This window comes from Pseudomonas veronii (assembly GCF_002028325.1).
GTDB classification, from domain to species: Bacteria; Pseudomonadota; Gammaproteobacteria; order Pseudomonadales; family Pseudomonadaceae; genus Aquipseudomonas; species Aquipseudomonas veronii.
Genome location: NZ_CP018420.1, coordinates 4342181 through 4787500 on the forward strand (window position 1 = coordinate 4342181; position 445320 = coordinate 4787500).

Here is a 445320-nt window from a genome sequence, read left to right on the forward strand (position 1 = left end):
AGCAACAAGGCACTGCTCAGCGAGATCCTGCACAACCGCAACTCGAGCTTCTTGACCACTGACTACATTTTCTAGAGGACGCCTCGCCGTTGATTAACCTGCACTTGCCTGTATTTGCCCGGCGCCTGCTGCGCCCGCTGCTCGACCCTTACCGCCGCTATCGCCATGCCAAGCTGATCCACGCCGTGCGCGTGTCCATCGGCTTGCTGGCGACGATCCTGCTGACCACCGGCATCAACCTGCCCCACGGCGAGTGGGCGTCGGTGACCATGCTGGTGGTGATCGGCGGCCTGCAGCACCACGGCAACATCGGCAAGAAAGCCATGGAACGCGCCTACGGCACACTGATCGGCGCCAGCGTCGGTTTGCTGCTGGTGGTGCAGGAGACGTATGTGGGGCAGCCGCTGCTGACCTACTTGTTGATGTCGGTGGTGTGCGGGTTCTTCTCCTATCACGCCATCGGCAAAGGCGGATACACCGCCTTGTTGTCGGCGATCACCGTGTTTATCGTCGCCGGGCATGGCGACAATCCGCTGTCGGACGGGTTGTGGCGCACGGTCGATATCCTGATCGGTATTGCGTTGGCCCTGGCGTTTTCCTTCGCCTTGCCGCTGTATGCCGTGTACTCCTGGCGCTACAACCTGGCCAGTGCCTTGCGCGACTGTGCCGCGATCTATAACCGCATCATCAGCGGTCAATCGGTCACCGACGACGAACACCTCAAACTGCTCAGCCGCGTGAATACGGCGATGCTGCAACTGCGTTCGTTGATGCCCTCGGTGTCCAAGGAGGTACGGATCTCCATGACCCAGTTGGACACGATCCAGCGGCATTTGCGCATGTGCATCAGCACCCTGGAGATTCTGGGCAACACCCGGCCAGACCCTCGCGACGAACAGGCAATGGCGCGGATGCAGGTGATGTTGAAGGCCGAGCATCGGCAGATTCGGGTGCAGTGGGTGGGGATGGCGCGAGCGTTGCAATCGGGGGCTACCGAGCGACTGGAGCGGCCGGGCAACACAGCGTTCATTGAACCGCAGTTGGGGGGCTCGGTGCATAACGCACTGGACGGGTATCGGTTATTGACGATGCAACTGGTGGCGAATGTCGAGGCGATGCGTTCACGGTTGGCGCTGAGCGCGAATCGATGGAAGATTTGACCGTCCAACGGAAAAGCCGCGATTAGTCGCACACTCGAGCAGATAAAAACAGAAGCTCACGATTTACCGCGAGCCTCTGCAACTCCGCTTTTTTTGGTGTTTGGCGCTACCTGAGCCCAACACCATTGAAGTGGTCCCCGATTATATGATCTTTCCCAGCCTGGACAGCGCCGGTATTGATGTTCAGGCCATAGTAGTAATTACTAAATAAAAAGCTGTGCGAGTACGTTGACGTCCAATAGAGCGCAACGCCCATCGGCCAGCGATTTCCATAAGCCTGGTGCAGTTCACGGGCTTCATCAAGGGTAGGCAAACGAGCGCCAGCAGCACTCGCATTGTTCCGGATGACGCCAAGCGTGTTTCGGCCCAAGCCGACACACCGCACGATGTTACTGACAACCACGGTGTAACTGCGAGCTTGTGCGGGTACCGAAGAGTCACGGACCGTAATTGATGCACTGCCGTTCCCGCGCACCGTGACCAAACCCGAAGTACTGTGGACATTGGCGACATTTCCATTCGATGTCAGGTACGTGTAAGGCGGTGTTCCGCCTGTTGCCTGGTGCTGCACCTGATTACCCGGACCGAATACCGGCAGTACATCTGGAGAACCGTCGATCAGGTATGTCTTCTTGTTCAGATAAACCGTGGCCTGATTGAAAACAAGTGCTGTTGCATGGACGATCTGATATTGAGTCGACGGGAAAGGTACCGCTCGTGACTTGTCAGCCTGCTTGTTGAAGTTGATGGAGACAAGGACCGTGACCGTGCCATTGTTCGGTACAGACAGCAGCCAACTGCGCAACACATTGATATTCGCGAAGCCGTTGATGGCTTCATTTTCCGAAACGCTGTGAGCCACCAGCAAATCTTGTGTGACCGCGCCGGGGGCCGACAGGCTTATCCAGGCAACTTGATCTTTTTGGCTGTAGGCCCATTTGGCCATCGTCAGTATCGCATCGCCAGTCAAGTTCGCCGGATTTATGGTTCCGCCGTGGGCAATACGGTTAATCAAGGCCCTTGGCAAGCTGCTCTCTGGAATGGCCTGGACATGCACGGTCTGCACTTGCGACGATCCGTCCCCGCCTCGGCCCAATATCACCTCGTACTGCAGGTGGACAGTGCTGTTGATGCTCACACCCACCAACTTATTATCGACATTGAAGGTTACCGTGCCACCGTCCAGACCAGACGTTGTGCCGACCTCGGTCACGGTGCCGTCCGCGTGGAGCCAGTACAAGGTAATCAGATCTGTCCCACCCTGGTTCATATTGGGATAGGTCACCAACACCTGGCATTTGTTCTCGACGGTCAGGGGGTGGATGATCACTTCGGGCCCACTCGGCGGGGTCGAATACTTGATTTCCGGATGGGGGAATATGTTGGACTCTGTCTGGACCATATGGTGGCGGGTGTCGAACCACACGGCGTTGGCAATGTGGTTGCTTTGATCGAACGTGACACCAAACTCGATGGTCAGGCTCGTCCACTCTTTCAAGTTGCGTAGTCTTCCCACAGGGGTATAGGGCGCGGGGCCGTTGCTGACATCCTCGACAGAGACTTCACGGCCTTCATAGGTTTCTTCCTTGTACGGAACATCGGTATTCAGCGTTCCGGAGTACTTCAACCACATACGCTGTCCCCTCTCGATATAGATCCAAGGTGCCACGCGAGTTTTGTCGAGGTCGTCCAGCTTGGGGATTTCAAGAATAGCGCTATTGCCGATGCTATCTATTTTCGCACCAGGTAAGTGATTCAGGGTCAGCAGGTTCAGCGTAAGAACGGGTGAAGCCGTGGGGAAACCGTTGCGAATCACCTTAAACGACACGTCAATATCACGCCCCAGAGGATGGATATTGAAGCCAATGACGGGGACCGGAATGGTTACCTCGACAAAAGCGTCACCACTGTTGGCAGGCTTGACTTCAAAATACGTCCCGGCACCCGCCAGCCCAAGCCAGCATACTTCAACTTGATCGCCGTTCTTGGGCTGGTCATAGCGGCAGCGTACCGTGGCGCCGCTAATCGCCACCAACCACGGATCCAGTTCATCCAGCCCCGTTGTCGCCTCCAGCACTTCAGGAGAGAACAACTCGCCCAATGCCCGCCCGATGGTGTAAGTCGTCTCCTCGGAAAGCTCATCGACGCCAAACCGTCTGCGCGTATAACTGACAATCAACGTGCCATCCAGATTATCCACAATCAGTTGCCTAGGGACATCCACCAAGAGTGGATTGGAATTCACCGCCAGCCGATAGTCGACAAGGGTGATCCCGGTGACCGAGCCCACATACTTGATGACGACTTCGTCACCTGCCCTGAACTCCGCACGCGCTTCAAAGGTAGCGACACTGCCCACTGCCCCGGGATCAATATTGTGGGTGGCGTCTGCCTCTTGGATAATGGGCGCAACCAGGCTGCGTGGCGGCCGGCCGACCTGGATGTATCGACGTTCCGATTCACGAACGCTTGCCGGCCCCGTGACCTGGTAATAGACCCGAGTGCGGTTCAGCCCTTCAAATCGTGCGTATTCCGCGTTGACAAAATCCCGGAACCGGGGATGGGTCCCCGCAACTCGGTGACTGAACACGCGCTCCACGCTGCCATCCAGGCGCTCAGCCTGAATACTGACTTGCAGATCATCTCCCGCATTGCCTGGCGGGACATAGTCGGGCATCGCCACCGTGATAAACCCCAAATCCGGCTCGACAAATGGCCCGTGGGCCTGAGTGACGTCGGGTGCGGGGAGCGTGTAGCGGATGCCCGCGACCGTATAGACAGTCGAGCGGGCGCGCAACATGTCTCTTTCCCTGACGTAGGAAATTCTCAGGGTGCTCTGTATCAATGAGCGGACAAATGCATTGGGGATTGAAATATCGTTGTAGCTGCTCAAAACAACTTCCACGCGAAAATCAAACGTAACAGGCTCCCCCTCCACCGTAGTGCCTTCCACCGTCCATATGAGGTAATCGCCACGGACGAAGTTCGGATCATTTCTGCGGATAAACACAGACCCGGTAGCCGGAAGGCCATGCAATTCATCGGCTTCCAGAATCAATGTCAGGTGATCGGCTTCAACGATCTCCGGCTCATCCAGCAGCGTGGTATCAAGGTCAACATTGACGGGGATCGGTTTGCCCCACCGATGGCACGGGCCGGACTCATCCAGCACCTCATCATACAAATAAAATTGCACGACAAAATGGCCGCTACCGACAGCCATCAAGAACTCACTCTCTATCGTAAACGTCAGGTCATGCCCGACTTGGTCGGCGCGGATAGGCAGGAGTTCATAGCGGTAACCGCCCCAGTAGAACATCACCAGGTCATTGACCCGCATGTTTACCCACGCGTGGATGGTGACCCCAACGCCCCGAGCGGCAACGACGGCATCAACAAATGTGTCGGTAAGTGTAAAGGTCAGACCATGGTGATAGGTTCCATCACAGTTGCCCTCTCCACCAGGCAGTGTGTCCAGGATCAGAATTCTTTCAGGTACAGAAGAACTCTCCACACCAGAACCAACTCGGATGACCTCGCCGTAGACATTTTCGACAAAAAACAGCAGCAGTCTGCTTCTGGGAATGACCAAAAAAAATCGTGGGTCGCCTTCGTTGGCAGCCGTCACCTTCTCTTGCATCATCAATATTCCATTCATCCAGATTCGATATTCGTCACCTGCACTGCACTGAACCCAGCGCTCGAAAATGTAGGTCAATCCATCACGGATATGACGCCGGCCAATACCATAGGCGGCCCCTAAGACGGGTATGACCCGCGCGGGCGATGTGTAGGGAGAGTCAAGGTCCTGCAAAACCGGTGGCGGTACGGGTGTTCGTGGGGAATGTTTATTTTTGGCGGCTGTCTTTGTCGCACTTGCGACAGGCGGTGCTGAAGCAGACGGTTTGTTGGTCGCCGCCTGCTTGGAATTCGTCGTACTGGTTTTTTCTTCCGTCGACTTTGTTACGACGGCTTTTTTCGAACCGGCAGATTTGGTTGGCATGATCATTCTCCTAAGCGGGTACGCATCAGGTGAAATCAAACGCCGCTTTTAGCAACGCGGGTACCTGTTAGAAATTACAGTTCAGACGGATGGCAGTGAGTCTGCCTATTCGGAAGCCCGGCAGTCAGTAGAACACCTGCCGATATCGGCAAGGGCACCTGCACGACTGCGCCGCGCAACGGCCAATCGGTCACCGACGACGAAAACATCAAAACCGCGTGAAGCGGCACTTGCGTTCGTTGATGCCATGCGCGGCCTGTTAGTTTTGACAGTAGCGACAAACGGTACGGCAACGGAACACGCGCGGATCACAAATTTTTTATTCGCAAACCTTTTCCTACATATTTTTCACGACTTATTCACATCGCGGGACGTAGGGTAAAGCCTCATCCGTTACAAACGTTGCACATCAAGCCCGCCGCCCCAGCGGGCTTTTTTTTGCCCCGGATTCGAGCTAGCGCGCTACCTTGCCGGCGGGCGCGGACGCTTGCTCGCGAATGGCGCGCTGGGTATCGAGCACCTTGGCCAACGCCACTTGCGCCTCGGGGCTTTGCTGCGGCACGCGAATCGCCGCCGAGACCAGCGTGATCAACTTGGCCATTACTTCGGCATCCGTGGCCGGGCGGCCCAGGCTCATGGAGTTCATCAGCAGGCGCAGTTCGGTGCCGGCCATCACACCGGAAATCGCCTTGAGGGCAAATTGCAGGCGTACCCCCAGTTCGTTGCGCGGCAAGTCCGGCAAGGCCAGGGCGAAGGCTTCGAAGAAGCGCTGGAACACCGGCTGGTAATGGACCTTGAGGTATTCCTGGATAAACGGCGAGGTGTCGCTGTAGACCCGCCCCAGGAAACGAATGAACGAACGCCCTTCCCCACTCGCCGGGTCGCTGCGCTCCAGGCCCATGGCCGGGGCGAACAGCACGCCGAGCAGCGTGTCGCAATCGAGGGGGCCGTCAGATTCGGCTTCGCAGCGTGCCAGCAGTTCCAGGCGCTGCTCGTTGAGCGGCTCCAGGCGCTGCATCAGCAGGGTTTTCATCAGGGCATCCTTGTCCCCGAAGTGATAGTTCACCGCAGCCAGGTTCACCTGGGCACGCTCGGTAATCTGCCGCAACAAAACAGCGTCATACCCGTATTTGATGAAGAGAGCCTCTGTCGCATCCAGCAATCGAGTCTTGGTAACGTTTGGAGAACTGACTTTCTTCACGACCATAAAAGTTCCACGCGGGAAATATTGTTTTAAAAATAAATTTGATTTTTTATACCGGGGCCACCGCTCGAAAGCAAGTAGTGACACTGCGCCATATCAGCGCAAGCCTTGGCAGACGGGCCCGTCGAGGCTGACCAAAGGATTTTTGCGCGGTGGGTTTTGCCCCCGGTGCATTTATTTCAAAGGGTAAAAACCCTCTACAACGATGGCTGGCGGAGCCGGTTGAACGCGGTTAGTATTCAAAGAATATTTTAAAAACAAGAAATCAAACCAGTCCGTGACGTGTCCCAGGCAGCTCCCGAACTTGTTACAAATTTTTACCGGGGCAGCACGGCAGCGTCGAGACTGCAGGCGTAGTCATGATGACAGATACCCCCGCGCACCCAGGCTTGATCTCCCTGCAAGGCATCGGCAAACGCTATCAGCTCGCCGGACAGCACCTGTCCATCCTCAATGATGTGTGCCTGTCCATCGCCCGCGGTGACAGCTGCGGCATCCTCGGCGCCTCCGGCTCCGGCAAAAGTACCCTGCTCAACATCCTCGGCCTGCTGGACCTGCCCAACTGCGGCCAGTACCGCTTTGCCGGCCACGACATTTTCAGCGCCAGCCCGGATGAACTGGCGGCGATCCGCAACCAGCAGATCGGCTTCGTGTTCCAGAGTTTCAACCTGCTGCCGCGCCTCAGTGCATTGGACAATGTCGCCCTGCCCCTGAGTTATCGCGGCGTGTCGCGCCACGAGTCGGTGGAGCAGGCCCTGCGCATGCTCGAACAAGTCGGCCTGGCCGAGCGCGCGCACCATCGCCCCGCCGCCCTCTCCGGCGGCCAGCGCCAACGTGTGGCGATTGCGCGGGCGCTGGTGGGCAAGCCCTCGGTCATCCTGGCCGACGAACCCACCGGCAACCTCGACAGCAGCACCGCCCAGGACATCATGGACCTGCTCCTGGCGCTGAACCGCGAGCAGCAGGTCACGCTGATCATCGTCACCCACGACGCGCACATCGCCGAACGCCTGGAGCGCAAGATCCTGGTGCGCAACGGCGTGGTGCATGAGGCCGGGCGCCCATGAGCCTGCGGGTCGAGCAGAGCCTGAGCCAATTGCTGCATGAAGCGTTCGTCAGCCTGCGCACCCTGGGCAAGCGCTCGATCCTCGCGCTGCTGGGCATCGTGATCGGCAGTTCGTCGGTGGTGGCGCTGATCAATATCGGGCATAACGCGGCGGTGGATGCCGCGCTGATTTTCAAGGACATGGGCACCGACACCCTGGTCGCGCAGTTTCCGCCCAAAGCCGACAGCAGCGTACCGATGCGTGCCCGCCTCGACCTCGACGCCGTGCGCCAGGCCGTGCCCGGGATCGCGCACATCGGCGCGCTGAGCCTGTTCAGCGGCCCCATCGTGTTCCAGGGCCGCAGCGTCAACGCCAACTTCGTCGGCAGCACAGCGGATATCCCCGCGGCTCTGCGCCTGGCGCTGCGCGAGGGGCGCTTCCTGTCGGCGTTCGATGCCAACGAAACCTACGGCGTGATCGGCGACCAGATCGCCCAGGCCCTTGGCGCCCCCGGCGCGCCGTTAAAGCTGGGCGACCGCGTGCGTATCAACGACTACCTGTTCCAGGTGGTCGGCATCCTGCACCACCAGCCCCGGGCGATGCTGATGCCGGTGCAGGCCAACGAATCGCTGTTCATTCCCGCCGACGGCATGCGCCGCATCTACGCCAGCCCGCAAATCGGCAACGTGATCATCCGCGCCGCGCCGGGCCAGGACATGGAACGCATCGCCCGGGACGCCGCCGCCGCGCTGCAACGCCAATTGACCGAGCACAGCGTCGACATCACGGTGCCCCAGCAAATGATCGACGGCATGACCCGGCAGAGCCGCACCTTCGCCTACCTGCTGCTGGCCTTGGGCGCGATCTCGCTGGTGGGCGGCGGTGTCGGGGTGATGAACGTGATGCTGATGAACGTCTCCGAACGCCGCCGCGAGATCGGCATTCGCATGGCCCTCGGCGCACGCCAGCGGGATATCCGCAACCTGTTCCTGCTCGAAGCCATCACCCTCACCGCCGTCGGCGCGCTGTGCGGCGCGGTGCTCGGCATGACCGCCGCGTGGCTCTACGCCTGGCTGTCGGGCTGGGCCTTCGCCCTGGCGGTCGCCGCCCTGCCCCTGGGGGTGGGCAGCACCTTGCTGGTGGGGTTGTTCTTCGGCATTTACCCGGCGGTCTCGGCCTCACGGTTGCAGCCGGTGGAGGCGTTGCGCGATGAATAAACGCCTGCTGCTGCTCCTGGCGCTGATCAGCCTGCCGAGTGTCGCCGCCGATATGCTGATCCGGCCCACGGCGCCCAGCACCACGCGCAGTGGCTACGATCGCGGCGTCTCGCTGAATGCCCAGGTCACCGCCATCACCCTGGGCGACGCGGTGTACCTGGGCCTGCGCAACAATCCGGCGATTCGCAGCGCCTACCTGCAGCGGGTCGCGCAGAAATTCGACCTGCGCGTGGCCGAAGACGTGTTCAACCCCAAGCTCACCCTCAACAGCTATTACCGCAGCTCCCGCGGCTCCGCCGACAATGCACGCAATACCAACGTGGCCCCTGCCACCAGCCTGCTGGGCGAGTACGGCACGCGCCTGAGCATGGCCTGGACCCAGCAACTGAATAACGCCAACCGGGCCGGTCGCTACCGCAGCGACGGCCTCGACCTGGCGCTCATCCAACCGCTGATGCGCGGCGCCGGCTGGGACGCAACCACCGCGCCGTTGCGCCTGTCGCGCCTGTCGGAGCAGGCCAACCGCCTGAACCTCAAGGCCACCGTGGCACAAACCATCAGCCAGATCATCGCCACCTACCGCGAGTTGCTGCGCGCCCAGGAGCAACTGAGCATCGTCCAGGACGCGCTGAAACGCGCCAACACCTTGCTGGAAGTCAACAAGGCGCTGATCAGCGCCGGGCGCATGGCCGAGTTCGAGATCGTGCAGACCGAAGCCGATATCGCCACCCAGCAACTGGGCGTGGAAGAAGCGCAGAACCAACTCGACACCAGCCGCCTGGCCTTGCTGCGCCTGCTGGCCCTCGACCTGTCGACGCCGATCCGCGCTACCGAAGCCCTGGAGGCCAAGCCCATGCAGATCGACAAACGCGAGGCCTTCAACCTGGCGCAGAACCAGCAACCGGAGTACCTCGCCACCCTGCTCGGCAGCCAGCAGGCCGACCTCAACCTGGTGATCGCCAAAGACTCCGGGCGCTGGCAAGTGGACCTGGTGGCCGGGGCGAACCAGATACGCAACAACTACGACAACGACACCGGCAGCGGCAACAACCGCAGTTGGGACAGCTACGCCGGGGTGCAGGTGCAAATCCCCATCGGCGACATCAGCACGCGCCAGGCCGAAGTGCGCGCGCGGGTGAATGTGGAGGATCAGGCCATCCGCATCACCGACGCCCGCCAGGAGCTGGAACGCAGCGTGAACAACGTGGTGCGCGACCTCGGCACGCGCTGGCGCCAGTACGAAATCTCCCAACGCGCCGTGGAATTGTCGCGGCGCAAGATCGAGATCGAACGCGAAAAACTCAGCGCCGGGCGCTCCACCAACTTCCAGGTGCTGAGTTTCGAGACCGACCTGCGCAACGCCGAAAACACGCAGCTCAATGCGCTGATCGCTTACTTGAACGCCCAGACCCAGCTCGATCTGACCCTGGGCATGACGCTGGAAAGCTGGGAAATCGCCCTCAATGACTACTAACCAAAAACGCCTGCTGGCGGCTGGATTGATCGTGCTGCTGGCGGCCGCCGGCGTTGCGGTGCAAAGCCATCGCAGCGCCGCCGACCCGATCCTCCCGACCGAACAGTGGCTGGCGGTGACGCCTGGCGCGCTGGTGCATCAGATCGGCCTGGTGGGCAAGATCGAGCCCGACACCACCCTCACCCTCACCGCGCCGTTCGACGGCAATGTGCAGGCCAACCTGGTGGAACAAGGCCAACGCGTCGACGCCGGGCAAGTGTTGCTGCGCATGGACCCGGCCCTGCTCGAAGTGCAACTGCGCGATGCACTCTCCGCGCAACTCAAGGCCCGGCGCACCGTGCAGGAAATGCAAGACTGGGACAGCAGCCCCACCGTCAGCCGTGCACGCCGCAGCCTGCGCACCGCGCAAATGAGCGCCGACAACACCCAGCGCAAACTCACCGAAAGTGAAAACCTGTTTCAGCGCGGCATCATCCCGCGCAACGAACTGGACGACCTCAAGCAACAGACCCAGCAGCAGCAACTGGACCTGATCGCCGCACGCGATGAACTGCAACAGGCACTGGAGCAAGGCAAGGGCGAATACCGACAGATCGCCGAGATGGAGCTGACCAATGCCACGGTGAAGTACGACGCGCTCTACCGACAGCTCGAAGACAAGGAGGTCAAGGCGCCCTTCTCCGGCATCGTGGTGCCCGCCCCCGGAAGCAGCAACGCGGCAGCAGGCGCGGGCAACACCAACGCCCCGGTGCAGGCCGGCAGCAAGGTCAGCCAGGGCCAGGTGTTGTTCGGTCTGGCCAATATCGAACGGCTGAAAATCGTCGCCAGGGTCTCCGAGCTGGACATCAACCAACTGCACCAGGGCCAGGCGGTGGAAGTGATGGGCGATGGCTTCGACGGCGAACGGTTGAGCGGCTCGGTGAGTGTGGTCAGCGGCTTGGCGATTGCCGGCGATACCCAGGGCAGCGCGCAGTTCCCGGTAACCCTGTCGATCCCCAGGCTGACCCCGCAGCAATTGCAGCGGGTACGGCTGGGGATGAGTGCGCGACTGACCATCGTCACTTACAACAACGCGCAGGCGATCGTGATTCCGAGCCAGGCGATCCAGCCGGACATGACCGTCGAATATCGGCCGACGATGGACCAGCCGGTGGAACGCGTGACCGTGACCACCGGGCAATCGACGCCGCAGGGCGTCGAGGTATTTGGCCTAAAACCCGGTTTTGTGAAGACCCCTAGGTAGAGGAAGTTGCCCCCTCCCACCTTTAGATCATAGTCAGCTTCAACGCCAGCGCCTTGGCCTGAAGCGCCACATCGGTCACTGCCGTGCTCTCCCACCACATCCCGCGCAGCGGCGGGCCCATGGCGAACAAGCGCCGGCTGGCCTGGCCCTGGGCATCCAGCACCGCCCCCGAGGCATCCGCTGCGATCCCCAGCGCCAGCGGCCCAGGCTGGATCAACCCGCGCTTGAGCAACTGCTGGGGCAACGGCCGGGCTACGCGGCGCCAGTCGTATTCGATGCCGCTGGAATTGATCAGTGCCGCGCCCGCAACCTGGGTGATCGCTTGCTCGCCACGGTAACGCAAGCGGATGCTCACGCCGTTGACCGCAGGCACCAAGCCCTTGAACGACGCCGCGCGAATGCGCAGGCGCCCTTCCTCATGCAGACGCGCCACCAACTGCGCACTCAGCGGCGGCGAACGGTGGTGATGACTTTCCCACCACGGCCGCACATGCCTCACGAACTGGCGCTTCTCGCGCTCGCTGGCCTGGCTCCACAAACGGCCGATATGCGCGCGCACGGTGTCCAGCGGCGCCTGCCAATCGATGCCCTGCGCCGTCGCGATGCGACACTGCCGACGCACCTCGCGCAGCAACTGCCGAGGGCTGCGCAGGCGGTGGTCGGCGGCGAGAAAATCGTCCCAGCCCGGTGGCTGTCGACGCACATGGGGCAGCAGGCCGTGGCGCGAGAACACCTCGATCGGGCCCCGGTGCCCAGCCTGTTCCAGGGACACCACGGCATCGACCATGGTCAGCCCGGAACCGATGATCAACACCGTCGCGCGCGGGTCGAGTTGGCTCATGGCCTGCACGTCCCACGGGTCGACTGCGGCGGCGTTCAAACCGCTGGATTCGGTCTGCGGCGTGCGCGCCGCAGGGAACATGCCGGTCGCCAACACCGCCTGGGCGCCGCGCAGTTGCTGGCCGTTATCCAGGGTCAGCAGCGTCGAGGCGGGGTCCACTTGCAAGTCGACCACTTCGGCGCGGACATGCTCGACGGTAGACGTCGACAGCGCCTTGGCCTCGGCCAAGCGTTGCTGCGCGTACAACCCGAACATCCCGCGCGGCGGGAACAGCTCGCTGATCGGCACATGCTGCTGGTCCGACTCCGGCCAGCCGCCGGCGCCGATGTAGTCGGTGAGCCATTGGGTCAGGTCGTCGGCGTTGTCCGGGTCGACACTCATGCGCGCCGCATTGCCGTTCAAGGTATGGCCCAGCTCGACCGCACTGTAGGCTTCGCCGCGACCAAGTTCGGCGCGCGGTTCGATCACCAGGATCTGCCGCGAGCCGGGCAGGCGCAGCAGTTGCACGGCCAGCATCGTACCGCTCAGGCCGCCGCCGATGATCAGGACATCGGCGTTGCGGATGGATTCAGTCATGCCTGTTCGCCTTTACTGTTTACCCAGATAGATGTCATGCAAATCGCCCCGCGCCAACAGTTCAGCGGCGCTGCCGCTCAAGACCACGCGGCCAGTATCCAGCACGTAGCCCTGGGACGCATAGTTGAGCGCGACGTTGATGTTCTGCTCGGCGATCAGGAAGCTCACCTGCTGCTCGCGGTTGAGCTGCGCGACGATCTCGAATATCTCCTGCACGATCATAGGCGCCAAACCCATGGACGGCTCGTCGAGCAGTACCAAAGTAGGACGGGTCATCAACGCCCGGCCGATGGCGACCATCTGCTGCTCGCCGCCGGAGGTGAGGCCGGCGCGGGTGTGACGCTTGGTCTTGAGCCTGGGGAACCAGGCGTAGATGCGTTCCAGATCGGCCTCCATGGCCCGGCGGCTCAGGCGACGCACGAAGCCGCCGCTGCGCAGGTTGTCTTCCACCGTGAGCTGGCCGAACACATGGCGACCTTCGAGTACATGCACCATGCCCTGGCGCACCCGTTGGCTGGGGTCGACGCCGGCCAGGTCGTGGCCGGCGTATTCGATCACGCCACGGCTGACTTCGGCACGCTCGGCGCGCACCAGCCCGGAGATCGCCTTGAGCGTGGTGCTCTTGCCGGCGCCATTGGCGCCGAGCAGGGCGACGATCGCGCCCTTGGGCACGCTCAGCGACACCCCGGCCACGGCGAGGATCGCGCCATCGTAGATCACTTCGATGTCGTTGACCGTCAGGAGCGCGGCGTGTGCGGATTCACTGGCAGGTAGGCTCATGGTTTATTCATCTCCGGTGCAGGTGCGTGGCGTCAGGCCTTTTTCCTTGGCGAACGCGGCGGACTTTTCGTCGATCAGCGGGCGCAACAGCGCGCGGTCGGCGGCAATCCAGTCGCTGACCAGCGTCCAGTTGGCGCCGTCCCACTGCTGCACCCGCGCCGAGCCGCCGCCTTCGTGGTCACGGCACGACAACTTGAGGTTCTGCATCAGGCCCAGGTAGCCCATGGCCTTGAGGCGCGCGTCGTCGATATTCAGGTGCTCCAGGCCCCAGCGGCCTTCTTCGCCATTGAGCGGGCGCTGGCCGAATTTGGCCTGGGCGGTGCGGATCGCTTCCACCGCCACGGCGGCGTTCACCAGGCCTGAGTTGTAGTAGACGCTGCCGAAGTTTTTCAGGTCCTTGAGGTCGCTGTGGCCCTTGTCGAGGACGTATTGCTTGAGGCGCTTGTGGATCTCGAAATCGGCGCCGGCCGGGTATGGGGTGAGCGCCAGGTAGCCTTTGGCAGCAGTGCCGGCAGGCAATACGTCTTCGCTGGAACTGGCCCAGATATCGCCGATGATATGGTCGACCGGGAAGCCAAAGCGTGCCGCGGTTTTCACCGCGACCGGCGTGGACACGCCCCACGTGCGCAGGAACACCCAGTCCGGGTTGGCCTGGCGCACCTGGCGCCATTGCGCGGACTGTTCGTTGCCCGGGTCGGCCACCGGAATCTGGATATTCTCGAAGCCGTACTGCTCGGCGAGCAGCTTCAGCGGGCCGAGGGTTTCGCGACCGTAGGCCGAGTCGTGGTAGACCGTGGCGATCTTTTTGCCCTTGAGTTTGTCGAAACCGCCTTCGCGCTGGGCGATATAGTTCACCAGGCTCGACGCCTCGCTGTAGAAGGTCAGCATCACCGGGAAGTTGTACGGGAACACGGTGCCGTCGGTGGCTTCGGTGCGGCCGTAACCGAGGGTGATCAACGGGATCTTGTCCACCTCGGCGCGCTCGCTCAGGGCGTAGGCCGCCGGTGCGCCATTAGGCTGGTAGACCGCGACCGGCGCGCCATCCAGGCCGTTCTTGAAGCGCTCGTAGCACTCGATGCCCTTCTCTGCCGTCCATTCGGTCTCGCATTCCTGCCACACCAGTTTTACGCCATTGATGCCACCTTCGACCTCGTTGATATAACGCAGGTAGTCGATCATCCCGGCCCACACTTGCACACCGCTGGAGGCATAGGCGCCGACGCGGTAGGTGGCCAACGGAAAGAACTGCTGGTCGGCCGAAGCCACGGCCTGGGGCACTGCAGCGGCCAGGGTGGCCAGCGCGAAGGCGGCGCCGGCCAGGGAACGTTTCAAGGATGCACGCATGGGAGTTCTCATAGAGGTCAAAACCGTAGGGGCCACTGACGCAGCCGATCGCGAAGGTTGTGCAACAGGCGAATCAAGCCCTCGGGTTCCTTGATCAGGAACACGATGATCAGCACGCCAAAGATGATTTTCTGCAGGTTCTGCAATTGCCCCGCATCCACCGAACCGCCGAACAGCGCCTGCCCGGCATGGCTGAGGAAGATCGGCAGCAAGCTGATAAACGCCGCGCCGACGAAGTTGCCGGCGATGCTGCCCATGCCACCGATAATGATGATGAACAGAACCTGGAACGAGCGATTGATATCGAAGCTGCTCGCGCTGGCCGTGCCCAGGTAGGCGAAGGCCCACAGCGCGCCGGCGATGCCCAGGTAGAACGAGCTGACCGCAAACGCCAGGCGCTTGTAGCGCACCACCGGGATGCCGACCACGGCGGCGGCGGTGTCCATGTCGCGGATCGCCATCCAGTTGCGCCCCACCTGGCTGCGCACCAGGTTGACGGCGGTCCAGGTCAACAGCAGCACGGTCAGCAACGTCAGCCAGTAGCGGCCCAGCGGCGTGTTGAGGTCATAACCGAACAACGCCAGCTTCGGCGCGGAGATGGTGCCGGACGAGCCGTAGTTGTAGAACCAGGGGAATTTGACGAACAGCCACTCGAGGAAAAACTGCGCGGCCAGGGTGGTGACCATCAGGTAGAAGCCCTTGATCCGCGAGCTGGGCAGGCCGAACAGCAAACCGACCAGCGCGCTGATAATGCCGCCGCCGAGCAACGCCACCGGCAAGCCCAGCGCCGGCAGGCGCAGCAGAAAGCCGTAGGTGGCAAACGCACCGACCGCCATGAAGCCGGCCGCGCCCACCGAGGTCTGCCCGGTGTAGCCGGTCAACAGGTTCAGGCCCAGCCCGGCCAGGGACAGCACCAGGAACGGGATCAGGATCGCATTGAGCCAATAATCATTGCCCCACAGCGGCACCACGACAAACGCCAGCGCCAACAGGCCGAGCAGGCCCCAAGGCACACGCCGCTGAATCAGCCGCAATGGCGCGGTTTCTTGCACAACAGGGATCGACATGGTTTCAGACTCGCTCGATGGCACGCTCGCCGAACAGGCCGGCGGGGCGGATATACAGGAAGGCCAGGGCCAGGGCGTAGGCGAACCACGGCGTGATGCCGCCGCCGAGCAGTGGGCCGATATACACCTCGGCAAGGTTCTCCGCCGCGCCGACAATCAGCCCGCCGACAATCGCCCCGCCAATCGAGGTAAAGCCGCCGATGATCAACACCGGCAAGGCCTTGAGCACCACCAGCGACAATGAAAACTGCACGCCCTGACGCGCGCCCCACAGCAGCCCGGCCACCAGCCCGACGGTCCCGGCCACCGCCCAGACGATCTGCCAGATACGGTTGAGGTTGATGCCGATGGACAGCGCCGCCGTGGTGTCATCCGCCACGGCGCGCAACGACACGCCGATGCGGGTCTTGTTGAACAGCAGCGCCAGCACCGTCACCAGCACCACGGCGGCTGCGGCGGCGATCAGGTCGAACTGGCTGAGCATCAGCGGCCCGACGAACAGCGGCACGTCGTCGATGCCCAAGTCCAGCGCACGCACCTGCGAGCCCATCAAGCCCTGGGCCAGGCCCTCGACAATGAACGACAAGCCCAGGGTGGCCATGAACAGGGTGATCTGCGAACGGTTCACCAGCGGGCGCAGAACCAGGCGTTCGATGAGCAAGGCGCCGACGATCATCACCACCACCGTCAGCAACAGCGCCAGGGCAAACGGCACGCCCTGCTCGTGCAGGCTGACGAAGGTCAGGGCGGCAAACAGCAGCATCGAGCCCTGGGCGAAATTGAACACGCCGCTGGCCTTGTAGATCAGCACGAAGCCGATGGCGACCAGCGAGTACAGGGTGCCGGCGAGCAGGCCGCCGAGCAGGGTTTCAAAAAAGAACGTCATCAGTGGACCACTCCCAGGTACGCCGCGATCACGTCGGGGTTGGCCTGCACTTGCGCGGGAGTGCCGTCGCCGACCTTGCGCCCGTAGTCGAGCACCACCACATGGTCGGACAGGCCCATGACCACGCCCATGTCGTGTTCGATCAACACCACGGTGGTGCCGAGGTCGCGGTTCACATCGGCGACAAAGCGCGCCATTTCCTGTTTCTCCTCGGCGTTCATCCCGGCCATGGGCTCATCCAGCAGGAGCAGGCTGGGCCCGGCGATCAGCGCCCGGCCCAGTTCCACGCGTTTCTGCAGGCCGTAGGACAAGTTGCCGACCGCCACATCACGGTGGGCCTGCAACTCAAGAAACTCGAGAATGCCCTGGGCACGCCGGCGGAACGCCTCGGCCTCGCGCCGTGCGCGGGGCAAACCGAGGGCCTGTTCGATAAAGCGGGTGCCCATATGCCGCGACAGGCCGGTGAGGATGTTGTCGAGCACGCTCATCTTTTTGAACAGCGCGTTGTTCTGGAAGGTCCGCCCAATGCCGCGACGCGCGGCGCCCAAGGGGTCGATACGGTGGAAGTGCTGCTGCTCGAACACGATCTCGCCGGCATCGAAGCGATACACGCCGTTGAGCACATTGAGCAGCGAACTCTTGCCGGCGCCGTTGGGGCCGATCAGCGCGCAGATTTCGCCGCGCTGGACATCGAAGGACAGCGCGTTGATCGCCTTGACCCCTTTGAACGACAGCGAGATATCCCGCACCTGGAGAATGGCTTGGCTCATGCGATGTCCCGTTTGAATTCAGCCAGCCACACCGGCTCGACAACGGACTTGCCCGTGCTGGGTGGCTGCCAGATAGAGGCCAGGCGTTGAAAGCCCAGCAGTTTACGCACGCGGTTTTTCAGCAGACGGCGCAGGCCGCTGTGCGGCTGGGCGATGGCCCACTCACACAGGCGTCGGCGCCAGGTGCCGTGGGGCGCCAGGCGGCTTTCGATGTCGTCGGCCAAGTGCTGCAGGCGCGCGGGTGACAACAGCAAGCCGGTGGGTGCGGCTTCGCCGCGATCACGCCGGGCCGATGCCAGGCTTTCCGGGAAGGCCAGACCGTGACCGCTGTTCAGCCATTGCGCCAGCAGTACCGCCAGGCCGCCTTGCCAGTGAGTGCCCTCCTCGCTCCACAGCACGCTCTCGCCGGCCGGCTGCCACCAGCGGCTGAGGTGCCGGGCCGGGTCGGTCGCACCAAGCACTTGGGCGAAATCCACCAGGTTGGCCGACTGCCAGTGCCGCTGCTGCTGACGCCCCTGCACGTAGGAATGGCTCGGGCGAATGCGCCAGAGTTGTTGGCGCAGCGCCTCGGGCTCCAAGTCATCGGCCAGGGTCAGTACCTGGCCACCGACCGATTGGGCGGCCAGCGCCAGCAATAACAGGTTGGGCTCGAAAGCCCCGCTGAGCGCCAGTTGCGATTGTTCGCTGAACCCGTGCTGACGCAAGCCATCGGCCAGGCGCTCGACATCGCGCAACACATCGATCCAGCGCCAGACGTACCACTGGCCCTGGCGCTTGTGGCGCAGGGCGGTGTGCAGCGGCGTGATCTGTGCCCAATGGCGCAGTTGTTCCAGGGCCGTGGGCAACTGACCGAGCAACTCGGCCGGCCATTCCAGAGCCGGCGGAGGTTTGAGTACATGCACGCTCATAGGGGTGATGCTCCTATTGGGTGGGTAAGCGTGCGGTGGTCCGCTGGCTGAATGAGGATTGAACGGAAAGTCGATAGCGTTGATATAAAGACTAAGCAGGAACCATGCCGATATAAAACGCCGCATAACCCAGGCGTTCATCAACAGTTATGAAGCTGACACAGCACAAAGTGCTTCTTCGCTGTTGCTGGAGCAACAGCGAACACCCTGCCGAGCGGGGTCGGAATTGATAAGTCACCGGCATTCAAACATGTGTTCCGAATAACCACTTTCGCTATTAGAAACGATCACGTTATACCTGTCATTTTTGACAGTAGATATTGTGTTGCCCGCTTAATAGACTCAAGCCGAACCCACGTCACAACAAAGGAGAGCCGCTTATGAGCAGCTCGAATAAAACCAAGCCAAAAGCCACTTCAGGCACAGCCAGTGCAATAGTGAATGACGACGAGGACTTTAACAGTTTCGAGGGCACACGCTTCTATTTCTATCTGGATGAACAAACAAACAGATGGTATATCTCAGGCGCAAGCGATGAAGACCATCTTGGTCAATATCAATATATTTCGCTGTGGTTGCCTAACGAGGGTGACGTTGTAAAAAAAACCTACGCAATCGTTGACGACCATGGTGCGCAGGGGAAAGCCAATGCGTCATGGACAAAAGCAACTTCCTCGTCATTTCGCCCTTACACCGCCATCAGCGGAAGTGTGACGGTCACGCTGAACAGCACCCTGCAGACAGTGGAGTCAACCTTCGAATTTGCAGCACAAAGCGGTTCAAAAACAGTCTCTCTTACCCAGGGCGAGATGAAACTCCAGGGATTTACCGAGGACAAGAAAGCCAGAGCCAGCGGTTTGGTGGCGTGTAACCTCAGCGAGTCGATTAATGAGCGCTATGAGTCTAATGAGACAGGGTTTAATAAAAGAGGAGAGACGGGTAGTTTCCCTGCCTATCTACAGGCCTGGTCACGACAGTTCACGTCGAAACCCGACTTTAAGGACTATGTATTATCCATCAACATAGCCGAAGGCCTTTCACGCGGCACCTACAGCTTTAGTCCTGAAAGCAAACAGGTCCGTCTGTTTTTCTTCCATATCCTTGAAGGTTTCGTTTGGAGCGCTGAAAGCGGTACGGTCACATTCAATTCAATTCCAGATTTCGAGGCAATTAAAGGCAAACTTTCTGGAACATTCAACTTTGTCGGCACCGCCGAACTTGGCGATGGCAGCCAACTCGTTTTAAGAGCTGACAATGGAAGCTTCAACCTGGAACAATAAACGTATTTGTCATCTTCCCTCGGGTGTTGCGTGTCATGCGCAACACCCGAGGGCCCTTTCGCTCGGTTGAATCAGGCACGCGCAGCAGCTCTATCTTTCTGCACATTTGCCAATACGCGATAACCGCTGCCTGGGTGGGACTCGGGCAACCTTGCACCTTCACCAAACAACTTCTCGCGCAACGTGCCCTGGGCGTATTCCTTCTTGTACACGCCACGCTTCTGCAACTCCGGCACCAGCAGTTCCACCGCGTCGATAAAGGTTTCGTGGGTCAGCGCATAGGCCAGGTTGAAGCCGTCCACATCGGTGTCTTCCACCCACTCCTGCAACAAGTCCGCGACCGTCTCCGGGCTGCCGACAAACAGCGGGCCAAAGCCGCCGATACCGACCCAGTCGGCCAGTTCCTTGGGCGTCCAGACCTTGCTCGGGTCCGCCGTGGAGAAGGCTTCCACCGCCGACTGAATCGCATTGGTATGCACATGCTTGAGCGGTTCGTCGGGCTTGAACTGGCTGAAATCGATGCCGGTCCAGCCGGAGATCAGCGCCATGGCGCCTTCGTAGCTGACGTAGGATTTGTACTCGTCGAACTTGGCCTTGGCCTTCGCGTCGGTCTCGCCGACGATCACCGTCTGCAGGTTGAAGATCAGGATCTTGCGCGGATCACGCCCGGCCTCAGCCGCGCGGCGACGAATGTCGGCGACGGTGTTTTTCAGCAGCGTCTTGGACGGTGCGGCGACAAACACGCACTCGGCCTGCTCGGCAGCGAACTGCTTGCCACGGCTGGACGCCCCCGCCTGGTACAGCAACGGCGTGCGTTGCGGCGACGGCTCGCACAGGTGGATGCCGGGCACCTGGAAGTGTTTGCCGACGTGGCGGATCTCGTGGATCTTGCTCGGGTCACTGAAAATCCGCCGCTCGCGGTCACGCAGCACGGCGCCCTCTTCCCAGCTGCCTTCCCAGAGTTTGTAGCAAACCTCCAGGTATTCCTCGGCGTAGTCGTAGCGCGCATCGTGTTCGGTCTGGGCGTTCTGGCCGAGGTTCTTGGCGCCGCTTTCCAGGTAAGAGGTGACGATGTTCCAGCCGACACGGCCTTTGGTCAGGTGGTCGAGCGTGGAAAGGCGTCGAGCGAACGGATACGGGTGTTCGAAGGACAACGACGCGGTCAGGCCAAAACCCAGGTGTTCAGTGACCAGCGCCATCGGCGCGATCAGCGACAGCGGGTCGTTGACCGGCACTTGAGTGGCCTGGCGGATCGCCGCGTCGCCATTGCCGTTGTACACGTCGTAGATGCCCAGCACATCGGCGATAAACAGGCCGTCGAACTTGCCGCGCTCGAGGATTTTCGCCAGGTCGGTCCAGTACTCCAGGTCCTTGTACTGCCACGAGCGATCACGCGGGTGTGCCCACAGGCCGGGGGATTGGTGGCCGACGCAATTCATGTCGAAGGCATTCAAGCGGATTTCACGGGACATCAAGCAGTCCTCCCGGGGGCGACACCGTTGAGGTGGTAGTTGCCGACAAGCTGGTACTTCCAGCGCAACGGCTCTTCGAGGGGCGACGGCAACGCGCTGCGCTGGCCGGTCAGTTCGAATTCGGCGGCGCTGGCGAACAGCAAGGCTTCGGCGGCGGCGATCTGCGCTTCGGTGGCGGCGACAGGCGTTGGGTGGGTTTCGGCGTATTCCAGCAAGGCGGCGGCCACCTCCACGCGGATCTGCCAGTCGCCGAAGCGGCTGATTACGTAAGGGTCATCACTTTTTTGCAGCACACGTCGGGTGCTCTCCAGCAATTGGCGAGCCTGGTCGAGCGCGGTGGGTTGGGTCAGTGCATTCATGGGGCAGGCTCCTCAATTCCAGGCATGGCGTGCGGGTTTGACGCCGTTGAGCACGAAGTTACCGATCAGGTGGTATTTCCAGCGGACCGGGTCGTGCAGGGTGTGGGTGCGCGCGTTGCGCCAGAAGCGGTCGAGGTTGTGCTTGCCGGTCACCGAGCGGGTGCCGCCCAGCTCGAAGAGCTTGCTGCTGGCGAGCAACGCGGTTTCGGCCGACAGCACTTTGGCCTGGGCGACGATCAGCGAGGCGTTGGCGACGGTGTCTTCGTTCGGTTCGGCGAGGGCCTGGTCGACCGCCTTGCCGGCCTTGGCGAGAATCGCTTCGGTGCCGTGTACGCGCCATTCCAGATCACCGATGGCGGCGATGGTGAATGGGTCCTGCCAGCCGTGATCCTGTTGGCTGTCGATCCATGGGCGGGCCTGGCGCGCGAAGACTTTCGCTTGCTCGAGGGCACCCACGGCGATGCCGGTGTCGATCGCGGCCTGGATGATCTGCGAGATCGGGCCGTCAGCGGTCGGTTGGTCGAACGCCAGGTGCGCGGGAATCACCGCGCTCAGCGGCACCGTCACGCCATCGAGGGTCACGCCGCCACTGGCGGTGGTGCGCTGGCCGAAGCCGTCCCAGCTGTCGATGACCGTGAGGCCCGGCGCATCGCGCTCGACGAAGGCAATCAAGGCCTTGCCCTGTGCGTTGGTGCCCACCGCCGGCACGATATGGGCGAACAGCGCGCCGGTGCAGTAGAACTTCTCGCCATTGATCTGCGCATGATCGGCGTGAACGCGAATCTGCGTGTCGAAGGTGCCGGCGTTCTTGCTCTTGGCTTCGGAGAAAGCGTTACCGAAACGGTAGCCGGCCAGGACCTTGCCGAAGTAGTGGAGTTTTTGCTCCTCGCTGCCGGTTTGCAGCAGGATATCCACCACCCCCAGGTGGTTCTGCGGGATCTGCGCCAGGGACGGATCGGCGGCGGCGATCAACTTGATCACCTCTGCCACCGTCACATAGGACACCTCGGCGCCGCCATAGGCCTTGGGGATGGTGATGCCCCACAGGCCGCTGGCGGAAAATTCGTCGAGTTCAGCGACCGGCAGGCGCCGCTCGCGGTCACGCACGCTGGCCTCGACGGCGAAGCGTTCGGCCAGGCGCGTGGCGACCGCGATGGCTTCGGCGTCTGATCGGATGATATGAGCAGGGTGTTGAGGGTGGGCTGACATGGGCCGACTCCAGAGTCCAAGGGGATACTGGAGTGATTGCAGGAGTCGTGCCCGAAACCAATCTTCAATAAGATCAGTAGGTTGCCGTCATTTTAATGCAGGGGAACCCGCCTGCGATCGAGCAAAGTGTCCATCCGCTGTTGGCGGATCAACAGTCAGATCACCACATTGCGCACAAAGCGCACCGCCACGTCGCCGTCATTGCGATAGGCGTGGGCCTGGCGGCTGGCGAACATGAAGAACTCACCGGCGCCGACCGGTTTTTCCTGACCATCCAGCACCAATGTCAGGCGGCCTTCGAACACGAACAACTGCACGCTCCAGCCATCCGGGTCCGGCTCGGGGCTGTAGCAATCGCCCGGCTCCAGGCGCATCTCCCACAGCTCGACTTCACGCCGCGCCGTGGCCTTGGCAAGCAATACAGCTTTGCTGCCGGGGATGTCACCGGCCCAGGCCAGTTCGTTGATACGGCTATGGTCAGGTGCATCCGGGGCCTGGATCAGGTCGCTGAAAGCCACGTCCAGCGCTTCGGCGACGCGGTCGAGGGTGGACAGGCTGACGTTTTTCTCGCCAGCCTCGATGGCCACCAGCATGCGTCGGCTGACCCCGGACTTTTCCGAGAGCGCGGTCTGGCTCAAGTCGGCGGCATGACGCAGGCGACGAACATTCTGGCTGACATGCTGCAGGACCGAGGCCCGTTGCGGATTTTCTTTGTGCACTATATTGCTCAATGGGTGGGTGTGCGCAGTATACTGCCCAGCGTGCGGCGCATTGTGCGGTCCGCGCCCTTCCCTTGCAAGACTGAGCCGCCATGACCACCCCGAATGCTCCCTCGCGTTTCAACCGCTTCAGCAAAGCCGAATGCATCCTGGTGTTCATCACCATGATCTGGGGCGGCACCTTTTTGCTGGTGCAGCACGCCATGACTGTCAGCGGGCCGATGTTTTTCGTGGGCCTGCGGTTTGCTGCGGCGACGATCGCGGTCGGTTTTTTCTCTTTGCGCACCCTGCGCGACCTGACCCTGTTCGAGTTGAAAGCCGGCGTGTTTATCGGCGTGGCGATCATGTTTGGTTACGGGCTGCAGACCATCGGCCTGCAGACGATTCTGAGTAGCCAGTCGGCATTCATTACCGCGCTCTATGTCCCGTTCGTGCCGTTGTTGCAATGGCTGGTGCTGGGTCGTCGGCCAGGGTTGATGCCGAGCATTGGCATCATGCTGGCGTTCGCCGGGTTGATGCTGTTGACCGGCCCGGCCGGTGCTTCGCTGAATTTCAGCCCCGGCGAGATCGCCACGCTGATCGGCGCGGTGGCGATTGCCGCCGAGATCATCCTGATCAGCGCATTTGCCGGGCAAGTGGACGTGCGTCGGGTGACCGTGGTGCAACTGGCCACGGCGTCGTTGTTGTCGTTCCTGATGGTGGTGCCGATGGGCGAGGCGTTGCCGGGGTTCTCCTGGTTGCTGTTGTTCAGCGCGGTGGGCCTGGGCCTGACCAGCGCGGTGATCCAGGTGGCGATGAACTGGGCGCAGCAAAGCGTTTCGCCGACGCGGGCCACATTGATTTATGCCGGGGAACCGGTGTGGGCCGGCGTGGTTGGGCGGATTGCCGGGGAGCGGTTCCCGCCGATTGCCATGGTCGGGGCGGCGTTGATCGTGGCGGCGGTGGTGGTGAGTGAGTTGAAGACGCGCGGGCAGAAGGCCATCGAACTGCAAAATGCGCGGGAACAGGAACAGCAGGGGTAAGGTCCGAGCCCGGGCGGTGGCTGTCAAATCGCCATCCCGGGCACGCCCAGCGTCCACATCAGGCGCTGGCGCGCGTGGGTGAGGGTTAGCTGAAACAATGCCAAATGGGCGTTTTCAGCCTACCTTGTAGGATCCTGCCACACGTTGCCGTTTGGTGATCAAGAAAGCGGCACGTATGATGCATCCCAAACTCCCGCAGATTAGAAGCCTATGTCCCTGATAGTTCTACTGCTTCTGCCTTTTATCGGCAGCTGTCTGGCGGCCTTGCTGCCGCACAACGCACGTAACACCGAATCCTTGCTGGCCGGCCTCATCGCCCTGATCGGTACTGTTCAAGTCGCCCTGCTCTACCCTCAAATCGCCCACGGCGGGGTGATCCGCGAAGAATTCATGTGGTTGCCCAGCCTGGGCGTGAATTTCGTCTTGCGCATGGACGGCTTCGCTTGGCTGTTCTCGATGCTGGTGCTCGGCATCGGCACGCTGGTGTCGCTGTATGCGCGTTACTACATGTCGCCGGACGATCCGGTGCCGCGCTTCTTTGCGTTTTTCCTGGCATTCATGGGGGCCATGCTCGGCCTGGTGATCTCCGGCAACCTGATCCAGATCGTGTTCTTCTGGGAACTGACCAGCCTGTTCTCGTTCCTGCTGATCGGTTACTGGCACCACCGCGCCGATGCGCGACGCGGTGCCTACATGGCGTTGATGGTCACCGGCGCGGGCGGTTTGTGCCTGCTGGCCGGCGTGATGCTGCTGGGGCATATCGTCGGCAGCTATGACCTGGACCTGGTCCTCGCGGCGGGCGATCAGATTCGCGCGCACTCGCTGTACCCGGTCATGCTGGCCCTGGTGCTGATCGGCGCGTTGAGCAAAAGCGCGCAGTTCCCGTTCCACTTCTGGCTGCCCCACGCCATGGCGGCACCGACACCGGTGTCGGCCTACCTGCATTCGGCGACGATGGTGAAGGCCGGCGTGTTCCTGCTGGCCCGCCTGTGGCCGTCGCTGTCCGGCAGCGAAGAATGGTTCTGGCTCGTCGGCGGCGCCGGCGCCCTGACCCTCCTGCTCGGCGCTTACTGCGCCATGTTCCAGAACGATCTCAAGGGCCTGCTGGCCTACTCCACCATCAGCCACCTCGGCCTGATCACCCTGCTGCTCGGCCTCAACAGCCCATTGGCCGCTGTCGCCGCAGTGTTCCACATCCTCAACCACGCCACCTTCAAGGCCTCGCTGTTCATGGCGGCCGGCATCATCGACCACGAAAGCGGCACCCGCGATATCCGCAAGCTCAGCGGCCTGGTGCGCCTGATCCCGTTTACCGCGACCCTGGCGATGGTGGCCAGTGCGTCCATGGCCGGCGTGCCGTTGCTCAATGGCTTCCTGTCCAAAGAGATGTTCTTCGCTGAAACCGTATTCATCTCGTCGACCGCCTGGGTGGAAATCGCCCTGCCGGTGATCGCGACCATCGCCGGCACCTTCAGCGTGGCCTACGCGCTGCGTTTCACCGTGGATGTGTTCTTCGGCCCGCCTGCGACGGACCTGCCCCACACCCCGCACGAGCCTCCCCGCTGGATGCGCGCGCCAGTGGAGCTGCTGGTGTTCACCTGCCTGCTGGTGGGGATCTTCCCGGCCCAGGTGGTCGGCTCGATCCTCGCCGCCGCCGCGCTGCCGGTCGTCGGCGGCGTGTTGCCGCAATACAGCCTGGCCATCTGGCACGGCTGGAACGCGCCGATGATCATGAGCCTGGTGGCGATGTGCGGCGGGGTGCTGCTCTACCTGCTGCTGCGCAAGCAACTCAAGCGCGGGCGCTTCAAGTACCCGCCGGTGATCAGTTACTTCAACGGCAAACGCGGCTTCGAGCGCTGCCTGGTACTGATGATGCGCGGTGCGCGCAAAATCGAGAAACGCATCAGCACCAAGCGCCTGCAGACGCAGTTGTTCCTGCTGGTGCTGGTCGCCGTGATCGGCGGGCTGATCCCGATGCTCAACAGCGGCCTCAGTTGGGGCGACCGGCCGAAGATCCCGGGCTCCATCGTGTTCGTCACCCTGTGGCTGCTGGCGATTGCCTGCGCCCTCGGCGCCGCCTGGCAAGCCAAGTACCACCGGCTGGCGGCCCTGACCATGGTCAGCGTGTGCGGCATGATGACCTGCATCACCTTCGTGTGGTTCTCGGCGCCGGACCTGGCGCTGACGCAACTGGTCGTGGAAGTGGTGACCACCGTGCTGATCCTGCTGGGCCTGCGCTGGCTGCCACGGCGGATCGAAGAAGTGTCGCCACTGCCCAGTACGCTGCGCAAGGCACGCATTCGTCGCTTGCGCGACTTCCTGCTGTCCACCGTGGTCGGTGGCGGCATGGCGCTGCTGTCCTACGCGATGCTGACCCGCCAGACGCCCAACGACATTTCCTCATTCTACTTGAGCCGCGCCCTCCCCGAAGGCGGCGGCAGCAATGTGGTGAACGTGATGCTGGTGGACTTCCGTGGCTTCGACACCCTCGGCGAAATCACCGTGCTCGGCGCCGTGGCGCTGACCGTGTACGCCCTGCTGCGACGCTTCCGCCCCTCCAAGGAAAGCATGCAACTGCCCGCGCAACAGCGCCAACTCGCGCCGGACGTGGCCACCGACCTGATCAACCCGCGCCAGGCCAGCGACACCGCCCTGGGCTACATGATGGTGCCGGCGGTGCTGGTGCGCCTGCTGCTGCCGATTGCGCTGGTGGTGTCGTTCTACCTGTTCATGCGCGGCCACAACCAGCCGGGCGGTGGTTTTGTCGCCGGCCTGGTGATGTCGGTGGCGTTTATCCTGCAATACATGGTCGCCGGCACCCAGTGGGTCGAGGCGCAGATGAGTCTGCGGCCGATGCGCTGGATGGGCTTCGGTCTGTTCTCGGCGACCCTGACCGGGCTCGGCGCATTGTTCGCCGGCTACCCGTTCCTCACCACCCACACCTGGCATCTCAGCTTGCCGGTGCTGGGCGACATCCATATCGCCAGCGCCCTGTTCTTCGACGTCGGCGTGTACGCCATGGTCGTCGGCTCGACGCTGCTGATGCTCACCGCCCTCGGTCACCAATCGGTGCGGGCCCATAAACCGAGCAACCAGCCGAAAACCGTTGCCACACCGGAAGGAGCCGCCTGATGGAAGAAGTCATCGCAATTGCCATTGGGGTCCTGGCGGCCTCCGGCGTCTGGTTGATCCTGCGGCCACGGACGTTCCAGGTGGTGATGGGCCTGTGCCTGTTGTCGTATGGGGTCAATCTGTTCATTTTCAGCATGGGCAGTCTGTTTATCGGTAAAGAGCCGATCATCAAGGACGGCGTGCCGCAAGACCTGTTGCACTACACCGACCCGCTGCCCCAGGCGCTGGTGCTGACGGCGATCGTGATCAGCTTCGCCATGACCGCGCTGTTCCTCGTGGTACTGCTGGCGTCGCGGGGCCTGACTGGCACCGACCATGTGGACGGCCGGGAGCCCAAGGAATGACGTGGGTCAATCAACTGATCGTCGCGCCGATCCTGCTGCCGTTGCTGACCGCCGCGCTGATGCTGATGCTCGGCGAGAAGCACCGCCCGCTCAAGGCGCGTATCAACCTGTTCTCGAGCATGCTCGGCCTCGCTATCGCCATCTTGCTGTTGTACTGGACGCAACAAGGCGGCCCCGGTTCGATCGGCGTGTACTTGCCCGGCAACTGGCAAGTGCCGTTCGGCATCGTGCTGGTGGTGGACCAACTGTCGGCGCTGATGCTGGTACTCACCGGGATCATCGGCGTGAGTGCGCTGCTGTTCGCGATGGCGCGCTGGGACCGTGCGGGCACCAGTTTCCATGCGTTGTTCCAGATCCAGCTGATGGGCCTCTACGGCGCCTTTCTCACCGCCGACCTGTTCAACCTGTTCGTGTTCTTCGAGGTGTTGCTGGCGGCCTCCTATGGCTTGATGCTGCACGGTTCCGGCCGGGCGCGGGTGTCGTCGGGGTTGCATTACATCGCGATCAACCTGCTGGCGTCGTCGCTGTTCCTGATCGGCGCGGCGATGATCTATGGCGTCACCGGCACACTGAACTTCGCGGACCTGGCGCTGAAAATCCCGCTGGTGCCAGAAGCCGATCGCGGCCTGTTGCACGCGGGTGCGGCGATCCTCGCCACCGCATTCCTGGCCAAGGCCGGCATGTGGCCGCTGAACTTCTGGCTGGCGCCGGCGTACTCATCGGCCAGCGCGCCGGTGGCGGCGATGTTCGCGATCATGACCAAGGTCGGCGTGTACACCGTGCTGCGCCTGTGGACCCTGCTGTTCTCCGGCCAGGCCGGGGCGTCGGCGCTGTTCGGCGGCGACTGGCTGGTGTACGGCGGCATGGCGACCATCATCTGCGCGGCGCTGGCGATGCTGGCGGCGCAGCGCCTGGAGCGCATGGCCAGCTTGAGCATCCTGGTCTCGGCCGGCATCCTGCTCTCGTCGGTGGGGTTCGCCCAGCCGAGCCTGACAGCCGGAGCACTGTTCTATCTGGTCAGTTCCACACTGGCCTTGAGCGCGCTGTTCTTGTTGGCCGAATTGATCGAACGCTCGCGCTCGGCCAACGACCTGCCGCTGGATGAAGAGATTGATGCGCTGCCCAAAGCCATGGAATCCCTGCATCCGCGCCCCGGCGTCAACCTTGATGACGAACAGAAAGCCGTGGTCGGCCAGGTGATTCCCTGGACCATGGCCTTCCTCGGCTTGAGCTTTGTCGCCTGCGCCCTGCTGATCATCGGCATGCCGCCGCTGTCGGGGTTTATCGGCAAGCTCAGCCTGTTGAGCGCGCTGGTCAATCCGCCGGGCTTGGGCCATGCGCTGGATGAGCCTGTCCGCCCTGCCGCGTGGGGCCTGGTGACGTTGCTGATCCTGTCCGGCCTGGCCTCGCTGATCGCCTTCGCCCGCCTGGGCATCCAGCGCTTCTGGACCCCGGAAGAACGCCCGTCACCGCTGCTGCGCCGTTATGAGTGCGTGCCGATCTTCTTCCTGCTCGGCCTGAGCATCCTGCTGACCTTCAAGGCCGAGCCGCTGATGCGCTACACCCTGGACACCGCCAAGAGCCTGAACAACCCGGAACAGTATGTGATGGCGGTCATGGCCACACGCCCGGTGCCCAGCCCTGAAGCCAAGACCGCGGCGCTGGAGGTGCAGCCATGAAGCGCCTGTTCCCGGCCCCGTGGTTATCGCTGGCGTTGTGGGTGTTGTGGCTGCTGCTGAACCTGTCGATCAGCCCCGGCAACCTGTTACTGGGCGCGCTACTGGGTTTGCTCGCGCCGCTGCTGATGGCGCCGCTGCGCCCGCTGCCGATCCGCATCCGCCGCCCCGGGGTGATCATCCGCCTGTTCTTCCGGGTGGGGCGTGACGTGATCATCTCCAACCTGCAAGTCGCCTGGGGCGTGCTGGTGTGCGGCTCGCGGTCACCGCATTCGCGCTTTATCAAAATCCCCCTGGACCTGCGCGACGCCAACGGCCTGGCCGTGTTGTCGATGATCACCAGCGTGACCCCCGGCACCGTCTGGTCGGAACTCGCCCTGGACCGCAGCATCCTGCTGCTGCATGTCTTCGACCTGGACGATGAAGCGCAGTTTATCCAGCACTTCAAACACGACTACGAACGGCCCTTGATGGAGATCTTCGAATGAGCGCCCTGCTCTCCAATGCGATCCTGTTCAGCCTGTTCCTGTTCTCGCTGGCCATGGCGCTGACACTGGTGCGCCTGTTCAAAGGCCCATCGGCCCAGGACCGGGTTCTGGCGCTGGACTACCTGTACATCCTGGCGATGCTGATGATGCTGGTGCTGGGCATTCGGTATGCCAGTGATACCTACTTCGAAGCGGCGCTGTTGATTGCGCTGTTTGGCTTTGTCGGGTCATTTGCCCTGGCCAAATTCCTGCTGCGTGGCGAGGTGATCGAATGATGCCGTTATGGGTTGAAGTGTGCGTGGCCGTGTTGCTGGTGCTGAGCAGCGTGTTTGCCCTGATTGGCGCAATCGGGTTGCTGCGCATGAAGGATTTCTTCCAGCGCATGCACCCGCCGGCACTGGCCTCGACGTTGGGCGCGTGGAGCGTGGCATTGGCGTCGATTATCTACTTTTCGGTGCTCAAGTCCGGGCCGGTGTTGCACGGGTGGTTGATCCCGATTTTGCTGTCGATCACCGTGCCGGTGACGACGCTGCTGCTGGCGCGCACCGCGCTGTTCCGCAAGCGCATGGCCGGTGACGATGTGCCCGCCGAGGTCAGCAGCCGTCGCTGAGTTCTGATGCGACACGGTCAAAAAAATGTGGGAGGGGGCTTGCCCCCGATAGCAGGGTGTCAGTGAATGCAGCTGTCGCTGACACACCGCTATCGGGGGCAAGCCCCCTCCCACATTTGGATCGAGGCTAGGCGAAGGATCGGATGTGTGCCGCCAACTCCGCCAATTCGGCATCATCCGCCCGCACAAAATCGTGGGACGAGATGTACCCCTCGTAGCGATCAAAGAACTTGTCGACCCTGGAACTGATGGGCTTGAAGTCACTGTCCTGCCCCGTCCCATGCATGGGAAACAGCTTCGCATGCAGGTGATCCACCCCGTAGCCTTCCAGAATCATCCCCGTGCGCGCCACATCGGGAAACGCGCGGTCGATCTGCTGCGCGGTTTTCTTCGCCGCCACCACCAGACCTGCCAGCACTTCATCCGACTGGGCGAAGGCATAGCTTCCGTAGTGCTGCTTGGGGATCACCACGCTGAAACCGGGAGTGTTGGGGAAAATAGACAGGAAGGCCATATGCTGTTCGTCTTCCCACAGAATATGGGCCGGGGAGGTTTTTCGGACAATGCTGCAGAAAATACAATCCATTTGAATCACCGTCAGTTTCATCATGGGCTTGGTCTGGTCGACCATCTAAAGCCAGGATTGGGCGGGCGTCAAAGCAAATGGACTTTTTCCAGAACGTCGCAGGTTGGCTACCGCTCGAAGCCGTGTTCCGACAGCGTTACGAAGACCGGCCCTTCGCGCATGTTTCGCTGAACCCAAAATGAAAAACGCCCCGAACCAGTCGGGGCGTTTTTCATTCAGCGTTTACTGATCAAGCCTGATCAGCCAAGCGCCACGTCGTCCCACCCTTGCCGTCTTCCAACACCACACCCATCGCGGTCAGTTGGTCACGGATCCGGTCGGACTCCGCCCAGTCCTTGTTGGCCCGCGCCGTCAAGCGCGCCTGGATCAGCGCGTCCACTTCAGCCGCATCCACACGCCCTTCGGCGCCGGCTTGCAGGAAGTCGTCGGCTTCCATCTGCAACACGCCCAGCACGCTGGCCAGTTCTTTCAGGCGTGCAGCCAGACCGGCCGCTGCGTCGAGATCGCTCTCACGCAGGCGGTTGATCTCGCGCACCATCTCGAACAGCACCGCGCAGGCTTCCGGTGTGCCGAAGTCGTCGTTCATCACTTCGGTGAAGCGGGCCACGAACGCTTCGCCGCCGGCCGGGGCCACGGAGGGCAGGCCTTTCAACGCGTGGTAGAAACGCTCCAGGGCACCTTTGGCGTCCTTGAGGTTGTCTTCCGAGTAGTTGATCGCGCTGCGGTAGTGGCTGGACACCAGCAGGTAGCGGACCACCTCCGGGTGGTACTTTTCCAGCACGTCGCGGATGGTGAAGAAGTTGTTCAAGGACTTGGACATCTTCTCGCCATTGATGCGGATCATGCCGCAGTGCATCCAGGCGTTGGCGTAGGTCTTGCCGGTGGCGGCTTCGCTTTGGGCGATTTCGTTTTCGTGGTGCGGGAACTCGAGGTCGCTGCCGCCGCCATGAATGTCGAAGGTCTCGCCCAGGCAGCAGGTGGACATCACCGAGCATTCGATGTGCCAGCCCGGACGCCCGGCGCCCCAAGGCGATTCCCAGCTTGGCTCGCCGGGTTTGGTGCCTTTCCACAGCACGAAGTCGAGCGGGTCTTGCTTGGCTTCGTCGACTTCGATGCGCGCGCCGATGCGCAGGTCTTCGATTTTCTTGCGCGACAGCTTGCCGTAGCCCATGAACTTGGCGACGCGGTAGTACACGTCGCCATTGCCTGGAGCGTAGGCGTAGCCCTTGTCGATCAAGGTCTGGATCATCGCGTGCATGCCCGGAATATGGTCCGTGGCACGCGGTTCCATGTCCGGCTTGAGGATGTTGAGGCGCGCCTCGTCCTCGTGCATGGCGGCGATCATGCGCGCGGTCAGGACGTCGAACGGCTCGCCGTTTTCCTTGGCGCGGTTGATGATCTTGTCGTCGATGTCGGTGATGTTGCGCACATAGGTCAAGTCGTAGCCGCTGAAACGCAACCAGCGGGTCACCAGGTCAAAGGCGACCATGCTGCGGCCGTGGCCGATGTGGCAGTAGTCGTACACGGTCATGCCGCACACGTACATGCGTACCTTGTTGCCATCCAGCGGCTTGAAGACTTCTTTGCTCTTGCTGAGCGTGTTGTAGATCGTTAGCACGACGGTTCCTTAAATCACTGGCCCCACGAATCACGCAAGGTCACGGTACGGTTGAATACCGGATGGCCAGGTTTCGAGTCCTTGATATCCGCGCAGAAGTAGCCTTCGCGCTCGAACTGGAAACGGTCTTCCGGCTGTGCATTGCCAAGGGATGGCTCGGCACGACAACCCGTGAGTACTTGCAGGGAGTTCGGATTGATGTTGTCGAGGAAGCTCGCGCTGTCTTCGGCTTTCTCAGGGTTCGGCGAACGGAACAGACGGTCGTACAGACGCACTTCACACTCGACGCTGGCGGCGGCCGGCACCCAGTGGATCACGCCCTTGACCTTGCGGCCTTCAGGGTTCTTGCCCAGGGTTTCTGGATCATACGAGCAGCGCAGTTCGACGATGTTGCCCGCGGCGTCCTTGATCGCTTCGTCGGCGCGGATCACGTAGCTGCCGCGCAGGCGCACTTCGCCGGTAGGTTCCAGGCGCTTGTAGCCTTTTGGCGGCTCTTCCATGAAATCGTCACGGTCGATGTAGATTTCACGGGCGAACGGCAGTGCGCGCACGCCCATGTCTTCTTTCGGGTGGCGTGGCAGTTCGAGGTTCTCGACCTGGCCTTCCGGGTAGTTGGTGATCACGACTTTCAGCGGGCGCAGCACGCACATGGCGCGCGGGGCGCTGTGGTCGAGGTCGTCACGGATGCTGAATTCGAGCATGCCGAAGTCGACCACGCCGTCGGAACGGTTGGTGCCGACCATTTCGCAGAAGTTGCGGATGGACTTGGGCGTGTAGCCGCGACGGCGGAAGCCCGACAGCGTCGACATGCGCGGGTCGTCCCAGCCGTTGACGTGCTGTTCATCCACAAGTTGCTTGAGCTTGCGCTTGCTGGTGATGGTGTAGTTCAGGTTCAGGCGGCTGAATTCGTACTGGCGCGGGTGTGCCGGAACCGGCAGGTGCTCCAGGAACCATTCGTACAGCGGACGGTGGCTTTCGAACTCCAGGGTGCAGATGGAGTGGGTGATGCCTTCGATGGCGTCCGACTGGCCGTGGGTGAAGTCGTAGTTCGGGTAGATGCACCACTTGTCACCGGTCTGGTGGTGATGGGCATGGCGGATGCGGTACATGATCGGGTCGCGCAGGTTCATGTTCGGCGAGGCCATGTCGATCTTGGCGCGCAGTACACGGGCACCGTCTGCGAACTCACCGGCGCGCATGCGGGCGAACCAGTCCAGGTTCTCTTCCACCGAACGGTCGCGGAACGGGCTGTTCTTGCCCGGTTCGGTCAGCGTGCCACGGTATTCCTTGGCCTGTTCAGGGGTGAGGTCGTCGACGTAGGCCTTGCCGGCCTTGATCAGCACGATGGCCCAGTCGAACAACTGGTCGAAATACTTGGACGCATAGCGCACTTCACCGGACCATTCGAAGCCCAGCCACTTGATGTCGCTTTCGATGGCGTCGATGTATTCCTGGTCTTCCTTGGCCGGGTTGGTATCGTCGAAACGCAGGTGCGTGACGCCACCGAACTCCTGGGCCAGACCGAAGTTCACACAGATCGACTTGGCGTGACCGATGTGCAGGTAGCCGTTGGGCTCCGGCGGAAAGCGCGTGACGATCTGCGTGTGCTTGCCCGAATCCAGGTCCGCCTGGATGATCGGGCGCAGGAAATTGACCGTGGCGGCAGGACCGGCCTTGGCGTTCGAGGTAGGGTCGACAGTGGGCTTGCTCATATTATCCTTGAACAGACGAGTACGTGGCCTTGGGCAGGCCAGATAAAACAAAGGGCTTATCATAGCCGAAGCGGTCAACCGCCTGACAGGGTACGGCCAAAAACTGCTGCTTTAATTGCCCGGGCGGTAAAAAACCACCTCGAAATTCCCGCAGGGCACGCTAAACTGCGCGTCTTGGCCAACGTTTAGCCAAACAGGTCAGGCGCACAGCGCCCGAACCCACGAATTCCCTGAAAAGAGTAGTACACATGACTCAAGTCAAACTGACCACCAACCACGGTGACATCGTCATCGAGCTGAACGCCGAGAAAGCGCCGATCACCGTCGCCAACTTCATTGAATACGTGAAAGCCGGCCACTACGAAAACACCGTTTTCCACCGTGTCATCGGCAACTTCATGGTCCAGGGCGGCGGTTTCGAGCCTGGCATGAAAGAAAAGAAAGACAAGCGCCCAAGCATCCAGAACGAAGCGGACAACGGCCTTTCCAACGACAAATACACCGTCGCCATGGCCCGTACCATGGAGCCGCATTCGGCCTCCGCGCAGTTCTTCATCAACGTCGCCGACAACGCCTTCCTCAACCACAGCGGCAAGAACGTGCAGGGCTGGGGCTACGCGGTGTTCGGTAAAGTCACCGAAGGCACTGACGTCGTCGACAAGATCAAAGGCGTTGCCACCACCAGCAAAGCCGGCCACCAAGACGTGCCAGCAGACGACGTGATCATCGAGAAAGCCGAGATCATTGAGTGATATTGCTGATTTCAGACTTGCATCTGGAAGAGGAGCGCCCGGACATTACCCGGGCGTTTCTGGATTTACTCCACGGCCGCGCCCGTGGCGCCCAGGCGTTGTACATCCTCGGGGACTTCTTTGAAGCCTGGGTTGGCGACGATGGGATCACCCCTTTCCAGCGCTCGATTTGCGCGGCCCTGCGCGAACTGAGCGACAGCGGCACCGCGATTTTCATCATGCACGGCAACCGCGACTTCCTGATCGGCAAGACGTTCTGCAAAGCCGCAGGCGCCAAGCTGCTCAAGGACCCGAGCATCGTGCAACTCGCCGGCGAGCCCGTGCTGTTGATGCACGGCGACAGCCTCTGCACCCGCGACGTCGGCTATATGAAGCTGCGGCGCATCCTGCGCAACCCGATTGTGCTGTTTATCCTGCGTCACCTGCCCTTGCGCACCCGCCACAAACTGGCGCGCAAGCTGCGCAACGAAAGCCGGGCGCAGACGCGGATGAAGGCCAACGACATTGTCGACGTCACCCCCGAAGAAGTGCCGCGGGTGATGCAGCAGTTCGGTGTGCGTACCCTGGTCCACGGCCATACGCACCGCCCCGCCATTCATAAGTTGCAGATCGGCGAGCAGGCGGCCAAGCGTATTGTGCTGGGGGATTGGGACAAGCAAGGCTGGGCATTGCAGGTGGATGAGCAAGGGTTTCAGCTGGCGGCGTTTGACTTCGTCAATCCGCAACTGGCACTGCCGGGCGCCTGATCAACTGTGGGAGGGGGCTTGCCCCCGATGGCAGTGGGTCAGCTTCAAATAGGCTGACTGATACACCGCTATCGGGGGCAAGCCCCCTCCCACAGTTGATTGCATTTCAACCCTGGCTGATTGCATTTCAGCCTGGGAAGCTCAGTGCCCTGATGCCGCCGGCCCCGCCTTCGCGGTAAACGGCGGTTTGGCCAGCCACACCAGCAGCATCAAGCCCATGAACATCCACCCCAGCAACGTAAAGTAATCCACGGTGGACATCATGTATGCCTGGCTGGTGAGGATCTGCTCGAGTTGGGCGTAGGCCTTTTGCCCCGCGCCGCCCAACGCACTCAACGCATCGCGGGTCGCCGCGTCGTAGGTGGTCATGTTCTCGCTCATGTACGCATGGTGCTGGTCCGCGCGGCGAATCCAGATCCAGGTGGTCAGCGAGGCCGCGAAGCTGCCGCCCAGGGTCCGCAGGAACGTCGCCAGGCCGGCGCCGTCGGCGATCTGGTGCGGCGGCAGGTCGGACATCAGGATGCTCAAGGTCGGCATGAAGAACAGCGCCACGCCGATGCCCATGAACAACTGCACCAGGGCGATGTGCTGGAAGTCCACCTCATTGGTGAAACTGGCGCGCATGAAGCAGCTCAAGCCAATCGCCAGGAACGCCAGGCCCGCCAGTACGCGCAGGTCGAATCGGTGCGCGTACTTGCCGACAAACGGCGACATCAGCACCGGCAGAATACCGATCGGCGCCACGGCCAGCCCGGCCCAGGTCGCGGTGTAGCCCATCTGGGTTTGCAGCCACTGCGGCAGGATCAGGTTGATGCCGAAGAAGCCCGCGTAGCCGAGGACCAGCACGATGGTGCCGATGCGGAAGTTGCGGTAGGCAAACAGCCGCAGGTTGACCACCGGGTGTTTGTCGGTCATCTCCCAGATGATGAACACCGCCAGGGCAATCACCGAAATCGCCGCCCCCACGATGATGAAGTTGGATTCGAACCAGTCCAGGTCGTTGCCCTTGTCGAGGATGATCTGCAACGCGCCGACCCCGACGATCAAGCTCAACAACCCCACATAGTCCATCGGCTGGTAGCTGGTGACCACCGGGCGTTTCTTCAACTGCGAACGCACCACCATCACCGCAAAGATGCCGATGGGCACGTTGATGAAGAAGATCCACGGCCAGCTGTAGCTGTCGGTGATCCAGCCGCCGAGGATGGGACCGGCAATCGGCGCCACCACCGTGACCATCGCCAGCAGTGCCAGGGCCATGCCGCGCCTCGCCGGCGGGTAGACCGCGATCAGCAACGTCTGGGTCATCGGGTACAACGGCCCCGCCACCAGGCCTTGCAACACCCGAAAGCCGATCAGCTCGGGCATCGACGTGGAAATACCGCAGAGAAACGAGGCCAGCACAAACAGCACGGTGGCCCAGAGAAACAGCTTCACCTCGCCGAAGCGCCGGCTCAACCAGCCGGTCAGCGGCAGGGCAATGGCGTTGCTCACCGCAAACGAGGTGATCACCCAGGTGCCCTGCTCCGAACTCACGCCAAGGTTGCCGGAAATGGTCGGCAACGCCACGTTGGCGATCGTGGTATCGAGCACCTGCATGAAGGTCGCCAGCGACAGGCCAATCGTGGCCATCACCAAGCTGGGTGGCGAGAAGGACGCGTTATGGCTCATCAGCGTTGCACAGCCTTGGGTGCGGCGAGACTGTTGTCATGAATCAACTGGGTGATCATGGCATCGGCTTCGGCCAACTGACGGTCATACACATTGGTGGTGAACGAGGCCTTTTGCGGCGCCTGTTGCGCCAGTACCGGGCCGCTCTGGTCGTGCAGGTCGACGTTGACCACCGTGCTCAAGCCCACCCGCAGCGGGTGCTTGGTCAGTTCTTCGGCATTGACGTGGATGCGTACCGGCACCCGTTGCACGATCTTGATCCAGTTGCCGGTGGCGTTCTGCGCAGGCAGCAAGGCAAACGCGCTGCCGGTGCCGGCGCCGAGGCTGTCGATGGTGCCGCTGAACTTCACATCGCTGCCGTAAATGTCCGCTTCGATGTCCACCGGTTGGCCGATACGCATATTGCGCAGTTGGGTTTCCTTGAAGTTGGCGTCGATCCACAACTGGTTCAGCGGGATCACCGCCATCAACGCCGTCCCCGGCTGCACGCGCTGACCCAGTTGCACGGTGCGCTTGGCCACATAGCCGGTGACGGGGGCGATCAGGGTGCTGCGCGCATTGGCCAGGTAGGCCTGGCGCAGTTGCGCGGCGGCGGCTTGCACGTCCGGATGGGACGAGATCACCGTGTCGTCGACCAGGGCGTTGCTGCTTTTGAGCTGCTGCTCAAGGTTGGTCAGGGCATTCTTGGCCGCGGTCAGGCTGTCACGGGCGTGGGACAGTTCTTCCTGGGAAATCGCCCCGCCCTGGGCCAGGGTCTTACGCCGGTTGTAGTTGTCCTGGGCAGTTTGCACGTCGGCTTTCTGCGCATTGACCTGGGCTTTCATGCCGTCGACGTTGCTGTACAAGCCCCGCACCTGGCGCACGGTGCGGGCCAGGTTGGCCTGCGCACTTTGCAGGCCGACCGCCGCGTCGTTGGGGTCGAAGTTGATCAGCACCTGGCCTTCGTGGACCAGGTCGCCATCGTCGGCGCCGATGCTGACCACGGTGCCGGTGACCAGCGGGGTGATTTCCACCACGTTGCCGTTCACGTAGGCGTCGTCGGTGCTTTCATTGAAGCGACCGTAGAGTTCATACCAGCCCCACACGCCGACCACACCAAGGATGACGATCAGCATCAGGCCGACCAGCATGACTTTGCGTTTGCGCGGGTTGTTATCGGGCGTTCCCGTTGCGTTGTTGCTTTCGGCAGTGGCCATGTCAGTTACCTCAAATTATTCCGTGCGTGTAGCTGGGGTGGTCGATGCCACATTTGCGGCGTCGTAGCCGCCACCCAGGGCTTGCATCAATTGGATCGACAGATCGATTTGCGCGGCGTTCAAGGTCGCCAGCTGACGCTGGGCCTGCAGCAATTGCTGCTCGATGCTGAGCACGTCCAGGTAGTTGCCGATCCCGGAGCTGTAACGCTGCATCGCGGTGTCGTAGGACTGCTGGGCAATGTCCGCGGCGTGTTGCTGAGCCTGGATCTGCCGACCGGTTTCGCGCAGTTGTGAAAGGCTGTTGCCGATATCGCCGAGGGCTTGCACCAGGGTTTTGTTGTACTGGGCCACGGCCAGGTCATAGTCGGCATCGCGCGCATCGAGGTTGGCGCGCAGGCGGCCGCCATCGAAAATCGGCAGCGAAATCGTCGGCGCAATGTTGAAGAAGCGGCTGGCCGAACCGAACATCGCATCCCCCAGCAACGACTCGGCCCCGGCGCTCGCGCTCAGGTTGAGGTTGGGGTAGAAGCTGGCCTTGCCGGCGGCGATGTTCTTGCTCGCCGCTTCCACCCGCCAACGTGCGGCGATCAGGTCCGGGCGCCGGCCCAGCAGTTCGGCGGGCAGCACCGAGGGCACGGCGACGACGCTGGGCTTGAGCACCGCCGGGCGCGCCAGTTCGTTGCCGCGGTCCGGGCCTTTGCCGAGCAATACCGCCAGGGCGATTTTCGCGCTCTGCAGTTGTTTTTCCGCATCGATCAGTTGCGACTGGGAGCTGGCTTCCAGGCTTTCGGTCTGCTGGTACTGGTACCGGCTGTCGATGCCCGAGTTCAGGCGGCGCTGGCTCAGGCTGAGCATTTGCCGGGTGCGCTTGAGGTCGTCATTGGCCAGGTCCCGCACGATATGCGCCTGGCCCAGGTCGCTGTAGGCCTTGGCCACATCGGCCGCCAGGGTCAGGCGCGCGGCCTGCTGGTCGACTTCGGCGGCGCGGGCCTGGCCCAACGCGGCTTCCCAGGCAGCACGCTGGCCGCCCCAGAGGTCGAAGTTGTAGTTGAAGCTGGCGCCGATGTTTCGCACCGTCGAGTAGGCATCGCCCTGCCCCAGCGGGTCCTTGTCCCTGGCCAGGCGCGAACGGCTCACACCGGCGCTGGCGTCCAGGGTCGGCAGGCGTGCGGCGTTGGCGGCATAGGCGGCGGCTTCGGCCTGGTGGGCACGGGCGCTGGCCACTTGCATGTCGGGACTGTTTTGCAGGGCTTCCTGGATCAAACCGTCGAGCTGCGGATCGCCGAGGCTTTTCCACCAGTCGGCGCTGGGCCAGGCGGCGCTCGACAGGGTCACGCCGGTCAACGACTTACCGGTCTGCAGGGTGTTCGCGTCGAGGCGTTGGCCCTGGGTGTCGAGGCCGCTGAAATTGGCGCAACCGGCCATGCTCATGGCCGCCAGCACCAGGCAAAGGGCACGTGTGTTCATGCTTTACCTACCCGCTGCAGGGTGATCGGATCACCGGCAGCTATCAGCATTTTCATGAGGATCTTTTCCAGGGTTTGCAATTCACCCGGCTCCAGTGCGCGGGCCAACTGGTTCAACGCCTCGGCGCCGATGTACGGCAGCCTGTCCGCCAGGCGCTGGCCGTCGTCGGTCAACACCAGTTGCACTTGGCGACGGTCCAGCGCCGAACGCTTGCGATCAAGCAGGCCTTTTTGCTCTAGGCGATCGAGCATGCGGGTCATCGAACCGCTGTCCAGGGACAGGTGGCGGCACAGCTCCGCCGGGGTGTCGACACCGAACTGCGCCATGATGATCAACACCTTGAACTGCGCGGCGGTGATGCCGTGCGGTTCCATATGGATGTCGATGATTTTGTCTTTAAGGATCGCCGCACGGCCCAGCAACAGCCCGAGGCGGCAGTTGTGGAAGTTGTCCGGGGTGAAGTGTTTCATCGGAAGTCACCTTATTACTGCCTAGGCAGCGAATGTGTGACGAGATATTACTGCTTAGGCAGCTAATGTCAAATGAAATGATTAGCTTGCTTGGTATATGCGAGTGCAGGCACCCGCTCCCACTTTTTTACCGAGTCCGGCGCTAGAAATCGCGCTTGTAGAAAATATCCAACGAACTGGCCACCCCACTGGCCACTTCCAGGTACACCTTCTTGCTCAACAGGTAACGCAAGGCAATGGTGCTGGCCGGTTCGAACACCCCGACCCCATAACGCAGGCTGAGCTTCTCCGAGATCTTGCCGCTGGCGACCACGGCGGTGTTGGTGCCGCTGCCTTGGGTGTCGAGCTCGAAATCCTGGATGCCGAGGTCCTTGGCAATGTCCGAGGTCACGCCGGCACTGCCCATCAAGCCCAGGCCCAGGGCGGCTTGAGCGAGCATATTGTTGTCTTCACCGGTGGTGCTCAGCGGACGGCCGAGCACCAGGTAGGACAGCGCCTGCTCCTGGCTCATGGCCGGCTCGGAGAAGATCTGCGTAGTGGGCTGTTCGGCGCTGCCGCTCAGGCGGATACCAGCGACGACATCGCCGGTCTTGCGGATCGCTTCGATATCCAGATAAGGCTGGTCGAGCGGCCCGGCGAACAGCAAACGCGCACGGCGCACATCCAGCTTCTGGCCGTAGGCACGGTAGCGGCCGTCGTTGAGCCACAGCTCGCCGCGGGTGTCCAGGTTGTCGCCGATATGCACATGCCCCTGCACCTTGGCGGTGAGGCCGAAGCCCGAGAAGTTGAGCTGGTCTTCACCCACCGCCACGTCGATATCCATTGCCATTGCCATCGGCGGCTTGCCCTCTTCGGTCTGGCTGCCGACGATCACCGTGTCATCGGAGACCTTGACCGTCGACGGCGGCAGTTCGCGCACGGTGATGTCACCCCGCGGGATCTGCACCTTGCCGGCGATCGCGAGCTTGTCGTTCTTCAGGCTGATCTTCAGGTCGGGCGCAACTTCCAGCACCGCGTAAGGCTCGACGGTGACCGGCAAGTGCGCGCCTTGCAGGCTGAGGTCGACCGCCAGGGCGCGGCCCCAGTCGATGTGGCCCTTAAGGCTGCCCTGCCCGGCCTTGCCGCTGTGCCAGCTGCCATCGAGTTGCACGCTTTCGCCGGCAATCAGCGCCTGTACGTTCAAGCCTTCGAGGCTGATGGGCAGTTCCGCCCCGGAAATCTCGCCGCCCACCAGGTTCATGCTGCCGTTGACCAGCGGCGCCAGCAGGCCACCGGAGATGCGGCCATTGCCGTTGAGCTTGCCGTTGAGTTTTTCCACCATCGGCACAAACGGCCGCGCCACGGTGAGGTCCAGACCGGTGAGGCTGAAAGTACCGGTGATCGGCTTGTTTTTCGCCAGCGGGTTGATCTGTGCCTGCAACCGCAACTCACCGAGCTTGCCGCCCTGGAAGTTGAGCTGGGTGTCGATGCGCTTGGGGTTGAGGGTGGCGTCCAATTGCAGCGTGTCGTAGGGGAAATCCAGCCACTGGTGCTTGTCCTTGACGCGCAACGTGCCGCCACTGGCATCCACTGCGATCACGCCTTTGGGGCCGCTGGCCGGCAGGTCGAGCTGTACGTCGGCGTTGAGCGTGCCCTGCCAGGCGAAGTCCTTGGGCAACCAGGCCGCCAGGCTATCGATGGGGAATTGCTTGAGGTGGTAACGCAGCTTCGGTTCAGGCATCAAGCGCTGATCTTCAGCACACAGGCTGGCCGGGCCCGCGACCCAGCAGTGGGCGGCGAAGGTCAGCCTGCCATCGGCCAGACGCTCGATTTTCGCCGGGGCCTGCAGCTTCCAGTCCTGGCCGCCGGCCTGCACGTCACCGCTGGCCAGGCGTCCGCGCCAGTTGCCTTGGTCGAGGTTGCCATCCAGGGCCAGGGCCAGCTTGACCAGTGGGCCGGCCAGATCCAACTGGACCTTCTGTTGCCTGACATCGCCCTGGGCGCTGGCTGTCAGGGTGCCGACTTGGGTGTCGCCGCTTTGGATGCCGCTGCCCTTGAGGTCAATCTTTGCGCGCTGGGCGTTATCGAGCGTGGCGTCGAGGCTCAGGCTTTGCAGGCGATTGTCGGCAAACGCCAGTTGCTGGCCCTTGAGGTCGAGTTTGCCTTGAGGCGCTTTGAGGCTACCGGCCACATCGAGTCGGCCATTGACCTGCCCGCGTAACTGCGGCCACAGCTGGGCCAGCCGCGTCAGTTTGATATCGATCTGCCCGGCCAGGCGTTGTTGCAGGCTGCCGCTGCCGTTGATGCGGTTGTCGCCCAGGCGGATATCCAGGTTGGCCAGGGTCCATTGCTCACCCGCGCCTTCGGCCTTGGCGGCCAATACGGCGGGCTGCCCGCGCAGACGGCCCTTGAGGCCGAGGTCGGCGCTCAGTTTGAGCTGCTGGTTCTTGAACTCGCCTTTGCTGCGCAGCGGTCCGGCCAGCGTGCCCGGCAACTCCGCGACCCAGTACGCCGGGTTCAGCGCCGACAGGTCGAGCGCCGTGTCCCAGGCGAGGCCGTCGGCGAACTGCAGGTTCAGGTGGCCTTCGGCCTTGCCTTGGCCGGCGGTCAGTTTCAGCTCGGGCAGGAACACTTGTTTGAGGTCGCCACTGAACGGCGTGACCACGTTGAATTTGCCCGCGGGGCCATCGAGGTCGGCCTTGAGGTTGCCGAGGTAGTTGCCGTCTTTATAGAAAATTTCACCATTGAAGGTGCGCAAGGTGACTTGCGGCTCGTCGATCAAGGGGTAGAGGCGATGCCAGGGGAAGTCCAGCCAATCGATTTTCGCATCGGCGCTGAAGCCCTGCTGCCAGTCCAGCTGTGCCGTGAGTTTCAAGCTTTGTTTGTCACCGGCACTCAGATCCAGGCCGGCGATCTGCGCGCCCTTGGCATCGACCTTACCTTGCAGCAGTAAGTCCACCGGGCCCTTTTCTGCGGGCAGTACGGCTTTGCCGAGCAATTGGTAGCCGCTGTCCAGGTCGCCTTTGGCGGTGAGGTCAAGTTGATTGAGTTGCAGGGTGTCAGGCAAATCGGCGCTGGGTTTGAAGGCGTCGGCGGTGATGTGCAGCTGTGCCGGCAGGTTTTCCACCAGCGGCTGCAACTCGCCGCTGAGCTTGGCCGGCAGGTAGCCGCTGCTGTCGGCGTCGAGCTTGAGGGTCTTGAGCAGGTCGCCATCGGCCCTGAACGCCACCGTCCACGGCGCGCCGCCGGGGGCGTAAGGCAGGCTCAGGTTGCCGCTGGCGGTCAACGGCCAATCACCGCTGGGTTGGAGTAGCCCGGACAGGTCCAGCACCAGATCGTCGCGTTGCAGATGCACGGAATCGATCTGCAGGCCCGCGGCGGTCCAATGCGCCGCCAGTTGCATACCCTTGAGTTCCTCGCTGCCGTTAAACAGCAGGCTGCCGACGCGAACGTCGCCCAACTGGAGCGCAACCGGCAACTTCAGCGCCGGCAGCTGGATCGGCCCGCTGCTCGGCTCCGTGCTCGGCGCAAATTGCAGGCTGACTTGATCCACCGCCAACCGGTCAATGCACAGCGTCAGGCGCAGCAGGCAGGCCGGCGACCAGTCGAACGTCGGCGCGTTGAGCTCGACACGGTCACTGCCCTGCTGCCACAGCAGATGCTCGGCACTCCATTGGCCGCCCAAACGGCCCTGGAAATTGTCCACGCTCAAGCCCGGCACCTGGCCCAACGCCCAACGGCTGCCCGCCTGGGTTCCGAGTACCGTCCACAGCGCCAGCAACACCACGGCCAGGAGGGCGACGGCAGCCAGCCCGGCTATTTTCAAACCACGCATCACAGCTCAGGCCCCATGGAAAAGTGCAAACGGATACCGCCCGGGTCTTCCAGGGCATGGGCCAGGTCGAGGCGAATCGGCCCGACGGGCGACACCCAGCGCAGGCCGACGCCCACGCCGGTTTTCAGGCTTGGCATTTCCAGGGTGTTGAAGGAGTTGCCCTGGTCGATAAAGGTCGCGATCCGCCATTTTTCGGCGATGGAATATTGATACTCGGCGCTCAAGGCCACCATGTAGCGGCCACCGATGCGGTCGCCACGGTCGTTCTCCGGCGACAGGGTCTGGTACTCGTAACCACGCACGCTCTGGTCGCCACCGGCAAAGAAACGCAGCGACGGCGGCACCGACTTGTAGCCGTTGGTGGCGCTGCCGCCGATCTGCGCCCGCGCGAGGAAACGGTGCTTGTACCACACGGTGGTCAGGCCTTTGACCATGGCCGTGCCGTAAAGCAGGTTGGTGTCGGAGCCGAAGCCTTCCTTGGCCAGCTTGGTGTCGAATTGCAGGCGATAGCCGTGGTGGGGATCGATGCGGTTGTCGCTGCGCAAATAGGAATAGCTGAGCCCCGGCATCAACAGGTTGCTCAGGCCCGAGTCATCGCCCAGGCGATATTCTTCACGCTGCCACTTGAGGGAGACCACCCGGGTCCAGCCGCTGGGCAACTTGCTGTGCCATTCCGGGCCGAGGGTGAGCAATTTACTCAGGGTGTCGGTGTTGGCCAGTTCTTCATTCTGGTAGCCGCCGGCAAAACGCAGTTTGTCGGTAAGCGGTGGGTCGAGCGGGATGTCGTACCACAGGCCGACGTTCTGCCGTGGCGCCGACAATTCGGCTTCCCAGCCGTAACTGTGGCCCTGCGGATTGACCCAGTGGCGCGTCCAGTTGGCTTTGCCGCGCGGGCCGACGTCGGTGGAAAAGCCGAGGCCCAGGCCCATGGTGCGTGGCTTGCGGGTTTCCAGTTGCACCGCGACCGGGATCACATCGTTGGCCGACGCAGCCGGCGCGGCGTCCACCCGCACGCCCTCGAAAAAGCCGCTGGCTTGCAGGTTCTGGTTCAACTCGGCGATCAGTTCGGAATCGTAGGGCGCGCCGTTTTTGAACGGCACCATGCGTTGCAACAGTTCTTCATCGAACGGCGTATCGCCGGCAAAATTGACCTTGCCCAAGGTGTAGCGCGGGCCGCTGTCATACACCAGTTCGATATCGGCGACGCCCGCCTTGGGGTCGACCGACAGGGTCTGGCGGGTAAAGCGCCCATTGAAAAAGCCGTAGCGCGAGGCCTGGTTCTGGATCAGACGCTTGGCGTCTTCGTAATGGCCGTGGTTGAGCACGGCACCGGACTCAAGGTCGCGGCTGGCAGGCACACGAAAGGCTTTGAGGGCGGCGGCCGGGCCGTCGACCCGAATGGTCACGTCGCGCAAATGCACCGGTTCGCCGGGCTCGATGGTCAGGGTCAGGCGCGGGTTCTTGCCGCCCTGCACATCACTGCTGATCTGCGGCTGATAGAAGCCCAAGGCCTGGGCCGCTTTGCGCGCCTGTTCTTCGGCGCCACGGCTGAAGCGCAGCAACGCTTCTTCATCGCGATCGCCTACCCCGCCGATGTAGCCTTCGATGTTGGCTTTCAACGCGTCGTTTGAGGGTTTGACTCGCACGTCCAGTTCGCTTTGCGCCAAAGCGCCGCAGCTTGTGAACAGCAGAATCAAGCCGCTGGTGAATCTTCCTGGAAACTTCATAGGCGCGGATGCTACACGAGCTGAGGAGACTCTTTGAACTCGGATTTATCTGAAAATCCTGACTCAAGTCGTTACAGCCTGTAACGGCTGTGGATTGGCATGAAAAAACACATGCTCCAGGATCGGTCCTACAGCGACTTCGCCGATTTCCTCATAACCCTGACGCTTGTAGAACTCCAGGTAACGCGAGTTGCCGGTATCGAGCACCACACCGGACGAATGCGGGTCCTCGGCGCACCAGTTGTGTACCGCGCCGAGCAGTTGCTCACCGAAGTGCTTGCCCTGGAATTGCGGGTGAATACCCAGCAACGGCAACACATGCACCGAATCGCTGGGCAGGCACGCCAGCACCGCCTGGTGATAATCCAGGTAACGCCGTGTCCCCCGCACACCGGTGCTCAACCACATGCGCAATTGCCACGCCCAGCTCTCGGTGATGCCCAGACGCCGCTGGGGTGGCGCGATCAACGCAACGCCGATCAGTCGGTCGTCGACGAACAGGCCGATGGCGGGAAGCTTCTGGAAGAAATGCTGTTTGACCAACTCGCGCACGGTGGCACGGACCCGCTGCTCATACCCCGGCCGCTCAGCTTCGAAGATGTAGGCGAACGTCGGCTCATGGCGATAAGCCTGGTACAGCAGGGAGCGCGCTTCGCTGGAATAGTCGCTATTGAGCAGGCGGATTTCGGCAATCGCAGTTGAAGTGTCAGACATACAGTGAATCTCCCTGGGCGCCATTCAAAAGACGGCGTTCTTATGGGTACGAACCTACGCAGCGCGAGTCGTTCCCAGACATTAGCAGCGCATCCGTCCTACCGCCACGCTGGCCCCCGTCCGACTTGTCGGCTAGCATCGCCCTTTTGCCAGACTGGACAGCCGACCATGAAAATCGTCTCTTTCAATATCAACGGGCTACGGGCTCGCCCGCATCAGTTGGCGGCGCTGATTGAAAAGCATCAACCCGATGTGATCGGCCTGCAGGAAACCAAGGTCCACGACGACCAGTTCCCGCTGGCCGAAGTGCAGGCCCTGGGGTATCACGTGTACTACCACGGCCAGAAAGGCCATTACGGCGTGGCCCTGCTCTCGCGCCAGGAAGCGCTGAGCGTACACAAAGGCTTTGCCAGCGATGAAGAAGACGCCCAGCGTCGCTTTATCTGGGGCACCTTCGCCGATGCGCAAGGCAACCCGATCACCATCATGAACGGCTATTTCCCCCAAGGCGAAAGCCGCGACCACCCCACCAAGTTCCCGGCCAAGCAGCGCTTCTACGCAGACCTGCAACAGTTGCTGGAAAGCCAGTTCAGCAACGACCAGGCGCTGGTGGTAATGGGCGATGTGAATATTTCCCCGGAAGACTGCGACATCGGCATTGGCCCCGACAATGCCAAGCGCTGGCTGAAAACCGGCAAGTGCAGCTTCCTGCCGGAAGAGCGCGAGTGGATGGCCCGCCTGAAGAACTGGGGCCTGGTGGACAGCTTCCGCCACCTCAACCCCGACGTGACCGACCGCTTCAGCTGGTTCGACTACCGCAGTCGCGGGTTTGAAGATGAACCCAAGCGTGGCCTGCGTATCGATGTGATCCTGGCGTCCAACGGCTTGCTGCCCAGGGTCAAGGATGCTGGGGTGGACTACGAACTGCGCGGCCTGGAAAAACCCTCGGACCATGCACCGATCTGGCTGGAATTGAGCTGACTTCACGGACGGCACGCTTAAACAATGTGGGAGCAAGCCCGCTCTCACATTTTTACGGTTGAGTGACAGTCATATTACTGAAACCCAACTGACTTAATCTCGCGGCACTCCCTTTGCCTTGAGACGGTGCCGGCATGATCCTGCGCGTTCTGTTACTGCTGACCCTTTTTCCCCTGAGTGCCGTTAGCGCGCCGCTGCCCATCCCCGATCAGGGCCCCGCCTTGCGCATCCAGGGCTCCAACACGATCGGCGCGGCGCTTGGCCCGGCGCTGGTCAAGGGGTTGATGGAGCAGCAGGGGCTGCAAGGGGTCCACGCTGAACCCGCCGAAGGCGCCAATGAACAGCGCGTGATCGGCAAGACCCGCCAGGGCAAGACGCTGACCATCGAGGTCGACGCCCATGGTTCCAGCACCGGTTTTGCCGCGCTGCACAAAGCCAGCGCCGACCTCGCCGCCGCCTCCCGCCCGATCAAAGACAGCGAACTGGTGGACCTCGAACCCCTGGGCGACCTGAAAAGCCCCGAGGCCGAACAGGTGATCGCCATCGACGGCCTGGCCATCATCCTCAACCCGCGCAACCCGCTGAATACGCTGAACACCGAGCAACTGGCGCAAATCTTCAACGGTGAGATCAGCACCTGGGAAGCACTCGGCGGCATCGGCGGGGCGATTCATTTATATGCGCGGGATGATCGGTCGGGCACCTATGACACCTTCAAGGACCTGGTCCTGAGCCGTCGCGGCAAGCCCCTCGCCGCGTCGGCCAAGCGGTTCGAGGCCAGCGAGCAACTGTCGGACGCGGTGAGCCAGGACCCGCAAGGCATCGGTTTCATCGGCCTGCCCTATGTGCGCCAGGCCAAGGCGGTGGCGATCGTCGACGGTGACTCGCAACCGATGCTGCCGCTGAACAGCCTGATAGCCACCGAGGACTACCCGCTGTCGCGCCGCCTGTTCTTTTACCTACCGCCGACCACGCACAATCCGTGGGCCAAGGCGCTGGTGGACTTCACCCAGAGCAGCAAGGGCCAGGCGATCGTGGCGGCCAACGGGTTTATCGCGCAGCGGGTCCAGGCGATAAGCGTGGAACCACGCCCGTCCATGCCCGAGGACTATCAGGCAATTGCCCGCGAGGCCCAGCGCCTGACGGTGAATTTCCGCTTCGAAGAAGGCAGCGCGAGCTTGGACAACAAGGCGCGCCAGGATGTGCAGCGCGTGGTGGCGTATATAAAAGGCCACGGCAAGCTCGACAAGCAGGTGACGCTGGTAGGGTTCGGCGATATCAAGAATGACCCGCAACGCGCGGCGCTGTTGTCCAAGCTGCGGGCGATGGCGGTGCGTCGGGAATTGGTCAAGAGCGGCGTGGTGCTCCGCGATATCCGCGGGTTCGGCGCGCAGATGCCGGTGGCGGCGAATACCGCGGATGAGGGCCGGATCAAGAATCGGCGGGTGGAGGTTTGGGTGTACTGAGGTTTGTGTTTTGTGTTGTTCGCACGGGCCTCGTCGCGGGCAAGCCCCCTCCCACACTAGACCGCGTTCTCATGCACAACTCGGTCAACTGTGGGAGGGGGCTTGCCCGCGATGGCAGGCGACGCGGTGTTACTGCCCGCCGCGCATCAACTCTTTAGGCACATACTTGCCGATCTCGAACTTGCCGATCGCCGCACGGTGGACTTCGTCCGGGCCGTCGGCCAGGCGCAGGGTGCGTTGCATGGCGTACATGTAGGCCAACGGGAAGTCGTTGGAGACGCCAGCGCCGCCATGGATCTGGATCGCGCGGTCGATCACCTTCAACGCCACGTTCGGCGCCACCACCTTGATCTGGGCGATTTCGCTTTTCGCCACTTTGTTACCCACGGTGTCCATCATGTAGGCGGCTTTCAGGGTCAGCAGGCGTGCCATGTCGATTTCCATGCGCGAGTCGGCGATCTTGTCGATATTGCCGCCCAGGCGCGCCAACGGTTTGCCGAACGCGGTGCGGCTGATGGCGCGTTTGCACATCAGTTCCAGCGCGCGCTCGGCCATGCCGATGGAGCGCATGCAGTGGTGAATGCGGCCCGGGCCAAGACGCCCCTGAGCAATTTCAAAGCCGCGACCTTCACCCAGCAGGACGTTTTCATACGGCACGCGCACGTTGTCGAACAGCACTTCGGCGTGGCCGTGGGGCGCATCGTCGTAACCGAACACCGGCAGCGGGCGCACGATTTTCACGCCGGGGGCGTCCACCGGCACCAGGATCATCGAGTGCTGCTGGTGGCGCGGCGCATCGGGATTGCTCAGGCCCATGAAGATCAGGATCTTGCAGCGCGGGTCGCAGGCGCCGGAAGTCCACCATTTCTTGCCGTTGATCACCCACTCGTCGCCCTGGCGCTCGGCGCGGGCGGCCATGTTGGTCGCGTCCGAGGAGGCCACGTCGGGCTCGGTCATGGCGAAAGCCGAACGGATCTCGCCGCGCAACAGCGGTTCGAGCCAGCGCTGTTTCTGTTCGGCGTTGGCGTAGCGCACCAGCACCTCCATGTTGCCGGTGTCCGGGGCGGAGCAATTGAACGGCTCCGGGCCCAGCAGCGAACGGCCCATGATTTCCGCCAGCGGCGCGTATTCAAGGTTGGTCAGGCCAGCGCCCAGTTCGGATTCGGGCAGGAACAGGTTCCACAGGCCTTCGGCTTTCGCCTTGGCTTTGAGCTCCTCCATGATCGCGGTGGGCTGCCAGCGGTCGCCTTCGCTGACCTGGCGTTCGAACACCGGTTCGGCCGGGTAAACGTAAGCGTCCATGAACGCAGTGACGCGTTCACGCAGTTCCTGAACCTTGGGCGAATAGGCGAAATCCATGAGCAGCTCCCTTCTTTGAGAGGTTGTTTAGGTCATGCAATCGATGCTAGAACAGCGTTGATAATTTACCTAGCCTATTCTCGGCGTGTATTAACATTCATCACCGATATATGATCGGGGCATGGCCACCTAACAATAAGAGCGCAACGAAATGAATCTGAGCAAGGTCGACCTCAACCTGTTTATCGTCTTTGACGCGATCTACACCGAAGCCAACCTGACCCGTGCCGGGCAGATTGTCGGCATCACCCAACCGGCGGTGTCCAACGCTCTGGCACGCCTGCGCGAGACCTTCAACGACCCGCTGTTCGTGCGGACCGCCCAAGGCATGGTGCCCACGCCGATGGCGCAGAACATCATCGGCCCGGTGCGCAACGCACTGTCATTGCTGCGCGTGTCGGTGCAGGAAAGTCGGATTTTCAACCCGCAACAGGCGGCCAAGACCTACCGCATCAGCATGACCGACTTGACCGAAGCGGTGATCCTGCCACTGCTGTTCCAGCGCTTGCGTCGCCTGGCGCCGACGGTGGTGATCGAGAGTTTCCTGTCCAAACGCCGTGAGACCACCAAGGAACTGGCCGCCGGGCGCCTGGATTTTGCCGTCGACGCACCGCTCAACACCGACCCGCAGGTGCGCCACGTCAAGCTGATGGAAGACCGCTACGTGTGCGCCATGCGCAAGGGCCATCCGATGGCGGGCAAGGACAAGTTCACCCTGGACGATTACCTGTCGCTGACCCATATCCATATCTCCAGCCGCCGCAACGGCCTGGGCCATGTCGACCTGGCCCTGGGCAAGATGGGCATCCAGCGCAAGATCGCCCTGCGCTCCCAGCATTACCTGATGGCCTCGCAAGTGTTGCAACAGACCGACATGGTGATGACCGTGCCCGAGCGCTTCGCCCGCCGCCATGAACTGCACTGGTTCAACCTGCCGGTCAACGACGTGCCGCCGGTGGAAACCCACCTGTACTGGCACGAGAGCACCGACCAGGACCCGGCCAACCGCTGGATGCGCGAGCAAATGATCGAGTTGTGCCAGCAGGTCACGGCGCACGAGAAGAAACTCGACAAGCTGCAAGCCTGAACCTGTCGCCGTGTAGGAGCGAGCTTGCTCGCGAAAAACCCGAGGGCGCCTTTGGGTATCAGGGCTACCGCGTTAGCGTTGACGTTTTTCGCGAGCAAGCTCGCTCCTACAGGGATTGATGATCGACCTTGACGTTTACGTCAACCTGACATTAGCTTAGCGCCAAGACTTTCTTGAGCGCCTTCATGAGCACGACCTACAGCATTTCCGACCTCGCCCGCGAGCTCGACATCACCACCCGCGCCATTCGCTTCTATGAGGAACAAGGCCTGCTGGCCCCGGAACGCCGGGGCCAGGAACGCATCTACTCGGCGCGGGACAAGGTCAGCCTCAAGCTGATCCTGCGCGGCAAGCGCATCGGTTTTTCCCTGGCCGAATGCCGTGAACTGATCGAACTCTACGACCCCACCAGCGGCAACCATGTCCAACTCAACAGCATGCTGGTGAAAATCGCCGAGCGTCGCGAACAGTTGGAGCAGCAGTTACTGGACATCGAACAAATGAAGCTGGAACTGGACACCGCCGAAGAGCGCTGCACCCAGGCCCTGGCCGAAACCATCCAAGGCCAGGCTGGCCATTGATCATAAGGTAGTTGCCATGTCCCTCCCCTCCCACGTGCGCCTGGTCGAAGTCGGCCCGCGCGACGGTTTGCAGAATGAAGCCCAACCCATCAGCGTCGCCGACAAGGTGCAGTTGGTGGATGCCCTCAGCGCCGCGGGCCTGAGCTACATCGAAGTCGGCAGTTTTGTTTCGCCCAAATGGGTGCCGCAGATGGCCGGTTCCGCCGAAGTCTTTGCGCAGATCCAGCGCAAGCCCGGCGTGACCTACGGCGCGCTGGCGCCGAACCTGCGCGGCTTTGAAGATGCGCTGGCCGCCGGGGTCAAGGAGGTCGCGGTGTTTGCTGCGGCGTCCGAGGCGTTTTCGCAGCGCAACATCAACTGCTCGATCAGCGAAAGCCTGGAGCGATTCGTGCCGATCATGGCGGCCGCCAAACAGCAGGGTGTCAGTGTGCGCGGCTATGTGTCCTGCGTGCTGGGTTGCCCTTACGAAGGCGCGGTCGCCCCGGAACAAGTGGCGGCGGTGGCCCGCGAGCTGTTTGCCATGGGCTGCTATGAAGTGTCCCTGGGCGACACCATCGGTACCGGCACGGCGGGGGCTACGCGCCGGCTGTTCGAGGTGGTGGGCGCGCACGTGCCACGGGACAAGTTGGCGGGGCACTTCCATGACACCTATGGGCAGGCCGTCGCCAACGTCTACGCCAGCCTGCTGGAAGGGATCAACGTGTTCGACAGCTCTATCGCCGGCCTCGGCGGTTGCCCATACGCCAAGGGCGCCAGCGGTAACGTCGCCACCGAAGATGTGGTGTACCTGCTCAACGGCCTCGGGATCGAGACCGGCATCGACCTGGAGCGCTTGATTCTCGCGGGCCGGCAGATCAGCGACGTACTCGGCCGGCCCAGCGGCTCGCGCGTTGCCAGGGCGCGTAACGCCAGTTGAGTAACTTAGCCGTGACAATGTGTTACCGCAGGCCGGCCGGACGAGTAACACGGGAACATATTTTCCCGTGTTTACCGTAGGGCATTTCCCACAAAAAACTCAACTCATTGATTTTAAACGATTTTTAAAAGTTGGCACGGCTTCTGCTATCTCTATGGCATAACAAGAATAAAAAGCGCCAAACCTAATAAAAATAAGACGAAACGACTCTGACATAACAAAAACAACACGGCAGAGACGCAGCTAACAGATTTTTTTGGAGAAGATGTGCTTCGCAGGGTACGGCATGCCGAAACCCGCAACCGGATAGAGAAAAATAAAACTACCTCAGGTAGCTACCCACTGGTTGGATCGTGTACGAAGAAGCAGATCAGCGCTCAAAAAAATACGTTTGCTCTTGACCCTGGATGGGGTCGCCAAAAACAGCGGTAAAGGGTAACGGTTGCCAAAAACAACAATAGACCGCCCCTCAATAATAAAAAAAGAGCACGTAACAACAAATTAAAGGGGACCTTCGGGTCCCCTTTGTGCTGTCTGGGATTACGCAATTTAAACTGTGGGAGGGGCTTGCTCCCTCCCTTTCAGCGAAACGACTAAGACTGCGTTCGCAGCTCTTCGATCGAGATCTCGCGCATGCGGAATTTCTGGATCTTGCCGGTGACCGTCATCGGGAATTCATCCACGAACTTGAAATGCTTGGGCGTCTTGAAGTGCGCGATACGCCCCTTGCACCACGTGTGCAACTCCAGCGCGTTGGCCACATGCCCGGGGTGACACTTGACCCAGGCAACAATCTCTTCGCCATAACGCTCATCCGGAATACCAATGACCTGCACATCGGCCACCGCCGGGTGCGTGAAGAAAAACTCTTCCAGCTCGCGCGGGTACACGTTCTCGCCACCGCGAATGATCATGTCCTTGTTGCGCCCGACGATGCACACGTAGCCGTGCTCGTCCATGGTCGCCAGGTCACCGGTATGCATCCAGCCGGCGTCGTCGATTGCGTCGCGGGTGCCGTCGGGGTTGTTCCAGTAACCGAGCATCACGCTGTAGCCACGGGTACACAGCTCACCGATCTCGCCACGCGCGACGGTGTGACCGGCGAGGTCGACGATCTTGCTTTCCAATTGCGGCTGGGTGCGGCCGACCGTGGTGACGCGGCGCTCCAGGTCGTCATCGGGGCCGGTCTGCAGGGACACCGGACTGGTTTCGGTCATGCCGTAGGCAATCTGCACTTCGCTCATGTGCATTTCGCCGATGACCCGGCGCATCACTTCGATCGGGCAGGTGGCACCGGCCATGATCCCGGTGCGCAGGCTGGACAGGTCGAACTCGCCGCGTTGCGGATGGTCGAGCATGGCGATAAACATGGTCGGCACGCCGTACAGGGCGGTGGCGCGTTCTTCGGCGACGGCGGCCAGGGTCAGCAGCGGGTCGAAGCCGTCGTTCGGGTAAATCATGGTGGTGCCGTGGGTGATGCAGCCCAGGTTGCCCATCACCATGCCGAAACAGTGATACAGCGGCACGGGGATCACCAGGCGGTCCTGCGCGGTCAAGCCCAGGCTTTCGCCGACCATGTAGCCATTGTTAAGGATATTGAGATGACTGAGGGTGGCGCCCTTGGGGAAGCCGGTGGTGCCGGAGGTGTACTGGATATTGACGGCCTGGTCGAAGTGCAGGCTGGCTTGGCGCGCGTTCAATCGCTCAGGCGGGATGCCCGCACCAAGGGCCGCCAGTTGCGACCAGGGCAAAAAGCCCGTGGGCGGGCGCGGCGCAAGGCTGATCACGCCGCGCAGGTCCGCCAGTTTTTCGCAGTTCAAGCGGCCGACGGGTTGCTCCGCCAGCCCGGGCAGCAGTTCCTGCAACATCGCGTGGTAATCGGAGGTCTTGAACGAACCGGCACACACCAGCCATTGGCAGCCGGATTGCTTGAGCACGTATTCCAGCTCAGTGCTGCGATAGGCCGGATTGATATTGACCAGGATCACCCCGAGCTTGGCGCTGGCCAGCTGGCTGATGCACCACTCGGCGCAGTTCGGCGCCCAGATGCCCAGGCGATCGCCGCGCTGCAGGCCCAACGCCAGCAGCGCGCGGGCGTGCAGGTCGACGGTCTCGGCCAGTTGCCGCCAGGTGTAGCGGCGTTGCTGGTGACGCACCACCAAGGCTTCCCCATCGGGATACTGCGCAACCGTGTGATCGAAGGCCTGACCGATCGTCATGGCCAACAAGGTCTTGTCCTGAGAGCCACGGCTGTAGCTCTGATTCGGTTGATCCATAACGACCCCTGTTGTCTTTTTTGTAGGTTGACGTAAACGTAAACTACGATTGACAGCGCCGCAACGCAAGCTTACGTTAACGTAAAGGTGAGCATCCCCTCCCCCGGTGCCGTCACCCCACAACAACAAAGCTCAATAAAGGTGCCTGTCCATGAGTTACCCCTCCCTGAACTTCGCCCTCGGCGAAACCATCGACATGCTGCGCGACCAAGTGCAGTCCTTCGTGGCCAAGGAGATTTCTCCGCGCGCGGCACAAATCGACATCGACAACCTGTTCCCCGCCGACCTGTGGCGCAAGTTCGGTGACATGGGCCTGCTGGGCATTACCGTGGCCGAAGAATACGGCGGTGCCGGCCTGGGCTACCTGGCCCATGTGGTGGCCATGGAAGAGATCAGCCGTGGTTCGGCGTCGGTGGCGTTGTCCTACGGCGCCCACTCCAACCTCTGCGTGAACCAGATCAACCGCAATGGCAGCCATGAACAGAAACTCAAGTACCTGCCGAAGCTGATCAGCGGCGAACACGTCGGCGCCCTGGCCATGAGCGAGCCGAATGCCGGCTCCGACGTGGTCTCGATGAAACTGCGCGCCGACAAGCGCGGCGACCACTACGTGCTCAACGGCAGCAAGACCTGGATCACCAACGGCCCCGACGCCAGCACCTACGTGATCTACGCCAAGACCGACCTGGACAAAGGCGCCCACGGCATCACGGCGTTCATCGTCGAGCGCGACTGGAAAGGCTTCAGCCGCAGTAACAAGTTCGACAAGCTCGGCATGCGCGGCTCCAACACCTGCGAGCTGTTCTTCGATGACGTGGAAGTGCCGGAGGACAACATCCTCGGCGTGCTCAACGGCGGCGTCAAAGTGCTGATGAGCGGCCTGGACTACGAACGCGTCGTACTGTCCGGCGGCCCGACCGGGATCATGCAAGCCTGCATGGACCTGATCGTGCCGTACATCCACGACCGCAAGCAGTTCGGCCAGAGCATCGGCGAATTCCAGCTGATCCAGGGCAAGGTCGCCGACATGTACACCCAACTCAACGCCAGCCGCGCCTACCTGTACGCGGTGGCCCAGGCCTGCGAGCGCGGCGAAACCACGCGCAAGGACGCGGCCGGGGTGATCCTCTACAGCGCCGAACGCGCCACGCAAATGGCCCTCGACGCGATCCAGATCCTGGGCGGCAATGGCTACATCAATGAATTCCCCGCTGGACGCCTGCTGCGCGACGCCAAGCTGTACGAAATCGGCGCCGGCACCAGTGAGATCCGGCGCATGTTGATCGGTCGCGAACTCTTCAACGAAACCCGCTGAAGGAGCGCGCCATGGCCACCTTGCACACCCAGCTCAACCCGCGCTCGGCGGAGTTCGCCGCCAACAGCGCGGCGATGCGCCAACAGGTCGACGCCCTGCACACCCTGCTCGCCCAGGTGCAGCAAGGCGGCGGCGCCAAGGCCCAGGAGCGCCACACCTCGCGCGGCAAACTGCTGCCACGCGAGCGGATCAACCGCTTGCTCGACCCGGGCTCGCCGTTCCTGGAACTCAGCCAACTGGCCGCCCATCAGGTGTATGGCGAAGACGTGCCGGCCGCCGGGGTGATTGTCGGGATCGGCCGCGTGGAAGGCGTCGAATGCATGATCGTCGCCAACGACGCCACGGTGAAAGGCGGCTCCTACTACCCGCTGACGGTCAAGAAACACCTGCGCGCGCAGACCATCGCCGAACAGAACCGCCTGCCATGCATCTACCTGGTGGATTCCGGCGGCGCCAACCTGCCGCGCCAGGATGAGGTCTTCCCCGACCGCGAGCACTTCGGGCGGATCTTCTTCAACCAGGCCAACATGAGCGCCCAGGGCATCCCGCAGATTGCGGTGGTGATGGGCTCGTGTACCGCCGGCGGCGCCTATGTGCCGGCGATGGCGGACGAAGCAATCATGGTGCGCCAGCAAGCCACCATCTTCCTCGCCGGCCCGCCGCTGGTGAAGGCCGCCACCGGCGAAGTGGTCAGCGCCGAAGACCTCGGCGGTGCCGACGTACACTGCAAGATCTCCGGCGTGGCCGACCACTATGCCGACAGCGATGAACACGCCCTGGCCCTGGCCCGGCGCAGCGTGGCCAACCTCAACTGGCGCAAACAAGGCCAGTTGCTGCAACGCACGCCAGTGACGCCGCTGTACAGCGGCGAAGAGTTGTACGGCGTGATCCCGGCCGATGCCAAGCAGCCGTTCGACGTGCGCGAAGTGATTGCGCGACTGGTGGACGGTTCGGTGTTCGATGAGTTCAAGGCGCTGTTCGGCACCACCCTGGTCTGCGGCTTTGCACACTTGCACGGCTACCCGATAGCGATCCTGGCCAACAACGGCATTCTGTTCGCCGAAGCCGCGCAAAAAGGCGCGCACTTCATCGAGCTTGCGTGTCAGCGCGGGATTCCGTTGCTGTTCCTGCAAAACATCACCGGTTTTATGGTCGGCCAGAAGTACGAGGCCGGCGGTATCGCCAAGCACGGGGCCAAGCTGGTCACGGCGGTGGCCTGCGCCAAGGTGCCGAAATTCACCGTGATCATCGGCGGCAGTTTTGGCGCGGGTAATTACGGCATGTGCGGCCGCGCCTACGACCCGCGTTTTTTGTGGATGTGGCCCAACGCGCGCATCGGCGTGATGGGCGCCGAACAGGCGGCCGGCGTGTTGGTGCAGGTCAAGCGCGAGCAGGCCGAACGCGCCGGCAACGGCTTCAGCGCGCAAGAAGAAGCGGCGATCAAACAGCCGATCCTCGACCAGTACGAAACCCAGGGCCACCCGTATTACTCCAGCGCCCGCCTGTGGGATGACGGCGTCATCGACCCGTTGCAGACCCGCGACGTGCTGGCCCTGGCCCTGTCTGCCGCACTGAACGCCCCCATCGAGCCGAGCCGCTTCGGCGTGTTCCGCATGTAAATGGAGCTGTACCCCATGAACGATTTCAACACCCTCGAACTGATCATCGACAGCCGTGGTTTCGCCACGCTGTGGCTCAGTCGCGAAGCCAAGCACAACGCCTTCAACGCCGAGATGATCCGCGAACTGATCATCGCCCTCGACCAGGTGCAGGGCAATGCGTCGCTACGCTTTCTGGTCCTGCGCGGGCGCGGCAAACACTTCAGCGCCGGCGCCGACCTGGCCTGGATGCAACAGTCGGCCGAACTGGATTACGCCACCAACCTCGACGATGCACGCGAACTGGCGGAGCTGATGTACAACCTGGCCAAGCTGAAAATCCCGACGCTGGCAGTGGTGCAAGGCGCGGCCTACGGTGGCGCGCTGGGCCTGATCAGTTGCTGCGACATGGCGATCGGGGCCGATGACGCGCAGTTCTGCCTGTCGGAAGTACGCATCGGTTTGGCGCCTGCGGTGATCAGCCCGTTTGTGGTGCAAGCCATCGGGGAACGCGCGGCGCGTCGTTATGCGCTCACGGCCGAACGCTTTGGCGGCGAACGCGCGCGCGACATCGGCCTGCTGGCGGAAAGCTATCCGGCCGAAACCCTGGATCAACAGGTCGACCACTGGATTGCCAACCTCCTGCAAAACAGCCCGGCAGCGATGCGTGCAAGCAAGGATCTGCTGCGCGAAGTCGGTAACGGCGCCCTCACCCCGGCGCTGCGGCGCTATTGCGAAAATGCCATCGCCCGGATCCGCGTCAGCGCCGAAGGCCAGGAAGGTTTACGCGCATTCCTGCAAAAACGCCCACCCAGCTGGCAGTCGCAGGAGCCACGCTCATGAGCACACTGACCACGATACTGGTGGCCAACCGTGGCGAAATTGCCTCCCGCGTGATGCGTACCGCCAAGGCGATGGGGTTGACCACCGTGGCGGTCCACAGCGCCACCGATCGCGATGCGCGCCATAGCCGCGAAGCCGATATCCGCGTCGACCTGGGCGGCAGCAAAGCGACCGACAGTTACCTGCAAATCGACAAACTGATCGCCGCCGCCCAGGCCAGCGGCGCCCAGGCGATTCATCCGGGCTACGGCTTCCTTTCCGAAAACGCCGGTTTTGCCCGCGCCGTCGAGGCGGCCGGGTTGATCTTCCTCGGCCCGCCCGCCTCGGCAATCGACGCCATGGGCAGCAAATCCGCCGCCAAGTCACTGATGGAAACCGCCGGCGTGCCGCTGGTGCCGGGCTACCACGGCGAAGCTCAGGACCTGGACACCTTCCGCGCCGCCTGCGCGCGCATCGGCTACCCGGTGCTGCTCAAGGCCACGGCCGGTGGCGGCGGCAAGGGCATGAAAGTGGTCGAGGACGTCAGTCAACTGGCCGAAGCCCTGGCTTCCGCCCAGCGTGAGGCGCTGTCGTCCTTCGGCAACGCGCAGATGCTGGTGGAGAAGTACTTGCTCAAGCCACGCCATGTGGAGATCCAGGTATTTGCCGATCAGCAGGGGCACTGCCTGTACCTCAACGAGCGCGATTGTTCGATCCAGCGGCGCCACCAAAAAGTCGTCGAGGAAGCCCCGGCGCCCGGCTTGAGCGCCGACCAGCGCCGGGCGATGGGTGAAGCCGCGGTGCGTGCGGCCCAGGCCATCGGTTATGTGGGCGCGGGCACGGTGGAGTTTTTGCTGGATGCCCGTGGCGAGTTTTTCTTTATGGAGATGAACACGCGGCTGCAAGTGGAACACCCGGTGACCGAGGCGATTACCGGCCTCGACCTGGTGGCCTGGCAGATTCGCGTGGCCCAGGGCGAAGCGCTGCCGATCACCCAGGCGCAGGTGCCGTTGATCGGCCATGCGATCGAGGTGCGCTTGTATGCCGAAGACCCGGCCAATGATTTCCTCCCCGCGACCGGCCACCTGACGCTGTACCGCGAATCCGCACCCGGCCCGGGCCGCCGCGTGGACAGCGGCGTCGAGCAAGGCGACAGCGTTTCGCCCTTCTACGACCCGATGCTCGGCAAGCTGATTGCCTGGGGCGAGGACCGCGAACAAGCGCGGCTGCGGCTGTTGAGCATGCTCGACGAGTTCGCCGTCGGCGGGCTCAAGACCAACCTGGGCTTTGTGCGACGTATCATCGCCCATCCGGCGTTTGCCGCCGCCGAGCTGGATACCGGCTTTATTCCGCGCTATCAGGACGAACTGCTGCCGCTGCCCGGAGCGTTGAGCGATGAGTTCTGGCAGGCCGCGGGTTCGGCCTTCATGCAGAGTCTGCCGGCCGGCGACGGGCCCTGGGCAGACACCCGCGGCTTTCGCGCAGGGCTGCCCGCCGAAGTCTCGCTGCACTTGAGCTGCAACGGCCAGGATCGCCTGGTGACGTTGGCGCAACACACGCCGCGACTGCAAGGCGAACAGCTGCTGATCGACCATCAGGGCGTGCGCCGTGCCCATCTGGCCGTGCGTAGCGCAGGCACGCTGTTCCTGCGCTGGGAGGGCGACATGCATGCCGTCAGCCTGTTCGATCCGATTGCGGCAGTCGAAGCCAACCAATCCCACCAAGGCGGCCTCACCGCGCCGATGAACGGCAGCATCGTGCGGGTGCTGGTGGATGTCGGCCAGACCGTCGAAGCCGGCACGCAGTTGGTGGTGCTGGAGGCGATGAAGATGGAACACAGCATCCGCGCGCCCCAGGCCGGCGTGGTCAAGGCACTGTTCTGCCAGGAAGGCGAAATGGTTGCCGAAGGTTGCGCGCTGGTCGAGCTTGAACCCGCGGACTAGAACTTCGCCGTGGCCTGCACGACGACGCCGAGGATGCGGCAATCGTCGCTGAACAGGCGCTTGGGGTAAGTCGGATTGAGCGGTACCAGGTACAGCTGGCCGCTCTCTTCGCGCAACTGGCGGAAGGTCGCCTGCGGGCTGTGCGCCCACTGCGCGACCACCAGCTTGCCGGGTTCGGCGTCGATGGCCGGGTCCACTAGGATCATCATCCCGGCACCGATGCTCAGGCCACTGGGCGCGGTCATCGCGTCGCCGACCACGGGCAGCCAGTAAGCCTCGCCCTGGGCATGGTAGTCCGTCAGTTCGAAGCGCGCCGCGCCGTAGGCCGGGCGCTCTTCGCGAAGTTCGCACACGCCTTTCCAATCGCTGACCGGGTAGCGGAAGTACGGGTTGTAGTGTGGTGGCCCAACCGGCAGCGCATCGGCCTTGCGACGAATATCCAGCGCGACTTCCAGGGAGCCCAGCCCCAGCGCTTCCAGCACCCGGTTCATGTCCGCCAGGCTTGGCACCCGGCGCTTGTTCAGCCAATGCCCGACACCGCCCTGGGACATGCCAAGGCGTTCGGCCAGTTCATCCTGCGTGACCTTGCGGTCTTTCATGTTGGCCCTGACCAACGCGATCCATTTATCCATGGGGCCTGACAATACGTCGCGTATTTTTCAGGGCAATAAACAGTTTGTAGTAATCCATAAAACGACATAAATACGATACGTACTATCATCGGGTATCAGCGTTTCGACACCCAACCCGAGTACCGCCCTATGACGACAAGCCCGTATCGCCTGCCCTGCGAACCCGAATCCCATGAGCTGCTCGACATGCGCAGCAGCGGCGCCGCCCAACGTGCGCTGGATTACTATTTGAAAGAAGAGATGTGCGCCTCGGCCCCGAACGACGCCTTCTTCAGCATCAAGCCCGGTGTCAGCCCGGAGGAAGCCCTGGTGCATGCCTCGGACCTGTTACGCAGCGCGGCTGCCACAGCCTACGAATCGGCGAGCAGCCATCAAGGCAACCAGCGTGACCTGGCATTTTCAGTGGTGTATTTGATTGATATGGCGAAGGCGATGGTGGAGCGATCGTTGCAGGCGCCGCAGGCTCAGGACGGTGCATGAGCCACGCGAAAGAAAAATATTTCTATCCCACGGATAAAAACATTTGACTTGCAAATGATAATGATTATTATTGGACCAAGCTGATCGCGAGATCAGTCGATAGACCAAGGGACCTTAGGTCGGACTCTTGGAATATCTCCTCATCAGGCTAATCACGGTTTTTGACCCGGCTCTTTGGCCGGGTCTTTTTTTTGCCAGTGTTTCTGGCTTGGCTTCAGGCTAATGAAGACTGTGTGTTGCTTGATGGCACGCATGATAGCAAAAGACCATCGTCAAAAGAAAGTCGGGCGACCGCTCTGGCTCAGACCTTTGCGAAATAGCACTTGAGAATCAATCTCATAGATTCTAAGCTGCTGCGGCGTCAAGGATGACGCCCCCCTCCTCCCGCAACAATTTTGCATCCGGATTTTGCCCGGCCTCTGTGTAAGATAACCGCCACAACACTCATACTCAGGCAGCCAGACTATGACCGTGGCCTTGACCTCCATCAAAATCAGCACCAACTTCGACAGCGGCAACATCCAGGTTCTGGATGCCAGCGATGCCTATCACTTGTTGCTGGCAATCAAACCCGATACCCGCAGTCACCATTTCCAATGGTTCCACTTCAAGGCCGAAGGCATGCACGTGGGCCACACCCACACCTTCCGCCTGAGCAATGCCGGGCAATCGTCCTATAAACACGCCTGGAGCGGCTACAACGCCGTGGCGTCGTATGACCATGTCAATTGGTTCCGGGTGCCTACGCGTTTCGACGGCGAAACCCTGCACATCAGTCTCGAAACCCGTGAGAAACACGCCTGGTTTGCCTACTTCGAACCCTACAGCCGCGAGCGCCACGACTGGCTCATCGACCAGGCGCTGAACCATGCCGGCACCCGCTTGCTGGCCACCGGTAAAAGTGTCGAAGGCCGCGATATCCAACTGTTGCGCCGTGGCAAAGGTGGCGAAGGTCGGCGCAAGGTGTGGATCATCGCCCAGCAGCACCCCGGCGAGCACATGGCCGAATGGTTTATGGAAGGCATCATCGAACGCCTGCAGCAGGACGGCGACGCCGAGCTGAAAAAGCTGTTGGCCGTCGCCGACCTGTACCTGGTGCCGAACATGAACCCCGACGGCGCGTTTCACGGCCACCTGCGCACCAACGCCATGGGCCAGGACCTCAATCGCGCCTGGCAGAGCGCCAGCCAGGAGATCAGCCCGGAAGTGCTGTTCGTCCAGACGCAAATGGAAAAGTATGGCGTCGACCTATTCCTCGATATCCACGGTGACGAAGAAATCCCCTACGTATTCGCCGCCGCCTGCGAAGGCAACCCCGGTTACACCCCGCGTATCGAAGCCCTGGAAAAGCACTTTCGCAGCCACCTGAGCGCCTTGACCCGTGACTTCCAGACCACCCACGGCTACACCCGCGACCTGCCGGGCGAAGCCAATATGACCCTGGCCTGCAATGCCGTCGGTGAGAAGTACGACTGCCTGTCGCTGACCCTGGAGATGCCCTTCAAGGACAACGACGACGCGCCCAACCCGAACACCGGCTGGTCGGGCAAACGCTCGATGCAGTTGGGCAAGGATGTGTTGAGCAGCGTGGCCGATATCGTCGGCCTGTTGCGCTGAATGTGGCGAGCGTGCTCGCCACACGGATCAAGCGCGGGCCTCAGTCCTGGGTGCCCGTCATGCTCTGCAGCACGCCGTCACGGCGAATCAACCCATGGAACAGCGCCGCCGCCAGGTGCAACAACACCGTGAAAAACAGCACGTAGGCGAGATAGCCATGGGCCTTGCGCAGCACCGCGAACAGCGGTGCGTTGGCCGACACCAGCGCCGGCAGTTGCACCGAATGGCTGAGCATCACCGGGTCGCCCGCCGCCGAAATCATCGCCCAGCCGAGCAGCGGCAACACCAGCATCAAGGCATACAGCAGCCAATGGGAAGCCTTGGCCGCCAACACTTGCCATCGCGGCAAATCGCCAGGCAACGGCGGTTGGCGCGTGGAAAAACGCACCGCCAAACGCACGATCACCAACGCCAGGATCGCGATACCCAGCGGTTTGTGCAGGTGGATCAACCATTCATGCCGTTCGGAAACCGACGCTGCCAGGCCCGCGCCGATAAACAGCATGGCGATGATCATCAGCGCCATCAGCCAGTGCAGCAGGCGTGCCAGGGGGGCGAAAAACCGTGGTTGGGCATTCATGGCTTCGACTCCTGAGGGGTGCGGTGCAACGGGCTGACTTCTGCGGCGCGGCGCAGGTAGGAACTGGCGTAGGCGGCCGAACGCGCGGCCAATAGCGGGTCATTCGAAGCCTCGATGACGCTTGGCAGAATCAGCGGATCGAAGTTGATGTCGCGGCAATCGCCGTCTGCTTGCGCTTGGCTGCTTTGCAGCACCAGGGTGCCGGCGTTGAGTATTTTGTGCTCACCGATCCAGGGTTTGCTTGCATCGTCGAGCGGATCGCCGGGGTTGGCCAGGGTCAGATTCAACTGCCAACGCAGCGGTCCGGAAGCCAGGCGTTGCACCAGGTCTTTTTCCAGGAAGTCACTGCCGGCTGGCGCGGTATCGCCCACAGCATCCTGGCTTTGCGCGACAACCGCCCAACGCACGGCCTGGCGCTTGCCATCGGCGCCCACCAGGAAAAACGCGTTGATGCCGTTGTAGGTTTCCGTCGCATAGCTCGCGGATGGCTTGGCCGTCTTGACCCACGCCAGGAACGGCGCGGCCTCGGGATGGGCCGCAAAGAACGCCGGCATATTCGCCGGGTTGGGCTTGCCGGTGGCCGGATCGGGCGCGCCGGCCTTGAGCAGTTGATAGAACGCCTCGGGGGTGCCCACCGGAAACACCGGCATGCTGTTCATCCCGGTGCGCCACTGCTGGCCGTTGGCCTGGCTGAATTGCACGGCAAAACTGCGGATCGGCACACTGCTGTCCGGCGCGTAGGGGTTACCGCTGGGCAAGGCAAACCGGCCGGTCAATGGGGTCCTGGCCGCATTGAATACCTGGGCACTGGAGTAGGCACGCGCCTCGGCGCTGCTCTCGAAGTACCCCGCGACACACACGCCCTTGGCATGGTTGCGCCGAAACCCCGGGTGGATGCCGTTATTGGTTTCCAGGGCATTGACCAGGGTTTTGGGCTGCAGGCGTTGTGGGTCGAAGGTGCCGTTGACGTAGGCAAACGCCCCGGCGACAGCCGCTACCACGCCACCGATACACGCCAGCCTGATCGCCAGGCTGGCCGTGCTGAGTGGCGGACGGGGCGGTGATGAGTGATCTACCATGAAAAGCTCCAGGGCACATGGCCAAGGGGAAATTGAGCTATGAGACGAATCCCATGTAGGTTTATTCCTCCTTCACTGTAGTTTTTTTTCAGAGCAGCCCAGCGCCGAGTCCTTGGCCCTCCTACACCCGATTAAACGCGGCCGGTCGCTTGTCGAGAAACGCCTGCATGCCCTCCTGCTGATCGGGCGTGGCGAACAGACTGTGGAACAGTCGGCGTTCCAGCCGCACGCCCTCGTGCAGCCCGAGCTGCAGGGATTGCTCGACCGCCTCGCGCGCCGCCCGGGTGGCCAGGCGAGAAAAACCGGCGATTTGCGCGGCCACCGCCAGCGTCTGCTCCAGCAAGCTCGCCGCCGGATAGACACGCGACACCAACCCGGCCTGTTCAGCCTCATGAGCCGTCATCGGCCGCCCGGTCAGCACCAGATCCATGGTCTTGGCCTTGCCGATCAAGCCTGTCAGACGTTGGGTCGCCCCCATGCCAGGGATCACGCCGAGCTTGATCTCCGGCTGGGCAAAGGTGGCGCTATCGGCGGCAAAGATCATGTCGCACATCAGCGCCAGTTCGCACCCTCCGCCGAAGGCGTAACCGTTGACGGCGGCGATGGTCGGCGTGCGCAAGCGGGTAAATGCCTCCCAGCCGACGAAGTAATCCTCGTTGAGCATGTCCTGATAGGTCTTGCCGCTCATCTCCTTGATATCGGCTCCGGCGGCAAAATACTGCGCACCGCCGGTGATGACAAAACACCCGACCTGAGGGTCCTGGTCCAGGGCCTCCAGACAAGAAACCAGCTCGGTCATCAGCGCCGAGTTCAGCGCATTCTTGACCTGGGGACGATTGAGCCTGACCAGGACCACCCGACCCTGACGCTCGATCACTACATTCATAGGCACCTCCATTGATTGATATCGTTTAATGAACACACACGCTTCACGAATCCCAGATCGCGCCATAGGCGGGTATCCCCCGGGCTTCCAGCTCTTGCACGACCTGCTGCGTCAGTCGTTGGTTGGCGATACAGATCACAGCCTCCGCGCCACAGGCTTGCACCGCGCCGTAGGCCAACTGCACCAGGTCAGGTTTGCCGCGCTCATCGGTGTCCCAGATCAAGGCGCCGGGCTGGGCACGCAGGATCTCGTCGACCCATTCGTCGCCGTAGGTCTTGCGCGGGCTGCGGGTCGACCAGATCAGCTGGATCGGCAGCCGCGCCGCAAGTAAATGCGGCATGACCGGGCCGATCCCGCTGCCGGTGGCGACGTACACCACCGACTTGAACAGGGTTTCCACATGGGCCACGCCAGCGGTGGTGATGCCCTTGACCCACACATGGCGCGGCAGGTCCTCGATAAACCGCCCCGTCCAATCCCCGGCGCGGGAAATGGTCAGCCGAAACCCGGTTTGGCCCGGTGTGGGGATGTTGGCAAACGAGTGCCACTCCAACAGCGGATGTCGGCTGATCGCGGTCGACGAACCGGCGAATGGCGTGGTGTGGGTAAAGCGCGTAATCACCGCATGCCCGGAAGGCCGCGTGTGCTCAACGGCGACCTTGCGCAGCCGCAGCCAGGGCAGCGCGATGCTCAGCGTCAACAGCACCAGCATCCAGAACGCGCCACTGTGCAGCAGGCTCGCACCGCGTTCGACGGACGCCAGCAAGGTCTGCGCCCAGAACAACAGCAACGCGGCCCACCCCGCAAACCGATGAACCCGCTCGAAGCCATTGTGAAATCGCCCCCGGATGCGCGGTTGCGCCATGCCCACCATCAACAGCAACACGCCGAGCAGCGTCGCGCCAAGCCACAACCCGGTGGACGAAACGCCGCCTGGCCGCTGCAGATAGTCCGCGGCCTGCACACCGACCCACCCCGCGAACCAGCCCGTGGCCGCCAGGGCCGCGCCACTGTGCAGCCCGCCGACGTGGTACACCTTGGCCGCGCTGCGCCGCACACGCAGCGGCCAGGTGACGGGGATGCGCGTCGCCAGCCAGAACAACGCATTGATCAGGTATTGCTGGCGAATCAGGATGGCCAGCGACAGGTTGATCAGCACCAGCGCCGACAACGTCTGGGCGCTGACGCCCTGCAGGCCGACGCCCAGCACCGCAAACGCCAGGTTGCTGAGCAACACCAACGCTGCCAGGCGGTTGTAGTAGGAAAACACCGGCAACGCCGTCCAGCGCCGCCAGAGCGCCGGCTTGGGCGGCACCACGGTTTGGCTCAGGGCATCAAGCATGGCCGGGCTCCTGCACCGCGAACGCCTGCACGGCCACCCATCTTTCACGCGCCCGTTGCAGCAACAGCGCCTTGTCGATCTTGCCGCGGGCGGTCAGTGGAAAATGCTCCACTGCGTCGATCAGCGCCGGCACGCAGTAGTAGGCCAGGCGCTGCTCGCATTGGCGTCGGCAGGACGCCACGTCGGCGCTGGCCGGCGAAACAAAGGCGACCAAGGTGCGGCTGTCGAGTTTTAGCGTGACGGCCCGCGTGCAGCCATCGCCGGCTTCCAGGGCGCTGGACACCGCGTCCAGCTCCACCCGGAACCCGCGGACTTTCACTTGGTCATCGACGCGCCCCAGGTGCTCGAGTTGCCCGTCGGCCGTCCAGCGTCCCAGGTCGCGTGTGCGGAACATCATGGCGTCGCCGCCCACAAAGGGGTCCGGGCGGTACCGTTCGTGGGTCAATGCGCGGTTGTTCAGGTAGCCCGCCGTTACCCCGGCGCCGCCCGCCCACATTTCCCCGGCTTGCCCCGCCTCACAGGGGCGGCCCTGTTCGTCGAGCACATACACGCTGTTGTTGGGGGTCGGCTGGCCGATGGTCAATGGGGTGCCAGGCACATGCCGATGCAGCGTATTGACGATGGTGGTTTCGGTGGGGCCGCAGCCGTTGTAGAACGTGCAATGCGCCGCCCAACGCTCGGCCAGGGCCTGGGAACAGGGTTCTCCGGCGACCGCGACCACCTGGAGATCGGGGCACTGCCGAGGATCGAGGCCGGCCAGGATCGAAGGGGTTGCGATCAACACATGGCACTGTGCAGCGGTCTGCGCAATGGCTTTACCGCGAATCAGCAAGGTCGCGCCATGGGCCAGGCAGCCGAGTATTTCCCAGGCCGCCATGTCGAAGCCGATATTGAGGATCTGCCCGACGTTGCGGCCCGGCGCCATGCCCATCCGCCCAGGCTGCGTCAACAGGATGTTGCATACGTTACGGTGACTGACACACACGCCGTTGGGGCGCCCCGTGGTGCCGGACGTGAACAGCACGAAACACAGGTCGTGGGTGTCGACGACGGCGCCCACCGGCTTATTGTCCTGGGCGATCCAGGGCACTTCGGCCAGGAACGTGTCCAGGCACAAGCTGCGATGGGCGGCGTCTGACGGGATGCGATCCGCCAGGTGCGACAGGGTCAGGATCAGCGGGCTGGTCAATGACTCGAGGACCATGGCCAGTTGCAGGGGCGGGACGATTCTGGCGTCCTGCGGCACATACGCGGCGCCGACCTTCAACACGGCCAACAGGCCCACCAGCATGGGGATCGAACGCTCGACGAACAGCGCCACAGTGTCGCCGCGTTTGACGCCCTGCTCGATCAAGCCCGCGGCCAAACGATTGGCTTGGCGGTCGAGTTGTTCGTAACTGATGCGCTGCCCCGCACACACTGCCGCCGTCGCATGCGGTGCCAGCGCCGCTTGCGCTTCGATGGCGTGGTGGATACAGGCGGCGCTCGGCGGGGTCGATGGGCCAAAGCCCCATTGCTCAACCAAGGCGCGCTGCAGGACAGGCAGAGGCGCCAGCATGGGCGGGGAAAAAAGCGGTTTTTCGGTCGGTGAAAACATCATGGATACACCCTCATCGGTTGACTGCCGAAAAATGGCTGGCAGGTACGAGGGTGGATTGAGGTACGAGCCTGCGATTACAGGCGCTCAGGCTTTACAGAAACTTCTCACCGACACGCGTAAAGTTTCTTTTCATCGCGAGTGGAATAACCTACAGGGAGCAGCGTCTACCTGCACACAACCGGTTAGACTCGACTCCCCATGCATGAACTCGACGAACAGTTACGTGAACTCATCCCCAGGCTGCGGCGCTTTGCCCTGTCCCTGAGCCGTAACGCCAGCAGCGCCGACGACCTGGTGCAATCGACCCTGGAACGGGCGATCACCCGCTGGGCCGACAAAACCGTCGACGGCGACCTGCGCGCCTGGCTGTTCTCGATCCTCTACCGGCAGTTCCTCGATGCCCATCGGCGCACCCGGCGCTATGCGCGCATGCTCGAGTTCTTCACCGGCCGCGACGATGTGCAGCCGTCGGTCGAACGCACGGTAATCGCCCAGTCGACCCTGCAAGCCTTCGACCGGCTCAACAGCGAACAGCGCGCCCTGCTGTTGTGGGTGTCGGTCGAAGGCTTGAGCTACAAGGAAGTCGCGCAGATTCTTGACGTGCCCATCGGCACTGTGATGTCGCGTCTGTCCAGGGCGCGCCAAGCCCTGCGTCAACTCAGCGATGGCGAAATGACCAGCCCTTCCCTGCGGATACTCAAATGATCAGCCTGCCCCCCAGCGAACGCGATTTGCATGCCTACGTCGACCAGCAACTGCCGGAGAGCGATCGACGCGTGCTGGAAACCTACTTGGCCGCCCACCCCGAGGTCGCCGCCCAGGTGCATGCCTGGCAGCAGGACGCGCACGTATTGCGCGCCGCCTTGAGTGGCGCGTTGCAGCAGCCGGCCAACCCGGCCCTGGACCCGGCGCTGATCCGCCAGCGCATCAAGCAGCAGTCGCGCCGCCATTTCGCCACGGCGGCGGTGTTGCTGATGGCGGTCAGCCTCGGCGGCCTGGGTGGCTGGCAGGCGCGCGAAGCCACGCAACCGCCCATGCTGCCCATGGCCGATGCCATGCAGGCTTACCGCCTGTTTGCCCAGGACGGTGTGCTGCCCGCCGACTATCACGCCCAGGGCAACGCCACGATGCAAACCTGGCTCGACCGCTATTTCAACCAGGCCCAGCGTCTACCCGACTTGAGCCAGGCGGGTTTCACCGCCGTCAGCGGGCGCTTGCTCAGCACCGAACAAGGCGCAGCGGCGATGGTGCTGTACGAGGATCGGCAAGGCCGGCACATCAGTTTCTACATCCGCCCGCCGGGCCCGGAAAATAACTTCCTGCCCCGCGGCAGCCGCAGCGCCGATGGTTTGCTCGCCGAGTACTGGTCCGGCGGCGGGTACAACTACGCAATGGTCAGCCCGCAGGGGCTGCCGACCACGCCGCTGCTGCAGTTCTGAAGCCCACGCCCCGTAAAGGCCATGCGTTTTCGAGATGGCTGGCGGCGCGCTTCGCTATTGGTCAAATCCCGATTGTCGCCCTAAAGTGAGCGACCACCGCACACAGAGTGACTCCCCTTGGCGCCGCGTTCCCTGATCCGTCGTTTGCTCGGTAAAAAACACCCCACCCACGACGACTCCCCCATCCCCACCTTCTTTCAGACCAAGGCCGAGCAGCACGGCTATACCCTCAGCGCCGCACAGGCCCGGGCGATTGCGGCGATGGCGCGCGAGACCCACCACCTGCTCGCCGGCCAGCCCACCCGCAGCCTGTATTTGCACGGGCCGGTGGGGCGCGGCAAAAGTTGGCTGCTGGACGGGTTTTTCCAGGCATTGCCGATCGCCGAAAAACAACGCGTGCATTTCCATGATTTTTTCGCCCGCCTGCACCGGGGCATGTTCGCCCACCGTCAGCACCACGACGCACTGGCGGTGACCCTGGATGCGCTGCTGGACGGCTGCCGCGTGCTGTGTTTCGACGAATTCCATGTCCACGATATCGGCGATGCGATGCTGATCAACCGCCTGTTCAAGGCGTTGTTCCAACGTCGCGTCCTGGTGCTGGTGACGTCCAATTATCCGCCGCAAGGGCTGTTGCCCAACCCGCTGTACCACGAGCGATTCAAGCCGGTGATCGACCTGATCGCAGCGCGCATGGACGTGCTGGAAGTCAGCTCGCCCAAGGACTTTCGCAGCCTGCCCCAGGCCCATGCCGAACAGCGCTTCAGCAGCGGTCGGTACGTGTGGCCGGGGACACCGGCGCAGCGAACCGCGCTCGGGCTGCCGGCCACGGATTGCCCGGCGCAGGCGCTGACGGTCGGCAACCGCCAGTTGCGCTGCCGCAGCCAGCAGGCACGGCGCATCGCCTTCACCTTCCATGACCTCTGCGAACAACTCACGGCGGTGATGGATTACCTGCTGCTGTGCCAGGACTTCGACGAGTGGATCATCGACGGGCTGCCGCACCTGGCAGACTGCCCGATCGCCGTGCAACAGCGCTTTATCAACCTGGTGGACGTGCTCTACGACCAGGATAAACAGCTGATCCTGATCGGCGCGCACCCGCTGGAGCAGGCCTTGAGCGGCCAGGCCATCGATCTGGCGCGCACCGCCAGTCGCCTGAACCAATTGCAGGCGGTCCACCCGCAACACACACCCGACCCGGTATCATGAGCGCCTTTTTACGCCCCCTTGCCGAGTGACCGCGCCGTTCATGAATACCCTCGCCCAACTCAAGGCCGGCCAATTGGCCGGCATCCAGCGCCTGGACCTGTCCTGTGGGCTGACCGAATTCCCCCGGGAAATCTTCGAACTGGCCGACTCCCTGGAAATCCTCAACCTCAGCGGCAACGCCCTGAGCAGCCTGCCCGACGACCTGCATCGCCTGCCGCACCTGCGCGTGCTGTTCTGCTCGGACAACGCCTTTACCGAACTGCCGGCCTGCCTGGGCCAATGCGCAAAGCTGAGCATGATCGGCTTCAAGGCCAACCGCATCCGCCACGTGCCGGCCGCCGCGTTGCCGCCGCTGTTGCGCTGGTTGATCCTCACCGATAACTGCATCAGCCAACTGCCCGACGAATTGGGCGAGCGGCCGCTGCTGCAAAAACTGATGCTGGCCGGCAACCACCTGGCGCACCTGCCGCCAAGCCTGGCCAGTTGTCACAACCTGGAGCTGATCCGCATCGCCTCCAACCGCCTCACCGGCCTGCCCGATTGGCTCCTGGCGCTGCCCAGCCTGACCTGGCTGGCCTACGCCGGCAACCCGGTGGAAATGGCGGCGGACGTGGCCGCCGACGATGCGACGCCCGACATTCCATGGTCGGCGCTGGAACTGGCCGAGGTGCTCGGGGAAGGCGCCTCCGGGGTGATCCGCAAGGCGCTCTGGCAGCCCTCGGCCAAGCCGGTGGCGGTCAAGCTGTACAAAGGCAGCATCACCAGCGACGGCTCACCGCTGCACGAAATGCAGGCATGCATTGCCGCCGGGTTGCACCCCAACCTGATCAAGGTGGAAGGCCGCGTGGTTGGCCACCCCGACGACCAGGCCGCGCTGGTGATGGACCTGATCGAGCCGAGCTACCGCAACCTCGCCGCCCTGCCGAGCCTGGCGTCCTGCACCCGCGACATCTACGAACCGGCTACCCGCTTCAGCCTCGCGGTGGCATTGCGCATGGCTCGCGGCATCGCCTCGGTGGGCGCGCACCTGCACCGCCATGGCATCACCCATGGCGACCTGTACGGCCACAATATTCTGTGGAACGCGGCGGGCGACTGCTTGCTCGGGGATTTCGGCGCGGCGTCGTTCCATGCCACCGCCGACACCGTAGAAACCCGGGCACTGCAACGCATTGAAGTGCGTGCGTTCGGAGTGTTGCTCGGGGAGTTGTTGCAGCGGATCGACGTAGGCTTGAGCGACACCACACGCCAGATCCTGGAAGGCTTGCAGGCCCGCTGCTGTCAGCCCGAAGTGCTGGCGCGGCCGGGCTTCGAGGAAGTCGAAGCGCTACTGCAATCTATTCCACAGCACTGAACCCAATGTGGGAAGGGGCTTGCTCCCGATGGCTGTGGCCCATTCAACATCATCGTTGACTGACACACCGCTATCGGAAGCAAGCCCCCTCCCACAGTTTTGAGCGCGTTTATTCAGGCATGGATCAGCCGGCCAGGCCGACGAACATATCCTGCACGTCGTCATGGTTGTCCAGGCCTTCGAGGAAGGCTTCGACTTCAGCCATCTGCTCGTCGGTCAACCCCGTCACCGGGTTCTTCGCGATATAGCCCAGTTTGGCCGACAGCACGGTAAAACCCTGCTCCGGCAGCGCTTTCTGCACGGCGTCGAGGTCGGTGGTTTCGGTGATGAACAGGGTGGTGCCCTCTTCTTCGCCCTCTTCGAAATCCTGGGCGCCGGCTTCAATGGCCGCCATTTCAGGATCGGCGTCCGGGCTGTCCGGCGCGGCTTCGATCAGGCCGACGTGGTTGAAGTCCCAGGCCACGGAGCCGGAAGCGCCCAGTTGGCCCTTGCGGAACGCCACGCGGATTTCCGCCACGGTGCGGTTGATGTTGTCGGTCACGCACTCAACGATCAGCGGCACCTGATGCGGGGCGAAGCCTTCGTAGGTCACGCGGTGGTACTGCACGGTTTCCCCGAGCAGACCGGCGCCTTTCTTGATGGCGCGGTCCAGGGTTTCCTTGGGCATCGAGGCTTTTTTGGCCTGCTCCACCACCAGACGCAAGTGGGCGTTGGTCGCGGTGTCGGCACCGTTACGGGCAGCGATGGTGATCTCTTTCACCAGTTTGCCGAAGATCTTGCCCTTGGCATTGGCTGCCGCTTCTTTATGTTTGACTTTCCACTGTGCGCCCATGACTTGCTCTCTTCCTCATGCATCGCGCCGAGACGTCTACTGGCCGGCGCTTTGGGGGCAGAGTTTATAGGGCAAAAACGCAACGTTCCACCAAAAAACCTTCACGGCGCCAGCTCGAAAAACGCCTGAATCAAACGCAGCGACCGACGGCGCTCCATGCACCCCAACATGTGTCGGTTGAGCAGCCCCTGCCCGTGGATCGGCAGCGCACACACGCGTGGGTCCGGGCTGACCTCCATCGAGGACACCACGCCAACCCCCAACTCGGCGGCAACGGCTTCGGTCACCGCTTCACGGCTGTCCAGCTCCAGCAGCACTTTCGGCTGCACCCCGGCGCCGAGGCAGGCGTGATCGAAGGTGCGCCGGGTAATGGAGCCCGGCTCGCGCAGCACCATGATCACCTCGTGCAATTGCTCCAACTGAATGCCCTGGGCCAGCGTCGCCCACGGGTGGCTGGCCGGCACCAACGCGCAGATCCGCGATTCGCCCAGCGCCTGCAAGTGCAGGCCGTTGCGTGGTTCGACTTCGGTGAGCACCGCCACATCCGCATGCTCGGACAGCAGCGCTGCCAGGGTTTCCTGGGCATTGCCCAGGCGCAGGTTCACGGTGATCCCTGGGTAGCGCGCGCGCAGGCTGGCGATCATCGGCATCACCAGGTGCGGTCCGTCCGCCGCCACTTCGAGGCGCCCGCTGAGCAACTGCCGATTGGCCTCCAGCAGGGCCTGGGCTTCGTCCACCAGGCCAAAGATCGCCCGGGTGATCGCTGCCAGGCGTGTCCCCTCTTCGGTCAACTCGACGCGCCGCGCGGTGCGGCGCAACAAGGGGATCTGGTAGTGCTCTTCGAGGGCCTTGATGTGCCCGGTCACCGCCGGCTGGCTGATGAACAACCGCGCCGCGGCGCGGGTAAAGCTGCCCTCGCGGGCCACTGCGTCGAATGCGCGCAGTTGGAACAAATTCATGTTGAGTGACCTTTCTATCGGCCTGACTGATAGCTCGCATAACAACAAACAATTTGATTGATGACAAGCCAAACTGCAATTTAGGCGCCGTAACGTCCACCCCGAACACTTTGCGAGGACTTGAAATGAGCAGCGCCGCGCCGATCCTGCTGACCCCAGGCCCCCTGACCACCTCTGCCCGCACCCGCCAGGCAATGCTGGTGGACTGGGGTTCATGGGATGAGCGCTTCAATCAACTGACCGCCAGCGTCTGCTCGCAACTGCTGGCGATCCTCAACGGCGCCGCCACTCACCATTGCGTGCCATTGCAAGGCAGCGGCACCTTCGCCGTCGAAGCAGCCATCGGCACCCTGGTGCCACGCAACGGCAAGGTGTTGGTGCTGATCAACGGCGCCTATGGCAAGCGCCTGGCGAAGATCTGCGAAGTGCTCGGCCGCGATTTCAGCACCTTTGAAACCGCCGAGGACGAACCCACTACCGCCGCCGACGTCGACCGCCTGCTGCACGCCGACCCGGCCATCACTCACGTCGCGTTGGTCCATTGCGAAACCAGTACCGGCCTGCTCAACCCGCTGCCGCAGATCGCCCAGGTGGTCAAAGAGCATGGCAAGCGCCTGATCGTCGACGCGATGAGTTCCTTCGGCGCGCTGCCGATCGATGCCCGCGAAGTACCGTTCGACGCCCTCATCGCCGCCTCGGGCAAGTGCCTGGAAGGCGTGCCGGGCATGGGCTTTGTCTTCGCTGAAAAACACGCGCTGGGCGCCGCCCAAGGCAACTGCCACTCCCTGGCGCTGGACCTGTTCGAGCAGCACGAGTACATGGCCAGGACCGGCCAGTGGCGCTTCACCCCACCGACCCACGTGGTCGCCGCGCTGCACGAAGCGCTGCTGCAATACCACGAAGACGGCGGCCTGCCCGCGCGCCAGCGACGCTATGCCAACAATTGCCAGGTGCTGCTGGACGGCATGGCCGAACTGGGCCTGCGCAGCTTCCTGTCGGCGGCGATCCAGGCACCGATCATCGTCACCTTCCACGCGCCGACAGACCCGCGCTACCAGTTCAAGGCGTTCTACGAACGGGTCAAGGCCAAGGGTTTCATTCTGTACCCCGGCAAATTGACCGAGGTGGACACCTTTCGCGTGGGCTGCATCGGCCACGTCGATGTGGCCGAGATGCGCGCGGCGGTCGCGGCCATTGCGCAGGCGCTGCACGCGATGCAAGTGCTGGACATCTGATTGCCCTTTTTACCCCCAGGATCTGAACCATGAACTATCAACACCCCGATACCCTGCAGGCTGTCATCCTCGACTGGGCCGGCACCGTGGTCGACTTCGGCTCGTTCGCGCCGACGCAGATTTTTGTCGAAGCCTTCGCCGAGTTCGGCGTCCAGGTCTCCATCGAAGAAGCCCGTGGCCCGATGGGAATGGGCAAATGGGACCATATCCGCACCCTGTGCAACCAGCCGCAGGTCGCCGAGCGTTACCGCCAGGCGTTCGGCCGCATGCCCAGCGACGAGGACGTGACCGCGATCTACCAGCGCTTCATGCCGCTGCAGATCGAAAAGATCGCCGAGCACTCGGCGCTGATCCCCGGCGCCCTCGACTGCATCGCTGTGCTGCGTGCGCAAGGGCTCAAGATCGGCTCCTGCTCCGGCTATCCCAAGCAAGTGATGGACAAGGTCGTCGCGCTGGCCGCCACCAACGGCTACGTCGCCGACCATGTGGTCGCCACCGACGAAGTGCCCAACGGCCGCCCATGGCCGGCGCAGGCCCTGGCCAACGTGATCGCCCTGGGCGTTGACGATGTGGCGGCATGCGTCAAGGTCGACGACACCGTACCGGGCATTCTCGAAGGCCGTCGCGCCGGGATGTGGACCGTGGCGCTGACCTGCTCCGGCAACGCCCTGGGCCTGACCTACGCGCAGTTCCGCGCCCTGGACAGCGCCGGCCTGGCCCATGAGCGCACGCGTATCGAAGCGATGTTCGAAGGTTCGCGCCCGCACTACATGATCGACACCATCAGCGACCTGCCAGCGGTGATCGCCGACATCAACCAGCGCCTGGCCCGCGGTGAAATGCCGCAAAGCCACTGATCGAGGTCAACTCAACGGCATTCGCGCCGAGCAAACCCTGCAAAACAGGCTTACAGTAAAAGGACTTCGTCGCCAAAGAACGGAGGTTTGCCCTGATGAGTGAGGAATCAAGCGATGCCGTGGAAAAATTCCGATTCACGTTACAGCACCATGTCGATTGCGTTGCACTGGTTGATGGTGGTGTTGCTGGCGGTGGTCTACGCCTGTATTGAGTTTCGCGGGATCTTCCCCAAAGGCAGTGGTGGGCGAGCGCTGATCGTGGAAATGCACTTCATGTTCGGCCTGACCGTGTTTGTGCTGGTCTGGCTGCGCCTGTTTGCCCGCTCGCTGGGGGTCGCGCCGAAAATCGTACCGGCACCGCCGCAATGGCAGAGCCTGCTGGCGACCCTGATGCACTTTGCACTGTATGCCTTCATGATCGGCATGCCGATCGCTGGCTGGCTGATCGTCAGCGCCCAAGGGCATTCCGTGATGTTCTATGGGATCGAGTTACCGCCCCTGATCGGCGAAAACAAGGACTTGTCCAAGCAGATCAAAGAGTGGCACGAACTGGGCGGCTCCATCGGTTATTGGTTGATCGGCCTGCATGCCGTGGCAGGTCTGTACCACCACTACTTCATCCGCGATAACACCGTGTTGCGCATGCTGCCCAAGCGTTAGGCAGCCAACCCTCGGCGGCCTTGCAAGCCGCCGGTGTGGACGAAGATCAGACGCGTGCCGGGAGGGAAGCGTCCGGCTTCGACCTGTTGCTTCAACGCCAGCAGTGCCTTGCCGGTATAGAGCGGCTCCAGCGGCAGGCCGCAGGCCCGTTGCGTGGTCTCGATAAAGTCGAGCAACCACGGGTCGACCTTGGCGAAGCCGCCCCGGCTGGCGTCCAACAACGCAAAGCCGTCCTGCACGATGGCGCGCACGTTCTGCGCCACGCCGTGATCGTCCGGCACCGCCATTGCACCGTATACCGGATGTCTCCCCGCCTCGGCCAGCGCCAGCCCGGCCACAGTCGTACCGGTGCCTGCCGCCAGCCACCATGCGTCGTAATCGTCCCACCCCACGTTGCTCAATTGCGCACGCGCCTGCTCGACCAATACGCCGCAACCCAACGCCCCGGCGGTGCCCCCACCGCCTTCGGGCACCGGGTAGAGATGGGGATAGTGTTCGTGCCACGGCTGCCAGAAACCGGGTTCATGCCGCGCGCGGTAGCCGCCATAGCCCAGCCAATGCAACTGCATGCCGAAGGCTTTCAAATCGAGAACGGTGGGCGTGTCTTGGGGATGGCCGCGCAACAGGCCGACGGTGGGAAAATCAAAACGCTTGCCGGCCGCCGCCAGCGCATGCAGGTGGTTGGAGTACGCCCCGCCGAGGCTGATGATCCCGTCGGCACCGGCCTGTTGCGCCAGGGCCAGGTGTTCGCTGAGCTTGAACCACTTGTTGCCGCTGATCAGCGGGTCGATGCGGTCCAGGCGCAGCACGGCCAATTCGACCCCGTTCAGCCAATCCAGCGGCAGCGGTTCCAGGGGCGCATGGGGGAGCCAGTCGAAAGGGCCCATCGGCGCAAGTCCGTATGAAAAAGGGGCAGTAGTCTAACACTGCCCCTTCTCGGCGTTTTACAACTCAGCTGCCAGGCGCGAGCCCTGGTTGATGGCGCGCTTGGCGTCGAGTTCGGCGGCGACGTCGGCACCGCCGATCAGGTGCACGTTCTGGCCCGCTGCGACCAGGCCGTCCTGCAATTCGCGCAACGGGTCCTGGCCGGCGCAGATCACAATGTTGTCCACCGCCAACAACTGCGGCTCGCCCTCGGCGCCGATGCGGATATGCAGGCCCGCGTCGTCGATCTTCAGGTACTCGACGCTGTTGAGCATCTGCACCTGCTTGTTCTTCAACCCGGTGCGGTGAATCCAGCCGGTGGTCTTGCCCAACCCGTCACCGACCTTGGAAGCCTTGCGCTGCAGCAGGAACACCTCGCGCGCCGGCGGGTGCGGTTGCGGCTTGATCCCGGCGACGCCGCCACGCGCTTGCAACTGCGTGTCGATGCCCCACTCTTTCCAGAACGCGTCGCGGTCCAGGCTGGTGGACACGCCCTGATGCACGAGGAATTCCGACACGTCGAAGCCGATACCGCCGGCACCGATCACCGCGACGCGCTTGCCCACGGGTTTGCGCTCGAGGATCACGTCGAGGTAGCTCAGCACCTTCGGGTTATCGATGCCCGCAATTGCCGGCGTGCGTGGGGCGATACCGGTGGCGAGGATGATCTCGTCGTACCCGCCTGCCGTCAGTTGCGCGACGTCGACGCGGGTGTTGAGGCACACCTCCACATGGGTGGTCTGCAATTTGCGGTTGAAATAACGCAGGGTCTCGAAAAACTCTTCCTTGCCCGGCACGCGCTTGGCGATGTTGAACTGGCCACCGATCTCGCTGGCCGAATCGAACAACGTCACCTGATGGCCGCGTTCGGCCGCCACCGTGGCAGCGGCCAGGCCCGCGGGACCGGCGCCGACCACGGCGATTTTCTTGATCTGTTTGACCGGCAGGTAGTTGAGCTCGGTCTCGTAGCACGCGCGCGGGTTGACCAGGCAGGTGGTCAACTTGCCGCCGAAGGTGTGGTCGAGGCAGGCCTGGTTGCAGCCGATGCAGGTGTTGATTTCATCGGCACGACCGGCCGCGGCCTTGTTGACGAACTCCGGGTCGGCGAGGAACGGCCGCGCCATCGAGACCATGTCGGCATCGCCAGCGGCGAGGATCTGCTCGGCAATCTCCGGGGTGTTGATGCGGTTGGTGGTGATCAGCGGGATCTGCACCGCGCCGCGCAATTTGGCGGTGACTTTACTGAACGCGCCCCGCGGCACCTTGGTGGCGATGGTCGGAATGCGCGCTTCGTGCCAACCGATCCCGGTATTGATGATGCTCGCACCGGCCTGCTCGATGGCCTTGGCCAGTTGCACGATTTCTTCCCAACTGCTGCCGCCTTCCACCAGATCGAGCATCGACAGGCGGAAGATAATGATGAAGTTCGGGCCGACGGCTTCGCGCACCCGGCGCACGATCTCTACCGCCAAACGCATGCGGTTTTCGTAGCTGCCGCCCCAACGGTCGGTACGGTGGTTGGTGTGGGCGGCGAGGAACTGGTTGATGAAGTAGCCTTCGGAACCCATGATTTCCACGCCGTCGTATTCGGCGGACTGCGCCAGCAGCGAGCAGGTGACGAAATCCTGGATCTGTTTCTCGATGCCCGCTTCGTCCAGTTCCTTGGGCTTGAACGGGTTGATCGGCGCCTGGATCGCGCTCGGTGCCACCTGCTTGGGGCTGTAGGCATAACGGCCGGCGTGGAGGATCTGCATGCAGATCTTGCCGCCGGCTTCGTGTACGGCGCGGGTCACAATCTTGTGCTTCTGCGCCTCTTCGTCGGTGGTCAGCTTGGCCGCGCCGGAATACACCCCACCTTCATCGTTCGGGCCAATGCCGCCGGTGACCATCAGGCCCACGCCGCCACGGGCGCGCTCGGCGAAGTAGGCCGCCATGCGTTCGAAACCGCCCGGTTTTTCTTCCAGCCCCGTGTGCATCGAGCCCATCAGGGTACGGTTGCGCAAGGTGGTAAAACCCAGGTCCAACGGGGCCAGCAGGTGCGGGTACGCAGCAGCGGTCATGGTCAAGCTCCACAACGGATCATCACGGGACGTGGCAGGCTCTTACGGCTTGCCATCGGTTTATGTCCCACAGACTAAGAGGCGTTCGGCTAGCACTCAATGACCGAAACTGACAAGTTATTGATCCAAATGCACAGCGCCCCTTGGCAAGCCGAGCCGCGGGCCCTACCCTAGTCGCGAACCCTGCACTCGGTCTGTTGTCTGTTTCCCCATGCGTAAACTTCTCGCTTTTACCGTCACCCTGGCGCTGGTTGCCGCCGTCGCCGCCTATCTGGTCTGGACCCAGGAACGCCCCGTGGCGCATTACCTGTCCGACCTGCGCATCACCCTGGCCGTCAACGAAGGCCAGCCTGCCGATCGCGGCAACCTGCTGGGCATTCAGCCGGAACTGTTCCCTGGCGACTACCAGAGCCTGGAACGCCTGCACCTGAAGCTCGCGGCCTACCTGCAAACGGCGCGAAACCAGGGGCTGATCAATGAAAAAACCATCGTGGTGCTGCCGGAACATATCGGCACCTGGCTGATGCTCCGCGGCGAAAAAAACGAGCTGTATCAGGCGACCCACCTGAAAGATGCGATGAACTGGCTGTCGATCAGCAACCCGCTGCAGTTCATGCGCGCCTGGATCAGCGCCACCGGCGACAACCGCATGGACGACGCATACTTGCGCATGAAAGCCCCGGCAATGGCGCGGGACTACCAAGCGCTGTTCGGCGGCCTGGCCAAGGAGTTTGGCGTGACCCTGGTGGCCGGTTCCATCGCGTTGCCCAACCCCAGCGTGAGCGAGGGACAACTGCAGGTCGGGCATGGCGCGCTGTACAACGCCAGCCTGGTATTTGCGGCCGATGGCCTGCCCCTGGGCCAGCCGCAGCGTCAGCTCTACCCGATCTACGACGAGCGCGGCTTCATTGCGCCCGGGGATGAAAACACCGTCAGCGTGGTCGACACCCCGGCCGGACGCCTGGGCATCCTGATCGGCAGCGACAGCTGGTACCCGGACAACTACCGCAAGCTCAATGAGCAAGGTGCAAGGTTGATCGCCGTCCCCGCGTTTGTTATCGGCCGCGACACCTGGGGCCGCCCTTGGCGCGGCTTCAAAAGCGTGTCGACGCCCGCGGAAATCAGCCTCAAACCCGAAGAACTCAGCGAAGGCGAAGCCTGGCGGCGGCTGACCTTGATCAGCCAGCCGCCCATCAGCCAGGCCATCGCGGGCATGAGCGTATTTCTGCGCGGGCAGTTCTGGGACCTGGGCAGCGCCGGCCAGAGCTTTCTCAGCAGCAACGGCCAGGTGTTCGCCGACGGCGACGCCCGTGGCGCGCGCTTGCTGAATATCTGGCTGTAACGCCGTGAAGCCGGTACGCCTGGGGGATCTGTCGGTGGGCTTCGTGCACACCCTGGCCGACGCCATCAGCAGCCACGGCCTGGACCCGCAACCGCTGTTGCTGCAATACGGTCTGGACCCGGTACGGCTCGCCGAAGCCGGCGCGCGCTTGTCGATCCCGCGTTACATGCGCCTGGGCCATGCCGCCATTCAACTGACCGGCGACCCGGGCCTCGGCCTGCGCATGGGCCAGTCGAGCCGCTTGAGCCAGGCCGGCCTGGCCGGTGTCACGGCCGCCCAGGCGCCCAATGTGCGCGAAGCGGCCCGCACCCTCACGCGCTTTGAAGCGCTGTACGGCTCCAACTATCGCGGGCAGTCGAGCTTTCATGAAGACGCCGAAGGCGCGTGGCTGCGTTTCTACTCCATCAGCCCGTACAACGCCTATAACCGCTTTGTGGTCGACTCGATCATCGCCGGCTGGCTGCACCAACTGTCGAGCCTGGCCCAGCAGCCGGTACAGGCGCAGCGCATCGAGATCGAATTCGAAGCACCGGACTACAGCGAACAATACAGCGTGCTGGGTGACAGCCCGGTCCACTTCGGCGCCGAGGCCAATCAACTGCGCCTGAGCCAGACAACCCTGGCGCTGCGCAACCCGGAGCATTGCCCGAGTACCTGGCAACTGCTGTTACAACTGTGTGAAAGGGAGTTGGAGCAGTTGACCCGCACCCGCAGCCTGCGCGAGCGCATTACCCGCTTGCTCGGGCCGATGCTCAATGGCGGCCGGGAACCCGACCTGGAAGAAGTGGCGGCGCGCTTGAAGCTGCCGACCTGGACCCTGCGCCGCAAACTGGCCGATGAAGGCACTCAGTTCCGGGCGATCCTCAACGATACCCGCCGCGACCTGGCCATGACCTATATCCGCGATACGGAACTGGCATTCGGCGAGATCGCCTACTTGCTCGGTTTTGCCTCGGCCCAGGCCTTTCAACGGGCGTTCAGGCGATGGAACAACCAGACCCCAGGGGAATTTCGCCGCAGTCAGCGGCAATCCGCCTGAAGCCGGTCTTACAGCTCAGTAGCGTCGTCGGCAGGGTCCAAAGGGTCCCATTCAAAGGCCTGGTACTCCAGCAGTTCTTCTTGGTAATCGTCCATGGTGAACTCCTTCTTGAGTTGAAAGCAGCCGCAGGTAAATGACCTGCACAGCCAGCCTAATGTGCCGTGATGACGGAAAAGTGTCGGTGTCATGACGTTCCTGCACGTTCAGATTAAACGTAGCAGCGTTGTGCGGATTTAGCACTGGGCCATCGAAAAACAATTGCAACCATTGCAATTGCAATCATAAGTCGACTTCCCTTAAGGTAAGCCTCCCTTGCCGAGGAGTCAGACCGATGATTGCCACCACCGCGCACGCCGCACAGCTTTGCTGTGATGCGTTGAACCAGGCCGGACATACACGAAGTTCGCCATTGCACACCGTCATGAGCATGGCCAACACCCTGGAAGCCAGCCGGCAGGCCTGGGTGATTCGCGGCCAGTCCCGTTCCCGGCGTGTGGGCAGTTGGCCCGTCTGGTTTGCGCGCAAAACTGCGGAAAAACCGTTGCTGTACCTGCACAGCGCGGTGTCGTCGGCACAACTGTGTGCCTTGTCGGCCGAGACGGCGCAGCGCGGCATCCTGTGCAACGACATCGAAACCCAACCCTCGGCCTGGCCCAAGGGCGCACAGCCTTCTCTCCCGCTGTGGCTGGCGAGCAATCCGCATTGCACACCCTACGATCCTGCCACGGGTGAGGAAGTCCGGGCGATCGTGCTGGCGGGACTGCGCACCCTGTATATCGACGGCAAGCCCGGGTTTTACTACCTGGCGCTGCATGACGACGACAACGCAGTACCGTTGACCGAGCAGGACCGTGAAGATGCGCTCAAGGGTATGTATCCGCTCCAGCGCGATGCCCCAGGGGACGTGCGCTTGCTCGGCGCAGGTCGGGCGCTTGAAGAGGTCGTGCAGGCCAAACGCTTGTTGGCAGAGGACTGGAATATCACCGCGCAGCTGTGGAGTTGCCCCAGCTACACGCGGCTGGCCCGAGAGGCCGCAGCCGCCGAACGCTGGAATCGCCTGCACCCCACCGCCCCCAGACGCAGCAGCCACTTGCGCGAGTGCCTGGCCGGGAATGCCGCGCCGGTGATTGCAGTGACCGGCTATGCACAGCCGATTGTCGACCCGTTGGCGGCTTACGTGGATGCGCGGTTCGTGGGGCTGGGCGCGGGCTCGGTACAGGCATCGGCGCCCAGTCGTTATTGGATTGCGGTGTCTGCATTGAGCGCCCTGGCGAAGGACGGGCTTATCGCTGCACAGCAGGTCGAACGGGCGATGAAGCGCTACTCACTGCAATGAGCCGGAATGCGAACAACGGCGCAAGGGGCTTGCTCCCGATAGCGGCGGGTCAGTCGACAGCTGCCTGTTATCGGGACCACGCCATCTTCCACGTTGAATCGTCGTGTCTCAGGATTTGCGCCGGTTACGGACCTGCACACCGGCCTCCATCGCCAACCCGGCAGTACGTTCCAGGGCTTCGGCAAACCCCTGGCGCTGCTCCGGTGCGATCTGCGACAGGAACAGCTCATCTACCGTGCTTTCGTAGATGCCCCACATCTTTTTGCGCAACACCCGGCCGGCCTCGGTGATCGTGGCAAACGCGGCACGGCCGTCGCCGTCGGAGCGGGAGCGCACCACCAGGCCGTCTTTTTCCAGGCGGTCCACCAGGCGCGTCAGGTTGTAGCGCTCGATGGCCAGCACATCGGCCAATTCATGCATGCGCCGAGTACCTTCGGGGCCGCTTTCCAGGCCCCACAATGCGTCGTACCAGGCGTAGGGCGGCAGGTCGGCCGCAGCCAGGCGCCGCTCGATTTCACGGATGACCGTCCTGTGGGCCCTGACAAAACGGAACCAGACATCAGGCTCTTTCGACGACATGCAACACCATCCGGGGAATTTCAAGAAGGTTGCAATAGTAGCTCATCCCGCGCTAGATTCAGACATGTAATTGCAATTGCAACTATATGCGCGCCGCTCCCACAAGGAGCTCGCTGCTTGATATTCGCCGACCCTGGAGCCTCACATGACCCCGAATACCGCAGTAAGACTGGACGACGACCCACAGGAAACCCGCGAATGGCTGGAAGCCATCGAATCGGTGCTGTCCACCGAAGGCCGCCCGCGTGCCCACTACCTGATCGACCAGTTGCTGGATTTCGACGTGGCGCAACATGGTGACGTCTACGGGCGGGTAACCACGCCCTACATCAACACGATCCCGCTGGACCGCCAGTTGCCCTACCCTGGCAACCTGGCCCTCGAACGCCGCACCAGTGCGTTTATCCGCTGGAACGCCATGGCCATGGTGCTGCGCGCCGGTAAACACTCCGGCGTCGGTGGGCATATCGCCACCTACGCGTCGGCCGCCGTGCTGTATGACGTCGGCTTCGACCACTTTTTCCGTGGGCGCACCGACACCTTCGATGGCGATCTGGTCTACATCCAGGGCCACTCCTCCCCCGGCATCTACGGCCGCGCGTATCTCGAAGGCCGCATCAGCGAGGCTCAGCTCGACAACTTCCGCCGCGAAACGGGCGGTGCTGGCTTGTCGTCCTACCCGCACCCACGGCTGATGCCGGATTTTTGGCAATTCCCCACCGTGTCCATGGGGCTCGGACCGATCACCGCCGCCTACCAGGCGCGCTTTATGCGCTACCTGGAGTTGCGTGCGCTCAAGCAGCACCAGGGCCGCAAGGTCTGGGCGTTCCTCGGTGATGGCGAAATGGACCAGCCGGAATCCCTGGCCGCCATTTCCCTGGCCGGGCGTGAAAAACTCGACAACCTGATCTTCGTGGTCAACTGCAACCTGCAGCGCCTGGACGGCCCAGTACGCGGCAATGCCAAGGTGATCCAGGAGTTCGAAAGCCTCTACCGCGCGGCCGGCTGGAATGTGATCAAGGTTATCTGGGGCGGCGGCTGGGATGCGCTGCTGGAAAAAGACCAGAGCGGGCTGCTGCGCCAACGCATGATGGAGTGCGTGGACGGTGATTATCAGAACTACAAATCCCAGGACGGCGCCTACGTGCGCGAACATTTCTTCGGCAAATACCCGGCGTTGCTGGCATTGGTTGCGGACCTGTCAGACGAGGACATCTGGAAACTCTCACGCGGCGGTCATGACCCGGACAAGGTCTATAACGCCTATGCTGCCGCCATGAGTCATTCAGGCCAACCCACGGTGATCCTGGCGAAAACCGTCAAGGGCTTCGGCATGGGCGAAGCCGGCGAAGGCCAGAACATCAACCATCAGCTGAAAAAAATGGGCGCCGACGCCGTCAGAGCGTTCCGTGATCGCTTCGGCCTGGAAGTCCCCGACGAGCAGTTGGCTGAAATTCCTTACCTCAAGCCGGCTGCCGACAGCGAAGAGGCGCGCTACTTCGCCGCCCGGCGCCAGGCGTTGGGCGGCTACGTGCCGGCGCGCCACAGCGCCGTCGAGTCGCAGCAGATTCCTGAACTGAGCGCTTTCGCGACCCAGCTCAAAGACACCGGCGAGCGCGCCATCTCTACCACCATGGCCTTTGTGCGGATCCTCGGCACACTGCTCAAGGACCCGCACCTGGGCAAGCTGATCGTGCCCATCGTGCCGGACGAATCACGCACCTTCGGCATGGAAAGCCTGTTCCGTCAGATCGGCATTCACTCCGCCGTCGGCCAGCTCTACACCCCACAGGACGCCGGGCAACTGAGCTACTACAAAGAGAGCAAGGACGGACAGATCATGCAGGAAGGTCTGAATGAGTCCGGTGCGATTGCCTCCTGGATCGCGGCGAGTACGTCCTACAGCAACCATGCTCTGATGACCGTGCCCTTCTACATCTTCTACTCGATGTTCGGCTTCCAGCGCGTCGGCGACCTGGCCTGGGCGGCAGGCGATGCCCGGGCACGCGGCTTCCTGCTGGGTGCCACGGCCGGGCGCACCACCCTGATGGGCGAAGGCTTGCAGCACGACGATGGGCATAGCCATATCCTGGCGTCGGTGATTCCGTGCTGTGTATCGTATGACCCGACTTTTGCCTACGAACTGGCGGTGATCATTCGCGAAGGCATGCGGCGCATGTATGTCGAGCAGGAGGACATTTACTACTACATCACCCTGCTCAACGAGAACTACCCGCACCCGGCAATGCCCGAAGGCGTGGAAGAAGGCATTCTCAAGGGCTTGTATCCGCTGAGCACACACCAGCAGGCACAGGTGCAATTGATGGGCAGCGGTTCGATCCTGCGGGAAGTGATTGCCGCGGCAGCGTTGCTCGACAAGGATTTCGCCGTACACAGCAGCGTATGGAGTGCGCCCAGCCTGACCGAGCTGCGCCGTGACGGGCATGAAGCCGAACGCTGGAACCTGTTGCACCCGGAACACGAGCCGCGCTTGAGTTACGTCGAGCAATGCTTGGCCGGGCATACGGGTCCGGTGCTGGTGGCCACTGACTACATGAAGCTGTTCGCCGACCAGATCCGCCCCTTTGTGCCGAACCGACGCTTTGTAGCGCTGGGCACGGACGGCTTCGGGCAGTCGGATACTCGGGAGGCCTTGCGCGAGTTCTTCGAGGTGGACCGGCATTTCATTGTGCTGGCGGCACTGAAGGCGCTGGCCGATGACGGGCTGATAGGTCGCGAGAAAATCAGTGAGGCGATCAGTCGCTACGGGATCAATGTCGACAAGACCAATCCCGTAGCGGTCTGACTTACTGCGCGGGCGTCGGCAGGGGCGGAATCGCCTCTGTCGGCGGCGGCAGGTCCGGCGTGGTTGGCGCAGGTGCCGGTGCCGGCGCAGGGCTCGGTTCTGCCTGCGGGACGATCGGCGCAGGCTCCGGTGCCGGTGTAACCGGCGTCGAGACGGCCGGCGCTACAGGTTCTTCCTTCGGCGCTGGCACCTTCTCCGCTGCCGGGGCAACTTTGGGTTCCGGCACCCCCAGTTCAGCCTTGGGCTGTTCGGGAATATGTTCGGTCTTCTTCACCTCTTGGGGCAGGAACACATCCACCAGTGCGAAGTAGCGCTCGTAGAACTTCGGTGCCGAGACAGTCTCACTCGCCACCTTCACCATCGAGTCGTCGGTGGAGCCGATCGGCATCGACACCGAGCCCAGCACACCCACACCCAGGCTGGCGGAGTTGTTGACCTTCTTCAGCGCATAACGATCCTGCAGGGCGTTGGCAAACATCGTCGAGTGGCTTTTACCTTTGCCATCATTGGCACACACCACATTGAAGCTGATCTGCATGTGAGTTTCGCCGGTCTGCTGGAAACTCTTGTTACCCACCACCAGCTTCGGATCGCTACTGGTGATGATGTAGCCCTGGCTCAGCAAGGCACGGCGTGCGGCCTCGCACGCGGCGATGTCACTGACCGGGTAATTACGGGAGAACGTACCGGAGTCGTCGAAATTCTCGTGCTCGTAAACAGCGGTCTTGGGTGACGAGCAGCCCGTGGCGCCCGCCAACACCAGCGCCAACCCGAGGCTACGCAAGTGAAATGATGTCGACATTGAAAATCCTGAGGAAAACGGTCTGGGCGGTATTGTGCAACAGAACGAGGCCTTGGCGCGCGCATTCCTGTCGATAAAACGTCACAAGCCTACACAGCGGTGCCTGCAGGGAAAAGCCCGGCGCACATATGGTCAATAAACACGCGCAACTTGGCAGATGCATGACGACTTGACGGCCACAATATCCAGAAACTGCCACGGTGTTCGAGATAATCATCCAACACCCGTAGCAAGCGCCCCTGCCCCACGGCCTCGTTGACCATGTAGTCGGGCAGACAGGCGATGCCCAATCCCTCGTGTACCACATGGTTGAGGGACTCAATGGTGGTACTGACCAGCGGTGTACGCAAGGTCGGTTCGGCGGCGCCCGGCAGGTGACGCAACGGCCAGTTTTCCAGCTTGCCGGTGGCGCAGAATTTGTGCCGCAGGCACGCGTGATCGTTGAGATCCTGTGGTTGCTGCGGGGTGCCGTGTTGAGCGAAGTAGCCCGGCGTGCCCACAAGCACCAACTGGTAATAGCCCAGATGCCGCGCCATCAAGCGCGAATCTTCGGGCTTGCCTGTGCGAATCACCGCATCGAAACCTTCCTCGATCACGTCCACCATGCGGTCGGAAAAATCCACATCCAACTCGATATCCGGGTAGACGCGCATAAAGTCGCTGAGCACCGGCATCAACAAGCCGCGTACCTGCGGCAGGCTGACGCGCAACTTGCCGCGCGGCGTGGCGCTGGCGTCCGTCAATTCCTGCTCGGCCGCCTCGACCTCGGCCAGAATGCGCCGCGAACGCTCAAGAAACAGCGAGCCTTCGCTGGTCAGGGTGATACTGCGCGTGCTGCGGTGAAACAGCCTGACGCCCAGGCGCTCTTCCATGCGCGCGATACTTTTGCCCACGGCCGACGACGACACCCCCAGCACGCGACCGGCGACGGTGAAGCTGCGCGTCTCCGCCACCTGCACAAATACCGACAGGCTGCTCAAGCTGTCCATGATCACGTCTCGACTGATTACGGACACCTACGTCCGCTAAGTTCGGAACCTTAGCCTGTTTTTCCGCACAGCACAGCCCCTTACTCTGCCGCCTTGCCCCTTTTATATGGATAAAGCGTCATGAGCGACAACCCTTCACTTACCCATTGCCCGGCGAACACCGAGCCTGACGTGCTGCCGCTGGGAGGTTTGTTGGCCCTGGCTTGCGCGGGTTTTATCACCATCCTCACCGAAGCCATGCCTGCGGGGCTCTTGCCGCAGATGGGCGCAGGCCTGGGCGTGTCGCCCGCCCTGGTTGGCCAACTGGTCACGCTCTACGCACTCGGATCATTGCTCGCGGCCATCCCCTTGACGCTGCTGACGCGGGGTTGGCGCCGACGCCCCCTACTGCTGGTGGCCATTGCTGGCTTCGCCCTGGTCAACAGCGTGACGGCCGTATCCAGCCACTACGGGCTGACCCTGGTAGCGCGCTTTTTCGCCGGGGTATTCGCCGGGCTGCTTTGGGCCCTGTTGGCGGGTTACGCCAGTCGTATGGTCGCCCCCCACCTGCAAGGCCGGGCGATTGCCATCGCAATGCTTGGCGCACCGCTGGCCCTGACCCTGGGCGTGCCGGCCGGCACCCTGCTGGGCACCCTCGTTGGCTGGCGCTTGAGTTTTGCGATCATGACCGGGCTGACGTTGGCATTGCTGCTCTGGGCGCGCTGGCAACTCCCGGACTTTGCCGGCCAAGCAGCGCAACAACGCCTGGGGCTGCGCCAGGTGATGAGGTTGCGCGGTATTCGCCCGGTGCTTTGGGTGACCTTTACCTACGTGCTGGCGCACAACATTCTCTACACCTACATCGCCCCCCTGCTGGAGCCCGCCGGCATCCAGGCCGATATCGACCGGGTACTGCTGGTGTTTGGCCTGACGGCGTTGTTGAGCATCTGGCTGGTGGGCCTGCTGATCGATCGATGGCTGCGCCCGTTGGTGCTGTTCAGTTGCATGCTGTTTGGCCTGTCGGCGCTGGTGTTGGCGTTCTGGATCGACTCGCCGGCGATCATCTACACCGCCGTCGCGGCCTGGGGGCTGGCATTCGGTGGCCTACCGGCCTTGCTGCAAACCGCCCTGGCCAAGTCGGCGGGCGAGTCGGCGGACGCCGCGCAGTCGATGCTGGTGACGGTATGGAACCTGGGCATTGCCGGCGGCGGTCTGGCGGGCGGGTTGTTGTTGCAGAGCTGGGGCGTGCTCGCGTTTCCCTGGGCGGTAGTGGCGTTGATGTTGCTGGCCCTTTGCAAACGCCCATGAAAAAGCCCCCGGTCTTTTCAGGCCGGGGGCTTTTTATTCAAACCGAGATCAGTACTTCTTGATCTCAGCCTTGGTTTCCAGCTGCTTGCGGTACGCCGCGAAATCCTGCTGCCCAACACGGGAAGCGAGGAAACGACGGTATTGCGCCTTCTCATCGTCCGATGGAGCCGCCGCTTCGGTGACGCCGTTCAAGCGCACGATCACCAGGCTGCCATCAGCGAGGGTCACGGTGGTGAAGGTCGGCTTGTCCTTGGACGCAGGCTTGGGCATGCGGAACAAGGCTTGCAGCACCACCGGGTCGATCGTTTCCTGGCTACGGGTAGCCGCTTCGGTGACTTTCCAGGCCTGGCCATCAACGGGCTGGTTCAGCGGGGTCTTGCCATCACGCAGGCTGGCGATCAACTCGTCAGCGTGAGTCTTGGCGGCCGCGCTGGCGCGTTCCTTGGTCATCTGGGTGCGGATCGCCGCTGCCACGCTTTCCAGCGGCAGTTGCGTAGGCTTCAGATGCTCTTTGGCCCGCAGCACGATGATGGTTTCCGGGTCGAGCTCGATGGCGGTGCTGTTCGCACCCTCATCCAACACTTCCGGGCTGAACGCGGCAGTGACCACGGCACGGTTGGCCGCGACACCCTCACCGCCTTCGCGACCAAACGGCGCAGAGGTGTGAACGGTCAGCTTCAGATCGGAGGCCGGCTGAGCCAGGTCGGAGGCTTCGAACGCCGCATCTTCCAATTGCTTGGTCGCTTCGACAAAACGCTGTTCAACCTGTTGGTTCTTGAGCTCGTGGGTCAGCTTGTCTTTCAGGCTGGCGAACGATGGCACTTCTGGCGCTTCAACGCCCAACAGCTTGATCAGGTGCCAACCGAAGGTGCTGCGCACCGGTGCCGAGACCTGGTCCTTATTCAAGGCGTACAGGGCAGCTTCGAAGTCCGGATCGTAGACGCCAGGACCGGCAAAACCAAGGTCACCGCCATTGCTGGCCGAACCCGGGTCCTGGGAGAACTCCTTGGCCAGGGCTTCGAACTGCTCACCCTTGGCCAGGCGCGCCTGGATTTCCTCGATCTTGGCCTTGGCTTGGGCGTCGGTGACCTTGTCGTTGACTTCAATCAGGATGTGCGCCGCACGACGCTGCTCAGCGAGGTTGGCGGTTTCTTTCTCATACGCTGCCTGCAGTTCATCGTCCTTGACGGTGACCTGGTCGAAGAAAGACGACTTCTTCAACTCCAGATAGTCGATGACCACCTGGTCCGGGGTCATGAACTCTTTGGCGTGCTGGTCGTAGTAAGCCTTGACCTCGTTGTCGGTGAGTTTCACCGCCGCAGGGTTGGCCTTGATATTGACGGTGGCGAAATCGCGGGTCTGTTTTTCCAGGCGGGCGAATGCCAGCACCTGCGCGTCAGTCACGAAGGCGCTGCCGAGGATGCCCAAGCGAGTCTGCTCGATCAGCATTTGCTGGGTCATCATCTGACGGAACTGCAGACGGCTGTAGCCCAGTTGACGGATCACCTGGTCAAAACGCTCGGCGTTGAACTTGCCGTCCACCTGGAACTCCGGCGTCTGCAGGATCACTTGGTCCAGCGCGGCGTCAGAGAAGGCAAACTTGGAATCAGCGGCACCTTGCAGTACCAGCTTGCGATCGATCAGGCTCTTGAGCGCCGCGTCGCGCAGCAGTTTTTCGTCCAGCAGGGAAGCATCGAAATCCTTGCCCATCTGTTGCATCAGTTGGCGACGTTGCATGTCGACGGCCTGGCTCAGTTCGGTCTGGGTGATTGCTTCACCGTTGACCTTGGCCACGTCCTGCTTGGTGTTGGTCGAAGCCTGAAAAATAGCCTCGATACCGGTGAACGCCATCAATGCGACGATGATCCCGATAATGGTCTTGGCAATCCAGCCTTGTGAATTGTCCCTGATATTTTGCAGCATGCGTCCCCCAGAAACGGTTGAACTTCAAAAATTGGCAACCGTGGAGCGTGGGTAGAGTCCGGATAGAAGAAAGGCGCATCCGAGGATGCGCCTTCTCTCGTAACTGGCGGAGCGGACGGGGGTTAGAACCCACACCCCCGGCGTGGTGACCCGATGGATACGTGGGTCAGCTGCCGCTCCGCTGCCAGGCCAGACCTGCGTCGGACCCGGGTAGGTAAAGGCTTGATCGAGGCTTAGTTAACGGCTTCTTTCAGGGCTTTACCGGCTTTGAAACCTGGTTTCTTGGCAGCAGCGATTTGCAGTGCTTTGCCAGTCTGTGGGTTACGGCCAGTGCGAGCTGGGCGGTCAGTCACAGAAAAAGTACCGAAGCCTACCAGTACCACCGAATCGCCGGCCTTCAGAGCGCCAGTGACGGATTCGATTACTGCGTCCAGCGCACGGCCAGCAGCAGCTTTCGGGATATCAGCGGATGCGGCGATAGCATCAATCAGTTCCGACTTGTTCACTCTAAGTCCCCTTATATATCTATTGAGTATGATTCTAAGTTTTTTGGTGAAAGCAAAAACGAGTGCTGAATGGCCTACAGACACTTAAGAGCCGCTTTATAACAAGGGCTCTAAAAAGCTGTCAAGGAAGCCCCCAGGCTTTAACGCATTAATGCGTGCTAATTCTTTCCTTGGAATCAGACTCGCGCTTTTCGTCCTTCGCGACTATCTCCGGAGCCACATCCGGCAAGGGCTCCGGCGCGTATTGCAGCGCAATTTGCAGGACCTCGTCAATCCATTTAACCGGTTTAATCTGAAGATCTTGCTTGATATTGTCAGGAATTTCCTTCAAGTCGCGGACATTCTCTTCAGGAATGATCACGGTCTTGATTCCACCCCGGTGTGCGGCGAGCAATTTTTCTTTCAGACCACCGATGGCCAATACCTGGCCACGCAGGGTGATTTCCCCGGTCATGGCCACATCGGCGCGTACCGGAATGCCGGTCAGGGCCGATACCAAGGCCGTACACATGCCTACGCCAGCGCTAGGGCCGTCTTTCGGGGTCGCCCCCTCCGGCATGTGGATATGGACGTCGTGCTTCTCATGGAAGTCCAGGGGAATCCCCAGGCTCCGGGCGCGGCTGCGCACCACGGTCTGCGCGGCGGTGATGGATTCGACCATCACGTCACCCAGGGAACCGGTCTTGATCAATTGGCCCTTGCCCGGGATCACCGCGGCTTCGATGGTCAGCAATTCGCCACCCACCTGGGTCCACGCCAGGCCAGTCACCTGCCCTACCTGATCCTGCTGTTCCGCCAGCCCGTAGCTGAATTTACGCACGCCCAGATAGTGCTCCAGCACATCGGCGGTAATCTTCACCGAGAAGCGTTTTTCCAGCGCATGCTCCTTGACCGCCTTGCGGCAAATCTTCGCAATCTGGCGCTCAAGCCCCCGTACACCGGCCTCGCGGGTGTAGTAACGCACCATATCGCGGATCGACTCGACCTCGAATTCAATCTCGCCTTTTTTCAGGCCATTGGCCGAAATCTGCTTGGGCGCGAGGTATTTGACGGCGATGTTGATCTTCTCGTCTTCGGTGTAACCCGGCAGACGAATCACCTCCATCCGGTCCAGCAACGCTGGCGGAATGTTCATGGAGTTGGAGGTACACAGGAACATTACGTCGGACAGGTCGTAGTCGACTTCCAGGTAATGGTCGTTGAAATTGTGGTTCTGCTCCGGATCGAGCACTTCGAGCAAGGCCGATGCCGGATCGCCACGCATGTCGCTGCCCATTTTGTCGATTTCATCGAGCAGGAACAGCGGGTTGCGCACGCCGACCTTTGTCATCTTTTGAATCAATCTTCCTGGCATCGAACCGATATATGTGCGGCGATGACCACGGATTTCCGCTTCATCACGCACGCCGCCAAGGGCCATTCGCACGAATTTACGGTTGGTGGCATTGGCAATCGACTCGGCCAGGGAGGTTTTACCCACACCCGGCGGACCGACCAGGCACAACACCGGGCCACGAATTTTCTTCACGCGCTTTTGCACGGCAAGGTATTCGAGAATGCGTTCTTTGACTTCTTCGAGGCCGTAATGGTCGGCATCGAGGATATCTTCGGCGCGAGCCAGGTCCAGGCGCACCTTGGTCTGAGCCTTCCACGGCACCTGCACCAACCAATCGATGTAGGAACGAACCACGGTGGCTTCGGCCGACATCGGCGACATTTGCTTGAGCTTGTTCAGCTCGGCGTTGGCCTTGGTCAGGGCGTCTTTCGGCAGGCCGGCGGAATCGATGCGCTTTTTCAGCTCTTCGATTTCGTTGTGGCCTTCCTCGCTGTCGCCGAGTTCCTTCTGAATGGCCTTCATCTGCTCATTCAGGTAGTACTCGCGCTGGCTGCGCTCCATTTGTTTCTTCACGCGACCACGGATGCGCTTTTCAACCTGCAGCAGGTCGATTTCGGCATCGAGCAGCGCCAGGACGTGTTCGACACGGGCCGGCAGGTCGATGATTTCGAGGATGTCTTGCTTCTGCTCGATTTTCAGCGCCATGTGCGCGGCCATGGTGTCGACCAGGCGGCTAGGCTCATCAATGCTGTTGAGGGAAGACAGGACTTCAGCCGGGACTTTCTTGCCCAACTGCACATACTGCTCGAATTGCGAGAGCAGGCTGCGTACAAATACTTCGGACTCGCGCTCCGGGGCCTCGACTTCGTCGATCAGTGCCACTTCGGCGCGCAGGTGGCCGTCCACTTCCATGAAGCGCTCGACCGCACCGCGCTGCTCACCTTCCACCAACACCTTGACAGTGCCGTCGGGCAGCTTGAGCAATTGCAGGACAGTCGCAACGGTACCGACGCGATACAGGGCATCTTCGCCTGGATCATCATCAGCAGGATTTCTCTGGGCCAACAGCAGGATCTGCTTGTCGCCCGTCATCGCGGCCTCGAGGGCTTCGATAGACTTCTCGCGCCCCACGAACAGCGGGATAACCATGTGCGGATAGACGACGACATCACGCAACGGCAGGAGAGGCAATTCGATGGTTGTCTTCATGATTTCGCCTCTATGACAGTTGAAAAGTAAGCATGAAACCAAGATGGGGGCTGCCGGCAAAAAAAACAAGCTCAATGCCAGCAGTTAAATGCAGGAAAAACACGCCCTTAAAACAAAAGGGGCCCCTAAAGGCCCCTTGTTGTTATGCAGCAGCCGGACGCTTACGCGTCTGGCGCAGCCTTGGCAGCCGGCTCACTGTTTTCATAGATATACAGTGGCTTGGACTTGCCTTCGATAACGCTTTCGTCGATCACCACTTTGCTCACCTCGGACTGCGAGGGGATTTCGTACATGGTGTCGAGCAATACGCCTTCGAGGATCGAACGCAGGCCACGCGCACCGGTTTTGCGCTCCAGTGCCCGCTTGGCCACTGATTTGAGTGCGTCGGTACGGAACTCGAGGTCTACGCCTTCCATTTCGAACAGCTTGGCATATTGTTTGGTCAGGGCGTTTTTCGGCTCGGTGAGGATCTGAATCAGAGCAGCCTCATCCAGCTCGTCCAACGTCGCCAGGACCGGCAGACGACCAACGAATTCCGGGATCAGACCAAACTTGACCAGATCGTCAGGTTCGACTTCACGCAGGGACTCGCCCACCTTCTTGCCTTCTTCCTTGCTGCGCACTTCCGCACTGAAGCCGATGCCGCCACGGGTGGAACGGTTTTGAATAACCTTTTCCAGACCGGAGAACGCACCGCCGCAGATGAACAGGATATTGCGCGTATCAACCTGAAGGAATTCCTGCTGCGGGTGCTTGCGGCCGCCTTGTGGCGGTACGGAAGCAACCGTGCCTTCGATCAGTTTCAACAAGGCTTGCTGCACGCCTTCACCGGAAACATCCCGAGTGATCGACGGGTTGTCGGACTTGCGCGAAATCTTATCGATTTCGTCGATGTAGACGATACCCATCTGGGCCTTCTCTACGTCGTAGTCGCACTTTTGCAGCAACTTCTGAATGATGTTCTCGACGTCCTCACCCACGTAGCCAGCCTCGGTGAGGGTGGTGGCGTCGGCGATGGTGAACGGAACGTTCAGCAGGCGAGCGAGGGTTTCCGCAAGCAGGGTTTTACCCGAGCCTGTAGGACCGATCAGCAAGATGTTGCTCTTGCCGAGCTCGACTTCGTCGTTTTTCTTGTCACGCTGGTTCAAACGCTTGTAGTGGTTGTACACCGCTACGGCCAGAACCTTTTTTGCACGCTCTTGACCAATCACGTACTGATCAAGGATGCCGCTGATTTCTTTAGGCGAAGGCAATTTATGCGCGCTGCTTTCGGCCTGGGCTTCCTGCACCTCCTCACGGATGATGTCATTGCACAGGTCGACGCACTCGTCGCAGATAAAGACCGAGGGGCCGGCAATCAATTTGCGTACTTCATGCTGGCTTTTGCCACAGAAGGAGCAATAGAGCAGCTTGCCGTTGTCCTCGCCGTTGCGGGTGTCAGTCATTCGTTCGATCCAAATCCGATAGGCTTGCAACACAAGATGAAGGCTTATGCGGGCTTTTTCAAGCCCGCAGGTGATCGGACTTGCCGACCTGGCCTATTTTGAGCTGCTTATATTAAGCGGGGCGCTTGTCAATCACTGCGTCGATCAACCCGTAATCACGCGCGGCTTCGGCGCTCATGAAATTGTCACGGTTGGTATCACGCTCGATTTCTTCCAAGGTGTGCCCGCTGTGCTTGGCCATCAGCGTGTTAAGACGCTCACGAATAAAGAGGATTTCCTTGGCATGGATTTCGATGTCCGATGCCTGGCCCTGGAAACCGCCCAGTGGCTGGTGAATCATCACGCGCGAGTTCGGCAGGCAGTAACGCTTGCCTTCGGCACCTGCGGTCAGCAGGAAAGCGCCCATGCTGCAGGCTTGGCCAATGCAGGTGGTCGACACGTTTGGCTTGATGAACTGCATGGTGTCGTAGATCGACATGCCCGCGGTCACCGAACCGCCCGGCGAGTTAATGTAAAGATGGATGTCCTTGTCCGGGTTTTCCGCTTCAAGGAACAGCAGTTGCGCACAAATCAGGTTGGCCATGTAGTCCTCTACCGGCCCCACCAAAAAGATCACTCGCTCCTTGAGCAGGCGCGAGTAGATGTCGTAGGCGCGTTCGCCACGAGCGGACTGCTCGACAACCATCGGGACCAGGCCGCCTGCGGCCTGGATATCAGAGTTCTGCTGAATATAGGAATTACGGAACATGCTCTGCAGTTACTCCCAAATAGTCATGTCTTGAAAACGCATAAGCCAGCGCGAGGCTGGCTTATGGTTGTATTTCAAACGAGTTGGACAATCAGTCGGCTTGTGCTGCTTCCGCCGGCTTGACTGCTTCTTCGTAAGAGACCGCTTTATCGGTCACCTTAGCCTTCTGCAGAACAGTATCCACAACTTGTTCTTCCAGCACAACCGAACGTACTTCGTTCAGTTGCTGGTCGTTCTTGTAGTACCAAGCCACAACCTGCTCAGGCTCCTGGTAGGCCGAAGCCATTTCCTGGATCATTTCACGAACGCGGTCTTCGTCAGGCTTGAGGTCGAACTGCTTGACCACTTCAGCCACGATCAGGCCCAGCACGACGCGGCGCTTGGCTTGCTCTTCGAACAGCTCGGCCGGCAGTTGGTCAGGTTTGATGTTGCCACCAAACTGCTGAACGGCTTGTACGCGCAGGCGATCCACTTCGTTGGACAGCAAAGCCTTAGGCACTTCGATCGGGTTGGCGGTCAGCAGACCGTCCATGACCTGGTTCTTGACCTTGGACTTGATGGCCTGACGCAGCTCGCGCTGCATGTTCTTGCGAACTTCGGTGCGGAAGCCGTCGATGCCGGTTTCCTTGATGCCGAATTGAGCGAAGAACTCTTCGTTCAGCTCTGGCAGCTTAGGCTCGGACACGCTGTTGACCGTCACGGTGAACTCGGCGGCTTTGCCGGCCAGGTCCAGGTTCTGGTAGTCAGCCGGGAAAGTCAGGTTCAGAACGCGCTCTTCGCCGGCTTTTGCGCCAACCAGGCCGTCTTCGAAACCCGGGATCATGCGGTTGGAACCCAGCACCAGCTGAGTACCCATGGCGGAGCCGCCAGCGAATGCTTCGCCGTCAACCTTGCCCACGAAATCGATGTTCAGCTGGTCTTCGTTCTGGGCAGCACGTTCGGCCACTTCGAAACGGGTGTTCTGCTTGCGCAGGATTTCCAGCATGTTGTCCAGGTCGGCATCAGCCACTTCGGCGCTCAGGCGCTCGATCGCGATACCGTCGAAGCCGGCAACTTCGAACTCTGGGAACACTTCGAATACAGCAACGTATTCCAGGTCCTTGCCCGCTTCCAGGGACTTAGGCTCGATCGAAGGCGAACCAGCCGGGTTCAGCTTTTGCTCGACAACCGCTTCGTAGAACGACGCCTGGATCACGTCGCCTACCGCTTCCTGACGCGCATCAGCACCAAAACGGCGCTTGATTTCGCTCATTGGCACTTTGCCTGGACGGAAGCCAGCGATCTTGGCCTTTTGGGCAGTCTGCTGCAGACGCTTGTTGACCGCAGTCTCGATGCGCTCTGCCGGCACGGTGATGCTCAGGCGGCGCTCGAGAGCAGTAGTATTTTCAACAGAAACTTGCATGGATATTCCTCGTTGCACAGACGTTAGCCGGCCGTTTCCGACCCCAGAATCAAGGGCATGCATTCTAGTGGGTCAAACTCAAGAAGTCACCCTACTGGAAACGGGTAAAAAAACAGCAGGCAATTTATCGGTACGAAGACACTGTTGCGCTTCGCCCCGGTGACAAATACAGCCAATCGCGCCAGGGCTCTGCGCCGACCCTTCTATATATAGAAGAAGTCGCCAATCATCTCCCTGACGGCCGCCCCTGCGAACAGGACCGGCAGGCAGCGCGGCATCATCGAGACACATAAATACGACGAAACGCCCTGCCTTGCGACCCAGAACCTGCAGCCGCGGAATACTCGAACCACTAAAACAAAAAAGGCGCCAGACTGTTAAATCTGGCGCCTTTCGAATATGGGGTGGACGAAGGGGATCGAACCCTCGACAACGGGAGTCACAATCCCGTGCTCTACCAACTGAGCTACGCCCACCATATTGCGTTAACAAAGAAACCAAACCACTTCTTTGTCGAGCCTGACCCCGCCTTCCGGCCGGGCAAAGCTTTAATTGGTGCGGATGAAGAGACTCGAACTCTTACGCCTCGCGGCGCTGGAACCTAAATCCAGTGTGTCTACCAATTCCACCACATCCGCGCTTGAAGCTCTTAAAGCAAAGGCGCCAGATGATTAATCTGGCGCCTTTTCAAAATATGGGGTGGACGAAGGGGATCGAACCCTCGACAACGGGAGTCACAATCCCGTGCTCTACCAACTGAGCTACGCCCACCATCTAACGCTACTTGTGCCAAAGCTGCCTAATGGCGCACCCGGCAGGACTCGAACCTGCGACCATCCGCTTAGAAGGCGGATGCTCTATCCAGCTGAGCTACGGGCGCCTGATTAATCTGTACTCTTGGAGGATTACAAACTAAGTGCTTCCAGCCTTGCAGAACAACAATCCTGCTAGACCTTCTTAACCAGTGCTAGGCTGTGCCCGACAAGTGCGACGAATAGTATAGACGCGCCGGAAAGCCGTCAAATCTTTTTTGAAAAAAATTCATTTTATTTAAGGGGTTAGGCCAATTTGCAGACCAAGCGCCTTTGCCCCCACGTCTTGGCATGCGAGAATGCGCGCACTTTTCTTCCCCCTCTCGATGGTTAATCACGCGTAATGACTGCACAACTTATCGACGGCAAATCAATCGCCGCCAGCCTGCGCCAGCAGATCGCCAAACGCGTCACCGAGCGTAGCCAGCAAGGCTTGCGCACGCCTGGCCTCGCGGTGATCCTGGTCGGCAGCGATCCTGCGTCTCAGGTTTATGTCTCGCACAAGCGTAAAGACTGTGAAGAGGTCGGCTTTATTTCCAAGGCCTACGACCTGCCTTCCGAGACCACCCAGCAGGCCCTTACCGACCTGATCGACGGCCTCAACGATGACCCGAACATCGACGGCATTCTGGTGCAACTGCCATTGCCCGCGCACCTGGACGCCTCCCAGTTGCTCGAACGCATCCGCCCGGACAAAGACGTCGACGGTTTCCACCCGTATAACGTCGGCCGCCTGGCCCAGCGCATCCCGCTGCTGCGCCCATGCACGCCCAAAGGCATCATGACCCTGCTCGAAAGCACCGGCGTCAACCTTTACGGCCTCGACGCCGTGATCGTCGGCGCCTCCAATATCGTCGGGCGCCCGATGGCCATGGAACTGCTGCTCGCCGGCTGCACCGTGACCGTGACCCACCGCTTCACCAAGGACCTCGCCGGTCACGTCGGCCGCGCCGACCTGGTGGTAGTGGCTGCCGGCAAGCCGGGCCTGGTCAAAGGTGAGTGGATCAAGGAAGGCGCGATCGTCATCGACGTCGGCATCAACCGTCAGGCAGACGGCAAGCTGGTCGGCGACGTGGTGTACGAAACCGCCCTGCCCCGTGCCGGCTGGATCACCCCGGTACCGGGTGGCGTTGGCCCGATGACCCGTGCGTGCCTGCTGGAAAACACGCTGTATGCAGCAGAAACCCTGCACGGCTGATCGACAGCCGCGCTGAAAAGAGCCCTGCCTTGTCGCAGGGCTTTTGGTTTCTGATGAACCTCACGCTCTGCTATTGTGCATCCGCGGCTGACATCTTCGGCACCCGCCAGATGCCGCAGGAACCCCAGGAGTGCTTTAGCCATGCGCAACCTACATGCCGCCCCTCTGCTGATCCTCATCGCGGTATTGATCCCCGCTTGCACCACCCAACTGACTGAAGCGGGCAAACAGGTCAACCTCGTCACGGCCTCATCCGCCCACGCTTGCCACGTCGTCAAAGCCTTCACGGTGCAGGGCTCATCCAACGGCGACGCGCTGAACACCGCATTCAATAAAGCCGCCGAGGCTGGCGCTGACAGCCTGAGCATCGTCAATGTGGGGGACGCTGGCAAAATGCAGGTAGCCGCCTTGAACTGCCGACGCTGACGGGCTTGCCCAATAGAACATGCACCCGAACATCCGGCTCGTTCACCCAGGCGCAGCACCCGGTTTCGCGTTTCTTCGACATCCTTTTCACCCGCCATCGACAGGATCGGGCGCAACCTACCTCTACTCCTTTGAAAATCCCCATTAGACCCGCCCTCATAGCGGGCCTTTTTTTGCCCGCGATGGGCTACAAGCCTAACCAATCATCGCCTTACAGCCTTTATTTAAAGGCTCTCTATCGTTTTCTGATCCATACTCCTAAAATGTAACGTCATTTTTCATAAAGCCCGTTGCAGAACGGTATTTCTTACTTTTTTTAGCGAGTTCATCCGCGTGAAAATTCGTCTCTCTCTCGTCAGCCTTTTATTTGCTTTCACCGGCACCTTTGCGCACGCCGCCGAAACCACCCTGGCCCCGCGTGACACCTCAAAACTGCAAATCGCTTCCGGCAGCGCCATGCTGGTCGATCTGCAAACCAACAAAGTCATCTATTCCAGCAACCCGGACGTGGTGGTGCCGATCGCTTCCGTAAGCAAGCTCATGACCGGCCTGATCGTGCTCGAAGCCAAGCAGAACATGGACGAATACATCGACATCAACATCACCGACACGCCGGAAATGAAAGGCGTGTTCTCCCGCGTGAAAATCGGCAGCCAGATGCCGCGCAAAGAGATGTTGCTGATCGCCCTGATGTCCTCGGAAAACCGCGCCGCCGCGAGCCTGGCTCACCACTACCCGGGCGGTTACGCAGCCTTCATTGCGGCGATGAACGCCAAGGCCAAGGCGCTGGGCATGACCAGCACCCATTACGTCGAGCCTACCGGCCTGTCCATCCATAACGTGTCGACCGCCAGGGACCTGAGCAAGCTGCTGGCCTACGCGCGCAAATTCCCGATGCTGAGCCAATTGAGCACCACCAAGGAAAAAACCGTGGCGTTCCGCAAGCCCAACTACACCTTGGGTTTCTCCAACACCGACCACCTGATCAACCGCGCCAACTGGGACATCAAGCTGACCAAGACCGGCTTCACCAACCAGGCCGGCCACTGCCTGGTGCTGGTGACCAGCATGGGTAACCGCCCGGTGTCGCTGGTGATCCTCGACGCCTTCGGCAAGTTCACCCACTTCGCCGACGCCAGCCGTATCCGCAACTGGGTCGAGACCGGCAAGAGCGGTTCGGTGCCGGACGTTGCGTTGCGCTACAAGGCCGACAAGAACCTGAAAAACCGCCCGAACGCGACAGAGGTTCGTCGCTGAACGACGCCCCCCAAAACGCCCGCCTGACCAATGCCCCGACATGCTCGGGGCATTTTTTTCGGCATAAGCCTCGCAAAAACAGGCCGTTGCATCGCTAACCGGGGTTGCGGTTCACGCCCACGATCTGCGGCAAAATAGCGCACAGACAGGCTTTTACTTTGCGCCTGAACTGCCGCTAAATGTTCACCCCTTTCAGTCGACTTCGTTCATGGCTCGTTTCAAACGCATCAGTCCCTGGCTAGCCTGCCTGGCCATCGTGCTGAACATGCTGGCCATGCCGCTCAGCCGCGCCATGCAGACGCCGGACATGGGACTGTTGATGTGGGGCGGATTCTGCTCGGGGGGCGCCTCGCAAGCGCTGCCTCCCAACTTGAGCACGCTGATCGACCCGCTCCAGTCGGCGCCGTCGAAATCCGCCATGAAACACAGCGATTGCTGCTGCGGTCATGCCGGACTGGCGGCGCTGCCGTCCGACTACTACAGGCATTTCCTACCGCGATACGCCCCCGACACCACCCTCGACAACCCCGAGTTGCCGACGCTGCACCCCAGAATCCGCTGGCCGAGCCTGAGCCCGCGCGCCTCCCCTACCGTTTGATCGACACCCGCGCCGCCCCATAGGCGGCGCAATCTGCTTGTCAGCCGCCCGCCTGGGCGTCCTCGAAGTGTCTTGATCATCAGGAATGGTGCGTTATGCCTGCTCGAATGACTTTGCCTCGCGCAAAGCGTGTCTCTGTGTCCCGCCCGCTATGGCCCTTGCTGTCCATCGGCCTGTTCGCCCTCAACCCGCTGTCCTCGGCACTGGCCGAAACCGGTAAAACCGAAGACTCCACCCTCACCCTCGGCACCGTCACGGTCCAGGGCGCCAGCGCCAGCAGCGGCCCGCTGAGCACCAGCAGCGTGCTCAGCTCGGTGGACATTCTCGGCGCCGACATCCTCGAAAAAATGCCGGTCAACTACAGCTGGGAACTGTTCAGTCGCGCGCCAGGTGTGATCCTCACCGAGTTCAACCAAGGCACCACCTCCGGCAAGATTTCCTTTCGCGGCTTCAACGGCGAAGGCGAAGTCAACGCAGTGAAGTTGCTGATCGACGGCATCCCGAGCAACAGCAACGACGGCAACATGCCGTTCATGGACATGATTTTCCCCATGGAGCTGGACAGCATCGAAGTGGTGCGCGGCACCAGCGATGCGCGCTACGGCCTGAACAACATCGCCGGCAACGTCAATATGCTGACCCGCACCGGCGGCGACTACACCAAGGCGCGGGTGCGCTACGGCAGTTACAACACCCAGGAAACCCAGCTGGCCAAAGGCATCGAAGGCAGCAACTGGACGCAGAACTACTTCTTCGCCTACCAGAAATCCGACGGTTACCGCGATCACGCCGAGGCGGACAGGTTTTCCATGTCCGGCAAATGGTTCTACACCCCGGACGACAACAGCTACCGCATCGGCCTGATCGCCCGTCACTACGAAACCGAGGCGCAGGAACCCGGCTACTTGAGTGAAGAGGACGCCCACCAGCACCCGACCATGACCAACAGCTACAACGCCACCGACAAAGGCACGCGGCGGATGAACCAGGTCAGCCTGCACTTCGACACCGACCTGGCCGAAACGCTGGCCTGGTCGGCAAAAACCTACGTCAACACCTTCGACGACCGGCGCTGGACGCAATACTGGCGCACCAGCGCCCAGCAGGAGCGCGACGCCTACGAAACCCAGTATGGCGCCCTCACCTCCCTGACCTGGCGCCCGCAAGTCAGCTGGCTGTACGACTTCGCCCTGGAAGGCGGCGCGGACATGCAGCAGCAGCAGAACAAGAGCGAGCGCTACCGCACCAAGGACCGCCTGCGCCTGGCCCAAACCCGCGACCAGCGATTCGACTTCGACACCTACGGCGCCTATGTCCAGGCCGAGATCAAGCCGTTCGAGTCGCTGAAAATCGTCCCGGCGTATCGCGTCGATAAGATCCAGGGCGACTTCACCAACGAAATGACCGGCATGGACTACGACATCAACGACTATGGGCTGATCAAACAACCCAAGCTCAGCGTGGTGTATTCACCGTGGGACGTGGCCAGCGTCTATGCCAACTGGGGGCGGACCTTCCAGGTCGGCACCGGCGCGGCGGCCTATAAGATTCCACCGCGGGATACCAACCTGGCGCCATCGATCAACGACGGCTGGGAAACCGGGGTCAAGTTCACCCCGGCGGACTGGATCGACGGCCGCATCGCCTATTGGCAGCAAGAAGCCAGCGGCGAAGTCAGTCGCCGGCTCAACGACCCGAGCGGCGAGTCGGACAACGTCGGCGAAACCCGGCGCTGGGGTTACGACGCGCAAGTCAATCTGCACCCGGACGAACGCACCGAAATCTGGATGGCCTACTCCTGGCAGTACTCGAAAATCCTCCAGCCCAGCGCGACTTTGCCCAACAGCAAAGGCCAGGAAATCGACCACATCCCGCATCACCTGTACAACGCCGGCGTCAGCTACAAGGCCACGCGGGCCCTGCAGTTGACGGCGTGGATGAACGGCCAGACGAATTACTACCTGGAACGCGAGAACACCAAGGGCACTTACGGCGGCTACGTCTTGATGAACCTCGGCGCGACTTACCAGGTGACCGAATCGGTCAGTGTCGACCTGCAGTTGAAAAACCTCACCAACCGCTACTACGAATACGTCTGGTATGACCCGGACGGCGCCCAGGCCTCGCTGCACTCACCCGGCGACGGGCGCGCGCTGTACACAGGCGTCACCGTCGACTTCTGATCGGCAGCGCCGCCGGGGCGCGATGAACGTTCAGGCCGGCAAGCGCAAAAACTGAACGTTCACTTCAAACCCGTCGTCCCGGCCTGTGGCCGGCGACGCCAGGGTCATGTGCGCCTTGACCCCATGGACGATGGTCTTGGCAATCGCCAGGCCCAATCCGCTGCCGCTGGCTTCGCTGCTGCCGCGCACGAAGCGTTCGGTCAGGCGCTGCAACACCGGCGCCGGCACGGCCGGTCCGCCGTTGACCACCCGCAGCAACGCATCGTCCGTGAGGCTGACGTCGACCGGTTGATCCGCCGCGCCGTACTTCAACGCATTCTCGATCAAGTTGCGCAGCAGGATGCCGAACGCGTCCGGGTCAATCGCGCAATACACGCTGCCCTCGCTCGGCAGTTGCAAGCGGATGCGCTGCCCGCTGCTGCGGTTCCACTCATCGACCCCATGGGCCAGTAAGGGAATCAGGTCCTGGGGCGCCTCGGACAACAACCCGCCGCCCTCGGCCTTGGCCAACTGCATGAGTTTTTCCGAAAGCCGCGCCAGTTCGCGCAAGGCGTGTTCGATCTTCGCCGCACGCACGCGCAACGGGCCTTCCGGCGCTTCCTGGCGCAAACGCTGGATCTGCGCCAGCGTCGCCGCCAATGGCGTGCGCAACTCGTGGGCGCTGTTGGCGGTGAAGCTGCGCTCGGCCTCCAAGGCCTTGCGCAAGCGCTCCAGCAGGTGGTTGACCGCGTCGGCCAACGGGTCGATTTCAGCCGGCAGCCGCGCCACGCTGATCGGCGACAAATCCCCCACACCACGCGCTTCCACCGCACGGCGATAAGCCAATACGCTGCGCAGGCTGAAGCGCACAAACAACCATGTGCCCAACAGGCTGATGGGGATCAGCGCCAATAACGGCATCAACAGGGCCAACAAGGCTTCCCGCGCCGCCTCACGGCGATGCCCCAGCGGCTCGGCGATCTCAATGAACAGCGTATCGCGCAGCGCACTCGCGCCGTACAGCCGGTATTTTCGGGTGGTGGAAAACCCTTCGCTCGGGTGTTCGCTGAAGATCTTCGGGTTGGCGTCATGGGACTGCATCAGAATCTGGCCCTGGGCATCGCGCACCAGGTACGTCAGGTATTCCTTGTGCATCTTCAGGGTGGCGACGTGCTGGGCGGTGCGCGGTTCTTCGCGGTTGCTGATTTCCAGCACGGCCAGGGGCAGGATGCGTTGCGCGGTCTCTTCCAGGGCGCTGTCGAACGCCTCGTTCAATTCGTGTTGCACCACCAGCCAGGCGCCGACGGTCGCCCCCAGCCAGAGCAAGGTCATGCCCAGGGTCAACCCGAGGCCGAGGCGTTTTTGCAGGCTGATCGGCGACTTCATCCGGCCATCAACCGATAACCCATGCCACGCACGGTTTCCAGCAGGTCGCGCCCGAGTTTTTTGCGCAGGCGGCTGATATAGACCTCGATGGTGTTGCTCTCGATTTCCGCACCGAAGGCGTACAAGCGCTCTTCGAGCTGCGACTTCGACAGCAACGCCGTGGGGCGCTGCACAAACGCCTCGAACAGCGCCCATTCACGCGCCGTCAGGTCGACGGTGACGCCGGCACGCTGCACGGTGCGCGCGTTCATATCGATCTGCAACTCGCCGAGTTTGATCTGCGGGTTGGGGTTGCCGCTGTAACGGCGGGCCACGGCGGCTACCCGGGCCGACAGCTCGAACAGGTCGAACGGTTTGACCAGGTAATCGTCGGCCCCGGCGTTGAGGCCGGCGATACGATCGGATATCTGGTCCTGGGCGGTGAGGATGATCACCGGGGTCACATTGCCGGCCGAACGCTGCTGGCGCAGAAAGTCCAGCCCGCGACCGTCGGGCAGCATCAGGTCCAGCAGGATCAGGTCATACGGCGTGCTGCGCACGCTGTTGTTCGCATGCTCCAGGCGCTGCACCCAATCGACCGCATGGCCGTCGTCGGCAATCTGTTCGCGCACCGCCTCGCCCAGCCCGGGTGCATCCTCGACCAATAAAACCCGCATCTGGCACCTCCTGTGGTGGTTGTCGTGCCGCACCTTACCGAGCTTACCTGACGTGAATCTGAAGATTCAGCTGGTTGTCAGGAATGCCCTTTAGGGTAAGCCGCAAATGCCAATCCGGCCGGAGACAGATCATGAAATCAGCTTTTATTGTCAGCACCGCATTGCTGGGCGTCCTGCTCGGCGCAAACGCCTTGGCCGACGACGACTGCAGCGAGCCGGTCAGCGACTGGCAACCACGCGAAACCCTGCGCCAGCAAGTGGAACAGCAATACGGCTGGAGCGTGCAACGCATCAAGGTCGACGACGGCTGCTATGAACTCAGGGGCACCGACCGCAAAGGTAATGCGATCGAAGCCAGCTACGCACCCGCCTCGCTTCGTCTGCGCAAACTGGAAATCCATTTTGGCGCCAACGGCGACGCCCGGGATTACCTCAACCGCCCTGGATCGGAATGATCAGCGGTTTTTCCACGGCTTTCAGGTTGCTGTCAGCCAGCAGGTCCAGGCTCTCGCCACAACGTTCAACCAGGACATCATCATGAAAAAGATCATTGCTGCAACCTGCCTCGCCGGCGCCATTGCCCTGCCAGGTCTGGCCCAGGCCCGCGAAGTGACCCTGACCACCCAACTCAAGGACTACAGCGGCAACGGCGCGTACCTGGCGATCTATGTCACCGACGCCAACGGCCAGTACCAGAAAACCCTCTGGGTCGCCGGCAAAAAGACCAAGTACTACCGGCACCTGAGCGACTGGGCGCGTGGCAGCGCCATGAAGCCGAGCGAGTTTGACGGCCTCAGCGGCGCCAGTGTCGGCAGCGGCCGCAGCCTCACCGTCAGCGTGGAACTGGCCGACACCTTGATCGACGCCGGGTATCAGATCCGTATCGACAGCGCCGTGGAAGACAAGCGCGACAGCCGCGCCGACGTCAGTGTCCCGCTGACATCGGCCGGGTCGGGCAAGCCGGTCAGCGGCAGCACTTATGTCGAGTCCTTTACCTACGACCTGTAACACCTGCGACTTCTGGAGGCTGAACATGCTTCGCCAGTTCCATTCACTGCCCGGTCTGATCGCCGCCCTGTTGGTCATGATATTGGCCATCAGCGGCGCAGTGCTGTCCGTCAATCCGGCTTTGGAACGCCTGCACGGCACGTCAACCGCGGCCGGGCAGCTCAATGTCGGCCAGTTGGCGGGACGCATCGCCAACCACTTTCCGGGGGTGGAGCAGATCCAGCGCAGCGCCTCCGGAACAGTGATCATCTACTACAACCAGGACGGCCAGGCGGGTGCGCAAACCGTCGATCCATTGACCGGCCAGGGCCTCGGGCCCTATGAGCCGTCCGCCGTTTCGCGCTGGGTAAAAGACCTGCACCGCTCGCTGTTCATGGGTACCACCGGGCATGGGATCGCGGGCGTCGGCGCACTCTTCATGTTGATGCTTTGCGTGTCCGGCGCGCTGTTGCTGGCGCGCCGCCTGGGTGGCCTGCGCAACCTGTTGCGGCCGCTGCGCGGCTCGTTCAGCCAGCGCTGGCACGCCGAAGTCGGGCGCCTGGCCGTGCTCGGGCTGCTGCTGTCGGCCTTGACTGGGCTGTACATGTGCACCACGACCTTCGGTTTGATCGCCGACGGCAGTCAGGCTGAGCCGGCCTTCCCCGCGCATATCAGCGTCGGCGCGGCGCAGCCGGTGGCCAACCTGCAAGCCTTGCAGGCCATCGATCTGAACGACCTGCGCGAACTGGTTTACCCGAGCCCCGGTAACCCCGAGGACGTGTTTTCCCTGCGCACCGCCCAGGGTGACGGCTACGTGGACCCGGTCAGCGGCACGCTGTTGTCGTATCAGGCCCACGATTCAATGCACAACCTGTATCAACTGATCTATCAATTGCACACCGGCGAAGGCCTCTGGTGGCTGGGCTTGATCCTCGGGGTTAGCGCCCTCAGCGTGCCGTTGATGAGCGTGACCGGCATCCTGCTGTGGTGGCGCCGCCGCAAGGCCGCGCCGAAGATTCGCCATAACAGCCCGGCCCACGCCGCCGACAGCGTGATTCTGGTGGGCAGTGAAACCAACAGCACCTGGGGTTTTGCCAATACCTTGCACGCGGCGTTGCACCAGGCCGGGCACCGGGTTCACAGCGCCGCGATGAACGATTGGAAGGGCGAGTACCGCGCTGCCCAGCGCCTGTTCATCCTCACCGCCACCCACGGCGACGGCGATGCACCGGCGTCGGCCGCGCAGTTCCTGGCACGGCTGCAGCAAGTGGGCCTCAAACCCGGCCTGCCCTTTGCGGTACTCGGGTTTGGCGACCGGCAGTTTCCGCGATTCTGTCAGTACGCCCATCAGGTGCAGGACGCGATGGTACAAGCCGGCGGCACGCCATTGCTGGGGCTGGAAACCGTGAACCGTCAATCCTCGCAGGAATTTGCGCGCTGGGGCGATGCGTTGGCGGCGCCACTGGGCCACGAGCTGCCGCTGATCCACACGGCGCAGCGCCCGCGCAGCCGTCGTCTGGAATTGACCGAACGCATCGTCTATGGCGAAGCCGTGAACGCACCGACCCACGTCCTGCGTTTCAAGGCCGCGGGCGCGCTACCGAGCTTCCAGGCCGGCGATCTGGTCGGCATTTTGCCGCCGGACAACCCGGTGCCGCGCTTTTACTCGCTGGCCAGTTCCTCTGAAGACGGCACGCTGGAAATCTGCGTGCGCAAACACGAAGGTGGCCTATGCTCGGGGTTCCTGCATGAGCTGAAGATCGGCGGGTCGGTCGAAGCGTTCATCCAGCCCAATCCGCAATTTCGTCCGGCGTCGGGCGCGCACCCGGTGATTCTGATCGGTGCCGGCACCGGTATCGGGCCCCTGGCCGGTTTTATTCGTCATAACACCGCCAAACACCCGATGCACCTGTATTGGGGCGGACGCAACCCGGCTTCGGATTTTCTCTATGAACCGGAGCTCAAGCGTTACCTGGCCGACCGCCGCCTGACCGCATTGCGCGCGGCGTTCTCCCAGGTTCAGGAGCGCAGCTATGTGCAAGACCGGTTGCTCGGCGATGCCCTGGCGTTGCGCGCCCTGATCGAAAACGGCGCCCAAGTGCTGGTGTGCGGCAGCCGCGAAATGGCCAAAGGCGTGATGCAAGCGCTGGATAACGTGTTAGCCCCGCTCCACCTGAGTGTGCTGGCCCTGAAAGCACAAGGACGCTACCGTGAAGATGTCTACTGAGCCCCAACGCTACAGCCTGAACGGCGAGACCATGGGCACGCGCTATACCGCCGTGTTCTATGCCGAGGCCGGCGTCGACACCGACGCGATCAACCGCGGCCTGGCCCAGGCCGTGGGCCGGGTGGACCAGCAGATGTCCACCTGGAAGGCCGATTCCGACCTCAACCGCCTCAACGCCGGCCCCGAGCAAACATGGTTGCCGGTGCCCCAGGAACTGGCCACGGTGTTGGCCGCCGCGTTGCGGGTCAGCCAGCAATCCGGCGGGGCTTTCGACATCGCCGTCGGTGATCTGGTGGACGCCTGGGGCTTCGGTCCCGGCGCACCCTCAGTCACCGAACAGACCATCGACGCCCTGCCGTCACGCAGCGGTCTGTCGGCCACTGCGGCGTTGACGGTGGACACGCAACGTCACCAAGTGCGCAAACGCGCGCCGCTGCACCTCAACCTCAACGGGATCGCCAAAGGCTTTGGCGTCGACGAACTGGCGCGCTGCCTGGACGGCTTCGGGCTGACCCGCTACCTGGTCGGCATCGATGGCGAAATGCGTGCCCGCGGCGTCAAGCCGGATGCTCAACCGTGGGTCGTGGCCATTGAAAAACCAAGCCGTGGCCAGCGTGAAGTGATGGGGGTCATGGAACTCAGCGACGCCGCCATCGCCACCTCCGGCGACTACCGACACTGGATTGACGTGAAAGACCGACACTATGCTCACACCATGAACCCGGCCACCGGCGCCCCGCTGTGCAATACCGTCGCCGCCGTTACGGTGGTGGCCGCCTCGTGCATGCTCGCCGATGCCTGGGCCACGGCGTTGATGGTGCTGGGCAAAATCGAAGGCCCACGCTTGGCGCAGGCACGCGGGATGGACGCACTGTTCGTGCTGCGCGAGGGTGAACAACTCAAAGAAATATCGATTGTCGGCGGTATTCTGCAGGCGCAGATTGAAAGCCGTCCGCCCCAACCCCGTCCACGAACGTGAGTCCCGCACACCGATGAAATTCATGCACCGGCACACCGAATCCCACCGCAGCGACCGTATCGGCTGGCTGCGCGCCGCGGTCCTGGGCGCCAATGACGGCATCGTCTCCACCGCCAGCCTGTTGATCGGTGTCGCCGCCGCCAACGCCAGCCACGCCTCGCTGATCGTCACCGGCATGGCCGGGCTGGTGGCGGGGGCGATGTCGATGGCGGCCGGCGAATACGTTTCGGTGCATTCCCAGGCCGATACCGAGCACGCCGATCTGGCCCGAGAGCGAGCGGAACTGGCGAGTAACCCGAAAGCCGAACACCGCGAACTTGCCAACATCTACATGCAGCGTGGCGTATCACCCGAATTGGCTCATCAGGTCGCCGACCAATTGATGGCGCACGACGCCTTGGGGGCTCACGCCCGGGACGAGCTGGGCATCAGCGAAGCCCTCACCGCCAAACCGCTGCAAGCGGCGCTGGCCTCGGCGGCGAGTTTCGTGGTCGGTGCCGCGTTGCCGCTGGCGGTGACGCTCATCGCGCCAGAGCACAGCGTGGTGCCGTGGATCTGCGGCATGTCCCTGCTGTTTCTTGCCAGCCTTGGCGCCGTGGCGGCCAGGGCCGGCGGGGCGAAAGTCTTCGTCGGCGCCTGGCGCGTAACCCTGTGGGGCGTGCTGGCCATGGGCATTACGGCCAGCGTCGGGGCGTTGTTCGGCGCTGTGGTGTAGCGCGAAAACACACCGCGCCCCAACGTGGCGGGCGCGGTGTGTCTTACTTTCTTTCGGCCAATACCTTGAGTGCCTGCGCCGCAGCCTGCTCTTGCCCGGCCTGGGCGGTAGCATTGGCCGCTTCGCGCCAGCGCTGCGTATCCACATTGGCCGGCAACTGGCTCGGGCGCTGGGTGAGGATTGCCCAGTGACCGGCGCTGCTCCACTTCGACTCAAAGTCACTGAAGCTCATCAACAGCCGCCGATCCATGCCTGAGCGCAGCAGCACCGTGCTTTTCTGCTGGTTGAAACCCACCACGACCACGTAGTGCGTGCTGGACAACAGGCCGCCGCCGATCCGCGCCATCACCGGGTAACCCGCGCTCACCTGCGCCAGCACCGAGGTGAGCTTGGCGTCGAGCGGATACACCATCAACCCGTATTCACGGGCCAGCACCTGCATGTTGCGCTCCAGGTTCGCTTCGCCGCCCGGCAAGTGCAGCGGCTTATCCAGCAAGCCCGGTGTCATGACAATGCCTTGTTGCGACAGCATGCTGGCTAACGCCGTGGGACCGCTTTGATAAGCGTCGCTGCGAAACGTCGGCACGCCATTGAGCTCGACACGCTCCGGCAGGCCCGGCAGTTTCGACGGCTGCCCGGAACAGGCCGCGAGCCCCAGGGTGCAGGCCAGCAGCAAGGACGTTGTAACGTTGGACCGTAACCGCAATTTTCTACCCTCTTGATCAACTGCCGGTAAGGGCCCTGATCATAGGACGCTCTTCCGCTCGGGTATAGCCTTGAACCGCAGTAAAACGCCCGGGATAGAGCAAAGAAGTTGGATCGACACGACCATTGGTCAATAGCAGGCAACCGTCGTCTGACTAGACTGTCCATTGAGAAGACTGTGTGTGCGCCCTGCTGGGCGAAAGGAGGCCAGAATGAGCCTTGCAACGACGATTGTCCTGTTGATCTGCGGTTGGCTCGCGGTGGCCGCCGCCATGTTGTGGGGGGTGTTGCGCATTACCCGTCGGCACCATCACCCCCACGTCAAACCGGCTGCATCCGCCAAGCCGCACAAGACGGCGGTGCATCACGCCTAGCCAGGCATGCAATTGAAGTCCTGCGTTGCCGCGACTTCCTTACCGTGACCATCCAAGAGCGATGCGCGCACGGTGGTGCCCAGGCTGGATTCGATCAGGGTGTAGTGCTCACCCGCCTTGAAGTCTTTGTACTCCACGCGGCCCTGGCAGTCCTGCTGGTTTTCGTCGCCCGGCTCTTCCTCGAACAACGTCACATCCAAACGATGGGCTCCCGGCGGCACTTCGAAAAAGCGCCCGTCATCCACGCGTTTGCCGTCGACGCGCTCGGCCATCAGGTCATTCGGCGCTTCTTCTTTCAATCCGATCCAGGCTTCGCTGGGGTCGGCTTTGGGCATCGGGCCGGCGCAGGCCGACAGTAACAACACAGCGCTCAAGGCGGGAATCAGCAATAAAGGTTTGAGTGACATGGCAGAACTCCAAAGAATTTCAGTTAAAAGACGCATCGCATCCGATGGGTCACAAGCTTGGAGAGCCGCCCTTTGTAGAACAAATGAATACACATGAAACGATCTTCAGCCCATACCTAAATCTTCCTTCACCTGGCTGAAAGGTGCGTGTTAGGTGGGTCGGGCAAGACTGCCGGGGTTTGCAATCCTGCTCCCTCGGAGGTTCACGCATGCTCGGGCTGGTAAAGACCGCACTGCAAAAGCCGTACACGTTTATCGTGTTGGCCATATTCATCTGCATCATCGGGCCGATGGCGGCCCTGCGAACCCCCACTGATGTATTCCCCGATATCGGCATCCCCGTCGTTGCAGTGGTCTGGCAGTACAACGGCCTGTCGCCGGACGCCATGGCCGGGCGGGTGATCTACACCTACGAACGCTCCCTGAGCACCACCGTCAACGACATCGAACACATCGAATCGCAATCCCTGCCGGGCATGGGCATCGTCAAGATCTTCTTCCAGCCCGGCGTCGACATCCGCACCGCCAACGCCCAGGTGACAGCGGTGTCACAAACCGTGCTCAAGCAAATGCCCCCCGGCATCACGCCGCCGCTGATCCTCAATTACAGCGCATCGACGGTGCCGATCCTGCAAATGGCGTTCTCCAGCCCGACACTGTCGGAAGCCAAGATCCGCGACCTGGTGCAGAACAATATCCGCCTGCCCCTCAGCGCCCTGCCCGGCCTGGCCATGCCCACGCCCATGGGTGGCAAGCAGCGGCAGATCACCCTCGACCTCGACCCGCAGGCGCTGGCCGCCAAAGGCTTGTCGGCGCAGGACGTGGGCAATGCCCTGGCGTTGCAAAACCAGATCATCCCGGTGGGCACCGCCAAGCTCGGCCCCAACGAATACACGATCCTGCTCAACAACAGCCCCAAGGCCATCGATGAACTCAACGACCTGCCGATCAAGACCGTCGACGGTGCGCTGATCACCATCGGCCAGGTGGCCCACGTGCGTGACGGTTCGCCACCGCAGACCAACATCGTGCGCGTCGACGGCCATCGCGCGGTGCTGATGCCAGCGTTGAAAAACGGCAGCATCTCCACCCTGTCGATCATCGACGGCATCCGCCAGATGCTGCCGCGCATCAACGAAACCCTGCCGCCGTCGCTGAAGACCTCATTGCTCGGCGATGCGTCGGTGTTCGTCAAACAATCGGTGGGCAGCGTGGCCCAGGAAGGCATCATCGCCGCGCTGCTGACCAGCGCGATGATCCTGCTGTTCCTCGGCAGCTGGCGCTCGACGCTGATCATCGCCGCCTCGATCCCCCTGGCGGTGCTGTCGGCCATCGCGCTGCTGGCGGTCAGCGGGCAAACCCTCAACGTGATGACCCTCGGCGGGCTGGCGTTGGCGGTGGGGATTCTGGTGGACGACGCCACGGTGACCATCGAAAACATCAACTGGCACCTGGAACAGGGCAAGACGGTGAAGGCTGCGATCCTCGACGGCGCGGCGCAGATCGTCGGCCCGGCGTTCGTCTCGCTGCTGTGCATCTGCATCGTGTTCGTGCCGATGTTCTTGCTGCAAGGCATCGCCGGGTACCTGTTCCGGCCGATGGCCCTGGCGGTGATCTTCGCCATGGCCAGCTCGTTCATCCTCTCGCGCACCCTGGTGCCGACATTGGCGATGTACCTGCTCAAGCCGCACACGCCGGAACCGGGCACCGGCCACCACCCGGAAGATGCGTTCATCAACCACCACGAAGGCGAGCAGCACACCAAACCACGCAACGCGGCGCTGCAGTCGGTGCTGAATTTCCAACAGGGTTTCGAGCGGCACTTCTCGAACATCCGCGACACCTACCATGGCCTGCTGACGTTGGCCCTGGGCAATCGCAAGCGCTTCATCGTCGGCTTTTTGGCCTGTGTGCTCGCCTCGTTTTTGCTGCTGCCCAGCCTGGGCCAGGATTTCTTCCCGGCCACCGACGCCGGGGCACTGGCGCTGCATGTGCGTTTGCCGCTGGGTACGCGGATCGAGGAAAGCGCTGCGGCGTTCGACCGGATCGAGGCGCGGATACGCGAAGTGATCCCAGCCGACGAACTCGACACCATCGTCGACAATATCGGCATTCCGCTGAGCGGCATCGACATGGCCTACAGCAGCAGCGGCACCATCGGCCCGCAGGACGGCGATATCCAGGTCAGCCTGAAACAACACCACGCGCCCACCGCCGACTACGTGAAAAAACTGCGTGAGGCGTTGCCGCAAAGTTTCCCTGGCAGCCACTTTGCGTTCCTGCCGGCGGACATCAGCAGCCAGATCCTCAACTTCGGCGCGCCGGCGCCGCTGGACGTGAAAATCTCCGGGCGCAGCGATGCCGAAAACCGCGCCTACGCCGTGGAACTGGAACGCCGTCTGCAACACGTACCGGGCATCGCCGACCTGCGCATCCAGCAGTCCACCGGCTACCCGTCGCTGCAAGTGAATGTCGACCGCCTGCGCGCCAACGGCCTGGGCATCACCGAGCGCGATGTGACCAACAGCATGGTCGCGTCGCTGGCCGGCAGCTCGCAAACCGCACCTACCTTCTGGCTCAACCCGGCCAACGGCGTGTCCTATTCCATCGTCGCCGCCACCCCGCAATACCGCCTCGACAGCCTGCCGGCGCTGGAAGCGCTGCCGGTGACCGGTGCCGATGGTCAATCGCAAATCCTCGGCGGTGTGGCCAGCATCTCCCGCGTGCAAAGCCCGGCGGTGGTGACCCACTACAACATCGAGCCGACCCTGGACCTCTACGCCAACGTGCAAGGCCGCGACCTCGGTGGCGTGGCCCGCGACGTGCAAAAAGTGCTGGACGACACCGCGTCCATGCGTCCCAAAGGCGCGACGATCAGCCTGCACGGGCAGATCGATGCGCTGCATGAAGCCTTCAGCGGTTTGAGCGTCGGCCTGCTCGGCGCGGTGGTGCTGATCTACCTGCTGATCGTGGTCAACTTCCAGTCGTGGGTCGACCCGTTCGTGATCATCACCGCGCTGCCGGCGGCATTGGCGGGGATCGTGTGGATGCTGTTCCTCAGCGGCACGTCGTTGTCGGTGCCGGCGTTGACCGGGGCCATCCTGTGCATGGGCGTGGCCACCGCCAACTCGATCCTGGTGGTGAGCTTCTGCCGGGAACGCCTGGCCGAACATGGCGATGCGCTCAAGGCCGCACTGGAAGCCGGCTACACGCGCTTTCGTCCGGTGTGCATGACCGCCCTGGCGATGATCATCGGCATGCTGCCGCTGGCCTTGTCCGAGGAGCAGAACGCGCCGCTCGGCCGCGCCGTGATCGGTGGTCTGATCCTCGCCACCACCGCCACCCTGTTATTTGTTCCCGTGGTCTTCAGCCTGGTCCACGGTCGTCAGCCTACTCGCGCAACTGTTGGAGAAACGCCCCATGTCGTCTGATCACAAACCCTCGCGCAAGCGTCTGATGCTCATGGGTGTCGGCGGCCTGACCCTGGCCGCCCTGCTGGTCGCCAACGGCCTGTACGCCCGCACAATGCACGAGCGCTCCGTCACCGCCTGGACCGAAACCGCCGCCGTGCCGCAGGTGATGGTGTTCCAGCCGCAGCAGAACGTAGCCGGTGACACCCTGCGCCTGCCCGCTCACCTTGAAGCCTGGAGCAAGGCGCCGATCCATGCGCGGGTCAGCGGCTACTTGAAGGACTGGAAAGTCGACATCGGCAGCCAGGTCAAAGCCGGGCAAATCCTCGCCGAAATCGACAGCCCCGATCTCGATCAACAACTGGCGCAGACCCATGCGCGCCTGGTGCAGCAACAGGCCAATGCGCGGCTGGCCGCCACCACCGCGACGCGTTGGCAGAACCTGCTGACCAGCCATTCGGTGTCGCGCCAGGAGGCCGATGAAAAAACCTCCAACGCCGCAGCGGCCAAAGCCAACGCCGAAGCCGCCGCTGCCGATTACGCACGCTTGTCGGCGCTGGAAAGCTACAAGACTATCCGCGCGCCGTTCGCTGGCACCATCACTGCGCGCAACACCGACATCGGCCAGTTGATCAAGGCCGACACCGACAGCGACCCGGAGCTGTTCAACATCGCCGACACCCACCAGTTGCGCCTCTACGTGCCGGTGCCGCAGAACTACGCGGCCGTCATCCACCCCGGGCTTGAAGCCGAGCTGAGTGTTCCCGAGCACCCCGGCGAACACTTCAAGGCGCACCTGATCGGCGACTCCACCGCCATCGACCGCCGCTCCGGCACCCTGCTCGCGCAGTTTGTCGCCGACAACCCCAACGGCGAGTTGCTGCCGGGCGATTACGCCGAAGCCACCCTGCCGATTCCGGCAGACACCCATGGCGTGAGCATCCCGGCCAGCGCGCTGATCTTCCGTGCCCAAGGCACCCAGGTCGCGGTGCTGGATGCGCAAAACCACATACACCTGCAGGCCATCCATATCGGCCTGGACCTGGGCGAACGTCTGGTGATCGACCAGGGCCTGAAACCCGCCGACCGCGTGGTCGACAACCCGCCCGACGCCCTGCGCGAAGGCGACCCCGTGCAACTGGCCGACGCCTCCGGAGGTGCCCATGCGCCCAAGGCTTAAACCGCTTGCCGCGGTGATGCTGCTGGCGTTGCAAGGTTGCTCGCTGGCACCGACCTACAACGTGCCGGCGATCGACCTGCCGGCCAACTATCGCGAACAGACCAGCGATGGCCCCTGGCACAGCGCGCAGCCGTCCGACCAACTGGCGCCGCAGTGGTGGACGCTCTACCGCGAACCGCGCCTGGATCAGTTGCAACAGCAATTGCTCAAGGCCAACCCGGACCTGGCGGCAGCGCTGGCGCACTTCGATGCATCCCAGGCGTATGCCAGCCAATTGCATGCCGGGCTGTTCCCGCAGATCACCGCCAGCGCACAACCGCTGCGTCAGCGCCAATCCGACTCGCGTCCGCTGCGCAGTACCACGCAGCCGTCGGTTTACAACAGCAACACGGCGGGGTTTTCGTTGAGCTACGACTTGGACCTGTGGGGCAAAATCCGCAACCAGGTGGCGGCGGGTGATGCGCAGGCGCAAGCGTCGGGCGACGATCTGGCAGTGGCGCGCCTGAGCTTGCAGCATCAGTTGGCGACCTTGTACGTGCAGCTCAATGGGTTGGATGCGCAAAGTCGGATTCTCAACAGCTCGCTGGAGGATTTCAGCCAGGCCCTGCAACTGACCCGCAGCCGCTATGAGGGCCAGATTGCTTCGGAACTGGACCTGACCCGCGCGCAAAACCAGCTCGCCCAAGCCAAGGCGCAACTGGATGAAGTACGCGGGCAACGCAACCTCACCGAGCATGCCATCGGTGAACTGGTTGGCGTGGCGGCCAGCGACTTCACACTGCCGGCGAGCCAACAACTGATCGCCCTGCCGGGGATTCCGTCGCAACTGCCGAGCCACCTGCTGCAACGTCGCCCGGACATTGCGGCGGCAGAGCGCCGAGTGTTTGCGGCCAACGCAAATATCGGCGTGGCCAAGGCCGCGTGGTACCCGGATTTCAGTCTGACCGGGCTGATTGGCGGGCAGACCCAAGGCGTGGGGAATTTACTGTCGGCGGGCAATCGGTATTGGGCGCTGGGGCCGCTGATGAACTTGCCGATCTTCGATGGCGGTCGCTTGAGCGCCAACGAACGCCAGGCCAAGGCCGAGTTCGAACAAGCCTCGGCACAGTACCGCAGCCAGGTACTGAAAGCCGTGCGCGAGGTCGAAGACAACCTGGCACAGCTAAGGGATTTGCAGCAGGAGGCGCAGGATGAACAAGCCGCGGCAGATGCGGCGCAGCATACGCAAACGTTGGCGATGAACAGCTACCAGGCCGGCGCGGTGAGCTATCTGGATGTAGTGACCGCGCAGACAGCGGCGTTACAGGCACAGCGGACCTTGCAGGCGGTGCAGACACGGCAGTTGCAGGCGAGTGTGGGGCTGGTCACCGCGCTGGGCGGCGGCTGGCAACCTGGCGCCTGACGCTTTTTTTGTGCAAACCAGCTCAAAGGTGGGAGCTGGTTTGCCTTTGATGAGGCTGGATCAGCCAGACATCATCGACTGATCCAGCACACATTCAGTCTTCCGGCCGACTGTTGAGAAACACGGTCACTGCTGTGTAATCACTGTCATTGGCGTGTCGGTACGCGGTATTGCTGTGATAGCGGCGGCGTCAGTTCCGGCCTCATCGGGGGCAAGCCCCCTCCCACACTGGTCCGGCACCAGACACACAATGTATGAACACCGCAGAACCCATGTGGGAGGATTCAAGCCCATCCCACACTGGTCCGGCGCCAGACACACAATGCATGAACACCGCAGATCCCATGTGGGAGGATTCAAGCCAACCCCACACTGGTCCGGCGCCAGACACACAATGTATGAACACCGCAGATCCCATGTGGGAGGATTCAAGCCCATCCCACACTGGTCCGGCGCCAGACACACAATGTATGAACACCGCAGAGCCCATGTGGGAGGATTCAAGCCCATCCCACACTGGTCCGGCGCCAGACACACAATGTATGAACACCGCAGAGCCCATGTGGGAGGATTCAAGCCAACCCCACACTGGTCCGGCGCCAGACACACAATGTATGAACACCGCAGAGCCCATGTGGGAGGATTCAAGCCAACCCCACACTGGTCCGGCGCCAGACACACAATGTATGAACACCGCAGAGCCCATGTGGGAGGATTCAAGCCAACCCCACACTGGTCCGGCGCCAGACACACAATGTATGAACACCGCAGATCCCATGTGGGAGGATTCAAGCCCATCCCACACTGGTCCGGCGCCAGACACACAATGTATGAACACCGCAGAGCCCATGTGGGAGGGGGCTTGCCCCCGATAGCGTTCGCACAGACACATCCTGCCAAAAGCCTGCCCTTCAACCTGCAGTTCACCCATCTAGCCTCTCAAAACACACCCAGAGAGAGGCCAGGGAATGCCCGACTTACCCGCTTCACACCGCCTGCGTATCGGCCGATTCAGCGAACCCAACCGTATCTACCTCATCACCACCAACACCCACGAACGCATCCCGATATTCAAGAGTTTCCATCTCGGTCGCTTGGTGGTCTGGCAGTTTCGGTCAGCCCAGTATCAGGGGCTGGCGAACTCCCTGGCATGGGTGATCATGCCGGACCATTTCCATTGGCTGCTCGAACTGAAAAAAGGCTCGCTGGCTGACCTGATGCGCCAGGTGAAGTCCAAAAGCACACGGAGCGTCAACGGTGCGAGCGGACGCAAGGGGCGGCTTTGGCAGGAAAGTTTCCATGACCGGGCACTGCGCAAGGAAGACGACCTGGTGAAAATGGCCAGGTATGTGGTGGCCAATCCATTGCGGGCGGGATTGGTTAGCCGGATTGGCGACTACCCGTTGTGGGATGCCATTTGGGTATAGACACAGTTCAACTGTGGGAGGGGGGGGCTTGCTCGCGATGGCGGTGGGTCAATCACATGTGTATCGGCTGAACCACTGCTATCGGGAGCAAGCTCCCTCCCACACTGATCCCGCGCCAGACACACAATGTATGAACACCGCAAAACCCATGTGGGAGGGGGCTTGCTCGCGATGGCGGTGGGTCAATCACATGTGTATCGGCTGAACCACTGCTATCGGGAGCAAGCTCCCTCCCACACTGATCCTGTGCCAGACACACAATATATGAACACCGCAAAACCCATGTGGGAGGGGGCTTGCTCCCGATAGCAGTGGTTCAGCCAGCTTATCTGTAACTGACCCACCGCCATCGCGAGCAAGCCCCCTCCCACAGGTTTTACCGCGTTTCAGGCCGCGCGTTTGCCGCTGGCAATGGCGGCCGAGGCGGCCACCATCGCCCGCAACAACACCGCACACCCCGCCGCCAGGTCATCCGGCGCGGCGTTTTCGATTTCGTTGTGGCTGATGCCGCCTTCGCATGGCACGAAGATCATCCCCGCCGGGCCGAGTTCGGCGACGAAGATCGCGTCGTGCCCTGCCCCGCTGACGATGTCCATGTTCGACAACCCCAACCCATTCGCCGCATCGCGCACTGCATCGACGCAACCCTTGTCGAAATACAGCGGCGGGAAGTCGGCGGTGGGTGTCATTTCAAAACTCAACCCATGCTTGGCGCAGGTCTCGTCGATCACCTGGCGTACCTGGGCGATCATCGAATCCAAACGCGCCGGTTCCAGGTGGCGGAAGTCCAGGGTCATACGCACTTCACCCGGGATGACGTTGCGTGAGCCCGGATAAGCCTGCAAACAACCGACAGTGCCACACGCATGCGGCTGATGCCCCAATGCCGCCGCATTCACCGCCGCGACCACGGCGGCCGCGCCGACCAGGGCGTCCTTGCGCAGGTGCATCGGCGTCGGCCCCGCGTGGGCTTCAACGCCGCGCAGGGTCAAGTCGAACCACTTTTGCCCGAGGGCACCGAGCACTACGCCGATGGTTTTCTTTTCATCCTCAAGAATCGGCCCCTGTTCGATATGTGCCTCGAAATAGGCGCCGACTTTGTGCCCACTCTCCGGCCGCGTCCCCGCATAGCCGATCGCATTCAGTGCCGCGCCGACGCTGATACCCTGCGCATCGACCTTGGCGAGGGTGTCGGCCAGGCTGAATTTCTCGGCAAACACCCCCGAGCCCATCATGCACGGCGGGAAGCGCGAGCCCTCTTCGTTGGTCCACACCACCACTTCCAGCGGCGCCTCGGTTTGCACCTTGAGGTCGTTGAGGGTGCGCAACACTTCCACACCGGCCAGCACGCCGAAGCAGCCATCGAACTTGCCACCGGTGGGCTGGGTGTCGATATGGCTGCCCGTCATCACTGGCGGCAGGTCGGGGTTACGCCCGGGGCGACGGGCGAAGATGTTGCCGATACCGTCGACGGTCACGCTGCACCCGGCCTCTTCGCACCATTGCACGAACAGGTCGCGGGCCTGGCGGTCGAGGTCAGTGAGGGCCAGGCGGCACACGCCGCCCTTGGCGGTGGCGCCGAGCTTGGCCAGCTCCATCAACGACTGCCACAAACGGTCGCGGTTGATGTGCTGATGGGTCGATTGCAGAACGTCCAGCGCAGCGTTCATGGGGATCTCCTCAGGCTACATGTTATGAATGGAATGCAGTTCAAAGGTGGGAGGGGGCTTGCTCCCGATTGCAGTGGGTCAGTCACCCATGCAGTGGTGGAATGACCACCTGTTTGACTGCATGCCATCGCGTTACAGCAGGGATTTGGCCGGCATCGGCGTCAGTCCACGCCTGGCATTCAGCCCGTAATACAACACGCCGCCCAACGCCGAACCGGTAAACCAGCCATAGCTGTAGAACCAGCTGAACACGTCGCTGCCCAATGACAGCAAGGTCAGCACCACCGGCACGCCAAACGCGACAAACCCGCTCCAGTTCCACGCCGGGTACACGTCGTCACGGTACAAACCGGCGAGGTCCAGGCGCTGTTTGCGCGTGATGAAGTAGTCCACCACCATGATCCCGGCGATCGGCCCCAGCAGGCTGGAATAGCCGAGCAACCAGTTGGAATACACCGTCTCCAGGCTCACATCGGAAACGATCAGCCCGAGCTTCTTCAGCAGCTCGTGGCCCATCAACACCAACCCCACCAGGCCGGTGAGAATCACTGCCGAAGTGCGGTTGATCAGCTTGGGCGCGATGTTCTGGAAGTCGTTGGTGGGCGACACGATGTTCGCCGCCGTGTTGGTGGACAAGGTGGCGACGATGATCAATGCCATGGCCACGGCGACCCACACCGGGCTCTGGATATGCCCGATCAGCGTCACCGGGTCGGACACGCTGACGCCCACCAGTTTCACCGACGCGGCGGTCATGATCACACCGAGGGCGGCGAACAGGAACATGGTCAGCGGCAGGCCGAAAATCTGCCCGAGGATCTGGTCCTTCTGGCTCTTGGCGTAGCGGCTGAAGTCGGGAATATTCAGCGACAAGGTGGCCCAGAACCCCACCATCGCGGTCAGGCCGGCCATGAAGTAACCGGTCAGGCTTGCACCTTCGGGGCGTTTGGGCGGGATCGCCATCAACTCGCTGAGGGACACGTTCGGCATCGCCCACACCAGCAGGCCAATGCCCACCGCCACCAGCAGCGGCGCCGACAGGGTTTCCAGGCGCTTGATCGACTCGGCGCCGCGCAGCACCACCCACAGGTTGAGGGTCCAGAAGATCATGAAGCCGATCACCTCACCGGTGCCGCCCAAGGCCTTCCACCCCTCGAAAATCGAGCCCAGGAACAGGTGAATCGCCAGCCCGCCGAACATGGTCTGGATGCCGAACCAGCCGCACGCCACCAGCGCTCGGATCAGGCACGGCACGTTGGAACCGAGGATGCCGAACGACGAACGCAGCAACACCGGGAACGGAATGCCGTACTTGGTACCGGGGAAGGCGTTGAGGGTCAGCGGGATCAGCACCACGATATTGGCCAGGAGGATCGCCATCAGCGCCTCGCCCACCGACAAACCGAAGTACGCGGTAAGCACCCCGCCCAGCGTGTAGGTGGGCACGCAGATCGACATGCCGACCCACAGCGCGGTGATGTGCCACTTGTTCCACGTGCGTTCATGCACCTTGGTCGGTGCCATGTCGTGGTTGTAGCGAGGGCTGTCGAGGACGTCGGGGCCGGCGTCGAGTTCGTACAGGCCGTTGCGTTCAATAACTTGCGATCTGTTCTGTTGCATGGCCGCTCCACGGTTTTTTCGAATTATTGTTGCTCACCTGCAAGGTCGGTGCAGGTGGCCGGAGTACCTCGTAAACAACATGACATCAAGGGTCCGGCCAGCCGCCACTGCACTCAATAAACGTGCCGACAACCCGCCCTGACCCTGCACCGCATATATAACTCGCTGATGTTTATCAGCTTTATTTCAAACGCCGATGAGTCCTTCGGTACTTGCCGCGTGACGCAGGCTGGATAACGCGCAAGTTGTCCGAACGTTCAGGACTCAATCTGGTGCAACACAATTATTTTTATTTACCGCCGCCGTCAAGCGGCATGTCTCAAGCGCCTGATTTGCAATAAGAAATGTTGTTCATATTTGGAACCTGTCAAGTGCGTCAAAATGGTGATCAGTCGCCACATTTTGGTGATTTTGATTTTTTATCCTTATATTTCAATCAGTTAAAACACAACTAAGCGTAGTAAAAATCTTCTTGCTCATTCTAAAAACACCGGCTAGTTTCTATTCCTGTCACCGATGACAGGTTTTTACCAAGCCTGTGCTGAAAACAACTACAACACTTAGAACTGGCACCAGCCGGTCAAGCCTGTGAGGAACTCGACATGTCGCTGTTGATCCGTGGCGCCACCATCATTACCCACGACGAAAGTTACCGCGCCGATGTTTTATGCGCAGACGGTCTGATTCGCGCAATTGGCACGGGCCTGGATATTCCCGCTGACACCGAAGTACTCGATGGCAGCGGCCAATACTTGATGCCCGGCGGCATCGACCCGCACACCCATATGCAACTGCCCTTCATGGGCACCGTGGCCAGTGAGGATTTTTTCAGCGGCACGGCGGCGGGTCTGGCGGGGGGCACCACCTCGATCATCGACTTTGTGATTCCCAACCCACAGCAATCCTTGCTCGAAGCCTTTCACCAATGGCGCGGCTGGGCGCAGAAGTCGGCGGCCGACTATGGCTTTCACGTGGCGATCACCTGGTGGAGCGAGCAAGTGCGCGAGGAAATGGCCGAGCTGGTCAGCCATCACGGCGTCAACAGCTTCAAGCATTTCATGGCCTACAAGAACGCGATCATGGCGGCCGACGACACCTTGGTGGCCAGCTTCGAACGCTGCCTGGAGCTGGGCGCGGTACCCACCGTGCATGCGGAAAACGGCGAGTTGGTGTATCACCTGCAACGCAAACTGATGGCCCAGGGCATCACCGGGCCGGAAGCGCACCCGCTGTCGCGTCCGTCCCAGGTCGAGGGCGAAGCGGCCAGCCGCGCAATCCGTATCGCCGAGACCATCGGCACGCCGTTGTACCTGGTACACGTCTCGACCAAAGAGGCGCTGGATGAAATCACCTATGCGCGCGGCAAGGGCCAGGCGGTGTACGGCGAAGTGCTCGCCGGGCATTTGCTGCTGGACGACAGCGTCTACCGCCACCCCGACTGGCAGACCGCCGCCGGCTACGTGATGAGCCCGCCGTTCCGCCCGCGCGGGCATCAAGAGGCGCTGTGGCATGGCCTGCAATCCGGCAACCTGCACACCACCGCCACCGACCACTGCTGCTTCTGCGCCGAGCAGAAAGCCGCCGGGCGTGACGATTTCAGCAAGATCCCCAACGGCACCGCCGGTATCGAAGACCGCATGGCGCTGTTGTGGGATGAAGGGGTCAACACCGGGCGCCTGTCGATGCAGGCGTTCGTCGCGCTGACCTCCACCAACACCGCGAAGATCTTCAACCTCTACCCGCGCAAAGGCGCAATCCGCGTCGGTGCCGATGCCGACCTGGTGCTGTGGGACCCCGAGGGCACGCGCACGATTTCCGCCAAGACCCACCACCAGAACGTCGACTTCAACATCTTCGAAGGCAAGACCGTGCGCGGCGTGCCGAGCCACACCATCAGCCAGGGCAAGCTGGTCTGGGCCGACGGCGACCTGCGCGCCGAACGCGGTGCCGGGCGGTATGTGGAACGGCCGGCGTATCCGTCGGTGTTCGAGCAGTTGAGCAAGCGGGCTGAGCGTTCCAAGCCGGTTGCTGTGAACCGCTGAGACCGCTATCGGGGGCAAGCCCCCTCCCACAATTGACCGCATGCTTTCAGACACAATGCGATCACTGTGGGAGGGGGCTTGCCCCCGATGAGGCCAACCCAGGCAACAAAAATGCCCGCCAGAGGCAATCCGAAAAAAAACCGTGAGGCCCACACCGTGATCCAGACCCTGACCCACCTCCCCCATCCCCATGAAGACGGGGCCACCCTCGCCAGTCATTTCACCGACCTGGCGCCGCCCCTCAACGCCCGCCAGGCGCAACTGGAAGCCTCGCGCTGCCTGTATTGCTACGACGCGCCGTGCGTGAATGCGTGCCCCAGCGAAATCGACATCCCGTCGTTCATCCGCAACCTCCACACCGACAACGTGCAAGGCGCCGCGCAGAAGATTCTCTCGGCCAATATCCTCGGCGGCAGCTGTGCCCGGGTCTGCCCCACCGAGATCCTGTGCCAGCAAGCCTGCGTGCGTAACCACGGCGAAGAATGCGCGCCGGTGCTGATCGGCCTGTTGCAACGCTACGCCATCGACAACGCGCACTTCAGCGAACACCCGTTCCAGCGCGCCGCCACCACCGGCAAGCGCATCGCCGTGGTCGGCGCCGGACCGGCCGGCCTGGCCTGCGCCCATCGCGCCGCGTTGCACGGCCACGATGTGGTGATCTTCGAAGCCCGGGAAAAAGCCGGCGGCCTGAATGAATACGGGATCGCCAAGTACAAACTGGTGGATGACTTCGCGCAGAAGGAGCTGGAGTTCCTGCTGCAGATCGGCGGCATCGAGATCCGTCACGGCCAGCGCCTGGGCGACAACCTGTCGTTGAGCGAACTGCACCAGCACTTCGATGCGGTGTTCCTCGGCCTCGGCCTGGCCGCCAGCAAGCAACTCGGCCTGCCCCATGAGGACGCCCCCGGCCTGCTCGCCGCCACCGACTACATCCGCGAACTGCGCCAGGCCGACGACCTGAGCCAACTGCCCCTGGCCGACCGCTGCATCGTGCTCGGTGCCGGCAACACCGCCATCGACATGGCCGTGCAAATGGCCCGCCTCGGCGCCCGCGACGTCAACCTGGTGTACCGCCGGGGCCTGGCGGACATGGGCGCCACCAGCCATGAGCAGGACATCGCCAAGGCCAATCAGGTTCGCCTGCTGACCTGGGCCCAGCCGGAGGAAGTGCTGCTGGACGAGCAAGGCCATGTGCGCGGCATGCGTTTCGCCCGCACGCACCTGGACAACGGGCGCCTGCAACCCACCGGCGAAACCTTCGAACTGGCCGCCGATGCGATCTTCAAGGCCATCGGCCAAGGTTTCGACAACGCCGCACTGCACGACCCGCTGGCCCAGCAACTGCAGCGAGTCGGCGAACGCATCTTCGTCGACGAGCAACTGCGCACCAGCATCCCCGGCGTGTATGCCGGCGGCGACTGCATCAGCCTCGGCCAGGACCTCACCGTACAGGCGGTGCAACACGGCAAGCTGGCGGCAGAAGCCATGCACGCCCAACTCATGCTCAACGTGGAGGCTGCGTAATGGCCGATCTCTCGATTGTCTTCGCCGGTATCAAAGCCCCCAACCCGTTCTGGCTGGCCTCCGCGCCACCCACCGACAAAGCCTACAACGTGGTCCGCGCCTTTGAAGCAGGCTGGGGCGGCGTGGTCTGGAAAACCCTCGGGGAAGACCCGGCGGCGGTCAACGTGTCGTCGCGTTACTCGGCGCATTACGGCGCCAACCGCGAAGTGCTGGGCCTCAACAACATCGAGCTGATCACCGACCGCTCTTTGGAGATCAACCTGCGCGAAATCACCCAGGTCAAAAAGGACTGGCCGGACCGCGCGCTGATCGTGTCGCTGATGGTGCCGTGCGTCGAAGAGTCCTGGAAAAACATCCTGCCGCTGGTGCAAGCCACCGGCTGCGACGGCATCGAGCTGAACTTCGGCTGCCCCCATGGCATGCCCGAGCGCGGCATGGGCGCGGCGGTCGGCCAGGTACCGGAGTATGTGGAGCAAGTGACGCGCTGGTGCAAGACGTACTGTTCGCTGCCGGTGATCGTCAAGCTCACGCCGAATATCACCGACATCCGGGTGGCGGCGCGTGCGGCGTATCGCGGCGGTGCGGACGCGGTGTCGCTGATCAACACCATCAACTCCATCACCAGCGTGGACCTGGAGCGCATGGTCGCCCTGCCGACGGTCGGCACCCAGAGCACCCACGGCGGTTACTGCGGTTCGGCGGTCAAGCCGATCGCGCTGAACATGGTCGCCGAAATCGCCCGCGACCCGCAGACCCACGGCTTGCCGATCTGCGGCATTGGCGGCATCGGCAACTGGCGCGATGCGGCGGAATTCGTCGCCCTCGGCTGCGGTGCCGTGCAGGTGTGTACGGCGGCGATGCTGCATGGCTTTCGCATCGTCGAAGAAATGAAGGACGGCCTGTCGCGCTGGATGGACAGTCAGGGCTACACCAGTCTGCAGGATTTTTCCGGGCGCGCCGTGGGCAATACTACGGACTGGAAGTACCTGGATATCAACTACCAGGTGATCGCCAAGATCGATCAGGCCGCCTGCATCGGCTGCGGGCGTTGCCACATTGCCTGCGAAGATACGTCGCACCAGGCCATCGCCAGTTTGAAACAGGCGGACGGCACGCATAAGTACGAAGTGATCGATGACGAATGCGTGGGCTGCAACCTGTGCCAGATCACCTGCCCGGTGGCCGATTGCATCGAGATGGTGCCGGTGGACACCGGCAAGCCGTTCTTGAACTGGACCCAGGATCCGCGTAATCCGTACCGGGAAGCGGTGTAATCCTGTAGAGCGCTATCGGGGGCAAGCCCCCTCCCACAGTTGACCGCATTCTTTCAGACAAAATGCAGTTCATTGTGGGAGGGGGCTCGCCCCCGATGAGGCCCTCAGCCTCACCACAAAACTCAAGGCTCAAACAGTTGACCGCATTCTTTCAGACAAATGCAGTCAATGTGGGAGGAGGCTTGCCCCCGATGAGGCCCTCAGCCTCACCACAAGCCTCAAGGCTCAAACAGTTGACCGCATTCTTTCAGACAAATGCAGTCAATGTGGGAGGGGGCTTGCCCCCGATGAGGCCCTCAGCCTCACCACAAAACTCAAGGCTCAAACAGTTGACCGCATTCTTTCAGACAAATGCAGTCAATGTGGGAGGGGGCTTGCCCCCGATGAGGCCCTAAGCCTCACCACAAAACTCAAGACTCCAACAGTTGACCGCATTCTTTCAGACAAAATGCAGTCAATGTGGGAGGGGGCTTGCCCCCGATGAGGCCCTCAGCCTCACCACAAAACTCAAGGCTCAAACAGTTGACCGCATTCTTTCAGACAAATGCAGTCAATGTGGGAGGGGGCTTGCCCCCGATGAGGCCCTCAGCCTCACCACAAGCCTCAAGCCTCAAGGCTCCAACCCAATCCCGCGCAAAATCACACTGGTCACCGTCTGAATCGCCCTCTCGAACTGCATATCCGACAACGGCTGGTGATCGTTCAGAATCTTCACCTGATGATCAAAGTCGGCGTAGTGCTGGGTCGAGGCCCAGATCATATACAGCAAGCTCGCCGGCTCGACCGGCAGGATGCGTTTGTCTTCCACCCATTGGCGAATCTTCGCTTCCTTCATCTTGGCCCAGTCGTACAGGCTTTCATCCAGCGCCTCACCGAGCGTCGGCGCGCCGTGGATGATTTCGTTGGCCCAGACTTTCGACCCATACGGCCGCGTGCGCGAGCGTTGCATCTTGGCGCGGATGTAGCTGCTGAGCACCACTCGCGGGTCATCGAAGGTTTCGAAGCTCAGGGCATCCTGCTTCCACACTTCCAACAGATCGAACAGCACCGCGCTGTACAGCTCGCTCTTGGTGGTGAAGTAGTAATGCAGGTTGGAACGCGGCAGTTGCACTTCGGCGGCAATATCGGCCATGGCGGTGCTGCCATAGCCCTTCTCGGCGAAGATTTTTTCCGCCGCCAGCAGGATTTTTTCGACGTTGACCCGACGAATTCCGATCTTGTGCTTGCCCATAAGGGCTCCCCGACAAAGACATAACGGAAAGACTACCACCCGCTCTAGATCGGGGCGACAGGAGGAGCCGAAACTTCGTACACTGCCCGTCCTATCCTTTGATTGGTATTGCTCAATGTTGATCAAGAAAACCCTGACCACCGTCGCTCTGCTGGCCTCGCTGCTGGGCGCTTCGGCGGCGTTTGCCCATGCTCACCTCAAGAGCGCGACGCCTGCGGCAGACAGCAGCGTCGCGGCACCGAACGATGTGCGCCTGACCTTCAGCGAAGGCGTGGAGGCGACCTTTTCCAAGGTTTCCCTGAGCAAGGACGGCACCGAAATCGCAATCAAGGGCCTGGCAACGCCGGATGCCGACAAGAAAACCCTGGTGGTGACGCCCGCTGCGCCCCTCGCAGCCGGTACCTACAAAGTGGTGTGGAACGCGGTCTCGGTCGACACCCACAAGAGCAACGGCGAATACAGCTTCAAGGTCGGCCAATAACCTATGGCGACGCTGCTGGTGCTGTGCCGTTTCCTGCATTTCATCGTCGTCTTGTTGATGTTCGGGGCCTGTGTATTCAGGCCCTGGCTGATGGGCAATGCACCGCAGCCGGCGCTGGACCGGCAAGTGCTGCGTATCAGCCGAGCACTGGCCTGGCTCGGGCTCGGCTCCGGCGTGGCCTGGTTGCTGCTGATCACGGTCAGCATGGCCGGCAGTTGGGACGCCGCACTGCAACCGGCCACTGTGCAATTGGTGCTGGGCAAGACCTTTTTCGGCCAAGTGTGGCTCTGGCATCTGCTGCTCAACGTGCTGCTGTTGATCGCCTTGATCAAACCCTGGTCGGCGTTGCGCCTGCCCTTGATCGGCCTGCTGCTGGCGACCCTGGCCCCGGTCGGTCACGGCGCCATGCTCAACGGGCTCAGCGGCCAGTTGCTGATCCTCAATCAGGTCGTCCACCTGGCGTGCGTGGGCGCCTGGCTTGGCGGTCTGCTGTTGCTGGTATTGATCCTGCGCCAACCGCAGCGTCATGGGCTGGAGCCGATTCTGCGGCGTTTCAGCGGCGCGGGTTATGGCCTGGTCGCCGGCTTGCTGGTCACCGGCTTGATCAACGTGCGTGTATTGACCGGGCAACTGTGGCCCACCCCGCTGTTCAACGGTTTCGCCCTGATTCTGCTGATCAAGGCGATGCTGGTGCTGGGCATGTTGGCCCTGGCGCTGCTGAACCGCTTGCGTATCGAGCGCTGCGAACAACGACTGGAGACCTTGAAGGCCAGTGTGACGGCTGAATGGTTACTAGGTATTTCAGCGGTAGCCGCCGTCTCCCTCCTCGGCACGCTGCCCCCGATGGCGATGGCCGGCTGAATCCATAGTCAGCTTCCCCACTGGACCACGACCACTTCTGCTCAGTGAAGCGTAGTCATCGTATAACTTCTGATTGACAAGCCACAAAAACCCCGCAAATATCGCCCCAATGTTGTACGACGACGTATGACAAATAATAAAAACAACAAACCCAAGGGAGCGTCACTGTGCGTCCATCCGCCCGCAATTCCTCCTCGCGTCTCGGCCTTATCGGCCTCGGCAGCCTGGCTTTCACCCTGCCCCTCATCGCCCAGGCCGAAGGGTTTGTCGACGACGCCAAGGCTACGCTCAACTTACGCAACGCCTACTTCAACCGCAATTTCACCAACCCGTCCAACCCCCAGGCCAAGGCCCAAGAGTGGACGCAGAACTTCATCCTCGACGCCAAATCCGGCTACACCCAGGGCACCGTGGGCTTCGGGATTGATGTGCTGGGCCTGTACTCGCAAAAGCTCGACGGCGGCAAAGGTACCGCTGGCACCCAGTTGCTGCCGGTTCACGACGACGGTCGCCCCGCCGACAACTTCGGGCGCCTGGGCGTGGCGCTGAAAACCAAGCTGTCGAAGACCGAACTGAAAGTCGGCGAATGGATGCCCGTGCTGCCGATTTTGCGTTCCGACGATGGCCGTTCCCTGCCGCAAACCTTCCAGGGCGGCCAGGTCACCTCCAATGAAATCGCCGGCCTGACCCTCTACGGCGGGCAGTTTCGCGGCAACAGCCCGCGCAACGATGCGAGCATGGAAGACATGTTCATGAACGGCAAAGCCGCCTTCACCTCAGACCGCTTCAACTTCGGCGGCGCCGAATACACCTTCAACGACAAGCGCACCCAGGTCGGCCTGTGGTACGCCGAACTGACCGACATCTACCAACAGCAGTACCTCAACCTGACCCACAGCCAGCCGCTGGGCGACTGGACCCTGGGCGCCAACCTCGGCTTCTTCAACGGCAAGGAAGACGGCAGCGCCCTGGCCGGCGACCTCGACAACAAAACCGCGTTCGCCCTGCTCTCGGCCAAATACGGCGCTAACACCTTCTACGTCGGCCTGCAGAAACTCAGCGGCGACAGCGCATGGATGCGGGTCAACGGCACCAGCGGCGGCACCCTGGCCAACGACAGCTACAACGCCAGCTACGACAACGCCAAGGAGAAATCCTGGCAACTGCGCCACGACTTCAACTTCGCGGCGCTCGGCGTTCCGGGCCTGACCCTGATGAACCGCTACATCAGCGGCAGTAACGTCCACACCGGCACGATCACCGATGGCAAGGAATGGGGCCGCGAATCGGAACTGGCCTACACGGTGCAGAGCGGTGTTCTGAAGAACCTCAACGTGCGCTGGCGCAATTCGACCATGCGCCGGGACTTCAGCAATAACGAGTTCGATGAGAACCGGGTCTTCGTCAGCTACCCGATTTCGTTGCTTTAAAGATCTAAAACCCGGGCACATCCATTGTGGGAGGGGGCTTGCTCCCGATGACGGTGTATCAGGCAATGTCTCTGTGACTGACCCACAGCCATCGGGGGCAAGCCCCCTCCCACATTGACAAGCGGGGACTCTCTAACAATACTTCGGCATAGTCATACGACAACCTACAACAAAAACTGGAATCCAGATGACCACCACTACCCCAGCGCCCTTCAACCGCCTCCTCCTCACCGGTGCCGCCGGCGGCCTCGGCAAAGTGCTGCGCGAACGCCTGCGGCCGTATGCCCAGGTGCTGCGCCTGTCGGATATCGCCGACATGGCCCCCGCCAGCGCCAATGAAGAAGTGCAGCCCTGCGACCTGTCCGACAAACACGCGGTACACCACCTGGTCGAAGGCGTCGACGCCATCCTGCATTTCGGTGGCGTATCCGTGGAGCGCTCGTTCGAAGAAGTCCTCGGCGCCAATATCTGCGGGATTTTTCACATCTACGAAGCCGCCCGCCGCCATGGCGTCAAGCGCGTGATTTTCGCCAGCTCCAACCATGTGATCGGCTTCTATCAACAGGGCGAGCACCTCGACGCCCACTCGCCGCGTCGCCCGGACAGTTACTACGGGCTGTCCAAGTCCTACGGCGAAGACATGGCCAGCTTCTACTTCGACCGCTACGGCATCGAGACCGTGAGCATCCGCATCGGCTCGTCGTTCCCCGAACCGCAGAACCGCCGGATGATGCACACCTGGCTGAGCTTCGATGACCTGACCCAACTGCTCGAACGCGCGCTGTACACGCCGAACGTCGGCCACACCGTGGTCTACGGCATGTCGGCCAACCTCGACACCTGGTGGGACAACCGCTACGCCGCACACCTGGGCTTCACCCCCAAAGACAGCTCCGAAGTTTTCCGCGCCCAGGTCGAGCGCCAGCCGCCGCTGGCCGCCGACGACCCGGCCAAGGTCTACCAGGGCGGTGCGTTCTGCGCCGCCGGGCCGTTCGGTGACTGACGTCACACTAACCCAAGGGAGTGAGTTGCCATGACCGCTGAATTGATTGTCGACGCCCGCAACGCCGTAGGCGAATGCCCGGTGTGGGTGCCCGAAGAAAACGCCCTGTACTGGGTGGATATTCCCAACGGCGGCCTGCAACGCTGGAGCGCCGCCACCGGCCATATCGACGCGTGGAAAGCCCCGCAGATGCTCGCCTGCATTGCCCGCACCGATGCGGGCAACTGGGTCGCCGGGATGGAAAGCGGCTTTTTCCAGCTCACCGCGCACAACGACGGCAGCCTCGACACCACGCCCCTGGCCGAGGTCGCGCACCCGCGCGCGGACATGCGCCTGAACGATGGGCGCTGCGATCGCCAGGGCCGGTTCTGGGCCGGCAGCATGGTGCGGGACATGAGCGCAAATGCGCCCGCAGGCATCCTCTACCGTTACGCGTCGGGCGCCGCGCCGCATGCGCAGTTGGACGGCTTTATCACCCTCAATGGCCTGGCCTTCAGCCCCGATGGCCGCACGATGTATGTCTCGGACTCGCACCCGCTGGTGCAACAGATCTGGGCTTTCGACTACGACACCGACACCGGCACACCGTCCAACCGCCGCGTGTTTGTCGACATGCAGCTACACCAAGGCCGCCCTGACGGCGCGGCCGTGGATGTCGACGGCGGCTACTGGATCTGCGCCAACGACGCCGGCCTGATCCACCGCTTCACCCCCGACGGTCGCCTGGACCGCTCCCTGCGCGTGCCGGTGAAAAAACCCAGCATGTGCGCCTTTGGCGGCAGTCGCCTGGACACCCTGTTCGTCACCTCGATCCGTGACGACCAGAGCGAGCAGTCGCTGTCCGGCGGCGTATTCGCCCTCAACCCCGGCACGACAGGACTGCCCGAACCCCGCTTCGCCCTCTAGCTGCATCGCTGTGCCTTGAATACAACAATAACAAGACAGGAGTGACCGCCCATGGACTTCAAACGCACCTTGCTCGCCGCCGCAATCTTCACCCTCAGCAGCGCCGCCCACGCGCTGGAAATCAAATTCGCCGACATCCACCCCGCCGGCTACCCCACCGTCGTGGCCGAAGAGAACATGGGCAAGGCCCTCACCCAAGAAAGCAACGGCGAACTGACCTTCAAGTACTTCCCCGGGGGCGTCCTGGGTTCGGAAAAAGAAGTCGTCGAACAAGCCCAGGTCGGCGCGATCCAGATGACCCGGGTCAGCCTCGGCATCGTCGGCCCGGTGGTGCCGGACGTGAACGTGTTCAACCTGCCATTCGTGTTCCGCGACCAGGCGCATATGCGCAAAGTCATCGACGGCGAGATCGGCGATGAAATCCTCGCCAAGATCACCGACTCCGAATTCGGCCTAGTCGCCCTGGCCTGGATGGACGGCGGCACGCGCAACCTCTACAGCAAAAAACCGGTGCGCAAGATCGAAGACCTCAAGGGCATGAAGATTCGCGTGCAGGGCAACCCGCTGTTCATCGATGCCTTCAACGCCATGGGTGCCAACGGTATCGCCATGGACACCGGCGAGATCTTCAGTGCCTTGCAGACCGGGGTGATCGACGGTGCCGAGAACAACCCACCCACCATGCTAGAACACAACCACTTTCAGAACGCCAAGTACTACACCCTCACCGAGCACCTGATCCTGCCCGAGCCGATCGTGATGTCGAAAATCACCTGGAACAAGCTCACTCCCGCGCAACAGCTCATGGTGAAAAACGCCGCCAAGGCCGCCCAGGCCGATGAGCGTGCGCTGTGGGATAAAAAATCCGCCAGCAGCGAGGAAAAGCTCAAGGCGGCCGGCGTGGAGTTCATCCGCGTCGACAAACAGCCCTTCTACGACGCCACCGCCGCGGTTCGCGCCAAGTACGGCGCGCCTTACGCCGACATCATCGCGCGCATCGACGCCGTTCAATAACCCGCCCTGCCTCTCGCATAAGGCCCGGCGCGGTCGGCATCGACGCGCCCGGTCACGGTGAACGCCATGAAGAATCTAGTGCTGCGCATCAACGACCGCCTCTACATGACCTGCATCTGGGTCGCCGGCCTCTCGGTCCTCGGGGTCGCGCTGATCATCCCCTGGGGCATCTTCGCCCGCTACATCCTCGGCACCGGCTCCAGCTGGCCGGAGCCCACCGCCATCCTGCTGATGCTGGTGTTCACCTTTATCGGCGCCGCCGCCAGCTACCGCGCCGGGGCGCATATGTCGGTGGCGATGATCACCGACCGCCTGCCTGCGCGCCAACGCCAGGTCGTCGGCATCCTCTCGCAACTGCTGATGGGCACCATCTGCCTGTTCATGACCATTTGGGGCAGCAAGCTGTGCCTGTCCACCTGGAACCAGTTCATGAGCGCCATCCCCACTCTGCGCGTGGGCATCACCTACATGCCGATCCCGATCGGCGGGTTGCTGACCCTGGTCTTCGTGGTGGAAAAACTCGTGCTCGGTGACCAGAGCAACCGACGGGTCGTGCGCTTCGATCTGGTTGAAGAAAGCGAAGGGGCTGCCTGATATGGACGCATTGATTCTGTTGGGCAGCTTTGTCGGCTTGATCCTGATCGGCATGCCAGTGGCCTATGCCCTGGGTCTGTCGGCGTTGATCGGCGCGTGGTGGATCGACATTCCGTACCAGGCCCTGATGATTCAGATCGCTGGCGGGGTGAACAAATTTTCGCTGATGGCGATTCCGTTCTTCGTGCTGGCCGGCGCGATCATGGCCGAGGGCGGCATGTCGCGGCGGCTGGTGGCGTTCGCCGGGGTGCTGGTGGGTTTTGTGCGCGGCGGCTTGTCCCTGGTGAACATCATGGCCTCGACGTTTTTCGGTGCGATCTCCGGCTCCTCGGTGGCCGACACCGCCTCGGTCGGCTCGGTGCTGATCCCGGAAATGGAGCGCCGTGGCTACCCCCGGGAGTTCGCCACGGCGGTGACCATCAGCGGTTCGGTGCAAGCACTGTTGACCCCGCCCAGCCACAACTCGGTGCTCTACTCCCTGGCGGCGGGCGGCACGGTGTCGATCGCCTCGCTGTTCATGGCCGGCGTGGTCCCGGGCCTGCTGATGAGCGCGTGCCTGATGGTGCTGTGCCTGATCTTCGCGAAGAAGCGCGACTACCCCAAGGGCGAAGTCATCCCGCTCAAGCAAGCGCTGAAAATCTGCGCCGACGCACTGTGGGGCCTGATGGCCATGGTGATCATCCTCGGCGGCATCCTGTCGGGCATCTTCACCGCCACCGAGTCCGCCGCGATCGCGGTGCTGTGGGCATTCTTCGTGACCATGTTCATCTACCGCGACTACAAATGGAACGAGCTGCCCAAGCTGATGCACCGCACGGTACGCACCATTTCCATCGTGATGATCCTGATCGCCTTCGCGGCCAGCTTCGGCTACATCATGACCCTGATGCAGATCCCGGCGAAGATCACCACGCTGTTCCTGACCCTGTCGGACAACCGCTACGTGATCCTGATGTGCATCAACGTCATGCTGCTGTTGCTCGGCACGGTGATGGACATGGCGCCGCTGATTTTGATCCTCACGCCAATCCTGCTGCCGGTGGTGCTCGGCATCGGCGTCGACCCGGTTCACTTCGGCATGATCATGCTGGTCAACCTCGGCATCGGCCTGATCACGCCACCGGTCGGCGCGGTGCTGTTCGTGGGGGCGGCGGTGGGCAAGGTGAGTATCGAGAACACCGTGAAGGCGCTGCTGCCGTTCTATGGCGTGCTGTTTTTGGTGCTGATCGCGGTGACTTACATTCCGGCGTTATCGCTGTGGCTGCCAGGGCTGGTGCTGTGATGCTGATTGAACTGGAAGATCACCTGACCCACCTCACCCTCGCCCCGGCCGTCGGCGGCAGCATCGTCAACTGGCGCGTGCGCGCCAGCGGCCAGCCCCTGCTGCGGCCTAGCGATCAAGCGGCGCTGGACACCGGCCTGCCCGGCAAACTGGCCTGCTATCCCCTCGCGCCGTGGTCCAATCGCATTGCCAACGGCGGTTTCGACACGCCCGCCGGCTGGCTGGCACTCACGCCCAACAGCGCGACCGATCCGCTGCCGATTCACGGTTCGGCCTGGCAACAGGCGTGGCGCGTGGTCAGCCAGTCGGCGGATGAAGTGCTGCTTGCGCTGGAATGCGCCACGCCGTTCGCCTATCGCGCCGAGCAGCGGTTTGGGTTGAGCAACGGCGTGTTGAGTATCGGGCTGAGCGTGACGCATCTGGCCGAAGCCGCCGCGTGGCACGGTTTGGGCTTGCATCCTTACTTCCCGCGCCGGGCGGGTACGCGGTTGCAGGCCAAGGCTGGGCAGGTATGGATGAGTGATGCGTCCAAGCTGCCGACGGCGCTGGCACCCGTACACGCCGATTGGGATTTCCAACAGCTCAAGGGATTGCCTCAAGCGTTGGTCGACAACGGGTTTTGCCAGTGGGACGGGCATTGCCGGATCGAACAGCCGGAGCTGGGTCACACCCTGGAATGCCAGGCCACCGGCGCCGATTACTTCCTGCTGTACTGCCCGCCGGGGCTGGGGTTCTTCTGCATCGAGCCGGTGAGCCATCCGGTGAATGCCCATCACTTGCCGGGCAGGCCGGGCCTGAAACTGCTGGAGCAAAACCAGCAGACCCAACTCAATTTCACCCTGAAATACATTCCAACTGTGGGAGGGGGCTTGCCCCCGATAGCGGTGCGTCAGCCACTACATGCATGACTGACCCACCGCTATCGGGGGCAAGCCCCCTCCCACATTTTTGACTCGGTTCGGTTTCCAGGATCAGGTCGGCTATAAGGCCGCCTCGCTTTGGCGTTGGTTACTTTGGGGCTTTTTTCCAAAGTGACCCGCCGTAAGGGCGGAACCCATAGCAGCCGTGACCGCAACAATGGATATGTACTCAACCCAACCCAAAAAGCTGGTCAGCCCAGAGACCGCCATCGGGGGCAAGCCCCCTCCCACATTGGATCTCCTTTGCATTGGCGACCCCATGACACGCCCTATCAGATCCAGCCAAGCCAGCTCCAGTAGGTCGCCGCAAACACCAACATCAACAAGTAACCCATCAGCGTCACCAACACCCCCACCTTGGCAAACTGCCGCGCCGTGAATGTCCCGGTCCCCAGGCACACCATGTTCTGCGGCGCATTGATCGGCAGGATAAACCCGTAGCTCACCACAAACCCCAACAGCATGGTCATCCCCAACCGGTTGAACTCCCCCGGCAAGGTCTGCAACACCGCAATCAGGATCGGCAACAACGCCGAGGTCAACGCCGTCGCACTGGCAAACCCCAAGTGGATCAAGATCAAAAACGCCCCGAGGATGGCAAACACACCCAACGGCCCGACCTGGTCCAGCCCGGTGTGCGCCACCACTTGCGAACCCAGCCACTGCCCGGCCTGGGTGGTCAGCAACGCCGTGCCGAGGCTGATGCCGACGCCAAACACAATCACCGTGCCCCACGGAATCCGCGACTGCACATCCTTCCAGGTCATCACGCCGATCCCCGGCAACAGCAGGAACACCAGCCCGGCATAGGTGGTCGAGGTGGTGTCGAAATTGTGCAGGCGCCCTTCGGTAGCCCACGCCAACAGCAACAGCACCGACACGGCAAGCAGGCGTTTTTGCGGGCCGGTCATCGGGCCGATGTCCACCAGCGACTGGGCCACGGCTTCTTTGCCGCCAGGGATGCTGTCGCTTTCCGGCGGCAGCAGTTTGATCACCAGGAACAGCAACACCGCCGACATGATCAGCGCCCATGGCGCGCCGGCGATCAGCCAGTCGATCCACGACACGCGCTGGCCGAGCATCTTGTCCATGAACCCGACGGTCAGCAGGTTCTGCGCGGCGGCGGTCTGGATGCCGACGTTCCAGATGCTGGTGCCCTGGGCCACCACGATCATCAGGCCGGCGGCGATGTTGGAGCGTTTATCGACGCCAAACGCCGCCACCACGCCCATCATGATCGGCACCACGCAGGCACTGCGCGCGGTGGCGCTGGGTACGACGAGGCTCAGGAGGATAGTCACCGCGATCGCCCCCAGCAGAATGCCGCGGGTGCTGGTGCCGACTCGGGTCAGCGTGACCAAGGCGATGCGCCGGTCCAGGCCGGTGTGGGTCATGGCGGCGGCGATGAACAACGCACCCGCCACCAGGGCCAGCGCCGGGTTGGAGAAGCCGGTCAGCGCCATGCCGATGGCCGGGCTGGAGCCGATCAGGTGCGCGGGGTCTTGCAGCGACGGCGCGGTGCCGAGCAAGAACGCCATGAGCGAGGTGATCATGATCGCGCTGGCCTCATAGGACACCGCCTCGCTGATCCACACCACCACCGCAAACGCGAGGATCGCCAGCATGCGATGCCCGGCCACCGGCAAATCCGCGGGCAGCGGTAACAGCAGCACCCCGACCATCACCAGTACAGCGACGACCAGGCCCAAGGGCAACTTGAATGATGCAGCGGTTGTTGCGGGGGCGCTCATGGGGGAATCTCCGTCGGCGTCAAATCAGGCTGGGAGCATGGCGCAAAATGCCGCACGCGGTGTTGACAGGTATCAAACCTCTAGGCCAATAACTGACTCAACACCGCCCGCAACTTCCCGGGCTTGACCGGTTTGTTCAACAACGGTGCGTCCAGCCGCCGCAGGATGCGCCGGCACTGGTCGGTGCGGTCGGCGCTGATGATCACCGCGGGAATCGTCTGGGCAAAATGCTCGCGCAGGTACTTGACCACCTCACAGCCCACCACGCCGTGGTCCAGGTGATAGTCCGCCAGGATCAGTTCCGGCGCCCTGCCCTGCAATGCCAGCAACGCGCCGGCCTGGTCGGTGGCCGTGACCACCTCGCAGCCCCACTGCCCGAGCAGCGCGCTCATGCTTTCGAGGATGCTGACTTCGTTGTCCAGCACCAGCAAACGCCGCCCCGGCAGCGGGTTGCCGGTGGTCGGTTGCGTGGGCAGTTGGCTGATGGCCAACGGCATTTCTTCGCTGATCGGCACTTCGAGGCTGAACATCGACCCGCGTCCCGGCCACGAGCGCACCGCCACCGGGTAACCGAGGATCTCAGCGATCCGCTCGACAATCGCCAGCCCCAGGCCCACGCCCTTGCGGTCCGAGGCGCGGCCGACGTCCAGTTGGTTGAATTCGAGGAAGATCGCGTCGAGCCGGTCGGCCGGGATGCCGCGCCCGGTGTCCCACACTTCCAGGCGCAGGTGATCGCCGCGGCGACGGGCGCCGAGCAGGATGCAGCCGTCGTCGGTGTAGCGGCAGGCGTTGCTGAGGAAATTACGCAAAATCCGCGTCACCAGGCGCAGGTCGGTCCGGATCGCGTAATGGCCGGTGTGTGCGCGCAGATTCAGTCCGGCGGCCAGGGCGACGGACTGGAATTCGGAGACCAGCGGCGCAAACAACTCATCCAGGCGATACAGCGCCACGTCCGGCTTGACCGCTGCCTGGTCGAGCCGCGAGATATCGAGCAAGTCGGTGAGTAAATCCTCGGCACCTTCCAGGGCCTGGTGCGTGCGCTCCACCAGCACCTGTTCGACACTCGGCAACGACCGTTCGCGCAGGGTGGCGATCAGCAGCCGTGCGGCGTTGAGCGGCTGCAACAGGTCATGGCTGGCGGCGGCGAGGTACTTGTCCTTGCTGCGGTTGGCGGCCTCGGCGGCGTCGCGGGCGTCGCGCAGCTCCTGTTCGACCTGTTCGCGCTGGGCGACCTGCTGTTGCAGGTTGCGGTTGGCTTCGAGCAGTTCGTCGGTGCGCGCCGCCACCCGCTGCTCCAGCTCATCGTTGAGGCGGATGTAGCGGTTGCGCTCGGCCTCCAGCTCATCGAGGCGCGCCGTGAGTTCCGGGTAGTGGCTCTTGCGCGCCGACTGGTCGCCCAGCCCCAGCAGCCCGGCCAGGGCGCGCTGCTGGTCGTCAGAGAGCTTCGCCATAGACGACCTCGACGTCACGTTGGCTCGATTCGCGGGGATTGGTGAGGATGCACGGGTCGTGCATGGCGTGCTGGGACAGGAACGGAATGTCCGCCACCCGCACGCCGTGCAGGCCGAGGGTTTCGTGGAAGCCGATGGCACGCTTCAGCGCGATCAGATGCTCGACCAGCCGCCCGCGGATCTGCGGATGAGTCAGGCCGCGGCAGTCGATGCCGAACGTCTCGGCAATCACCTTGAAGCGCTCCGGCGCCGAGTTGTAGTTGAACGCCACCACATGCTCCACCAGCACCGCGTTGCACAGGCCGTGAGGCAGGTCGAGGAAGCCGCCGAGGCTGTGGGACATGGCATGCACCGCGCCGAGGATCGCATTGGAGAACGCCAGCCCCGCCTGCATGCTGCCGAGCATGATCTTCTCGCGCAGGGCGATGTCCGCCGGGTTGGCGATCATCTGCACCAGGTTGCCGTTGATCAGGCGCATGGCTTCCAGCGCGTGGGGGTCGGTCAGCGGGCCGTGGCCGGTGGAGACGAACGCCTCGATCGCATGCACCAGCGCATCGATGCCGGTGCAGGCGGACAGGAACGGGTCCATGCTCGCCGTGGTTTCCGGGTCGATCAGCGACACGTCCGGCACCACCGCCTTGCTGACAATGGAGAACTTCATGCGCTCCTGCTGGTTGGAAATGATCACGAACTGCGAGACATCCGCCGAAGTGCCGGCGGTGGTGGGGATCAGGATCAGCGGGGGGCTGGGCACGCGAATGGTGTCCACGCCTTCGAATTCGAGGATGTTGCGCCCATGGGCGACCACGATGCCGATGGCCTTGCCGCAGTCCATCGGGCTGCCGCCGCCGATGGCCACGATCACGTCGCAATGGTTGTCGCGGTACACCTCGGCACCGAGCATGACTTCTTCGACGCGGGGGTTGGGTGAGACGCCGCTGTACAGGCAGTAATCGATGCCGATGGCCTGCAGGCTGGCTTCCACGTCGGCGACCCAGCCGGCGGCGATCACACCGGGGTCGCTGACCACCAGCACTTTGCGCGCACCGAAGGTCTTGGCGTAATTACCGACGTTGTGCCGGCAGCCGGCACCAAAGATGATTTCAGGCGAAACGAACTTACGCAGAAGGCTGAGATTTGGGCTCATTGGAAAGCCTGTTTTTATTATTTTTGAGAGATGCGCTCCACACTAACCCATCCGCGCGCGAATGCAATCAGACCAAAGAGTCATTCCCCAAACGACCCCGGCCAGCGCGAGGCTGGCCGGGGGTGAATCAGCGGCTGGCGAAGTACATGGTCACTTCAAAGCCGATACGCAGGTCGGTAAACGCGGGTTTAGTCCACATGGGGCGATCCTCTTGTTGTGCCGGAAGATTCCGGTAATGGCATTAATGCATGGGGGGATGGGGGTGCGAATGCTACTTTCGAACGAGCCTGAAGCATGCCTTGGTAGCAGATGTACACCGATCAAAAATGTGGGAGGGGGATTGCTCCCGATGGCAGTGGGTCAGCCAATACATGCATAACTGAGCCACCGCTATCGGGGGCAAGCCCCCTCCCACAGTTGGTTGCATTTCAAGTCGGGGTTAGGAGAGGCCCAGGGGCTTGGTCTGCAGGTAGTGATCCAACAGGCAAAGCCCTCTTGCTGTGCCGGAACGGGTGTACGCCGATCAAAATGTGGGAGGGGGCAAGCCCCCGATGGCAGTGTGTCAGCCAATACATACCTGACTGAGCCATCGCTATCGGGGGCAAGCCCCCTCCCACAGTTGGTTGCATTTCAAGTCGGGGTTAGAAGAGGCCCAGGGGGTTGGTCGGCAGGTAGTGATCCAACAGGCAAAGCCCTCTTGCTGTGCCGGAACGGGTGTACGCCGATCAAAATGTGGGAGGGGGCTTGCCCCCGATGGCGGCTTGTCAGCCAAGACATGCATGACTGATCCACCGCTATCGGGGGCAAGCCCCCTCCCACATTGGGTTGCATTTCAAGTCGAGGCTAGAAGAAGCCCAGGGGGTTGGTCGGCAGGTAGTGATCCAACAGGCAAAGCCCTCTTGCTGTGCCGGAACGGGTGTACGCCGATCAAAATGTGGGAGGGGGCTTGCCCCCGATGGCGGCTTGTCAGCCAAGACATGCATGACTGATCCATCGCTATCGGGGGCAAGCCCCCTCCCACATTAGGTTGCATTTCAAGTCGGGGTTAGAAGAAGCCCAGTGGGTTGATGTCGTAGCTCACCAGCAGGTTCTTGGTCTGTTGGTAGTGATCGAGCATCATCTTGTGGTTCTCACGCCCCACGCCGGACTTTTTGTAGCCGCCAAACGCAGCGTGCGCCGGGTACAGGTGGTAGCAGTTGGTCCACACGCGGCCGGCCTTGATCGCCCGGCCCATGCGGTAGGCGCGGTTGATGTCGCGGGTCCACAGGCCGGCACCCAGGCCGAACTCGCTGTCGTTGGCAATGGCCAGGGCTTCGGCTTCGTCCTTGAAGGTGGTGATACCCACCACCGGGCCGAAGATTTCTTCCTGGAACACGCGCATTTTGTTATGGCCCTTGAGCAGGGTCGGCTGGATGTAGTAACCGCTGGACAGGTCACCCTCCAAACGCTCGGCCGCGCCGCCGGTGAGCAGTTCGGCGCCCTCTTCCTGGGCGATTTTGAGGTAGGACAGGATCTTGTCGTATTGCTGCTCGGACGCCTGGGCGCCGACCATGGTTTCGGTGTCCAGCGGGTTGCCGCGCTTGATCTTGACGATCTTTTTCATCACCACTTTCATGAAGTCGTCGTAGATCGACTCCTGCACCAGCGCCCGCGACGGGCAGGTGCACACTTCGCCCTGGTTGAAGAACGCCAGCACCAGGCCTTCGGCGGCCTTTTCGATGAACTGCGGCTCCGCGTTCATGATGTCTTCGAAGAAGATGTTCGGCGACTTGCCGCCCAGCTCCACGGTCGACGGAATGATGTTCTCGGCCGCGCAATGCATGATGTGCGCGCCGATTGGGGTAGAGCCGGTAAAGGCGATCTTGGCGATGCGCTTGCTGGTGGCCAGCGCTTCGCCGGCTTCACGGCCAAAGCCCTGGACGATGTTCAGCACGCCCGCTGGCAGCAGGTCGTTGATCAGCTCGGCAAACACCATGATCGACAGCGGCGTCTGCTCGGCCGGCTTGAGCACGATGCAGTTACCGGCGGCCAGGGCCGGGGCGAGTTTCCAGGCGGCCATCAGCAGTGGGAAGTTCCACGGAATGATCTGCCCGACCACACCCAGCGGCTCGTGGAAGTGGTAGGCGGCGGTGTGTTCGTTGATCTCGGCGGCGCCGCCTTCCTGGGCGCGGATGCAGCCGGCGAAGTAACGGAAGTGGTCGGCGGCCAGCGGCACGTCGGCGTTGAGGGTTTCACGCACGGCTTTGCCGTTGTCCCAGCTTTCGGTGACGGCCAGCACTTCGAGGTTCTGTTCGATGCGGTCGGCGATTTTCAGCAGCACCAGGGCGCGATCCTGGGCCGAGGTCTTGCCCCAGGCGTCGGCGGCGGCGTGGGCCGCGTCGAGGGCCTTGTCGATGTCGGCGGCGTTGGAACGCGGGAATTCGGCGATCACTTCACCGGTCACCGGCGAGGTGTTGGTAAAGTATTCACCGCTGATCGGCGCGACGAATTCGCCGCCGATGAAGTTGCCGTAGCGTGACTTGAAGCTGACGATGGCGCCAGGGGTGCCAGGTTGTGCGTAGATCATGTTAAAGCCTCTGTCTGGGTCCGGGCCTGTCGGTCAACAGGCGATGACCCGATAGTAAAGAGCCCCCGCTGCCGGGCGAATGCGCCGTTGGCAGGAGGGCTCTTGTCATTTGGTCGTAGATTCAGTGTTTGGCGACCAGTTCTTTAGGCAATTTGAAGGTCCAGAGCATGCCGCCCTGGTTGAAGTCCTTGATGCGTTTGGCCACTTCACCGCCCCACAACGGCACCGCGCCGCCCCAGCCGGAGAGCACCGAGACGTACTGTTCGCCGTCCATTTCCCAGGTCACAGGCGAGCCGAGCACGCCGGAGCCGGTCTGGAATTCCCAGACCTTCTCGCCGGTCTTGGCGTTGAACGCCTGCAGGAAGCCTTCCGGCGTACCGGTGAACACCAGGTTGCCCTTGGTGGTCAGGACCCCGCCCCACAGCGGCGCGAAGTTCTTGTGGCGCCAGACTTCCTTGCCGGTTTTCGGGTCGATGGCGCGCAGCACGCCGATGTAGTCTTCGTTCAACGGCTTAATGGTGAAGCCCGCACCGAGGAACGCCGCACCTTTTTTGTAGGTGATGCCTTCGTTCCACATGTCCATGCCCCATTCGTTGGACGGCACGTAGAACAACCCGGTGTCGCGGTTATAGGCCATCGGCATCCAGTTTTTCGCGCCGAGGAACGCCGGGGCGACGAACACCGAAGTGCCCTTGGCTTCGCTGCCTGGCGCGCCGGGGCGGCTGGCTTCGTTGTAGATCGGCCGACCGTCTTTATCCAGGCCGGTGGCCCAGGTGATCTTGTCGACGAACGGGAAGCCGCGGATGAACTTGCCGTTGGTGCGGTCGAGCACGTAGAAGAAGCCGTTACGGTCGGCGGTGGCCGCCGCTTTGATCTCTTTGCCGCCTTCGGTGTAGTTGAAGGAGACCAGTTCGTTCACGCCGTCGTAGTCCCAGCCGTCATGGGGCGTGGTCTGGAAGTGCCACTTGATGGTGCCGTCATCCGGGTTCAGCGCCAGACGCGAGGACGAGTAGAGGTTGTCGCCAGGGCGCAGGTGCGAGTTCCACGGTGCCGGGTTGCCGGTGCCGAACAGCAGCAGGTTGGTTTCCGGGTCGTAGTAGCCGCCCAGCCACGGTGCCGCGCCGCCGGTTTTCCACAAGTCGCCAGGCCAGGTCTTGCCCGCCTCGCCGCCGGAAATGCCGTTTTCCACGGCTTTACCGTCCTTGTAGACGTAGCCCATGTGACCTTCGACAGTCGGACGGGTCCACAGCAGGTCACCGTTTTTCGGGTCGTAGGCTTCGATCTTGCCCACCACGCCGAATTCGCCGCCGGCCACGCCGGTAATCAGCTTGCCGTTGATCACTAGGGGCGCGGCGCTGATCGAGTAGCCTTCCTTGTGGTCGGCGACTTTCTTGCTCCACACCACTTTGCCGGTGTCTTTGTTCAGGGCCACCAGCTTGGCGTCGAGGGTGCCGAAGAACACCAGGTCGCCGTACAGCGCCACGCCGCGGTTGATCACGTCACAGCACGGGCGGATGTCATCGGGCAGACGCGCATCGTACTGCCAGAGCTTCTTGCCGGTGCGTGCGTCCACCGCGAACACCCGCGAGTAGGACCCGGTGAGGTACATCACCCCGTCCTTGATCATCGGCTGCGCCTGCTGGCCGCGCTGTTTCTCGCCGCCAAAGGAGAACGCCCAGACCGGGCGCAGGTCCTTGACGTTGTCCACATTCAGGGTATCGAGCGGGCTATAGCGCTGGCCTTGGACGCCCAGACCGTTGGTGACGATCTGCCCGGGGTTTTTCGGGTCCTGGAGAATCTCCTGATCGGTCACGGCCGCCATGGCCTGGCCGGATAACAGAATGGCACCGAGCAACACACTCAAGGCGAAGGGTTGGCGGCGTGCGGGTTGGGTCATGACGGCTACCTCTGCGGTTTTTTGTTATACCCGGGAAATTTTCCCGGTCTGGTACAGATTCTTGGGCGCAGGGGCGGTTGTCACAATTGACCGCAGTATCGAGATTGCTAGTTCCTTAGTAGCGGGTCCGGTCCGTCAGCGCGCCGAATCCACGCGCTGCATCTGCTCGCGCTCGTAACGCGGGTACAGGTGGCTGACACTACGGATCAGTTCATAGCGGCTCAGGTTGATCGCGGCGAAGCGCTCGGGGATGGGGCTGCGGATCATCTCGGCCATGTCGCTGCCGTGGGCGGCGCCGTCGCGCAGCAGTTGGTCGAGCCAGGTCAGGTAGTCGCGCATCTGCGCGAACGGCTGTGCATCGTTGGCCACCGGGCCATGGCCGGGCACGACCAGGGTCCAGGGCAAGGCCTGCAGGGTGTCGATGTCCGCCAGCCACGCCGCCAGCCCGGGGCTGTTGGGGGTGGTGAGGGCGCGTTGGTAGAACACCAGGTCGCCGGCAAACAGCACGCCGGTAGTCTGGTCGAGGATGGCCAGGTCGACGTCGGTGTGGCCGGTCAGCGCAAGCAGGCGCAGGTCGTGGCGGCCAAAGCTGAGCCCACCGGGTTCGAGCACTTGCGTGGGCAATTGCACTTCGGTGCCGCGCATCCAGTCGCCGACCATGCGGTAGAGGTTTTCCGCCATGCCGTCGCCCTGCTCATGCAGCAGGCGCGTGGTGCCGGCCAGGGCGCCGATGGGCACGTCCTTGAAGGCCTGGTTGCCCAGCGCATGGTCGGGGTGGTGGTGGGTCAGCAGCACCTGGATCACCGGTTTGTCGGTGACGCTGGCGATCGCCCGGCGCAGGGCTTCGCCGTAGCGCCGCGACGGCCCGGTGTCGATCACCACCACGCCGGTCTCGGTGACGATGAACGCGGTATTGACGATATTGCCGCCGTTGTCCTTGGCGAAATTGTCGGTGCTGCCTTCCAGCAGCCAGGTGTCGTCGGCGATCAGTCGTGGCTTGAGGGCGTAGTCGAGGTCGGCCACGGCGGGCAGGCTCAAGCTCAGGCACAACAATAGAATCCAGCGCATGCCGCGCTCCTTCTGGTCAGGGAATGGCTGCGTCGAATTCATTGCCGCTGTTGTCGCGCAGCACCAGGCGCGTCGGCCCGGGTGCGTCGATGTCAAAGGCCAGGTTGGGGTTTTCGCTGACCGCCGGGAACAGCACCAGCTCGGCCAGCACCTGGCCGTCCTGGCCACGCAGTTGCGCGTGGTTGAGATAGAACTCGGGGATGCCGCTGACCATGCCGTTATCCATCGGGTGCGCCACCTGCACGCGTACCCGGCTGAATTCGCCGCGTGGGTAACGCCCGCCGAGGACTTCGCCGATATGCTCTTCCCAACCCGGCTGGGTGCGGACCACGCTGGGCGCGGTGCAGCCGCCGCCGGCCGCGTCGATCAGGGTCGAGCCGACGTGCCACAGCCCGTCATCGGTGAGCACCGCCGCACGCAGGGGCGTGGCCTGTTCGATGCGGATACGGATCGACAGCCAGGGCAACACCCCGGCCTTGGGCTGAAAATCGACAATCCTGGGCAACGGGTTGAGTTCGGCCCAGGCGAGGATCTTTACCACGTGCCCCTTGAACGCCCGCGCGTCGATTTCCAGGGGCACCTGGCGCGCATCTTCGGCGAACGGCGGCGCCAGCAGCTTGACCCGCTCATCGAACACGAACGGCGCATCGGCCAGCAACTGCTTGTGGTAGAACGCCCACATCACCGACGGCACCGGGTCCGTGCCCGGTTCGACGGCCACGGCGTGGGCCGCCAACGGTAACCAGCAGGCCAACATGCAGTTCAGTCGCCAGTTCATCGCCTGCTCCTATTGGTACATTTCGGGCACTTCGTACTGCAGGCCGTAATGGCTGTAGATGGTTTGCAGCGAACCGTCGCGGATCAGGCCTTCCAGCGCCTCTTCCACCGCATAGGCCAACTGGCGATTGCTTTCGTGTACCGCCATGCCGATCTCCCAGCGCTGCCGGCCCATGTTCGGGTAAGCGTTTTGCGCCAGGGCCAGTTGCGGATCGCGTGCTTGATGCACCTGCCAGTCGATCTCGCCGCGCATCGCCATCACCGCGTCGACTTCACCGGCCTTCATCGCCGCGAACGCCTGGGGTACACCGGGGTAGTGATGGGTCTGGCGGGCGAGCATGCCGTTGAACACCGAGGTCAGGTAGAACGACGGCACGCTGTCGACTTCGACGCCGATCGGGTGCTCCTCGAACACCGCCACGCTGGCGACCTTGTCCAGGCGGCGGCGGTCGTAGGCCACCTGCCATTGTTCGTTCTGGTACGGCCCGAACATCACCACATGGCCGTTTTCCAGTTCGCCCTGATCGTTACGCCTTTGCGCGTAGTCGTGGTCGTAGGGTGCGCGCATCATCAGGTCGGCCAGTTGCTGGTTATGCAACTGGCTGCCGCGCCAGATGTAGTCGCGCAGGTCGTCGTCGAGTTTTTCTCCGGCCGGCGCCCAGATCAATTTGAGCTGCACCCCCAGCGCCTTGGCCAGGGCCTCGGCCAGCTCCACGTCGACCCCGCGCGGGGTGGCACCGTCTTCGAAACTGTAGGGGGCAAAGTCCTTGTACACCGCCACTTTCAACTCACCGGCGGCGATCATCTGGTCATAGCTGCGCACCTGCGCCTGTGCCGTCTGGCAACACAGCAGGGCCAGGCCGAGCACATAAGCGAACAGGCGCATGGCTTACTCCTCGACGTGAACGCTGTCCAGGTAGGTGCGTACCGCCCACAAGGCTTCCTGGCTCAGGTAATCGGCCATTTTCGGCATATATACCCGGCCGTCGCGCACCGCGCCGTGACGCACGCGCTGCACAAACCACTCATCACCGGCCTCGCCCACATCCAGCATGCGCAAGTCGGGGGCGATGCCGCCGGACTTGGCTTCCAGGCCGTGGCAGGCGGCGCAGTTCTGATTGTAGGCGGACGAACCGATTTCCAGGGCTCGGTCGTGTTCAGGCGACGTGCGGTAAGGGTTCACTGCCGCCCAGCCGTCCTCGTCGACCGGCACGCCGGCGTCCTTGATCGAGGTCAGGCCCTTGGTTTCCACTGCTTGCGGGACCACGTTGCCGTGGGCCCAGGCCGAGCCTGCACCGATCACACCGGCCAACAGCCCGGCGACGAGCAAGGCATTGCGTTTTGTTGTCATTATTTTTGCCCTCAGGATTGCACGCAAAACCTCATTGCAGAGGTTATGGCAACCATCTTAGAAACCCTGGGGCATAGGCCGTATGCTGCTTTGGTGGCCGGCTTGTCCTCCCTTGGTAGTAGGGCTTGTGGGGCACGCCTAAAACAGCGGCGCCTCGGGAAGTCTTCCCGGCAACAGCGGGACTTTTTCCGTATCCGCGCAGCGCCCTGGCGCTCCACCCTGTGCAGGCCAAAACCTCCACTGGGAACTGCAACCATGATAATAAGATCGCTACCCGCCCGTTCGCCGCTGAGCCTTGCCGTGCAGGCTTTCCTGCTGGTCGGCAGCCTGTCCTTGAGTGCGGCCAGCTTCGCCGCCGCCGACCCTGCCGCGCCGTCCACCGCAAAGGCGACGCGCAACGTCACCTGGGAAGACATCGCCAACGACCACCTGAGCACCAAGGACGTGCTGCAATACGGCATGGGCACCAACGCCCAGCGCTGGAGCCCGCTGGCCCAGGTCAACGACAAGAACGTGTTCAAGCTCACCCCGGCCTGGTCGTACTCGTTCGGCGATGAGAAGCAGCGCGGCCAGGAATCCCAGGCCATCGTCAGCGACGGCGTGGTCTACGTCACCGGCTCCTACTCCCGCGTGTTCGCCCTCGACGCGAAGACCGGCAAACGCCTGTGGACCTACAACCACCGCCTGCCCGAAAACATCCGCCCGTGCTGTGACGTGGTCAACCGCGGCGCGGCGATCTTCGGCGACAAGATCTACTTCGGCACCCTCGACGCGCGCCTGATCGCCCTCGACAAGAACACCGGCAAAGTGGTGTGGAACAAGAAGTTCGGCGACCACGCCGCCGGTTACACCATGACCGGCGCCCCGGTGCTGATCAAAGACAAGGTCAGCGGCAAGGTGCTGCTGATCCATGGCAGCTCCGGCGATGAGTTCGGCGTGGTCGGCCAGCTGTATGCGCGCGACCCGGACACCGGCGAAGAAGTGTGGATGCGCCCGTTCGTCGAAGGCCACATGGGCCGCCTGAACGGCAAGGACAGCACCCCGACCGGCGACGTCAAAGCGCCGTCGTGGCCGGATGACCCAACCACCGAAACCGGCAAGGTCGAGGCCTGGAGCCACGGCGGCGGCGCACCTTGGCAGAGCGCGAGTTTCGATGCCGAGACCAACACCATCATCGTCGGCGCCGGCAACCCCGGCCCGTGGAACACCTGGGCGCGCACGTCCAAGGACGGCAACCCGCACGACTTCGACAGCCTCTACACCTCGGGCCAGGTCGGTGTCGACCCGAGCACCGGCGAAGTGAAATGGTTCTACCAGCACACCCCGAACGATGCCTGGGACTTCTCCGGCAACAACGAGCTGGTGCTGTTCGACTACAAGGACAAGGACGGCAAAGTGGTCAAGGCCACCGGTCACGCCGACCGCAACGGGTTCTTCTACGTGGTCGACCGCAATAACGGCAAGCTGCAGAACGCCTTCCCGTTCGTCGACAACATCACCTGGGCCAGCCATATCGACCTGAAGACCGGTCGTCCGGTGGAAAACCCGGGCCAGCGTCCGGCCAAACCGTTGCCCGGTGAAACCAAGGGCAAGCCGGTGGAAGTCTCGCCACCGTTCCTCGGCGGCAAGAACTGGAACCCCATGGCCTACAGCCAGGACACCGGCCTGTTCTACATCCCGGGCAACCAATGGAAAGAGGAATACTGGACCGAAGAGGTCAACTACAAGAAGGGCTCGGCGTACCTGGGCATGGGTTTCCGCATCAAGCGCATGTATGACGACCACGTCGGTACGCTGCGGGCGATGAACCCGACCACCGGCAAGGTGGTGTGGGAGCACAAGGAAGCCCTGCCACTGTGGGCCGGCGTACTGGCGACCAAGGGCAACCTGGTGTTCACCGGCACCGGCGACGGTTTCTTCAAGGCCTTCGACGCGAAAACCGGCAAGGAGCTGTGGAAGTTCCAGACCGGCAGCGGCATCGTCTCGCCGCCGATCACCTGGGAACAGGATGGCGAGCAGTACATCGGCGTCACCGTCGGCTATGGCGGCGCGGTGCCGTTGTGGGGCGGCGACATGGCCGAGCTGACCAAGCCGGTGGCACAGGGTGGGTCGTTCTGGGTGTTCAAGATCCCGAGCTGGGATAACAAGACCGCCCAAAAATAACCCGTCCCCAGCCCCGTCGTAGCAGCTGGCGCTCGACAGCTGCTACGTCACGGGGTTGCTTCGTCTGGAGGTTCCAAGATGAACTATCTGCCCTTGTTACTCCTGCTCGCCCTGCCCCTGGCCCACGCCGATGACGGCGACGACACCCCGCTGGTCATCAACGGCTGCACCCTCGCCGAACACAGCCAATGCCCCGGCGCCAACCTCAGGGGCGCCAACCTGAGCAACCAGGACCTCAGCAAAATGAACCTGGCCGGCGCCGACCTGCGCGATGCGGACTTGCGCCACGCCAACCTCGACCTGGCCAACCTGGAAAAAGCCCAGTTGCAGGGCGCCAACCTGACCCGCGCCAGCCTGCAACAAAGCAACCTGCGCCTGGCCGATTTCACCGGTGCCACGCTGATGGCGATCCAGGGTTGGGGCCTGTTCGCCCAGGGAGCGCAGTTTGAAAACGCCAACCTGAGCGCGGCCTACCTGCAATTCGCGCGGCTGTCCGGGGCAAAAATGCGCAAGGCCAACCTGCGCGCCGCCGACCTGGAAATGACCTGGCTGAGCAAGGCCGACCTGCGAGGGGCGGATCTGAGCGATGCGAATCTGCAAGAGGCCAAGTTCGGTGAGAGCAACCTGGAAAGCGCGGTCCTCACGGGCGCGCGGCAGCATTATGCGAATTTCCAGGATGCGAACATGGAAGGCTGCAAGGACTGCCCCACCACCTGGAATCGTTAGCACACCGCCATTTGAATGTAGGAGCGAGCTTGCTCGCGAAAAACCCGAGACCGCCGCGGGGGGTCAGGTTTTTCGCGTTATCGTTGACGGTCTTCGCGAGCAAGCTCGCTCCTACAGTGGGGTCTAGGTGCCCGCGCTAGGCATGGGCACTGATCGGTAACTCTTGTAGGAGCGAGCTTGCTCGCGAAAAACCCGAGACCGCTGCGGGGGGTCTGGTTTTTCGCGTTATCGTTGACGGTCTTCGCGAGCGAGCTCGCTCCTACAGTCGGGTCTAGGTGCCCCGCTAGGCATGGGCACGGACCGGTAACTTTTGTAGGAGCGAGCTTGCTCGCGAAAAACCCGAGAGCGCTGCGGGGGGTCTGGTTTTTCGCGTTATCGTTGACGGTTTTCGCGAGCAAGCTCGCTCCTACAGTGGGGTCTAGGTGCCCCGCTAGGCATGGGCACTGACCGGTAACTTTTGTAGGAGCGAGCTTGCTCGCGAAAAACCCGGGAGCGCCGCGGGGGGGCTGGTTTTTCGCGTTATCGTTGACGGTTTTCGCGAGCAAGCTCGCTCCTACAGTGGGGTCTAGGTGCCCCCGCTAGGCATGGGCACGGACCGGTAACTTTTGTAGGAGCGAGCTTGCTCGCGAAAAACCCGGGACCGCCGCGGGGGGTCTGGTTTTTCGCGTTATCGTTGACGGTCTTCGCGAGCAAGCTCGCTCCTACAGTGGGGTCTAGGTGCCCGCGCTAGGCATGGGCACTGACCGGTAACTTTTGTAGGAGCGAGCTTGCTCGCGAAAAACCCGGGAGCGCCGCGGGGGGGCTGGTTTTTCGCGTTATCGTTGACGGTCTTCGCGAGCAAGCTCGCTCCTACAGTGGGGTCTAGGTGCCCGCGCTAGGCATGGGCACGGACCGGTAGCTTTTGTAGGAGCGAGCTTGCTCGCGAAAAACCCGAGACCGCCGCGGGGGGTCTGGTTTTTTGCGTTATCGTTGACGGTTTTCGCGAGCAAGCTCGCTCCTACAGTGGGGTCTAGGTGCCCGCGCTAGGCATGGGCACTGAGCGGTAACTTTTGTAGGAGCGAGCTTGCTCGCGAAAAACCCGGGAGCGCCGCGGGGGGGGCTGGTTTTTCGCGTTATCGTTGACGGTTTTCGCGAGCAAGCTCGCTCCTACAATGGGGTCTAGGTGCCGCGCTAGGCGTGGGCACTGACCGGTAACTTTTGTAGGAGCGAGCTTGCTCGCGAAAAACCCGGGAGCGCCGCGGGGGGGCTGGTTTTTCGCGTTATCGTTGACGGTTTTCGCGAGCAAGCTCGCTCCTACAGTGGGGTCTAGGTGCCCGCGCTAGGCATGGGCACTGACCGGTAACTTTTGTAGGAGCGAGCTTGCTCGCGAAAAACCCGGGAGCGCTGCGGGGGGTCTGGTTTTTCGCGTTATCGTTGACGGTCTTCGCGAGCAAGCTCGCTCCTACAGTGGGGTCTAGGTGCCCCGCTAGGCATGGGCACTGACCGGTAACTTTTGTAGGAGCGAGCTTGCTCGCGAAAAACCCGAGAGCGCTGCGGGGGGTCAGGTTTTTCGCGTTATCGTTGACGGTTTTCGCGAGCAAGCTCGCTCCTACAGTGGGGTCTAGGTGCCGCGCTAGGTATGGGCACTGACCGGTAACTTTTGTAGGAGCGAGCTTGCTCGCGAAAAACCCGAGAGCGCTGCGGGGGGTCAGGTTTTTTGCGTTATCGTTGACGGTTTTCGCGAGCAAGCTCGCTCCTACAGTGGTAACAGGGGTACATGGGGGGATCAGCCCGCTACGCGCACCACGCCGAGGTCGATTCCCAGGTGGACCAGTTCGGCATGGGAACTGACCTGCAATTTGCTCTTGAGCAGGGTCAGGTGGTTGGACACGGTCTTGCTGCTGATATTCAACTGGTCGGCAATCACTCGGGTCGGCGTGCCTCTGGCCAGCATCAGGAAAATCTCCAGCTCACGCGGTGTCATGCCTTGCAAGCGTTGGTCGCTTGGCGTGTAGGCCAGTTGGGTGGCGAGGGACTGTTCGATATAGGCGTGGCCGTCGAGGACGCGCCGCACTGCTTCGATCAGCACCTCGGGCGCCGAGCTTTTGGTCAGGTAGCCCGAGGCGCCGGCTTCCAGGGCCTGGCGCACCAACGGCAGTTCGTCGTGCATGCTGAAGAACAGCACGCGCAGTTGCGGCAGGCGCTGGCGCAGGCGGCGCGTGGTTTCCAGGCCGCTGATGCCGGGCAGGCCGAAGTCCATGATCACCAAATGCGGCAGTGCTTCCTGGACCCGGCTCAAGGCCTCTTCGCCGCTGGCCGCTTCGCGCACTTCGATGGCCGGCAACAGTGCACGCAACAGGCTGGCATAGCCTTGGCGCACCACCGCATGGTCGTCCACCAACAGAATATTCATGAGGCCTCCAATGGCATGTTCAACGCCAGCGCCCAACCGGCGCCGGGGTGGCTGAGGATTGTCAGTTCGCCGCCCAGGCAGCGCGCGCGTTCGTACATCGAATACAGGCCGACGCCGGGACGCTGCGGCGTTTGCGCGCCGCAACCGTTATCGCGCACCCACAGGCGCAGGCGCGAACCGTGACGATGCAGGCGCACGCGCACCTGGCTGGCATCGGCATGCCGCACGATATTGGTCAGGGCTTCCTGCAGCAGGCGATAGAGGTGCGTCTTGCTCGCCCCGGACAACGCCGGCAGGTCCGCGCTGACCCGCAGCCGGCAATCGATGCCATGGCTGGCCTGCCACTGCGTCACCAGCATCGCGAACGCCTCGGCCAGCGGCAGGTGCTGCAGGGCCACCGGGTACAGGTCGTGGACCAGTGCGCGAAAGCCTTGCTGCAAGTGATCGCAGTGATCCTCCAGTTGCGCCACCGTGCGCGCGAGCAATTGCGGTTGGTCGGTGACCAGACGCAACAGGCAGGCCTGGGCGCGAATGCCGGCCAGGTATTGGCCGAGGTCATCGTGCAGGGTCTGGGCCAGGTGGTTGCGCTCCTGCTCTTGCACCGCCATCAGGGTCTGGGTCAGTTGGGTATTGTCGGTGTGCGCCTGCTCCAGGGCGTCGGTCATGCGGTTGAAATGCAGCGCCAGTTGCCGCGCTTCGGGTGATCCTGCGCTGCGCAGGCGCACATTGAGCTGGCCGGCGCACACCTGTTGCAAGGCGCGCAGCAGTTCGTCGAGTACGCCCATGCCACGGCGCACCGCCCAGCGGATGGTCAGCAGGCTCAGGGCCAGGGCCAGGGCGCACAGGCTCAACAGTTGTTGCAGGGAGTCCCAGACTTCATCGATCTCATCCCGCGGGTCGACGGCGATGGACACGCGTCGGCCGTCCGGCAGGTCCAGCACCTGGGCACTGCGCCGCGCCTCGGCAAACAGCAGGCGCCCGAGCCAGGCGTCCAGGCCGGACGGCAGCGGCGCCGGCAAGGTCTCGTCGGGGGCCAGCCAATGCACGCGCACATGGCGCAGGCTGGCGGTGAGATGCGGTTGCAGGCTGGCCGGGTCGCGCTCGGCGGTTGCGCTGAGGTAATGCACCACCGCTTCGGCCGATTGCAGCTCACGCTCCACATCCGTCAGGGCCTGATGCAGCAACAGCGCGGTGCAGGCGCAGGTGACCAAAGCGAAGAAACCGCACACCCACAGGTTGATGCGCCACAGTGCCGACATACCTAGTGCGCCACGCCGGCGGGCACGCTCAGCGCCGGGCGTGGTGCGTGCAGCTTGTCGACGCCGATCAGGCTCACGATCAGCAGGAACGGCAAAAGCAGCGCCTTGAGGATTTGCATGATCGTTCATCTCCCGGATGGACACGGTGGGGGTAACCCATGCTAAGACCGCGTCACCTGCGCGGGGCTACTACCTTGGTACTGGCTCAGCGGTACTTTCTGCATATTTGCAGCAGACATAAGGCTTCCTATGCTGGCGCTACCTGACATGGAGTGCCTTATGCGCCAGCTCGCCCCCTACGCCGTGCTCTACCTGCTGGCGATTGCCTGCGCCGCCGGGGTGGCCACTGCCAGCCAGGCCGCCGAGGCGCCGTTGGCGGTGCAGATCGGCTACCTGGGCTATCGGCCCGACCCTGGGCCGCTGCTGTCGAATGTGATCCCCGAGCCCACCGACGCCGGGCAACGCGGTGCGGAACTGGCGATCATCGACAGCAACAGCACCGGCGCCTTTCTCAACCAACGCTACAGCCTGACCAGCGCCACGGTGGACAGCCCCGACGCCCTGCTCGCCGCCGCCCAGGCCCAGCACGACCAGGGCCTGCGCCTGTTCGTGGTCAACGCCCCCGCCGCCAGCCTGCGCCAGCTCAGCGCGGCCCTGCCCGACAGCCTGCTGTTCAACGCCGGCAGCCCCGATGACAGCCTGCGCAGCACCGACTGCCTGGGCAACGTGCTGCACACGCTGCCCAGCCGCGCCATGCTCGCCGATGCCCTGGCGCAATTTCTGGTGGTGCGCAAATGGCAGAAGGCGCTGCTGATCGTCGGCCCCACCGAGGATGACCAGGCCTACGCCGCCGCCCTGCGCCGCGCCGCCAAGCGCTTCGGCGTGCATCTGGTGGCGGAGAAAGCCTGGCGCTTCGATAACGACCAACGCCGCAGCGCCCAGGCAGACATGCCGCTGTTCACCCAGACCGCCGAATACGACGTGGTGCTGGTGGCGGACGAGCGCGGCGACTTCGGCGAGTACGTGCCCTACCAGACCTGGTACCCGCGCCCCGTCGCCGGCACCCAGGGCCTGACGCCCACCGGCTGGCACAAGACCGTCGAAACCTACGGCGCCGCGCAATTGCAAAAACGCTTCGAGGCCCTGGCCGGGCGCTGGATGAACGACCGCGACTTCGCCGCCTGGATGGCCGTGCGCAGCGTTGCCAGTGCGGTGAACAAGCTGCGCCAGGTCGACCCGATGACCATCCGCCAACTGGAGATCAGCGAGCAACTGCCGCTGGACGGCTTCAAGGGCCGCAAGCTCAGCTATCGCCCGTGGAACGGCCAACTGCGCCAACCGATCCCCATCGTGCAACCCCGCGCCCTGGTCAGCACCTCGCCTCAGGACGGTTTCCTGCATCCTTTCAACGAAATGGACAGCCTGGGCTACGACAAACCCGAGGTGACCTGCCGCTTCCCTTGATCGCTCCCCTACTCACAATAATAAGGAATCCGCCATGCGCCGCACCCTGCTCTCATGCGCCCTGCTGCTTGCCGCCGGGCACGCCGTGGCCAGCACCGCCTGGGTCTCCAACGAGAAAGACAACACCCTCAGCCTGATCGACATGCAGACCCTGCAAGTCACCGACACGCTCAAGGTCGGCCAGCGCCCGCGGGGCCTGCTGCTGTCCCATGACAAAAAGCTGCTGTACATCTGCGCCAGCGACTCGGACCGCGTGCAGGTGATGGACGTGGCCACGCGCAAGATCATCAAGGAGCTGCCCTCCGGCAAAGACCCCGAGCAGTTCGCCCTGCACCCCAATGACCGCTGGCTGTATGTGTCCAACGAAGACGATGCACTGGTCACCGTGATCGACACCGAGACCTCCAAGGTGCTAGGCCAGATCAACGTCGGCGTAGAGCCCGAAGGCATGGCCGTGAGCCCGGACGGCAAGTGGGCGGTGAACACCAGCGAAACCACGAACATGCTGCACTGGATCGACACCAGCACCCAGACCCTGGTCGACAGCACCCTGGTGGACCAGCGCCCGCGCTTCGTCGAGTTCAACCACGATGGCTCGCAGCTGTGGGCCTCGGCGGAGATCGGCGGCACCGTGACCATTCTCGATGTGGCCAGCCGCGCGATCCTCAAAACCCTGACGTTCAAGATCAAGGGCGTCCACCCGGACAAGGTGCAGCCGGTGGGGATCAAGCTCAGTTCCGACGGCAAGTACGCCTTTGTCGCCCTGGGCCCGGCCAACCATGTGGCAGTGATCGACGCCAAGACCTTCGAGATCCTCGACTACCTGCTGGTAGGCCGCCGCGTGTGGCAGATGGCATTTACCCCGGACGAAAAACAGTTGCTGGCCACCAATGGCGTCAGCGGCGACGTGTCGGTGATCGATGTGGACAGCCTCAAGGTGCTCAAGTCGGTGAAGGTCGGGCGTTATCCATGGGGCGTGGTGGTCACGCCATGAACGCCCTGGAGGTGCGCGACCTGAGCTTCGCCTATGGCGCGCGCCAGGCTTTGCACGAGGTGAGCTTCAGCCTGGCACCGGGGCGGTTCGCCGCGTTGCTGGGGCCCAACGGCGCCGGCAAGTCGACCTTGATCGCCCTGCTCACGCGCTTGTACGACCTGCAAAGCGGCGACATCCGCGTCGGCGGCCACTCCCTGCGCGATGCACCGCGCGCAGCCCTCACGCAACTGGGGGTGGTGTTCCAGCAAAGCACCCTGGACCTGGACTTGAGCGTCGAACAGAACCTGCGTTATCACGCCGCGCTGCACGGTTTGTCGCGGCGCCAGACCGACGTGCGCGTCGCCGCCGAGCTGGCGCGCCAGGCCCTCACCGAGCGGCGCCGCGAAAAAGTCCGCGAGCTCAACGGCGGGCACCGGCGCCGCGTGGAAATCGCCCGGGCGTTGTTGCATGAACCGCGCTTGCTGCTGCTGGATGAAGCCAGCGTCGGCCTCGACCCCGCCAGCCGCCTGGCGCTGAACCAGCACGTGCGCAACCTGTGCCTTGAGCAAGGCATCAGCGTGCTGTGGACCACCCACCTGCTCGATGAAGTGCAACCCGACGATGCGTTGATGATCCTGCACCAGGGCCGCTTGGTGGCCAGCGGGCAGGTCGATGCGCTGATCCTCGAACAGGGTGGCGACCTCGGCAGCGTCTTTGCGCGCCTGACCCGCCCCACAACGACGGGAGCCCCGGCATGAACGCTTACTGGCAATGCTTGCGCGGCATCGTGCTGCGCGAGTGGCTGCGCTTTGTATTGCAGCGCACGCGGTTTCTCAGCGCCCTGGTGCGCCCGCTGTTGTGGCTGCTGGTGTTCGCCGCCGGGTTCCGCGCCGCGCTGGGTATCTCGGTGATCGAACCCTACGACACCTACATTCCCTATGAGGTCTACATCATCCCGGGGCTGGCTTGCATGATCCTGCTGTTCAACGGCATGCAGGGTTCGCTGTCGATGGTCTACGACCGCGAGATGGGCAGCATGCGCGTGCTGCTGACCAGCCCGCTGCCGCGCACGTTTTTGCTGTGCAGCAAGTTGCTCGCCACCGCGCTGATTTCACTGTTGCAGGTGTACGGGTTCCTGGCGATCGCCTGGGTCTACGGCGTGCAACCGCCTGTCATGGGGCTGTTGATCGCCCTGCCGGCCTTGCTGCTGGTGGCCTTGATGCTGAGCGCGCTGGGTTTGCTGCTGTCGAACGCGATCCGTCAACTGGAGAACTTTGCCGGGGTGATGAATTTCGTGATCTTCCCGCTGTTTTTCATATCGTCGGCGCTGTACCCGTTGTGGAAGATGCGCGACTCCAGCGAGTGGTTGTATTGGCTGTGCGCAATCAACCCCTTCACCCACGCCGTCGAGCTGGTGCGCTTTGCCCTGTATGAACGCTTCGCCGGCCTGGCCCTCGCGGTGTGCCTGGGCTTGACCGTACTGTTCGCGGTGTTGGCGGTGCTGACCTTCAACCCCCAGCATGCGGCGTTGCGCAAAAAAGGCTGAGGGCGGCAAAAACTACTACTTTAGTACTGGTTTTCCTGTCTATCGTCGCATTCCCAAGGGCTCGGGACTCACGTGTAATGGGCGCATAACGATAAGGATCGCCCTGCCATGCTGCCTGCCCGACTGCCCTTGTTGGCGCTGCTGTGCCTGTTTGCCGCCAACGTACAGGCCGATACCGCATTATTTTCCGCCGACGGCTATCGCATCAGCCTGTATCGCAGCCCCACGCCCGATCATGTGCAGGGCGCGACGATCATCGACACCCCTGCCCTGCAAGCCCTGCTGACCCAAACCCCAGCCCCGGTGCTGATCGATACGTATCGCCGCCAGTGGCTGCAAGGCCGCTTCATCGAAGACCAGCCCCACGCCAACCTGCCCGGCAGCCGTTGGCTGGCCAACACCGGCGACGGCGACCTCACGCCGGAGTGGCAAAGCTATTTCGTGCGCCACCTGTACACCTACAGCGGCGGCAACCTGGCACGACCATTGGTCTTCTATTGCCGCTCCGATTGCTGGCTGAGTTGGAACGCGGTAAAACGTGCCGCCAACCTGGGCTATACCTCTGTGTATTGGTATCGCGATGGCCTGGATGCCTGGGAAGCGGCGAAGCTGCCGGTGTCGGTGGCGCAACCCGAGCCATTTGAATAACCACAATAAGAAAGGTGAACGGCCATGTACAAAATCCTGATTGCCGATGATCACCCACTGTTTCGCGAAGCGATTCATAACGTCATCAGCGATGGTTTCCCCGGCAGCGAAGTGATGGAGACCGCCGATCTGGACAGCGCCCTGGCGCTGACCCAGGAACACGACGACCTCGATCTGATCCTGCTCGACCTGAACATGCCCGGCATGCACGGTCTCAATGGCCTGATCAACCTGCGCAACGAATCGCCGACCATCCCGGTGGTGATCGTGTCCGCCGAGCAAGACAAGCAAATCGTGCTGCAGGCCATCACCTATGGCGCCGTCGGTTTTATCACCAAGTCGTCGCCGCGCCAGCAAATGACCGAGGCGATCCAGCAGATTCTCAACGGCAATGTGTACCTGCCGCCGGATATCATCCGCACCCAGAAACCCGGCACCCACCGGCGCCTGAACGAAAACCCGGGCTTCGCTCCGGAATTGCTGCAGGCGTTGACCCGCAAGCAGTTGCTGGTGCTGGAGCGGATGACCAAGGGCGAGTCGAACAAGCAGATTGCCTACACCCTGGAGATCGCCGAGACCACGGTGAAGGCCCATGTGTCGGCGATTTTGCGCAAGTTGAATGTGCATAATCGGGTGCAGGCGATTTTGAGCGCGGGGGATATTGATTTTGGTTCTTATCTGCGGCGCTGATCTTTCGGAAAGCGCATAGAACCCTTGTGGGATGGGGTTTGTGTGGGGCTTGTGTGGGAGGGGGCTTGCCCCCGATAGCGGTGGATCAGTTATAGGTGCAGTGACTGACAGTCAGCTATCGGGGGCAAGCCCCCTCCCACATTTGATCTCCATTTGATCTCTGGACCTCTGGATTTCTATTGGATTTCTATTGGATCTCTATTGGATCTCTATTGGATCTCTATTGGATCTCTATTGGATCTCTGGATCTCTGGATCTCTGTTTGATCGCTGTTTGAGGAGCGTTCGGTGGTCATTTGCCTAAGAGGTGGCTCATCGCGGTCTTGAGCTTCATCGGCCGCACCGGCTTGTGCATCAAGGTGTGCCCCAGTTCGCGGATCTGCAGCTTCAGTTCGTTGCTGTAATTGGCGGTGATCATCATGGCCGGGATCGGGCTGGCGCGCCGGGCGTTGATGCGTGCCACGGCGTCGACGCCGTTCTGCTCATCGTCCAGGTGGTAATCGGCGATCAGCAGGTCGGCCTCGGCGTGATAGTTGTCCACCTGCCGCGCCAGGTCTTGTTCCGATAACGCGGTGACCACCCGGCAGCCCCACCCTTCCAGCAAGGTCCGCATTCCCGCGCAGATCGCCGCGTCGTTATCCAGCACCCACACCCGCGCGCCTTGCAGGCGCTCCAGCATCGGTTCGCTCATGGACGGCTGCGGCAGCGATTTGGGCGCGGTGGCGCTCAAGGGCACGTCCACCGCGAACATCGAGCCCTTGCCCGGCCACGACTTGACGGTGATGCGATGGCCGAGAATGCCGGCGATTTTTTCCACGATGGCCAGGCCCAGGCCCAACCCGCGATCCTGGTCGCGCCGCTGCACATCGCCGCGCTTGAACTCCTGGAAAATTTCCTCCAGGCGATCTTCGGCAATGCCCATGCCGCTGTCCCAGACCTGGATCGACAAGCGCTGGTGCTGGCGGCGGCAGCCCAGCACCACGCGCCCCGAGTAGGTGTAGCGAATCGCATTGCTCAGCAGGTTGCGCAGAATCCGCGCCAGCAGCTGGATATCGCTGCGCACCAGCGCCGAGCAGCCGACGAAGTGCAACTCCAGGCCTTCGCTGCGCGCCAGTTGGGTGAATTCGACGGCGAGGTTGTCGAGCAGCTCGCTGAGGGCGAACGGGGCGATATCGGCTTTGATCACCCCGGCATCCAGCTTGGAAATATCGACCAGGGTGCCCAACAGGTTTTCCACGTCTTCCAGCGAGTTGCTCACGTTGCGCACCAGGGTTTCATTGGCCTGGGGTTCGCGGCGTTCAAGCAAGGCGCCGGTGAACAGGCGCGCGGCGTTCAGCGGCTGCAACAGGTCGTGGCTGACGGCGGCGAGGAATTTGGTTTTCGACAGGTTGGCCTGCTCGGCTTCGAGCTTGGCTTCGCGCAGGCGCGATTCCACGCGGCGGCGTTCGTCGATTTCGCGCAGCAACTGGTCGTTCAGCGAGGTCAGTTCCGAGGTGCGCTGGGCGACGCGCAGCTCCAGGTTCTGATAGGCCTGGTGCAAGGCTTCGGCGGTGCGCCGGCGCTCGGTGATGTCGCGGATCAGCACAAAGATCCCCACCACTTCGCCACTGGCCAGGCGGTTGGGCACGTAGGAGCGCAGCATGTAGCGCTCCTGGTTGTTGATGTTGGTTTCGGCGAATTCGAAGGTCACGCTCTCCCCCGCCAGCGCCCGCGAGACGTAGGCATCCAGGCGCTGACAGTGTTGTTCGCTGTGGACTTCGCGCAGGCTCTGGCCGAGCATCATGCCCCGCGGCCAGCAGTACCATTCTTCATAGACCTTGTTGGTGAACTCATACACCAGGTCGGCATTCAGGTAGCCGATCAGCGCTGGCACATGGTCGGTGATCAGGCGAATCCAGCGCTCGCTCTCCTGCGCCTTTTGCGCCGCGGCCTGTTCGCGGCGCAGGGTTTCGGCGCGCAGGCGGGCGTTGATCAGCAAGTGGTTGCTGGCGCGCAGTTCGGCCATCGCCTGGTTCAGTGCGTCGGTGCGCTCGCGCACTTGTTCGGCGAGCACCACCGAGTGCTGGAACGTGGTGTAGGGGTCGTTGCCCTGGGTCACCCCGGACTCGATGCGCTCGATCAGCGCCGCGTTGATCCGCGTCAGCTTGTAGTTGTCCAGGCGTAGCCGCGCCAGCTCGGCCAACAGTTCATTGCGATCCTGGGGCTCGCCCTCGGGCAATGGCGACGCCGGTGAAGGTCTGGTTGATATGCATGCCATTGAACTGTTCTCCGTAGGTGTTGAACCCCATCACCCGCTGGTCGCGCAGGAAGCCGCCGATCTGCTCCAGGGTGCCGCTGTCTTCCAGCTCCAGGCGGCGCAGGAAGCAGTCGCAGCCAATGGTCAGCAGCAGCTCGCCGAGGCGCGATTGCAGGCCGTCGAACAGGGTTACCAGGTTCGGCAGGATCGGCCCGGGTGTCATCACCGTGAGGACGATGCCGTTTTCCACGGCGCAGTAGAAACTCAGGCTCAGGTCGTCATGCACCTGCTGGATCGCCCTGACGTAGTACTGGTCGTGGATACGTACCGCCAGCGGGTGCGCGGCGAAGACGCGGTGGTCGAGGTCGGCCACGGCCACGCCGATGTGCCGCGCGTACTCCTCCGCGGCGGGCTCGGCGTTGAGCTCGAACACCCGCCGCGACGGGCTGTCGGCGCCGGTCACCACGAGTTTTTCCGCACGCGGCAGAATGTGGTGGGTGGTGAACACCTCGAAGTCCAGCCAGGTATTGACCAGCACCACCACGGCCGCGCCGCTGTGGAACACACCGTTGAAATACACGTGGGTGTGCGTGAGGTAGTTGTCGTCGCCGGCCGAGCCGCCGAAATGCGGGATATCGCCGAGCGCCGCGCTGAGGGCCGCGAGCACCATTTCTTCACGGCTGGACAGGCCGTCGAGCAAGGTCAGGGCGAAGGTGTTGCCCTTGATCGGCGCCAGGGTGTTGCTGCGACAGCCGCCCACCAGGCGTTCGACCATGTGCTGGGCGTCGATCAGGCTGAAGTGTTCCACCTGGTCGATCAGTTCGGTGGCAATCGAAAAATGCGCGTGGTTAAAGCCCATCGCCGTCACGCAATTGCGCCCGTAGCCTTGGGGTGTGATCTCGCCGGCGCTGGTGCAACCGACGAGGCGCACATTGCCGAAACAACGTTGCAGGGCTTGGCCGAGCGCCTGCAGGTCGTAGGAAGCCGAGCAGAAAAACAGCACGAAGCCCAGGTACGGATGCAGCAGTTGCTCGGCCAATTCTTCGGCGGCCTGCCCGGCATCGGTGGCCAGAGACATGGCACTGACTACGCCTTCATGGTTGTGCATCGTCGACTCTCCGCTCTGAGGCATGAGTGTACGAAGGCTGGGGGGGCGGAACCTATGCTACTTGGGTACTGGGTGGGGGGATGCGATGGGATGAGACGTTCAGGATGCAGGTGATCAAAGGTGGGAGGGAGCTTGCTCCCGATGGCGGTGGATCAGCTACAAATGAGCCAACTGAACCACCGCTATCGGGGGCAAGCCCCCTCCCACATTTTGACCGTGTACCACTTAAAGACCAGGGCAGTCAGGTTTTACCAGGTGAGCACGGCACCGACGGCGAAGGTGTCGGTGTCTTCATTTTGGGCGCTGGTGTCATGCCCCTTGATCTGGAACTGGTTGTATTCAGCGACCAGCTTCAGGTTGTCGTTCACGTCGTGAAACAGCGCAATGCCGCGGGTGTCATAGTCGGCGCCGCTGCCCACCACGCCGTTGCCGTCGTCCTTGGTCTTGCCATACGACAGCGCCAGGCGGTTCTTGCCCAATTTGTAGGAACCCTGCAGCAGGTAGCCGTTGCTGTCGACATTGCGCAGGGTCGCTTCGCCGGCATTGTTGGTGAAGAACGGGTTGATGCCCTTGGCCTGGAAGCCCGAGCCGGTCAGGGACAGGCCGCCCATTTTCGCCTGCACGCCGTAGCCCACGCCTTTGGAGGTGACGCTGTCGACGTTGGAATCGGTGTTGTCCGAAGTCTGGTAGCTGCCGTTGAGCCAGCTGTAGATCTTCGCCCCGCCCAGGTCGAACTGGTAGGTGATCTCGCTCTCGGTACGCGGGTTTTTCTGGTAGGCCTTGCCTTGGGGGCTGCTGTCGTTGGTATCGACCGGGTCGAGGATGCCGACGGCAACACGCAGGCCGTCCATCACCGGGGTGCGGTAGGTGATCTGCGAGGTCGGGAACGGGTATGGATAGCCGCTGCCGATATTGCCGAACGAAACCCCGCCGCCGTCGACCAGGCCGAGGCTGTCGCTGACCTGGCCGTAGCCCGCGAGCAATTCGTCGAGCAGGATGTTGGAGCGGGCGAACAGGCCGAAGTCCTTGCCGATCAGCACTTCGCCCCACTCCGGGTTGGCCACTGTGCCGTAGAACTGGCGCACATCGATGGCAGTGTCGGTGCCGTTGGTCTGGCTGTCGTTGATGGTCACCCAGAACGAGGCACGGGCGCCGAGCTTGAGGTCGTCGGCCTGCTTGGTCATGTTGAAGCCCAGGTAGTTGGGCAAAAAGCCCATTTTCACCCGGGCCTGGCGGCGGTCGTATTGGTCACCGGCGCGGTCTACGTTGCTGTTGACGTAGAAGGCGTTGATGTAGCCATCGGTGGAGAAGGTGGTTTCGTCTTTGTCGTACAGCATGATTTCGGCGCTGGCGAACGGGCTCAGGCCCAGGCCGACGAGAAACACAGGCAACAGACGCAGGGGGAGTTTCTTATTGTTATGCATGGTGCGCTCCGCAACGGGGACATGATGTCGGAGGCGATTATCGAAAGCTGCCAGGCCACGGCCTACGCTGCCTTGGCGCCAATTTCAGGGTGCTTTGGACGGGCAGCGGGGGCTCGGCAAATTCGGTGTAAGACCGGCCCGTTCACAGACGCGGCACTTAGGGTGTAAGACCGACCCTGAACAACATGCCGAAAGACCGCGTCATGTCCTGTTACAGGTCGACACTTTGCCTCGCAGCGTTTTTTTCCCTTAATCTGCCAAGTCCATGTGGGACACATCGCGAATGTAACCCGCAGCCCGCCACCAAGGACCGCCGCCCATGCCCGCGTTGATTCAGGCTTTTCTGGACGAGGCATCGTCGACCTACACCTATGTGGTGCATGAGGCCGACGATGGCCCCTGCGCCATCGTCGACTCGGTGCTCAATTACGACCCGGCCTCCGGGCGCACCGACACACGCCAGGCCGACAAGGTGATTGCCTACGTGCGCGAACATCGCTTGCAGGTGCAATGGCTGCTGGAAACCCACGCCCATGCCGACCATCTGTCCGCCGCGCCTTACCTGCGCCGGACGTTGGGCGGCAAGATCGCCATTGGCCAGGCCATCAGCAAGGTGCAGCACGTGTTCAAGCACCTGTTCAACCTGGAGCCGGAATTTCACGTCGACGGTTCGCAGTTCGACCACCTGTTCGCCCCGGATGAAATCTTCCCTATCGGCAACTTGAAGGCCCAGGCCTTGCACGTGCCCGGCCACACCCCGGCGGACATGGCCTACCTGATCGACGATCAACTGATCCTGGTCGGCGACACCCTGTTCATGCCCGACGTCGGCACCGCCCGCTGCGACTTCCCCGGTGGCGATGCACACCAGCTGTATGCGTCGATGCGCAAGCTCCTGGCCTTCCCGCCGCAGACGCGACTGTACGTATGCCACGACTACCCGCCACAAGGCCGTGAGGCCCGATGCCAGACCACCGTGGCCGAGCAGCGCGCGGGCAATATCCATGTGCATGACGGGGTGGATGAAGCGGCGTTTGTGCAGATGCGGACCCAGCGCGATGCCGGGCTGGGGATGCCGACACTGCTGCTGCCGGCGATCCAGGTGAATGTGCGGGCGGGGAATCTGCCGCCGCCCGAAGAGAATGGGGTGGTGTACCTGAAGATCCCGCTCAATCAGCTCTGAACGCGCTCAACCGGCCACCTGCGTCGCGGGTTCACGCGATGGAGAACTGAGCCACAATCTGCTTGAGATCCATCGCCAGCTTCGACAGTTCGTGGCTGGCAATCGACGTTTGCCCGGCGGCCGACGAACTCTGGATCGACAGGTCGCGAATGCTGATCAGGTTCTGGTCGACGGAGCGCGCCACATGCGCCTGTTCTTCGGAGGCCGTCGCGATCAACTGGTTCCGGTCGTTGATGTCGGCAATCGCTTCGGTGATCTGGGTGATGGCCTGGCCTGCTTCGTGGGCGATTTTCAGCGAGTCCACCGCTTCGCTGCGGTTCATGGTCATCGACGACACCGCCTCGTTGGAACAGACCTGGATCTTCGCGATCATCTGCTCGATTTCCTGGGTCGAGGTCTGGGTCCGGTGAGCCAGCGCCCGCACTTCATCGGCCACCACCGCAAACCCTCGGCCTTGCTCGCCGGCCCGCGCCGCTTCGATGGCGGCGTTCAGCGCCAGCAGGTTGGTCTGTTCGGCAATCGAGCGGATCACTTCCACCACCCGTGCGATGTCCTGGGCCTGCTTGGCCAGGCCTTCGACTTCCATACCGGTCTGCTGCACGGTGGCGCTGAGTTTTTCAATCGACGCGATGGTCTGGGTCACACGCTCCTGGCCGATTTGGGCCGAGCGTTGGGAGTCCTGGGTCGACTGGGAGGCCGAGACGGCATTGCGCGCGACTTCCTCCACCGCCGCGGTCATCTCATTGACCGCCGTGGCGGCCTGGTCGGTTTCCATGCTCTGGCGCTCGATACCGGCGCTGGACTCACGGGTAATCGAACTCATCTCTTCGGCAGCCGAGGCCAACTGCCCGGAGGCTTCGGAGATATGCTGCAAAGTGGTTTTGAGGTTCATCTGCATCGCGGCAGTCGATTGTTGCAGCTCCGTCAGCTCATCCTTGCCGTTGACGGCGATGGCCACGCGCAGATCACCGTCGGCGATCTTGGAGGTCGACACCAGCAACTCACGCACTGGGGTAATGATACTGCGGGTAAACAGGCTCGCGACGACCACGGTCAACAGCACTGAAGCGCCCATCAGCACCCAGGTAAACAGACGAGTCGCGTTGTATTCGCTGGAGGCGATCCGCACCGCCTCATTGGAGCCGCGCTCGTTCAGGGTGATCAGGTCGTTGATCGAGTCCTGCGCCTTGAGGGCGACGGGGGCTTGCACGTCGCTCAGATAAGCGGCGATCTGCGCGGAGGAGCCTGTGGTAGAGAGTGTCAGAAACTCGTCGATCTTCTGGTTGTAAGTGCCAATACTGCTCATGACTTCGTCATATTTGGCCTGCTCCTCGGGGCTCGACACCATGGGAGCGTAGCTCTGGGCGATCTTCATCAACTCCGATCGGATACTTTGAAGGCTATCCCGTGAACTTTGATCCTGCCGGGCACTGTCCATGGCAAAACGGCGCAACTCCAGACGCAACTTAAACAGGGCTGAATCGATTCTTCCGGCCAGGCGAATACTGGGCAGCCAGTTGCTTTCAATCTCGATGGTTGAAGAATAGACGGAATCGACTTTTACCAGCGTCATGCCCCCTTGTATTAACAGCAGAATGCAAACCACTCCGAAACAAAGGGTGGTACGTAGATTCAATTTCAGGGATCTCATAGACATCTCGATTCACCTTTTACATGGACTTGTTAGTTAGGTGGCTTATAGCTGCTAATTTGTTTAATAACGCGTGAAAAATTCGTGAGCGATCAAGGAAATTTTTATGATGCAAGAAAAAAACCCCTTTCTTTTTAATTACTTAGCTAAACAACAAAACTCATCCAACCAGAAGCCCAAAGCGCGTTGAAAGTCAATCGGGCCAGGCGGCAATATTTAGAATGCGAAGTTAGATTAAAGTCGTAGGGTACACGGCACCTTGGCGGCTGATTCTCCATGACTTGTCCGGCCACTTGAATGGGGAACGTAGCCGATACAATAGAGCGCTCAGGTAAAACATACATTGACAGGTGTCAATACTAAAAAGCGCGCGCGCCAATAAAGAGCAATGCATGAGTTGCGTTGCGCCGCGAACCTTGTCTCAGACCATCAATCCATCCGGCGGCAGTGGCAACGCGGTCTTATAGCGCACTTGTTTAAGAGCGAAGCTGGAGCGGATATTGGCAACACCTGGCACTTTGGTCAGAAAGTCCATCATGAAACGCTCCAGCGACTGGATCGTCGGCACCAACACACGGATCAAATAGTCCGGGTCGCCGGCCATCAAGTAGCACTCCATCACCTCGGGCCGGTCGGAAATCGCCCCTTCGAATTGCTGCAAGGCCAGTTCGTTCTGCTTTTCCAGGCTGACATGGATAAACACGTTGACGTGCAGCCCCAGCAGGTCGGCATCGAGCAAGGTTACCTGGTCGCGAATCAGGCCCAGTTCTTCCATCGCCTTGACCCGATTGAAACACGGCGTGGGCGACAGGTTGACCGAGCGGGCGAGGTCGGCGTTGGTGATGCGCGCATTCTCCTGCAGGGCGTTGAGAATGCCGATATCGGTACGGTCCAGTTTGCGCATGAGACAAAATCACCTGTTTATTATGTTTATGCAGTTTTTTTATCCGCAAATGAGCCAGAGCGCAACGAAACACAGATAAATATTCTTCTACGCCGCGCCTATGATTGTTGTAGGACAAGATTTCTCCTACCCGGAGGATGACGGTCAGCTAGCGCGCCCACTACAAGAAATTCACAAGATCGAGCGTAGAAAGCCATGAACCAGCCGTATGCACCACTGCGCCTGCACGTTCCCGAACCCTCGGGCCGTCCAGGCTGCAAGACTGACTTTACCTACCTGCGTCTGACCGACGCCGGCCTGGTGCGCAAACCCAGCATCGACGTAGAACCCGCCGACACCGCCGATTTGGCCAAGGGCCTGATCCGCGTGCTCGACGACCAGGGCCAGGCCCTCGGTCCGTGGGCTGAAGACGTGCCTGTCGAGATCCTGCGCCGGGGCATGCGCGCCATGCTCAAGACGCGCATCTTCGACAACCGCATGGTGGTCGCCCAGCGTCAGAAGAAAATGTCGTTCTACATGCAGAGCCTCGGCGAAGAAGCCATCGGCAGCGCCCAGGCCCTGGCCCTGAACATCGACGACATGTGCTTCCCCACCTATCGCCAGCAAAGCATCCTGATGGCCCGCGACGTGCCGCTGGTGGACCTGATCTGCCAACTGCTGTCCAACGAGCACGACCCGCTCAAGGGCCGGCAACTGCCGATCATGTATTCGGTGAAAGACGCTGGCTTCTTCACCATTTCCGGCAACCTTGCCACCCAATTCGTACAAGCCGTGGGCTGGGGCATGGCCTCGGCGATCAAGGGCGATACCAAGATCGCCTCGGCCTGGATCGGCGACGGCGCCACTGCCGAATCGGACTTCCACACCGCCCTCACCTTCGCCCACGTCTACCGCGCGCCGGTGATTCTCAACGTGGTCAACAACCAGTGGGCCATCTCCACCTTCCAGGCCATCGCCGGCGGTGAAGCCACCACCTTCGCCGGACGCGGCGTCGGGTGCGGCATCGCCTCGCTGCGCGTGGACGGCAACGACTTCATCGCGGTGTACGCCGCTTCCGCCTGGGCCGCCGAACGCGCGCGCCGCAACCTCGGCCCGACCCTGATCGAATGGGTCACCTACCGCGCCGGCCCGCACTCCACTTCGGATGATCCCTCCAAATACCGCCCCGCCGATGACTGGAGCCACTTCCCGTTGGGCGACCCGATTGCGCGCCTCAAACAGCACCTGATCAAGACTGGCCAGTGGTCCGAAGAGGAACACGCGGCGGTCAGTGCCGAACTTGAAGCCGAAGTGGTCAAGGCGCAAAAAGAAGCCGAACAGTACGGCACCCTCGCCGGCGGCCAGATTCCAAGCGCCGCGACCATGTTCGAAGACGTTTACAAAGAGATGCCGGAGCACTTGAAGCGCCAGCGTCAAGAGTTGGGGGTCTGACATGAACGATCACAACAACAGCATCGAATTGGAAACCGCCATGACCACCACCACCATGACCATGATCCAGGCCCTGCGCTCGGCCATGGACGTGATGCTTGAGCGTGACGACAACGTGGTGGTGTTCGGCCAGGACGTTGGCTATTTCGGCGGCGTATTCCGTTGCACCGAAGGCTTGCAGAACAAGTACGGCAGTTCGCGGGTGTTTGACGCGCCGATCTCCGAAAGCGGCATCGTCGGCGTGGCGGTGGGCATGGGCGCCTACGGCCTGCGCCCGGTGGCGGAAATCCAGTTCGCCGACTACGTCTACCCAGCCAGCGACCAGATCATCTCCGAAGCGGCACGCCTGCGTTATCGCTCGGCCGGCCAGTTCACCGCGCCGTTGACCCTGCGCATGCCCTGCGGCGGCGGCATCTACGGCGGCCAGACCCACAGCCAGAGTATCGAAGCGGTGTTCACCCAGGTCTGCGGCCTGCGCACGGTGATGCCGTCCAACCCCTATGACGCCAAGGGCCTGTTGATCGCCTCGATCGAAAACGACGACCCGGTGATCTTCCTCGAACCCAAGCGCCTGTACAACGGCCCGTTCGACGGCCACCACGACCGCCCGGTAACGCCGTGGTCGAAACACCCGCAGGCGCAAGTGCCGGACGGTTACTACAGCGTGCCGCTGGACGTGGCCGCGATCGTGCGTCCGGGTTCGGCCGTCACCGTGCTGACCTACGGCACCACCGTGTACGTGTCGCAAGTCGCCGCCGAAGAAACCGGTATCGACGCCGAGGTCATCGACCTGCGCAGCCTGTGGCCGCTGGACCTGGAAACCATCGTCAACTCGGTGAAAAAGACCGGCCGTTGCGTGGTGGTGCATGAAGCCACCCGCACCTGCGGCTTTGGCGCCGAGCTGGTGGCGCTGGTGCAGGAACATTGCTTCCACCACCTGGAAGCGCCGATCGAACGCGTCACCGGTTGGGACACCCCCTACCCGCACGCGCAGGAATGGGCGTATTTCCCAGGGCCGTCCCGTGTGGGCGCGGCGTTGAAACGGGTCATGGAGGTCTGAATGGGCACGCACGTTATCAAGATGCCGGACATTGGCGAAGGCATCGCAGAAGTTGAACTTTCGGCCTGGCATGTGAAGGTCGGCGACCTGGTCGTCGAAGACCAGGTGCTGGCGGATGTGATGACCGACAAGGCGATGGTGGACATTCCCTCGCCGGTCCACGGCAAGGTACTTGCCCTCGGCGGCGAGCCGGGTGAAGTCATGGCCGTGGGCAGTGTGCTGATCAGCATCGAAGTGGAAGGCGCGGGCAATACCAAAGACGTGCCGATGACGGCTGAACCGGCCAAGGCGGCGCCTGCGCCGGTAGCGCAAAGCAAGCCGGCCCCAGCGGTAGAAAGCACACTGGCACTCAAACCGTCCGTCGCGCCCCAGGCCCCCGTGGCCCGCGATGCCAACGAGCGTCCGCTGGCCTCCCCCGCCGTGCGCAAGCATGCGCTGGATGCAGGCATTTCCCTGCGCCTGGTGCAGGGGTCCGGTCCGGCGGGCCGGATTCTGCACGAAGATTTGGACGCTTACTTGCTCCAGAGTCCGGCGAAAAAAACTACGGCCGCCAACCCCTACGCCGAACGCAACGACGAAGAACAGATCCCGGTGATCGGCATGCGCCGCAAAATCGCCCAGCGCATGCAGGACGCCACCCGGCGCGCCGCGCATTTCAGCTATGTGGAAGAGATCGACGTCACCGCCCTCGACGAACTGCGCGTACACCTCAATGAAAAACACGGTGCGACACGCGGCAAGCTGACGCTGCTGCCGTTCATCGTGCGCGCCATGGTCGTGGCGTTGCGCGATTTCCCACAGATCAATGCGCGTTACGACGACGAAGCCCAGGTCATCACCCGCCTCGGTGCGGTGCATGTGGGCGTCGCCACCCAGAGCGATGTGGGCCTGATGGTGCCGGTGGTGCGCCACGCCGAAGCACGCAGCCTGTGGGGCAATGCCGAGGAAATCGCGCGTTTGGCCAACGCCGCGCGCACTGGCAAGGCCAACCGCGACGAACTGTCGGGGTCGACCATCACCCTGACCAGCCTCGGCGCCTTGGGCGGCATCGTCAGCACGCCGGTGCTGAACCTGCCGGAAGTGGCCATCGTCGGCGTCAACCGCATCGTCGAGCGGCCGATGGTGATCAAGGGCCAGATCGTGATCCGCAAGATGATGAACCTCTCCAGCTCGTTCGATCACCGCGTGGTCGACGGCATGGACGCGGCGCAATTCATCCAGGCCATTCGCGGCCTGCTCGAACAACCCGCCAGCCTGTTCCTGGAGTAAGGGCATGACTCAGACATTGCACACCACCCTGCTGATCATCGGCGGCGGCCCTGGCGGTTATGTGGCGGCGATCCGCGCCGGCCAGTTGGGCATCCCGACCATCCTCGTGGAAGGCCAGGCGCTGGGCGGCACCTGCCTGAATATCGGCTGCATCCCGTCCAAGGCCTTGATCCACGTGGCCGAACAGTTCCAGCAGACCGTACACCACAGCCAGGGCTCCCAACTGGGCATCGAAGTGGATGTGCCGACCCTGGACATCCGCAAAAGCGTGGCTTGGAAAGACGCCATCGTCGACCGCCTGACCAGCGGGGTTGCCGCGCTGCTGAAGAAACACAAGGTGCAGGTCATCCACGGGTGGGCCCAGGTGGTGGACGGCAAGACCGTCGACGTCGACGGCCAGCGTATCCAGTGCGAACACCTGCTGCTGGCCACCGGCTCGAAAAGCGTCAACCTGCCGATGCTGCCGATCGGCGGGCCGATCATCTCGTCCACCGAAGCCCTGGCGCCGACCCGCGTGCCCAAGCGCCTGATTGTGGTGGGTGGCGGTTATATCGGCCTGGAACTGGGGATTGCCTACCGCAAGCTGGGCGCCGAAGTCAGCGTGGTCGAAGCGCAGGAGCGTATCCTGCCAGCCTACGACGCCGAGCTGACCCAGCCGGTGGCCGAGTCGCTCAAGCAATTGGGTGTGAAGCTGTACCTCAAGCACAGCGTCACCGGCTTTGAGCACAACCGCCTGCAAGTGCGCGACCCGAAGGGCGACACCGTGTCGCTGGAGACCGATCAGGTGCTGGTCGCCGTCGGTCGCACCCCCAACACCCGGGGCTGGAACCTCGAAGCGCTGGACCTGGAGATGCACGGCGCGGCGGTCAGGATCGACCACCGCTGCCAGACCAGCATGCGCAATGTGTGGGCCATCGGCGACCTCAGCGGCGAGCCGATGCTCGCGCACCGGGCCATGGCCCAGGGCGAAATGGTCGCCGAACTGATCAGCGGTCAACACCGCGAATTCAACCCGGCGGCGATCCCGGCCGTGTGCTTTACCGACCCGGAGTTGGTGGTGGTCGGCAAGTCGCCCGACGAGGCCAAGGCGGCGGGGCTGGACTGCATCGTGTCGAGCTTCCCGTTCGCGGCCAATGGCCGGGCCATGACCCTGGAGTCGAAAAGCGGCTTCGTGCGGGTGGTGGCGCGGCGTGACAATCATCTGATTGTCGGCTGGCAGGCGGTTGGCGTCGGCGTGTCCGAGCTGTCCACCGCCTTTGGGCTGAGCCTGGAAATGGGCGCACGCCTGGAAGACGTGGCCGGCACCATCCACGCCCACCCGACCCTCGGCGAAGCCGTCCAGGAAGCCGCCCTAAGGGCGTTGGGTCACCCCCTCCACCTGTAAAAAACGCAACCCCCCGTGGAAGCGGGCTTTTGTGGGAGGGGGCTTGCCCCCGATAGCGGTGGGCCAGTCAACGCATGTGCCGACTGGCGCGCCCTCATCGGGGGCAAGCCCCCTCCCACAAAAGCCCGCTCCCACATGAAGCAAGAATGCAGTATTGTTGCGCCCATTCAGAAAAAAACCGACTTGACCAGAGATAGAGGGTGTCATGGGTAACGAAAGCATCAATTGGGACAAGCTGGGTTTTGACTACATCAAGACCGACAAGCGGTTTATCCAGACCTGGAAAAACGGCGAGTGGCAAGCGGGCACCCTGACCGAAGACAACGTGCTGCACATCAGCGAGGGCTCCACCGCCCTGCACTACGGCCAACAGTGCTTTGAAGGCCTCAAGGCCTATCGCTGCAAGGACGGCTCGATCAACCTGTTCCGCCCGGACCAGAACGCCGCGCGCATGCAGCGCAGTTGCGGTCGCCTGTTGATGCCGCAAGTGCCGACCGAAGCCTTCATCGACGCCTGCAAGCAAGTGGTTCGTGCCAACGAGCGGTTCATCCCGCCGTATGGCAGCGGCGGCGCGCTGTACCTGCGCCCGTTCGTGATCGGCACCGGTGACAACATCGGCGTGCGTACCGCGCCGGAGTTCATCTTCTCGGTGTTCGCGATCCCGGTCGGCGCCTACTTCAAGGGCGGCCTGGTGCCGCACAACTTCCAGATCTCCGGCTACGACCGCGCCGCGCCACACGGCACCGGCGCCGCCAAGGTCGGTGGCAACTACGCCGCCAGCCTGCTGCCAGGTTCCGAAGCGAAAAAAGCCGGCTTCGCCGACAGCATCTACCTGGACCCGGCCACGCACTCGAAGATCGAGGAAGTCGGTTCGGCCAACTTCTTCGGGATCACCCGAGACAACAAGTTCATCACGCCGAAGTCGCCTTCGGTACTGCCAGGCATCACCCGCATGTCGCTGATCGAACTGGCCAAGACCCGCCTGGGCCTGGAAGTGGTCGAAGGCGAAGTGTTCATCGACCAACTGGATATCTTCCAGGAAGCCGGTGCCTGCGGGACGGCTGCCGTGATCTCGCCGATCGGCGGCATCGAGTACCAGGGCAAACTGCACGTGTTCTACAGCGAGACCGAAGTCGGCCCGATCACCCAGAAGCTCTATAAAGAGCTGACCGGCGTGCAATCTGGCGACGTCGAAGCGCCAGAAGGCTGGATCGTCAAGGTCTAACCCCGCCACACCGCAAAACCCTGTAGGAGGGGGCTTGCCCCCGATAGCGGAGTGTCAGTCACTGGAGGTATCGACTGACCCACCGTCATCGGGGGCAAGCCCCCTCCCACATTTGATCTGCGATCATTCTCAGGATTGAGTCGGGATATTTTCCACCATCTTCTTGCCCATGCTGATCCTTGGCTCCACCCCGTACCCCAACGCCTCGTAGAACCCCACCACCGTGTCATTGCCGCCGGTGATCTGCAGGTTGATCTTCATACACCCCAAGGCGCTCAAGGCCTGCTCCGCATGCCGCACCAGCGACGCACCCAGCCCTTGCCGGCGATAGTCGGCGCGCACCGCCACCGAATACAACCAACCACGATGCCCGTCGTACCCCGCCAGAACAGTACCGATCACGACGTTCTTATCCGTCGCCACGAAGAACAGCCCGTCATTGACCGCCAGCTTCTTATCGATCGCCAGGGTCGGCAGGTTGTGCGCGGTGTCATAACCAAAAGCGTCCTGCCACAACGTAACCACCTGCGCCCGGTGCAGACGGTCGCGGTAGACGCCGATAGGGTGGCGCGACGACAGCGCTTTCTCCATCACCAACGTGCGCTCGTTGCCATGGTAGACGTCGCGCACGGTGTGAAAGCCCAGTTTGGTATAGAACGACTCGGCGCTCAGCGAAGACGGCACGTTCAACACCGTCACCCCAGCCTCGCGGGCGCGCAATTCGATTTCGATCATCAGCAGCCGACCGATGCCCTGCCCTTGCAGCGCCGGGTTGACGAACACCGAGCGCACCACATTACCGTCAAGAGAAGCGGTGGCGACGATCACTTCGTCCTGAACCGCCACCAGCACCGACCGGCGCCGGAGCAGTTCAAGCACCGCATCGGGTGTGAAGTTGCCCGCCACCCGGGCGATCACATCCGCCGGGTAATCCCGCGCATTGCTGCTGTGCAAGGCGGCGAGGATGACCCGGCTGATCCCATCTGCATCGGCGGCCTGGGCAATACGAACGGCGATAGACATGCACTCTCCTTCCTGACTCGGATACCACAACCACCCCCATACTAATGTGGGAGCTGGCTTGCCTGCGATAGCGCTCCGTCAGCCAACCTATCCGCCACCGCTTGATCGCATTCCAGCCCGCACAGCCGATTCGGCTGCCACACCCCACTTTTCAGCTTTCCCGGCTGAGCGCCGCCTCGGTTTCAGCCGGGATTCCTCCGTCAGCCCGCACAAAATAGCTCCACTGCTCAACCCATGGATTCGTGCCCCCATGCAAACCACCAACACCGTCCTGATGATTCGCCCGGCGCGCTTTGCCTTCAACCCGGACACCGCGATCAACAACCGTTTCCAACGCCAGCCCCTCGACCCGCTCGACGCACAGCACAAAGCGCTGGAAGAGTTCGACGGCTATGTCGACACCCTGCGCCGGCATGGCGTCGAAGTCCTGGTCGTGCAGGACACCCCGGCACCGCACACCCCCGACTCGATCTTCCCCAACAACTGGTGGAGCAGCCACGCCGACGGCAGCCTGGTGCTCTACCCGATGGAAGGCCAGAACCGCCGATTGGAGCGCAACAAGGGCGTGCTGCACGTCCTCGAACAGCGTTTTGCAATCAAGGACACCATTGACCTCAGCCATCTCGAACAACAGAACATCTTCCTCGAAGGCACCGGCAGCATGGTGCTCGACCGCCAACACCGGATCAGCTACGCCTGCCACTCCGGGCGCACCCACCACGACGCCCTGCGCCAGTTCGCCGAACGCCTCGACTACCAGCTCTGCGTGTTCCACGCCGTCGACCGCCACCACGCGCCGATCTACCACAGCAACGTGATGATGAGCGTCGGCCGCAACCTCTCGGTGGTGTGCCTGCAAGCCCTGCCGGACGCCGACGAACGCCAGGCCCTGGAGCATTCCCTGCGCGACACCGGCAAGGACATCCTCGCCCTCGATTTCGACCAGTTGGAAGCCTTCGCCGGCAACATGCTCGAAGTCCACGACCGCGACGGCCAGCCGCTGCTGGTGATGTCCGCCAGCGCCTGGAACGCCCTGCAACCCGCGCAGCGCCGGCATGTGGAACGCCACACGCGGCCGGTGGTGGTGAACATCGACAACATCGAACGCATCGGCGGCGGCAGTGCCCGCTGCATGCTCGCGGAAGTGCATCTGCCCGCCCGCGCCACCTTCCAATAACTACAGGAGCCACTCCATGACCCGCTATATCGACGTCAACGACCTCAGCTACCTGGTCTCGCAAAAAGGCCTGCAAACCTGCATCACCGAGATGGCCGAGTACATCCGCGCCGACTACCTGCGCTGGCAGGATTTCGAGAAATGTGCGCGCCTGGCCAACCACTCGCCGGAGGGCGTGATCGAACTGATGCCGGTGTCCGACGCGTCGCTGTATGCCTTCAAATACGTCAACGGCCACCCGAAAAACACCCTGGCCGGCATGCTCACCGTGATGGCCTTCGGCGCCTTGGGCGATGTGGACACCGGCCGGCCGCTGCTGCTGGCGGAAATGACCCTGACCACCGCGATTCGCACCGCCGCCACCTCGGCCCTGGTCGCACGCTACCTGGCCCGGGACAACAGCCGCAGCATGGCGCTGATCGGCAACGGTTCGCAAAGCGAATTCCAGGCCCTGGCCTTCCACACCCTGCTGGGCATCAATGAAATCCGCCTGTTCGACATCGACGCCAGGGCCACCGCCAAGCTGGCGGCCAACCTCAAGGCGTTCCCGGCAATCAAGGTGATCCTGGCCGCCAGCGTGGCCGAAGCGGTGAAAGGCGCGGACATCGTCACCACCGTCACCGCCGACAAGGCCTACGCGACCATCCTCACCGACGAGATGATCGAACCCGGCATGCACCTCAACGCCGTGGGCGGCGATTGCCCGGGCAAGACCGAACTGGACCGACGCATCGTCGAGCGTGCGCGGGTGATCGTCGAATACGAACCGCAGAGCCGCATCGAAGGTGAAATCCAGCACATGCCGGCCGATTCGCCGGTCACCGAACTGTGGCAAGTGATCAACGGCCAGGCGCCCGGCCGCGAGAATGCGCGCCAGGTCACCCTGTTCGACTCGGTGGGTTTTGCCATCGAAGACTATTCGGCGCTGCGCTACGTGCTGGACGTGGCCAAGGCGCTGGACGTCGGCAGCGAACTGGAACTGGTGCCCGACCTGGCCGACCCGAAAGACCTGTTCGCACGCCTGGCCCAACCTCCGCGCGTACAGCACAAAAAGCGCGCCTGAAACCGCTCTGGCCTGCCGCTTTGCGCCGAGGGCAGGCCAGAACCACGACGATCAAAAGCCGATTCAGCGGGTGCCGCAGCCGATTCCGCTGCATTGCCTGTTTTAACAGCGCAATTCGCGCTTTGAGCACGGGGTAAACGACACAAAAAACGCACCACCTTGAAGCATTCTGAGCGCGACCGAAGAGTCAGCAAATGAATGCGCGCTGCTCCTTTGACTGCCCTGACATCAATTACAAAATATAGGGACTCCACATGACGCCACTCCGCTCATTGTTCGCTGCGTTGCTATTGCCGCTGTGCGCCAGCGCCGCCCACGCCCAAGACTGGAAAGAAATCCGCTTCGGCGTATTCCCCGAATACCCACCCTTCGAGTCCGTCGCCGCCGATGGCAGCCTGCAAGGCTTCGATATCGAGCTGGGCAACGCGATCTGCGCCAAGCTCGAAGTCAAATGCACCTGGGTGCATAACGAATTCGACGGCATGATCCCCGCCCTGCGCGCGCGCAAGTTCGACGCGATCATGTCCTCCATGGCCGTGACCCCGGCGCGGGAAAAACAGATCGACTTCACCGACCGCCTGTTCCTCAGCCCCACCTCGGTGATCACCCGCAAGAACGCCGACTTCGGCGACACGCCGGAATCCCTCAAGGGTAAACAGGTCGGCGTGCTGCAGGGCTCGTTGCAGGAAGCCTACGCCCGCGCGCACCTGGCCAAGCTCGGCGCCCAGATCAAGGCGTACCAGTCCCAGGACCAGAACTACGCCGACCTGCAAAACGGCCGCCTCGACGCCACCCTGACCGACAAACTCGAAGCCCAGCTCAACTTCCTGTCCAAGCCCGAAGGCGCCGACTTCAAGACCGGCCCGGCCTTCAAGGACCCGACGCTGCCCCTGGACATCGCCATGGGCCTGCGCAAGAACGACCAGGAACTGCGCGCGCTGATCAACAAGGGCATCGCCGCCGTACAGGCCGATGGCACCTACGCCCAGATCCAGAAGAAATACTTCGGCGATCAAGACATCTACAACGAGTAAGCCAACACCGCCCCTGTGAGAGAAGACTTGTGTGGGAGGGGGCAATCCCCCTCCCCCAAAAGCCCGCTCCCCCAGGGGTCTGTCTGCGCCCTTTAGAGATCTCCCCATGAACGAATTCCTCAACCTGCAGGGCTACGGCCCGATGCTCGCCCAGGGCGCCTGGATGACGGTCAAGCTGGCGTTCCTCGCACTGGCCCTGAGCCTTGGCCTGGGCCTGATCGCCGCTGGCGCCAAACTCTCCAGCGTCAAACTGCTGCGGGTGCCGGCCACGCTCTACACCACGCTGATTCGCAGCGTGCCGGACCTGGTGCTGATCCTGCTGATTTTCTACAGCCTGCAACTGTGGCTGAACGACCTGACCGAAGCCTTCGGCTGGAACTACTTTGAAATCGACCCGTTTACCGCCGGGGTGGTCACCCTGGGGTTTATCTACGGCGCCTATTTCACCGAGAACTTTCGCGGCGCGATCCTCAGCGTGCCGGCCGGTCAACTGGAAGCCGCGACCGCCTATGGCCTGAGCCGCTGGCAGCGCTTTCGCCTGGTGCTGTTCCCGCAGTTGATGCGCTTCGCCCTGCCGGGGCTGGGCAATAACTGGCTGGTGTTGCTCAAGTCCACGGCGCTGGTGTCGATCATCGGCCTGTCCGACCTGGTCAAAGCCGCACAGAACGCCGGCAAGACCACCAACGAGCCGCTGTACTTCCTGATCCTCGCGGGCCTGGTGTACCTGGTGATCACCACCCTCTCCAACCGCATCTTCAAGCGCCTCGAACGGCGCTACAACCTCGGCATCAAGGGGATGGCGCGATGATCGAACTGTTCCAGCAATACGGCCTGGCCTACCTGTACAGCGACGGCGCGGGTGTGTCCGGGGTGGCGATGACCCTGTGGTTGTTCATCATCTCGGTGCTGTTCGGGTTTTTCCTGTCGATCCCCCTGGCGATCGCCCGCGTCTCGGAACACGCCTGGCTGCGCTGGCCGGTGGAGGTGTACACCTACCTGTTTCGCGGCACGCCGCTGTATATCCAACTGTTGATTTGCTACACCGGGCTGTACAGCCTGGAGGTGGTGCAGGACAACGCCCTGCTCAACCAGTTCTTCCGCAACGCGTTGAACTGCACGCTGCTGGCGTTCGTCCTCAACACCTGTGCCTACACCGTGGAAATCTTCGCCGGGGCGATCCGCAACATTCCCCATGGCGAAATCGAAGCGGCACGCGCCTATGGCCTGCACGGCTGGCGACTGAACCTGTTTGTGGTGGTGCCCGCCGCGCTGCGCCGTGCGTTGCCGGCCTACAGCAATGAAATGATCCTGATGCTGCACGCCACGTCGCTGGCGTTTACCGCCACCGTCGCCGACATCCTCAAGGTGGCCCGCGATGCGAATGCCGAGACGTTCCTGACGTTCCAGGCCTTCGGTATCGCCGCGCTGCTCTACATGCTGCTGTCCTTTGCACTGGTGGGCCTGTTTCGACTGGCCGAACGTCGCTGGATGCGTTTTCTTGTTCCTACCCGAGGCTAACCCATGAATCAGTCCGCGCAGGCCCTGGCCACTTATCCCGTCGATACACCCGCAGCCCCTATCGCCAAGGCGGCGACGGCGGCGGTCAAACTGCAAGTCGAAGGCATCCACAAACGCTACGGCGAACATGAAGTGCTCAAGGGCGTTTCCCTCAACGCACGCAACGGCGATGTGATCAGCCTGATCGGCGCCAGCGGCTCGGGCAAAAGCACGATGCTGCGCTGCATCAACTTTCTCGAACAGCCGGACGCCGGGGTCATCACCCTGGACGGCATCAGCATCGAAATGCGCCAGGGCCGCGCCGGCACCCGCGCACCGCACCAGGCGCAACTGCAGAACCTGCGCACACGCCTGGCCATGGTGTTCCAGCATTTCAACCTGTGGAGCCACATGACCGTACTGGAAAACATCACCATGGCCCCGCGCCGGGTGTTGGGCGTGAGTGCGGCCGAGGCGGAACGACGTGCGCGGCTGTACCTGGACAAGGTCGGCTTGCCGGGCCGGGTGGCGGATCAATACCCGGCGTTTCTGTCCGGCGGCCAGCAGCAGCGCGTCGCCATCGCCCGCGCCTTGGCGATGGAACCGGAAATCATTCTGTTCGACGAACCGACCTCCGCCTTGGACCCTGAGCTTGTAGGAGAAGTCCTCAAAGTCATACAGACGTTGGCTGAGGAAGGTCGTACCATGTTGATGGTCACCCACGAAATGGGCTTTGCCCGCCAGGTGTCCAGCCAAGTGCTGTTTTTGCACCAGGGCCGCGTCGAAGAACAAGGCGGTGCCGAAATTCTCGACCATCCCAACAGCGAACGCTTGCAGCAATTTCTTTCCAACCGCTTGAAGTGAAACCCATGGATACCAAGGCCAACGGACCCCATTCCTCCCCTGCGCTGGATCGCATCGATGAGGCGATCATCGACGTGCTGCGGCATCAGGGACGTATCACCTACGAGAAGCTCTCGTCGCTGGTGCATCTGACCCCCAGGCCCTGCCTGGAACGGGTGCGCAAGCTCGAACGGCGCGGGGTGATCCGCGGGTACGGGGCGATCATCGACGTGCAGATGGTCTCACCGGGGCTGTCGCTGCTGGTGCTGGTGGCCTTGTCCAACCAGAGCGGGCGCTCGGCGCAAAAGGCCTTCGAAGCCTGCGTCAAAGCCTGCCCGCAGGTGTTCGAATGCCAGTTGATCAGCGGGCCGTTCGACTACAGCCTGCGCATGCGTTGCCGGGATATGGAACATTACCGAGTGCTGACGGAGACCTGGTTGAACAACGATGAGTTGCACATCGACAAATTGGTGGCCCACCCCGAACTCGCGGTAGTCAAAAACACCGCCACCGAACTGGCCTGACCCCCAGACACCGAAGATCAAATGTGGGAGGGGGCTTGCCCCCGATGGCAATTTGTCAGCTACCAATTAGTTGACTGATACACCGCCATCGGGGGCAAGCACCCTCCCACATTTGGATCTCCGTGGATCAGATAGGGCTCATTCTGCTCTTGGGCGCGGCCTTATTAGCCGACCACATCCTGGAAGCCGAACGCGGTCAAAAGTGTGGGAGGGGGCTTGCCCCCGATTGCAATCTGTCAGCTACAAATTAGTTGACTGATACACCGCCATCGGGGGCAAGCCCCCTCCCACATTTGGATCTCCGTGGATCAGATAGGGCTCATTCTGCTCTTGGCCGCGGCCTTATAGCCGACCACATCCTGGAAGCCGAACGCGGTCGAGAGTGTGGGAGGGGGCTTGCCCCCGATTGCAATCTGTCAGCTACAAATTAGTTGACTGATACACCGCCATCGGGGTGTACAGACGGAGACATCCTTTACAAACGAGACCGGGGACATCCTTTACGTTTCTGGGTGCTGGACAGCCGGCTTGCACCGCTGTCTAGCCTACCCAGTGGATAGTTACATAGGTACATGTCCCACACGTTGTCGTCCACTTCTCGCAGTCCAACGGACTCTCCTACCAGTGACTCACTCAAAAAGATCATCCTGCCCCTCCACTTCATTGATCCGTCGGTTCTGACTTTGCGTACCTCCATATCCGCTCCATATTCGGCAGGAGGTACCCAGCCTGTATAGATCCTTGGCGATTTATCGTACAGATCGTTCGGCACTTTCATACCCAACGCCTCGTGCGGCCGATCATGATTGAATTCCTGTCGAAATCGTTCAAACGCCAACTGCTGCTGGACCATATTGGCTTCTGGCGTCTTCAGTAACGCGGCCTTGAGTGAGCGATGCATACGCTCATGCCGCCCGTTCTGATCGGGTCGCCCCGGCTGAATACGCTCTGGGTAGATACCCAGTCGTATCCACCATACGGCCAGACTCGAGAGCCTGTTGAGGCCGGTTGAAGCGAAGGGTGAACCGTTGTCAGTCCTGATGACGTCAGGCAGACCATACTCGCGAAAAGCCCAGTCAAAACCCTCGCGGGCCCCGGCCACACTGGGCTGAGCACGACACAACAATATGAATCTGCTGGCCTGATCCGTGAGTGTCAGCGGGTAACAGCGTCGGCCATCCTCCATTAAAAAGTCGCCTTTGAAGTCAGCGGCCCACGTTTGATTGGGGAGGTCTGCCGGGCGAAGTTTGACGGGGCCGGTAGGCGGACGATTGCGCTTGCGCCGCTCTTGGACCAGTCCCGCTCGTTTGAGCCATTCCCCCGCCGTGCTGGGTGCCGGCCAATGACATTCCGGATAGCGATTGGACAGGACCTTGACCAGCTTTTTGGGGCCCCAGTCATGGTGTTGATGCTTGAGCTCAATTAGAGCAGCAATATGTGCATCGCACGTTTGAAAAGGGCTTGAGAGTGGACGGCGTGAAGCCTCCTTGAGCCCGTCCAAGCCCGCAGTGGCGTACCGTTGCAGCCACTTGTCCAAGGTCGGTCGACTAATGCCGTAGCTCAATGCCAGTTGACGTTTTGAATAGGCGCCGGACAGCCAGTCGCCTATCAATCTGACTTTTTGGTCCATAGGGGACTCTCGATTCCATGACATGGCCAGTTACCTCCTGGCCATGATTAATACATGTAAACGATGTCTCCGGTTTCAAACGTAAAGGATGTCTCCGGTCTGTACCGGGGCAAGCCCCCTCCCACATTTGGATCTCCGTGGATCAGATAGGGCTCATTCTGCTCTTGGCCGCGGCCTTATAGCCGACCACATCCTGGAAGCCGAACGCGGTCAAAAGTGTGGGAGGGGGCTTGCCCCCGATTGCAATCTGTCAGCTACCAATTAGTTGACTGATACACCGCCATCGGGGGCAAGCCCCCTCCCCCATTTGGATCTCCGTGGATCAGATAGGGCTCATTCTGCTCTTGGCCGCGGCCTTATTAGCCGACCACATCCTGGAAGCCGAACGCGGTCAAGAGTGTGGGAGGGGGCTTGCCCCCGATTGCAATCTGTCAGCTACAAATTAGTTGACTGATACACCGCCATCGGGGGCAAGCCCCCTCCCACATTTTCTACCCCGCCTCCAAAAGTCGCTACAAGCGTTCATCAGCTCGCCGTAGCAAGCAGCAAATCCTGCACCGAACGCCCCTGCCCACGGTGGCGATCATGCGCGTACAACGATGCGGCAATCTCATCCGCCCGGATCGGCAGCACCGACAGCAAGGTATCGCTCAACCCATGGCTGGCCTGGCTGAAACCCTGGATGTAGATGCCGGCCTTGCACCGCTCATCCGTCACGATGCGATAGTCGCGGCTGACTTCGAAGTCGCTCATGTAGGCCTGCAGCGGCGCCAGCAACTCGCGGTGCATCTGGCGCTCGTAGCCAGTGGCCAGGATCACCGCGTCGTAATGGCTGACGCTGGTTTCGCCGTTGGCGTTATTGCGCAGGGTCAACTCGATGCCCAACGGACCGGCGCTGACGTTCTCGACCACGGTCATGGTGCGGAAGGCCTGGCGCGCGGTGCCGGAGACTTTCTGGCGATAGAAGATGCCATAGATGCGCTCGATCAACTCCAGGTCAACCACCGAATAGTTGGTGTTCTGGTACTCGGCGATCAGCCGCTCACGCTCGGCGCCGACCTGCTGGAACACCAGGTCGGTAAAGGCCGGCGAAAACACTTCGTTGACGAACGGGCTGTCATCCGCCGGTTTCAGCGCCGAGCCGCGGAGGATCATATCGACTTGTACCGCCGGGAAGCCGTCGTTCAAATCGATGAACGCTTCGGCCGCGCTCTGGCCGCCGCCGATCACCGCGATACGCATCGCCTTGCCCTGCACGCAAGGTTGCTGGGCCATGCGCGCCAGGTACTGGGAATGGTGGAACACGCGGGGGTCATCCTTGAACGCCTTGAACACGTCGGGCACGCGCGGCGTGCCGCCGGCGCTGACCACCACCGAACGGGTGGTGCGGACATGCTGTTCACCCAACGCATCGCGGGAAATCACGCGCAGTGCTTCAACCTGCTGCTGATGCAGGATCGGTTCGATGGCCAGCACTTCCTCGCCGTAGCGGCTCTGGGCCTGGAACTGCCCGGCGACCCAGCGCAGGTAGTCGTTGAACTCCATGCGGCACGGATAGAACGTGCCAAGGTTGATGAAATCGACCAGACGGTTGTGGGCTTTCAGGTAGTTGACGAAGGAATATGGGCTGGTGGGGTTGCGCAGGGTCACCAAGTCCTTGAGGAACGAAATCTGCAGTTCGCTCTGGGTCACCAGGGTATTGCCGTGCCAACGGTAGTCGGCCTGCTTGTCGAGAAACAGCACGTCCAGTTTGCCCTGGGCCTTTTCGCGCTCCTGCAGGGCGATGGCCAGCGCCAGGTTCGAAGGGCCGAAACCGATACCGATCAAGTCGTGAACCGCGGGCGAAGCAATTGCCTGTGTCATTCCAGTGTCCTCTGGATAAGCCCCTTGGCGGTGGGGCGGGAATACCTTCACGACCTGCACAACAGGTCATGTGTTGATAGGAAACGAGGACAATGAATTAAAATTTAACCACTCGACGCTCAGGGTGCGTCCCACTCGCGCATCCGCACCCGACAGTGCTTCATCGCATTGACGATGTGTTTTTCCACCAGGCTGCGGGAAATCCCCAGGCGCTCGGCAATCTGCGCGTGGGACAGGCCGTCGAGCTTGCGCAGCAGGAAGCTGTCGCGGCAGACCGCCGGCAACTCGGCCAAGGCGCGTTCGAGCATCTGCAGGCGCTGAGTGTGATCGTGGGTGGCGTGGGGCGAAGCGTTGGTGAAGCGCTCTTCGGCGTCCAGCACCTCCAGCGGCTCGACCTGACGCAAGGCGTTGCGTCGATGGCCGTCGATCACCAGGTTCAGCGCGGTACGGTACAAAAAGGCGCGGGGCTGGTCGATGGGGGTGTCACTGGCGCGTTCCAGCACCCGCACATAAGCGTCATGCACCACATCTTCGGCCACCTGGCGGTTGCCCAGCTTGGCGTTGAGGAAACACACCAGCTCGCGATAGTAGTTTTCCAACATGACTCCCGACCACCTGACGGCGGTATTAGGTCCTTGAATGCTTAAAAAGACAGCCCATGAGTGATGGCAGTTTGGGTAAGTGCAATTTATAGTAATTCTCATCTACTTTTAAAGAAGACTTGCTCCAGCGGGCAATTTTTTTACTCGCCAGCACTGTAACTACTTGTGAAACAGCCTAAATCTTCGGGCCATGCTCTCGTTTAACTGTCAGCCCCCCGCAACTGCGGTCCGAACTTTCCTGGCTGGAACCAACCCATGAAACGCCCTCGACCTGCCCGACACGCCCTGCTGGTTGTGGCGTGCCTGATCCCTGTTATCGGCATCGCCGCCTGGCAATTGCAGCCGCCGGGGCGCGATAGCCTGGCCACCGTTACCGTGACCCGCGGCAACATTGAAAACAGCGTCACCGCCCTGGGCACTCTGCAACCGCGACGCTATGTGGATGTGGGCGCCCAGGCGTCCGGGCAGATCCGCAAGATCCATGTCGAAGCCGGCGATCAGGTGCAGGAAGGCCAGTTGCTGGTAGAGATCGACCCCTCGACGCAAAAAGCCAAGCTCGACGCCAGCCGCTACGCCATCGAAAACCTCAAGGCCCAATTGCAGGAGCAGAAAGCCCAGCACGCACTGGCGCGCCAGAAGTACCAGCGCCAGCAGCGCCTGGCCGCCGGCAACGCGACCCGCGAAGAGGACGTGCAAACCGCCAAGTCCGAACTGAGCGCCACCCAGGCGCGGGTCGACATGTTCCAGGCGCAGATTCTCCAGGCCCAGGCCAGCCTGCGCAGGGACGAGGCGGAATTGGGCTATACGCGCATCTATGCGCCGATGACCGGCACCGTGGTGGCGGTGGACGCACGGGTCGGCCAGACCCTCAATGCCCAGCAGCAAACGCCGCTGATCCTGCGCATCGCCAAGTTGTCACCGATGACCGTGTGGGCCGAGGTCTCGGAAGCCGATATCGGCCACGTCAAACCCGGTATGACCGCCTATTTCACCACCCTCAGCGGCGGCAACCGCCGCTGGACCAGCAGCGTGCGGCAGATCCTGCCGATCCCGCCCAAGCCGCTGAACGAAACCCAGGGCAGCGGCAGCCCCAGCAGTTCGAACAAGAGCGGCAGCGGCCGCGTGGTGCTGTACACCGTGCTGCTGGACGTGGACAACAGCGACAACGCCTTGATGGCCGAAATGACCACCCAGGTGTTTTTCGTCGCCGGCCAGGTCAAGGATGCGCTCACCGCGCCGGTCGCCGCCCTGCAAGACAGCACCAGCGCCGACCGGCAGACCGCCCGCGTGGTCGCGGAAAACGGCCGCATCGAAGAGCGCGTCGTGCGCCTGGGCATCAGCGACCGCCTGCGCGTCGAAGTGTTGGAAGGCCTCAGCGAAGGCGATCACCTGCTGATCGGGCCGGGCGACGGCAGCGGGGGGTTGAATTGAGCACGCCCCTGATCGAACTCAAGCACATCCGCAAATCCTACGGCGGCGGCGACAGCCCGCAGGTCGACGTATTGCGCGGCGTCGACCTGTCGATCCATGCCGGGGAATTCGTCGCCATCGTCGGCGCCTCGGGTTCCGGCAAATCCACGCTGATGAACATCCTCGGCTGCCTCGACCGCCCCACCGCCGGCGACTACCTGTTCGCCGGCGAAAACGTCGCGCACCTGGACAGCGACGCACTGGCCTGGCTGCGCCGCGAAGCCTTCGGCTTTGTGTTCCAGGGCTACCACTTGATCCCGTCGGCGTCGGCCCAGGAAAACGTCGAAATGCCGGCGATCTACGCCGGCATCAGCGCCGCCGAACGCCACGCCCGCGCCAGGGCCCTGCTCACGCGCCTGGGCCTGGCCGACCGCACCGGCAACCGTCCGCATCAACTGTCCGGCGGCCAGCAGCAACGGGTCTCCATCGCCCGCGCGCTGATGAACGGCGGGCATATCATCCTCGCCGACGAGCCCACCGGCGCCCTCGACAGCCACAGCGGCGCCGAGGTAATGCGCCTGCTCGACGAACTGGCCAGCCAGGGCCACGTGGTGATCCTGATCACCCACGACCGCGACGTGGCGGCGCGGGCCAACCGCATCATCGAAATTCGCGACGGCCTGATCATCAGCGACTCGGCCGACAACGCCCGCCACCGCCCGGCCAGCGCCGACAGCGCGGCGCTGCAAGCCGTCGACCTGCGCCAGCGCCTGGCCGAAGGCGCCGAGCACAACGGCGCGTGGAAGGCCGAACTGCTCGACGCCGTGCAGGCCGCCTGGCGCGTGATGTGGATCAACCGCTTCCGCACCGCCCTGACCCTGCTCGGGATCATCATCGGCGTGGCCTCGGTGGTGGTGATGCTGGCGGTGGGTGAAGGCAGCAAGCGCCAGGTCATGGCACAGATGGGCGCATTCGGCTCCAACATCCTCTACCTCAGCGGCTCTTCGCCCAACCCGCGCACGCCGCTGGGCATCGTGACCCTCAACGATGTCGCGGCATTGGCGACGCTGCCGCAGATCAAGCGGATCATGCCGGTCAACGGCAGCGACGCCGGCATCCGCTACGGCAACCTGGATTACCTGGCCTATGTGGGCGGCAACGACGTCAACTTTCCGCAGATCTTCAACTGGCCGGTGGTCGAGGGCAGTTACTTCACCGAAGCCGACGAGCGCGCCGGTGCCACGGTCGCCGTGATCGGCCACCGCATCCGCGAGAAACTGTTCAAGCAGGTCAGCCCGATCGGCCAATACATCCTCATCGAAAACGTGCCTTTCCAGGTGATCGGCGTGCTCGCGGAAAAGGGCTCCAGCTCCGGCAACAAAGACAGCGACGACCGCGTGGCCATTCCCTACTCCGCCGCCAGCGTGCGCCTGTTCGGCACGTACAACCCCGAATACGTGGTGATTGCCGCCGCCGATGCGCGCAAGGTGCGGGAAGCCGAACACGCCATCGACCAACTGATGCTGCGCCTGCATAACGGCAAGCGTGACTACCAACTGACCAACAACGCGGCAATGATCCAGGCCGAGGCGCGCACGCAAAACACGCTGTCGCTGATGCTCGGTTCGATCGCCGCGATTTCGCTGCTGGTGGGCGGCATCGGGGTGATGAACATCATGTTGATGACCGTGCGCGAACGCACCCGCGAAATCGGTATCCGCATGGCCACCGGCGCGCGCCAGCGCGACATCCTGCGCCAGTTCCTGACCGAGGCGCTGATGCTCTCGGTGGTTGGCGGCCTGTGCGGTATCGGCCTGGCGCTGTTGGTCGGCGGCGTACTGATGCTGGCCAAGGTCGCGGTGCAGTTTTCCCTGGTGGCGGTGCTCGGCGCGTTTGGCTGCGCACTGGTCACTGGCGTCGTATTCGGCTTTATGCCGGCCCGTAAAGCTGCCCGGCTCGATCCGGTTAAGGCGTTGACCAGTGAATAAACGATCTCCCGCCTCCCCCGTGTGCGTACTCGGCCTGTGCCTGCTGCTCAATGCCTGCGCCGCCAGCCTGCCCGCCGTCGACAGCGGCGTGGCAGCACCGACCGCCTGGCAGTACGCCGAGCGTGACGCCGCCCAACTCAACAACCAGCGCTGGTGGACGCAATTCGGCAGCCCGCAACTGAACCGCCTGATCGAACAGGCGCGCCGTGACAGTTTTGACGTGGCGGCCGCCGTCGCACGGGTGCGCCAGGCCCAAGCCACGGCAGTGATCGCCGGCGCACCGCTGTTGCCGGAAGTGAAGTTCAACCTGTCCACCAGCCATCAGAAGTTACTGCGCGGCCAGGGCGGGCCGGACCTGGACGCGACGCAAAGCAATGACACGGTCAACAGCTTCGGCGCCAACCTCAGCGCCAGTTATGAAGTGGATTTCTGGGGCGGCCGCGCGGCCGCGCGAGACAGCGCCCTGCACAGCCTGCGGGCCAGCGCGTCGGACCAGGCCACCGTGGAACTGACCCTGCTCAGCAACGTCGCCGACCGCTACGCGCAAACCCTCGCCGCACGCCAGCGCGAGCAGATCGCCGAGTTGAACCTGGCGAATGCACGCAATGTGCTGGAACTGGTGCAGACCCGCTACGACGCCGGTTCCGCCACGGCCCTGGAACTGGCCCAGCAGCAAAGCCTGGTCGCCAGCCAGCAACGGCAATTGCCGCTGATTCAACAACTGGCGCAAGAGTCGCGGATCACCCTCGCCGCCCTCCTCGGCCAGCCGGTCCAGGCGTTGGACCTGGGCACCGAGCCCTTCCAGGCCCTCACCTGGCCGCGCATCGGCTCGGGCGTGCCCAGCCAACTGCTGAGCCGGCGTCCCGACCTGGCCAAGGCCGAGGCCGAACTGGCGGCGGCGCAAGCGGATGTTCGCGTCGCCCGCGCGGCCATGCTGCCTGCGGTGACACTCGGCGCGACCTTCGGCTCCGACGCCGGCAAAGCCGTGGAGATCCTGCGCAGCCCGTATTACACGCTGACGGGCGGCCTGGTCGCACCGATCTTCAACAACGGCCGTTTAACCGCCGAACGGGACAAGGCCCGCGCGCGCCAGGACGAGCTGCTGCAGACCTATCGCGGGGCGATCATCAACGGTTTCGCCGATGTGGAAAAAGCCCTCAGCAACATCACACGCCTGGACCAGCAGCGCCAATGGCAAACGCAAGAGCTGCAGGCGGCGCAGAACGCCTTGCGCATCGCCGAAAGCCGCTACCAGGCGGGCGCCGAAGACTGGCTGAGCGTGCTGGACAGCCAGCGCACCCTGTACACGGCCCAGGACCTGAATGTGCAACTGCGCTTGTCGCGCCTGCAAGCCAGTATCGCCTTGTACAAAGCCTTGGGCGGCGGCTGGGAATCCGACATCCGATAAACGAAAGTCGCATTTCGTACACTCGCCGTTTTGTCCTCCTACATTTTTCCCCCCACGGTCCTTGGTAAAAAAGTCGTCCCGAATGAGCAGCCACAACAGTGGCTTCTTTTTCTCACACGACAGGCCAGGATCGCTGATGAACCCCCTTCCAGCTGCAAGCGCAATCACCTACCGTTGCCTGGTGCTGGTCGCAGCCCTGGCGCCCACCGGCGCTTACGCTGAAACGCCGCGCTCGCCGTTCGGCATCGAATGGTTCCTGGACTGCCCGCAGCCGGCGCTCGAACGCCTGGACCCGGAAGTCATCGAACGCACCCAATGCGGCATCGTCACCGCGCCCCTGGACCATGGGGCGCCAGAGCGTGGTCGCATCAGCTTCGACATCACCCGCGTCGGCGCCAAACTGCCGCTGTCACGCCAGGGCGCGATATTCGCCAACCCGGGGGGGCCCGGGCTCGACGCCGGCGGCGCCTTCGCCGTACACCTGGCCACCGTCTGGAAGCACTACGCGCGGCAACCCGACTGGGGCGACACTTACCGCCAGTTGGCCGATACCTATGATGTGATCGAAGTCACCCCGCGGGGCCTGGGCCGGCTGCCGGGCTCACGCCTGGAATGCCGCTCCGACGCGCGGATCGTGCCGCAAGCGGACGTCAGCGAAGACCGCAGCGCGGCCAACCTCGCCGCCGCGCGCCAGAATGCGCGGTTGATCGCCCAAGCCTGCGCCAGCCACCCGCTGACGCCTTATATCACCACCGAGCAAACCGCCCGCGACCTGGAATTTGTGCGCAAGCAATTGGGCGAGTTGCAGTTCAACTACCTGGGCAACGCCTACGGCACCTGGCTCGGCGCCTGGTACGGCGGCCTGTTTCCGGCGAACGTGGGGCGCATGGTGCTCGACTCGAACATCAACTGGACCTCCACGTTCGAGCACGCCAGCGTGATCGTCGCCAGCGAAAAGGAGAAGATTTTCGAGCGCTTCGTGGCCCAGGCCGCCGCCCTCGACCCTGGCGTGTATCAGCTGGGCGACACGCCGGCCGCCGTGCGCCGTGTGTTCATGGAACTGCTGCCCAGCGTGCGTACTGCACTGCGTTCCAGCAACCGTTTCTACAGCGACCCCGCCGGCCTGATGGGCGCCCATGTGCTCAGCCGCTGGCTGCGGGACACTCCCGACGGCGACGACCTGGCGCTGGAAACGCGTGCCCGCGCACACCGCTTCAGCCCCGACCCGGTGATTGAAGAGCGCGCCAAGTCGATGTTCAGCCTGCTGCTGCAACGCGTGCGCGAACCCTTGCAGGCCAACGTGCCCAAGCCCGGGCCGTTGCGCATGTCGGCCGCCGACTCGGTCAAAACCGCGATCCTGTGCAATGACTCGACCTACTCCAACGAAGACCTCTGGCAGCAGAAAGAAACCGAATCGCTCGCCAAGTACCCGGTCGCCGGCAGCGCCCTCGAGGCGCGCCAATGCACCACCTGGCCGCAACAACACAGCCGGGGCTTGCCGTACAAGGAACTCGCCCGGCTCGACAGTCTGCTGATGGTCCAGGCCGAATTCGACGACCAAACCCCGTCCACCGGCGCCGCCTGGGCCTTCGAGCGCACCTTCCCGGCGAGCCGCGTACAACTGAAGAACGCCTATGCCCACGGGGTTTCGTTCAGCGGCGTGAGTGCCTGTGTGAACCAGTGGGTGGGCGATTATCTGATGCATGGGAACAAACCGCCGCGCTCGACGGTGTGTACGGATGCCACTGTGCAATGAATCTCCGTTTGCGACCTTTCCACACCAGAAACGACACCCTGCGTTGACGCTACGGCCCAATCGTTATTAAGTGCTATTTATCCGCATTAATACGATAAATAGACCTCATGCTCACTCGCCCGCTACGACGCAAACGCCAGAAGCTGTCCGACGTGATTGTCGAGTCGGTCAAGCGCTCCATCGTCACCGACGCCTTGAAGCCCGGCGACCGCCTGCCCACCGAGCGCGAGTTGATGGAAAGCTTCCAGTGCTCCAAGGGCTCGGCCCGCGAAGCGCTCAAGGCCCTGGAAGTCGAAGGCCTGGTCAGCACGCGCACCGGCCCGAGTGGCGGAGCCTACCTGAACCAGGCCGGCACCGAACCGGCCAGCCGCGCGCTGCGCAACTACCTGCACTTCCAGCACCTGGATGGCGAGCAGGTATACCAGTTGCGCAAGGTCATCGAAGTGGAACTGGCGGTGTCGGTGCTCGGGCGCCTGAGCGAAGACGACTACCAGGCCCTGCAGGCCAACGTGGATTTTTGCAGCGCGCCGGAAGACAGCGAGGCCGGCCAGCGCGAACAACGCCTGGCGGAACTGGAGTTCCACAACCTGCTCGCCAAGGCCTGCCCCAACCCGCTGCTGAGCTTTACGGCGCAATTTCTCAACGACCTGCTGCGCGACCTGGTGGTGCTGAAAAAAGCCTACAAGCCCAAGCGCAAGCAGTTCGACGCGGCCAACCTCGACTATCACAAGCAACTGTTGAGCGCCTTTCGCGCCGGCGATGAAAGCGCGGTGCGCAGCCTGATGCATGAACACATGTGCGACGCCGAACACCATATGACCGCGCTCGAAGGCCAGGTCAGCCCGCATTTTCTACTGGAGTTCGATCACTCTTAAGAACACCCCAGCTCCAATGTGGGAGGGAGCTTGCTCCCGATGAGGCCGGCACAGTCACCGCTATATCGACTGACACACCGCTATCGGGAGCAAGTCAAATCGTCGCACCGCCCCTCCCACAGTTGACTGCATTCCAACCCGCACACTGCGTTACCCCAATAAAAAAATGCCTGCCCACAGGCCCTGCTCCACCGTATCGCCCTTGCCGCTCCTGCCAATAACTAAACCAGGGAGTCACCCCATGCAGCGTCGTACGTTATTGAAAGCCAGCCTCACCCTCGCCTCCGCCCTCAGCCTGCCGCTGAGCGTGCGCTCGGCATTCGCCGCCGAGCCTTTTACCTTTTACGGCCTCAAGTCCATGTCTGGCGCCTTTGCCAGTTATGGCAAGTTCGCCGACATGGGTTCGCGCCTGGCGGTGGCGCAGCACCCCGAGATTCTTGGGCGCCCGCTGAACTACAAGGTCATCGACACCGAAGGCAACGCGGGCAAGGCGGTGCGCAAGGTACAGGAAGCGATTGCGCAGGACGGCGCGCGGTTCTTCCAGGGCTGCACCTTGTCGTCGTCGGCGTTGGCAGTGGCCAAGGAAGTCGACAAGGCCGGCGGCGTGTTCATGACCCCGGTGGGCGCCGATGAAGTCACCGGCAAAGACTGCAACCACGCGACCTTCCGCTGGTCGGTGCCGACCTACGGCGCGATCCGCGAAACCCTGGTGCCGCTGATCAAGCTGCTGCCGGACGCCAAGCGCTGGTACACCATCACCCCGCAATACGTGTTCGGCGAAGCCTTGCTCGAGGGCGCCAAAAACGTGCTCAAGGAACATGGCCTGGAACACGTCGGCAACAGCTACCACTCGCTGCAGGAGCAGGAATTCTCCGGCTACCTGACCAACGCCATCGCCACCAAGCCCGACGTGCTGGTGCTGCTCAACTTCGGCAGCCAGTCGTCCAACACCCTGCGCCAGGCGGTCAACTTCGGCATCAAGGAGCGCATGAAAGTGCTGCTGGTGTGGTCTGCCGGCCTTGACCAGTTCCAGGAACTGGGCAGCGATGTGCTCGAAGGCGTGTACCTCGGCGCGCAGTACTGGCACCAGGTCGACAGCCCGCTCAACCGCGAACTGGTCAAGCTGACCCAGGCCAAGTACGGCATCAACCCCACTTACCCGCTGGCCGCCGACTACATCAGCACCAAGGTCATGCTGGACACCATCATCGCCACCGGCAGCTTCGACGGGCCGACCGTGGCCAAGGCCATGCAGGGCCTGAGTTTCGAGGGCCCCACCGGCAAAGAGTCGATCCGTGCCGGCGACCACCAGGTGATCAAGGATTACTACCTGCTGATCGGCAAGGCCGCCGCCGACATGGCCGACAAGGACGACCTGGCCAAGGTGCTCAGCGCCGGCCAGTCATTCCCGCCGGTCGAGGCCACGGGCTGCACGCTCGGCTGACCCCCTGACTATTTGCACCGCAGGGCCGCGCGAGCGGCTTCCTGCCGAGGGTTCCTGCATGCTCAATCTTTACCTGTTCCAGATACTCAATGGCCTTGGCCTGGGGATGATCTACTTCCTGATCGCGGTCGGGCTGACGATCATTTTCGGCCTGCTCAACTTCGTCAACTTCGCCCACGGCGCGTTCTTCCTGCTGGGCGCCTACATCTGCTACACCGCCGTGAGCCTCACCGGCAGCTTCTGGCTGGCGCTGCTGCTGGCACCGCTGGTGGTGGCCGCGCTGGCGTGGGTGATCGAGCGCTTGCTGATCCAGCGGATTTATCACTTGCCGCACATGTTCCAGATCCTGGTGACGCTGGGGATCGCGCTGATCATCCAGGAAGCCAGCGTGATGATCTGGGGCCCGGTGGGCAAAAGCGTCGCCGTGCCGGAACTGCTGCGCGGGGTGCTGGTGCTGGGCGATTTCGTCTATCCCTATTACCGCCTGTTCCTCATCGTATTTTCCGGGCTGGTGGGCCTGGGCCTGTGGCTGCTGCTGGAACGCACGCGCTTCGGCGCACTGGTGCGCGCCGGCAGCGAGAGCACCGAAACCGTGTCGCTGCTGGGCACGAATATCTTCCGCCTGTTCTCCATGACCTTTGCCCTCGGCGTCGGCCTGGCCGGCATGGCCGGCGTACTGTTCGCGCCGTTGCGCGGTGCCCAGCCCTTTGTCGGACCGGAAATTCTCGGGATCGCCTTTGTGGTTGTCGTCATCGGCGGCATGGGCTCGTTCAGCGGCGCGCTGGTCGGCGGTTTGCTGGTGGGCGTGGTGCAAAGCCTGATGACCACACTCTGGCCCCAGGGTGCGAGCCTGATGATCTACGGCGCGATGGCCGTGGTGATTCTGGTCCGCCCCTACGGCCTGTTCGGGAGAGCCTGACATGAGCGAGAAAAATCCCCTGCCGTTCGCCAAGACCCAATCCAAAGCGATGTTGCTGTGGGTGCTGGCAGTGCTGATCGGCCTGCCGCTGGTCCTGCCCTCGGCGACCCTGGCCAGCGAGATCCTGATCTTTGCCATGGCCGCCCTGGCCTGCAACCTGTTGCTCGGCTACACCGGGCTGTTGTCGTTCGGCCAAGGCATCTTCTTCGGGGCCGGTGCGTACTGCGCGGCGCTGCTGATGATCCACCTGCAACTGGGTCTGTTCAGCGCACTGCTCGGCGCTGCCGTGGCCGGCGGCTTTCTGGCGCTGCTGGTGGGTGCCCTGGCGATCCGCCGCACCGGCATCTACTTCGTCATGCTGACGCTCGCGTTCAGCCAGATGGCGTATTTCGTCGCCTACACCCTGAGCGACTGGACCGGCGGCGACAACGGCCTGCTCAGCGTGCCGCGCCCGGAGATCCGCATCGGCGACAGCGTGTTGCTGTCGTTGGCCGACACCCGTGCGTTCTACGGTTTTGTCGCGGTGCTGTTCCTGCTGATCTTTATCGGCGCACGCCGCGTCATCGCCTCGCCGTTCGGCAGCACGCTGATGGCGATCCGCGAAAACGAAACCCGTGCCTCGGCCATCGGCTATGACACGCGCCACTTCAAGATCCTGGTGTTCGTGCTGTCCGGCGCGGTCACCGGGATTGCCGGGGCGCTGTACGCCATGTTGCTGCACTTTGTGCCGCTGTCGAATATCGACCTGGCGATGTCCGAGAACATCCTGATCATGACCATCGTCGGCGGCACCGGCTCGCTGTTCGGTTCGTTGCTGGGCGCCGGTTCCATCGTGCTGCTGGGGGATTTCCTCTCCGACCTGTGGCCGCGCTGGCTGATGCTGCTGGGGGTGATCCTGATCCTGGTGGTGATCTTCATGCGCGGTGGTTTGTGGGGCGGCCTGGCGTCGCTGTTCGAGAAAGTGCGCGGCCGCCGCAAGGCCGTCGTCGTCGCCAAGGAGCAAGGGCTATGAGCATCCTGTTGGAAACCAACAACCTGGAGCTGGCCTATGGCGCGTTCCATGCGGTCAACGGCGTCAACCTGAAGGTCGCGGCCGGCACCATCCACACCATCATCGGCCCCAACGGCGCGGGCAAGACCAGCCTGTTCCACTGCCTGACCGGCGAACGCCAGGCCACCGCCGGGGCGATCCATTTCGACGGCCAGCCACTGATGCGCAAACCGGCCCACGCCCGCGTCGGCCTCGGTATGGCGCGTTCGTTCCAGCTCACCAGCCTGTTCCAGAACCTCAGCGTGCGCGAAAACCTGCGCCTGGCCGCCCAAGGTCGCGACGGTGCGCGTGCCTTGAATTTCTGGCGTCGGGTCGAGAGCAAGCGCGAACACCTGGAGATGGCCGACCAGGTGCTCGAACGCCTGCAACTCACGGCCCGCGCCGCGACCCTGGCCGGCGAGTTGTCCCATGGCCAGCAACGGGTGCTGGAGGTGGGCATGTCGATCTGTTCCAAGCCAAAACTGTTGATGCTCGACGAGCCCACCTCGGGCATGGGCATCGATGACATCCCGATCATGACTCAACTGATCAGCGACCTGGGCCGCGACCACACGGTGCTGCTGATCGAACACAACATGAGCATCGTCATGTCCATCAGCCAGCGCATCACGGTGATGAGCCACGGCCAGATCCTGGTGGAAGGCACGCCGGAGTTCGTGCGCGCCGATGAACGTGTGCGAACGGCTTATCTTGGGGAGGCTGCCTGATGCTGATCGTCGAGAATATCCATTCCTACTACGACAAGAGCCACGTGCTCGAAGGCGTGTCGCTGACCGTCAACCCCGGCGAACTGGTGACCCTGCTCGGCCGCAACGGCGCTGGCAAGACCACCACGCTGCGCAGCATCCTCGGCATCATCTGCCCGCGCCAGGGCCAGATCCACTTCAACGGCCAGGCGCTGGTGGGCCAGAAGATCTTTGAAATCGCACGCCAGGGGTTGGCGTTGGTGCCGGAGAACCGCGGGATCTTCCGCCTGCTCACCGTCGAGGAAAACCTGCGCATCGCCGCGCGCAAGAGCAGCCGCTGGCAACTCGAAGACGTCTACGGCATGTTCCCGCGCCTCAAGGAGCGACGCAAAAACGCCGGCCACGCGCTCTCCGGCGGCGAGCAACAGATGCTCGCCATCGCCCGCGCCCTGCTCAACGATCCCAAGCTGCTGATCCTCGACGAACCCACCGAAGGCCTGGCCCCGGTGATCGTCGACGAGTTGGTGAAGATCCTGCGCAAGGTCAAGGACGACGGCCTGCCGGTGCTGCTGGTGGAACAGAACCTGACGGTCTGCGACAAGCTCGCCGATCGCCATTACGTGCTCGAACAGGGCCGCGTGGTGTACGAGGGCAGCGCGCAAGCCTTCCGCGCCGACCCGACGATCAAGAACCGCTACCTGGCCCTGAGTGCCTGACCGGAGTTCGAAGATGAATAGCTTTGCACAACCGCTCCAGAGCAACGCCCCGCTGATCAACCGCGACCGCCTGTGGCAATCGCTGATGGACCTGGCCCGACTCGGCGCCACCGTCAAAGGCGGCGTGTGCCGCCTGGCCCTCACCGACCTCGACCGCCAGGCCCGCGACCTGTTCGTGCAGTGGTGCGAGGCGGCCGGGTGCAGCGTCAGCGTCGACGCCATCGGCAATATTTTTGCCCGGCGCCCAGGGCGCAATCCCGCCCTGCCGCCGGTGATGACCGGCAGCCACATCGACACCCAGCCCACCGGCGGCAAGTTCGACGGTTGCTTCGGGGTGATGGCCGGCCTGGAAGTGATCCGCACCCTCAATGATTTGAAGATCGAGACCGAAGCGCCGATCGAGGTGGTGGTATGGACCAATGAAGAAGGCTCGCGCTTCCCGCCGTGCATGATGGGTTCTGGAGTGTTCGCCGGGAAGTTCGACTTGCAGGACACCTTGGACAAGCAGGACGACCAGGGCCTGTCGGTGGGCGCCGAATTGCGGCGCATCGGTTATGCCGGTTCGCGTGCGGTGCTCGGCCATCCGGTCGGTGCGTATTTCGAGGCGCATATCGAACAAGGCCCGGTGCTGGAAGACCGCGCCACCACCATCGGCGTGGTGATGGGCTGCCTGGGCCAGAAGTGGTTCGACCTGACCCTCACCGGCGTCGAGGCCCACGCCGGCCCGACGCCGATGCACCTGCGCAAGGACGCCCTGGTCGGCGCCGCCGAGGTGGTCAGCGCGGTCAACCGCATAGCACATCAACAGCAACCCCACGCCTGCGGCACGGTTGGCTGCCTGAGCCTGCGCCCCGGTTCGCGCAATGTGATTCCGGGCCAGGTCCAGATGACCATCGACCTGCGCCATCTGCATGCCGACAAGCTGCAGGCCATGGTCGATGAAGTGCGCGGCGTGATCGAAGCCAGCGCTGCACGCCACGGCCTGACGTTCGAGTTGACCGCTACCGCCGACTTCCCGCCGCTGGACTTCCACCCGGCCTGCGTCAACGCCGTGCGCGACGCCGCCGACGCCTTGGGCCTGAGCCATATGGACATCGTCAGCGGCGCTGGGCACGACGCGATTTTCGTCGCCGAACTGGGCCCGGCCGGGATGATTTTTGTGCCGTGCGAAGGCGGCATCAGCCACAACGAAATCGAGAACGCCGCACCGGATGATCTGGCGGCAGGTTGCGCGGTGTTGCTGCGCGCCATGGTCAATGCGGCACAGGGGGATCAGGCATGAGTGAGATCGGCCAACTGACGGCGGTGCAACTGCTGCAGCATTTTCGTGACAAGAGCTTGTCGCCGGTGGAAGTCACCGAAGACGCGCTGTTGCGCATCGAGCGCTATAACCCGCTGGTCAATGCCTATTGCCATGTCGATGCCGAGGGCGCACTCAACGCCGCACGCGCCTCGCAAGCGCGCTGGTTGAAAGGCGCACCCTGCGGCGCACTGGATGGCGTACCGGCGTCGATCAAGGACCTCACGCTGACCCTCGGCATGCCCACGCGCAAGGGCTCGCGCACCTCTTCGGCCGAAGGCCCGTGGGACGTGGACGCGCCCTTCCCGGCGTTTATGCGCAAGGCCGGTGCGGTGCTGCTGGGCAAGACCACCACCCCGGAATTCGGCTGGAAAGGCGTCACCGACAACCCGCTGTACGGCATCACCCGCAACCCGTGGGACACGCGCATGACCACCGGCGGTTCCTCCGGCGGCGCGGGCGCGGCGGCTGCGCTGAACCTGGGGGTGTTGCACCAAGGCAGCGATGCCGGCGGCTCGATCCGCATTCCCTGTGCGTTTACCGGCACCTTCGGGATCAAGCCGACCTTCGGCTATGTGCCGCAGTGGCCGGCCAGTTCGATGACGATCCTGTCGCACCTGGGGCCGATGACCCGCACCGTGGAAGACAGCGTCTTGATGCTGCAAACCGTCGCACAACCGGATGCGCGAGACGGCTTGATCGGCGCGCCACGGACCACGCCCTGGTTGTCGGAGACCGTGGACTTGAAGGGCCTGCGCATTGCCTACAGCCCCACCTTCGGCTACGTCGATGTCGACCCGCAGGTGGCCAAAGTGGTCGCCCGGGCTGTGGCGGGCCTGGTGCAGTTGGGCGCCCATGTCGAACAGATCGACCCGGGTTTCAGCGACCCGCAGGAGGTGTTCAACACCTTATGGGCGGCCGGCGCGGCCCGTCTGACCGGCCCGATGAGCGAGGCGCAAAAACAGCTGCTCGACCCCGGCCTGCTGCGTATCGCGCAACGCGGTGAGGGCCTGAGCCTGGACGATTTCAGCGCGGCCCTGGAAGCACGGGCAGCCCTGGTGGCGCGGATGGCGGCATTCCATGAACACTACGATGTGCTGGTGTCGCCGATGATGCCGATCACCGCGTTCGAGGCCGGACACAACGTGCCGCCAGGCTCCGGGATGCAGGAATGGATGGAATGGACACCGTTCACCTACCCCTTCAACCTGACCCAGCAACCGGCAGCGTCGGTGCCGTGCGGGTTGGCGGCGAATGGCTTGCCGGTGGGGTTGCACGTGGTGGCGGCGCGGTTTGCCGATGAGACGGTGTTGCGGGTTTGCCAGGCATATGCAAAGGCATTCCCTACCGCCCCCCTGCCAGCCCCGATCACCGGAACAGCGTAGATCCAACCCAACGGTGCGAGGGGCTTGCTCCCGATTGCAGTGTGTCAGTTGACTGATCGGGTTCTGGCACACCCCCATCGGGAGCAAGCCCCCTCCCACAGTTCTTGAGCGCATTCCACTACAATAGGCCCCCAATCATCCCCGGGGGCTTCATGGACATCGAACTGGCACGCACTTTCCTCGAAATCACCCGCTGCGGCAGCCTGGCCGCGGCGGCCGAGAAACTGCACGTCACCCAGACCGCCATCACCGCCCGCGTGAAGAACCTCGAAAGCCAACTGGACAGCACGCTGTTTGTGCGCAACCGCGCCGGTGCGCGGCTGACCGCCGACGGCGAGGCCTTTGTGGTGTACGCCAACCAGCTGCTGCAAACCTGGGAAGCCGCGCGCCGCGACCTGCCATTGCCCGAGGGCTATCGCAATGTGCTGCATATCGGCGGTGAGGTCAGCCTGTGCAACCCGTTGATGCTCGGCTGGGCCCAGGCCTTGCGCGAACATATCCCAGGCTATGCGCTGCGCACGGAAATCCGTGAGGGAGAATACCTGCTGCGCCAATTGGAACTGGGTGTGCTCGACGCCGCGCTGGTGTTCCAGCCGCAGTACTGGCCAGGTTTGCAGGTGGAGCAGGTGCTGGAAGAAAAGCTGATCCTGGTGCAACTGGTGAGCAAGCCGGGCCCGTATGTGTATATCGACTGGGGCCCGGGGTTTCGCCAGCAGCATGACGCCGCGCTGCCCGACAAGGCCCGCGCTGCGCTGAGTTTCAACCTCGGGCCTTTGGCGCTGCAGTACATTCTGGAGAACGGCGGTGCCGGGTATTTCCGTACCCGAGTGGTGCAAAGCTACCTCGACAGCGGCGTGATGCAACGCGCGCCCAAGGCGCCGGAGTTCAGCTTCCCGACGTTCCTGGTGTACTCACGGGCGCGGGATTCGGCCGTGTTGCAGCAGGCGCTGGAGTTGCTGCGCGGTGTGGTCAAGGCGGAAAGCGACTGGTCGCAACGCTGGGACCCGCTGATTTGAATGTTCACGCCTGAGCCCGTCCTAGCGCGGGTTCGCCTATTGGAGCAAAAACTCGCACATTCGCCACCGCCCGAGAGCATGGCACGCGTGCCGTTGAAACTGGCGCTGACGCCATAATGCAAAAAGGGCATACAGGCGCTCGGCCTGTATGCCCTGGGTACTACCGGTTTACTGCATCAGCTCTTGGTGCTGCTGAGCAGCGTCTGTTTGCACAAGTGGCCGAAGCTGACGTACTCGACATTGTCACCACCGACACCGATGCCCGGATACTCCAGTACTTCCATGCGCCACGCGCCGTAGTTAAAGTCGCTGCGCCAGGTGTTTTTGTAGCCCTGGGCATAATCGACAAAAGTGGTCTGGAAATCACCGGAGCACGTGCCCACGTTGATCGTGCCGCTGGCTTGACCCGAGCTGTCGGTGGCTGCCGAGTAGGCCTTGTAGACGATATTGCCGGTGTCCGGGTTGATATGCTGATCGAGATACACAATCGGATGCAGCCCTACCAGCGGCGCACCGGTGCTGTCCGACAGGCCCATGGTCCAAGTCAGGTCGCGATAGGCTTGGGTGGTCATGTAGCCATAGCCCACATTGGAAGCGGAGAACGGGATGCGCAACACGTTCGCCTCGCCTTTTACATCAGGGCTGTTCACCCGCGGGCTGGAACCCAGCGACAGGTTGTATTTGCCCGTCGCGCTCCACGGTTCGTTCGGGTGCTGGTTCGGACGCACGCGCACCTTGACCACCCCTCCGACGCCAGGGCTCGGGATCGAGGTCGATAGCACATTCGCGCCCACGGTGACCCACTGCGCGCCATCGAAACGCTCCAGTATCCATTTGCCCCGCGCGCTGCCGCTGGCGGCGTCGGCAGTCAATGCGATCCCCACGCTCTGGCCACGTACTGCGGTGAAGTCGAAGTAATCAACGTCATCGAGACTGTCGGCATTGCCACTGATGTAGTTCAGCGTGTCAGGCAGTTTGAAGGCGGTGTCCGGCGAGTCATTGGGTTCGAAGGCGTCAAGGTTGGTATCGACCGCCACACCGAACTGAAAGCCCGACCCCTGGACCGCCGCGTTGGCTTCCATGAACCAGTAGTAATCACCGGCCGGCACCACGCCGCCAAGGCTCTCATCAGCGGTGCCCGGGTTATTGGAGGTGCCCAAGGGCAGCGGATTGCCCTGGCCGTCGTCCTGGAACAAGGTCAACGACATGTCGGTGCCCGCCGTCTGGCTGACCAGCAGAGCGTTGATCCGGGCCTTCTTCGGCAGGTTGAAGTGGTAGCACAGCAGGTCGCCGGTTTGCACGCCGGTGATCGTATAGAGCGCGTTGACATCCAGCGTGGTTTCACAGCCCTGAACCAGCGCCGCCTGCACTGCAGCAGCCTGTTTGGCAGTGGCTTTCTGTACTTGGGTGACGGGGGCCGGCGCGGTGTTGTCTTCCACCACCGAATCGGCCTCGGCCTTCGCGACGAATACCGCTTTCTTCGACTGAGCGCCTGCCCGCAGTTGCTGTTTCAGCGCAGTGGGAGCCTTGTTGGCGGCGATTTTTGCACCGGATTTCAACGCCTGTTTGACGTTGGGTTGAAGCGCTTGCGCAGCCAGGTGAGGGTATTGCTCGGCCAGGGCGAAGGCCGAAACGAAGCAGGAGGCCGCCATGGCTGCACCCAGCATAAGGTTTTTTTTCGATTTCATTTTTTATCCATCCATAGTTAAAAACTGAAGGTCAGGTGACATCCGGTCACCTGGGATGGACTGTAGGATATTACTGTATGTATGTACAGTATTTTTTGAAAGGAATGCAGTGCCTTTCAGATGATGACGTTGCACCACCTGCGCCAAACCGACCAAACCACCGTTGCGATGGCCCAAATGAACGCAAGGTAATAGGGCCACAACACCCAACGTTTGAGCGCTAAAGGAATAGACGCCAGTTCGGCTTCGGTCACAAGACCGGCTTTCACATGGCGTTTAGAGTCTGCAAGGTATTCAAAAATCAGCATCATGCGATATTGTCTGTCGATCCACTGGTTTCGTCGCCAAAAGCGCTTGTTGTTGCGGACTTCTTCATTTTCACTGAAGTAACCTTCCAACTCGTCGAGTTTTGTATATTCGGCAAATAGCATAAGTCCCAAGATGACAAACATTCCAAAAAACCAAACAATGGTATAGGCGAGAAAAAAATCCATGGTTAAGCCCCCTCTGGCTGGAATATCAAATCACCAATGAAGTTGGCGTCGAAATATAGGCAATCGAATACTGTCCGGACACAAGCCCCAGGGGGCTCAATCACATTTAGGAAGTTGCCTACACAGAAGAAGATCGGCGCCTACAGAAAGTGCTAATATCTGGTCATCTCCAGAGCCCCTTAAACCTCACCGGCCTTTCCAGTACGGAATACTCAGGTTCATCCGGGTACCGGTGAGGATAAGTGAGCTACCATCGGTACCAAATTCCCCAAACGACTGATGCGATCAGCCAAATAAAAGAAAGACGATACGGCCAAAGTGCCCAACGCTTGAGTGCTATAGGAACAGACGCCAACTCGGCCTCGGTCACAAGACCTGCTTTCAAAAAGGGTTTTGGGTTTGATAGAAAATCAATCATCAGGCCCATCCGATGAAATCTGTCGACCCGCTGATTTCTTTTCCAAAATCGCTTATGGTAACGAACCTTTTCGTTCTCACTGAAGTAACTTTCCAACTCATCGAGTTTTTTATATTCGGCAAATAGCATCAGTCCCAAGAGGATAGACATCCCAACAAACAGCACAATGGTATAGACGAGAAAAAAATCCATAGTCAGGCCCCCTCTGGTTGAAAGATCAAATCACTATCGATCTCTATGATCTTGCCGCCTAGAAACCCCACCTTCAAACTGCACCGGCCCTTGCCAGTACGGAATATCCAGGCCTTCGGGTTGACAGCTTCAGTTATGGACAGCGGCGTTGTGCAGGGTTTGGGTTGACCTTCGCGGTCGTTCCAGGTGCCGGTGAAGTAACCCGTACTGTCCTTTTTCCTTACGCGAAACAGCATCAACTGCTCAGGTGTAGGAAAACGAGCGACCACTAGAGCCAAGTGCACCAATAGCCCCAGCTAATAGCCAAAATCATCGCAAGGCGATATGGCCACACGGCCCAACGCTTAAGTGATAACGGAACGCAGGCCAACTCTTCCTCAGTCACAAGACCTTCTTTCACGTAGCGTTTTGACATTAGCAGGATATCAATCATCAGGCCCATGCGATGAAATCCGCCGAACCGCGGGTTTGGCCCCCAGAGTTGCTTACGTTTACGAACCTCTGCGTTTTCGCTGAAGTAACTTTCCAGCTCGTCGAGTTTTGTACGTTTGGCAAAAAGCATCAGTCCCAGGACGACGAACGTCCCAATAGACATTACAAGGGTGTAAGCAGGAAAAAACGACATCGTTAAACTCCCTCCCTCGTTCAAATTGGAATATTGCACCACCTGCGCCAAACCGACCAAACGACCGTTGCGATAGCCCAAATGAACGCAAGGTAATAGGGCCACAACACCCAACGTTTGAGCGCTAAAGGAATAGATGCCAGTTCGGCTTCGGTCACAAGACCGGCTTTCACATGGCGTTTAGAGTCTGCAAGGTATTCAAAAATCAGCATCATGCGATATTGTCTGTCGATCCACTGGTTTCGTCGCCAAAAACGCTTATTGTTGCGAACTTCTTCGTTTTCACTGAAGTAACTTTCCAACTCGTCGAGTTTTGTATATTCGGCAAATAGCATCAGTCCCAAGACGACAAACATTCCAAAAAACCAAACCATGGTATATACGAGAAAAAAATCCATGGTTAAGCCCCCTCTGGCTGGAATATCAAATCGCCATCGATCTCTAGAATCTTTCCACCCAAAAACGCACCACCATCGCCAAATTCACTACTTCCGACATACCCTCCAGCAGCGCCTCCAATAATTTCGCACGCCAATGCACCGCGTCCTTTCAAAGCAATACCCAGAAACATGTTGCATGCACGACGAGCTACTTTCCCCCCGAACTTTCCAAGAATAGCTCCCCCCGCCACCCCACCCGCCAACCTCCCCATCTCCACATACTTCGCCCGCCGACACTGCGCCTCCCGCCCCACCATACACGCCTCCTTGATCTCCAAACCCGCTGCGCCCACATCCAGCGCCAGCCCAACATAAGTGCCCTTGCCCAACCACTTCGACGTCTGCGAAATCGCCTTCAAGCGCTGTGCATACCCGGCGATCTCGCCCTTATTCAGATAGCTTTTGGTTGAAATCCCCAGCACCTTCTTCAGCGATTGATTGCCGCGCAACCCCGTGCCAAATCGTGCGGCACCGCGCAGTTGCGTGCCCAGCAGCGCCAGCAGCACTTGGCGCTGGCGGATAAACGCCTGGCGATCCAACCCGCCGGCTTTCAGGCGTTGATGCAGACGTTCGATTTCCTCCAACGTATTCACGACTTCATCCAGGTGTCGCGACCACGCCGATGTCGCACTGCCGACACCTATCGAGCCATACGTCAGAAGGCTCTGCAGCAGGTCGTAGTTATCGATCATCGTCTGTGCAGCCGCAGCGTCCAGCTCCAGGTTGCGATCAATTTCCTCGGCATAACGTACCCACCAGGATTCGTTCCAGGAGCAACTGACGCTCTCGGTGTCTGGAACAATCACCATCCGCCCCGGCGTCACCCACCCGCGGCGCAGGTGATGATTCAACACATCAAAATGGTCAGAGTGCTGGCGGCTCATGCCGTGGCCCATCAGCCAGGTTTTCAAACTGCTGTAGCTGATTGGCTTGTCGTTGATGTATCCCCGCGCCATGCCTTACATCCTTGATGCGATGAAGTTGGCGTCGAAATATAAGCAAGCAAACACCGCCCCGGCACAAGTCCGAGGGGGCTAAATCACATTTGGGAAGTTGCCTACGCAGAAGAGGATCAGCACCTACAGAAAAGTGCTAATACCCGGTCATCTCCAGATACCCAACCCCACCCTCAAACTGCACCGGTCCTTCCCAGTAGGGAATATTCAGGTTCATCCAGGCCTTCGGGTTGACGGCATCGGTGGTGATATCCAACTGCTTGCCGGGAATTTTCAGCGACCAGCGTGTGGGGATACGTCGCCCGTCGATGTCAGTGCTGGCCAGTGGCGTAAGCTGGATATCGGCATCGTGCAGGGTTTGGGTATGGCCCTCGCGGTCGATCCAGGTGCCGGTGAGATAACCCGTGCCGTCCTTTTGCCTTACGCGAAACAGCATCAACTGCTCGCCACGGTCCAGGTGCAGGGAAAACCAGTCCCAGCCGGTCTGGCCGGCGGCCAGAGGTTGGCTGCTCCACTCGCGGTCGAGCCAGGCCGGGCCCGTGACCTGGTACACCTTGCCGTCGAGGCTGACGCTGCCGTTGGCGGTGAAAAACGGCTGGCTGTAGTAGTACGAGGCCTGGCCTTGGTCGGACTTGCGGCTGTAGCCGTTGTCACCTTGCAGCACCAACGGGCGACTGGACGTCAGTTGCAAGTCGTAGGCGAATTGCGGACCGCTGGCCTTGAGCTGCATGTCCGCCAAAGGGCCGGCGGCGCCTGGGCGGGTGGCGAAGCTCCAGTCGTCGATCCACGCACTGAACGGCGCGGCCCGGGCCCCGGCCTGGCCGACGCCGCCACGGGCGTAGCGCTCGGCGGCGTAGTGCCGGGTGGCCGAGGTGACGGCGGCGTGGCCGAGCCAGATCGTTGAGTCGTGCCAGCCCGGTTGCGTCGGCCCGGCCTTGAGGGCATTGCGAAACAAGGTCCATTGCACGCCGAACACATGGCCCTGGGCGTCTTGCAGGTTGGCGGTGACGTACCACCACTCGATGCGAAAACCGGCGTGAGGGCCGTGGTCCTCGGGAAAAGCGAAGACCTTGCCGGGCACCACCTGGGCAAAATCCGCCGCATCACTGCCCAGGCCGGCGAAACTTTCCTCGGGCGCGGGGGCTTTGTCACAGCCGCTCACCAGCAACAGAGCGAGGCACAGCAGCGCCTTAATCTTCATGGGCAAACGTCCTCAGCAAATCCGCCGGGCGACTGCGGTACAACTGCCACAGCGGCCATGCCGACGCCAGCAACGTGGCCAGCAGCGCCAGACCCAGCAGTCGCGCCAGTTGCCAGGGAAAAACATGCAACGGCAGGCGCCAGCCAAATGCCTGCACATTGATCACCGCATCCAGGCACCACGCCAACAGCAACCCCAAGGGCAACGCCAGCAGCAGCGTCAGCACCGCGAGCAGCCAGGTCTGCCCCAGGTTGAGCAGCATCAATTGCCGGCGCGTCACGCCCAATGCCCACAGCGGGGCGAGTTGGCCGAGGCGGCTTTGGCTCTGGGTCAGCAGGCTGATGAACAGCGCCACGCCCGCCACGCCCAGCGTCAGGCTGTTCAAGGCGGCGGTGGCGGCAAAGGTGCGCTCGAACACTTGGCTTGACCAGCCCTTGAGGGTCTGTTGGTCAACGATACGGCTGTCGTCCAGGGTGAACTCGCGCTGCACCTCATGCACCAGCGGCGCCACGTTTTGCGGCAGTACGCGCAGGTTGAAACGCGCCGGCGACAGCGTCGGCCAATGCGCCAACAGGTGCTGTGCATTGACCAGCACGTGGCCCTTGGGGTTGCCATAGTCGGCGTAGATCCCCACCACCTGGGGCGACCACACACCCTCGGGCGTGGGGATGTTGACGGCGTCGCCCACTTGCACATTCAAGCGCCGCGCCAGTTGCTCGCTGAGCATCAGCGTGTCACTGCGCAGCAACTGGTCCCACGGCGCGCTCACGGCTTCGAGCAACGGCCAATGCTGGCGATAGGTCGGCGCGTCGACCACGCCAAACACATCCGCCGGCCAGCCCTGTAATTGCACGGCGACCTGCCAGGTGGGCAGCACCGCCTGCACCAGCGGTTGTTGCGTGAGCCAGGTATTCAAGCGGTCGGCCTGGGCCGGGGTGCTTGGGTTGAGGTACAGCTCGGCGGTGAGGCGTTGTTCCAGCCAATTGCTGAAGGTCAGGCGAAAACCCGAGGTCATGGAGCCCGCGCCGATATTGGCCGCCAGCGCCAACAGCAACGCCATCAGCGCCAGGCTCAAGGCCGGCAACTGTTGGCGGCAGTCGGCGAGAAACCACTGCCCGAGTACCGAGCGGCTGCGTCCCAGCAGCGCTTTCAACAGCGCATTGAGCAGCACCGGCAGCCCCAACGCGGCACCGAGCAGCAAGGCCGCCATCAGCACAAATCCGGCAGCCAGACTGTTGCCCCACCATAGCGCCAACAGCGCGATCAGCAACGCCGCACTCGCCACCCGGCCCTGACGCCGCAACCAGCGCCCATGGGCCTCATGCCAGGCCTGAGGGTTGGCCAACGCCAGCAACGGCAAGCGCGCCGCGCGCCACACACTACCGGCCCCGGCGAGCAACGCCCCGAGCAGGCTCAGGCCCAACCCGGCGAGCCACCACCACGGGCTGAGGCTCAACTGCCCTGGCACTTCAGCGCCGTACAGGCCGCGCAGGCTGGCGGCCACATCCGGCAGCAAGACACTGGCGAGCACATAGCCGCTGGCGACACCGAGCACACCGCCAAGCAGGGCCAGGGCGCCCAGTTCCATGCCCAGGCCGAGGAGCAACATCCGCCCGCTGACCCCGCAAGCACGCAAGGTGCGCAGCAGCCCGCGCCGCTGTTCCAGGGCCAGGCCGATGGCGGCATGGACGATAAACAGCCCGACCACAAAGGATAAAAAACCCAGCGCATCCAGGTTCAGGTGAAAGCTTTCGGTGAGGCGCGCGAGGTTATTGTCCTGCGCCTGTTTGAGTTGCAGTCCGGCCGGCGGCGTGGGATGGGTGGCGGCGAACGATGTGTCGAGCAACAACCGCGACAGGCGCCCCGGCATGTCCAGCAACGGTTGGGCAAAACCGATGTCGGTCAGCAACAGGCCGGGGGCCATGTCCGCTTGAACCTGCAACGGCGGCAAGGCTTGCCCGCTGGCCGTCAGCGGCCGTTCACCGGCCTGCAACCCCAGTGCCTGCAAGGTGTGCGGGGCGATCCAGGTGCGCCCCGGCGGGTCGAAGAACGCGACCATTTGCGCCTGGCTCAAGCGCTGCCCCGCCACCGCGCCGCTGCCGGGCAGCGACACCGGATCGATGCCCATCAATTGCAGGCGCCGGTCCTCATGCCCCTTGAGCTGCACCCGCCCTTGCACCACCGGCGACACCGGCCAGCCGGCGCGGCGCAACTGGGCAAACAGCGCCTGGGGGAAGCTGGCACCGTCGGGCATGCTGAGGCTGGCCTGGGGTTCGCCGCCGATCAACTGACTGGCTCGGGCGTAGCTGTCCCGCGCCTGGCTGTTGAGCGCTTGCACCCCGGTCAGCAGCGCGGTGGCCAGCCACAGCCCGGTCAGCACACTGAAAAACTGCACGGGGTGGCGCCGCCAGTGGCTGAGCAACGCGCGTAAAGTCCAATAGAGCACCGCCATCTCAGCCGACGTCCGCAGGCAGGACGTGGCCGCGGTGCAACACCACCTGCCGGTCGAGCCGTGCGGCAATGCGCGGGCTGTGAGTGACCATCAACAAGCTGGTGGGGGTGTCGCGCAACAGGTCCAGCAGCAGTTGCAGCACCTCATCGCTGGTAGCCTCATCCAGATTGCCCGTCGGTTCATCCGCCAGCAGCAAGCCGGGTCGAGACGCCAGCGCCCGCCCCACTGCCACCCGTTGCTGCTGGCCGCCGGAGAGTTGTTCCGGGTAGCGCTTGAGCAGATCCCCCAGGCCCAGACGCTCGACCAACTGCGCTTGCCAGCGCGGATCAAAGCGCCCCGCCAGGCGCGCCTGGAACGCCAGGTTGTCGTCGACGCGCAAGCTGCCGATCAGGTTGAACTGCTGGAACACCAGGCCGATCTCAGTGCGCCGCCAATCGGCCAACTGCCGCTCGCTCATCTGATCCAGACGCTGCTCACCCACGCGGATACTGCCGCCGTCGACACGATCCAAGCCGGCCACCAGGTGCAACAGCGTGCTTTTCCCGCTGCCGGACTCGCCCATCAGCGCCAGGCTGCCACCCTGCGCCAAGTGCAGATCAACCCCGGCCAATACCGTCAGCGGGCCCTGCGCAGTGACGTAGCATTTATGGACACCTTGCACTTGCAACATGGGAACGCTCGCTCGCCAATGGACTGCAATCGAGGATAACGGCTGACCGCCCTCGCCACGCAAATTTTTCACATACATTTCACCGGTTACCTACCGACCACCGAATAAAGTGCCGAACAAGCGCCAATAACGCTCAACTTATTAGTTGTCGGCATACATAACTTTTAACGCTCCAGTTTTCAGCAAAAAGACAGCAACTGTATGACAGGCTCTTGCTCCACTACGGGCCCAGTCAAACGGTTGTGCCTGACTAATAAAAAGCTGCCTGACATCCCCACGGTGAATAGTGTGGTTAACCTGACCCTGACCAAACCGCGTTCGTATCAAGCTCGGGCAAAACGCCTGAAAAAACTCTGGCTGGGCACGACAGCACTCGCCCTGTTCGGCACATTGCTGACAGGTTTGCTGGCCTGGCCTGTATCGCCACCGGACCTGAGCACGGCCAATCGCCTGCTGACCTCAGGTCTGCTGGCCAATTGGCGCGATGGCAATCTGGTGGTGCTGGTCCGCCATGAAGAACGCTGTGACCGTTCCTCCAATCCTTGCTTCGGCCCCGCCGATGGCCTGACGATCAACGGCACCCAACAGGCCGTCGAAATCGGCAAAGCCTTTAAAATACTAGGCATGGAGGGTACAGACGTGTTCAGCAGCCCGACCACCCGCACCGCCCAGACCTCGCTGTTCATGTTTGGCAAGACCGAACTGTCGCCAAGCCCGCTATCGATCTGCGGCGATGCCATGGGTGAGGAAATTCTCAGCCACAAGCAACCCGGGCACAACTTTATGCTGATTACTCACAGCGCCTGCATCAGCGACATCGAACGGGACCTCGGCTACCCCCACGCCAAATCCACCGAATACGGCAGCGCGTTATTCGTCAAGGTGCTGGGCAACGGCAAGCTCAAGGCCGTGGGCATTATAAACAGCGGAGACTGGCCAGAGGCGCTCAAGCAACTTTAGACACTTTTACCTACACAAGAGGCAGATGTTCAGCCAAACGACAGCCAACTTCTGGCATGTTTAACTGCGCCTGTTAGTTAAGGACGTCATGAATACTTTCAGCCCATTAGTGAACACTGTGACATTTTATCGCACTTTTTCCTTATATCCTTTTCCTACACTTAAACGTCAAGGAGCGACGTTCGCATGACCCGATTCAAACCCCTTCCCTTACTGCTACTGGCCTTCGTCGCGTTTTATCTCCTGCCCCTGGGCCTGCACGGTCTATGGATACCCGATGAAACCCGCTACGCCCAGATCAGCCAGGAAATGCTCATGAGCGGCAATTGGACCGCGCCGCATTTCATGGGCGTGCGTTATTTTGAAAAACCCGCCGCCGGCTACTGGCTGATCGCCCTCGGTCAGGCGGTGTTTGGCCAGAACCTGTTCGGTGTGCGGATCGCCTCCGCGTTGACCGGCGGCCTGAGCGTGCTGCTGGCCTACCTGATCGCCCGCCGCCTGTGGAACGACCCGCGCAAAAGCTTCGCCTGCGCCCTGCTCTACTTGAGCTTCGGCCTGGTGGCGGGGCAAGCCGGCTACTCCAATCTTGATCCGCAGTTCACCTTCTGGGTCAACCTCAGCCTGGTAGCGCTGTGGTTTGCCCTCGACAGCCGCACCCCGCGAGCCCGACTCGGCGCTTGGGCCGTGCTGGGGCTGGCCTGCGCGATGGGCTTCATGACCAAGGGCTTCCTCGCGTGGCTGCTGCCGGTGCTGATTGCCGTACCTTATATGCTCTGGCAGCGGCGCCTGGGTGAGTTGCTGCGGTACGGCCCGCTGGCGATCGTCGTGGCAGTCCTGGTGTGCCTGCCGTGGGTGTGGGCGGTCCATGTGCAGGAACCTGACTACTGGAATTTCTTCTTCTGGCACGAGCACATCCGCCGTTTTGCTTCGGGCACTGCACAACATGCGCGGCCGTGGTGGTTCTTCCTGCCGATCATGGTCGTCTCGTGCCTGCCCTGGGCGGGGTTGCTACCGACCACGCTGCACCAGACCTGGAAAGAAAAGCGCCAACCGGCGACGGCCTTTCTCGCCCTGTGGATGCTGCTGCCGCTGGGCTTCTTCAGCCTGAGCAGCGGCAAGCTGCCGACCTACATCATGCCGTGCCTGTTACCGCTGGCGTTGTTGATGGGGCATGCCTTGATCGATGTGATACAGCAGGGCAAAACCCGCGCGATTTGCATCAACGGCCTGCTCAACTTCGTGCTTGGCATGGCGGCGATGGTGACGTTGATCTGTCTGCAGATCGGCGACCCGCTGTACGGCAACAGCCACGCCGAGATGTTCAGCCTGTCGTTGACCTTCATTGTGCTGCTGGGCTGGGTGCTGACCAACCTGCTGCAAGCCTTTCGCCCGCTGACACTCTGGGCGACGCCGGCCCTGGGCATCGGTTTGCTGGTGCTACTCCTGCCAGCGGGCATGCCGGCGCGGATATCGAATAACGAAATGCCCGATCAGTTCGTGCTTGAACACCTGGATGAACTGCAGCAAACCCAAGCACTGCTGAGCAACGAGTTAGGCTCGGCATCCGCACTGGCGTGGCGCCTGAACCGGTCGGATGTCGCGTTTTATGACACCGAAGGCGAGCTGCAATATGGCCTGCAATACCCAGATACCATACAGCGCAAGGTCGGGCTGGATGACGTCCAGTCGTGGCTGGCCGAAGCCCGCCGCCAAGGCGCGGTCGGGGTGCTGATGCGCGTCAGGAGCACCAGCGAACACCTTGAGGAAGGGCAACTGCCACCCGGCGGCAAGCGCTATCGCAAGGGCGACCTGGTGCTCACCCTTTATCCAAAACTCCCTTAGGAACCGTCCATGAGTGTCTGGAAAACCGAACGTGGCGCCCTGCTGCTATTGCTGGGCGTGTCGGCCCTGCTCCTGCTGCTGGGCCTGGGCAGTCGCGACCTATGGGGGCCCGAAACCCGTTGGGCGAACATCGTCGTGCAGATGCTGCAAAGCGGTGACTACTTCGATCCGTACCTCAAAGGCACGCCGTATTACGACAAGCCTTTGCCCTCCTACTGGCTGATCAGCGGGTTCGCCAACCTGATGGGCGGCCTGGGGCCGTGGTCGCTGCGCCTGTCGTCGGTGATTGCCGGATGGTTGAGCATCTGGCTGGTGTACCTGATCGGCGAGCGCCTGTTTCGCAAAGGCACCGGGCTGATTGCCGGGTGGATGCTCGCCACCACCTTCTACTTCCTGTTCTGGGCGCGCGTGGCCACGGCGGATGTGCTCACGGTGTGCGGTGTGCTGGCGGCGGTGTGGTGGTACTGGCGCGGGCCGGATGACACACGGTTGTGGCGCTACACGGTGTTTTTCCTGCTGTTGGCCGCGACCTCGCTGTTCAAGGGCTTGATCGGTTTTGTGCTGCCGGGCCTGGTGCTGCTGCCGCATCTGCTCAGCGAGCACCGCTACAAACGTCACCTCAACCTGCGCCTGGTGCTGGCCCTGCTGATTGCCGCCGGGTGCTATGCCATCCCCTTCGTGCTGTCGCACTTCTACGGAGCGCCGACCTACGGCGAAAGCGGGCTGGCCCTGGTATTCCGCGAAAACGTCGTGCGTTTCTTCGACCCCTTCGACCACATGGGGCCGATCTACACCTATCTGATCTACCTGCCCGCCTACACCCTGCCCTGGGCACCGTGCTGGTTGCTCGGCCTGTGGCTGGCCGTGCGGCATTGGCGCCAGACCCCGCCCAACGTGCGCTGGCTGGTATGGGGCCTGGGCCTGCTGTTCGTGTTCTTCACCGCCAGCGGCAGCCGCCGCAGTTACTACGTGCTGCCGCTGGTGCCGTTCGCCCAGTTGCTGGGAGCCTGGTGGCTGAGCGAACGGCTGGCGAAAAAAACCGCCAGCTGGCCGCGCTGGCAGAAAGGCTTTGGCATTGCCGCCGCACTGATGCTGCTGGTGCTCGGCGTGGTGTACCCGTGGACCAACGGCAACGGCGGCGTGACGCGTTTCGTCGAGGACGTGCAAGCTCAAGCCGAGAAGACCGCGCCATGGAACCAATGGCAAATGGTGCTGGTGGAAGTCGACAACAAACTGCCGATGTACCTGCAAAACGGCGGTCAGCCGTTCTACTACGTCGCCGAAACCCAGGACTTCCCCCGCCAGGGCGACAGCGCTGCGTTCATGACCTGGCTGGAACACACCAGCGGCCGCCGCTTCGATCCGCAACACACGATTATCATCGCGCAGTACTCCAAGGACGATCCCACGCCCCTGGCCTACCTGGGCGCGGATCATCAGGTGATCACCACCCAGCCGGACAATGGCGAGCGGCTGTTTCACCAGCGTGCGGGGGGGAGTGTGGCGTTTATCCCGATGTCGCGCTGACCTGCCCGCCCCTGGCGCTCGACGACAGCCAAAGCCACACGCTGTTGGCGCCGCAGGGGTTGCCGCTGCGGCGCCGAACATCCCTCACCGGCTCACTGATAGGGAATCAAGCGATCGCGGTCCAGGTCTCGCATCAGGTCGCCGAGCATTTCACTCTCGCTGCGCGGTTCGGTCATGGGGATGTACCAAGTCGTGGCCGTCCAGCCGCCACGCTTGTAGGCATAGGTTTTCAGCAGTTGACCGTCCTTGAACACCGAGCCATGCAATTGCCGCTCGTAGGTGTAGGGCACTGGCACGGTCAGCAGCGTCAGAGCGCCGAGTACTGCGGGGAGCACTCCGGCCCCTTTACCGCCACTCTGGTCGACCAACAGGCTGTAGCCGGTCTTGCTGAAACCACCGTCGAGAAAACTGAAGGCGCCTGTATCACGCAGCAACTGGATGACTTCGCGCTGCTTTTGCTGATCGAACCGGGATTCGGGCGGCGGCATGGTGACGCTCATCGGCACATAGGCGCGCTGGGCTTTGTAGTCCAGGGGTTTGAGGGCGGTGCCGCAGCCGCCGAGCAACAGCACGGCAGCCATTAAGGTGATCCTGATCATTGCGCGTGCTCCACAGGCAGTAGGCCATCACGTTGTACATCCTGGACAAAGGCGCGGGTGATACGGTTTACGTTCTCTTGCTGCATCCCGCCGCTGCCATCGAGCAGCCAAGTGTATTTGTGGGTCACGTTGCGATAGCTGTATTGCTTCAACAGCTTTCCATTCTGTTGCAGGGAAAACTCGGTGGTGGTGTCGATACTCTGGGACAAGGGCAGCAGAAACAGCGTCGCCGTACTCAGCAGAATTACCGGGAAAGGTGGCAACCCGCGCTGGCTATTGAAGCGGATCAACACCGAATAATCCCCTTCCTTGCCTTGGCCGGTTTCGACACTGCGAAACACTCCGGTTTCGCGTAACTGGTTACGGATTTGCGCGGCATTCAGCGGGTCGTCGACCATGACATGGATCGACTTGAGGTAGTCCTGACCGTCGGGCAACGCGCGCTCGGGCAGGGTATTGGTGGCCGCACAGCCAGTCAGCAGCGCCAGGACGCCCAGGGTAATAACGCGGTTCATGGACGCATCTCTTGAGGGGTGTTCTGGCCCGCAGCGGTAGACGGCGGCGCGATGATATGCGGGGCGGCGCTGCGATAATCCAGCGGTATCAACTCCAGCGCCGGCAAGCGCGGAACCGATTGTCGCGCGATCGGTTCATCGCGACCTTGCTGGTCGCGCCAACGGAAGGCGCACAGGGACGCCCCCAGGCACAGCGAGCGAAATTCACCGAGGTAATAGGCCTTGCCGGCTTGCAGGCGCATCGGCAGGTTGAACTTCTCCCGAGCCTGGACCGAGGTGTAAGTGGTGCCCAGGGTGGGTGAATAGGTGCTGGAGAAGAACTGGAAATCATAAAACTCATAATCTCCCGGTTTGAGCGGCAGCACGAACACACTGGCGACGCCGGTCTGGTCCTTCACATCCTGAGGCGTTTCCCGCCCGACACCGACCCATATACCCGCGGCCCCGAAGGCGGAGCCACGCTTGCGAAACAACAGGCGCTGGTTGGGTGCGGGAGACGCCTTGAGGTTCTGCGGGCCGATGGAGCCCACAAGATAAGCCACCGGTTCTTCGGGGCCGGGTTGCAGCGGCTGACTGACCAGCGACGCGGGCTGGGTACCGCAGCCCGCCAAGGCTGCAGCCATTAAGAGCAAGGCCAAAGGCCTGGAAAAGCAAAACATGTCGAATCCTGAACGCGGGCAAAAAGGGAGCTGCAGACGCCACAGGAAAGACATGCAATGAGCCATCCTGGCGCTGCGCCTCGCGTCACTGCGAGGGGGGCGAATGGTACGGGACGGATGAGGGTTTGACCACCCGCTCACCCCCCAGGCTTTCCAGCGCAGCCCTACCAGCGCCCCATCGCCAGGCTGTACGGCGAAAACTCCGCAAACCGCCACCTCAACGCCAACGCCGCCGGGCGGCGCACCACCTGCTCCACCGTGACCGTCCACAACCGCTGCGCGCCCTCGAACCGCGCCACCTCGGGGCCGTTGAGGATCAACGAAGTGTGCCCGGCCAGGTGCATCACGTCGCCCGATGCAAAGTCGATGAACAACAACCCCGCCACCGGGTTGGCGTGCAGGTTGCCCAGGGTGTTGAAGAACAGGTTGCCGGCAAAGTCGGGGATGGTCAGCACGTCGCCCTCCACGCGCACGAAGCCGCGGTTGCCGCCGCGATGGGAGACGTCCACCGAGCGTTCGCCGTCGATGTCCACATAGCTGGCGACGAAGAACGTGTCGGCGTTGCGGATCATTGCGCGCGCGGCGTCATCCAGGCGGCTGCTGCGCTCGGCCACGCCCCCGGGTTGACGGGCGATCCCATCGACAGGGCGCAGTTGGATGTATTTGGGGCAATTGCCGAAGGTCTGGACCACATCGACCGCAAACCCCTCGGCATCCAGCGCGCCAACCCGACCATTCAGGCGATTGCGGCGGCGCGTGTCGAGGTCGATGCCGAGCAAGCCGACGGCGGCCCCTGGCTGCAGGGCCGAGCGCGCCGGGTCGCCGCTGCCAGGCAGGCTGTCGATCTGCAAGGTGTACGGGTCGGGTGAATGGGCAAACCCCGGCGCGCCTTCGATCATCGTCGCCCAGGGCATGCCGTGCACGTCCACCACGCCGAGCATCAGGTACGGCAACAGCGGATAGAACCCTCGGTGTTGCTCGGGCAGATGATCGCGGATCACCTTGGCGCCAATCATGTCCATACGCTCGGCGGCGCCGGCGCTGGCTTGCATCTGCCGTTCGCCGGCGTGCCAGGGGGAGTGTTCGATCAGGTTCATGGCGATCACCTCGTGTCAGATAGCCAGATGCTGCGCCCCGCCACGCGGCGAGAGAATACCCACGTTCGGCAATCGAGCATTACGCCAACTGAAATGCCGGATGCTCGCGCAACGCCGCCACGCAGTGATCGACAAAACTGCGCACGCGCATCGGCGCCTGGCGGCCTTCGCGGTAGACCACGTTGACCGGCAACGGCGCCAGCTCGTAGGCGGGCAGGACGCGGCGCAATTGCGCGCTGACCAGGTGCTCGTGAACCGGGTAGCTCAGGCACCGGATGATCCCCGCGCCATGCACGGCCGCATTGATCGCACCTTGCACCGTGGTGCAGCGCAGGCGTGTACGCGCCTTGAGGTGGGTATGGGGGAAATCCCAGTGGACCTGATCGGCGCTGGCGATCAGGCGATGCTGCTTGAGCTCGTGCGGGTACGCGGGTTCGCCGTGGGCCGCAAGGTAATCGGGGCTGGCGCAGAGGACCTGCCGCACCTGGCCGACTGGCCGCGCGATCAGCGACGAGTTGGGCAGCGCACCGACCAGGATCGCCACGTCCAGCCCCTCTTCGTGCAGGTTCGGGTAATAGTCGTGGTAGCGGGCTGTCAGGTAAACATCGGGATGGCGATCCATATAACCGGCCAGGATCGGCGCCATCACATACCGGCTGAACAGAAACGGCAGGAACACCCGCAGATTGCCCTGGGCCTGCACATGCGAGCCGTTGGCCGAGGCTTCGGCGGCGTCCACGGCCGCCAGCAGGCGGACACAGTCGGCGAGGTAGGCACGGCCGGCTTCGGTGAGGCGGACACCCCGCGTACTGCGTTGCAGCAACGCCACCTGCAGACGCGCTTCCAAGCGCGCCAACGCGCGCACCAGCGTCGCGCCGGACACCCGGGCGCTGCGCGCCGCCGCCGCCAGGCTCGGTTGCCCGGCCAGCGCCGCAAACAGCTGCATATCGCGATAGCGCTCCATCAGTTCGGCCGCTGCGACGCTGGGTTCAGGCCACGGTCCTGCGCGAAACGCTGGGTGAGGAAGTCGACGAAGGTCTGCACCTTCGCCGGTACGCGGGCGCCCTTCTGGAACACCACCTGGATCGGCAGCGGCGCGGGCTCGAACGCGTCGAGGACAATCTCCAGTTCACCGGCCGCCACCGCCGCCGCCACTTGATAGGACAGCACCCGGGTCATGCCCCAGCCGATGCGCGCCAGGTTGATCGCGGCGTTGTTCGCCGTGACCACCAGGCGCGGCTCGATGGGCACCGTCAGTTCCTGCTCGCCGTCGACGAATTGCCATGCGCTGATCAATTGGCTGGCCGACGACGTAGCGATTTTGGCCTCACGCAATTGCGTGGGATGTTGCGGCCGCCCGTGCCGGTCGAGATAGCCGGGCGACGCACACACCACCCGCCGCACTTCACCGACCTGGATCGCCTGTTGCCCCGGCTCCTGCAGATGGCCGATACGCACGGCCACGTCGACACCTTCGTCGGTCATGTTCACCACGCGATCGACCAGCAAAGCGTTGATGTTCACCAGAGGAAAACGATCGAGGTACGCCCCCAGCAACGGCGCCACATACAGCTCGCCAAACAGCACCGGGGCGGTCACGGTCAGTTGGCCGCAGGGGATGGAATAACTGCCCGCCGCCGCTTCCTCGGCTTCATTCAGCTCGGCGAGGATGCGTCGACAATCTTCCAGGTAGCGCTGGCCGGCTTCGGTCAGGTGCAGGCTGCGAGTGGTGCGCGCCAGCAGTTGGGTGCCGATGCGCTGTTCCATCGCGGCAATCGCCCGGGTCACGCTGGGCGGCGAGGTTTTCAGGCGGCGTGCGGCGGCGGCGAAGCTCTCCTCCTCGGCCACCGCGAGGAACACCTGCATTTCATGAAAGCGGTCCATCGGTGTCCCTCTTGAAGGTTACTGTGATTGCAGGCCCACCGCCGTGCGTGGCATGCCGACAAACCCCGGCAAGGCTTCGATACTGGCCAGCCAGGCGCGTACTTGAGGGTAGTCGGCCAGCGACACATTGCCTTCCGGCGCGTGAGCCACGTAGGTGTAGAAAGCGATGTCGGCAATGCTCGGCTGCTCACCGACCAGGAAGCGGCTTTGGCCCAACTGCTGCTCTACCAATTGCAGCAAGGCGTGGGAGCGACTGATGGCGGCGACGGTATCGACATCCGCGCCAAACACCACCGCCAGCCGCGCGGTCGCCGGCCCGGCGTGGAGCTGACCGGCGGCGGCCGACAGCCAGCGCTGCACACGCGCCTGCCCCAGCGGGTCGCTCGGCAGCCATTGGCCGTTGCCGTACTTGCTCGCCAGGTACAGCAGAATCGCGTTGGAATCGGCGAGTACGGTGCCGTTGTCATCGATCGCCGGCACCTGGCCGAACGGGTTGATCGTTTCGACGAATTCAGCGGTTTTGTGCGCGCCTTGCTTGAGGTCGACCAGGATGAATTCGCTGGGCAGGCTCAACAGCGACAGCATCAGCTCGACCCGGTGGGAATGGCCGGACAGGGGGAAACCATAGAGTTTGATCGCAGGCTGGGACATGAAAGGCTCCAAAGAAGTGGGGGTCTTGACGCCAGGCATGTTCCGCCGTGGCGCCTATCGATGGAATCACCAGGATTTACAATCGAGCATTTCACGCGGTGAAACAATCACCGACAGTCCATCGCCTGGCCGTCAGCGCTCTTGCAGCCGATCGCGCAAAAACCGATGGCTCCTGGAAAACAGGCGCCGGTAGGTGAGCAGCACCGCGCCGACCGTGCCCAACGCCGACGAAGCGGCGATCAGAAACATGATCACGATCTGGTAGCGCACCGCATCCACCGGGCTCTCGCCCGCCAGCACCTGGCCGGTCATCATGCCCGGCAGGCTGACGATGCCGACCACGGCCATCTGGTTCAGCGTCGGGATCATCCCGGCGCGCACCGCCTGGCGGATCGCTTCCTGCGCCGCTTCCCAGCGTGAGCCGCCGAGGGCGAGGATCATCTCGATGGTGTTGCGGCCCGAGGTCAGTTCCTGGGTCATGCGCTCGATGCCCAGGGACACGCCGGTCAGGGTATTGCCGAGGATCATGCCGAGGATCGGGATCGCGTACTGCGGCTCGTACCATGGGTGGATGCGAATCACCGCAAACAAGCCCACCGCCGTGACCAGCCATGAACTGCCCCACACCGACACGATGCTGTCGATCCGTTGCCCACGGTAAGTGCGCCGCCCGCGCCCCGCCGCCGACAGGCCGGCAATCAGGGTCATCGCGCACATCAGCGGCAGCACCACGTACCAATAGGCGAACGCGAACACCCAGCCCAGCAGGTAACCGATCGCCAGCAGTTGCACCACGGTACGCACGGCGGCCCACAACAACTGGCGCTCCAGGCCCAGGCGCAACGCCAGCGACAGCGCGCCGTTGATCAGGATCAGCGCGGCGGCGATGGCCATGTCCAGCGCGGTCAGGTTCTGGTAGTTCATGCTTGGGTGGCTCCGCTCAGCACACCGGCGCTCATGTGCAGGTGGATGTCACTCATGCGTTGGGCCTGTTCCAGGTCGTGGGACACCCAGACATACGCGCGGGTCGGGTCATCGGCGAACCAGGCATCGATCAGCGCTTCGACATCACGCGAGGACGCGGGGTCGAGGGCGGCGGTGGGTTCATCCAGCAACAGCACCTCGGGGTTGAGCTGCAGGGTGCGGATCAACGCCACCACCTGGGACTCGCCGCCCGACAGGTCACTGGCATTTTTTGCCAGGAAGTCCGGCGACTTGCCGGCATGCTGCAGCAGCGCGGTGACGGTCGCCAGCTCGAAATGACGTTTACGCAGGCTCTTGAGGCTGAACGGGAAACGCAGGTTGTCCAGTACGGTGCCGTCGATCAGCGCCGGGCGTTGGGACAGGTAGCAGATGCGGCTGCGGTACTCGGGAATGTCTGCGTTAGCGATCGGCCGATGATTCCACAGGACCTGCCCCGATGTGGGCGCGTCCAGCAACGCCAGTGCGCGCAGGAACACACTCTTGCCGGAACCGGACGCGCCGGTGATCGACACGCGGTCGGCGCGGTGCAGGGCGAAGTCAGTGGGCTGGAGCAAGACCGCCTGGCGACGCTCATCCCGGCGCGCCAGGGCGCGGGTTTCGATCAGTGCGCTCATGGACGCGAGGCTCCTCATGTTTCGGTCAGGCGCAATGGTGAAGCAGGCGGGCAGGCTTTTCATAGCAAAAGTTCAAGCGATGGCGACCGGTCCCGTGGCGGGCGCCTTGCAATCACCCCCTGCCCTGCCTATATTTGCCGCCTGGCGCTCTCTACGCCACCCTCCGCGGAAAGGGCTGCGCCCAAGACAGTGAAGCACTCAATCATTTCTACGACTCCCAACCTTAAAGCGGAAAAGGTGTGTGCAAGGAGCTCGTATGTCGCAACGCCGCGTATCCTCGACCACTGATGGCCGTCTCAACCTTGAGCAGCAGCGCAAGCGCGCCAAGGAACTGTTGCCGCGCCTGAAAAGCGAAAACCCCGACGCCACCTTGTCCCAGGCGCAATGGCAGATCGCCAAGCAGCTGGGTTTCAGCAGTTGGCCGCAGCTCAAGGCCCATGTCGACGCCATCGACTTCGCCGCCCGCCATCCCGATTTCGCCGCCAGCGATGAAGCCCGCACCAGCCATTGGCGCTGTGGCAACGACATTGCCCACAGCCTGCAACTGGCGGGGTTCAAGGGGCACTTCCAGATGCTCACCGACCCGCTGTGCATGGGCCCGGTTCGCGACCTGCCCCGCGAGGCATTCCGCGCCATGCGCAGCGCATTCATCAGTCACGCCTTTGCCCTGGGCGAAGCGGACGTGGCGCGCCGTGTCGCCGACGAATACAACCAACTGGAAACCTTGGCCAGCGCCGAACACAGCGTGCTGTGGTGCGAGGCGGATGCGTATGACCAACTGTTCCTGATCCGCGCCCTGGCGGCTCTTGACCAGGCACCGCGCAAGCTGGAACTGATCGAAGTGGACCGCATCCCGGGGGTAGAACGGTTTATCGGCATTGGCCAACTGGCCCCCGATGTACTGGCGTGGTTATGGCCGCAGCGGCGCCTGATCGACGACGAGGCGGTGCAGTTGGCCAAACAGGCGTGGTCGGCGTATTGCGCCAGTTCCCCGGTACAGTGGGCGGAACTGGCCCACGGGACGCACACGGCGCTGCCCTTTCTTGCACGCGCTTTACTGCGCCAGTTGCAGGAGTTGCCCGGCAGTCAGGATGGTTTGTCACTGACCGAACGCCTGTCCCTGGCCTACATCGCCGAAGCGGGGCCGGTAGCGTTCGGGCGCGTGTATGCCGAGTTGATGGCCAAGCGCGAACCGCTGCCGTTCCTCGGCGACATGATGTTCCATGCACTGCTGCGGCCGTTGATCGACGGCGAGCATCCTTTGTTGACGGAAACCGAGGCCCATCTTGAATGGCCTCGGCGGATGCTGGCGCTGACAGCGCTGGGGCACACCGTGCTGGGCGGCGATGCTTATTGGCTGGACCACGCCAGCCATGAACGCTGGGTCGGCGGTGTTTGCCTGAGGCCCGGCCAATCGCATTGGGCCCTTGATGAACAGCTGTCGCCGGTATGGCGGCCTTGATTCGCGGAGGGGGATTTCGTCCGGGCCGGACATAATATCTGTGAGGCCCAGTGCAAGGTGCTTTCAAGGTAATCACCACCGTCGATGACGACGAAGACTGGCGTCAAAAAGCGTTAAGGAAACTCTAAAAAACTCCCAGATTTGGTGAAATACCCGCCTCGCACAAATCGAACGGTTGAGCCCCGATGAAACAGATGTCCTTCGCCGATGCCGGGTATGCCGACAAACGTAGGCAGACCCGCCATGAGCGCTTCCTGATCGAGATGGATCAGGTCGTGCCCTGGAAGGGCTTGATTGCCCTGATCGAGCCGCATTATCCGAAAGGCGAAGGCGGTCGTCCGGCGTATCCGTTGCTGGCCATGTTACGGGTTCGCTTGATGCAGAACTAATGCGGACTGATCGCCCTGAAATACGCCGATCAGAGGAAAAAACCATGAATTAAAGACAGGAAAGGTCTGTTTTCGACCGACTCAGCATTTTTTGAACCTCAAGCAGCGAGGGCATCAAAAATCGATGAGTACTTCAGACCTTCCCTAAAGGCTGCAGGGCTTACGTTGATGACATTGCGCCTGATCATGGCCCTGCATTCGTAAAATGCCAGAGCATCGACCAATAGAGAAACTAATACCGAAGATAGCATTACTCCATTGCAGCCGATGCTGTCTTCCAATAAAAATTTGCGCTTGTTAAATCATCCTAAGGAGCAGGAAAACAAGTCTCTTGTTAGTACTGAGCGCATATGACAGACACACCCATTTACCCGCTGCTTATTGAACAAAACCACTCTGAAAATTACAGGGGAACACCAAAACTAGAGGCGACCCTCAAAAAGCATCTTATGAAGAAAACGCCTATCCGCACAGCACTCATATACTCTAACGCGGTACTTTTCATTTCGTTAGGAATCGCAGCGCTGCTCCTTGACGAAAACGGAACTATCAACCTCCCCTGGTATGGAAAAGTCCTGGATGTGATTTTTCTTGGATTAATTTACGCTCATTTCACAGAACTCCAACATGAACTACTACATGGGCATGCGTTTAAATCACAGAAACTGAACAGACTATTAGGGTTCTTCTGTGGTTTGTTTATGCTCAATTCATTTTCCCACTACAAATACCACCATCTTCGCCATCACAGGCATCTTGGCACTGAGCTGAATAGTGAGTTTTTCAACTACCCCAAAAAAGGAATGGACAGCCCTCTAAAGCTATTTAGCGCTGCAATGAACCCCAGCAGGTTTGGTCGCGTGATCAAACTTATGTTCAAAAGCCTGATTGGGATAAAACTACAAGACATAGAAGATAGCAAAGCGGAAAACAACGCCAGACAGGAATATCGTCTCTACCTCATAATCGTATTAACCACCATAGTTTTTACTTTACTTTCCGGCTCAACGTTTTTTGTTTTCGCCTGGCTCATCCCAATGATTTTGATTGCGGAGCCTGCCCACTATTTAATTGAACTTCCTGAACACTTCGGTCTAGATGCTTATAACGAACCAAACTTCAACAGAAATACAAGAAGCATCGAAGCATCATGGATTGCACGTTGGTATACGAACGGAAACAACTTGCACACCGCGCACCATAGCTTGGCCAGCGTCCCTATGGGTAATTGCCAAACCTTACATAATCTCGCTCGCTCAAACATGGAAGTCATCGAGCCGAATTACTTGACCTTCTATCGAAAGGTTATATCCGGCGAAATCAAGCCATTCAAATAGGGAAGTGAATGATGAGAACAACAGTAATGAAATTTGGCGGTACATCTATGAAGGATCTGAAGGCGATACGCAGCGCAGCCTCTCATGTCCATGAAGCTGTAAAACTCGGAAAAAAAGTTGTAGTGGTAGTATCTGCGCAAGCCGGTGAGACGGACCGTTTGATGGGTCTGATGAATAATTACTCACAACACATAAGCCATATTGCGATGGATATGGTTGTAAGTGCCGGCGAGCAAATAGCTGCCGGGCTCATGGTACAAGTGCTGCATGACATAGGGCTCAAGGCGGTCCCGTTGACTGGGTGTCAGGCGGGCATCGTGACGAACAACATCCATGCCAATGCGACTATCTCGAAGATCAAGACTGAAAATATACTTCGAGTCAGTGCAAGCGGTGTGATCCCGATAATTACGGGATTTCAAGGAATAACAAGTGAAGGCCTAATATCGACGCTAGGCAGAGGAGGCTCTGACACATCAGCGGTTGAGTTAGCTAAAGCCTTGGGGGCCGAAGCATGCGAGATATATACCGACGTGCAAGGAGTCTTCTCTTTGGACCCCCGCCTTAGCAAAAACGCAAAAATATTTACAAGAATATCGCACTTGGAAATGTTTGAAATGTCCACGCTAGGCGCAAAGGTATTACACAAGCGTGCGGCTTATGCTGGGATGGTTTCGGGGGTGAAACTTTTTATCAAACAGACCGGCAGTTCACAAAACGGAACAGTGATTGCTGGCGAACAAACATTTGAAAATCCTATAGAAGCCATTATAACCAGCTCGCGAAAGTCGACCCTAAGTATAAATCAATCTTATAAAACTCACGGTGCTTTACAGGAGCTCTCTGATCATGGCATAGCTTTTTACATGTTACACAGCGACTCAGAAAGTCATTCCATTTGCTGCATTGATCAATGCGATAAATCTCTAGCAGAAAATATCTTAGAAAGATCGCAGCTACTTAGGCGCGAAAGATCCGCACTATCAGACAACGACCTCATGAGGGTAAGCACTATAGGAAACCCAGCTCCTGCCCACCTCGACTCGATTGTAGAGATGATTATGTGTCATAGCGAGCGGCACAAATCCAAAGTATCCCACAGCGAGATCCGCAGAAGCGGCGTGTCTGTTACTGTTGAGGCAGAATATGCAAGCATTTTGGCGCAGATGTTGCACGACAACCTCCAGAAGCGACCTGTGCATTCTATGCAAACCCGCACGGAGACTGTGGGGTGCGCGTTTTCTTGATGTCATCGCGAGCAGACTGCCGCGATTTAGCCAGTAGAGGGTAGAGTTTGGGTCGTCGCTTGATGGCCCGTGGCTCTATGCGGTTTGGGTGATTTCGACTTTCTGATCTTGGCGTTGTGGCCAAAGTAACCGTCCGGCCACACCCCAAGGCTTAGGGTTACGCACGTAGGGATCTGGCGGGGGGGGCAAGTAACTGCCATCCGTACCGGGACCTGTCCAAAGATTCAAACCCAAACTCTATTTTCGAAACCCGAAGATATAGATCATACCGCCGCTGGCCAGCACCATCCCGGCGACTTCGATCAGACTGGGTACTTCCGATAGGACGAAGATAGCCAGCACGGACGCTATGCAAGGGACCAGACCGCCAAAGATGGAGCCACGGGTTGCACCAAGCACTGTCACAGCCTTCGTATAGAACAGCAGGGCCAGAATCGCCGCAAATACGCCCTGGAATAGGGATTGGAAAACTATTTCAGAAACGGGTGCGGAGAGGATACCTGGGGTTCCCCAAATGAAATATAGAGGTAGGTAGAGCAACATGGAAATGACGGATACCAAAGCTGTGGCCTGGAACGCATCCACGTCCCATGCACGCGAGGCAATGGTATAGATCCCCCATAATGCTCCGGCAGCAATGAATAGCAGGTCTCCCAGCCAGGCCTGCCCACCGCTTTCCGACATGCTTTGCCACCCCGAAAGGGTCGCCCCTACCATGATGATAAAAATCCCGATCAGTACCGCTTTTTCCGGCCTGTCACGAAGGAAGAACCAGCCCCCAATTGTGGAAACCGCAATCATCGCACTGGGGATGAGAACGCCAGCATGTCCGGCGGGGGCATATGCCAATCCGAGGATTCCCAGAAGTACGTGCGGAATACCCTGCCCCACTGTAAGGAGCAGGGTTTTCGGCAGACCAAGCATGCCTGTCCCTTTCTTTAGAACAAAAGGCAGCAAAATCAATCCGGCCACCATAAAGCGTAAGGCCGCGATGTCATAGGGAGACAGCGTTTTTTGAACCCCAAAACGGGAAAGAACAGGCCAGGCTCCCCAGATAAGAGCAGATAAAAACCCAAAGAACACTGCTACAGATAGTGCTTTTCTGTCTATCAGAGTTGCGCTTGTCATGGCCTGTCTTTCTCTACTCATGCTAATTTTAAGGTACGGTCGTGCACTGTATTCTTGACGGTATCAAGAGCGTTCGCGGAATTTGAGAAAAGATATGGGTTCATGGGGTCATCACATCCCGCTTCAATCAGGATCCGCTGACCAAGCCCTAGTCTCTCCGCCTGATCGATCAAGACCTCGGTCATTATCTGATCTTCCAATGAAATACCGGTGCTATCAAAGATGGTCTGTTTCATCTGATATTGGATATAGGCTTGCGGCTCTTTCACTATTTTGTGCAGCTCAGGGCCGATATAGCCGTATTCGTCTTTACTCAATTGCTGGCATTCACCTTCGTTAATGGCCTGTTCCAGATAATCCGTGACAAGGAACGAGCTTTTGAGCAGCTCTGTTGATAATTCATATTTGCGCGGCGTGTCGGCACCAATAGCATTGATGTGTACATGTGGTTTCATCCCGCCAGCGTGGAGAACCGGGCCTGCATCAAGGCCAATGGAGGTGGCAACACAGATGATGTCGGACTCTGCCAGTACCCTTTCTTTGGAAGCGATGATCGGTGTAATTCCCAGGGCGGATACCCGCTTGGCGAAAGTTTTTTCCACTGCGGGGTCAATATCGTGGATCAAGACTGCGTCGAAGTCATAAATTCGACTGAGGGCATGGGCCTGGGTCACTGCCATGGCGCCAGCTCCGATCAGCCCAAGGGTTTTGCTTTCAGGATGAGCCAGCAACTTCGAAGCCACAGCGGATGCTGCGCCCGTTCGTACTGCTGTTGCAAATACTCCATCGATCACCGCAATAAGGTGGCCGTCCCTTACGTCATATAGGGAGTTAGTGGCCATGACCGTCGGCATGCCCCGGTTAAACGGATTTCCCGGATGGTAGCCAACAACTTTTAACGCGACATTTTTATCCCGGCGGTAAGCCGGCATAAACTCTATCAGCCCCATTTCCGGAGTTTCATAGACAAAACCGGTGCGCGGTTGTATTTCAACCTGGCCATCACCAAACACGTTGAGGGCATCACGTAGTTTTGCAATCGTTTCATCCATTAAAGTGTCGAGCCCGACGGTTGCGACAATTTCACCAATGTTTTCCTCAGAGAGGATAATAGTTGCTCGCTGTGCCACTTTGTCGCTCCTATATGTTCACATGATAATTGGTTTCAGTCTTATTCTGATGCTTGGTGCTGCGTACTTCGATTCGGCGGTATGCTGCGTTGAACGATCGAACCTCACCGGAAATTATCTTGGAATAGAAAGATCAATAGGATGATTCTATTACTTACATCTGATGTCTTCAGGCACGATGAACACTCATGGGGTGCCGACCATCGCGCGGAGGTATGGAGATTGTTGCAGCTTATGAACCATGCTGCCCGCGAGCCAGGTGGCTTCGATTGACGAGTATTACGCTCACATTGCGGCTTAGAAAATACGAGACTCTCAGGTTAGAGTCGATGGAGTAATTCTTCGATAGGCATTAGTTTTTCTAAAGAGATGACATCGCCAACCTATCCAGCAACGTCGCACAGCAGAAGACTTTATTCGCCTTGTCGTACCTGTGGACGGTGCAAAAATGGTTGTTGAATGCGGGAGAAGTGCGTCTCTAATGCGGACTGATCACCCTGAAATATAGCGATCAGAGGAAAAAACCATGAATTAAAGGCAGGAAAGGTCTGTTTTCGACCGACTTAGCATTTTTTGAACCTCAGGCAGTGAGGGCATCAAAAATCGGTGAGTACTTCATACCTTCCTTAGCGAACAGGCCAAGGAACTCATTAGCCAATCTTCGAATTTTTCCAAAGCCACCATTTTCTGCGTGTACTCAGGCTTAAAAAAAGTGTAACAATTATCCTCCGGAAAACTAGTATCCAGCACCCTTACCAGTTGACCACTTTGTAATTCGTGATCGACTAGAATTGACTCTGTTAGAGCCAGCCCATGACCATGAATGGCTGCGGTCAAAGCCAGGTGCCCTTCTGTAAAAACGATACTCGCCTTACCAAGGTCCAGGGACAAGCCTAAATCAGCAAAGACATTTTTCCAGCTTTTATGAAGTTTTCTATGACTTTCAATTTTCGTTTCATAACTGATCAATTTATGTTCGCAAAGGTCGGCATACGTTTCAATTTTAGGTGTTTTTTTAATATATGCGGGACTTGCGACTATGATAACTTCTGAGCAGCCAAGTACTTTGCTATTTGATGGAAGATTTTCTCCCTTGCCAAATCTTATTGACGCGTCAATACCATGACTGCGAAAGCTTCTAACGTCACAAGACGCATCAATAACAACATTAAGATCCAAGTGTTTTTCGTAAAATTTATCCAGATTTGGAATAAGCCACTTTACGGCAAATGAAGGTGGGGCAGAAATAGAAAGTGTTGTTCTTTGCGTCCCGATGATCTCTTCCGCGACAGCGGCCAGTTCCCCTAGTGCTTTCTGAGCTACGCTGGCGAGCCGCTGGCCAGCCTCGGTTAGCGTTAGCCCTTTGGCATCCCTTATGAAAAGCGAGCAGTTCATGTAGTTTTCAAGAATCTTGATCTGCTGGCTGGTGGCTCCCTGAGTCACGCATAGCTCAGATGCAGCCCTGGTTACACTGAGATGCCTGGACACGGCCTCAAACGCTTTCACAGCATTGAGTGGCGGGGTTTTCATGGCTCAATCCTTAAGAATGTCTCGTATCCATCGAACAATCACGCCATCGACTCTAATCTAAGACTCCCCTGTTTCCTAGGCACTGTACGAAAAGTATTGCCGCAGACACCGCATGGCACAGGCCAACGAGACCATCGCCGCAAAATTTTTCGCGAGCTTCTGAAAGCGCGTAAAAAGACGTTGCGCTGCCGGTATTTAGGGTGATCTGCAGGATGGTTTGTCACTGACCGAACGCCTGTCCCTGGCCTACATCGCCAAAGCCGGGCCGGTAGCGTTCGGGCGCGTGTATGCCGAGTTGATGGGCAAGCGCGAACCACTGCCGTTCCTCGGCGACATGATGTTCCATGCACTGCTGCGGCCGTTGATAGACGACGAGCATCCTTTGTTGACGAAAACCGAGGCTCATCTTGAATGGCCTCGGCGGGTGCTGGCGCCCGGATGCGCAAAGACCCGCTATCCGGGCACAAGGTGCGGCTTCAGGCTTTAACGTTCTGCCGGATATTCCAGCCGAACTTCACTGGCCCACCGTCCTTGGCGCCGTCGGCCTTCTGCGGCTGGTAGCTGACGTCGACGCTGGCGAAGTTCAAGGCGATGCTGTCGTAGAGCGCCTCATCCTTACTTTCAGCAGCGGTGCCGTAGGACACCACCATGACTTCCTTCAGGGTGATCACCAGATACTCCACTGGGCTGGAACCGCCCGCCTTGCGCACTACCAGTCTTGCTTCGGGATAATGCTTGCCGGTCGCGCAGGCCATCATCAGCAGGCATCTTTATTGAAAACCATTGGGAATTCATCACGCGGTACATGCCAGTAATCGGAGCAGACATTCTTGTCGCATGCACCTCAATAGGATTGACGGCGATCCTGACAATGCTCACCTATCTCTCGACGTACCCCATTGGTTTTGCTACCAAGACATCATTTTTCGGCGCTACGGGGCTTGGTGCAGTATTTGCCCTTGCCAAATACGAAGTGTTATACGGACGCATCCACTGGGTCTGGCTGAACATGGCGATATACCTCATCTGCCTGCTGGTATCACTTCCCGCAATCGCCTACCGCCCCAACGCTTATCTCTACTCCATGGCCCTCCTCAGCCCCCTGATCGGCCTACTGATCCTCAACAGCAAGCGCTGCCGCGAACTGCGCCACACGATGCTAGAAATCCGCCACAAGCGCGAAGCCATCATCGCCACCCTGAAAAAACAAGGCCGCTGGAAATGGTGGTAACCCGCGCGGTTGCTGACACCACCGACTTTCGGCCTCACCAACCCGATAACCGAAGCAACCTACATCCGGCTCGGAAGCATCTGACTTCTCGCCCTCGCCTGCCGTGCCTAGCCTGCTGGTCCCTGCTAACAAAAGGACACGGCTGGCATGCGGCGCTATTTCATTACCCGAGGAGCCAAGACCACCGCTGGCGGGACCGTCGTCGGCGGTTTGACGGGCTTTCGCATCACCCAAGTGGACATCGCCCTTGAAGGTCATGAGGTGCTTTGCCCGGTGTGCAAAACCACCGGAGTCATAGTCTGCGTTGGCCCGCGCCTGGAGCAGTGGGCACTAGGGCGACGGGTGGCGCTCTCGGATGATCTCTGCCGCTGTAAATGCGACCCGCCCCCTCGCCTGCTGGCCGACCAGTTCGAGCGGTTTCAGACCCTTACCGCCGAAGACTCCGCGGCACACCGCCGAAGCGCGACCGCATCGGAAGCGCCAGCGCCCGCGAAAAATCCTACCCCGACCTCAACGCCTTCCGCTTTCAGCGAAATACTCGAGTCAGCCTGCGAGCGCAATTGGCGCTTCTACCAGAAGCAGGCAGAAGACGTGATCGCCCCCGGCGGCAAGCTGATCGCCGACCCCAGGTTGCGCAACCGGCTCATCAACTCGGCGTATGCCCAGCTCTGGCGCCTCGACAACCGTTTTCAGTGGGCGGGCCTTGCGGCGTTTGCCTCCAAGCAAGTGGGGTGCGGTTTGCTGCACGCGGCAGAATCCATCGAGAAAATTCAGGCGGAATTTGAAGCGGCGGAGCAATTGCGAAGGAGTGCCCGGAAAGGGGTTTGGGGGTTGTTCAGCGCAGAGGAGCGTGAACGGCAGGCAAAGCTGCGGGAGTACGAGCGGCGCCTGCGGGAGTATGAACAGGCCAGCCGTAATAACCCGGTGCCTGATGTTGATTGGCGGCGCGAGGGTGAACCGCTATCGAGCGTGCAGCAGCTTTATCAACATGTGTACGAGATGATGGCGATGGGCAATACCACGCTGTTTTTGGATGTGTTTCCGTTGCATGCCTTTTACAAGGAGCGGGGGTTGGCGTTGTTGGAGAGATGTTTGCCGTTGCGCAAAAAAATTTATGGGTCAGGTCAACAATCAGTTATATGGCCTGTCGAACCGGAGATACTCGAGTTCGGTGATGATCACCAAGAAATCCTGCTCGCTTTCGAAGCCATAGACGCTGGCAATATCGCCAAAGGTGTTGAATATCTCGCAGCCCACGAGCAGCAGAATATCCTTCAACCGACCCTCTATAACGATACGAAACTGGTTGCCCTGCTGAGAAGTAACCACTTTTCCTATATTACCGACATACCGTCCGGAGCAGCCCAGGCAATCGAACTGACGCTTACCAGCCAATGCCATCCTGTCAATGACGGTCGCACAATTGCCTTTAGTAACAACCCATTCGCCAACCTATCCGATATCAATCAGCGTATGGCGTTTGTCCTCAAGGCCGCCGCGCAGTTTGACGACCTGCTAAATAGCACCGAAAGAAATCGCATAGAACAGGCGATTGAAGACGTCGCCGAAGGTCGGGGTATTCGATGAGCGGGCTCTCAAAAATGAGCTGGCGGCGTGCTGCTCTTGTACTGTTCGCCACTGTCCTGCTAACGGGAATAGCACGATTTTTCATCAGCGAACCAGAAATTGCACTGATGCTTGGCGAACCCTGGGAAGACATGCGTCAACGCTCCAGCGCATCCATCGACCCCGCCATTCCCGGGCATTATTGGTTCAGGCTCCCAAAATCTGAGGCTCGCCTTCGCTTTATCGATCCTGAATATGGATTCGTGACCCCCCAGGCTCGCTTCTTCACAGTGAGCTTCGAGAGTAATGGAAGGGTCAGCAGTGTCCGCATTTCCCCTCAGGTCGAACCGCTTTTGCTCGATGACACGCTTGAAGTCGTACTGGATTTACAAGAGCAATTGAGCAGGGGCGGTTGGCTACCCATCCGGATCAAGGACAATCCACCATTCGCAGACACGCCGCAATGGCGTGCCCAATTGCGGGACGTGAACAAGGGGGGAACGTCGTACTGGCACGCTGGAACAAAGTACCAAGTCAGAATGGCGGTTCATCGTTTCAGGGACGACCGGCATCCGAATGAAGAGCGTTACCTGATCAAACTGCAACTGGCCACGCCATGGACACAGCCATGAAGCGGCATTCTGACCGCGCGCCTTCAGTTCGCTGGCCGCAGCAGCTGCATCTGCTGGCGATAGTCATCCGTCACCTGCCGCGCCTGGCTGCTGCTGGTGATCACCTTCGGCGTAATCAGCACAATCAGCTCAGTGCGGTCCTTGGATTTGCTGGTGTTACCGAACAACCAGCGCAGGCCGGGGATTTTCCCCAGGTACGGCACGGCACTGACGCTCTCGCTGTTGTCCTGTTTGATCAACCCGCCGAGCAATACGGTCTGCCCGCTCTGCACGGCGACTTGCGTCGAGACTGAACGCGTGGAAATACGCGGATTCACCGGCGTGTCGCTGCTGCCGGTCTGGTTCTCGGCATCGCTGACCTGCTGCTGGATATCCATGTACACCAGGCCGCCCGGATTGATGCGCGGCACCACGTCCAGAATCACCCCGGTCTGCACGTATTCGACGCTGCTCAGGGTGGTGTCGGCATTGCCGGTGTTCACCGTGGTCTGGCTGATAGGAATGTTGTCGCCCACCTGGATCTGCGCCGGCTGGTTGTTCATCACCACCAGCGACGGCGCCGACAGCACCTGGGTGCGGCCGTTGGTTTCCAGGGCATGCAAGGCCACTTGCAGGTTGGAACTGACGAAGGAATAGAACAACGAATCCGACGCCCCCAACCCTGCCCCGCCACCGCCCAACGCGCCCTGGCTGCCGGAGGCGTTGGCGACTGTGGTGCTGGTGGAATTGCCGGCCAGGCGACCGAGGTACCATTGCACGCCAAGGTCCAGTTCACCGGTGAGTTTGACTTCGAGGATGCGCGTCTCGATCTGCACTTGCAGCGGCGGATTGTCGAGGCGTTTGATCGCGGTTTCGATCTCTTTCCATTGTGCCGGGCGGGTACGCACCAGCAGTTGGTTACTGCTTTTTTGCGCGGTGATGCGGGTGCCGGCTTCGAGGCTTTTATCCGGTGCCGGTTCGGACGCTTCGGCGACGGGCTCGGGCTCGGGTTCGTCGGCAGGCGGCGGCGGGTTCTGCAGGCCACCGGTATTGTTGTTGAGCGATGACAACGTGGTGGTGCGCAACCCCGGCGCGACCTTGGCCGGCGTATCGTCCTTGATCGCGCCGTTGCCGTAGATCTGCCGCAGGTACTTGGCCAGGTCCGAGGCCTTCATGTTGCGCACGTCGTACACATACATCTGCGGCTCGTTGCCGCCGCCTTCGTCGATGGTGCGAATCCAGTCGCCCACCTCGCTGAGGTACTGCGGCTGGGAAGAAATCGCCACCACCGAGTTGGTCCGCTCGATCGGCAGAAAGCGCAGCATGCCCGCCAGGGGCATGCCGCTGTCCGGGCCGAACATGGCTTGCAGCTCGGGCATCAGCTCGGCCACCGACGCGCGTTGCAAGCCGAATACGCCCACCGACATGCCCTTGAGCCAGTCCACATCGAAGGTGTCGATGGTGGCCTGGTAGTTGGCCAGTTCTTCCGGGGTGCCGGCCAGACTCAGCACATTGCGCGCCGGGTCCACCAGCAGAAAAGCGTTTTCGCGGGCGAACGGCTTGAGCAGTTTCTGCATCTCGGTGGCGGAGATATAGCGCAACGGAAACAGCCGCGCCGACAGGCCGCTGGACGGTGGCGTCAGGTTCATCTGCGGCACCAGCTTGCCCGCCACCGCCTGGTTGGCCGGCAGGATCACGTAGCGGTTGCCCTGTTTGATCATGGCGTTGTCGGTCCAGGACAGCAGGGTTTCCAGGATCGACAGCGCCTGCTGTTTGTCCACCGGCTTGGAGGTGGAAAAGCTGACATTGCCTTTCACGCCTTGGGCGATGCTGTAGTTCTCGTGCAACAGGTCGCCCATCACGCTGTTGATCACCGCTTCGATCGGCTGGTCGGCGAAGTTGAACACGATATCGCCGCCCTGCTCTTTCGCCGGCAGGCTGGCGCTGGGTGGGCGCACGAATTGCTGGCTGCCCCGCCTCATCTGGCGTTGGGGCGCTACCTTCGCCGCGGGCTGCGGGCTTTGCGCGGCGGGCACCTCACTCGGCGGGCGTTGCGCGCCGGTGCCTTGCATGGCTTCGTGGAGTAACGCGTCGTCCGCGTCGAGGCGGTCGGGCAGTGAGCCACAGCCGCCCAGGGAGACGGCGGTAGTCAGGCAAAACAACGAGGTGCGCAGATCGATCAAGGGAAGGGCTCGCGAGGCAGAGAAATCGGTGGCCGGGTCGACGGCGGCGGCAAACGCTTGGCGTACAGGTTCAAGGTTTGCGTGCGGCCGTCCAGGGTGAAACGGGCGGATTGCGGCGTGAGGTGGTCCAGGCGCCAGCCGTTGGGCAGCACCTGGCCAAGGCGTACCGTCAGCGGGCGGCCGTCGGCCTGCTTGAGCATCGCCATTTGCAGATTGCCGGTGATCAGGATGCCGCTCAGGGTCAGGTTGGCCAGGCTGCTGGCCTGGGTGTTGCCGACGGCGCGATCGGGGCTGCGATCCGCGCTGAACAACGGGGTTTGCCAGGTGCTGGCGAGGCTGTCCAACGTCACGCTGGGGGCGACTTGCACCCGTGCAGAGGAATGCCCGCGCACCGCCGGTTCGGGCAGCCACTGCGGCTCGTCGCCGATGCTGCTCAGGATGAACGCCATCAACAGGCCCAATGCCCCGACCAGGCCGAGCAAGCCCCATTCCAAGGGGCGCAAGACACCGATCATCGGGCCACCTGCGGTTGCAGGTAACCGCGCACCAGCACCTGCACCACCAACTGCCCCGCCCCGCCGCTGGCCGGCGCCTGTTTGCCACGGCGGATGCGCAGCTCATCGACGAACAGAAACGGCGGCTGGTATTCCAGCTCATGCAGGATCGCGGTCAGCGGTTCGATGGCGCAATCGAGGGTCAGGCTGACCTGCACCTGTCGATACGGTTCGCCGTCGTCCTGCTCCGGGGTGATGGGTTTGCGCTGGGTCAGGCTGCAGCCGCCGCCGAGGTTGGCGTGGCGGCTGATCAGATCGGCGAGGCGTTGCATGAGGTCGGCGGCGACCCCATCCGGGTCATCCCCCGGCAGCAGGCTGGTTTGGCTGGCCGGGTCCTGGCGGGCCTGCTCCAGTTGCTCGCGCAGCGCATCGCCCTGGCGCAACACGCCGGCATAGCGTTGCTGCTGTTCGCGCAGTTGTTCGGCCTGTTCGCCCATGGCACGCAAGGGCCCGGCGAACCAGCTGTCGATCAACAGCCAGTACGCCGCGCCGAGCACCACGGCCAGGATCAGCAACGCCGTGCCACGGCGTTCACGGGGTGTGAGGGGTCGGCGCATCGGCGGCCTCCGGGCGAAGGTGGGCACGCAAGGCAAACTGATCCTTGCCGCTGCGCGCATCGGGTTGAATCACGCCTTCGAACTGCGCATTGTCCAGGCGGTGACAGCCTTTGATCCGGGTGATCAGGGCGCTGGCCTTGGCGCTTTGGCCGGAGAAGGCAATCTCGCTACCCTTGATGTCCAACTGGTCGAGCCAGGTGTCGGCGGGCAGGCATCGGGTGAGGTCGTCGAGCAGCGCCACCAGCGGCGGCTGGGCCACCTTGCGCCGGGTCAGGTACTGCACCGCGCCACGGGTGGCGAGCAGTTGCTGACGCAGCGCATGCACCTCGGCGACCTGGGCCTTTTGCTGCTGGACGCTGTCGTACATGGTGTCGAGCACGCGCTGGCGGTCGTTGAGCCACAGCAACATCGCCGCGATCAGCAACGCGCCGCACAGCCACGGCAAACTGCGTTGCAAACCCTTGCCCGGCGGACGCGGACGCGGGCGCAAAGGCGCGGGCAGCAAGTCGATGCCCAGGTCGCCGACATCCACGCGATGCGGCTGCAGGCCGAGGGCGGCGCAGTCGCTGAGGATCTGATCGAGGCGCTCGCGCAGGATCGCCACCAGCGTCACCTGCAGTTGGGTCGGCGTGCGCCGTTCCTGGCGTGCGACGAAGTACAGCCGATCGGCCTCGAACGGCGTGTAGCGATCCAGTTCATAGCCAACCACGGCGCTAAGGTTGCGCGCAGCGGCTACGGGCAAGTGGATGGTTTGCAGCAGCACGGCGTCGGCCGCGAGCACCAGCACATGCCGCGCATTGCCCAGCGCCGACGCGACCGGCTCGCTCAACGGCCAGTGCCAGCGCTGCTCGGGCGGCTCGTGCAACGCCAGCCACGTAGGTACACACACGCGCAGCTCCGCGAGCCACAGGCGCCAACCTTGTTGCAGCAGGCTGCCACGCCAATAACGGGCGATGGGTTCCAGTCGATTCATTCTTGCCAACGCAACACCCGGTAGGGTTGTGCGCCGTCCTCCGTTGGGCTCAATAAAACCGTGACTTGCAGGCGTGCTTCATAGCCGCCGGGGCGTTGTGCGCGGCTGTCAACCACCAGCACCTCGCCAGGGTCGGCGCCCTGTGCGCTCTGCTGCGGCAGGTTGAGGGCTTGGCGCATCAGCGCGCTGGCGAACGCCGGAGCGGGCCGATCCAGGTCGCTCCACAAGGTGAGCTCGGGCAGCAATTGGCGGTACAGCGCCTGGCTCATGCCGGGCAATTGGCGCACTTCTTCGAGCACGCGAAACGGCGCCAGCCCCTGCTTGCGCCGTGCGTCCAAGGCCTTGGCCACCTGCGCGGCCTGGGCCGGGCTGGCGCCGCAGGCCAGGGCCAGGCGCGTGAGGTCGTGCGCCTCGGCGTTGACCAGGTACAGCTTGCCGCGCTCGCTGCGCAGGCTGACGTGCAACTGCGCGTCATCGAAGGTCAGGAGCCTTGCACGGCCGTCGGCGATCCAGTGCCGATCGGCCATCGCCAGGGCGACGCCGGCTTGCGCTGCGAGCTCCGTCTGGGTGTGCTGGCGATGCCACAGCGCCTGGCGACTTTCCAGCTGCACCCAACCGGCCAAACCGCCCAGCAACACACTGAGCAAGGCCAGCACCCACAGCACCAGCAGCAGCGCCGCCCCGCGTTGCCGCCTCATTCGCCCGACGCTCCGCTGGCCAGGTTCAAGCGCAAGGCAATCACCTGAGTGACCCACGGCACCGGCCCGTCGACATGCGCGGCGATCCGCACCGCAGCGGGCAAGCGCCGGGGCCACGGCCACTGGTCGATCCATCCGGTGGGTTGGCCCAGGGGCGATACGCCGCGATAACTGAAGCGCAGCGCCGCAAGGTTCGTCAGCAGCACTTGCGGCGCATCGCGGGAAGCATCGGCCTGCCGTTCCAACCGCGAGAACCCCACCTGCAAATCCTCGGCGACCCGTTGCAGGGTGAAGCGCTGAATCCCGCCGCCGAGCACACCGGGCAAGGTCGCGACAAACTGCAGACGCTCGGGCTCCCCTAAGAAAAACCCGGCGCTCTGGCGGTCGTCTTCGCTGACATCCAGCGGCAACGCCTCACTGATCGCGGTGCGCAGGAACTGCTGGGCGGCGCGCATTTCGTCCAGGCTCACGGTGTACTGTTGGGCCTTGGCCACCGCACGATTGGCGCCGAGCAACGCACCGCTGAGCAGCACCAGCAGCACCGCGAGCAAGCTCAGCACCACGAGGATTTCCAGCAGAGTGAAGCCCTGCTCGCGGCGCCTCACTGGCGCACCTTCAGGGTGCTGAACCGGGCCTGGCGCGGCCCCTCGCTGACGATCAGGTCGAGACGATACAGATGGGCTTGCTGACGCACGCAGGTCAGTTGCCAGTGGATGCCGTCCAGCGCGCCCTGGCTGACACCCTCGACCAGGCGCCCCGCCGCTTCCTGGTCCAGCACACTGAGGGCGGCATGGCTCAGGCGGTCGCTGTGAGCCGCTTGCGCCAACGAGCGCGCGCTCTGGCCGAAGGCGACCAGCAGCACCGTGCTGCACACCGCCATCAACGTCAGGGCGGCGAGCATTTCCAGTAACGTGAAACCGGCCTGGCGCTTCATGGCAGCGCCTTGGACTGCACGCTACCGGTCAGCCAGCCAACGTCGATGCGCCAACGCCGGCTGCCGTTGGCCAGCAGCAGATGGCCGCCGGTGGAACTGCCGTCGGGATAGAACTCCACGGCGGCGCCGACCTGTTCGGCGGTATGCACGGTGACCTGCAGCTGCGGCGGCCAGGCGTGCGGGGCGCGGCCCGGGGCCTGGAAGGTCAGGCGCTGCAGATCGAATTCGGTCCTGGCCACACGCGCCTCGACTATCGCCGCGGCCCGCGTGGCGCGCAGGGCGTCGACCATCTGTCCGACCACGCGGCGCTCGTTCGCCGCCTGCACGGCCTGGCGCACACCGAGCCCCAACAAGCCGACAGCGAGGCTGATCAACAGGATGACCACCAGCATCTCCAGCAAGGTAAAGCCGCGTTGGGGCATCGGCGGGTTATTCCCAGTTACCCAGGTCGACGCTGTAGCCGTCGCCGCCCGGTTGGCCGTCCTGGCCGTAGAAGATCAGGTCGAAGGCGCCGTGTTCACCCGGGAAGCGATAGCCGAATGCATGGCCGAACGGGTCTTTCAGCTCCGACAGCTTGGCATACGGCCCGGCCCAACTGCTGGCGTTGCCGGGCTTGTCCACCAATTGCTGCAGGCTGTTGGGCGGTGAGCCGACATCGAGGGCGTAGCTGTCGATTTTCATGCTCAGGCTGGCCAGTTGCGCCTTGCCCGCGCCGTACTTGCCCTTGTCCACATTGCCACCGACCTGGCGCACCACGATGGTCGCGACAATGCCCAGCAGCACGATTACCGCGAGCATTTCCAGCAGGGTGAAACCGCTTTGACGGCGTTGAGTTCTCATCGATCGGGTTCCTTGAAGGTTCATATATGGCTGGTCAGGCTCATCAGCGGCAGCATGATCGCCAGCATGATCACGGCCACCAGCAGCGCCATGACCACGGTGAGGGACGGCACCAGCGCGGCGAGCAGGCGCTCGATGCCGCGCCTGGCTTCGATGTCGAAGATGTCGGCGACCTTGAGCAGCATGCTGTCCAGCTCACCGGCCTGTTCGCCGACGTCAATCATTTGCAGGGCCAGGTCGGGCAGCAGCGGTTGCGCACCGAACGCACTGGCCAGGGTGCCGCCGCCTTTCACCGACTCGGCGGCCTCGGCCACTTGGGCCTGCAACGCGCGGTTGGTGCAGACCTGTCGGGCGATGACCAACGCAGGCAGCAAGGCCACGCCGTTGCTCAGCAAGGTGCCCAGGGTGCGTGTCAGGCGCGCCGCTTCGACCCGCTGCAACAGCGGGCCGAGCACGCGCAGACCGAGCAGGCGGCGGTCGTAGCGTTCGCGGCGCCGGGGGTCGCGCAGGCGTGCCGCCAGGGTGCCCAGTGCGACGCTCGACCCGGCCAACAGCAGCAGGCCGTAGGCGCCGAGGAATTGGCCGAGGCCCAGAATCACTTCGGTGATCAACGGAATCGGCACGTCCAGGTCCTGGAAGATCGGCACGAACTGCGGCACCACATACGCCAGCAACAACGCCAGGGAGCCGAGCACGCCGACCACCAGGAACGCCGGGTAGATCAGCGCATTGATCACCTCGCCGCGCAGCCGCTGGCTGCGTTCGAGGTAGTCGCTGAGTTGGCGCAGGGTGCTTTCCAGCGCGCCGCCGGCTTCACCGGCACGCACCATGCTCAGGTACAGCGGGGAAAAGGTGCTGCCCTCTTCTTCCAGCGCGGCGGATAACGGTTTACCCGCCTTGACGTGGTCACGGATACGCTCGATCAGTACACGCACTTGAGGCTGGCCGGGCTGCTTGAGCAGCAAGCCCAGGGAACGTTCCAGCGGCTGACCGGCGCCGAGCAACGTCGCCAACTGCTGGGTGAAACTCACCAACGCCGCGCCCGTCAACGGCCCCCGCCGCAAGGCATGGCGCAGGCCCTGGCGGCCGGCGGCGTCGATCTGCAACAGCAGCCAGCCGCGCTTGTGCAGGATCGCAATGGCGGCGCTCTGATCCTTGGCTTGCAGCGTGCCGCGCTGGGTCACGCCCTGGCTGTCGAGGGCACGGAAGGTGAACAGGCTCACGCGCCCTCACCACGGGTGACGCGCAGCACTTCTTCCAGCGAGGTGACGCCCGCCACCGCCTGGCGCAGGCCTTCCTCATGCAAGGTGCGCAGGCCCGCACGTCGGGCGGCCTGCTCCAGCGTCGCGGCATCGGCGTGGCGCATCAGCAGGCCGCGCAGTTCGTCGTTCATCACCAGCAATTCGGTGATCGCGCTGCGGCCGTGGTAGCCGCCTTCGGCGCCGGGGCGATAGAGCAAGATCGGGCGCTCATCGGTGAAACGTTGCAGGCCATGTTCCTCGATCAACTCCGGCGGCGCTTCGAAGGCGACGCGGGTCGCCGGGTCCAGGCGCCGCACCAGGCGCTGCGCGAGGATGCCGCTGACGGTCGAGGCGATCAGGTAACTTTCCACGCCCATGTCCAGCAGGCGCGTGATGCTCGCGGCGGCGCTGTTGGTGTGCAGGGTGGAGAGCACGAGATGGCCGGTGAGCGACGACTGGATCGCGATGCGGCAGGTTTCCAGGTCGCGGATCTCGCCGATCATGATCACGTCCGGGTCCTGGCGCACGATGGAGCGCAGCGCGCCGGCGAAGTCCAGGCCGATGGCGGGCTTGACCTGGATCTGGTTGATGCCTTCGAGCTGGTATTCCACCGGGTCTTCGACGGTGATGATCTTGCGCTCGGCGCTGTTGAGCCGCGCCAGTGCGGTGTAGAGCGTGGTGGTCTTGCCGGAGCCGGTGGGCCCGGTGACCAGCAGGATGCCGTGGGGCCGTTCGAGCACGTCGAGGAAGGCGGCCAGGCGCTCGCCGTCGAAGCCCAGGCTGGGGAAGTCGAACTGCACGGTTTGCCGGTCGAGCAGGCGCATGACCACCGACTCGCCGAAGCTGGTCGGCACCGTGGACACCCGCAAGTCCAGCGCCTTGCCCTGGATGCGCAGCATGATCCGCCCGTCCTGGGGCAAGCGCCGCTCGGCGATGTCCAGGCGCGCCATAATCTTCACCCGCGAGATCACCGCCGCCGACGAACTGGCCGGCGGCGCTTCGGCGTCGTGCAGCACGCCGTCGATGCGGTAGCGCACCTTGAGTTGGTTTTCGAAGGGTTCGATATGGATGTCCGACGCACGCTGCTCCACCGCACGCTGCAGGATCAGGTTGACCAGGCGGATCACCGGCGCTTCGGAAGCCATGTCCTTGAGGTGTTCGATATCTTCCAGCGCGCCGCCCTGCTCATCGAGGTTCTCGATCAGGGTGCCCATGGCGGAACGGCCCTGACCGTAATAGCGCTCGATCAGCGTCTCGACTTCAGTGCGCGGGCCGATGGCCAGCCACACCGGCACATCACAGGCGTAGGCCAGGGCCTGGAAGGGATAATGCTGCGTCGGGTTGGCCGCAAGCACGCGCAGCCCGCCGTGGGCCCAGCCCATGGGCACCACTTGGTAATGGCGCATGAAGCGCTCGGTGAGCGCGGGCAACGGGTCGAGCAACGGCGGCGCGGCATCGGCGAGCAACAGCGGCGCGCCGAGCAACTCGGCCCAGGCACGCGCCAGTTCGACTTCGGACACCAGCCCCAGGCGCGTGAGCAGGCCGAGCAGGTCACTGCCATCCAGGGACAAGCGCCGGGCGCGCTCCAGGTCGACGGTTTTCAGCCCGGCGTGCTGCATCAGCCACGCGCACACGCGGTCGGTGTGCGGTATCTGCGTATGGCAGGCATCGATGGGCATTGACGACATAGTGGGGTGTCTAGTTGCGAGAAAGTATGGCTATTTGGAACTACTGGATATAAAAATAAAATGCCATTAGTTCGCCACGCCGCAGTCGGAGTTAACTGGGTTAATCGACTGGAAGTTCCAGCGCTAGTTCCTGAAGCGGGGAAACAAACTGAAAAGAATAGCCTGCAACCGCCTTGAAACAGCCGCGAAAGCCTTGATTTAAAGCCTCCAAGCCGACACCCAAGGATTCAGCTAATTGCAATTAGCCACTTCGCCAATCAGAGCCTGGCGCCGAAGTTTTTCCTCGACGCGCATCAAGCTCCAACTTTCAAACAACCTTGTTATTGATCTTCATTGCCGCTGAACGCTGGGTTTGCCGCGTGGTAGCAAACACAGACGATCGGCCAGTCAGAAGTCGACCGTCGCCGACAACAGGTAAGTCCGCGGCGTCGACAAGGTCAGCCCCGGTTCGCTGTCGTCCGACGCGCCCGCCGAGCTCCAGTAGCGTTTATCGGCGACGTTTTCCACATTCGCGCGCAGGGTGATGTGTTTGTCATCGACCTTGAACGCATACCGTGCGCCCACGTCGATGCGGTTCCAGGCGTCGATTTCCTTGGCGTTGGCCTGGTCCAGGTATTGCGAGCTGGAGTAGATGCCGCGCGTGGTCAGGGTCAGGCCTTCGAGGCGCGGCACGTCCCATTCCGCGCCGAGGTTGACGTTGTACTTGGGCGTGGCCGGGGCGCGGTTGCCGTCGAACGTGCCGTTGGTGGTGTGGGTCAATTCGCTGTCGATGTACATCACGCCGCCCAGCAGGCGCAGGCCCTTGAGCGGTTCGCCGAACAGGCTGAGTTCCACGCCGTCGTTCTGGCGCCTGCCGTTGGGGCCGAACACCCGCGAGGTGGCGTTGGTTTCATAGGCCGGCTGCTTGATGCGGAACACCGCGGCGGTCACGGCGAACGCACCGGCGTCGTATTTGGCGCCGACTTCCACCTGGCGGCTGATGAACGGCGGGAAGATTTCATCTTCGTTGACCGAGGTGGAAGGCGCGACCTTGCCCTGGCTCAGGCCTTCCAGGTAGTTGGCGTACAGCGACAGCGCGTCGGTGGCCTTGAACAGGATGCCGCCGGACGGCGAGATTTTTTCTTCGTCGTAGGCGGTGTCGCCTTTGACGTTGTTGGTCCAGTCATCCACCTTCACCCGCTGCCAGCGTGCGCCGAGGGTCAGCAGCAGGCGATCGTCGAAAAAGCCCAGGGTGTCGGACAACGCCACGCCGCTGAATTTATTCTCGGTGTATACCTGCGCATCCTGGCGGATGGCGGTGGACGGCGTCGGTGTTTGCACCGGGTTGTAAAGATTGCTCGGCGCCGCCGCATAGCGTGCGCCGCCGTTGGTGAAGTCCATGTAGAAGTAGCTGGCCGCCAGGTTGACCTCGTGGCTCACCGGCCCGGTATGGAACCCGCTGCGCACGCCTGCCGTGGCGGTACGCACATTTTCATCGCGGCTGAAGTCGCGCGGCTGCACGCTGAAATCCCCTGCACTGTTGCTGACGGAAACGGCGTGACGCAGAAAGTCGTGGTTGCTTTTGCGCGCGCCGACACCGCCGTAGAGCATCAGGTTATCGCTGAGGTCGAACTCGGCATTGAGCGTGCCGAACGTGTCGTTGGTGCTGGCCTTGCTCCACGACTGCGCGTAGTTGCGGCGCACCTCGTTGGCGCTTGGCACCGGGGCCGCGGCGGCCACCTGCACGCGTTCCTGCGGGGCGTTGGTGTCGCGCTCGGTGTGGCCGATATCGCTGGAAAGGCGCAGGCGCTCACCGCGAAAATCCAGGCCCAGCACGGCCATTTCACGGTCGACACGCTGGTGGTCCCACTCGGTGTCGCCGGCCTGTTTCACGCCGTTGAAGCGCAGGCCGAACTTGTTGTCCTCGCCGAAACGCCGGCCCACGTCCACCGCGCCGCCAGCCTGGCTATCGGAGGCCCAGGTGCCGGTGAACGAGTTGATGTTCTTGTCGGTGGCGCGCTTGGGCACCACGTTGATCCCGCCGCCCACACTGCCGCGCGGCGAGATGCCGTTGATCAATTGGCTGGGGCCTTTGACGATGTCGACACGGTCGGCCATTTCCATGTCGATGGTGTAGGTCGGCAACACGCCGTACAGGCCGTTGTAGGCCACATCACTGTTGAACAGGCTGAACCCGCGAATGGTGAACTGTTCATAGCGCCCACCGGCCGGGTTGGTGGCGCGCACCGACGGGTCGCTGGCGATCAGGTCGCCGAGGGTCCGCGCCTGCTGGTTCTTCACTGCCGCCTGGGTGTAGGTGGTCATGCTGAAGGGCGTGTCCATGAAGTCCCGCGAGCCCAGCAGGCCCTGCGAACCGCGTCGCGCCACTTGCCCACCGGCGTAGATATCGCCGTCGGCTTCGCTGCGGGTCCCGAGGATGGCGGTCGGCGCCAGTTGCAGGCTGCTGCCCTGTGGCACCGGCACCAGCATGTAGGCCTGCTCCCCCATCGGCTGCAGTTGCAGGCCGGAACCTTGCAGCAGGCGGGCAAAGCCTTCTTCCACCGCGTACTCGCCGGATAAACCACTGCTACCGCGGCCACTGACCAGCGCCGGGTCCACCGCTAGGTTGACCCCCGACAACCCGGCGAAACGGGTCAGCGCGGCACCCAGGCTACCGGCCGGCACTTGGTAACTGCGGCGGGTGGCGGTGTCTTCGGCATAGCTGATCGGGGTAAACAGCGGGCTGGCGCTGAGGCTCAGCATCAGGCTCAGTTTGAGCAAGGGGCGGACGGCGGGCATGGGCGGAAGCTCTCGATTTTGTTCACTTACCTGGAATGACAGGCGAGGTGAAAAAAAGGGACAGGCTTCCGCGCTTTTTTCTAGCAAATAACCACTAAGGCTCAATCAACCGACAGGTTGACTCGACGATCCCGGCGCCGCGCAGTACCGCCACGGTGGCGTCGGGATCGTCCGTTTTCAGTGCAGGAACTTCAACCAGCCAGCCAGTGCCAGCGCGGCAAAGCAGGTCCAGCCCGAGAACAGCCAGCGCCACACGCGCGCACGCGGCACGAACCCCACGCCCCGCACAAAGGCCACACTCATCGCCGCGAACAAGGCCATTGCCAGCCCATGATCAGCTTTGCCGTCCGGGGTGGCCATCAGGGGCGGATAGAGCGTACACACCAGCATGATCGCGATCGCGATAAGCAAGCTCAGCGGGTGAATGCGTGAGGGCGCCGGAGCCTCGGCGACACGCGGCATCATGGCCGCGGCTCCTCACGGTCGCTCAGGGCACGCCCCGCTTCGTTCTCGCCCCACATCGCATTCAATATGGCCAGCAACAAGGCGAAACCGACTCCCAGCATCCAGGCGAAATACCACATAGTCTTTGCTCCTCTGATGGCGTTAGTAGGCCGAATGTTCGTTGGCTTTGATCTGTGCCACGGTGACCTTGCCGCGCATGACGCGATAGGCCCACGAGGTGTAGATCACGATCAGTGGCATGAAGATCAACGTGGCCCAGAACATGATCGCCAGGCTCAGATGACTGGCCACGCTGTCCCACACGGTCAGGCTTGCCGCCGGTACGGTCGACGACGGCATGACGAACGGGAACATCGACACACCAGCGGTGCTGATCACCCCGACCACTGCCAGCGACGAGGCGACAAACGCAGCCAGCGTACGGCGCATCAGCATCAACAATGCGGCACCGGCGGCGCCCGCCAGGCCCAGCGCAGGCAGCAGCCACAGCGCTGGATAATGACCATAGTTGGCCATCCAGGCGCCGGCTTCGCGTACCACGGTCTTGTTGAGAATGTCCGGCAGCCCGGCGATGTCCACCACCGAGGTAATGCGATAGCCGTCGATCGACTGCAACCACACCCCGGCAATGACGAATGTGCACATCAGCACCAGCGCCGCGCCAACCCCGCCCTTGATGGCGCGAGCCTGGATCACGCCTTCAGTGCGGTGCGCCAGGTAGGTACCGCCTTGCAGGGTGATCATTGCACTGCTCACCACACCGGTCAGCAGGGCGAAGGGGTTCAGCAATTGCCAGAAACTCCCGGTGTATGTCGATACCAGCAAGTTACTGAAGTGGAACGGTACGCCTTGCAGCAGGTTGCCGAACGCGATGCCGAACACCAGCGGTGGTACGGCGCCGCCGATGAACAGGCCCCAGTCCCAGGTGCTGCGCCATTTGGCATTGTGAATCTTGCTGCGATAGTCAAACCCCACCGGGCGGAAGAACAGCGCCCACAGGACCAGAATCATCGCCCAATAGAACCCGCTGAACGCGGTGGCGTACACCACCGGCCACGCGGCGAACAACGCCCCGCCCGCGGTGATGAACCACACCTGGTTGCCGTCCCAGTGCGGCCCCACGGTGTTGATCGCGACGCGGCGTTCCACGTCCGAGCGGCCGACGAAGGGCAGCAAGGTGCCGACGCCCATGTCGTGGCCGTCCATGATGGCGAAGCCGATCAGCAGTACGCCGACCAGTGCCCACCAGATAAGTTTCAGGGTGACGTAATCAAACATGGTGGAGTTCCTTCATGTTGGCATCGTGGGCATAACGGCCGGTTCCGAGGCTGCCCGGCCCTTGGCGGGCGAACTTGACCATCAGGAACATTTCAACCACCAGCAGCACGGTGTAGAAAGCGACGAAGCCTGCCAGCGAGCCATAGAGGTTATTGACGCTAAGGGTGGAGACACTCATGTGAGTGGGCAGCACGCCGTAGATGGTCCAGGGTTGACGGCCGTATTCAGCGACGAACCAGCCCAGCTCGCAGGCCAGCCAAGGCGCCGGCAGCATGCAGAGCGCCCAACGCAACAGCCAGCGACGGCGTGTGCAGACCGACTTCAAGGTGCTCCAGAAGGCCAGCCCGAACAGCAACAGCATGGCGAAACCCAGCGCGACCATGACCCGGAACGCCCAGAACATCGGGGTCACGTGCGGTACGGTGTCGTTCATCGCCTTGTCGATGATCTCCGGCGTGGCCTGGTTGACGTCTTCAACGTACTTTTTCAGCAGCAGGCCAAAGCCGAGGTCCGCTTTGTACTCTTCGAAGGTATCGAACGCCGCCTTATCAGTGCGATCGGCCCGCAGGGCTTCAAGCGCATTGACGGCGGTAATGCCACGCAGGATGCGCGCGCGGTTTTTCGCTTTGATGTCATGAATGCCCGGGATCTGCTTGCTCACCGAGCGCGTGCCGATCAAGCCCATCACCCACGGTACATCGACTTCCCAATTATTCTTGGACTCGGCTTCGTTGATGCTGGCCAGCAAGGTCAGGCCGGCTGGCGCGGGTTTGGTTTCCCACATGGCTTCCATGGCCGCCAGCTTGGTTTGCTGCGCCTCACCCACGGTGTAACCCGACTCATCCCCCAGCACGATGACGCTCAGCACCGAGGCCAGGCCGAACGCCGCCGCCACCCGGAAACTGCGCTTGGCGAACTCGACATCGCGATTTTTGAGCAAGTACCAGCTGGAAATCGACAACACAAACATCGAACCGGTGACGTAACCGGCAGACACCGTGTGTACAAACTTGGCCTGAGCCACCGGGTTGAATACCACGGCCCAGAAATCAACCATCTCCATACGCATGGTGATGTAGCTGAATTCCGAGCCGACCGGGTTCTGCATCCAGCCATTGGCGATCAGAATCCACAGCGCCGACAGGTTGGTACCGATGGCCATCAGCAACGTGACCAGCAAGTGGTGCTCTTTCTTCAGGCGATCCCAGCCAAAAAAGAACAGACCGATCATGGTCGATTCGAGAAAGAACGCCATCAAGCCCTCGATGGCCAGCGGGGCACCGAAGATGTCGCCCACGTAGTGCGAGTAGTACGCCCAGTTGGTGCCGAACTGAAATTCCAGGGTGATGCCGGTTGTCACCCCCAGGGCGAAGTTGATACCGAATAACTTGCCCCAAAAGCGCGTCATGTCCTTCCAGATGACGTTCCCGGTCATCACATAGACGCTTTCCATGATGACCAGTAGCCACACCATGCCAACCGTCAGCGGTACGAATAGAAAGTGGTAAAGCGCAGTGGCTGCGAACTGCAGCCGTGACAAATCCACCAGTTGTTCTGAGATCACTTGCTTGCCCCTTGAGTCGAGGTGGGTACACCGAAACGGTTGCCGACGATGTTCGGGTCGACACTGACGTGCGAATCCCGGATGAACAGCCACCACAGCACGCTCAGCAGCACGAGCTTGATCAGCACCGCGGTGAGTAGATGGCGTAGTAGGCGTTTGTCGGAAATAGTCATGTCTATGCACTAAGCACAGGGCATGCCAAAGCCAGATCTTCTATTTTTATCGTTATAAAACAATTGGTTATGAGTTTTTTAGCGGTAGCCCTGGCGCACCGCTGCTGGTCAATGCGCTGCCAGTCTGGCAGCTTGGCAGTCACTGGCAGTCGTAGAGGGTTAGGCCAGGCCTTGTTCCTTCAGGCGCCGGTACAAGGTCCGGTCGCTGATCCCCAGGTGCTTGGCCAGTTCGCTGCGGGTGCCTTTGAATGTGGCCAGGGCCTGCGCCAGCGTGCTGCCGTCGAACGGCGTCGAAGCCGCAGGCGCAGCCTGAGGTGGCGGCGCCACGGAGGCCTGGGGTAAATGGATGGCGCGGATGACCCCATCGTCAGCGAACAGGCTTGCTCTTTCCAGGACGTTGCGTAACTCACGCACATTGCCTGGCCATGAGTACTGCTGCAGGGCTGCCAGGGCTTCGGCATCGATGGTCAGTCGACGTTTGCCGGCACCACGCCGTTGCAGGAATGAATTCACCAGCAAGGCGATGTCTTCTACCCGATTGCGCAAGGGCGGCAAATGAATGGGGAAGGCGCTGATGCGGTAGTACAGGTCCTGCCTGAACTCGCCTTTTTCCATCATTTTTTCCAGCGGCTTGTGGGTGGCGGCAATCAACCTGAAATTGGCGTGGAAGGTCTCGACACTGCCGACCCGGCGATAGGTGCCCGATTCGATCAGGCGCAACAGTTTGACCTGCATGGCCAACGGCACATCGCCAATCTCATCCAGGAACAATGTGCCGCCCTGGGCGGTTTCGACCAAGCCGGGCTTGCGGGTGATGGCGCCGGTGAAGGCGCCTTTTTCATGGCCGAACAGCTCGCTCTCAAAGAGTGTTTCGGTCAAGCCCGAGCAATCCACCACGACAAACGGCCCGCTGGCCCGTTCGCTGGTTTCATGGACGGCGCGCGCGAACAGCTCCTTGCCGGTACCCGACTCGCCCAGGAGCAGCACCGGCAGCATGGACGGCGCCACCCGCTGCAGTTCCGACAGGGCAAGGTTGAAGGCCGGTGAACAGCCGACCAGCCCTTCGTTGCTCGGCCGCGCCGAGGCGCTGCGCACCAGCGTCAGGCGCTCAACATAAGCGGTGATCGCCCCATTTTCGTCGAGGATCGGCCGTAATTCGACATCGACATGCTCAGGCCCCCGAGGCGTGTGGTGGATGTGCAAGACACGATCCGGCCCGCGCTTTTCCTGGGCCTTCTTCATCGGGCAATTCTCACCCGCCTGGTCACAAGGGACGTCGTAATGGTGTGAGATCTGATAACACTTATGGCCGATAAAGGGTTTGTCAGCGCTGCCGAACTGGCGCTGATAGGCCGTGTTGGCTGCCAGGATGTTGTAGTCCGGATCGAGCACGATCATCGGATTGGGTTCGTGTTCCAGAAACGAAACAAGCGACTGCACTTGATCCGGGTGTGGGACGGCGTTGGCTGGGGTAGGCAGAAAAGTCTTCATCATGGCTCCTGGAATCCATTTTTCCATCCTGTTGTGGCACTGCCACCTCTGTCAAGGCACTGCCAATGGCAGAAGAATCCCCCAGATACAGGCCTGAATACCCCTATACAGAAACACAAAGCCCAATAAAATCAATTGGATATTAGGCTATTTCGGCAAAACCATGGCCTGGCAAACTTATTGCTATGTCAGTCCTTAGTCTAAGCGGCTCGAAAAAAAAGCCCCCCCTAAGGAGACAGTTCATGCGCGTCAAACTTCACGTCGAAGGCTTCTTCGACTCTGCCACCAACACCGTCAGCTATCTGGTACTGGACGAGACCACCCTCCACTGCGCGATCATCGACAGCGTATTGGATTACGACCCTAAATCCGGCCACACCGCCACCACGTCCGCCGACCGCCTGATCGCGCGGGTGAGCGAGCTGAATGCGCAGGTCGAGTGGATTCTCGAGACCCACGTCCACGCCGACCACCTGACCGCCGCGCCCTACCTGAAAGAAAAGCTCGGCGGGAAGATCGGCATCGGCAGCCAGATTTCGACGGTACAAAAGGTCTTCGGCACGCTGTTCAATGCCGGTAGCGATATGCCCCGCGACGGCAGTCAGTTCGATCACCTGTTCGTCAACGACGAGTCGTTCAGCATTGGCACGCTGCACTGCACCGCACTGCATACACCCGGCCATACGCCGGCCTGCATGACTTATGTCGTCAGCGATGGCAGCGAAACGGCAGCCTTCGTCGGCGACACGCTGTTCATGCCCGACTACGGCACCGCCCGCTGTGACTTCCCCGGCGGCAATGCGCGCACGCTGTTCCAGTCAATCAACAAAGTGTTGAGCCTGCCGGCGGATACATTGCTGTATATGTGCCACGACTACCAGCCGGGCGGCCGCGAGGTGCAATTCGTCAGCACCGTTGCCGAACAGCGCGAGCAGAACGTGCATGTGCGTAATGGCATCAGTGAGGAGGAGTTCGTGGCGATGCGTACCAAGCGGGATGCCTCGATGGACATGCCGACCCTGATCCTGCCCTCGGTCCAGGTCAACATGCGAGCCGGGCATTTGCCCGAGCCTGAATCGAACGGGATTCGCTACCTGAAAATCCCACTCAACGTCGCCTGACATTCCCCCCACCCTAAAAAAAATCATAAGAAAAATACCCATAACGGAGACACTTATGGATATCCGCCGCCTTGCGCCTGCTTTATCAGTATCAGAACAGATTTTCCCCAGCCAATTGGCCGAACTGAAAGCCGCCGGCTTTCGCGCCATCATCTGCAACCGCCCCGATGGCGAAGGCAGTGACCAACCGTTGTTTGCCGAAATCAAACGCGCCGCCGACGCGGTCGGCATCGAAGCGCACTACCTTCCCGCCGAGTCGGGCAAAGTCACCGACGAGCAGGGGATTGCCTTCGGCGAATTGCTGGAAACGCTGCCCAAACCGGTGTTGGCTTATTGCCGGTCCGGGATGCGCTCGACAACGATGTGGGCGCTGTCGCAAGCAGGTCAGCACGACCTGCCGCACATCGTCGAAAGCGCCAAAAAAGCCGGCTTCGATATGAAAGGCGTGATCCGGCGGATCGCGAACCAGGGCCGCACGCCGGTCGAAGTGGCCGAAGCACAACATACCGTGGTCATCATCGGTGCCGGCGCGGCGGGTATCGCCACCGCCTCCAGCCTGCTGGCCCGCGCGCCAGGGCTCGACATTGCGATCGTCGACCCGGCCGATGTGCATTACTACCAACCCGGCTGGACGCTGGTCGGCGGTGGTGTGTTCGATGCGCGCCAAACGGCGCACACCATGGGCACCACCCTGCCCCGCGGCGTGCATTGGATCAAGGCGGCGGTGGCGGCTTTCGAACCCGAGCGAAATGCGGTGATTCTGGATGGCTGCCGGGTCGTCAAATACGAGCAACTGATTGTGTGCCCCGGCCTGAAGCTCGATTGGCATGCCATCGAGGGGTTGTCGGAGACCCTCGGCCGCAATGGCGTGACCTCCAATTACCTGTATCACCTGGCGCCTTATACCTGGGAAAAGGTCCAGCAACTGCGGGGTGGCCGGGCGATTTTCACGCAGCCGCCGATGCCGATCAAATGCGCCGGGGCGCCGCAAAAAGCCATGTACTTATCGGCCGACCACTGGAAACGCAGCGGTGTGCTGGATGCCGTCGAGATCGAGTTCTACAGCGCCGGCGCGGTGCTGTTCGGGGTTCCCGACTATGTGCCCGCGCTGATGGAATACGTCACCGCTTACGGCATCGACCTGAATTTCGGCAACACCCTCACCCGCGTCGATGGCCCGGCGCGGACGGCCACGTTCAGCGGCGTGAACCCGGATGGCAGCCCCCGTGTGCTGACCCGTGAGTTTGATTTGCTGCATGTGGTGCCACCGCAGGTCGCGCCGGACTTCATTCGGGTCAGCCCGTTGGCTGACGCGGCCGGCTGGATCGATGTCGACCCCGCCACGCTGCGTCACAAAACCTTTGCCAATATCCATGCGCTGGGCGACGCGGCCAACACGAGCAACGCCAAGACCGCGGCCGCCGCGCGCAAGCAGGCGCCAGTGGTGGCGCATAACGTGCTGGCGGCCATGGGCAAGGCCAACGGCTGCGCGCAGTACGACGGTTACGGCTCCTGCCCGCTGACGGTGGAGCGCGGCAAGATCGTCCTGGCGGAGTTCACCTATGGCGGCAAGGTCGCCCCCAGCTTCCCGTCATGGCTGATCGACGGCACCCGCCCTTCCCGGCTGGCGTGGCTGCTCAAAGAGCGGATTCTTCCGCCGCTGTATTGGAAGGGTATGCTCAAGGGCCGCGAATGGCTGGCGAAACCCGAGTTGACCGACCAATGAAATCAGCGCTGAACGCAAGGAGACTGAGATGATCATCGTCTTACTGCTCGGGCTGACAGTCGGCGTGATTCTGGCCCTGACCGGCGCCGGCGGCGGCATACTCGCGGTGCCGTTGCTGGTGTTTGGGGCGGGCTTGAGCATGGCCGAGGCCGGGCCCATCGGGTTGTTGGCGGTGGGCCTGGCCGCGACGCTGGGCGCGGTGATGGGCCTGAAAAACGGCACCGTCCGCTACAAGGCGGCGCTGTTGATCGCCACCGCCGGGATCATCTGCTCGCCGCTGGGCCTGTGGTTGGCGCAGCGCACGCCGAATCGCCCGTTGACGATCCTGTTTGCCTGCGTGCTGATGTACGTGGCGTTCCGGGTATTCAAACGGTCGTTGCCGCCGTCCCCGGCGTCGAAGGCCGCCGTCGCGACCAAACCGCCGCCCTGTGTATTGGACGCCCAACGCGGCAAGCTGAACTGGACGGCGCCGTGCGCCTGGGCGCTCACGGTGTCGGGCGTGATCGCGGGCGGGCTTTCGGGCTTGCTCGGCGTGGGTGGCGGCTTTGTGATGGTGCCGGCGCTGCAGCGCTACACCAATTTGACCGCGCAGTCGGTGTTGGCGACGTCGCTGGCGGTGATTGCGCTGGTGTCGATGGCCGGCGTGGCCGCCAGTTCGGCGGCCGGGCATTTGCAGTGGGCCGTGGCCCTGCCGTTCTCCGTGGGCGCCTTGTTTGGAATGGCCGGCGGGCGCCTGATCGCGGCGCGGCTGGCAGGCCCGCACTTGCAACGCGGATTTGCCGCCGTGTCGATGCTGGTGGCGGTGGCCCTGCTGGTCAAAGCGCTTGGATCATGAGCGCGGATTCCCGACTTTCCAGGCGTGCGTGAAACACGCCTGTCAGGGTTCAACGTCACGCTTCGGTCGTGCCTGGCAGGCGTGGGCATTCGCGCGCCATCGTGGCAGCCGTTGATCACCCGGGCCGCCAAGATACAAGTACCCGCGCGGCACGTTATTAGATAAAGGCTAAATAAATATCCAACTTATCGACTGAATCGAATCACTGGCTTAATCCGAGAAAATACTATAAGTGCGCGCGCAACATTATAAATCGCATGAATATGCGCCCCAAAGGAATTGAACTTTACCGCCTCACCCGTTAGCCATTAGTCGAATACTGCCTTTCGCGGACAGCGTTTTATAGTGTGCAATAGAAAAACCATCCACTATTAAAATTGATCCTCGGTACTTTGAATGTCGCCCATCCCCTCTTCACCGAATACCCTTCCGATAAATGAGGAGCTGTTGCAATTACTCCAAGCGACGGCTAACGCCCAAACCGCCTGGATGACAACTGTCAATCATTTGGAAGCGGCCTGTGATGAGGTATGGCTGGCTCGCATGTGGGAAGTCGAACACCTTGAAAATCAATACAGGGCCTGCCAGGACCAGCTGTTTTCCTATCTGAAAAAAGCGATCAAGATCTAGACTTATCAGTACGGCCCTGCACTCTTTTCGGTCGTTCGCGCGCCGAAAACAGCGCCCGCCAGAACTCGGGCCGACTGAATATTCGACTAAAGTACAACGCCGCACTACGCGTGTCGGAAAAGCCACCTTAGTTGAATAGCCGACAACTCCGCCAACGCCCGACAGACGTGGAGCTGTATCCTTTCAGTCGCACCGCCAATCAATCTCCCTCGCATCCTGATATTTTTCATACATGGCCCGATTTGCCATCTGGATCAGCCTGACCGTCACACTAGTGCTAAAGCATTGGGAGGGATGGTCGACATTCAGGTGATAAAGGATCAATCAACCTGAGTTACTCACTGGAGTCCATATGTTCGGCTGGATCAGCAATATCCGAGTCAGTGCTAAATTAAGTTTGGGATTCGGCCTGGTACTGGGGCTTGCGTTGTTGCTGGCCGCGACCGGCTGGTACGCAGTGGTGACATTGACCGACCGCGGGCTCAAGGTTGAGGAAATTGCTCAGGTCAGCGATTACACCAAAGACTTGCGGATCATTCGCTTGCGCATCGGTACGAACACCCAACCGGATGCCTATCAACCGCTGCAGCAAACCCTGGATCGCCTCGCAGCCCACTTGGACAGTATCGGGGATACGTTCGTCGACCCACAGGATCAAAACCTGATTCAACAGCAGGAAAATGCAGTCAAAGGGTACGGGCAACTGCTGCATGAATTGGCCACCCCCAACATTGACCAGGCGGCCTTGTTTAAACGGATGGGCCAGTTGGGCGACGTGTTGCTCGACACCACACAAAAGCTGATTGAATCGCAAAACACCAAACGCGATACCGATGCCGCGTCCGCCAAGGCCTCGCTGAGCCTCGTCGCGACGCTGGCGCTGCTGCTGGGCGCGCTCGCCGCATGGGTGATCACACGGCAAATCGTCAATCCACTGCAGCACACGCTCCAGGCGGTGAACCGCATTGCCCGGGGCGATTTGACCGAGCATGTGACGGTGACCCGGCGCGATGAGCTGGGCCAACTGCAGTCGGGCCTTCAGCAGATGATGCTCAACCTTCATGAGCTGATCGATGGCATTCGATCCGGCGTCATTCAGGTTGCCAGCGCGGCCGAACAACTGTCGGCGGTGACCGAGCAAACGAATTCGGGGATCAGCACCCAGAAAGCCGAAACGGATCATGTCGCCACCGCAATGAACGAGATGACTGCCACCGTCCACAACGTCGCACGCAACGCCGAGGAAGCTTCCGTCGCTGCCTCGGCCGCCGATCAGCAAGCCAGCGAGGGCGAGCAGATCGTGGGTGAAGCCATCGAGCAGATCCAGCGCCTGGCGACAGAACTCAACCAGTCGGCAGACGCTGTGCGCCACCTCCAGGAACAGAGCGATAAAATCGGCGGTGTCCTGGACGTGATCAAAGCCGTCGCCCAGCAAACCAACCTGCTGGCGCTGAACGCCGCGATTGAAGCCGCCCGCGCCGGAGAGGCCGGCCGTGGTTTTGCGGTGGTGGCCGACGAAGTGCGCAACCTCGCCCTGCGCACCCAGCGCTCCACCGAAGAAATCGAGAGCCTGGTCGCCGGTGTGCAAAGCGGCACCCAAGCCGTGGCCTCGGGCATGGAAAGCAGCCTGTTGCTGAGCGAAAGCAGCGTGGAATGCACCCACCGTGCCGTCAGCGCACTGGAGAACATCACCAGCAAGGTCTCGATCATTCAGGCCATGAATCAGCAGATTGCAACGGCGGCGGAACAGCAAAGCGCCGTCACCGAGGAGATCAATCGCAGCGTGATCAACGTTCGCGACATCTCCGACCAGACGGCCAACACCTGCGAGGAAACCGCCGCGTCGAGTAACGAACTGGCGCGGCTGGGACATGAGCTGGAACGGCTGGTGGAGCGTTTCAAGGTCTAGGTGCGGCGGATCGCCAATATCGGTGCTTACAGATTCGTCCGGCGCGGTGGCACAGACACCACCGGTCGATCGGTAAACACCCTGTTGGCGCTGCGGCCCAGCCCATAAATCGCCAGGGCCGCCAGACCGGAAGGCACCACAAGCGCGGCAAACACTTGCGCGAAGGTCCAGCCCCAACTCAGCATCTGCGCGCCGGCAAAGGCGCTGAGGATCGCGCCAACACGACCGATACCGCTCATCCAGCTGGCGCCGGTTGCTCGCGCCTGCGTGGGGTAGAACGTGGCGGCCAGCGCATTCATGCCGACGCTCGCGCCATTGAGGCAAAACCCCACCATCCAGGCAATCGAGCACAGCAGCACAAAGTGCCCCGTGGCCTGGCCGATCGCATAGATCACCGCACCGCTCAACATGAACACCGCCATCAGCACCCGGTATTTGTTCCAGCGATCCATTACCCAACCGACGCACAGCGCGCCTGCGGGTCCGCCGATCTGGAACATCGCGGTCACGATGGCCGCGTCCGCGACGCTATAACCGCCGCCTTCTTTCACCAGGGTCGGTAACCAGCCGCTGAACAGGTAGACCAGAAACAACGCAAGGACATAACCGCTCCACAACATCAACGTGCCGAAGCGATAGGACGGGGACAATACGATCTGCATCGCCGAAGCGCGCATCAGCGGATGAGCCGGCAGGCAGAAGGTCGATTTCGCGTCGCTGACGCCCGGCGCGAGTTTTTCCACAATGGCGCGGATAGACGCGTTCGGCGCCTGCCTGGCGACCAGGAAGGCCACCGATTCAGGCAGTTTGAAATACAGCAGCGGCGCCACCAGCAGGGGCAAGACACCGCCCAGGATCAGCATGCTTTTCCAGCCGAAGGCCGGAATCATCCAGGCTGACAGAAAGCCGCCTGCGGCGGCGCCCAAGGAAAACCCGCAAAACGCCACCGTGATCAGGAACGAACGACTGCGCTGCGGCGCGTACTCCGACACCAGGGTGCTGGCATTCGGCATGGCCGCGCCGAGCCCCAAGCCCGTCATGAAGCGCAGTACGACCATGGTATTGATGTCCGGGGAAAACGCCGTCGCCAGCGTCCACAGACCAAACATGAACACACTGCTCACCAGCACGATCTTGCGTCCGTAACGGTCGGCCAGCGGCCCCGCGACCAGCGCACCGACAGCCAGGCCAATCAGCGCCGCACTCAACACCGGGCCCAACTGCTGGTGGCTCAAGCCCCAGTCCATTTTCAATTGCGGTGCGATAAAGCCCATGATTGCCACATCGAAGCCATCCAGGCCGATGATCAGGAAACCGAGAAATACGACCCACTTCTGAAAGCCGCCAATGGCGCGACTGTTGATCAGCGCCTGGATGTCGATGGGTTGAGTTGTCAGCATGAAAGTCACCTCTGTGTTGTGGGGGCGCCCAACCACTGCGCCCGCTTTTTTATTGGGGTGAAACGAGGATCGCGACCGGCGGCTCAAGCGCTGCCGAGACTGTTGAACCGCACCGGACGGATAATCCGGGTTTCCTGAGCCAGGATCAGATGCGCCGATGCTTGCAGGTAGGCCGGGAAGCGGGGGTCGCCATCCCGCGCCTGGCTGCGGCGCTCGAAGTCATCGAGACTGTCGTAGCCCCAGAGGTGAACGACTTGGTTCAATGGGCCGATGCTGCTGGTATAAAAACCCAGCGGCGCGCCCAGATGCTCCAGCAAAATCGGCATTGCCAGACGATCGAATACCTCGATGAACTCGCTCATGCCGCGTGGACGGATGGTGTAGATGCGGTGATCGATGACCGGTTTGTGAATCATCAGGCCACCTCCTGCTGGGGGGTGCCCGAGGCTTTTTCTGCAGCCACGCGAGCCAGGTGCAGGCCGGTGAGATAAGCGAAGGTCATGATCGGCCCGAGCGTGATCCCGGCAGCGGGATAGTTGCCGCCCATGATGCTCGCCCGGTCGTTGCCCACCGCGTAAAGCCCATCGATCGCCTGGCCTTGTTGGTTGAGCACTTCGCCGCGCACGCTGGTGTTGATGCCATCGAAGGTGCCGAGGTCGCCCATGATCACTTTGAGGGCGTAGTAAGGGCCTTCGCCAATCGGCGCCACGCACGGATTCGGCAGGTTCTGCGGGTCGGCGAGGTAGCGGTTGAAGGTGGTGCTGCCACGGCCGAACTGCTGATCCACGCCCTGCCCCGCCGTGCGATTGTAGTCACGCACGGTCTGTTCCAGGCCGGCCGCGTCGAGCCCGGCGTTGCGCGCCAATTCAGCCAGGGTGCTGCCGCTGTGCAGGTAACCGTTGCGCAGCAATGGCGCGAGGGGCATCGGTGCCGGCTTGGCATAACCCAGCCCGTACTTGGCCATGGTCCGGCGGTCGCAGATCAACCACATGGCGGTTTCAGCCTGGTGGGCGCAGGCGTCAATCATTGCCGCGCCCACGTCGTGATACGAGTTGGACTCGTTGGTGAACCGTTGGCCATTGCGGGTCACGCCGATCACTCCGGGCTTGTAGCGATCGAGCAGATGCGGGAAGGCGGTGAACCTGCCGTTACCCATCGGCACTTTCGAGACGGGCATCCAGGCAGCAGGCGCTTTGAGCCGTATATCGACGGTGCCGCCCAAGGCCTCGGCCATGCGCGCGCCATCTCCGGTGTTGGTCTGCGGCACCGGGGAGAAATGCTCGCCACCGCGGCGCACATGGGGATAGGCCTGCTTCAACCGTTGCAGATCATGGGAAAACCCGCCGCTGGCCAGCACCACACCGTAGCGGGCTTCAAACCGCACTTCACCGCCCGCGGTCTGAGCGACCACGCCATTGACCCGGTCTGCGCTTTTCAACAATTGCTGCGCACTGGTTTGCGTCAGAATCGGAATCCCCAGGTCCAGTGCCGATTTCGCCAGCCGCGCGGCCAAGGCATTGCCGCTGGTCACCTGAATGCCGCGCCGGTAAAGCAGCAACTCCTTGGCATGCGTCATCAAGCGCTTTGCGACATAGAGGAATGAGGTCAGGGATTTGGTGGCATTGAAGAAATGCTTGAGGTCGGCATTCGACGAATTGAACATCATCCCAATGAACGTGATGGTTTTGAGCGGCGGCCGCAGGCGTGCCATGTCGGCCCCAAGCTTGCGGATGTCGAAAGGCGCGGCGAGGATCGAACGGCCAATATCGACGCCACCGGCCACGTCCGGGTGATAGTCCGGATAGAGGGTGGGGACGAACTGGACCTCGGTCTCTCGCTGGAAAAAGTCGATCATCCGCGGCGCGTTATCGAGAAATGCATCGACGGCCTCGGCATCGTAGAAATCGCCCGTTTCGTGCTTCATATAGGTCAGCGCGGCCTCGCGGCTGTCCGGGATGCCGTTGGCCTGGGACAAGGCATTGCCGGGAATCCACAGCACCCCACCCGAGAAGGCGGTGGTGCCGCCGAAGAACGCATCCTTTTCAATCACAATGACTTCCAGCCCCTGCTTGCGCGCCGTGATGGCGGTCGCCAGGCCACCGGCACCGGCGCCGATCACCAGTACGTCGCACCGGCGGATCGCCGCGGTTGTTGTCGTCGTCATAGTCAGTCTCACTCGGTAAAAGCCAGCCGAACGGCAGCCGTCGTCGCCATCGACAGCACGACAGGCGAGGGTTCGCTGGGGGATTCGGAGTCGACCGTCATCGGCCGAACGGAGGTCAGGCCTGGCGGCTGATCGTGGGTGATTCGTAGCCGGGGCGAGGGATCAACGCCATCAACATACTTTCCAGGCCTCCATCGACGGTCAACTCGGCAGCGTTGACATAACCTGCCCGCGGGCTCGCAAGGAACAGGACGGCATCGGCTATGTCCTGCGGCTCGCCGATCCGCTGGTTGGCGGTCATCGCCTTGCGCTCTTGCTCGACCTTGGGATCGGCGTAGAACGCTGCCGACAGCGGCGTGCGGATCAGGCCCGGGCAGATGGCATTGCTGCGGATGCCCCGCGGCCCCCACTCCGCCGCTATCTGCCGAGAAAGCATGGCGACCCCGGCCTTGGCTGTACTGTAGGCACCGCTGAAGGTTTGCGGGTAATGCGCGGCGATTGACGCGATATGCACGATGCTGCCGCTTTGTCGGGCCAGCATCAGGCGCCCGAACGCCTGGGCACACAGCAGATAGCCCGTCAGGTTGACCGACAGCACCTGGTTCCATTCGTCCAGGGTCAGCGTTTCAAGTGCCCCGGCCTGCAGCACGCTGGCGTTGTTGATCAGCACATCGCAACGCCCATGGAGCGCCTGCACTTGCTCCGCGGCCTGTTGCACGCTAAAGGGATCGGCAATATCGCAGTGCAACACCGAGACATCCGCTTCACTGTTTTTCGCAAGCTCGGCGGCCAGTTCACGGCATTTCCGTTCGTCGCGATCGAGCAGCACCACATGGGCATTCTGGCTAACCAGCGCGGCGGCGATCGCAGCGCCGATACCGCCAGCCGCGCCAGTGAGGACACAGACTTTGGCCTCGAGGTTCAGCCAGTTTTTCGGCAGGTCGTTATTATTCATTGTTATCTCCAACACGCATTTCAAGACAGTTCGCCCACTGCATGGCAAGCAGCAGGCGAGGCTCAGCATAGAAGCGTGGGACGACTCACAAGAATGGACAAAACCTTCAACCGTAGAGACTTTTACGACAAATCAGCGGCAAATTGCCCTACGCGCGGATTCTTCGCTAAGGTAGAAAACACGTGCCTGTAGACCATAAGAATAATGAACAAGATTCCCAGCTATGCCCTGTACGGCGAGGCGGCGGCGCCGATATGGCACGACTCCCTGCATGTCGAGTCAATCTCCCTGCGCTCCGGCGCCTATAACTGGGAGATCGCCGCTCATCGCCACGATGGGTTGTTGCAGATGCTGTACCTGCAAAGCGGCGAAGGCGAGGTGCTGCTGGACAACCAGCGGGTCGAGGTCAAGGCCCCGTGCCTGCTGTTCATCCCTGAGCAGATCGTGCATGGCTTCGCCTGGCACGGCCGGGTCGAAGGGCATGTGATCACCGCCGTCCAACACCCGCTGGAAAGCATCGTCCAAGTGCTCTCCCCTGGCCTGTTACCGCAGATCCAGAAACCCTGCGTAGTCGCCCTGCCGCACTGGGCGCCGGCCGATGATCCGCTGGAGCCTCTGTATCGGGCGTTGTACGGCGAATACCACGGACGCGGTCGGGAACACATCGCGTGCAGCATGTCGTTATTGTTGGCGCTGGTGATCCAGATGCTGCGCCTGAGCGAGTACAGCCACGACCTGCATGCACACCGTCATGATCGACGCAGCCAGCAGGTCATTGCCTTTCGCGAGCTGGTGAACAGGCACTTTCGCGAGCATCTTTCGCTGCATGACTATGCCGGTTTCCTGGGGGTCACCGTCGTCACATTGGGCCGGCTGTGCCACGAACAACTCGGCATGACCCCCATGACCCTGATCAACGCCCGGCTGATCCTCGAAGCCAAACGCGAGCTGGCCCATTCGGCCCAAAGCGTGAAGCAGATTGCCCATGGCATGGGCTTTTCCGATGTCGGTTACTTCAGCCGCTTTTTCCGCAAGCACGCCCAGTGCAGCCCGAGTGAGTTCCGCCTTCAAGCCCAAGCCACACGTCACGCAACGTGACGCTCTCAGTCAACTCTGACCGTTGTGTTCAAGCAACCCGAAAGCTCGAGAATTAAAGTTGAAGCGCCAGGGGAAGCTACCCCAGCTCACAACTCCAATAATAGAGCGACGTCAATGAGACTGACACAATCCTTGCCAGCGTGCCTGACACTCAGCTTCGTATCACTTGCCGTCTTTGCGGCAGAGGGCCCTCCTCCCCCCTCCGTGAGCCAACCCAGCGGTATCAACCTGGGCGGTACCAGCTTTTATGATGGGTTCGCAGGCCCCCCCGGGCTAACGCATCAGACCTATCTGAAGTTCAGTACATCCAGCAGCGTTCGTGACAATGGCGGCAAGGACAACCGCAACTTCGATAACCCGAAGATCAACGTCATTACCCTGATCAACCAATTCAGCTATTACTCGCCCGACACCATCGGCGGCGGCGCGCACTTGGGCTGGAGCCTTTTGGTGCCCGTGGTCTCCCTGGACGGCGACTTTGGCGACAACGGCGTAAAGCTCAAGGACAACGGCGTCGGCCTGGGCGACGTCACTGTCGGCCCGCAGATCCAGTTCGATCCGATCGTCAACGCCGAAGGCCGGCCGGTGTTTGTGCAGCGCGTGGCCTTCGATACGATCCTGCCCACCGGCAAGTACGACAAACACAAGGACTTGAATCCCGGCTCCAATTACTTCTCCTTCAACCCCTACTGGGCCGCGACCCTGATGCCGGCGCCGCGCTGGGAAGTGAGTTGGCGCTTGAATTACTTGTACAACTTCAAGAACAACGACCCGGCAAGCAGTTCGGCGCAGTTCTTTGAAGGGCGGCCGGTACACGACACCCAATCGGGTCAATCGGCGTGGGCCAACTTTACGGCTTCGTATGAGGTGTTCCCGAAGGTTTCAGTCGGGATCAACGGCTATTACTTCAGGCAGATTTCCGATGACCAGGTCAACGGCGACCGCCTGAGCAATTCTCGGGAAAAAGTACTGGGCATTGGCCCCGGCCTCTTCTGGAAAATGACCGAAGACCAGGCCTTTTGGCTCAATACCTATAAAGAGACCGGCGTGGAAAACCGCAGCAAGACGGATTACGCCGTGCAGGTCCGCTACGTTCACAAGTTCTGACTGAGGTGATATGCGATGAATGCGCTCGACTCCATCGACAGCAAGAAATCACTGGGCGCTATTTGCCTGATGATGGTCATTTCCCTGGGAACGCTGCAGATCCAGCCGATCCTGGGCGGCGCGTTGATTGATCAACTGGGGCTGCCGCTCAATGCCATCGGCGCGATCTTCGCCGCCGAGTTGATCGCGATGGCCATCGCCTGCGGCGTCTGTGCTCTGTTCATGGCACGGGTCGACCGCCGCCGCTTTGCGCTGGTTGCCTTGCTGATCCTGGCCGCCGGCAACCTGGCGAGCACACAACTGCACAGCCAGGCCTGGCTGATGGTGTTCAGGATCATCTGCGGCGCCAGCGGTGGCGCGGTCATGGCGGTGGTGTATGCGACTGCGGCGCTGCGCAGGTCGAAAGACGCGACATTCGCCGTGATCAATATCGGCAACCTGCTCTGGGGCATGCTGCTGGTGACGTCCATGCCCATGCTCTTGCAGGCGTTTGGCGTGCAGGGCGCGTTTTCCTTGCTGGCCATCACCAGCCTGTTCGCGGCGCTGGGTTGCTGGAAAATCCCCAGGCACTACCCTGACGCCCATCGCATCGCCCAGGGTGCGGCTCAGCCGTTCGGGCTGACTGCCGTACTGCTGATCCTGTTGTTTGCACTGTTGTTTTTCGGGCACTCCGCGCTGTGGGTGTATCAGGAACGAATTGGCAAAAGTATTGGCCTGGAACCCCAGCAGATCGGCGCCATCCTCGGCGGCAGCATCCTTGCAGGGGCCCTGGGAGCCGGGCTCTCCGGGCTGTTGGGGCGCCGCCTGGGTTTGCTGTTTCCGCAACTGCTGAGCTTTGGCACCGCGTTGCTGGCGACCCTGGTGATGGTCTATGGCGACAGCACCGTCGCGTTCGCCGCCACGGCGTGCCTGATCCATATGGTGTGGTTTTTCAGCCTGCCCTACCTGCTGTCGATGGCGGCCGAACTGGACCCTTCCGGTCGATTGGCCGGCCTGGGCAACGCGGCGATTTTTGTCGGCCAAGGGCTGGGCCCGTTCGGTGCCGCGCTGGTGGTCGGCGAAGGGCATTTCCGGGCCGTGGGGTGGCTGGCAGCCTCGGCGTATGGAGTGGCCTTGATCATTTCGTGCCTGGTGGTGGCGCGCTTTCGTCGAGGCCTCAAACCGCGCGCGCCGGCCCTGTCGCCACAATCTGCCTGAATACCCTGCCCTGACGTGAACCCACTGGATCAATGAGATGACGCGATGAATATTCCATTTCCCAAAACCCCCGAGTTTTCCGGCGCGCTGTATACCCCCAGCCGCGTAGAAGCCGACGTGTTCGACCTGGAGATCGAAGGCGCTGTGCCTGAGGCGATTCGCGGGACCTTTTATCAAGTCTCGCCGGACCCGCAATACCCGCCCATGCTGGGCACGGATATCTTCTTCAACGGCGACGCCATGGTCAGCGGCTTCTATTTTGCCGATGGCAAGGTCTCGTTGCGTCGGCGCTATGTGCTCACCGATCGCCTGGTCGCCCAGCGCCGTGAAGGGCGTTCGCTCAACGGCGTCTATCGCAATGCCTACACCAACGACGCGCTCGCGGCAAAAAACAACACCACGGCCAACACCTCGGTGATCCCGCATAACAACGTCCTGCTGGCACTCAAGGAAGATGCCATGCCGTGGGCACTGGACCCGCAGACGCTGGAGACCCTCGGCGAGTGGAATTTCGACGGGCAGATCGACTCAGCCACCTTCACCGCCCATCCCAAGCTCGACCCGGTGACCGGAAACCTGCTGGCCTTCAGCTACGAAGCCAAAGGCGACGGCACACCCGACATGGCGTATTTCGAAATTTCGCCGCAGGGCAAACTGCTGCACCAGATCTGGTTCCAGGCGCCCTACGCCGCCATGGTCCACGACTTCGCGGTCACCGAGCATTATGTGGTGTTCCCGCTGATCCCCCTGACGGTGGACGTCGAGCGCATGAAACAAGGCGGCCAGCATTTCCAGTGGCAGCCCGAACTGCCCCAGCTGTTTGCCGTGGTGCCGCGCCACGGGGACGCGCGCGAGGTGCGTTGGTTCAAAGGGCCCAAGGACGGCTTCCAGGGCCATACCCTGAACGCGTTCGACGAAGACGGTAAAGTCTATGTGGACATGCCGGTCACCGGCGGCAACGTCTTTTACTTCTTTCCTCAGGCGGACGGTTTCGTACCGCCGCCGGAAACCCTGGCGGCCAGCCTGATGCGCTGGGTCTTTGACCTGAGCAGCGCACAGGACGAACTGCAACCGCAGGCGCTGACGGACTATCCCTGTGAATTTCCCCGCTGCGATGACCGTTACATAGGCCGCAAATATGAACACGGATTCCTGCTCGCCTTTGATCCGCAGCGGCCGTATAACTCGGCGAATGGCCCGATGCCGTTTCAGTTCTTCAACCTGCTGGCTCACATCAACCTGACAACCGGTGTCACCGACGCGTGGTTTCCCGGTGACAGCGGGTGCTTTCAGGAACCCATTTTCATTCCACGCTCCGCCGCGGCAGCGGAAGGCGATGGCTACGTGGTCTGCCTGCTCAACCTGATTGTCGAAGGGCGCAGTGAACTGGTGGTGCTGGACTCCACTGACATGGCGGCCGGCCCCATCGCCCGCATCAAAGTCCCATTCCGTATGCGGATGTCGCTGCACGGCTGCTGGGCACCGCGCTAAATCGGCATAGCGTTCCCCTCCCCTCCAATAGCCACGCCCGTAGCCATCCCATACTGGAATGGCACGGGCTGCTTGGCGTTTCAGGCAGCAATCCGATCACCGAACAGAAAAATAACATTTATTCCGAAATGCAGGATTTATACAAAAATCCCACTTTACAGGATTAATTCGCAAGACTAGATTGAGCCCATTGCAGCCCATCTCACGCTCCCCTTTCCGAGAGGACACTTCATGAAATTCGCGAGCTTTATCGTTCAAGGCCGTACCACCTACGGGGTGGTCGAGGGCGCTCAGGTGATTGACCTGGAATCGGTCAAATCCACCTTTGGCACCGACCTCAAGCAAGCCATCGCCATCAATCGCCTGGGTGAACTGACGCCGACCATCCTGGCCGCGCTGCCACGCGTAGCGTTGGCGGACGTGACGTTCCTGCCAGTGATCGCAAACCCGGGCAAAGTGCTGTGCATTGGCATCAACTACGCCACCCATGTGCGTGAAACCGGTCGGGAGATGCCGACCTACCCGATGATTTTCACGCGTTTCGCCGACAGCCAGGTTGCACACCTGCAACCGATCATTCGCCCAAAGGTTTCGCATAAGCTGGATTTCGAAGGCGAACTTGCAGTGGTCATCGGCAAAACCGCGCGCCACGTCAAGGCTTCGCAGGCGCTGGAGTATGTGGCCGGTTATGCCTGCTACAACGATGGCAGCGTCCGCGACTGGCAGAAGCACACCATCCAGTTCGTGCCGGGCAAGAATTTCCCGGACACCGGCGGCTTCGGTCCCTGGCTGGTGACTTGCGATGAGATCGGCGACCCGCAGGACCTGGAATTGACCACGCGCCTGAACGGCCAAGTGATGCAACACACCCGCACCAGCGACATGATTTTCGACGTGCGCCACCTGATCGAATACTGCTCCACCTTCACCGAACTGGCGCCCGGCGATGTGATTGTCAGCGGCACCACCGGTGGCGTCGGCGCATTCCGTGAACCGCCGGTATGGATGAAGCCCGGCGATACCGTCGAGGTCGAGATATCGGGCATCGGCATCCTGCGCAACAGCATCGCCGATGAACAATAAGCCATGAAGCCATTACCTGAATCAGAACACCTGCCGGAGCAGGACGCCGACAGCAAAGGCTCAAGCCTGGAGCGCATGCTGCGGGTGCTGGATCTGTTTACCGAGACCAGCCCGATCTGGGCGGTCGACGAGATGGGCGCTGCGCTGGGTTACACGCGGTCGACCATCTACCGCTACGTGCGCGAACTGGCTGAGGCGAACCTGTTGTTTCAGGTCGAAGCCGGCCGCTACGCGTTGGGCGCACGGATTATCACCTGGGACCGCCAACTGCGCCTGAGCGACCCGCTGGTACGCGCAGCGCAAGCCCTGGAACAAGACCTGCCGCGTTGGAGCGAGCAACAGGTGTGGCTGATCTGCCGGCTGTTCAAGAACCAGGTGGTGTGTATCCACCAGCATGGCGACTTGTTCAGCGAGGTCAGCTACTCCCGCGGCTCACCCAGGCCGCTGTTCCTCGGCGCGACCTCGAAGGCGATCCTCGCCAACATGACGTCGCGCCAACACAGTCAGCTGTTTCTGGAAAACCCCGATGAAGTGCGCGCCAGCCATCTGGGACAGACCTGGGAACAATTCCGCCGCTCACTGCAGCAACTGCGCCGCCAGGGCTATGTCGCCAGCGCGGCTGAAATTGACCCCGGCGTCTACGGCCTGGCGGCACCGATCTTCGACAACGACGGCAAGGTGGTCGGCAGCATCAGTTGCCTGCGTCCGATTCAGGAGCGCGACAACGCCCAGGAAGCGCAACAAGGGGCACAAATGCAGGCCCTCGCACAGGCGTTGTCGCAGCGCATGGCGACGCTCACCCACCGCCCCGCGTAGCCAGACTGAAAACTTTGGAAGGGAATAACAATGACAACCCTCAACAGCTTCAGCACCCAAGTCTTGATCATCGGGGCAGGCCCTACCGGACTGACCCTGGCCAACCTCCTCGGCCAGGCCAACGTGGACAGCCTGATCATCGACCGCAAACCCGGCACCGTGACCGAACCGCGTGCCGTCTCGATCGACGATGAATCCTTGCGCACCATGCAAGCCATCGGGCTGGATGACGCCGTGTTGCGCGATGTGGTGCCCGGTTATGGCGTGCATTACTTCACCCGCGCGGGCGGGCGTTGCTTCGGCAAGGTCGAGCCGACCGGCAGGTTATATGGGTTTCCCAAGCGTAACGCCTTCCGCCAGCCGCTGTTCGAAAGCACGCTGAAGACCGGCCTTGAGCGTTTTGCGAACCTGACCGCGCGCTTCAATCACGAGCTGCTCGAGTTCACCCAAGACCAGCATGGCGTGCACGCGTTGATCAAGGATGCCGATGGCCAGTTGCTCAACGTCAAGGCCAGCTACCTGATCGCCTGCGACGGCGGCCGCAGCCCGGTGCGCAAGCAACTGGGGATCGAGATGGTGGGGTCGAGCTTCTCCTCACGCTGGCTGGTGGTCGATACCGACCAGGATGACGACCCCTTCTGGCAGACCCGCGTGTACTGCGATGCCCGCCGCCCCGTGGTGGAAGTGCCCGGCCCACACCGCACGCGGCGCTTTGAATTCCTGCTCAAGCCGGACGAAACCGATGCGCAGGTGCTCAGCCCCGAATGCCTGCACACCCTGCTTCGTCCGTTCAAAGGCGATGCCCCGGTGTCCATCGTGCGCAAGACGGTGTACACCTTTCATGCCCGCATCGCCGAACGTTGGCAGGTCGGCCGCGTATTTCTCGCCGGCGATGCCGCGCATTTGACCCCGCCCTACGCGGGGCAAGGGATGAACAGCGGCGTTCGCGATGCCCACAATCTGGGCTGGAAGCTGGTCGCCGTGCTCAAGGGCCAAATGGCGGCGAACGCCCTGCTGTCCTACGAAAGCGAGCGGCGCGACCATGCCTGGGCCTTGATCAAGCTGGCCCTGAACCTTGGCGTGGTCATGGCGCCAGCCACCGTGCTGCGGGCTCGCCTGATCAGCGCGGCATTCGCGGTCATCGGCCTGGTGCCGCCGCTGCGCGATTATTTCCTGCAAATGCGCTTCAAGCCCAAACCGCGCTTTACCAAAGGCCTGGTATTGCCCGAAGGCAAGGCCGGGAAACTGGCCTGCGGGCAAATGTTTCCTCAGCCATTGCTGACCGATGCCCAAGGCCGCGCTCACCTGCTGGACACGACCATCGGTGCCGGCTTCGCCCTGATCCAATATGGCGACCTGCCCCATCCACGTCTCGATGAACTGCGACACGGTCTGTGGGACCACCTGGAAGCCAAACGCATCCTGATCCTGCCCGCACACGTTCAGACGCTACCGTCGATCCCCGGCTGCACCGTGCTGCAAGACCGCGAGAATGCGCTCAAGGACCTGCTCGGCGACAGCCAGAAGTTTCTGCTGCTGCGTCCGGATCGCTATGTCGCCGCCATCTTCGAGATGGCCACGCAAGACCCAGTCGCCGACGCATTGCAATCGCTGTTCGGCATCACCCTGACGAACAACTGCGCGGATCAGCCGGGCATGGCGCCCGTCTACCCCTGAACCTTCAGCCCCAGAGGTGTTTATGCAAACCTTGCAGACTTCCACCCCCGCCCGCCTGTGTTACCTGCACCTGGCAAGCAAAGCTCCACAGCAGCAGGTCGACTTCTATCAGCGCCTGCTGGACATGGACGGCCTGGCGCAGGCTGACGGCAGCTGGCTGCTCCAGGGGCCCCAACGGGCCATGCTGATTTCACCCGCCGACCATAGCGGCCTGCTCGCGGCGGCGTATGACCTGGGCAGCCAAGCGCACTTGAGTGAACTGCGCGCACGCCTGCTCGGCAACGGTTGTCAGGTCGAAGCGCTCGACTCGCCGCTGCTGGAAGCGGGCGCCTTTCAAATCCGTGACCCCCAGGGTCGGCAAACCCTATTTGGCGTGTCTCGCGGCGCGTCCACCATCGACCGCAAGGGCATGCCGGGGCGCCTGCAGCACGTGGTGTTCCAGACCACGGAGCTGGAAGCGATGATCGACTTCTACGTCAACACAGTGGGGTTCACCGTCTCGGACAATGTCGTCGACGAGCAAAGCGGCCAGCTCACCACCTGCTTCCTGCGTTCGGACGATGAACACCATTCGCTGGCGTTCTTCCGCGGATCGAAAAACGAGTGGGATCACCACTGTTACGAAACCAACGAATGGAATGACATCCGCGACTGGGGCGACCGCTTCGCCAAGGAGCGGATCACCTTGTTCTTCGGCCCGGGACGACATGGCCCAGGCAACAACCTGTTCTTCATGGTGGTCGATGCCGATCGCAACCGCCTGGAATTCTCGGCCGAGCTGGAGATCACCGAAGCCTCCCGCCCGCCTGGCGTCTGGCCGCAGGAGGAATACACCCTCAACGCCTGGGGACGCGCCTGGATCCGAAGCTGAATACGCTCAACCTAAAGGGTCTGCCCTCACCACCCTCAATCGACGCGGCTACCTGCCTCTAAGGTAAGACTATGACAACTCCAATACTCGCGGCCTACGCCATCAACGGCGACCAATACATCAACGGCACCTGGCGTGCGGGTCGTTCTGCACGACGCCTGGACGACCGCAACCCCTTCAACGGCGAACCCTTGCTGGAAATGCCCCTGGCCTCGGTGGCCGACCTGGATGACGCCTACCAGGCCGCCCAACGCGCGCAAACCGACTGGGCAGCGCTGCACCCGACCCAGCGCAGTGCGCAACTGGAAAAACTCGCCCAGGTCATCCAGAACCGCAGCGAAGAAATCATCGACTGGCTGATCCGCGAGTCCGGCAGTACCCGTATCAAAGCTGGCATGGAATGGCAGTTCACCCTCAACCTGGTTCGCGAATGCGCAACACTGCCGATGCAGGTTGAAGGCCGGATCCTGACCAGCTACAAGCCTGGCGAACAGAGTTTCGTGTTTCGCGAGCCGCTGGGGGTGGTCGGTGTGATCAGCCCGTGGAACTTCCCGCTGTACCTGAGCATGCGCTCGGTGGTGCCGGCCCTTGCGCTGGGCAATACCGTGGTGCTCAAGCCCGCCAGCGATACGGCGGTTACCGGCGGCCTGTTGATTGCCCATCTGTTCGAAGAGGCCGGGTTCCCGGCGGGCTCGCTGAACGTGGTGGTCGGCGCGGGTGCAGAGATCGGCGATGCGTTCGTCGAACACCCGATACCGAGCCTGATCTCCTTCACCGGCTCCACCGACGTGGGACGCAACGTGGGACGCATCGCCACTGGCGGCAAGCACATCAAGCGCGTGGCCCTGGAGCTGGGCGGTAACGCACCGCTGGTGGTGCTGGAGGATGCGGACATCGAGATAGCGGCGCATGCCGCCGTGGTCGGGCGCTTCCTGCATCAGGGCCAGATCTGCATGAGCGTCAACCGGGTCATTGTTGATCGCGCGCTGTATGCCGACTTCGCGGCGCTGGTGGTCGAGCGCGTGCGCAATCTCAAGACCGGTGACCCGGCCAAGGCCGATACGGTAATCGGGCCGGTGGTCAACCAGAGTCAGCTTGATGGCCTGCTTGGGAAGATCGACGCCGCCGAGCGTGCCGGTCTCAAGCAACTGTGTGGCGGCCAGGCGCGCGGGCTGGTGCTACCGGCCCATGTCTTCGGTGAAGTGGGCCCCGAGCAGGCCTTGGCCCGCGATGAAACGTTCGGCCCGTTGCTGCCGCTGATGATTGCGCAGAATCAGGCCCATGCCCTGGAGTTGGCCAATGCAAGCGAGTACGGTCTGTCCAGCGCGGTGTTTACCCGTGACATGGCACGCGGCCTGAGCTTTGCCCGGGGCATCGTAGCGGGCATGACCCATATCAACGACATCACCGTCGATGACCAGCCCAATGCGCCGTTCGGCGGCGAAAAGAACTCCGGTCTTGGACGCTTCAACGGCCACTATGCCTTGGATGAGTTTACCCGAGCCCATTGGGTCACCTGGCAAGCCGGGGGCCATCACTACCCGTTCTGATCGTCTGTCAGGAGCGGGCAAGGCTCACACCTTGCCCGCCAGCCCAAAACAAAAAAACAAAAGGCGAAACAATGAATAACCTAGCCTGCGTATCCACCGATCAAGTCGTTCGCTCTGATCGGCTGATGAAATGGAAAGAGTTCATGAGCGATCACCTGGGCCGCACGCCGGAGTATATAAAGCGCCTGGAGTCCACCAACATCGACCCGTTGCACAACGGCAACTTCCAGGGCCGCCTGGAATACGGCGACTTGGGCCAGTTGCGTTTCTGCCGCATGACCGCCAGTGCCCATCGCTATTCACGCCACCTGAGCAAGGCGCTTGATGTCGTCGACACACCGCGCATGTTGATACTGCAGGTCGCTGGTGTCAGTCATTTCGAGCAAGGCCAGCAAAACAGCACCGTCGCGCCGGACGAAATGCTCCTGGTCGACTGCGGCAAACCCTTCAGCGTCACCAGCACCCAGGGCTGCGAGCACTTTATCCTGCTATTCCAGGGCCCCGCCGGGCAACTGACGCAGACCGGCGACATGCACTTGAATGGCCGCAACGGGCTGGGGCGCATGCTGATGCACTTGATCAGCGACGCTTATCACCAATATCCCCTGCTCAACAGCCAATCGGCCGGGCTGATCGGCGACAGCATCACCGGGTTGCTGAACAATGCGCTGAAGAACAAACAAGATGAAAAGCAACTCGACCATGACTTCCGCTTTTTCAAACAGAATCGCCTCAAGGCGTATATCGAGCGTCACCTGGCCGACCGCGACCTCAGCATCGAGCGCATCGCCAACGCCGAGCAATGCTCAGTGCGCAGCTTGCATCGGGCATTTCAGGACGAGCTGGGGTGCAGTGTCAGCGAGTACATCTGGCAGCGTCGGCTGTCCCGTTGCGCCGAGGACCTGCGCAACCATGAACAGGCCCATCGCTCCCTCACCGAGATCGCCTATGCCTGGGGCTATGGCAGCAGCTCGCATTTCAGCCGGCACTTCAAAGCGACATTCGGCATGTCGCCCCGGTTGTTTCGTGACACCGCCAGCGACACCCGTGCCAACGCCACTGCGGCGTAACCCCAGGCGCCGTCCGCCAGCGCCAAGGCGTTGATGGACGGCCCCTGCGATCAATGCGCCTCACCGCCCGGCAAGGGCTGGTAACGCACCGATCAACCGTCATCCTGTACGTCGCCCCAGCGAAACCGTCAAAGGCACCCAGGGACAAGAAACCGGCCCCCCTGTTTTTCTCTCCCGCGTTGCCTTGCATGTCTTTCAGGAACTCAAGACCCGCACCGGAGAGTCTCAGTGCGCTGACTGATGCCTCGAACGGCTGCAGGGTTCTGGTGGTACTGGTTTTACCTTCACGGTAATGACCTGACCTCGACGTTTCGCAAAGGCTGGACGACCTAATGCACAACGGCCAGCCCCTAGCGCCTGGCGCGGTTGGCGCGACCCGCCATTCAACTTTCATAAAAGCTTAACGAAAGTGCTGCAGAGTTCGGGAGCCCGTTATCACAATGAGTTCCTTCGATGAAAAATTTGATGAAGTCTGCTGCACTCGCCGTTGCGGTTTCTCTTTGTGCAAGTTCCATGGCTTTTGCTGAGGAAAGCGTTCGTCTGAGCGGCTCAGGCGCTAGTTTCCCGGCACCGATCTACCTGACCTGGTTCAAGGATTTCAGTAAGAAAACCGCAGGCGTCACTGTGGATTATCAATCCAAGGGCAGTGGCGCCGGTGTGCAGGACTTCCTGAACAAAACCGTCGATTTCGCCGCCAGTGACTCGGCAATGAAAGACGAAGATATCGCCAAGGTTGCCGAAGGCGTGCAGTTGCTGCCGATGACAGCAGGTGAAATCGTGTTGGCTTTTAACCTGCCGGGCAATCCTAAAGAACTCAAATTGCCACGCGACGTTTACTCCAACATCTTCTTGGGCAAGATCACCAAGTGGAACGACCCGCAAATCGTTGCAGCCAACCCGGGCCTGAAACTGCCTGATATGCCGATCACCGTGGTCGTGCGTGCAGATTCCAGCGGTACCACTGCGGTATTCACAAAGCATCTGGCGACGATCAACCCACAGTTCCAGAAAGATTTGGGTGAAGGCAACACTGTCAACTGGCCTGCCAGCGACAAATTCATCAAATCGCCGAAGAACGATGGTGTGACAGCGACCGTGCGCCAGACTCCGGGCGCTATCGGCTACATCGAATACGGTTTCGCCAAGCTGGCCAAGGTTGACTTTGCCCAACTGCAGAACAAGGCCGGCAAGTACGTTGTCCCTAACGCAGAAAGCGGTGCCGAGGCCCTCGCGGCAGTGAAAATGCCGGAAAGCCTGGTGGCCTGGCTGCCGGATCCGGACGGCGCCAAGTCCTACCCGATCACGTCCTACACCTGGATGATCTTCCGCAAGCACAACGAGAACCCGGCCAAGGCCAAGGCGATGCGCGAAATGGTCGAATACAGCCTGACCGAAGGGCAGAAAATCGCCGACTCGATGGGTTACATCCCGCTGCCGAAATCGGTTGTCGATGAGGTTCGCAAAGCGTCCGCCAACATCCAGTAACGCACGTGAGGCCTCTCTCGGTATGCGCGCTCAGCCATACCGGGAGCGTTTCCCCCTTGTTCCGGAGTTAGCCTATGAGCACACCTTTTGTCGTACCGGTTAACCAGGATTCTGCCTGCCAGCCACCCTCTGCAAAGGATTTCCTGGTTGATCGCACCTTCCGTGCGCTCGCACGAATAGGGGTGATTCTGATTCTGGCGTTGGTCTTCGCCTTGGTATTCGAGGTGGGACGCAAGGCCCTTCCAGGCATGGAAAAGCACGGTTTTGATGTGCTTCTCGGCAGCGTCTGGGACGTTAACCAAGGCAAGTACGGCATTTTGCCGGCCATTTGGGGCACGCTCTACAGCGCCCTGATCGCGTTGCTGATCGCAGGCTTTTTCGGCGTCAGCATGGCGATTTTCCTGACCCAGGATTTCCTGCCGGCGAAGCTGGCAGCCGTGTTTCGAACCATCGTCGAATTACTCGCGGCCATCCCCAGCGTCGTTTATGGCCTGTGGGGGATTTACGTGGTGATCCCGACGATTCGCCCGCTTACGGCGTGGCTGAACAGCGAACTGGGCTGGATACCTTTTTTTGGCACGACCTTGAGCGGGCCGGGGCTGCTTCCTGCGGCGTTGGTACTGGCCATCATGATTCTGCCGACCATTGCGGCCGTGTCGCAGGACGCCCTCACCGGTGTCCCGATGAAAACCAAGCAAGCCGCCTACGGCATGGGGACGACCCATTGGGAAGCGATTCTGAAGGTGATGGTGCCATCCGCCGCCACCGGTATTTTCGGTTCCCTGGTCCTCGGCCTGGGTCGCGCGCTAGGGGAAACCATGGCGCTGGCCATGCTGGTGGGCAACGCGAACAACATCTCGCTTTCTCTGTTTGCCCCGGCCAATACGCTAGCGGCCTTGTTGGCGCTGAACTTCCCCGAAGCCGGGCCGAACGAAATCGAAGTATTGATGTACGCCGCACTGGTACTGATGTTTATCACGCTCCTGGTGAACATCATCGGTTCCATGATCATGGTCTATGCCCAACGTGGTACTAAATGATGACTGACATCACTTCCTCTACAGCCGCTTTACCAAGCCTGCAGCGCAAGTTTGAAGGCCGCGCCCTGCGCAGCCTGGTGTTGACCACACTGGTCTGGGGTGGTGCTCTACTGGCCAGCGTGCCGCTGATTTCCGTGCTCTACATGCTGATCACGCGCGGAGGGGCACGTCTGAGCCTGGAGGTATTCACCGAACTGCCGCCAACCGGTTTCGAGACCGGCGGTGGCTTCGGCAACGCGATGGCAGGCACCTTCGTCATGGTCGGTATCGCGGCGGCAATCGCGGTGCCGGTCGGCATCATGGCGGCCATCTTTCTGGCGGAACTGGGGCCAGACAGCAAGCTGGCAAACGCCGCGCGCTTTGCCGCCAAGATGCTCACGGGCCTGCCATCCATTCTGGCCGGGGTGTTTGCCTACGCGCTGGTGGTGATGACCACCGGTACCTATTCAGCACCGGCGGGTGGCGTGGCACTGGCGGTACTGATGTTGCCCATCGTCGTGCTGACGGCTGAAGAGTCGATGAGGATGGTGCCTAAAATCATGAAGGATGCGGCCTACGGCATGGGTTGTACCCGCTCGCAGGTCATCTGGAAAATCGTCTTGCCTACCGGCATGCCGGCGATCCTGACGGGCGTCATGCTCGCCGTGGCCCGCGCCGCGGGCGAAACCGCGCCGTTGTTGTTTACCGCGCTGTTCAGCAACTACTGGATTTTTCACGACGGCAGCCTGGCAGTCATGAATCCGACGGCATCGCTTGCCGTGCTGATTTACAACTTCTCCGGCATGCCCTTCGACAACCAACTCGAGCTCGCATGGGCAGCCTCACTGGTGCTGGTGATGATCGTACTGGTCGTGAATATTGTCAGCCGCATTTTCGGCAAGCCCAAGTATTGAGAACGGGAGCATCTGAATTTTGAACGTATCAACTGCGCAAATAGCCGCTCCGTTTGTCACCCAGGCGCCTGTGGTCATGGACTGCAAGCTGGACAAAATTTTCTACGGCAACTTCATGGCGGTACGTGACAGCCATGTGCCGATCGAAAAAAACAAGATCACCGGTTTCATCGGCCCTTCTGGCTGCGGCAAAAGTACCGTGCTGCGTAGCCTCAATCGGATGAACGATCTGGTGAAAGGCTTTCGGTTTGAAGGGCACGTGCATTTCCTTGGGCAAGACGTCTATGGCAAGGGCGTTGACCCGGTGGTCGTGCGACGTTACATCGGTATGGTTTTTCAGCAGCCGAACCCATTTTCGATGAGCATTTTCGACAACGTTGCGTTTGGCCTGCGCCTCAATCGCTACAAAGGCGACCTGGGAGACCGTGTAAAGCACGCCCTGCAAGGCGCGGCGCTGTGGGATGAGGTCAAGGACAAGCTCAAGGTCAGCGGCCTGTCACTCTCCGGCGGCCAGCAACAACGGCTTTGTATCGCTCGCGCCATCGCGACCGAACCTGAAGTGCTGTTGCTGGATGAGCCCTGTTCGGCACTCGACCCGATCGCGACGCGTCGGGTCGAGGAGTTGATGGTTGAGCTGAAGAAGGATTACACCATCGCCCTGGTCACCCACAATATGCAACAAGCCATCCGTGTTGCGGACACGACGGCGTTTTTCTCGGTTGATATTTCTCAGGGCACGCGCACCGGTTATTTGGTTGAGATGGGCCCAACGGCGCAGATTTTCGATAACCCGCGCGAACAAATGACCGGGGATTACATCAGCGGCAAGTTCAGCTAAACAGCAAACGTCCAGTCAAGACCGCATACCGCTATAGTGCCAAAGGTGCTTTAGCGGGCATCCGGTCGTTTTACCTGCTTATCTACCGTTTCCCAGGATTGCCAATGCCTGCACCCCGTCGTCTTGATTTACCTGCAATCGAACGCGCGCTACGCGAGGTGCAGAGCCGCTTTTCCGAGCTCAGCAGGCACTTTACCGAGCCGCGCGACCCCTTGACTGACGAAGTGCTGCACAATGTACTTGAAGGTTATGCGTTGATTGACAGCTATGTCGCAAGCGGCGTAGACCTGTTCGACCTTCAGCAACTGAACCTGATGCTGGAGATCAACGCCACCGTGCTCTGTGGTCGGGACCCGGTACGCCGACGGGAATACGCTCAACATCTGGCGGCGACCGAGGAACACTTCTTCAACAACGTCGAGGGGGGGATAAAAGACTTGTTCAATTGGTACTGTGCGTATCGCAGCGAATCCGTCTGGAAACGTGCAGCCGGTGTCTACGTGCGAATCCTCAGCAAGCCGCAGTTGTTTATTGAAGGCAATAACCGCAGTGGGTCGCTCATCGTCAGCTATTTGCTCATGCGCGCAGGTTTGCCTCCATTCGTGCTGACGCTGAAAAACGCCGAGGGCTACTTCAACCCGTCATCGGTCATACGCAACTCCGCCAAGCATGGCGTCAAGGCGTTGTATGAATTGCCCAAGATCAAGAAAAAGTATGCAGCCTTCCTGGAAGATCAGGCATCTGATTCAATGAAATTTCTTCTCAACGACAAGGCCTCGCCCCTTTACCAGGAGGGTCATCGATGAGCCGGTATCCCACGCTCGCTAAATGCCGAGCTTCCGGCAGCCGGGTATGGCACGCCATGCGGCGCGCCGTCCCGATGCACGGATTCAGGCGTCAGCGCATACGCATTTCGTTCGATATCGATGACACCCTGGCCTGCCAACTCCACCACTGCGCGGTCGAGCCAAGCCGGCTGCCGGCCTGTGTGCATCGTTGGCTGGGTGAACCACTGCGTATCGGTACACGCTCCCTGACCCAAGAGTTACGTCGCCAGGGCTGCAGTATCTGGGTCTACACCTCGTCCGGTCGCACTCCGTCCTACATCAGGCGTTGGCTATTGCTGTACGGCATCCGCGTCGACGGGGTGGTCAACAGCATGCTGCATAACCGTGCCCTGACGGTGCATGGCCTGTCGAACGCGCCCTCGAAATTTCCGCCGGCATTCGATATCGACTTACATGTCGACGATTCCGAAGGCGTGCGGACTGAAGGGCGTGATCACGGTTTTCGCGTTGTTGTCGTGCATCCGGAGGATGAGCGCTGGGCACAGAAAGTCCTCGATGCCGTGGCGGAAGTCCAAGCACAGCTCGCTTGGCAACAACCGTTCAGGAACAAGAAGCCAGCACAACAATGCTCGGAAATTGTGCCCTCGTGATTTTTAGTAACCCTGGCTTATCACCGCGGCCCATGGCTGCAAAAAAAACTTCACGGTCTGGACATTCTCTTGTGTGTTCATCGAAATCGCTCCATTGCCTTTACCCTAACCGGACACGTTGTGGGCCTGCGGGTGAGGAAGAGGGTATTCGCACGCCGCGCGGGTATTGGCTGGCAGTCAATTCGATCAAAAGCGACGCGCAACGCGATCTTGCCTGATGCGCAGGACGTGCTTAGGGCGCGAGTATTTCCTGAAGAAACGCGATGAATACACTGATGCGGCTGGAACCACGGTGGTTGGGCAGATACAGCGCATTGATGCAGGTGCTTGCACTGCCTGGGTTGACTTCATATTGCTCCAGCACCCGCGTCAGCCGACCTGCACTGACGTCCTCACGTACCAGCCAATCGGCCAATAGCGTCACCCCGCCACCGGCCAAGGCAGCCTCGCGCAGAATGTCGGCATTGTTGCTTTGCAGCCGTCCCTGCACATTCACGCGGATGACGTCCTCATCGCCCAGGAATGTCCAGTCGTGGTGGCCCGTGTGGTAATCGAAACGCAAGCACGGGTGCTCGAGCAAGTCGCGAGGGTGTCGCGGCAGTCCGGTTCGTGTCAGGTATTCGGGACTCGCCACCACCCAACGCTGGAAATAGCCCAGCCGCTTGCTGACGATGTCATCACTGACAACCGATGAACCAAGACGTACTGACACATCGATTTGTTCGCTGAGCAGGTCACTGACCTCGTCGCTCAGCGAGAGACTGATTTCCAGACCGGGATGGCGTTCAAGCAACCGCCCCAAGTGCGGGGCGATGATTCGCCGGCCGAATTCCACCGGGACACTGACCCGCAAACGCCCCTGAGCTTCGCTGCCACGGTCGGCAACGACGGCATCCGCGCCATCGATGGCCTCAAGGATCGCCACGACTTTATCGAAATAGTGCTGCCCCGCCACCGTGACGCTCGTATTGCGCGTGGTGCGGTTGAGCAGGCTGGCGCCCAACTCACTTTCCAGCCCCGCGACCTGCCGTGTCACAGACGATGTGGAGATGCCGAGCTTACGCGCCGCAGATGAGTAACCCCCACAGCGCACCGTTTCGACAAACATTTTCAGCGCCAGCAACTTGTCCATGCACGGATTCCGAGATCGAAAGGTAAAGGTAGCGACTGTGCATGACCAGGCAATGGGAGTCTTGCATGGCTGTGCTCAATGGCTTGATTGGTTAAGGAGGCTTGCGATCCCCCTATTGATCGGATGATAATCAAAATTGATCAAATGATCGACCGATTAATAGAGCGATGTCTCGGAGCGGGTACATGCCACGGCGAGAACCGGTCGCTCTGAACCCGTGCAAGCACAAAGGCGCGCACTTGAACCCGTCAAGACAACAATAAAAAGGAGATCGACGATGCAATGCCCCTGCTGTCTTTCAAAGACCCGTCGCCAACTGCTGGGCATCATGGCAGCTACCGCCGGCGGTCTGCTGGTTACCCGTTTATCACCCGCCTCGGCGGCACCGATCAAGAAAGGTGCCGATGTCCCGGTGCGATCGGTGGACATCCATGCACATTACTACCCTGAAGAGTTCTTACACCTCCTGGGAAGTGAGGGCAAAACGTTCGGTGCAAGCTATACCCGCCAGGAGACTACTTTCAGCTTCGCCACCCCGGCCGGAGGATTGGGGCCATTGCCGTTGAAATTCATCGACGTGCAGGCGCGTTTGCTCGATATGGACCATTCCGGCGTCGACGTACAGGCGCTGTCCCTTAGCGTGCCAATGGTGTACTGGGCAGATCGACAACTCAATGCCCGCCTGGCACGTGCCTGGAACGATGCTGCGTCGATGGTCCATCGCCAACACCCACAACGTTTTGTGGTGCTGGCCACGTTGCCGATGCTAGAGGCTGACGATGCCATCGCCGAGCTGGAACGCGCCGCCGAATTGCCTGGGGTTCGTGGGGTGTACATGGGCACAAACATCAACGGCCTGGACCTGGACAATCCGCGCTTCGCGCCCGTCTTTGCCCGTATAGAACAGCTCGGACTCCCAGTATTCCTGCACCCGCAACAAACGGTCGGCGGCAACCGTCTGAGCAACTACTACTTGAGCAACTTGCTGGGCAACCCGTTCGATACCGCTATCGCGGCGTCACACCTGATCCTCGGCGGAGTATTGGATCAATACCCTCAACTGCATGTGTCATTGCCTCACGCCGGTGGGGCTTTGCCAATACTCGTGGGACGTCTCGATGCCGGGTGGACCTCACGCCCTGAGACACGACGCCTGGCCCAGAAGCCGAGCAGCTACTTGACGCGATTCAGCTACGACACCGTGTCGCACTCCGGGCCGGTGCTGGACTATTTGATCGCCAACGTCGGTATCGACCATCTGGTCCTGGGCAGCGACTACTGCTTCGACATGGGCTATGAACAGCCGGTGCGTTTTGTCGAAAGCGTAGGCTTGGGCCCGCGCGAGAAAGCGGCAGTACTCGGCGCCAACGCGGCCAGAATCCTGAAACTCCCCGTATAGCGTTGGCGAAACTCTCGATTTCCCTTTGGCCGGTTTGACCGGCCTTTTTTTTGCGAACCGTTCAAGACTTCACCAAATCGTCTCTGCCGTTCGCTCGGGATCCCAGCCAAGATGATCGAACCGAATAAACAAATACCGATCAATCATAACCATGGGCCCATGCAGCTTTAGATAAATCAGTCAAAAGACTATAAAAAACCAACCGACCCGCATTGCCGACAGCAAGCACTACACCCATTAAATTATATTGGCCCATCTGTAGACAAACATGGATAAACATCATTTTCGGTAATAATCAGTATCCCGCCTGAGCATTTCTACAAACAACCTGGCGACAGCATAATCAGCTCCAGAAGCAAACAAAGAGATCTTGTCCCCTCTCTCACTCTTACTGGAAGACACCCTGATGAAATATGCAATGCTCGCCTCACTGATGATGTTTAGCGTATACGCTTCAGCCCATGATGGCGCCAACAACAATGCCTCTGCCCCTGAACCTGAGCGGTACAATTATTCCGAACACCTGGATATCGCCAAGGTCATCGACATCACTACAGCAGAGGACACAAACAACGCTTGTGGCCCAGTGGACGCGCACATGGTGTATGTGGATCACAAGGGTATAACGCACGACCTGCAATACAAAATACTCGGTGGCGCTTGCCAGAATGGTTAAAACTTCAAAGTTTACAGGTGCTAAAAAAGAGGAGACCGCTTCGATCTGAAGCTAATCTCCTCTTTTTATATTCAGTCTAGAAAGACTGCAACAGCCAACGATCACACCCCACTTTCATCCCGCCAACGCAAGGCTCTCGCCAATAAGTCCGATGTGAGCCGCTCCATCAGGCTTGGGCGATCCCCATAATCCGATTGCCCATACTCACCCCCCAATCCGCCATACGCATGCCTTCTGCAAGTTGTTGGTGCTGCCAGGCAAGCAGGGCTTTATCGAGGTCGCCGATGTCGTCGATTGCTTGCGCCAGGGCCAGTGCATTGCGGGCTGCCTTGGCCGTGCTTCCGGCGGTATGAGGACGCGGCACAAAAGCGGCGTCGCCAGTCAACAGCACACGGCCAAACACCATCTGAGGAACTTTGAGATCAAGGATCGCTTGCACAAAAATATCTTGGGTCTGGCGAATCAGTTCCCGAAAAGCCGGGTTCGCCTGCCGCTCACCCATTCCCCGTATGTAAGCATCCTGCCCAGCGGCCAAGGCTCCGGGTGGAATGGAGTGACTACGCCGACGGCCATCGCTGTCAGTGAGCACAGCGTCCAGTTCCGCCCCTTGTGCAGCTTTCAGGTACCACAGCCAATTGAACCGACGCTCGCCCGGATTAACGGAGCCATTCACGCTCGGCACCATGTATTCCAACATCAGCGATTCAGGGTCTTGTTGAAAAACAAAGTCCTCGTAAAGCTGCATTTTGGCGAAGTCTGGAAGTTGCTCTTCATCGACCAGCCCGCGCCACACCACATACCCCGAATAGCTGGGTACTGTTCCAGGCAACACCACGCTTCGCACGGTTGAACCCGAGCCATCAGCGCCAATCAGCAGGTCTGCCTCGGCAGTGCTGCCGTCGGCAAAAATCGCAGTCACCCGGTGTTCATTCTGAGTCAGATCCACCAACGTCTTGCCACGGTGATAATGCTCAGCAGCAAATGCAGAAAATAATGAGCTGTACAGTGTGTTCCAGGACGTCTGGGTTTGCGGCATCGGCTCTTTATGCACGACGCTACCCTCTCGATCCAGATAGAGACGATCATGGGACCGGACGCCGAGCGCACCTGCCGGATGAATGCCCGCATAACGAAAATGGTGCAGGACGTCCGCTTGCAGAACGATGCCCCCGCCACGACTATCCATCGCCGCAGGGGATCGCTCGTAAATATCGACCTGCCAACCAATCGCGCGTAACGCCGTGGCGGCGAACAGCCCGCCCAGGGAACCACCAATGACCAAGGCCTTTGGAACGCCTGAACTCTTCATTACCTTTCTCCTCGTTGCAGGGTGATTCCCGCAGCTGCGGTTTACCGTTGCGTTATGCCAACACCGGATAGTCGATGTACCCCTTGGCGTCGCCGCCAAAAAAGCTGTTGCCGTCAGCCACGTTGAGTTCGTTGCGACCACGCAAGCGAGCCGGTAAGTCGGGGTTGGCAATGAACGGGCGACCAAACGCAATGAGGTCTGCACGGCCCTGCGCAATGGCCTGTTCGGCCGTTTCGCCGGAGTAGCCACCCGCCAACATCAGAACGCCGTGGAAGTCAGTACGCAGTTGCTTGATGATCGCGTCCCAGCGTGGATCGTTACTTTCATCGAGCACTGTGCCGACCATCATCGGTTCTACCAGGTGCAGGTAAGCGAGATTCCAGTGATTGAGCTGGGATGCGATGTAGCCAAAGGTTTGTTCCGGGGTGTCATCGCCCATTCCCATGAAACGTCCCATCGGTGTCAGGCGGACAGCAACGTGTTCGGCACCTACTTCCGCGGTCACGGCTTCCACGACTTCAAGCAGCAACCGCGCACGGTTTTCGATACTTCCCCCGTAGCGATCACTTCGCTGATTGCTGGCGCTGTTGATGAATTGGTCGAGCAGGTAGCCGTTGCCCGCGTGAATTTCCACACCATCCATACCGGCCAGAATCGCGTTGCGAGCGGCCCTGCGGAAGTCGGCAACGATCGCTTCGATCCCAGGAATGTCCAGCGCCTGAGGGACAGGTACATCACCCCATACGCCCTCGCCCTCTTCATTCAGGATGAAGGTCTTGCCGGGCACTGGCTGCGCGGTCGGTGCCACCGGCAAGCCGCCGTTAGGCTGGAACACCGGGTGCGACACCCGCCCCACATGCCAGAGCTGCAGGAAAATGCGCCCGCCTTCTGCGTGCACGGCTTCGCTGACAGCCTTCCAGCCCTGAATCTGCTCGTCGCTATGGATGCCGGGCGTCCAGGCGTAACCCTGGCCCTGCTGCGAAATCTGTGTAGCCTCGGTAATGATCAATGCAGCACTGGCACGCTGACGGTAGTACTCGACGTTCATCGATGTCGGTACGTTGCCAGGTTGCCCCGCTCGCGAGCGAGTCAGAGGCGCCATGACGACGCGGTGATCGAGGGTGAATTGGCCGAGTTTGATAGGGCTGAACAAGTGATGAGTCATGATGATGTCCTGAATGGATTGGGATTGAAAAACCGCCTCAGGCGGCTTGGCTTCGCTTCAGTATCTGGATCATTATTTCGATGGGCTGCGCGCCACTGATCACGTCATCTGCGATCTGGATACTCGGCACCGAGCGCACACCGGACGCCTTGGTTTGGGCTTCGAGCTTCAAGACTTCAGCGGTGCCTTCATCGGCCTTGAGAAAGTCGACAATGACCTCTCGGTCCAGCCCGGTTTCGGCAGCGATGTCGGCCAGCACAGTGAGGTCGCCGATATCCCGCCCTTCGCTGAAGTACGCCTTGAAAATGGCCTTGACCAGCAAGGAAGCGTCTCGACCCGCCTGTTGCTCGCGCCATACCAACCGATGCGCGGCCAGGGTGTTGGGGGTTTTTTCGACGCGCTCATAATCGAACTCAAGGCCGACGGCCTTACCGGCGTGGGTGACCTGTGCGTCCATGGCCTGGCTACGCGCCCAACTGCCGAACTTGCCAGAGCGATAGGCTTTGCGATCCATGCCTCGAACCGGCATGTCCGGGTTCAACTGATAAGGCAGGAAACTGATTGGGCGGTCCGTTGAAAAACCCGAAGCGGCCAGCGCGCGTTCAAGATTTTCCTCACCGATCCAGCACCATGGGCAGATGAAGTCGTAAGTCACCTGAATTTTGGATGAATGCAAACTCATGACGGTCTCCGTGGTTGAATGTTTCACCCCCCCAAGGTAGGTGCCGGAGCGCCGACAGAGAATCCACCTGCTGCACAACGTTGCTTTTCGCAAAACGCAACGATGCACCGATCACGTCGTCGGCTGTGTTTGCGACTTGAGCAATTCGGTGAGGAAATCAATGAACGCATTGATACGTTTCGAGCCGCGATGATTGGGCAGGTACAAAGCCGAGATCGCTGAACTGGCGCTGTTCGGATTGACGACAAAAGCGTCGAACAAGGCAGTGAGTCGACCACTGTCGACGTCATCATTGACCAGCCAATCGGGTAACTGCGCCACCCCGCACCCGGCCAGCACCACTTCGCGCAGGACCTCGGCATTGTTGCTCTTGAATTGCCCTTCGACGGGCACGCGCAGCTCTTGGCCCTGCTCTGTAAATGTCCAGAACTGCTGTGGCGCGCCATAGTTGAAGCACATGCACTCGTGTTGCATGAGGTCCATGGGTCGGTCGGGAAATCCTCGAGCGTTCAGGTACTCGGCGCTGGCGACTACGCGGCGGCGAAAGTTGCCGATGCAGCGGCTGACCAGCGTTTCCATCGCCGCTGGCGACCCCAGCCGGATCGATAGATCGATGCGTTCGCCGAGCAGATCGACGATGTCGTCCGATAGCGTCATATCCAGTACGAGCAGGGGATAGCGCGCTAAAAGCGCGCCGATATGAGGGACAATAAGACGCTGTCCAAACGCCACGGGCACGGAGATACGCAACTGTCCCGCGGGCACTTCACCGCGGTCCGAAACTGACTCGTCAGCGTCAGCCATGGCGCTCAGAATATCCCGGCTTTTCAGGTAGTACACACTACCGGCATCGGTCAACGTGACTTGCCGGGTAGATCGATTCAGCAGCACGGCGCCCAGGTCATCCTCAAGCCTGTCGATCATTCTGGTCACTGACGAGGTCGCCAGATTGAGTTGCCTGGCGGCAGACGAAAAGCCCTTGGAATCTACTGACTGGATGAATATTTTCAGTGCGAGCAGCTTGTCCATGAAACCCCTTCCGTCATTACGCTCCTTGAGCGCCTATCTTTGGACATCGGCGCACCCTGCGCGAGTTAACGGTTGTTAATTCTGCCGCCGTTGCGCCTGGCGCAATGTAGCGTTGCGCCTTGATGGGGTACTCCATCACAAGCGCCCTCTCTAAGCTCACGACATGGAAAATCGCCGCCCATCGCACGCGGCGGATTGAAAAATCTGTCGTTAATTCAGCTCGAGAGGTAAGGCGATGAAGCGCAAGACGATCATCGGTGCCGTTCTGGCAATCGGCGTCGCGGGGTTAGGCTTTGCGTTCTGGATGATGTGGAGGCCGGAAATTGCCACTGTCAGCCAACACCTGAATGCTGATCGCGAGACGCTGGACAGAGGCCGCCGCGTGGTCGAAGCGGGCGACTGTGCGGTCTGTCACACACGGCCAGGGGGCGCCTACATGGCCGGAGGTTTGCCGCTGGTAACGCCCTTCGGAACCCTCTTCACCACCAACATCACCCCGGACCCGCAGTCCGGTATCGGTCAGTGGTCGCTGGACGCCTTTGAACGGGCCATGCGTGAAGGCATCGCGCGTGACGGCCACTTTCTCTATCCGGCCTTCCCCTACGTGCATTACCGGAAGCTGAGCGATGCCGATATTGCCGACGCCTATGCCTTCCTGATGAGCGTGGACCCGATCAAATACACCGCACCGGAAAATCATATGGTCTTCCCCATGAACTTCCGTCCGCTGGTGTCTTTCTGGAACTTACTGTTCCTGCATGGGGATCCGCTGGAACCACTTCCCAACCGATCAGCACAATGGAACCGCGGACGTTATCTGGTCGAGGGCGCGGGGCACTGTTCGTCGTGCCATTCGCCCCTGAATCTGATTGGTGGGGAGAAAGGCAGCGAACTGTTCAACGGTGGCGTCGTCGACGGCTGGACAGCTCCCGCCCTGCGCGGAATGACCGAGGCACAACACCCCTGGAATGAAGCCCAGTTGGTCGCCTATCTGACGGGCGAGGTCGCCGAAGGACATGGCGCAGCGGCGGGCCCGATGTTGCCGGTCAGCCTGAGCATCGCGCAATTGCCGGCGGAAGACGCGCATGCCATCGCGCAGTACATTCTTGACCTCAAGAAAACTTCATCGGATGCCCCATCGCCGCCCTGCACCTCTGGGGTCAAGCCCAGCGCCACGGCGCTGCGGGGCGCCGCGTTGTTCGAGGGGGCCTGCGCGAGTTGCCATGGCCGCGCGGCGCCGATGCGCGTCATTGAATCGCGGCCGGCACTGGCGAACACCTCGGCGGTGAGGGCGGACTCGCCACGCAATTTGATCCAGACCATCCTGCAGGGCATCCCGATGTCCAGCGCCGCTTCCAGCCACTACATGCCTGCCTTCGCCCACAACCTGGACGACACCCATGTGGCCGCACTTGCCGAGTACTTGCGCAATGAAAGCTGTGCAAACCGACCCTGGACGGATCTCGACAAGACAATCAAAAGTATTCGGGCTCAGGAGCAGCAACCGTGATCACACTTGACATCAACGGCAAGACTCACGAACTGGACATCGCGGACGACATGCCCCTGCTATATGCCTTGCGCAACCAGGTGGGGCTCAATGGCGCCAAATACGGCTGCGGCCTGGGTCAGTGCGGCGCGTGCACCGTGTTAGTCAACGACAAGCCGGTGTTTTCCTGCCTGACGCCGTGCGGCGCACTGGCGGGCAAATCGGTACGCACCGTCGAGAGCCTGGGCAGCGTCGACCAACCGGGGCCGTTGCAGAAAGCCTTTATCGATGAACAGGCCGCCCAGTGTGGTTATTGCATCGCGGGAATGATCGTGAGGGCGCAGGCGCTGCTGGAGGCCAACCCTCATCCGGACGATGAAACGATCCGCCGCCACATGGCACCGAATTTATGCCGCTGCGGCACCCACGTGCGGATCTTCGCCGCGATCAAGTCGGTTGTCGCGCAGGGAGGCAAGGTATGAAACCCCCCACGCAAAACGTCAATCTGAGCCGCCGCGCCTTCGTGATAAACGGGGCTTTGGTGATGGGGTTCGCGATGCTTCCAGGTATACCCCGCGCCTTCGCTGACACCGAGGTGGACACCTTGGGTACGACAATCCTGGCGCCTGATCTGCCCGGCAGCCTGCGGGCCACGCCCTATCTGGACGCCTGGATCCGCATCGATGCGAAAGATGGCATCACCGTCTACACCGGCAAAGTGGAACTGGGCACGGGTGTTAAAACTGCGCTCCTGCAGATCGCCGCCGAACGCCTTGAAGTGTCACCTGGGCTCATCCGTTTTCTCACTGCCGACACCGCACTGACACCCAATGAAGGTTACACCGCCGGCAGCCATACGATCGTCGACAGCGGCACTGCACTGTTCAACGCCGCGGCCCAGGTGCGGCAGTTGTTACTCGAGTCCGCAGCACGGCAATGGCAGCGCAGCATCGACAGCCTGACCACGCGGGATGCGGTGATCTACGATACACAAGGCCGCAGCATGACCTACGCACAGGCAGTGGTGGGGGTTCAACTGCATCGCTTTGCGTCGGCCAACTCGCCCTTCAAGCCCGCTGGCACTTTCACCCTGATCGGCAAATCGTTGCCTCGGCTGGACATCCCGGCCAAAGTCAGCGGCGGTGCGGCCTATGTGCAGGACATGCGGCTGCCCGATATGCTGCACGCCCGGGTGATACGCCCGCCCCGGCGCGGCAGTCAGCTTCTGGAGATCGACGAGGCCGCCCTCAGGCAACTTCCCGGCGAGGTGAAACTGGTCCGCAATGGCAGCTACCTCGCCGTGGTCGCCACCGATGAATGGCTGGCGGTCAAAGCGATGCGCGAAGGCTACGCCAAGGCCCGCTGGACAGAAGGTAACCCGCTGCCTGACTCGACACACATCCATCAACTCCTCACCGAATTACCGGCGCGGCGCTATCCGGTGAGCGCCAAGGGTGACCTCCCGCAACCGCTGCCGCGTGCTTACAAGGCCCGGGTGACCAAGCAATACCTGATGCACGGCTCCATCGGGCCCTCCTGCGCAGTGGCCTGGTTCAAGGATGGAACATTGACCGTCTGGACCCATACCCAAGGTGTCTACCCTCTGCGCGCGGGTATCGCCGAGATGGTCGGCCTGCCAGTGGCTCAGGTGCGTTGCATCCACGCTGAAGGTTCCGGTTGCTATGGCCACAATGGCGCCGATGACGCCGCCGCCGATGCCGCGCTGATTGCCATGGCCATTCCCGGCAAGCCGATACGGGTGCAATGGATGCGCGAACAGGAAAACCTCTGGGAGCCGTACAGCTCGGCCATGCTTGCCGAGGTGGAAGCGGGACTGGACGACAGTGGGCGTCTTCGCGACTGGAAATACGAACTCTGGAGCACCCCGCACAACGAACGTATCGTCAATGCCGGGCGCCTGTTGCCGGCGTGGCTGTTGGCCAATCCCTTCACCCCCGCCCCTTCGGTGCCGATTGCTCAGCCCGAAGGTGACGGCGACCGTAATGCCGTTCCGTTGTATGAGATACCCAACCTGAAGGTCGACATGAACTTTGTGCTGACCATGCCATTCAGGACCTCGGCCATGCGTTCGCTCGGTGCCCACATCAACATCTTCGCCATCGAAAGCACCGTCGATGAACTGGCGGCTAGGGCCACCATCGACCCGGTGCAATTTCGCCTGAATCACTTGAGCGATCCGCGAGCACGGGCGGTGGTGGAGCGCGTGGCCGCTGAGTTCCGCTGGCCGCACAAAGCAACGGGACCCGGCAGCGGAATCGGCTTCGCCTTTGCCCGCTACAAAAACATCATGGGTTACTGCGCGATCGCCGTGCAGTTGCATGTGCAGCGCCAGACCGGGCAAGTGATGATCGATCGCGTAGTCGCCGCCGTCGACGTGGGGCAAATTGTCAGCCCCGACGGGCTGCTCAATCAGATCCAGGGGGGCATCGTGCAGTCCGCGAGTTGGACGCTCTATGAACGAATCCTCTATGACGCCAGCGGCATGCACAGCTTCGACTGGAGCGGCTATCCGATCATGCGTTTTCCGGATTTACCGCAACAGGTCGAGGTCCACATGATTGATCAGCCGGATCAGCCATTTCTGGGTGCCGCAGAAATCGTCCAGGGCCCCATGGCCGCAGCACTGGGCAATGCCATCAACGATGCCACCGGCAAGCGCTTGCTCGATCTGCCCCTGGCACGACGTGGCTGGCAGGATGCGCTGGGGTCATGACCGATCCGGGCGGTGTCGACGTTATGCCCTTCAGCCAAAAGTAAGCCACCCGATTCCGGCGAAACGTCTGAATCGGTAGCCAGGCGCACGCTCGTGAGCGCCTGGAGCTCATGCAGCAACTAGTTAACGCGAACACTAATAACCCGAATCAATCAGCCTTCAGCAGCGCTCTCCATGTTGCCGGCGTACCCAGTTCAGAATCGACCAACTGATTTTCGAATCGATTGCGCTCACCTATGGCACTGACCGAGCGATCGGTAATAGAGAACCAAAAGATACCGACAAAGGCTACGGCCATAGAAAACAAGGCCGGATATTCGTATGGGAACCAGGCTTGCGGATTATGGAGGATCTTGACCCACACGGTCGGGCTAAGAATGCATAGGGTAATGGCTGATACCAGCCCCAGCGATCCGCCAATCACGGCGCCACGTGTCGTCAGGCCCTTCCAGTAAATCGACAATAACAGCACGGGGAAGTTGGAACTTGCGGCGATGGAGAACGTTAAGCTCACAATAAATGCGATGTTCTGTTTTTCAAAAGCAATGGCCAATAGAATCGACAACACCCCCAACACGATGGTTGTAACGCGAGAGACGCGCATCTCTTCACGGTCGCTGGCGGTGCCCCGGCGCAAGGCATGTGCATAGAGGTCATGCGAAACAGCAGACGAGCCTGCAAGGGTGAGCCCAGCCACCACCGCCAATATCGTCGAGAACGATACAGCACACATAAACCCTAGAAACACATTACCGCCTACGTTGTGTGCGAGGTGAATCGCAACCATATTAACGCCGCCTGATATTCCCCCTGATGCATCGTGATAGGCCGGATTGCTGGCAACCAAGGCGATAGTGCCGAAGCCGATGATTACGATCAGGGCATACCCTATGCCGACAAGACCGGTGGCATAAAGAATACTTTGGCGTGCGGCCTTAACGTTACCGACGGTGAAAAACCGCATGAGAATATGTGGAAGGCCTGCCGTGCCGAAGACTAATGCCAGGCCTAGGGAAATCGCAGACACCGGGTCGCTGATCAGACCGCCTGGACTCATGATTGCGACATGGGAAGGATGCACCTGGGTCGCTTGAGTAAACAGCTGGTTCAGGCTGAATCCGAATTGGGACAGCACCATGAAAGCCATGAAGACGCAGCCGGTCAGCAGTAATACGGCCTTGATAATCTGAATCCAGGTGGTTGCTAACATCCCGCCAAAGAAAACATAAATCACCATTAGCGTGCCCACTAGAAGCACTGCTGCGGTGTAATCGAAACCAAACAGCAACTCCACTAGTTTTCCGGCACCTACCAGTTGAGAAACCAGGTAAAGCAACACGATCACAATGGAACTGGAGGCTGAAAATGCTCGTATGGGCCGCGGTTTCAACCGATAGGACAGTACATCTGCCAGGGTGTAGCGCCCCAGGTTTCGCAGTGGCTCCGCAATCAGAAACAGAATGATCGGCCAACTGGCAAGGAAGCCGATCGAGTAAATCAGCCCATCAAATCCACTGGTGAAAACCAAGGCGGAGATGCCCAGCAAAGACGCCGCAGACATGTAGTCGCCAGCGATAGCCCAGCCATTCTGGAAGCCGGTAATTTTTCCTCCTGCGGCATAGTGATCCGCGACGCTATTGTTTTTGCGTGCCGCCCACCGGGTGACGAACAGCGTGAAAATAACGAAGGCCAAAAACATGCCGATGGCAATGGGATTATGTTTTTGTACGGCGCCAGGGATATCGGCCGCGTATACCGTTACCGAAGCAAGCATGGCGGCGATTGTAATAAGTAGACGCTTCATTTGTTGAAGCTCCTGATAATTGTTTTTATTTTAGGGTCGTAGCAGGTGTTAGTGCGCCAGACATAGACAGCAACGAGGAGAGTCGTGAAAGCGAGCATTCCAAAACCGATTGGCACGCCCCACGTCATCGGCTGCCCTTCTGTGATAGGCGTACCCAAACGGGCAGGTATAAAGGCCAGGGAAAGAATAAAACCAAAATAGACGGCGAGCATAAGCGCCGTCATGCTCCACGAAAATAGTCGGCGCTGTTTTACCAAAGCACGAAACTCCGTATTTTCGAGAATCGGGTTTTGAATAGTGTCGTCAACCTGTTCAGCGGGCATGGTCGGGCCACCGTCTTGCGGATATGCATGTTCCATGGTGATCTCCAGCAAATGGCTTGTGGCTGAGTTAAAACTTCACGGGCACTGCAGTCTCACGCATCACGGCTTCCGGAGTCCGGTACAACTCCGCCATGTCACGCTCTTCCTCGCTTTTCAGTTGCGCCTGCATATACGCGCCAAGATGCCTGGCGTGCTGAACAATCGACGCGCCGAAACGACAGCGCCGCTCGCTGTAGTCCGCCAATGCCTCTTCAACCGTTGCATGTCGCGCAAGTGCGTCCACGATTGCCAACGCATCACCGGCGGCCTTGGTAACGCCCATCCCACAATGGGGACGCGCCACGAATGCCGCGTCGCCGAGCAATGCGACACGGCCAAAATTCATCTTCGGTACTTCCAGGTCGTAAATTGGCTGGAATAACGGCTGAGCAGCTTTCTTAACGACTTCGGCAAACTGCGGGGCCAGTAATGTCTCTGCGGACTTGTACATATTGTCGAGCACATCACGGCGTATCAGCGCCGGAGGAATCCCGCCTTCAAACTGTTTACCGCTTTCATCACGCAGCAAATCCTTCAAGTCATCGTCACCGCTGGTGCGGTACCACACGAAGTTGTAACGGCGCTCGCCGACAAGGGTGCTGTTGGAATGCCCGGCAACTGGATACCCCAGGATCTGCTCATGCGGGGGCAAACAAAACGCGAATTTATCGAAAAGCGCGGCGTGGGCAGCGTCAGACAGAGCACTTTCATCGACTAACCCGCGCCAGGCGATATAGCCGGCATATTGCAGATGCACATCGGGTAAAAAATGTTGGCGAATCGTCGACCGAAACCCATCAGCCGCAACAATGACGTCTGCTTGATGAGTCGTCCCATCGGACAATGTCACGCTGGCATGGGTTTCAGTACTTTCGACCGACACCACACTGCCACCGCAGCGATACCGTGAGTCTGGGAATGCGCAGCGAAGTACCTGGTACATCTTCCCCCACGCGGTCAACGTTTGTGGAAGCGCATTCTCAAGTACGGCTTCGCCGTCCTGGGCCAAAGTGACGCGCGACAGCACATCGATACCTACCGATGCGTCGAGGGGAATTCCCGCTGCGGCCATCGCTTCGAACAACTCAGGGTGTGTAACGATCCCTGCGCCTCGTCCAGCGAGTTCATCCGGAACGCGTTCGAAGACCTCAACGTCCCAACCGTTGCGCAACAGCATATTTGCTGCAAACAGGCCGCCCAGCGAGCCGCCCACGACTATGGCGCGGGGCTTGTTCGAGGCGTTCATCATGGCTGCTCTCCCACCGTTGCAGAGGCATGGGAGGCGTAAGAACCCACAGCATCGATCTCGGAGGCCGGGAAATTGAGCTCGATGGTGACACCAGACGGATCTTCGATGAACACTTGATGCAGGCCTAGGCTCGGCACGGTGCGATCGCGCCACGCAATCCCTTCGGCTTTGAAGACGTCCCAGAACTCGACCAGGCCGGTGACCAAAAAAGCAATGTGATCAACCGTACCAGTGCCTGTCAGCGGGATTTCTTTATCGCCCAGGTATTTTTTCAGGCCTTCAGGATTGGAAGGATCAATCCCGATAATGTGGACCGTGCCGAAGTCCTTCTCATCACCGCCCATGTACAACCAAACGCCAGGAAAATCGAATGGCGGCCGGTAGCCAGGAGTAAAACCGAGGACCCTTTCATAGAATCGACTGGACTTTTCCAGGTCGAACGACCGGATCGAGTAGTGAGCGAGCTTCACGACTTGCATGGTGCCTCCAACAGTTTTTTTGTATTTATTTATCAGTTGATAAACAATACGACCAGCTGAAATTGAAGTAAATAGGTGGCGGATCAAATTTTTGAGGACAGGCTTGAGCCACGCTGTGGCGTCGCCAACAGCGAACGGGCTTCAGGCGTTGGGAAAGGGCTTTTCAGAGCAGGATGGTGCGCGGACACCCCTCCTCACCCGCTCAGTTGAAGGCTGAAACAGGTGATGAGTGGTCGACAGAAAAGCAGGGCAAAATAGGCGATCAGGAGGCAACAAACACGAAATCGAAACCGATCAATTCAAGCGAGGCTTCTTACCCAAATCGTTATCGACTTGCTGCAATACGTGGGGACTGCCGTTAAGGAACGCATCGACCATTTGCTCGATCAGCGCATCTATGTCTTCAGTCACTGGAAGATCGTAAATCCATTTGCGAACACCGATATAGAAAATGCTGGCATGCAGACTCCAGATCAGCTCGAGCTCTTTTTCATTGATCGTGTCACCTGAGGATGGCGCCAATCCATGAGTCTGGCGGATTTCTGCAATGACAGGGATGAAGACCCGCTCACGCAATTTAGCCAGATACCGATCATTGATACCTTCACGTGTCAGCCCGGCGAATACGAAAATACGAATCCACTCTCGCCGCAGAATCACACGAGCGTATGAGGTGTAGAAATGAACCAGGCGAGACTGAAGGGGTTCGGAGCGATCCTTGATCATCGCCTCCCACGAGGAATCCCACTGATATACCTCGTCGTACACGCGGTCTATCAGTGCCTCTTTGCTGGGGAAATATCGATAGAGTAACGGTTGGGTAATATCCAGTTGTCGCGCCAGCTCACGGGTACTGCCCGAGAATCCGCACGTCGCAAAATGCTCGATAGCTTTCTGCACGATTTGCTTTTCCCTGACCTCAGGCGAAAGGCGTCGAGTCGTCGATTTGACGGGGTCTGCTGATTTCGCTGATTTTCCCGACTCGTTCTCGTCTCTATCTTTTGAGTCTTGCATAACGCCTCGCTGGAGCTTCATTAAGGCATCATACAAAACAAAAGAATGCACTGGCTATGAACCACACCTATTTGGCCAGACGACTTTCAATATCCTTCTTGAACAACGCAGGTCGGCTTAAATAATGCCCCATGGCCAACACTTCCATTTGGCCGTCGATCTCCAGCGCAAATGCCGGAAAGCCGCGCGCATTCAGAGCTTCAAGCATCTCGTTGCTGCGCTTGATGTGGTCTTGCAATGAGTCTGCCGTGATCAAATCAAAAGTTGCCATAAACGATTCGGGTTCAAACCCAAGCTCATTGGCAATGCCGGCGATTACCCCTCGGTCAGCAATGGCCTGACCTTCTTGGTAGTAGGCAATTTGCAGGCGTTTGAGCATTTCGATGCCACGTCCGGACAGCTGTTGAGCGGTCAACATCGCTGCAATCGGTGGTGAAGAGTCCAGCTGGACATTTTCATGTTCCAGTACGCCTTGAACATAGGCGTCCGCGAAGGTCTGTTTGCTGAATGCCGTAATCCGGGCTTCGTGAGGACGAACAAAATCGCGCCACTCACCCGACATCAACTTGCTTTTGTCCCCCGAGAGCATGCCCACGCCATGGGCCTGAATTTCCAGGCCAGGAATAGCGGTGGCCGCCGTGATCATCGGCGCCGCCCCATAGCACCAGCCACAGAACGGGTCGTAGACGTAATGCAATGTCGCAGTGCTCATTCAAATCTCCGGGATCTGCCGTGCCACACGGCGAAAGAGGTTCGTTACGTCGTGGATCAAACATGCGAAAACAGCAATGAGGCGATCAGCGCTCGGCCAAGCCTTCAGGCCCGAGCAATTCGCTGATGAAATCGATAAACGCATTGACGCGTTTGGAGCCACGATGATTGGGAAGATACAACGCAGAAATGGCCGAACTGGCATCGTTCGGATTGATAACAAAGGACTCGAACAATGACGTCAAATCACCGCTGCCAATATCGTCGTTGACGAGCCAGTCAGGTAACAGAGCCACCCCGCCACCCGCCAGCGCAACCTCACGTAAAACTTCCGCATTGTTGCTTTTGAAGCGCCCCTCAATCGGTACCCGAGTCTCCTCACCTTCCTTTAAGAAAGTCCACACCTGCTGCTTTGGGCCGTAACTAAAACGCAGACACTCGTGTTGCATGAGGTCCATGGGATGTTCAGGAAAACCATGTGCATTCAGGTACTCGGCACTGGCCACAACCCGGCGTCTGAAATGACCGACGGGACGACTGACGACACCATCCATGGCTGCTGCCGATCCCAATCGGATCGCCAGATCGACGCGTTCCCCCAGTAGTTCGACGATGTCATCGGAGAGCGTCATGTCCAACACAAGTTGAGGGTATCGCTTCAACAGCGAGGCAATATGCGGCGCAATCAGGCGGCGCCCCAGCGCTACAGGCACGGAAATACGAAGATGGCCCGCAGGGAGTTCCCCGCGGTCAGTGACCGAGGCATCCGCCTCGGCGACAGCATTCAGCACCTCCCGCGCTTTCAAGTAGTAGGCGGCCCCGGCATCTGATAATGAGATTTGACGCGTGGATCGATTAAGCAGGACAGCGCCTAGTTCCGCCTCAAGCCCATCGATCATCCGAGTCACAGAAGACGTCGCCAGGCCTAACTGTCGAGCGGCAGAAGAAAAGCCCTTCGAATCCACAGCCTGGACGAACATCTTCAATGCGAGCAGCTTGTCCATGACACTCCTTGACTCACCCGTTGTTCATCTTGAGCATTGCGCCAGTTCGGGTCCGACGAGAAACCACCGAGAAGACGACCAAAGCGACCAGTGACAATCCGCTTCCCACCGCAGCAATCGCCAACCAGCCGGCATGTTCATAAAGCGAACTGGCCACCGAAGAACCGATTGCACCACCGATAAAGATACTGATCATGTACAACGCATTCAGACGGCCTCTGTTAGCAATGCCCAAGGCGTAGACGGCTCGCTGACCCAACACCATGTTCATTTGCACTGCAAAATCCAGCGCTACACCGGTGACCGCTAACCCAATCACACCGTAGAAGGGATTGATGAAGGCCGGTAGGAAACTCAATATACCCAGCACCATGGCCAACTGCGACGCTCGTCGAGTATGTCCTGCATCAGCGAGTCGACCACTGATAGGTGCGGCAATTGCACCGATGGCGCCGACCAGAGAGAAAATCGCAATCTGACTTTGCGTGAGGCCGAACTCACGACTCAATATCAACGGCACAGCGGTCCAGAACAAACTGAACGCCGCAAACATCAGCCCTTGATAAAGCGCGCGCTGACGCAGCACGGGCTCGCGACAGAACAGTTGTCCCAGGGACATCAGCAATTGACCATACGACGCGCGATGGGTCGGTTGCCATTTAGGCATGGTCATGCCAATCACGATGGAGATAACGAGCATCAAGGCGGCGGCCCCGATAAACACCGCCCGCCAGCCCAAATGATCGGCAACCAGACTCGACAGCGGCCGCGCAAGCAGAATCCCTAGCAGCAAGCCACCCATAATCCCGCCAACTACCCGACCGCGAGATTCTTCCGGTGTCAGATGTGCCGCCAACGGGATAAGCATCTGCACGGAGACTGAGCTGAAACCGATGAGTGCCGACACCACTAGAAATACACTCGGCTGCTTGGACAAACCGGCGGCTACCAGGCTGAAGATCGTAATCACAATTGTCGCGATCATCAGCCGACGGTTTTCTACCAGATCCGCCAAGGGCACCAGGAAAAACAATCCGAGCGCATAACCAATCTGAGTCAGCGAAACGATGAAACTCGCGCTTCCACTCGACATGCCGATATCCGGGGCGATCAAGCTGATAATCGGTTGAGCGTAATAGATGTTGGCCACGATGGCACCGCAACAAAAAGCAAACAGAAGCACAAGCCCCTTTGTCATCGACGCTTTTTGTATCGTCGCTGCTGTATCTCTTGTAGAAACGCCCATGCCATAGACTCCTGAGGTTCGACAGCGGTGACTCTTCAGAAAAAGTCACGCGCATTGATGTTTTCCAGGTCAACAACATAGGCGGCACTGCATCTTGAGAGAATATGGTCAGGACGCAACGTCGCGTTGCGTCTTGCGCAAGAGATACCCAGGCTCGGTGAGCGCCCCCGCTTGATTCGAGGACGAGGAATTGATCGAGACGCCTCATTGTCGGCCCCTCCGCCTCATAACTTTTGACTTGCCTGACCCCGCTCATTTGATGACCACAACTCACCTATCAGCCGACTGGTGAACGACGGGCGAGGAATCGCCACGCGCCCAGTAAACTGAATCGCCGATGATCCAAAGGCCAAATACGACTTCCGATGGGATCTGGCTGCTTACACGGTGGCCGAGAAACTAACCGGCTTTCGGCTGGAACGACGTACCAATTACCTGATCAAGCGGAATGGCCAAGACAAACAGATCCAGACATGCACGCTCGAGTGCAGTGGATGTTCGTGTGATTGCGGCGCTGAATACCGTTGCTCGTATGAAGCAAGCGACTGCTCAAAATGCGGCCACACCGGCAAGAGGCGAATGACCTTTGGTTTTCCCGGCAGACCCCTTTTGGAGCGGGAAGCAGGCGTGAAAAATAGAGAAGTCACGCAAATGTCACGCACACGAAAAAGGCCAATGCTGTGAACATTGGCCTAAGTCGTTGAATTATATGGTCGGGACGGAGTGATTCGAACACTCGACCCCTAGCACCCCATCTCCTTTTTCATACTTCTTGAAAGCTTCCAGAATTTTACTCTGGATTTTTCCAAGTTAGTGTTTACTTGAGTTCCAGCGGTGTTCTGCTCTACGAGAGTCCAGGAACGTCCATCAAGAGTCGACGTTTTTGTGGGGGGGGTAAAAGTAGGGGGAACCCATTTTATGGCCAAAATCACCATCAAAGAACTCGAGTCGCTGTCACTATCGATGGGGCGAGCGGAACTAAGAGTACGTCCGCGGCGTCTTGGCCGCACAAATCCCTGATGGGCATCCGCAGGCACGCAACCAAGCCCAAGCGCTCACCTATGAGCAGATCAATCTCAACGAGCACAAGAAAACCGCCAAGGCATAGGCGCACGCCGCGGCTAGTCGAGTAGAGATGGCCAACGCAACAATCCTAGCTTCGGCGAACGGGGCTAGCATCATCGACTAGTGAGCTTCCACTTCTGGCCGATAGCTACCCACAATGAATTGCAGCTATCAGCAATGGAGCGGAGATGATCTGCGCGCTTCCTGCTGAGAAAGCTACTTATGATGATTGTAGCTATTCGTGCGCAAGCAAAATTTTCCGATCAATAGCTTTCCTCAGCCCATGGTTCTCGTGGGGCAATTATCGGATACTGCCATTGCGCCAGCATCCATCTTTTCAAGGTTGAAACGACTCATGGCAAGGAAGAAGGCAAAAAACTCCACAAGTAACGGCATCCTGATCATTTTCGCTCTGGCCTTTGGCGCAGTCGCTTCAATCCCGAAAAATGCTTGGATCGCCATTGGTGTTATTGCTTGCATTGCCGCGGTTTTTTGGCTGCTGGTTCGTCGCTCAAGGCGGCATGCTGAGCAATTGTCAGTGACCATTTCGGAGGCGGAGCATCTACGATCCGGCCTTACTTTCTCTATGCGTGAGGTTTCAGGGAGCCATATGGGTACTGAGGAAGCCTCTGATTTTTACACTGTCCAACTCGGCTCAGCATCTTCAAAGTCCTTCAAAATTCCAAATGCGAGCACGCAAAAACCTGATGTTCGCTGGGTGCCAGCAGGTGAATCTGTCACCGTTTCCGGTTTTTCAATTCCCGGTGGCATGTTCTATATGGGCAGCGTGCTAGGTGGGCGGCACGATGCCGAAGAACCCTCACTGATAAACCCCAAGCTCCGTATCGCAAAGACACACGTCGATCTAGAAGAACGGCTGATGTCCTATTGGCCCAGTTTCCACTCCATCACGTCAGAGGCTCGCCGTGGATATCTTCAATGGCTGGAGGGTGGTCGTCGATATCCACTGGCAGACACCGGCTACGTCTTTTTGTATTTCTATGGTCTAGAACGTCGAGCACTCGTTGACGCAGTTAGTGACCCGGGCGTCAAGGCTGAGCTTCCTTTGATCGTAGAAGAAGTCCAGCGCCTATTGAGTATCTATGGGGAAAATAGGTCATTCAGGGGATATGCGGAAGGTTTTCTGGATTACCTGAGCAACACCAAGATCGATCCAGACCTTTACCTTGGCCCACCTCCCAACGTTGTCGCGTATAGCTACGAGATGCCACTGCCACTGCGCGTAGGTCTGGGGCAATTCGCTTCCAACAAGCGCCCCCTTGATGCCGATTGGGCATTAGCCTGGACGCTAGCTGACCCCAACATCAGCAAACGTACGCCCGTGACCCGCTGTAAGGATGTCTTTTCGAGACTGTTCAAGCTTAAGTACACAAGCGCCCATCCTAAGGGTCTTGTCCTGGCGCAGAACAAGACCAAACTTAAAACCAGCTATCGGCCGGCCTCCGCGGTCTTAATGGCCCCCACGCTTAGCTTGGGTGACCTTCCTGATGTCCTGGCCACGTCAGGTACACGAAAAAGCCTGCAGTTGCTGGTTGAGCTATGTACTACCGAGCTTGAACCTTACAGCCGATATTTGGGCCGCAACCCTGATAGCGCAGAAGCTCTCGAAGGTCTTCTACAGCTTCCCGTCGCTCTCTGGCCTACGGCAGCTCGTACAGAATTGGACGAGCTTCAACTCAGAATTGGCGACGACCTGATTGTCATGAGCTTTGGCGAACTCGCAGGCCGGTTCAAGAGCACCGGCGCCCTGTCCCGCGACAAAGTACTTGCACTTGCCCGCGCACTGGAATCGCTTCACATCGGTATTGAACCCGACGTACTGGCTGGCAGTAAGACACCGAAGACAGAGGATCAAATCGCGCTGTTCGTGACTCAACCAGAAGATGGGTCACTGCGAGCTTCTGCAGCTTACAATGCTGCTTCGGTGACGCTCGACCTTGCTAGTGCTGTGGCTTCTGCCGATGGTGATACCTCCACTGAGGAAGTTACGCTGCTTGCTCAACACATCGACTCCTGGAATCACCTGAGTGTGGCCCATCGCAAACGCCTTAAAGCACACCTGCGAATCCAGATCCAGCAACCACCAACGCTGGCCAGCCTGAAGAAAAAACTCGACCCACTAACGGTCGAAGCCAAACGCACGATTGCCAGCTTCCTCGCCCATCTGGCGCAAGCTGATGGCATCGTCAGCCCATTGGAAGTGAAACTTCTTGAGCGCGTTTACAAGGCCCTGCAGCTAGACAGTCAGTTGCTGTACAGCGATCTCCACGGTGCTGCATCTGGAGCAAGTATTGCCTCCGTAAAACCAAAAGCCGGCATTCCCCGTTCCGAGCCTGGTACCCCGGTCACCGCCACTGCGAATCAAGGGTTCGTGCTTGATCACGAGCGCATTGCAGAACTGCAACGAGAAACCGCAGAGGTCTCCGCCCTCCTTGCCAAAGTCTTCACTGATGACCAGGTTGACGAACCGGAACAGTTGGTCGATGCGGCAGAATCAGTACAAGAATCGAGTGCAGACATTGATGGTCTCGATTTAGAACACTCTGCATTCCTTCGGTTGCTGATCTCACGCCCTGAGTGGAGCCGCTCCGAACTTGAAGCTGCCGCCAGCGACATGGAGCTGATGCTCGATGGTGCCCTGGAACAAATTAACGACATGGCTTTTGAACGTTTCGACATGCCCGTCACTGAGGGTGATGACCCTGTCGAGATCAATACAGACATTCTGGAAGAGTTAGCCCTATGAGCACTATCAGAGCCAAGGATCGCGATGCGGTCATCCAGTCGCTACGCGCAGGCGTCGTTCCTCGCGTGGGCCAACACCTGATTCAGGTTGGCCGGGTAGGCGAACTAGATGCACTGATCAAGGACGTCAATCGCCTGGTTGAAAGTGGATCGGCATTTCGAGTCGTCATTGGCGAGTACGGTGCAGGCAAGACGTTTTTTCTGAACCTGGTACGAGCCATTGCCATGGAGCGCAAGCTTGTCACCATGCATGCCGACTTAAACCCAGATCGCAGATTACATGCCACGGGTGGACAAGCACGTTCGCTTTACTCCGAGTTGGCTAAAAATATGTCGACGCGTACGAAGCCCGACGGTGGGGCTATGCAAGGCATTGTTGAGAAATTCATCTCTCAGGCCAAAACCGAAGCCAAGGCGGCGGGTACGGACAGCGAGACTGTTATTCGTGCTCACTTGGCCGAGCTGACCGAGATGGTCAACGGGTATGATTTTGCGGAGGTGATTGCCGCCTATTGCCGAGGTTTCGAAGAAGGCAACGAGCAGCTCAAGGCCGACGCCATCCGTTGGTTGCGTGGAGAGTTCACCACTAAGACGGATGCCCGAGCAGCCTTGGGTGTACGAACCATCATTGATGATGCCTCCGTCTACGATCAGCTCAAGCTCCTGTCGAGATTCGTCAGGCTTGCAGGTTTTGGCGGTCTGATGATCTGCCTCGACGAACTGGTCAACCTCTACAAACTGGCCAATACCCAAGCTCGTAATGCCAATTACGAACAGATCCTCCGTATCCTCAACGACTCTCTGCAGGGGTCGTCCGAAGGGCTTGGTTTCGTTTTAGGTGGCACGCCTGAGTTTTTGATGGACACTCGTCGGGGGCTATTCAGCTACCCTGCCCTGCAATCTCGATTGGCCGAGAACTCGTTTGCGAAATCAGGATTGGTGGATCTGTCGGGGCCGGTCATTCGTCTGACCAGCCTGACCCCGGAAGACTTCTACGTACTGCTTCAGAAACTTCGTCACGTATACGCTGGCGGAGATACTGAAAAGTACTTACTGCCTGACGAGGCGCTCCCACTGTTTATGGCGCACTGTAATCAGCGCTTGGGGGAAGCCTACTTCCGTACCCCGCGCACCACGATCACAGCGTTCATCAACCTGCTAGCCATCTTGGAGCAAAATCCAGGCGCCGATTGGCGGACGCTGCTTGGAGCTGTCGAGGTCGCCAGGGACTCAGGCGGCGAAGACGATACCAAAGTCGATGCGGACGATGAACTTGCCACCTTCACACTCTGAGTCATCGGGTTTCGATCAACTTGAGTCCCGAATCCAGCGATGGATTTGGGCGGAAGGCTGGACTTCTTTGCGCGACGCCCAAGAATGGGCGGTACCTGTGCTGGTGGATGCCGATCAGGATGTCATCATCGCCGCAGCAACAGCGGCAGGCAAAACCGAGGCTGCTTTTCTTCCCATCCTCACCAATCTGCTGAATCATGATGACCCACCCGGTTCGGTGCTGTATATCAGCCCGCTCAAGGCCCTGATCAACGACCAGTGGGACAGGTTAAGCCGTCTTTGTGAGCAGCTTGAGATTCCCGTAGTGGCTTGGCACGGGGACATCTCCTCAAGCAAAAAACATCGTTTTTTGAAGTCCCCTGAGGGGGTGCTTTTGATCACTCCTGAATCCCTTGAAGCCCTGTTCGTCAACCGCGGTTCTAGTCTTGGCGGGGTGTTCCAGCACCTGCGCTATATCGTCGTGGATGAGCTGCATGCGTTCATCGGTAGCGAACGAGGCAAGCAACTTCAGTCACTGATGCATCGGGTAGAACTTGTTGCCAGGCACCGTCTCCCTAGAGTCGGGCTCTCAGCCACCCTCGGCGACATGAAGATGGCGTCGGAGTTTTTGCGTCCGGGAAATGCCGATGGCGTTACCGTCATTGAATCAAAAAGCTCCAACCAGACTCTCCAGGTGCAAGTTCGTGGTTACATTCAGCCACCCATGAGCGAGCTCAAGAAGAAGCCCATTAAGCTTTCTGAGCAAGAGGGAAATGAAGACGAGACAGAGAACGAGGCAAGCCCAGACTTCGCGATCGCTGATCATCTTTACAAGGTGTTACGCGGTAGTAATAACCTAATTTTCCCAAACAGTCGGTCGCAGGTTGAATGGTACGCAGATCAACTGCGTCGGCGCTGCGAGAGAGACGGCGTGCCTAACGAATTCTGGCCTCATCACGGTAGCCTTTCGAAGGACTTACGTGAGCAAGCAGAGCATGCTCTCAAGGCAGGGACTCATGCAGCATCCGCGATTTGCACCACGACGCTTGAGCTCGGCATAGACATCGGCAGCATCAAAACAGTCGTGCAGATTGGTGCCCCACCATCGGTGGCGAGTCTGCGACAACGTCTAGGGCGATCGGGAAGGCGCCCAGGAGAAAAAGCAACGCTGCGCGTTTACTGCAAGGAATCGCCACTCAAAGATGGATCGAGCCTCTCGGATCAACTGCGCCAAGGCTTGGTCCAAACCATTGCCATGGTTCGACTGCTGGCCAAGGGGTGGTTTGAACCTCCCAGGGCTCAAGGCATCCACGCGTCCACCCTCGTTCAACAGTGTCTTTCTGTGATTGCCCAGTGCGGCGGTGCATCTGCTGCAGATCTCTGGAAAAGTTTGGTTGCTGAGGGAGCATTTCCAAAAGTTGAGAAACCAGACTTTGTGAAGTTGCTCAAGGCGCTCGGCGAGCACGAGCTCATTGTTCAGGACAGCTCAGGGTTGCTGCTTCCTGGGACGGTTGGAGAGCGATTGATCAACCACTATGAGTTCTACAGCGCATTCACCAGCGACGAAGAATTTCGCCTTGTATGCGATGGTAGGGCACTGGGATCTGTGCCGGTAAGCCGTCCACTGACCAAGGATCAGCGCATTATTTTCGGAGGCCGGAGGTGGCAGGTTCGTGATGTTGATCTCCAGGCCAAAGTCATCATCGTTTCAGCAGCACGCGGTGGTGCCCCTCCTCAGTTCGATGGTCTGGGTGCGATGGTGCATGACAACGTACGCCAAGAAATGCGAGCCGTCTTGGCAGACACAATCCCCTGCCCCTTTATTGATCAAGGGGCTCAAGAGCTTCTCGACGAGGCTCGAAAGACATTTGTTTCGCTGGGCCTTGGTAAGCGCTACATAGTTGAGTCGGGCGGTAAGTGTTATCTGATGAGCTGGCTAGGTGATCATGCCAACGATGCACTGCGCTTGTTACTCAATCATGTCGGCCTTTCTTGTGATAACGCAGGCCTTACCATTGAGATTGACGCCGACATCGGTCGAACCCAAATGGCACTGAAGGAAGTCGGAAGCCTGGATGCTGCTGATCTAGACTCGATACTTTCGGAGGTGGAAAACATGCTGCGCGAAAAGTGGGATTGGGCACTGCCGCAATCCTTGCTGATGAAGTCGTTTGCTTCCATATCGCTCGATATCTCGACCGCAATTCTTTTTGCACAGAGTCATTCTCTGGAAAAATAAGTGGAAGAAACCGCACTGCATTGCGCCGACGCGACTACGCGCGAACACGCTGACGTCCCGCCACTGGGCTGGTGATGAGTGATCATTACCAGCCTAGCCTTGCGTAATTCTGAGCCTGTTAACACGGTTCAGAAACCACATGTCGACGACAAGACCTAACGTCGAACTTCAACCTTGTAGAACAAATTTTCTATCATCAGGCGGCGCCGATCGGACATCACTGCCCCTTGAATTTGACTCGCCAGTCGCACATAGAATTTACACTCTCGTTGATTGGCTAAATCAGAGATGGGGCGTGCCGCCTGAAGAAAGTCCTCATACGTGCGAGTGGTGTTTGCCATCAGAGCGGAGAAATTCGGGAGCGCTTCAGCATCTGCCTGTCGTGTTGGCGGCCAGGCCGGTTCAAAGTTCAGTGAGTCCTCCTTCAAGTACACCGTGAGGAACATTTCTGCTTTGCCGGCTTCGTTCGCCCAGCAAGGCGGCAGATCGCCTCCCTTGCCCTTGTTCAGCTTGTTTTGTAGAAACTGAACCTGCCCTTTCAGGTCACTGTTGGTTTTCTGCAACGTCGTCGGATTTACACCTTGTTTCTCGGCTTGGGCATAAGCTTCAGCGTTCTTCACAATGTCTGAAATTTGCTCCGAAGTCGGAACGCCTTCTTGCCCTAACGCGGTCTTCAACAATTGCTCAGTTGCCTTGAGAGCACCTATGCGTTTGATGATGTCCGTGGGCTGAGCGTCCTTTTCCTGGTCGGGATCGACCACCAGCTTTTTGAGCTGGTCATAGGACATCATTGTTTCAAGGATAAGGCGCTTGGCATCTTCACCCTTGTTTTTGCTACCAGCCTCCTGCAAAGCCTTATCGATAGCGGCTAGCGCAGTAAGCTGTTCATCTTTCTGAGTCAGTAGCACCTTGAGACGACCAGCTTCTTCTTTTGCCTTAGAGGCATCGACGAGCTTCGAAATGATCTCGTCCGGATTTTTCACCTTAAGAGAAACCATTCGCGCCTTGAGCTCATCACTCGCAAGCTTGATAGCCTGTTCACGCTCATCGATATTTTGATAGGCGGCAATTTTGTTCGCCATCTCCGTATTCTTATGCGTGAGCTGCCAAACTTTGTACCCCATCAGCAAAAGCAGAATGAAACACAAAATGATCCAGATTTCGGTAAGCGACAGCTGAAACACCTGATCATTTTTAGAACTCATCAGGCAGTTCTCACATCCGACGCAGGCACATGGTCGAGGGCCAGCGTCGCGTTGGCAATTGACTCGAGTGATGATCCGAAAGCTTCTTCGCTGGCCGCTGATAAACGTGTTTCAGGATTGCTGATGAGATCAATCTTGCCCATCAGCTCATCCAGCAATCCGGCATTCGCCGCCTCGATGCCGCGGTTGCTCGATTCAACGCTGGCAGCCAGCGCCTTATGCACATCACTGCTGGCCACGACGGCCTCTACCAACGGCAGCAGCGCCGAGCGTAAATTTTCTGCGAGGGCCTCGTTACTTTTAACGGCGCAATCGCTGACGGCATTCAGTGCGCCGGATACTTCCTGGGTCAAACGCTCCACCGTGGTGTCGTCTTTGGCTACGGTGCGCAGTTCTTCAAGCTTCTCGACAATTTTCGTGAATACCTGTTGGTTAGCTTTCATGTCCTCCATGAAATCTTCTCGCTGATCCTCCAACGAGTCCAGGTAGTCCTTTTGAATACGCTCCACTCGATCCATGACGTCACTGCCCTGTGACTTCATCGATTCTGCCAAGCGTTCCTGGCTTTCTACGATCGAACCTACCGCAGCGACAGCCTGGCCTATCGTTTCAGTTTTGGTGTTCAAACTGCGAATCGCGGTGCCTACCATCCGAGCGGCAGCCTTGACGTCCAACGCCAATGTCGAAACCCCTTCGTTCAGGGTGTCAGTGGTTCCGGATAGCGTATCAATAGCGGGGTTAAGTTTTTGAGCGAACAGGTTATCCGGGAACAGAGTCTGATCGAGCCGTTCCTGTGCTTTTTTACCGAAGTCGAGTGCATGCGATTCCATGCGATCGAGTGTCTGCGAGCTCTTCTCAGAAAGCCCGTTGATGGTGGTCAGTAGATCCGTACTGGCGTCATTGGCTTGTTTAAGGATGCGTTCGAAAGCTTCGTTGCTTTGACGGGTAGCGCTGGCGAAAAACGCATCCATAGCATTGGTGCTGTGCTGAGAGATCGTGGTGATTTGCTCATGAACGCTCTGCACTGCTTCCTTGGAAGCAGCCATAACTTGATCCCGGAACACTTCAAGCTGCTGGCTGGCGGCGTCAAAAGCCATGGTCAGGTTTTCAGCCGACTGAACAGCACGCTCCTCAACGCTCCTGACCGCGTCGTTTGTATCAACTTTGAAGCCTGTATGTAGCACCCTGGCCAGCATACCTATGGCTGTGCTCACCATAGCGGCGCCAAACCGAACAGCCATTCCATTGAGATTTTCACCAATGGAATTAATGTCGAGAAGACAGATGATGATGCTGCCAACGGTGAACAAGAACCCGAGGTAGTACACCGAGTCCGCAAATTTCGCGAGGGTAAGCTGGACGTTCCATTTCTCCCGTACGCGGTAACCGACAAACCAATAGCAACACATCACGAGCAGTGGAAGCACAAAGCCGAGCCAGAAGGGCTCATTGAGTAGGAGACTGGTTACGGCCAAAGTAGCCTTGAGTATCACCGCCGCAATGAAATAGGTCTGAACCCGGCGTACATGCTTGTTGAAGTCCAATTACAGCCCCTCCATTGCAGTAATTCCCTCAACTGAAGCCCCGTTGGCCTCGAAATATTGAGCCCAGAAATTGCCCAGCTCGTTGGTTTGTGGCGTTTTCTCTTCGTTTGCCAGCAAATTGATGGTCACGGTGGCTCCGTTTAAGCCTGGTGCTTGGGCATTGCGACCATAAGGAGACTTGGCAAACTCCGCATAATTGTGTCGTTTACTTTTGTACATCGAGAAATCAGGCATGTTGGCCAACATGTCCGAGTAAATGACGAGCTTACGATCGCCCTTCACATTCGCATGATCGAACCCGTTGATGCCTACCAGTTGGAGCATCTGAAAAATAGGTGACAGCTTGCTGTGTTCGTCGAGAGGGATATGGCGCACAACGGCATCGAGTGGTTTCGCAAATTTTTCATTGAAATCCCTATCGACAAACTTCTTTGTCGCCGTGAGTTGACTGCGATCGCCCCACTGACCAGGGTTGCAGCGTTCGAAGATAGGCTTTTCGTTTTGCTCAAATTTTTCCCCGAGCAAAAACACCGAAAGCAGGTGCCCTTCAGGCACCTCGTTCACCACCATTGTCTTGAGCCGCTGGGACAAAGCAGCCTTTTGGGTGAACGGGAACGGCGAGGTGTTATCAATTAACACGACATATTGGCCTTTAGGGCCGTTACTGGGGCAAAGAGTCTCCTTGTCCAAGGTTTTGTGGTTCATTTTGTAATAACCAATCCCGCCGAGCACCAAGGCGACTGCAACGCCAAGCACGCCGCCCCAAACCCATTTCCCAGTGTTACTTTCACGCTTGGCATAAACCGACATCACAAATCCCCTTATACCAAGTCCTGGAGCGGCTGAAGCTGGTTGTATTGCTGATTGAACGAGGACTGGACCCTCGCCCGGATTGGCTCAACTTCAGTGACCAATTCGCGCAAAAGCTGCTCTTGTGCATCCAGTCGCAACTCATCCTTTTGAACACTAAAATCCGGCATATCCAAGGGGCCAAATGTCACTGGATGGTCGAAATAATCAGGCGGTGGAGCATCCGTAGGGCGCGCCATCATATTTTCGTTCTGGTAGTAACGGGTCAGGCTCTGTAGCGTCTCATCGGCCATGACCAGTGTTTCGGATACCTGTTTTTTCACTATCGACTTCTGGTTCATATTGAACTTGAAAGCTTTGATCGCCTTCTCAGCTGCCTGCACACCGCTATCAATTTTCAACAACACTTCGGCCTTCTCGACTTCCAGCCTATCTCGCAAGCCTTCGATCAGTTCGATATAGCGGCGGTGAGCCTCAGCATATTGACTCCATACCCCTGCGTACCCCGGATAGCGATCCGTGAAGTTGTAGCCCTTCCAAACGCCGACACAGCCAAACACAATCGTCCCGAAGAACAGAATCAATGATTCGAAATCCTGAATGGGGAATATGCCCGCACGAAGGCTTTGCCAGACCAGGGGGAAGGCGTTATGACTTGCGTCTTCATCCACGGTCAGCACATAACGGAAATAGGAGATCAACACTCCCAATCCGATCATGATGACTACTGCCGAAGCGAAAGAGATCCAGCCCCAGAGCCGGCGTGCCCCTCTGACGTGGTTCTTGTTTCTGAAACCAAGCCCTGCGAAAAAGCAGATGACCACGTTGAAAGACGACAACATAAAAGCCATCGTGAATCCGCTGAGTAGTCCCCCTTCTAGGCCTGAACCGAAGAAGGTCGCGTTGAGCCCACCCTCCACGACGCAACAGGCAAACACGATCATGATCTGCAGAAACTTGCTGGCACTGCTTAAGCTTTTAGCAGGGACGCTCGGCAGTCGATTATCCCTGCGAAAATCGCTCAAGAGCTGAAATTTGGTTTTCGCGTCGCTGGCAAAATCCTTCATGCGACCATCCTCCCGCGTGAGGTAATGGTCGGACGTACGAACAAACTCATTTCCTAACTCGATGGCGCGGTTCATATCCAGCGTAATGTCGATCGAGTCCAGGCGATTCTGAATCTGCTTGATACGCTGCTCGCCGTATTTCACCGTTTGCTCTCGCATCCGGCCAAGCTCCGCTCGAACAGCGTGCTCGGCAGCAGTCAATTGTGTGTCTCCGCTCCTCGGGATGCCCTTCGCGCCGTGTTCTCTAGCGATTTTTTGAAGATCGAGCTTTTTCTTGAGCTTCTCAGGATCGATTTTCGGGATGAGCGGTTCGCTATGCTCTGTTTCCTGGCTCGAAAAAAGGGAAGCAATAAAAGCAAAGAATCTTTTGAAAAAATGCATTGAAGACATCCATGCGCTTTGTTGATCAACGACTTATGACATTCATATGCGCAAGCGTGCTACGCAGCATAAATTGCCGTTTTTATCGTTCTGGAGAGTGAGTTCAAGAGGAATCGTCGTCCGTAACGTGCAGCCGTATCAAATAGCCATCAAGGTGGCGAAATGATGACTGCACCAATGCTCCATAGCAAGCAGGAACGAGTAGTTTGCGGACTAACGGACGGGCTAATAGGCGGCTGCTAGTCAAAGCAAGAATTTTTACTCGGCTGGAGGCCCAACTAGGTTGGATCATCCGCGCAGTGCTAGAAGAGTCCGAACTATTCGCCAAGCAGCCTCAACTTGTAGGCCGCTGCCACGCCTTTGAAGCTAGATTGTTCATGCTGGACTATGACCTACGCAGTCTAGTCCCCCGAGGCTATACGATCCCAGTGCCGCCCAAGCTTAACTACCGGGTATGCAGGATGACCCGAGCGACCTGAGATAAACAAGCTAATGGTTGACCTGTATGTAGTTCTCAATCAGCACGAAAATAGCCTTAAACACTCAAAAACGTTAGGACCTGAAGAGAAAGACCAAACAGCATTGGTAAAGAGACCACGCGTGAGCGCCAAAGCCTGCGCCCGCCCACGCGGAAGCCGTGAGGATTCCACCCAGAGCCGGTGGTTTTGTGGGGGTAAAAACGGCCAAAAATAAAAAGGGGTCGCGAGATAAAATCTCGCAACCCCTTGAATTATATGGTCGGGACGGAGTGATTCGAACACTCGACCCCTAGCACCCCATGCAAGCGGACACCTCTACAGCCCGCTAAATACAAGGCTTCGCGCTTGGCGCTCGCTGCAACGATGCCCAACAGTGCGCAACCGTATTTTACAAAGTCACTCGTAAAGTCACTGAGCCTTTTCTGCCCCCTTCCCCGGCGTTCTGCCGAACGAACACAATCCCCTACTTTTTAATTTCTCTCACATACGCCTGGCACGCACGCAGCGCGATTATGGCGTTATCCCCGTCACCGGTGATGGCGAGAATTCGTTGAGCATGCGCTTGGTCAAGTTGGGCTCGCGCGGCTCCATGAACCACGCCGACGGCGCCGGGGGCGGCAGGCACGTTGCAGCCACTGGCTGAATCCGCGGCGTCGAGAAGGACTGACAGCCGCAGATCAGAAGTGGCAAGGCGATCGCGCAGAACAGCCTGGTTGCGTTGGGCATCGGATAATTCCTTGGTGTGTTGTTGGTCCCGACTAGCGAGCTGCTGCTCCAGGGCCAGGTGCTTGTCCTGCTCGGCGCGTGCTTGGGCGGCGGCGGCATTGGTAATCGCCGCCAGGTCATCCTTGTGCAGGCCGGCCTGCTCGGCGAGCTTCTTGCCCATCCGCCAGTCCTGCACCTGCCAGGTGCCGGCCGCGCTGACGGTCATCGCCAGCAGGATCGCGGCCAGGATCTGCCCGGGTGTCACGACATCACCCCGCCCGCCAGCCGATACTGCTTCAGCAGATCCTCCAGGCGGTGTTCGCGCTGCCCGTATCCGGCGCCGGGCAGACTGGCCCAGATGTTCCGGCACTTTGCGATAGCCGTCTCAATCCGACCGGCAAGCACGTCCGGCAGCGCTCGGCACTCACGAACGTGTTGCAGCGCAAGAAGGTCTTGGCTGATCGGGCTGAAGTCCGGCAGCTTGAGCAGCGCCTTGTAGTGCGGCCAGTCCTTTAGCATCTGCTGATAGCGGCCGGAAGCATTGGACGTCAGCCCCTTGCTGTTGATGACCTTCGACGCGCGACCCTTGGCGAACGGGTGATCTGTGAAGTCTTTGAAGACCTCAGGCTTAAGATCGGCGCCGGTGACGATCACGTCGTAACCATCCATGGCAGTGGCCGGAGATGTGCTGGTTCCCTCGCTCCAGGCGAGCATGTCGAGGAACGCCAACGCGTTACGGCCGCCGGCGCGTGATTCGGAAAGTCGTGCCATTGCTTTTCTCCAGGCAAAAATAAACCCGCTCATGGCGGGTGGCGGTGTTCGATCAATAGTTACGTCGGGGCAATCGGCCAGTCGACGGCCTGTGGATATCCTGTTTGCCCGGGAACACGAGTGAGCGCCACGTAGTATTTCTTCCAAGTATTGAGCGCCGCTGCATCCTCTTCAGTTGCCTCATCAACATCAACCGAAAATTGCAGAGGCCTGATGGCGTCGTCTGCCTCCTTGCGCAGCCTGGTCAGTTGTTCCTGAGCTGCAACCGTAGGGTCAATCGGAGGCTCTGGTACTGGCGGCGCTTCCGCGACGCACAGGTGCAAGGTGATGCTGTGCGCCAGGTCCGCCGGCTCCCCCCCTATAGCGATCGTCACAGCCAACGTACCATCGACGAACTGAATATCCACGGTCTTGCCGGAGTCGGCCTGGTTCAGTACGTATCCCCAACCCTCTGGCGGCGGCGCCATGCCGAGGCTGCCGTATACCAGGTAAACGCCCGGGCTGGGATGGGCCGTGGTCAGCGTATCAACGCCAAAGGTGGTGATGTCGATGATTTCGCCAGTAGAGCCAAGAATGTTTATTGCTGCTCGAGTCGTCATTAGATTGCCTTCAGCGTGCCGTCAGCGGCGCGGGTGGTGTTGCCGGTGTGATAGATCTGGTTGAAGTTGCCACCGCCTGACCGGAAACCGATTAGGTTAGTCGTGATGCGTGCGATATAGATCTGCGCGCATACCTCTCCCCCATAACCGCAAGAGAAAATGCTGCCGTTCAGCGCTCCGTAGTTACCGTAGAACTGCGTGGTGCTGTCCCATCGCCAGAAGCCGCTCTGATTGATGTTTACCGAGGGTGCAAGCGGTACAGCATCCGTACCAATGCCCCAGTCTTGGACTCTGAGCGCACGCCCAGGAGTAGTGTCGAGGAGACTTGTGGTAAGCGTTGCGGCGGACGCCGTTCCCAGGTCAAGGGCTGCCTTCGCCGCAGCCTTGGTAGTTGCGCCAGTCCCCCCCTTCGTGAAGGGAACTATGTCCTCAGTCGAAACACTACCCAGGCCAGCAAGCGTTGCCCCCCACTGCTGAATCATGGCCCTTGCCTGGTCAGCCAGGTCCTTCGTATACCCCTGCACTGGCGTAAGCGCGTACACCCCAGCAGCATTGGTTACGCCACGATAGTTTGGCGCGATCGACATTGCCGAGTCGCTGGCGATGTTTGTGACCTCATACCACCCGCCATCTGGGCCGAGAAAGGCATCCCCTACCCGACTGTTGGCCACGAAGGCTGTGCCGGTTCCGATAACAGCATTGGAGTTCAATGTTACTGAAACTGTGCCGGTTCTGTACCAAGGCATATTTTTCTCCGGGAAATAAAAAACCGCACAAAGCGGTTGCAGGATTCAAACTATTATTGTGACGTTTATGAAACGGGCTTTGCAAAAACTACCGGAATATACATTGCAGATGGAAGATCCACTCCTACCGCCTGGATCACAAGACGATTATTTGTGTAATCAAAAATTGCATACATGTTACCTTGCCTGGATACTACCCCTGCCATATCCATGGCTATATTATTCAGCAGCATATAGTCACCAGTGTCTAATGGCGACGGTGCGGTCCAGCTGAGTCGCCACACTCCCTGACTTGTCTGAGTTGATCCTAAATACGTCCAAGCACTAATAGTTCTTGTGAATTGCGCGCACGGAGTATCATTATCAAATATTAGTTTTGAAGATGAATCCCACAGGCGGAGCCCGTAGCTTGCGGTTGGCTCCGACTTAAACATAGCTGCAAACCAGTTGCCAGATGTGGGAATCCCTGACAAGGCTGTAAATGAAAAGCCAGTCCAGTTTCCTGACGATCCAACTACTAGGCAGAAGTAAACATAATTATTCCCTGGGTTTGGCCTAACAAATACTAGCGGCGGCTCCGCTGTTGTCATGAAGCTTTTGAAAGGAACGTATACGTCTGGTCCTCCTGCGCTCCACTGTCCCTTATCAACTACGACAAGCCTGGAAAACTCCGAATCAAGCGTAACTACGTTGCTGTTGTTTGTGAATGTCAATCCATAAGTCATTAACGATACCTCATAACCATAAGTCTTTGAGGCGTTATTCCTGTAGGCCCAGTATTAGCTGCGGGACTCCCAAAATACACCCTAACAAAGCCACTATATACTACAGGCGTGAACATTATTGCGGATATGAACTGCGCCCCATGATCGTATGCGGAAATAGGGATGCAAACAGCGGAATAGTTAGATGGATTTATCTCGGATATAGATACATCGAAGTACCTTGCTCCGGTTGGAGATATCACTGCAGAGTATATAACCCTTACAGTGAAAGAGCTCTCATCAAGCTGGAGGGCTCCATCAGCCCCCCAAATCCTAATTCCGTGACTCACTCGGTAAGATCTCCAATTTGAACACGCTTGACGTTGTTCACGTCCCAAAAACGCATAGACCGATTAGTCATCATAGATCGCCCTTGTCCAGGGACAATCCCGTTTATTTCGAACGTACCGTCAAAGAACAACTTCCACCCGGAAGTACCAGCAACATAGTTATTCGACTGAATGTAATTGCCGATTTTAGCGTTGGTAATACTGCCGTCTTGGAGGAACACCGAATTCATGAACACCTGACCGCCCTGCACCACAAATGGCGTAGTGATGGTCCCGCCAGCCAACGTGTTAACAACAGCGAACCGATCAGCGCTCACCAGGAACTGGCTTTGCAGAAGGCCTTCGGCGTTCTGCTCGATACCGAGCCCAATACCGGCTGCTACATACTGGCCGTTCTGGTTCACCTGCATCTTCACCGCCCACATGGTGGACAACTTGCCGTCGGTGTCCGCTTGGGCCTTGGCCGTGATCTGGATCGAAGCCTTGTTCTTCCATTCGCTGAGAGCACTCGCAAGGTCACCCTCGTCCGTACCATCGCGCCCGCCGCCGGCTATGGCTTCGATCGTGGTGGACTGCGAGGCGATCGCCTTGTTCGTGTCGACCAGCGACTGGCTGACGGTTTGCACTGCCGCCGAGTTGTCTTCGACTTCGCCTTTCAATTGGTCAATGCGCTCTGCCGTTGCCTGCTTGTCGGTGGCCACCACCTGCTCGAGTGTGGTCAGTGCTGCCTTGTTCTGGCCGACTGCCGCATCCAACGATGTGGTGCGCTCGACCATGGCCAGGTTGTCGGAGGCTTGGACCTTTACCTGCTGGGCGAATTTCGCGGCGGCATCCCAGTTTTGCAGGGCTCCCGCAAGGTCGCCCTCTCCATCATCCTCGCGCCAGCTTGCCTGGAGCGATTGCAGGGCCGAAGCCTGAGCCGTGACCTTACCGTCCACGGTTTCGATTGACGCCTTGTTCTGCTGGATCTGGAGCGCCATGGCCTGGGTTGTTTCGGCAATGGTGCCCATGTTGAACCAGAACTCTGCGGCGGGCGGCGGGGTATCCACCGGAACCGCTTTGATCGCCTGGTACAGGTACTGGCCCTGTCGAACGATCTGGCCAGAGGTGTAGGTCTTCGTGGGGACGTAGATCAGGGCATCCGTTACCTGGTCGATCAAGTCCTCCAGTTCCTGCTTGGCCTGCTCCAGCCGGTCATTGACCGAGCCAGGGCCGGAGCCAGAGATCAGGTCGATCTGGTCCATGATCTCCTTCGCAAGCTCGGTATCGCCAATCTGGCCGGCGATCAGGTCAAGGATCGGACCAGCCTGCGAGCTGGCCTGCCCAATCACGCCATTCACAACCGGGTAGAGCGGCCCGATGTTGCCGGTACGGTCCACCAGGCGAGCCCAGAAGAAGAACGAGGCCCCCGCCAGCAGCGACTGCATGCGGTAGTCGGCCTGTGGGTACGCCAGGTCGGCCAGCTTGGTAGCCACCGACAAATCATTGGCCGGGCCATACCACAGCTCGGTGCGCTGGGTGTCTTCGGCGCCGGCCGGGAAGCCCCACTTGATGCCGATGCCGAACAGTTCGCTGGTGGTGGTCAGGAACGCCACCGCCGGCGGCAGGCCGACCTTCCCTTCCAGGTTGGTCAGGTTGGAGCTCTTCCAGATCGAGGAGATCTCGAAGGCGCTCACCGACCGAACCCGGGCCACGTAGGCGCCGGAGTAAATGCCAGTGACGTCGACGCTGGTCGAACCGGTACGCTGCACCTTGATCCAGTTGCCGCTGTCCTTGCGCCACTCCACGTCATAGGCGACCGCGCCAGCAACAGCGGGCCACGAGATGTTCATAGTGCTGATGGCGATGCCCTGGTTCACGGCGTAGCTCGACGTCAGCGTGACGCTCGCCGGCGCCGGAACGACGGTGATCGGTACAACGCTGATTGGGCGTTCTTCCAGACGCGCGCCGGTGTCGATGTGCGCGAATTTGCTTGGGTCGTACTGCACGGCCGAGATCTCGAACACGCCAGGTTCCGGCCGGGCGACGCTCACCACTCGGTACAGCGGGATTGCAAGGTCGTCGGCATCGAGCGCCCATACCAGCTCGGGTTCAGGCGCAACGGAGTAGGTCACGGTAACGGTGACCTGCCGGCCGCTGACCAGTTGCACGGTGCGCCCCTCGCACTTGCCGTCGGGCAGGTTGAGGATCAATCGGTCACCGGGCTTGGCCTGGGTATCACGGTCCAGTGTGATGACCTTGCCGTTCACCGCCGAGATACGCCCGCCCACCGGTCGACCGGCCAGGAGTTCGTCGGCGATCGGGACCACGTAGCCAGGCAGCGGGATACGCCCGTCAAGGCCGACCTTGAAGGAAACGGCCCGGTCCTTGGAGTTGGTGAGCAGCGCCCACTTGCCGCGGCGCTGCGCCTCCGACTCGCGGGTGCAGCCGATGGCACTGATCTCCAGCGGGTTGTCGCCGTAGCGGCGCTGCAACTTGGCATCCGTAACGGCAGTGACGTCGGTGTCGTAGTTGTTCGCCGGGTTGTCGTAGCTGATCAGCGCGCGGCTGTACCGGGTGCGCTCCGACGCACTCGAGTAGGTGAACTTGCCGTCGATCACATTCGCCCGGGTGTAGGCGAAGTCGAAGTCAGTGGCGCGCGGCATATCCGACAGGGTGAAGACCTGGCCCTGGGCCCAGTAGGTCATGCCCCGGTAGATCGCCGATATGTCGCGCAGCAGCGACCAGGCGTCAGCCTTGCTCTGCAGGTTCAGGTTGCAGATGAAGCGCGGCTCCTGGCCGCCCTTCCCGTCCGGCACCAGTTGGTCGCAGTACTGCGAGATGCGGTAGAGCTCCCACTTGTCCACCATCCACGGTTTGATGCGCCGGCCCAGGCCGAAGCGGTCGGCCGTGGTGATGTCGTAGGTCATCCAAACAGCGTTGTCAGTCCAGGCCTGTTTGAAGGTGCCGTCCCAGATCCCGGTGTAAGAACGTGCCACGGGGTCGTAGTTGCTCGGCACCTGCATCTTCTTCAGCTTGGTCTCGACCGTCACCGCCGGGATGCTGCGGAACTGTTCGGCCGAAAACTCGATGTAGAGCAGTGCGGTGTTCGGATAGCGGATCTTGGCGTCGATCACCTCAGTGAAGCCCGCGATCTGCATCGTGTCGGAGATTTTGTTGTTGTTCTGGTTGATGGTCAGACGGGTGATACGCATCAGCCAGCCGGTGGTAGCCCTGGGCAAATCGATACGGCGGGTGCGCTCGTAAAGGCTGGTGGTCTTGCCGTCGACCGCTTCGCTAAGCACCTGCTGGTAGGCGCCGCCGTCGGTGGCCAGCTCAACCTTGTACTCGATCCGGTAACCGTTGATATTGCCGCTGGCATCCACAGACTGGAGCGCCGGCCAGGCAAAACGCACGCGCACGGCCGAAAGCTGGATATTAGTGATCGCTCGAACCCACGGTGTGCCGCTGCGCAGTTCGGTACTGATGGTGGTTTCGTTCTCGATCGAGGGGATGCCCTGGATATAGGTCTGATCCACCGCCCCGGTGCGCCACTCCCACTTCACGTTCGGGAAGTTCATGTTGCCCTGGGGGTCTTGCAGTGGGGTGTTGTCGAGGTAAATATCGCGCGCGGTGGGCGTGCCTTCGAACTCACCCTCACCGATGGCAATCAGCATCTTGGCGATGGCAACAGAGCGCAGGCTATCCGGGGCTTCCGTTGGCGTTTTCGGCTTCTCTTCGCCGCCCTTGGCGCCGTGAATATCAATCTTGCGTGCTGCGCCCATGCTTTTCTCCAGGCAATAAAAAACCGCCTCATGGACGGTTGCAGTGCTTCAGGTGTTGGCTACATCTGGTCTTCGGCATAAATGGCGGCACTGATGATCGCCCCACCCACCCGCCGCTTGCCGTAGCAGAGCGGTACCGGGTTACCGGATGCAGTGGTGTTCTTGGCGCTGCCGAAAGCGTAACCGGGGGTGTTCTCTGGTGCGGCGCTGGTCTTGAGGCCGCCGGCCTGGGGGCTGAGCATTTGGATCACGCCGCCCAGCACCATCGAGCCGCCCATCATGATCAGCGCAGAACCGAATGGCGCCCCTGCCCCAAATGTGCCGCCAGTGATGACGAGGCCGACAACGATCAGCACTGCGCCGACAATGGTTTGCAGTGCGCCGCCGCGCTTACTGCCGGTTATCACCGGAGCAATGCGAATATCACCTTCGCCCGTGAATCCAAGTTCCTTCTCCGCCAGGTTTGTCTTGCCGCGAAATACGGCGAACTCAACCCCACGGGACTTGGCGTTGGACAAGAAGCGCTCGAACCCTGGAATTTGCACGCACAGAGCCTTAACTGCTTCTGCCGGCGTCCTTACGGCCATCCGAAAGGACCTCCCAAACTGACGAAGCTGTCCGTAGAGCAGGATCGTGGTCATGGGCTGATAATTGATGGCAAGTGCCGCCATGTGCTTTTCTCCAGGCAATAAAAAGGCCCGCCGAAGCGAGCCTTGAACAATTTGATGTGCCGCTACAGGCAGCCTTGCAGCGCGATCAGCCGTTTATTGGCGATCCAGTTACCCACCACCACGTAATACTTCGCCTCTGAGCCCGCGCCCTTGGGCTGGATGTCAACGAAGTACTGGGAGCCCTCAGTGAATACCGTATATCCGGTGTCGCGCCCCGGCTGAAGCGTTGCCCCAGGCGTGCCGCCGAAGATCGGCTGGTTCTGCCATTCGTACTGGACGCATTTAGCCAGCGTGGCGTCGGTTTTCTTCGAGGTCAGCACCTTATACGGCCCCGCCTGGCGCGCCTCATTCATCGTCGGCGTCATGCACCCCGCCAGCATCGCGACCGCTACCGCCGCTATCAAAATCCGCATGTCGTTCCCTCTTTGGTTTGGCGGGACTGTAGCACTGGGGAGTGGATGCAAAAAGCCCTGGTAGGGGCCTTACCAGCCGCAGGTGCTATGGGCGATGCTTATGTAAAGCCACCGCCTCCATTCGCGCTATCAGTTCCTCCATCCGACCCTGTATCACACCGCGGTTGCGAGATAACACCTCCAAGCTTGGATCAATGTCTCGCAGATAGAGGCGGCATTTCTTTTCGCTGAACTTATCAACGTTCGTATGAATGTGTTCCGCCAGCGCAGCTGCATCGCGGAGACATAGGTCAAAATGCTCTCGCTGCCCAAGCAGAAATTCCAACATTGCAGCAACTTCTGGCAAGGCCGCCGAAAAGCGCGATTGAACTTGCTTAATGACTGATTCATTTTCTCGATTCAGCCTGTGCCACTCTGAGCGTGCTTGCTCGGATTTGAGCACGAGGCTCTGACGCAATGAGAAAAGCTCATTGGATTTTGTCCTGCCCAATGCACGCATGGCGACCAACAGGCTCACCAAAGCGATAAGCAGTGTCACCCCGTCAACTAGGGAAAACTTCCCTATCTCCATGATTCAAGCCCCTAACTGGAAATCGAATACGATACCCGAAAACTGCATAAAACTCCGCTCTCCAGGGTTGCTATACGGCCTGTATGAAAAGCCAGTAACTGTGCAGTAGGTTGCCGTAGTAGCGTAATGCCTTCGCCGAATGCGAAAGTAGCTGAACCCAAGGTATCTATCACGAACGAACAAGGACGCCCGTAGAACATCATGCCGAACAAAACACAAGACACAGCAGAAGAAGCCCTCCGTAGAAAAGCTTTTGAACAAAAACTGAAGGAGCATCTGTCATTTGTTGATGCTGGAAAATTGACTGACAAAATCAGGGCATTCAGAACCCTACCAATCAAGACCATGTCAAAACGACAAATCGCTGAAGAAATATCTAAAGTTTTATGCTTTGAGACACCATATGGGCTTGCTGCGATGCTCACTCCCGGCATGATTACTTACCCAAAGGGCACAAGATTTTATAGAGTTAGGGCTTTAGATAAAGAGGATACAATAATACCTCTCCGAGGAATGCGAACCGAAGATGACGCATGGAATCCGCCAGCAAAATTCGTGAAGGCAGGCCGGTTAAATATTGAAGGAGAATCACTGCTGTATACCGCGCCAATCAATCCAAAAGTCGCTATAGAAGAGATGAAAATCTCTGATAACGAAGCCTTCTCTTTAATAGTTTATGAGTCCACTCAAGACATAAGCGCCACAGCCATTGGAATCAGTCAAGAAACACCAAATCTAAACGCCGAAGAAAGACTAAAGACGGCATTAATTAATGACTTTTTAACACACGAATTCACCCGTGACGTAGGCGTTGGCACTGAGTACCTATATAAAACATCAGAAACAATAATAAAAGACTACTTTGATCTTCCACCGCAGGTACAAGATGCTTGGTGTTACCCTTCCGTAGCTGAGAAAAAATGCGTCAACGTCTGCTTTCGCCCCAATAACGCTAAAGAGAAACTCCGCTTAGTCGGAGTCCAAATTGTAACTTGCCAGCGCGCCGGAGATGACGCGCTGATAAATGTGAAATGCATCGCTTTAGGATTTGACAACAATGGGTTTTTTCAATATCACCCCGTCGGCAGTGAAGCGCAACGCGAAGCCTTTCCTGAGATAATAGCTACACCTTAAGTACAAGAGGCTCCAGTCCTTCGCCTGCAAGCCCAAGGACTGGGGTTGCGCCAATTTCGGCGCGTTTATGACCTGGAGGTCAATGTGAGTGAAGAACAACGAGTGATTACCCCGTTCGAGCTGGGTGTATGTGCAGCGATGACGGTAATCGGAACAGCTATCGCCAATCTCGACGTGCCCGGCAGAACCAAAGTTGCTGATGCCGCAAGATCTTTAATCGAGGCAATGCCAGCCGATAAAACGATTATAAAAGATCGTTCGGCCCATCACCTTGCGCTTGAATCTTTGATTTCAGGTCTTTTGCCAGAGCTGTCTCAGAAATCTGCCGAGTAATCCACTCAAGCAGCTTCCCTGCGTCTTTGTGGCCGGGGAAGCCTTCACCATTCTTATCGCAAGCCATTTGCTTCTCCTGCGGCCCTGCCGCGCCATGTTGATTGTTGTGCGTCTTTGTGCCTGAGAATCAGGCGTGTGCGGTCATGCCATGGTCCGCCGAACACCAAAATCTCGGACGGCCTACCGTACATGTGGTGAAGCATGAAAGGCCCGGGGCCGAAGGTGCCCGACTCTTCAGCGGGCAGCGTTGGGTCGGTGCCCAGGTAGATCCCAGCATGGTTCGGGTGAACCGTGCGCCCGACCTGCATAACGATCAGATCCCCTCGCTGTGGCCGGTCGACACGTACAAAACCGGCGACCTCGTAGTTCGCCTCGTACAGACTTGCGTTCTCTGCGCTCTCCCACCAACCATCGGCGCGCTGGAAGGCTTCGAACTCAATCCCCCACTCACGCTGATACCAGTCGGCGCAGACCTGCCAGCAATCCCAGGCGCCGTGCACGAACGGACGCTGGAGCAGCGGCGTGCGGCCGGTTGGCGTGATGGTGCGCAGATCGCCCTCGGGCCAACTCAGAATGTGCCAGGGCAGATCTGTGGCCTCGCACATGGCTAGGTCGTGCGGTGATGGTCTGCTGGTGGCGTCCGGATGCGAGTGGACAATGCCAATCACCTCCCCCAAATCTTCTGCCGCAGCGTAATCCTCGGGATCAAGCCGAAACTCTTCGCTCGGCTCCGTGGCGATGTTCCGGCACGGGAAGTACTTCTGTGCTCGTCCGACGGCGAGCAGCAGCCCGCAGCACTCGCGCGGATACTCGGCCGCCGCGTGCGCCTGGACCGCCGCAATGATGTGTTTGCGCATGATCAGCTCCTTGAGACCAAGCTCACAGCGGGAAATCCACCGAAACTGAGCTCTTCGTTCTCGCCAAATCGCAACTTGCAGGACGACAGGCAGCCCTTGCACTGATCCTTGGCGGGATCATCCGTGGGGTTGTCCTCGTCATCGAACATGGCCGCACCGGTGTAGCCACAGTCAGGCCCGCGGTAGCCGTTTGTCATGCTCCAGTGGCAAAACGTCGTCATCTGCCGGCCGGGCAGCCCGTTGTTGTCGATCTCACCCGGGGAAGACAGCTCCCAGACCACCGCCTCGCCGTCCTCGCTGGTTTTCTGGTCGATGTACCAGATCTCCAGCGCTTCCTGGGTCGGGTCCGCAGTCGGGTTGCCGTCGGGAAAGTTGGCCGCGTCCAGGTACTGGGCCAGGGTCTCGCGAACCGTCAGCTTGAACTTGAGCATGTCCTCGAAGGCCAGGCACAGCGCCGTGACTCTGCCGTTGACGTTGCCGGCGGCGAATGTCGGCCGTGAGGCTGTGCCGTCGCTACTCGAGGAAATCCCCTCAATCTGCACCGGCCAGGCCGCGTACTCCTCTCCCTGCCACCAGATCGACTTCGCAGGCAGATCCTCTTCCGAATGCTCGTAGGCCAGCAACTCTTCAGGTGTGTGCGGAATGGCGTGCCCGTGGAAGCGCAGGTAATCCGCGCCGTACTCAGTCCCGTCAATTTCAAACAGGCGAATCTCGCCACCGGGCTCCAGCTTCTGGATGTCCGTGATCAGTGCCATGGATAGGCCTCAGGGATGAAAGGTTTGCTTGAAGGTGGCGGTGATGGCGTAGACCTGGCCACCGCGGTGAACCGGCTTGTAGCCGTTGCACTTGTAGAGGCCAAGCTCGCCCAGGGGCGGCTCCCATAGAAAACCCTTGGCGCCCTTGTGCCGATCGAGGAACGCCTTGATTTCCAGAACACGAGCCTTGGCGCCAGTGAACGTGAGCGGCCAGGATTGGGACTGGTTATTGAGGCCGTCCTCGACCGACTGCTCGTACCCGTCGCCGAACTGCTTGGTCCGGACGCGCTGGGTCACATCACCCTCCGCGCCCTTTTCCGTTGCCCAGGTGAATCGTTCGATAGCCATCATCGCCCCTTAATTGCGTTGTTGATGACGCCGCCCTGGCGCATATCCCTGCTGCGCAGTTCCTGATATTTCTGCTCAACGAACGTCGCCAGCTCCTTGCCGAACAGGTCATAACCAGGCGCATCAGAGGTAGACGATGCGTTGCCTTCACCGTCGATATGCACCTCGACATTGATCTGCGTTCCACCGGACCCTCCGCCCATGGCCATAACGCCGAGCTTGCCGCTGGACGTTCGGGTCAGCGGCATGATCGCCTCTTCCCCTGCCTCACCCATGACGCCGGTCTTGCCGTTGGCCATACCGAAAGCCGTAGGCTTGCTGACGACGGAGTTCGTGAATGCGCCGCCGTCGGCGAACATCTGCACGCCGCCCGACCAGGCGCCGCCCATGGCTTGCGGGAAGTAGCTGCCCGAGTAGCCCCCCGCTGAAGCGCCAAGATTGGAAGATGCAGCGCCGGCAGATCCGGCGGCCAGCCCGTTGCCGCCGGCGGCACTGCCGCCGAAGTAACTCGCCGCCGCCCCTACCAGGCTGCCCAGCAAAGCGGAACTGGCCTGACGTGTCGTAATGCGCGCCATGTCCGCCAAAATCGACTTGGTGAAGTCTGCAAACGACGCCTTGCCTGTAACGGCGAAGTTGACCAGCGAATCCTCCATGGAGCTGAAGGCGTTGCCGAACAGGCTTTTCGTCTGGCCGGCGATGTTTCGCGCCGAGTCCAGGTAGTTATCCCAAGCAGCCGTCGCGCCCTTCGTCCAATCACCCTGGGCAGCTTCCACATCCGCGTAGTTCTGCCGGATTTGGTCGGTCGCCGCCTTATTCGCATCGGCGAGCGCCTGGGATTTACGCTTGAACTCTTCCTCCGACATGTTCCGAGACGGGTCGGACTTCTGGTTCGCCAACTCCAGGGACTGCTGAGCAAACCGATCTTGCTGGCTGTTCAGCTCGCCGCTGAGCGCGTTTTGGCGATCACCCTGGCCCACGCCGAGTACTGCGCGCTGCCCGGCAAGCTCCAAGGCTCGCTGCTGCTGCCCAAGCGCCTGCACGTAGGTACTGATCGCGCGCTCCTGCTTCGCCAGGCGCCCGGTCTCGTTGGTTGCCAGCACTTCAAGCTGGCTGTCGGCATCCTTCTGCGCCTTGACCATCCCTGCGCGCGCATCGGCGATCTTTTGGTCCAGCTGGATGCTTTGCGCGGCCGACGTGGTCTTCTTGCCCTTGGCGGCCTCCAGCGCGGTGATCTCCGCCTCGTAGGCTGCCGTCACCTGATCTCGCTCGTTGCCGATCAGGGCCTGGCGGCGCAGCAGATAGTCGGCCTCGGATACCAGGCCGGCCTTCTGCGCCGCGTCCAGTTCCTTCTGGTAGTTTTTGTAGTCCGCGGCGATGGCCGCGAGGCTGTTCTTGGCGTCGTTGAAGCCGGTCAGGTCGACCTGAGAACTCGGGGCCTTCGGGTCTTTGAACTTATCGTTGATGTTGGAGATGTTCTTGTCGATCGTGGCCTGTGCCAGGCGCGGATCGTTCGGCGAAACCTTGCGGATATCGTCGAGCTGTTTCTTGTAATCCTTGAGTGCTTCGGCGCGTTTCTGCTCATTCGTCCAGGAGGACTTGGTGAGCACGTCGATCTTGTCGCTGGCGACGATGGCCGCTTGCTGGGCCTTTCCCTGGTCATCGAAATACTTGATCCGAGCATCATCGGCATCACGCTGCAGCGTAAGAAAGGTGATCTGCGCCTGAATCTGGGCCCGAACCTTCGGGCTCACCTCCTGGGCGTTCATTCTCGTGCCGCCAACGTCGAACGCATCGGAGCCGGTGAGCTTGGACTGCAGGTCCTTAATCTGGTCGTTGTAGCTCTTCTGCCGACCTACATCGCTGATTCCATCTAGGGCGCCGCTCGCGGCACTCTTGATGCCAAGCCAGGCCCGCTCCCACAGGTTCAGGTTCTCTATCACCTGGCGGGATCTGGTCTGCACAGTGTCGGCATAGGTGTCGGTCAGCAGCTTGGTGGCGCCGATTTCGTCGCCTTGGTCCTTGAGTGCGACGATCTGCGAATAAACCGAGGCAGTGAGGAAGTGGTACTGCTCGTTGAGCGACTTGGCGGCGGCCACTGGGTCGTCGGCGATCTTGACGAACTCGGCAACGGTTGCCTCGATGGACTTGCCGGTGGCCTTCTCCATGGATAGGGCCGCCTCGGCGATATCCACGAAACTGCTGCTGGCGAGCTTACCGCTACCTGCCAGGGTGACCAGCACGTCCGCAGCCTGCCCGGTGGTGCCCACTGTCGCTGCGACCTGGCGGGACATATCGCTCAACTGTCCAGCGCTTGCACCTGCATAATTGCCTGTGAGGATCAGCGCCTTGTTGAAGGCTTCCGTCTCTCTACTGCCGCTGTAGTAGGCATAGGCCAGCCCACCTATGGCGGCAGTCACAAGGCCAATCGGAGCAGCTAGTGCCAGCAGACCGCTCATGGAGGCGCCGGCCCCTACGCCGATCTGCGTGATTGCCCGGGCACCACTCCCCCAATCGCCGGTCGACAGGGCGTTACCGAGCTGCATAACGTTTTCCTGCGCTTGGCGGGTGCCGAGGCGCAGCTTGTCGAAACCGGTGGTGGTTTTTTCGAGCTTGGCGTAGTCCTTGTCAATATTGCCCAGGGCCTTGTTGTAGTCGTCCTGACTCAGGCGCCCCTCGTCCAGGTGCTTGCCCAGTTGCTCGACTTGAGTGTCGAGTTTAGCCAGCGCCGCGCGGGCCGGGTCAATTGCCCCCAACAAGCTGTTGAGAGCTTTTTGATCATCCAGAGCGGACTTGGCCAGGGCCACCTGCTGCTTGTCGAGCTGCGCGGAGATCTTCGCCGCTTCGGCCTCGCCATAGGCGCCGGTCTTGGTCAGCTTGGTGAGAGCGTCCCTCTGCTTTGCCAGATCCTGGGTGGTTTTGGCGCTGGTGGACAGCGACTTCTCCAGGGCCTGAATTTCGTTCATCAACGAGGCAGCGGACTGCTCAGCCCGGCCACCGGCCTTCGCCATCTCATCCAGGCTTGTTTTGGCCTGGATCGCATCGGCGGAGTCGATCTTGACGCCGAGTTCTGCAATGTTCATCGACTCACCTTGAATAAGTGCCCGCGGTTACGGGCGGTTTTCCCTTTCCTCCGCCATGACGCGCAGGGCTTCGCCTTCCAAGACTTGAAGGTCAGGGAAGATTTCTGCGAGTTTCTTTTTCTTGATGCCAAGGAAGCTGGCCACGTCGCGGATGCTGCTGTAGTCGAGACCGATCGCCCCGCCCGTACCTGCACGCCACTGAGTAGACATCCGGTTGAACAGGAGGAAGGCCGGCCAGTTGCAGGGCCAGACCTCGACATCGTCCTCATCTAGGTCGGCAGCCGTCAGCCCGAGAGCAGCCAATTGCTCAGCAGATTGGCCGCTTTCGTACATTGCTTTGGCTGCCGCTATCAGTTTCCCAGGCGAGCCTGGCTGAATGCGCTCTGATAGGCGCTGACAACCGCTTCGGCGGTGCCGTAACAGGACTTAACAAGGGCCTGGATGCTCTTGTCGTCAAACTTGTCATCGAACCCCCACCCAACGACGAGATCCTTGATTTGCTGCACCTGAAGCTCGGTCTCGGCAGAAACGACATCAGACAATGTGGTGTCGTCACCGAAACTGGCGCGCATCTCCTTCCCTTTTGCGCTCCAATCATCGAATAGGGCGGCAAGCCCCGGGCGATCCCGATACTTGAAGGTGAACTCGATTTTCTCGGGTTCCTCTCCAACAATTGGGATCAGCACGAATGCCTTGAATGTAGGGTTCTGGGCGATCCTGATCTTTGCCATGGAAAATCCTTATGCGCCAGCCAAATAACGGAGCGAACGAGCGGAAAGCCCAATGCTGATGGTGCGCGTCATAACGTTGTTGCGCTCCATGGTTGGGTCAGGGGTAATGCTCACATAGCCCGGGTAGAGAATCTGGTCACCGTTACGCAACTTCATGCGGACCACCGCCAGCTCCTTGGTGTCGTCGTATCCTTCGACGGTTTCGACGTACTGAGCCGTTGGCTGGTCCTCCACCACGATGGTGATCGTGGTCGGATTGCGGTTTGTCGGGAACTGTTTGTCGTCGTCATCTTCCAGGTAGCCGACGGTTTGGTACTGCTGCTCACCGCCGGAGGACGTGAAAGAAGTCACCTTGGAGATTTGCGTCCATCCGGACACGGGAATCACAGAACCAGCGCCTGCACCGACGGTGTATTTGTCGGTATTGGTCGTGTTGAGACCGGCCAGAGCGAAAGCATCAGCAGTAATGCCGGAAGCTTTTACGGCGCGGTCGTTGATCAGCGCCCAGCCAGAATTGATCAGCAGGACGTCGCCGTTTTCAATGCTGTGCCCTACAGAAGCAGCGACTGGCGATTTCGCATTGGTCAATGCGGTGAAAGCGACTGCGGAGCCCATAACGCTGGCAATCTCCAGCACAGCGCCGTTCGGCAGCGGGAAGCGTGCGGCCATGGTGTATTTCCTCTTGAGTGCCCGCCTGACGGCGGTAGGTTATGCCCCGGCGGGCGGTTGGTCTGCGACACCCAGATAGGTGAAGCTGGCCGGGACCGTGTAGGTCGCCGACTCTGTGATAGTTGATCCCTGATCTACTGGCTCAGTGATCAGGCCTTCGAAACCGTTACGGGTCAGAGGCGTGTCGACGCGGAACAGCCGGGTCAATTCGTCAATAAGCGTCTCGGCGGTGGCCAAAGCCTGGCCGGACGGACAAACGATGCTGACCTGGTAAACACCGGCGTACTCGTAGGCCTCCCCGCCGAGATAGCGGCAGGTGGTGCTGGCTGGAAGTTGAAAGGCTCGGAGGTAGGTTTCAGAAGAACCCGGAGTGAACGGTTGATTTGGGTAGGCCACCCTTATCGGGCGCGCAGCCGCCCATGCGGCCAGCTTCGTTTCGATGGCCTGACGGGCGCGGGCGTGACTCATACCTGGTTGTTCCTGATGGCTTCCAGCACGATCTGCTGAAAGCGAGCCACGGTTACCCGGACCATGCCGCCTGGGGCCTGGGTTGAGTGGCCGAACTCCAGCGGAATCGCGTAGGGCAAATTGTTGATGATGCAGGCCATCTGGCCGGCAGTGAAGTCGCTCATCGCAGCAACCAGCGCGGCAGTGGTTTCGGCGCCGCTCGGGTCCACATCGTCGAAGGTGACGTTCTCGACTACACCGAGTGATATGTGCCAGTTCGCCCGGAACCGGCCGCCGACGTAGCCTTCCGGCGCGACGATATCCATGCCGTCGTTGAGCTTGCGGCCTTTCTTGAGCCTGCCGCCCTTCGTGAGGTTTTCCGGATCGCTGCGCAGCGCACTGTTGTGGTCGTCGACGGCTTTGTTGTACTGAGTTGCCACAGCGTTCTGCGCCCATATCTCCGGATTACCCACGGGAGACATGCGGATAAGGCTGCTGCCAACCTCGATGATGATCTCCCGCACACTGGCGTCGATGGCTTCGCTGGTCTGGGCGGCGAACTCCGCCAGGCTCAGGGCGAAGCTGCCGGATTGACCGGCGCCTGCCCGACTCATGACCGAACCTGCAGTTCATACAGAATCGGCGTGCCGGCGGGGTTGACCTCTTTCAGCGGAGGAACGATTGACCAGGTACGCCCCTGAGCGACCACTTTGTCGAGCAGCCCCGGCATCCAGGCCAACCCCTGCGCGGCGATCTTGAGCTTCTTGTCGCCCTGTTTGATCAGGCTGTTGTTCTGGAATTCTTGGCCGGTGAAGTCGAGCAGAATGCCCTGGGCGATCTGTTCGACAGTTGCCCCCGGCGCTTCCCCGCCCGTCTCCGGGTCGTACTCGCCCGGCTCCGTCTTGCTGATGGTCACGGGCTGGCCGAACTCTGTGATCATCTCCAGAGCCATCACGGCCATTTCGTCGTAGAAGGCCATGGCGGTCTCCGCTGTGTCTATGCGCGTACTGCGAACAGCCCACGCTTTTGAAGGTAGTCGGCAAACTGCGTTGCGCTCGGACGATCAGGCGCCGCTGGCAGCAGCCGGTTACTGGTAGACGGAATAGCCGCATACTGTCGCGTCACCGCCCCCTCAACACGATCCAGCAGCACAGCTCCTTTGCGCTTCTCCACCGGGTCGATATCGTCCTGATGAATCTCAGCGGCCAGGGCCATCTGGCCGTACTGGATGCGCGCCGGCAGGTAGTTGTTCGGCTTGATCTCCTGATCCAGCAGCACTTCCCGGCGCGGCCAGGACAAGGCCTGCTCGCTGCTCATCTTGCGGCCTTTCCAGGTCTTGCCATCCATCGCCAAGGCGGCCCGGCGCAGCAATGCTTCCTGCTCGGGAACGCCTGCGGGGATGACTGTGCCGAATTTCACGGCATACAGGGCCAAGTCCTCAGCGCTCGCGTAGCTTTCGGCGTCAGGCTTGCCGGTGCCGTCCTCGATGATGAGTGTCATGCGTCAACTCGCTGGAATGGTTTGAGATTGGCGGCCGCGTCACTGGCAGCCAGCATTATCAGGCCTTGGGCAGATCAGCTACGAGCTTTTCCAAGGATTCCTTCGAGGCGTTGGCCCGGTACGGCACCTTCGCGTCATCGAGCTTTGCTTTCAGCGCCGCGATTTCTCCAGCCTCATCAGCCGGCGGCGTGATGGCGGCTTTTTTCAGCACTTCAACCTCGTCGCGCAGTGTGTCGACGGTCACGAGCAGGCCGTCACGCTCAGTAGTCAGCTCTCCAACCGAGGTGTGGATGGTGCCCAGCACGCCAAACAATCGCAACGCGATTTCACCAACTTCGGGTCGCTGAATTTCGCCAGCTTCCAGGCCATCAACCAGCAGAATGAGCGCGCCATTTTCAGTCCGCAACCTGGCAATTTCCTCAGCCAGCGCATCGGGTAGTCCCGCTGGCACGCTGACTGCGGAAGGTGCTGGAGTCTCGACGACCGACACGTCAACGCCTGCAGCCTCATAGGCAGCGACGATATCTGGATGTTCGCCAACGACCACCACCGCCGTCGCGTCGCGTTCAATGCCGCGAAATAGACTCGCAGTCCGGTAGCGCTTCTCCGGATCAAAGCCCTCAAGCTGGTTCGTGTAAATCAGTTCCATGGGAATCTCCGTAGCGGCCGTTGCCGACCGCTTCCTGGGGTGAATATCAGCCGCCGGCTGGTGGCGAAGTGGTGAGGGTGATCATCACGCCGGCGGTGACCTTGTTGCTGTCGGCATGCTTGACCCAGTTGGCCGCCGAACCGACAGCCGCCAGGGTTGGGTTCGCGCCGCCGGCAGTTTCCTTCCAGCTGTAACCCAGGACGTCAATGTTGACGGTGCCCTCGGCGCGGTAGCCGATGCCGAGGTTTTCCTCGTCGTCCACGTTGTACGAACGGAAGCCGGGGGCCTGGGACTCGGTGATCACCACGGCGTTCGGCAGCAGGCCGAAGATCACGTCAGATGGCGCGGTATCAGTCACCAGCACGGGCTTGCCCAGGGTGCCAGGCAGGCCACCATAGATAACGACACCGGCTTCTTCGTAAATTTTGTTGGTGATGGCCTCGTCGACGATGTCGAAGTAGGCACTGGAGTGCATAACCCACAACGCAATGCGACCGAACTTGTCACCGAATTTGCGCATGCCGCGGGTCAGCGTCTTCTTGCCGTCGGTTTCGATGTTCGCCGAGACCACCATGCCGGCGTTGGAGCCGATGGCGGCGCGCAACGCGGCGGTGGCGTACTGGATGAAGCCTTCCAAGGTCGCGTCGGCAACGTCGGCACCGATGATCTGGGAGAACTCATCAACCGGGCGGCCGCGACGCTTGAACGCCTCTTCGGTGGTCTGGTACGGGCCGTATTTCCACGGTGCTTTGACACCGACGGCCTCACCGGCGCCGATCTTTTTGGCGGTCACCTTCCCGGTGGAGTTGACGTCGCGGTGTTCCAGCGAGCCGCCAATCTTGTAGAAAGCGCGCTTGCGGAAGTCGCCTTCGATCAGCTCGTTGTCGAGGACGATCGCGCCATTGGAAGATGCGTTGAACACGTCCAGGTTGTCCTGAACGCGCTCCAGGTATGCAGTTTGCGCCTCATCGTTGTAGATGATCAGGTCGCTATTGACGGTTGTCGCCATGAATATTTCCCCTTACTTGGGCAATTGCAGATATGCGGTTTGGCCGTGCTTGCGCTGGTATTCGCGCTTTTGCTCGGAGGTCATTTCGGAGCGCTTGAATGCAGCCTGGCCGCCGCCCCCGCCCGGGGCTTGTGTCCCTGAAGCCCTTGGCCACAGGTGGGGTGCGCTTTCGCGCAGGGATTCCGCCCATTCGAGCGGAGTCAGAGGGGTCTTGCCGTCTTTGCCTAGGATGGTCTGGCCATGCTCATCGACAGCGACCGCTTCGCCCTCTTCGTTTAGAGAGAACACGCCTTTGGCGCGCAGGATGATGTCGTCGGTTGCTTCCGGCAGTGCGCCGGCTTTCAGTGCAGCGCCGCGCACCGAGTCGCCCAAGACTTTGCCCTGGAACTTGGCGGCGAAGGCTTCAGCCTTCTCGGCGCGGCCGGCGAGCGCCTTCAGTTGCTTGTCGTGCTCGCCACGCAGGCGCTCGGTGCGCTTGTTGAACACTTCGTCAACCTTGCCCTCAGTTAGCAACCTGGTTTCTTCGTCCTGGCCCGCTCGACTGAGCAGTCCTTTGACGGCGTCGATGTCGATGCCTTCAAATTGGGTTTCGAACTGGGTCAGCTTGCCGGAGGTCTCCTTCAGCTTGCCCAGCAGCTCCGAGTTCTTGGTTTTCAAACCCGAAACGGATGCTTCAACGGCAGTCGCGATAGCGGCCTTGATTGCCGGGTTTTCCAGGTCGATTTCGTTTTCTTCTGCCACGTTGATGCACCCCTTGGGTTTAGTCGGCCCGCTTTGCAGGCATAAAAAAGCCCCGGCGTTTGCAAGGGCTGTTTGAAAGATTTGAGGTGGAAAGTAGTGATCAGCTTCTCTGCTTTTCGCGAAGCATCTTCAGCTCCGATAGCGTCGTCGAAATATCTACCTCCCAGTGTCCGAGCGTAGAAAATACAGTCGCCTGAGCCTTGGAAAGATCTCCCTGGTACTCGGCACTAAAATGGTCAAGGACATCACTCACATCCCGGAAAGAAAGCCGTATTTCCTCACCCTCACCGTAATTGAGAGTAAAGGGAAATCCTTTTCCGGTTGGCCCAGCCATGTAAGCCTTCCAGCCGCCAGCCTTACCTTTGGCGCCTATTTTAGCTCCACTGACTCTTACGGGCCTGCTGCCAGAGGAAATCAACTCGACGACTAAATCGCGACCACCAAAAATCATTGATCCATCGTTTGCCGGCTTAACCCCACACTTTAAGGTCAACTTTTCCGCATTATCTTTTCTCTGTGTATCGGCCAGCCATACAGCAACAACCACCGCAAGCAGCGCGCCAACCCCAGAAACCCAGTCGCCAAGACTTCCCCAATTAGGCACGAAGCTAACGGTTGCATTAGGATTTAGGTTTACTCCGGCGGTGAGCCCAAGCAGGCAGCCAAGTACAAAGGCAGCCAGAGCCCCCAACACTATGAGATATTTCATGCCACCTCCATTTGATTGAGGTGTTATAGCAACCCTGCACGCTCAAAAGCCAGCGGTTCAAGCCCTTTCATCTGCGCCAGCGTCAGCGGCGAGAAGTTGCGATCAAGCTGCAGCTCGGCGAATCGCTCCACCGTCAATCCCCCCTCCCGGAACAACTTGGCACGCACCGGACCGATCGCCACATCCTGAAACGCCGCAGGCTGCTGCTGAAGCCAGTGGTAATAGTCGAGGTCGGCACTGACCTGCTGTCCGCCATTGGCACCCACCGAAGCCCGGGTAGCACCTTTGGCAAACATCGCGCTGAGCTTGGTCAGGAGAATGAAGGTAGTGCGGCAGTTCGGGTGGAATGGCGGCCTTGGGCCGGAATCCACCGGAAACTTGCGCTTGTCCATAGAGCGGCAAAGCTGACTGGTTTTGCTGTCCAGCGTGGCCACCATCTGGATTTCTTCCACGATGTCAGTGTTGGCCTTGGCCACCTCCATACGCGCCTGAGACGACACATGCTGAATCGCGGTATGTACGACCGTGGCGGCATTGCGGTTGGTGGTCGCCAGGATGCCGTCTTTGTACCCGGCAGCCTTGGTACCGCGAATGTTGCGGATGATCTGGAAGTTCGTCTGCCCTTCGAAGTAGCCCTGCCGAATAGTGCCGGTGACACGCTCTCGCTCGGCGCCGGTCCAACCCTTGATGAAGGCCTTCAACAGCTTTCCGCCGCCGGTGCCGCGCGCGCTGAGCGGGTTTGTCAGCACTGCGGTGCGGATTGCTGCGGCTGTCGGCGCAACCACGTCGAGCGATACACCGACCGGTGCTGACCTGGCAAGACTGGTCGCCTCGAACTCGGCCTCATAGTTGGCGATATCCACCAAGTCGAGGTTCAGTTGCGCGCTGTAGCGGTCGAAGATGCCCAGCAGCAGGCTATCCACCTCTTTCAGCAGCGCTTCCAGGCGCTTGACGTTGTACTCGGTCAGGTCCGACTGGGTCAGCCGGTCGCGGATCGAGCGATCGATCTCCTTGAGGAAGGGGGCGAACTTGCCCACCTCCCCCGCCTTCAGCTTTTCGAGGAAAACGGCGTGCCGGATGGTGGCGTCATGGATTGCTTGGTTTGCCGCCATTTGGTGCGTCCTCGTTGTCCAAGCCCAGGCCGTCGCCCTGCTCCTGCAATTCGCCGTCGATCTGCAGGTCAGTGCGCTCTGGCGCGATCAGACCCAACTTACGCAGGTAGGCCCGAAGGTCAGCCTTCGCGAACCCGCCGTTCTGCCACAAGCCGACCAAGGCGGTGATCATCTGCGGATCAGCCGTCAGCTCGACGAACTCCTGATTCACCTGGTAGGCAACCTTCTTGTCAGCGATGCCCATGTAGGCACAGCACCACATGATTGCCCGGGTGTAAGCCTCGCTTACGTTTGCCACGCAGCCGGCCAGCACCGAAGTGGAGGCCGACTGATCACCACGAGACTCCGTAGCGGTCTTGGTGGCAATTGACGCCACCACCATCCGCGCGCCCAGCTCGATCATCATCTGGTTCTTGTCGGCCATGGCCTCTTTGACCAGTGTGTTGGGCAATGGCTGCGCGTAGCCGAACTGGCCACCGGCCGGCAGCATCATTGGCGCCCTGGAGCCGACATAGACGCCGTTCTTCTCCATCCAGTCGCGCCACTGCTCATCCAAGCCGCTGATCCACGGCTGAGCCTGCCCACACCAGAAAACGCTGTCTTCATAGTCGGCGCTGTTCCGGTAATGGCCCAGGTTGATCATGGCGATGTCGTACAGGGGTGATTCGTCGATGCTGGGGTCATTGTTCTGCGCGCCGACAAAGGTGAACGGGATCTCTTTGAAACGCCCAGTGACACCTTTAGGCCTGAATTCTTCGGTGACCGCCAGCGGCCCGCCACCTTTCGGCCCGGACCTGCGCCAGACCCGGCAGACAAAGCCGTCGCCCTCCAGCGCCAGTTCCCGGTACTGCTCGACCGTCTTGAAACCGAAGCCGTCGGGAATCTCAGGCGACTCACGCAACACCACCAGCGTCAGCACGCTGTGACCGTTAACCATGCCGGTGCGCCAGTTGATGATGTCTTCAGCGCAGTAGGACAGGATCACCGAGTGCCCGCCGATGCTGTCGTCCTGGTGATAGTCGACGTACAGCCCATGCCGACCGGCCTCAAGCACCTTTTCAAGCGTGCCCTGGGAATGCTGGTAGACGCTGACGCCGGAACCGTTGGCGTTGTCCTGCAGATATTCCAGTTTCTTCGACACCGTGAGTGTCGGGTCTTTATGGAAGGCCAGGCCAAGCAATCCGTTACGGGTGTGCCCGGTGGCGTTCTTGAACACCGCTCGCTCGCGGTAAGCCCGGTTCCGGTCTTCGTTCTCCGGCGACTTGTCGTGCGCGTTGATGTATGGGAGCCGATCGACAACCCGATGCTGCCCGGCGCAGACGTCGCGAACGGTCGCCCAGCGGTCCAGCGCTTCAATGTAATCCGCCCGCTTGAAGGAGACGTCGTTGCTCATCGGGCGTATCCCATTTTGATAGCGGTGACCGGTTTGATGATCGGGTACTCGCGGTGGATGAAGTAGCCGCCGGCGTCGTTCGCGTGATCGATGCCGGCGGTTTTGTCTGGCTCACCGTTCGCGCCCCACACCTGCTGCTCCAGGCCATCGGCGTAGGTTGGGCAGGTGAACGGATTGACCAGGTAGCGGCGCTCGCCCTGCGCATTGCAGAAGACGGCGTTCATTGCGTTGATTCGATCCTTCACCGGCGGGTTTGCCGCTGGAGCGATGACCGCGAACCCGGCCTGCTTGAGCATGGCAAGGTCGGTGATGCTGGCGTTCACAGACTTGCGTGAATCGCCCGAGGCATCCGGGTAGATCCTGATCTCGCACGTTTTCTTGAAGTCGTTGCCGTCGTGCTGCCAGTAGCGTTCCTTGATGCGGCGGATCATGTCAGGCGTGTCGTAGCCGTCGATCAACTCATCTACTGCCCTGGGCAAGCCCTGATCGCGCTTTACGTGGGTAATCGCCGCCATCTTGCCAACGTTGAAGTCCATGCCGATGAACAGGGGCTCACCAGGCTTTACGGTGTCGAAGCATTCGTTGAGCTTGCGATCGTAGGCCGTGTAGATCGTCCCGGACGTCAGGTTGACGAACTGGCCCTTGAGGTACGCCATGATCAGCTGTGGTGGATACGACTCCATCAGGGATGCGATGTAGTCATCCGGCAGGTTCAGCTCGTTGTCGAAAGTGCTGGCTTGTACCAGGCCGTACATCTCTTTGAGCGAAGGCTTGTCCCGCAACTGCTTCACGAACTGCAGGAAGACGAACTTGAAGCCTTCCGGCGTCGTGGTGACGTCCACCCCGTTCTTGAGCCCAGGCAAGTTGTAACGCATCCGGGCAATGATCTTGCGCCAAGCCTGCTGCGCCTTGACCGCGGTCAGCACGTCCAGCTCATCCACCAGGGCATGACCGATCTTGAAGCCAACGATGGTCTGCGGCTTCTCCATCGACCGGCAAATCACGGTGCCGCGGTACTGCCGGCCGCTGTAGATGTGAACCTCGTGGTTCGCCTGGTTGATCTTGGTCTTCAGCCCCCAGTCGTAGGCCACCTCATCCATGGTCGGATAGAAGATGTCCCGGATTTGCGGGTAAGTCGGTGCGAAGTAGCCAGCGTTGACGCCGGGCCACTCCATGAAGTGCTTGCTCAGCGCCGAGCATCCCACCCAGGTCTTGCCTGAGCCGAACCCAGCAACGAACGCACGAAACTTGTGGGGCAGCGTGAGGAACTGAGCCTGCGGGACATTAAGGCTCGGCATTCGGCTTCCTCGCGTCCACCACGTCGACCTGGATGCGGGTCGGGATCGCTGGTTCGTCGCCCGCCTCTTCCTTCCTGGCCCGGTTGACGTAGATGTCGCCGGTTTCTTTCGCGGCCTGCTCGAGGATCTGCATGGCCAGGCCAATGTTCTTCATCGACTCGGCCTTCTCCACAAAGCGGTTCATAGCGCGGAGGCGGAAGGCACGGTTGGCGATTGGGATGTCAGCTGTCTCTTCGCGGAAACGCTTTCTGGTGTCTTCGAACATCGTCACCCAGCGCTTTGCCAGGCCTTTACCCGATGTCTTCGTTGGGTCATGCGTTTCCACCTGCTGGCGGGTTACAACAACCCCATATTCTTTCTGGACAGCCTCAACAACCTGTGAGGGCGTGTCGAAGCACGCCAGGGCCTGAACGATAAAGGCCTTCACGTCGTTTTGAAGGGCTGCCATAGATTCTCATCCGTCCAGAGCCTGTCCAGAATCAGGCCGACTTGAGCAGACAGGTTCCGCAGGCCCTCGCAATATTCAATTTCCCCACCTCGGCAGGACTGTTTGCAGCATCCACCAACGCTTGAACGTCAGGGCTCGCACCGTAGCGGCGAACCACACCGACGAACTCCTCGACGTCGTGGCCCTGCAGCTTGATCTTCGGTGCCCCGTCTTGGGTGAATGCTGGTTGACCATACTTGTCGGTCGCGTGAGCCAGGTGATACAGCTCGTGCTCGATCAGGGCGCAGAACTCAAGGTCGCTGCACTGGGCGCAGTAGTCAGCAGCCAAGGTGATGATGAAGGTCGGCACATCACCGAACCAATCACGCATCTGTTGCTCCATCCGGGCTTTCTGCCAGCCGCCGGCGCGGAACGCTACCTGCTCGGTCTGGCCCAGGACCGTGCGGCCCTGCTTCTCGAATGCAGACGATGCCCACATGACCCTCACGTCAGCGTCGATCAGGTGTGCATGGTCTTCATTGTGGATGCTGCCGTTGTCGGCAAGGATTTCGGTTTGGAGCCATTCCCACACCTCAGGTGCTGGCATCAGGCGGATACCGAAGTCGGACAGATCAGACAGCTCACGCAGAGACGCTGGAGGGTGCGGCCTATTCATGTCTGCCTCAAATTCTCCAAAGCGCCGCATAACTTCATTCTGCGGACTTTCGTGGTATTGATGATGCTCAAATTATCCGAGGAGCAATTGTATGGAGTTCAAGACTGCGCAAATCGACTTCCGGCCTGGTCAGGAACCTCTCCAGGTGCAGACCCTCACAGCCGCGTTCGCATTTAGCGACCATCGCGGGGCTCAGGACCTGAGCACTAATACCTATCAGGAAAGCAACCAAGGTTTCAGTTGGCTTGGCGTGCGAACTGAGCCATTCGATGGCTGGCTTGATACGGGATACATTGATTTTTGCTTTCCAGATGAAGCATATGGCGATTACACCGTATATCTAGGCGACGACATTACTCAGCACGGCGAATGGCTATGGTTCCCAGTCACTCGAGCCGCCGGAGTTAGTACATACCAAGGCTGAGCCTGGTGCTATTCGATCACCATTTGGTGTGTCTGTGCATGGGCGTGACCCTGGAGCAAGCCAACGATCAGGCCTTGAGGTAGTCCAGCGACCTTGGCAGCGTCCACAGCTTCGGCAATGGCCTTGTCTAGAGCGCTTACCGCAGCGTTGATGTCCTGGCTCAGTGGGAGCGCATGACGCAGGCGGGTGACGTTGCTCATCTGAAAAACCTCGCGCTACGATTTGGCGCATTCGAAAACGTGGCGCGGGTTACTTGGTGCGCCGCTCAAGGCCACCAGGTGCCTTGTCACAGTGCAGGCAGTGCTCGCAGTTCAGCGTCCGGCAGAGCCAGACCTTCACCCGCTGCCAGTATGTGACCATGAAGATGTGGCGCGCGCCGGCCAGGGCCAGGGACACATGCAGCGTCAGGCCGGCACTGGTCGGGCCGAAGAAGATGTTCTGGCTGCGCGCCATAACGACGAAACCGCTGATGGCGATCGTCGAGTAGATCAGCTTCCCGAGGATGCCGTCCCTCACCTTCCCGCTCAGTACGCACCAGGCCGCCCAGGCCGCGATGAGTCCGCAGGCGATGGAGTTGATCAGTTCAAGATTCATGGTGGATTGCCTCCCCCGAACCGCTGGCGAATGAGCGCCCAGAGGTCAGCGGATTTGATGGCTCGATTGATGGCCGCCAGGAGCGAGCCGCCGAAGGCCCCCAGCAGGAAGCCGATGCCGGCGACGATCTTTGGCTCAGTCACGCCCAGGTAGGTGCTGACCATGCTCGTCAAATAGATCGAGCAGGCCATGCCGGTGATCAAAAAGACCATCCAGGCGCGCCAGTCGGACAAGTCGTCCTTGTGCCACCAGCTTGCAACAACAGCCCCAATCAGGCCCGCGATTAGCAATTCGAACCTGTCGATCTTGTCGAGCAGGCGCTGTAGGTACTCCATGCGCTCGACTCCGTGGGGCATGTTTGAAATAGATCAGCCCCGGCGGCACTCCCAGCTCAGAGCGAAGGGTGTGGCAGGGCCGAAAACGAAAAAGCCCCGCACGATGGCGAGGCATTGAATGGATGCGCGACATCAGTCGCGCCGCATTGCTTGAAGCCCTGCACTCAGGCAGGGCTTCACCGCTCAGAGTGACTTAAGCGACTGTGCCGTCGGCGTTGAGGTAGTCCCAAGTAACGTTGATGAGCTGGTTATAATCGTTACGCACAGTGATATAAACACCCAGTCCAGCCGGGACCAAGAACGGCTCAGTACGGCCGATCGTAGAAAACGCGATCACCTTACTGGTATCGAAGTTATCAATTGGAGGTGTAGCGCTGACCGTGATGGTACCGCTGCTCAAATTCAAAGTGCGCAGAATCAAGCCATGAGCATTTTGCTCGGGGCCAACGAGTTTGTAGGGACCGAAAGCACCGTTTACCTTGACGCTCACGAAGGTTTTGCCAATTGTCTGAATATTCATTTTTTCACCTATTGAGTCGAATGATTTGTCGCGGAGGATTCCGCTTTCATGTCGCTCAAAGGCGATTGCTCGAGGCTCGTGGCCTTCACATGATTCAGCGTCCCGCATCGGGAACACTTGATCTGGAGCTCTGTAAACCCACCCACACGGGCGAGAAGTCTTTTGCAGTTACCGCATCTGAATTCTTTCAACATCTGCAAATTCCTTTTGCATTGTTTTTTCGGCAAGCAATAAAAAGCCCCGCACTTGGCGAGGCCTGGATATCTGCTTGGCAGCTATGTCGATCGGGCGAACGAGTTCCACTCTTCAATGGCTTCGTCGGCTGCAGACTTGTGCTTTCGAATAGAGTCCTCCTGCTCCTCTACGAAGTCCGTAATGCAGGCTTTGTATTCATCTACATCTGCGTTGAATTGATCGCGCTCGTCCTCATCTTCAAACTCGTATGGGACGCTGGGCTTATTGCAGTCATGCGAGGGCTCGGTTAGATCGGCGAGCGCCAATGGCGAGAGCAGCATTCCGAGAAGTAAGAGAGTCCGCATCTTGCTTTGTCTCACATGAAAAAGCCCTACTTCATGCCGGGCCTTACTGTGTAACCTCAACGCGCAAGATCGACAGGATGGATAAATAATCTCTCATTTTCTCATTCATTGCAATGGCTATTTACTGCGCCGCACAACTTTCGATTAAGCCTTCTGAGTCGAGCAGTTCCTGAGCGGCTGTCAGCGCTTCGTTGACTTGATCATCCAGCGCCTTGCGGATCGACGAGCGCCACCGGTAGCGGGTTGATTCCGGCTTGCCGTCGTTGTCCCAGTTGGTGATGTCGTACCAGGCGGCTGGCAGTACCGCGGCGGAACGCTTGCCCTCTGCACCTGCCGCTTGCGGAATCGCCCAGGTGAGCACGGCACATTCCCGGAAGCGTTTCGGCGCTGGCGTCTTCACAGAGTTCAGCAGCTCCAGAATGGCTCCGTGCTTGCGCTCTTCGTGCGTAGAGTACTTCGCCACCAACGCCCGCCAGTGCGCCGGTGCGAGCGCCTTGTGCAGTCTGCCAAACACCCAGCAATCCTGGAGAAATGCCGCCTCCTTACCGATGATCTCCCCCTTCTGCTTGGTACACTGTACCTTCGGCTCAAAGTCACAGCCGCCGGCGGAACTGATGGTCTCGGCCGCGAGCGCCCGAACTACTGCTGAAACAACGTTGCGATAGGTCATGCTGCAGCCCTCTTCAGTTCCCTGATCAATGCGCGGTATTTGGCTTTGATGGCCTTGATCTCTTCGACGGTATACTTGCGGGCCTCATGAGGCCCTTCGATCCATGCGACCTTCTCTGCACCGATACGCAGCAGCAGGCGAATGCGGTACTCCACAGCATTGCCGGACAGGTTGCGGTTGCACTTCACACACTGGCGGTGGATGTTCAGCGGCTCGAAGCGCAGCTCCGGGCAGGCGCCGACGGACCGGTAGTGCCCCGCATCCCAGCGGCTACCGGTCATAAGGTCGTTGTCGTTCGGCGTCGAGTCGCAACTTATGCATGGCAGGCGCGCGTCACGCAGGCGCACGTACTCGTTCACTGCGGCCTGGGCTTCGCGCAAGTGATCCGCCCTGCTTTTCAGCTTCTCCTTTCGGACTTTGATCTCGCGGCGCTCGACCTGTGCCAGCGACTTGCGCGCCTTCGCCTGATTCACGTCCTTGATTGCAAGACCGCACTTCGGGCTGCATACGGCCTGGCCCAGGCGCTGCGGCGGGAAGCTGATGCCGCACGCTGGGTTCTTGCATTTCTTTTGTTTGGGTTGCTTGGCGATCATGCAGCCTCCTTGCTGAGTAGATCAGTGAAAACCACACCTTGGCCTGTGAAGTAGGTGGCGATGCGGTCGGTGTAATTGATGCCCTGGGCGCGATTGAACAGGCTGGTCACCGGGAAGCCGTCCGGCCCAAACAAGTGGCACTCACCCATCATGGCCAGCTTCGTTTCGTAGGGCAGATGACGCATCACTCGGTACCACTCGGCCTGGAACCCAGCATCCTCGTTCAGCAGGATCTGCACACCGAAGTGCAGCTTGCAGTAGCGCCGGGCGTCCGCCGCATCGCCGATCTGGGTCATTTCGGCGATTCGCTTGTACATCCCGAACCACAGCCGGTTCTGTTCAAGCGTGCGGTCCTTACCCGGGCGCAGGGAGACCACCACAAATTTCTTGTTCCGGTACATGGTGGTCAGGCATGTGATGGCCTCGGTGAGCTTGGCCTGGCAGTTGACGCTGATCTTGTCGGTCATTGCGCCGCCCTCTTCTCTTCCAGTTCCTGCGCCTGCTTGATGAGCAGTGCCCGGCGATCTGCCAATTCGTTGGCCGCTTCAATCCGCATTTCGAGCTTCCGTTCTTCGCTGGCCCTCCGCATTTCCAGCATCGAGCTCTTCACGATCTCCAGTTTTTGGCGAAGTACCGGCTCTGCCCGGGTGACGGCACCGGTGAGCAGACCGGCAATGGCGCGACCATCCTCGGTGATCGGCTCAACGCTAAGGTCTGCCAGGTACTTCTGGCCGTGGTCACAGGGAATACGCTTCAACTCCACGGCCCTGGTAATAGCCTGGATACGGCGGCTGGCATCGAAGCCCACAGAGACGTGCCAATTGATAGGCTTCGCATCCTCGCGGGCCTGGCACACGAACCGCTGATAGGCGTCAATGAACGCCATGCGCGCGCCGATTTTGTCGCCACCGTCCAATATGGGTTTCGCAACGGCCAGGGCCAGCTGGATCTCGTCGGTCAACACCACCGTTTCGAATTCGTCGTTGGTGGTCATGGCGATAGCCCAGGCCTCATCCTTGCCCGGGCGTCCATCGGAGGACTGGACGCGCTGCAGAATGTCGGCCATCGCCAGCTTGCCCTTCACTTCGAAGCGGCACGCCTTCAAAGCGGCTTTGACGACAGGCACCGGGTAGGCACAGAGGTCTTCGGCCATCATCGCCGCCGTACCGGGGTTCATTTCCTGGCCCATGGCCTCGGCCGTCGCGCAGATAGCAGCGGCCAGCCCGGCGACCTGCTGGTCGTTCATTTCAGAGGTATTCATTGCGGTCACCTGCTTGGCGCTTGGCCAGAACCATCTGAGCGGCCTGCTCGGCTGCGGAGAGGTTTGCCTCAGTCCGTTCCATCTGGCGGGCGGTTGTGCCGTTGACGCGCTGTCCGGTCACCCACTGGGTGTGGTAGCTCTCGGCGTTGGCCAGCAGTTCATTGAGGCTGTGGCACTTGCGCAGGACAGCGGCATCGCTGGTTTTCAGGAAGTGAGCGGCGACGTGGTGGGCGACGTCAGCGCCGAGGCGGTCGACCAGTTGGCCGAGCTGGCCGCCCACCTTGGCATTCCACACCGGCCAGGCGCTGTAGCGTTTGCGGTAAGCCATGGCGTAGTTCGCCCAGACCTTGAAGGTTTTGCAGGCATGGTCTCTGGGGCCGGGCATGTCGGCGGGGATTTCAACCCGAGGAGTGTCGGTGCGATCAACCACCAGCACCAGGCTGCGGGACTGAGCCGGCTTGCCGGTGGCGTCCTGCAAGTCCTGACTGATGTCCTGATTGGTACCCTGATGACTGGTATCCTGATTTGTCGGAGATTTTTCCGACCCTTGATCGGATTTTTTTCCGACCTTGCTCGGAGATTTATCCGAGGTAGATCGGATATTTTTCCGACCCTTGTTTTTTGGTGGGGTCGGATATTTTTCCGACCCGTCCAGCTTCTGGTTCCACTCGACAGCCTTCTCAGTGAGGCGGAAAAGTGTGATGTTCGAAGTGCTGGAAAGCTCAATCAAGCCGGCCTCTTCCAGGGCCTTCAGCATGCGGTAAGCGGTGTCCGGCTTGTCAGTGAGCAGCGGTAGCTCCTCGATGATCTTGGCCTTGCTCAGCGCGAAGAAGATCCCGTCATCAGTCTTGATTGGCTTGGTCCAGCTCGGGCAGCCGTAGACGAAGGCGAACAGCAGGGCCTGCTGAGAATTCAGCCCCCACTCCAACGCCTTCACCTGGTTAATCGTGACGGTGTATTGCATATCAGGCCGCCAGGTAAACTGTATGCGAGTGAATGCGCGCCACGTTTTCAGATTGCGAAAAACGTGGCGCGAGATCGATAGCGCTATTGATATGTGGCTGGGTTTTCATATAATTGGCCTCACAAAGTGTTATCGAATCAGCCACCCTCGTCCGGTGGCTTTTTTGTGTTTGAAATTCAGGCCGCCTTAACCGACGCATCCATCACGTCCAGGCTCTGGCGAACGTGGCTGATCTCTTGACGGATCAGGTTCTTCTCGAAGGTGCTGACGTGGTTGTCGCCCAGCGCCTCATGAACGGCGATGGTCAGGTCGGCCACTTCCTTAGCGACATTGATCAGCGACTTGGTGAGTGCTTCAGGTTTTGGCCCGGTCTTTGCCACCAGGTCAAAGCCGAACTCGGCGGCCAGGACCGAAAGCGGGCGCATGTCGCCGGTGTGCAGCAAGATCCCGAACAGATGCTCCACGGTCAGGTGGTGAGCTTCGTTGTCCGGGTTTGCGCGCTGGAGCAGGCCAACGTGTGGAATACCCATCTTTGCAGCCAGGGATTTGGGCTCGTTGCCCTTCACTGCTGCCTGGCATGCATCCAAAAAGTCTTCCACTCGTAAAACCTCAAATTTGTTTCCGTGGCGCCCTGCCGATGCAGAAGCGATCATTTGCTCAATGGATCGGCGGACATGGATGTCAGGCGGCCTGAGCCTTCTTTGCTGCCTTGAATCTGCCCTTGGAGAGAACCTGAATCTGGTACTGCCTGGATTCGGGAATCGTTTCTCCCCACATGGTCACTGCGCTTGGGCGGATACCCAGGGCCAGCGCCAGCTTTGTCTTGCTGCCGAAGAATTCGGCGACTTCATGCGTATTCATTGCGAATCCTCGTTCGAGCCTGCCGCAATTTAAGCATGCTTAAGTTACAGCATCAACGATGTTTTCTGCCTACTGCATGCTTAAATTCAGCTAGCTTAATATTGAGTCCATGGAAAGACACGAACGCATCGCCCGCGCCATACAGGTCAGCGGTAAAAAGAAAGGAGAAATTGCATCGCTTTGCGGCGTTGCAAATTCTGCCGTCACGCAGTGGATCACCGGCGAGAGCAAAAGCCTCAGGCCGGAGAACCTTTACGCACTGGCAAAAGCGACTGGATTCCGAGCTGAGTGGCTGGCTATAGGCGAGGGTGATGAGCGGGACACTTCCGAATCGAACGTCTCCCCCGCCGCGCAACCCACCAAATCATTCCGCTACCCAGTAATCAGCTGGGTTGCCGCCGGCGCCTGGGCAGAAGCTGTTGAGCCCTACCCAGCAGGATTCTCGGACAGCTATGAGTTTTCGGAGTACGACTCCAAAGGCACGGCGTTTTGGCTAAAGGTGAAAGGCGACTCGATGACGGCGCCTGCAGGCCAGAGTGTCACTGAGGGCACCCTGATCCTAGTCGATACCGAAGCCGAGGTTGCGCCAGGTAAGCTGGTCGTGGCCAAGCTGCGGGACAGCAACGAAGCGACATTCAAGAAGCTGGTGAGCGATGGCGGTCGGCTGTTTCTGAAGCCGCTGAACCCAAGCTACCCAATCGAAGCGGTCGACGAGAACTGTCGGATCGTTGGGGTCGTAGTGCAGGCGCTGCAGAAGTTTTATTGAGGGCAGGCCGCTGCAGGAGGACACAGGCTACGCGGCCAGCAAAACCAGACACGCACAATGCATCGAACATGGAAGAACAAGAATGCCTGAGAGCATTACAGCGGTTGAAATCGTCCGGCAAAGTCATCAGGGATATTCCATAAAGCCTTTCATTGTGCGCGGGGACGATGGCCTTCCATACTTCGTGAAAGGCCTCGACAAGGCTGGTGGATTTTCTCTGATTTCTGAAGCAATCGGTGCTGAGCTTGGGAGGGCGCTAAACCTACCAATACCTCCCTGGCGCTTAATGCACGTTCCACAGGATCTCATTGCATTCAGTGCAATCCCGAATGTTGGGGATCTTGGCGGAGGGCTGGCATTTGCCTCTCTCGCAGTAGAAAACGCCTCTGACTTCAATCTCAGCAATATCAACCGAACCCCTGTAGATCTCAGAAGACGAATTCTTCTGTTTGATTGGTGGATCCGTAACGAGGATCGGTGCCTCGGGGATCGCGGCGGGAACGTGAACCTGATTTTGGACTCCAACGGAGATCTCGCTGTCATCGATCACAATCTTGCGTTTGACAGAACGTTCGACTGCGATGCATTTATGAAGGGGCACGTTTTTCGAGAGTGCCGGTCATTCTTCAGAGATCTGGTCGTTCGTCAGGACTGCGAGCAAATGCTTGGCGACGCTATGAAGAACTGGGGTACGATCACGGCCCTTTTGCCCGACGATTGGCTGTATAGAGATCGCGACCACATCGACGAAACAGAGCCCACACTGGCAGAAAGGCTGCAAATGCTGGAAGTGTTCAAGGAAGAGCGGTTCTGGGGAGCGCTATGAAGTACATATGCAACTATTCAATTCTGAGGTTTTTGCCTTACCCTGAAACAGGCGAGTTCGTGAATATTGGAATCGTATTGATTGCCAATAATGGCGATTTTCGCTTCAAAATTGAGAAAAAAAGACAGCGCATCACTAATTTCTTCCCCAGTCTCGATGCGAAAATATTCGTCAGAGCACGCAGGGAAATCGACGTAGAGCTGGCACGCCTTAGCGGCTTTCTCACCGTAAATCGTGAAGATGTCGCGCTGCTCCTCTCAACGTTCAAGCACCTGATACACCCTCGTGAAACGATGATGAGGTTTAGCGATCCCGGTACTATGGCCACAGATAACGCAGACCAGGCGCTCGCTACTCTATTCGATCATTACGTGAACCACAGTTTTGCAACAAAGGAATATCAGGAAACGTTTTTAGAGCGACAGCTTGGAAAGCTGCTCGCAGCGTCCAACTTAAAACAGCGTTACAGCGAGCAGAAATTGGGCAATGCTGATTACCCAGTAAAATTTCCGTTTGTGTTGATGAGTGGCGCCGAGCCAGTACAGGCCCTAAAGCCTATCCATCTTGGGCACGACGAGTCATCTAAAATCATTGAACATGGCGACGCGTGGATTTCGAAAATAAGACGCCTGAATGCGGCCGGGCAACTCGCAAAAGATACCCTCTTCATTGCGGGCCCGCCCGAAGACGGCAAGCCCAAGCTACTTAAGGCGTATCGAGAAATCGCTGAAGAGCTTAAGTCTTTTCCGGGTATACGCGTAACCAGCTCGGCTGAGGGGAAATCGGTGATACTTGACCAAATCAAGCAAGGTATTCCTGATACTCTTCACTGATCAACCTAAGCCCGGCCCAGCGCCGGGCTTCTTATATCTGCCTATCGAACGGATAGTTTTTCCGCATTACCCAATTCATATGCGCCTACGTACACTGATGTCATTACGCCACCAACTGGCTTGATTACATTTATGCGCAGAGGGCGTTTCAAGTGAAAATTTTCGGGCTGGGCATTCTGATTCCATTGTGTGCATTCAGCTACCTGGGTAGCAGCGGCGACAGCGAGGTCGCTATACTTGCGAATACTCTGTTCTTCTCCAGCGCGTTTGCGCTGTATCTCTACCCCTCGATATGTGCAATCGGCTACGCCAAGAAAGCCCGTATATCGATATTCAAGCTGAACCTGCTTGCTGGCTGGACTGGCATCGGTTGGTTTTTAGCGCTTTACAGGGCTCTAGTGTTTCGGGTTTCGAACGAATAATGTGGCGGCGCGTCTTGCTTCTGGCAAGCACCCTACTCTGCTATGGTTGCGCCCCCCGGATCGCAATGGAAGCATCGAAGAATGGACTCATGGAAGACACTGGCGATCGCCCTACTGGCATCTGTCAGCACTCAGGCCGTATCAGGTGATGGCGCCAACCCTATCGCTGCCGCGATATTTCTCACAATTTCCGCGCCAACCATTTTAATTGGGGCGACCACATCCCTCACGACCGAGCCGCCTGAGATTTTCAAGTCAGCCAAGACTGACGCTCTGGCCTTCATCGGTTCGGACGGGGAGATTCGCGGCGCGGAGTTTGAGCAGGCGTCCAGATACTACCAGTTGACCTATCCTTCTCCGCTCATGTCAGACATGCAACTGGCCCAGTCGATAGCTACATCATTCTGAAAGCGACCTTCAAGCCAGCCACCACACCAAACCTTTCGTTTCTGCGACATCCTTTTCACCTGACATTTACAGGACAGAGTGCAAAGTAGCCCTACTCATTTGAAGAATTCCCTTTTGGTCCGCCCACAAGCGGGCTTTTTTTTGCCTGCTGCTGCGCTTTCCATGCCCTCTAGTGGAGACAAGGCAATGCCTCCCCTGAATACTCCCTCGCCCGAGTCAACAGATAACACAGCCCAGCGCCGGGCTTCTTGTTTCTGCCAGTAGCCCTATTTCTTATTCCGCATTGTTTGCAAGAAACTCGCCCGCCTTACGAACCAGCTTCCTCCATTCATCCTCATTGATGAGACCGGCTTTCTTCATGCGGTCGGCCTCCCTAAGCAACTCGAAATATTTGTCCTCAACATCCTGTTCGTTTACAGCCTGATATAGAAGGTCCCTCCAGGCTTTTACAGCTGAACGACGCATTGCAGATCACCTGATCATGTCTGAGGAGTGAAACCTGACGTCTCAAAAAACGTTCAACGGCGGCACGCTCGACAAACGCACTTATGGCATTACGCCATCACCATTCTGGTTAGAGATCATTCAGAGTCGCGACGTCACTCGTTTAGAGAATTTTCATCTCGGGTGCATGCCAGCTACCGTGATCTACAATTGAATCTGATTCAGTTTTGACCTTTTCTACTGCGCCGAATCGTCAAGCCAAAGAGCATTTCTATGCCCTCCCCCGAATACTCCCTCACCGATACCTTGGAACGAATCTACGAGAACCAGCTTGCCCTTGAGGCTTCGCTGATGGAGCTGACGTTGCTCGTCGAAAGCCAAGGCCATACGGATGCAGGTCAGAACGTCCGAGGCGCCCTTGAGGCGATCGGGGAAAACGCAGGGCATATCAAGCAGGGCCTGGCCAGGCTGAAGGCGCAGGAACCGGATTGACCGCCCTCCCTTCCAATGGTGGCTGTACGCCATGAATGGTAAAGTGCGGGCTCAATTACGGGAGGGATCCAATGAAGGGATTTGGGACGTTTGCGCTGATCGTCGGCGTCTGCTGGCTGATCTTCGCGCTGAGCATGGATGTGTCCGTGTCAACTGGAGCCGGCGGCCGGGTGAACAACTTGGGGCTCATTGCGGACCGCCAGATGCACACTATTGTCGGCGGCATGATCGCACTCGCTGGGTTGCTTATGGTTCTCCTGGGCGGAAGATCATCGCCGCCACACGAGCAGGCGCAAGCTGACTCCCGGCCCTGCCCGCTGTGTGCCGAAACCATCAAGAATGCCGCGATCAAGTGCAAGCACTGCGGTGCCGACGTGGAGCCCGTCTCGGCCCCAAGGCTGAAAAAGGGCTGGGTGGCTTCGACAGCATGCAGAGACGAGCAAGAACAGCAACGCACTATAAAGGCTATTGCCGGCACCGGCCTCCCAGTTGTTTCGATGATCGGCCTGGCAGTAGGCGCAGGTCCATTTGAAACCAAGGAAGAGGCCAAGCAAGCCCTGATCGCTATGCGGGAGGGCCCGCGCCTATTTAGCGAGATCGTCTACAGGGACTCGGTGAGCGGAAAATACCCCCCCATCACTGACCAGGTTGTTGGACCTGTCTTTCATGGCTGGACGGTTAGAATAACAGCCCAGCCTGTGGATTCGAGCCGAATTGAATCCGTGCTTGAAGATCTAGCAATTCCCGTGCTCGCAGTAGATGGGAACACTATCATCACCGGCCCTTTTGAGAATGAGCGGTCCGCTAAAACCGTTTCGGTGGAACTCGGCGACAATAATGAAATTCAGTGCCGGATGTATTGGGTTCCCCTACGAACCTGACCACAAACAGAACCAACCAAGCCCGCCAAGCGCGGGCTTTTTGTTGCATGCCAGAAGGCTCACCCAAAAAATATGCATTTATGCATGAAACCTCTTGCAGCCCTCTTGCCAATATATCCAAGCAACAATACTGTACATATATACAGTTTTAGCAAGGAGCGAAGCATGAACCAGGTACCCTACCCCACATCGAAACCGCGCAATTCGTATGAGCTTGTTGGCCGCCGCCTGCAAGGCTTGATCGCCTCTCCTCGAGTGCAGAGGATCCAGTTGATCGAGGTAGCCAGACGCGACGATGAAAGTCCTGAAGCTTGGCGTCAGGTCATCCAAGACATCGGCGACACCGCCGGCATAAGGATCGAGCATTTGGATGATGGCGCCGTAAGGATCGGCTGGCGCGAGTACTGCGATTAATAAATGAGCCCGCCAATGAGCGGGCTTTTTATCGCCTACAAATTTCAGCAATCTGAATTATTTAATTCAGCATGCTTGACACCTTAATTTCAGCTTGCTTAAATTCAACTCAAGCCAGCAACGAAGAACGCCGGCCAGCAGTTAAACCTGCACCGCTCTTTAGCGACACCCCTTGCCGGATCACCACCGGCCCAGATTCAAAGGCAGCGATGAACCGGCCTCAACGGTTCAGAGGGTTGGCAACTGACCCGGGCGTGCAGCGTAAAGCGCCAAGAACAGTTATCCAGCGGGAGAACAAGCCGAAAGGCCCGCGGCTGGAAGAACATTTGATTCAAGCCGATGATCGACGCCAGTAGCGGGTCACGGCGTAAAGCATCACTGAAGCCCGTTCGAAGAGCGGGCTTTGGGATGTAGACCAGGTGCTACCGACTTTTCCGAGAGCTGATTAGCTGCTGGCATCTATCAGCCATCTGCGGGAAGGATACAGCCACATCAGACAGTACGCGGTACATCTCATGCTCGTCCGGAAACGGGTACACATCTAGGTTAAGGGCGATCTGAATCTTGCGCAGATTTGTGCCTTCGATAAGCCAGCGCTCGACGGTTCGAGTCATCGCAGAGCCGTTGTCATCCGTCTGCCAGGCAAGAAAGTCGAAGAGCCGGGCCACCTGCATGAAAGCGATCGAATCGGGAATATCGGCAAAAAGCCGGTCAGCCAGATTTTCCTCCCCAAACTCAACCACTACTGCACGAACAGCGCTGAACGCTTCAGTGTATTCAGGCTCGCTGCTCTCTGCCGCGATCACGCTTAACGCCCTTTCAACAACCTGACGCATAGCAATTCCTTGCTCCGAGAAGGAGTGTCGATGCTACCAGCCTTCAGTGCGACTCGCTAAACGGCCAGCGCCGCCGTAGCCGGGAAAGACCGGCACCCTTCCCCACCTCTATTACGTCAGCACTCCTCCCCCGCGCCCATCGGCAACCAGCGGGAGGCATGAGTGTTGACGAATACAGGTGAACCAAGTCCACGGAGTCATTCATGAGCGAGCAAAGAAAGCCATATCCACGGTCGGCAGACAACGCTGACCAAATGAATCTACCCGAGGGCAAGACCTGCGGCGACTGCGTGCATTGCCGCCGCTGCGCGCTGATGTTCGGCCACATCCCTGCTGATGAGGCTTGCGACTGGAGCCCATCGCGCTTTCGTGAAGCCCTGCCAGCCACCGCCTAACCCCAAATACTGGAGGTCTCCATGAGCAATTGGATCAAGTGCAGCGACCGGCTACCGCCAGAAGGCGAGAAGCGCGATTACCTGTGCCTGTTCGAGTACGGCCAGATGCAGGTCACTGAGTGGCTGTACGACAAAACTCTCGGATGGTGCTTCTGGTACGGCGATCCAAGTCACTGGATGCCGCTCCCACCTCTTCCCACTGAATAACGCCATCCTGGAGGCGACCATGCACCACAGCATCCAATCGCGCCGCGACATCGTCGACGGCTTGCATAAGCGTTCCCGTATCGCCACTGCCGAGTTCTACCGGCTGATTGGGCGACCTGAGCCGGCGGTCACCTTCCGGATGATGGTGAAGCCTGCAGGCCGCGACTTCTTCCATGTGGTGGACAGCCGGACCGGCAAGGTCATTGGGTTCCGCCGCGATCACAACGAAGCCTGCGCCCTCGCTCGGCGCCTGGAGTGCCTACATGCCGACCAGTTACGCGGATAGCGCTCAGGCCCGGGAATCCGACAGGCGCTGGGACTTGCCGAACTTTGGGAAGCAGCAGCACGCTGACCTGTTCCATGAGTACACAACAGAGGACTTGGCAGGACGCGAGGAGCAACGACTCAAAGAGCGCGCCAGCCTCAAGCTGCGCATTGGGCTGGCGATGGCGCAGATGGAGGCGATATGTCCGCCGGCAGGAGGCGATCAATGAACGCTACTCAGCGGGACCACCTAAACGCCGTGAACTGGATCGAGGGAGAGATCGAAAACATGATTCTCGAACTTGGCAAGCCAAACGCCAGCGCGGCGGCCACATCATGCGTCACCCTCGCTTTCATGCTGCGGGTTATCGACGAAAACGAACACCGGCACTTCCGGGCACTCATCGACAAGATTTACGCCGACTACAACGCATCGCTCGTTTCTGCCGCCTGACGGCACAACCCAACCCCACTACTTTCAATGCTGCGCCAGGCGCGGCGAGGGATAGTCATGTCCAAAAATACCAAACAAGCACACGCACAAGAACCGCTCGAAATGAACGAAGCTGAAGGCGCGCAAAAAAACCTATCCCCTACGGTAGCGGTCACCGACATCGCCGAGTATCGGCCGCACGAAGAACAGATCGTTCGCCTGGAGACCACCTACGCGAAGCTGGTCGTTGACTGCTCGACAAGTGAGGGCTTGGCGAATGCGAAGGAAGTTCGCGTCGATATCCGCGATGTGCGCTACGCCCTGGATAAGACCACCAAAACCGCATTGGTGCCATATCAGCAGAAGGTCAAAGAAGCTCAGGCTCGCGTCAATCAAGTCAAGGAATTCGGTGAAACACTCAGGACTCGTGTGTTGACAATTGAAGAGCCTGTCGATGAAGCGATCAAGGCCGAAGAAAAGCGTATAGCTGATGCCAAGGCAGAGCGCGAGCGTGTCGAGGCTGAGCGTGTCGAAGCCATCCGGGCAAAAATTACTCGTTTCAGTTCTGTCGCCGCCGCATATGCAAGCCGCAGCGCCGCAGACGTCTCCAGCATTTTGCAGGGTGTCAAAGAGTCGGTGATCCTGCCCGAAGAATATGGCGAATTTGAAGCCGAAGGCACCATCGCTCGCGACAACGCCATTGAGCAACTGGAAGCGCTGCTCAAATCTGCCGCTGAGCGAGAAGAAGCTGCTGCCAAGTTGCTGGCCCAGCAGAAAGAGCTGGATGAGTTGCGCGAGAAACAACGCATCGCCGACGCCGAAGCCGAGGAGCTACGCAAGCAGCGAGCAGAGGAAGACCGCAAGCGGTTGAAGCAGCAGCAGGACGAACTGGACAAGCAGCGCCGCGACATGGAGGCACAGCAACGCCAGCAGCGTGAACAGCAGGAAGAGCAACAACGCCAGCAGCGTGAGCGCGAGGCACAGTATCAACGCGACCAGGAAGAGCTGGTCCGTCTGCGCGCCCAGGCTGCCGCGCCTGCGCCAGTGGCGGCTGTCACTGCCACTCCGGCTGAAACCGCCCCTGTTGCCGTAGTCGCCGTCTCAGTTGAATCCATCGACGTGGACCCGACCACTCCCCCGGCTGACGACATTGTCGAGGTTGTAGCGCTCGGCTTCGACGTGACTATCGACACTGCTCGCGATTGGCTGCGGGCCACCCACTTCTAACCATCCTTTCCATCTGCCGGCCGACCCACCCTACGTCGGCCACGGAGAGCGCAATGACCGATACAGACACCCAAGCACAAGCCGGCCTCGCCACTTATCACGATCCATCGCACAACGCGGCCGCGCTCATCCTCGACCCTGGCACCATGCGGTCGATGAGCGACCTCGCGATGATGATGTCGAAGGGAGTGACAACCGTCCCGAAACACCTTAAGGGGAACCAAGCCGACTGCATGGCGGTGGTGCTTCAAGCAATGCAGTGGCAAATGAACCCCTTCGCTGTGGCGCAGAAAACGTTCATCGTCGACGGCGGCGCATTGAGCTACGAGGCGCAGCTTGTTAACGCAGTGATCACCGCCAAGGCGCCAGTCAAAGGTCGATTGAACTTTGAATGGTTCGGCGCTTGGGAAAACGTCATCGGGAAGATGCGCGAAGTTACCAGTAAGACCAAGAAGGATGAGGACACTGGCGAGTTTAAAAAATATCGCGTTCCCGCCTGGAGCTTTGACGATGAAAAAGGGCTCGGCATCAAGGTTTGGGCGACCTTTCGGGGCGAAGACGAGCCGCGCACTCTGGAGCTTCTGCTGACCCAGGTCCGCACGCGCAACTCTACGCTTTGGGCGGAAGACCCAAAACAACAGATCGCCTACTTGGTGACCAAGAAATGGGCACGCCTCTTCTGTCCTGACGTGATCCTTGGCGTTTATACGCCCGATGAATTCGAGGACTCATACGGCGGCGAGATTGATATCACTCCAACAAAACAAGCCGCAAACAGCGCTGCCGCCGCTGGCGTTTCGTTTGGTCCAAAATCCCCATCACCGGAAATAGACGGTGTATTCGCAGACCTCCTGGTCGTTGCAAGGCAACAGGACATCGACGCCTACGCGGCCGCCTGGGCAGGTCTCAAGCCGAAGCAGCGCGCAGCGATCGGCCTGGAATGCCACGAAGCCCTAAAAAGCTTGGCGGCTACCGTCGATGCCGACTTTACCGACATAACGGGCCCCAGCGGTGACCAGTCCCATTCAGAGGAGGCTGCGTAGTGAGAGCGGAGCTTCAGGGCACAGAAAAGTGGCATGCGGACCGATCTGGGCGCGTGACAGCCAGCCGCTTTAAAGACGTGATGGCCTGGGGGAAGCCTGACAAAAATGGTAAGCGCGAGCCTATGGGCGCACGCACCTCGTACATGCGTGAGCTGTGCTTCGAGCGGCTGGCAAAGAAGTCCAAGCACAACGTCAGCAGCGCCTCTTTAAAGTGGGGTCACACCGAAGAACAAAAGGCTCAAGACGCCTACGAGATGCTGACGGGCAACATCGTCATACCGTCAGAGTTCATCGTCCACCCGAAGTACGACTGGCTTGGATGTTCGCCAGACGGACTTATCAACGATGACGGCGGTACCGAATCGAAGTGCCCCTTCAACGAAGCGATACACGTCAGAACTTGGCTCGAAGGCATGCCCGAGGAACACATGCCGCAGGTCCAAGGCTGCATGTTCGTTACGGGCCGCAAATGGTGGGATTTCCTGTCCTTTGATTCTCGCCAAGATGAAGAGTGTCAGCTCTATATCGAGACGATTTACCGCGACGAAGACTACATCGCCAACCTGCATAGAGAGCTGGTCCAGTTCAACCTAGAGCTGAATCGCATGGTTGATGAGGTGGCAGACAATGCTCGGGCGCAAGCCCATCGCCTAGGAGCCTGATAATGATCAGCAACCTAAAATCAGACATCGAATTTCGGCGTGCGAAAGCCCTGGAGCTTTCCTTTCAGGTCCAGCAACACCTGGCAGCAGGTGGGAAATACACCATCGGTAAAAGCCCGGTGATTAATCCAGACCCCGCCAAGCGTTCGGAAAAGATTGACCCCGAAACCATCCTCAAGCGCCGCAAGCCGCCCATCACCCGAGCCGAGCGTAACGCGCTGCGCAAACTCGCGGAGGCTCTATGAGCAAGAAGCGAAAGCCACACAACTTGCAGGCGCGCATTGCCAGGTCGTGCCGGTCGCTGTTGGCCACCAACCACGTCGCGGTGGTCAATATCGACCCCAGCGGCCGCCAGGGCATGATCAATTACAAGTCGCTGAAAAACATCGCGCCGGGGAAGATTGGCCAGGCCGTCTGCGGTATCCCCCACCGCTGGACGATCTACCTCAGCGCGCTTTGCGTCGACGTCCGCGGCGACCGCTACAGCAAGTCGGTGGAGGTAGCGCCCGATGGCGTCTACCTCTCCGACCACCTGGAAGACGTGATCGAGCATTGCTACAAGAAGCTGCGCGACGAGGCCAACCAAAGCCAGATGGTGGCTTCGGGCTGGATCGCCATCCCCGAAGCGATGTCACTGGACGAGGCGCACGCAGCGCGGATCTTCGAAGCGGTCGGCGCCTGGCACCAGGAGAAGGTCGCAGCGTGAAGCGAATCCACAAACAGGTCAGCGCGAGACGCCGACCAACCTGGCTCGCACTGCCGGCCAGCGGAATAGAAGAGGTAGACCATGGCTGTGCCCCAGGAAGAACGAACAGCCAGGCTGGCCGAGAAGCGGCAGGAACTGGGCGAGCAGGAGTTTCGGCACACGACGCCTTGCGGCACCCGGCAGATGCTCGACGAGTTGATGCTCTGGCATGAGATCAAGGAAGTCGGCGAGGCAGTGCAACTGCTGGTGCTGAATGGCCGGGCCGAGGATCTGCCGCCGGCGCCTCCGAGAATCAAAGGGCCGTCCGACATCATCCGTCACTACTTCCGCCAGGGAATGCGTGACCGGCTGGCAGTGCTCACCGCCGAGATGGGCGAGAAGAAAGACCGTGCGACTATCTTGCGACTGATCGCACATGCCCACTCATTGGGTGCCGAGAAATCCGCACCGCTATTCAAAATTAAGCGCCACGAAATCGACATAACGCAAAACGTGGCGCGCAAATTACGGCAAGCAGGTTTCGCTGAATCGCTTCAAATGAACGCCGAAGACGACGGCGACGAATAACCCACCCTACTCGCTGCATCCGGAACCCGGAGGGCGGCGCCTGACTGGAGGTAATCCATGAGCCACAACTGCGCATACGTTCGGCAGCACTATCAGGTGCCAGCCGAAGTCGGGCGCCGCGTCATTGCCTACGGGAAGTCCGGCATCATCCTGGCAGATCGCGGACACTACATCGGCGTCGTGCTGGATGACGACCCGAAAAAGCGGATCAGCAATTACCACCCGACCCACGAAATGCAGTACGGCGAGATGGCCGAAACGCTACCGCTCAAAGAGTGGCTGGTCCTGCCGTTCAAGCACGACTGGGACGATCTAGACTGGAGCCGGGAAGCCCGCGAAGATCTGGTCAGGGTCTGGGCCGCCACTCGCAGCCAGGCCAGATACAAGGCCTATGAGCAGCTTCAGGATTACTGCCACAGCATAAAGGCGATGCTGCATTTCAAAGTCAGGCGCGCCTGACCCGGCTCCATGCCGGTCACCCGTAATACCCCATATCAACGAATCACGCCAGCCGGCCATTGAAGGCTGAGACTCAGCGCTTGTCGTGAGCGTCGGACGGCCAGGCACTGAAGAAAAATATGATCCCCGGAGTCATCACGCTGACCCAGTAACCGCTTGGATACAAAAACGGTCCGACCAACGACGTAATAAACAAAGCGCCTCCTGCTCGCCGCCGACGCTTTGGGTTGAACCACTCGCGGAACGCTTCAAGCTTTTTACCCGCCATTACCACCTCCTTGTTTGATAAGCAGCAAAGCATATCACCCACCTTAACGAATCACTCCAGCCCGCGAGGATAACCCGTGCCCGATATCACCTACGGCTCTGTGTGCAGCGGCATCGAGGCCGCGACCCAGGCCTGGCACCCGCTGGGCATGCGCGCCGCCTGGTTCGCCGAGATTGAGCCGTTCCCCTCGGCGGTCCTCGCCCACCACTACCCCGACGTGCCGAACCACGGCGACATGACCAAGCTGGCAGCCCTGGTGCTGGCCGGCAAGATCCCGGCGCCGGACGTGCTGGTCGGCGGCACCCCGTGCCAGGCCTTCTCGGTCGCCGGCATGCGCGAAGGCCTCACCGACCCGCGCGGCGCCCTCACCATCAAATACGTGGAGCTTGCAGATGCAGTTGACTATGTTCGCGCCGGCCAGCGAAAGCCGGCCAGCGTTATCGTCTGGGAGAACGTCCCCGGCGTCCTCAGCGACAAAGGGAACGCCTTCGGATGCTTTCTTGGCGCGCTTGCTGGCGAAGACTGCGAGCTGCAGCCTTCAGGGAAGAAATGGCAGGACGCTGGTTGTGTGTATGGACCCAAAAGAACAATCGCGTGGCGGGTCCTGGACGCCCAATATTTCGGCCTGGCCCAACGACGCCGTCGTGTGTTCGTTGTCGCAAGTGCTCGTAACGGATTCGATCCCACCGAGGTACTTTTTGAGCGCGAAGGCGTGCGCCGGGATACTGCGCCGCGCCGAGGCGAGAAAGCGGACTCTCCCGCCGGCACTCTTAGAAGCACTGACGGTGGCAGCGATGTCGATCACGCAGTAGCAGGTCATCTCCAGTCAACCGCATTCGGCGGCGGCGCCAACTGCGAACAGACCGAAGTAGCTACGGCTCTCAGCGCGCACCCTGGCGGTACAAGGATGGATGCTGAAACCGAAACGTTCGTTGTGACCGCACCGCTCACAACAAACCAGTACGGCGACCATGAGAGCCGGGAAAGCCTGCTGGTCGTGGCAGGCACGCTTCAGGCCAGCGGTAAGGCGGCCGGCAGCGTAACCCAACAGGATGCCGAATCAGGCTTGCTGGTGGTGCATGGCACGCAAGACCCAGGCACTAGCAGCAACCTGGCCTTTGCCCTGGGTCGAAACAACGGCCAGGAAAATGCACTGTATTGCCGAGAGGTGGCCCAGACCATCACCAGTAGCTACGGAAAGCAGCTGGATAACACAAACTCAGCACTCGGCCCGAATGTCGTTACGAGTTCCGCCTATAGCACCAAGCTGCATCACACTTCAGCGTGCGGCGCGGGCAAGTGGTACAAGGAATACACCGCGTCCTTGGATGCATGCAGCCCGCCTCCGGCGCTACTGACGCCAGCACAGGTACGCCGTCTAACACCGATCGAGTGCGAGCGCCTCCAGGGCATGGCCGACGACCACACCATGATCCCATGGCGCGGCAAGCCAGCCAGTGAATGCCCAGACGGCCCCCGCTACAAGGCGATCGGCAACAGTAAGGCCGTCACCGTTGTTCGCTGGATCGGACAGCGCCTATTGGCTCAACTTGGCAACCGATGAAGCCTGATGTTTGCGGTTGAAAGTATCGGCACTTCATCACGGTCACGCATTCTATTCAGTTCTGCCCGAGCCTCCTGAATCCCCATTGCGTAGCCTGGCGCCATCGCTGCTATCAGGTTCCCGCTGATAATGTGCCGTCCGCATTCAGGACAACCAACATCCTGGCCGTCGTATGCCGTGTGGTGGTCGACTGACTCGGTCCCGCAGATGAAACAAAGCATAAACACCTCCCCGGATTGATCGGCCAACTGTAGCCGATATTCACAGACTCCCCCACTCCACCGCCCGGGCATGACCCGGCAAGGACTCCCCATGCCTACAGAAAACAAACTGCCGAGCCTGGCCACCGGTCACGACCTCACAGCCGCAACCTGGGCCGACTTCGCGACCCGTCTTCGCCATGACTGCGTTGGTGCTGGCGTTCATGATCACTGCACCTCGGCAGCGATCTTCATCGTCCAGGCCAGACGAATCGTCTACGGGATAGACACCGACTACAGCGACAACCGTGTGCTACTCGATCACTGCAATGACGGTGAATGGTTTTCGCCAAAGGAATACTGGGTAGACCAGGACGAAGAGGACCGAGCGGAGCTGAACAAGGCAATGCAGGCCTGGTCGGGCTGCCAGTTCATGAAGGCGGACGAGTCGGATCAGTGGCATGTCCTTGGCGAGATTGAGGGGTACGTCGTCACCGGATGGTGTGAGAACTGGGAGTACATCAACGCGCACTTCACCAAGGACGCCGCCGAGGCATTCATCCGTCGCAAGAGGCACGACTACCGCAAAGGCATGCGCGTGTACGTCGAATCCCAGTGCCACGCCTGGGAGTTCAACGCCATTAAGGATGCGATCCTCGACGGAACGCTGACCTACACGCCGAAGGAGGCAGCATGACCACTCAGAACCAAGTTGCCGCGCCGCTACAGGTCGAACGCTCGACAGTCACAAAGCTGGTGATCACCGGCGCGCCAAGGCTGGACCCGATAACCGTCTTCCTCGAGGACTTCGGCCGGCGCGACTGCCCGATCGAATCCGACCCGAACTACCAGACCGCCCAGGGCAAGATCACCATCAACTGCTGGGACAACAGTTGGAATGCGTACTGGGGTGGTATGGGCCCGCGCACCGTCGCCGAGTTCGTCACGAACTGCGGTTGGGACTATGTCCTGAATTGCCTGGATCGTGGAATCAGCTCAACCGTGTTCAGCGGAGACGCGCTGCACACCCTGGCCAAGAAGTGCATCGTGCAGCGCCGCCGGCAACAGACCGGGCGCCACGAATGGGAGCTGGGCGAGCTGAGCAAGAGCGAGGCCCGCGCGCTTTGGCACGACATCGACTCATTGCGCAGTATCGAGAGCCCGAACGAATGCTGGCACCAGAGCAGATTGTTGACCGAGCTGTTCGGTGAGGAATGGCACTACCCGCTCGACGGCAAGGCTGTCGAAGAAAACCACAAGTTCACATACCTGCGTCGGGTTGTCGAGGCAGTACAGCAGGCGCTGCGCCAGGAACAGCAGGCCTGTATGACAGCTGTGAATACCCATGATCTGGTAACAAGGGAGGCAGCAGGATAAATCGAAATAAATGACCGGAAGGCCAAGGCTTTGAGTTAGTAGCCCAGAGGAAGGGAGTTGTTTAACTCGCGGCTAAATGCAACGACCTACCGATCATTGCCCACATCTAAAGGGCGCGCCCTAACGACGATATAGAGCGTCAGCCGGCTATGAGTTTCAACAACACATATCTGAAATACATGCGCGACACATCATTTTTAGCACAGCTATCGATCTCGTCTAGGGTCGATTTCAAATAACCCCCTCCCCCTTCAAAGTCAGCCGCTATAGCGGCAAGGACGAAGTCATGCCTGAAGAAATCGTTTTGATCCAGTCGGTAGTCGTAGTGCGCGACAAGGACGGCTGGTGGTATCACCCGGACATTCCAGATTTTGGCGGCGGCGAAGACCCTGCGCCCTACATCGCCTGGACGAAGGAGCAAGGCCTTGAGCTGAAAGGCTGGCACTCGGGTGACGAGATCTACGATCTACCTGACGAGGATGCTGCGTGCACCGCCTGGAATCCCGAATCGCCAGGCCCTGAGTGGTTCCTGATGGGGATATTCGATACGGATGACGGCCCCTATGTTCAGTGGGCGCGCCGGGTGACGCCATGAAGCTCACAGAGAAACAGCAACTCGTCCTCGATGAGCTGCGCAAGATCGGGCGGAAAAACGCCAACCTCTATCGAGACAGCCAGCCGTACCTGCATCAGAAGGATTGCGAGAAGCTGGCACTTGGTGACTAGGCGTGCGTGTTCGGCATGGGCGGCCTTAGCTATCAGGTTGGGCACCGCCTCGGCGTATCAGCATCTTCCGTGCTCAGCATCTTCAAGGCCCTTCACCGAAAGGGCCTGGTGATTCGCGAAGAGAGCTATCCGAATTATCAGCGTGCGCGCTACTGGTGGCCGATTGGCCTGGCTGCCGAACTCGCCGCTGAACTGAAGACTGAAGACGGGGTGACGCCATGATCGCCACCCTCTGGTTCGCCTACGTCTTCATCTACAAGGGGCCCAGGCCATGAAGGCACGCATAGAAAAGAAGCTGAGCAAGCACCTGGTACGGACCCATCCCTCTTTGTACCGACGCGCCTGGATCGACAAGGACGAGCCGTCCGAACTGGCTTATGAGCAAAACTCGCGTGTGAGCAACGTGCCTTCAGTTGGCGGTGGCACGGACTACTGGGGCGACGGCCAGGATGCCTACACGGTCTGGGCTGACTGGAAATCGAACTGGCCGTGGCATGGCCCCTTTGAGGAATACCCGCACGGCCACCAGTTCGCGCGCTACCCCAACACCGAAGGGTTCAAGCCGACTACCCGCAACCTGTTAAAGCTGGCCGCCGACTGCGAGCGGGCCTCGAAAGCCAAGCCCTAACCCCACCCCACCTTCTGCCGCCCAGCGCGGCAAGGACACCCCATGTTCGCAACGAAACTCACCCTGATCCTGCTGGGCGCTTTGCTGTACCTGACCGGCACCGGTTGCTGGATCTTCTGGATTGGCCCCGGGCTGATCATGGACGGAGAAGTATCTGACCTCCTGTATGCATTCGCCGGCACCTGTGCCTGGATGCTGATCACCTTCGGCCTGGTCATCCACATCATCAAGACAGCGCGGCCCACTGCGGGCGGGAGGTAAGTATGGCAAATCGAAGCGCGGCCCAGGCTGCGCCCATACTCCCGCGCTTCATTCGCGCGGGCGAGGCTTACGGGTACCTCGGCATGTGCCGGGATGAATTCAACAAGACGGTGCGCCCTTACGTCCGCGAATTCCCCATAGGAAAACAGGGGGTCGGGTTTGATCGGCTGGAGCTTGACGCATGGGCGGACGCCTACGTCGAGAGCAAGTCGATTGAAAAGGCGACCAATCAGGACAACAATCAACCCCGCAGCGAGCGCCATGCGCGGGCAACAGGAGCAACGCCATGGCCCAAAAAGCAATCACCGGCCTCCAGCAAATGCCGAACGGCATCTGGAAGATCGACAAAAAATACAGAGGAGAGCGAATTCAAGAGAGTACTGGCACTTGTAACCGCGCCGAAGCAGAGCAGTACCTGATCCACAAGCTGGAGAAGTTGCGCCAGCAGAAGGTGTACGGCATTCGGCGGGTTAGGACCTGGAGGGAGGCGGCTACTCGCTTCCTGCTTGAAGTGAAGGATCAGGCGTCCATCCATATTTCGGCGACCTATATGGAGCAGCTCGACCCGTTCATTGGCGACATGCCGCTGACTCATATTGATGACGATGCGCTTGCCCCATACGTGCGATCGAAGCTGAACCCGGCGACGGGCAAGCCAGTCACGAACAGGACTGTGAATATCGCGCTACAGCGGGTTATCCGGGTTTTGAACCTCTGCGCACGAAAGTGGCGAGATGAAGAGCGCCGGCCATTGCTCGACGTGGTTCCGATGATTTCTCTGCTGGATGAGAAGACGAACAGCCGAAAGCCCTACCCGCTTTCATGGGAAGAGCAGTCGATCCTATTCGCCGAGCTTCCTGCACACCTTCAGACCATGGCAATGTTCAAGGTCAACACGGGGTGCCGGGAGCAGGAGGTTTGCAAACTTCAGTGGAATTGGGAGATTGCCGTACCTGAGCTGGGAACGAGTGTGTTCCTGATACCGGCTGGATTTGGAGGAAGGAGCGCAAGGGCTGGAGTGAAGAACCGGGACGAGCGCCTGGTCGTGATGAATGACGTTGCCAAGTCAGTGATCGAGAAGCAGCGCGGCAAGCATCCGCTCTACGTGTTCCCGTTTGGCAAGCCAGATGGCGAGGGGAATGAAACGACGGTTCACCGCATGAACGACTCGGCCTGGAAGAAGGCGAGGATTCGGGCGGCGAAGAAGTGGCAGGAGAAGTTCTTGCGGCCGGCACATGACGGCTTTGCCAGAATCCGCATTCACGACTTGAAGCACACCTTTGGGAGAAGGCTGCGTGCTGCTGGCGTGACAGAGGAGGATCGGAAAGCGCTGCTCGGCCACAAGAACGGAAGCATTACCAGCCACTACTCGGCGGCGGAACTGGATCAGCTAATTGCGGCGGCAAACAAGGTATCAGCAACCGACTCGCGCGCACCAGCGCTGACGATTCTGAAAAGGAGGGAAGCGTGAAGAAAAAGGCCAAGGTCACTCGGAAAGTCACTATGGCAGAAATAACAAAGCCGCTAAAAAGCGGCTAAGTCATTGAAAAATATGGTCGGGACGGAGTGATTCGAACACTCGACCCCTAGCACCCCATGCTAGTGCGCTACCGGACTGCGCTACGCCCCGACTAGGCGTGTTACTGGGTTCGCTTCGCAATGAAGCGATCAGGAATATACCGCAAGCTTTTGAAATGTGGAAGTATTTTAAAAGCCTGAATCATTTTTTCAGAACCACCAGCACATCTTCGAGTTCGGAGATCATTTGGCGGATCAGTTGCTTGTATTGGGTGGTGTCGTCTTTGGCTTCATCACCGGACATGCGCTGACGCGCGCCGCTGATGGTGAACCCCTGGTCGTACAGCAATGCACGGATCTGTCGGATCATCAGCACATCCTGGCGCTGATAATACCGACGGTTCCCGGTGCGTTTGACGGGGTTGAGTTGAGGAAACTCCTGCTCCCAATAGCGCAGCACATGCGGTTTTACCGCACAAAGCTCGCTGACTTCACCGATGGTGAAGTAGCGTTTGCCTGGGATGACGGGTAGCTCGTCGTTATGACTTGGTTCCAGCATAAGCCTCAACTCGGGCCTTCAACTTCTGCCCTGGACGAAAGGTGACCACACGGCGAGCCGTGATCGGGATTTCTTCTCCCGTTTTTGGATTGCGGCCAGGCCGCTGGCGTTTGTCTCGCAGGTCAAAATTGCCGAAACCGGACAATTTGACCTGTTCATTGTCTTCCAGAGCGTGTCTGATTTCTTCAAAGAACAACTCGACCAATTCCTTGGCCTCGCGTTTGTTCAGACCCAACTCTTCGTACAGACGTTCCGCCATCTCAGCTTTCGTCAAAGCCCCCATACGTCACTTCCTTAACGTGGCGTTCAACCTTTGTTCGAGCGAGGTGAGGATATTTTGTGTCGTGGTATTCACCTCATCGTCATTAAGAGTGCGCGATGGATGCTGCCAGGTCAAGCCAACTGCAAGGCTTTTTCTATGCGGATCAATGCCTTTACCCTGATAGACGTCAAATAGCCTGAGGTCCGTCAGCCATTCGCCTGCATTTTCACGGATGACATCCAGAACGGCCGTGGCGGACACTTCACGATCGGCGATCAGCGCCAGGTCGCGACGCACTTCCGGGAAGCGCGACAGCTCGCTGAATTTCGGCATCTTGCCCAAAGCGACTTCGGCCAGGACCAGTTCGAAAACGAAGACCGGACGGTCGAGACCGAGGGTTTTCGACAGTTCCGGGTGAAGGGCACCGACGAAGCCCACCAGTCGACCTTCGCGCTCGATGCGCGCCGTCTGGCCCGGGTGCAACGCTGGGTGGCTGCCTGGCACGAACGAGAAGTCGTTCAGTGCTCCGGCAAAGCCCAATACGGCTTCCACGTCCGCTTTAACGTCGAAGAAGTCCACTGCATCACGGCCTTGGGCCCAGCCTTCCGGCAAGCGGCTACCGCAAACAACACCGGCAAGCATCGGCTCTTGCTTCAAGCCATCCAGCTGGCCGACGAAACGCAGGCCGCTTTCGAACATACGCACGCGGTCTTGCTGGCGGTTCAGGTTGTGGGAAAGTGCTTTCACCAGGCCGGGCCACAACGACGAACGCATGGCAGCCATGTCGTTGGAGATCGGGTTGGCCAACAACAGCGGCTCGACGCCTGGGTTGAACAGTTCGAACTGCTTAGGATCGATGAAGCTGTAGGTCACCGCTTCCTGATAGCCACGGGCAACCAGCAGACGGCGCAGCTCAGGCAGGTGCGCGCGCGCTTCGGCCTTGGGTTGCGGCGCCAGGCGCGCTTGCGGGTAGCGAACCGGCAGACGGTTGTAGCCGTAGAGACGGGCCAGTTCTTCGATCAGGTCGACTTCGAGACTGATATCGAAGCGATGGCTTGGCACCTCAACGCGCCACTGTCCGGCTTCACCGGCGGCAATGCCCAGGCCGAGGGCCGAAAGCAGACGCTCGATTTCCGCTGGCTCGATCACCAGGCCGAGCATTTGCTCAACGCTTTTGGCGCGCAGGGTGATCGGTGCAATCGACGGCAGGTATTGTTCGCTGACGGTTTCAGTGATCGGGCCCGCTTCGCCACCGGTGATTTCCAGCAGCAGGCCAGTGGCGCGCTCCATGGCTTCACGCGCCAGTTTCCAGTCCACGCCACGCTCGTAGCGGTGCGACGCATCGGTGTGCAGGCCGTAGGAACGAGCCTTGCCGGCGATGGCGATCTGGTCGAAGAATGCGCTCTCAAGAAAGATGTCACGCGTGGTTGCGGACACACCGCTGTGTTCGCCACCCATCACACCGGCAATCGCCAGGACGCGGGAATGGTCGGCGATCACCAGGGTGTCGGCACGCAGGCTGACTTCCTGGCCGTCGAGCAGAACCAGCTTCTCGCCTTCTTCCGCCATCCGCACACGGATGCCGCCATTGATTTCGGCGAGATCGAACGCGTGCAACGGCTGGCCGAGTTCAATCATCACATAGTTGGTGATATCGACGGCGGCGTCGATGCTGCGCACGTCAGCGCGACGCAGGCGCTCAACCATCCACAGCGGCGTTGGTTTGGACAGGTCGACGTTGCGGATCACACGCCCCAGGTAACGCGGGCACGCGTTGGGTGCCAGTACTTCGATCGAGCGCACTTCATCATGCACCGCAGCAACTGCGGCAACCACCGGCCGGGTGACGGGCGCGTCGTACAGCGCGCCTACTTCACGCGCCAGGCCCGCCAGGGACAGGCAGTCGCCGCGGTTCGGGGTCAGGTCGACCTCGATGCTGGCGTCTTCCAGTTCCAGGTAGACACGAATGTCCTGGCCCACGGGCGCGTCGGCCGGCAGCTCCATCAGGCCATCATTGCCCTCGCCCACCTGCAGTTCCGCCTGGGAGCACAGCATGCCGTTGGACTCAACGCCACGCAGCTTGGCTTTCTTGATCTTGAAGTCGCCCGGCAGTTCGGCGCCGATCATGGCGAACGGGATCTTCAGGCCCGGGCGCACATTAGGCGCTCCGCACACGACCTGGAACGTCTGCGCGCCATTGCTGACCTGACACACACGCAATTTGTCGGCATCGGGGTGCTGCTCGGTGCTCAGCACCTCACCCACGACCACACCGCTGAATACGCCGGCGGCCGGAGTAACGCTATCGACCTCAAGACCGGCCATCGACAGACGAGCAACCAGCTCGTCACGGCTTACCTGCGGGCTTACCCAGCCACGCAGCCATTGTTCACTGAATTTCATCCTGCTCTCCTAAAGATTCGTTACGACTAGCGAAATTGCGCGAGGAACCGCAAGTCGTTGTCGAAGAACAGACGCAAGTCGTTCACGCCGTAACGCAGCATGGCCAGACGCTCAACGCCCATGCCGAAGGCAAAGCCCGAGAACTCTTCCGGGTCGATCCCGGACATGCGCAGCACGTTGGGGTGAACCATGCCGCAGCCCATCACTTCCAGCCAGCCGGTCTGCTTGCAGACGCGGCAGCCTTTACCGCTGCACATCACGCATTCCATGTCGACTTCGGCGGAAGGCTCGGTGAACGGGAAGAACGATGGACGGAAACGCACCGCCAGCTCTTTCTCGAAGAACACCCGCAGGAACTCTTCGATGGTGCCTTTGAGGTCGGCGAAATTGATATCGCGATCGACCAGCAGGCCTTCGACCTGGTGGAACATCGGCGAGTGGGTAATATCGGAGTCGCTGCGGTACACACGGCCTGGGCAGACGATGCGGATCGGCGGCTTGTTCGCTTCCATGGTGCGGACCTGTACCGGCGAGGTATGGGTGCGCAACAACATGTTCGCGTTGAAATAGAAGGTGTCGTGCATCGACCGGGCCGGGTGATGGCCTGGGATGTTGAGCGCCTCGAAGTTGTGATAGTCGTCTTCGACCTCAGGGCCTTCGGCGATGCCGTAGCCGATATGGGTGAAGAACTGCTCGATACGTTCCAGAGTCCGGGTGATCGGATGCAGACCGCCCGAGGCCTGGCCACGGCCAGGCAAGGTTACGTCAATGGACTCGGCGGCGAGCTTGGCCGAAAGTTCGGCCTCCTCGAGCGACGCCTTGCGCGCATTGAGAACCTCTGTGACACGCTCCTTGGCGACGTTGATCAGCGCACCGACTTGCGGACGCTCTTCAGCCGGCAAATTCCCCAGGGTCTTCATCACCTGAGTCAATTCACCCTTTTTGCCAAGGTAGTGAACCCGGATTTGCTCCAGGGCATTGATATCTTCAGCGCTTTGCACAGCCTCAAGAGCTTGAGCGACGAGCGCGTCCAGGTTTTCCATGTACAGACTCCAGATACAAAATAGGGGAAGAGCTTGAAGGCTCTTCCCCTATTTATGACGTTTAACACCTTGGGCCACAGGAGTAGCCCAGGGTGACTGTCGGGGGTACTTAAGCCAAGGTGGCTTTAGCTTTCTCGACAATCGCAGCAAACGCCGCTTTTTCGTTCACTGCCAGATCAGCCAGAACCTTACGGTCGATCTCGATGGACGCTTTTTTCAGGCCAGCGATGAAACGGCTGTAGGACAGACCGTTAACACGAGCACCAGCGTTGATACGAGCGATCCACAGAGCGCGGAACTGACGTTTTTTCTGACGACGGTCACGGTAGGCGTATTGGCCTGCCTTGATTACCGCTTGCTTGGCGACACGGAATACGCGTGAACGCGCGCCGTAGTAGCCTTTAGCAAGTTTCAGAATTTTTTTGTGACGTTTACGGGCAATGACGCCACGCTTTACACGAGCCATGAGTTACTTCCTCTATTCTTGATCCAAAAATTAACGAAGGCGCAGCATGCGCTCGACTTTTGCCACGTCAGACGGATGCAGCAAGCTGCTACCGCGCAGTTGACGCTTACGCTTGGTCGACATTTTGGTCAGGATGTGGCTCTTGAAAGCGTGCTTGTGCTTGATACCGTTAGCAGTTTTCAGAAACCGCTTAGCAGCACCACTTTTAGTCTTCATCTTTGGCATGTTCGGATACTCCGCATTCAGTTGATAAACATAATCAGAAGGCCTGCCGTGCCCTATTGATTACTTCTTCTTTTTCGGGGCGATGACCATGATCAGTTGGCGTCCTTCCATCTTAGGATGCTGTTCGACCGAACCGTACTCGAGCAGGTCAGCTTCAACCCGCTTGAGGAGTTCCATCCCCAGCTCCTGGTGGGCCATCTCACGGCCGCGGAATCGCAAGGATACCTTGGCCCTGTCCCCATCACTCAGGAAACGTACCAGGTTGCGCAGTTTTACCTGGTAATCCCCTTCCTCCGTCCCTGGACGAAACTTGATTTCTTTTACTTGAATCTGCTTCTGGTTCTTCTTCGCCGCAGCAATCTGCTTCTTCTTTTCGAAGATCGACTTGCCGTAGTCCATCACCCGGCAAACAGGTGGGACTGCGTCGGCGGAAATTTCCACCAGGTCCAGTTTGGACTCTTCAGCGATACGAAGCGCTTCATCAATCGAGACGATGCCAATCTGCTCGCCGTCAGCGCCAATTAACCGAACCTCGCGTGCCGAGATATTCTCGTTGATCGGGGCTTTCGGTGCAGCTCGTTTATCTTGTCTCATTTCACGCTTAATAATAATTACTCCGAATCTGGGCGACCACGCCGGGAAACCGCTTGCGCGAGGAACTCAGCGAACTGGGCGACGGGCATCGAGCCCAGGTCAGCACCTTCACGAGTACGCACAGCGACAGTCTGCATCTCGACTTCCCGATCTCCGATAACCAAAAGATAGGGAACCTTGAGCAAAGTATGCTCGCGGATTTTAAAGCCGATCTTTTCATTTCTCAAGTCGGACTTGGCACGAAATCCGCTTTCGTTGAGAGTTTTTTCAACTTCAGCAGCAAAATCGGCCTGTTTATCAGTGATATTCATGATCACTGCCTGGGTCGGAGCCAACCACGCGGGGAATGCGCCCTCGTAGTGCTCGATCAGGATACCGACGAACCGTTCGAACGAGCCGAGGATCGCCCGGTGCAGCATAACCGGGTGTTTACGGCTGTTGTCTTCGGAGACGTATTCGGCTCCCAGACGGATCGGCAGGTTAAAATCGAGCTGCAAAGTACCACATTGCCAGACACGACCAAGACAATCTTTCAGCGAAAACTCGATTTTCGGACCGTAGAAGGCGCCCTCACCCGGCTGCAGATCATACGCAAGGCCCGCGCTGTCTAGCGCAGCGGCCAGTGCGGCTTCGGCGCGATCCCACAATTCATCGGAACCGACGCGTTTTTCCGGACGAGTGGACAGCTTCATTTCGACTTCGGTAAAGCCGAAATCGCGATAAACGTCCATGGTCAGCTTGATGAACGCAGCGGATTCGGCCTGCATCTGCTCTTCGGTGCAGAAGATGTGGGCGTCGTCCTGAGTGAAGCCGCGCACGCGCATGATGCCGTGCAGCGCACCCGACGGCTCGTTGCGGTGGCAGGCACCGAACTCGGCCAGGCGCATCGGCAACTCGCGGTAGCTCTTCAGGCCTTGGTTGAACACCTGCACGTGGCAAGGGCAGTTCATCGGCTTGATGGCGTAGTCGCGGTTTTCCGACTGGGTAGTGAACATGTTGTCGGCGTAGTTGGCCCAGTGCCCGGATTTCTCCCACAGGCTGCGGTCAACAACCTGAGGAGTCTTGATCTCCAGGTAGCCGTTTTCGCGCTGAACCTTGCGCATGTACTGCTCGAGCACCTGATACAGGGTCCAGCCGTTCGGGTGCCAGAACACCATGCCCGGCGCTTCTTCCTGGAGGTGGAACAGGTTCAGGCGCTTGCCGATCTTGCGGTGGTCGCGTTTCTCGGCTTCTTCGATGCGCTGGACGTAGGCGGCCAGCTGCTTCTTGTCAGCCCAGGCCGTGCCGTAGATCCGCTGCAGTTGCTCGTTCTTCGCGTCGCCGCGCCAGTAGGCACCGGACAGTTTGGTCAACTTGAACGATTTGAGGAAACGCGTGTTCGGCACGTGCGGGCCACGGCACATGTCGACGTATTCTTCGTGGTAGTACAGGCCCATGGCCTGTTCGTCCGGCATGTCTTCCACCAGGCGCAGCTTGTAGTCTTCGCCACGGGCAGTGAACACGTCGATCACTTCGGCGCGCGGCGTGACTTTCTTGATCACGTCGTAATCTTTTTCGATCAGCGCATGCATGCGCTGTTCGATCGCGGCCAGATCGTCCGGAGTAAAAGGACGCTCGTAGGCGATGTCGTAATAGAAGCCATCGTCGATGACCGGGCCGATCACCATTTTCGCCGCCGGGTACAGCTGCTTGACCGCGTGGCCAATCAGGTGTGCGCAAGAGTGGCGAATGATCTCCAGCCCCTCTTGATCCTTGGGCGTGATGATTTGCAGGCTGGCATCGGCGGTGATCAGGTCGCTGGCGTCAACCAGCTTGCCGTCGACCTTGCCGGCCACGGTGGCCTTGGCCAGGCCGGCACCAATGGATGCGGCGACCTCGGCTACGGAAACCGAATGATCGAATGAACGTTGACTGCCATCGGGAAGAGTAATAGTTGGCATGGCGCCTCCTCTCCTAGTGGTGACCCCTACCAAAGGTCACGTGGGTTGGGATGAGCCAGTACAAGATCCAATACCAGGCCGTTCAGTGATGAACGCCTGCCTTACAGCGGCAGGAGCCTTTCGGCCAACCGGTGATCGAACCAGAGTGACTGGAGTGGACGAAAAAGAAACATGGCAAGGCGGCATTTGGCGCGCCCGGAAATAGCCAAGCACACGATGCTAGCACAGATGAACGGTCATCGCGCCCACGGCGCCACAGCCAATAACAAATTCCCGCTTTTATAGCGGCAAAAGTGAACTTGAGCTGTACGTCCCCCGTCAAATCCGCCGAGAATCGCCATTCGTCCTCACGACTTTAGGAGCATTTAATGATGCGTTTTTCCTCGACCTTCGCGCTTGCAGCATCCCTTACCCTTCTCTCCCTCGGCGCACAGGCCGCCGCCCCTTCGAACTGGCCTGCGGGCGCCAGGGACGCATTCGTCAAAGACTGCAGCTCAGCCGCCAGCCAGAACGTGGACATCAAAACCGCCAAAGCACACTGCGAATGCGGCGCCGACAAGATCAATGCTGAATTGAGCACCGCGGAAATCAAGGAACTCATGACCAACCAGAACGCGAGCCAGGCGCTTAAAAACAAAGCAGTCGCGGCTATTTCGTCCTGCAAAGTCGTGAAGAAAAAGTAAGAATCGCTGCAATTCGGATGGCAGTTTTTCGGTAAAAGCCCTCTTAAAACTGCCATTTCGCACAAAATACGCAGCTTTTACGGCTTTTTTTACCAGCTGATATTTCGTGCGAAAGCCCCGTAGATCGGGGCTTTCAGCCAACCGAAGGACTAAACCCGGGGCTATTGATTAGCAAACAGTGCCTTGGGGGGGCTCCCAAGCCGAACATTTCGACTATGATAGCCCTGTGTGCCCAGTTGGCCTGAGCAGCACAGCACTACTGAAAATATATGTTTCTTGGAGATACACCATGTCTAATCGCCAAACCGGCACCGTTAAATGGTTCAACGATGAAAAAGGCTTCGGCTTCATCACTCCTCAAGGTGGCGGTGACGACCTGTTCGTACACTTCAAAGCTATCGAAAGCGACGGTTTCAAAAGCCTGAAAGAAGGCCAAACCGTTTCCTTCGTGGCTGAGAAAGGCCAAAAGGGTATGCAAGCTGCACAGGTTCGCGGCGAGTAATTCTCCGCTGAGCTAAAAAAACCCCGTCCATGTGACGGGGTTTTTTATGGGCGCTGCAAAAGCCTGTGGCTATCAGCCGCAATTGACCCGGGTGATCACCAGGTTGTCGTCGGTGTTGAGGTTAAGGCGGTCGGAGCGGTATTCCAGGGTGATCATATCGTTAGGCTTGAGAATTCGGGCGTTCTGCGCACCGGCACGGGTACGCGCTTGCTCCAGCAACTGGGGCGAGGCTTTCTGGCCGATCGTGAACTCGGCGGCCTTCGCCTCACAGCGGCTATGACCGGCATCGGTCACGGCGGCATCTTTGGCTGGCTCAGAGGTACCCGGGGTGCTGCAACCCGCCAACGCGAGTGCCGCCAACAAAGTACCGAATGATGCGAGCTTCCAAGGCATGAAGCCTCCTATGATAAAAAATGGACAGAGATCGTGCGACAGCGATCAGGCGGATTGGTTTCAAGACGTAAATCGCCTGCTGGCAAGTCTGCCTGACTCAGGGCAGGCATTCGCCCGATCAATCGTCACCAGATATGAACGAATTCAGTAGATGTCGATGTAGTCAAACGGTGGCTTTGGCCAGTTCTGTTTCAAGGCATTGAAAATCTGTGTGACCCAGACCTCATCGCTGGCGGCCACGTTTCCGACGTAACCGGAGCCCTTGGCCCAGGTTTCCAGGCGAAACAGCAACCCATCGATATCGACGCCGCCGACGGCCTTGCCGGAGGAGATGTAGGCAATACCTGCCCTGGTGACTCGCAATTGAGTGTGTTCATCGTCACTGGCACTGGCAAGCAGTTGGCGCACGGCGGCCAGTGTCAGGTTCTCGGGGTTGTTCAAGTCGATCTGCACGCGGTGTTCCCCGGTCATTAAAACAGGCTGACAGTGTCGCACACTGCTTGCCTCATTTCGAAATACCTCATGCGTAAGTAGCAGTGCCAAACGCCGTACAAAATGCTTAACTGCCGACGTAAGAACCGCGTTTTAGCGCATCACCCCGTACTTCCAGCTCGTGAGACACCCATGACCACCGTAACGCTCCAAGCCGACATCAAAGCCAAGTGGCCCCAAGGGCAGAGTTCCTACAGCCCCGGAAGCCCGGAAGAATTGGCGATCATCGGTATCGACCTGTTGGTCAAGGAGTTGGGCACCCAGGCCGCGCAAGCGTTCATTGGCCAGGTTTTCGAGAAATACCCGGCCGATCACATGGGCGCACACAACCCCGGGCGCGATTAAGCACCGGCCGGCGAGCGCCGACCGGCAATCACCTTACTTCAGGCGCGCCAGGCGCTCGGTCAACAGATCGAAAAAGCCCTGGGCGTCGCCATTCTCAACCCAGAACACATTCTTTTCCTGCTTCAGGCCGTCATACCAATCGACGATGGTCTGGCCAAAGGTCGGCCCTTCGCGGCTGTCCACCACCATATTGGCCTGACGCCCGCTGAACAACGAAGGTTTGAGCAGATACGCGATGACTGTGGCGTCATGCACCGGGCCGCCAGGAATGCCGTAGTGCTCCATATCGCCTTTGACGTATTCATTGAGAATATCGCCAACGACTTTGCTCGCGTTGTTGTTGATGTCGGCGATCTTCTTCAGGCGCGCTTCACTGGTCAGCACCTTGTGGGTCACGTCCAACGGCAGATAGGTCAGCTTGACGCCGCTCTTGAGCACAATCTCGGCCGCGACCGGGTCGGCGAACAGGTTGAACTCGGCCACCGGCGTGATATTGCCGCCGTTGAAGTGCGCGCCGCCCATCACCACCACTTCCTTGATGCCCTGGGTGATCTCAGGCGCCTGGGTCAGCGCCAACGCCAGGTTGGTCTGCGGGCCAAGCATGGCGATGGTGATGCTGTGCGGCTTGGCGGTGCTCAGGGTCTTGATCAGGTAATCAACGGCATTGCCTTCGGCCAGGGCCTTTTTCGGCTCATGTACGGCGACACCGGAGATGCCTTCCTTGCCATGGATATTTTCGGCGTAGATCGGCGTGCGCAGCAGCGGTTTCGGTGCGCCCGCGTACACCGGGATGTCCTCTCGCCCTGCCCACTCACGAGCCAGGCGCGCGTTACGCGAGGTCTTGTCCAGGCGCACATTGCCGGCGACGGTGGTCAGCGCCCGAATGTTCAACTCCTCCGGGGAGGCCATGGCAAACAGCAAGGCCACTACATCGTCGGCACCTGGGTCGGTGTCGATGATCAGGTCGATTTTTTCCGCCGCTTGGGCGCTCACTGCGGTGAGTGCAGACAAAAGCAAAACACTCCGGAACAGATTTCTCAGGGTTGGAAGATTACGCGGCATGAAACACTCCTTGTCGTTGGGGAACTCTAGAACGTGACGCCGGACACCAGTGCGATATTGCAATAAGGCTGGCACTCGCCCGTGCGGACAATGGCACGCGCGCTGCGGCTCAGTTGCTTGAATGCGTCATGACTGAGCAGACGCCGCTCGCCGAGCGCCGCCTGGTCGGTCAGGGCATTGAGTGCGCTGAGTGCCGGCGGTTGCTTGAGCAGGATTTCTTCGGCCAGCACGTGGCTTTCCACCTGCATTTCGCTGAGCACAATGCGCAAGGTGCTGATGAAGTCGGGAATGCCCTGGGTCAGGGCCAAGTCGATCAACTCGACGCCCGGCGGCACGGGCAGGCCCGCATCACCGATAACCAGGATGTCGCCATGCCCGAGGGAGGCGATCAGGCGTGACAGGGCGATATTGAGCAGCGGTGTCTTTTTCATGAGGGCACAAAACCTTGAACGTCGTGCAGCGTAGGAATAGAGGGTTGCGCGCCGGCGCGGGTGACTGACAGCGCGGCCGCCACCTGACCAAAACGAATCGCCTCGGCTTCGCTTTTGCCATGGGCCAGCACTGCGGCAAAACCGCCGACGAACGTGTCGCCGGCAGCCGTGGTGTCCACCGCCTTGACGTTGGGCGCTGCCAGGTGCTCAAAACGGTTGCCATCGCTGAACAGCGCGCCCTGAGCGCCGAGGGTGATGATCACTTTAGCGGCGCCGGCCTTGATCAACTGCGCCGCGGCGAGCTTGGCGCTGTCCAGGGAGTCCACCGCCACGCCGCTCAGGGCGGTGGCTTCGCTCTCGTTGGGGATCAGGTAATCGATCGAGGCATACCACTGCGCCGGCAAAGGACCGCTGGCCGGGGCCGGATTGAGGATCACCGTCTTGCCCAGTTCACGCCCGCGCTTGAGCGCATACCCGACGGTCTCCAGCGGCACTTCAAGCTGACAGACGATTACGTCGGCGGCCTGCAACACCGCATCAGCCGCCTGCAACGAAGCGGGCGTCAGCTCACCGTTACTGCCGGCAACGATCACGATCGCGTTCTGGCTGCTGTCGTCCACCACAATCAACGCCACACCGCTGGACCCGTCGACACGGCTCACAGCCTGGCAATCGATGCCTTCGGCCAGCAACGCATCGCGCAATTGGATGCCGTAGGCGTCAGAGCCGATGCAGCCGATCATCGCCACCTCAGCCCCCAGCCGCGCCGATGCGACGGCCTGGTTCGCGCCCTTGCCACCGGGGACGGTGGAAAACGATTGGCCGATCAGGGTTTCACCGGCGCGGGGCAACCGGCTGGCGCGGGTGACCAGGTCCATGTTCAAGCTGCCTACTACCACTACTTTTGCTGGCATACATCAGTACTCATCAATTCGGTTCAGCGGTATTGGGCGAACACACCGGCAAGTGGCGCCGTCGACTCACGCAAGACAATACTCGGCGTCACGATGCGTTGATCGATCGGCAGTTGGGGGGTCGCAATTCGTCGCAGTAACAACTCGGCCGCCGTCTCGCCCAATTGCACGATCGACTGCCCGACCGTGGTCAGCGCCGGGTACACGTAGCGGCTCATTTGGATGTCATCGAAGCCGATCACCGACAATTCGCTCGGCACGCGGATGTTGCGCTCGGCTGCCGCACGCAACACGCCGAAACCGATCATGTCGTTGCTGGCGAAAATCGCGCTCGGCGGGTTTTCCGACAGCAACTTCACTGCCGCGGCATAACCGCCGGTGCTGGTGAAGTCGCTTTCCAGGGTGCGATTGGCGGCAACGTCGATACCCGCCTCGCGCAAAGCGCGGTGATACCCCGCCAGACGCATTTGTGCCACACGGGTATGGCCAGGGCCGCCGATGCAGGCGATGTCCCGATGGCCCAGTTCAAGTAAATGCCGGGTCGCCAGGTAGGCGCCCTGCTCGTGATCTATACGCACCAGGTCGACATCAATACCGTCCAACGCCCGGTCGACAATCACCATGGGCGTGCGGACCGCGCTCAAGCCCGCGGCCAGGCCGCTGTCGTCGCCGCCCACCGAGGTCACGATCAAGCCATCGACGCGCTTCTCCAGCAACACTCGCAAATAGCTGCGTTGCTTTTCGGCGTTGTCGTCGGAGTTGCAGAGGATCACGCAATAGCCATTACGCTCGCAGTAATCCTCGATCCCCCGGGCCAGCTCGGCGAAATACGGGTTGAGGCTGTTGGGCACAAGCAGGCCGATGGTGGCGGTGGTCTTGGCCTTGAGCGAACGCGCCACGGCGCTGGGCACATAGTCCAGTTGCTTGATCGCCGCTTCCACCTTGAGGCGCACCGGCTCGCTGACCGGGCGCGTCTTGTTCACCACATGCGACACGGTGGTGTAGGAAATACCTGCAAGTGCTGCCACATCCTTAATCGTCGCCATGGTTCAGCCCCGCCGACTGGCGCGTTGACTGCGGTAGGTATCGAGGACCACGGCAATCACAATCACGGCCCCGGTGATGATGCGCTTGGTGGGTTCGGTGGCACCGATCTGCGCCAGGCCAGCCGCCAATACCGAAATAATCAACACACCGAAGAACGTACTGATCACCGAGCCGCGCCCGCCCATCAGGCTGGTGCCGCCGATCACCACGGCCGCGATCACTTGCAGTTCCAGGCCGGACCCGGCGTTCGGGTCCGCCGCCTCCAGGCGCGATATCTGGAACAGCGCCGCAACACCCGCCAGCAGGCCCATCAGGCTGAACACCAGGATCTTGTAAGGTTTGGGATTGATCCCGGCCAGACGCACGGCTTCTTCATTGGTACCGATACCGATCAAGTAACGGCCGAATACCGTGCGAGTCAACACCAGTTGGGCGACGACGATCACCAGCAAAGCGATGATGAACGAAGGCGAAATCCCGAAGGCGATCGGATTGGACAGCCAGGCAAAGGAGTCACCGATATAAGCCGTGCGCGAGCCGGTCATCTGGTACGCCACGCCGCGTGCCATTTCCAGTACGCCAAGGGACACGATAAACGACGGAATCCGCCAGGCCACGGTGATCGAGCCGGTGATGGTGCCGGCCAGCGCGGCGCAGCCCATGCCGAGCACGGCGGCCGGCAACACGCTCCAACCCCAGCCGAGAATCGCCACGCTGACCGCCGACGCCGCCAGGGCCAGCACCGAGCCCACCGACAGGTCGATACCGCCGATGATCAGGATGAAGGTCATGCCCACCGCCAGCACCATCAGGTCCGGGATCTGGTTGGCCAGGGTGCTGAAGGTGTCGTAGGACAAGAAGTGATCGCTGAGCACCGAAAACAGCGCAATCATCGCCAGCAACGCACCCGCCAGCCCCAGGTAGGTGCCCAGGCCGTAAAAATTGCCGCCCGCTTTACCGGGGGAAGTTGTTGTTTTCATTGGGCATTCCTAAGCACTGTATCGTTGAGCAGCGCGTCACGTTTCTGATAGCCGGCGAAGGCGGCGGCAAGCAATTCATCCTGGGTCCAGCGGTCGCGCTCGAAGGTCTCGATCAACCGCCCGGCAGAGAGCACGCCGATGCGGTCACAGATCAACATCAGCTCGCGCAGGTCGCTGGACACCACCACCAGTGCTTTGCCCTGGCGGGTCAACTCGCCGAGCAAGGCGTAAATGTCGAACTTGGCCCCCACGTCGATGCCACGGGTCGGCTCATCGAACAGCATCACCGAGCAGTCGCGCTCCAGCCAGCGGCCAATCACGACTTTCTGCTGGTTACCGCCGGACAATTCGGACACCAACTGCGCCGGACTGGAACTGCGGATACGCATGGCGTCGATCTGACGCTTGGCCAGGGCGGTTTCGTCGCGACTATTTACCACACCGCCGCCGGAAATTTCCGGCATGTTGCCCAAGGCGATATTCGCGCTGATGGATTGCGTCAGCAGCAGGCCTTCGCCCTTGCGGTCTTCGGTGATCAAGGCGATGCCGTGGCCGACTGCGTCGACCGGCGAGCGAATGCTCACCACTTGGGCCGGCGCCCCCAGGGCAATGGTGCCGCTGTCGGCCAGGTCGGCACCGAAGATCAGGCGCAGCAATTCCGTGCGGCCGGCGCCGATCAGGCCGGAGATGCCATAGATCTCGCCGGCACGCACTTCAAAGGAGACGTCGCGGACCTTGTCCGCACGGGTCAGCCCTTTCACCGTCAAAGCCGGGCCGCCGATGGTACGGGGCCCCAGGTCAATGTGCTCGCCCAGCTCGCGGCCGACCATCAAGGTCACCAGTTGCTCGCTGTTGTAATTGGCCATCGGCTCGACGCAGACCAGTTTGCCGTCACGCAGTACTGCAATGCGTTGGGCGACACGGGCCAACTCTTCGAGCCGGTGCGAAATATAAATGATCGCCACGCCCCGGGCCTGCAGGCGGGTGATTTGCTCAAACAGCATCTCGACTTCACGGGCGGTCAACATAGCCGTGGGCTCGTCGAGAATCAGCACATGGCAGTCGCCGATCAGGTTGCGGGCGATCTCGACCATTTGCTGATGGCCAATACCCAGGCTGCCGACCAGGGTGTCCGGGTCGATCGCATCCAGGCCGACCTGCGCCATCGCTTCGATCGCCGCGCTACGCAGCTGCTTACGGCTGATCCAGCCACAGTGGCTGGGCAAGTTGTCCAGGAACAGGTTTTCGGCCACGGTCAGCGTCGGCAGCAGGTTGAGTTCCTGCATGACCATCCGCACGCCCAGCTCTTCGGCCTGGGTGCGACTGCCGGGGCGGTAGTCCTGACCGTTGAATTGCATGTGCCCGGCGGTCGGTGTGACCAGCCCGCCGATAATCTTCGACAAGGTACTTTTGCCTGCGCCGTTTTCACCGGTCAGCGCCAGCACTTCCCCGCGATTGAGCGTCAAGGTGATGTCGGACAGAACCGGCTGGGCATAAGTCTTACCGATACCGCTGACCGAGAGGACAGCGTTCGGGGCGGAAGATGACATAGGAAAATCTCCAGGCGTCCGCTCAGGGTGAGCGGACGCTGTTGGGTGCAGCCGGGATTACTTCTTGAGGACGAGTTCGACCGGGGTTTCGATCACGCCGTCTTGAGCGTCGACCTTCTCACCCTTGACCAGCTTGAGCGCGTTCTGGATACCGAACACGGCCTGCTGTGCGGCAGCCTGGTCGGCGGTCGCCAGGACACGGCCGTCCTGCAGCATCGGCTTGATCGCGGCGATGTTGTCGTAGCCTACGACCAGAACCTTGCCGGCTTTGCCTGCCGCACGCACGGCCGAGACGGCGCCCAGGGCCATGTTGTCGTTACCGGCCAACAGCGCCTTGAGGTCGGGGTATTCGCTCAGCATCGCAGAGGCGACCTTCTGGCCCTGGTCGATTTCCCAGTTGCCCGATTGGGTGGAGACGATCTTCATGCCGGCCGCGTCCATCGCATCCTTGTAGCCTGCGGTGCGCTGCTGCGCGTTGGTAGTGGTCGGTACGCCTTCGATGATGCCGACCTTGTCACCCGCCGCCAGTTGCTTGGCCAGGTAATCACCCACCAGCTTGGAGCCTTTGCGGTTGTCCGGGCCGACGAAGGGAATATCGAGGTTTTTGCTTTTCAGCACGCCCGGGTCCAGGCGGTTATCGATGTTGACGACCTTGATGCCGGCATCGGAGGCTTTTTTCAGCACGGTGACCAGTGCCTTGGAGTCAGCCGGTGCGATGACGATGGCGTTCACTTTGGCGAGGATCATCTGGTTGACGATATCGATCTGCGCGCTGGTATCGGTTTCGTTCTTGATACCGTTGGTGATCATGTCGAAATCAGCGGCGTGGGACTTCTGGTAGTCCTTCGCGCCCTCTTGCATGGTGACGAAGAATTCATTGGCAAGGGATTTCATCACCAGGCCGACCTTGGGTTTGGCAGCGGTGTCGGCGGCGAATGCAGAAGAGAGAGGCAGAGCAGCAGATGCGGCGGCAAGCACAGCGACAGCAAGAAGACGTCCAGCGAATGGCAGCTTCATGGGTTCACTCCGATCTTATGATTATTGGGAGCAACGCTTGCACCGAAGAACACTTCGGCAGCCCACCCACCCGGGCGACTGATACGAGCTTTCAAGACGTTCAGGGCGTACCCGCGAAACATCTCGCAAACGTTTGCGTTAAACAAACTATGAGAACCTTGCCAGGATTTGTCAACGGAAGAAAACCGCCCTCCATCCAAGCCCTCTAGCGCCTGCGTTCCAGCCTGTCTCGCGGGGTTATTAAACATCACCGTCGCCGGATCGTTCTCTAAAACGACAGGCAGTGCCGCCGATGTCATACGCCTCCGGCGACTATCCCGTCATTATTTTCGGACAACCGAACGCAACAGCCACGCTTTGTTCGGAAAGCCGGACAAGTGCATGGACAAACCTTCTTAAAGATAATTTTAATTTGTTTTAAATCAACACCTTAGATAATAAACACGAAGGCGTTCAGGCTGGTACAAATCCTGCTCCCTTCCTGCACCTCGAGGCGTTCAGAACCGCCCGAGCGCTCTAGATGAACTTGCTACCGCACTCATCAAAAACCAGAGAGAAAAATAATGAAATCTGCACTGAAGACCTTTGTTCCGGGCGCACTCGCCCTCCTGCTGCTGTTCCCCGTTGCCGCTCAGGCAAAAGAAGTCGAAACCAAAGCCAAACTCTCCAACGTGGTGATCCTCGCCACCGGCGGCACCATTGCCGGCGCTGGCGCCAGCACCGCTAACAGCGCCACCTACCAGGCAGCCAAAGTCGGCATCGAGCAATTGATCGCCGGTGTTCCCGAGCTTAGCCAGATCGCCAATGTGCGCGGCGAGCAAGTCATGCAAATTGCCTCCGAAAGCATCAATAACGAAAACCTGCTGCAATTGGGTCGCCGCGTCGCCGAACTGGCTGACAGCAAGGACGTCGACGGCATCGTGATCACCCACGGCACCGATACCCTGGAAGAAACCGCTTACTTCCTGAACCTGGTGGAAAAAACCGACAAACCCATCATTGTTGTCGGCTCGATGCGCCCAGGTACCGCCATGTCGGCAGACGGCATGCTCAACCTGTACAACGCCGTCGCCGTCGCCGGCAGCAAGGATGCCCGCGGCAAGGGCGTGCTGGTGACCATGAACGACGAGATCCAGTCGGGTCGCGACGTGAGCAAGATGGTCAACATCAAGACCGAAGCGTTCAAGAGCCCATGGGGCCCGTTGGGCATGGTGGTTGAAGGCAAATCCTACTGGTTCCGCCTGCCGGCCAAGCGTCACACCATGGACTCCGAGTTCGACATCAAGACCATCAAGAGCCTGCCCGACGTCGAAATTGCCTACGGCTACGGCAACGTAAGCGACACTGCCGCCAAAGCCCTGGCCCAGGCCGGCGCCAAAGCCATCATCTTTGCAGGCACCGGCAACGGCTCGGTGTCCTCCAAGGTCGTCCCGGCCCTGCAGGAACTGCGCAAGCAAGGCGTGCAGATCATTCGCTCGTCCCACGTGAATGCCGGCGGTTTCGTGCTGCGCAACGCCGAACAGCCTGACGACAAGTACGACTGGGTGGCTGCCCACGACCTGAACCCGCAGAAAGCGCGGATTCTGGCGATGGTTGGCCTGACCAAGACCCAGGACAGCAAAGAGCTGCAACGGATGTTCTGGGAATACTGATTCCTGGTAACACCTGTGCAGGGGCGGATTCGCCCGCCCCTGCTTCCCCGCAAAACCCTCGCTACATATCTCCCCGCCCTACATCAATTCGCTTGAATCACTGTCAGACGAGCTTGTTGAATTTTAAGCAGTTGCGAAATCGCCTACAGTTAAATACTGTATGCACGTACAGCTTACTAAGGAATACTCCGTGGCAAAGTCCTCTTCCGCAGCGCCAACCCCGCCTGATGCTTACGAACGTCTGGCCCTTCGTGTGCAAAAGATCATCAATTCGACCAACGCCCAGAAAGCCAAGGCAGCCTTGATCTTCCGCCTGCCGGATGAACCGGAGGACGAATGGCAACGTCTGCTGGAGGAAATTGCGGAGAACGACAACGTCACACTCGCCTACCGGGACGACGGTGGCGTGCAGATTTTCTGGGTTGTGCCGAAGGAAGATTGATTCAATGAGTGTCCGTTTTACTGCTGTGTTTTTGTGCCTGTTTTTTGCCATCGCCGCCCACGCCCAAGCGCCCCGAACGTTCAGCGAAGCCAAGAAAATCGCCTGGAAACTCTACGCACCACAATCCACCGAGTTCTATTGCGGCTGCAAATACACGGGCAACCGCGTAGACCTGAAAGCCTGCGGCTACATCCCACGCAAAAACGCCAGCCGCGCCGCGCGCATCGAATGGGAACATATCGTGCCGGCCTGGCAGATCGGGCATCAGCGCCAGTGCTGGCAGAATGGCGGGCGCAAGAACTGTACGCGGTATGACGACGTGTTCAAACGCGCCGAAGCCGACCTGCACAACCTCGTGCCGAGCATCGGCGAGGTCAATGGCGACCGGAACAACTTCAGTTTTGGCTGGCTGCCGGTGCAAAGCGGGCAGTACGGTTCATGCCTGACCCAGGTCGACTTCAAGGCCAAGAAGGTGATGCCGCGTCCGTCCATTCGCGGGATGATCGCACGGACGTATTTTTACATGAGTAAACAATACGGCTTGCGCCTGTCGAAACAGGATCGCCAACTGTACGAAGCCTGGAACAAGACCTATCCGGTGCAGACCTGGGAGCGCCAACGCAATCAGACGGTAGCCTGCGTGATGGGGCGCGGCAACGAGTTCGTCGGCCCGGTGAATCTGAAAGCCTGCAACTGAAACCGAGCGGGAAAAATCGGTATTTTCCCGCCCAATCGGCCGGTTACTGCGCGACCTTGTGTTCGATGATCTGCGACTCGGTGTCGTTTTTCTTGGCACGGGCAAGTTTTTCCGTCAGCAAGGCCTGTTTGGCTTCAGCCTCGGCCCTGGTTTGGAATGGCCCCAACAGCACCACATCCTTGCCGTCTTCCTTCACGATATAAAAATTGAAACCATGCTCCAGCAACCAGGCGGTCAGGTCGGTGATCGCCTGCAGCTTGTGATCCGGCGGACCCACGCGCAGGTCCCACTCCTGAGCGGCAATCGCACCGGTTTGCGGCTGGCTTTCAGTCACGGCGGGCTTGGCCCTGGGCTCTTCGACACGCTTGCCTTCACCGCAACCGGCCAATGCCAACACCGCCATTGCCATCGCTACTTTACGCACTGCCCTGCTCCTTTAAGGATAAAGAGGCAACTTTATCATCCACTGTCTATTCTGGCCGTCATAAACGTTGGGTTAAACAATGCGAATCATGTATCGCAGACCTGTATGATGACGCCATGGGAATTAATGTCGCCTCTATGCGTCCTAAAAGAGGCAGTCACAGGGAAGCGCTTAGCAGTAAGCTACACACATCCGACACCTGCCCTGTCTGAAACATGTGTCCTTAAAAGTAATCAAGGAGAAGTCCATGCTGATACTCACCCGTAAAGTTGGTGAAAGCATAAACATCGGTGATGACATTACGATCACCATCCTGGGCGTCAGCGGCCAGCAAGTACGAATCGGCATCAATGCACCGAAGGATGTTGCCGTGCATCGCGAGGAAATCTACCAGCGCATCCAGGCCGGCCTGACGGCGCCGGATAAAAACCAGACGCCTTGAAGCACCTTCAGTAGCCAGCCTTTTCGTTCACGGTCACGGCTGGCGAAAACCCTATTGGCCTGCTCGCGTTCTTGTCGCGCTCAGCGTATCCGGTCCTTTCATCGTCGCTAAAAAGATGAAACTGTCATTACGCCCGGAACTTGTTACATGATTTGCAGCCGAACCTCGTGAGAACCTCTTCCGCCATACGAGTGCACTCAGGAGCACATCGATGAGGCCTAGCACGAAGCGACCTTTTGCCGCCCGTTCCTGGATGATCGCCCTGTTCATCGGGCTCGTCTTTGCAGGATTGGAATGCGGCTTGAGGTTCGAAATCAAAGACATCTACGTCACCGATGTACCGTCATGGCTGGACTTGACGCTGTTGCTCGGCGGCTACCTGTTTGTGTTCTGCCTCAAGCCGATCCAGAAAACCGTCCAGCGCAAAATGTGCCAGCGCGCAGCTCCCGGCGAACACCGGAGAACTACCCACTGACGGCTGATGCCTGGCTATCAGATCGCCGGTATTTACAGCCCTGCAGCAGCACCTATGCTTGGCCTTGCACGGTCGGCTGAAAGGCGTTGAAGCAGATGGACACCCTGAGCAAATCCCAAATCGAATCTGCACTGGCATCGCGCTTGCCCAGCTATAAGGTCGTCTGCACATTACATGCTGACGGCACCCTCTCAGCCATTCTCAGCGGCCCGAACACCGACCACTTCGCAATCACCGGCATCGTGCGCGCGCACTATCGCGGCGAAGAAGCGATTGCCCGACTTGCCAATGAGATACTCAGAGAGATGGTGCTGTCGCGCCAGGGCGTGAAAAATTATCCTTTGCACACGCCCGGCGCCCCAGGCACGTGTGAAGAAGGCCACGGCCGATAGAACGCGCGCCCTGCTCCTCTCACTCCATTCGGCGCTCGACGCGCAGCAGGCCTTCAGCGTCGCGCCGCACCTGAAACTGCTCATACCCGTCGATCCAGGCATGCGCAGTCACCATGGGTGCCAGGTGCGTCGAGGTCACGACCATCACATCCGCGCCCGCCGCCTCCCCCGCTCGGATCCCCACCGTCGCATCTTCGAACACCAGACAGTCCTGGGCCGCGACACCCAGACGTTGCGCACCCAGCCTATAGCAGGCGGGATCCGGCTTGCCGTTGGCGACATCCTCGGCCGTCACCCACACCGCCGGCGGACTGATGCCCGCCGCCTGTAGGCGCCGCAGCGCCAACTCCCTGGGGGCGGACGTCACCAACGCCCATTGATCGCTGGGCACATCATTCAAGAACGCAACGGCACCGGGAATCGCCACCACACCCTCGACATCATTCAGCTCGGCCTCGGTGATCCATTGCGCCTCAGCCTCAGGATCGACCCCAGGCAACGCCTGACGCCTGATCGTATCGATCGCCCGCGCGCCATGAATGGTGGTCAGGAACGCCGCCACATCCAGGCCATGACGTTCAGCCCAGATACTCCACACCCGTTCGGCAGCCGCAATGGAGTTGAGCAAGGTGCCATCCATATCGAACAGGAAGGCGCGATAACGCTGGGCAAATACGGCTGAACCGGGGATGGGCACGGTGTGGCTTCCTCGCAGGCGACGACAAAAATAGACTCGAGGCAATCTACGGATCACCTCGACGCTTGTAAACGCCAACAGCGCTCACGCGACGCATCCCCGGCGCTACAGCGGCAGCGCCCAGGACGGGGCGACGTGTTTCGAGTGGTTTTTTCCAAGGCGGGAGAATTGTTGCTGCAGACCGACAAACCGTGTGAGCAATCGCCTTGTGTCGGCCCGGCGTGAAGATTCTCATTCAGCCACTACACTCAACAAAGCAACCGCACGCTTTGTGCACCGTTCAGGGCAATATTGCCGACAAAGAGGCTAGCCACTATGTACGCCGGACAAACGCATATGGAAACGTTCAATGGCGAAATTCTCGGCCAGATGTTCGTCCAGATCATCTGTCTGCTAGCGGTGGCTCAGCTTTTCTTCTGATCGCCCGCTTCACCGTCCGCCGCGAACGGGGCGTGGCGAAACTGCGCGCAAATTTCAGGCAACAAAAAAGGGCCCACCTTTCGGTGAGCCCTTCCAGACCGCCCAGCAGAGCGGATTTTGTTTGGTAGGCGCGATTGGACTCGAACCAACGACCCCCACCATGTCAAGGTGGTGCTCTAACCAACTGAGCTACGTGCCTGCTGTGAGGCGGCATTCTACGGAATTCCGGAGGGCTGTCAACATCTTTTTTGCAGCTAACCCTATGAATATGCGAATTTTTTATTTTCGGCCCGTACACCCGTATTTTTCGGGCGGCTGGCAGGCGATTTTCAACTCAGGTAGGATCGGGGCACTCGTAAAAAATATAAAACAGAGGTTCCAGGATGGCGAACACCCCCTACCCCCAGTCGTATTACGCCGCGTCGGCGAATGCGGCTCCGCCTCGCCCAGTGCTGCAAGGTGAAGTCGAAACCGATGTGTGCGTGATCGGTGCTGGCTACACCGGGCTCTCCAGCGCGCTGTTTCTGCTGGAGAACGGTTTTCGCGTGACAGTCCTGGAGGCGGCTAAGGTAGGGTTTGGCGCGTCTGGCCGCAACGGCGGGCAGATCGTCAACAGCTACAGCCGCGATATCGATGTGATCGAGCGCAGCGTCGGGCCGAAGCAGGCGCAGTTGCTGGGACAGATGGCGTTCGAGGGCGGCAGGATCATTCGTGAGCGGATCGCCAAGTACCAGATTCAGTGCGATCTGAAGGACGGTGGAGTATTCGCCGCGCTGAACAGCAAGCACATGGGTCACCTGGAGTCGCAGAAGCGCTTGTGGGAGCGTTATGGCCATACGCAGCTGGAGTTGCTGGACGAGCGGCGCATCCGCGAGGTGGTGGCCTGTGACAATTACGTCGGCGGCCTGCTGGACATGAGCGGCGGACATATCCACCCGCTCAACCTGGCGCTGGGCGAAGCAGCAGCCGTAGAGTCCCTCGGCGGCACGATTTATGAGCAGTCAGCCGCATTGTGCATCGAGCGCGGCGCCACCCCAGTAGTACACACCGCCGAGGGCAAGGTCAGGGCGAAGTTCATCATCGTCGCCGGCAATGCCTACCTGGGGAACCTGGTGCCGGAATTGGCGGCCAAATCGATGCCGTGCGGCACGCAGGTGATCACCACCGCACCGCTGGGGGACGAGCTGGCCAAAACGCTATTGCCACAGGACTACTGCGTCGAAGATTGCAACTACCTGCTCGACTACTACCGCCTGACCAGTGACAAACGCCTGATCTTCGGCGGTGGCGTGGTCTATGGCGCGCGGGACCCGGCCAATATCGAAGCAATCATCCGCCCGAAGATGCTCAAGGCCTTCCCGCAACTCAAGGATGTGAAGATTGACTACGCCTGGACCGGCAATTTCCTGCTGACCCTGTCGCGCTTGCCGCAAGTCGGTCGCCTGGGCGACAACATCTATTACTCCCAAGGCTGCAGCGGCCACGGCGTGACGTACACGCACCTGGCGGGCAAGGTACTGGCAGAGGCCCTTCGAGGCCAGGCAGAGCGTTTTGACGCGTTTGCCGACCTGCCGCACTACCCGTTCCCCGGCGGGCAACTGCTGCGCACGCCGTTTGCCGCGATGGGCGCCTGGTATTACGGGCTACGGGATAAGCTGGGGTTCTGATGGGAAGGCTTGCCTGGGATGCTGGCACGGCGCACTCAGCCGACGCCATCACCGGCAAGCTTGCGTCCACAGAGGCTGAGGTAGCTTGCCGACACGCGCTGATCAATGCTGAATCGCAGACACAAAAAACCCCGGTCTTTCGACCAGGGTCTTTGCTATCGGGTCAAAGGCAGCCAACGGCTTTCTTTGTGCTGCAAGGCGTTCAGTGGGCCTTGAAGCAGATATGGCGCAGCGGACGGGACTCGAACCCGCGACCCCCGGCGTGACAGGCCGGTATTCTAACCGACTGAACTACCGCTGCGTATCGCTTGACCGACCGAGCGTAAACCCTCGACCGTCTTTAAACATCTGGCTGATCAGCCTTGGCTGTTCAACCTCAAGCCCGACGAATCGAACCTGGAAAATATGGCGCAGCGGACGGGACTCGAACCCGCGACCCCCGGCGTGACAGGCCGGTATTCTAACCGACTGAACTACCGCTGCGCGTCGGTGCAACCTTTAACGTTGCGTCTTACCCTAGGGCAAAACTCTCAAGAAGTGGTGGGTGATGACGGGATCGAACCGCCGACCCTCTGCTTGTAAGGCAGATGCTCTCCCAGCTGAGCTAATCACCCTTTGCTTCGTTGAGGCCGCGAAATTTACGCAGATAGCGGACCTAAGTCAATAGCCTGCTTGAAGTTTTTCTGAAAAAGACAAAATAGTTTCAAGACGGCTACCCACCCTACTCGCTGTAAATCATCTTCTTGCTCATGCCGCCGTCCACCACAAACTCCTGGCCGGTGACAAACCCGGCCTGGCGCGACAGCAGCCATGCCACCAGCGCCGCCACGTCCTCCACCGTGCCAACCCTGCCCGTCGGATGCTGGGCGTGGTCGGCGTCGGTCAGCGGCTCTGCGCGACGGGCTGCCGGATCACGCGCATCGATCCAGCCAGGGCTGACGGCGTTGACCCGCACTTCCGGGCCAAGGCTCATCGCCAAGGCGTGTGTCAGGGCCAGCACGCCGCCCTTGCTCGCCGCGTAGGCTTCGGTGTCCGGCTCCGACTGCCGAGCCCGGGTCGAGGCCAGGTTGACGATCGCACCGCCATGGGCGCGCAGGTAAGGCGCACAGTGCTTGGCCAACAGCATCGGGCCGCTGAGGTTCACCGCCAGCACGCGATTCCAGGAGGCCAGGTCAAGGCTTTCAAGGGTGATATTGCGCGGGTCGGCCACCGCCGCATTGCACACCAATGCGTCCAGGCGCCCGAACTGCCCGAGCACTTCAGCGACGCCCTGGGCGACTTGCTTCTCGTCGGCCACGTCCATGGTGATAAACCAGGCGTTCTCGCCGAGCACCTTGGAGACCTTGGAGCCGCGCTCGCGGTCCAGGTCGGCCAACACCACCTGCCAGCCTTCGCTGATCAGCCACGCCGCGATCCCCAGGCCAATGCCCCGGGCAGCGCCCGTCACCAGCGCGACGCGGCCGTTACCGCCCGCAGCCGCTTCCATGGACCACTCGATCACAAGGCCGCCAGCCCACGGGCCAGATCAGCCTGCAAGTCAGCGACGTCTTCAAGCCCCACCGCAACACGGATCAGGCTGTCGCGAATACCCGCCGCTTCCCGCTCCTGCGGCGCCAGGCGGCCGTGGGACGTGGTGCCGGGATGGGTAATGGTGGTCTTGCTGTCACCCAGGTTGGCGGTGATCGAGATCAGGCGCGTCGCGTCGATAAAGCGCCAGGCGCCCTCTTTGCCGCCTTTCACTTCAAAACTCACCACCGCACCGAAGCCGCGCTGCTGGCGCTGGGCCAATGCGTGCTGCGGATGGCTCTTGAGGCCGGCGTAATGAACCTTCTCGATACCGTCCTGCTGCTCCAGCCACTCGGCCAGGGCCTGGGCATTGGCACAATGGGCTTTCATCCGCAGGCTGAGGGTCTCCAGGCCCTTGAGGAAGATCCATGCATTGAACGGGCTCAGGGTCGGGCCGGCCGTGCGCAGAAAACCCACCACTTCTTTCATCTGCTCGCTACGCCCCGCCACCACACCGCCCATGCAACGGCCTTGGCCGTCGATGAACTTGGTCGCCGAATGCACGACAACATCCGCACCCAGCTTCAACGGCTGTTGCAACGCCGGCGTACAGAAGCAGTTGTCGACCACCAGCATGGCGCCTTTGGCATGCGCGACTTGCGACAGCGCGGCGATGTCCACCAACTCGGCCAGCGGGTTGGACGGCGACTCGACGAACAGCAGCTTGGTATTGGCTTTGATTGCCGCATCCCAGCCGGAAAGATCCGCCAAAGGCACGTAGTCCACTTCAATACCGAAGCGCTTGAAATACTTCTCAAACAGGCTGATGGTCGAACCGAACACGCTGCGCGACACCAGCACATGGTCGCCGGCGCTGCACAAGCTCATGACCACCGCCAGGATCGCCGCCATGCCGGTCGCCGTGGCGACCGCCTGCTCAGCGCCTTCCAGTGCGGCGATACGCTCTTCGAACGCGCGCACGGTCGGGTTGGTGTAACGGGAATAGACGTTGCCCGGCACTTCACCGGCAAAACGCGCAGCGGCGTCGGCAGCGGTGCGGAACACATAGCTGGAGGTGAAGAACATCGGATCACCGTGCTCGCCTTCCGGCGTGCGGTGCTGACCGGCGCGCACAGCCAGGGTATCGAAAGCTACGCCATCGAGGTCGCTGTCCAACCGACCGGCATCCCATTCCTGACTCATGCTGCGACTCCTTACTCAATGCTTTGTTTAAGATACAAAACCGGCCCCTCAGGGCCGGTGTTCACTCAATTGTTGTACAGATCGATGATCGCACTGACCGCCTGGGTCTTGATCTTCGACGAGTCGTTACGCGCCTGCTCGATCTTGTTCAGGTAAGCCTCATCGACATCACCGGTCACGTATTTGCCGTCGAACACCGCGCAGTCGAACTGCTCGATCTTGATCTTGCCACCGCCGACCGCTTCGATCAGGTCGGAAAGGTCCTGATAGATCAGCCAATCGGCGCCGATCAGGTCGGCTACGTCCTGGGTCGTGCGGTTGTGGGCGATCAGCTCGTGGGCGCTCGGCATGTCGATACCGTACACGTTCGGGTAACGCACGGCAGGCGCGGCGGAGCAGAAGTACACGTTCTTCGCGCCAGCTTCGCGGGCCATCTGGATGATCTGCTTGCAGGTGGTGCCACGCACGATGGAGTCATCCACCAGCATCACATTCTTGCCGCGGAATTCCAGTTCGATGGCATTGAGCTTCTGGCGTACCGACTTCTTGCGCGCCGCCTGGCCAGGCATGATGAACGTGCGGCCGATGTAGCGGTTCTTGACGAAGCCTTCACGGAACTTGACGCCCAAGTGGTTGGCCAGCTCCAGCGCAGCGGTACGGCTGGTATCCGGGATCGGGATCACCACGTCGATATCGTGCTGAGGGCGCTCGCGCAGGATCTTGTCGGCCAGCTTCTCGCCCATGCGCAGGCGCGCCTTGTACACCGAAACGCCGTCGATGATCGAATCCGGACGCGCCAGGTAGACGTGTTCGAAGATGCACGGGGTGAGTTTCGGCGCAACAGCGCACTGGCGGGTGTGCAACTTGCCATCTTCGGTGATGTACACCGCTTCGCCCGGTGCCAGGTCGCGGATCAGGGTGAAGCCCAGCACGTCCAGGGACACGCTTTCGGAGGCGATCATGTACTCGACGCCTTCATCGGTGTGACGCTGACCGAACACGATCGGACGGATGCCGTGCGGGTCACGGAAACCGACGATGCCATAACCGGTGACCATCGCCACTACCGCGTAACCACCGACGCAACGGTTATGCACGTCGGTGACGGCGGCAAACACGTCTTCTTCGGTCGGCTGCAGCTTGCCGCGCTGGGCCAGCTCGTGAGCGAACACGTTGAGCAGCACTTCCGAGTCAGAGTTGGTGTTGACGTGACGCAGGTCAGATTCGTAAATCTCCTTGGCCAGCTGTTCAACGTTGGTCAGGTTACCGTTATGCGCCAGGGTGATGCCGTAAGGCGAGTTGACGTAAAACGGTTGAGCTTCGGCCGAGGTCGAGCTACCGGCAGTCGGGTAACGCACATGGCCAATGCCCATGTGCCCGACGAGGCGCTGCATGTGACGCTGATGGAACACGTCACGTACCAGACCATTGTCCTTGCGCAGGAATAACCGGCCGTCGTGGCTGGTCACAATACCGGCAGCGTCCTGGCCGCGGTGCTGGAGGACGGTTAGCGCGTCATACAGCGCCTGATTGACGTTCGACTTACCGACGATACCGACGATGCCACACATGCGACGCAACCCCTACTTAATGAATCTTGACTGAACACTGCTTACTGAGGCGTTTTGGCCGGTAAGAGGTGCTCCTTGAACGGAAGATCAGCGGGTATGCTGATCCCGCTGGCCAGCCACTGACTGCTCCACCCCAAAATGAGGTTCTTGGACCAATCTGCAACCAATAGAAATTTTGGCACGAGTACCGACTCCTGCCACCACGAATCCTGCTGTACTGGCCCCAGGCTCAACAGCCCGACCGCCACGACCACCAGCAACGCGCCACGCGCAGCGCCGAAGGCCATGCCGAGAAATCGATCGGTCCCGGAGAGGCCGGTGACACGTATCAACTCGCCAATAAGATAATTGACCATTGCTCCCACCAGCAGCGTGGCGATGAACATGATGGCGCAGCCCGCGATGACGCGAGCCGAAGGTGTCTCGATGTACCCGCTCAAGTAGACCGACAGCGAACCGCCGAACATCCAGGCGACGACTCCTGCAATGATCCAGGTCAGCAACGACAGTGCTTCTTTTACGAAGCCGCGGCTTAGACTGATCAAAGCGGAGATGGCGACGATTGCGACGATCGCCCAATCAACCCAGGTAAATGGCACGGTGCAGCCTACAGACGGATAAGGCGGCGCATTTTAGCAGAGCGCCGGGCTATCGGTAAGCTGTGATTGCGGGTGCTTTGCAAAACAATAGTTTGTGACGAGTTAAGCGCATTTCAAGGCCCGCACAAAACCAAAGTGGAAGGGGGCTGGCTCCCGATGGCGGTGGGTCAGTCAGCACAACCGATACTGATCGACCGCCATCGGGGGCAAGCCCCCTCCCACATTTGACTGCATTCCAAGCTGAAAGCGGCGTGAACTCAGCCGCGCTCAGGCTGGAAACGCACCACAAAACCGTTGAGATTCTGCTGACGCCCCAACAAATCGCGCAGGCGGTCCGCTTCGGCACGCTCGATCAACGGCCCGATAAACACGCGGTTCTTGCCGTCGGCGCTGCGGATGTAAGCGTTGTAGCCCTGACTGCGCAGTTTTTTCTGCAAGGCCTCGGCGCTTTCGCGATTGGCCAGGCTGGCCAACTGGATCGACCAACTGATCGGCAGGCCATTCGGGTCGATGCGGCTCTGACCCACGTCCGGTTTGCCCGGCGCGGCAGGCTGCGGCACGACCGGCTTGGGGGCAGGCGCTGGCGCGGCAGGCTTGGCAGCGACGGCAGGCGCCGGCTTGACCACAGGCACACTCGGCTGCACCGGCATCGAAGGGGCCGGCTGCGCGGCCAATTCCTCATCGGCCGGCACCGGCTCTTCTTCAGGCAATGCCTGCGGCTCAGGCACCACCACCGGCTCAACCTGCACCTGAGGCACGACCGGCGCCTGGGGCGCTGCCGGGGCCTCAACGACCACCTGGCGCTGTTCGTCCTGACGGGAAAACAGCATCGGCAGGAAAATCACCGCCAAGGCCACCAGCACCAGGGCGCCGACCATCCGCTGCTTGTATGCGCTATCCAGTAATGCCATGTGCAGCTTCCTCCGTGGAGCGCCGGGCCAACCATTCGAGCGCCTCGGCAACACAATAAAATGACCCGAACAACAGAATCTCATCCTCGGGCGTGGCAACCGCACACTGCGCTTCAAGGGCCGCAGTGACACTTGCATACGACGCCACGCGCGCACCAAGGTTCTGCAAGGCCACCTCAAGCTCGGCGGCCGGACGGCTGCGCGGCGTGTCCAGGGGCGCCACGGCCCAGGCCTGGACATTCCCCAGCAACGGCGTCACTACGCCCTCCAGATCCTTGTCGGCCAGCAAGCCGAACACCGCCAGGCGGCGACCGACCGGCGCTGTACGCGACAGGCGTTGCGCGAGGTATTCGGCGGCGTGGGGGTTGTGCCCCACATCCAGCAGCAGGTTCAGGCGCTTGCCCTGCCAATCGAAGGCTCGGCGATCGAGACGCCCAACGATCCGCGTCGCCAGCAATGTACGAGCAATCTGCGCAGGATTCCACGGCAGATCCAATAGCAGATAGGCTTGCAGGGCGAGCGCGGCGTTTTCCATCGGCAGGTTCAGCAGCGGCAGGTCATGCAACGCCACGAGCTGGCCGCGCGCATCACGCCCGCGCCACTGCCAATGCTCAGCACCGACCTCAAGATTGAACTCACGCCCGCGCAGGAAGAATGGGCAATCCAGCTCCCGCACCCGGTCGAGCAACGTCTGCGGCGGGTCCAGGTCACCGCACAGCGCAGGCTTGCCCTGGCGGAAGATGCCGGCCTTTTCATAGGCCACGGACTCACGGGTATCGCCCAGGTAGTCGACATGGTCGACACCGATGCTGGTGACCAGCGCCAGGTCGGCATCCACCACGTTGACCGTATCCAGGCGCCCGCCCAGGCCCACTTCAAGCACGACCACGTCCAGGCGCGCCCGTTCGAACAGCCAGAACGCCGCCAGAGTGCCCATCTCGAAGTACGTCAGGGAAATCTCACCGCGCCCGGCATCGAGCGCGGCGAAGGCTTCGCAGAGCTGCTCGTCAGTGGCTTCCACACCATTGAGTTGCACCCGCTCGTTGTAGCGCAGCAGGTGCGGCGAGCTGTACACGCCGACCTTCAGGCCTTGGGCCTGCAGCAGCGCTGCGACAAAGGCACAGGTCGAGCCCTTGCCGTTGGTCCCCGTCACCGTGATCACTCGCGGCGCCGGGAGGCCCAACCCGAGGCGGGCCGCTACCTGTTGCGAGCGCTCCAGGCCCATGTCGATGGCGGACGGATGCAACTGCTCAAGGTAGGCGAGCCATTCGCCCAGGGTACGTTGGGTCATAGGTTTGCAGGCACCGGCGGCACGACGATCGGTTCAACCTTCGGCGCGATGTAGACCGGCGTCGGCAGGCCCATCATTTGCGCGAGCAGGCTACCCAGGCGTGGACGCAACTCGCCACGGGCGATGATCATGTCGATCGCACCGTGCTCCAGCAGGAATTCGCTGCGCTGGAAGCCTTCCGGCAGTTTTTCGCGAACGGTCTGCTCGATCACACGCGGGCCGGCAAAGCCGATCAGGGCCTTGGGCTCGCCGACGATCACGTCGCCCAGCATCGCCAGGCTGGCGGAAACACCGCCGTACACCGGATCGGTCAGCACGGAGATGAACGGAATGCCCTCTTCCCGCAGACGCGCCAGCACCGCGGAGGTCTTGGCCATTTGCATCAGGGAGATCAGGGCTTCCTGCATGCGCGCACCACCGGAGGCTGCGAAGCAGATCATCGGGCAGCGGTTTTCCAGGGCGTAGTTGGCGGCGCGCACGAAACGCTCGCCGACGATGGCACCCATGGAACCGCCCATGAAGGAGAACTCAAACGCCGACACCACGACCGGCATGCCCAGCAGCTTGCCGCTGACCGAAATCAGCGCGTCTTTCTCACCGGTCTGCTTCTGTGCAGCGGTCAGGCGGTCCTTGTACTTCTTGCCGTCACGGAACTTGAGGCGGTCAACCGGCTCCAGGTCCGCGCCCAGCTCGTTACGGCCGTCGGCGTCGAGGAAAATGTCGATGCGCGCGCGAGCGCCGATACGCATGTGGTGGTTGCACTTAGGGCAAACGTCCAGGGTCTTTTCCAGCTCCGGGCGGTACAACACCGCGTCGCAGGATGGGCATTTGTGCCACAGACCTTCAGGAACCGAGCTTTTTTTCACCTCGGAACGCATGATCGAAGGGATCAGTTTGTCTACTAACCAGTTGCTCATGCTTTCTTTCTCCAGTACCGGTGGCTTGAACACAGCCCCGCGTATGCCCTTGAGCTAAATTCATATGTGGCGATGACACATGCAGGACGGGGTCAGACGTTCGACCAGCCATTTCCCGCATGTTTCCTCAGCCTTCCAGACAACCTGCCCGTGCAGGGTTGCCACTTCATTTCCGGGCCTCCCGCAGGTGGCACCGGGCTGTTTTACACAGTGGTAGTTATGGACGGCGGCAGACTGCCAGCCGTCACATCACGCCATCGCTGTTGCGCACAGCCTGCATGAATGCGCGAATCTTGCCGTGGTCCTTGATGCCCTTGCCCTGCTCTACCCCACCGCTGACATCCACGGCATACGGCCGGACCTGCTCGATCGCCGCCGCGACATTGGCGGGGGTAAGCCCGCCGGCCAGGATGATCGGTTTGCTCAACCCCTCGGGGATCAGCGACCAATCGAAGGCTTCGCCGGTGCCGCCGGGTACGCCTTCGACGTAGGTGTCCAGCAGTATCCCGCGCGCGCCGGTGTAGGCCGCGCAAGCGCCGGCGATATCATCCCCGGCCTTGACTCTCAACGCCTTGATATACGGACGCTGGTAGCTTTCGCATTCGTCAGGGCTTTCATCGCCGTGAAACTGCAACATGTCCAGTTGCACGGCATCCAGGGTTTCGTTGAGTTCGCAGCGGCTGGCATTGACGAACAAGCCCACGGTGGTCACGAACGGCGGCAGTGCGGCGATGATCGCCCGCGCCTGCAGCACATTTACCGCCCGCGGGCTCTTGGCATAAAACACGAAACCGATGGCATCCGCCCCCGCTTCGACTGCCGCCAGCGCGTCTTCTATGCGGGTAATCCCACAAATCTTGCTGCGAACGGCTGACATGTCGTGGAAACCTCAGGGGTTGAACCGAGAAAGTCCCGGATGGTAACAAAAGCTTTTCCGGGCGTCAGCCGCCAAGTTCGCTGAAACCTGTGAGGAAGTGTGGCCCGATGAAGCGCTGCGGCAGCTCGAACTCGTCGCGGTACTCCACTTCCACCAGATACAGGCCAAACGGATGCGCCGTGACGCCGCCGGTCCGCCGAATACGGCTTTCCAGTACTTCCCTGGCCCACTCCACCGGGCGCTCGCCGGTGCCGATGGTCATCAACACACCGGCAATGTTGCGCACCATATGGTGCAGGAACGCTCCGGCGCGGATATCCAGCACGATCATCTTGCCGTGACGCGTCACCCGCAAGTGATGGACTTCCTTGATCGGTGACTTGGCCTGGCACTGGCCGGCACGGAACGCGCTGAAATCATGGACGCCAACCAGATGCTGCGCGGCTTCGGCCATGCGCTCGGCATCCAGCGGGCGGTGGTTCCAGGTGATTTCTTCGTTGAGGTGCGCCGGGCGGATCTGATCGTTGTAGATCACATAGCGGTAACGCCGGGCGATCGCCTTGAAGCGCGCATGAAAGTGCGCCGGCATGACCTTGGCCCAACTGACACTGACGTCATGGGGCAAATTGATATTAGCGCCCATCACCCACGCTTTCATCGAGCGCTCGGCCTGGGTGTCGAAGTGAACCACCTGGCCGCAGGCGTGGACGCCGGCGTCGGTACGCCCGGCGCACATCAGCGATACCGGCGAGTCGGCGACTCTGGACAGGGCCTTTTCCAGGGTTTCCTGCACCGTCAGCACGCCGGACGCCTGGCGCTGCCAGCCGCAATAGCGCGAACCTTTGTATTCCACGCCCAGGGCGATGCGGTAAAAGCCTGCAGCCGCCATTTCGGCAGCCGGGTTATCTATATTTGCCAAGAACTGAGAGCCTGATGAGTTGCGCAAAGGCGGGCATTATAAGGCGCTGCGCCCCAGACGCCATGTGTTTGGTACCGGCAATGCAAAACGGCGGCCCGAAGGCCGCCGTCTGGGTCACCCCGTGGCGATTACACCAGTCGGCCAAGCATTTCCTTGGCTTCGCCGCGCTGGGTTTCATCGCCCTCGGTCAGCACTTCGGAAAGAATATCCCGCGCGCCATCCGTATCGCCCATGTCGATATAGGCCTGGGCCAAATCCAGCTTGGTTGCGACCTCATCGGTGCCGGAGAGGAAGTCGACCTCCGGTTCGTCATCGCCCAGCGCCGCGTCTTCGGCGGTGAAGGACGGCTCGATCGGCGGGTTTTCCAGGCTCTGGGACAGACGATCGAGCTCGGCGTTGACGTCATCCAGTTCCGAGGCGAACGCATCGGGTTTGGCCGCCGGGGCGTCCGGCTCGTCAGCCAGGGACAGGTCGAAGTCTTCCGGCAGGTCGAGGTCGTCCAGGGCGGCCGGGGTCAGGGTCGGCGGCTCGACCGGCGACACGTCCTTCATCTGATCTTCAAGCCCCGAAAGGAAGTCGTCATCGGACTGGGACGCCGGCGGGTCCAGTTGCAGGTCGAGGTCAAAGTCCGACAGATCTTCCGGGCTTGGCTTGGCATCGGTCTGTTGCTGCAGCAGCGCTTCGAAGGTCTGCTGATCGGTCTTGTCCAACGCCGCTGGCGAAGCCGCCTCCAGCTCGTCCAGACTCAGATCGAAATCAGTATCGAACGGCTCCGCTTCTGCCGTCGCTTGCGGCGCGGCGGCCGGCTTGTCTTCCAGCAGATCCTTGACGTATTGAGCGTCCATCGCGGCGGCGGCCACGGCGGCACTCACTCCCGCCGCCAACACGGCCATGGCCGGGAAGCGCGACTTGAGCTGCTCGACCTGGGCATGGTTTTCACCATTGGCTACCAACTGACGCTCCTGGACGACAAAACCGTCCTTGTCGTTCTGCAGGCCGTAGACTTCCATCAGTTTCAAGCGCAGGTCGCTGCGCTTGGGTTCGTACTTGATGGCTTGTTCCAGCACATCGGCCGCCTGGTTCAAGTGACCGCGGTCGATATGGGATTGGGCCTGGACCAGCGCATCATTGGTGTTTTCCGGCGCTACGGCGCCAGCCAGTGGCGCAAGCACCGAGGCCGCGCTTGGTGCCGCTGCCGGCGCGACCACAGGTGCCGGCGCAGGCGCAGGCGCGGCGGTCAACGTCACGTTCGGTGCCGGTACTTCCAGGCCAGCGAAGCTGTCCGGTGGCAGATCAAGGTCGATGTTCGAAGCGAATTCCGGCTCTTCGGACAGGGCCCGCGCCATGCGCAGGTGCTTTTCTTCTGCGCGACGGGCATTGCGATGACGCGCCCACAGCAACAGGAGCACCAACGCCACCAGGCCGGCTGCGCCGCCGATGACGCCAAGCACAATCGGGTTGGTCAGCAGTTCGTTGAATTTGTCTTCGCTGGTCGCAGGCACGGCGTCGGGCTTGATCGGCTCGGCCACCGGGGCCGCGGTGGCGGCCGGCTCAGCGGGCGCGACTGCAGCGGCCGGCGGCTCACCTGCCAACTGCGCGGGCATGACCGCAGTCGCCGGGGTTGCCGGGGCGCCTTTTTCAGCCTGCAACCTGGCCAGTTGATCGTTTTTCAGCTGGATCAGCTTTTGCAGCTTGTCCAATTGGCTCTGTAGGTCTGCGGCGCGGCTTTTCAGTTCTTCGTTGTCACGGCGGGTGGTGTCGAGCTGTTCCCGGGCCATCGCCAGCTTGTCGCTCAGGGCCTGGCCATCACCCGCCTTGCCCTTCGCGCCCTTTTTGGCGGAGTCGGCCGAAACCAGACTCAAGTTGTCCTTGGCGTTGGTGCTCGCCGGTGCATTGCCAGCCTGGGTGCGCTTGGTGGCGTCCAGTTGTTGCTTACCGGCCGCCTGATGGGGCGCGGCACGGCGGCCCTGGCGCCAGGCGACGTTCTGCGCGGTCACTTCGGCAATGGCCTTGGACTGCGGTAACGCCGTGCTTTGTACGGTATCCGGCAGGCGCAGCACGTGGCCGGTTTTCAGACGGTTGATGTTGCCGCCGATAAAAGCGTCAGGGTTGAGTGCCTGGATCGCCAGCATGGTCTGCTGCACCGAAGCGCCATTACGGTGCTTCTCGGCGATTTCCCATAGCGTGTCACGGGCCGTGGTGGTGTGCTGGGCCGGCACGCTCAACGCGGGCGCGCTCAAACGCGGCGTGGCTGCGCTGTTGGTCGGCGTCGACTGGTCGAACTTGGCCGGGTCGAGCAGCACGCTGTAGTCACGCATCAAGCGGCCATTGGGCCATTGCACTTGCAGCAGGAACCGCACGTAGGCATCAGGCAACGGCTTGCTGGACGTGACACGCACCACACTGCGCCCGGCCGGGTTGATCACCGGGGTGAACGTCAGGTCATTGAGGAACGCCTGGCGATCGACGCCGGCATCGACAAACGCCTGGGACGACGCCAGGCTCGGGGTGATCTCGGAGGCCGTGAGGCCGCCGACGTCGAGCAATTCGATTTCCACCGACAACGGCTGGTTCAACTTCGACTTGAGGGTCATCTCCCCCAGCTGCAGCGCCTGCGCCATACCGGAGGACAGCGCCGAGGCGGCCGCTATTGCTAACACCAGTTTGCGAACTTGAACCATAGCCTCATCCTTTGTTTGAACACTCCCCGGCCTGCGAGAAGGTTGGTAACCGTTGCCATAAGGCACGGCGAGCCGATAGGTCACCGACACGCAACTGTTCCTGCTTGGGGCCAAGCATAGCGCCTGGTTAGAATCAATCTACAAATTGCCGCCAAGTATCTTTTACACAAGGCCTTTTATCAACAACTGCGCCAGCTGCACCGCATTCAGCGCGGCGCCTTTACGCACGTTATCTGACGTCAACCACAGATTTAGTTCCGCCGGATCGTCCACCCCCGCACGCACTCGTCCGACGTAGACTACATCCTGGCCGACGGCATCACCCACGGCTGTCGGGTAATCCCCCTCCTCCACCCGCTCGATACCCGCTGCGGCGTCGAGCGCACGGTTGACGGCGGCAAGGTCGACCGGCGAACCCAATTGCAATGACACAGTCAAGCTATCGCCAAAAAACACCGGGGCTTGAACGCAAGTCGCAGAAATCTTTAGTAAAGGAGTTTCCAGCACAGCGCGCAGTTCGTGTACGAGACGTTTCTCCAGCGCTGTATGACCTTGGGCGTCCGGCGTGCCGACTTGTGCCAACAGGTTGAATGCCATCTGCCGATCAAAGAATTTGGGCTCCAGCGGGCGCACATTCAGCAACTCGGCGGTTTGGCGCGCCAGCTCGCTGACTGCTTCACGGCCCTGGGCAGACACCGCCAGATTGGCGGTAACGCTGACACGCTGGATATCCAGAATCCCGCGCAGCGGCGCCAGCACCACCGCGAGGTTGGTCGCGGACGGGCTCGGGCTGCCGAGCTGGAACGGCTTTTTCAAGCCCTCCAGCACATGGGCATTGGCTTCCGGCACCACCTGAGGCGCTTGCGCGGCCGGCAATGCGCCCGACAAATCGATCACCGAACAGCCGGCCGCCGTGGCGCGTGGGGCGAAGCTCAGGGTCACCGCCGGGCCGGCGGCGAAAAACGCCAGTTGCGCCTTGCTGAAGTCAAACTCATCGACTTCCCGCACGCGCACGTTCTTGCCACGGAACGGCACCGACGCGCCCGCGGAGTTGCTGCCCGCCAGCAGGTACAGGGTGCCCACCGGGAAAGCCAGCTCTTCGAGGATCTGCACCAGGGTTTCACCGACGGTGCCGGTGGCGCCGATCACGGCGATATCAAAGGTCTGGGTCATGGGAGCTGCCTCGGGCATTGCGGGGGGAGCGGCACTTTACCGGGTGGTGGGGGGTGAGGCAATTGGGCTGGGCCTTGCGGTGTGACGATTCGACTTGCTCCCGATGCCTTCCTGAAAGCCAACAAAAAACCCGCGCCTGTCGCCAGTCGCGGGTTTTTCTTAGTGCCTCAGGCGATCAACGCTCCAGCAGAATCCGCAGCATGCGCCGCAGCGGTTCGGCCGCGCCCCACAGCAACTGGTCGCCGACGGTGAACGCGCCCAGGTACTGGGTGCCCATGTTCAGCTTGCGCAGACGCCCCACCGGAACATTCAGGGTGCCGGTAACCTTGGTCGGGCTCAGCTCCTGCATGCTGATTTCGCGGCTGTTCGGCACCAGCTTGACCCAAGGGTTGTGCTGGCTGATCAGCCCTTCGATATCGGCGATCGGCACGTCTTTGTTCAGCTTGATGGTCAGCGCCTGGCTGTGGCAGCGCATGGCGCCGATACGCACGCAGATGCCGTCCACCGGGATCGGGCTCTTGAAGCGACCGAGGATCTTGTTGGTCTCGGCCTGGGCCTTCCACTCTTCACGGCTCTGCCCGTTCGGCAGTTCCTTGTCGATCCACGGGATCAGGCTACCGGCCAACGGCACGCCGAAGTTCTCGGTCGGGTAAGCGTCGCTGCGCATGGCTTCGGCCACACGGCGGTCGATGTCGAGGATCGCGCTGGCCGGGTCGGCCAGTTGATCGGCGACCGCCGCGTGGGTCGCGCCCATCTGCTTGATCAGTTCGCGCATGTTCTGCGCGCCGGCGCCGGACGCCGCCTGATAAGTCATGGCGCTCATCCACTCGACCAGGCCGGCTTCGAACAAGCCGCCCAGGCCCATCAGCATCAGGCTGACGGTGCAGTTGCCGCCGATATAGTTCTTGGTGCCAGCGTCGAGTTGCTGGTCGATGACCTTGCGGTTGACCGGGTCGAGCACGATCACCGCATCGTCCTGCATGCGCAGGCTGGACGCGGCATCGATCCAGTAACCCTGCCAGCCGGCTTCGCGCAGCTTGGGGAACACTTCGCTGGTGTAGTCGCCGCCCTGGCAGGTCAGAATCACATCGAGGGTTTTCAGCTCTTCAATGCTGTAGGCGTCCTTGAGCGGCGCAATATCCTTGCCCACGGACGGCCCTTGGCCACCCACGTTCGAAGTGGTGAAAAACACCGGCTCAATAAGATCGAAATCCTGCTCTTCCAGCATCCGCTGCATGAGCACGGAACCGACCATACCGCGCCAACCGATCAGACCTACACGTTTCATCGCAACTACACCTTGTTAAAAAGTGGGCCGACTTGCAGCAACAACTGCAAGCGGGCCCGAGAGATTACAGATTCCGCAACGCGGCGACTACTGCGTCGCCCATTTCTTGCGTACCGACTTTGGTGCAACCCTGCGACCAGATGTCTCCGGTGCGCAAGCCCTGGTCCAACACCAGGCTCACGGCCTTCTCGATGGCATCCGCTGCGTCGCCCAGGTTGAAGCTGTAACGCAGCATCATCGACACCGACAAAATGGTCGCCAGCGGGTTGGCGATGCCAAGGCCTGCGATGTCTGGCGCCGAACCGTGGCACGGCTCGTACATGCCCTTGTTGTTAGTGTCCAGGGACGCCGAAGGCAGCATGCCGATGGAACCGGTGAGCATCGACGCCTGGTCGGACAGGATGTCGCCGAACAGGTTGTCGGTGACGATCACGTCGAACTGCTTCGGCGCGCGCACCAGTTGCATGGCGGCGTTGTCGACGTACATGTGGCTGAGTTCGACGTCCGGGTAGTCCTTGGCGACTTCTTCGACGATTTCGCGCCACAGCTGGCTGGAGGCCAGGACGTTGGCCTTATCGACCGAGCAGATCTTCTTGCTACGCACGCGGGCCATGTCGAAACCGACCCGGGCGATACGGCGGATTTCGCTCTCGCTATACGGCAGGGTGTCGTAGGCCTGGCGCTCGCCATTCGGCAGTTCGCGCACACCGCGCGGCGAGCCGAAGTAGATACCGCCGGTCAGCTCGCGCACGATCAGAATATCCAGGCCCGCCACCACTTCCGGCTTGAGGCTCGACGCGTCGGCCAGTTGCGGGTAGAGGATTGCCGGGCGCAGGTTGCCGAACAGGCCCAGTTGCGCGCGGATCTTCAGCAGGCCGCGCTCAGGGCGGATGTCACGCTCGATCTTGTCCCATTTCGGGCCACCCACGGCGCCGAGCAACACGGCGTCGGCCGCACGGGCGCGGTCCAGGGTCTCGTCGGCCAGGGGCACGCCGTGCTTGTCGATGGCCGCGCCGCCGATCACGTCGTGGCTCAATTCGAAGCCCAGGTTGTACTTGGTGTTGGCCAGTTCCAGGACTTTGACCGCTTCGGCCATGATTTCCGGACCAATACCGTCGCCTGGGAGAATCAGAATCTGCTTGCTCATGCGTTCCTCATTTCATCATGCGACCCGCCCTGGGGCAGGTCGGGAAAAATACTCAGCGTTCGGCCCAAACCACCAGCACGTCGGTGCTGAAGGTGCCGTCGGCTTGAATTTCGTAATAATCGCGGACTTCCTGGCCCATTGCCTGTTGCAACTCAAGGATCGCCGCACGCAAAGGCGCTGGTGTACGCATGCGCTCGACCCACGAGGTGTATTCCAGGCGCAGGCGCTGGCGGCTGCTGTTGCGCACATGCAGACCGGCTTCGCTGAGCTGGCGCATCCATTCGGCGGCGGAGTAATCGCGCACGTGGCTGGTGTCGCGCAGCACTTCGACAGTTTGCAGGTAAGTGTCCAACAGCGGGCTGCCCGGTGACAAGACATCGACAAACGCCGCCACGCCACCCGGCTTGAGCACCCGGCGCACTTCGCGCAGGGCCAGGCCGAGGTCACTCCAATGGTGCGCCGAATAGCGGCTGAACACGAAGTCGAATTCGCCATCGGCGAACGGCAAGCGCTCAGCAGCGCCGTGGACCGTGCGGATATTGCCCAGGCCACGGTCTGCGGCAGCGGCGGCGACCACGTCGAGCATCTGCTGCGACAGGTCGTAGGCCACCACTTCTTTTACCAGCGGCGCCACATGGAAACTGACATGACCGGCGCCGCAGCCCAGATCCAGCAGTCGCGCAGCGCCGTGCCCGGCCAGTTCGGCCTGGAGCAGCGCAAATTCAGTACCTTGGGCGTGTACGGCACTGCTCAGGTAGGCCGAGGCCTGTTCACCGAATTGTTTTTGCACGACTTGGGTGTGGGCGGCTTTGGTCATGGTGAGTTTCCTGGGTTTTGTGTGGTTAACACTGACCCCATCGGGGGCAAGCCCCCTCCCACATGTTGATGTGTGAACACGTTCAAATGTGGGAGGGAGCTTGCTCCCGATGGCGGCGGTCCTGCCTACATCACATCAAGCATCGCGAAACAACCAAGGCTGGCTGGCCCGGTGCCTGGTTTCAAACGCGGCAATCGCATCGCCGTCCTGCAAGGTCAGGCCGATGTCGTCCAGGCCGTTGAGCAGGCAGTGCTTGCGGAAGGCATCCACTTCAAAGTGGTACACCTTGCCGTCCGGACGGGTCACGGTCTGCGCGGCGAGGTCGACGGTCAGTTCGTAGCCGGGGTTGGCTTCCACTTGCTTGAACAGTTCATCCACTTCGGCATCGCTCAAGATGATCGGCAGCAAGCCGTTCTTGAAGCTGTTGTTGAAGAAGATGTCGGCGTAGCTCGGCGCGATGATGCTACGAAAGCCATATTCTTCCAGGGCCCACGGCGCGTGTTCGCGGCTGGAGCCGCAGCCGAAGTTTTCCCGCGCCAGCAGCACGCTGGCGCCCTGATAACGTTCGGCGTTGAGCACGAAGTCCTTGTTCAGCGGGCGCTTGGAGTTGTCCTGGTAGGCGTAGCCCACGTCCAGGTAGCGCCACTCGTCGAACAGGTTGGGGCCGAAACCGGTGCGTTTGATCGACTTCAAGAACTGCTTGGGGATGATCTGGTCAGTGTCCACGTTGGCACGGTCCAACGGCGCGACAAGACCAGTGTGTTGGGTAAAAGCTCTCATCGGGTATTCCTCAGATCAATTCGCGAACGTCGATGAAACGACCGTTGACGGCAGCGGCGGCGGCCATGGCCGGGCTCACCAGGTGAGTACGCCCACCGGCGCCCTGACGCCCTTCGAAGTTACGGTTGGAGGTCGACGCGCAATGCTCGCCGGACTCCAAGCGGTCCGGGTTCATCGCCAGGCACATGGAGCAGCCCGGTTCACGCCATTCAAAACCGGCTTCGAGGAAGATCTTGTCCAGGCCTTCCGCTTCGGCCTGGGCCTTCACCAGGCCCGAACCCGGCACCACGATGGCCTGCTTGATGGTCGAGGCGACTTTGCGGCCCTTGGCGATCACTGCCGCGGCGCGCAGGTCTTCGATCCGCGAGTTGGTGCAGGAACCGATGAACACGCGATCCAACTGAATGTCGGTGATCGCCTGGTTGGCTTTCAAGCCCATGTACTTCAAGGCGCGCTCGATGGAACCGCGTTTGACCAGGTCGGCTTCCTTGGCCGGGTCCGGCACGTTCTGGTCGACGGCCAAGACCATTTCCGGCGAGGTGCCCCAGCTGACTTGCGGCTTGATCTGGCTGGCGTCCAGTTCCACCACGGTGTCGAACACGGCATCGGCGTCGGAGACCAGGTCTTTCCAGGCCTCAACGGCGGCATCCCAGTCGGCGCCTTTGGGGGCGAACGGACGGCCTTTGACGTACTCGACGGTTTTTTCGTCCGCCGCCACCATGCCCACGCGGGCACCGGCTTCGATGGACATGTTGCAGATGGTCATGCGGCCTTCGATGGACAGGTCGCGAATGGCGCTGCCGGCGAATTCGATGGCATGGCCGTTACCGCCGGCGGTGCCGATCTTGCCGATCACGGCGAGCACGATGTCCTTGGCGGTCACACCGAAAGGCAATTGGCCTTCGACGCGCACCAGCATGTTCTTCATTTTCTTGGCGACCAGGCACTGGGTGGCGAACACATGTTCCACCTCCGAGGTGCCGATGCCATGGGCCAGGGCGCCGAACGCGCCGTGGGTGGAGGTGTGGGAGTCGCCGCAGACCACGGTCATGCCGGGCAAGGTCGCGCCCTGCTCCGGGCCGATCACGTGGACGATGCCTTGGCGCACGTCATTCATCTTGAATTCGGTGATGCCGTATTCGTCGCAGTAGTCGTCGAGGGTCTGCACCTGCAAACGCGACACGGTGTCGACAATGGCGTCGATCCCGCCCTTGCGCTCCGGGGTGGTCGGCACGTTGTGATCCGGGGTGGCGATGATCGAGTCGACGCGCCAAGGCTTGCGCCCGGCCAGCCGCAGGCCTTCGAACGCTTGGGGCGAGGTCACTTCATGGATGATGTGACGGTCGATATAGATCAGCGACGAGCCATCGTCGCGCCGTTTCACTTCATGGGAATCCCAAAGCTTGTCGTAAAGCGTTTTGCCGGCCATCAGTCGGTCCTCATCAGCGGTCTTTCTATGCCCCGGGTCTTGAGACATTCAATAACCCTTTGGCTTGTGAGGCTGATGGTATGGCGCTACATTAAATAACTCAAATTCATATTTTTTATGCTTTGGATTACCAACTGGAATACCACAATGGACCTGGCCAACCTCAATGCTTTTATTGCCATCGCCGAGACCGGCAGCTTCTCCGGCGCCGGTGAGCGCCTGCACCTGACCCAACCGGCCATCAGCAAGCGCATTGCCGGCCTCGAGCAGCAACTGAAAGTGCGCCTGTTCGATCGCCTGGGCCGTGAAGTCGGCTTGACCGAAGCCGGGCGCGCCCTGCTGCCGCGCGCCTATCAGATTCTCAACGTCCTGGACGACACTCGGCGCGCCCTCACCAACCTCACCGGTGAAGTCAGCGGGCGCCTCACATTGGCCACCAGCCACCACATCGGCCTGCATCGCCTGCCGCCGATCCTGCGCACCTTTACCCGGCAATACCCCAACGTTGCGCTGGATATTCAGTTTCTCGACTCGGAAGTGGCCTACGAAGAGATCCTGCATGGCCGCGCCGAAGTGGCGGTGATCACTCTGGCGCCCGAGCCGCACAACCTGGTGCGCGCCACCCCGGTGTGGGACGACCCGCTGGATTTCGTGGTGGCGCCGGAGCACAGCCTGACCCGCAACGGCTCGGTCACCCTGGCGGACATCGCCGGTCACCCGGCGGTTTTCCCTGGCGGCAACACCTTTACCCATCACATTGTCAGCCGCCTGTTCGAGGCCCAGGGCCTCACGCCGAACATCGCGATGAGCACGAACTATCTGGAAACCATCAAAATGATGGTGTCCATCGGCTTGGCGTGGAGCGTATTACCGCGCACCATGCTCGACGATCAGGTGACAAGTATCGCTTTGCCGGGCATACAACTCAGTCGCCAGCTAGGCTATATCGTGCATACCGAAAGGACACTGTCGAACGCTGCGCGGGCTTTTATGAGCCTCTTGGATGCACAGGTCGAGCTGCCAGGGACACCGGCATGAAGCTGTGCGGCCTCAAGGCCTGAATAAAACCGCGCCGAACGCCCATCGAGCCAAGGCTTTTTGATAATGCGCAATCCCGTCGACCCTATGCCACCCCTGCCCCGCATTTACGCCCTCGACCCTGAAGAGGCGGAACAAAGCTGGGACAGCGCCCCGCAACTGCTGGCAGCGCTTAACGCTGCACGGCTGGGTGCATGGTGCTGGGAAATCGATACCGGGCGTATCAGTTGGTCGCGGGGCACCCAGGCGCTGTTCGGCTTCGACCCGCGCCAACCGTTGCCCAAGGATCTGGAGTACCTGGACCTGCTCGCGCCGCAAGACCGCGCCCGGGTGATACGCGCGTTTCACGCGGTGCTGGCCGGCGAGCCGTTCGAGCAGGCCATGCACCACCACATCCAGTGGCCGGATGGCAGCCAGCACTGGCTGGAAATCAACGGCAGCCTGGCGCCGGACAAAGCCGGCCGGCGCCGCATGATCGGGGTGATCCGCGAGACCACCCGCCAGCGCGAACGGGAACACGCCCTCAGCCACTCCGAAAAGCGCTTCGCCACGCTGTTTCACTTGTGCCCGAACATGGTCCTGCTCACCCGCCAGTCCGACGGCTTGATCAGCGAAGCCAACCAGTATTTCCAGATCCTCTTCGGCTGGCCGGTCGCCGACGCCATCGGTCGCACCACCCTGGACCTCGGCCTGTGGCTCCACCCTGAACAGCGTGCGCAGTTGGTCAGGGCCACCCAGCGCAAGGGCGAACCCATCACCATGGAAGTGCAATTCTGTGCCAGCAACGGGCAGATCCACGATGGCACGCTCTGCGCGCAGAAGGTCGAGCTGGACGGCGAGGCCTACCTGATCAGCACCTTTCTCGACACCACCGAGCGCAAAAACGCCGAGCAAGCCTTGAAAGACAGCCAGGAGCGCCTGGACCTGGCCCTGGACTCCGCGCAATTGGGCACCTGGGACTGGCACATTCCCACCGGCATGCTCTACGGCTCGGCCCGCGCCGCCCAACTGCACGGCCTGCCGGCGGAAGCGTTCCATGAATCGTTCGAGGCGTTTTTCGAGGGCATGCCCAAGGAAGAGCGCGAGAGTATGCGCAACGCCTATCGCACCCTGCGCGAAGGCCCGGCCGGCAACTATCAGCTGACTTACCGTGTACAACTGGAAGACGGCAGCCCGCGCTACCTGGAAAGCCGCGCACGCCTGTACCGCGACGAAAAAGGCGCGCCACTGCGCATGGCCGGCACCCTGCTGGACATCACCGACCAGGTCGAGCGCGAACAACGCCTGAGCGCCTCCGAAGAAAAATTCGCCAGCCTGTTCCAGGCCAGCCCCGACCCGATCTGCGTCACCCGCCTGGACAACGGCGAGTTCATCGAGATCAACCCCGCCTTCACCCAGACCTTTGGCTGGACGGCCGCCGAAGTGATCAACATGAGCGCCGAACAGATCGGCCTGTGGGACGAGTCGAGCCAGCGCCTGCAACGCATCGAACAGGTGATTCGCGACCAGGCGCTGAACAACGTGGCGATCATCGCGCACCACAAAAGCGGCCAGGCCCTGACCTGCGTGATTTCCAGCCGGATGATCAAGGTCGGCGACCAGCCGTGCATCGTCACCACCCTGCGCGACATTACCCAGCAGCAACGCTCCGAGGCCGCGCTGAAGGCCAGCGAAGAAAAATTCGCCAAGGCCTTCCATTCCAGCCCCGACGCGATTTCCATCACCGAACACGACACCGGCCGCTATGTGGAGGTGAACGACGGGTTCTGCCGCTTGACCGGTTTTCGTGCCGAAGACGTCATCGGCCTGACGCTGTACCAGGTCGGCATCTGGGCCGATGAAAACCAGCGCGCGGTGCTGCTGGCCGAACTGCAACTCAAAGGCCGTATCCGCCATTTGGAAATGCTCTGGCACAACAAGCGCGGCGATGTGCTGGCGGTGGAGGTTTCAGTCGAGCCGATCACCCTCAACGAAACCCCTTGCCTGTTGCTGACCGCGCGGGATGTGAGCCTGTTGAAAAACGCCCAGGCGCAGATCCGCCACCTGGCCTACCACGACCCGCTGACCAACCTGCCCAACCGCGCACTGCTGATGGACCGCCTGAGCCAGCAGATCGCCCTGCTCAAGCGCCATAACCTGCGCGGTGCATTGCTGTTTCTCGACCTCGACCACTTCAAGCACATCAATGATTCCCTCGGCCACCCGGTGGGCGACACCGTGCTGAAAATCGTCACCGCGCGCCTCGAAGCCAGCGTGCGTATGGAAGATACCGTGGCGCGCCTGGGCGGCGATGAGTTCGTGGTGCTGCTCAGCGGCCTGGATGGCACGCGCACCGAAGTCAGCGCCCAGGTTCAGGAACTGGCCGACACCCTGCGTGAATTGCTCTCCGAACCGATGTTCCTCGACGGCCAACGCCTGCAAGTCACGCCGAGCATCGGTGTGGCGCTGATCCCCGATCATGGCTCGACCCCGGCCGACCTGCTCAAACGTGCCGACATCGCGCTGTACCGCGCCAAGGATTCAGGGCGCAACGCCACGCAGATGTTCCACAACAGCATGCAGAAAACCGCCAGCGAACGCCTGCGCATGGAAACCGACCTGCGCCTGGCCCTGTCACGCGGCGAATTCAGCGTGCATTACCAACCCCAGGTGGACGCGCGCGGCAATAAGATCGTCGGCGCCGAGGCGCTGGTGCGTTGGCAGCATCCGCAACTGGGCGCGCAGGCGCCGTCCGAATTCATCAAGGTGCTGGAAGACAGCGGGCTGATCCTCGAAGTCGGCACCTGGATACTCGATGAAGCGTGCGCCGCCTTCGAGCAATTGATCAAAGAAGGCAAGGTGGACCCGCTGAATTTCAGCCTGTGCGTGAACATCAGCCCCCGGCAGTTCCGCCAGAACGACTTTGTCGAACGGGTCGAGCACAGCCTCAAGCGGCATTCACTGCCTTACTGCCTGCTGAAACTGGAAATCACTGAAGGCATCGTGATCCAGAACCTGGATGACACCATCAGCAAAATGCGTCGCCTGAAAAAGCTCGGTGTGAGTTTTGCGATGGACGACTTCGGCACCGGTTACTCATCGCTCACCTACCTCAAGCGCTTGCCGGTGGATGCGCTGAAGATCGACCAGTCATTCGTGCGCGATGCCACCCACGACCCCAACGACGCCGAAATCATCCGCGCCATTGTGGCCATGGCGCGTAGCTTGAACCTGGAAGTGATCGCCGAAGGCGTCGAAACCCCGGAGCAACTGGCGTTCCTGCAAAAGCTGGGCTGCCACTTGTTCCAGGGCTATTTGCACAGCCGGCCCTTACCGATAGAAGGGTTCAGGCTCTTGCTGGATTGAGGCTCAGACCAGCTTCAGGGCCCGGAACCCCGAACTCATCCAGCGCGATGAGGCCAGGTCGTGCTTTTTTCCATAGAAATCCAGCGCCCCATCGATCACCGCCACCGAATGCCAGTTGTCTGCCAGGGTGCCGATCGCCCCGTTGGCCAACTCTGCGACCGTGCTTTCACGCACGTAGCCAAACAACCCCAGGCGGCGCAGCGCTTCGCCAGGGTACTCGCCATCGTTGAGGGTTTGCAGAGCCGTCGTGTAACTCTGGCGGGCACGAAAATCGTTGTTCTCGATCTGCGCGCGCTTGGCACTGACTGCGTACAAAAAGTGCGCGGCATTCAGCAACTGTCGATTATTGCCATGAAAGTTCGACTCGGCGGCAGCCTGGCGCACTTCCTCGTGGGTCAGTTGCAACCGGAAGGCATCTCGCATGACCACGTCAAACCCCGTCGGCGTGATTTGAACCTGCTTATAGATCGCCCTCGGGTCTTGCCCGAACCGGATCATCGCCGCCTTGATCGCCGAGACCGTGACGCAATTGCCTTCGACCCCCTGGTAAAACCCGCTCCAGATGTCCGCGGGCCGGACGCTCGCGACCACAGGGGCGGCGCCGCGATTGCTCGGCGGCGGCAGTTGATCATCGAACAAGACATACCCATAGCCCCGATCAGCCGTTCGTGGTGTCCCGCCATCATGCCTGACCCCCTCGCGCACCAGCGCCGACCCGCGGTTATGGGTCTCCAGCACCCCTACCGCGCCCTTGCCCGCCATATCGCTCACCGGGACGAACTGCGACAGGCCGAACACCCCCATGCCTTGCAGACAACGCTGGGTGGTCTCGCCCTCGAGCGTCTTCGCCAAGGCGGCTTCGAACGTGGCATAGCCCCCGGTCAGTTGCTTGCGTTTGACAAAGGCGGCAAACATGAAATTGGCATCCTTTACCACGCCGCTGTCCGCCCCCGTGAAGCGGGAAGCCTGCGACGCCTGCTGCAACTCCTGGCGTGACAGGTGCAGCTTGAACTCATCCTTCATCGTGACGTCGTACCCATCGCCCGAGGGTAGCAACTCGTTAAACATCGCGGCTGGACGCTGACCGAACGTCATCATCATCAACTTGATCACCGCCGCGTGGCTGCTGCAATCAAAACTCTCGCCGAAGCGCCGCTCGCTCGTGTGGAATGCTGAAGCGATATCAGCCGGCCTTTCACCTGCGGGTTTCACCGGAAATACGGGAGAAGCCCCGCGCTGCTGGGCCGTTTCGATCATCGAACGGCTAGCTGTGGAGATATACATGCACTGGGTTCCTGACGCTTGTAAAAAATAAGCAGCCGAACGGGCAGCCAGGTTTGGGTTGACTGCCCCGTTCGCAGCCCTTCAATTCAACGGATTCACCAATAGGGCTATGGCACCAGAGCTATGGCATCGCCGTGCGTGGGCGCTTTTCCCTGTCGCCCCCATAGCTCTTCGCGACCGTTGATGACCGCCACCGAATGCCGGGCCCGATTGCACATGCCCAACTGCCCCTTGGCGAGCTCACGCACGGGGACCCTCTTCATGTGCTTGCTCAGCCCCAACCGCTTCAACCCCTCCCCCGGCCCTCGCTCATCCTCGCCATCATTCAGGCTGCGGATCGCCGCACCGAAACTGCGTGCCGCCCTGCCATCGTTGTTTTCGTCCTGGGCACGCTTGGCGCTGATCGCGAAAAGAAATTGCGCGTCTTTGAGCATCTCTTTGTCAGCCCCGACAAATTTTGCCCCACGCGCACCTTCGGCGAGCTCCCGGTCCGTCAGGTTGACAGTTACGTCATCGCGCATGACCACGTGATAACCACGCTCGGTTTTTTTCACCTCCTTGAAAATATCCGTAGGGCTTTGGCCAAACTGGTACATCGCCGCCTTGATGGCCGATACCGTCACGCAGTTGCCATCCGGCCCTTGGCGAAAGCCGCTCCAGATATTGTCGGGCTTCGCGCCGTTGCGCTTCTTCGAAAGGCCCGCGATCATCGCCGCAGGCTCGGGTTTGGGCGGCGCCGGCGCAGGCACCACAGGCTTAGTGACCTCCGGCCGCGATGGGGATATTCCCGGCACCGGCTTCTCTTTGTTATCAGAGACCAAGTTAATCAGCTGAGTTAAAAACGAAGTAAACAGCGTCATTAACTTATCGAGCGGCTCTGAATTATTCGCCACGCCATGAGTATTTTCCCGCACGTGCTCCAGTACCCCCTGGCTCGCCGGAGACGGCACACTCAAGAAACCGCTTAATTGCGCAAACTGTTCATTTTTTGCTTTCATGGAATCGACAGGAAGTACCTGACGAACATCCACAACACGCGCAATATTATTAATTGAACAACATGACATACGGGCCTCCACTTGCAGGCACTTCCCGGAACATCAGTCCCAAAGAAGTGCACATCCAGTTCAATACGTATAAAGGAAGTTGCTGACGTCAGGCTCTGAATGCAGGCCGGCGGCTGGTCCGCCAGTCGCGCATATCAGATTGACGTTCAGCCGGGCCGGGACTGGTTATATCCGGGGTAGGCGTATCTGGTTGTGGTTGTGGTTGTGGTTGTGGCTGTGGTTGTGGCGTGATCGCCGGTACTTCCGGGGTGGCCGGTCGCGGCTTGACCTCAAGCGCATGCACACCCGGCTTGGGTGCCGGCATGACCTCCGGCGTAGGTGTGTGCTTGTGCGTAGGCGTGGGCGTAGGCGTGGGCGTGGGCGTAGGCGTGGGCGCAGGCGTGTGCGTGTGCGTGTGCGTAGGCATGGGCGTAGGCATGGGCGTAGGCATGGGCGTAGGCGTAGGCGTGGGCGTGTGCGTAGGCATGGGCGTAGGCGCAGGCGTGTGCGTGTGCGTAGGCATGGGCATAGGCGTAGGCATGGGCGTAGGCGCAGGCGTGTGCGTGTGCGTAGGCGTGTGCACAGGCACCACTTCAACCTTGCGAGCGGCTTCCGGCATCGGCATGACGCGAGGTAAAACCGCTGCCGCATTCGGTTTCGTTTCGCCGCTCAGCGCCTTCGTATCGGGGCAATGACAATGACCGACGTTAACGTTCACTTGCACCTGATTGTCGGCATCCTTGATCACGGAGGCAGCGGATTGATGCATGTGGGGTGACATCGGAAGAGCCGGCTGGCCTCGCCGATCAGCCGTCAATGCAAGATGTCCAGGCTTCTCCGGCAGCTTGCTCGCATCCACTGGAATGGCGGGCGTTTTATCCGCCCCAGGCAACATGCCGGACACCATGTTCCGCCCCGAAAACATCTCACGCACGGTTTTGACAACCTGCTCCAGCATGTCAAGCAAGCGTGCAAGCCCGCCTGTCTCGATTGTCATGTTGCTGTTCGAAACCTTGAAAGGGTCATGAGGCACGCCTGGGTGAGCCACAGTCGTATTGGCCCCCAATGTGCCGGTTTGCGTGAAGGTTTTCGACATGGATGGCGACAACCGCTCCATGGATGTTGTATCGCCGTTGAACAAAGGTGAATGATTAATCGATAGCGACATCAGTAAGTTCCTTATTGGCACGGCCCGGCTCGGTTAATCAGCGGGGCGGGCGAGGTTTTTTTATCGACTGGAAACAACCCTTGCTGCTTCACAGTCGATACTTTCGTGGAATACGAGGCTATCGAGTTCCAGAAATCGCGACTCATATAAGGAAACCAAATCAAACTTTCGGACTTTTCCCCCTGTTAATTTTTAAAAGACCGCAAACCAAGTAGCCTTAGCCAGATCCGACTGGACACACACGCTAATAAACCACCCTCGGGGCAACTTACCGACACAACCCCAAAACCTGCACGGCATCCGGCTGTGTTATTTCGCCCCGACTTCCTCGCGCAAAAACGCAAAATGCCCCGCATCTTTCGATACGGGGCATTTTCTTCAAACAAACGAGCGGCGCATTCAAGCGCGACGGGTCACCCCTCAGACGCGGCAGGATGGGCCATCCCCAACAACCGGCTCACCTGCTCCAAATCCGTCTCCCGACGCATGGCGGTGAACAGCTCGACGGCCTCCGGGTAATTGCGCGTCAGCATCGCCAACCACTGCTTCAGCCGGCCGGGCGCCTGGCGTTCGGTCAGTTGGGCCACCGACTGGGTCCAGAAATCCTGGAGCATCGGCTGCATCTGCGCCCAGGTCATTGCCACGACGTCTTCGCCGGCGCGTGCCGCCGCGATCTGCCGCGCAAGATCCGGACGCGCAACCAGCCCGCGACCCAGCATGATGTCTTCGGCGCCGCTGACTTCGCGGCAACGCTTCCAGTCTTCGACGCTCCAGATATCGCCATTGGCGAACACTGGCACCTTGACCACATCCTGCACGCGTGGAATCCACTCCCAGTGAGCCGGCGGTTTGTAGCCATCGGTCTTGGTCCGCGCATGCACGACGATATGCGCCGCGCCGCCCTCGGCCAGCGCCGTCGCGCATACCAGCGCGCCATCCGGGCTGTCGAAGCCCAGGCGCATCTTGGCGGTCACCGGGATATGCGCCGGCACTGCGCGACGCACATGCTCGACGATGCGGTTGAGCAGCTCCGGCTCCTTGAGCAGCACCGCGCCGCCACGGGACTTGTTGACGGTCTTGGCCGGGCAGCCGAAATTCAGGTCGATCACCTCGGAGCCCAACTCGCAGGCCAGGGCCGCGTTCTCTGCCAGGCACACCGGGTCGGAACCGAGCAACTGCACACGCAGCGGCACGCCAGCGGCGGTGTGGGCACCGTGCAGCAGTTCGGGGGCGAGCTTGTGGAAATAGGCCGGGGTAAGCAGGCGGTCGTTGACACGGATGAACTCGGTCACGCACCAGTCAATACCGCCCACGCGGGTCAACACGTCCCGCAGGATGTTGTCGACCAACCCCTCCATGGGCGCCAAAGCAATTTGCATGGAAAACACTCAACAAAAATCGTGGCGCAGTTTACTGGGTTTCCCGCCGCGACCGTTAACCCCCTGTCAGGGCGGCGCCGTAGCCGTCGAGAAACTCCGCCGGCATGCGCTTGGGCTTGCCGCTGGACAGTTCGATGCAGACAAAGGTGGTTTGTGCGCGCAGCAGGGTCGCGCCGTCGCGAGGGCGTACCAGTTGGAAACGCCGGGTCATTTTCAAGCGCTGGTCCCAGTCGACGATCCAGGTCGCCAGTTGCAGCTCGTCGCCTTCATAGGCGGCCGCCAGGTAGTCGATCTCATGGCGCACCACGGCCATGGCGCGGTCCAGTCGCCGGTACTCGGTGAGGTCCAGCCCCAGGCGCTGGGAATGGCGCCAGGCGCAACGCTCCAGCCAGGACACGTACACCGCGTTATTGGCGTGCCCCAGGCCGTCGATGTCCTCAGCGACGACCTGCAGATCGATGATAAACGGCGTTGCCAAATCCCAGCCCATGCCTTGCTCCAGTCGATTGATGTCGGCAGGGCAGTGTATCAGGCAGTTTGGCGCGCCTGTAAACAGCTGCCCGCCAGCAGCGCCAGCACCGCCTCGACCACCCGCGGATCGGCCAGCACGCGCTGGTGCCCGCCCTGCTCCAGGCGCAACAGGCGACTGTCAAACCAGGCCTCGTGGATGACCTGGGAAGCGCTGACCGGCACGAAGGTATCGTCTTCGGCATGCACGATCAGGCCGGGGAGGTCCATCTGGTAATGGGCTACGTCCAAGTGCTTGAGCGGCATGCCCAGGGTCAGCTCGACTTCCTGGATAAACGCTGAGCGCGCCCGCGATGGCAAACCGACCATCCCGGCAAACCCGCCGAGCACATCAAGGAAGCGCGACGGCGCGGCAATGCTCACCAGCGCTTCGGTACGCAGCCCCAATTGCACCGCCAGCATCGCACTGGCGCCGCCCATGGAGTGGCCGACCACCGCATGCAACGGCGGCAGCTCGGCCGCCGCTTCAAGCATCGCGCGGGCAAATAGCAGTACGTGGGCTTCACGCCCCGGCGAACGGCCATGGGCCGGGCCATCGAGGGCGAATACCGAATAGCCGTTCTGCACCAGTGCAGTGATCAGGCTGGCGAACTGGGTGGGCCGGCCTTCCCAACCGTGCATCAGCAGCACCGCCGGGCCCTGGCCCCAGCGCAACGCCGACAGGCCGAAACGCAAGGTGACGCGCTCTGCGTGCGCCAGCAGCGGCAACTCCCAATCCCGCGGTGGCAGATCCCGCGGGGTCATGAAGACCCGTCGCATGCTGTTGGCCACCGTGTGCGGCGCCAGGCGCCCCAAGGTGCCGTTGACGCCACGAATCCAGGTCAATGCGCCCATTTTTATAACCCCTCTTAACGTATGGCAGACTTGGCGGCACGCAACACACGATCGGACAATTCACCCGGCCCCAGGGCACGCGCCAATGCCAGCCCACCGACCATCAAGGCCATGTCCGCCAGGGCCTTGTCAGTGTCTTCCGGGCTGGCGGCCAATTGTGCGGCCATCAGTTCCACATGTTCGTTGAGGACATCGCGAAAGGCGTCCGGCAGGCGACCCATCTCACCCACGGTTGCCGGAATCGGGCAAGCCTTGGCCGTGGAGTCGCGGTGCTTGCGCGACAGGTAAAACGCCGCAACCAGGCCACGGCGCTCTTCGCCGGTGAGTTGGGCATCCATGTCGTCGATCGATGCACGGCGCTGGGCCAGCAATTGGCTGAAGGCTTCCAGCATCAGCGCATCCTTGCTTTCAAAGTGCGCGTAGAAGCCGCCGACAGTCAGCCCCGCCGCCCCCATGACCTCGCCAACGCTCGGCTCGGCCGGGCCACGCTGGACCAACGCGGCGCTGGCGGCCTGCAGGATACGTTCGCGGGTTTGCGCTTTTTTATCGCTCATCGTGTGCCTCCGACTCTCATGGGTTAAATATTATAGCCATAATAATATTTCGCAAGCGAGCGGCACGACCATTGGTCAGAAGCCCGGAGGGGCAAGGGAAGGGAGAATTGGCCAAACGCCAGACAAACAAAAGGGCCATTCAATAATTGAATGACCCTTAAAAATCCCGCAGAGCGGGTAATCGTGGCGTCCCCTAGGGGACTCGAACCCCTGTTACCGCCGTGAAAGGGCGGTGTCCTAGGCCACTAGACGAAGGGGACACAAACCTTCTATACAACTGATCAGGCTGAGACTGATCGATCCAAGGGCGGCGTGGCCAAAACCTTGAACCTGTAAATTGGTGGAGCTAAACGGGATCGAACCGTTGACCTCTTGCATGCCATGCAAGCGCTCTCCCAGCTGAGCTATAGCCCCGGATTTTTCGCCTCGCGGCGCAGCAGGCCTTGCGAACTGCTTGTTGAAACTGGCGTCCCCTAGGGGACTCGAACCCCTGTTACCGCCGTGAAAGGGCGGTGTCCTAGGCCACTAGACGAAGGGGACAAAACCTTCTGTACAACCTGATCAAGCTAGGCCTGATCGATTCAAGGACGGTGTGGCCAGACCTTGAACCTGTAAATTGGTGGAGCTAAACGGGATCGAACCGTTGACCTCTTGCATGCCATGCAAGCGCTCTCCCAGCTGAGCTATAGCCCCTCATCGGTGAGGACGGGGCGAATCTTAATGGCGCTTTGGGAACGTGTCAAATTTATTTTCAACAATTTCCAAAATTTTTTGCCGGGATAACAATCACTTACCAACCAAACCCCGAAAAACCGGGGTTTGGCCGCCACAAGCGCTGACTCAGGCGATCGCGCCCAGCAGCTTCTCCCACTCTTTGTTTTCTTTCTTCGACACACCACCAAGCAAATCAAGGGCTTGGCGCAGACGGAAACGCGTAAGGTCCGGGCCGAGAATTTCCATCGCGTCGAGTACCGACACCGAACTGGCCTGCCCGGTGATCGCGGCAAACATCAACGGCATGGCATCGCGCAATTTCAGCTCGAGGGATTCGACCACGGCCTGGATCGTCGCGGTGATGGCGTCCTTCTCCCACTGGCGCAGGCTTTCGAGCTTCCATAGGATCAGTTGCATCAACTGGCGCACCTGATCGGCGGAGAGTTTCTTCGACTCAAACAGTTTGACGTCCGGGTTCACGCCACCGGCGAAGAAGAAACTGGCCAACGGTGCGACCTGGCTGAACGTCTCCACCCTGCCCTGCACCAGCGGCGCGATCTTCATCATGTACTCGGGGTTCAACGCCCACTGCTGCACACGGCTGGCGAACTCTTCCACCGGCAGGTCACGCAGCCACTGGCCATTGAGCCACGACAGCTTCTCGATATCGAAGATCGGCCCACCCAGCGACACGCGGGACAGGTCGAAGTTATCGACCATTTCCTGCAGCGAGAACTTCTCGCGCTCGTCAGGCATCGACCAACCCATGCGGCCCAGGTAGTTGAGCATCGCTTCGGGCATGAAGCCCATGCGCTCGTAGAAGGTCACCGAGGTCGGGTTCTTGCGCTTGGACAGCTTGCTCTTGTCCGGGTTGCGCAGCAGCGGCATGTAGCACAACTGCGGTTGTTCCCAGCCGAAGTACTCGTAGAGCAGGATCAGCTTCGGCGCCGAGGGCAGCCATTCTTCGCCGCGCAGCACATGGGTGATGCCCATCAGGTGGTCATCGACCACGTTGGCCAGGAAGTACGTCGGCAGGCCGTCGGTCTTCATCAGCACTTGCATGTCCATGCGGTCCCACGGGATCTCGACGTCACCGCGCAACATGTCCGGCACCACGCACACGCCTTCGCTCGGCACCTTCATGCGGATCACATGGGGCTCGCCGGCCGCCAGGCGCGCGGCCACTTCTTCTTTCGACAGCAGCAGCGCACGGCCGTCGTAGCGCGGGGTTTCGCCACGGGCCTGTTGTTCGGCGCGCATCTGGTCCAGTTCTTCGGCGGTGCAGAAGCAGGGGAACGCATGGCCCATGTCGACCAACTGCTGGGTGTACTGCTTGTAGATGTCGCTGCGCTCGCTCTGGCGATACGGGCCGTGCGGGCCGCCGACGTCCGGGCCTTCCGACCAGGTGATGCCCAACCAGCGCAGGGCATCGAAAATCTGCTGTTCGGACTCGCGGGTCGAACGCAGTTGATCGGTGTCTTCGATCCGCAGGATGAATTCACCGCCGTGCTGCTTGGCAAAGCAGTAGTTGAACAAGGCGATGTAGGCAGTGCCGACGTGGGGGTCCCCGGTAGGCGATGGCGCGATGCGCGTGCGGACGGTGGTCATGGCTGGTCTCGAATGGGCGATATAACTGAAATTGAAACAAGGGGCGAATGGTAACAGCCATGGGCACTTAGGCTCCAGCGTCCTCCGTACCGAGCATGGCATATAGGCCAAGTTTGAGCCTGGAGACTCGCCGTAGCTATTTGCCAGCTGGCTGGCTGGTTATATTCCATTACCTCTTGTTACAGACTCCGCGCCCATGCCTGCCCCACTGAAACGCCGCCTGCTTATCTTCGTATTGATCGTGAGCCTGATCGCCCTGGGTTTCTTCGCCCATTGGTTCTTCAGGGGCCGCTTCTACGAAAGCACCGACAACGCCTACGTGCAGGGTGAGATTACCCGTGTCTCCAGCCAGCTCGGCGCGCGGATTGTCGAGGTGCTGGTGGGCGACAACGAGCACGTGCAACAAGGCCAGTTGCTGGTGAGGCTTGAAGACGACGACTTCCACCTCGCCGTGGACCGCGCCAACGCCGCCCTCGCCATGCGCGAAGCCGAGCGCACCCAGGCGCAGAGCAAGTTGACCCAGCAAGCCAGCCTGATCGCCGCCGGCGAAGCCAAAGTCGCGTCCAGCCAGGCCAGCCTGGGTCGTTCGCAGATCGACCTGTCCCGCGCCCAAACCCTGCGCAAACCCGGCTACGTCTCGGAAGAACGGGTGACCACCCTCTCCGCCGACAACCATATCGCCCGCTCCCAAGTGGCCATGGCCCAGGCCGACCTGCAGGGGCAGCGCCAGCAGGTCAACGCGCTGAATGCCGAGATCAAGCGCCTCGACGCGCTGATCGCCAACGCCAGAACCGACCTGGCCCAGGCCGAGCTGAACCTGACCCGCAGCGAAATCCACGCGCCCATCAGCGGCCTGGTCGGCCAACGCGCCGCGCGCAACGGCCAATACGTACAGGCCGGTGCCTACCTGCTGTCGATCGTCCCCGACCAGGACATCTGGATTCAGGCCAACTTCAAGGAAACCCAGATCGGCCACATGCAGCCTGGGCAAAAGGCCGAGCTGACGTTCGATGCTTACGGCGATACGCCGATCGAAGCGCGGGTCGACAGCCTGTTCGCGGCCTCCGGGGCGCAGTTCAGCCTGTTGCCGCCGGACAATGCCACCGGCAACTTCACCAAAGTCGTTCAACGGATTCCGGTGAAACTTACGTTTGCTGCGGATAACCCGCTGAAGGGCAAGATCCGCCCCGGCATGTCCGTCACGGTCAAAGTGAACATCAAAGATCAGCCTGATGGCCGGTGATCAACTGCTGCGCCCGGTCGGCGAACCGACCCGGCGCGACTGGATCGCGGTGATGAGCGTGATGCTCGGCGCCTTCATGGCGGTGCTCGACATCCAGATCACCAACTCGTCCCTCAAGGACATCCAGGGCGCACTGTCGGCCACCCTGGAAGAAGGCTCGTGGATTTCCACCTCCTACCTTGTGGCCGAAATCATCATGATCCCCCTCACCGCCTGGCTGGTGCAGTTGCTCTCGGCACGGCGCCTGGCGGTGTGGGTGTCGGTGGGGTTCCTGATCGCCTCGCTGATGTGCTCCATGGCCTGGAGCCTGGAAAGCATGATCGTGTTCCGCGCCCTGCAGGGGTTTACCGGCGGCGCGCTGATCCCGCTGGCGTTCACCCTGACCCTGATCAAGCTGCCCGAGCACCACCGCGCCAAAGGCATGGCGATGTTTGCCATGACCGCCACCTTCGCGCCGTCCATCGGTCCGACCATCGGCGGCTGGCTCACGGAAAACTGGGGCTGGGAATACATCTTCTACATCAACGTGCCGCCCGGGCTGCTGATGATCGCCGGGCTGCTCTACGGCCTGGAAAAAAAGGCGCCCCACTGGGAGTTGCTCAAAAGCACCGACTACGCCGGCATCGTCAGCCTCGCCATCGGCTTGGGCTGTTTGCAGGTGTTTCTGGAAGAAGGCCACCGCAAGGACTGGCTCGAATCGAACCTGATCGTCAGCCTGGGCAGCATCGCCCTGCTGAGCCTGATCACCTTCGTGATTGTGCAGCTGTCCAAACCCAACCCGCTGATCAACCTTGGCATCCTGGCCAATCGCAACTTCGGCCTGTCGAGCATTTCCAGCCTGGGGATGGGTGTCGGCTTGTATGGCTCGATCTATCTGTTGCCGTTGTACCTGGCGCAGATCCAGAACTACAACGCGCTGCAGATCGGCGAAGTGATCATGTGGATGGGCATTCCGCAGCTGTTCCTGATCCCGCTGGTGCCCAAGCTGATGAAATACGTGTCGCCCAAATGGCTGTGCGCCGTAGGCTTCGGGCTGTTCGGCCTGGCGAGTTTTTCCTCGGGGGTGCTCAACCCAGACTTTGCCGGCAGCCAGTTCAACCAGATCCAGATCATCCGCGCCCTCGGGCAGCCGTTGATCATGGTGACCATCTCGCTGATCGCCACGGCCTACATCCTGCCGCAGGACGCAGGGTCGGCTTCCAGCCTGTTCAACATCTTGCGCAACCTCGGCGGCGCCATCGGTATCGCGCTGCTGGCGACCTTGCTGGATGCGCGCACCAAGACCTATTTCGATTATTTACGCGAAGCGATCGTGCCGACCAACCCGCAGGTGGCGGAGCGGCTGGCGACGCTGACGGAACAGTTCGGCAACCCGACGGCGGCGCTGGGCAAACTCAGTGAGATTACGCACCAGCAGGCGCAGATCATGGCCTACAACGATGCGTTTCACTGCGTGGGGTTCGCGTTGGGCGTAAGCATGCTCGCGATCTTGTTGACCAAGACGTTGCCGGCGGGGCTTAAGGCTGGGGGGAGTCATTGAGACCGTGTCGCGCCTATCGGGAGCAAGCTCCCTCCCACATTTGACGGCATTTCAAGCTTGGGCATGCTGGTGACTTTGTTGACCAAGACGTTGCCGGCGGGGCTTGAGGCTGGGGGAGTCATTGAGACTGTGTCGCGCCTATCGGGAGCAAGCTCCCTCCCACACTTGATCGGGTTCCAACGTTGAAATGCGGTCAAATGTGGGAGGGGGCTTGCCCCCGATGAGGCCAGTACCGCCACCACCGATCAAACCGCCAACAGGCGCTCACGCAACTTGCCGATTTCATCGCGGGTTTGCGCCGCCGCTTCGAACTCCAGATCCCGCGCCAGCTGGTACATTTTCTCTTCCAACTGGCGGATACGCTTGGCGATCTCGCTCGGCGAGCGCAGTTCGTTTTCGTACTTGGCGCTTTCCTCGGCGGCCTTGGCCATGCCTTTGCGCTTCTTGCTGCGCGAGCCAGGCACGGTGGCGCCTTCCATGATATCGGCGACGTCCTTGAACACGCCTTTGGGCGTGATGCCGTTCGCCAGGTTGAAGGCGATCTGCTTGTCGCGACGGCGCTCGGTCTCGCCAATCGCCCGCTCCATGGAGCCGGTGATGCGGTCGGCGTAGAGAATCGCCCGGCCATTGAGGTTACGCGCCGCACGGCCGATGGTCTGGATCAGCGAACGCTCGGAGCGCAGGAAGCCCTCCTTGTCCGCGTCCAGAATCGCCACCAGCGACACTTCCGGCATGTCCAGGCCTTCGCGCAGCAGGTTGATCCCCACCAGCACATCGAAGGTGCCCAGGCGCAGGTCGCGGATGATCTCCACGCGCTCCACGGTGTCGATGTCCGAGTGCAGGTAGCGCACGCGCACGCCGTGGTCGGCCAGGTAGTCGGTCAAGTCTTCGGACATGCGCTTGGTCAGCGTGGTGACCAGCACCCGCTCTTCCAGGGCCACGCGCTTGCTGATTTCCGAGAGCAGGTCGTCGACCTGGGTCAACGCCGGGCGGATTTCGATCTGCGGGTCGACCAGGCCGGTCGGGCGCACCAGTTGCTCGATCACGCGCCCCGCATGCTCAGCCTCATAATTGCCGGGCGTCGCCGAGACGAAGATGGTCTGCGGGCTGATGCGTTCCCATTCGTCGAAGCGCATCGGCCGGTTGTCCAGCGCCGACGGCAGGCGGAAGCCGTATTCCACCAGGGTTTCCTTGCGCGAACGGTCGCCCTTATACATCGCGCCGACTTGCGGCACGCTGACGTGGGATTCGTCGATCACCAGCAGCGCGTCGTCCGGCAGGTAGTCGTAGAGCGTCGGCGGCGGCGCTCCGGATTCACGGCCCGAGAGGTAGCGCGAGTAGTTTTCGATGCCGTTGCAGTAACCCAGTTCCAGGATCATCTCCAGGTCGAAACGGGTGCGTTGTTCCAGGCGCTGGGCTTCCACCAGCTTGTTGTTGGCGCGCAGGTATTCCAGGCGCTCGGCCAGCTCGACCTTGATGCCCTCGACGGCGCCCATCAGGGTTTCGCGCGGCGTGACGTAGTGGCTTTTGGGGTAGAAGGTGAAACGCGGCAGTTTGCGGATCACTTCGCCGGTCAACGGGTCGAACGCCGACAGGCTCTCGACTTCATCGTCGAACAGCTCGATGCGGATCGCTTCCAGGTCGGACTCCGCCGGGTAGATGTCGATCACATCGCCGCGCACGCGGAAGGTGGCGCGGGCGAAGTCCATGTCGTTGCGCGTGTATTGCAAGCTCGTCAGCCGACGCAGCAGTTCGCGCTGGTCGAGTTTGTCGCCACGGTCGACGTGCAGCACCATCTTCAGATAGGTTTCCGGGCTGCCGAGGCCGTAGATGCACGACACCGTGGTGACGATGATCGCGTCCTTGCGCTCCAGCAGCGCCTTGGTCGCTGACAGACGCATCTGCTCGATGTGGTCGTTGATCGATGCGTCCTTCTCGATAAAGGTATCGGAGGACGGCACATAGGCTTCGGGCTGGTAGTAGTCGTAGTAGGAAACGAAGTACTCCACCGCGTTGTTCGGGAAGAACGCCTTGAACTCGCCATACAACTGCGCGGCCAGGGTTTTGTTCGGTGCCAGTACCAGGGTCGGGCGGTTGATCTGCGCGATCACGTTGGCGATGCTGAACGTCTTGCCCGAACCGGTCACCCCGAGCAGCGTCTGGTGCGACAGGCCCGCTTCGATGCCTTCGACCATCTGGCGAATCGCTTCGGGTTGATCGCCGGCGGGTTCAAAGCGGGTGACGAGCTGGAAATCCGACATAACGTACCTCTTTCAAGTCACCCCCGGCTGCACTCCACCAAGGACGAAAAAAGCTCAGCGACCCGCGAATTTTCATCGCAGGTTGCAGGAAAAAACCATGATAGCTGTAGAAGTGGTGACGAATGTGCCGGGTTTCAAGGCAATCGTCCGACCTGCCGTCTACGCTCAAGGTTGGATTAAGACTGACGGTCGGTAAATAAACCGAAAAACTTGGCCGAAAAGCCGTTTCGGTTGTCGCCCTTGACCGTGATGGCCTCTATACTAGCTCCCCGTTTGTGCACCGCTCTAGTGCATTCGGCTGGAGCGCGACACGTCCCTCCTTTCCCCCAAAGAGCTGCCGCAAAAATGAGCCTGTTCTCCGCTGTCGAAATGGCACCACGCGATCCAATCCTGGGCCTCAACGAAGCATTCAACGCCGATACACGAACCACCAAGGTCAACCTTGGCGTGGGCGTTTACTGCAACGAGGAGGGGAAGATTCCACTCTTGCGTGCCGTTGCCGAAGCGGAAGCCATTCGCGTGGCGCAACACGCCGCCCGTGGCTACCTGCCGATCGACGGGATCGTGGCCTACGACCAGGCTGTGCAAAAGCTGCTGTTTGGTGCTGACTCGCCGCTGCTGAGCGCTGGCCGTGTGATTACCGCACAAGCGGTCGGCGGCACCGGCGCGCTGAAGATCGGTGCAGACTTCCTCAAGCAACTGCTGCCCAATGCCGTGGTTGCCATCAGCGACCCAAGCTGGGAAAACCACCAGGCGCTGTTCGAAAAAGCCGGCTTCCCGGTGCAGACCTACCGCTACTACGACGCCGCCACCCACGACGTGAACCGTGCCGGCCTGCTCGCCGACCTCAACGCCCTGCCGCCGCAATCGATCGTGGTGCTGCACGCCTGCTGCCATAACCCGACCGGCGTCGACCTGAGCCCGGCCGACTGGCAACAAGTTCTGGACGTGGTCAAGGCGAAAAACCTGGTGCCGTTCCTCGACATGGCCTACCAGGGTTTTGGTGATGGCATTTACGAAGACGCCGCCGCAGTGCGCCTGTTCGCGGAATCGGGCCTGACGTTCTTTGTATCGAGCTCGTTCTCCAAGTCGTTCTCCCTGTACGGCGAACGCGTGGGCGCGCTGTCGATCGTCAGCGAATCCAAGGAAGAAAGCGCGCGCATCCTGTCCCAGGTCAAGCGCGTGATCCGCACCAACTACTCCAACCCGCCGACCCACGGCGCGGCGGTCGTGGCCGCAGTGCTGAACAACCCTGAGCTGCGCGCCCAGTGGGAAGCCGAGCTGGCGGAGATGCGCCTGCGCATCCGTGGCATGCGCGAGCAGATGGTCGCCGAACTGGCCAAGGCTGCGCCGGGCCACGACTTCAGCTTCGTCGGTCGCCAGCGTGGGATGTTCTCCTACTCCGGCCTCACCGTTGAGCAAGTCACCCGTCTGCGCACCGAGTTTGGCATCTACGCGCTGGACACCGGGCGTATCTGTGTGGCCGCGTTGAACCAGTCGAACATTGGTGCGGTAACGAAGGCGATTGTTCAGGTTCTATAAACCTGGCGGCGCTGAACGAAGGGAAGCTACGGCTTCCCTTTTTAATGCCTGTCAGAAAACGCCCTGCTCCCCTAGACTGAACTCCGACTGCCCCTTTGCTGTGAGAGCCCTATGAGAAACGACGACCTGGACCTGCGTGCCGACCGCGACGAACTGGACCACTTCACCCCGCGCGCGCCGCAAGCCAAGCGCCAGAAAAGCCTGGTTTTGCAAGTGGCCCTCGGCGTATTCCTCGGCGGGTTGGCCCTGTGGCTGGTGCAATTGGGTGCGACAGCGATAATGGCCAAATTGGCGATGGGTACCCTGCAATTCGGCGGCTGATGATGATTGAAAGGTGGAAGGGGCAAGCCCCCTCCCACAGTGGTTTTATGGGGTTGCCAGGACGCGTTCCTCCAGTAACCTTACGAAACTGTTTAGGCTTTGCGACACCGTGCCTCGGCGCCAGATCAACCAAGTGTGCAAGACGCGGAAACTGTCCGTCAGCGGCCACACACTCACCGTGGTAAACCCCGGCATGCTTTCCAACATGCTGCGCGGCATCAGCGCCAGGCCGGCCCCGGCGCTGACGCAGGCAAGCATGCCGTGGTAAGACTCCATCTCGAAAATCCGCCCCGGCACCGCGCCGTCCTGTGCGAACCAGCGCTCGAAGTGGTGGCGGTACGAACAGTTGGAGCGAAAGGTATAGATGCTTTCCCCGTTCACATCCTGCCCGCGGGTGATCGGCGCGTGATGCAGCGGTGCAATCACCACCATCTCCTCCTCGAACACCGCCAGGCCCTCCAGGGTGGCATGCAACACCGGTCCATCGACGAATGCCGCCGCCAGACGCCCCGACAACACGCCTTCGATCATCGTACCCGAGGGCCCGGTACTCAGGTCCAGCTCGACCTTGGCGTGCTTCTGGTTATATGCCGCCAGCAATGCGGGAATACGTACCGCTGCGGTGCTTTCCAGCGAACCGAGGGCAAACGCGCCCTGGGGCTCCTCCCCCGCCACCGTCGCACGGGCTTCCTGTACCAGGTCGAGAATACGCCGCGCATAGCCGAGGAAATTCCACCCGGCCGGGGACAGACGCAGGCGGCTCTTCTCGCGGATAAACAGCGCAACGCCAAGATCCTGCTCCAGTTGCTTGATGCGCGTGGTCAGGTTGGACGGCACCCGATGAATCAACTGCGCGGCGGCGCTGATGCTGCCTTGCTCGGCAACGGCCTTGAAGATTTCCAGCTGCACCAGGTCCAAATCATTCTCCAATCGTGAACGTATTGCTTAATATTATTCACTTTCCAGAAAAGATATAGCCCCTTACGCTGATTCCAATCCAAACCTTCAGCAGGACGGTGCCATGAACGCTATCGCTCACCAGACCCACGCCCTCTCGATCAACCCCGCCACCGGCGAAACGGTCGGCAGTTACCCGTATGAAAACGAGGCCCAGCTGGACGCCACCCTCAACCGCGCGACCGCCGCTTTCCGCACCTGGCGCCGCCAGCCGCTCAGCCAGCGCGCAGAGCGGTTGCAGGCCCTGGCCGGCGCGCTGCGTGAGCAAGCCGAAGCGATGGCGCAGATGATCACCCTGGAAATGGGCAAACCCATCGTCCAGGCCCGCGCCGAAATCGAGAAATGTGCGCAACTCAGCGAATGGTACGCCGCCCACGGTCCAGCCATGCTCGCCGCGGAACCGACGCTGGTGGACAACGGCAGCGCGCACATCGAATACCGCCCGCTGGGCCCGATCCTCGCGGTGATGCCGTGGAACTTCCCGGTCTGGCAAGTCCTGCGCGGCGCCGTGCCGACGCTGCTCGCCGGCAACACTTACGTGCTCAAACACGCACCGAACGTGATGGGCAGCGCCTACCTGATGAAAGCGGCGTTCCACAAAGCCGGCTTTGCCGAAGGCCTGTTCGAAGTGCTCAACGTGACCCAGGACGGTGTTTCCAAAACCATCGCCGACCCACGCATCGCCGCCGTCACCCTCACCGGTAGCGTGCGCGCCGGTATGGCCATCGGCGCCCAGGCCGGTGCCGCGCTGAAGAAATGCGTGCTCGAACTGGGCGGCTGCGACCCGTTCATCGTGCTCAACGACGCCGACCTCGACGCCGCCGTCCAGGCCGCGGTGATCGGCCGTTTCCAGAACAGCGGCCAAGTCTGCGCCGCGGCCAAGCGCCTGATCATCGAAGCCGGCGTGGTGGACGCCTTCACCGCCAAGTTCGTCGAAGCCAGCCGCCAACTGGTGATGGGCGACCCGACCTCAACCCATACCTACGTCGGCCCGATGGCCCGCTTCGACCTGCGCGACGAACTGCACGGCCAGGTCCAGGCGACCCTGGCAGAAGGCGCGACTCTGCTGCTGGGCGGCGACAAAGTGCCCGGCGCCGGCAACTACTACGCACCGACCGTACTGGCCGACGTCACCGACCAGATGACCTCGTTCAAACAAGAGCTGTTCGGCCCCGTCGCCTCCATCATCAGCGCCCGCGACGCCGATCACGCCGTGGCCCTGGCCAACGACAGCGAGTTCGGCCTGACCGCGAGCATCTTCACCCGCGACTCGGCGAAAGCACGCGAGATCGCCGACCAGCTGGAAACCGGCGGGATCTTCGTCAACGCCTTCAGCGTGTCCGACCCGCGGGTGGCGTTTGGCGGCGTGAAGAAAAGCGGCTTTGGGCGGGAGTTGTCGCACTTTGGCGTGCGGGAATTCTGCAATGCGCAGACGGTGTGGCTGGATCGCAAATAATCCACAGCAATCCCTGCGGCAAGGGAGCGTGATCCCGCGGGGCTGCGCAGCAGGCTCAGCAGCGGATATGCCGGCGCACGCACTGCACCAGCCCGTCCAGCGCCTCTGACTTCACTGGCGCGAGCACACAGACCGTGTGCTCGCGCTCACCTTCGGTCACGGTCAGGGTGTAATGCACCTGGCCTGGATTACCGGGTTCCGGCGCGGTGCTTTGCGGCAACTGAAAGAAGTGTGAAGCCTCGATCAGTTGCCGCAACTCTTGCTGGTCCGCCTCGGGCAGCGTCTCCAGTTCCACGGTGTTCGGTCGGGCCAGGCCCGGGAAAAACGCGGGTCCCCCAATTTCCTTGATCGAAATTTGCATGGCTGTTCCTCACCGCCCAGGCGGGTTGTCAGACGTTAATGCCCACTGCTTTCCAGCCTTCCTTCACCGCCTTGTGCTCGGCCTTGCCAGCACCGTACAGCCGACCGGCAATGTCGTAGGTGATGCGCGCGAAACGCAGAAACCCCGCGTTCGGCCGCAACCGCGCATCGCGTAACGCGTCATACCAGATACGCCCTGCGCGCTCCCAGGCAAACCCGCCGATCTTCGTGGCTACCTGATAGAACGCATGGTTGGGAATACCGGAATTGATATGCACCCCGCCGTTGTCCTCATAGGTCTGCACGAAATCGTCCATATGCCCAGGCTGAGGGTCCTTGCCCAGCAGCTTGTCATCGAACGCGGTGCCCGGCGCTTTCATCGAGCGCAACGCAGTGCCTTTGATTTTCTTGGTAAACAACCCTTTGCCGATCAACCAATCCGCATCTTGCGCCGTTTGCTGCAGCGCGTACTGCTTGATCAGTGAGCCGAACACGTCGGACAGCGACTCGTTCAACGCACCGGATTGATTGAAATACATCAGCTTGGCCTCATCCTCGGTCACACCGTGGGCCAACTCATGGCCAATGACATCAAGGGCTATCGTGAACCGGTTGAATAGTTGCTGATCGCCATTACCAAACACCATCTGGCTCGAGTTCCAGAATGCATTGTTGTAGTTCTGGCCAAAATGAACGGTCGCGTCCAGCGCCATACCGGCGTCGTCTATGGAGTTGCGGTCGAAGACCTGATCGAAAAAATCGAATGTGGCGCCCAACCCATCGTAGGCCTCGTCCACCGCCACATCACCACTGACGGGTTGCCCTTCGCCACGGATCAACTTGCCCGGCAGGCTATCGGCGCCCTCGGCGCTGTAGATCGAACGCCGTTTTTCGGCGCCCATGGGCAGGGCCATGTGGGCGGCCCCTTTGGCGGGTACGGCAACCATGCGCAACGAACGGAACGTGCTGTCTTTGGCGCGTGTGCGTAACGCGACTTCCCGTTGCGCTTTATCGCCGTTGCGGGCGATCTGGTCGAGCATGTATGGCGGGATCAGGCAGAAAATCGGGTTGCGATGCTGGCGAACACACATTGGCTGGCTCCATTTTGGCGTGGGGTGAACGTCCGGGTAACCGTTCAAGAATAGTCCTGCCGTGGCGGCTTGGGCCAAATTGTCATGAAGCTATGCTGCAGTAGTGTTAATCCGAGGACTGCGAGGAACTTACAATGCCCCCACGCGCCACCAAAATCGACCTTTCGCACCGCCCCCGGCTCGCCGACCTGCGCCCGTTGCTCGCGGCTGGCCCCAGCCTCATGGAGGCCAGGGCGGCGACTGCGCGTGTCACCGCGGCCAAGGACCTGCAGGACCGGCGCGGCTACGCTGAAGCGTTTCTCGACCGCTTCGTGGTGCCATGGCCCACGGTGGATGAAGCCCTGCTGGCTGACGTACAGCCGCTGCGCCTGGACTACACGCATTTCTCAGTGACCATGTCGCGCTCGAGGCGACTGGCACTCTACGTGGGCGCCAATATCGATGGCGCACAGCATGTGGATATCATCCGCAGCAACGACGCCTGGGCCTACGACGGCCGCCTGCCCATCAGCGCACAGGTGGGTGATGCGCTCTACACCGACAATGGCCTGGACCGCGGTCATCTGGTGCGCCGACAGGACCCCAACTGGGGTGACGCGGCCAACATCGCCAATGCCGACACCTTCCACTTCACCAACTGCTCACCGCAGATGAGCGGGTTCAACCAGAAGACCTGGCTGGAACTCGAGGACTACATTCTCGATAACACACAACGCTGGAAAGCCCGGGCCACGGTGTTTACCGGCCCGGTGTTGGCGGACGACGACCGCGTCTACCGGGGCGTTAAAATCCCCAAAGCGTTCTGGAAAGTGGTCGCCTACCTCAGCGACGACGGCAAGCCCTGCGCCAGCGCCTACATGATCGACCAAAACCGCGAGCTGGGTCAGCTCGACCTCATGTTCGGCCAGCTCAGAACCTACCAGCGCAGCGTGATTCAGATCGAACGCTTGACCGGTATCCGCTTCGCCAACCTGGCCGACTACGATGGTTTCAGCAATGAAGAGCGCGCCACGGGGACGCGAATTGAAGCGCTGATCCAGGGCCCTGAAGATATTCGTCTGTAACCGGACGACCTAAGGCTATATCGCCCCGCCGTGATCGACTACCATACCGCGCCGGTTCCCAAACGGGACTAATAGGGAATCCGAAGCGCGGTACACCGCGCCAATCGGAACTGCCCCCGCAACTGTAGATGCCGAGCCCGCTCCCCCACTGCCACTGGACCCCGTCCGGGAAGGCCGGAGCGTGGCGACGACGCATCAGTCAGGAGACCTGCCGGCCCAGCAAAATCACTAACCGGCGGGGTGTCCGGGAAGGACATCCTTGCCTGCCTCACCCGCAGCGGTCGAGGGCGTGTTTCCGAACCGTACACCCCCTGTTCCAGGTACGGCTCCAAGGAGATTGCCCAATGCTGCCACGCGTTACCGCCCTGCTCACCGGCCTGGGCCTGTGTGCCCTGGCCCAAGCGGCCCCCACTCAGTACCCGCTGACGGTGGAGAACTGCGGCAGCAGCCTGACCTTCGCGCAAGCGCCCGCCCGCGCCGTGACCATCGGCCAGGCTGCCACCGAAATGCTCTATGCCCTCGGCGTGGGCGATAGAGTGGTCGGCACGTCGCTGTGGTTCAACAACGTGCTGCCACAGTTCAAGGCGCTGAACGACGGCATCGAACGCCTGGCCAATAACGAACCGAGCTTCGAGTCGGTGATCGCCAAGCGCCCGCAACTGGTGGCGGCCGAGCTGGAATGGGTGGTCGGCCCGCAAGGCGTGGTGGGCACCCGCGAGCAGTTTCATGAGTTGAAGATCCCCACCTACCTGCTGCCCTCCGACTGCGAAGCCAAGAACAACCGGGTGGGCGCCGACGGCACGCGGCTGGAGCCGTTCCGCATCGACACGATCTACAAGGGCATCCGCCAGTTGGCGGAGATTTTCGACGTGCAGGATCGCGGCCAGCAACTCAACGATGAACTCAAGGCGCGCCTGGCCAAGTCCGTCGCCACCGTGCAAGCCAAGGGGCTCAAGCAGGCCAGCGCGCTGGTGTGGTTTTCCAGCGCCGAGATGGCCAGCGATCCCTATGTGGCCGGTCACAAGGGTGTCCCCGAGTTCATGCTGCAAACGCTCGGCCTGCGCAACGTGGTGCAGTCTGATGAGGAATGGCCCGCCGTCGGCTGGGAAACCATCGCCAAGGCCAACCCCACCGTGCTGGTGATCGCCCGCATGGACCGCCGCCGCTACCCGGCCGACGATCATGCACAGAAGCTCGCCTTCCTGCGCAGCGACCCGGTGACGCGCAACATGGACGCGGTGAAACACAACCGCATCATCATCCTCGACGCCATGGCCCTGCAGGCCAGCGTGCGGACCTTCGAGGGTCTTGAACAACTGGCTGCGGCCATCGACGGCTACGACCTGCCGAAATGATACGAACCCTACTCGCCCTGGTATTGCTACTGATCGCCGTGCTCGCCGGCGTGGCCATCGGCGAAACCGCCATCGCACCGCAGGTGGTGTTGCAGGTACTCGCCAACAAACTGTGGGCGGCCGGCTACGTGCTGGACCCGATCGATGAAGGCGTGGTGTGGAACTACCGCCTGACCCGCGCCCTGGTCGCCGCCGCATGCGGGGCCGGGCTGGCCACCTGCGGGGTGATTTTGCAGTCGTTGTTGCGCAACCCCCTGGCCGATCCTTACCTGCTGGGCATCAGCGCCGGCGCTTCGACCGGCGCAGTCCTGGTGGTGCTGATGGGCGTCGGCGGCGGCTTGGTTTCGCTGTCGGTCGGTGCGTTCGGCGGAGCGATGGCGGCGTTTGCGCTGGTGGTATTGCTCGCACGGGCCAGCGGTTCGTCCAGCGGCACCGGGCAGATCATCCTCGCAGGCATTGCCGGCTCGCAGCTGTTCAATGCGCTCACCGCGTTCCTGATCACCAAGTCGGCCAGCTCCGAACAGGCGCGCGGCATTCTGTTCTGGCTGCTGGGCAACCTCAGCGGCGTGCGTTGGCCGTCGGTGTGGCTGGCGGTGCCGGTGGCGGTCGCCGGGTTGGCGGTGTGCCTGTGGCATCGTCGGGCGCTGGATGCGTTCACCTTTGGGCGCGACTCGGCGGCCTCCCTCGGCATCCCGGTGCGCCGCGTGCAATGGGTGCTGGTGGGCTGCGCGGCGCTGGTCACGGCGGTGATGGTATCGATTGTCGGCTCCATCGGTTTTGTCGGGCTGGTGATTCCCCATGCCGCGCGCCTGCTGCTCGGCACCGGGCACTCGCGCCTGTTGCCGGCCAGCGCATTGGGCGGCGCGCTGTTTTTGATTGCAGCGGATGTACTGTCGCGCACCTTGATCAAGGGCCAGGTGATTCCGGTCGGCGTGGTCACTGCGCTGGTCGGCGCGCCGGTGTTTGCACTGATTCTGATCGGCCGGAGAAACCCTCGATGAGTGCGCCGGTATTGAGCTGCAGCGGGCTGGGCTTCAAGGTGCGGGAAGCCGAGTTGCTGCGGGATATCCACCTGGAGGTGGCGCCCGGCGAAACCCTCGGGATCGTCGGCCCGAACGGCTCGGGTAAATCCACCTTGCTCAAACTGTTGGCCGGGTTGCGTACCCCCGCTCATGGCGAAGTACGCCTGGGTGGCGAGCGCCTGGGCGAACTGCCCCGCCGCACCGTGGCACAACGTCTGGCCGTGGTGGAACAACAGGCCGACACCGACGATGCCATTCGGGTGTTCGACGCTGTCGCATTGGGCCGCACCCCGTGGCTGTCAGCGCTGAGCCCGTGGTCCGAGGCAGACGATCGCATCGTGCGCCAGGCGCTGCACGACGTGGACGCCATGCACTTGAGCAACCGCGCCTGGCGCAGCCTCTCCGGCGGTGAGCGCCAACGCGTACACATCGCCCGCGCCCTGGCGCAACGGCCACAGATTCTGGTGTTGGATGAGCCGACCAACCACCTGGATATTCAGCATCAACTGTCGATTCTCAAGGGCGTGCAGGCGTTACCCGTGACGACCTTGATCGCCCTGCACGATCTCAACCAGGCACTGACCTGTGATCGCCTGGCCGTGCTGGACCGCGGGCGTTTGGTGGCGCTGGGCAAGCCGCAGGACGTGCTGACGCCGCAGCGGCTGCAGGACACCTTCGGGGTGCAGGCGCACTACCTGACGGACCCGTTTGACGGGGCGCAGATTCTGCGACTGCGCGCTTAACGGCAACACCGTTCAAATGTCGGCGCTGTCGAGCCCGGCGAGGCGGCGATGGGATCAGCGCGCAGCACCTGCCGAACGGCCGCGCGCGCTGGGCTAATCCTCGACAATCCTCAGCCAAGGCCATCGCGCCTGATAGCTGCGCGCCTTCTGCGCAAACAACTCCGGCTCAGGATTGATCGGGTTGATCCTGAGCAGGCCCTGCTCCATATCAGTCAAACCAAACGGCGCATACACCTCGCCCGTCGCCACATCCAGCCCGATGCACGTCCCGGCCACCAGGTAACGATCAATCCCGGCGCGCGCGGAGTGCAGCTGCGGATACGGTCGGCCAAACCGCTGGCCATACCAAAGGTGAACGCGCGCCTGATTCTTCACTTCAATTTCTACCTCCAAATCCTCGAACAGCCGCTGTGCAGCGCGAATGACCACGTCTTCGGCCTCCCAGGAAAGGTCCGGGTCGAAGTAAAAAACGTCGTAGTCCTTTACCCCCTGGTCAGCAGGCAGATTCGACTGATGATTCCAAACAGCCTGGAACAGACAGCCCGCGGTCAGCATGCACTGGTTCACACCAAGGGCCGGCAGGCGCGCGGTGATCTCGGCGTTGATGGGGTTGGCCATGGCCAACTCGAGAAAGGTTTCGACGGTCAATGTCATGTTCAATCCTTTGCAGTGGGCACCTGTCCTGGGGAGCCAACAGTACAACAACGCGGGTTACGCTTTCACGTAACGGCCTCTTCTTCACGTCATCAAAATTCGCTAAGGTGCCTCGACACACCGCTCCCCTATTGCCCTCACCGAGACGCCGACCTTGGCCCATTCCCCGACTGATCGCCCCGCCAGCTCCTGGTCGGTGTTTCTGATTTTCCTGCGCTTGGGGCTCACCTCCTTCGGTGGCCCCGTCGCACACCTGGGTTACTTTCGCGACGAGTTCGTCACCCGGCGCCGCTGGCTGAGCGAGCGCAGTTATGGGGATTTGGTCGCGCTGTGCCAATTCCTGCCCGGCCCGGCCAGCAGCCAGGTAGGTATCGCGCTGGGTCTGTCGCGGGCTGGCTACGGTGGGGCGCTGGCGGCATGGTTGGGGTTTACGCTGCCGTCGGCCGTTGTGCTGATCCTGTTCGCCTTGGGCATTGCCCAGCACAGCACGGCGCTCCCGCCGGGTGCGCTGCATGGCCTTAAGGTGGTGGCCGTCGCCGTGGTCGCCCAAGCCGTGTGGGGCATGGCGCGCAATCTGTGTAGCGACGCAGCGCGCATCACCGTGATGCTGATCGCGGCGTGCGTGGCCCTGCTGCAAACCTCGGCGTGGGGCCAGGTCGCCGTGATCAGCGCGGCGGCGCTGGCGGGCCTGCTGCTGTTCAAGCCCACGCCACCGGCCGCGCACGATGCGTTACCCGTGACGCTCAGCCGCCGCGCGGGGGCGATGTGGTTGTCGCTGTTTGTGCTGGTGTTGGCCGGCCTGCCGATCCTGGCCCAACTGATCCCCAATCAGGGCCTGGCGATGACCGACGCGTTCTACCGCAGCGGCTCGCTGGTGTTCGGCGGCGGCCACGTGGTGCTGCCGCTGCTGCAGGCCGAAGTCGTGCCCACCGGCTGGGTGAGCAACGATGTCTTCCTCGCCGGCTATGGCGCCGCCCAGGCCATGCCCGGCCCCTTGTTCACCTTCGCCGCGTTCCTCGGCGCGTCGATGAGCCAGGCCCCGAGCGGCTGGCTCGGCGGCCTGCTCTGCCTGCTGGCCATCTTCGCCCCGTCGTTTTTACTGGTGCTCGGCGCACTGCCCTTCTGGGAAAGCCTGCGCCGCAGCCCGCGCACCCAGGCCGCCCTTGCGGGCGTGAACGCTGCGGTGGTGGGGCTGTTGCTGGCGGCGCTGTACCAGCCGGTATGGACCAGTGCGATCTTCAGCGCACGGGATTTCGGCCTGGCCCTGGTCGGCCTGGTGGCGTTGATGGTGTGGAAGCTGCCACCGTGGCTGGTGGTTGTCGGAAGCGGCGCGCTCGGATGGTTATTGAGTCTTGCCCTGTAACACGTCCACCGCGCCTTGCTGCTTGACCTGTCCGAAGACCTCGGCGGCTGACGACTAGCCCTTCAACTCACTCGCGCGATTGCTCGCCGCGTCGTCGTAAGCCACATACAACGACTCGGCGATTTGGCTCTTGATGGCTTTGGTGGACTCGAGGCCCAAGACAAAACCTTCGGCTTTGCCGCCGGCACGGTTGAGTTCTTCGTGGGTGGAGGCACCGGTGATGGCGTCGAGGAGTTTGGAGGCGTGAGGGCCGACACCTTTGGGAAGGGAGATTTGGTCGATGGTCATTGCGAAGCCTTTATGAAAAATGGACGGTAGCGCGTGGACCACTGCCGGGCTGGCATGGTAGACCTGTTTGTCGAGAAAGGGGCTGCTTTCGGCCCAAAACCGGACATCGAGTGTCTACAGATTCAGTGGCCCTTTCCGACCGCCCAAAACAAAACCCCTGTCTGCGTAAGCAAACAGGGGTTCTGGAATTTAATCTTGACGATGACCTACTCTCACATGGGGAAACCCCACACTACCATCGGCGATGCATCGTTTCACTGCTGAGTTCGGGATGGGATCAGGTGGTTCCAATGCTCTATGGTCGTCAAGAAATTCGGGTACTGAGTCGTGGCCTGTTGGCCTCGCTTCAGCAAATTGGGTATGCGATAGTTTTCGGTGTTTTGTAAGAGTCGAACTTTCGGTTCGTTTCGTCTTCACACACCGCAATCTGGTCTCTTTCGAGTTCGCAAATTGCTTGGGTGTTATATGGTCAAGCCTCACGGGCAATTAGTATTGGTTAGCTCAACGCCTCACAGCGCTTACACACCCAACCTATCAACGTCGTAGTCTTCGACGGCCCTTCAGGGGACTCAAGGTCCCAGTGAGATCTCATCTTGAGGCTAGTTTCCCGCTTAGATGCTTTCAGCGGTTATCTATTCCGAACATAGCTACCCGGCAATGCCACTGGCGTGACAACCGGAACACCAGAGGTTCGTCCACTCCGGTCCTCTCGTACTAGGAGCAGCCCCTCTCAAATCTCAAACGTCCACGGCAGATAGGGACCGAACTGTCTCACGACGTTCTAAACCCAGCTCGCGGACCACTTTAAATGGCGAACAGCCATACCCTTGGGACCGGCTTCAGCCCCAGGATGTGATGAGCCGACATCGAGGTGCCAAACACCGCCGTCGATATGAACTCTTGGGCGGTATCAGCCTGTTATCCCCGGAGTACCTTTTATCCGTTGAGCGATGGCCCTTCCATACAGAACCACCGGATCACTAAGACCTACTTTCGTACCTGCTCGACGTGTCTGTCTCGCAGTCAAGCGCGCTTTTGCCTTTATACTCTACGACCGATTTCCGACCGGTCTGAGCGCACCTTCGTACTCCTCCGTTACTCTTTAGGAGGAGACCGCCCCAGTCAAACTACCCACCATACACTGTCCTCGATCCGGATAACGGACCTGAGTTAGAACCTCAAAGTTGCCAGGGTGGTATTTCAAGGTTGGCTCCACGCGAACTGGCGTCCACGCTTCAAAGCCTCCCACCTATCCTACACAAGCAAATTCAAAGTCCAGTGCAAAGCTATAGTAAAGGTTCACGGGGTCTTTCCGTCTAGCCGCGGATACACTGCATCTTCACAGCGATTTCAATTTCACTGAGTCTCGGGTGGAGACAGCGCCGCCATCGTTACGCCATTCGTGCAGGTCGGAACTTACCCGACAAGGAATTTCGCTACCTTAGGACCGTTATAGTTACGGCCGCCGTTTACCGGGGCTTCGATCAAGAGCTTCGCGTTAGCTAACCCCATCAATTAACCTTCCGGCACCGGGCAGGCGTCACACCCTATACGTCCACTTTCGTGTTTGCAGAGTGCTGTGTTTTTAATAAACAGTCGCAGCGGCCTGGTATCTTCGACCGGCATGAGCTTACGGAGCAAGTCCTTCACCCTCACCGGCGCACCTTCTCCCGAAGTTACGGTGCCATTTTGCCTAGTTCCTTCACCCGAGTTCTCTCAAGCGCCTTGGTATTCTCTACCCAACCACCTGTGTCGGTTTGGGGTACGGTTCCTGGTTACCTGAAGCTTAGAAGCTTTTCTTGGAAGCATGGCATCAACCACTTCGTCATCTAAAAGATAACTCGTCATCAGCTCTCGGCCTTAGAATCCCGGATTTACCTAAGATTCCAGCCTACCACCTTAAACTTGGACAACCAACGCCAAGCTGGCCTAGCCTTCTCCGTCCCTCCATCGCAATAACCAGAAGTACAGGAATATTAACCTGTTTTCCATCGACTACGCTTTTCAG

General features: G+C 60.8%; 419 protein-coding genes, 14 tRNA genes, 2 rRNA genes, 7 pseudogenes and 1 riboswitch (2 of these 443 only partly in view). Of the genes and pseudogenes, 198 read left to right on the forward strand and 244 right to left on the reverse strand.

The annotated features are described in order from the left end of the window. Both PverR02_RS19645 and PverR02_RS19650 read left to right on the forward strand, forming a co-directional pair. Positions 1-75: the 3' portion of an NADP-dependent glyceraldehyde-3-phosphate dehydrogenase gene (locus PverR02_RS19645; protein WP_079444194.1), read on the forward strand. 1542 nt of this gene lie to the left of the window's left edge; only the last 75 of its 1617 coding nucleotides appear in the window; its start codon lies off the left edge, out of view; it ends in the stop codon at positions 73-75. A 23-nt stretch (positions 76-98) separates the two neighbouring features. Continuing rightward, positions 99-1160 (forward strand): FUSC family protein, encoded by a 1062-nt coding sequence (locus PverR02_RS19650; protein WP_046385232.1) that lies wholly within the window; start codon positions 99-101, stop codon positions 1158-1160. Positions 1161-1266: 106 nt separating this feature from the next. Here the strand turns inward: PverR02_RS19650 and PverR02_RS19655 are convergent, their stop codons facing one another. Together PverR02_RS19655 and PverR02_RS19660 are read right to left on the reverse strand one after the other, a co-directional pair. After that, the gene (locus tag PverR02_RS19655) at positions 1267-5163 is read right to left on the reverse strand and encodes a hypothetical protein (protein ID WP_227778679.1); all 3897 of its coding nucleotides are present in this window, start codon (positions 5161-5163) and stop codon (positions 1267-1269) included. A 454-nt stretch (positions 5164-5617) separates the two neighbouring features. Then, positions 5618-6370 carry a TetR/AcrR family transcriptional regulator gene (locus PverR02_RS19660; RefSeq protein ID WP_017848076.1) on the reverse strand — a complete coding sequence of 251 codons (753 nt, stop codon included), beginning with the start codon at positions 6368-6370 and terminating at the stop codon, positions 5618-5620. Positions 6371-6726: 356 nt separating this feature from the next. Here PverR02_RS19660 and PverR02_RS19665 point away from each other — a divergent pair, with 356 nt between their 5' ends. The 4 genes from PverR02_RS19665 to PverR02_RS19680 are packed head-to-tail and all read left to right on the forward strand — an operon-like array spanning position 6727 to position 11347. Beyond that, on the forward strand, positions 6727-7434 hold the full coding sequence (locus PverR02_RS19665) for an ABC transporter ATP-binding protein (RefSeq protein WP_079444196.1): 708 nt from the start codon (positions 6727-6729) through the stop codon (positions 7432-7434). Next, positions 7431-8630: an ABC transporter permease gene (locus tag PverR02_RS19670; protein ID WP_079444197.1), complete on the forward strand. Its 1200-nt coding sequence runs from the start codon at positions 7431-7433 to the stop codon at positions 8628-8630. Before PverR02_RS19665 ends, PverR02_RS19670 begins: the two co-directional genes overlap by 4 nt. Next, the gene (locus PverR02_RS19675) at positions 8623-10104 is read left to right on the forward strand and encodes a TolC family protein (protein WP_046382896.1); all 1482 of its coding nucleotides are present in this window, start codon (positions 8623-8625) and stop codon (positions 10102-10104) included. Before PverR02_RS19670 ends, PverR02_RS19675 begins: the two co-directional genes overlap by 8 nt. After that, complete coding sequence (locus tag PverR02_RS19680) at positions 10094-11347, forward strand: efflux RND transporter periplasmic adaptor subunit (RefSeq protein WP_079444198.1); 1254 nt, start codon at positions 10094-10096, stop codon at positions 11345-11347. The genes PverR02_RS19675 and PverR02_RS19680 overlap by 11 nt, the downstream gene beginning before the upstream one ends. A gap of 22 nt (positions 11348-11369) precedes the next feature. On the opposite strand, the gene PverR02_RS19685 is transcribed toward PverR02_RS19680, so the two are convergent. Genes PverR02_RS19685 through PverR02_RS19715 form a run of 7 tightly spaced genes read right to left on the reverse strand, consistent with a single transcriptional unit; the run spans position 11370 to position 18519 of the window. Next, positions 11370-12764 (reverse strand): FAD/NAD(P)-binding protein, encoded by a 1395-nt coding sequence (locus PverR02_RS19685; RefSeq protein ID WP_079444199.1) that lies wholly within the window; start codon positions 12762-12764, stop codon positions 11370-11372. A gap of 12 nt (positions 12765-12776) precedes the next feature. Then, the gene (locus PverR02_RS19690) at positions 12777-13544 is read right to left on the reverse strand and encodes an ABC transporter ATP-binding protein (protein WP_079444200.1); all 768 of its coding nucleotides are present in this window, start codon (positions 13542-13544) and stop codon (positions 12777-12779) included. Positions 13545-13547: 3 nt separating this feature from the next. Continuing rightward, on the reverse strand, positions 13548-14888 hold the full coding sequence (locus tag PverR02_RS19695) for an ABC transporter substrate-binding protein (protein ID WP_046382892.1): 1341 nt from the start codon (positions 14886-14888) through the stop codon (positions 13548-13550). 17 nt (positions 14889-14905) lie between these two features. Beyond that, positions 14906-15955: a branched-chain amino acid ABC transporter permease gene (locus tag PverR02_RS19700; protein WP_079444201.1), complete on the reverse strand. Its 1050-nt coding sequence runs from the start codon at positions 15953-15955 to the stop codon at positions 14906-14908. A 4-nt stretch (positions 15956-15959) separates the two neighbouring features. After that, on the reverse strand, positions 15960-16841 hold the full coding sequence (locus PverR02_RS19705) for a branched-chain amino acid ABC transporter permease (protein ID WP_079444202.1): 882 nt from the start codon (positions 16839-16841) through the stop codon (positions 15960-15962). Continuing rightward, positions 16841-17611 carry an ABC transporter ATP-binding protein gene (locus PverR02_RS19710; RefSeq protein WP_079444203.1) on the reverse strand — a complete coding sequence of 257 codons (771 nt, stop codon included), beginning with the start codon at positions 17609-17611 and terminating at the stop codon, positions 16841-16843. Before PverR02_RS19710 ends, PverR02_RS19705 begins: the two co-directional genes overlap by 1 nt. Further along, positions 17608-18519 carry an AMP-binding protein gene (locus tag PverR02_RS19715; RefSeq protein ID WP_079444204.1) on the reverse strand — a complete coding sequence of 304 codons (912 nt, stop codon included), beginning with the start codon at positions 18517-18519 and terminating at the stop codon, positions 17608-17610. The genes PverR02_RS19710 and PverR02_RS19715 overlap by 4 nt, the downstream gene beginning before the upstream one ends. 380 nt (positions 18520-18899) lie before the next feature. Between PverR02_RS19715 and PverR02_RS19720 the strand changes: the two genes are divergently transcribed. After that, positions 18900-19799: a hypothetical protein gene (locus tag PverR02_RS19720; RefSeq protein WP_057004436.1), complete on the forward strand. Its 900-nt coding sequence runs from the start codon at positions 18900-18902 to the stop codon at positions 19797-19799. Between the two features lie 71 nt (positions 19800-19870). On the opposite strand, the gene PverR02_RS19725 is transcribed toward PverR02_RS19720, so the two are convergent. The 4 genes from PverR02_RS19725 to PverR02_RS19740 form a co-directional block, all read right to left on the reverse strand. Next, on the reverse strand, positions 19871-21271 hold the full coding sequence (locus tag PverR02_RS19725; protein WP_079444205.1) for an LLM class flavin-dependent oxidoreductase: 1401 nt from the start codon (positions 21269-21271) through the stop codon (positions 19871-19873). After that, complete coding sequence (locus PverR02_RS19730; protein WP_046382885.1) at positions 21271-21630, reverse strand: acyl-CoA dehydrogenase; 360 nt, start codon at positions 21628-21630, stop codon at positions 21271-21273. The genes PverR02_RS19725 and PverR02_RS19730 overlap by 1 nt, the downstream gene beginning before the upstream one ends. A 12-nt stretch (positions 21631-21642) precedes the next feature. Further along, complete coding sequence (locus PverR02_RS19735) at positions 21643-22839, reverse strand: SfnB family sulfur acquisition oxidoreductase (protein ID WP_079444206.1); 1197 nt, start codon at positions 22837-22839, stop codon at positions 21643-21645. A gap of 155 nt (positions 22840-22994) precedes the next feature. Further along, on the reverse strand, positions 22995-23558 hold the full coding sequence (locus PverR02_RS19740) for a helix-turn-helix domain-containing protein (RefSeq protein ID WP_017848086.1): 564 nt from the start codon (positions 23556-23558) through the stop codon (positions 22995-22997). 92 nt (positions 23559-23650) lie between these two features. Between PverR02_RS19740 and PverR02_RS19745 the strand changes: the two genes are divergently transcribed. From PverR02_RS19745 to PverR02_RS19775, 7 genes are all read left to right on the forward strand, one after another. Next, positions 23651-24580, forward strand: coding sequence for a DMT family transporter (locus tag PverR02_RS19745; protein WP_017848087.1), 930 nt, complete (start codon positions 23651-23653; stop codon positions 24578-24580). A gap of 210 nt (positions 24581-24790) precedes the next feature. Beyond that, entirely contained in the window at positions 24791-27712 is a 2922-nt protein-coding gene (locus PverR02_RS19750; RefSeq protein ID WP_079444207.1) for a monovalent cation/H+ antiporter subunit A, read from the forward strand. Then, positions 27712-28056, forward strand: a complete 345-nt coding sequence (locus PverR02_RS19755) for a Na+/H+ antiporter subunit C (RefSeq protein WP_007986256.1) — start codon at positions 27712-27714, stop codon at positions 28054-28056. Before PverR02_RS19750 ends, PverR02_RS19755 begins: the two co-directional genes overlap by 1 nt. Then, entirely contained in the window at positions 28053-29735 is a 1683-nt protein-coding gene (locus tag PverR02_RS19760; protein WP_079444208.1) for a monovalent cation/H+ antiporter subunit D, read from the forward strand. The genes PverR02_RS19755 and PverR02_RS19760 overlap by 4 nt, the downstream gene beginning before the upstream one ends. Continuing rightward, positions 29732-30220, forward strand: coding sequence for a Na+/H+ antiporter subunit E (locus PverR02_RS19765; protein ID WP_046382881.1), 489 nt, complete (start codon positions 29732-29734; stop codon positions 30218-30220). Before PverR02_RS19760 ends, PverR02_RS19765 begins: the two co-directional genes overlap by 4 nt. Beyond that, positions 30217-30495, forward strand: a complete 279-nt coding sequence (locus PverR02_RS19770) for a K+/H+ antiporter subunit F (protein ID WP_017848091.1) — start codon at positions 30217-30219, stop codon at positions 30493-30495. The genes PverR02_RS19765 and PverR02_RS19770 overlap by 4 nt, the downstream gene beginning before the upstream one ends. Continuing rightward, on the forward strand, positions 30492-30830 hold the full coding sequence (locus PverR02_RS19775) for a Na+/H+ antiporter subunit G (RefSeq protein ID WP_017848092.1): 339 nt from the start codon (positions 30492-30494) through the stop codon (positions 30828-30830). The genes PverR02_RS19770 and PverR02_RS19775 overlap by 4 nt, the downstream gene beginning before the upstream one ends. Positions 30831-30957: 127 nt before the next feature. Here the strand turns inward: PverR02_RS19775 and PverR02_RS19780 are convergent, their stop codons facing one another. The 3 genes from PverR02_RS19780 to PverR02_RS19790 form a co-directional block, all read right to left on the reverse strand. Continuing rightward, on the reverse strand, positions 30958-31416 hold the full coding sequence (locus tag PverR02_RS19780) for an HIT family protein (RefSeq protein ID WP_026140168.1): 459 nt from the start codon (positions 31414-31416) through the stop codon (positions 30958-30960). 229 nt (positions 31417-31645) lie between these two features. Continuing rightward, positions 31646-33034: a cysteine--tRNA ligase gene (gene cysS, locus PverR02_RS19785; protein ID WP_017848094.1), complete on the reverse strand. Its 1389-nt coding sequence runs from the start codon at positions 33032-33034 to the stop codon at positions 31646-31648. Between the two features lie 14 nt (positions 33035-33048). Then, the gene (locus PverR02_RS19790) at positions 33049-34746 is read right to left on the reverse strand and encodes a glutamine--tRNA ligase/YqeY domain fusion protein (RefSeq protein WP_017848095.1); all 1698 of its coding nucleotides are present in this window, start codon (positions 34744-34746) and stop codon (positions 33049-33051) included. Between the two features lie 248 nt (positions 34747-34994). On the opposite strand from PverR02_RS19790, the gene PverR02_RS19795 reads away from it, so the two are divergent. Together PverR02_RS19795 and lpxH are read left to right on the forward strand one after the other, a co-directional pair. Further along, on the forward strand, positions 34995-35498 hold the full coding sequence (locus PverR02_RS19795; protein WP_017848096.1) for a peptidylprolyl isomerase: 504 nt from the start codon (positions 34995-34997) through the stop codon (positions 35496-35498). Beyond that, complete coding sequence (lpxH, locus tag PverR02_RS19800) at positions 35495-36244, forward strand: UDP-2,3-diacylglucosamine diphosphatase (protein WP_079444209.1); 750 nt, start codon at positions 35495-35497, stop codon at positions 36242-36244. The genes PverR02_RS19795 and lpxH overlap by 4 nt, the downstream gene beginning before the upstream one ends. Before the next feature lie 141 nt (positions 36245-36385). On the opposite strand, the gene PverR02_RS19805 is transcribed toward lpxH, so the two are convergent. From PverR02_RS19805 to PverR02_RS19835, 7 genes are all read right to left on the reverse strand, one after another. Continuing rightward, the gene (locus PverR02_RS19805) at positions 36386-37915 is read right to left on the reverse strand and encodes a DHA2 family efflux MFS transporter permease subunit (RefSeq protein WP_079444210.1); all 1530 of its coding nucleotides are present in this window, start codon (positions 37913-37915) and stop codon (positions 36386-36388) included. Further along, positions 37915-39111 carry an HlyD family secretion protein gene (locus tag PverR02_RS19810; RefSeq protein WP_079444211.1) on the reverse strand — a complete coding sequence of 399 codons (1197 nt, stop codon included), beginning with the start codon at positions 39109-39111 and terminating at the stop codon, positions 37915-37917. Before PverR02_RS19810 ends, PverR02_RS19805 begins: the two co-directional genes overlap by 1 nt. Before the next feature lie 15 nt (positions 39112-39126). Then, a complete protein-coding gene (locus PverR02_RS19815) occupies positions 39127-40578 on the reverse strand; it encodes an efflux transporter outer membrane subunit (RefSeq protein ID WP_046382877.1) in 1452 nt (483 codons plus the stop codon). Further along, positions 40575-41048 (reverse strand): MarR family winged helix-turn-helix transcriptional regulator, encoded by a 474-nt coding sequence (locus tag PverR02_RS19820; RefSeq protein WP_079444212.1) that lies wholly within the window; start codon positions 41046-41048, stop codon positions 40575-40577. The genes PverR02_RS19815 and PverR02_RS19820 overlap by 4 nt, the downstream gene beginning before the upstream one ends. Before the next feature lie 142 nt (positions 41049-41190). Next, complete coding sequence (locus PverR02_RS19825) at positions 41191-44862, reverse strand: translocation/assembly module TamB domain-containing protein (RefSeq protein WP_079444213.1); 3672 nt, start codon at positions 44860-44862, stop codon at positions 41191-41193. Next, positions 44862-46589, reverse strand: a complete 1728-nt coding sequence (locus PverR02_RS19830) for an autotransporter assembly complex protein TamA (protein WP_079444214.1) — start codon at positions 46587-46589, stop codon at positions 44862-44864. Before PverR02_RS19830 ends, PverR02_RS19825 begins: the two co-directional genes overlap by 1 nt. Before the next feature lie 63 nt (positions 46590-46652). Then, positions 46653-47303 carry a GNAT family N-acetyltransferase gene (locus PverR02_RS19835; RefSeq protein ID WP_017848104.1) on the reverse strand — a complete coding sequence of 217 codons (651 nt, stop codon included), beginning with the start codon at positions 47301-47303 and terminating at the stop codon, positions 46653-46655. A 168-nt stretch (positions 47304-47471) separates the two neighbouring features. Between PverR02_RS19835 and xthA the strand changes: the two genes are divergently transcribed. Next, the gene (xthA, locus tag PverR02_RS19840; RefSeq protein ID WP_046382874.1) at positions 47472-48284 is read left to right on the forward strand and encodes an exodeoxyribonuclease III; all 813 of its coding nucleotides are present in this window, start codon (positions 47472-47474) and stop codon (positions 48282-48284) included. A gap of 134 nt (positions 48285-48418) precedes the next feature. Next, positions 48419-49750, forward strand: coding sequence for a substrate-binding domain-containing protein (locus tag PverR02_RS19845; protein WP_079444215.1), 1332 nt, complete (start codon positions 48419-48421; stop codon positions 49748-49750). A gap of 129 nt (positions 49751-49879) precedes the next feature. On the opposite strand, the gene PverR02_RS19850 is transcribed toward PverR02_RS19845, so the two are convergent. Next, positions 49880-51109 carry an acyl-CoA dehydrogenase gene (locus PverR02_RS19850; protein WP_017848107.1) on the reverse strand — a complete coding sequence of 410 codons (1230 nt, stop codon included), beginning with the start codon at positions 51107-51109 and terminating at the stop codon, positions 49880-49882. A gap of 151 nt (positions 51110-51260) precedes the next feature. Here PverR02_RS19850 and PverR02_RS19855 point away from each other — a divergent pair, with 151 nt between their 5' ends. The 3 genes from PverR02_RS19855 (at position 51261) to PverR02_RS19865 (ending at position 53693) form a co-directional block, all read left to right on the forward strand. Beyond that, complete coding sequence (locus tag PverR02_RS19855; RefSeq protein WP_017848108.1) at positions 51261-52196, forward strand: LysR family transcriptional regulator; 936 nt, start codon at positions 51261-51263, stop codon at positions 52194-52196. 185 nt (positions 52197-52381) lie between these two features. Further along, positions 52382-52777 carry a MerR family transcriptional regulator gene (locus PverR02_RS19860; RefSeq protein WP_017848109.1) on the forward strand — a complete coding sequence of 132 codons (396 nt, stop codon included), beginning with the start codon at positions 52382-52384 and terminating at the stop codon, positions 52775-52777. Positions 52778-52793: 16 nt separating this feature from the next. Continuing rightward, positions 52794-53693: a hydroxymethylglutaryl-CoA lyase gene (locus tag PverR02_RS19865; protein WP_046382872.1), complete on the forward strand. Its 900-nt coding sequence runs from the start codon at positions 52794-52796 to the stop codon at positions 53691-53693. Positions 53694-54286: 593 nt separating this feature from the next. On the opposite strand, the gene PverR02_RS19870 is transcribed toward PverR02_RS19865, so the two are convergent. Then, positions 54287-55969: an AMP-binding protein gene (locus PverR02_RS19870; protein ID WP_079444216.1), complete on the reverse strand. Its 1683-nt coding sequence runs from the start codon at positions 55967-55969 to the stop codon at positions 54287-54289. A 151-nt stretch (positions 55970-56120) separates the two neighbouring features. Here PverR02_RS19870 and PverR02_RS19875 point away from each other — a divergent pair, with 151 nt between their 5' ends. From PverR02_RS19875 to PverR02_RS19890, 4 genes are read left to right on the forward strand one after another with little or no spacing between them, the layout of a single operon-like run. Further along, positions 56121-57284 (forward strand): isovaleryl-CoA dehydrogenase, encoded by a 1164-nt coding sequence (locus PverR02_RS19875; RefSeq protein ID WP_057004448.1) that lies wholly within the window; start codon positions 56121-56123, stop codon positions 57282-57284. Positions 57285-57295: 11 nt separating this feature from the next. Beyond that, on the forward strand, positions 57296-58903 hold the full coding sequence (locus tag PverR02_RS19880; protein WP_079444217.1) for a carboxyl transferase domain-containing protein: 1608 nt from the start codon (positions 57296-57298) through the stop codon (positions 58901-58903). Between the two features lie 15 nt (positions 58904-58918). Continuing rightward, positions 58919-59725: a gamma-carboxygeranoyl-CoA hydratase gene (locus tag PverR02_RS19885; protein ID WP_079444218.1), complete on the forward strand. Its 807-nt coding sequence runs from the start codon at positions 58919-58921 to the stop codon at positions 59723-59725. Next, complete coding sequence (locus tag PverR02_RS19890) at positions 59722-61647, forward strand: acetyl/propionyl/methylcrotonyl-CoA carboxylase subunit alpha (protein ID WP_079444219.1); 1926 nt, start codon at positions 59722-59724, stop codon at positions 61645-61647. The genes PverR02_RS19885 and PverR02_RS19890 overlap by 4 nt, the downstream gene beginning before the upstream one ends. Here the strand turns inward: PverR02_RS19890 and PverR02_RS19895 are convergent. Beyond that, a complete protein-coding gene (locus PverR02_RS19895) occupies positions 61644-62279 on the reverse strand; it encodes a LexA family protein (RefSeq protein WP_079444220.1) in 636 nt (211 codons plus the stop codon). The genes PverR02_RS19890 and PverR02_RS19895 overlap by 4 nt on opposite strands. 129 nt (positions 62280-62408) lie before the next feature. On the opposite strand from PverR02_RS19895, the gene PverR02_RS19900 reads away from it, so the two are divergent. Both PverR02_RS19900 and PverR02_RS19905 read left to right on the forward strand, forming a co-directional pair. Beyond that, positions 62409-62759, forward strand: coding sequence for a DUF6124 family protein (locus PverR02_RS19900; protein ID WP_026140171.1), 351 nt, complete (start codon positions 62409-62411; stop codon positions 62757-62759). Between the two features lie 465 nt (positions 62760-63224). Then, complete coding sequence (locus tag PverR02_RS19905; RefSeq protein ID WP_046485401.1) at positions 63225-64376, forward strand: M14 family metallopeptidase; 1152 nt, start codon at positions 63225-63227, stop codon at positions 64374-64376. Positions 64377-64416: 40 nt separating this feature from the next. Here PverR02_RS19905 and PverR02_RS19910 read toward each other — a convergent pair whose 3' ends face one another. The 5 genes from PverR02_RS19910 to PverR02_RS19930 form a co-directional block, all read right to left on the reverse strand. Then, positions 64417-64956: a cytochrome b gene (locus tag PverR02_RS19910; RefSeq protein ID WP_017848120.1), complete on the reverse strand. Its 540-nt coding sequence runs from the start codon at positions 64954-64956 to the stop codon at positions 64417-64419. Continuing rightward, positions 64953-66035 (reverse strand): catalase family peroxidase, encoded by a 1083-nt coding sequence (locus PverR02_RS19915; protein WP_079444221.1) that lies wholly within the window; start codon positions 66033-66035, stop codon positions 64953-64955. Before PverR02_RS19915 ends, PverR02_RS19910 begins: the two co-directional genes overlap by 4 nt. 121 nt (positions 66036-66156) lie before the next feature. Continuing rightward, complete coding sequence (locus PverR02_RS19920; protein WP_017848122.1) at positions 66157-66921, reverse strand: enoyl-CoA hydratase-related protein; 765 nt, start codon at positions 66919-66921, stop codon at positions 66157-66159. Between the two features lie 43 nt (positions 66922-66964). Further along, positions 66965-68263, reverse strand: a complete 1299-nt coding sequence (locus tag PverR02_RS19925; protein ID WP_079444222.1) for a ferredoxin reductase domain-containing protein — start codon at positions 68261-68263, stop codon at positions 66965-66967. Then, positions 68256-69863 carry an amino acid adenylation domain-containing protein gene (locus PverR02_RS19930; protein ID WP_079444223.1) on the reverse strand — a complete coding sequence of 536 codons (1608 nt, stop codon included), beginning with the start codon at positions 69861-69863 and terminating at the stop codon, positions 68256-68258. The genes PverR02_RS19925 and PverR02_RS19930 overlap by 8 nt, the downstream gene beginning before the upstream one ends. Positions 69864-70061: 198 nt before the next feature. Here PverR02_RS19930 and PverR02_RS19935 point away from each other — a divergent pair, with 198 nt between their 5' ends. From PverR02_RS19935 to PverR02_RS19950, 4 genes are all read left to right on the forward strand, one after another. Next, on the forward strand, positions 70062-70568 hold the full coding sequence (locus PverR02_RS19935) for a sigma-70 family RNA polymerase sigma factor (RefSeq protein ID WP_046382864.1): 507 nt from the start codon (positions 70062-70064) through the stop codon (positions 70566-70568). After that, a complete protein-coding gene (locus tag PverR02_RS19940) occupies positions 70565-71302 on the forward strand; it encodes an anti-sigma factor family protein (protein ID WP_017848126.1) in 738 nt (245 codons plus the stop codon). Before PverR02_RS19935 ends, PverR02_RS19940 begins: the two co-directional genes overlap by 4 nt. A gap of 117 nt (positions 71303-71419) precedes the next feature. Further along, positions 71420-72514 (forward strand): cell division protein ZapE, encoded by a 1095-nt coding sequence (gene zapE / locus PverR02_RS19945; RefSeq protein WP_079444224.1) that lies wholly within the window; start codon positions 71420-71422, stop codon positions 72512-72514. 40 nt (positions 72515-72554) lie between these two features. Further along, positions 72555-73868 carry a leucine-rich repeat-containing protein kinase family protein gene (locus PverR02_RS19950; protein ID WP_079445029.1) on the forward strand — a complete coding sequence of 438 codons (1314 nt, stop codon included), beginning with the start codon at positions 72555-72557 and terminating at the stop codon, positions 73866-73868. Positions 73869-73992: 124 nt separating this feature from the next. Here PverR02_RS19950 and PverR02_RS19955 read toward each other — a convergent pair whose 3' ends face one another. Further along, entirely contained in the window at positions 73993-74700 is a 708-nt protein-coding gene (locus tag PverR02_RS19955) for a YebC/PmpR family DNA-binding transcriptional regulator (RefSeq protein WP_017848129.1), read from the reverse strand. Between the two features lie 101 nt (positions 74701-74801). Beyond that, complete coding sequence (locus PverR02_RS19960; protein ID WP_046382861.1) at positions 74802-75659, reverse strand: LysR substrate-binding domain-containing protein; 858 nt, start codon at positions 75657-75659, stop codon at positions 74802-74804. Between the two features lie 125 nt (positions 75660-75784). Here PverR02_RS19960 and PverR02_RS19965 point away from each other — a divergent pair, with 125 nt between their 5' ends. The 3 genes from PverR02_RS19965 (at position 75785) to PverR02_RS19975 (ending at position 78411) form a co-directional block, all read left to right on the forward strand. Next, a complete protein-coding gene (locus PverR02_RS19965; protein WP_079444225.1) occupies positions 75785-76894 on the forward strand; it encodes a 2-aminoethylphosphonate--pyruvate transaminase in 1110 nt (369 codons plus the stop codon). A gap of 29 nt (positions 76895-76923) precedes the next feature. Further along, a complete protein-coding gene (gene phnX, locus PverR02_RS19970) occupies positions 76924-77751 on the forward strand; it encodes a phosphonoacetaldehyde hydrolase (RefSeq protein WP_079444226.1) in 828 nt (275 codons plus the stop codon). A gap of 114 nt (positions 77752-77865) precedes the next feature. Next, complete coding sequence (locus tag PverR02_RS19975) at positions 77866-78411, forward strand: cytochrome b (protein ID WP_046382858.1); 546 nt, start codon at positions 77866-77868, stop codon at positions 78409-78411. Here the strand turns inward: PverR02_RS19975 and PverR02_RS19980 are convergent. Further along, the gene (locus PverR02_RS19980) at positions 78408-79298 is read right to left on the reverse strand and encodes a 1-aminocyclopropane-1-carboxylate deaminase/D-cysteine desulfhydrase (protein ID WP_079444227.1); all 891 of its coding nucleotides are present in this window, start codon (positions 79296-79298) and stop codon (positions 78408-78410) included. The two genes, PverR02_RS19975 and PverR02_RS19980, sit on opposite strands and share 4 nt — an antisense overlap. 57 nt (positions 79299-79355) lie before the next feature. Further along, positions 79356-81395 (reverse strand): NADPH-dependent 2,4-dienoyl-CoA reductase, encoded by a 2040-nt coding sequence (locus tag PverR02_RS19985; protein ID WP_017848135.1) that lies wholly within the window; start codon positions 81393-81395, stop codon positions 79356-79358. A gap of 211 nt (positions 81396-81606) precedes the next feature. Between PverR02_RS19985 and PverR02_RS19990 the strand changes: the two genes are divergently transcribed. After that, positions 81607-82737: a carbon-nitrogen hydrolase family protein gene (locus PverR02_RS19990; protein ID WP_057004459.1), complete on the forward strand. Its 1131-nt coding sequence runs from the start codon at positions 81607-81609 to the stop codon at positions 82735-82737. Between the two features lie 4 nt (positions 82738-82741). Continuing rightward, positions 82742-83776 (forward strand): AraC family transcriptional regulator, encoded by a 1035-nt coding sequence (locus tag PverR02_RS19995; RefSeq protein ID WP_046382854.1) that lies wholly within the window; start codon positions 82742-82744, stop codon positions 83774-83776. Between the two features lie 8 nt (positions 83777-83784). Here PverR02_RS19995 and PverR02_RS31945 read toward each other — a convergent pair whose 3' ends face one another. Then, a complete protein-coding gene (locus tag PverR02_RS31945) occupies positions 83785-83964 on the reverse strand; it encodes a hypothetical protein (RefSeq protein WP_152032033.1) in 180 nt (59 codons plus the stop codon). Positions 83965-84107: 143 nt separating this feature from the next. Between PverR02_RS31945 and PverR02_RS20000 the strand changes: the two genes are divergently transcribed. Then, positions 84108-85112, forward strand: coding sequence for a transketolase-like TK C-terminal-containing protein (locus PverR02_RS20000; RefSeq protein ID WP_079444228.1), 1005 nt, complete (start codon positions 84108-84110; stop codon positions 85110-85112). 108 nt (positions 85113-85220) lie between these two features. Here the strand turns inward: PverR02_RS20000 and PverR02_RS20005 are convergent, their stop codons facing one another. Next, a complete protein-coding gene (locus PverR02_RS20005; protein WP_017848139.1) occupies positions 85221-85691 on the reverse strand; it encodes a MarR family winged helix-turn-helix transcriptional regulator in 471 nt (156 codons plus the stop codon). Positions 85692-85836: 145 nt separating this feature from the next. Here PverR02_RS20005 and aceE point away from each other — a divergent pair, with 145 nt between their 5' ends. Further along, positions 85837-88497: a pyruvate dehydrogenase (acetyl-transferring), homodimeric type gene (gene aceE / locus PverR02_RS20010; RefSeq protein ID WP_079444229.1), complete on the forward strand. Its 2661-nt coding sequence runs from the start codon at positions 85837-85839 to the stop codon at positions 88495-88497. Between the two features lies 1 nt (position 88498). On the opposite strand, the gene PverR02_RS20015 is transcribed toward aceE, so the two are convergent. Together PverR02_RS20015 and PverR02_RS20020 are read right to left on the reverse strand one after the other, a co-directional pair. Then, positions 88499-89299 (reverse strand): DUF2242 domain-containing protein, encoded by an 801-nt coding sequence (locus PverR02_RS20015; RefSeq protein ID WP_057004463.1) that lies wholly within the window; start codon positions 89297-89299, stop codon positions 88499-88501. Positions 89300-89388: 89 nt separating this feature from the next. After that, entirely contained in the window at positions 89389-90288 is a 900-nt protein-coding gene (locus PverR02_RS20020; RefSeq protein ID WP_079444230.1) for a LysR family transcriptional regulator, read from the reverse strand. A gap of 120 nt (positions 90289-90408) precedes the next feature. Here PverR02_RS20020 and PverR02_RS20025 point away from each other — a divergent pair, with 120 nt between their 5' ends. Next, complete coding sequence (locus PverR02_RS20025; RefSeq protein WP_079444231.1) at positions 90409-91575, forward strand: MFS transporter; 1167 nt, start codon at positions 90409-90411, stop codon at positions 91573-91575. A gap of 48 nt (positions 91576-91623) precedes the next feature. Here the strand turns inward: PverR02_RS20025 and PverR02_RS20030 are convergent, their stop codons facing one another. The 10 genes from PverR02_RS20030 to PverR02_RS20075 all read right to left on the reverse strand — a co-directional run bounded on the left by PverR02_RS20030 (position 91624) and on the right by PverR02_RS20075 (position 101024). Continuing rightward, complete coding sequence (locus tag PverR02_RS20030) at positions 91624-93498, reverse strand: SurA N-terminal domain-containing protein (RefSeq protein ID WP_079444232.1); 1875 nt, start codon at positions 93496-93498, stop codon at positions 91624-91626. Positions 93499-93731: 233 nt separating this feature from the next. After that, positions 93732-94004, reverse strand: coding sequence for an HU family DNA-binding protein (locus PverR02_RS20035; RefSeq protein WP_003174819.1), 273 nt, complete (start codon positions 94002-94004; stop codon positions 93732-93734). A gap of 148 nt (positions 94005-94152) precedes the next feature. Beyond that, the gene (gene lon, locus PverR02_RS20040) at positions 94153-96549 is read right to left on the reverse strand and encodes an endopeptidase La (RefSeq protein ID WP_046382847.1); all 2397 of its coding nucleotides are present in this window, start codon (positions 96547-96549) and stop codon (positions 94153-94155) included. Positions 96550-96710: 161 nt separating this feature from the next. Then, a complete protein-coding gene (gene clpX / locus PverR02_RS20045; RefSeq protein WP_017848146.1) occupies positions 96711-97994 on the reverse strand; it encodes an ATP-dependent Clp protease ATP-binding subunit ClpX in 1284 nt (427 codons plus the stop codon). 112 nt (positions 97995-98106) lie between these two features. After that, positions 98107-98742, reverse strand: a complete 636-nt coding sequence (clpP, locus tag PverR02_RS20050) for an ATP-dependent Clp endopeptidase proteolytic subunit ClpP (protein ID WP_017848147.1) — start codon at positions 98740-98742, stop codon at positions 98107-98109. A gap of 91 nt (positions 98743-98833) precedes the next feature. After that, the gene (tig, locus tag PverR02_RS20055) at positions 98834-100144 is read right to left on the reverse strand and encodes a trigger factor (protein ID WP_079444233.1); all 1311 of its coding nucleotides are present in this window, start codon (positions 100142-100144) and stop codon (positions 98834-98836) included. 400 nt (positions 100145-100544) lie between these two features. Continuing rightward, positions 100545-100620: transfer RNA gene (locus PverR02_RS20060), tRNA-His, on the reverse strand. A 77-nt stretch (positions 100621-100697) separates the two neighbouring features. Beyond that, positions 100698-100782, reverse strand: a tRNA-Leu gene (locus tag PverR02_RS20065). Positions 100783-100839: 57 nt separating this feature from the next. Then, positions 100840-100915: transfer RNA gene (locus tag PverR02_RS20070), tRNA-His, on the reverse strand. A gap of 32 nt (positions 100916-100947) precedes the next feature. Continuing rightward, a tRNA-Arg gene (locus tag PverR02_RS20075) sits at positions 100948-101024 on the reverse strand. Between the two features lie 275 nt (positions 101025-101299). On the opposite strand from PverR02_RS20075, the gene folD reads away from it, so the two are divergent. From folD to PverR02_RS20100, 5 genes are all read left to right on the forward strand, one after another. Further along, positions 101300-102154: a bifunctional methylenetetrahydrofolate dehydrogenase/methenyltetrahydrofolate cyclohydrolase FolD gene (gene folD, locus PverR02_RS20080; RefSeq protein WP_017848149.1), complete on the forward strand. Its 855-nt coding sequence runs from the start codon at positions 101300-101302 to the stop codon at positions 102152-102154. Between the two features lie 141 nt (positions 102155-102295). Next, the gene (locus PverR02_RS20085) at positions 102296-102580 is read left to right on the forward strand and encodes a hypothetical protein (RefSeq protein ID WP_046382845.1); all 285 of its coding nucleotides are present in this window, start codon (positions 102296-102298) and stop codon (positions 102578-102580) included. 333 nt (positions 102581-102913) lie between these two features. Further along, positions 102914-103837, forward strand: coding sequence for a D-alanyl-D-alanine endopeptidase (pbpG, locus tag PverR02_RS20090; RefSeq protein WP_017848215.1), 924 nt, complete (start codon positions 102914-102916; stop codon positions 103835-103837). 208 nt (positions 103838-104045) lie between these two features. Then, positions 104046-104435 (forward strand): DUF2946 domain-containing protein, encoded by a 390-nt coding sequence (locus tag PverR02_RS20095; RefSeq protein WP_079444234.1) that lies wholly within the window; start codon positions 104046-104048, stop codon positions 104433-104435. A 95-nt stretch (positions 104436-104530) separates the two neighbouring features. After that, positions 104531-106618: a TonB-dependent receptor gene (locus PverR02_RS20100; RefSeq protein ID WP_152032034.1), complete on the forward strand. Its 2088-nt coding sequence runs from the start codon at positions 104531-104533 to the stop codon at positions 106616-106618. A 30-nt stretch (positions 106619-106648) separates the two neighbouring features. Here PverR02_RS20100 and PverR02_RS20105 read toward each other — a convergent pair whose 3' ends face one another. After that, a complete protein-coding gene (locus PverR02_RS20105; protein ID WP_046382841.1) occupies positions 106649-107983 on the reverse strand; it encodes a sensor histidine kinase in 1335 nt (444 codons plus the stop codon). Beyond that, positions 107980-108639, reverse strand: coding sequence for a response regulator transcription factor (locus tag PverR02_RS20110; RefSeq protein WP_046485615.1), 660 nt, complete (start codon positions 108637-108639; stop codon positions 107980-107982). The genes PverR02_RS20105 and PverR02_RS20110 overlap by 4 nt, the downstream gene beginning before the upstream one ends. 131 nt (positions 108640-108770) lie before the next feature. On the opposite strand from PverR02_RS20110, the gene PverR02_RS20115 reads away from it, so the two are divergent. The 5 genes from PverR02_RS20115 (at position 108771) to PverR02_RS20135 (ending at position 113547) form a co-directional block, all read left to right on the forward strand. Further along, positions 108771-109094 (forward strand): PepSY domain-containing protein, encoded by a 324-nt coding sequence (locus PverR02_RS20115; RefSeq protein ID WP_017848220.1) that lies wholly within the window; start codon positions 108771-108773, stop codon positions 109092-109094. A gap of 82 nt (positions 109095-109176) precedes the next feature. Continuing rightward, on the forward strand, positions 109177-109647 hold the full coding sequence (locus PverR02_RS20120) for a DUF2271 domain-containing protein (RefSeq protein WP_079444236.1): 471 nt from the start codon (positions 109177-109179) through the stop codon (positions 109645-109647). A 25-nt stretch (positions 109648-109672) separates the two neighbouring features. Further along, the gene (locus tag PverR02_RS20125) at positions 109673-111853 is read left to right on the forward strand and encodes a PepSY domain-containing protein (RefSeq protein ID WP_079444237.1); all 2181 of its coding nucleotides are present in this window, start codon (positions 109673-109675) and stop codon (positions 111851-111853) included. Further along, positions 111843-112832, forward strand: coding sequence for an FAD:protein FMN transferase (locus PverR02_RS20130; protein ID WP_079444238.1), 990 nt, complete (start codon positions 111843-111845; stop codon positions 112830-112832). The genes PverR02_RS20125 and PverR02_RS20130 overlap by 11 nt, the downstream gene beginning before the upstream one ends. Before the next feature lie 13 nt (positions 112833-112845). After that, positions 112846-113547 (forward strand): VIT1/CCC1 transporter family protein, encoded by a 702-nt coding sequence (locus tag PverR02_RS20135; RefSeq protein WP_046382838.1) that lies wholly within the window; start codon positions 112846-112848, stop codon positions 113545-113547. 43 nt (positions 113548-113590) lie between these two features. On the opposite strand, the gene PverR02_RS20140 is transcribed toward PverR02_RS20135, so the two are convergent. Beyond that, the gene (locus tag PverR02_RS20140) at positions 113591-114253 is read right to left on the reverse strand and encodes a C39 family peptidase (RefSeq protein WP_057004472.1); all 663 of its coding nucleotides are present in this window, start codon (positions 114251-114253) and stop codon (positions 113591-113593) included. Between the two features lie 211 nt (positions 114254-114464). Here PverR02_RS20140 and PverR02_RS32310 point away from each other — a divergent pair, with 211 nt between their 5' ends. Further along, positions 114465-114626: a hypothetical protein gene (locus PverR02_RS32310; RefSeq protein ID WP_167331319.1), complete on the forward strand. Its 162-nt coding sequence runs from the start codon at positions 114465-114467 to the stop codon at positions 114624-114626. On the opposite strand, the gene PverR02_RS20145 is transcribed toward PverR02_RS32310, so the two are convergent. Then, positions 114623-115033, reverse strand: a complete 411-nt coding sequence (locus PverR02_RS20145) for a PA0061/PA0062 family lipoprotein (RefSeq protein WP_017848227.1) — start codon at positions 115031-115033, stop codon at positions 114623-114625. The genes PverR02_RS32310 and PverR02_RS20145 overlap by 4 nt on opposite strands. Before the next feature lie 209 nt (positions 115034-115242). Here PverR02_RS20145 and PverR02_RS20150 point away from each other — a divergent pair, with 209 nt between their 5' ends. From PverR02_RS20150 to PverR02_RS20165, 4 genes are all read left to right on the forward strand, one after another. Further along, entirely contained in the window at positions 115243-118464 is a 3222-nt protein-coding gene (locus tag PverR02_RS20150) for an efflux RND transporter permease subunit (protein WP_079444239.1), read from the forward strand. Further along, positions 118454-119623 carry an efflux RND transporter periplasmic adaptor subunit gene (locus PverR02_RS20155; protein ID WP_079444240.1) on the forward strand — a complete coding sequence of 390 codons (1170 nt, stop codon included), beginning with the start codon at positions 118454-118456 and terminating at the stop codon, positions 119621-119623. The genes PverR02_RS20150 and PverR02_RS20155 overlap by 11 nt, the downstream gene beginning before the upstream one ends. Next, entirely contained in the window at positions 119607-121025 is a 1419-nt protein-coding gene (locus PverR02_RS20160; RefSeq protein ID WP_079444241.1) for an efflux transporter outer membrane subunit, read from the forward strand. Before PverR02_RS20155 ends, PverR02_RS20160 begins: the two co-directional genes overlap by 17 nt. A 968-nt stretch (positions 121026-121993) precedes the next feature. Further along, positions 121994-122452, forward strand: a complete 459-nt coding sequence (locus tag PverR02_RS20165; RefSeq protein ID WP_079444242.1) for an REP-associated tyrosine transposase — start codon at positions 121994-121996, stop codon at positions 122450-122452. Positions 122453-122838: 386 nt separating this feature from the next. On the opposite strand, the gene PverR02_RS20170 is transcribed toward PverR02_RS20165, so the two are convergent. Both PverR02_RS20170 and PverR02_RS20175 read right to left on the reverse strand, forming a co-directional pair. After that, positions 122839-124122, reverse strand: a complete 1284-nt coding sequence (locus PverR02_RS20170) for a Zn-dependent hydrolase (RefSeq protein WP_046382831.1) — start codon at positions 124120-124122, stop codon at positions 122839-122841. Between the two features lie 132 nt (positions 124123-124254). Further along, the gene (locus tag PverR02_RS20175; protein WP_046485631.1) at positions 124255-125742 is read right to left on the reverse strand and encodes an NCS1 family nucleobase:cation symporter-1; all 1488 of its coding nucleotides are present in this window, start codon (positions 125740-125742) and stop codon (positions 124255-124257) included. Positions 125743-126344: 602 nt separating this feature from the next. Between PverR02_RS20175 and hydA the strand changes: the two genes are divergently transcribed. The 3 genes from hydA to preA all read left to right on the forward strand — a co-directional run bounded on the left by hydA (position 126345) and on the right by preA (position 130582). Continuing rightward, a complete protein-coding gene (hydA, locus tag PverR02_RS20180) occupies positions 126345-127784 on the forward strand; it encodes a dihydropyrimidinase (RefSeq protein ID WP_079444243.1) in 1440 nt (479 codons plus the stop codon). Between the two features lie 156 nt (positions 127785-127940). Further along, the gene (locus tag PverR02_RS20185; RefSeq protein ID WP_057004478.1) at positions 127941-129308 is read left to right on the forward strand and encodes an NAD(P)-dependent oxidoreductase; all 1368 of its coding nucleotides are present in this window, start codon (positions 127941-127943) and stop codon (positions 129306-129308) included. Beyond that, a complete protein-coding gene (gene preA / locus PverR02_RS20190; RefSeq protein WP_079444244.1) occupies positions 129308-130582 on the forward strand; it encodes an NAD-dependent dihydropyrimidine dehydrogenase subunit PreA in 1275 nt (424 codons plus the stop codon). Before PverR02_RS20185 ends, preA begins: the two co-directional genes overlap by 1 nt. Positions 130583-131192: 610 nt before the next feature. Here preA and PverR02_RS20195 read toward each other — a convergent pair. Continuing rightward, a complete protein-coding gene (locus tag PverR02_RS20195; RefSeq protein ID WP_017847463.1) occupies positions 131193-131813 on the reverse strand; it encodes a TetR/AcrR family transcriptional regulator in 621 nt (206 codons plus the stop codon). A gap of 115 nt (positions 131814-131928) precedes the next feature. On the opposite strand from PverR02_RS20195, the gene copC reads away from it, so the two are divergent. The 9 genes from copC (at position 131929) to PverR02_RS20240 (ending at position 140292) form a co-directional block, all read left to right on the forward strand. After that, on the forward strand, positions 131929-132294 hold the full coding sequence (copC, locus tag PverR02_RS20200) for a copper homeostasis periplasmic binding protein CopC (protein ID WP_017847464.1): 366 nt from the start codon (positions 131929-131931) through the stop codon (positions 132292-132294). A gap of 3 nt (positions 132295-132297) precedes the next feature. After that, a complete protein-coding gene (copD, locus tag PverR02_RS20205; RefSeq protein ID WP_046382826.1) occupies positions 132298-133155 on the forward strand; it encodes a copper homeostasis membrane protein CopD in 858 nt (285 codons plus the stop codon). Positions 133156-133322: 167 nt separating this feature from the next. Next, positions 133323-134585, forward strand: a complete 1263-nt coding sequence (locus PverR02_RS20210; protein WP_046382825.1) for an OprD family porin — start codon at positions 133323-133325, stop codon at positions 134583-134585. Between the two features lie 187 nt (positions 134586-134772). Beyond that, a complete protein-coding gene (locus PverR02_RS20215) occupies positions 134773-135588 on the forward strand; it encodes an NAD-dependent epimerase/dehydratase family protein (RefSeq protein ID WP_079444245.1) in 816 nt (271 codons plus the stop codon). Positions 135589-135618: 30 nt separating this feature from the next. Continuing rightward, positions 135619-136494, forward strand: a complete 876-nt coding sequence (locus PverR02_RS20220) for an SMP-30/gluconolactonase/LRE family protein (RefSeq protein ID WP_079444246.1) — start codon at positions 135619-135621, stop codon at positions 136492-136494. A gap of 51 nt (positions 136495-136545) precedes the next feature. Beyond that, positions 136546-137508: a TRAP transporter substrate-binding protein gene (locus PverR02_RS20225; RefSeq protein ID WP_079444247.1), complete on the forward strand. Its 963-nt coding sequence runs from the start codon at positions 136546-136548 to the stop codon at positions 137506-137508. A 66-nt stretch (positions 137509-137574) separates the two neighbouring features. Then, complete coding sequence (locus tag PverR02_RS20230; protein WP_057004482.1) at positions 137575-138102, forward strand: TRAP transporter small permease; 528 nt, start codon at positions 137575-137577, stop codon at positions 138100-138102. 1 nt (position 138103) lies between these two features. Beyond that, entirely contained in the window at positions 138104-139384 is a 1281-nt protein-coding gene (locus tag PverR02_RS20235; protein ID WP_046382820.1) for a TRAP transporter large permease, read from the forward strand. Continuing rightward, entirely contained in the window at positions 139384-140292 is a 909-nt protein-coding gene (locus PverR02_RS20240; protein ID WP_079444248.1) for an aldose 1-epimerase, read from the forward strand. Before PverR02_RS20235 ends, PverR02_RS20240 begins: the two co-directional genes overlap by 1 nt. Before the next feature lie 284 nt (positions 140293-140576). Here PverR02_RS20240 and PverR02_RS20245 read toward each other — a convergent pair whose 3' ends face one another. The 10 genes from PverR02_RS20245 to pedF form a co-directional block, all read right to left on the reverse strand. Next, a complete protein-coding gene (locus tag PverR02_RS20245) occupies positions 140577-142055 on the reverse strand; it encodes a DASS family sodium-coupled anion symporter (protein ID WP_079444249.1) in 1479 nt (492 codons plus the stop codon). 80 nt (positions 142056-142135) lie between these two features. Further along, positions 142136-143506, reverse strand: coding sequence for an ATP-binding response regulator (locus PverR02_RS20250; protein WP_017847474.1), 1371 nt, complete (start codon positions 143504-143506; stop codon positions 142136-142138). Next, positions 143490-144653, reverse strand: coding sequence for an alcohol dehydrogenase-like regulatory protein ErcA (gene ercA, locus PverR02_RS20255; protein ID WP_017847475.1), 1164 nt, complete (start codon positions 144651-144653; stop codon positions 143490-143492). The genes PverR02_RS20250 and ercA overlap by 17 nt, the downstream gene beginning before the upstream one ends. Before the next feature lie 127 nt (positions 144654-144780). Further along, entirely contained in the window at positions 144781-144852 is a 72-nt protein-coding gene (pqqA, locus tag PverR02_RS20260; protein ID WP_010209364.1) for a pyrroloquinoline quinone precursor peptide PqqA, read from the reverse strand. Positions 144853-145698: 846 nt separating this feature from the next. Beyond that, a complete protein-coding gene (gene exaC / locus PverR02_RS20265) occupies positions 145699-147219 on the reverse strand; it encodes an acetaldehyde dehydrogenase ExaC (protein WP_017847476.1) in 1521 nt (506 codons plus the stop codon). A gap of 121 nt (positions 147220-147340) precedes the next feature. Next, entirely contained in the window at positions 147341-149116 is a 1776-nt protein-coding gene (locus tag PverR02_RS20270; protein ID WP_046382819.1) for a PQQ-dependent methanol/ethanol family dehydrogenase, read from the reverse strand. 135 nt (positions 149117-149251) lie between these two features. Then, positions 149252-150184, reverse strand: coding sequence for a quinoprotein relay system zinc metallohydrolase 1 (locus tag PverR02_RS20275; protein WP_079444250.1), 933 nt, complete (start codon positions 150182-150184; stop codon positions 149252-149254). 16 nt (positions 150185-150200) lie between these two features. Next, positions 150201-150962 (reverse strand): quinoprotein dehydrogenase-associated SoxYZ-like carrier, encoded by a 762-nt coding sequence (locus PverR02_RS20280; RefSeq protein ID WP_079444251.1) that lies wholly within the window; start codon positions 150960-150962, stop codon positions 150201-150203. Positions 150963-150971: 9 nt separating this feature from the next. After that, a complete protein-coding gene (locus PverR02_RS20285; RefSeq protein WP_079444252.1) occupies positions 150972-151847 on the reverse strand; it encodes a substrate-binding periplasmic protein in 876 nt (291 codons plus the stop codon). Between the two features lie 3 nt (positions 151848-151850). Beyond that, positions 151851-152312, reverse strand: coding sequence for a cytochrome c-550 PedF (pedF, locus tag PverR02_RS20290; protein WP_017847481.1), 462 nt, complete (start codon positions 152310-152312; stop codon positions 151851-151853). A gap of 255 nt (positions 152313-152567) precedes the next feature. On the opposite strand from pedF, the gene exaA reads away from it, so the two are divergent. Together exaA and PverR02_RS20300 are read left to right on the forward strand one after the other, a co-directional pair. After that, positions 152568-154475, forward strand: a complete 1908-nt coding sequence (gene exaA / locus PverR02_RS20295) for a quinoprotein ethanol dehydrogenase (protein WP_079444253.1) — start codon at positions 152568-152570, stop codon at positions 154473-154475. 78 nt (positions 154476-154553) lie between these two features. After that, positions 154554-155201: a pentapeptide repeat-containing protein gene (locus PverR02_RS20300; RefSeq protein WP_079444254.1), complete on the forward strand. Its 648-nt coding sequence runs from the start codon at positions 154554-154556 to the stop codon at positions 155199-155201. A 1765-nt stretch (positions 155202-156966) separates the two neighbouring features. Here PverR02_RS20300 and PverR02_RS20310 read toward each other — a convergent pair. After that, a complete protein-coding gene (locus tag PverR02_RS20310) occupies positions 156967-157593 on the reverse strand; it encodes a response regulator transcription factor (protein ID WP_017847484.1) in 627 nt (208 codons plus the stop codon). Then, on the reverse strand, positions 157590-158852 hold the full coding sequence (locus tag PverR02_RS20315) for a HAMP domain-containing sensor histidine kinase (RefSeq protein WP_079444256.1): 1263 nt from the start codon (positions 158850-158852) through the stop codon (positions 157590-157592). Before PverR02_RS20315 ends, PverR02_RS20310 begins: the two co-directional genes overlap by 4 nt. A gap of 279 nt (positions 158853-159131) precedes the next feature. Between PverR02_RS20315 and PverR02_RS20320 the strand changes: the two genes are divergently transcribed. The 6 genes from PverR02_RS20320 (at position 159132) to PverR02_RS20345 (ending at position 164173) form a co-directional block, all read left to right on the forward strand. Beyond that, positions 159132-160316 (forward strand): ABC transporter substrate-binding protein, encoded by a 1185-nt coding sequence (locus PverR02_RS20320; protein WP_079444257.1) that lies wholly within the window; start codon positions 159132-159134, stop codon positions 160314-160316. Positions 160317-160350: 34 nt separating this feature from the next. Then, complete coding sequence (locus PverR02_RS20325; protein WP_017847488.1) at positions 160351-161310, forward strand: YVTN family beta-propeller repeat protein; 960 nt, start codon at positions 160351-160353, stop codon at positions 161308-161310. Then, complete coding sequence (locus tag PverR02_RS20330; RefSeq protein ID WP_017847489.1) at positions 161307-162047, forward strand: ABC transporter ATP-binding protein; 741 nt, start codon at positions 161307-161309, stop codon at positions 162045-162047. Before PverR02_RS20325 ends, PverR02_RS20330 begins: the two co-directional genes overlap by 4 nt. Continuing rightward, complete coding sequence (locus PverR02_RS20335) at positions 162044-162835, forward strand: ABC transporter permease (protein WP_057005597.1); 792 nt, start codon at positions 162044-162046, stop codon at positions 162833-162835. Before PverR02_RS20330 ends, PverR02_RS20335 begins: the two co-directional genes overlap by 4 nt. Before the next feature lie 108 nt (positions 162836-162943). Next, positions 162944-163483 (forward strand): PQQ-dependent catabolism-associated CXXCW motif protein, encoded by a 540-nt coding sequence (locus PverR02_RS20340; protein WP_046382809.1) that lies wholly within the window; start codon positions 162944-162946, stop codon positions 163481-163483. 24 nt (positions 163484-163507) lie between these two features. Beyond that, positions 163508-164173, forward strand: a complete 666-nt coding sequence (locus tag PverR02_RS20345; RefSeq protein WP_017847492.1) for a response regulator transcription factor — start codon at positions 163508-163510, stop codon at positions 164171-164173. A 291-nt stretch (positions 164174-164464) separates the two neighbouring features. On the opposite strand, the gene PverR02_RS20350 is transcribed toward PverR02_RS20345, so the two are convergent. The 3 genes from PverR02_RS20350 to PverR02_RS20360 all read right to left on the reverse strand — a co-directional run bounded on the left by PverR02_RS20350 (position 164465) and on the right by PverR02_RS20360 (position 168940). Further along, a complete protein-coding gene (locus tag PverR02_RS20350; protein WP_079444258.1) occupies positions 164465-166429 on the reverse strand; it encodes a PAS domain-containing hybrid sensor histidine kinase/response regulator in 1965 nt (654 codons plus the stop codon). Next, complete coding sequence (gene nosP, locus PverR02_RS20355) at positions 166359-167516, reverse strand: nitric oxide-sensing protein NosP (protein WP_079444259.1); 1158 nt, start codon at positions 167514-167516, stop codon at positions 166359-166361. The genes PverR02_RS20350 and nosP overlap by 71 nt, the downstream gene beginning before the upstream one ends. A gap of 248 nt (positions 167517-167764) precedes the next feature. Then, entirely contained in the window at positions 167765-168940 is a 1176-nt protein-coding gene (locus PverR02_RS20360; protein WP_017847495.1) for a porin, read from the reverse strand. A 319-nt stretch (positions 168941-169259) separates the two neighbouring features. Here PverR02_RS20360 and PverR02_RS20365 point away from each other — a divergent pair, with 319 nt between their 5' ends. Beyond that, complete coding sequence (locus PverR02_RS20365; RefSeq protein WP_079444260.1) at positions 169260-170123, forward strand: MBL fold metallo-hydrolase; 864 nt, start codon at positions 169260-169262, stop codon at positions 170121-170123. A 31-nt stretch (positions 170124-170154) separates the two neighbouring features. Here the strand turns inward: PverR02_RS20365 and PverR02_RS20370 are convergent, their stop codons facing one another. Both PverR02_RS20370 and PverR02_RS20375 read right to left on the reverse strand, forming a co-directional pair. Continuing rightward, positions 170155-171780, reverse strand: coding sequence for a methyl-accepting chemotaxis protein (locus tag PverR02_RS20370; protein WP_079444261.1), 1626 nt, complete (start codon positions 171778-171780; stop codon positions 170155-170157). A gap of 415 nt (positions 171781-172195) precedes the next feature. Continuing rightward, positions 172196-172678, reverse strand: coding sequence for an Lrp/AsnC family transcriptional regulator (locus PverR02_RS20375; RefSeq protein WP_017847498.1), 483 nt, complete (start codon positions 172676-172678; stop codon positions 172196-172198). 195 nt (positions 172679-172873) lie between these two features. On the opposite strand from PverR02_RS20375, the gene PverR02_RS20380 reads away from it, so the two are divergent. The 5 genes from PverR02_RS20380 to PverR02_RS20400 all read left to right on the forward strand — a co-directional run bounded on the left by PverR02_RS20380 (position 172874) and on the right by PverR02_RS20400 (position 179047). Then, entirely contained in the window at positions 172874-174109 is a 1236-nt protein-coding gene (locus PverR02_RS20380; protein WP_046487271.1) for a 3-methyl-2-oxobutanoate dehydrogenase (2-methylpropanoyl-transferring) subunit alpha, read from the forward strand. 1 nt (position 174110) lies between these two features. Further along, positions 174111-175169 (forward strand): alpha-ketoacid dehydrogenase subunit beta, encoded by a 1059-nt coding sequence (locus PverR02_RS20385; RefSeq protein WP_017847500.1) that lies wholly within the window; start codon positions 174111-174113, stop codon positions 175167-175169. Next, a complete protein-coding gene (locus tag PverR02_RS20390; protein ID WP_046487273.1) occupies positions 175170-176438 on the forward strand; it encodes a dihydrolipoamide acetyltransferase family protein in 1269 nt (422 codons plus the stop codon). It abuts the gene before it with no gap. A gap of 4 nt (positions 176439-176442) precedes the next feature. Beyond that, the gene (gene lpdA / locus PverR02_RS20395) at positions 176443-177822 is read left to right on the forward strand and encodes a dihydrolipoyl dehydrogenase (RefSeq protein WP_046487274.1); all 1380 of its coding nucleotides are present in this window, start codon (positions 176443-176445) and stop codon (positions 177820-177822) included. Between the two features lie 205 nt (positions 177823-178027). Then, complete coding sequence (locus PverR02_RS20400; protein WP_017847503.1) at positions 178028-179047, forward strand: branched-chain amino acid aminotransferase; 1020 nt, start codon at positions 178028-178030, stop codon at positions 179045-179047. A 129-nt stretch (positions 179048-179176) separates the two neighbouring features. On the opposite strand, the gene PverR02_RS20405 is transcribed toward PverR02_RS20400, so the two are convergent. Further along, a complete protein-coding gene (locus tag PverR02_RS20405) occupies positions 179177-180070 on the reverse strand; it encodes a GNAT family acetyltransferase (RefSeq protein ID WP_017847504.1) in 894 nt (297 codons plus the stop codon). Between the two features lie 250 nt (positions 180071-180320). On the opposite strand from PverR02_RS20405, the gene ctlX reads away from it, so the two are divergent. The 7 genes from ctlX (at position 180321) to PverR02_RS20440 (ending at position 186208) form a co-directional block, all read left to right on the forward strand. Then, complete coding sequence (ctlX, locus tag PverR02_RS20410) at positions 180321-181247, forward strand: citrulline utilization hydrolase CtlX (protein WP_046382802.1); 927 nt, start codon at positions 180321-180323, stop codon at positions 181245-181247. A gap of 16 nt (positions 181248-181263) precedes the next feature. Next, on the forward strand, positions 181264-182310 hold the full coding sequence (locus tag PverR02_RS20415) for an ornithine cyclodeaminase (RefSeq protein ID WP_046382801.1): 1047 nt from the start codon (positions 181264-181266) through the stop codon (positions 182308-182310). Positions 182311-182564: 254 nt separating this feature from the next. Further along, a complete protein-coding gene (locus tag PverR02_RS20420; protein WP_046382800.1) occupies positions 182565-183344 on the forward strand; it encodes an ABC transporter substrate-binding protein in 780 nt (259 codons plus the stop codon). A gap of 106 nt (positions 183345-183450) precedes the next feature. Continuing rightward, entirely contained in the window at positions 183451-184152 is a 702-nt protein-coding gene (locus tag PverR02_RS20425) for an ABC transporter permease (protein WP_057005601.1), read from the forward strand. Continuing rightward, a complete protein-coding gene (locus tag PverR02_RS20430; RefSeq protein WP_046382798.1) occupies positions 184149-184862 on the forward strand; it encodes an ABC transporter permease in 714 nt (237 codons plus the stop codon). Before PverR02_RS20425 ends, PverR02_RS20430 begins: the two co-directional genes overlap by 4 nt. Before the next feature lie 3 nt (positions 184863-184865). Further along, positions 184866-185705 carry an ABC transporter ATP-binding protein gene (locus PverR02_RS20435; RefSeq protein ID WP_079444262.1) on the forward strand — a complete coding sequence of 280 codons (840 nt, stop codon included), beginning with the start codon at positions 184866-184868 and terminating at the stop codon, positions 185703-185705. A gap of 5 nt (positions 185706-185710) precedes the next feature. Then, on the forward strand, positions 185711-186208 hold the full coding sequence (locus PverR02_RS20440) for an Lrp/AsnC family transcriptional regulator (protein WP_029296543.1): 498 nt from the start codon (positions 185711-185713) through the stop codon (positions 186206-186208). 475 nt (positions 186209-186683) lie between these two features. Here PverR02_RS20440 and PverR02_RS20445 read toward each other — a convergent pair whose 3' ends face one another. From PverR02_RS20445 to PverR02_RS20455, 3 genes are all read right to left on the reverse strand, one after another. Beyond that, positions 186684-187862, reverse strand: a complete 1179-nt coding sequence (locus PverR02_RS20445; protein ID WP_407691829.1) for an integrase core domain-containing protein — start codon at positions 187860-187862, stop codon at positions 186684-186686. A 501-nt stretch (positions 187863-188363) separates the two neighbouring features. Further along, positions 188364-189701: a lysine N(6)-hydroxylase/L-ornithine N(5)-oxygenase family protein gene (locus PverR02_RS20450; RefSeq protein ID WP_079444264.1), complete on the reverse strand. Its 1338-nt coding sequence runs from the start codon at positions 189699-189701 to the stop codon at positions 188364-188366. 119 nt (positions 189702-189820) lie between these two features. Beyond that, positions 189821-190303 (reverse strand): sigma-70 family RNA polymerase sigma factor, encoded by a 483-nt coding sequence (locus PverR02_RS20455; protein ID WP_079444265.1) that lies wholly within the window; start codon positions 190301-190303, stop codon positions 189821-189823. 255 nt (positions 190304-190558) lie between these two features. On the opposite strand from PverR02_RS20455, the gene PverR02_RS20460 reads away from it, so the two are divergent. The 13 genes from PverR02_RS20460 to PverR02_RS20520 all read left to right on the forward strand — a co-directional run bounded on the left by PverR02_RS20460 (position 190559) and on the right by PverR02_RS20520 (position 206257). Next, positions 190559-191734 (forward strand): efflux RND transporter periplasmic adaptor subunit, encoded by a 1176-nt coding sequence (locus PverR02_RS20460; protein ID WP_017847510.1) that lies wholly within the window; start codon positions 190559-190561, stop codon positions 191732-191734. Then, positions 191731-193701 carry a MacB family efflux pump subunit gene (locus PverR02_RS20465; protein WP_079444266.1) on the forward strand — a complete coding sequence of 657 codons (1971 nt, stop codon included), beginning with the start codon at positions 191731-191733 and terminating at the stop codon, positions 193699-193701. Before PverR02_RS20460 ends, PverR02_RS20465 begins: the two co-directional genes overlap by 4 nt. Beyond that, positions 193694-195109 carry an efflux transporter outer membrane subunit gene (locus PverR02_RS20470; protein ID WP_079444267.1) on the forward strand — a complete coding sequence of 472 codons (1416 nt, stop codon included), beginning with the start codon at positions 193694-193696 and terminating at the stop codon, positions 195107-195109. Before PverR02_RS20465 ends, PverR02_RS20470 begins: the two co-directional genes overlap by 8 nt. 136 nt (positions 195110-195245) lie before the next feature. Beyond that, positions 195246-196865 carry an alpha/beta fold hydrolase gene (locus PverR02_RS20475; RefSeq protein WP_079444268.1) on the forward strand — a complete coding sequence of 540 codons (1620 nt, stop codon included), beginning with the start codon at positions 195246-195248 and terminating at the stop codon, positions 196863-196865. A gap of 107 nt (positions 196866-196972) precedes the next feature. Then, positions 196973-197740 (forward strand): FadR/GntR family transcriptional regulator, encoded by a 768-nt coding sequence (locus tag PverR02_RS20480; RefSeq protein WP_046382795.1) that lies wholly within the window; start codon positions 196973-196975, stop codon positions 197738-197740. Positions 197741-197981: 241 nt separating this feature from the next. Next, on the forward strand, positions 197982-199184 hold the full coding sequence (locus PverR02_RS20485; protein WP_046382794.1) for an ABC transporter substrate-binding protein: 1203 nt from the start codon (positions 197982-197984) through the stop codon (positions 199182-199184). Positions 199185-199242: 58 nt separating this feature from the next. Continuing rightward, positions 199243-200103, forward strand: a complete 861-nt coding sequence (locus tag PverR02_RS20490) for a branched-chain amino acid ABC transporter permease (RefSeq protein WP_046382793.1) — start codon at positions 199243-199245, stop codon at positions 200101-200103. A 1-nt stretch (position 200104) separates the two neighbouring features. Further along, positions 200105-201115, forward strand: a complete 1011-nt coding sequence (locus PverR02_RS20495; RefSeq protein ID WP_079444269.1) for a branched-chain amino acid ABC transporter permease — start codon at positions 200105-200107, stop codon at positions 201113-201115. After that, positions 201112-201861 (forward strand): ABC transporter ATP-binding protein, encoded by a 750-nt coding sequence (locus PverR02_RS20500; protein WP_046382791.1) that lies wholly within the window; start codon positions 201112-201114, stop codon positions 201859-201861. The genes PverR02_RS20495 and PverR02_RS20500 overlap by 4 nt, the downstream gene beginning before the upstream one ends. Then, entirely contained in the window at positions 201861-202556 is a 696-nt protein-coding gene (locus tag PverR02_RS20505; RefSeq protein WP_079444270.1) for an ABC transporter ATP-binding protein, read from the forward strand. The genes PverR02_RS20500 and PverR02_RS20505 overlap by 1 nt, the downstream gene beginning before the upstream one ends. Before the next feature lie 13 nt (positions 202557-202569). Beyond that, positions 202570-203838, forward strand: a complete 1269-nt coding sequence (locus PverR02_RS20510; RefSeq protein ID WP_079444271.1) for a Zn-dependent hydrolase — start codon at positions 202570-202572, stop codon at positions 203836-203838. After that, the gene (locus tag PverR02_RS20515) at positions 203835-205241 is read left to right on the forward strand and encodes an amidase (RefSeq protein WP_079444272.1); all 1407 of its coding nucleotides are present in this window, start codon (positions 203835-203837) and stop codon (positions 205239-205241) included. The genes PverR02_RS20510 and PverR02_RS20515 overlap by 4 nt, the downstream gene beginning before the upstream one ends. 152 nt (positions 205242-205393) lie before the next feature. Further along, the gene (locus PverR02_RS20520) at positions 205394-206257 is read left to right on the forward strand and encodes a LysR family transcriptional regulator (protein ID WP_017847522.1); all 864 of its coding nucleotides are present in this window, start codon (positions 205394-205396) and stop codon (positions 206255-206257) included. A gap of 176 nt (positions 206258-206433) precedes the next feature. Here PverR02_RS20520 and PverR02_RS20525 read toward each other — a convergent pair whose 3' ends face one another. The 10 genes and pseudogenes from PverR02_RS20525 to PverR02_RS20570 all read right to left on the reverse strand — a co-directional run bounded on the left by PverR02_RS20525 (position 206434) and on the right by PverR02_RS20570 (position 215393). Continuing rightward, positions 206434-207945, reverse strand: a complete 1512-nt coding sequence (locus tag PverR02_RS20525; protein WP_079444273.1) for a hypothetical protein — start codon at positions 207943-207945, stop codon at positions 206434-206436. A gap of 116 nt (positions 207946-208061) precedes the next feature. Then, positions 208062-208439 carry a hypothetical protein gene (locus tag PverR02_RS20530; RefSeq protein ID WP_079444274.1) on the reverse strand — a complete coding sequence of 126 codons (378 nt, stop codon included), beginning with the start codon at positions 208437-208439 and terminating at the stop codon, positions 208062-208064. Between the two features lie 247 nt (positions 208440-208686). After that, complete coding sequence (locus PverR02_RS20535) at positions 208687-209049, reverse strand: hypothetical protein (RefSeq protein ID WP_079444275.1); 363 nt, start codon at positions 209047-209049, stop codon at positions 208687-208689. Between the two features lie 33 nt (positions 209050-209082). Then, positions 209083-209291: pseudogene (locus PverR02_RS20540) on the reverse strand (hypothetical protein); the annotation flags it as partial. Positions 209292-209317: 26 nt separating this feature from the next. Continuing rightward, positions 209318-209674: a hypothetical protein gene (locus PverR02_RS20545; RefSeq protein ID WP_079444277.1), complete on the reverse strand. Its 357-nt coding sequence runs from the start codon at positions 209672-209674 to the stop codon at positions 209318-209320. A gap of 20 nt (positions 209675-209694) precedes the next feature. Continuing rightward, positions 209695-210072, reverse strand: coding sequence for a hypothetical protein (locus PverR02_RS20550; protein ID WP_079444278.1), 378 nt, complete (start codon positions 210070-210072; stop codon positions 209695-209697). A gap of 2 nt (positions 210073-210074) precedes the next feature. Next, on the reverse strand, positions 210075-211070 hold the full coding sequence (locus PverR02_RS20555) for a hypothetical protein (RefSeq protein WP_079444279.1): 996 nt from the start codon (positions 211068-211070) through the stop codon (positions 210075-210077). 136 nt (positions 211071-211206) lie between these two features. Next, a complete protein-coding gene (locus PverR02_RS20560; protein WP_079444280.1) occupies positions 211207-212271 on the reverse strand; it encodes a lipocalin-like domain-containing protein in 1065 nt (354 codons plus the stop codon). Beyond that, on the reverse strand, positions 212261-214723 hold the full coding sequence (locus tag PverR02_RS20565) for an ABC transporter permease (protein ID WP_079444281.1): 2463 nt from the start codon (positions 214721-214723) through the stop codon (positions 212261-212263). The genes PverR02_RS20560 and PverR02_RS20565 overlap by 11 nt, the downstream gene beginning before the upstream one ends. A gap of 1 nt (position 214724) precedes the next feature. Beyond that, on the reverse strand, positions 214725-215393 hold the full coding sequence (locus PverR02_RS20570; protein ID WP_046382779.1) for an ABC transporter ATP-binding protein: 669 nt from the start codon (positions 215391-215393) through the stop codon (positions 214725-214727). Positions 215394-215672: 279 nt separating this feature from the next. On the opposite strand from PverR02_RS20570, the gene pmrG reads away from it, so the two are divergent. From pmrG to PverR02_RS20585, 3 genes are all read left to right on the forward strand, one after another. Then, a complete protein-coding gene (pmrG, locus tag PverR02_RS20575) occupies positions 215673-216353 on the forward strand; it encodes a lipopolysaccharide core heptose(II)-phosphate phosphatase PmrG (RefSeq protein WP_046382778.1) in 681 nt (226 codons plus the stop codon). Positions 216354-216539: 186 nt separating this feature from the next. Further along, a complete protein-coding gene (arnT, locus tag PverR02_RS20580) occupies positions 216540-218195 on the forward strand; it encodes a lipid IV(A) 4-amino-4-deoxy-L-arabinosyltransferase (protein WP_079444282.1) in 1656 nt (551 codons plus the stop codon). 9 nt (positions 218196-218204) lie between these two features. After that, the gene (locus PverR02_RS20585) at positions 218205-219722 is read left to right on the forward strand and encodes an ArnT family glycosyltransferase (RefSeq protein ID WP_079444283.1); all 1518 of its coding nucleotides are present in this window, start codon (positions 218205-218207) and stop codon (positions 219720-219722) included. A gap of 92 nt (positions 219723-219814) precedes the next feature. Here the strand turns inward: PverR02_RS20585 and PverR02_RS20590 are convergent, their stop codons facing one another. The 9 genes from PverR02_RS20590 to PverR02_RS20630 form a co-directional block, all read right to left on the reverse strand. Further along, positions 219815-220321, reverse strand: a complete 507-nt coding sequence (locus PverR02_RS20590; protein WP_079444284.1) for a hypothetical protein — start codon at positions 220319-220321, stop codon at positions 219815-219817. Continuing rightward, positions 220318-220836, reverse strand: a complete 519-nt coding sequence (locus PverR02_RS20595) for a hypothetical protein (protein ID WP_079444285.1) — start codon at positions 220834-220836, stop codon at positions 220318-220320. Before PverR02_RS20595 ends, PverR02_RS20590 begins: the two co-directional genes overlap by 4 nt. Further along, positions 220833-221459 (reverse strand): hypothetical protein, encoded by a 627-nt coding sequence (locus PverR02_RS20600; protein ID WP_227778682.1) that lies wholly within the window; start codon positions 221457-221459, stop codon positions 220833-220835. Before PverR02_RS20600 ends, PverR02_RS20595 begins: the two co-directional genes overlap by 4 nt. A 200-nt stretch (positions 221460-221659) precedes the next feature. Continuing rightward, entirely contained in the window at positions 221660-222592 is a 933-nt protein-coding gene (locus tag PverR02_RS20605; RefSeq protein ID WP_079444287.1) for a pyridoxamine 5'-phosphate oxidase family protein, read from the reverse strand. Between the two features lie 79 nt (positions 222593-222671). After that, on the reverse strand, positions 222672-223556 hold the full coding sequence (locus tag PverR02_RS20610; protein ID WP_079444288.1) for a LysR substrate-binding domain-containing protein: 885 nt from the start codon (positions 223554-223556) through the stop codon (positions 222672-222674). Beyond that, positions 223556-224476, reverse strand: coding sequence for a LysR family transcriptional regulator (locus PverR02_RS20615; protein WP_079444289.1), 921 nt, complete (start codon positions 224474-224476; stop codon positions 223556-223558). The genes PverR02_RS20610 and PverR02_RS20615 overlap by 1 nt, the downstream gene beginning before the upstream one ends. 18 nt (positions 224477-224494) lie before the next feature. Beyond that, complete coding sequence (locus tag PverR02_RS20620; RefSeq protein WP_079444290.1) at positions 224495-225127, reverse strand: glutathione S-transferase family protein; 633 nt, start codon at positions 225125-225127, stop codon at positions 224495-224497. A gap of 132 nt (positions 225128-225259) precedes the next feature. Next, complete coding sequence (locus PverR02_RS20625) at positions 225260-226051, reverse strand: ABC transporter permease (RefSeq protein ID WP_017847549.1); 792 nt, start codon at positions 226049-226051, stop codon at positions 225260-225262. Beyond that, complete coding sequence (locus PverR02_RS20630; protein ID WP_046490630.1) at positions 226048-226725, reverse strand: ABC transporter ATP-binding protein; 678 nt, start codon at positions 226723-226725, stop codon at positions 226048-226050. Before PverR02_RS20630 ends, PverR02_RS20625 begins: the two co-directional genes overlap by 4 nt. 256 nt (positions 226726-226981) lie before the next feature. Here PverR02_RS20630 and PverR02_RS20635 point away from each other — a divergent pair, with 256 nt between their 5' ends. The 4 genes and pseudogenes from PverR02_RS20635 (at position 226982) to PverR02_RS20650 (ending at position 231160) form a co-directional block, all read left to right on the forward strand. Further along, on the forward strand, positions 226982-228187 hold the full coding sequence (locus tag PverR02_RS20635; RefSeq protein WP_079444291.1) for a DUF1835 domain-containing protein: 1206 nt from the start codon (positions 226982-226984) through the stop codon (positions 228185-228187). 185 nt (positions 228188-228372) lie between these two features. Then, positions 228373-228573, forward strand: a pseudogene (locus tag PverR02_RS20640) (IS5/IS1182 family transposase); the annotation flags it as partial. A gap of 353 nt (positions 228574-228926) precedes the next feature. Then, positions 228927-229913, forward strand: coding sequence for a fatty acid desaturase family protein (locus PverR02_RS20645; RefSeq protein WP_079444292.1), 987 nt, complete (start codon positions 228927-228929; stop codon positions 229911-229913). Between the two features lie 11 nt (positions 229914-229924). After that, the gene (locus PverR02_RS20650) at positions 229925-231160 is read left to right on the forward strand and encodes an aspartate kinase (RefSeq protein WP_161493728.1); all 1236 of its coding nucleotides are present in this window, start codon (positions 229925-229927) and stop codon (positions 231158-231160) included. Positions 231161-231397: 237 nt separating this feature from the next. On the opposite strand, the gene PverR02_RS20655 is transcribed toward PverR02_RS20650, so the two are convergent. From PverR02_RS20655 to PverR02_RS31995, 4 genes and pseudogenes are all read right to left on the reverse strand, one after another. After that, entirely contained in the window at positions 231398-232288 is an 891-nt protein-coding gene (locus PverR02_RS20655; protein WP_227778683.1) for a DMT family transporter, read from the reverse strand. 17 nt (positions 232289-232305) lie between these two features. Continuing rightward, the gene (locus PverR02_RS20660; protein WP_079444294.1) at positions 232306-233418 is read right to left on the reverse strand and encodes an ornithine cyclodeaminase family protein; all 1113 of its coding nucleotides are present in this window, start codon (positions 233416-233418) and stop codon (positions 232306-232308) included. A 615-nt stretch (positions 233419-234033) separates the two neighbouring features. Continuing rightward, on the reverse strand, positions 234034-234948 hold the full coding sequence (locus PverR02_RS20665; protein WP_046490617.1) for a LysR substrate-binding domain-containing protein: 915 nt from the start codon (positions 234946-234948) through the stop codon (positions 234034-234036). Between the two features lie 75 nt (positions 234949-235023). After that, positions 235024-235131: pseudogene (locus PverR02_RS31995) on the reverse strand (IS5/IS1182 family transposase); the annotation flags it as partial. A gap of 22 nt (positions 235132-235153) precedes the next feature. Here PverR02_RS31995 and PverR02_RS20670 point away from each other — a divergent pair. Beyond that, a pseudogene (locus PverR02_RS20670) lies at positions 235154-235381 on the forward strand (DUF1835 domain-containing protein); the annotation flags it as partial. 43 nt (positions 235382-235424) lie between these two features. On the opposite strand, the pseudogene PverR02_RS20675 reads toward PverR02_RS20670, so the two are convergent. Further along, positions 235425-235709 (reverse strand): annotated as a pseudogene (locus PverR02_RS20675) (Hcp family type VI secretion system effector); the annotation flags it as partial. Positions 235710-235819: 110 nt separating this feature from the next. Between PverR02_RS20675 and PverR02_RS20680 the strand changes: the two are divergent. The 3 genes from PverR02_RS20680 to PverR02_RS20690 all read left to right on the forward strand — a co-directional run bounded on the left by PverR02_RS20680 (position 235820) and on the right by PverR02_RS20690 (position 238377). After that, a complete protein-coding gene (locus tag PverR02_RS20680; RefSeq protein ID WP_227778686.1) occupies positions 235820-236179 on the forward strand; it encodes a hypothetical protein in 360 nt (119 codons plus the stop codon). Positions 236180-236326: 147 nt separating this feature from the next. Next, on the forward strand, positions 236327-237766 hold the full coding sequence (locus PverR02_RS20685; RefSeq protein WP_079444297.1) for a PAAR domain-containing protein: 1440 nt from the start codon (positions 236327-236329) through the stop codon (positions 237764-237766). Further along, positions 237763-238377 carry a hypothetical protein gene (locus PverR02_RS20690; protein ID WP_046382761.1) on the forward strand — a complete coding sequence of 205 codons (615 nt, stop codon included), beginning with the start codon at positions 237763-237765 and terminating at the stop codon, positions 238375-238377. Before PverR02_RS20685 ends, PverR02_RS20690 begins: the two co-directional genes overlap by 4 nt. Positions 238378-238400: 23 nt before the next feature. Here the strand turns inward: PverR02_RS20690 and gspD are convergent, their stop codons facing one another. The 18 genes from gspD to PverR02_RS20775 all read right to left on the reverse strand — a co-directional run bounded on the left by gspD (position 238401) and on the right by PverR02_RS20775 (position 255773). Beyond that, positions 238401-240530: a type II secretion system secretin GspD gene (gene gspD / locus PverR02_RS20695; protein WP_079445030.1), complete on the reverse strand. Its 2130-nt coding sequence runs from the start codon at positions 240528-240530 to the stop codon at positions 238401-238403. Positions 240531-240535: 5 nt separating this feature from the next. Then, entirely contained in the window at positions 240536-241054 is a 519-nt protein-coding gene (locus tag PverR02_RS20700) for a general secretion pathway protein GspN (protein ID WP_079444298.1), read from the reverse strand. After that, positions 241051-241650, reverse strand: a complete 600-nt coding sequence (gspM, locus tag PverR02_RS20705) for a type II secretion system protein GspM (protein WP_017847564.1) — start codon at positions 241648-241650, stop codon at positions 241051-241053. Before gspM ends, PverR02_RS20700 begins: the two co-directional genes overlap by 4 nt. Continuing rightward, positions 241625-242623 (reverse strand): type II secretion system protein GspL, encoded by a 999-nt coding sequence (locus PverR02_RS20710; protein WP_079444299.1) that lies wholly within the window; start codon positions 242621-242623, stop codon positions 241625-241627. Before PverR02_RS20710 ends, gspM begins: the two co-directional genes overlap by 26 nt. Then, positions 242620-243321, reverse strand: a complete 702-nt coding sequence (locus tag PverR02_RS20715) for a hypothetical protein (protein WP_046382758.1) — start codon at positions 243319-243321, stop codon at positions 242620-242622. The genes PverR02_RS20710 and PverR02_RS20715 overlap by 4 nt, the downstream gene beginning before the upstream one ends. Beyond that, complete coding sequence (locus tag PverR02_RS20720) at positions 243318-243926, reverse strand: prepilin-type N-terminal cleavage/methylation domain-containing protein (RefSeq protein ID WP_079444300.1); 609 nt, start codon at positions 243924-243926, stop codon at positions 243318-243320. Before PverR02_RS20720 ends, PverR02_RS20715 begins: the two co-directional genes overlap by 4 nt. Next, positions 243923-244255, reverse strand: coding sequence for a type II secretion system protein (locus PverR02_RS20725; protein ID WP_079444301.1), 333 nt, complete (start codon positions 244253-244255; stop codon positions 243923-243925). The genes PverR02_RS20720 and PverR02_RS20725 overlap by 4 nt, the downstream gene beginning before the upstream one ends. Next, positions 244252-244677, reverse strand: coding sequence for a prepilin-type N-terminal cleavage/methylation domain-containing protein (locus PverR02_RS20730; protein ID WP_057005697.1), 426 nt, complete (start codon positions 244675-244677; stop codon positions 244252-244254). Before PverR02_RS20730 ends, PverR02_RS20725 begins: the two co-directional genes overlap by 4 nt. A gap of 7 nt (positions 244678-244684) precedes the next feature. Further along, positions 244685-245095, reverse strand: coding sequence for a type II secretion system major pseudopilin GspG (gspG, locus tag PverR02_RS20735; protein ID WP_161493730.1), 411 nt, complete (start codon positions 245093-245095; stop codon positions 244685-244687). Positions 245096-245115: 20 nt separating this feature from the next. Continuing rightward, positions 245116-246318, reverse strand: coding sequence for a type II secretion system inner membrane protein GspF (gene gspF / locus PverR02_RS20740; RefSeq protein WP_079444303.1), 1203 nt, complete (start codon positions 246316-246318; stop codon positions 245116-245118). Further along, positions 246315-248024: a type II secretion system ATPase GspE gene (gene gspE, locus PverR02_RS20745; RefSeq protein ID WP_079444304.1), complete on the reverse strand. Its 1710-nt coding sequence runs from the start codon at positions 248022-248024 to the stop codon at positions 246315-246317. Before gspE ends, gspF begins: the two co-directional genes overlap by 4 nt. 387 nt (positions 248025-248411) lie before the next feature. Then, positions 248412-250802 carry a TonB-dependent receptor gene (locus tag PverR02_RS20750; RefSeq protein ID WP_079444305.1) on the reverse strand — a complete coding sequence of 797 codons (2391 nt, stop codon included), beginning with the start codon at positions 250800-250802 and terminating at the stop codon, positions 248412-248414. A gap of 177 nt (positions 250803-250979) precedes the next feature. Then, entirely contained in the window at positions 250980-251267 is a 288-nt protein-coding gene (locus tag PverR02_RS20755; protein ID WP_017847574.1) for a cyd operon YbgE family protein, read from the reverse strand. Beyond that, on the reverse strand, positions 251264-251386 hold the full coding sequence (cydX, locus tag PverR02_RS20760) for a cytochrome bd-I oxidase subunit CydX (protein ID WP_017847575.1): 123 nt from the start codon (positions 251384-251386) through the stop codon (positions 251264-251266). Before cydX ends, PverR02_RS20755 begins: the two co-directional genes overlap by 4 nt. Before the next feature lie 22 nt (positions 251387-251408). After that, positions 251409-252545, reverse strand: coding sequence for a cytochrome d ubiquinol oxidase subunit II (cydB, locus tag PverR02_RS20765; RefSeq protein WP_017847576.1), 1137 nt, complete (start codon positions 252543-252545; stop codon positions 251409-251411). Beyond that, positions 252538-254109: a cytochrome ubiquinol oxidase subunit I gene (locus PverR02_RS20770; protein ID WP_079444306.1), complete on the reverse strand. Its 1572-nt coding sequence runs from the start codon at positions 254107-254109 to the stop codon at positions 252538-252540. The genes cydB and PverR02_RS20770 overlap by 8 nt, the downstream gene beginning before the upstream one ends. Continuing rightward, positions 254106-254282: a cytochrome oxidase putative small subunit CydP gene (gene cydP / locus PverR02_RS32320; RefSeq protein WP_017847578.1), complete on the reverse strand. Its 177-nt coding sequence runs from the start codon at positions 254280-254282 to the stop codon at positions 254106-254108. Before cydP ends, PverR02_RS20770 begins: the two co-directional genes overlap by 4 nt. 159 nt (positions 254283-254441) lie before the next feature. After that, complete coding sequence (locus PverR02_RS20775; protein ID WP_079444307.1) at positions 254442-255773, reverse strand: sigma-54 interaction domain-containing protein; 1332 nt, start codon at positions 255771-255773, stop codon at positions 254442-254444. A gap of 242 nt (positions 255774-256015) precedes the next feature. Here PverR02_RS20775 and PverR02_RS20780 point away from each other — a divergent pair, with 242 nt between their 5' ends. The 5 genes from PverR02_RS20780 to PverR02_RS20800 all read left to right on the forward strand — a co-directional run bounded on the left by PverR02_RS20780 (position 256016) and on the right by PverR02_RS20800 (position 261994). Beyond that, positions 256016-256894, forward strand: coding sequence for an MBL fold metallo-hydrolase (locus PverR02_RS20780; RefSeq protein WP_017847580.1), 879 nt, complete (start codon positions 256016-256018; stop codon positions 256892-256894). Between the two features lie 55 nt (positions 256895-256949). Further along, the gene (locus tag PverR02_RS20785; protein WP_046382747.1) at positions 256950-258620 is read left to right on the forward strand and encodes a bifunctional protein tyrosine phosphatase family protein/NAD(P)/FAD-dependent oxidoreductase; all 1671 of its coding nucleotides are present in this window, start codon (positions 256950-256952) and stop codon (positions 258618-258620) included. Positions 258621-258648: 28 nt separating this feature from the next. Next, positions 258649-259455 (forward strand): sulfite exporter TauE/SafE family protein, encoded by an 807-nt coding sequence (locus PverR02_RS20790; protein WP_017847582.1) that lies wholly within the window; start codon positions 258649-258651, stop codon positions 259453-259455. Between the two features lie 447 nt (positions 259456-259902). Further along, positions 259903-260085, forward strand: a complete 183-nt coding sequence (locus PverR02_RS20795; RefSeq protein ID WP_017847583.1) for a hypothetical protein — start codon at positions 259903-259905, stop codon at positions 260083-260085. A 352-nt stretch (positions 260086-260437) separates the two neighbouring features. Continuing rightward, on the forward strand, positions 260438-261994 hold the full coding sequence (locus PverR02_RS20800) for a methyl-accepting chemotaxis protein (protein WP_079444308.1): 1557 nt from the start codon (positions 260438-260440) through the stop codon (positions 261992-261994). Positions 261995-262020: 26 nt separating this feature from the next. Here the strand turns inward: PverR02_RS20800 and PverR02_RS20805 are convergent, their stop codons facing one another. The 4 genes from PverR02_RS20805 to PverR02_RS20820 all read right to left on the reverse strand — a co-directional run bounded on the left by PverR02_RS20805 (position 262021) and on the right by PverR02_RS20820 (position 266513). Then, positions 262021-263394 (reverse strand): MFS transporter, encoded by a 1374-nt coding sequence (locus tag PverR02_RS20805; protein WP_079444309.1) that lies wholly within the window; start codon positions 263392-263394, stop codon positions 262021-262023. Between the two features lie 83 nt (positions 263395-263477). Further along, positions 263478-263810 (reverse strand): NIPSNAP family protein, encoded by a 333-nt coding sequence (locus tag PverR02_RS20810; protein WP_057005710.1) that lies wholly within the window; start codon positions 263808-263810, stop codon positions 263478-263480. Next, positions 263810-265558 carry an FAD-dependent oxidoreductase gene (locus PverR02_RS20815; RefSeq protein ID WP_079444310.1) on the reverse strand — a complete coding sequence of 583 codons (1749 nt, stop codon included), beginning with the start codon at positions 265556-265558 and terminating at the stop codon, positions 263810-263812. The genes PverR02_RS20810 and PverR02_RS20815 overlap by 1 nt, the downstream gene beginning before the upstream one ends. A 115-nt stretch (positions 265559-265673) precedes the next feature. Continuing rightward, on the reverse strand, positions 265674-266513 hold the full coding sequence (locus tag PverR02_RS20820) for an SDR family NAD(P)-dependent oxidoreductase (protein ID WP_079444311.1): 840 nt from the start codon (positions 266511-266513) through the stop codon (positions 265674-265676). A 204-nt stretch (positions 266514-266717) separates the two neighbouring features. On the opposite strand from PverR02_RS20820, the gene PverR02_RS20825 reads away from it, so the two are divergent. The 16 genes from PverR02_RS20825 to PverR02_RS20900 all read left to right on the forward strand — a co-directional run bounded on the left by PverR02_RS20825 (position 266718) and on the right by PverR02_RS20900 (position 284167). Continuing rightward, on the forward strand, positions 266718-267611 hold the full coding sequence (locus PverR02_RS20825; protein ID WP_079444312.1) for a helix-turn-helix domain-containing protein: 894 nt from the start codon (positions 266718-266720) through the stop codon (positions 267609-267611). 114 nt (positions 267612-267725) lie between these two features. Further along, the gene (locus PverR02_RS20830) at positions 267726-268718 is read left to right on the forward strand and encodes a SphA family protein (RefSeq protein WP_057005713.1); all 993 of its coding nucleotides are present in this window, start codon (positions 267726-267728) and stop codon (positions 268716-268718) included. A gap of 15 nt (positions 268719-268733) precedes the next feature. Further along, entirely contained in the window at positions 268734-269915 is a 1182-nt protein-coding gene (locus PverR02_RS20835; RefSeq protein WP_057005714.1) for an MFS transporter, read from the forward strand. Between the two features lie 45 nt (positions 269916-269960). Further along, positions 269961-271406, forward strand: coding sequence for a carotenoid oxygenase family protein (locus tag PverR02_RS20840; RefSeq protein ID WP_057005715.1), 1446 nt, complete (start codon positions 269961-269963; stop codon positions 271404-271406). A 231-nt stretch (positions 271407-271637) separates the two neighbouring features. Continuing rightward, complete coding sequence (locus PverR02_RS20845) at positions 271638-272489, forward strand: fumarylacetoacetate hydrolase family protein (RefSeq protein WP_057005716.1); 852 nt, start codon at positions 271638-271640, stop codon at positions 272487-272489. Between the two features lie 3 nt (positions 272490-272492). Next, positions 272493-273305 carry an IclR family transcriptional regulator gene (locus PverR02_RS20850; protein WP_079444313.1) on the forward strand — a complete coding sequence of 271 codons (813 nt, stop codon included), beginning with the start codon at positions 272493-272495 and terminating at the stop codon, positions 273303-273305. A 30-nt stretch (positions 273306-273335) separates the two neighbouring features. After that, positions 273336-274982 carry a bifunctional 3-(3-hydroxy-phenyl)propionate/3-hydroxycinnamic acid hydroxylase gene (locus tag PverR02_RS20855; RefSeq protein ID WP_079444314.1) on the forward strand — a complete coding sequence of 549 codons (1647 nt, stop codon included), beginning with the start codon at positions 273336-273338 and terminating at the stop codon, positions 274980-274982. 22 nt (positions 274983-275004) lie between these two features. Continuing rightward, positions 275005-275853, forward strand: coding sequence for a VOC family protein (locus tag PverR02_RS20860; RefSeq protein WP_079444315.1), 849 nt, complete (start codon positions 275005-275007; stop codon positions 275851-275853). A 71-nt stretch (positions 275854-275924) separates the two neighbouring features. Beyond that, on the forward strand, positions 275925-277403 hold the full coding sequence (locus tag PverR02_RS20865) for an aldehyde dehydrogenase family protein (RefSeq protein ID WP_057005720.1): 1479 nt from the start codon (positions 275925-275927) through the stop codon (positions 277401-277403). Positions 277404-277474: 71 nt separating this feature from the next. Beyond that, positions 277475-278473, forward strand: a complete 999-nt coding sequence (locus PverR02_RS20870; RefSeq protein WP_057005721.1) for a helix-turn-helix domain-containing protein — start codon at positions 277475-277477, stop codon at positions 278471-278473. A gap of 453 nt (positions 278474-278926) precedes the next feature. Continuing rightward, positions 278927-279958: a phosphate ABC transporter substrate-binding protein PstS gene (gene pstS / locus PverR02_RS20875; protein WP_057005722.1), complete on the forward strand. Its 1032-nt coding sequence runs from the start codon at positions 278927-278929 to the stop codon at positions 279956-279958. Positions 279959-280032: 74 nt separating this feature from the next. Beyond that, positions 280033-280998 carry a phosphate ABC transporter permease subunit PstC gene (gene pstC / locus PverR02_RS20880; protein ID WP_026140104.1) on the forward strand — a complete coding sequence of 322 codons (966 nt, stop codon included), beginning with the start codon at positions 280033-280035 and terminating at the stop codon, positions 280996-280998. Further along, complete coding sequence (gene pstA, locus PverR02_RS20885) at positions 280998-281891, forward strand: phosphate ABC transporter permease PstA (protein WP_026140105.1); 894 nt, start codon at positions 280998-281000, stop codon at positions 281889-281891. Before pstC ends, pstA begins: the two co-directional genes overlap by 1 nt. Before the next feature lie 76 nt (positions 281892-281967). Continuing rightward, the gene (gene pstB, locus PverR02_RS20890) at positions 281968-282729 is read left to right on the forward strand and encodes a phosphate ABC transporter ATP-binding protein PstB (protein WP_017847588.1); all 762 of its coding nucleotides are present in this window, start codon (positions 281968-281970) and stop codon (positions 282727-282729) included. Between the two features lie 104 nt (positions 282730-282833). Continuing rightward, positions 282834-283535 carry a hypothetical protein gene (locus PverR02_RS20895; RefSeq protein WP_017847589.1) on the forward strand — a complete coding sequence of 234 codons (702 nt, stop codon included), beginning with the start codon at positions 282834-282836 and terminating at the stop codon, positions 283533-283535. 56 nt (positions 283536-283591) lie between these two features. Continuing rightward, the gene (locus tag PverR02_RS20900) at positions 283592-284167 is read left to right on the forward strand and encodes a hypothetical protein (RefSeq protein ID WP_046382744.1); all 576 of its coding nucleotides are present in this window, start codon (positions 283592-283594) and stop codon (positions 284165-284167) included. 232 nt (positions 284168-284399) lie between these two features. On the opposite strand, the gene PverR02_RS20905 is transcribed toward PverR02_RS20900, so the two are convergent. Then, positions 284400-285299: a LysR family transcriptional regulator gene (locus tag PverR02_RS20905; RefSeq protein WP_046382743.1), complete on the reverse strand. Its 900-nt coding sequence runs from the start codon at positions 285297-285299 to the stop codon at positions 284400-284402. Between the two features lie 277 nt (positions 285300-285576). On the opposite strand from PverR02_RS20905, the gene PverR02_RS20910 reads away from it, so the two are divergent. Together PverR02_RS20910 and PverR02_RS20915 are read left to right on the forward strand one after the other, a co-directional pair. Then, positions 285577-286698 carry an amidohydrolase family protein gene (locus tag PverR02_RS20910; RefSeq protein WP_079444317.1) on the forward strand — a complete coding sequence of 374 codons (1122 nt, stop codon included), beginning with the start codon at positions 285577-285579 and terminating at the stop codon, positions 286696-286698. Between the two features lie 406 nt (positions 286699-287104). Continuing rightward, positions 287105-287374, forward strand: a complete 270-nt coding sequence (locus PverR02_RS20915) for a DUF2790 domain-containing protein (RefSeq protein WP_017847593.1) — start codon at positions 287105-287107, stop codon at positions 287372-287374. A gap of 166 nt (positions 287375-287540) precedes the next feature. Here PverR02_RS20915 and PverR02_RS20920 read toward each other — a convergent pair whose 3' ends face one another. The 4 genes from PverR02_RS20920 to PverR02_RS20935 form a co-directional block, all read right to left on the reverse strand. Then, positions 287541-288683 (reverse strand): FAD binding domain-containing protein, encoded by a 1143-nt coding sequence (locus tag PverR02_RS20920; RefSeq protein WP_079444318.1) that lies wholly within the window; start codon positions 288681-288683, stop codon positions 287541-287543. A 52-nt stretch (positions 288684-288735) separates the two neighbouring features. Continuing rightward, positions 288736-289848 carry an alkene reductase gene (locus tag PverR02_RS20925; RefSeq protein ID WP_079444319.1) on the reverse strand — a complete coding sequence of 371 codons (1113 nt, stop codon included), beginning with the start codon at positions 289846-289848 and terminating at the stop codon, positions 288736-288738. Between the two features lie 37 nt (positions 289849-289885). Then, the gene (locus PverR02_RS20930) at positions 289886-290530 is read right to left on the reverse strand and encodes a DsbA family oxidoreductase (protein WP_057005726.1); all 645 of its coding nucleotides are present in this window, start codon (positions 290528-290530) and stop codon (positions 289886-289888) included. Between the two features lie 111 nt (positions 290531-290641). Further along, positions 290642-291559, reverse strand: a complete 918-nt coding sequence (locus PverR02_RS20935; RefSeq protein WP_079444320.1) for a LysR family transcriptional regulator — start codon at positions 291557-291559, stop codon at positions 290642-290644. Positions 291560-291794: 235 nt separating this feature from the next. Here PverR02_RS20935 and PverR02_RS20940 point away from each other — a divergent pair, with 235 nt between their 5' ends. The 3 genes from PverR02_RS20940 to PverR02_RS20950 are packed head-to-tail and all read left to right on the forward strand — an operon-like array spanning position 291795 to position 295782. Continuing rightward, positions 291795-293069 carry a c-type cytochrome gene (locus tag PverR02_RS20940; protein WP_079444321.1) on the forward strand — a complete coding sequence of 425 codons (1275 nt, stop codon included), beginning with the start codon at positions 291795-291797 and terminating at the stop codon, positions 293067-293069. After that, on the forward strand, positions 293066-293530 hold the full coding sequence (locus tag PverR02_RS20945) for a (2Fe-2S)-binding protein (protein ID WP_017847599.1): 465 nt from the start codon (positions 293066-293068) through the stop codon (positions 293528-293530). The genes PverR02_RS20940 and PverR02_RS20945 overlap by 4 nt, the downstream gene beginning before the upstream one ends. Beyond that, positions 293527-295782 carry a xanthine dehydrogenase family protein molybdopterin-binding subunit gene (locus PverR02_RS20950; protein WP_079444322.1) on the forward strand — a complete coding sequence of 752 codons (2256 nt, stop codon included), beginning with the start codon at positions 293527-293529 and terminating at the stop codon, positions 295780-295782. The genes PverR02_RS20945 and PverR02_RS20950 overlap by 4 nt, the downstream gene beginning before the upstream one ends. A 148-nt stretch (positions 295783-295930) precedes the next feature. Here PverR02_RS20950 and PverR02_RS20955 read toward each other — a convergent pair whose 3' ends face one another. The 8 genes from PverR02_RS20955 to PverR02_RS20990 all read right to left on the reverse strand — a co-directional run bounded on the left by PverR02_RS20955 (position 295931) and on the right by PverR02_RS20990 (position 303651). Then, positions 295931-297586 carry a cation acetate symporter gene (locus PverR02_RS20955; protein ID WP_079444323.1) on the reverse strand — a complete coding sequence of 552 codons (1656 nt, stop codon included), beginning with the start codon at positions 297584-297586 and terminating at the stop codon, positions 295931-295933. Further along, entirely contained in the window at positions 297583-297945 is a 363-nt protein-coding gene (locus PverR02_RS20960) for a DUF485 domain-containing protein (RefSeq protein ID WP_079444324.1), read from the reverse strand. The genes PverR02_RS20955 and PverR02_RS20960 overlap by 4 nt, the downstream gene beginning before the upstream one ends. Positions 297946-297976: 31 nt before the next feature. Then, positions 297977-299197: an FAD binding domain-containing protein gene (locus tag PverR02_RS20965; protein WP_079444325.1), complete on the reverse strand. Its 1221-nt coding sequence runs from the start codon at positions 299195-299197 to the stop codon at positions 297977-297979. After that, the gene (locus PverR02_RS20970) at positions 299194-299676 is read right to left on the reverse strand and encodes a VOC family protein (RefSeq protein ID WP_057005733.1); all 483 of its coding nucleotides are present in this window, start codon (positions 299674-299676) and stop codon (positions 299194-299196) included. Before PverR02_RS20970 ends, PverR02_RS20965 begins: the two co-directional genes overlap by 4 nt. Positions 299677-299970: 294 nt before the next feature. Then, a complete protein-coding gene (locus tag PverR02_RS20975; RefSeq protein ID WP_046385219.1) occupies positions 299971-300690 on the reverse strand; it encodes a TetR/AcrR family transcriptional regulator in 720 nt (239 codons plus the stop codon). A 67-nt stretch (positions 300691-300757) separates the two neighbouring features. Beyond that, entirely contained in the window at positions 300758-301402 is a 645-nt protein-coding gene (locus PverR02_RS20980; protein ID WP_046382730.1) for a DsbA family protein, read from the reverse strand. An 85-nt stretch (positions 301403-301487) separates the two neighbouring features. Then, the gene (locus PverR02_RS20985; RefSeq protein WP_017847603.1) at positions 301488-302405 is read right to left on the reverse strand and encodes a LysR family transcriptional regulator; all 918 of its coding nucleotides are present in this window, start codon (positions 302403-302405) and stop codon (positions 301488-301490) included. A gap of 13 nt (positions 302406-302418) precedes the next feature. After that, positions 302419-303651, reverse strand: a complete 1233-nt coding sequence (locus PverR02_RS20990) for an MFS transporter (RefSeq protein WP_057005734.1) — start codon at positions 303649-303651, stop codon at positions 302419-302421. Between the two features lie 918 nt (positions 303652-304569). Between PverR02_RS20990 and PverR02_RS33170 the strand changes: the two are divergent. The 4 genes and pseudogenes from PverR02_RS33170 to PverR02_RS21005 all read left to right on the forward strand — a co-directional run. Then, positions 304570-304756, forward strand: a pseudogene (locus PverR02_RS33170) (site-specific integrase); the annotation flags it as partial. A 315-nt stretch (positions 304757-305071) separates the two neighbouring features. Continuing rightward, complete coding sequence (locus PverR02_RS20995; protein WP_079444326.1) at positions 305072-307483, forward strand: tellurite resistance TerB family protein; 2412 nt, start codon at positions 305072-305074, stop codon at positions 307481-307483. Then, positions 307480-308775 carry an ATP-binding protein gene (locus PverR02_RS21000; RefSeq protein WP_079444327.1) on the forward strand — a complete coding sequence of 432 codons (1296 nt, stop codon included), beginning with the start codon at positions 307480-307482 and terminating at the stop codon, positions 308773-308775. The genes PverR02_RS20995 and PverR02_RS21000 overlap by 4 nt, the downstream gene beginning before the upstream one ends. Next, a complete protein-coding gene (locus PverR02_RS21005; RefSeq protein WP_079444328.1) occupies positions 308750-310993 on the forward strand; it encodes a DEAD/DEAH box helicase in 2244 nt (747 codons plus the stop codon). The genes PverR02_RS21000 and PverR02_RS21005 overlap by 26 nt, the downstream gene beginning before the upstream one ends. A gap of 155 nt (positions 310994-311148) precedes the next feature. On the opposite strand, the gene PverR02_RS21010 is transcribed toward PverR02_RS21005, so the two are convergent. From PverR02_RS21010 to PverR02_RS21075, 14 genes and pseudogenes are all read right to left on the reverse strand, one after another. Further along, on the reverse strand, positions 311149-312198 hold the full coding sequence (locus PverR02_RS21010; RefSeq protein ID WP_078803462.1) for a hypothetical protein: 1050 nt from the start codon (positions 312196-312198) through the stop codon (positions 311149-311151). Beyond that, on the reverse strand, positions 312198-313742 hold the full coding sequence (locus tag PverR02_RS21015) for a coiled-coil domain-containing protein (RefSeq protein WP_079444329.1): 1545 nt from the start codon (positions 313740-313742) through the stop codon (positions 312198-312200). Before PverR02_RS21015 ends, PverR02_RS21010 begins: the two co-directional genes overlap by 1 nt. After that, complete coding sequence (locus PverR02_RS21020) at positions 313743-314552, reverse strand: hypothetical protein (protein WP_078803464.1); 810 nt, start codon at positions 314550-314552, stop codon at positions 313743-313745. It lies immediately after the preceding gene. Between the two features lie 11 nt (positions 314553-314563). After that, a complete protein-coding gene (locus tag PverR02_RS21025; RefSeq protein ID WP_079444330.1) occupies positions 314564-316000 on the reverse strand; it encodes a hypothetical protein in 1437 nt (478 codons plus the stop codon). Between the two features lie 735 nt (positions 316001-316735). Beyond that, positions 316736-316804: transfer RNA gene (locus tag PverR02_RS32005), tRNA-Pro, on the reverse strand. Between the two features lie 138 nt (positions 316805-316942). Continuing rightward, a complete protein-coding gene (locus PverR02_RS21030) occupies positions 316943-317449 on the reverse strand; it encodes a lysis system i-spanin subunit Rz (RefSeq protein ID WP_079444331.1) in 507 nt (168 codons plus the stop codon). Further along, the gene (locus PverR02_RS21035) at positions 317446-317955 is read right to left on the reverse strand and encodes a glycoside hydrolase family 24 protein (RefSeq protein WP_079444332.1); all 510 of its coding nucleotides are present in this window, start codon (positions 317953-317955) and stop codon (positions 317446-317448) included. The genes PverR02_RS21030 and PverR02_RS21035 overlap by 4 nt, the downstream gene beginning before the upstream one ends. A 59-nt stretch (positions 317956-318014) precedes the next feature. Beyond that, entirely contained in the window at positions 318015-318554 is a 540-nt protein-coding gene (locus tag PverR02_RS21040; protein ID WP_079444333.1) for a tail fiber assembly protein, read from the reverse strand. Between the two features lie 436 nt (positions 318555-318990). Continuing rightward, positions 318991-319300 (reverse strand): annotated as a pseudogene (locus PverR02_RS21045) (hypothetical protein); the annotation flags it as partial. Between the two features lie 65 nt (positions 319301-319365). After that, complete coding sequence (locus PverR02_RS21050) at positions 319366-320025, reverse strand: hypothetical protein (RefSeq protein ID WP_079444334.1); 660 nt, start codon at positions 320023-320025, stop codon at positions 319366-319368. A gap of 325 nt (positions 320026-320350) precedes the next feature. Further along, positions 320351-324118: a phage tail protein gene (locus PverR02_RS21060; RefSeq protein ID WP_079444336.1), complete on the reverse strand. Its 3768-nt coding sequence runs from the start codon at positions 324116-324118 to the stop codon at positions 320351-320353. A 59-nt stretch (positions 324119-324177) separates the two neighbouring features. After that, entirely contained in the window at positions 324178-324789 is a 612-nt protein-coding gene (locus PverR02_RS21065; protein ID WP_079444337.1) for a tail assembly protein, read from the reverse strand. A gap of 62 nt (positions 324790-324851) precedes the next feature. Further along, on the reverse strand, positions 324852-325202 hold the full coding sequence (locus PverR02_RS21070; protein WP_079444338.1) for a hypothetical protein: 351 nt from the start codon (positions 325200-325202) through the stop codon (positions 324852-324854). Positions 325203-325287: 85 nt separating this feature from the next. Further along, the gene (locus tag PverR02_RS21075; RefSeq protein WP_079444339.1) at positions 325288-325773 is read right to left on the reverse strand and encodes a hypothetical protein; all 486 of its coding nucleotides are present in this window, start codon (positions 325771-325773) and stop codon (positions 325288-325290) included. Positions 325774-325974: 201 nt separating this feature from the next. On the opposite strand from PverR02_RS21075, the gene PverR02_RS32010 reads away from it, so the two are divergent. Both PverR02_RS32010 and PverR02_RS32015 read left to right on the forward strand, forming a co-directional pair. Then, on the forward strand, positions 325975-326907 hold the full coding sequence (locus PverR02_RS32010) for a hypothetical protein (protein ID WP_152032036.1): 933 nt from the start codon (positions 325975-325977) through the stop codon (positions 326905-326907). Between the two features lie 84 nt (positions 326908-326991). Beyond that, on the forward strand, positions 326992-327240 hold the full coding sequence (locus PverR02_RS32015) for a hypothetical protein (protein ID WP_152032037.1): 249 nt from the start codon (positions 326992-326994) through the stop codon (positions 327238-327240). A 53-nt stretch (positions 327241-327293) separates the two neighbouring features. Here the strand turns inward: PverR02_RS32015 and PverR02_RS21085 are convergent, their stop codons facing one another. From PverR02_RS21085 to PverR02_RS21180, 20 genes are all read right to left on the reverse strand, one after another. Continuing rightward, the gene (locus tag PverR02_RS21085) at positions 327294-328097 is read right to left on the reverse strand and encodes a C40 family peptidase (protein ID WP_079444341.1); all 804 of its coding nucleotides are present in this window, start codon (positions 328095-328097) and stop codon (positions 327294-327296) included. Positions 328098-328099: 2 nt separating this feature from the next. Continuing rightward, complete coding sequence (locus tag PverR02_RS21090) at positions 328100-328852, reverse strand: phage minor tail protein L (RefSeq protein ID WP_079444342.1); 753 nt, start codon at positions 328850-328852, stop codon at positions 328100-328102. Between the two features lie 9 nt (positions 328853-328861). Beyond that, on the reverse strand, positions 328862-329200 hold the full coding sequence (locus tag PverR02_RS21095) for a phage tail protein (protein ID WP_010567892.1): 339 nt from the start codon (positions 329198-329200) through the stop codon (positions 328862-328864). Further along, positions 329200-332280, reverse strand: a complete 3081-nt coding sequence (locus tag PverR02_RS21100; protein WP_079444343.1) for a phage tail tape measure protein — start codon at positions 332278-332280, stop codon at positions 329200-329202. Before PverR02_RS21100 ends, PverR02_RS21095 begins: the two co-directional genes overlap by 1 nt. Before the next feature lie 27 nt (positions 332281-332307). Next, positions 332308-332613 (reverse strand): DUF1799 domain-containing protein, encoded by a 306-nt coding sequence (locus PverR02_RS21105; RefSeq protein ID WP_079444344.1) that lies wholly within the window; start codon positions 332611-332613, stop codon positions 332308-332310. A 17-nt stretch (positions 332614-332630) separates the two neighbouring features. Beyond that, positions 332631-333011 carry a phage tail assembly chaperone gene (locus tag PverR02_RS21110; protein ID WP_046382986.1) on the reverse strand — a complete coding sequence of 127 codons (381 nt, stop codon included), beginning with the start codon at positions 333009-333011 and terminating at the stop codon, positions 332631-332633. A gap of 9 nt (positions 333012-333020) precedes the next feature. Next, on the reverse strand, positions 333021-333680 hold the full coding sequence (locus PverR02_RS21115) for a phage tail protein (RefSeq protein ID WP_046382985.1): 660 nt from the start codon (positions 333678-333680) through the stop codon (positions 333021-333023). 39 nt (positions 333681-333719) lie between these two features. Next, a complete protein-coding gene (locus PverR02_RS21120; protein WP_046382984.1) occupies positions 333720-334148 on the reverse strand; it encodes a phage tail terminator-like protein in 429 nt (142 codons plus the stop codon). After that, the gene (locus PverR02_RS21125) at positions 334145-334741 is read right to left on the reverse strand and encodes a hypothetical protein (RefSeq protein WP_079444345.1); all 597 of its coding nucleotides are present in this window, start codon (positions 334739-334741) and stop codon (positions 334145-334147) included. The genes PverR02_RS21120 and PverR02_RS21125 overlap by 4 nt, the downstream gene beginning before the upstream one ends. After that, positions 334738-335106: a hypothetical protein gene (locus tag PverR02_RS21130; RefSeq protein WP_046382982.1), complete on the reverse strand. Its 369-nt coding sequence runs from the start codon at positions 335104-335106 to the stop codon at positions 334738-334740. The genes PverR02_RS21125 and PverR02_RS21130 overlap by 4 nt, the downstream gene beginning before the upstream one ends. Positions 335107-335123: 17 nt before the next feature. Next, positions 335124-335627: a DnaT-like ssDNA-binding protein gene (locus PverR02_RS21135; protein WP_046382981.1), complete on the reverse strand. Its 504-nt coding sequence runs from the start codon at positions 335625-335627 to the stop codon at positions 335124-335126. Between the two features lie 58 nt (positions 335628-335685). After that, on the reverse strand, positions 335686-336276 hold the full coding sequence (locus PverR02_RS21140; protein ID WP_046382980.1) for a hypothetical protein: 591 nt from the start codon (positions 336274-336276) through the stop codon (positions 335686-335688). A 46-nt stretch (positions 336277-336322) separates the two neighbouring features. Next, a complete protein-coding gene (locus PverR02_RS21145; RefSeq protein ID WP_046382979.1) occupies positions 336323-337285 on the reverse strand; it encodes a major capsid protein in 963 nt (320 codons plus the stop codon). A 12-nt stretch (positions 337286-337297) separates the two neighbouring features. Beyond that, entirely contained in the window at positions 337298-338026 is a 729-nt protein-coding gene (locus PverR02_RS21150; RefSeq protein WP_046382978.1) for a hypothetical protein, read from the reverse strand. Between the two features lie 100 nt (positions 338027-338126). After that, positions 338127-338735: a hypothetical protein gene (locus PverR02_RS32385; protein WP_052735775.1), complete on the reverse strand. Its 609-nt coding sequence runs from the start codon at positions 338733-338735 to the stop codon at positions 338127-338129. A 23-nt stretch (positions 338736-338758) separates the two neighbouring features. Beyond that, positions 338759-339847, reverse strand: coding sequence for a minor capsid protein (locus PverR02_RS21160; RefSeq protein WP_079444346.1), 1089 nt, complete (start codon positions 339845-339847; stop codon positions 338759-338761). Further along, on the reverse strand, positions 339822-341240 hold the full coding sequence (locus PverR02_RS21165) for a DUF4055 domain-containing protein (protein ID WP_046382976.1): 1419 nt from the start codon (positions 341238-341240) through the stop codon (positions 339822-339824). Before PverR02_RS21165 ends, PverR02_RS21160 begins: the two co-directional genes overlap by 26 nt. Continuing rightward, the gene (locus PverR02_RS21170) at positions 341237-342538 is read right to left on the reverse strand and encodes a terminase large subunit domain-containing protein (protein WP_046382975.1); all 1302 of its coding nucleotides are present in this window, start codon (positions 342536-342538) and stop codon (positions 341237-341239) included. Before PverR02_RS21170 ends, PverR02_RS21165 begins: the two co-directional genes overlap by 4 nt. After that, positions 342525-342986 carry a DUF2280 domain-containing protein gene (locus tag PverR02_RS21175; RefSeq protein WP_046382974.1) on the reverse strand — a complete coding sequence of 154 codons (462 nt, stop codon included), beginning with the start codon at positions 342984-342986 and terminating at the stop codon, positions 342525-342527. The genes PverR02_RS21170 and PverR02_RS21175 overlap by 14 nt, the downstream gene beginning before the upstream one ends. 31 nt (positions 342987-343017) lie before the next feature. After that, positions 343018-343641 carry a putative metallopeptidase gene (locus PverR02_RS21180; protein WP_079445031.1) on the reverse strand — a complete coding sequence of 208 codons (624 nt, stop codon included), beginning with the start codon at positions 343639-343641 and terminating at the stop codon, positions 343018-343020. Positions 343642-343732: 91 nt separating this feature from the next. On the opposite strand from PverR02_RS21180, the gene PverR02_RS21185 reads away from it, so the two are divergent. Continuing rightward, positions 343733-344065, forward strand: coding sequence for a hypothetical protein (locus PverR02_RS21185; protein WP_079444347.1), 333 nt, complete (start codon positions 343733-343735; stop codon positions 344063-344065). A gap of 8 nt (positions 344066-344073) precedes the next feature. Here PverR02_RS21185 and PverR02_RS21190 read toward each other — a convergent pair whose 3' ends face one another. The 5 genes from PverR02_RS21190 to PverR02_RS21210 form a co-directional block, all read right to left on the reverse strand. Next, on the reverse strand, positions 344074-344265 hold the full coding sequence (locus tag PverR02_RS21190; RefSeq protein WP_079444348.1) for a hypothetical protein: 192 nt from the start codon (positions 344263-344265) through the stop codon (positions 344074-344076). 49 nt (positions 344266-344314) lie between these two features. Next, the gene (locus tag PverR02_RS21195; RefSeq protein ID WP_079444349.1) at positions 344315-344659 is read right to left on the reverse strand and encodes a hypothetical protein; all 345 of its coding nucleotides are present in this window, start codon (positions 344657-344659) and stop codon (positions 344315-344317) included. After that, positions 344656-344994, reverse strand: a complete 339-nt coding sequence (locus PverR02_RS21200; RefSeq protein ID WP_079444350.1) for an MFS transporter — start codon at positions 344992-344994, stop codon at positions 344656-344658. The genes PverR02_RS21195 and PverR02_RS21200 overlap by 4 nt, the downstream gene beginning before the upstream one ends. A gap of 193 nt (positions 344995-345187) precedes the next feature. Continuing rightward, complete coding sequence (locus tag PverR02_RS21205) at positions 345188-345514, reverse strand: hypothetical protein (protein ID WP_079444351.1); 327 nt, start codon at positions 345512-345514, stop codon at positions 345188-345190. 8 nt (positions 345515-345522) lie between these two features. Beyond that, complete coding sequence (locus tag PverR02_RS21210) at positions 345523-345660, reverse strand: Com family DNA-binding transcriptional regulator (protein WP_227778905.1); 138 nt, start codon at positions 345658-345660, stop codon at positions 345523-345525. Here PverR02_RS21210 and PverR02_RS32755 point away from each other — a divergent pair. Further along, positions 345604-345999, forward strand: coding sequence for a hypothetical protein (locus PverR02_RS32755; protein WP_227778917.1), 396 nt, complete (start codon positions 345604-345606; stop codon positions 345997-345999). The genes PverR02_RS21210 and PverR02_RS32755 overlap by 57 nt on opposite strands. 175 nt (positions 346000-346174) lie before the next feature. Here the strand turns inward: PverR02_RS32755 and PverR02_RS21220 are convergent, their stop codons facing one another. The 7 genes from PverR02_RS21220 to PverR02_RS21250 form a co-directional block, all read right to left on the reverse strand. After that, positions 346175-346723, reverse strand: a complete 549-nt coding sequence (locus PverR02_RS21220) for a hypothetical protein (protein WP_046382968.1) — start codon at positions 346721-346723, stop codon at positions 346175-346177. Further along, a complete protein-coding gene (locus tag PverR02_RS21225; RefSeq protein ID WP_046382967.1) occupies positions 346720-347316 on the reverse strand; it encodes a recombination protein NinG in 597 nt (198 codons plus the stop codon). Before PverR02_RS21225 ends, PverR02_RS21220 begins: the two co-directional genes overlap by 4 nt. Continuing rightward, the gene (locus PverR02_RS21230) at positions 347313-347783 is read right to left on the reverse strand and encodes a hypothetical protein (protein WP_046382966.1); all 471 of its coding nucleotides are present in this window, start codon (positions 347781-347783) and stop codon (positions 347313-347315) included. Before PverR02_RS21230 ends, PverR02_RS21225 begins: the two co-directional genes overlap by 4 nt. Beyond that, the gene (locus tag PverR02_RS21235) at positions 347780-348577 is read right to left on the reverse strand and encodes a hypothetical protein (RefSeq protein ID WP_046382965.1); all 798 of its coding nucleotides are present in this window, start codon (positions 348575-348577) and stop codon (positions 347780-347782) included. The genes PverR02_RS21230 and PverR02_RS21235 overlap by 4 nt, the downstream gene beginning before the upstream one ends. Further along, a complete protein-coding gene (locus PverR02_RS21240; RefSeq protein WP_079444353.1) occupies positions 348564-349541 on the reverse strand; it encodes an SIR2 family protein in 978 nt (325 codons plus the stop codon). The genes PverR02_RS21235 and PverR02_RS21240 overlap by 14 nt, the downstream gene beginning before the upstream one ends. 176 nt (positions 349542-349717) lie before the next feature. After that, complete coding sequence (locus tag PverR02_RS21245) at positions 349718-350140, reverse strand: phage regulatory CII family protein (protein WP_079444354.1); 423 nt, start codon at positions 350138-350140, stop codon at positions 349718-349720. Between the two features lie 82 nt (positions 350141-350222). Continuing rightward, positions 350223-350402: a Cro/CI family transcriptional regulator gene (locus tag PverR02_RS21250; protein ID WP_024075251.1), complete on the reverse strand. Its 180-nt coding sequence runs from the start codon at positions 350400-350402 to the stop codon at positions 350223-350225. Between the two features lie 109 nt (positions 350403-350511). Between PverR02_RS21250 and PverR02_RS21255 the strand changes: the two genes are divergently transcribed. From PverR02_RS21255 to PverR02_RS21275, 5 genes are all read left to right on the forward strand, one after another. After that, a complete protein-coding gene (locus PverR02_RS21255; RefSeq protein ID WP_079444355.1) occupies positions 350512-351168 on the forward strand; it encodes a LexA family protein in 657 nt (218 codons plus the stop codon). 82 nt (positions 351169-351250) lie between these two features. Next, positions 351251-351994, forward strand: coding sequence for a HipA family kinase (locus tag PverR02_RS21260; RefSeq protein ID WP_079444356.1), 744 nt, complete (start codon positions 351251-351253; stop codon positions 351992-351994). Next, on the forward strand, positions 351991-352827 hold the full coding sequence (locus PverR02_RS21265; protein ID WP_079444357.1) for a DUF3037 domain-containing protein: 837 nt from the start codon (positions 351991-351993) through the stop codon (positions 352825-352827). The genes PverR02_RS21260 and PverR02_RS21265 overlap by 4 nt, the downstream gene beginning before the upstream one ends. Positions 352828-352979: 152 nt before the next feature. Then, positions 352980-353249, forward strand: coding sequence for a superinfection immunity protein (locus tag PverR02_RS21270; RefSeq protein WP_227778689.1), 270 nt, complete (start codon positions 352980-352982; stop codon positions 353247-353249). A gap of 81 nt (positions 353250-353330) precedes the next feature. After that, a complete protein-coding gene (locus PverR02_RS21275) occupies positions 353331-353657 on the forward strand; it encodes a DUF2388 domain-containing protein (RefSeq protein WP_079444358.1) in 327 nt (108 codons plus the stop codon). A gap of 273 nt (positions 353658-353930) precedes the next feature. Here PverR02_RS21275 and PverR02_RS21280 read toward each other — a convergent pair whose 3' ends face one another. Then, the gene (locus tag PverR02_RS21280) at positions 353931-354122 is read right to left on the reverse strand and encodes a hypothetical protein (RefSeq protein ID WP_167379489.1); all 192 of its coding nucleotides are present in this window, start codon (positions 354120-354122) and stop codon (positions 353931-353933) included. A gap of 252 nt (positions 354123-354374) precedes the next feature. On the opposite strand from PverR02_RS21280, the gene PverR02_RS21285 reads away from it, so the two are divergent. The 3 genes from PverR02_RS21285 to PverR02_RS21295 all read left to right on the forward strand — a co-directional run bounded on the left by PverR02_RS21285 (position 354375) and on the right by PverR02_RS21295 (position 355888). Next, complete coding sequence (locus tag PverR02_RS21285) at positions 354375-354593, forward strand: hypothetical protein (protein WP_079444359.1); 219 nt, start codon at positions 354375-354377, stop codon at positions 354591-354593. Positions 354594-354664: 71 nt separating this feature from the next. Continuing rightward, complete coding sequence (locus PverR02_RS21290; RefSeq protein WP_227778691.1) at positions 354665-355474, forward strand: zinc ribbon domain-containing protein; 810 nt, start codon at positions 354665-354667, stop codon at positions 355472-355474. Between the two features lie 165 nt (positions 355475-355639). After that, positions 355640-355888, forward strand: coding sequence for a DUF1654 domain-containing protein (locus PverR02_RS21295; RefSeq protein WP_079444360.1), 249 nt, complete (start codon positions 355640-355642; stop codon positions 355886-355888). A 422-nt stretch (positions 355889-356310) separates the two neighbouring features. Here PverR02_RS21295 and PverR02_RS21300 read toward each other — a convergent pair whose 3' ends face one another. Continuing rightward, positions 356311-356724 (reverse strand): hypothetical protein, encoded by a 414-nt coding sequence (locus tag PverR02_RS21300; RefSeq protein WP_046382951.1) that lies wholly within the window; start codon positions 356722-356724, stop codon positions 356311-356313. A gap of 203 nt (positions 356725-356927) precedes the next feature. Between PverR02_RS21300 and PverR02_RS21305 the strand changes: the two genes are divergently transcribed. The 12 genes from PverR02_RS21305 (at position 356928) to PverR02_RS21360 (ending at position 362687) form a co-directional block, all read left to right on the forward strand. Continuing rightward, complete coding sequence (locus PverR02_RS21305; protein ID WP_079444361.1) at positions 356928-357119, forward strand: hypothetical protein; 192 nt, start codon at positions 356928-356930, stop codon at positions 357117-357119. Positions 357120-357140: 21 nt separating this feature from the next. Then, entirely contained in the window at positions 357141-357326 is a 186-nt protein-coding gene (locus PverR02_RS21310; RefSeq protein ID WP_079444362.1) for a DUF551 domain-containing protein, read from the forward strand. A 19-nt stretch (positions 357327-357345) separates the two neighbouring features. Beyond that, positions 357346-357612: a hypothetical protein gene (locus PverR02_RS21315; RefSeq protein ID WP_079444363.1), complete on the forward strand. Its 267-nt coding sequence runs from the start codon at positions 357346-357348 to the stop codon at positions 357610-357612. After that, complete coding sequence (locus PverR02_RS21320) at positions 357590-357820, forward strand: hypothetical protein (protein ID WP_046382948.1); 231 nt, start codon at positions 357590-357592, stop codon at positions 357818-357820. The genes PverR02_RS21315 and PverR02_RS21320 overlap by 23 nt, the downstream gene beginning before the upstream one ends. After that, positions 357817-358044 carry a hypothetical protein gene (locus PverR02_RS21325; protein WP_046382947.1) on the forward strand — a complete coding sequence of 76 codons (228 nt, stop codon included), beginning with the start codon at positions 357817-357819 and terminating at the stop codon, positions 358042-358044. The genes PverR02_RS21320 and PverR02_RS21325 overlap by 4 nt, the downstream gene beginning before the upstream one ends. Positions 358045-358101: 57 nt before the next feature. Then, entirely contained in the window at positions 358102-359250 is a 1149-nt protein-coding gene (locus PverR02_RS21330; RefSeq protein WP_227778693.1) for a coiled-coil domain-containing protein, read from the forward strand. Positions 359251-359303: 53 nt separating this feature from the next. Next, the gene (locus PverR02_RS21335; protein WP_079444364.1) at positions 359304-360293 is read left to right on the forward strand and encodes a RecT family recombinase; all 990 of its coding nucleotides are present in this window, start codon (positions 359304-359306) and stop codon (positions 360291-360293) included. Further along, positions 360293-360955 carry a lambda exonuclease family protein gene (locus tag PverR02_RS21340; RefSeq protein ID WP_079444365.1) on the forward strand — a complete coding sequence of 221 codons (663 nt, stop codon included), beginning with the start codon at positions 360293-360295 and terminating at the stop codon, positions 360953-360955. The genes PverR02_RS21335 and PverR02_RS21340 overlap by 1 nt, the downstream gene beginning before the upstream one ends. A 2-nt stretch (positions 360956-360957) precedes the next feature. Next, the gene (locus PverR02_RS21345) at positions 360958-361200 is read left to right on the forward strand and encodes a hypothetical protein (RefSeq protein ID WP_079444366.1); all 243 of its coding nucleotides are present in this window, start codon (positions 360958-360960) and stop codon (positions 361198-361200) included. Continuing rightward, complete coding sequence (locus PverR02_RS21350) at positions 361197-361661, forward strand: hypothetical protein (protein ID WP_079444367.1); 465 nt, start codon at positions 361197-361199, stop codon at positions 361659-361661. The genes PverR02_RS21345 and PverR02_RS21350 overlap by 4 nt, the downstream gene beginning before the upstream one ends. An 81-nt stretch (positions 361662-361742) precedes the next feature. After that, the gene (locus tag PverR02_RS21355; protein ID WP_079444368.1) at positions 361743-362228 is read left to right on the forward strand and encodes a hypothetical protein; all 486 of its coding nucleotides are present in this window, start codon (positions 361743-361745) and stop codon (positions 362226-362228) included. A gap of 57 nt (positions 362229-362285) precedes the next feature. Continuing rightward, the gene (locus PverR02_RS21360; RefSeq protein ID WP_079444369.1) at positions 362286-362687 is read left to right on the forward strand and encodes a hypothetical protein; all 402 of its coding nucleotides are present in this window, start codon (positions 362286-362288) and stop codon (positions 362685-362687) included. A gap of 73 nt (positions 362688-362760) precedes the next feature. On the opposite strand, the gene PverR02_RS21365 is transcribed toward PverR02_RS21360, so the two are convergent. Further along, positions 362761-362955 (reverse strand): hypothetical protein, encoded by a 195-nt coding sequence (locus tag PverR02_RS21365; protein WP_079444370.1) that lies wholly within the window; start codon positions 362953-362955, stop codon positions 362761-362763. Positions 362956-363031: 76 nt separating this feature from the next. On the opposite strand from PverR02_RS21365, the gene PverR02_RS21370 reads away from it, so the two are divergent. From PverR02_RS21370 to PverR02_RS21405, 10 genes are all read left to right on the forward strand, one after another. Beyond that, positions 363032-364519, forward strand: a complete 1488-nt coding sequence (locus PverR02_RS21370; protein ID WP_079444371.1) for a DNA cytosine methyltransferase — start codon at positions 363032-363034, stop codon at positions 364517-364519. A 312-nt stretch (positions 364520-364831) separates the two neighbouring features. Next, entirely contained in the window at positions 364832-365416 is a 585-nt protein-coding gene (locus PverR02_RS21375) for a hypothetical protein (RefSeq protein ID WP_079444372.1), read from the forward strand. Next, a complete protein-coding gene (locus PverR02_RS21380; protein ID WP_079444373.1) occupies positions 365413-366096 on the forward strand; it encodes a hypothetical protein in 684 nt (227 codons plus the stop codon). The genes PverR02_RS21375 and PverR02_RS21380 overlap by 4 nt, the downstream gene beginning before the upstream one ends. Positions 366097-366382: 286 nt before the next feature. After that, the gene (locus tag PverR02_RS21385) at positions 366383-366691 is read left to right on the forward strand and encodes a hypothetical protein (RefSeq protein ID WP_079444374.1); all 309 of its coding nucleotides are present in this window, start codon (positions 366383-366385) and stop codon (positions 366689-366691) included. Further along, positions 366688-366822: a hypothetical protein gene (locus PverR02_RS32905; protein ID WP_265332149.1), complete on the forward strand. Its 135-nt coding sequence runs from the start codon at positions 366688-366690 to the stop codon at positions 366820-366822. Before PverR02_RS21385 ends, PverR02_RS32905 begins: the two co-directional genes overlap by 4 nt. A gap of 69 nt (positions 366823-366891) precedes the next feature. After that, positions 366892-367044, forward strand: coding sequence for a hypothetical protein (locus PverR02_RS32760; RefSeq protein ID WP_227778695.1), 153 nt, complete (start codon positions 366892-366894; stop codon positions 367042-367044). A 49-nt stretch (positions 367045-367093) separates the two neighbouring features. Beyond that, a complete protein-coding gene (locus PverR02_RS21395; protein ID WP_079444375.1) occupies positions 367094-367450 on the forward strand; it encodes a hypothetical protein in 357 nt (118 codons plus the stop codon). Positions 367451-367492: 42 nt separating this feature from the next. Further along, the gene (locus tag PverR02_RS21400) at positions 367493-367711 is read left to right on the forward strand and encodes a hypothetical protein (RefSeq protein ID WP_079444376.1); all 219 of its coding nucleotides are present in this window, start codon (positions 367493-367495) and stop codon (positions 367709-367711) included. Positions 367712-367713: 2 nt separating this feature from the next. Next, positions 367714-368130: a hypothetical protein gene (locus tag PverR02_RS32765; protein ID WP_227778697.1), complete on the forward strand. Its 417-nt coding sequence runs from the start codon at positions 367714-367716 to the stop codon at positions 368128-368130. Then, positions 368031-369182 (forward strand): tyrosine-type recombinase/integrase, encoded by a 1152-nt coding sequence (locus PverR02_RS21405; protein WP_227778907.1) that lies wholly within the window; start codon positions 368031-368033, stop codon positions 369180-369182. The genes PverR02_RS32765 and PverR02_RS21405 overlap by 100 nt, the downstream gene beginning before the upstream one ends. Before the next feature lie 82 nt (positions 369183-369264). On the opposite strand, the gene PverR02_RS21410 is transcribed toward PverR02_RS21405, so the two are convergent. The 9 genes from PverR02_RS21410 to thrS all read right to left on the reverse strand — a co-directional run bounded on the left by PverR02_RS21410 (position 369265) and on the right by thrS (position 376721). Beyond that, positions 369265-369341 (reverse strand) — tRNA-Pro (locus tag PverR02_RS21410). A 90-nt stretch (positions 369342-369431) separates the two neighbouring features. After that, positions 369432-369788 (reverse strand): MerR family transcriptional regulator, encoded by a 357-nt coding sequence (locus PverR02_RS21415; RefSeq protein ID WP_003174972.1) that lies wholly within the window; start codon positions 369786-369788, stop codon positions 369432-369434. Further along, positions 369769-370071: an integration host factor subunit alpha gene (gene ihfA / locus PverR02_RS21420; protein WP_002553164.1), complete on the reverse strand. Its 303-nt coding sequence runs from the start codon at positions 370069-370071 to the stop codon at positions 369769-369771. The genes PverR02_RS21415 and ihfA overlap by 20 nt, the downstream gene beginning before the upstream one ends. A gap of 3 nt (positions 370072-370074) precedes the next feature. After that, positions 370075-372453, reverse strand: coding sequence for a phenylalanine--tRNA ligase subunit beta (pheT, locus tag PverR02_RS21425; RefSeq protein ID WP_079444378.1), 2379 nt, complete (start codon positions 372451-372453; stop codon positions 370075-370077). A 26-nt stretch (positions 372454-372479) separates the two neighbouring features. Next, positions 372480-373496, reverse strand: a complete 1017-nt coding sequence (gene pheS / locus PverR02_RS21430) for a phenylalanine--tRNA ligase subunit alpha (RefSeq protein ID WP_017847666.1) — start codon at positions 373494-373496, stop codon at positions 372480-372482. A gap of 109 nt (positions 373497-373605) precedes the next feature. Next, positions 373606-373962, reverse strand: a complete 357-nt coding sequence (gene rplT / locus PverR02_RS21435; RefSeq protein WP_002553161.1) for a 50S ribosomal protein L20 — start codon at positions 373960-373962, stop codon at positions 373606-373608. 30 nt (positions 373963-373992) lie between these two features. Then, positions 373993-374187, reverse strand: coding sequence for a 50S ribosomal protein L35 (gene rpmI, locus PverR02_RS21440; RefSeq protein ID WP_002553160.1), 195 nt, complete (start codon positions 374185-374187; stop codon positions 373993-373995). 60 nt (positions 374188-374247) lie between these two features. Beyond that, positions 374248-374799 carry a translation initiation factor IF-3 gene (gene infC, locus PverR02_RS21445; protein WP_169850653.1) on the reverse strand — a complete coding sequence of 184 codons (552 nt, stop codon included), beginning with the start codon at positions 374797-374799 and terminating at the stop codon, positions 374248-374250. Further along, positions 374799-376721 carry a threonine--tRNA ligase gene (thrS, locus tag PverR02_RS21450; protein ID WP_079444379.1) on the reverse strand — a complete coding sequence of 641 codons (1923 nt, stop codon included), beginning with the start codon at positions 376719-376721 and terminating at the stop codon, positions 374799-374801. Before thrS ends, infC begins: the two co-directional genes overlap by 1 nt. A 368-nt stretch (positions 376722-377089) precedes the next feature. Between thrS and PverR02_RS21455 the strand changes: the two genes are divergently transcribed. After that, positions 377090-377404, forward strand: coding sequence for a hypothetical protein (locus PverR02_RS21455; protein ID WP_079444380.1), 315 nt, complete (start codon positions 377090-377092; stop codon positions 377402-377404). Positions 377405-377693: 289 nt separating this feature from the next. After that, positions 377694-377906 carry a cold-shock protein gene (locus tag PverR02_RS21460; RefSeq protein ID WP_003234260.1) on the forward strand — a complete coding sequence of 71 codons (213 nt, stop codon included), beginning with the start codon at positions 377694-377696 and terminating at the stop codon, positions 377904-377906. A gap of 72 nt (positions 377907-377978) precedes the next feature. Here PverR02_RS21460 and PverR02_RS21465 read toward each other — a convergent pair whose 3' ends face one another. Together PverR02_RS21465 and PverR02_RS21470 are read right to left on the reverse strand one after the other, a co-directional pair. Beyond that, complete coding sequence (locus tag PverR02_RS21465) at positions 377979-378299, reverse strand: I78 family peptidase inhibitor (protein ID WP_017847669.1); 321 nt, start codon at positions 378297-378299, stop codon at positions 377979-377981. Between the two features lie 144 nt (positions 378300-378443). Next, complete coding sequence (locus PverR02_RS21470) at positions 378444-378752, reverse strand: hypothetical protein (protein ID WP_026140116.1); 309 nt, start codon at positions 378750-378752, stop codon at positions 378444-378446. Between the two features lie 171 nt (positions 378753-378923). Between PverR02_RS21470 and PverR02_RS21475 the strand changes: the two genes are divergently transcribed. Further along, the gene (locus PverR02_RS21475) at positions 378924-379136 is read left to right on the forward strand and encodes a hypothetical protein (protein WP_017847671.1); all 213 of its coding nucleotides are present in this window, start codon (positions 378924-378926) and stop codon (positions 379134-379136) included. 33 nt (positions 379137-379169) lie between these two features. On the opposite strand, the gene PverR02_RS21480 is transcribed toward PverR02_RS21475, so the two are convergent. From PverR02_RS21480 to PverR02_RS21510, 7 genes are read right to left on the reverse strand one after another with little or no spacing between them, the layout of a single operon-like run. Next, on the reverse strand, positions 379170-380198 hold the full coding sequence (locus PverR02_RS21480) for a nucleoside hydrolase (protein WP_046382653.1): 1029 nt from the start codon (positions 380196-380198) through the stop codon (positions 379170-379172). Positions 380199-380224: 26 nt separating this feature from the next. Continuing rightward, a complete protein-coding gene (gene rbsD, locus PverR02_RS21485) occupies positions 380225-380629 on the reverse strand; it encodes a D-ribose pyranase (protein WP_046382652.1) in 405 nt (134 codons plus the stop codon). Continuing rightward, positions 380626-381543, reverse strand: a complete 918-nt coding sequence (gene rbsK / locus PverR02_RS21490; RefSeq protein WP_079444381.1) for a ribokinase — start codon at positions 381541-381543, stop codon at positions 380626-380628. Before rbsK ends, rbsD begins: the two co-directional genes overlap by 4 nt. Positions 381544-381566: 23 nt before the next feature. Further along, positions 381567-382589, reverse strand: a complete 1023-nt coding sequence (locus tag PverR02_RS21495) for a LacI family DNA-binding transcriptional regulator (RefSeq protein ID WP_057005675.1) — start codon at positions 382587-382589, stop codon at positions 381567-381569. A 3-nt stretch (positions 382590-382592) separates the two neighbouring features. Beyond that, a complete protein-coding gene (locus PverR02_RS21500; protein ID WP_046382649.1) occupies positions 382593-383570 on the reverse strand; it encodes an ABC transporter permease in 978 nt (325 codons plus the stop codon). Further along, positions 383567-385120 carry a sugar ABC transporter ATP-binding protein gene (locus PverR02_RS21505; protein WP_079444382.1) on the reverse strand — a complete coding sequence of 518 codons (1554 nt, stop codon included), beginning with the start codon at positions 385118-385120 and terminating at the stop codon, positions 383567-383569. Before PverR02_RS21505 ends, PverR02_RS21500 begins: the two co-directional genes overlap by 4 nt. Positions 385121-385177: 57 nt before the next feature. Further along, a complete protein-coding gene (locus tag PverR02_RS21510; protein ID WP_026140120.1) occupies positions 385178-386137 on the reverse strand; it encodes a sugar ABC transporter substrate-binding protein in 960 nt (319 codons plus the stop codon). A gap of 563 nt (positions 386138-386700) precedes the next feature. Between PverR02_RS21510 and PverR02_RS21515 the strand changes: the two genes are divergently transcribed. The 3 genes from PverR02_RS21515 (at position 386701) to PverR02_RS21525 (ending at position 388928) form a co-directional block, all read left to right on the forward strand. Then, a complete protein-coding gene (locus PverR02_RS21515) occupies positions 386701-387789 on the forward strand; it encodes an asparaginase (RefSeq protein ID WP_017847679.1) in 1089 nt (362 codons plus the stop codon). A 190-nt stretch (positions 387790-387979) separates the two neighbouring features. Beyond that, complete coding sequence (locus tag PverR02_RS21520) at positions 387980-388231, forward strand: DUF1654 domain-containing protein (protein WP_017847680.1); 252 nt, start codon at positions 387980-387982, stop codon at positions 388229-388231. 4 nt (positions 388232-388235) lie between these two features. Then, on the forward strand, positions 388236-388928 hold the full coding sequence (locus tag PverR02_RS21525) for an endonuclease (RefSeq protein ID WP_057005677.1): 693 nt from the start codon (positions 388236-388238) through the stop codon (positions 388926-388928). A 43-nt stretch (positions 388929-388971) separates the two neighbouring features. Here PverR02_RS21525 and PverR02_RS21530 read toward each other — a convergent pair whose 3' ends face one another. Further along, complete coding sequence (locus PverR02_RS21530; RefSeq protein WP_026140121.1) at positions 388972-389352, reverse strand: hypothetical protein; 381 nt, start codon at positions 389350-389352, stop codon at positions 388972-388974. A 247-nt stretch (positions 389353-389599) separates the two neighbouring features. On the opposite strand from PverR02_RS21530, the gene csrA reads away from it, so the two are divergent. The 3 genes from csrA to PverR02_RS21545 all read left to right on the forward strand — a co-directional run bounded on the left by csrA (position 389600) and on the right by PverR02_RS21545 (position 390661). Next, positions 389600-389794 (forward strand): carbon storage regulator CsrA, encoded by a 195-nt coding sequence (gene csrA / locus PverR02_RS21535; protein WP_003192511.1) that lies wholly within the window; start codon positions 389600-389602, stop codon positions 389792-389794. Between the two features lie 211 nt (positions 389795-390005). Then, positions 390006-390269, forward strand: coding sequence for a hypothetical protein (locus PverR02_RS21540; protein ID WP_046382646.1), 264 nt, complete (start codon positions 390006-390008; stop codon positions 390267-390269). Positions 390270-390364: 95 nt separating this feature from the next. Next, on the forward strand, positions 390365-390661 hold the full coding sequence (locus tag PverR02_RS21545) for a hypothetical protein (RefSeq protein ID WP_017847684.1): 297 nt from the start codon (positions 390365-390367) through the stop codon (positions 390659-390661). Positions 390662-390680: 19 nt separating this feature from the next. On the opposite strand, the gene PverR02_RS21550 is transcribed toward PverR02_RS21545, so the two are convergent. Together PverR02_RS21550 and PverR02_RS21555 are read right to left on the reverse strand one after the other, a co-directional pair. Further along, positions 390681-391358 carry an HAD family hydrolase gene (locus tag PverR02_RS21550; protein WP_079444383.1) on the reverse strand — a complete coding sequence of 226 codons (678 nt, stop codon included), beginning with the start codon at positions 391356-391358 and terminating at the stop codon, positions 390681-390683. A gap of 542 nt (positions 391359-391900) precedes the next feature. Further along, positions 391901-391977: transfer RNA gene (locus PverR02_RS21555), tRNA-Val, on the reverse strand. 184 nt (positions 391978-392161) lie between these two features. Here PverR02_RS21555 and PverR02_RS21560 point away from each other — a divergent pair. Beyond that, positions 392162-393445: an NAD(P)/FAD-dependent oxidoreductase gene (locus PverR02_RS21560; protein ID WP_079444384.1), complete on the forward strand. Its 1284-nt coding sequence runs from the start codon at positions 392162-392164 to the stop codon at positions 393443-393445. A 224-nt stretch (positions 393446-393669) separates the two neighbouring features. Here PverR02_RS21560 and PverR02_RS21565 read toward each other — a convergent pair. From PverR02_RS21565 to leuC, 19 genes are all read right to left on the reverse strand, one after another. Continuing rightward, positions 393670-393746: transfer RNA gene (locus tag PverR02_RS21565), tRNA-Asp, on the reverse strand. A 105-nt stretch (positions 393747-393851) separates the two neighbouring features. Then, positions 393852-393928: transfer RNA gene (locus tag PverR02_RS21570), tRNA-Asp, on the reverse strand. A 55-nt stretch (positions 393929-393983) separates the two neighbouring features. After that, positions 393984-394059 (reverse strand) — tRNA-Val (locus tag PverR02_RS21575). Between the two features lie 107 nt (positions 394060-394166). After that, the gene (locus tag PverR02_RS21580; RefSeq protein WP_017847688.1) at positions 394167-394931 is read right to left on the reverse strand and encodes an SDR family oxidoreductase; all 765 of its coding nucleotides are present in this window, start codon (positions 394929-394931) and stop codon (positions 394167-394169) included. An 11-nt stretch (positions 394932-394942) separates the two neighbouring features. Beyond that, entirely contained in the window at positions 394943-396154 is a 1212-nt protein-coding gene (locus tag PverR02_RS21585) for an O-succinylhomoserine sulfhydrylase (RefSeq protein WP_017847689.1), read from the reverse strand. 65 nt (positions 396155-396219) lie between these two features. Further along, the gene (purF, locus tag PverR02_RS21590; RefSeq protein WP_017847690.1) at positions 396220-397725 is read right to left on the reverse strand and encodes an amidophosphoribosyltransferase; all 1506 of its coding nucleotides are present in this window, start codon (positions 397723-397725) and stop codon (positions 396220-396222) included. Positions 397726-397766: 41 nt separating this feature from the next. Beyond that, entirely contained in the window at positions 397767-398324 is a 558-nt protein-coding gene (locus tag PverR02_RS21595; protein WP_057005681.1) for a CvpA family protein, read from the reverse strand. A gap of 257 nt (positions 398325-398581) precedes the next feature. Then, positions 398582-399235 (reverse strand): SPOR domain-containing protein, encoded by a 654-nt coding sequence (locus tag PverR02_RS21600; RefSeq protein ID WP_046382642.1) that lies wholly within the window; start codon positions 399233-399235, stop codon positions 398582-398584. Then, on the reverse strand, positions 399219-400526 hold the full coding sequence (gene folC / locus PverR02_RS21605) for a bifunctional tetrahydrofolate synthase/dihydrofolate synthase (protein ID WP_079444385.1): 1308 nt from the start codon (positions 400524-400526) through the stop codon (positions 399219-399221). Before folC ends, PverR02_RS21600 begins: the two co-directional genes overlap by 17 nt. After that, positions 400523-401443, reverse strand: a complete 921-nt coding sequence (gene accD, locus PverR02_RS21610) for an acetyl-CoA carboxylase, carboxyltransferase subunit beta (protein WP_046382640.1) — start codon at positions 401441-401443, stop codon at positions 400523-400525. The genes folC and accD overlap by 4 nt, the downstream gene beginning before the upstream one ends. Positions 401444-401687: 244 nt before the next feature. After that, positions 401688-402320 (reverse strand): phosphoribosylanthranilate isomerase, encoded by a 633-nt coding sequence (locus tag PverR02_RS21615; RefSeq protein WP_057005683.1) that lies wholly within the window; start codon positions 402318-402320, stop codon positions 401688-401690. A gap of 64 nt (positions 402321-402384) precedes the next feature. Then, positions 402385-403209, reverse strand: a complete 825-nt coding sequence (truA, locus tag PverR02_RS21620; RefSeq protein ID WP_046382638.1) for a tRNA pseudouridine(38-40) synthase TruA — start codon at positions 403207-403209, stop codon at positions 402385-402387. 158 nt (positions 403210-403367) lie between these two features. Beyond that, positions 403368-405920: a FimV/HubP family polar landmark protein gene (locus tag PverR02_RS21625; RefSeq protein ID WP_079444386.1), complete on the reverse strand. Its 2553-nt coding sequence runs from the start codon at positions 405918-405920 to the stop codon at positions 403368-403370. A 162-nt stretch (positions 405921-406082) separates the two neighbouring features. Beyond that, positions 406083-407093, reverse strand: coding sequence for an aspartate-semialdehyde dehydrogenase (locus tag PverR02_RS21630; protein WP_017847699.1), 1011 nt, complete (start codon positions 407091-407093; stop codon positions 406083-406085). A 175-nt stretch (positions 407094-407268) separates the two neighbouring features. Next, on the reverse strand, positions 407269-408381 hold the full coding sequence (gene asd / locus PverR02_RS21635; RefSeq protein WP_017847701.1) for an aspartate-semialdehyde dehydrogenase: 1113 nt from the start codon (positions 408379-408381) through the stop codon (positions 407269-407271). Positions 408382-408445: 64 nt separating this feature from the next. Continuing rightward, positions 408446-409528: a 3-isopropylmalate dehydrogenase gene (gene leuB, locus PverR02_RS21640; protein ID WP_017847702.1), complete on the reverse strand. Its 1083-nt coding sequence runs from the start codon at positions 409526-409528 to the stop codon at positions 408446-408448. Positions 409529-409580: 52 nt separating this feature from the next. Next, positions 409581-410345: a class I SAM-dependent methyltransferase gene (locus tag PverR02_RS21645; RefSeq protein ID WP_046382636.1), complete on the reverse strand. Its 765-nt coding sequence runs from the start codon at positions 410343-410345 to the stop codon at positions 409581-409583. 135 nt (positions 410346-410480) lie between these two features. Then, positions 410481-411125, reverse strand: a complete 645-nt coding sequence (gene leuD / locus PverR02_RS21650; RefSeq protein ID WP_026140124.1) for a 3-isopropylmalate dehydratase small subunit — start codon at positions 411123-411125, stop codon at positions 410481-410483. Between the two features lie 10 nt (positions 411126-411135). Further along, positions 411136-412554, reverse strand: coding sequence for a 3-isopropylmalate dehydratase large subunit (leuC, locus tag PverR02_RS21655; RefSeq protein WP_046382634.1), 1419 nt, complete (start codon positions 412552-412554; stop codon positions 411136-411138). 147 nt (positions 412555-412701) lie between these two features. On the opposite strand from leuC, the gene PverR02_RS21660 reads away from it, so the two are divergent. After that, a complete protein-coding gene (locus tag PverR02_RS21660; protein WP_017847706.1) occupies positions 412702-413592 on the forward strand; it encodes a LysR family transcriptional regulator in 891 nt (296 codons plus the stop codon). Between the two features lie 66 nt (positions 413593-413658). Beyond that, positions 413659-416937: an EAL domain-containing protein gene (locus PverR02_RS21665; protein ID WP_079444387.1), complete on the forward strand. Its 3279-nt coding sequence runs from the start codon at positions 413659-413661 to the stop codon at positions 416935-416937. A 3-nt stretch (positions 416938-416940) separates the two neighbouring features. On the opposite strand, the gene PverR02_RS21670 is transcribed toward PverR02_RS21665, so the two are convergent. Together PverR02_RS21670 and PverR02_RS21675 are read right to left on the reverse strand one after the other, a co-directional pair. Beyond that, entirely contained in the window at positions 416941-418221 is a 1281-nt protein-coding gene (locus tag PverR02_RS21670; protein WP_079444388.1) for a hypothetical protein, read from the reverse strand. A 107-nt stretch (positions 418222-418328) separates the two neighbouring features. Further along, positions 418329-419219, reverse strand: coding sequence for a hypothetical protein (locus PverR02_RS21675; protein WP_017847709.1), 891 nt, complete (start codon positions 419217-419219; stop codon positions 418329-418331). Positions 419220-419515: 296 nt separating this feature from the next. Here PverR02_RS21675 and PverR02_RS32230 point away from each other — a divergent pair, with 296 nt between their 5' ends. Beyond that, positions 419516-419962 carry a hypothetical protein gene (locus PverR02_RS32230; protein ID WP_161493731.1) on the forward strand — a complete coding sequence of 149 codons (447 nt, stop codon included), beginning with the start codon at positions 419516-419518 and terminating at the stop codon, positions 419960-419962. Between the two features lie 886 nt (positions 419963-420848). Here PverR02_RS32230 and PverR02_RS21685 read toward each other — a convergent pair. From PverR02_RS21685 to gltX, 9 genes are all read right to left on the reverse strand, one after another. After that, positions 420849-421814, reverse strand: coding sequence for a tRNA dihydrouridine synthase (locus PverR02_RS21685; protein ID WP_017847710.1), 966 nt, complete (start codon positions 421812-421814; stop codon positions 420849-420851). Between the two features lie 55 nt (positions 421815-421869). Beyond that, a complete protein-coding gene (locus PverR02_RS21690) occupies positions 421870-422304 on the reverse strand; it encodes an acyl-CoA thioesterase (RefSeq protein WP_017847711.1) in 435 nt (144 codons plus the stop codon). A gap of 38 nt (positions 422305-422342) precedes the next feature. Further along, positions 422343-423176, reverse strand: a complete 834-nt coding sequence (locus PverR02_RS21695) for an alpha/beta hydrolase (protein WP_079444390.1) — start codon at positions 423174-423176, stop codon at positions 422343-422345. Positions 423177-423190: 14 nt separating this feature from the next. Further along, complete coding sequence (locus PverR02_RS21700) at positions 423191-423730, reverse strand: TetR/AcrR family transcriptional regulator (protein WP_079444391.1); 540 nt, start codon at positions 423728-423730, stop codon at positions 423191-423193. Positions 423731-423914: 184 nt separating this feature from the next. Continuing rightward, a tRNA-Glu gene (locus PverR02_RS21705) sits at positions 423915-423990 on the reverse strand. 78 nt (positions 423991-424068) lie between these two features. Beyond that, positions 424069-424144, reverse strand: a tRNA-Ala gene (locus PverR02_RS21710). 50 nt (positions 424145-424194) lie between these two features. Then, positions 424195-424270 (reverse strand) — tRNA-Glu (locus PverR02_RS21715). 77 nt (positions 424271-424347) lie between these two features. After that, positions 424348-424423: transfer RNA gene (locus PverR02_RS21720), tRNA-Ala, on the reverse strand. A 147-nt stretch (positions 424424-424570) separates the two neighbouring features. Then, complete coding sequence (gene gltX, locus PverR02_RS21725; protein WP_017847714.1) at positions 424571-426052, reverse strand: glutamate--tRNA ligase; 1482 nt, start codon at positions 426050-426052, stop codon at positions 424571-424573. Between the two features lie 196 nt (positions 426053-426248). On the opposite strand from gltX, the gene PverR02_RS21730 reads away from it, so the two are divergent. Together PverR02_RS21730 and PverR02_RS21735 are read left to right on the forward strand one after the other, a co-directional pair. Continuing rightward, positions 426249-427295, forward strand: a complete 1047-nt coding sequence (locus PverR02_RS21730) for an HlyD family secretion protein (RefSeq protein ID WP_017847715.1) — start codon at positions 426249-426251, stop codon at positions 427293-427295. Positions 427296-427344: 49 nt separating this feature from the next. Beyond that, positions 427345-428835: an MDR family MFS transporter gene (locus PverR02_RS21735; protein WP_169850652.1), complete on the forward strand. Its 1491-nt coding sequence runs from the start codon at positions 427345-427347 to the stop codon at positions 428833-428835. A 245-nt stretch (positions 428836-429080) separates the two neighbouring features. On the opposite strand, the gene uvrB is transcribed toward PverR02_RS21735, so the two are convergent. After that, positions 429081-431096 (reverse strand): excinuclease ABC subunit UvrB, encoded by a 2016-nt coding sequence (uvrB, locus tag PverR02_RS21740; RefSeq protein WP_017847718.1) that lies wholly within the window; start codon positions 431094-431096, stop codon positions 429081-429083. Positions 431097-431441: 345 nt separating this feature from the next. On the opposite strand from uvrB, the gene PverR02_RS21745 reads away from it, so the two are divergent. Together PverR02_RS21745 and PverR02_RS21750 are read left to right on the forward strand one after the other, a co-directional pair. Beyond that, entirely contained in the window at positions 431442-432638 is a 1197-nt protein-coding gene (locus PverR02_RS21745) for an amino acid aminotransferase (RefSeq protein WP_017847719.1), read from the forward strand. Positions 432639-432749: 111 nt separating this feature from the next. Beyond that, complete coding sequence (locus tag PverR02_RS21750; protein WP_017847720.1) at positions 432750-432959, forward strand: hypothetical protein; 210 nt, start codon at positions 432750-432752, stop codon at positions 432957-432959. A 45-nt stretch (positions 432960-433004) separates the two neighbouring features. Here the strand turns inward: PverR02_RS21750 and ptrR are convergent, their stop codons facing one another. Beyond that, the gene (ptrR, locus tag PverR02_RS21755) at positions 433005-433877 is read right to left on the reverse strand and encodes a putrescine utilization regulator PtrR (protein WP_046382626.1); all 873 of its coding nucleotides are present in this window, start codon (positions 433875-433877) and stop codon (positions 433005-433007) included. A 103-nt stretch (positions 433878-433980) separates the two neighbouring features. Here ptrR and PverR02_RS21760 point away from each other — a divergent pair, with 103 nt between their 5' ends. Next, the gene (locus PverR02_RS21760; protein WP_079444392.1) at positions 433981-435372 is read left to right on the forward strand and encodes an aldehyde dehydrogenase family protein; all 1392 of its coding nucleotides are present in this window, start codon (positions 433981-433983) and stop codon (positions 435370-435372) included. A 55-nt stretch (positions 435373-435427) separates the two neighbouring features. Here PverR02_RS21760 and PverR02_RS21765 read toward each other — a convergent pair whose 3' ends face one another. Beyond that, positions 435428-435733 carry a protealysin inhibitor emfourin gene (locus PverR02_RS21765; RefSeq protein WP_017847723.1) on the reverse strand — a complete coding sequence of 102 codons (306 nt, stop codon included), beginning with the start codon at positions 435731-435733 and terminating at the stop codon, positions 435428-435430. A gap of 28 nt (positions 435734-435761) precedes the next feature. Further along, positions 435762-436823 carry a M4 family metallopeptidase gene (locus PverR02_RS21770; RefSeq protein WP_046487116.1) on the reverse strand — a complete coding sequence of 354 codons (1062 nt, stop codon included), beginning with the start codon at positions 436821-436823 and terminating at the stop codon, positions 435762-435764. A 134-nt stretch (positions 436824-436957) separates the two neighbouring features. Between PverR02_RS21770 and PverR02_RS21775 the strand changes: the two genes are divergently transcribed. The 4 genes from PverR02_RS21775 (at position 436958) to PverR02_RS21790 (ending at position 441007) form a co-directional block, all read left to right on the forward strand. Further along, positions 436958-437887, forward strand: coding sequence for a DNA/RNA non-specific endonuclease (locus PverR02_RS21775; RefSeq protein ID WP_079444393.1), 930 nt, complete (start codon positions 436958-436960; stop codon positions 437885-437887). Between the two features lie 35 nt (positions 437888-437922). Further along, positions 437923-438117, forward strand: a riboswitch (cobalamin riboswitch). A gap of 114 nt (positions 438118-438231) precedes the next feature. Next, positions 438232-439242: an ABC transporter substrate-binding protein gene (locus tag PverR02_RS21780; protein WP_079444394.1), complete on the forward strand. Its 1011-nt coding sequence runs from the start codon at positions 438232-438234 to the stop codon at positions 439240-439242. Then, positions 439239-440243 (forward strand): FecCD family ABC transporter permease, encoded by a 1005-nt coding sequence (locus PverR02_RS21785; protein WP_079444395.1) that lies wholly within the window; start codon positions 439239-439241, stop codon positions 440241-440243. Before PverR02_RS21780 ends, PverR02_RS21785 begins: the two co-directional genes overlap by 4 nt. After that, on the forward strand, positions 440240-441007 hold the full coding sequence (locus PverR02_RS21790) for an ABC transporter ATP-binding protein (RefSeq protein ID WP_046382621.1): 768 nt from the start codon (positions 440240-440242) through the stop codon (positions 441005-441007). The genes PverR02_RS21785 and PverR02_RS21790 overlap by 4 nt, the downstream gene beginning before the upstream one ends. 93 nt (positions 441008-441100) lie before the next feature. On the opposite strand, the gene PverR02_RS21795 is transcribed toward PverR02_RS21790, so the two are convergent. Then, positions 441101-441661, reverse strand: coding sequence for a nucleotidyltransferase family protein (locus PverR02_RS21795; RefSeq protein ID WP_079444396.1), 561 nt, complete (start codon positions 441659-441661; stop codon positions 441101-441103). A 154-nt stretch (positions 441662-441815) separates the two neighbouring features. On the opposite strand from PverR02_RS21795, the gene chrA reads away from it, so the two are divergent. Beyond that, the gene (chrA, locus tag PverR02_RS21800) at positions 441816-443024 is read left to right on the forward strand and encodes a chromate efflux transporter (protein WP_079444397.1); all 1209 of its coding nucleotides are present in this window, start codon (positions 441816-441818) and stop codon (positions 443022-443024) included. 54 nt (positions 443025-443078) lie between these two features. On the opposite strand, the gene PverR02_RS21805 is transcribed toward chrA, so the two are convergent. The 3 genes from PverR02_RS21805 to PverR02_RS21815 form a co-directional block, all read right to left on the reverse strand. Beyond that, positions 443079-443312 carry a hypothetical protein gene (locus tag PverR02_RS21805; RefSeq protein ID WP_017847731.1) on the reverse strand — a complete coding sequence of 78 codons (234 nt, stop codon included), beginning with the start codon at positions 443310-443312 and terminating at the stop codon, positions 443079-443081. A 193-nt stretch (positions 443313-443505) separates the two neighbouring features. Next, positions 443506-443621, reverse strand: a 5S ribosomal RNA gene (rrf, locus tag PverR02_RS21810). 156 nt (positions 443622-443777) lie between these two features. Beyond that, a 23S ribosomal RNA gene (locus PverR02_RS21815) occupies positions 443778-445320 on the reverse strand (it continues 1348 nt past the right edge of the window).

What these genes read in the sequence shown, in the direction of transcription:
- PverR02_RS19655 (WP_227778679.1), bottom strand. Translation starts at nt 5,163, where the DNA reads ATGCCAACCAAATCTGCCGGTTCGAAAAAAGCCGTCGTAACAAAGTCG.
- PverR02_RS19660 (WP_017848076.1), bottom strand. Translation starts at nt 6,370, where the DNA reads ATGGTCGTGAAGAAAGTCAGTTCTCCAAACGTTACCAAGACTCGATTG.
- PverR02_RS19665 (WP_079444196.1), top strand. Translation starts at nt 6,727, where the DNA reads ATGATGACAGATACCCCCGCGCACCCAGGCTTGATCTCCCTGCAAGGC.
- PverR02_RS19670 (WP_079444197.1), top strand. Translation starts at nt 7,431, where the DNA reads ATGAGCCTGCGGGTCGAGCAGAGCCTGAGCCAATTGCTGCATGAAGCG.
- PverR02_RS19675 (WP_046382896.1), top strand. Translation starts at nt 8,623, where the DNA reads ATGAATAAACGCCTGCTGCTGCTCCTGGCGCTGATCAGCCTGCCGAGT.
- PverR02_RS19680 (WP_079444198.1), top strand. Translation starts at nt 10,094, where the DNA reads ATGACTACTAACCAAAAACGCCTGCTGGCGGCTGGATTGATCGTGCTG.
- PverR02_RS19685 (WP_079444199.1), bottom strand. Translation starts at nt 12,764, where the DNA reads ATGACTGAATCCATCCGCAACGCCGATGTCCTGATCATCGGCGGCGGC.
- PverR02_RS19690 (WP_079444200.1), bottom strand. Translation starts at nt 13,544, where the DNA reads ATGAGCCTACCTGCCAGTGAATCCGCACACGCCGCGCTCCTGACGGTC.
- PverR02_RS19695 (WP_046382892.1), bottom strand. Translation starts at nt 14,888, where the DNA reads ATGCGTGCATCCTTGAAACGTTCCCTGGCCGGCGCCGCCTTCGCGCTG.
- PverR02_RS19700 (WP_079444201.1), bottom strand. Translation starts at nt 15,955, where the DNA reads ATGTCGATCCCTGTTGTGCAAGAAACCGCGCCATTGCGGCTGATTCAG.
- PverR02_RS19705 (WP_079444202.1), bottom strand. Translation starts at nt 16,841, where the DNA reads ATGACGTTCTTTTTTGAAACCCTGCTCGGCGGCCTGCTCGCCGGCACC.
- PverR02_RS19710 (WP_079444203.1), bottom strand. Translation starts at nt 17,611, where the DNA reads ATGAGCCAAGCCATTCTCCAGGTGCGGGATATCTCGCTGTCGTTCAAA.
- PverR02_RS19715 (WP_079444204.1), bottom strand. Translation starts at nt 18,519, where the DNA reads ATGAGCGTGCATGTACTCAAACCTCCGCCGGCTCTGGAATGGCCGGCC.
- PverR02_RS19720 (WP_057004436.1), top strand. Translation starts at nt 18,900, where the DNA reads ATGAGCAGCTCGAATAAAACCAAGCCAAAAGCCACTTCAGGCACAGCC.
- PverR02_RS19725 (WP_079444205.1), bottom strand. Translation starts at nt 21,271, where the DNA reads ATGTCCCGTGAAATCCGCTTGAATGCCTTCGACATGAATTGCGTCGGC.
- PverR02_RS19730 (WP_046382885.1), bottom strand. Translation starts at nt 21,630, where the DNA reads ATGAATGCACTGACCCAACCCACCGCGCTCGACCAGGCTCGCCAATTG.
- PverR02_RS19735 (WP_079444206.1), bottom strand. Translation starts at nt 22,839, where the DNA reads ATGTCAGCCCACCCTCAACACCCTGCTCATATCATCCGATCAGACGCC.
- PverR02_RS19745 (WP_017848087.1), top strand. Translation starts at nt 23,651, where the DNA reads ATGACCACCCCGAATGCTCCCTCGCGTTTCAACCGCTTCAGCAAAGCC.
- PverR02_RS19750 (WP_079444207.1), top strand. Translation starts at nt 24,791, where the DNA reads ATGTCCCTGATAGTTCTACTGCTTCTGCCTTTTATCGGCAGCTGTCTG.
- PverR02_RS19755 (WP_007986256.1), top strand. Translation starts at nt 27,712, where the DNA reads ATGGAAGAAGTCATCGCAATTGCCATTGGGGTCCTGGCGGCCTCCGGC.
- PverR02_RS19760 (WP_079444208.1), top strand. Translation starts at nt 28,053, where the DNA reads ATGACGTGGGTCAATCAACTGATCGTCGCGCCGATCCTGCTGCCGTTG.
- PverR02_RS19765 (WP_046382881.1), top strand. Translation starts at nt 29,732, where the DNA reads ATGAAGCGCCTGTTCCCGGCCCCGTGGTTATCGCTGGCGTTGTGGGTG.
- PverR02_RS19770 (WP_017848091.1), top strand. Translation starts at nt 30,217, where the DNA reads ATGAGCGCCCTGCTCTCCAATGCGATCCTGTTCAGCCTGTTCCTGTTC.
- PverR02_RS19775 (WP_017848092.1), top strand. Translation starts at nt 30,492, where the DNA reads ATGATGCCGTTATGGGTTGAAGTGTGCGTGGCCGTGTTGCTGGTGCTG.
- PverR02_RS19780 (WP_026140168.1), bottom strand. Translation starts at nt 31,416, where the DNA reads ATGGATTGTATTTTCTGCAGCATTGTCCGAAAAACCTCCCCGGCCCAT.
- PverR02_RS19790 (WP_017848095.1), bottom strand. Translation starts at nt 34,746, where the DNA reads ATGAGCAAGCCCACTGTCGACCCTACCTCGAACGCCAAGGCCGGTCCT.
- PverR02_RS19795 (WP_017848096.1), top strand. Translation starts at nt 34,995, where the DNA reads ATGACTCAAGTCAAACTGACCACCAACCACGGTGACATCGTCATCGAG.
- PverR02_RS19805 (WP_079444210.1), bottom strand. Translation starts at nt 37,915, where the DNA reads ATGAGCCATAACGCGTCCTTCTCGCCACCCAGCTTGGTGATGGCCACG.
- PverR02_RS19810 (WP_079444211.1), bottom strand. Translation starts at nt 39,111, where the DNA reads ATGGCCACTGCCGAAAGCAACAACGCAACGGGAACGCCCGATAACAAC.
- PverR02_RS19815 (WP_046382877.1), bottom strand. Translation starts at nt 40,578, where the DNA reads ATGAACACACGTGCCCTTTGCCTGGTGCTGGCGGCCATGAGCATGGCC.
- PverR02_RS19820 (WP_079444212.1), bottom strand. Translation starts at nt 41,048, where the DNA reads ATGAAACACTTCACCCCGGACAACTTCCACAACTGCCGCCTCGGGCTG.
- PverR02_RS19825 (WP_079444213.1), bottom strand. Translation starts at nt 44,862, where the DNA reads ATGCGTGGTTTGAAAATAGCCGGGCTGGCTGCCGTCGCCCTCCTGGCC.
- PverR02_RS19830 (WP_079444214.1), bottom strand. Translation starts at nt 46,589, where the DNA reads ATGAAGTTTCCAGGAAGATTCACCAGCGGCTTGATTCTGCTGTTCACA.
- PverR02_RS19835 (WP_017848104.1), bottom strand. Translation starts at nt 47,303, where the DNA reads ATGTCTGACACTTCAACTGCGATTGCCGAAATCCGCCTGCTCAATAGC.
- xthA (WP_046382874.1), top strand. Translation starts at nt 47,472, where the DNA reads ATGAAAATCGTCTCTTTCAATATCAACGGGCTACGGGCTCGCCCGCAT.
- PverR02_RS19845 (WP_079444215.1), top strand. Translation starts at nt 48,419, where the DNA reads ATGATCCTGCGCGTTCTGTTACTGCTGACCCTTTTTCCCCTGAGTGCC.
- PverR02_RS19850 (WP_017848107.1), bottom strand. Translation starts at nt 51,109, where the DNA reads ATGGATTTCGCCTATTCGCCCAAGGTTCAGGAACTGCGTGAACGCGTC.
- PverR02_RS19855 (WP_017848108.1), top strand. Translation starts at nt 51,261, where the DNA reads ATGAATCTGAGCAAGGTCGACCTCAACCTGTTTATCGTCTTTGACGCG.
- PverR02_RS19860 (WP_017848109.1), top strand. Translation starts at nt 52,382, where the DNA reads ATGAGCACGACCTACAGCATTTCCGACCTCGCCCGCGAGCTCGACATC.
- PverR02_RS19865 (WP_046382872.1), top strand. Translation starts at nt 52,794, where the DNA reads ATGTCCCTCCCCTCCCACGTGCGCCTGGTCGAAGTCGGCCCGCGCGAC.
- PverR02_RS19870 (WP_079444216.1), bottom strand. Translation starts at nt 55,969, where the DNA reads ATGGATCAACCGAATCAGAGCTACAGCCGTGGCTCTCAGGACAAGACC.
- PverR02_RS19875 (WP_057004448.1), top strand. Translation starts at nt 56,121, where the DNA reads ATGAGTTACCCCTCCCTGAACTTCGCCCTCGGCGAAACCATCGACATG.
- PverR02_RS19880 (WP_079444217.1), top strand. Translation starts at nt 57,296, where the DNA reads ATGGCCACCTTGCACACCCAGCTCAACCCGCGCTCGGCGGAGTTCGCC.
- PverR02_RS19885 (WP_079444218.1), top strand. Translation starts at nt 58,919, where the DNA reads ATGAACGATTTCAACACCCTCGAACTGATCATCGACAGCCGTGGTTTC.
- PverR02_RS19890 (WP_079444219.1), top strand. Translation starts at nt 59,722, where the DNA reads ATGAGCACACTGACCACGATACTGGTGGCCAACCGTGGCGAAATTGCC.
- PverR02_RS19895 (WP_079444220.1), bottom strand. Translation starts at nt 62,279, where the DNA reads ATGGATAAATGGATCGCGTTGGTCAGGGCCAACATGAAAGACCGCAAG.
- PverR02_RS19900 (WP_026140171.1), top strand. Translation starts at nt 62,409, where the DNA reads ATGACGACAAGCCCGTATCGCCTGCCCTGCGAACCCGAATCCCATGAG.
- PverR02_RS19905 (WP_046485401.1), top strand. Translation starts at nt 63,225, where the DNA reads ATGACCGTGGCCTTGACCTCCATCAAAATCAGCACCAACTTCGACAGC.
- PverR02_RS19910 (WP_017848120.1), bottom strand. Translation starts at nt 64,956, where the DNA reads ATGAATGCCCAACCACGGTTTTTCGCCCCCCTGGCACGCCTGCTGCAC.
- PverR02_RS19915 (WP_079444221.1), bottom strand. Translation starts at nt 66,035, where the DNA reads ATGGTAGATCACTCATCACCGCCCCGTCCGCCACTCAGCACGGCCAGC.
- PverR02_RS19920 (WP_017848122.1), bottom strand. Translation starts at nt 66,921, where the DNA reads ATGAATGTAGTGATCGAGCGTCAGGGTCGGGTGGTCCTGGTCAGGCTC.
- PverR02_RS19925 (WP_079444222.1), bottom strand. Translation starts at nt 68,263, where the DNA reads ATGCTTGATGCCCTGAGCCAAACCGTGGTGCCGCCCAAGCCGGCGCTC.
- PverR02_RS19930 (WP_079444223.1), bottom strand. Translation starts at nt 69,863, where the DNA reads ATGATGTTTTCACCGACCGAAAAACCGCTTTTTTCCCCGCCCATGCTG.
- PverR02_RS19935 (WP_046382864.1), top strand. Translation starts at nt 70,062, where the DNA reads ATGCATGAACTCGACGAACAGTTACGTGAACTCATCCCCAGGCTGCGG.
- PverR02_RS19940 (WP_017848126.1), top strand. Translation starts at nt 70,565, where the DNA reads ATGATCAGCCTGCCCCCCAGCGAACGCGATTTGCATGCCTACGTCGAC.
- PverR02_RS19950 (WP_079445029.1), top strand. Translation starts at nt 72,555, where the DNA reads ATGAATACCCTCGCCCAACTCAAGGCCGGCCAATTGGCCGGCATCCAG.
- PverR02_RS19955 (WP_017848129.1), bottom strand. Translation starts at nt 74,700, where the DNA reads ATGGGCGCACAGTGGAAAGTCAAACATAAAGAAGCGGCAGCCAATGCC.
- PverR02_RS19960 (WP_046382861.1), bottom strand. Translation starts at nt 75,659, where the DNA reads ATGAATTTGTTCCAACTGCGCGCATTCGACGCAGTGGCCCGCGAGGGC.
- PverR02_RS19965 (WP_079444225.1), top strand. Translation starts at nt 75,785, where the DNA reads ATGAGCAGCGCCGCGCCGATCCTGCTGACCCCAGGCCCCCTGACCACC.
- phnX (WP_079444226.1), top strand. Translation starts at nt 76,924, where the DNA reads ATGAACTATCAACACCCCGATACCCTGCAGGCTGTCATCCTCGACTGG.
- PverR02_RS19975 (WP_046382858.1), top strand. Translation starts at nt 77,866, where the DNA reads ATGCCGTGGAAAAATTCCGATTCACGTTACAGCACCATGTCGATTGCG.
- PverR02_RS19980 (WP_079444227.1), bottom strand. Translation starts at nt 79,298, where the DNA reads ATGGGCCCTTTCGACTGGCTCCCCCATGCGCCCCTGGAACCGCTGCCG.
- PverR02_RS19985 (WP_017848135.1), bottom strand. Translation starts at nt 81,395, where the DNA reads ATGACCGCTGCTGCGTACCCGCACCTGCTGGCCCCGTTGGACCTGGGT.
- PverR02_RS19990 (WP_057004459.1), top strand. Translation starts at nt 81,607, where the DNA reads ATGCGTAAACTTCTCGCTTTTACCGTCACCCTGGCGCTGGTTGCCGCC.
- PverR02_RS31945 (WP_152032033.1), bottom strand. Translation starts at nt 83,964, where the DNA reads ATGACACCGACACTTTTCCGTCATCACGGCACATTAGGCTGGCTGTGC.
- PverR02_RS20000 (WP_079444228.1), top strand. Translation starts at nt 84,108, where the DNA reads ATGATTGCCACCACCGCGCACGCCGCACAGCTTTGCTGTGATGCGTTG.
- PverR02_RS20005 (WP_017848139.1), bottom strand. Translation starts at nt 85,691, where the DNA reads ATGTCGTCGAAAGAGCCTGATGTCTGGTTCCGTTTTGTCAGGGCCCAC.
- aceE (WP_079444229.1), top strand. Translation starts at nt 85,837, where the DNA reads ATGACCCCGAATACCGCAGTAAGACTGGACGACGACCCACAGGAAACC.
- PverR02_RS20015 (WP_057004463.1), bottom strand. Translation starts at nt 89,299, where the DNA reads ATGTCGACATCATTTCACTTGCGTAGCCTCGGGTTGGCGCTGGTGTTG.
- PverR02_RS20020 (WP_079444230.1), bottom strand. Translation starts at nt 90,288, where the DNA reads ATGGACAGCTTGAGCAGCCTGTCGGTATTTGTGCAGGTGGCGGAGACG.
- PverR02_RS20025 (WP_079444231.1), top strand. Translation starts at nt 90,409, where the DNA reads ATGAGCGACAACCCTTCACTTACCCATTGCCCGGCGAACACCGAGCCT.
- PverR02_RS20030 (WP_079444232.1), bottom strand. Translation starts at nt 93,498, where the DNA reads ATGCTGCAAAATATCAGGGACAATTCACAAGGCTGGATTGCCAAGACC.
- lon (WP_046382847.1), bottom strand. Translation starts at nt 96,549, where the DNA reads ATGAAGACAACCATCGAATTGCCTCTCCTGCCGTTGCGTGATGTCGTC.
- clpX (WP_017848146.1), bottom strand. Translation starts at nt 97,994, where the DNA reads ATGACTGACACCCGCAACGGCGAGGACAACGGCAAGCTGCTCTATTGC.
- clpP (WP_017848147.1), bottom strand. Translation starts at nt 98,742, where the DNA reads ATGTTCCGTAATTCCTATATTCAGCAGAACTCTGATATCCAGGCCGCA.
- tig (WP_079444233.1), bottom strand. Translation starts at nt 100,144, where the DNA reads ATGCAAGTTTCTGTTGAAAATACTACTGCTCTCGAGCGCCGCCTGAGC.
- folD (WP_017848149.1), top strand. Translation starts at nt 101,300, where the DNA reads ATGACTGCACAACTTATCGACGGCAAATCAATCGCCGCCAGCCTGCGC.
- PverR02_RS20085 (WP_046382845.1), top strand. Translation starts at nt 102,296, where the DNA reads ATGCGCAACCTACATGCCGCCCCTCTGCTGATCCTCATCGCGGTATTG.
- PverR02_RS20095 (WP_079444234.1), top strand. Translation starts at nt 104,046, where the DNA reads ATGGCTCGTTTCAAACGCATCAGTCCCTGGCTAGCCTGCCTGGCCATC.
- PverR02_RS20100 (WP_152032034.1), top strand. Translation starts at nt 104,531, where the DNA reads ATGCCTGCTCGAATGACTTTGCCTCGCGCAAAGCGTGTCTCTGTGTCC.
- PverR02_RS20105 (WP_046382841.1), bottom strand. Translation starts at nt 107,983, where the DNA reads ATGAAGTCGCCGATCAGCCTGCAAAAACGCCTCGGCCTCGGGTTGACC.
- PverR02_RS20110 (WP_046485615.1), bottom strand. Translation starts at nt 108,639, where the DNA reads ATGCGGGTTTTATTGGTCGAGGATGCACCCGGGCTGGGCGAGGCGGTG.
- PverR02_RS20115 (WP_017848220.1), top strand. Translation starts at nt 108,771, where the DNA reads ATGAAATCAGCTTTTATTGTCAGCACCGCATTGCTGGGCGTCCTGCTC.
- PverR02_RS20120 (WP_079444236.1), top strand. Translation starts at nt 109,177, where the DNA reads ATGAAAAAGATCATTGCTGCAACCTGCCTCGCCGGCGCCATTGCCCTG.
- PverR02_RS20125 (WP_079444237.1), top strand. Translation starts at nt 109,673, where the DNA reads ATGCTTCGCCAGTTCCATTCACTGCCCGGTCTGATCGCCGCCCTGTTG.
- PverR02_RS20130 (WP_079444238.1), top strand. Translation starts at nt 111,843, where the DNA reads ATGTCTACTGAGCCCCAACGCTACAGCCTGAACGGCGAGACCATGGGC.
- PverR02_RS20135 (WP_046382838.1), top strand. Translation starts at nt 112,846, where the DNA reads ATGAAATTCATGCACCGGCACACCGAATCCCACCGCAGCGACCGTATC.
- PverR02_RS32310 (WP_167331319.1), top strand. Translation starts at nt 114,465, where the DNA reads ATGAGCCTTGCAACGACGATTGTCCTGTTGATCTGCGGTTGGCTCGCG.
- PverR02_RS20145 (WP_017848227.1), bottom strand. Translation starts at nt 115,033, where the DNA reads ATGTCACTCAAACCTTTATTGCTGATTCCCGCCTTGAGCGCTGTGTTG.
- PverR02_RS20150 (WP_079444239.1), top strand. Translation starts at nt 115,243, where the DNA reads ATGCTCGGGCTGGTAAAGACCGCACTGCAAAAGCCGTACACGTTTATC.
- PverR02_RS20155 (WP_079444240.1), top strand. Translation starts at nt 118,454, where the DNA reads ATGTCGTCTGATCACAAACCCTCGCGCAAGCGTCTGATGCTCATGGGT.
- PverR02_RS20160 (WP_079444241.1), top strand. Translation starts at nt 119,607, where the DNA reads ATGCGCCCAAGGCTTAAACCGCTTGCCGCGGTGATGCTGCTGGCGTTG.
- PverR02_RS20165 (WP_079444242.1), top strand. Translation starts at nt 121,994, where the DNA reads ATGCCCGACTTACCCGCTTCACACCGCCTGCGTATCGGCCGATTCAGC.
- PverR02_RS20170 (WP_046382831.1), bottom strand. Translation starts at nt 124,122, where the DNA reads ATGAACGCTGCGCTGGACGTTCTGCAATCGACCCATCAGCACATCAAC.
- PverR02_RS20175 (WP_046485631.1), bottom strand. Translation starts at nt 125,742, where the DNA reads ATGCAACAGAACAGATCGCAAGTTATTGAACGCAACGGCCTGTACGAA.
- hydA (WP_079444243.1), top strand. Translation starts at nt 126,345, where the DNA reads ATGTCGCTGTTGATCCGTGGCGCCACCATCATTACCCACGACGAAAGT.
- preA (WP_079444244.1), top strand. Translation starts at nt 129,308, where the DNA reads ATGGCCGATCTCTCGATTGTCTTCGCCGGTATCAAAGCCCCCAACCCG.
- PverR02_RS20195 (WP_017847463.1), bottom strand. Translation starts at nt 131,813, where the DNA reads ATGGGCAAGCACAAGATCGGAATTCGTCGGGTCAACGTCGAAAAAATC.
- copC (WP_017847464.1), top strand. Translation starts at nt 131,929, where the DNA reads ATGTTGATCAAGAAAACCCTGACCACCGTCGCTCTGCTGGCCTCGCTG.
- copD (WP_046382826.1), top strand. Translation starts at nt 132,298, where the DNA reads ATGGCGACGCTGCTGGTGCTGTGCCGTTTCCTGCATTTCATCGTCGTC.
- PverR02_RS20215 (WP_079444245.1), top strand. Translation starts at nt 134,773, where the DNA reads ATGACCACCACTACCCCAGCGCCCTTCAACCGCCTCCTCCTCACCGGT.
- PverR02_RS20220 (WP_079444246.1), top strand. Translation starts at nt 135,619, where the DNA reads ATGACCGCTGAATTGATTGTCGACGCCCGCAACGCCGTAGGCGAATGC.
- PverR02_RS20225 (WP_079444247.1), top strand. Translation starts at nt 136,546, where the DNA reads ATGGACTTCAAACGCACCTTGCTCGCCGCCGCAATCTTCACCCTCAGC.
- PverR02_RS20230 (WP_057004482.1), top strand. Translation starts at nt 137,575, where the DNA reads ATGAAGAATCTAGTGCTGCGCATCAACGACCGCCTCTACATGACCTGC.
- PverR02_RS20235 (WP_046382820.1), top strand. Translation starts at nt 138,104, where the DNA reads ATGGACGCATTGATTCTGTTGGGCAGCTTTGTCGGCTTGATCCTGATC.
- PverR02_RS20240 (WP_079444248.1), top strand. Translation starts at nt 139,384, where the DNA reads ATGCTGATTGAACTGGAAGATCACCTGACCCACCTCACCCTCGCCCCG.
- PverR02_RS20245 (WP_079444249.1), bottom strand. Translation starts at nt 142,055, where the DNA reads ATGAGCGCCCCCGCAACAACCGCTGCATCATTCAAGTTGCCCTTGGGC.
- PverR02_RS20250 (WP_017847474.1), bottom strand. Translation starts at nt 143,506, where the DNA reads ATGGCGAAGCTCTCTGACGACCAGCAGCGCGCCCTGGCCGGGCTGCTG.
- ercA (WP_017847475.1), bottom strand. Translation starts at nt 144,653, where the DNA reads ATGAGCCCAAATCTCAGCCTTCTGCGTAAGTTCGTTTCGCCTGAAATC.
- exaC (WP_017847476.1), bottom strand. Translation starts at nt 147,219, where the DNA reads ATGATCTACGCACAACCTGGCACCCCTGGCGCCATCGTCAGCTTCAAG.
- PverR02_RS20270 (WP_046382819.1), bottom strand. Translation starts at nt 149,116, where the DNA reads ATGACCCAACCCGCACGCCGCCAACCCTTCGCCTTGAGTGTGTTGCTC.
- PverR02_RS20275 (WP_079444250.1), bottom strand. Translation starts at nt 150,184, where the DNA reads ATGCGCTGGATTCTATTGTTGTGCCTGAGCTTGAGCCTGCCCGCCGTG.
- PverR02_RS20280 (WP_079444251.1), bottom strand. Translation starts at nt 150,962, where the DNA reads ATGAACTGGCGACTGAACTGCATGTTGGCCTGCTGGTTACCGTTGGCG.
- PverR02_RS20285 (WP_079444252.1), bottom strand. Translation starts at nt 151,847, where the DNA reads ATGCGCCTGTTCGCTTATGTGCTCGGCCTGGCCCTGCTGTGTTGCCAG.
- pedF (WP_017847481.1), bottom strand. Translation starts at nt 152,312, where the DNA reads ATGACAACAAAACGCAATGCCTTGCTCGTCGCCGGGCTGTTGGCCGGT.
- exaA (WP_079444253.1), top strand. Translation starts at nt 152,568, where the DNA reads ATGATAATAAGATCGCTACCCGCCCGTTCGCCGCTGAGCCTTGCCGTG.
- PverR02_RS20300 (WP_079444254.1), top strand. Translation starts at nt 154,554, where the DNA reads ATGAACTATCTGCCCTTGTTACTCCTGCTCGCCCTGCCCCTGGCCCAC.
- PverR02_RS20310 (WP_017847484.1), bottom strand. Translation starts at nt 157,593, where the DNA reads ATGAATATTCTGTTGGTGGACGACCATGCGGTGGTGCGCCAAGGCTAT.
- PverR02_RS20315 (WP_079444256.1), bottom strand. Translation starts at nt 158,852, where the DNA reads ATGTCGGCACTGTGGCGCATCAACCTGTGGGTGTGCGGTTTCTTCGCT.
- PverR02_RS20320 (WP_079444257.1), top strand. Translation starts at nt 159,132, where the DNA reads ATGCGCCAGCTCGCCCCCTACGCCGTGCTCTACCTGCTGGCGATTGCC.
- PverR02_RS20325 (WP_017847488.1), top strand. Translation starts at nt 160,351, where the DNA reads ATGCGCCGCACCCTGCTCTCATGCGCCCTGCTGCTTGCCGCCGGGCAC.
- PverR02_RS20330 (WP_017847489.1), top strand. Translation starts at nt 161,307, where the DNA reads ATGAACGCCCTGGAGGTGCGCGACCTGAGCTTCGCCTATGGCGCGCGC.
- PverR02_RS20335 (WP_057005597.1), top strand. Translation starts at nt 162,044, where the DNA reads ATGAACGCTTACTGGCAATGCTTGCGCGGCATCGTGCTGCGCGAGTGG.
- PverR02_RS20340 (WP_046382809.1), top strand. Translation starts at nt 162,944, where the DNA reads ATGCTGCCTGCCCGACTGCCCTTGTTGGCGCTGCTGTGCCTGTTTGCC.
- PverR02_RS20345 (WP_017847492.1), top strand. Translation starts at nt 163,508, where the DNA reads ATGTACAAAATCCTGATTGCCGATGATCACCCACTGTTTCGCGAAGCG.
- PverR02_RS20350 (WP_079444258.1), bottom strand. Translation starts at nt 166,429, where the DNA reads ATGGCATGCATATCAACCAGACCTTCACCGGCGTCGCCATTGCCCGAG.
- nosP (WP_079444259.1), bottom strand. Translation starts at nt 167,516, where the DNA reads ATGCACAACCATGAAGGCGTAGTCAGTGCCATGTCTCTGGCCACCGAT.
- PverR02_RS20360 (WP_017847495.1), bottom strand. Translation starts at nt 168,940, where the DNA reads ATGCATAACAATAAGAAACTCCCCCTGCGTCTGTTGCCTGTGTTTCTC.
- PverR02_RS20365 (WP_079444260.1), top strand. Translation starts at nt 169,260, where the DNA reads ATGCCCGCGTTGATTCAGGCTTTTCTGGACGAGGCATCGTCGACCTAC.
- PverR02_RS20370 (WP_079444261.1), bottom strand. Translation starts at nt 171,780, where the DNA reads ATGTCTATGAGATCCCTGAAATTGAATCTACGTACCACCCTTTGTTTC.
- PverR02_RS20375 (WP_017847498.1), bottom strand. Translation starts at nt 172,678, where the DNA reads ATGCGCAAACTGGACCGTACCGATATCGGCATTCTCAACGCCCTGCAG.
- PverR02_RS20380 (WP_046487271.1), top strand. Translation starts at nt 172,874, where the DNA reads ATGAACCAGCCGTATGCACCACTGCGCCTGCACGTTCCCGAACCCTCG.
- PverR02_RS20385 (WP_017847500.1), top strand. Translation starts at nt 174,111, where the DNA reads ATGAACGATCACAACAACAGCATCGAATTGGAAACCGCCATGACCACC.
- PverR02_RS20390 (WP_046487273.1), top strand. Translation starts at nt 175,170, where the DNA reads ATGGGCACGCACGTTATCAAGATGCCGGACATTGGCGAAGGCATCGCA.
- lpdA (WP_046487274.1), top strand. Translation starts at nt 176,443, where the DNA reads ATGACTCAGACATTGCACACCACCCTGCTGATCATCGGCGGCGGCCCT.
- PverR02_RS20400 (WP_017847503.1), top strand. Translation starts at nt 178,028, where the DNA reads ATGGGTAACGAAAGCATCAATTGGGACAAGCTGGGTTTTGACTACATC.
- PverR02_RS20405 (WP_017847504.1), bottom strand. Translation starts at nt 180,070, where the DNA reads ATGTCTATCGCCGTTCGTATTGCCCAGGCCGCCGATGCAGATGGGATC.
- ctlX (WP_046382802.1), top strand. Translation starts at nt 180,321, where the DNA reads ATGCAAACCACCAACACCGTCCTGATGATTCGCCCGGCGCGCTTTGCC.
- PverR02_RS20415 (WP_046382801.1), top strand. Translation starts at nt 181,264, where the DNA reads ATGACCCGCTATATCGACGTCAACGACCTCAGCTACCTGGTCTCGCAA.
- PverR02_RS20420 (WP_046382800.1), top strand. Translation starts at nt 182,565, where the DNA reads ATGACGCCACTCCGCTCATTGTTCGCTGCGTTGCTATTGCCGCTGTGC.
- PverR02_RS20425 (WP_057005601.1), top strand. Translation starts at nt 183,451, where the DNA reads ATGAACGAATTCCTCAACCTGCAGGGCTACGGCCCGATGCTCGCCCAG.
- PverR02_RS20430 (WP_046382798.1), top strand. Translation starts at nt 184,149, where the DNA reads ATGATCGAACTGTTCCAGCAATACGGCCTGGCCTACCTGTACAGCGAC.
- PverR02_RS20435 (WP_079444262.1), top strand. Translation starts at nt 184,866, where the DNA reads ATGAATCAGTCCGCGCAGGCCCTGGCCACTTATCCCGTCGATACACCC.
- PverR02_RS20440 (WP_029296543.1), top strand. Translation starts at nt 185,711, where the DNA reads ATGGATACCAAGGCCAACGGACCCCATTCCTCCCCTGCGCTGGATCGC.
- PverR02_RS20445 (WP_407691829.1), bottom strand. Translation starts at nt 187,862, where the DNA reads ATGTCATGGAATCGAGAGTCCCCTATGGACCAAAAAGTCAGATTGATA.
- PverR02_RS20450 (WP_079444264.1), bottom strand. Translation starts at nt 189,701, where the DNA reads ATGACACAGGCAATTGCTTCGCCCGCGGTTCACGACTTGATCGGTATC.
- PverR02_RS20455 (WP_079444265.1), bottom strand. Translation starts at nt 190,303, where the DNA reads ATGTTGGAAAACTACTATCGCGAGCTGGTGTGTTTCCTCAACGCCAAG.
- PverR02_RS20460 (WP_017847510.1), top strand. Translation starts at nt 190,559, where the DNA reads ATGAAACGCCCTCGACCTGCCCGACACGCCCTGCTGGTTGTGGCGTGC.
- PverR02_RS20475 (WP_079444268.1), top strand. Translation starts at nt 195,246, where the DNA reads ATGAACCCCCTTCCAGCTGCAAGCGCAATCACCTACCGTTGCCTGGTG.
- PverR02_RS20480 (WP_046382795.1), top strand. Translation starts at nt 196,973, where the DNA reads ATGCTCACTCGCCCGCTACGACGCAAACGCCAGAAGCTGTCCGACGTG.
- PverR02_RS20485 (WP_046382794.1), top strand. Translation starts at nt 197,982, where the DNA reads ATGCAGCGTCGTACGTTATTGAAAGCCAGCCTCACCCTCGCCTCCGCC.
- PverR02_RS20490 (WP_046382793.1), top strand. Translation starts at nt 199,243, where the DNA reads ATGCTCAATCTTTACCTGTTCCAGATACTCAATGGCCTTGGCCTGGGG.
- PverR02_RS20495 (WP_079444269.1), top strand. Translation starts at nt 200,105, where the DNA reads ATGAGCGAGAAAAATCCCCTGCCGTTCGCCAAGACCCAATCCAAAGCG.
- PverR02_RS20500 (WP_046382791.1), top strand. Translation starts at nt 201,112, where the DNA reads ATGAGCATCCTGTTGGAAACCAACAACCTGGAGCTGGCCTATGGCGCG.
- PverR02_RS20505 (WP_079444270.1), top strand. Translation starts at nt 201,861, where the DNA reads ATGCTGATCGTCGAGAATATCCATTCCTACTACGACAAGAGCCACGTG.
- PverR02_RS20510 (WP_079444271.1), top strand. Translation starts at nt 202,570, where the DNA reads ATGAATAGCTTTGCACAACCGCTCCAGAGCAACGCCCCGCTGATCAAC.
- PverR02_RS20515 (WP_079444272.1), top strand. Translation starts at nt 203,835, where the DNA reads ATGAGTGAGATCGGCCAACTGACGGCGGTGCAACTGCTGCAGCATTTT.
- PverR02_RS20520 (WP_017847522.1), top strand. Translation starts at nt 205,394, where the DNA reads ATGGACATCGAACTGGCACGCACTTTCCTCGAAATCACCCGCTGCGGC.
- PverR02_RS20525 (WP_079444273.1), bottom strand. Translation starts at nt 207,945, where the DNA reads ATGAAATCGAAAAAAAACCTTATGCTGGGTGCAGCCATGGCGGCCTCC.
- PverR02_RS20530 (WP_079444274.1), bottom strand. Translation starts at nt 208,439, where the DNA reads ATGGATTTTTTTCTCGCCTATACCATTGTTTGGTTTTTTGGAATGTTT.
- PverR02_RS20535 (WP_079444275.1), bottom strand. Translation starts at nt 209,049, where the DNA reads ATGGATTTTTTTCTCGTCTATACCATTGTGCTGTTTGTTGGGATGTCT.
- PverR02_RS20545 (WP_079444277.1), bottom strand. Translation starts at nt 209,674, where the DNA reads ATGTCGTTTTTTCCTGCTTACACCCTTGTAATGTCTATTGGGACGTTC.
- PverR02_RS20550 (WP_079444278.1), bottom strand. Translation starts at nt 210,072, where the DNA reads ATGGATTTTTTTCTCGTATATACCATGGTTTGGTTTTTTGGAATGTTT.
- PverR02_RS20555 (WP_079444279.1), bottom strand. Translation starts at nt 211,070, where the DNA reads ATGGCGCGGGGATACATCAACGACAAGCCAATCAGCTACAGCAGTTTG.
- PverR02_RS20560 (WP_079444280.1), bottom strand. Translation starts at nt 212,271, where the DNA reads ATGAAGATTAAGGCGCTGCTGTGCCTCGCTCTGTTGCTGGTGAGCGGC.
- PverR02_RS20565 (WP_079444281.1), bottom strand. Translation starts at nt 214,723, where the DNA reads ATGGCGGTGCTCTATTGGACTTTACGCGCGTTGCTCAGCCACTGGCGG.
- PverR02_RS20570 (WP_046382779.1), bottom strand. Translation starts at nt 215,393, where the DNA reads ATGTTGCAAGTGCAAGGTGTCCATAAATGCTACGTCACTGCGCAGGGC.
- arnT (WP_079444282.1), top strand. Translation starts at nt 216,540, where the DNA reads ATGACCCGATTCAAACCCCTTCCCTTACTGCTACTGGCCTTCGTCGCG.
- PverR02_RS20585 (WP_079444283.1), top strand. Translation starts at nt 218,205, where the DNA reads ATGAGTGTCTGGAAAACCGAACGTGGCGCCCTGCTGCTATTGCTGGGC.
- PverR02_RS20590 (WP_079444284.1), bottom strand. Translation starts at nt 220,321, where the DNA reads ATGATCAGGATCACCTTAATGGCTGCCGTGCTGTTGCTCGGCGGCTGC.
- PverR02_RS20595 (WP_079444285.1), bottom strand. Translation starts at nt 220,836, where the DNA reads ATGAACCGCGTTATTACCCTGGGCGTCCTGGCGCTGCTGACTGGCTGT.
- PverR02_RS20600 (WP_227778682.1), bottom strand. Translation starts at nt 221,459, where the DNA reads ATGGCTGCAGCCTTGGCGGGCTGCGGTACCCAGCCCGCGTCGCTGGTC.
- PverR02_RS20605 (WP_079444287.1), bottom strand. Translation starts at nt 222,592, where the DNA reads ATGAACCTGATCGAACACTCCCCCTGGCACGCCGGCGAACGGCAGATG.
- PverR02_RS20610 (WP_079444288.1), bottom strand. Translation starts at nt 223,556, where the DNA reads ATGGAGCGCTATCGCGATATGCAGCTGTTTGCGGCGCTGGCCGGGCAA.
- PverR02_RS20615 (WP_079444289.1), bottom strand. Translation starts at nt 224,476, where the DNA reads ATGGACCGCTTTCATGAAATGCAGGTGTTCCTCGCGGTGGCCGAGGAG.
- PverR02_RS20620 (WP_079444290.1), bottom strand. Translation starts at nt 225,127, where the DNA reads ATGTCCCAGCCTGCGATCAAACTCTATGGTTTCCCCCTGTCCGGCCAT.
- PverR02_RS20625 (WP_017847549.1), bottom strand. Translation starts at nt 226,051, where the DNA reads ATGAACTACCAGAACCTGACCGCGCTGGACATGGCCATCGCCGCCGCG.
- PverR02_RS20630 (WP_046490630.1), bottom strand. Translation starts at nt 226,725, where the DNA reads ATGAGCGCACTGATCGAAACCCGCGCCCTGGCGCGCCGGGATGAGCGT.
- PverR02_RS20635 (WP_079444291.1), top strand. Translation starts at nt 226,982, where the DNA reads ATGTCGCAACGCCGCGTATCCTCGACCACTGATGGCCGTCTCAACCTT.
- PverR02_RS20645 (WP_079444292.1), top strand. Translation starts at nt 228,927, where the DNA reads ATGACAGACACACCCATTTACCCGCTGCTTATTGAACAAAACCACTCT.
- PverR02_RS20650 (WP_161493728.1), top strand. Translation starts at nt 229,925, where the DNA reads ATGAGAACAACAGTAATGAAATTTGGCGGTACATCTATGAAGGATCTG.
- PverR02_RS20655 (WP_227778683.1), bottom strand. Translation starts at nt 232,288, where the DNA reads ATGACAAGCGCAACTCTGATAGACAGAAAAGCACTATCTGTAGCAGTG.
- PverR02_RS20665 (WP_046490617.1), bottom strand. Translation starts at nt 234,948, where the DNA reads ATGAAAACCCCGCCACTCAATGCTGTGAAAGCGTTTGAGGCCGTGTCC.
- PverR02_RS20680 (WP_227778686.1), top strand. Translation starts at nt 235,820, where the DNA reads ATGCTCACCTATCTCTCGACGTACCCCATTGGTTTTGCTACCAAGACA.
- PverR02_RS20685 (WP_079444297.1), top strand. Translation starts at nt 236,327, where the DNA reads ATGCGGCGCTATTTCATTACCCGAGGAGCCAAGACCACCGCTGGCGGG.
- PverR02_RS20690 (WP_046382761.1), top strand. Translation starts at nt 237,763, where the DNA reads ATGAGCGGGCTCTCAAAAATGAGCTGGCGGCGTGCTGCTCTTGTACTG.
- PverR02_RS20700 (WP_079444298.1), bottom strand. Translation starts at nt 241,054, where the DNA reads ATGATCGGTGTCTTGCGCCCCTTGGAATGGGGCTTGCTCGGCCTGGTC.
- gspM (WP_017847564.1), bottom strand. Translation starts at nt 241,650, where the DNA reads ATGCGCCGACCCCTCACACCCCGTGAACGCCGTGGCACGGCGTTGCTG.
- PverR02_RS20710 (WP_079444299.1), bottom strand. Translation starts at nt 242,623, where the DNA reads ATGAATCGACTGGAACCCATCGCCCGTTATTGGCGTGGCAGCCTGCTG.
- PverR02_RS20715 (WP_046382758.1), bottom strand. Translation starts at nt 243,321, where the DNA reads ATGAGGCGGCAACGCGGGGCGGCGCTGCTGCTGGTGCTGTGGGTGCTG.
- PverR02_RS20725 (WP_079444301.1), bottom strand. Translation starts at nt 244,255, where the DNA reads ATGAAGCGCCAGGCCGGTTTCACGTTACTGGAAATGCTCGCCGCCCTG.
- PverR02_RS20730 (WP_057005697.1), bottom strand. Translation starts at nt 244,677, where the DNA reads ATGCCCCAACGCGGCTTTACCTTGCTGGAGATGCTGGTGGTCATCCTG.
- gspG (WP_161493730.1), bottom strand. Translation starts at nt 245,095, where the DNA reads ATGAGAACTCAACGCCGTCAAAGCGGTTTCACCCTGCTGGAAATGCTC.
- gspE (WP_079444304.1), bottom strand. Translation starts at nt 248,024, where the DNA reads ATGTCGTCAATGCCCATCGATGCCTGCCATACGCAGATACCGCACACC.
- PverR02_RS20750 (WP_079444305.1), bottom strand. Translation starts at nt 250,802, where the DNA reads ATGCCCGCCGTCCGCCCCTTGCTCAAACTGAGCCTGATGCTGAGCCTC.
- PverR02_RS20755 (WP_017847574.1), bottom strand. Translation starts at nt 251,267, where the DNA reads ATGATGCCGCGTGTCGCCGAGGCTCCGGCGCCCTCACGCATTCACCCG.
- cydX (WP_017847575.1), bottom strand. Translation starts at nt 251,386, where the DNA reads ATGTGGTATTTCGCCTGGATGCTGGGAGTCGGTTTCGCCTTGTTGCTG.
- cydB (WP_017847576.1), bottom strand. Translation starts at nt 252,545, where the DNA reads ATGTTTGATTACGTCACCCTGAAACTTATCTGGTGGGCACTGGTCGGC.
- cydP (WP_017847578.1), bottom strand. Translation starts at nt 254,282, where the DNA reads ATGACTATTTCCGACAAACGCCTACTACGCCATCTACTCACCGCGGTG.
- PverR02_RS20775 (WP_079444307.1), bottom strand. Translation starts at nt 255,773, where the DNA reads ATGAAGACTTTTCTGCCTACCCCAGCCAACGCCGTCCCACACCCGGAT.
- PverR02_RS20780 (WP_017847580.1), top strand. Translation starts at nt 256,016, where the DNA reads ATGCGCGTCAAACTTCACGTCGAAGGCTTCTTCGACTCTGCCACCAAC.
- PverR02_RS20785 (WP_046382747.1), top strand. Translation starts at nt 256,950, where the DNA reads ATGGATATCCGCCGCCTTGCGCCTGCTTTATCAGTATCAGAACAGATT.
- PverR02_RS20790 (WP_017847582.1), top strand. Translation starts at nt 258,649, where the DNA reads ATGATCATCGTCTTACTGCTCGGGCTGACAGTCGGCGTGATTCTGGCC.
- PverR02_RS20800 (WP_079444308.1), top strand. Translation starts at nt 260,438, where the DNA reads ATGTTCGGCTGGATCAGCAATATCCGAGTCAGTGCTAAATTAAGTTTG.
- PverR02_RS20805 (WP_079444309.1), bottom strand. Translation starts at nt 263,394, where the DNA reads ATGCTGACAACTCAACCCATCGACATCCAGGCGCTGATCAACAGTCGC.
- PverR02_RS20810 (WP_057005710.1), bottom strand. Translation starts at nt 263,810, where the DNA reads ATGATTCACAAACCGGTCATCGATCACCGCATCTACACCATCCGTCCA.
- PverR02_RS20815 (WP_079444310.1), bottom strand. Translation starts at nt 265,558, where the DNA reads ATGACGACGACAACAACCGCGGCGATCCGCCGGTGCGACGTACTGGTG.
- PverR02_RS20820 (WP_079444311.1), bottom strand. Translation starts at nt 266,513, where the DNA reads ATGAATAATAACGACCTGCCGAAAAACTGGCTGAACCTCGAGGCCAAA.
- PverR02_RS20825 (WP_079444312.1), top strand. Translation starts at nt 266,718, where the DNA reads ATGAACAAGATTCCCAGCTATGCCCTGTACGGCGAGGCGGCGGCGCCG.
- PverR02_RS20830 (WP_057005713.1), top strand. Translation starts at nt 267,726, where the DNA reads ATGAGACTGACACAATCCTTGCCAGCGTGCCTGACACTCAGCTTCGTA.
- PverR02_RS20835 (WP_057005714.1), top strand. Translation starts at nt 268,734, where the DNA reads ATGAATGCGCTCGACTCCATCGACAGCAAGAAATCACTGGGCGCTATT.
- PverR02_RS20840 (WP_057005715.1), top strand. Translation starts at nt 269,961, where the DNA reads ATGAATATTCCATTTCCCAAAACCCCCGAGTTTTCCGGCGCGCTGTAT.
- PverR02_RS20845 (WP_057005716.1), top strand. Translation starts at nt 271,638, where the DNA reads ATGAAATTCGCGAGCTTTATCGTTCAAGGCCGTACCACCTACGGGGTG.
- PverR02_RS20850 (WP_079444313.1), top strand. Translation starts at nt 272,493, where the DNA reads ATGAAGCCATTACCTGAATCAGAACACCTGCCGGAGCAGGACGCCGAC.
- PverR02_RS20855 (WP_079444314.1), top strand. Translation starts at nt 273,336, where the DNA reads ATGACAACCCTCAACAGCTTCAGCACCCAAGTCTTGATCATCGGGGCA.
- PverR02_RS20860 (WP_079444315.1), top strand. Translation starts at nt 275,005, where the DNA reads ATGCAAACCTTGCAGACTTCCACCCCCGCCCGCCTGTGTTACCTGCAC.
- PverR02_RS20865 (WP_057005720.1), top strand. Translation starts at nt 275,925, where the DNA reads ATGACAACTCCAATACTCGCGGCCTACGCCATCAACGGCGACCAATAC.
- PverR02_RS20870 (WP_057005721.1), top strand. Translation starts at nt 277,475, where the DNA reads ATGAATAACCTAGCCTGCGTATCCACCGATCAAGTCGTTCGCTCTGAT.
- pstS (WP_057005722.1), top strand. Translation starts at nt 278,927, where the DNA reads ATGAAAAATTTGATGAAGTCTGCTGCACTCGCCGTTGCGGTTTCTCTT.
- pstC (WP_026140104.1), top strand. Translation starts at nt 280,033, where the DNA reads ATGAGCACACCTTTTGTCGTACCGGTTAACCAGGATTCTGCCTGCCAG.
- pstA (WP_026140105.1), top strand. Translation starts at nt 280,998, where the DNA reads ATGACTGACATCACTTCCTCTACAGCCGCTTTACCAAGCCTGCAGCGC.
- pstB (WP_017847588.1), top strand. Translation starts at nt 281,968, where the DNA reads ATGGACTGCAAGCTGGACAAAATTTTCTACGGCAACTTCATGGCGGTA.
- PverR02_RS20895 (WP_017847589.1), top strand. Translation starts at nt 282,834, where the DNA reads ATGCCTGCACCCCGTCGTCTTGATTTACCTGCAATCGAACGCGCGCTA.
- PverR02_RS20900 (WP_046382744.1), top strand. Translation starts at nt 283,592, where the DNA reads ATGCGGCGCGCCGTCCCGATGCACGGATTCAGGCGTCAGCGCATACGC.
- PverR02_RS20905 (WP_046382743.1), bottom strand. Translation starts at nt 285,299, where the DNA reads ATGGACAAGTTGCTGGCGCTGAAAATGTTTGTCGAAACGGTGCGCTGT.
- PverR02_RS20910 (WP_079444317.1), top strand. Translation starts at nt 285,577, where the DNA reads ATGCAATGCCCCTGCTGTCTTTCAAAGACCCGTCGCCAACTGCTGGGC.
- PverR02_RS20915 (WP_017847593.1), top strand. Translation starts at nt 287,105, where the DNA reads ATGAAATATGCAATGCTCGCCTCACTGATGATGTTTAGCGTATACGCT.
- PverR02_RS20920 (WP_079444318.1), bottom strand. Translation starts at nt 288,683, where the DNA reads ATGAAGAGTTCAGGCGTTCCAAAGGCCTTGGTCATTGGTGGTTCCCTG.
- PverR02_RS20925 (WP_079444319.1), bottom strand. Translation starts at nt 289,848, where the DNA reads ATGACTCATCACTTGTTCAGCCCTATCAAACTCGGCCAATTCACCCTC.
- PverR02_RS20930 (WP_057005726.1), bottom strand. Translation starts at nt 290,530, where the DNA reads ATGAGTTTGCATTCATCCAAAATTCAGGTGACTTACGACTTCATCTGC.
- PverR02_RS20935 (WP_079444320.1), bottom strand. Translation starts at nt 291,559, where the DNA reads ATGGACAAGCTGCTCGCACTGAAAATATTCATCCAGTCAGTAGATTCC.
- PverR02_RS20940 (WP_079444321.1), top strand. Translation starts at nt 291,795, where the DNA reads ATGAAGCGCAAGACGATCATCGGTGCCGTTCTGGCAATCGGCGTCGCG.
- PverR02_RS20950 (WP_079444322.1), top strand. Translation starts at nt 293,527, where the DNA reads ATGAAACCCCCCACGCAAAACGTCAATCTGAGCCGCCGCGCCTTCGTG.
- PverR02_RS20955 (WP_079444323.1), bottom strand. Translation starts at nt 297,586, where the DNA reads ATGAAGCGTCTACTTATTACAATCGCCGCCATGCTTGCTTCGGTAACG.
- PverR02_RS20960 (WP_079444324.1), bottom strand. Translation starts at nt 297,945, where the DNA reads ATGGAACATGCATATCCGCAAGACGGTGGCCCGACCATGCCCGCTGAA.
- PverR02_RS20965 (WP_079444325.1), bottom strand. Translation starts at nt 299,197, where the DNA reads ATGATGAACGCCTCGAACAAGCCCCGCGCCATAGTCGTGGGCGGCTCG.
- PverR02_RS20970 (WP_057005733.1), bottom strand. Translation starts at nt 299,676, where the DNA reads ATGCAAGTCGTGAAGCTCGCTCACTACTCGATCCGGTCGTTCGACCTG.
- PverR02_RS20975 (WP_046385219.1), bottom strand. Translation starts at nt 300,690, where the DNA reads ATGCAAGACTCAAAAGATAGAGACGAGAACGAGTCGGGAAAATCAGCG.
- PverR02_RS20980 (WP_046382730.1), bottom strand. Translation starts at nt 301,402, where the DNA reads ATGAGCACTGCGACATTGCATTACGTCTACGACCCGTTCTGTGGCTGG.
- PverR02_RS20985 (WP_017847603.1), bottom strand. Translation starts at nt 302,405, where the DNA reads ATGGACAAGCTGCTCGCATTGAAGATGTTCGTCCAGGCTGTGGATTCG.
- PverR02_RS20990 (WP_057005734.1), bottom strand. Translation starts at nt 303,651, where the DNA reads ATGGGCGTTTCTACAAGAGATACAGCAGCGACGATACAAAAAGCGTCG.
- PverR02_RS20995 (WP_079444326.1), top strand. Translation starts at nt 305,072, where the DNA reads ATGGCAAGGAAGAAGGCAAAAAACTCCACAAGTAACGGCATCCTGATC.
- PverR02_RS21000 (WP_079444327.1), top strand. Translation starts at nt 307,480, where the DNA reads ATGAGCACTATCAGAGCCAAGGATCGCGATGCGGTCATCCAGTCGCTA.
- PverR02_RS21005 (WP_079444328.1), top strand. Translation starts at nt 308,750, where the DNA reads ATGAACTTGCCACCTTCACACTCTGAGTCATCGGGTTTCGATCAACTT.
- PverR02_RS21010 (WP_078803462.1), bottom strand. Translation starts at nt 312,198, where the DNA reads ATGAGTTCTAAAAATGATCAGGTGTTTCAGCTGTCGCTTACCGAAATC.
- PverR02_RS21020 (WP_078803464.1), bottom strand. Translation starts at nt 314,552, where the DNA reads ATGTCGGTTTATGCCAAGCGTGAAAGTAACACTGGGAAATGGGTTTGG.
- PverR02_RS21025 (WP_079444330.1), bottom strand. Translation starts at nt 316,000, where the DNA reads ATGCATTTTTTCAAAAGATTCTTTGCTTTTATTGCTTCCCTTTTTTCG.
- PverR02_RS21035 (WP_079444332.1), bottom strand. Translation starts at nt 317,955, where the DNA reads ATGGCACGACTTTCCGAATCACGCGCCGGCGGCCGTAACGCGTTGGCG.
- PverR02_RS21040 (WP_079444333.1), bottom strand. Translation starts at nt 318,554, where the DNA reads ATGACGACTCGAGCAGCAATAAACATTCTTGGCTCTACTGGCGAAATC.
- PverR02_RS21050 (WP_079444334.1), bottom strand. Translation starts at nt 320,025, where the DNA reads ATGACTTATGGATTGACATTCACAAACAACAGCAACGTAGTTACGCTT.
- PverR02_RS21060 (WP_079444336.1), bottom strand. Translation starts at nt 324,118, where the DNA reads ATGGGCGCAGCACGCAAGATTGATATTCACGGCGCCAAGGGCGGCGAA.
- PverR02_RS21065 (WP_079444337.1), bottom strand. Translation starts at nt 324,789, where the DNA reads ATGGCGGCACTTGCCATCAATTATCAGCCCATGACCACGATCCTGCTC.
- PverR02_RS21070 (WP_079444338.1), bottom strand. Translation starts at nt 325,202, where the DNA reads ATGCGGATTTTGATAGCGGCGGTAGCGGTCGCGATGCTGGCGGGGTGC.
- PverR02_RS21075 (WP_079444339.1), bottom strand. Translation starts at nt 325,773, where the DNA reads ATGGAGATAGGGAAGTTTTCCCTAGTTGACGGGGTGACACTGCTTATC.
- PverR02_RS32010 (WP_152032036.1), top strand. Translation starts at nt 325,975, where the DNA reads ATGCCGAACAAAACACAAGACACAGCAGAAGAAGCCCTCCGTAGAAAA.
- PverR02_RS21085 (WP_079444341.1), bottom strand. Translation starts at nt 328,097, where the DNA reads ATGCGCAAACACATCATTGCGGCGGTCCAGGCGCACGCGGCGGCCGAG.
- PverR02_RS21090 (WP_079444342.1), bottom strand. Translation starts at nt 328,852, where the DNA reads ATGGCACTGATCACGGACATCCAGAAGCTGGAGCCCGGTGGCGAGATT.
- PverR02_RS21095 (WP_010567892.1), bottom strand. Translation starts at nt 329,200, where the DNA reads ATGGCTATCGAACGATTCACCTGGGCAACGGAAAAGGGCGCGGAGGGT.
- PverR02_RS21100 (WP_079444343.1), bottom strand. Translation starts at nt 332,280, where the DNA reads ATGAACATTGCAGAACTCGGCGTCAAGATCGACTCCGCCGATGCGATC.
- PverR02_RS21105 (WP_079444344.1), bottom strand. Translation starts at nt 332,613, where the DNA reads ATGTACGAAAGCGGCCAATCTGCTGAGCAATTGGCTGCTCTCGGGCTG.
- PverR02_RS21110 (WP_046382986.1), bottom strand. Translation starts at nt 333,011, where the DNA reads ATGGCAAAGATCAGGATCGCCCAGAACCCTACATTCAAGGCATTCGTG.
- PverR02_RS21115 (WP_046382985.1), bottom strand. Translation starts at nt 333,680, where the DNA reads ATGGCCGCACGCTTCCCGCTGCCGAACGGCGCTGTGCTGGAGATTGCC.
- PverR02_RS21120 (WP_046382984.1), bottom strand. Translation starts at nt 334,148, where the DNA reads ATGAGTCACGCCCGCGCCCGTCAGGCCATCGAAACGAAGCTGGCCGCA.
- PverR02_RS21125 (WP_079444345.1), bottom strand. Translation starts at nt 334,741, where the DNA reads ATGAGTCGGGCAGGCGCCGGTCAATCCGGCAGCTTCGCCCTGAGCCTG.
- PverR02_RS21130 (WP_046382982.1), bottom strand. Translation starts at nt 335,106, where the DNA reads ATGGCCTTCTACGACGAAATGGCCGTGATGGCTCTGGAGATGATCACA.
- PverR02_RS21135 (WP_046382981.1), bottom strand. Translation starts at nt 335,627, where the DNA reads ATGACACTCATCATCGAGGACGGCACCGGCAAGCCTGACGCCGAAAGC.
- PverR02_RS21140 (WP_046382980.1), bottom strand. Translation starts at nt 336,276, where the DNA reads ATGGAACTGATTTACACGAACCAGCTTGAGGGCTTTGATCCGGAGAAG.
- PverR02_RS21145 (WP_046382979.1), bottom strand. Translation starts at nt 337,285, where the DNA reads ATGGCGACAACCGTCAATAGCGACCTGATCATCTACAACGATGAGGCG.
- PverR02_RS32385 (WP_052735775.1), bottom strand. Translation starts at nt 338,735, where the DNA reads ATGAAATATCTCATAGTGTTGGGGGCTCTGGCTGCCTTTGTACTTGGC.
- PverR02_RS21160 (WP_079444346.1), bottom strand. Translation starts at nt 339,847, where the DNA reads ATGGCGGCAAACCAAGCAATCCATGACGCCACCATCCGGCACGCCGTT.
- PverR02_RS21165 (WP_046382976.1), bottom strand. Translation starts at nt 341,240, where the DNA reads ATGAGCAACGACGTCTCCTTCAAGCGGGCGGATTACATTGAAGCGCTG.
- PverR02_RS21170 (WP_046382975.1), bottom strand. Translation starts at nt 342,538, where the DNA reads ATGCCGAGCCTTAATGTCCCGCAGGCTCAGTTCCTCACGCTGCCCCAC.
- PverR02_RS21175 (WP_046382974.1), bottom strand. Translation starts at nt 342,986, where the DNA reads ATGGCAGCCCTTCAAAACGACGTGAAGGCCTTTATCGTTCAGGCCCTG.
- PverR02_RS21180 (WP_079445031.1), bottom strand. Translation starts at nt 343,641, where the DNA reads ATGAATAGGCCGCACCCTCCAGCGTCTCTGCGTGAGCTGTCTGATCTG.
- PverR02_RS21185 (WP_079444347.1), top strand. Translation starts at nt 343,733, where the DNA reads ATGGAGTTCAAGACTGCGCAAATCGACTTCCGGCCTGGTCAGGAACCT.
- PverR02_RS21190 (WP_079444348.1), bottom strand. Translation starts at nt 344,265, where the DNA reads ATGAGCAACGTCACCCGCCTGCGTCATGCGCTCCCACTGAGCCAGGAC.
- PverR02_RS21195 (WP_079444349.1), bottom strand. Translation starts at nt 344,659, where the DNA reads ATGAATCTTGAACTGATCAACTCCATCGCCTGCGGACTCATCGCGGCC.
- PverR02_RS21200 (WP_079444350.1), bottom strand. Translation starts at nt 344,994, where the DNA reads ATGGAGTACCTACAGCGCCTGCTCGACAAGATCGACAGGTTCGAATTG.
- PverR02_RS21205 (WP_079444351.1), bottom strand. Translation starts at nt 345,514, where the DNA reads ATGAATATTCAGACAATTGGCAAAACCTTCGTGAGCGTCAAGGTAAAC.
- PverR02_RS32755 (WP_227778917.1), top strand. Translation starts at nt 345,604, where the DNA reads ATGATTCAGCGTCCCGCATCGGGAACACTTGATCTGGAGCTCTGTAAA.
- PverR02_RS21220 (WP_046382968.1), bottom strand. Translation starts at nt 346,723, where the DNA reads ATGACCTATCGCAACGTTGTTTCAGCAGTAGTTCGGGCGCTCGCGGCC.
- PverR02_RS21225 (WP_046382967.1), bottom strand. Translation starts at nt 347,316, where the DNA reads ATGATCGCCAAGCAACCCAAACAAAAGAAATGCAAGAACCCAGCGTGC.
- PverR02_RS21230 (WP_046382966.1), bottom strand. Translation starts at nt 347,783, where the DNA reads ATGACCGACAAGATCAGCGTCAACTGCCAGGCCAAGCTCACCGAGGCC.
- PverR02_RS21235 (WP_046382965.1), bottom strand. Translation starts at nt 348,577, where the DNA reads ATGAATACCTCTGAAATGAACGACCAGCAGGTCGCCGGGCTGGCCGCT.
- PverR02_RS21240 (WP_079444353.1), bottom strand. Translation starts at nt 349,541, where the DNA reads ATGCAATACACCGTCACGATTAACCAGGTGAAGGCGTTGGAGTGGGGG.
- PverR02_RS21250 (WP_024075251.1), bottom strand. Translation starts at nt 350,402, where the DNA reads ATGAATACGCATGAAGTCGCCGAATTCTTCGGCAGCAAGACAAAGCTG.
- PverR02_RS21255 (WP_079444355.1), top strand. Translation starts at nt 350,512, where the DNA reads ATGGAAAGACACGAACGCATCGCCCGCGCCATACAGGTCAGCGGTAAA.
- PverR02_RS21260 (WP_079444356.1), top strand. Translation starts at nt 351,251, where the DNA reads ATGCCTGAGAGCATTACAGCGGTTGAAATCGTCCGGCAAAGTCATCAG.
- PverR02_RS21265 (WP_079444357.1), top strand. Translation starts at nt 351,991, where the DNA reads ATGAAGTACATATGCAACTATTCAATTCTGAGGTTTTTGCCTTACCCT.
- PverR02_RS21275 (WP_079444358.1), top strand. Translation starts at nt 353,331, where the DNA reads ATGGACTCATGGAAGACACTGGCGATCGCCCTACTGGCATCTGTCAGC.
- PverR02_RS21280 (WP_167379489.1), bottom strand. Translation starts at nt 354,122, where the DNA reads ATGCGTCGTTCAGCTGTAAAAGCCTGGAGGGACCTTCTATATCAGGCT.
- PverR02_RS21285 (WP_079444359.1), top strand. Translation starts at nt 354,375, where the DNA reads ATGCCCTCCCCCGAATACTCCCTCACCGATACCTTGGAACGAATCTAC.
- PverR02_RS21290 (WP_227778691.1), top strand. Translation starts at nt 354,665, where the DNA reads ATGAAGGGATTTGGGACGTTTGCGCTGATCGTCGGCGTCTGCTGGCTG.
- PverR02_RS21295 (WP_079444360.1), top strand. Translation starts at nt 355,640, where the DNA reads ATGAACCAGGTACCCTACCCCACATCGAAACCGCGCAATTCGTATGAG.
- PverR02_RS21300 (WP_046382951.1), bottom strand. Translation starts at nt 356,724, where the DNA reads ATGCGTCAGGTTGTTGAAAGGGCGTTAAGCGTGATCGCGGCAGAGAGC.
- PverR02_RS21305 (WP_079444361.1), top strand. Translation starts at nt 356,928, where the DNA reads ATGAGCGAGCAAAGAAAGCCATATCCACGGTCGGCAGACAACGCTGAC.
- PverR02_RS21310 (WP_079444362.1), top strand. Translation starts at nt 357,141, where the DNA reads ATGAGCAATTGGATCAAGTGCAGCGACCGGCTACCGCCAGAAGGCGAG.
- PverR02_RS21315 (WP_079444363.1), top strand. Translation starts at nt 357,346, where the DNA reads ATGCACCACAGCATCCAATCGCGCCGCGACATCGTCGACGGCTTGCAT.
- PverR02_RS21320 (WP_046382948.1), top strand. Translation starts at nt 357,590, where the DNA reads ATGCCGACCAGTTACGCGGATAGCGCTCAGGCCCGGGAATCCGACAGG.
- PverR02_RS21325 (WP_046382947.1), top strand. Translation starts at nt 357,817, where the DNA reads ATGAACGCTACTCAGCGGGACCACCTAAACGCCGTGAACTGGATCGAG.
- PverR02_RS21330 (WP_227778693.1), top strand. Translation starts at nt 358,102, where the DNA reads ATGTCCAAAAATACCAAACAAGCACACGCACAAGAACCGCTCGAAATG.
- PverR02_RS21335 (WP_079444364.1), top strand. Translation starts at nt 359,304, where the DNA reads ATGACCGATACAGACACCCAAGCACAAGCCGGCCTCGCCACTTATCAC.
- PverR02_RS21345 (WP_079444366.1), top strand. Translation starts at nt 360,958, where the DNA reads ATGATCAGCAACCTAAAATCAGACATCGAATTTCGGCGTGCGAAAGCC.
- PverR02_RS21350 (WP_079444367.1), top strand. Translation starts at nt 361,197, where the DNA reads ATGAGCAAGAAGCGAAAGCCACACAACTTGCAGGCGCGCATTGCCAGG.
- PverR02_RS21355 (WP_079444368.1), top strand. Translation starts at nt 361,743, where the DNA reads ATGGCTGTGCCCCAGGAAGAACGAACAGCCAGGCTGGCCGAGAAGCGG.
- PverR02_RS21360 (WP_079444369.1), top strand. Translation starts at nt 362,286, where the DNA reads ATGAGCCACAACTGCGCATACGTTCGGCAGCACTATCAGGTGCCAGCC.
- PverR02_RS21365 (WP_079444370.1), bottom strand. Translation starts at nt 362,955, where the DNA reads ATGGCGGGTAAAAAGCTTGAAGCGTTCCGCGAGTGGTTCAACCCAAAG.
- PverR02_RS21375 (WP_079444372.1), top strand. Translation starts at nt 364,832, where the DNA reads ATGCCTACAGAAAACAAACTGCCGAGCCTGGCCACCGGTCACGACCTC.
- PverR02_RS21380 (WP_079444373.1), top strand. Translation starts at nt 365,413, where the DNA reads ATGACCACTCAGAACCAAGTTGCCGCGCCGCTACAGGTCGAACGCTCG.
- PverR02_RS21385 (WP_079444374.1), top strand. Translation starts at nt 366,383, where the DNA reads ATGCCTGAAGAAATCGTTTTGATCCAGTCGGTAGTCGTAGTGCGCGAC.
- PverR02_RS32905 (WP_265332149.1), top strand. Translation starts at nt 366,688, where the DNA reads ATGAAGCTCACAGAGAAACAGCAACTCGTCCTCGATGAGCTGCGCAAG.
- PverR02_RS21395 (WP_079444375.1), top strand. Translation starts at nt 367,094, where the DNA reads ATGAAGGCACGCATAGAAAAGAAGCTGAGCAAGCACCTGGTACGGACC.
- PverR02_RS21400 (WP_079444376.1), top strand. Translation starts at nt 367,493, where the DNA reads ATGTTCGCAACGAAACTCACCCTGATCCTGCTGGGCGCTTTGCTGTAC.
- PverR02_RS32765 (WP_227778697.1), top strand. Translation starts at nt 367,714, where the DNA reads ATGGCAAATCGAAGCGCGGCCCAGGCTGCGCCCATACTCCCGCGCTTC.
- PverR02_RS21405 (WP_227778907.1), top strand. Translation starts at nt 368,031, where the DNA reads ATGCCGAACGGCATCTGGAAGATCGACAAAAAATACAGAGGAGAGCGA.
- PverR02_RS21415 (WP_003174972.1), bottom strand. Translation starts at nt 369,788, where the DNA reads ATGCTGGAACCAAGTCATAACGACGAGCTACCCGTCATCCCAGGCAAA.
- ihfA (WP_002553164.1), bottom strand. Translation starts at nt 370,071, where the DNA reads ATGGGGGCTTTGACGAAAGCTGAGATGGCGGAACGTCTGTACGAAGAG.
- pheT (WP_079444378.1), bottom strand. Translation starts at nt 372,453, where the DNA reads ATGAAATTCAGTGAACAATGGCTGCGTGGCTGGGTAAGCCCGCAGGTA.
- pheS (WP_017847666.1), bottom strand. Translation starts at nt 373,496, where the DNA reads ATGGAAAACCTGGACGCGCTCGTCGCTCAAGCTCTTGAGGCTGTGCAA.
- rplT (WP_002553161.1), bottom strand. Translation starts at nt 373,962, where the DNA reads ATGGCTCGTGTAAAGCGTGGCGTCATTGCCCGTAAACGTCACAAAAAA.
- rpmI (WP_002553160.1), bottom strand. Translation starts at nt 374,187, where the DNA reads ATGCCAAAGATGAAGACTAAAAGTGGTGCTGCTAAGCGGTTTCTGAAA.
- thrS (WP_079444379.1), bottom strand. Translation starts at nt 376,721, where the DNA reads ATGCCAACTATTACTCTTCCCGATGGCAGTCAACGTTCATTCGATCAT.
- PverR02_RS21455 (WP_079444380.1), top strand. Translation starts at nt 377,090, where the DNA reads ATGATGCGTTTTTCCTCGACCTTCGCGCTTGCAGCATCCCTTACCCTT.
- PverR02_RS21460 (WP_003234260.1), top strand. Translation starts at nt 377,694, where the DNA reads ATGTCTAATCGCCAAACCGGCACCGTTAAATGGTTCAACGATGAAAAA.
- PverR02_RS21465 (WP_017847669.1), bottom strand. Translation starts at nt 378,299, where the DNA reads ATGCCTTGGAAGCTCGCATCATTCGGTACTTTGTTGGCGGCACTCGCG.
- PverR02_RS21475 (WP_017847671.1), top strand. Translation starts at nt 378,924, where the DNA reads ATGACCACCGTAACGCTCCAAGCCGACATCAAAGCCAAGTGGCCCCAA.
- PverR02_RS21480 (WP_046382653.1), bottom strand. Translation starts at nt 380,198, where the DNA reads ATGCCGCGTAATCTTCCAACCCTGAGAAATCTGTTCCGGAGTGTTTTG.
- rbsD (WP_046382652.1), bottom strand. Translation starts at nt 380,629, where the DNA reads ATGAAAAAGACACCGCTGCTCAATATCGCCCTGTCACGCCTGATCGCC.
- rbsK (WP_079444381.1), bottom strand. Translation starts at nt 381,543, where the DNA reads ATGCCAGCAAAAGTAGTGGTAGTAGGCAGCTTGAACATGGACCTGGTC.
- PverR02_RS21495 (WP_057005675.1), bottom strand. Translation starts at nt 382,589, where the DNA reads ATGGCGACGATTAAGGATGTGGCAGCACTTGCAGGTATTTCCTACACC.
- PverR02_RS21500 (WP_046382649.1), bottom strand. Translation starts at nt 383,570, where the DNA reads ATGAAAACAACAACTTCCCCCGGTAAAGCGGGCGGCAATTTTTACGGC.
- PverR02_RS21505 (WP_079444382.1), bottom strand. Translation starts at nt 385,120, where the DNA reads ATGTCATCTTCCGCCCCGAACGCTGTCCTCTCGGTCAGCGGTATCGGT.
- PverR02_RS21510 (WP_026140120.1), bottom strand. Translation starts at nt 386,137, where the DNA reads ATGAAGCTGCCATTCGCTGGACGTCTTCTTGCTGTCGCTGTGCTTGCC.
- PverR02_RS21515 (WP_017847679.1), top strand. Translation starts at nt 386,701, where the DNA reads ATGAAATCTGCACTGAAGACCTTTGTTCCGGGCGCACTCGCCCTCCTG.
- PverR02_RS21525 (WP_057005677.1), top strand. Translation starts at nt 388,236, where the DNA reads ATGAGTGTCCGTTTTACTGCTGTGTTTTTGTGCCTGTTTTTTGCCATC.
- csrA (WP_003192511.1), top strand. Translation starts at nt 389,600, where the DNA reads ATGCTGATACTCACCCGTAAAGTTGGTGAAAGCATAAACATCGGTGAT.
- PverR02_RS21540 (WP_046382646.1), top strand. Translation starts at nt 390,006, where the DNA reads ATGAGGCCTAGCACGAAGCGACCTTTTGCCGCCCGTTCCTGGATGATC.
- PverR02_RS21545 (WP_017847684.1), top strand. Translation starts at nt 390,365, where the DNA reads ATGGACACCCTGAGCAAATCCCAAATCGAATCTGCACTGGCATCGCGC.
- PverR02_RS21560 (WP_079444384.1), top strand. Translation starts at nt 392,162, where the DNA reads ATGGCGAACACCCCCTACCCCCAGTCGTATTACGCCGCGTCGGCGAAT.
- PverR02_RS21580 (WP_017847688.1), bottom strand. Translation starts at nt 394,931, where the DNA reads ATGGAAGCGGCTGCGGGCGGTAACGGCCGCGTCGCGCTGGTGACGGGC.
- PverR02_RS21585 (WP_017847689.1), bottom strand. Translation starts at nt 396,154, where the DNA reads ATGAGTCAGGAATGGGATGCCGGTCGGTTGGACAGCGACCTCGATGGC.
- purF (WP_017847690.1), bottom strand. Translation starts at nt 397,725, where the DNA reads ATGTGTGGCATCGTCGGTATCGTCGGTAAGTCGAACGTCAATCAGGCG.
- PverR02_RS21600 (WP_046382642.1), bottom strand. Translation starts at nt 399,235, where the DNA reads ATGGCATTACTGGATAGCGCATACAAGCAGCGGATGGTCGGCGCCCTG.
- folC (WP_079444385.1), bottom strand. Translation starts at nt 400,526, where the DNA reads ATGACCCAACGTACCCTGGGCGAATGGCTCGCCTACCTTGAGCAGTTG.
- accD (WP_046382640.1), bottom strand. Translation starts at nt 401,443, where the DNA reads ATGAGCAACTGGTTAGTAGACAAACTGATCCCTTCGATCATGCGTTCC.
- PverR02_RS21615 (WP_057005683.1), bottom strand. Translation starts at nt 402,320, where the DNA reads ATGTCAGCCGTTCGCAGCAAGATTTGTGGGATTACCCGCATAGAAGAC.
- truA (WP_046382638.1), bottom strand. Translation starts at nt 403,209, where the DNA reads ATGGCGGCTGCAGGCTTTTACCGCATCGCCCTGGGCGTGGAATACAAA.
- PverR02_RS21625 (WP_079444386.1), bottom strand. Translation starts at nt 405,920, where the DNA reads ATGGTTCAAGTTCGCAAACTGGTGTTAGCAATAGCGGCCGCCTCGGCG.
- PverR02_RS21630 (WP_017847699.1), bottom strand. Translation starts at nt 407,093, where the DNA reads ATGACCCAGACCTTTGATATCGCCGTGATCGGCGCCACCGGCACCGTC.
- asd (WP_017847701.1), bottom strand. Translation starts at nt 408,381, where the DNA reads ATGAAACGTGTAGGTCTGATCGGTTGGCGCGGTATGGTCGGTTCCGTG.
- leuB (WP_017847702.1), bottom strand. Translation starts at nt 409,528, where the DNA reads ATGAGCAAGCAGATTCTGATTCTCCCAGGCGACGGTATTGGTCCGGAA.
- PverR02_RS21645 (WP_046382636.1), bottom strand. Translation starts at nt 410,345, where the DNA reads ATGACCAAAGCCGCCCACACCCAAGTCGTGCAAAAACAATTCGGTGAA.
- leuD (WP_026140124.1), bottom strand. Translation starts at nt 411,125, where the DNA reads ATGAGAGCTTTTACCCAACACACTGGTCTTGTCGCGCCGTTGGACCGT.
- leuC (WP_046382634.1), bottom strand. Translation starts at nt 412,554, where the DNA reads ATGGCCGGCAAAACGCTTTACGACAAGCTTTGGGATTCCCATGAAGTG.
- PverR02_RS21660 (WP_017847706.1), top strand. Translation starts at nt 412,702, where the DNA reads ATGGACCTGGCCAACCTCAATGCTTTTATTGCCATCGCCGAGACCGGC.
- PverR02_RS21665 (WP_079444387.1), top strand. Translation starts at nt 413,659, where the DNA reads ATGCGCAATCCCGTCGACCCTATGCCACCCCTGCCCCGCATTTACGCC.
- PverR02_RS21670 (WP_079444388.1), bottom strand. Translation starts at nt 418,221, where the DNA reads ATGTATATCTCCACAGCTAGCCGTTCGATGATCGAAACGGCCCAGCAG.
- PverR02_RS21675 (WP_017847709.1), bottom strand. Translation starts at nt 419,219, where the DNA reads ATGAAAGCAAAAAATGAACAGTTTGCGCAATTAAGCGGTTTCTTGAGT.
- PverR02_RS21685 (WP_017847710.1), bottom strand. Translation starts at nt 421,814, where the DNA reads ATGCAAATTGCTTTGGCGCCCATGGAGGGGTTGGTCGACAACATCCTG.
- PverR02_RS21690 (WP_017847711.1), bottom strand. Translation starts at nt 422,304, where the DNA reads ATGGGCTGGGATTTGGCAACGCCGTTTATCATCGATCTGCAGGTCGTC.
- PverR02_RS21695 (WP_079444390.1), bottom strand. Translation starts at nt 423,176, where the DNA reads ATGGGCGCATTGACCTGGATTCGTGGCGTCAACGGCACCTTGGGGCGC.
- PverR02_RS21700 (WP_079444391.1), bottom strand. Translation starts at nt 423,730, where the DNA reads ATGAGCGATAAAAAAGCGCAAACCCGCGAACGTATCCTGCAGGCCGCC.
- gltX (WP_017847714.1), bottom strand. Translation starts at nt 426,052, where the DNA reads ATGACCACCGTCCGCACGCGCATCGCGCCATCGCCTACCGGGGACCCC.
- PverR02_RS21730 (WP_017847715.1), top strand. Translation starts at nt 426,249, where the DNA reads ATGCCTGCCCCACTGAAACGCCGCCTGCTTATCTTCGTATTGATCGTG.
- uvrB (WP_017847718.1), bottom strand. Translation starts at nt 431,096, where the DNA reads ATGTCGGATTTCCAGCTCGTCACCCGCTTTGAACCCGCCGGCGATCAA.
- PverR02_RS21745 (WP_017847719.1), top strand. Translation starts at nt 431,442, where the DNA reads ATGAGCCTGTTCTCCGCTGTCGAAATGGCACCACGCGATCCAATCCTG.
- PverR02_RS21750 (WP_017847720.1), top strand. Translation starts at nt 432,750, where the DNA reads ATGAGAAACGACGACCTGGACCTGCGTGCCGACCGCGACGAACTGGAC.
- PverR02_RS21760 (WP_079444392.1), top strand. Translation starts at nt 433,981, where the DNA reads ATGAACGCTATCGCTCACCAGACCCACGCCCTCTCGATCAACCCCGCC.
- PverR02_RS21765 (WP_017847723.1), bottom strand. Translation starts at nt 435,733, where the DNA reads ATGCAAATTTCGATCAAGGAAATTGGGGGACCCGCGTTTTTCCCGGGC.
- PverR02_RS21770 (WP_046487116.1), bottom strand. Translation starts at nt 436,823, where the DNA reads ATGTGTGTTCGCCAGCATCGCAACCCGATTTTCTGCCTGATCCCGCCA.
- PverR02_RS21775 (WP_079444393.1), top strand. Translation starts at nt 436,958, where the DNA reads ATGCCCCCACGCGCCACCAAAATCGACCTTTCGCACCGCCCCCGGCTC.
- PverR02_RS21780 (WP_079444394.1), top strand. Translation starts at nt 438,232, where the DNA reads ATGCTGCCACGCGTTACCGCCCTGCTCACCGGCCTGGGCCTGTGTGCC.
- PverR02_RS21785 (WP_079444395.1), top strand. Translation starts at nt 439,239, where the DNA reads ATGATACGAACCCTACTCGCCCTGGTATTGCTACTGATCGCCGTGCTC.
- PverR02_RS21790 (WP_046382621.1), top strand. Translation starts at nt 440,240, where the DNA reads ATGAGTGCGCCGGTATTGAGCTGCAGCGGGCTGGGCTTCAAGGTGCGG.
- PverR02_RS21795 (WP_079444396.1), bottom strand. Translation starts at nt 441,661, where the DNA reads ATGACATTGACCGTCGAAACCTTTCTCGAGTTGGCCATGGCCAACCCC.
- PverR02_RS21805 (WP_017847731.1), bottom strand. Translation starts at nt 443,312, where the DNA reads ATGACCATCGACCAAATCTCCCTTCCCAAAGGTGTCGGCCCTCACGCC.